Source organism: Pseudomonas sp. TWR1-1-3 (assembly GCF_049896805.1).
GTDB lineage: Bacteria > Pseudomonadota > Gammaproteobacteria > Pseudomonadales > Pseudomonadaceae > Aquipseudomonas > Aquipseudomonas bubulae.
In genome coordinates this window covers 1-452,055 of the sequence record NZ_JAFCUZ010000002.1, presented here as the reverse complement: position 1 = coordinate 452,055, position 452,055 = coordinate 1, and the positions used below count along the sequence as shown (strand labels likewise).

Annotated in this window: 411 protein-coding genes, 15 tRNA genes, 5 pseudogenes and 1 riboswitch (1 of these 432 only partly in view); of the genes and pseudogenes, 251 read left to right on the top strand and 180 right to left on the bottom strand. The window is 58.1% G+C overall.

Features of this window, described 5'->3' with window-relative positions; all coding sequences use genetic code 11:
- Positions 1-410, top strand: the 3' portion of a protein-coding gene (gene erdR / locus ACP7BE_RS09585) for a response regulator transcription factor ErdR (RefSeq protein ID WP_095003022.1). Its footprint begins 241 nt before the window's first position; the window shows 410 of its 651 coding nt (coding positions 242-651); its start codon lies off the left edge, out of view; its stop codon occupies positions 408-410.
- A 75-nt stretch (positions 411-485) separates the two neighbouring features.
- Positions 486-848: a diacylglycerol kinase gene (locus ACP7BE_RS09580; protein WP_016779774.1), complete on the top strand. Its 363-nt coding sequence runs from the start codon at positions 486-488 to the stop codon at positions 846-848.
- On the opposite strand, the gene ACP7BE_RS09575 is transcribed toward ACP7BE_RS09580, so the two are convergent.
- On the bottom strand, positions 845-1,771 hold the full coding sequence (locus tag ACP7BE_RS09575; RefSeq protein ID WP_095003023.1) for a LysR family transcriptional regulator: 927 nt from the start codon (positions 1,769-1,771) through the stop codon (positions 845-847). The two genes, ACP7BE_RS09580 and ACP7BE_RS09575, sit on opposite strands and share 4 nt — an antisense overlap.
- A gap of 117 nt (positions 1,772-1,888) precedes the next feature.
- On the opposite strand from ACP7BE_RS09575, the gene fpr reads away from it, so the two are divergent.
- Positions 1,889-2,668 carry a ferredoxin-NADP reductase gene (gene fpr, locus ACP7BE_RS09570; protein ID WP_019827846.1) on the top strand — a complete coding sequence of 260 codons (780 nt, stop codon included), beginning with the start codon at positions 1,889-1,891 and terminating at the stop codon, positions 2,666-2,668.
- Positions 2,669-2,789: 121 nt separating this feature from the next.
- On the opposite strand, the gene tsaA is transcribed toward fpr, so the two are convergent.
- The 5 genes from tsaA to rimO all read right to left on the bottom strand — a co-directional run bounded on the left by tsaA (position 2,790) and on the right by rimO (position 6,853).
- On the bottom strand, positions 2,790-3,485 hold the full coding sequence (gene tsaA / locus ACP7BE_RS09565; RefSeq protein ID WP_095019814.1) for a tRNA (N6-threonylcarbamoyladenosine(37)-N6)-methyltransferase TrmO: 696 nt from the start codon (positions 3,483-3,485) through the stop codon (positions 2,790-2,792).
- A gap of 134 nt (positions 3,486-3,619) precedes the next feature.
- Positions 3,620-4,081 (bottom strand): DUF1456 family protein, encoded by a 462-nt coding sequence (locus ACP7BE_RS09560; protein WP_095003025.1) that lies wholly within the window; start codon positions 4,079-4,081, stop codon positions 3,620-3,622.
- A gap of 80 nt (positions 4,082-4,161) precedes the next feature.
- Positions 4,162-4,872: an rRNA pseudouridine synthase gene (locus tag ACP7BE_RS09555; protein ID WP_426105652.1), complete on the bottom strand. Its 711-nt coding sequence runs from the start codon at positions 4,870-4,872 to the stop codon at positions 4,162-4,164.
- Between the two features lie 71 nt (positions 4,873-4,943).
- Positions 4,944-5,408: a GNAT family N-acetyltransferase gene (locus tag ACP7BE_RS09550; RefSeq protein WP_426105650.1), complete on the bottom strand. Its 465-nt coding sequence runs from the start codon at positions 5,406-5,408 to the stop codon at positions 4,944-4,946.
- Positions 5,409-5,512: 104 nt separating this feature from the next.
- The gene (gene rimO, locus ACP7BE_RS09545; RefSeq protein ID WP_086795996.1) at positions 5,513-6,853 is read right to left on the bottom strand and encodes a 30S ribosomal protein S12 methylthiotransferase RimO; all 1,341 of its coding nucleotides are present in this window, start codon (positions 6,851-6,853) and stop codon (positions 5,513-5,515) included.
- A gap of 304 nt (positions 6,854-7,157) precedes the next feature.
- Here rimO and ACP7BE_RS09540 point away from each other — a divergent pair, with 304 nt between their 5' ends.
- On the top strand, positions 7,158-9,059 hold the full coding sequence (locus ACP7BE_RS09540; RefSeq protein WP_095003028.1) for a potassium transporter Kup: 1,902 nt from the start codon (positions 7,158-7,160) through the stop codon (positions 9,057-9,059).
- A gap of 170 nt (positions 9,060-9,229) precedes the next feature.
- On the opposite strand, the gene ACP7BE_RS09535 is transcribed toward ACP7BE_RS09540, so the two are convergent.
- From ACP7BE_RS09535 to ACP7BE_RS09515, 5 genes are all read right to left on the bottom strand, one after another.
- The gene (locus ACP7BE_RS09535) at positions 9,230-10,510 is read right to left on the bottom strand and encodes a virulence factor family protein (RefSeq protein ID WP_095019817.1); all 1,281 of its coding nucleotides are present in this window, start codon (positions 10,508-10,510) and stop codon (positions 9,230-9,232) included.
- Positions 10,510-13,152 (bottom strand): bifunctional lysylphosphatidylglycerol flippase/synthetase MprF, encoded by a 2,643-nt coding sequence (gene mprF, locus ACP7BE_RS09530; RefSeq protein WP_095019818.1) that lies wholly within the window; start codon positions 13,150-13,152, stop codon positions 10,510-10,512. The genes ACP7BE_RS09535 and mprF overlap by 1 nt, the downstream gene beginning before the upstream one ends.
- Positions 13,153-13,411: 259 nt before the next feature.
- Positions 13,412-13,488 (bottom strand) — tRNA-Met (locus ACP7BE_RS09525).
- A gap of 161 nt (positions 13,489-13,649) precedes the next feature.
- Positions 13,650-13,726 (bottom strand) — tRNA-Met (locus ACP7BE_RS09520).
- 193 nt (positions 13,727-13,919) lie between these two features.
- A tRNA-Met gene (locus ACP7BE_RS09515) sits at positions 13,920-13,996 on the bottom strand.
- A gap of 289 nt (positions 13,997-14,285) precedes the next feature.
- Here ACP7BE_RS09515 and dinB point away from each other — a divergent pair.
- On the top strand, positions 14,286-15,347 hold the full coding sequence (dinB, locus tag ACP7BE_RS09510; RefSeq protein WP_337859293.1) for a DNA polymerase IV: 1,062 nt from the start codon (positions 14,286-14,288) through the stop codon (positions 15,345-15,347).
- A gap of 113 nt (positions 15,348-15,460) precedes the next feature.
- On the opposite strand, the gene ACP7BE_RS09505 is transcribed toward dinB, so the two are convergent.
- The 4 genes from ACP7BE_RS09505 to ACP7BE_RS09490 form a co-directional block, all read right to left on the bottom strand.
- The gene (locus ACP7BE_RS09505) at positions 15,461-16,414 is read right to left on the bottom strand and encodes a hypothetical protein (protein WP_095003346.1); all 954 of its coding nucleotides are present in this window, start codon (positions 16,412-16,414) and stop codon (positions 15,461-15,463) included.
- A gap of 17 nt (positions 16,415-16,431) precedes the next feature.
- On the bottom strand, positions 16,432-18,147 hold the full coding sequence (locus ACP7BE_RS09500; protein WP_095003347.1) for a proline--tRNA ligase: 1,716 nt from the start codon (positions 18,145-18,147) through the stop codon (positions 16,432-16,434).
- 103 nt (positions 18,148-18,250) lie between these two features.
- The gene (locus ACP7BE_RS09495; protein ID WP_095003348.1) at positions 18,251-19,795 is read right to left on the bottom strand and encodes an AmpG family muropeptide MFS transporter; all 1,545 of its coding nucleotides are present in this window, start codon (positions 19,793-19,795) and stop codon (positions 18,251-18,253) included.
- 42 nt (positions 19,796-19,837) lie between these two features.
- Positions 19,838-20,191 carry an MGMT family protein gene (locus ACP7BE_RS09490; protein ID WP_095003349.1) on the bottom strand — a complete coding sequence of 118 codons (354 nt, stop codon included), beginning with the start codon at positions 20,189-20,191 and terminating at the stop codon, positions 19,838-19,840.
- Between the two features lie 141 nt (positions 20,192-20,332).
- Here ACP7BE_RS09490 and ACP7BE_RS09485 point away from each other — a divergent pair, with 141 nt between their 5' ends.
- Positions 20,333-21,346, top strand: a complete 1,014-nt coding sequence (locus ACP7BE_RS09485) for a DUF481 domain-containing protein (RefSeq protein ID WP_095003350.1) — start codon at positions 20,333-20,335, stop codon at positions 21,344-21,346.
- 178 nt (positions 21,347-21,524) lie between these two features.
- Here ACP7BE_RS09485 and ACP7BE_RS09480 read toward each other — a convergent pair whose 3' ends face one another.
- The 5 genes from ACP7BE_RS09480 to ACP7BE_RS09460 all read right to left on the bottom strand — a co-directional run bounded on the left by ACP7BE_RS09480 (position 21,525) and on the right by ACP7BE_RS09460 (position 28,050).
- Entirely contained in the window at positions 21,525-22,514 is a 990-nt protein-coding gene (locus tag ACP7BE_RS09480) for a fimbrial protein (protein WP_150628639.1), read from the bottom strand.
- Between the two features lie 10 nt (positions 22,515-22,524).
- Entirely contained in the window at positions 22,525-25,116 is a 2,592-nt protein-coding gene (locus tag ACP7BE_RS09475; RefSeq protein ID WP_426105645.1) for a fimbria/pilus outer membrane usher protein, read from the bottom strand.
- 99 nt (positions 25,117-25,215) lie between these two features.
- The gene (locus ACP7BE_RS09470) at positions 25,216-25,893 is read right to left on the bottom strand and encodes a fimbrial biogenesis chaperone (protein WP_095003365.1); all 678 of its coding nucleotides are present in this window, start codon (positions 25,891-25,893) and stop codon (positions 25,216-25,218) included.
- A gap of 93 nt (positions 25,894-25,986) precedes the next feature.
- Entirely contained in the window at positions 25,987-26,508 is a 522-nt protein-coding gene (locus tag ACP7BE_RS09465; protein WP_426105642.1) for a fimbrial protein, read from the bottom strand.
- A 783-nt stretch (positions 26,509-27,291) separates the two neighbouring features.
- Positions 27,292-28,050 (bottom strand): SDR family oxidoreductase, encoded by a 759-nt coding sequence (locus ACP7BE_RS09460; RefSeq protein WP_095019396.1) that lies wholly within the window; start codon positions 28,048-28,050, stop codon positions 27,292-27,294.
- A 52-nt stretch (positions 28,051-28,102) separates the two neighbouring features.
- Here ACP7BE_RS09460 and ACP7BE_RS09455 point away from each other — a divergent pair, with 52 nt between their 5' ends.
- From ACP7BE_RS09455 to groL, 4 genes are all read left to right on the top strand, one after another.
- A complete protein-coding gene (locus ACP7BE_RS09455; protein ID WP_426105640.1) occupies positions 28,103-28,828 on the top strand; it encodes a HugZ family protein in 726 nt (241 codons plus the stop codon).
- Positions 28,829-28,899: 71 nt separating this feature from the next.
- Positions 28,900-29,370, top strand: coding sequence for an FxsA family protein (locus ACP7BE_RS09450; RefSeq protein ID WP_095003356.1), 471 nt, complete (start codon positions 28,900-28,902; stop codon positions 29,368-29,370).
- A gap of 241 nt (positions 29,371-29,611) precedes the next feature.
- A complete protein-coding gene (locus ACP7BE_RS09445) occupies positions 29,612-29,905 on the top strand; it encodes a co-chaperone GroES (RefSeq protein WP_016779794.1) in 294 nt (97 codons plus the stop codon).
- 49 nt (positions 29,906-29,954) lie between these two features.
- The gene (gene groL / locus ACP7BE_RS09440; protein ID WP_016779795.1) at positions 29,955-31,595 is read left to right on the top strand and encodes a chaperonin GroEL; all 1,641 of its coding nucleotides are present in this window, start codon (positions 29,955-29,957) and stop codon (positions 31,593-31,595) included.
- 226 nt (positions 31,596-31,821) lie between these two features.
- On the opposite strand, the gene ACP7BE_RS09435 is transcribed toward groL, so the two are convergent.
- Positions 31,822-33,771 (bottom strand): LTA synthase family protein, encoded by a 1,950-nt coding sequence (locus ACP7BE_RS09435; RefSeq protein ID WP_426105636.1) that lies wholly within the window; start codon positions 33,769-33,771, stop codon positions 31,822-31,824.
- A 203-nt stretch (positions 33,772-33,974) separates the two neighbouring features.
- Between ACP7BE_RS09435 and colR the strand changes: the two genes are divergently transcribed.
- From colR to ACP7BE_RS09410, 5 genes are all read left to right on the top strand, one after another.
- The gene (gene colR, locus ACP7BE_RS09430) at positions 33,975-34,658 is read left to right on the top strand and encodes a two-component system response regulator ColR (RefSeq protein WP_016779797.1); all 684 of its coding nucleotides are present in this window, start codon (positions 33,975-33,977) and stop codon (positions 34,656-34,658) included.
- Positions 34,648-35,928, top strand: a complete 1,281-nt coding sequence (locus ACP7BE_RS09425; RefSeq protein ID WP_095003358.1) for a sensor histidine kinase — start codon at positions 34,648-34,650, stop codon at positions 35,926-35,928. The genes colR and ACP7BE_RS09425 overlap by 11 nt, the downstream gene beginning before the upstream one ends.
- A 196-nt stretch (positions 35,929-36,124) precedes the next feature.
- On the top strand, positions 36,125-36,805 hold the full coding sequence (locus ACP7BE_RS09420; RefSeq protein ID WP_426105633.1) for a class I SAM-dependent methyltransferase: 681 nt from the start codon (positions 36,125-36,127) through the stop codon (positions 36,803-36,805).
- 3 nt (positions 36,806-36,808) lie between these two features.
- Positions 36,809-37,525 (top strand): lipopolysaccharide kinase InaA family protein, encoded by a 717-nt coding sequence (locus tag ACP7BE_RS09415; protein WP_095019398.1) that lies wholly within the window; start codon positions 36,809-36,811, stop codon positions 37,523-37,525.
- On the top strand, positions 37,525-37,746 hold the full coding sequence (locus tag ACP7BE_RS09410) for a hypothetical protein (protein WP_095003361.1): 222 nt from the start codon (positions 37,525-37,527) through the stop codon (positions 37,744-37,746). The genes ACP7BE_RS09415 and ACP7BE_RS09410 overlap by 1 nt, the downstream gene beginning before the upstream one ends.
- A 176-nt stretch (positions 37,747-37,922) precedes the next feature.
- Here the strand turns inward: ACP7BE_RS09410 and ACP7BE_RS09405 are convergent, their stop codons facing one another.
- The 7 genes from ACP7BE_RS09405 to ACP7BE_RS09375 form a co-directional block, all read right to left on the bottom strand.
- Positions 37,923-39,020 (bottom strand): DUF1513 domain-containing protein, encoded by a 1,098-nt coding sequence (locus ACP7BE_RS09405; RefSeq protein WP_095003362.1) that lies wholly within the window; start codon positions 39,018-39,020, stop codon positions 37,923-37,925.
- A gap of 14 nt (positions 39,021-39,034) precedes the next feature.
- Entirely contained in the window at positions 39,035-40,099 is a 1,065-nt protein-coding gene (locus tag ACP7BE_RS09400; protein ID WP_095003363.1) for an imelysin family protein, read from the bottom strand.
- 26 nt (positions 40,100-40,125) lie between these two features.
- Positions 40,126-41,541 (bottom strand): di-heme oxidoredictase family protein, encoded by a 1,416-nt coding sequence (locus ACP7BE_RS09395; protein WP_426105630.1) that lies wholly within the window; start codon positions 41,539-41,541, stop codon positions 40,126-40,128.
- Positions 41,542-42,496: 955 nt separating this feature from the next.
- Positions 42,497-43,843, bottom strand: coding sequence for an imelysin family protein (locus tag ACP7BE_RS09390; RefSeq protein WP_095003032.1), 1,347 nt, complete (start codon positions 43,841-43,843; stop codon positions 42,497-42,499).
- Between the two features lie 161 nt (positions 43,844-44,004).
- The gene (locus ACP7BE_RS09385) at positions 44,005-46,080 is read right to left on the bottom strand and encodes a putative bifunctional diguanylate cyclase/phosphodiesterase (RefSeq protein WP_370688618.1); all 2,076 of its coding nucleotides are present in this window, start codon (positions 46,078-46,080) and stop codon (positions 44,005-44,007) included.
- 219 nt (positions 46,081-46,299) lie between these two features.
- Positions 46,300-46,896: a superoxide dismutase gene (locus tag ACP7BE_RS09380; protein ID WP_095003034.1), complete on the bottom strand. Its 597-nt coding sequence runs from the start codon at positions 46,894-46,896 to the stop codon at positions 46,300-46,302.
- Between the two features lie 205 nt (positions 46,897-47,101).
- Positions 47,102-47,704, bottom strand: a complete 603-nt coding sequence (locus ACP7BE_RS09375; RefSeq protein WP_095003035.1) for a LysE/ArgO family amino acid transporter — start codon at positions 47,702-47,704, stop codon at positions 47,102-47,104.
- A gap of 103 nt (positions 47,705-47,807) precedes the next feature.
- On the opposite strand from ACP7BE_RS09375, the gene ACP7BE_RS09370 reads away from it, so the two are divergent.
- The 6 genes from ACP7BE_RS09370 (at position 47,808) to ACP7BE_RS09345 (ending at position 53,922) form a co-directional block, all read left to right on the top strand.
- The gene (locus tag ACP7BE_RS09370; protein ID WP_426105626.1) at positions 47,808-48,701 is read left to right on the top strand and encodes a LysR family transcriptional regulator ArgP; all 894 of its coding nucleotides are present in this window, start codon (positions 47,808-47,810) and stop codon (positions 48,699-48,701) included.
- A gap of 52 nt (positions 48,702-48,753) precedes the next feature.
- Positions 48,754-49,752: an NAD-dependent epimerase/dehydratase family protein gene (locus ACP7BE_RS09365; protein ID WP_095003037.1), complete on the top strand. Its 999-nt coding sequence runs from the start codon at positions 48,754-48,756 to the stop codon at positions 49,750-49,752.
- 29 nt (positions 49,753-49,781) lie between these two features.
- On the top strand, positions 49,782-50,603 hold the full coding sequence (locus tag ACP7BE_RS09360) for an ATPase (protein WP_095019405.1): 822 nt from the start codon (positions 49,782-49,784) through the stop codon (positions 50,601-50,603).
- A gap of 259 nt (positions 50,604-50,862) precedes the next feature.
- Positions 50,863-52,185, top strand: a complete 1,323-nt coding sequence (locus ACP7BE_RS09355) for an MFS transporter (protein ID WP_095019406.1) — start codon at positions 50,863-50,865, stop codon at positions 52,183-52,185.
- 631 nt (positions 52,186-52,816) lie between these two features.
- On the top strand, positions 52,817-53,113 hold the full coding sequence (locus ACP7BE_RS09350) for a hypothetical protein (protein WP_426105624.1): 297 nt from the start codon (positions 52,817-52,819) through the stop codon (positions 53,111-53,113).
- A gap of 188 nt (positions 53,114-53,301) precedes the next feature.
- Entirely contained in the window at positions 53,302-53,922 is a 621-nt protein-coding gene (locus ACP7BE_RS09345; RefSeq protein ID WP_095003041.1) for a flavin reductase family protein, read from the top strand.
- On the opposite strand, the gene ACP7BE_RS09340 is transcribed toward ACP7BE_RS09345, so the two are convergent.
- Together ACP7BE_RS09340 and ACP7BE_RS09335 are read right to left on the bottom strand one after the other, a co-directional pair.
- The gene (locus tag ACP7BE_RS09340) at positions 53,923-54,156 is read right to left on the bottom strand and encodes a hypothetical protein (protein WP_095003042.1); all 234 of its coding nucleotides are present in this window, start codon (positions 54,154-54,156) and stop codon (positions 53,923-53,925) included. It abuts the gene before it with no gap.
- A 34-nt stretch (positions 54,157-54,190) separates the two neighbouring features.
- A complete protein-coding gene (locus ACP7BE_RS09335) occupies positions 54,191-54,505 on the bottom strand; it encodes a putative quinol monooxygenase (RefSeq protein ID WP_095003043.1) in 315 nt (104 codons plus the stop codon).
- Between the two features lie 319 nt (positions 54,506-54,824).
- Here ACP7BE_RS09335 and ACP7BE_RS09330 point away from each other — a divergent pair, with 319 nt between their 5' ends.
- Complete coding sequence (locus ACP7BE_RS09330) at positions 54,825-55,754, top strand: AraC family transcriptional regulator (protein ID WP_095003044.1); 930 nt, start codon at positions 54,825-54,827, stop codon at positions 55,752-55,754.
- On the opposite strand, the gene ACP7BE_RS09325 is transcribed toward ACP7BE_RS09330, so the two are convergent.
- Positions 55,749-57,380: a 5-guanidino-2-oxopentanoate decarboxylase gene (locus tag ACP7BE_RS09325; protein WP_095003045.1), complete on the bottom strand. Its 1,632-nt coding sequence runs from the start codon at positions 57,378-57,380 to the stop codon at positions 55,749-55,751. The two genes, ACP7BE_RS09330 and ACP7BE_RS09325, sit on opposite strands and share 6 nt — an antisense overlap.
- A 111-nt stretch (positions 57,381-57,491) precedes the next feature.
- Here ACP7BE_RS09325 and ACP7BE_RS09320 point away from each other — a divergent pair, with 111 nt between their 5' ends.
- Positions 57,492-58,376, top strand: coding sequence for a LysR substrate-binding domain-containing protein (locus tag ACP7BE_RS09320; protein WP_095003046.1), 885 nt, complete (start codon positions 57,492-57,494; stop codon positions 58,374-58,376).
- 142 nt (positions 58,377-58,518) lie between these two features.
- A complete protein-coding gene (locus ACP7BE_RS09315; protein ID WP_095003047.1) occupies positions 58,519-59,571 on the top strand; it encodes a Fic family protein in 1,053 nt (350 codons plus the stop codon).
- Positions 59,572-59,574: 3 nt separating this feature from the next.
- On the opposite strand, the gene ACP7BE_RS09310 is transcribed toward ACP7BE_RS09315, so the two are convergent.
- Both ACP7BE_RS09310 and ACP7BE_RS09305 read right to left on the bottom strand, forming a co-directional pair.
- Complete coding sequence (locus ACP7BE_RS09310; protein ID WP_095032148.1) at positions 59,575-60,192, bottom strand: NAD(P)-dependent oxidoreductase; 618 nt, start codon at positions 60,190-60,192, stop codon at positions 59,575-59,577.
- A 29-nt stretch (positions 60,193-60,221) separates the two neighbouring features.
- Positions 60,222-61,106, bottom strand: coding sequence for an MBL fold metallo-hydrolase (locus tag ACP7BE_RS09305; protein ID WP_130871929.1), 885 nt, complete (start codon positions 61,104-61,106; stop codon positions 60,222-60,224).
- Between the two features lie 112 nt (positions 61,107-61,218).
- Between ACP7BE_RS09305 and ACP7BE_RS09300 the strand changes: the two genes are divergently transcribed.
- On the top strand, positions 61,219-62,124 hold the full coding sequence (locus ACP7BE_RS09300; RefSeq protein ID WP_095003050.1) for a LysR family transcriptional regulator: 906 nt from the start codon (positions 61,219-61,221) through the stop codon (positions 62,122-62,124).
- A 387-nt stretch (positions 62,125-62,511) separates the two neighbouring features.
- Here ACP7BE_RS09300 and ACP7BE_RS09295 read toward each other — a convergent pair whose 3' ends face one another.
- Positions 62,512-63,393, bottom strand: coding sequence for a helix-turn-helix domain-containing protein (locus ACP7BE_RS09295; protein ID WP_095019411.1), 882 nt, complete (start codon positions 63,391-63,393; stop codon positions 62,512-62,514).
- Positions 63,394-63,566: 173 nt separating this feature from the next.
- Here ACP7BE_RS09295 and pobA point away from each other — a divergent pair, with 173 nt between their 5' ends.
- Entirely contained in the window at positions 63,567-64,751 is a 1,185-nt protein-coding gene (gene pobA / locus ACP7BE_RS09290) for a 4-hydroxybenzoate 3-monooxygenase (protein ID WP_426105617.1), read from the top strand.
- Between the two features lie 57 nt (positions 64,752-64,808).
- Complete coding sequence (locus ACP7BE_RS09285) at positions 64,809-66,326, top strand: MDR family MFS transporter (protein ID WP_095003053.1); 1,518 nt, start codon at positions 64,809-64,811, stop codon at positions 66,324-66,326.
- A gap of 49 nt (positions 66,327-66,375) precedes the next feature.
- On the opposite strand, the gene ACP7BE_RS09280 is transcribed toward ACP7BE_RS09285, so the two are convergent.
- From ACP7BE_RS09280 to ACP7BE_RS09270, 3 genes are all read right to left on the bottom strand, one after another.
- A complete protein-coding gene (locus ACP7BE_RS09280; RefSeq protein ID WP_095019414.1) occupies positions 66,376-67,710 on the bottom strand; it encodes a sigma-54-dependent transcriptional regulator in 1,335 nt (444 codons plus the stop codon).
- Between the two features lie 3 nt (positions 67,711-67,713).
- A complete protein-coding gene (locus tag ACP7BE_RS09275; RefSeq protein WP_150628978.1) occupies positions 67,714-69,468 on the bottom strand; it encodes an ATP-binding protein in 1,755 nt (584 codons plus the stop codon).
- Positions 69,469-69,541: 73 nt separating this feature from the next.
- Positions 69,542-70,267, bottom strand: coding sequence for a 4'-phosphopantetheinyl transferase family protein (locus ACP7BE_RS09270; RefSeq protein ID WP_095003055.1), 726 nt, complete (start codon positions 70,265-70,267; stop codon positions 69,542-69,544).
- 132 nt (positions 70,268-70,399) lie between these two features.
- Between ACP7BE_RS09270 and ACP7BE_RS09265 the strand changes: the two genes are divergently transcribed.
- From ACP7BE_RS09265 to ACP7BE_RS09255, 3 genes are all read left to right on the top strand, one after another.
- Positions 70,400-71,077: a response regulator gene (locus ACP7BE_RS09265; protein WP_426105613.1), complete on the top strand. Its 678-nt coding sequence runs from the start codon at positions 70,400-70,402 to the stop codon at positions 71,075-71,077.
- Positions 71,074-72,420: an ATP-binding protein gene (locus ACP7BE_RS09260; protein ID WP_426105611.1), complete on the top strand. Its 1,347-nt coding sequence runs from the start codon at positions 71,074-71,076 to the stop codon at positions 72,418-72,420. The genes ACP7BE_RS09265 and ACP7BE_RS09260 overlap by 4 nt, the downstream gene beginning before the upstream one ends.
- A gap of 323 nt (positions 72,421-72,743) precedes the next feature.
- Complete coding sequence (locus tag ACP7BE_RS09255; protein ID WP_095003057.1) at positions 72,744-74,078, top strand: dicarboxylate/amino acid:cation symporter; 1,335 nt, start codon at positions 72,744-72,746, stop codon at positions 74,076-74,078.
- Between the two features lie 50 nt (positions 74,079-74,128).
- Here the strand turns inward: ACP7BE_RS09255 and ACP7BE_RS09250 are convergent, their stop codons facing one another.
- Positions 74,129-74,623 carry a SprT family zinc-dependent metalloprotease gene (locus tag ACP7BE_RS09250; protein WP_095019416.1) on the bottom strand — a complete coding sequence of 165 codons (495 nt, stop codon included), beginning with the start codon at positions 74,621-74,623 and terminating at the stop codon, positions 74,129-74,131.
- A 145-nt stretch (positions 74,624-74,768) separates the two neighbouring features.
- A complete protein-coding gene (locus ACP7BE_RS09245) occupies positions 74,769-75,371 on the bottom strand; it encodes a Yip1 family protein (RefSeq protein ID WP_095003059.1) in 603 nt (200 codons plus the stop codon).
- A 268-nt stretch (positions 75,372-75,639) separates the two neighbouring features.
- On the opposite strand from ACP7BE_RS09245, the gene ttcA reads away from it, so the two are divergent.
- The gene (gene ttcA / locus ACP7BE_RS09240; protein WP_095003060.1) at positions 75,640-76,464 is read left to right on the top strand and encodes a tRNA 2-thiocytidine(32) synthetase TtcA; all 825 of its coding nucleotides are present in this window, start codon (positions 75,640-75,642) and stop codon (positions 76,462-76,464) included.
- A 19-nt stretch (positions 76,465-76,483) separates the two neighbouring features.
- A complete protein-coding gene (locus tag ACP7BE_RS09235) occupies positions 76,484-77,155 on the top strand; it encodes a DNA-3-methyladenine glycosylase I (protein WP_095020929.1) in 672 nt (223 codons plus the stop codon).
- Positions 77,156-77,236: 81 nt separating this feature from the next.
- Here ACP7BE_RS09235 and ACP7BE_RS09230 read toward each other — a convergent pair whose 3' ends face one another.
- Genes ACP7BE_RS09230 through arsC form a run of 3 tightly spaced genes read right to left on the bottom strand, consistent with a single transcriptional unit; the run spans position 77,237 to position 78,592 of the window.
- Positions 77,237-77,644 (bottom strand): DUF2069 domain-containing protein, encoded by a 408-nt coding sequence (locus tag ACP7BE_RS09230; RefSeq protein ID WP_095003062.1) that lies wholly within the window; start codon positions 77,642-77,644, stop codon positions 77,237-77,239.
- Positions 77,637-78,242, bottom strand: coding sequence for an NAD(P)H:quinone oxidoreductase (gene wrbA / locus ACP7BE_RS09225; protein WP_426105607.1), 606 nt, complete (start codon positions 78,240-78,242; stop codon positions 77,637-77,639). The genes ACP7BE_RS09230 and wrbA overlap by 8 nt, the downstream gene beginning before the upstream one ends.
- Positions 78,239-78,592 (bottom strand): arsenate reductase (glutaredoxin), encoded by a 354-nt coding sequence (arsC, locus tag ACP7BE_RS09220; protein WP_095019417.1) that lies wholly within the window; start codon positions 78,590-78,592, stop codon positions 78,239-78,241. Before arsC ends, wrbA begins: the two co-directional genes overlap by 4 nt.
- Positions 78,593-78,718: 126 nt before the next feature.
- Between arsC and ACP7BE_RS09215 the strand changes: the two genes are divergently transcribed.
- Positions 78,719-79,183: a TlpA family protein disulfide reductase gene (locus tag ACP7BE_RS09215; protein ID WP_095003065.1), complete on the top strand. Its 465-nt coding sequence runs from the start codon at positions 78,719-78,721 to the stop codon at positions 79,181-79,183.
- Positions 79,184-79,269: 86 nt separating this feature from the next.
- Here ACP7BE_RS09215 and ACP7BE_RS09210 read toward each other — a convergent pair whose 3' ends face one another.
- From ACP7BE_RS09210 to ACP7BE_RS09195, 4 genes are all read right to left on the bottom strand, one after another.
- On the bottom strand, positions 79,270-79,674 hold the full coding sequence (locus tag ACP7BE_RS09210; RefSeq protein WP_095003066.1) for an META domain-containing protein: 405 nt from the start codon (positions 79,672-79,674) through the stop codon (positions 79,270-79,272).
- Positions 79,671-80,108 carry a hypothetical protein gene (locus tag ACP7BE_RS09205; protein WP_095003067.1) on the bottom strand — a complete coding sequence of 146 codons (438 nt, stop codon included), beginning with the start codon at positions 80,106-80,108 and terminating at the stop codon, positions 79,671-79,673. Before ACP7BE_RS09205 ends, ACP7BE_RS09210 begins: the two co-directional genes overlap by 4 nt.
- A gap of 51 nt (positions 80,109-80,159) precedes the next feature.
- Positions 80,160-81,149 carry a 2-hydroxyacid dehydrogenase gene (locus tag ACP7BE_RS09200; RefSeq protein ID WP_095003068.1) on the bottom strand — a complete coding sequence of 330 codons (990 nt, stop codon included), beginning with the start codon at positions 81,147-81,149 and terminating at the stop codon, positions 80,160-80,162.
- 134 nt (positions 81,150-81,283) lie between these two features.
- Positions 81,284-84,049: a response regulator gene (locus ACP7BE_RS09195; RefSeq protein ID WP_169916885.1), complete on the bottom strand. Its 2,766-nt coding sequence runs from the start codon at positions 84,047-84,049 to the stop codon at positions 81,284-81,286.
- Positions 84,050-84,251: 202 nt separating this feature from the next.
- Here ACP7BE_RS09195 and ACP7BE_RS09190 point away from each other — a divergent pair, with 202 nt between their 5' ends.
- The 7 genes from ACP7BE_RS09190 to ACP7BE_RS09160 all read left to right on the top strand — a co-directional run bounded on the left by ACP7BE_RS09190 (position 84,252) and on the right by ACP7BE_RS09160 (position 92,729).
- Positions 84,252-84,980, top strand: coding sequence for a response regulator transcription factor (locus ACP7BE_RS09190; RefSeq protein WP_095019419.1), 729 nt, complete (start codon positions 84,252-84,254; stop codon positions 84,978-84,980).
- Positions 84,970-86,331, top strand: a complete 1,362-nt coding sequence (locus tag ACP7BE_RS09185) for a sensor histidine kinase (RefSeq protein WP_095003071.1) — start codon at positions 84,970-84,972, stop codon at positions 86,329-86,331. Before ACP7BE_RS09190 ends, ACP7BE_RS09185 begins: the two co-directional genes overlap by 11 nt.
- Positions 86,332-86,575: 244 nt before the next feature.
- Positions 86,576-87,478 carry a cysteine synthase CysM gene (gene cysM, locus ACP7BE_RS09180; RefSeq protein WP_095003072.1) on the top strand — a complete coding sequence of 301 codons (903 nt, stop codon included), beginning with the start codon at positions 86,576-86,578 and terminating at the stop codon, positions 87,476-87,478.
- Complete coding sequence (gene rlmD / locus ACP7BE_RS09175; protein WP_426105601.1) at positions 87,478-88,830, top strand: 23S rRNA (uracil(1939)-C(5))-methyltransferase RlmD; 1,353 nt, start codon at positions 87,478-87,480, stop codon at positions 88,828-88,830. The genes cysM and rlmD overlap by 1 nt, the downstream gene beginning before the upstream one ends.
- A gap of 118 nt (positions 88,831-88,948) precedes the next feature.
- Positions 88,949-91,204 carry a GTP diphosphokinase gene (gene relA / locus ACP7BE_RS09170; RefSeq protein ID WP_095003074.1) on the top strand — a complete coding sequence of 752 codons (2,256 nt, stop codon included), beginning with the start codon at positions 88,949-88,951 and terminating at the stop codon, positions 91,202-91,204.
- 123 nt (positions 91,205-91,327) lie between these two features.
- On the top strand, positions 91,328-92,161 hold the full coding sequence (mazG, locus tag ACP7BE_RS09165) for a nucleoside triphosphate pyrophosphohydrolase (RefSeq protein WP_095003075.1): 834 nt from the start codon (positions 91,328-91,330) through the stop codon (positions 92,159-92,161).
- Between the two features lie 22 nt (positions 92,162-92,183).
- Positions 92,184-92,729 (top strand): DUF2058 domain-containing protein, encoded by a 546-nt coding sequence (locus ACP7BE_RS09160; RefSeq protein ID WP_019827734.1) that lies wholly within the window; start codon positions 92,184-92,186, stop codon positions 92,727-92,729.
- A 153-nt stretch (positions 92,730-92,882) separates the two neighbouring features.
- Here the strand turns inward: ACP7BE_RS09160 and ACP7BE_RS09155 are convergent, their stop codons facing one another.
- The 4 genes from ACP7BE_RS09155 to purM all read right to left on the bottom strand — a co-directional run bounded on the left by ACP7BE_RS09155 (position 92,883) and on the right by purM (position 95,762).
- A complete protein-coding gene (locus tag ACP7BE_RS09155) occupies positions 92,883-93,065 on the bottom strand; it encodes a hypothetical protein (RefSeq protein WP_016779856.1) in 183 nt (60 codons plus the stop codon).
- Positions 93,066-93,331: 266 nt separating this feature from the next.
- Entirely contained in the window at positions 93,332-94,045 is a 714-nt protein-coding gene (locus ACP7BE_RS09150) for a DUF3108 domain-containing protein (protein WP_095003076.1), read from the bottom strand.
- Positions 94,046-94,053: 8 nt separating this feature from the next.
- A complete protein-coding gene (purN, locus tag ACP7BE_RS09145; protein ID WP_095003077.1) occupies positions 94,054-94,704 on the bottom strand; it encodes a phosphoribosylglycinamide formyltransferase in 651 nt (216 codons plus the stop codon).
- Positions 94,704-95,762 carry a phosphoribosylformylglycinamidine cyclo-ligase gene (purM, locus tag ACP7BE_RS09140; protein ID WP_016779859.1) on the bottom strand — a complete coding sequence of 353 codons (1,059 nt, stop codon included), beginning with the start codon at positions 95,760-95,762 and terminating at the stop codon, positions 94,704-94,706. The genes purN and purM overlap by 1 nt, the downstream gene beginning before the upstream one ends.
- A 371-nt stretch (positions 95,763-96,133) precedes the next feature.
- Between purM and ACP7BE_RS09135 the strand changes: the two genes are divergently transcribed.
- From ACP7BE_RS09135 to ACP7BE_RS09115, 5 genes are all read left to right on the top strand, one after another.
- A complete protein-coding gene (locus ACP7BE_RS09135; RefSeq protein ID WP_095003078.1) occupies positions 96,134-97,168 on the top strand; it encodes a DUF2066 domain-containing protein in 1,035 nt (344 codons plus the stop codon).
- A 35-nt stretch (positions 97,169-97,203) separates the two neighbouring features.
- Positions 97,204-98,277: an AI-2E family transporter gene (locus ACP7BE_RS09130; protein WP_095003079.1), complete on the top strand. Its 1,074-nt coding sequence runs from the start codon at positions 97,204-97,206 to the stop codon at positions 98,275-98,277.
- Positions 98,278-98,501: 224 nt separating this feature from the next.
- Positions 98,502-99,206 carry a DnaA regulatory inactivator Hda gene (gene hda, locus ACP7BE_RS09125; RefSeq protein WP_016779862.1) on the top strand — a complete coding sequence of 235 codons (705 nt, stop codon included), beginning with the start codon at positions 98,502-98,504 and terminating at the stop codon, positions 99,204-99,206.
- 225 nt (positions 99,207-99,431) lie between these two features.
- Entirely contained in the window at positions 99,432-100,058 is a 627-nt protein-coding gene (locus ACP7BE_RS09120) for a C40 family peptidase (protein WP_095003080.1), read from the top strand.
- A gap of 145 nt (positions 100,059-100,203) precedes the next feature.
- A complete protein-coding gene (locus ACP7BE_RS09115) occupies positions 100,204-100,743 on the top strand; it encodes a C40 family peptidase (protein ID WP_095003081.1) in 540 nt (179 codons plus the stop codon).
- A 164-nt stretch (positions 100,744-100,907) separates the two neighbouring features.
- Here the strand turns inward: ACP7BE_RS09115 and ACP7BE_RS09110 are convergent, their stop codons facing one another.
- On the bottom strand, positions 100,908-102,215 hold the full coding sequence (locus ACP7BE_RS09110) for a PQQ-dependent sugar dehydrogenase (RefSeq protein ID WP_095003082.1): 1,308 nt from the start codon (positions 102,213-102,215) through the stop codon (positions 100,908-100,910).
- 122 nt (positions 102,216-102,337) lie between these two features.
- Positions 102,338-102,582: riboswitch (cobalamin riboswitch) on the top strand.
- 78 nt (positions 102,583-102,660) lie between these two features.
- Between ACP7BE_RS09110 and cobO the strand changes: the two genes are divergently transcribed.
- The 14 genes from cobO to ACP7BE_RS09040 all read left to right on the top strand — a co-directional run bounded on the left by cobO (position 102,661) and on the right by ACP7BE_RS09040 (position 114,043).
- Positions 102,661-103,272 carry a cob(I)yrinic acid a,c-diamide adenosyltransferase gene (gene cobO / locus ACP7BE_RS09105; protein WP_095003083.1) on the top strand — a complete coding sequence of 204 codons (612 nt, stop codon included), beginning with the start codon at positions 102,661-102,663 and terminating at the stop codon, positions 103,270-103,272.
- Between the two features lie 10 nt (positions 103,273-103,282).
- On the top strand, positions 103,283-104,596 hold the full coding sequence (locus tag ACP7BE_RS09100) for a cobyrinate a,c-diamide synthase (RefSeq protein WP_426105594.1): 1,314 nt from the start codon (positions 103,283-103,285) through the stop codon (positions 104,594-104,596).
- On the top strand, positions 104,593-105,243 hold the full coding sequence (bluB, locus tag ACP7BE_RS09095) for a 5,6-dimethylbenzimidazole synthase (RefSeq protein WP_095003085.1): 651 nt from the start codon (positions 104,593-104,595) through the stop codon (positions 105,241-105,243). The genes ACP7BE_RS09100 and bluB overlap by 4 nt, the downstream gene beginning before the upstream one ends.
- Positions 105,240-106,148, top strand: coding sequence for an adenosylcobinamide-phosphate synthase CbiB (cbiB, locus tag ACP7BE_RS09090; protein ID WP_095019427.1), 909 nt, complete (start codon positions 105,240-105,242; stop codon positions 106,146-106,148). Before bluB ends, cbiB begins: the two co-directional genes overlap by 4 nt.
- On the top strand, positions 106,141-107,133 hold the full coding sequence (cobD, locus tag ACP7BE_RS09085; RefSeq protein ID WP_095003087.1) for a threonine-phosphate decarboxylase CobD: 993 nt from the start codon (positions 106,141-106,143) through the stop codon (positions 107,131-107,133). The genes cbiB and cobD overlap by 8 nt, the downstream gene beginning before the upstream one ends.
- Entirely contained in the window at positions 107,130-108,581 is a 1,452-nt protein-coding gene (locus ACP7BE_RS09080; protein WP_315264560.1) for a cobyric acid synthase, read from the top strand. The genes cobD and ACP7BE_RS09080 overlap by 4 nt, the downstream gene beginning before the upstream one ends.
- Positions 108,582-108,675: 94 nt before the next feature.
- Complete coding sequence (gene cobU / locus ACP7BE_RS09075) at positions 108,676-109,197, top strand: bifunctional adenosylcobinamide kinase/adenosylcobinamide-phosphate guanylyltransferase (RefSeq protein WP_095003089.1); 522 nt, start codon at positions 108,676-108,678, stop codon at positions 109,195-109,197.
- Positions 109,194-110,249, top strand: coding sequence for a nicotinate-nucleotide--dimethylbenzimidazole phosphoribosyltransferase (cobT, locus tag ACP7BE_RS09070; protein ID WP_095003090.1), 1,056 nt, complete (start codon positions 109,194-109,196; stop codon positions 110,247-110,249). The genes cobU and cobT overlap by 4 nt, the downstream gene beginning before the upstream one ends.
- A complete protein-coding gene (cobC, locus tag ACP7BE_RS09065; RefSeq protein ID WP_426105590.1) occupies positions 110,246-110,824 on the top strand; it encodes an alpha-ribazole phosphatase family protein in 579 nt (192 codons plus the stop codon). Before cobT ends, cobC begins: the two co-directional genes overlap by 4 nt.
- A complete protein-coding gene (locus ACP7BE_RS09060) occupies positions 110,824-111,555 on the top strand; it encodes an adenosylcobinamide-GDP ribazoletransferase (RefSeq protein ID WP_095020937.1) in 732 nt (243 codons plus the stop codon). Before cobC ends, ACP7BE_RS09060 begins: the two co-directional genes overlap by 1 nt.
- Positions 111,556-111,643: 88 nt before the next feature.
- Positions 111,644-112,057: a MarR family winged helix-turn-helix transcriptional regulator gene (locus ACP7BE_RS09055; protein ID WP_095003093.1), complete on the top strand. Its 414-nt coding sequence runs from the start codon at positions 111,644-111,646 to the stop codon at positions 112,055-112,057.
- A gap of 52 nt (positions 112,058-112,109) precedes the next feature.
- Positions 112,110-113,318 (top strand): MFS transporter, encoded by a 1,209-nt coding sequence (locus ACP7BE_RS09050; RefSeq protein ID WP_095003094.1) that lies wholly within the window; start codon positions 112,110-112,112, stop codon positions 113,316-113,318.
- The gene (locus tag ACP7BE_RS09045) at positions 113,315-113,437 is read left to right on the top strand and encodes a hypothetical protein (RefSeq protein ID WP_254925250.1); all 123 of its coding nucleotides are present in this window, start codon (positions 113,315-113,317) and stop codon (positions 113,435-113,437) included. The genes ACP7BE_RS09050 and ACP7BE_RS09045 overlap by 4 nt, the downstream gene beginning before the upstream one ends.
- A gap of 54 nt (positions 113,438-113,491) precedes the next feature.
- Complete coding sequence (locus ACP7BE_RS09040) at positions 113,492-114,043, top strand: glutathione peroxidase (RefSeq protein ID WP_165446506.1); 552 nt, start codon at positions 113,492-113,494, stop codon at positions 114,041-114,043.
- Positions 114,044-114,129: 86 nt separating this feature from the next.
- On the opposite strand, the gene ACP7BE_RS09035 is transcribed toward ACP7BE_RS09040, so the two are convergent.
- The 3 genes from ACP7BE_RS09035 to ACP7BE_RS09025 form a co-directional block, all read right to left on the bottom strand.
- Entirely contained in the window at positions 114,130-115,431 is a 1,302-nt protein-coding gene (locus ACP7BE_RS09035) for an OmpP1/FadL family transporter (protein ID WP_095003096.1), read from the bottom strand.
- A gap of 146 nt (positions 115,432-115,577) precedes the next feature.
- On the bottom strand, positions 115,578-116,057 hold the full coding sequence (locus tag ACP7BE_RS09030) for a hypothetical protein (RefSeq protein WP_095003097.1): 480 nt from the start codon (positions 116,055-116,057) through the stop codon (positions 115,578-115,580).
- Between the two features lie 266 nt (positions 116,058-116,323).
- The gene (locus ACP7BE_RS09025; RefSeq protein ID WP_019407963.1) at positions 116,324-116,548 is read right to left on the bottom strand and encodes a hypothetical protein; all 225 of its coding nucleotides are present in this window, start codon (positions 116,546-116,548) and stop codon (positions 116,324-116,326) included.
- A 972-nt stretch (positions 116,549-117,520) separates the two neighbouring features.
- On the opposite strand from ACP7BE_RS09025, the gene ACP7BE_RS09020 reads away from it, so the two are divergent.
- Positions 117,521-117,844 carry a hypothetical protein gene (locus tag ACP7BE_RS09020; RefSeq protein ID WP_095003098.1) on the top strand — a complete coding sequence of 108 codons (324 nt, stop codon included), beginning with the start codon at positions 117,521-117,523 and terminating at the stop codon, positions 117,842-117,844.
- A gap of 172 nt (positions 117,845-118,016) precedes the next feature.
- Positions 118,017-119,381 (top strand): DNA recombination protein RmuC, encoded by a 1,365-nt coding sequence (gene rmuC / locus ACP7BE_RS09015; protein ID WP_165446514.1) that lies wholly within the window; start codon positions 118,017-118,019, stop codon positions 119,379-119,381.
- Between the two features lie 113 nt (positions 119,382-119,494).
- Here rmuC and ACP7BE_RS09010 read toward each other — a convergent pair whose 3' ends face one another.
- A complete protein-coding gene (locus ACP7BE_RS09010) occupies positions 119,495-122,965 on the bottom strand; it encodes a hybrid sensor histidine kinase/response regulator (protein ID WP_095003100.1) in 3,471 nt (1,156 codons plus the stop codon).
- A gap of 241 nt (positions 122,966-123,206) precedes the next feature.
- Here ACP7BE_RS09010 and ACP7BE_RS09005 point away from each other — a divergent pair, with 241 nt between their 5' ends.
- Together ACP7BE_RS09005 and ACP7BE_RS09000 are read left to right on the top strand one after the other, a co-directional pair.
- Positions 123,207-124,358 (top strand): TDT family transporter, encoded by a 1,152-nt coding sequence (locus tag ACP7BE_RS09005; RefSeq protein ID WP_169916890.1) that lies wholly within the window; start codon positions 123,207-123,209, stop codon positions 124,356-124,358.
- Between the two features lie 115 nt (positions 124,359-124,473).
- Entirely contained in the window at positions 124,474-126,348 is a 1,875-nt protein-coding gene (locus ACP7BE_RS09000; RefSeq protein WP_426106064.1) for an MFS transporter, read from the top strand.
- 96 nt (positions 126,349-126,444) lie between these two features.
- Here ACP7BE_RS09000 and sugE read toward each other — a convergent pair whose 3' ends face one another.
- From sugE to rdgC, 3 genes are all read right to left on the bottom strand, one after another.
- Positions 126,445-126,759, bottom strand: coding sequence for a quaternary ammonium compound efflux SMR transporter SugE (sugE, locus tag ACP7BE_RS08995; protein WP_095003103.1), 315 nt, complete (start codon positions 126,757-126,759; stop codon positions 126,445-126,447).
- A gap of 118 nt (positions 126,760-126,877) precedes the next feature.
- Positions 126,878-127,843, bottom strand: a complete 966-nt coding sequence (locus ACP7BE_RS08990) for a bile acid:sodium symporter family protein (protein WP_095003104.1) — start codon at positions 127,841-127,843, stop codon at positions 126,878-126,880.
- A gap of 132 nt (positions 127,844-127,975) precedes the next feature.
- Entirely contained in the window at positions 127,976-128,896 is a 921-nt protein-coding gene (rdgC, locus tag ACP7BE_RS08985; RefSeq protein ID WP_088379231.1) for a recombination-associated protein RdgC, read from the bottom strand.
- 160 nt (positions 128,897-129,056) lie between these two features.
- On the opposite strand from rdgC, the gene ACP7BE_RS08980 reads away from it, so the two are divergent.
- The 6 genes from ACP7BE_RS08980 (at position 129,057) to ACP7BE_RS08955 (ending at position 129,956) form a co-directional block, all read left to right on the top strand.
- Positions 129,057-129,132: transfer RNA gene (locus ACP7BE_RS08980), tRNA-Val, on the top strand.
- A gap of 19 nt (positions 129,133-129,151) precedes the next feature.
- Positions 129,152-129,228, top strand: a tRNA-Asp gene (locus ACP7BE_RS08975).
- Positions 129,229-129,446: 218 nt separating this feature from the next.
- Positions 129,447-129,522, top strand: a tRNA-Val gene (locus ACP7BE_RS08970).
- Positions 129,523-129,541: 19 nt separating this feature from the next.
- Positions 129,542-129,618 (top strand) — tRNA-Asp (locus tag ACP7BE_RS08965).
- A gap of 166 nt (positions 129,619-129,784) precedes the next feature.
- A tRNA-Val gene (locus ACP7BE_RS08960) sits at positions 129,785-129,860 on the top strand.
- A 19-nt stretch (positions 129,861-129,879) separates the two neighbouring features.
- Positions 129,880-129,956, top strand: a tRNA-Asp gene (locus ACP7BE_RS08955).
- Positions 129,957-130,052: 96 nt separating this feature from the next.
- On the opposite strand, the gene ACP7BE_RS08950 is transcribed toward ACP7BE_RS08955, so the two are convergent.
- The 8 genes from ACP7BE_RS08950 to ACP7BE_RS08915 all read right to left on the bottom strand — a co-directional run bounded on the left by ACP7BE_RS08950 (position 130,053) and on the right by ACP7BE_RS08915 (position 139,646).
- On the bottom strand, positions 130,053-132,458 hold the full coding sequence (locus ACP7BE_RS08950; protein WP_426105582.1) for a TonB-dependent siderophore receptor: 2,406 nt from the start codon (positions 132,456-132,458) through the stop codon (positions 130,053-130,055).
- A gap of 77 nt (positions 132,459-132,535) precedes the next feature.
- On the bottom strand, positions 132,536-133,522 hold the full coding sequence (locus tag ACP7BE_RS08945) for a FecR family protein (protein WP_095019620.1): 987 nt from the start codon (positions 133,520-133,522) through the stop codon (positions 132,536-132,538).
- Positions 133,523-133,528: 6 nt separating this feature from the next.
- Positions 133,529-134,047, bottom strand: coding sequence for a sigma-70 family RNA polymerase sigma factor (locus ACP7BE_RS08940; RefSeq protein ID WP_095003108.1), 519 nt, complete (start codon positions 134,045-134,047; stop codon positions 133,529-133,531).
- Positions 134,048-134,252: 205 nt separating this feature from the next.
- On the bottom strand, positions 134,253-134,987 hold the full coding sequence (locus tag ACP7BE_RS08935; protein ID WP_095003109.1) for a phosphoadenylyl-sulfate reductase: 735 nt from the start codon (positions 134,985-134,987) through the stop codon (positions 134,253-134,255).
- 68 nt (positions 134,988-135,055) lie between these two features.
- Complete coding sequence (gene pabB / locus ACP7BE_RS08930; RefSeq protein ID WP_426105579.1) at positions 135,056-136,399, bottom strand: aminodeoxychorismate synthase component I; 1,344 nt, start codon at positions 136,397-136,399, stop codon at positions 135,056-135,058.
- A gap of 189 nt (positions 136,400-136,588) precedes the next feature.
- Positions 136,589-137,572 (bottom strand): alpha-L-glutamate ligase-like protein, encoded by a 984-nt coding sequence (locus ACP7BE_RS08925; RefSeq protein ID WP_095003110.1) that lies wholly within the window; start codon positions 137,570-137,572, stop codon positions 136,589-136,591.
- On the bottom strand, positions 137,572-139,104 hold the full coding sequence (locus ACP7BE_RS08920; protein ID WP_095003111.1) for an inactive transglutaminase family protein: 1,533 nt from the start codon (positions 139,102-139,104) through the stop codon (positions 137,572-137,574). The genes ACP7BE_RS08925 and ACP7BE_RS08920 overlap by 1 nt, the downstream gene beginning before the upstream one ends.
- A gap of 5 nt (positions 139,105-139,109) precedes the next feature.
- Positions 139,110-139,646 (bottom strand): ATP-dependent zinc protease, encoded by a 537-nt coding sequence (locus tag ACP7BE_RS08915; RefSeq protein WP_426105577.1) that lies wholly within the window; start codon positions 139,644-139,646, stop codon positions 139,110-139,112.
- Positions 139,647-139,926: 280 nt separating this feature from the next.
- Here ACP7BE_RS08915 and ACP7BE_RS08910 point away from each other — a divergent pair, with 280 nt between their 5' ends.
- The 6 genes from ACP7BE_RS08910 to prpD all read left to right on the top strand — a co-directional run bounded on the left by ACP7BE_RS08910 (position 139,927) and on the right by prpD (position 148,376).
- Positions 139,927-140,649, top strand: a complete 723-nt coding sequence (locus ACP7BE_RS08910; RefSeq protein WP_095003169.1) for a GntR family transcriptional regulator — start codon at positions 139,927-139,929, stop codon at positions 140,647-140,649.
- Positions 140,646-141,533, top strand: a complete 888-nt coding sequence (gene prpB, locus ACP7BE_RS08905; protein WP_019827683.1) for a methylisocitrate lyase — start codon at positions 140,646-140,648, stop codon at positions 141,531-141,533. Before ACP7BE_RS08910 ends, prpB begins: the two co-directional genes overlap by 4 nt.
- Before the next feature lie 165 nt (positions 141,534-141,698).
- The gene (prpC, locus tag ACP7BE_RS08900; protein ID WP_095003113.1) at positions 141,699-142,826 is read left to right on the top strand and encodes a bifunctional 2-methylcitrate synthase/citrate synthase; all 1,128 of its coding nucleotides are present in this window, start codon (positions 141,699-141,701) and stop codon (positions 142,824-142,826) included.
- Between the two features lie 75 nt (positions 142,827-142,901).
- Entirely contained in the window at positions 142,902-145,493 is a 2,592-nt protein-coding gene (acnD, locus tag ACP7BE_RS08895; RefSeq protein WP_095003114.1) for a Fe/S-dependent 2-methylisocitrate dehydratase AcnD, read from the top strand.
- Positions 145,494-145,540: 47 nt separating this feature from the next.
- On the top strand, positions 145,541-146,731 hold the full coding sequence (gene prpF / locus ACP7BE_RS08890) for a 2-methylaconitate cis-trans isomerase PrpF (RefSeq protein WP_426105573.1): 1,191 nt from the start codon (positions 145,541-145,543) through the stop codon (positions 146,729-146,731).
- A gap of 160 nt (positions 146,732-146,891) precedes the next feature.
- Positions 146,892-148,376, top strand: a complete 1,485-nt coding sequence (gene prpD / locus ACP7BE_RS08885; protein ID WP_426105571.1) for a 2-methylcitrate dehydratase — start codon at positions 146,892-146,894, stop codon at positions 148,374-148,376.
- Between the two features lie 89 nt (positions 148,377-148,465).
- Here the strand turns inward: prpD and ppsR are convergent, their stop codons facing one another.
- Entirely contained in the window at positions 148,466-149,284 is an 819-nt protein-coding gene (gene ppsR / locus ACP7BE_RS08880; protein ID WP_016779906.1) for a posphoenolpyruvate synthetase regulatory kinase/phosphorylase PpsR, read from the bottom strand.
- A gap of 177 nt (positions 149,285-149,461) precedes the next feature.
- On the opposite strand from ppsR, the gene ppsA reads away from it, so the two are divergent.
- The 9 genes from ppsA to ACP7BE_RS08835 all read left to right on the top strand — a co-directional run bounded on the left by ppsA (position 149,462) and on the right by ACP7BE_RS08835 (position 158,753).
- Positions 149,462-151,837, top strand: coding sequence for a phosphoenolpyruvate synthase (gene ppsA, locus ACP7BE_RS08875; protein WP_095003117.1), 2,376 nt, complete (start codon positions 149,462-149,464; stop codon positions 151,835-151,837).
- Positions 151,838-151,941: 104 nt separating this feature from the next.
- On the top strand, positions 151,942-152,901 hold the full coding sequence (locus ACP7BE_RS08870) for an alpha/beta fold hydrolase (protein WP_095003118.1): 960 nt from the start codon (positions 151,942-151,944) through the stop codon (positions 152,899-152,901).
- A gap of 298 nt (positions 152,902-153,199) precedes the next feature.
- On the top strand, positions 153,200-153,691 hold the full coding sequence (gene rraA / locus ACP7BE_RS08865; RefSeq protein WP_095019625.1) for a ribonuclease E activity regulator RraA: 492 nt from the start codon (positions 153,200-153,202) through the stop codon (positions 153,689-153,691).
- A gap of 24 nt (positions 153,692-153,715) precedes the next feature.
- The gene (locus ACP7BE_RS08860) at positions 153,716-154,711 is read left to right on the top strand and encodes a CorA family divalent cation transporter (protein ID WP_095021009.1); all 996 of its coding nucleotides are present in this window, start codon (positions 153,716-153,718) and stop codon (positions 154,709-154,711) included.
- A 62-nt stretch (positions 154,712-154,773) separates the two neighbouring features.
- Positions 154,774-155,019, top strand: coding sequence for a CrfX protein (locus ACP7BE_RS08855; protein ID WP_095003121.1), 246 nt, complete (start codon positions 154,774-154,776; stop codon positions 155,017-155,019).
- Positions 155,020-155,021: 2 nt separating this feature from the next.
- Complete coding sequence (locus ACP7BE_RS08850; RefSeq protein WP_426105567.1) at positions 155,022-155,846, top strand: mechanosensitive ion channel family protein; 825 nt, start codon at positions 155,022-155,024, stop codon at positions 155,844-155,846.
- A 91-nt stretch (positions 155,847-155,937) separates the two neighbouring features.
- Positions 155,938-156,528: an RNA polymerase sigma factor SigX gene (gene sigX, locus ACP7BE_RS08845; protein ID WP_029611289.1), complete on the top strand. Its 591-nt coding sequence runs from the start codon at positions 155,938-155,940 to the stop codon at positions 156,526-156,528.
- A gap of 106 nt (positions 156,529-156,634) precedes the next feature.
- The gene (locus ACP7BE_RS08840) at positions 156,635-157,609 is read left to right on the top strand and encodes an OmpA family protein (RefSeq protein ID WP_095003123.1); all 975 of its coding nucleotides are present in this window, start codon (positions 156,635-156,637) and stop codon (positions 157,607-157,609) included.
- Positions 157,610-157,730: 121 nt separating this feature from the next.
- On the top strand, positions 157,731-158,753 hold the full coding sequence (locus ACP7BE_RS08835) for a quinone-dependent dihydroorotate dehydrogenase (RefSeq protein ID WP_095003124.1): 1,023 nt from the start codon (positions 157,731-157,733) through the stop codon (positions 158,751-158,753).
- 117 nt (positions 158,754-158,870) lie between these two features.
- Here ACP7BE_RS08835 and rmf read toward each other — a convergent pair whose 3' ends face one another.
- Entirely contained in the window at positions 158,871-159,086 is a 216-nt protein-coding gene (gene rmf / locus ACP7BE_RS08830; RefSeq protein ID WP_095003125.1) for a ribosome modulation factor, read from the bottom strand.
- A 540-nt stretch (positions 159,087-159,626) separates the two neighbouring features.
- Here rmf and rlmKL point away from each other — a divergent pair.
- Positions 159,627-161,897: a bifunctional 23S rRNA (guanine(2069)-N(7))-methyltransferase RlmK/23S rRNA (guanine(2445)-N(2))-methyltransferase RlmL gene (rlmKL, locus tag ACP7BE_RS08825; RefSeq protein WP_095019627.1), complete on the top strand. Its 2,271-nt coding sequence runs from the start codon at positions 159,627-159,629 to the stop codon at positions 161,895-161,897.
- 190 nt (positions 161,898-162,087) lie between these two features.
- On the opposite strand, the gene dacB is transcribed toward rlmKL, so the two are convergent.
- Entirely contained in the window at positions 162,088-163,554 is a 1,467-nt protein-coding gene (dacB, locus tag ACP7BE_RS08820; RefSeq protein WP_095003128.1) for a D-alanyl-D-alanine carboxypeptidase/D-alanyl-D-alanine endopeptidase, read from the bottom strand.
- Between the two features lie 233 nt (positions 163,555-163,787).
- On the opposite strand from dacB, the gene ACP7BE_RS08815 reads away from it, so the two are divergent.
- The gene (locus ACP7BE_RS08815) at positions 163,788-164,132 is read left to right on the top strand and encodes a YggL family protein (protein ID WP_095003129.1); all 345 of its coding nucleotides are present in this window, start codon (positions 163,788-163,790) and stop codon (positions 164,130-164,132) included.
- A gap of 119 nt (positions 164,133-164,251) precedes the next feature.
- Here the strand turns inward: ACP7BE_RS08815 and ACP7BE_RS08810 are convergent, their stop codons facing one another.
- On the bottom strand, positions 164,252-165,010 hold the full coding sequence (locus ACP7BE_RS08810) for a hypothetical protein (protein ID WP_095003130.1): 759 nt from the start codon (positions 165,008-165,010) through the stop codon (positions 164,252-164,254).
- Positions 165,011-165,341: 331 nt separating this feature from the next.
- Between ACP7BE_RS08810 and ACP7BE_RS08805 the strand changes: the two genes are divergently transcribed.
- The 11 genes from ACP7BE_RS08805 to ACP7BE_RS08755 all read left to right on the top strand — a co-directional run bounded on the left by ACP7BE_RS08805 (position 165,342) and on the right by ACP7BE_RS08755 (position 175,914).
- A tRNA-Glu gene (locus tag ACP7BE_RS08805) sits at positions 165,342-165,417 on the top strand.
- A gap of 2 nt (positions 165,418-165,419) precedes the next feature.
- Positions 165,420-165,495: transfer RNA gene (locus tag ACP7BE_RS08800), tRNA-Gly, on the top strand.
- Between the two features lie 101 nt (positions 165,496-165,596).
- Positions 165,597-165,672 (top strand) — tRNA-Glu (locus tag ACP7BE_RS08795).
- A gap of 5 nt (positions 165,673-165,677) precedes the next feature.
- Positions 165,678-165,753: transfer RNA gene (locus ACP7BE_RS08790), tRNA-Gly, on the top strand.
- A 185-nt stretch (positions 165,754-165,938) separates the two neighbouring features.
- A complete protein-coding gene (locus ACP7BE_RS08785; RefSeq protein ID WP_095021010.1) occupies positions 165,939-166,880 on the top strand; it encodes a fatty acid desaturase in 942 nt (313 codons plus the stop codon).
- Positions 166,881-166,898: 18 nt separating this feature from the next.
- Positions 166,899-167,690 (top strand): phosphate/phosphite/phosphonate ABC transporter substrate-binding protein, encoded by a 792-nt coding sequence (locus ACP7BE_RS08780; protein ID WP_095003132.1) that lies wholly within the window; start codon positions 166,899-166,901, stop codon positions 167,688-167,690.
- A 130-nt stretch (positions 167,691-167,820) separates the two neighbouring features.
- Positions 167,821-168,369, top strand: coding sequence for a sigma-70 family RNA polymerase sigma factor (locus ACP7BE_RS08775; protein WP_426105562.1), 549 nt, complete (start codon positions 167,821-167,823; stop codon positions 168,367-168,369).
- A complete protein-coding gene (locus ACP7BE_RS08770; protein WP_095003134.1) occupies positions 168,366-169,385 on the top strand; it encodes an ABC transporter substrate-binding protein in 1,020 nt (339 codons plus the stop codon). The genes ACP7BE_RS08775 and ACP7BE_RS08770 overlap by 4 nt, the downstream gene beginning before the upstream one ends.
- A 21-nt stretch (positions 169,386-169,406) precedes the next feature.
- Complete coding sequence (locus ACP7BE_RS08765) at positions 169,407-170,258, top strand: ABC transporter permease (protein WP_095003135.1); 852 nt, start codon at positions 169,407-169,409, stop codon at positions 170,256-170,258.
- Complete coding sequence (locus tag ACP7BE_RS08760; RefSeq protein WP_095003136.1) at positions 170,255-171,076, top strand: quaternary amine ABC transporter ATP-binding protein; 822 nt, start codon at positions 170,255-170,257, stop codon at positions 171,074-171,076. The genes ACP7BE_RS08765 and ACP7BE_RS08760 overlap by 4 nt, the downstream gene beginning before the upstream one ends.
- A gap of 113 nt (positions 171,077-171,189) precedes the next feature.
- A complete protein-coding gene (locus ACP7BE_RS08755; RefSeq protein WP_426105559.1) occupies positions 171,190-175,914 on the top strand; it encodes a dermonecrotic toxin domain-containing protein in 4,725 nt (1,574 codons plus the stop codon).
- A 5-nt stretch (positions 175,915-175,919) separates the two neighbouring features.
- Here the strand turns inward: ACP7BE_RS08755 and ACP7BE_RS08750 are convergent, their stop codons facing one another.
- Positions 175,920-176,546, bottom strand: a complete 627-nt coding sequence (locus tag ACP7BE_RS08750) for an alanyl-tRNA editing protein (protein WP_426105557.1) — start codon at positions 176,544-176,546, stop codon at positions 175,920-175,922.
- Between the two features lie 88 nt (positions 176,547-176,634).
- Here ACP7BE_RS08750 and ACP7BE_RS08745 point away from each other — a divergent pair, with 88 nt between their 5' ends.
- A complete protein-coding gene (locus tag ACP7BE_RS08745) occupies positions 176,635-177,576 on the top strand; it encodes a LysR family transcriptional regulator (protein WP_095019651.1) in 942 nt (313 codons plus the stop codon).
- A gap of 114 nt (positions 177,577-177,690) precedes the next feature.
- Here the strand turns inward: ACP7BE_RS08745 and ACP7BE_RS08740 are convergent, their stop codons facing one another.
- Positions 177,691-178,107: a PA2817 family protein gene (locus ACP7BE_RS08740; protein ID WP_083369822.1), complete on the bottom strand. Its 417-nt coding sequence runs from the start codon at positions 178,105-178,107 to the stop codon at positions 177,691-177,693.
- A gap of 63 nt (positions 178,108-178,170) precedes the next feature.
- Entirely contained in the window at positions 178,171-180,618 is a 2,448-nt protein-coding gene (locus ACP7BE_RS08735; protein WP_095021014.1) for an acyl-CoA dehydrogenase, read from the bottom strand.
- Between the two features lie 151 nt (positions 180,619-180,769).
- Between ACP7BE_RS08735 and ACP7BE_RS08730 the strand changes: the two genes are divergently transcribed.
- The 3 genes from ACP7BE_RS08730 to ACP7BE_RS08720 all read left to right on the top strand — a co-directional run bounded on the left by ACP7BE_RS08730 (position 180,770) and on the right by ACP7BE_RS08720 (position 183,238).
- On the top strand, positions 180,770-181,396 hold the full coding sequence (locus ACP7BE_RS08730) for a glutathione S-transferase (RefSeq protein ID WP_095003140.1): 627 nt from the start codon (positions 180,770-180,772) through the stop codon (positions 181,394-181,396).
- Positions 181,397-181,529: 133 nt separating this feature from the next.
- The gene (locus tag ACP7BE_RS08725) at positions 181,530-182,462 is read left to right on the top strand and encodes an ABC transporter ATP-binding protein (RefSeq protein ID WP_095003141.1); all 933 of its coding nucleotides are present in this window, start codon (positions 181,530-181,532) and stop codon (positions 182,460-182,462) included.
- Positions 182,459-183,238: an ABC transporter permease gene (locus ACP7BE_RS08720; RefSeq protein ID WP_095003142.1), complete on the top strand. Its 780-nt coding sequence runs from the start codon at positions 182,459-182,461 to the stop codon at positions 183,236-183,238. The genes ACP7BE_RS08725 and ACP7BE_RS08720 overlap by 4 nt, the downstream gene beginning before the upstream one ends.
- A gap of 45 nt (positions 183,239-183,283) precedes the next feature.
- Here the strand turns inward: ACP7BE_RS08720 and ACP7BE_RS08715 are convergent, their stop codons facing one another.
- Complete coding sequence (locus ACP7BE_RS08715) at positions 183,284-183,799, bottom strand: DUF2062 domain-containing protein (RefSeq protein WP_095003143.1); 516 nt, start codon at positions 183,797-183,799, stop codon at positions 183,284-183,286.
- 133 nt (positions 183,800-183,932) lie between these two features.
- Between ACP7BE_RS08715 and ACP7BE_RS08710 the strand changes: the two genes are divergently transcribed.
- From ACP7BE_RS08710 to ACP7BE_RS08675, 8 genes are read left to right on the top strand one after another with little or no spacing between them, the layout of a single operon-like run.
- Complete coding sequence (locus tag ACP7BE_RS08710; protein WP_426105553.1) at positions 183,933-186,149, top strand: DNA internalization-related competence protein ComEC/Rec2; 2,217 nt, start codon at positions 183,933-183,935, stop codon at positions 186,147-186,149.
- A 48-nt stretch (positions 186,150-186,197) separates the two neighbouring features.
- On the top strand, positions 186,198-186,833 hold the full coding sequence (locus ACP7BE_RS08705) for a MotA/TolQ/ExbB proton channel family protein (protein WP_095003171.1): 636 nt from the start codon (positions 186,198-186,200) through the stop codon (positions 186,831-186,833).
- Complete coding sequence (locus ACP7BE_RS08700) at positions 186,830-187,258, top strand: ExbD/TolR family protein (protein WP_095003145.1); 429 nt, start codon at positions 186,830-186,832, stop codon at positions 187,256-187,258. The genes ACP7BE_RS08705 and ACP7BE_RS08700 overlap by 4 nt, the downstream gene beginning before the upstream one ends.
- Entirely contained in the window at positions 187,258-188,268 is a 1,011-nt protein-coding gene (lpxK, locus tag ACP7BE_RS08695; protein ID WP_095003146.1) for a tetraacyldisaccharide 4'-kinase, read from the top strand. The genes ACP7BE_RS08700 and lpxK overlap by 1 nt, the downstream gene beginning before the upstream one ends.
- Positions 188,269-188,289: 21 nt before the next feature.
- Entirely contained in the window at positions 188,290-188,475 is a 186-nt protein-coding gene (locus ACP7BE_RS08690) for a Trm112 family protein (protein WP_426105550.1), read from the top strand.
- Positions 188,472-189,236 (top strand): 3-deoxy-manno-octulosonate cytidylyltransferase, encoded by a 765-nt coding sequence (gene kdsB / locus ACP7BE_RS08685; RefSeq protein WP_095019638.1) that lies wholly within the window; start codon positions 188,472-188,474, stop codon positions 189,234-189,236. Before ACP7BE_RS08690 ends, kdsB begins: the two co-directional genes overlap by 4 nt.
- Complete coding sequence (gene murB / locus ACP7BE_RS08680) at positions 189,233-190,252, top strand: UDP-N-acetylmuramate dehydrogenase (RefSeq protein ID WP_095003148.1); 1,020 nt, start codon at positions 189,233-189,235, stop codon at positions 190,250-190,252. Before kdsB ends, murB begins: the two co-directional genes overlap by 4 nt.
- Before the next feature lie 15 nt (positions 190,253-190,267).
- Positions 190,268-190,879, top strand: a complete 612-nt coding sequence (locus ACP7BE_RS08675; RefSeq protein ID WP_426105548.1) for a hypothetical protein — start codon at positions 190,268-190,270, stop codon at positions 190,877-190,879.
- 69 nt (positions 190,880-190,948) lie between these two features.
- Here the strand turns inward: ACP7BE_RS08675 and rne are convergent, their stop codons facing one another.
- Entirely contained in the window at positions 190,949-194,230 is a 3,282-nt protein-coding gene (gene rne / locus ACP7BE_RS08670) for a ribonuclease E (protein ID WP_426105546.1), read from the bottom strand.
- Positions 194,231-194,950: 720 nt separating this feature from the next.
- Here rne and rluC point away from each other — a divergent pair.
- From rluC to ACP7BE_RS08655, 3 genes are read left to right on the top strand one after another with little or no spacing between them, the layout of a single operon-like run.
- Positions 194,951-195,913: a 23S rRNA pseudouridine(955/2504/2580) synthase RluC gene (gene rluC / locus ACP7BE_RS08665; protein ID WP_095003150.1), complete on the top strand. Its 963-nt coding sequence runs from the start codon at positions 194,951-194,953 to the stop codon at positions 195,911-195,913.
- On the top strand, positions 195,900-196,565 hold the full coding sequence (locus ACP7BE_RS08660; protein ID WP_150629164.1) for an HAD-IA family hydrolase: 666 nt from the start codon (positions 195,900-195,902) through the stop codon (positions 196,563-196,565). The genes rluC and ACP7BE_RS08660 overlap by 14 nt, the downstream gene beginning before the upstream one ends.
- 20 nt (positions 196,566-196,585) lie before the next feature.
- Positions 196,586-197,575: a S49 family peptidase gene (locus ACP7BE_RS08655; RefSeq protein ID WP_095003152.1), complete on the top strand. Its 990-nt coding sequence runs from the start codon at positions 196,586-196,588 to the stop codon at positions 197,573-197,575.
- Between the two features lie 142 nt (positions 197,576-197,717).
- Here the strand turns inward: ACP7BE_RS08655 and ACP7BE_RS08650 are convergent, their stop codons facing one another.
- A complete protein-coding gene (locus ACP7BE_RS08650) occupies positions 197,718-198,296 on the bottom strand; it encodes a Maf family protein (protein ID WP_095003153.1) in 579 nt (192 codons plus the stop codon).
- 105 nt (positions 198,297-198,401) lie between these two features.
- Between ACP7BE_RS08650 and ACP7BE_RS08645 the strand changes: the two genes are divergently transcribed.
- The 16 genes from ACP7BE_RS08645 (at position 198,402) to ACP7BE_RS08570 (ending at position 211,644) form a co-directional block, all read left to right on the top strand.
- Complete coding sequence (locus ACP7BE_RS08645; protein ID WP_016779948.1) at positions 198,402-198,929, top strand: YceD family protein; 528 nt, start codon at positions 198,402-198,404, stop codon at positions 198,927-198,929.
- A 13-nt stretch (positions 198,930-198,942) separates the two neighbouring features.
- The gene (gene rpmF, locus ACP7BE_RS08640) at positions 198,943-199,125 is read left to right on the top strand and encodes a 50S ribosomal protein L32 (RefSeq protein ID WP_003442519.1); all 183 of its coding nucleotides are present in this window, start codon (positions 198,943-198,945) and stop codon (positions 199,123-199,125) included.
- 4 nt (positions 199,126-199,129) lie between these two features.
- Complete coding sequence (plsX, locus tag ACP7BE_RS08635; protein ID WP_095003155.1) at positions 199,130-200,140, top strand: phosphate acyltransferase PlsX; 1,011 nt, start codon at positions 199,130-199,132, stop codon at positions 200,138-200,140.
- A gap of 126 nt (positions 200,141-200,266) precedes the next feature.
- A complete protein-coding gene (gene fabD, locus ACP7BE_RS08630; RefSeq protein WP_095003156.1) occupies positions 200,267-201,205 on the top strand; it encodes an ACP S-malonyltransferase in 939 nt (312 codons plus the stop codon).
- Positions 201,206-201,221: 16 nt separating this feature from the next.
- On the top strand, positions 201,222-201,965 hold the full coding sequence (fabG, locus tag ACP7BE_RS08625; protein ID WP_016779951.1) for a 3-oxoacyl-ACP reductase FabG: 744 nt from the start codon (positions 201,222-201,224) through the stop codon (positions 201,963-201,965).
- A gap of 191 nt (positions 201,966-202,156) precedes the next feature.
- A complete protein-coding gene (gene acpP / locus ACP7BE_RS08620) occupies positions 202,157-202,393 on the top strand; it encodes an acyl carrier protein (protein ID WP_016779952.1) in 237 nt (78 codons plus the stop codon).
- Positions 202,394-202,504: 111 nt separating this feature from the next.
- Complete coding sequence (gene fabF / locus ACP7BE_RS08615) at positions 202,505-203,749, top strand: beta-ketoacyl-ACP synthase II (RefSeq protein ID WP_426105540.1); 1,245 nt, start codon at positions 202,505-202,507, stop codon at positions 203,747-203,749.
- Positions 203,749-204,567 (top strand): aminodeoxychorismate lyase, encoded by an 819-nt coding sequence (gene pabC / locus ACP7BE_RS08610; RefSeq protein WP_095024455.1) that lies wholly within the window; start codon positions 203,749-203,751, stop codon positions 204,565-204,567. The genes fabF and pabC overlap by 1 nt, the downstream gene beginning before the upstream one ends.
- Before the next feature lie 3 nt (positions 204,568-204,570).
- Entirely contained in the window at positions 204,571-205,665 is a 1,095-nt protein-coding gene (mltG, locus tag ACP7BE_RS08605; protein WP_095019643.1) for an endolytic transglycosylase MltG, read from the top strand.
- A 12-nt stretch (positions 205,666-205,677) separates the two neighbouring features.
- A complete protein-coding gene (gene tmk, locus ACP7BE_RS08600; RefSeq protein ID WP_095003159.1) occupies positions 205,678-206,310 on the top strand; it encodes a dTMP kinase in 633 nt (210 codons plus the stop codon).
- Positions 206,303-207,289, top strand: a complete 987-nt coding sequence (locus ACP7BE_RS08595; RefSeq protein WP_095027232.1) for a DNA polymerase III subunit delta' — start codon at positions 206,303-206,305, stop codon at positions 207,287-207,289. Before tmk ends, ACP7BE_RS08595 begins: the two co-directional genes overlap by 8 nt.
- A 33-nt stretch (positions 207,290-207,322) precedes the next feature.
- Positions 207,323-208,105 (top strand): TatD family hydrolase, encoded by a 783-nt coding sequence (locus ACP7BE_RS08590; RefSeq protein ID WP_095039428.1) that lies wholly within the window; start codon positions 207,323-207,325, stop codon positions 208,103-208,105.
- Between the two features lie 445 nt (positions 208,106-208,550).
- Positions 208,551-209,192 carry a TetR/AcrR family transcriptional regulator gene (locus tag ACP7BE_RS08585; RefSeq protein WP_019827947.1) on the top strand — a complete coding sequence of 214 codons (642 nt, stop codon included), beginning with the start codon at positions 208,551-208,553 and terminating at the stop codon, positions 209,190-209,192.
- A 125-nt stretch (positions 209,193-209,317) separates the two neighbouring features.
- Complete coding sequence (locus ACP7BE_RS08580; protein ID WP_426105536.1) at positions 209,318-210,286, top strand: GTP 3',8-cyclase MoaA; 969 nt, start codon at positions 209,318-209,320, stop codon at positions 210,284-210,286.
- Positions 210,287-210,459: 173 nt separating this feature from the next.
- Positions 210,460-211,065, top strand: coding sequence for a DUF4823 domain-containing protein (locus tag ACP7BE_RS08575; RefSeq protein WP_095003163.1), 606 nt, complete (start codon positions 210,460-210,462; stop codon positions 211,063-211,065).
- 15 nt (positions 211,066-211,080) lie between these two features.
- Positions 211,081-211,644, top strand: coding sequence for a DUF1285 domain-containing protein (locus ACP7BE_RS08570; protein ID WP_095019648.1), 564 nt, complete (start codon positions 211,081-211,083; stop codon positions 211,642-211,644).
- Positions 211,645-211,690: 46 nt separating this feature from the next.
- Here the strand turns inward: ACP7BE_RS08570 and ACP7BE_RS08565 are convergent, their stop codons facing one another.
- Positions 211,691-212,755 carry an NAD(P)-dependent alcohol dehydrogenase gene (locus ACP7BE_RS08565; RefSeq protein ID WP_095003165.1) on the bottom strand — a complete coding sequence of 355 codons (1,065 nt, stop codon included), beginning with the start codon at positions 212,753-212,755 and terminating at the stop codon, positions 211,691-211,693.
- A gap of 179 nt (positions 212,756-212,934) precedes the next feature.
- Between ACP7BE_RS08565 and ACP7BE_RS08560 the strand changes: the two genes are divergently transcribed.
- On the top strand, positions 212,935-213,828 hold the full coding sequence (locus ACP7BE_RS08560) for an AraC family transcriptional regulator (protein ID WP_426105533.1): 894 nt from the start codon (positions 212,935-212,937) through the stop codon (positions 213,826-213,828).
- 155 nt (positions 213,829-213,983) lie between these two features.
- On the opposite strand, the gene ACP7BE_RS08555 is transcribed toward ACP7BE_RS08560, so the two are convergent.
- Positions 213,984-215,648, bottom strand: a complete 1,665-nt coding sequence (locus ACP7BE_RS08555; protein WP_095019830.1) for an electron transfer flavoprotein-ubiquinone oxidoreductase — start codon at positions 215,646-215,648, stop codon at positions 213,984-213,986.
- A gap of 546 nt (positions 215,649-216,194) precedes the next feature.
- Here ACP7BE_RS08555 and ACP7BE_RS08550 point away from each other — a divergent pair.
- The 11 genes from ACP7BE_RS08550 to ACP7BE_RS08500 all read left to right on the top strand — a co-directional run bounded on the left by ACP7BE_RS08550 (position 216,195) and on the right by ACP7BE_RS08500 (position 225,279).
- Entirely contained in the window at positions 216,195-216,944 is a 750-nt protein-coding gene (locus ACP7BE_RS08550) for an electron transfer flavoprotein subunit beta/FixA family protein (RefSeq protein ID WP_153327758.1), read from the top strand.
- A 2-nt stretch (positions 216,945-216,946) separates the two neighbouring features.
- Positions 216,947-217,876, top strand: coding sequence for an electron transfer flavoprotein subunit alpha/FixB family protein (locus ACP7BE_RS08545; protein WP_016779965.1), 930 nt, complete (start codon positions 216,947-216,949; stop codon positions 217,874-217,876).
- A 136-nt stretch (positions 217,877-218,012) separates the two neighbouring features.
- Entirely contained in the window at positions 218,013-218,831 is an 819-nt protein-coding gene (locus ACP7BE_RS08540; protein WP_095002269.1) for a substrate-binding periplasmic protein, read from the top strand.
- Between the two features lie 9 nt (positions 218,832-218,840).
- Positions 218,841-219,197: a DUF4398 domain-containing protein gene (locus ACP7BE_RS08535; RefSeq protein ID WP_095002268.1), complete on the top strand. Its 357-nt coding sequence runs from the start codon at positions 218,841-218,843 to the stop codon at positions 219,195-219,197.
- Positions 219,194-220,000 carry an OmpA family protein gene (locus ACP7BE_RS08530; protein WP_095002267.1) on the top strand — a complete coding sequence of 269 codons (807 nt, stop codon included), beginning with the start codon at positions 219,194-219,196 and terminating at the stop codon, positions 219,998-220,000. Before ACP7BE_RS08535 ends, ACP7BE_RS08530 begins: the two co-directional genes overlap by 4 nt.
- A gap of 247 nt (positions 220,001-220,247) precedes the next feature.
- Positions 220,248-221,717 (top strand): PLP-dependent aminotransferase family protein, encoded by a 1,470-nt coding sequence (locus ACP7BE_RS08525; RefSeq protein WP_095002266.1) that lies wholly within the window; start codon positions 220,248-220,250, stop codon positions 221,715-221,717.
- Between the two features lie 71 nt (positions 221,718-221,788).
- Positions 221,789-222,262 (top strand): translation initiation factor 2, encoded by a 474-nt coding sequence (locus ACP7BE_RS08520; protein WP_169916725.1) that lies wholly within the window; start codon positions 221,789-221,791, stop codon positions 222,260-222,262.
- Positions 222,263-222,415: 153 nt separating this feature from the next.
- Complete coding sequence (locus ACP7BE_RS08515) at positions 222,416-222,670, top strand: YkgJ family cysteine cluster protein (RefSeq protein ID WP_016779971.1); 255 nt, start codon at positions 222,416-222,418, stop codon at positions 222,668-222,670.
- 47 nt (positions 222,671-222,717) lie between these two features.
- Entirely contained in the window at positions 222,718-223,326 is a 609-nt protein-coding gene (locus ACP7BE_RS08510; RefSeq protein WP_095020313.1) for an START domain-containing protein, read from the top strand.
- Positions 223,327-223,591: 265 nt separating this feature from the next.
- The gene (locus tag ACP7BE_RS08505) at positions 223,592-223,933 is read left to right on the top strand and encodes a ribonuclease E inhibitor RraB (protein ID WP_016779973.1); all 342 of its coding nucleotides are present in this window, start codon (positions 223,592-223,594) and stop codon (positions 223,931-223,933) included.
- A gap of 623 nt (positions 223,934-224,556) precedes the next feature.
- Positions 224,557-225,279 carry an amidotransferase gene (locus tag ACP7BE_RS08500; RefSeq protein ID WP_426105527.1) on the top strand — a complete coding sequence of 241 codons (723 nt, stop codon included), beginning with the start codon at positions 224,557-224,559 and terminating at the stop codon, positions 225,277-225,279.
- Positions 225,280-225,393: 114 nt separating this feature from the next.
- Here ACP7BE_RS08500 and ACP7BE_RS08495 read toward each other — a convergent pair whose 3' ends face one another.
- The 3 genes from ACP7BE_RS08495 to ACP7BE_RS08485 all read right to left on the bottom strand — a co-directional run bounded on the left by ACP7BE_RS08495 (position 225,394) and on the right by ACP7BE_RS08485 (position 228,143).
- Positions 225,394-226,365, bottom strand: coding sequence for a magnesium and cobalt transport protein CorA (locus ACP7BE_RS08495; protein WP_095002262.1), 972 nt, complete (start codon positions 226,363-226,365; stop codon positions 225,394-225,396).
- Positions 226,366-226,448: 83 nt separating this feature from the next.
- The gene (locus ACP7BE_RS08490) at positions 226,449-227,231 is read right to left on the bottom strand and encodes a 1-acylglycerol-3-phosphate O-acyltransferase (RefSeq protein WP_340068759.1); all 783 of its coding nucleotides are present in this window, start codon (positions 227,229-227,231) and stop codon (positions 226,449-226,451) included.
- A 222-nt stretch (positions 227,232-227,453) separates the two neighbouring features.
- Complete coding sequence (locus ACP7BE_RS08485; RefSeq protein WP_426105525.1) at positions 227,454-228,143, bottom strand: crotonase/enoyl-CoA hydratase family protein; 690 nt, start codon at positions 228,141-228,143, stop codon at positions 227,454-227,456.
- Positions 228,144-228,450: 307 nt separating this feature from the next.
- Here ACP7BE_RS08485 and ACP7BE_RS08480 point away from each other — a divergent pair.
- The 4 genes and pseudogenes from ACP7BE_RS08480 to ACP7BE_RS08465 all read left to right on the top strand — a co-directional run bounded on the left by ACP7BE_RS08480 (position 228,451) and on the right by ACP7BE_RS08465 (position 229,715).
- Positions 228,451-228,540 (top strand) — tRNA-Ser (locus ACP7BE_RS08480).
- A gap of 241 nt (positions 228,541-228,781) precedes the next feature.
- Positions 228,782-229,033, top strand: a pseudogene (locus tag ACP7BE_RS08475) (helix-turn-helix domain-containing protein); the annotation flags it as partial.
- 83 nt (positions 229,034-229,116) lie between these two features.
- On the top strand, positions 229,117-229,344 hold the full coding sequence (locus ACP7BE_RS08470) for a type II toxin-antitoxin system Phd/YefM family antitoxin (RefSeq protein WP_095002259.1): 228 nt from the start codon (positions 229,117-229,119) through the stop codon (positions 229,342-229,344).
- Positions 229,341-229,715 carry a type II toxin-antitoxin system VapC family toxin gene (locus ACP7BE_RS08465; RefSeq protein ID WP_426105522.1) on the top strand — a complete coding sequence of 125 codons (375 nt, stop codon included), beginning with the start codon at positions 229,341-229,343 and terminating at the stop codon, positions 229,713-229,715. The genes ACP7BE_RS08470 and ACP7BE_RS08465 overlap by 4 nt, the downstream gene beginning before the upstream one ends.
- Before the next feature lie 428 nt (positions 229,716-230,143).
- Here the strand turns inward: ACP7BE_RS08465 and ACP7BE_RS08460 are convergent, their stop codons facing one another.
- Positions 230,144-230,719: an HD domain-containing protein gene (locus tag ACP7BE_RS08460; RefSeq protein ID WP_095032183.1), complete on the bottom strand. Its 576-nt coding sequence runs from the start codon at positions 230,717-230,719 to the stop codon at positions 230,144-230,146.
- 105 nt (positions 230,720-230,824) lie between these two features.
- On the bottom strand, positions 230,825-231,382 hold the full coding sequence (locus tag ACP7BE_RS08455; RefSeq protein WP_095002257.1) for a helix-turn-helix domain-containing protein: 558 nt from the start codon (positions 231,380-231,382) through the stop codon (positions 230,825-230,827).
- 128 nt (positions 231,383-231,510) lie between these two features.
- On the opposite strand from ACP7BE_RS08455, the gene ACP7BE_RS08450 reads away from it, so the two are divergent.
- Positions 231,511-231,849, top strand: a complete 339-nt coding sequence (locus tag ACP7BE_RS08450) for a hypothetical protein (RefSeq protein WP_133144884.1) — start codon at positions 231,511-231,513, stop codon at positions 231,847-231,849.
- A gap of 354 nt (positions 231,850-232,203) precedes the next feature.
- Here ACP7BE_RS08450 and ACP7BE_RS08445 read toward each other — a convergent pair whose 3' ends face one another.
- Positions 232,204-233,259: a fatty acid desaturase gene (locus ACP7BE_RS08445; RefSeq protein WP_413052431.1), complete on the bottom strand. Its 1,056-nt coding sequence runs from the start codon at positions 233,257-233,259 to the stop codon at positions 232,204-232,206.
- 445 nt (positions 233,260-233,704) lie between these two features.
- Positions 233,705-234,040, bottom strand: a complete 336-nt coding sequence (locus ACP7BE_RS08440; protein ID WP_095002255.1) for a hypothetical protein — start codon at positions 234,038-234,040, stop codon at positions 233,705-233,707.
- Positions 234,041-234,209: 169 nt separating this feature from the next.
- On the opposite strand from ACP7BE_RS08440, the gene ACP7BE_RS08435 reads away from it, so the two are divergent.
- Positions 234,210-234,728 carry a DUF4142 domain-containing protein gene (locus tag ACP7BE_RS08435; protein WP_426105519.1) on the top strand — a complete coding sequence of 173 codons (519 nt, stop codon included), beginning with the start codon at positions 234,210-234,212 and terminating at the stop codon, positions 234,726-234,728.
- Between the two features lie 63 nt (positions 234,729-234,791).
- On the opposite strand, the gene ACP7BE_RS08430 is transcribed toward ACP7BE_RS08435, so the two are convergent.
- From ACP7BE_RS08430 to ACP7BE_RS08420, 3 genes are all read right to left on the bottom strand, one after another.
- A complete protein-coding gene (locus tag ACP7BE_RS08430; protein ID WP_016779995.1) occupies positions 234,792-235,088 on the bottom strand; it encodes a DUF6388 family protein in 297 nt (98 codons plus the stop codon).
- Positions 235,089-235,164: 76 nt separating this feature from the next.
- On the bottom strand, positions 235,165-236,367 hold the full coding sequence (locus ACP7BE_RS08425) for an MFS transporter (RefSeq protein WP_095002253.1): 1,203 nt from the start codon (positions 236,365-236,367) through the stop codon (positions 235,165-235,167).
- Between the two features lie 148 nt (positions 236,368-236,515).
- Positions 236,516-236,833 (bottom strand): DUF883 family protein, encoded by a 318-nt coding sequence (locus ACP7BE_RS08420; RefSeq protein WP_095002252.1) that lies wholly within the window; start codon positions 236,831-236,833, stop codon positions 236,516-236,518.
- 166 nt (positions 236,834-236,999) lie between these two features.
- Between ACP7BE_RS08420 and ACP7BE_RS08415 the strand changes: the two genes are divergently transcribed.
- Positions 237,000-237,254: a hypothetical protein gene (locus ACP7BE_RS08415; RefSeq protein WP_095002251.1), complete on the top strand. Its 255-nt coding sequence runs from the start codon at positions 237,000-237,002 to the stop codon at positions 237,252-237,254.
- A 109-nt stretch (positions 237,255-237,363) separates the two neighbouring features.
- Here the strand turns inward: ACP7BE_RS08415 and ACP7BE_RS08410 are convergent, their stop codons facing one another.
- Positions 237,364-237,846: a GreA/GreB family elongation factor gene (locus ACP7BE_RS08410; RefSeq protein WP_095002250.1), complete on the bottom strand. Its 483-nt coding sequence runs from the start codon at positions 237,844-237,846 to the stop codon at positions 237,364-237,366.
- A gap of 125 nt (positions 237,847-237,971) precedes the next feature.
- Between ACP7BE_RS08410 and earP the strand changes: the two genes are divergently transcribed.
- The 3 genes from earP to ACP7BE_RS08395 all read left to right on the top strand — a co-directional run bounded on the left by earP (position 237,972) and on the right by ACP7BE_RS08395 (position 240,616).
- Entirely contained in the window at positions 237,972-239,105 is a 1,134-nt protein-coding gene (gene earP, locus ACP7BE_RS08405; protein WP_095019386.1) for an elongation factor P maturation arginine rhamnosyltransferase EarP, read from the top strand.
- 49 nt (positions 239,106-239,154) lie between these two features.
- Entirely contained in the window at positions 239,155-239,727 is a 573-nt protein-coding gene (locus ACP7BE_RS08400; RefSeq protein ID WP_016780001.1) for an elongation factor P, read from the top strand.
- A gap of 139 nt (positions 239,728-239,866) precedes the next feature.
- Entirely contained in the window at positions 239,867-240,616 is a 750-nt protein-coding gene (locus ACP7BE_RS08395) for a sulfite exporter TauE/SafE family protein (protein WP_176465201.1), read from the top strand.
- On the opposite strand, the gene ACP7BE_RS08390 is transcribed toward ACP7BE_RS08395, so the two are convergent.
- Positions 240,606-241,463: a LysR substrate-binding domain-containing protein gene (locus tag ACP7BE_RS08390; protein WP_426105515.1), complete on the bottom strand. Its 858-nt coding sequence runs from the start codon at positions 241,461-241,463 to the stop codon at positions 240,606-240,608. The genes ACP7BE_RS08395 and ACP7BE_RS08390 overlap by 11 nt on opposite strands.
- 96 nt (positions 241,464-241,559) lie before the next feature.
- Here ACP7BE_RS08390 and ACP7BE_RS08385 point away from each other — a divergent pair, with 96 nt between their 5' ends.
- A complete protein-coding gene (locus ACP7BE_RS08385; protein WP_426105513.1) occupies positions 241,560-241,739 on the top strand; it encodes a DUF1127 domain-containing protein in 180 nt (59 codons plus the stop codon).
- Positions 241,740-241,863: 124 nt separating this feature from the next.
- Here ACP7BE_RS08385 and ACP7BE_RS08380 read toward each other — a convergent pair whose 3' ends face one another.
- Positions 241,864-243,210, bottom strand: a complete 1,347-nt coding sequence (locus tag ACP7BE_RS08380) for a class II 3-deoxy-7-phosphoheptulonate synthase (protein WP_095024006.1) — start codon at positions 243,208-243,210, stop codon at positions 241,864-241,866.
- A 157-nt stretch (positions 243,211-243,367) separates the two neighbouring features.
- Between ACP7BE_RS08380 and ACP7BE_RS08375 the strand changes: the two genes are divergently transcribed.
- Both ACP7BE_RS08375 and ACP7BE_RS08370 read left to right on the top strand, forming a co-directional pair.
- Positions 243,368-244,123 (top strand): spermidine synthase, encoded by a 756-nt coding sequence (locus ACP7BE_RS08375; RefSeq protein WP_095025154.1) that lies wholly within the window; start codon positions 243,368-243,370, stop codon positions 244,121-244,123.
- 372 nt (positions 244,124-244,495) lie between these two features.
- Entirely contained in the window at positions 244,496-246,166 is a 1,671-nt protein-coding gene (locus ACP7BE_RS08370; RefSeq protein ID WP_095002244.1) for a DEAD/DEAH box helicase, read from the top strand.
- Between the two features lie 99 nt (positions 246,167-246,265).
- On the opposite strand, the gene ACP7BE_RS08365 is transcribed toward ACP7BE_RS08370, so the two are convergent.
- The gene (locus tag ACP7BE_RS08365; RefSeq protein ID WP_095019382.1) at positions 246,266-247,033 is read right to left on the bottom strand and encodes a DODA-type extradiol aromatic ring-opening family dioxygenase; all 768 of its coding nucleotides are present in this window, start codon (positions 247,031-247,033) and stop codon (positions 246,266-246,268) included.
- Positions 247,034-247,134: 101 nt separating this feature from the next.
- On the opposite strand from ACP7BE_RS08365, the gene ACP7BE_RS08360 reads away from it, so the two are divergent.
- A complete protein-coding gene (locus ACP7BE_RS08360; protein WP_095002242.1) occupies positions 247,135-247,794 on the top strand; it encodes a thiopurine S-methyltransferase in 660 nt (219 codons plus the stop codon).
- 60 nt (positions 247,795-247,854) lie between these two features.
- Here the strand turns inward: ACP7BE_RS08360 and htpX are convergent, their stop codons facing one another.
- Positions 247,855-248,742, bottom strand: a complete 888-nt coding sequence (htpX, locus tag ACP7BE_RS08355; protein WP_088379295.1) for a protease HtpX — start codon at positions 248,740-248,742, stop codon at positions 247,855-247,857.
- 313 nt (positions 248,743-249,055) lie between these two features.
- Positions 249,056-250,267 (bottom strand): pyridoxal phosphate-dependent aminotransferase, encoded by a 1,212-nt coding sequence (locus tag ACP7BE_RS08350; RefSeq protein ID WP_095002241.1) that lies wholly within the window; start codon positions 250,265-250,267, stop codon positions 249,056-249,058.
- 222 nt (positions 250,268-250,489) lie between these two features.
- Here ACP7BE_RS08350 and msrB point away from each other — a divergent pair, with 222 nt between their 5' ends.
- Both msrB and ACP7BE_RS08340 read left to right on the top strand, forming a co-directional pair.
- On the top strand, positions 250,490-250,885 hold the full coding sequence (gene msrB / locus ACP7BE_RS08345) for a peptide-methionine (R)-S-oxide reductase MsrB (protein WP_095002240.1): 396 nt from the start codon (positions 250,490-250,492) through the stop codon (positions 250,883-250,885).
- Between the two features lie 17 nt (positions 250,886-250,902).
- A complete protein-coding gene (locus ACP7BE_RS08340) occupies positions 250,903-251,388 on the top strand; it encodes a glutathione peroxidase (RefSeq protein ID WP_426105508.1) in 486 nt (161 codons plus the stop codon).
- A gap of 157 nt (positions 251,389-251,545) precedes the next feature.
- On the opposite strand, the gene ACP7BE_RS08335 is transcribed toward ACP7BE_RS08340, so the two are convergent.
- Complete coding sequence (locus ACP7BE_RS08335; protein ID WP_095002238.1) at positions 251,546-253,894, bottom strand: hybrid sensor histidine kinase/response regulator; 2,349 nt, start codon at positions 253,892-253,894, stop codon at positions 251,546-251,548.
- Positions 253,895-254,071: 177 nt separating this feature from the next.
- Here ACP7BE_RS08335 and ACP7BE_RS08330 point away from each other — a divergent pair, with 177 nt between their 5' ends.
- Both ACP7BE_RS08330 and ACP7BE_RS08325 read left to right on the top strand, forming a co-directional pair.
- The gene (locus ACP7BE_RS08330; protein ID WP_095002237.1) at positions 254,072-254,965 is read left to right on the top strand and encodes an ATP-binding protein; all 894 of its coding nucleotides are present in this window, start codon (positions 254,072-254,074) and stop codon (positions 254,963-254,965) included.
- A complete protein-coding gene (locus ACP7BE_RS08325; protein ID WP_095002236.1) occupies positions 254,958-255,440 on the top strand; it encodes a GAF domain-containing protein in 483 nt (160 codons plus the stop codon). The genes ACP7BE_RS08330 and ACP7BE_RS08325 overlap by 8 nt, the downstream gene beginning before the upstream one ends.
- 6 nt (positions 255,441-255,446) lie before the next feature.
- On the opposite strand, the gene ACP7BE_RS08320 is transcribed toward ACP7BE_RS08325, so the two are convergent.
- The 4 genes and pseudogenes from ACP7BE_RS08320 to ACP7BE_RS08305 form a co-directional block, all read right to left on the bottom strand.
- Positions 255,447-258,401, bottom strand: a complete 2,955-nt coding sequence (locus tag ACP7BE_RS08320) for an HD domain-containing phosphohydrolase (protein ID WP_426105505.1) — start codon at positions 258,399-258,401, stop codon at positions 255,447-255,449.
- 79 nt (positions 258,402-258,480) lie between these two features.
- Positions 258,481-262,104 carry a transporter substrate-binding domain-containing protein gene (locus tag ACP7BE_RS08315; RefSeq protein ID WP_426105503.1) on the bottom strand — a complete coding sequence of 1,208 codons (3,624 nt, stop codon included), beginning with the start codon at positions 262,102-262,104 and terminating at the stop codon, positions 258,481-258,483.
- An 8-nt stretch (positions 262,105-262,112) separates the two neighbouring features.
- Complete coding sequence (locus tag ACP7BE_RS08310) at positions 262,113-262,739, bottom strand: response regulator transcription factor (protein WP_095002233.1); 627 nt, start codon at positions 262,737-262,739, stop codon at positions 262,113-262,115.
- A 266-nt stretch (positions 262,740-263,005) separates the two neighbouring features.
- Positions 263,006-263,588: pseudogene (locus ACP7BE_RS08305) on the bottom strand (deoxyguanosinetriphosphate triphosphohydrolase); the annotation flags it as partial.
- 550 nt (positions 263,589-264,138) lie between these two features.
- On the opposite strand from ACP7BE_RS08305, the gene ACP7BE_RS08300 reads away from it, so the two are divergent.
- Complete coding sequence (locus tag ACP7BE_RS08300) at positions 264,139-264,699, top strand: hypothetical protein (protein ID WP_141228169.1); 561 nt, start codon at positions 264,139-264,141, stop codon at positions 264,697-264,699.
- A gap of 177 nt (positions 264,700-264,876) precedes the next feature.
- A complete protein-coding gene (locus tag ACP7BE_RS08295; RefSeq protein WP_306108787.1) occupies positions 264,877-266,238 on the top strand; it encodes a deoxyguanosinetriphosphate triphosphohydrolase in 1,362 nt (453 codons plus the stop codon).
- Positions 266,239-266,325: 87 nt separating this feature from the next.
- Here the strand turns inward: ACP7BE_RS08295 and ACP7BE_RS08290 are convergent, their stop codons facing one another.
- The 6 genes and pseudogenes from ACP7BE_RS08290 to ACP7BE_RS08265 form a co-directional block, all read right to left on the bottom strand.
- On the bottom strand, positions 266,326-266,979 hold the full coding sequence (locus ACP7BE_RS08290; protein WP_095002231.1) for a hypothetical protein: 654 nt from the start codon (positions 266,977-266,979) through the stop codon (positions 266,326-266,328).
- A gap of 488 nt (positions 266,980-267,467) precedes the next feature.
- Positions 267,468-267,569 (bottom strand): annotated as a pseudogene (locus tag ACP7BE_RS08285) (hypothetical protein); the annotation flags it as partial.
- 166 nt (positions 267,570-267,735) lie between these two features.
- Positions 267,736-268,074, bottom strand: a complete 339-nt coding sequence (locus ACP7BE_RS08280; RefSeq protein WP_095002230.1) for a hypothetical protein — start codon at positions 268,072-268,074, stop codon at positions 267,736-267,738.
- Positions 268,071-268,445, bottom strand: a complete 375-nt coding sequence (locus ACP7BE_RS08275) for a phage holin family protein (protein ID WP_095002229.1) — start codon at positions 268,443-268,445, stop codon at positions 268,071-268,073. Before ACP7BE_RS08275 ends, ACP7BE_RS08280 begins: the two co-directional genes overlap by 4 nt.
- Position 268,446: 1 nt before the next feature.
- A complete protein-coding gene (locus ACP7BE_RS08270) occupies positions 268,447-268,761 on the bottom strand; it encodes a DUF883 family protein (protein WP_095026082.1) in 315 nt (104 codons plus the stop codon).
- A gap of 142 nt (positions 268,762-268,903) precedes the next feature.
- The gene (locus tag ACP7BE_RS08265; protein WP_095002227.1) at positions 268,904-270,637 is read right to left on the bottom strand and encodes a cation:proton antiporter; all 1,734 of its coding nucleotides are present in this window, start codon (positions 270,635-270,637) and stop codon (positions 268,904-268,906) included.
- Positions 270,638-270,846: 209 nt separating this feature from the next.
- On the opposite strand from ACP7BE_RS08265, the gene ACP7BE_RS08260 reads away from it, so the two are divergent.
- Both ACP7BE_RS08260 and ACP7BE_RS08255 read left to right on the top strand, forming a co-directional pair.
- Positions 270,847-271,083 carry a glutaredoxin family protein gene (locus ACP7BE_RS08260; protein WP_095002226.1) on the top strand — a complete coding sequence of 79 codons (237 nt, stop codon included), beginning with the start codon at positions 270,847-270,849 and terminating at the stop codon, positions 271,081-271,083.
- Between the two features lie 42 nt (positions 271,084-271,125).
- A complete protein-coding gene (locus tag ACP7BE_RS08255; RefSeq protein ID WP_426105497.1) occupies positions 271,126-272,016 on the top strand; it encodes a pseudouridine synthase in 891 nt (296 codons plus the stop codon).
- 48 nt (positions 272,017-272,064) lie between these two features.
- Here the strand turns inward: ACP7BE_RS08255 and ACP7BE_RS08250 are convergent, their stop codons facing one another.
- Together ACP7BE_RS08250 and mobA are read right to left on the bottom strand one after the other, a co-directional pair.
- The gene (locus tag ACP7BE_RS08250) at positions 272,065-272,286 is read right to left on the bottom strand and encodes a YgdI/YgdR family lipoprotein (RefSeq protein WP_095002224.1); all 222 of its coding nucleotides are present in this window, start codon (positions 272,284-272,286) and stop codon (positions 272,065-272,067) included.
- Between the two features lie 104 nt (positions 272,287-272,390).
- Positions 272,391-272,960 (bottom strand): molybdenum cofactor guanylyltransferase MobA, encoded by a 570-nt coding sequence (gene mobA, locus ACP7BE_RS08245; protein ID WP_095032171.1) that lies wholly within the window; start codon positions 272,958-272,960, stop codon positions 272,391-272,393.
- Between the two features lie 78 nt (positions 272,961-273,038).
- Between mobA and moaB the strand changes: the two genes are divergently transcribed.
- Positions 273,039-273,578 (top strand): molybdenum cofactor biosynthesis protein B, encoded by a 540-nt coding sequence (moaB, locus tag ACP7BE_RS08240; protein ID WP_095002222.1) that lies wholly within the window; start codon positions 273,039-273,041, stop codon positions 273,576-273,578.
- Positions 273,562-274,788, top strand: a complete 1,227-nt coding sequence (glp, locus tag ACP7BE_RS08235; protein ID WP_426105494.1) for a gephyrin-like molybdotransferase Glp — start codon at positions 273,562-273,564, stop codon at positions 274,786-274,788. Before moaB ends, glp begins: the two co-directional genes overlap by 17 nt.
- 83 nt (positions 274,789-274,871) lie before the next feature.
- On the opposite strand, the gene ACP7BE_RS08230 is transcribed toward glp, so the two are convergent.
- Entirely contained in the window at positions 274,872-276,314 is a 1,443-nt protein-coding gene (locus ACP7BE_RS08230) for a mannose-1-phosphate guanylyltransferase/mannose-6-phosphate isomerase (protein WP_426105492.1), read from the bottom strand.
- A 157-nt stretch (positions 276,315-276,471) separates the two neighbouring features.
- Here ACP7BE_RS08230 and yegS point away from each other — a divergent pair, with 157 nt between their 5' ends.
- The 3 genes from yegS (at position 276,472) to ACP7BE_RS08215 (ending at position 279,271) form a co-directional block, all read left to right on the top strand.
- Complete coding sequence (yegS, locus tag ACP7BE_RS08225) at positions 276,472-277,383, top strand: lipid kinase YegS (protein WP_095002219.1); 912 nt, start codon at positions 276,472-276,474, stop codon at positions 277,381-277,383.
- A 75-nt stretch (positions 277,384-277,458) separates the two neighbouring features.
- Positions 277,459-278,394, top strand: a complete 936-nt coding sequence (locus ACP7BE_RS08220; protein WP_095019373.1) for a chemotaxis protein CheV — start codon at positions 277,459-277,461, stop codon at positions 278,392-278,394.
- Positions 278,395-278,464: 70 nt separating this feature from the next.
- Positions 278,465-279,271 carry an MOSC domain-containing protein gene (locus tag ACP7BE_RS08215; protein WP_095020295.1) on the top strand — a complete coding sequence of 269 codons (807 nt, stop codon included), beginning with the start codon at positions 278,465-278,467 and terminating at the stop codon, positions 279,269-279,271.
- A gap of 53 nt (positions 279,272-279,324) precedes the next feature.
- On the opposite strand, the gene ACP7BE_RS08210 is transcribed toward ACP7BE_RS08215, so the two are convergent.
- Positions 279,325-281,253: a transglycosylase SLT domain-containing protein gene (locus ACP7BE_RS08210; protein ID WP_095019371.1), complete on the bottom strand. Its 1,929-nt coding sequence runs from the start codon at positions 281,251-281,253 to the stop codon at positions 279,325-279,327.
- A 215-nt stretch (positions 281,254-281,468) separates the two neighbouring features.
- Between ACP7BE_RS08210 and ACP7BE_RS08205 the strand changes: the two genes are divergently transcribed.
- Entirely contained in the window at positions 281,469-283,385 is a 1,917-nt protein-coding gene (locus ACP7BE_RS08205) for an ATP-binding cassette domain-containing protein (RefSeq protein WP_426105489.1), read from the top strand.
- 76 nt (positions 283,386-283,461) lie between these two features.
- On the opposite strand, the gene ACP7BE_RS08200 is transcribed toward ACP7BE_RS08205, so the two are convergent.
- On the bottom strand, positions 283,462-283,902 hold the full coding sequence (locus tag ACP7BE_RS08200; RefSeq protein WP_016780044.1) for a universal stress protein: 441 nt from the start codon (positions 283,900-283,902) through the stop codon (positions 283,462-283,464).
- 103 nt (positions 283,903-284,005) lie between these two features.
- Between ACP7BE_RS08200 and ACP7BE_RS08195 the strand changes: the two genes are divergently transcribed.
- The 7 genes from ACP7BE_RS08195 to ACP7BE_RS08165 all read left to right on the top strand — a co-directional run bounded on the left by ACP7BE_RS08195 (position 284,006) and on the right by ACP7BE_RS08165 (position 292,420).
- A complete protein-coding gene (locus ACP7BE_RS08195; protein WP_088379313.1) occupies positions 284,006-284,443 on the top strand; it encodes a hypothetical protein in 438 nt (145 codons plus the stop codon).
- A 406-nt stretch (positions 284,444-284,849) separates the two neighbouring features.
- Positions 284,850-286,997 carry a fatty acid oxidation complex subunit alpha FadB gene (gene fadB, locus ACP7BE_RS08190; RefSeq protein ID WP_426105486.1) on the top strand — a complete coding sequence of 716 codons (2,148 nt, stop codon included), beginning with the start codon at positions 284,850-284,852 and terminating at the stop codon, positions 286,995-286,997.
- A gap of 27 nt (positions 286,998-287,024) precedes the next feature.
- Positions 287,025-288,200: an acetyl-CoA C-acyltransferase FadA gene (fadA, locus tag ACP7BE_RS08185; RefSeq protein ID WP_095002214.1), complete on the top strand. Its 1,176-nt coding sequence runs from the start codon at positions 287,025-287,027 to the stop codon at positions 288,198-288,200.
- 87 nt (positions 288,201-288,287) lie between these two features.
- A complete protein-coding gene (locus ACP7BE_RS08180) occupies positions 288,288-288,524 on the top strand; it encodes a DUF1653 domain-containing protein (RefSeq protein ID WP_095002213.1) in 237 nt (78 codons plus the stop codon).
- Positions 288,525-288,638: 114 nt separating this feature from the next.
- Positions 288,639-291,266, top strand: coding sequence for a type I DNA topoisomerase (gene topA / locus ACP7BE_RS08175; protein WP_095019369.1), 2,628 nt, complete (start codon positions 288,639-288,641; stop codon positions 291,264-291,266).
- A 280-nt stretch (positions 291,267-291,546) separates the two neighbouring features.
- Positions 291,547-292,068, top strand: a complete 522-nt coding sequence (locus ACP7BE_RS08170) for a DUF6586 family protein (protein WP_095023994.1) — start codon at positions 291,547-291,549, stop codon at positions 292,066-292,068.
- Between the two features lie 118 nt (positions 292,069-292,186).
- Positions 292,187-292,420, top strand: a complete 234-nt coding sequence (locus tag ACP7BE_RS08165; RefSeq protein ID WP_003446620.1) for a hypothetical protein — start codon at positions 292,187-292,189, stop codon at positions 292,418-292,420.
- A 69-nt stretch (positions 292,421-292,489) separates the two neighbouring features.
- On the opposite strand, the gene sulA is transcribed toward ACP7BE_RS08165, so the two are convergent.
- Complete coding sequence (gene sulA, locus ACP7BE_RS08160; protein ID WP_426105483.1) at positions 292,490-292,963, bottom strand: SOS-induced cell division inhibitor SulA; 474 nt, start codon at positions 292,961-292,963, stop codon at positions 292,490-292,492.
- 11 nt (positions 292,964-292,974) lie between these two features.
- The gene (gene lexA, locus ACP7BE_RS08155) at positions 292,975-293,583 is read right to left on the bottom strand and encodes a transcriptional repressor LexA (RefSeq protein WP_029611310.1); all 609 of its coding nucleotides are present in this window, start codon (positions 293,581-293,583) and stop codon (positions 292,975-292,977) included.
- A 260-nt stretch (positions 293,584-293,843) separates the two neighbouring features.
- Between lexA and ACP7BE_RS08150 the strand changes: the two genes are divergently transcribed.
- The 3 genes from ACP7BE_RS08150 to ACP7BE_RS08140 all read left to right on the top strand — a co-directional run bounded on the left by ACP7BE_RS08150 (position 293,844) and on the right by ACP7BE_RS08140 (position 296,484).
- Positions 293,844-294,551: a TetR/AcrR family transcriptional regulator gene (locus ACP7BE_RS08150; protein WP_095002208.1), complete on the top strand. Its 708-nt coding sequence runs from the start codon at positions 293,844-293,846 to the stop codon at positions 294,549-294,551.
- 183 nt (positions 294,552-294,734) lie between these two features.
- The gene (gene nagZ, locus ACP7BE_RS08145; RefSeq protein WP_169916728.1) at positions 294,735-295,733 is read left to right on the top strand and encodes a beta-N-acetylhexosaminidase; all 999 of its coding nucleotides are present in this window, start codon (positions 294,735-294,737) and stop codon (positions 295,731-295,733) included.
- A gap of 13 nt (positions 295,734-295,746) precedes the next feature.
- Positions 295,747-296,484, top strand: a complete 738-nt coding sequence (locus ACP7BE_RS08140) for an S-methyl-5'-thioinosine phosphorylase (protein WP_095002206.1) — start codon at positions 295,747-295,749, stop codon at positions 296,482-296,484.
- 81 nt (positions 296,485-296,565) lie between these two features.
- On the opposite strand, the gene ACP7BE_RS08135 is transcribed toward ACP7BE_RS08140, so the two are convergent.
- Both ACP7BE_RS08135 and mfd read right to left on the bottom strand, forming a co-directional pair.
- Complete coding sequence (locus tag ACP7BE_RS08135; RefSeq protein ID WP_426105480.1) at positions 296,566-299,268, bottom strand: SNF2-related protein; 2,703 nt, start codon at positions 299,266-299,268, stop codon at positions 296,566-296,568.
- A gap of 11 nt (positions 299,269-299,279) precedes the next feature.
- Complete coding sequence (gene mfd / locus ACP7BE_RS08130) at positions 299,280-302,729, bottom strand: transcription-repair coupling factor (protein WP_426105478.1); 3,450 nt, start codon at positions 302,727-302,729, stop codon at positions 299,280-299,282.
- 285 nt (positions 302,730-303,014) lie between these two features.
- Here mfd and ACP7BE_RS08125 point away from each other — a divergent pair, with 285 nt between their 5' ends.
- Positions 303,015-304,478 (top strand): glyceraldehyde-3-phosphate dehydrogenase, encoded by a 1,464-nt coding sequence (locus tag ACP7BE_RS08125; protein ID WP_083369829.1) that lies wholly within the window; start codon positions 303,015-303,017, stop codon positions 304,476-304,478.
- A 152-nt stretch (positions 304,479-304,630) separates the two neighbouring features.
- On the opposite strand, the gene ACP7BE_RS08120 is transcribed toward ACP7BE_RS08125, so the two are convergent.
- Positions 304,631-305,929 carry an MFS transporter gene (locus ACP7BE_RS08120; protein ID WP_095002202.1) on the bottom strand — a complete coding sequence of 433 codons (1,299 nt, stop codon included), beginning with the start codon at positions 305,927-305,929 and terminating at the stop codon, positions 304,631-304,633.
- A gap of 155 nt (positions 305,930-306,084) precedes the next feature.
- Entirely contained in the window at positions 306,085-306,648 is a 564-nt protein-coding gene (locus tag ACP7BE_RS08115; RefSeq protein ID WP_426105475.1) for a chalcone isomerase family protein, read from the bottom strand.
- A gap of 258 nt (positions 306,649-306,906) precedes the next feature.
- Here ACP7BE_RS08115 and sthA point away from each other — a divergent pair, with 258 nt between their 5' ends.
- Complete coding sequence (gene sthA, locus ACP7BE_RS08110; RefSeq protein ID WP_095002200.1) at positions 306,907-308,301, top strand: Si-specific NAD(P)(+) transhydrogenase; 1,395 nt, start codon at positions 306,907-306,909, stop codon at positions 308,299-308,301.
- Positions 308,302-308,343: 42 nt separating this feature from the next.
- Here the strand turns inward: sthA and ACP7BE_RS08105 are convergent, their stop codons facing one another.
- Positions 308,344-309,066, bottom strand: a complete 723-nt coding sequence (locus tag ACP7BE_RS08105; protein ID WP_095002199.1) for a glycerophosphodiester phosphodiesterase — start codon at positions 309,064-309,066, stop codon at positions 308,344-308,346.
- A 36-nt stretch (positions 309,067-309,102) separates the two neighbouring features.
- Positions 309,103-309,687, bottom strand: coding sequence for a PilZ domain-containing protein (locus ACP7BE_RS08100; protein WP_153327216.1), 585 nt, complete (start codon positions 309,685-309,687; stop codon positions 309,103-309,105).
- Between the two features lie 94 nt (positions 309,688-309,781).
- Between ACP7BE_RS08100 and ACP7BE_RS08095 the strand changes: the two genes are divergently transcribed.
- The 3 genes from ACP7BE_RS08095 (at position 309,782) to ACP7BE_RS08085 (ending at position 313,031) form a co-directional block, all read left to right on the top strand.
- Complete coding sequence (locus ACP7BE_RS08095) at positions 309,782-311,032, top strand: lipoprotein-releasing ABC transporter permease subunit (protein ID WP_095002197.1); 1,251 nt, start codon at positions 309,782-309,784, stop codon at positions 311,030-311,032.
- Between the two features lie 7 nt (positions 311,033-311,039).
- Entirely contained in the window at positions 311,040-311,723 is a 684-nt protein-coding gene (lolD, locus tag ACP7BE_RS08090; protein WP_176464628.1) for a lipoprotein-releasing ABC transporter ATP-binding protein LolD, read from the top strand.
- A gap of 63 nt (positions 311,724-311,786) precedes the next feature.
- The gene (locus ACP7BE_RS08085; protein ID WP_426105471.1) at positions 311,787-313,031 is read left to right on the top strand and encodes a lipoprotein-releasing ABC transporter permease subunit; all 1,245 of its coding nucleotides are present in this window, start codon (positions 311,787-311,789) and stop codon (positions 313,029-313,031) included.
- 88 nt (positions 313,032-313,119) lie between these two features.
- Here the strand turns inward: ACP7BE_RS08085 and ACP7BE_RS08080 are convergent, their stop codons facing one another.
- Both ACP7BE_RS08080 and ACP7BE_RS08075 read right to left on the bottom strand, forming a co-directional pair.
- Positions 313,120-314,511, bottom strand: a complete 1,392-nt coding sequence (locus tag ACP7BE_RS08080) for a heavy metal sensor histidine kinase (protein WP_095038520.1) — start codon at positions 314,509-314,511, stop codon at positions 313,120-313,122.
- Entirely contained in the window at positions 314,511-315,191 is a 681-nt protein-coding gene (locus tag ACP7BE_RS08075; RefSeq protein ID WP_095002193.1) for a heavy metal response regulator transcription factor, read from the bottom strand. Before ACP7BE_RS08075 ends, ACP7BE_RS08080 begins: the two co-directional genes overlap by 1 nt.
- A 155-nt stretch (positions 315,192-315,346) precedes the next feature.
- On the opposite strand from ACP7BE_RS08075, the gene ACP7BE_RS08070 reads away from it, so the two are divergent.
- Both ACP7BE_RS08070 and queF read left to right on the top strand, forming a co-directional pair.
- Complete coding sequence (locus ACP7BE_RS08070) at positions 315,347-315,883, top strand: cupredoxin domain-containing protein (protein WP_095019362.1); 537 nt, start codon at positions 315,347-315,349, stop codon at positions 315,881-315,883.
- Positions 315,884-315,964: 81 nt separating this feature from the next.
- Positions 315,965-316,795, top strand: a complete 831-nt coding sequence (gene queF / locus ACP7BE_RS08065; RefSeq protein WP_095019361.1) for an NADPH-dependent 7-cyano-7-deazaguanine reductase QueF — start codon at positions 315,965-315,967, stop codon at positions 316,793-316,795.
- 109 nt (positions 316,796-316,904) lie between these two features.
- Here queF and ACP7BE_RS08060 read toward each other — a convergent pair whose 3' ends face one another.
- On the bottom strand, positions 316,905-317,378 hold the full coding sequence (locus tag ACP7BE_RS08060) for a peroxiredoxin (protein ID WP_095002190.1): 474 nt from the start codon (positions 317,376-317,378) through the stop codon (positions 316,905-316,907).
- Positions 317,379-317,391: 13 nt separating this feature from the next.
- Positions 317,392-317,952 (bottom strand): glycine cleavage system protein R, encoded by a 561-nt coding sequence (locus ACP7BE_RS08055; protein ID WP_016780071.1) that lies wholly within the window; start codon positions 317,950-317,952, stop codon positions 317,392-317,394.
- A 327-nt stretch (positions 317,953-318,279) separates the two neighbouring features.
- Here ACP7BE_RS08055 and dapA point away from each other — a divergent pair, with 327 nt between their 5' ends.
- The 5 genes from dapA (at position 318,280) to ACP7BE_RS08030 (ending at position 321,977) form a co-directional block, all read left to right on the top strand.
- Complete coding sequence (gene dapA / locus ACP7BE_RS08050) at positions 318,280-319,158, top strand: 4-hydroxy-tetrahydrodipicolinate synthase (protein WP_095002189.1); 879 nt, start codon at positions 318,280-318,282, stop codon at positions 319,156-319,158.
- 17 nt (positions 319,159-319,175) lie between these two features.
- The gene (bamC, locus tag ACP7BE_RS08045; protein WP_095020284.1) at positions 319,176-320,291 is read left to right on the top strand and encodes an outer membrane protein assembly factor BamC; all 1,116 of its coding nucleotides are present in this window, start codon (positions 319,176-319,178) and stop codon (positions 320,289-320,291) included.
- 4 nt (positions 320,292-320,295) lie between these two features.
- The gene (locus ACP7BE_RS08040; RefSeq protein ID WP_095002187.1) at positions 320,296-321,054 is read left to right on the top strand and encodes an MBL fold metallo-hydrolase; all 759 of its coding nucleotides are present in this window, start codon (positions 320,296-320,298) and stop codon (positions 321,052-321,054) included.
- Positions 321,055-321,082: 28 nt separating this feature from the next.
- Entirely contained in the window at positions 321,083-321,796 is a 714-nt protein-coding gene (gene purC / locus ACP7BE_RS08035; RefSeq protein WP_019410660.1) for a phosphoribosylaminoimidazolesuccinocarboxamide synthase, read from the top strand.
- A gap of 91 nt (positions 321,797-321,887) precedes the next feature.
- Positions 321,888-321,977, top strand: a tRNA-Ser gene (locus tag ACP7BE_RS08030).
- Positions 321,978-323,181: 1,204 nt separating this feature from the next.
- On the opposite strand, the pseudogene ACP7BE_RS08025 reads toward ACP7BE_RS08030, so the two are convergent.
- The 3 genes and pseudogenes from ACP7BE_RS08025 to ACP7BE_RS08015 all read right to left on the bottom strand — a co-directional run.
- Positions 323,182-323,472 (bottom strand): annotated as a pseudogene (locus tag ACP7BE_RS08025) (TonB family protein); the annotation flags it as partial.
- A gap of 591 nt (positions 323,473-324,063) precedes the next feature.
- Positions 324,064-324,357: a hypothetical protein gene (locus ACP7BE_RS08020; RefSeq protein ID WP_235571171.1), complete on the bottom strand. Its 294-nt coding sequence runs from the start codon at positions 324,355-324,357 to the stop codon at positions 324,064-324,066.
- A gap of 18 nt (positions 324,358-324,375) precedes the next feature.
- A complete protein-coding gene (locus tag ACP7BE_RS08015) occupies positions 324,376-324,600 on the bottom strand; it encodes a hypothetical protein (RefSeq protein WP_235571170.1) in 225 nt (74 codons plus the stop codon).
- Positions 324,601-324,717: 117 nt separating this feature from the next.
- Here ACP7BE_RS08015 and ACP7BE_RS08010 point away from each other — a divergent pair, with 117 nt between their 5' ends.
- Positions 324,718-324,972 carry a helix-turn-helix domain-containing protein gene (locus ACP7BE_RS08010; protein ID WP_426105464.1) on the top strand — a complete coding sequence of 85 codons (255 nt, stop codon included), beginning with the start codon at positions 324,718-324,720 and terminating at the stop codon, positions 324,970-324,972.
- A gap of 22 nt (positions 324,973-324,994) precedes the next feature.
- On the opposite strand, the gene ACP7BE_RS08005 is transcribed toward ACP7BE_RS08010, so the two are convergent.
- Entirely contained in the window at positions 324,995-326,557 is a 1,563-nt protein-coding gene (locus ACP7BE_RS08005; RefSeq protein ID WP_235571168.1) for a TIGR04141 family sporadically distributed protein, read from the bottom strand.
- Positions 326,558-326,809: 252 nt separating this feature from the next.
- Between ACP7BE_RS08005 and ACP7BE_RS08000 the strand changes: the two genes are divergently transcribed.
- A complete protein-coding gene (locus ACP7BE_RS08000; protein ID WP_235571167.1) occupies positions 326,810-327,397 on the top strand; it encodes a recombinase family protein in 588 nt (195 codons plus the stop codon).
- Positions 327,398-327,581: 184 nt separating this feature from the next.
- Positions 327,582-328,352, top strand: a complete 771-nt coding sequence (locus ACP7BE_RS07995) for a hypothetical protein (RefSeq protein ID WP_235571166.1) — start codon at positions 327,582-327,584, stop codon at positions 328,350-328,352.
- Between the two features lie 442 nt (positions 328,353-328,794).
- On the opposite strand, the gene kwaB is transcribed toward ACP7BE_RS07995, so the two are convergent.
- The 3 genes from kwaB to ACP7BE_RS07980 all read right to left on the bottom strand — a co-directional run bounded on the left by kwaB (position 328,795) and on the right by ACP7BE_RS07980 (position 332,001).
- Positions 328,795-329,742: an anti-phage protein KwaB gene (gene kwaB / locus ACP7BE_RS07990; RefSeq protein WP_235571165.1), complete on the bottom strand. Its 948-nt coding sequence runs from the start codon at positions 329,740-329,742 to the stop codon at positions 328,795-328,797.
- Positions 329,739-330,407, bottom strand: coding sequence for an anti-phage protein KwaA (gene kwaA, locus ACP7BE_RS07985; RefSeq protein WP_235571164.1), 669 nt, complete (start codon positions 330,405-330,407; stop codon positions 329,739-329,741). Before kwaA ends, kwaB begins: the two co-directional genes overlap by 4 nt.
- A gap of 112 nt (positions 330,408-330,519) precedes the next feature.
- Positions 330,520-332,001 (bottom strand): tyrosine-type recombinase/integrase, encoded by a 1,482-nt coding sequence (locus ACP7BE_RS07980; RefSeq protein WP_426105460.1) that lies wholly within the window; start codon positions 331,999-332,001, stop codon positions 330,520-330,522.
- A 613-nt stretch (positions 332,002-332,614) separates the two neighbouring features.
- Here ACP7BE_RS07980 and ACP7BE_RS07975 point away from each other — a divergent pair.
- A complete protein-coding gene (locus ACP7BE_RS07975) occupies positions 332,615-333,508 on the top strand; it encodes a lipid II-degrading bacteriocin (RefSeq protein ID WP_426105458.1) in 894 nt (297 codons plus the stop codon).
- A gap of 513 nt (positions 333,509-334,021) precedes the next feature.
- On the opposite strand, the gene ACP7BE_RS07970 is transcribed toward ACP7BE_RS07975, so the two are convergent.
- Positions 334,022-335,596 (bottom strand): sensor domain-containing diguanylate cyclase, encoded by a 1,575-nt coding sequence (locus ACP7BE_RS07970; RefSeq protein ID WP_095002184.1) that lies wholly within the window; start codon positions 335,594-335,596, stop codon positions 334,022-334,024.
- A gap of 329 nt (positions 335,597-335,925) precedes the next feature.
- On the opposite strand from ACP7BE_RS07970, the gene ACP7BE_RS07965 reads away from it, so the two are divergent.
- Positions 335,926-336,975, top strand: a complete 1,050-nt coding sequence (locus ACP7BE_RS07965) for an alpha/beta hydrolase (RefSeq protein ID WP_095002183.1) — start codon at positions 335,926-335,928, stop codon at positions 336,973-336,975.
- A gap of 15 nt (positions 336,976-336,990) precedes the next feature.
- A pseudogene (locus ACP7BE_RS07960) lies at positions 336,991-337,470 on the top strand ((R)-mandelonitrile lyase); the annotation flags it as partial.
- Positions 337,471-337,544: 74 nt separating this feature from the next.
- Here the strand turns inward: ACP7BE_RS07960 and ACP7BE_RS07955 are convergent.
- From ACP7BE_RS07955 to poxB, 4 genes are all read right to left on the bottom strand, one after another.
- Positions 337,545-338,438, bottom strand: coding sequence for a LysR family transcriptional regulator (locus ACP7BE_RS07955; protein ID WP_095020281.1), 894 nt, complete (start codon positions 338,436-338,438; stop codon positions 337,545-337,547).
- Positions 338,439-338,463: 25 nt separating this feature from the next.
- Positions 338,464-339,255, bottom strand: a complete 792-nt coding sequence (gene map, locus ACP7BE_RS07950; RefSeq protein WP_095002180.1) for a type I methionyl aminopeptidase — start codon at positions 339,253-339,255, stop codon at positions 338,464-338,466.
- Positions 339,252-339,494 (bottom strand): ParD-like family protein, encoded by a 243-nt coding sequence (locus ACP7BE_RS07945; protein WP_016780087.1) that lies wholly within the window; start codon positions 339,492-339,494, stop codon positions 339,252-339,254. Before ACP7BE_RS07945 ends, map begins: the two co-directional genes overlap by 4 nt.
- A 227-nt stretch (positions 339,495-339,721) precedes the next feature.
- Positions 339,722-341,443 (bottom strand): ubiquinone-dependent pyruvate dehydrogenase, encoded by a 1,722-nt coding sequence (poxB, locus tag ACP7BE_RS07940; RefSeq protein WP_150628745.1) that lies wholly within the window; start codon positions 341,441-341,443, stop codon positions 339,722-339,724.
- 348 nt (positions 341,444-341,791) lie between these two features.
- Here poxB and ACP7BE_RS07935 point away from each other — a divergent pair, with 348 nt between their 5' ends.
- Positions 341,792-343,171, top strand: a complete 1,380-nt coding sequence (locus ACP7BE_RS07935; protein ID WP_095002178.1) for a glutamine synthetase family protein — start codon at positions 341,792-341,794, stop codon at positions 343,169-343,171.
- Between the two features lie 93 nt (positions 343,172-343,264).
- Positions 343,265-343,915, top strand: coding sequence for a class I SAM-dependent methyltransferase (locus ACP7BE_RS07930; RefSeq protein ID WP_153328443.1), 651 nt, complete (start codon positions 343,265-343,267; stop codon positions 343,913-343,915).
- Here the strand turns inward: ACP7BE_RS07930 and ampC are convergent.
- Entirely contained in the window at positions 343,912-345,066 is a 1,155-nt protein-coding gene (gene ampC / locus ACP7BE_RS07925) for a class C beta-lactamase (RefSeq protein ID WP_426105453.1), read from the bottom strand. The two genes, ACP7BE_RS07930 and ampC, sit on opposite strands and share 4 nt — an antisense overlap.
- A gap of 251 nt (positions 345,067-345,317) precedes the next feature.
- On the opposite strand from ampC, the gene rnd reads away from it, so the two are divergent.
- The 3 genes from rnd to ACP7BE_RS07910 all read left to right on the top strand — a co-directional run bounded on the left by rnd (position 345,318) and on the right by ACP7BE_RS07910 (position 347,800).
- Positions 345,318-346,451: a ribonuclease D gene (gene rnd, locus ACP7BE_RS07920; protein ID WP_095002175.1), complete on the top strand. Its 1,134-nt coding sequence runs from the start codon at positions 345,318-345,320 to the stop codon at positions 346,449-346,451.
- Positions 346,448-346,741: a YcgL domain-containing protein gene (locus tag ACP7BE_RS07915; protein ID WP_095002174.1), complete on the top strand. Its 294-nt coding sequence runs from the start codon at positions 346,448-346,450 to the stop codon at positions 346,739-346,741. The genes rnd and ACP7BE_RS07915 overlap by 4 nt, the downstream gene beginning before the upstream one ends.
- 126 nt (positions 346,742-346,867) lie before the next feature.
- Positions 346,868-347,800, top strand: a complete 933-nt coding sequence (locus tag ACP7BE_RS07910) for a D-2-hydroxyacid dehydrogenase (protein WP_095002173.1) — start codon at positions 346,868-346,870, stop codon at positions 347,798-347,800.
- 111 nt (positions 347,801-347,911) lie between these two features.
- Here ACP7BE_RS07910 and ACP7BE_RS07905 read toward each other — a convergent pair whose 3' ends face one another.
- Entirely contained in the window at positions 347,912-348,505 is a 594-nt protein-coding gene (locus ACP7BE_RS07905) for a nitroreductase family protein (RefSeq protein WP_016780095.1), read from the bottom strand.
- A 155-nt stretch (positions 348,506-348,660) separates the two neighbouring features.
- Here ACP7BE_RS07905 and ACP7BE_RS07900 point away from each other — a divergent pair, with 155 nt between their 5' ends.
- From ACP7BE_RS07900 to ACP7BE_RS07865, 8 genes are all read left to right on the top strand, one after another.
- Positions 348,661-349,110 carry a YcgN family cysteine cluster protein gene (locus tag ACP7BE_RS07900; RefSeq protein WP_016780096.1) on the top strand — a complete coding sequence of 150 codons (450 nt, stop codon included), beginning with the start codon at positions 348,661-348,663 and terminating at the stop codon, positions 349,108-349,110.
- 28 nt (positions 349,111-349,138) lie between these two features.
- Positions 349,139-350,371 carry a hypothetical protein gene (locus tag ACP7BE_RS07895; protein WP_095026097.1) on the top strand — a complete coding sequence of 411 codons (1,233 nt, stop codon included), beginning with the start codon at positions 349,139-349,141 and terminating at the stop codon, positions 350,369-350,371.
- 282 nt (positions 350,372-350,653) lie between these two features.
- Positions 350,654-350,743 carry a K(+)-transporting ATPase subunit F gene (gene kdpF / locus ACP7BE_RS07890; protein ID WP_426105449.1) on the top strand — a complete coding sequence of 30 codons (90 nt, stop codon included), beginning with the start codon at positions 350,654-350,656 and terminating at the stop codon, positions 350,741-350,743.
- Between the two features lie 8 nt (positions 350,744-350,751).
- Positions 350,752-352,446 carry a potassium-transporting ATPase subunit KdpA gene (gene kdpA, locus ACP7BE_RS07885; RefSeq protein WP_095002171.1) on the top strand — a complete coding sequence of 565 codons (1,695 nt, stop codon included), beginning with the start codon at positions 350,752-350,754 and terminating at the stop codon, positions 352,444-352,446.
- 10 nt (positions 352,447-352,456) lie between these two features.
- Positions 352,457-354,529 carry a potassium-transporting ATPase subunit KdpB gene (gene kdpB / locus ACP7BE_RS07880; protein WP_426105446.1) on the top strand — a complete coding sequence of 691 codons (2,073 nt, stop codon included), beginning with the start codon at positions 352,457-352,459 and terminating at the stop codon, positions 354,527-354,529.
- A gap of 18 nt (positions 354,530-354,547) precedes the next feature.
- Positions 354,548-355,108, top strand: a complete 561-nt coding sequence (kdpC, locus tag ACP7BE_RS07875) for a potassium-transporting ATPase subunit KdpC (protein WP_426105444.1) — start codon at positions 354,548-354,550, stop codon at positions 355,106-355,108.
- A gap of 131 nt (positions 355,109-355,239) precedes the next feature.
- Positions 355,240-357,906 (top strand): DUF4118 domain-containing protein, encoded by a 2,667-nt coding sequence (locus ACP7BE_RS07870; protein WP_426105442.1) that lies wholly within the window; start codon positions 355,240-355,242, stop codon positions 357,904-357,906.
- A gap of 36 nt (positions 357,907-357,942) precedes the next feature.
- Positions 357,943-358,644: a response regulator gene (locus tag ACP7BE_RS07865; protein ID WP_426105440.1), complete on the top strand. Its 702-nt coding sequence runs from the start codon at positions 357,943-357,945 to the stop codon at positions 358,642-358,644.
- Here ACP7BE_RS07865 and ACP7BE_RS07860 read toward each other — a convergent pair.
- A complete protein-coding gene (locus ACP7BE_RS07860) occupies positions 358,611-359,660 on the bottom strand; it encodes a patatin-like phospholipase family protein (RefSeq protein WP_426105438.1) in 1,050 nt (349 codons plus the stop codon). The genes ACP7BE_RS07865 and ACP7BE_RS07860 overlap by 34 nt on opposite strands.
- Positions 359,661-359,871: 211 nt before the next feature.
- On the opposite strand from ACP7BE_RS07860, the gene ACP7BE_RS07855 reads away from it, so the two are divergent.
- From ACP7BE_RS07855 to ACP7BE_RS07845, 3 genes are all read left to right on the top strand, one after another.
- Entirely contained in the window at positions 359,872-360,150 is a 279-nt protein-coding gene (locus ACP7BE_RS07855) for a hypothetical protein (protein WP_095002165.1), read from the top strand.
- A gap of 28 nt (positions 360,151-360,178) precedes the next feature.
- Positions 360,179-360,946 (top strand): CHAD domain-containing protein, encoded by a 768-nt coding sequence (locus ACP7BE_RS07850; RefSeq protein WP_426105436.1) that lies wholly within the window; start codon positions 360,179-360,181, stop codon positions 360,944-360,946.
- 77 nt (positions 360,947-361,023) lie between these two features.
- The gene (locus ACP7BE_RS07845; protein WP_426105434.1) at positions 361,024-361,821 is read left to right on the top strand and encodes an acyl-CoA thioesterase; all 798 of its coding nucleotides are present in this window, start codon (positions 361,024-361,026) and stop codon (positions 361,819-361,821) included.
- On the opposite strand, the gene ACP7BE_RS07840 is transcribed toward ACP7BE_RS07845, so the two are convergent.
- From ACP7BE_RS07840 to ACP7BE_RS07830, 3 genes are all read right to left on the bottom strand, one after another.
- Positions 361,822-362,079: a terminase gene (locus ACP7BE_RS07840; RefSeq protein ID WP_095002162.1), complete on the bottom strand. Its 258-nt coding sequence runs from the start codon at positions 362,077-362,079 to the stop codon at positions 361,822-361,824.
- Between the two features lie 99 nt (positions 362,080-362,178).
- Positions 362,179-363,660, bottom strand: a complete 1,482-nt coding sequence (locus ACP7BE_RS07835; protein ID WP_095020270.1) for a methyl-accepting chemotaxis protein — start codon at positions 363,658-363,660, stop codon at positions 362,179-362,181.
- 115 nt (positions 363,661-363,775) lie between these two features.
- Positions 363,776-364,585 carry a TatD family hydrolase gene (locus ACP7BE_RS07830; RefSeq protein ID WP_016780110.1) on the bottom strand — a complete coding sequence of 270 codons (810 nt, stop codon included), beginning with the start codon at positions 364,583-364,585 and terminating at the stop codon, positions 363,776-363,778.
- A 236-nt stretch (positions 364,586-364,821) separates the two neighbouring features.
- Here ACP7BE_RS07830 and ACP7BE_RS07825 point away from each other — a divergent pair, with 236 nt between their 5' ends.
- The 3 genes from ACP7BE_RS07825 (at position 364,822) to ACP7BE_RS07815 (ending at position 367,330) form a co-directional block, all read left to right on the top strand.
- Complete coding sequence (locus ACP7BE_RS07825) at positions 364,822-366,240, top strand: transglycosylase SLT domain-containing protein (RefSeq protein WP_426105430.1); 1,419 nt, start codon at positions 364,822-364,824, stop codon at positions 366,238-366,240.
- A gap of 103 nt (positions 366,241-366,343) precedes the next feature.
- A complete protein-coding gene (locus ACP7BE_RS07820) occupies positions 366,344-366,778 on the top strand; it encodes a DoxX family protein (RefSeq protein ID WP_095002159.1) in 435 nt (144 codons plus the stop codon).
- Positions 366,779-367,021: 243 nt separating this feature from the next.
- Positions 367,022-367,330, top strand: a complete 309-nt coding sequence (locus ACP7BE_RS07815; RefSeq protein WP_426105428.1) for a class I SAM-dependent methyltransferase — start codon at positions 367,022-367,024, stop codon at positions 367,328-367,330.
- 51 nt (positions 367,331-367,381) lie between these two features.
- Here the strand turns inward: ACP7BE_RS07815 and ACP7BE_RS07810 are convergent, their stop codons facing one another.
- The 5 genes from ACP7BE_RS07810 to ACP7BE_RS07790 all read right to left on the bottom strand — a co-directional run bounded on the left by ACP7BE_RS07810 (position 367,382) and on the right by ACP7BE_RS07790 (position 373,940).
- The gene (locus tag ACP7BE_RS07810; protein WP_426105426.1) at positions 367,382-368,647 is read right to left on the bottom strand and encodes an NAD(P)/FAD-dependent oxidoreductase; all 1,266 of its coding nucleotides are present in this window, start codon (positions 368,645-368,647) and stop codon (positions 367,382-367,384) included.
- Positions 368,640-370,229 (bottom strand): aldehyde dehydrogenase (NADP(+)), encoded by a 1,590-nt coding sequence (locus ACP7BE_RS07805; protein ID WP_426105424.1) that lies wholly within the window; start codon positions 370,227-370,229, stop codon positions 368,640-368,642. Before ACP7BE_RS07805 ends, ACP7BE_RS07810 begins: the two co-directional genes overlap by 8 nt.
- 86 nt (positions 370,230-370,315) lie before the next feature.
- Positions 370,316-371,263: a dihydrodipicolinate synthase family protein gene (locus tag ACP7BE_RS07800; protein ID WP_322213262.1), complete on the bottom strand. Its 948-nt coding sequence runs from the start codon at positions 371,261-371,263 to the stop codon at positions 370,316-370,318.
- Between the two features lie 49 nt (positions 371,264-371,312).
- Positions 371,313-372,239, bottom strand: a complete 927-nt coding sequence (locus ACP7BE_RS07795; RefSeq protein ID WP_130871764.1) for a 4-hydroxyproline epimerase — start codon at positions 372,237-372,239, stop codon at positions 371,313-371,315.
- 57 nt (positions 372,240-372,296) lie between these two features.
- Positions 372,297-373,940, bottom strand: coding sequence for an APC family permease (locus ACP7BE_RS07790; RefSeq protein ID WP_095002153.1), 1,644 nt, complete (start codon positions 373,938-373,940; stop codon positions 372,297-372,299).
- Between the two features lie 202 nt (positions 373,941-374,142).
- Here ACP7BE_RS07790 and ACP7BE_RS07785 point away from each other — a divergent pair, with 202 nt between their 5' ends.
- Positions 374,143-374,916: an AraC family transcriptional regulator gene (locus ACP7BE_RS07785; protein ID WP_095002272.1), complete on the top strand. Its 774-nt coding sequence runs from the start codon at positions 374,143-374,145 to the stop codon at positions 374,914-374,916.
- 107 nt (positions 374,917-375,023) lie between these two features.
- Positions 375,024-375,500 carry a transcription elongation factor GreB gene (greB, locus tag ACP7BE_RS07780; protein ID WP_029611319.1) on the top strand — a complete coding sequence of 159 codons (477 nt, stop codon included), beginning with the start codon at positions 375,024-375,026 and terminating at the stop codon, positions 375,498-375,500.
- Positions 375,501-376,217: 717 nt separating this feature from the next.
- Here greB and ACP7BE_RS07775 read toward each other — a convergent pair.
- Positions 376,218-378,722 carry an ABC transporter permease gene (locus ACP7BE_RS07775; RefSeq protein WP_426105420.1) on the bottom strand — a complete coding sequence of 835 codons (2,505 nt, stop codon included), beginning with the start codon at positions 378,720-378,722 and terminating at the stop codon, positions 376,218-376,220.
- On the bottom strand, positions 378,722-379,405 hold the full coding sequence (locus ACP7BE_RS07770) for an ABC transporter ATP-binding protein (RefSeq protein WP_095002151.1): 684 nt from the start codon (positions 379,403-379,405) through the stop codon (positions 378,722-378,724). The genes ACP7BE_RS07775 and ACP7BE_RS07770 overlap by 1 nt, the downstream gene beginning before the upstream one ends.
- Positions 379,406-379,415: 10 nt before the next feature.
- Here ACP7BE_RS07770 and ACP7BE_RS07765 point away from each other — a divergent pair, with 10 nt between their 5' ends.
- The 3 genes from ACP7BE_RS07765 (at position 379,416) to ACP7BE_RS07755 (ending at position 381,500) form a co-directional block, all read left to right on the top strand.
- Positions 379,416-380,021, top strand: a complete 606-nt coding sequence (locus ACP7BE_RS07765) for an arylesterase (RefSeq protein ID WP_426105418.1) — start codon at positions 379,416-379,418, stop codon at positions 380,019-380,021.
- A 58-nt stretch (positions 380,022-380,079) separates the two neighbouring features.
- Entirely contained in the window at positions 380,080-380,373 is a 294-nt protein-coding gene (locus ACP7BE_RS07760; protein WP_003446817.1) for a hypothetical protein, read from the top strand.
- A 98-nt stretch (positions 380,374-380,471) separates the two neighbouring features.
- Entirely contained in the window at positions 380,472-381,500 is a 1,029-nt protein-coding gene (locus tag ACP7BE_RS07755; RefSeq protein ID WP_095002149.1) for a L,D-transpeptidase family protein, read from the top strand.
- 138 nt (positions 381,501-381,638) lie between these two features.
- Here ACP7BE_RS07755 and oprI read toward each other — a convergent pair whose 3' ends face one another.
- Positions 381,639-381,890: an outer membrane lipoprotei OprI gene (gene oprI / locus ACP7BE_RS07750; protein WP_003172710.1), complete on the bottom strand. Its 252-nt coding sequence runs from the start codon at positions 381,888-381,890 to the stop codon at positions 381,639-381,641.
- A gap of 496 nt (positions 381,891-382,386) precedes the next feature.
- On the opposite strand from oprI, the gene ACP7BE_RS07745 reads away from it, so the two are divergent.
- Entirely contained in the window at positions 382,387-382,668 is a 282-nt protein-coding gene (locus ACP7BE_RS07745; protein ID WP_019827604.1) for a GNAT family N-acetyltransferase, read from the top strand.
- A 115-nt stretch (positions 382,669-382,783) separates the two neighbouring features.
- Here the strand turns inward: ACP7BE_RS07745 and ACP7BE_RS07740 are convergent, their stop codons facing one another.
- Both ACP7BE_RS07740 and ACP7BE_RS07735 read right to left on the bottom strand, forming a co-directional pair.
- On the bottom strand, positions 382,784-383,860 hold the full coding sequence (locus tag ACP7BE_RS07740) for a 3-deoxy-7-phosphoheptulonate synthase (protein ID WP_095002271.1): 1,077 nt from the start codon (positions 383,858-383,860) through the stop codon (positions 382,784-382,786).
- Positions 383,861-383,991: 131 nt separating this feature from the next.
- A complete protein-coding gene (locus tag ACP7BE_RS07735) occupies positions 383,992-384,438 on the bottom strand; it encodes a PilZ domain-containing protein (protein ID WP_095002147.1) in 447 nt (148 codons plus the stop codon).
- A 57-nt stretch (positions 384,439-384,495) separates the two neighbouring features.
- Between ACP7BE_RS07735 and ACP7BE_RS07730 the strand changes: the two genes are divergently transcribed.
- The 4 genes from ACP7BE_RS07730 (at position 384,496) to cysB (ending at position 387,461) form a co-directional block, all read left to right on the top strand.
- Positions 384,496-384,822, top strand: a complete 327-nt coding sequence (locus ACP7BE_RS07730; RefSeq protein ID WP_095002146.1) for a thioredoxin — start codon at positions 384,496-384,498, stop codon at positions 384,820-384,822.
- A 38-nt stretch (positions 384,823-384,860) separates the two neighbouring features.
- A complete protein-coding gene (locus tag ACP7BE_RS07725; RefSeq protein ID WP_095002145.1) occupies positions 384,861-385,778 on the top strand; it encodes a 5'-nucleotidase in 918 nt (305 codons plus the stop codon).
- 94 nt (positions 385,779-385,872) lie between these two features.
- On the top strand, positions 385,873-386,373 hold the full coding sequence (locus ACP7BE_RS07720) for a universal stress protein (protein ID WP_095002144.1): 501 nt from the start codon (positions 385,873-385,875) through the stop codon (positions 386,371-386,373).
- Positions 386,374-386,486: 113 nt separating this feature from the next.
- Positions 386,487-387,461, top strand: a complete 975-nt coding sequence (gene cysB, locus ACP7BE_RS07715) for an HTH-type transcriptional regulator CysB (protein ID WP_016780131.1) — start codon at positions 386,487-386,489, stop codon at positions 387,459-387,461.
- Between the two features lie 140 nt (positions 387,462-387,601).
- Here cysB and ACP7BE_RS07710 read toward each other — a convergent pair whose 3' ends face one another.
- Complete coding sequence (locus tag ACP7BE_RS07710) at positions 387,602-388,741, bottom strand: catalase family protein (protein ID WP_095002143.1); 1,140 nt, start codon at positions 388,739-388,741, stop codon at positions 387,602-387,604.
- 43 nt (positions 388,742-388,784) lie between these two features.
- On the bottom strand, positions 388,785-390,599 hold the full coding sequence (locus tag ACP7BE_RS07705; protein WP_095002142.1) for a di-heme-cytochrome C peroxidase: 1,815 nt from the start codon (positions 390,597-390,599) through the stop codon (positions 388,785-388,787).
- A gap of 247 nt (positions 390,600-390,846) precedes the next feature.
- Between ACP7BE_RS07705 and ACP7BE_RS07700 the strand changes: the two genes are divergently transcribed.
- The 4 genes from ACP7BE_RS07700 (at position 390,847) to ACP7BE_RS07685 (ending at position 393,132) form a co-directional block, all read left to right on the top strand.
- Positions 390,847-391,566, top strand: a complete 720-nt coding sequence (locus tag ACP7BE_RS07700; RefSeq protein ID WP_095002141.1) for an FKBP-type peptidyl-prolyl cis-trans isomerase — start codon at positions 390,847-390,849, stop codon at positions 391,564-391,566.
- Between the two features lie 415 nt (positions 391,567-391,981).
- Positions 391,982-392,323 (top strand): helix-turn-helix domain-containing protein, encoded by a 342-nt coding sequence (locus tag ACP7BE_RS07695; RefSeq protein ID WP_095002140.1) that lies wholly within the window; start codon positions 391,982-391,984, stop codon positions 392,321-392,323.
- A complete protein-coding gene (locus ACP7BE_RS07690) occupies positions 392,320-392,688 on the top strand; it encodes a hypothetical protein (RefSeq protein ID WP_095002139.1) in 369 nt (122 codons plus the stop codon). The genes ACP7BE_RS07695 and ACP7BE_RS07690 overlap by 4 nt, the downstream gene beginning before the upstream one ends.
- Positions 392,689-393,132, top strand: a complete 444-nt coding sequence (locus tag ACP7BE_RS07685) for a tetratricopeptide repeat protein (protein WP_095019105.1) — start codon at positions 392,689-392,691, stop codon at positions 393,130-393,132. It begins immediately after the preceding gene.
- Between the two features lie 55 nt (positions 393,133-393,187).
- On the opposite strand, the gene ACP7BE_RS07680 is transcribed toward ACP7BE_RS07685, so the two are convergent.
- Positions 393,188-395,269: a carboxy terminal-processing peptidase gene (locus tag ACP7BE_RS07680; protein WP_169916690.1), complete on the bottom strand. Its 2,082-nt coding sequence runs from the start codon at positions 395,267-395,269 to the stop codon at positions 393,188-393,190.
- Between the two features lie 139 nt (positions 395,270-395,408).
- Here ACP7BE_RS07680 and ACP7BE_RS07675 point away from each other — a divergent pair, with 139 nt between their 5' ends.
- Positions 395,409-396,371 carry an NAD(P)H-quinone oxidoreductase gene (locus ACP7BE_RS07675; protein WP_095002136.1) on the top strand — a complete coding sequence of 321 codons (963 nt, stop codon included), beginning with the start codon at positions 395,409-395,411 and terminating at the stop codon, positions 396,369-396,371.
- Positions 396,372-397,064: 693 nt separating this feature from the next.
- On the opposite strand, the gene ACP7BE_RS07670 is transcribed toward ACP7BE_RS07675, so the two are convergent.
- The 6 genes from ACP7BE_RS07670 to ACP7BE_RS07645 all read right to left on the bottom strand — a co-directional run bounded on the left by ACP7BE_RS07670 (position 397,065) and on the right by ACP7BE_RS07645 (position 402,378).
- Complete coding sequence (locus tag ACP7BE_RS07670; RefSeq protein WP_095002135.1) at positions 397,065-397,718, bottom strand: HAD family hydrolase; 654 nt, start codon at positions 397,716-397,718, stop codon at positions 397,065-397,067.
- 34 nt (positions 397,719-397,752) lie between these two features.
- Positions 397,753-398,742, bottom strand: a complete 990-nt coding sequence (locus ACP7BE_RS07665; protein WP_095002134.1) for an ABC transporter ATP-binding protein — start codon at positions 398,740-398,742, stop codon at positions 397,753-397,755.
- The gene (locus ACP7BE_RS07660) at positions 398,739-399,539 is read right to left on the bottom strand and encodes an ABC transporter permease (protein ID WP_095002133.1); all 801 of its coding nucleotides are present in this window, start codon (positions 399,537-399,539) and stop codon (positions 398,739-398,741) included. The genes ACP7BE_RS07665 and ACP7BE_RS07660 overlap by 4 nt, the downstream gene beginning before the upstream one ends.
- Positions 399,526-400,362: an ABC transporter permease gene (locus ACP7BE_RS07655; protein WP_095019107.1), complete on the bottom strand. Its 837-nt coding sequence runs from the start codon at positions 400,360-400,362 to the stop codon at positions 399,526-399,528. The genes ACP7BE_RS07660 and ACP7BE_RS07655 overlap by 14 nt, the downstream gene beginning before the upstream one ends.
- Entirely contained in the window at positions 400,359-401,174 is an 816-nt protein-coding gene (locus tag ACP7BE_RS07650) for an alkaline phosphatase family protein (protein ID WP_426105406.1), read from the bottom strand. Before ACP7BE_RS07650 ends, ACP7BE_RS07655 begins: the two co-directional genes overlap by 4 nt.
- Before the next feature lie 136 nt (positions 401,175-401,310).
- A complete protein-coding gene (locus tag ACP7BE_RS07645) occupies positions 401,311-402,378 on the bottom strand; it encodes an ABC transporter substrate-binding protein (RefSeq protein WP_095002130.1) in 1,068 nt (355 codons plus the stop codon).
- A gap of 346 nt (positions 402,379-402,724) precedes the next feature.
- Here ACP7BE_RS07645 and ACP7BE_RS07640 point away from each other — a divergent pair, with 346 nt between their 5' ends.
- Complete coding sequence (locus ACP7BE_RS07640) at positions 402,725-403,444, top strand: UTRA domain-containing protein (protein ID WP_095002129.1); 720 nt, start codon at positions 402,725-402,727, stop codon at positions 403,442-403,444.
- Positions 403,445-403,554: 110 nt separating this feature from the next.
- Here the strand turns inward: ACP7BE_RS07640 and ACP7BE_RS07635 are convergent, their stop codons facing one another.
- The 7 genes from ACP7BE_RS07635 to minC all read right to left on the bottom strand — a co-directional run bounded on the left by ACP7BE_RS07635 (position 403,555) and on the right by minC (position 410,335).
- On the bottom strand, positions 403,555-405,714 hold the full coding sequence (locus tag ACP7BE_RS07635; RefSeq protein WP_095002270.1) for a mechanosensitive ion channel domain-containing protein: 2,160 nt from the start codon (positions 405,712-405,714) through the stop codon (positions 403,555-403,557).
- A 116-nt stretch (positions 405,715-405,830) separates the two neighbouring features.
- On the bottom strand, positions 405,831-406,013 hold the full coding sequence (locus ACP7BE_RS07630) for a hypothetical protein (RefSeq protein WP_095002128.1): 183 nt from the start codon (positions 406,011-406,013) through the stop codon (positions 405,831-405,833).
- A gap of 205 nt (positions 406,014-406,218) precedes the next feature.
- Complete coding sequence (locus ACP7BE_RS07625) at positions 406,219-407,508, bottom strand: M18 family aminopeptidase (protein WP_095002127.1); 1,290 nt, start codon at positions 407,506-407,508, stop codon at positions 406,219-406,221.
- A gap of 90 nt (positions 407,509-407,598) precedes the next feature.
- Positions 407,599-408,234 (bottom strand): RluA family pseudouridine synthase, encoded by a 636-nt coding sequence (locus ACP7BE_RS07620; protein ID WP_095002126.1) that lies wholly within the window; start codon positions 408,232-408,234, stop codon positions 407,599-407,601.
- Between the two features lie 90 nt (positions 408,235-408,324).
- On the bottom strand, positions 408,325-408,579 hold the full coding sequence (gene minE / locus ACP7BE_RS07615) for a cell division topological specificity factor MinE (RefSeq protein WP_016780154.1): 255 nt from the start codon (positions 408,577-408,579) through the stop codon (positions 408,325-408,327).
- Positions 408,580-408,582: 3 nt separating this feature from the next.
- Complete coding sequence (gene minD / locus ACP7BE_RS07610) at positions 408,583-409,395, bottom strand: septum site-determining protein MinD (protein WP_029611321.1); 813 nt, start codon at positions 409,393-409,395, stop codon at positions 408,583-408,585.
- A gap of 199 nt (positions 409,396-409,594) precedes the next feature.
- A complete protein-coding gene (gene minC, locus ACP7BE_RS07605) occupies positions 409,595-410,335 on the bottom strand; it encodes a septum site-determining protein MinC (RefSeq protein WP_095002125.1) in 741 nt (246 codons plus the stop codon).
- 119 nt (positions 410,336-410,454) lie between these two features.
- Between minC and ACP7BE_RS07600 the strand changes: the two genes are divergently transcribed.
- Both ACP7BE_RS07600 and ACP7BE_RS07595 read left to right on the top strand, forming a co-directional pair.
- Entirely contained in the window at positions 410,455-411,387 is a 933-nt protein-coding gene (locus ACP7BE_RS07600; protein ID WP_095002124.1) for a lipid A biosynthesis lauroyl acyltransferase, read from the top strand.
- A gap of 15 nt (positions 411,388-411,402) precedes the next feature.
- Positions 411,403-412,548, top strand: coding sequence for a patatin-like phospholipase family protein (locus ACP7BE_RS07595; RefSeq protein ID WP_095002123.1), 1,146 nt, complete (start codon positions 411,403-411,405; stop codon positions 412,546-412,548).
- A gap of 104 nt (positions 412,549-412,652) precedes the next feature.
- On the opposite strand, the gene ACP7BE_RS07590 is transcribed toward ACP7BE_RS07595, so the two are convergent.
- Together ACP7BE_RS07590 and ACP7BE_RS07585 are read right to left on the bottom strand one after the other, a co-directional pair.
- Positions 412,653-413,441, bottom strand: a complete 789-nt coding sequence (locus tag ACP7BE_RS07590) for an MlaA family lipoprotein (protein ID WP_095002122.1) — start codon at positions 413,439-413,441, stop codon at positions 412,653-412,655.
- Positions 413,434-414,732, bottom strand: coding sequence for a serine/threonine protein kinase (locus tag ACP7BE_RS07585; protein ID WP_426105398.1), 1,299 nt, complete (start codon positions 414,730-414,732; stop codon positions 413,434-413,436). The genes ACP7BE_RS07590 and ACP7BE_RS07585 overlap by 8 nt, the downstream gene beginning before the upstream one ends.
- 231 nt (positions 414,733-414,963) lie before the next feature.
- On the opposite strand from ACP7BE_RS07585, the gene ACP7BE_RS07580 reads away from it, so the two are divergent.
- Positions 414,964-415,326, top strand: a complete 363-nt coding sequence (locus ACP7BE_RS07580) for a hypothetical protein (RefSeq protein WP_095002120.1) — start codon at positions 414,964-414,966, stop codon at positions 415,324-415,326.
- Positions 415,327-415,424: 98 nt separating this feature from the next.
- Here the strand turns inward: ACP7BE_RS07580 and ACP7BE_RS07575 are convergent, their stop codons facing one another.
- Positions 415,425-416,975: a glycosyl hydrolase family 17 protein gene (locus ACP7BE_RS07575; RefSeq protein WP_095023964.1), complete on the bottom strand. Its 1,551-nt coding sequence runs from the start codon at positions 416,973-416,975 to the stop codon at positions 415,425-415,427.
- Between the two features lie 291 nt (positions 416,976-417,266).
- On the opposite strand from ACP7BE_RS07575, the gene ACP7BE_RS07570 reads away from it, so the two are divergent.
- The 3 genes from ACP7BE_RS07570 (at position 417,267) to ACP7BE_RS07560 (ending at position 420,313) form a co-directional block, all read left to right on the top strand.
- Positions 417,267-418,124, top strand: coding sequence for a glycine betaine ABC transporter substrate-binding protein (locus ACP7BE_RS07570; protein WP_095019110.1), 858 nt, complete (start codon positions 417,267-417,269; stop codon positions 418,122-418,124).
- A 222-nt stretch (positions 418,125-418,346) separates the two neighbouring features.
- Entirely contained in the window at positions 418,347-418,658 is a 312-nt protein-coding gene (locus tag ACP7BE_RS07565) for a DUF485 domain-containing protein (protein WP_095002117.1), read from the top strand.
- A complete protein-coding gene (locus ACP7BE_RS07560) occupies positions 418,655-420,313 on the top strand; it encodes a cation acetate symporter (protein ID WP_095002116.1) in 1,659 nt (552 codons plus the stop codon). Before ACP7BE_RS07565 ends, ACP7BE_RS07560 begins: the two co-directional genes overlap by 4 nt.
- Positions 420,314-420,500: 187 nt before the next feature.
- On the opposite strand, the gene gltA is transcribed toward ACP7BE_RS07560, so the two are convergent.
- Positions 420,501-421,790, bottom strand: coding sequence for a citrate synthase (gene gltA / locus ACP7BE_RS07555; RefSeq protein WP_095002115.1), 1,290 nt, complete (start codon positions 421,788-421,790; stop codon positions 420,501-420,503).
- Positions 421,791-422,141: 351 nt separating this feature from the next.
- On the opposite strand from gltA, the gene sdhC reads away from it, so the two are divergent.
- From sdhC to brnQ, 10 genes are all read left to right on the top strand, one after another.
- Positions 422,142-422,528 carry a succinate dehydrogenase, cytochrome b556 subunit gene (sdhC, locus tag ACP7BE_RS07550; protein WP_019828563.1) on the top strand — a complete coding sequence of 129 codons (387 nt, stop codon included), beginning with the start codon at positions 422,142-422,144 and terminating at the stop codon, positions 422,526-422,528.
- Positions 422,522-422,890, top strand: coding sequence for a succinate dehydrogenase, hydrophobic membrane anchor protein (gene sdhD, locus ACP7BE_RS07545; protein ID WP_003446906.1), 369 nt, complete (start codon positions 422,522-422,524; stop codon positions 422,888-422,890). The genes sdhC and sdhD overlap by 7 nt, the downstream gene beginning before the upstream one ends.
- Before the next feature lie 3 nt (positions 422,891-422,893).
- Positions 422,894-424,669 carry a succinate dehydrogenase flavoprotein subunit gene (gene sdhA, locus ACP7BE_RS07540; protein WP_016780168.1) on the top strand — a complete coding sequence of 592 codons (1,776 nt, stop codon included), beginning with the start codon at positions 422,894-422,896 and terminating at the stop codon, positions 424,667-424,669.
- An 11-nt stretch (positions 424,670-424,680) separates the two neighbouring features.
- Complete coding sequence (locus ACP7BE_RS07535) at positions 424,681-425,385, top strand: succinate dehydrogenase iron-sulfur subunit (protein ID WP_016780169.1); 705 nt, start codon at positions 424,681-424,683, stop codon at positions 425,383-425,385.
- A 260-nt stretch (positions 425,386-425,645) separates the two neighbouring features.
- Positions 425,646-428,477 (top strand): 2-oxoglutarate dehydrogenase E1 component, encoded by a 2,832-nt coding sequence (locus ACP7BE_RS07530; protein WP_020467780.1) that lies wholly within the window; start codon positions 425,646-425,648, stop codon positions 428,475-428,477.
- Between the two features lie 41 nt (positions 428,478-428,518).
- Positions 428,519-429,739, top strand: a complete 1,221-nt coding sequence (gene odhB, locus ACP7BE_RS07525; RefSeq protein WP_083369842.1) for a 2-oxoglutarate dehydrogenase complex dihydrolipoyllysine-residue succinyltransferase — start codon at positions 428,519-428,521, stop codon at positions 429,737-429,739.
- 105 nt (positions 429,740-429,844) lie between these two features.
- The gene (gene lpdA / locus ACP7BE_RS07520) at positions 429,845-431,281 is read left to right on the top strand and encodes a dihydrolipoyl dehydrogenase (RefSeq protein WP_016780172.1); all 1,437 of its coding nucleotides are present in this window, start codon (positions 429,845-429,847) and stop codon (positions 431,279-431,281) included.
- A gap of 226 nt (positions 431,282-431,507) precedes the next feature.
- Positions 431,508-432,674, top strand: a complete 1,167-nt coding sequence (gene sucC / locus ACP7BE_RS07515; RefSeq protein WP_016780173.1) for an ADP-forming succinate--CoA ligase subunit beta — start codon at positions 431,508-431,510, stop codon at positions 432,672-432,674.
- Positions 432,674-433,555, top strand: coding sequence for a succinate--CoA ligase subunit alpha (gene sucD / locus ACP7BE_RS07510; protein ID WP_095002114.1), 882 nt, complete (start codon positions 432,674-432,676; stop codon positions 433,553-433,555). Before sucC ends, sucD begins: the two co-directional genes overlap by 1 nt.
- 449 nt (positions 433,556-434,004) lie before the next feature.
- The gene (gene brnQ / locus ACP7BE_RS07505) at positions 434,005-435,318 is read left to right on the top strand and encodes a branched-chain amino acid transport system II carrier protein (protein ID WP_426105391.1); all 1,314 of its coding nucleotides are present in this window, start codon (positions 434,005-434,007) and stop codon (positions 435,316-435,318) included.
- A 171-nt stretch (positions 435,319-435,489) separates the two neighbouring features.
- Here brnQ and ACP7BE_RS07500 read toward each other — a convergent pair whose 3' ends face one another.
- Positions 435,490-435,759: a hypothetical protein gene (locus tag ACP7BE_RS07500; protein WP_016780176.1), complete on the bottom strand. Its 270-nt coding sequence runs from the start codon at positions 435,757-435,759 to the stop codon at positions 435,490-435,492.
- Between the two features lie 233 nt (positions 435,760-435,992).
- On the opposite strand from ACP7BE_RS07500, the gene htpG reads away from it, so the two are divergent.
- Complete coding sequence (htpG, locus tag ACP7BE_RS07495; RefSeq protein ID WP_016780177.1) at positions 435,993-437,897, top strand: molecular chaperone HtpG; 1,905 nt, start codon at positions 435,993-435,995, stop codon at positions 437,895-437,897.
- A gap of 58 nt (positions 437,898-437,955) precedes the next feature.
- Positions 437,956-438,684, top strand: a complete 729-nt coding sequence (locus ACP7BE_RS07490; protein ID WP_426105388.1) for a dienelactone hydrolase family protein — start codon at positions 437,956-437,958, stop codon at positions 438,682-438,684.
- Between the two features lie 108 nt (positions 438,685-438,792).
- Here the strand turns inward: ACP7BE_RS07490 and yegQ are convergent, their stop codons facing one another.
- From yegQ to ACP7BE_RS07450, 8 genes are all read right to left on the bottom strand, one after another.
- Positions 438,793-440,133 carry a tRNA 5-hydroxyuridine modification protein YegQ gene (gene yegQ / locus ACP7BE_RS07485; protein WP_133144927.1) on the bottom strand — a complete coding sequence of 447 codons (1,341 nt, stop codon included), beginning with the start codon at positions 440,131-440,133 and terminating at the stop codon, positions 438,793-438,795.
- Positions 440,134-440,199: 66 nt separating this feature from the next.
- A complete protein-coding gene (locus ACP7BE_RS07480) occupies positions 440,200-441,111 on the bottom strand; it encodes an EamA family transporter (RefSeq protein WP_095019115.1) in 912 nt (303 codons plus the stop codon).
- Between the two features lie 88 nt (positions 441,112-441,199).
- A complete protein-coding gene (locus ACP7BE_RS07475; RefSeq protein WP_095002109.1) occupies positions 441,200-442,480 on the bottom strand; it encodes a TRAP transporter large permease in 1,281 nt (426 codons plus the stop codon).
- Positions 442,481-443,008: a TRAP transporter small permease gene (locus tag ACP7BE_RS07470; protein WP_095002108.1), complete on the bottom strand. Its 528-nt coding sequence runs from the start codon at positions 443,006-443,008 to the stop codon at positions 442,481-442,483. It lies immediately after the preceding gene.
- A 61-nt stretch (positions 443,009-443,069) separates the two neighbouring features.
- Positions 443,070-444,053, bottom strand: a complete 984-nt coding sequence (locus ACP7BE_RS07465) for a TRAP transporter substrate-binding protein (RefSeq protein WP_095002107.1) — start codon at positions 444,051-444,053, stop codon at positions 443,070-443,072.
- Between the two features lie 49 nt (positions 444,054-444,102).
- The gene (locus tag ACP7BE_RS07460) at positions 444,103-444,990 is read right to left on the bottom strand and encodes a glucurono-1,5-lactonase (RefSeq protein WP_095023963.1); all 888 of its coding nucleotides are present in this window, start codon (positions 444,988-444,990) and stop codon (positions 444,103-444,105) included.
- Positions 444,991-445,034: 44 nt separating this feature from the next.
- Positions 445,035-445,862, bottom strand: coding sequence for an NAD-dependent epimerase/dehydratase family protein (locus ACP7BE_RS07455; RefSeq protein ID WP_095031728.1), 828 nt, complete (start codon positions 445,860-445,862; stop codon positions 445,035-445,037).
- 247 nt (positions 445,863-446,109) lie between these two features.
- Positions 446,110-447,405, bottom strand: coding sequence for an OprD family porin (locus ACP7BE_RS07450; RefSeq protein ID WP_426105383.1), 1,296 nt, complete (start codon positions 447,403-447,405; stop codon positions 446,110-446,112).
- 146 nt (positions 447,406-447,551) lie between these two features.
- On the opposite strand from ACP7BE_RS07450, the gene ACP7BE_RS07445 reads away from it, so the two are divergent.
- Positions 447,552-448,634, top strand: a complete 1,083-nt coding sequence (locus tag ACP7BE_RS07445; RefSeq protein WP_426105381.1) for an AI-2E family transporter — start codon at positions 447,552-447,554, stop codon at positions 448,632-448,634.
- On the opposite strand, the gene ACP7BE_RS07440 is transcribed toward ACP7BE_RS07445, so the two are convergent.
- Positions 448,631-450,748 carry a TonB-dependent receptor family protein gene (locus tag ACP7BE_RS07440; protein ID WP_426105379.1) on the bottom strand — a complete coding sequence of 706 codons (2,118 nt, stop codon included), beginning with the start codon at positions 450,746-450,748 and terminating at the stop codon, positions 448,631-448,633. The genes ACP7BE_RS07445 and ACP7BE_RS07440 overlap by 4 nt on opposite strands.
- A gap of 433 nt (positions 450,749-451,181) precedes the next feature.
- Between ACP7BE_RS07440 and ACP7BE_RS07435 the strand changes: the two genes are divergently transcribed.
- A complete protein-coding gene (locus ACP7BE_RS07435; protein WP_095020255.1) occupies positions 451,182-451,451 on the top strand; it encodes a short-chain dehydrogenase in 270 nt (89 codons plus the stop codon).
- Positions 451,452-452,055 lie beyond the last annotated feature (604 nt).

Sequence of the window (452,055 nt, the reverse complement as noted above, 5' to 3'; positions counted from 1 at the left end):
CGGTGGTGATGGTGTCGGCCCAGGAAGAAGCCTCGATCATGGTGCGTTCCCGCGAGTTCGGAGCCAGCGGATTTATTCCGAAATCCAGTTCGCTGGAAGACATCCAGAAGGCCGTACGTGCCGTACTGGATGGTGATGTGTCATGGCCGCCCCAGGCGTTTGAGGATGTTCAGGTCTCGGCCGAGGCCAAAGCGGCCAGCGAAGGGCTGGCCAGCCTGACGCCCCAGCAGTTCCGCGTGCTGACCATGGTCTGCGAAGGTTTGCTGAACAAGCAGATCGCTTATGAGCTAAGCGTTTCCGAGGCAACCATCAAGGCCCATGTTACGGCGATTTTCCGCAAGCTGGGGGTTCGCACTCGCACCCAGGCCGCGCTACTCTTGCAGCAACTTGAATCAATTTCGAGTCATTAATCTGCGAATCTTCACGCTTTTTTGACGAAGCGTGAACTAGCGTTCCCCTCTCATTTTTTGTGCAGTTGCCTATCTATGTCGCCTTTCAAGGGTAAAACCGGTTTTAAACGGATTTTGAATGCTGGCGGTTACTCGCTGGACGGTTTGCGCGCAGCCTTTACGGGCGAGGCGGCTTTTCGGCAGTTGGTGCTGCTCAACGTGATCCTGATCCCGCTGAGCTTCTTGCTAAATGTGAGCCGCGTAGAGCGCGCATTGCTGATCGCTGTGTGCCTGCTGGCATTGATTGTCGAGTTGTTGAACTCGGCCATTGAAGCGGTGGTTGACCGAATCTCCCTCGACCTGCACCCCTTGTCGAAAAACGCCAAGGACATGGGCAGCGCTGCCCAGTTTGTGGTGCTGACCATGATTGCCGTGGTGTGGGCAGTGATCCTGCTTTAAGCAATGGTTGGCAATACGATCTCGTCGCTGCGCTGAACCCCGGCGGTGAAGGCGCGGCACAGCTCCAGAAATTCGCGCATGGCGGATGTCTGATACTTCTTTTTGTGCCAGATAAAGAAGAACTGCCGGGCCAGATCCAGTTCAGGCGTTTCCACTGCCACCAGGCTGCCGCGCCTGAAAGCGTCACGCAACGCCAGGCGTGAAATGCAGCCAATGCCCAGTCCCGACTCAACGGCGCGCTTGATCGCTTCGGTGTGTTCCAGTTCCAGGCGAATATTGAGCGACGTTTGATGATGGCGCATGGCCTGGTCGAACGTCAGGCGAGTTCCCGAGCCTTGTTCGCGCAAAATCCAGGCTTCACGGGTCAGCTCGTCAAGTGTGGCGCGGCCACGAGCCGCCAGTGGATGCTGCGGGGCGCAAAACACCACCAGTTCATCCTCGACCCAGCTCTGCACTTCAATATCCGGGTGGGCGCAATCGCCTTCGATCAGACCCAGATCAATTTCGTAGTGGGCGACTTGTTGCACGATATGAGCCGTGTTCTGAACCACCAGCTTGACCTGACTTTCCGGGTGCGCCTGCATAAAGCTGCCGATCAGCAGGGTGGCCAGGTAGTTGCCGATGGTCAGTGTCGCGCCGACGGTCAATGAGCCAAAACCGGACTTGCCATTAAGCAGGTCTTCGATCTCCTTGGCCTGATCCAGTAATGCGACAGCCTGTGGCAGCAATTGCCGGCCCAGTGCGTTGAGACTCAAGCGCTTGCCGGCACGATCGAACAGCTGGCAGCTGGTCTGGCGCTCCAGTTCGGTGATCGAGGTACTGGCAGCAGATTGTGAAAGGGCCAACAAGCCGGCAGCGCGAGACACGCTCTCTTGTTGGGCGACGGCGACGAAAACCTGGAGTTGTCTGAGAGTAAATCGCATATCGATATAACCGATAACCCTTATCTTGATAATTCAGTTAACAGATATTGTCGCCGCCATTAGAATGCTGTGCAATCGCGCCCATAGTCAGCGCAGGCGAATTTAGGAGCCCCGTACATGAGCAACATGAACCACGAACGTGTCCTCAGTGTTCATCACTGGAACGACACCCTGTTCAGCTTCAAGTGTACCCGTGACCCGGGCTTGCGCTTCGAGAACGGTCAGTTCGTGATGATCGGCCTGCAACAGCCCAATGGCCGTCCGCTTATGCGTGCCTACTCGATTGCCAGCCCGAACTGGGAAGAGCATCTGGAGTTCTTCAGCATCAAGGTGCCTGATGGCCCGCTGACCTCCCAGTTGCAGCACTTGAAGGAAGGCGACGAGATCATCATCAGCAAAAAACCTACGGGTACGCTGGTGCTGGACGACTTGAAGCCGGGCAAGCATCTGTACCTGCTCAGCACCGGCACCGGTCTGGCGCCCTTTATGAGCGTTATCCAGGATCCGGAAACCTACGAGCGTTTCGAAAAAGTGATCCTGTGCCACGGTGTGCGTTACGTCAATGAAGTCGCTTACCGCGAATTCATTACCGAGCACCTGCCGCAGAACGAATTCTTCGGCGAAGCGCTGCGTGAAAAGCTGATCTACTACCCGACCGTGACCCGCGAGCCATTCGAGAATGAAGGCCGCCTGACCGACCTGATGCGCAGCGGCAAGCTGTTCAGCGATATCGGTCTGCCGCCGATCAACCCGCAGGACGACCGTGCCATGTTGTGCGGCAGCCCGAGCATGCTCGACGAGACCAGCGAAGTGCTTAACAGCTTCGGCCTGAAAGTTTCGCCGCGTATGCGAGAGCCGGGTGATTACCTGATCGAGCGTGCTTTCGTCGAGAAGTAACAAACGCAGATCGATACAAATGTGGGAGCGGGCTTGCCCGCGATTGTGGAGTGTCAGCCACCGCATGGGTGACTGACAGGCCGTAATCGCGAGCAAGCCCGCTCCCACATTGCGTTTCAGGTCACGGCTTGGGAATCACCTCAAGTACACGGATCAAACCAGGCTCGGGGTAATGCCAGCGTACATCCAGATCCCAGAACTGCGCGCCGTATTCTCGTTCGGCTGTGGGCGTCTGGTAAGCAGGGCGTGGATCTTGCGCCAGGCATTGCTCGATCAGCTCCACCAGCGGCTCCTGAAGGCGCAGGGCTTCCCTGTGGGCCTGTTGCAGGGCGCTGTCGGCCCATTGCACGGGGATCAATACCGGTGCGGCGCTGGCCATGCCATTGCTGGCATCGCTGATGATATCGGCGTAGGGCACATAGGGTTTGATATCCAGAATCGGCGTGCCGTCGAGCAGGTCGATGCCGGAAATCCACAGGCGATTGGCTTCTACCTTGTCCAGCTTGACCACTGACTGGCCGATGCCGTTCGGGCGATGGGTGGCGCGGGTGGCAAACACGCCCATCGACTTGTTGCCGCCCAGGCGTGGCGGGCGCACCTTGAGGCGAGGCTTGTCTTCAAGTGCCTGATGAAACACAAACAGCAACCAGACATGGCTGACCTGCTCCAGGCCCTGCACCGCATCGCCCTGGTCAAAGGGTGCGACCAGTTCCAGCACGCCACGGGCGGCCGGTGCCAGTTGTGGCTGGCGCGGGATGGCGAACTTCTCCTTGAAGCAGGAGCGCACAAAGCCGATGGGGGAGACGGTGTAGGGCATGGGAGATATCGGGCTGGTGGGTCAGAACAGGCTCTTGTGGGAGCGGGCTTGCTCGCGATTCAGACGGCTCGGTCGATCTGAATCACTGCGGTGCTGCTATCGCGAGCAAGCCCGCTCCCACAGGAGGTGTGTTTTCAGTCGCGAACGCGCAGGGTCAGGCCCTTGAGGAAGTTGCGCAGCAACTGGTCGCCACAGGTGCGGTAGTTGGTGTGGCCGAACTTGCGGAACAGGGCGCTCAGCTCGGGCTTGGACACCGGGAAGCCCGCAGCCTTGAGGATGGCGTGCATGTCGTCTTCCTTCAGTTCGAAGGCCACACGCAGTTTTTTCAGAATGATGTTGTTGGTCACCGGCAGCTCGACCGGCATTGGCGCACGGCTTTCGTCCTTGCCGCGCTTGAAGATCACCAGGCCATCCAGGAAGTGCGCCATCACGTCGTCAGGGCAACGTACAAAACCTTCTTCTTCGTCTTTTTTCAGGTAGGTCAGTACATCTTCCTTGGTAACTTCCAGGCCACCAAGCTTGATGATTTCGACAACCTTGTTGTCGCTGATGTCGAGCATGTAGCGCACGCTGCGCAGTACGTCGTTATGAATCATTTGGGTAATCCTGATATTCAGCAGTGAGCACCGCAGGCATTGCTGCGGTGTCGAAATGTTCGGGGTAGGGCTGTAAGTCGTTAGAACTTTTCTTTGGCGCTCATATAGCGCCATTGGCCTACGGGCAACTTGCCCATCGACACGCCGCCGATACGAATCCGGCGCATGGAAATCACGGTCAGGCCTACCGCCTGGCAGAACAGGGCAATCACACCTGGTTGCGGATTTTTCATCGCAAAACGCAGGCGGTTTTCACTCTGCCAGCTGGCCTTGACCGCAGGCAGCTCGCGACCCTTGTAGGTCATGCCGTGGTTGAGACGGTTCAGACCGTGGGGGGCCATTTCGCCAGAGACCTCGACCACGTATTCCTGCTCGATCTTGCTGGCATCGGCCGTCAGCTTGCGCACGATCTTCCAGTCCTGGGTAAACACCAGCAGGCCGCTGGCGTTGGCTTGCAGCTCATTGCCAACGCTCAGGCGCAGGAAGTGGCCCTTGAGCGGGCGCTTGCCGAAGCGGTGTTCTTCGCTCAGGGTGTTCGGGCCGATCAACGCCATGGCGCTGTCGGTATCCAGGCCCGCCGGGGCGTTGAGCAAAATGGTCACAGGCTCGGGCGCGGTGGCCTTGGCTTCAGGGTCCAGCTCGACTTTCTGGTTGTCGACCTTGAACTGTGGCTCGTCGATGACTTCGCCATCTACCGTGACCCAGCCACCTTCAATGAACAGTTCGGCCTCACGGCGGGAGCAGCCGACGAGTTCGATGAGGCGTTTGGAGAGACGTATCGGTTCAGACATGACAGGGGCCGTAAAGGAATTGGGCGGCTATTGTACCCGCCTGGCGCCGGTTAAGCCCGGCTACATTTGCCTTATGCACGTGCTGGGCGTTTATACCGCAGGTGCAGCAGGGGATAGGGCTGGCCCATGCCGTCTTTTTCGCAGCGGCCGATCACCTCAAACCCCTGTTTGAGGTAAAAGCCGATGGCTTGCGAGTTTTGCTCATTGACGTCGAGGCGTTCAGCATTCAGTTCATTGATGGCGAACATTAACAGGCATTTGCCGATGCCTTGCCCCCGGTAATCCGGGTGAACAAACAGCATTTCAACTTTGCCGGCCGCGACTCCGGCAAAGCCGGTAATGCGTTTGCTGACCGGGTCCTTGCAGCAGATCAGCATGACGGCGTCCAGATATTGGTCTTTGACCAGGCCGCGCAGAAGTTGAATATAGCTGTCAGGTAAAAAATCATGGGTGGCACGAACAGATGCTTCCCATACGTCGGTTAGTTCGGCGAAGTCCGTAAGACGTGGGGTATTAATGACCCATTGTTGTTGCATCGAGCGTGTCTCCTGACACAGGTGTGGAAGGCAATGGGTTTACGATAGCCGTAAAAAAAGCCCTGGCGCGAGAGCGGCAGGGCTTTTTGCGAGGCAGTCGCGAATTAGATCACTTCAGCCCACAGGTCATATTCGTCGGCGTCGGTGACGCGGCACATGATCTTGTCACCCGGCTTGATATCTTTTTCGGTCGCAATAAATACGTTGCCGTCGATTTCCGGGGCATCGAAGAAGCAGCGGCCTACAGCGCCTTGCTCGTCGACTTCATCGATCAGGACTTCGATTTCCTTGCCGATCTTCATCTGCAGGCGTGCTGCGCTGATGGCCTGTTGATGGGCCATAAAGCGATCCCAGCGATCCTGTTTGACGTCATCCGGCACGATGGCCGCGTCCAGCAGGTTGGCAGGTGCGCCTTCTACCGGCGAGTACTGGAAGCAACCCACGCGATCCAGTTGAGCTTCGGTCAGCCAGTCGAGCAGGTACTGGAAGTCTTCTTCGGTTTCACCCGGGAAGCCGACGATAAAGGTCGAACGGATGATCAGTTCCGGGCAGATTTCACGCCAGTTCTTGATCCGGGCCAGGGTTTTGTCTTCAAACGCCGGGCGTTTCATGGCCTTGAGCACTTTCGGGCTGGCGTGCTGGAACGGGATGTCCAGATACGGCAGGATTTTGCCGGCGGCCATCAGCGGGATCAGTTCGTCAACGTGCGGGTACGGGTAAACGTAGTGCAGACGCACCCATACGCCCAGCGAGCTCAAGGCTTCGCACAGCTCGGTCATGCGCGTCTTGACTGGAGCACCGTTCCAGAAGCCGGTGCGGTATTTGACGTCAACGCCGTAGGCGCTGGTGTCCTGGGAAATCACCAGCAGCTCTTTGACGCCGGCCTTGACCAGGCGCTGGGCTTCGTCGAGCACGTCACCCACCGGGCGGCTGACCAGCTTGCCGCGCATCGACGGGATGATGCAGAAGCTGCAGCTGTGGTTGCAGCCTTCGGAAATCTTCAGGTAGGCGTAGTGACGTGGCGTCAGCTTGATGCCCTGTGGCGGCACCAGGTCGATCAGCGGGTTGTGATCCTGGCGCGGCGGCACTACCTGGTGCACGGCGTTGACGACCTGCTCGTACTGCTGCGGGCCGGTCACGGCCAGTACGCTTGGGTGCACGTCGCGGATATTGCCTTCTTCGACACCCATGCAGCCGGTCACGATGACCTTGCCGTTTTCCTTGATGGCTTCGCCGATCACTTCCAGGGATTCGGCCTTGGCGCTGTCGATAAAGCCGCAGGTGTTGACCACCACGACGTCGGCGTCCTGATAGGTTGAGACGACGTCATAGCCTTCCATGCGCAGTTGCGTAAGGATGCGCTCGGAGTCGACCAGTGCTTTCGGGCAACCCAGGGAAACAAAGCCAACCTTTGGGTTGGCTGGCTTGGTGGTAACGGTGGACATGGCGAACCTCGGTATGTAGTGACGTTACATGCCCGTAAAGGCTGCACGACGAACGGGCGCTTATTGCGCCTCTGATCAAAAAAAGTGCGCAATTTTAGCTATGGTCAACGCACTTGACCAGCGTTATACGGGGATTTGCGACGAGTGCTGCGCTATGCTGCGCGCCGTTGCGAAAGCAGGGTTTTTAACTAACGTGATTTTGTAGGCAGGAGCCGTAGCTAACACTCGGGAAATCAGCGCATGCTGCTGATCAAATGTAGCGCAAGCCATTAAGAAACGCGGTCAATGGTCGTAGGAGTGGTTGATGGGGCAGGCAAGCAGTCAGGCGGCAGAAGACGGTCACTCGAAGGCCAAGCCTATCGGGATGCTGGTTGCAGCGGTCGGAGTGGTGTACGGCGATATCGGTACCAGCCCGTTGTACACCCTCAAAGAGGTGTTTTCCGGCGGCTATGGTGTGCAGGTCAACCATGACGGTGTCTTCGGTATTTTGGCGCTGATTCTTTGGTCGCTGATCTGGGTGGTCTCGATCAAGTACGTGCTGTTTATCCTGCGCGCCGACAACGAAGGGGAGGGTGGCATCATGGCCCTGACCGCACTGGCCAGGCGTGCGGCGTCGCCTTATCCGAAGTTGCGTTCGGTGCTGGTGATCCTGGGGTTGATCGGTGCGGCACTGTTTTACGGCGACAGCATGATTACCCCGGCGATCTCGGTGCTATCCGCCGTAGAAGGGCTTGAGCTGGCATTCGACGGCCTGGAGCATTGGGTCGTGCCGTTGGCCTTGATTGTGCTGGTGCTGCTGTTTTTGATTCAGCGCCATGGCACGGCCAGTATCGGCAAGCTGTTCGGGCCGGTCATGGTGGTGTGGTTTGTGGTGCTGGGCGGCCTGGGGATCCACGGTATCGTTCAGCACCCTGAAGTGCTCAATGCGCTGAACCCGCTATGGGGCGTGCGGTTCTTTGTTTCTCACCCGGGCATGGGCGTTGCCATTCTGGGTGCCGTGGTGCTGGCGCTGACCGGCGCCGAGGCACTGTATGCCGATATGGGCCACTTTGGTCGCAAGCCAATAGCCCGGGCCTGGTTCATCCTGGTGTTGCCCGCGCTGGTGCTCAACTACTTTGGCCAGGGCGCCTTGCTGCTGGAAAATCCTGAGGCAGCGCGCAACCCGTTCTATCTGCTGGCGCCGGCCTGGGCGTTGATTCCTTTGGTCGGGCTGGCCACGCTGGCGACGGTGATTGCCTCCCAGGCCGTGATTTCCGGAGCCTTCTCCCTGACCCATCAGGCAATTCAGCTGGGTTATATCCCGCGCATGCATATCCAGCACACCTCAAGCGCCGAACAGGGCCAGATCTACATTGGCGCGGTGAACTGGTCGCTGATGGTCGGGGTGATTTTGCTGGTGCTGGGCTTTGAGTCTTCGGGTGCCCTGGCTTCGGCTTATGGGGTGGCGGTCACAGGGACCATGCTGATTACCAGTATTCTGGTGTCGGCAGTGATGTTGCTGTTGTGGAAGTGGCCACCTGTTCTGGCCGTGCCCGTGTTGATCGGCTTTTTGCTGGTGGACGGTCTGTTCTTTATTGCCAACGTGCCGAAAATCTTCCAGGGCGGGGCGTTTCCGGTGCTGGCGGGCATAGTGCTGTTTGTCCTGATGACCACCTGGCGCCGCGGCAAGCAACTACTGGTGGATCGTCTTGACGAAAGCGCGCTGCCGCTGCCGCTGTTTATCAGTAGCATCCGGGTGCAGCCGCCGCATCGGGTGAAGGGTACGGCGGTGTTTCTGACCGCGCGCCCGGATGCCGTGCCTCATGCGCTGTTGCACAACTTGCTGCACAACCAGGTGCTGCACGAGCAGGTGGTATTACTGACGGTGGTCAACGAAGACTCGCCGCGAGTGCCCGCTTCGCGACGGTTCGAGGTGGACGCCTATGGTGACGGGTTCTTCCGGGTGATCCTGCACTTTGGCTTTATGGATGAACCGGATGTGCCTGAGGCGCTGAAGCTGTGCCATCTTGATGAGCTGGATTTCAGCCCGATGCGCACCACTTACTTCCTTAGCCGTGAGACAGTGATTACCTCCAAACTGGTGGGCATGGCGCGTTGGCGTGAAGCCTTGTTCGCCTTTATGCTCAAGAATGCCAATAGCAACCTGCGCTTCTTCAAGCTGCCGGTTAACCGGGTGATTGAGCTGGGGACGCAGGTCGAGATGTAAACCCGTCCAGGCGCAATAAAAAAGCCCCGGCTCGCGAGAGTCGGGGCTTTTTTGGTTAAGCCGGGGCCTGTAACTGTGGGAGCGGGCTTGCTCGCGATGCAGGCGGCTCGGTGTATCTGGCAGATCGAGTCGTTGCTATCGCGGGCAAGCCCGCTCCCACAAAGGCTGACTTATTGGGCCGTCGCCTGATGTTTCTTGATCAGGTCCACCAGGCGCTGGGCGAGGGCCGGGTAATTCTCGTCGAAGTGATGGCCGCCGGGCAGCTTGAGGCTTTCGCCGACCGCGGTCTTGGCAGTGCAGCCGCTTTCATCGACTTCTTCTGCGCCATAGATGCACACGACTTTACTGGCTGGCAGCTTGGACATTTCTTCGCCGGTATCCGCTTCTGCGCCAGCCTTGCCCAGCCAGCCATCGACATGGATCTCAAAACTGCCGCTGCGGGCAAAGGCCAGCAGCATGATCGAGTCGACACGCTTTTGCTCCGCTTCAGGCAGGCGGTTGTAGGTGGCCGGCAAAACATCTGCACCAAACGAATAGCCCACCAGTACAAAGCGCTGGGTGCCCCATTTTTGCCGGTAGTGCTGCATCAGCTCGGTGAGGTCGGTGGCGCTTTGCTCGGGGGTCTTGTGCTGCCAGTAGTAGCGCAGCATGTCGATGCCCACCACCGGGTAGCCAATCTTGGCCATCTCGCCCGCCACGTCACGGTCCAGATCCCGCCAGCCTCCATCACCGGAGAGGAACAGGGTCACGGTGCTGTTTTGCTGGCCGGCAGGTACTTCGACCACCGGCATGCTCAGCCCGCCGTTTTCATCGCCCACCAGGATTTTGCGCAGCTCGTTGCTCAGGACTTGTGGGTAGTGAATGTCGTAGTCGCTGATGCTGGTCTGCGCATTCGGTTGATCGCGTACAAAAGCCGCGCTCGGGTCATCAGGGTTGTCGTTCCAGGCCACCAGCCAGTTACCGTGGGTGGCAGTTTTCGGAACGGGCAGTGTGCAGCCGGGTTCTTCCAGCTTGAAACCCACCGATACGGCTTGCGCCTTGTCGTTGGTTTGCGCGGCCAGCCAGCGCCAGGCCAGAGTGGCCCCAGGGCCTATGCCGCTGACCAGGGTTGCAGGCCCCTTGAGCTGCTGTAGCGCGGTTTGCAGTGCTTGCTGTTGCAGGGTGCAGTCGTCCTTGGGCAGGATCACTTGCACCAGTTGCGCCTTGCCTGCGCGGCTCAGGGCCATGAGTTGCTTGTCGTTCAGGGCTTCTTCGGCCGGAGTGGCAATCACCACCCGGGCCTGGGCTCTCTGTCCGGGTGTGACCCTGGTCAAGGTCGAGCCATCGCTCTGGCCCAGGTGTTCAATCGTCGGTTCCGGAGCCGGGCGATTCCACCACCAATAGCCGCCTGCTGCCAGGGCGACCAGAACTATCAAGGCAAGCAACAAAAACCGCCAGGAACGATGTTTCATTAACGTTTCACCAATCCAGTCAAGCCGCCTGCAATCAGGGCGGCGGTATCAGCCAGTGCCACCAGCGGATCAAGTCCGGCGGGTACGGCCATATAACGAGGTTCCCAGTCGGGCTGGAATTTGTCTTTAAAGCGACGCAAACCCTGGAAGTTGTACAGGTGCTCGCCGCGCTGGAACAGCATCGAACCCAAACGTTGGGTCAAGGGTGCGCCGCGACGCGGTTGCAGGCCGGACAGAGGTACCATTCCCAGGCTGAAACGGGCGTATCCATGCTTTTTATAATGCTGAATCAGGCCGACCATCATGAATTCCATGGTCAGTTTTGGGGCGTCGGGGTGGGCACGCATCAGGTCGAGGCTCGACAGCTCATGGCTGTGGGTCTCAAGCAGGTTGGCAAAGGCCACCGGCTTGCCTTCAAAGCGAATGATCGCGATGCGAAAGTGCTTGATGTAGTCCTCGCTGAAGCGCCCGAGTGAGAAGCCTTTTTCCCGCACATTCTTGCCGGTGAGCCAGGCGTCGGAAATGACCTTGAGCTCATCCATTGGTGCCTCACCCGGTTCGTGGATTTCCAGTGACAGGCCGTCACGGGTGCCACGGTTCCAGGTGTAGCGCAGGTCCTTCATCTCTTTGCCCTTGGCTTCGAGATCAAAGCGGTGCAAGTCGACCCGGGCTTCTTCACCGAGCTTGATCGCGGTCAGGCCGATGTCCATATAGAACGGCAGGTTCTCGGCGCGTACCTGATAGAACACGGGGCGGGCATGGACGGTGTCGCACAGGTCGCGAAACTGCCAGATCAACTCGGCACGTTGCTGGGGCGGTCCGATCGGGTCGTACAGCGCCACCAGGCTGCGCCCGCGGCGAGCGTACATCAGGAAGGCGTTGTCGTCGGGGTGGAACAGCAAGGCCTTGTCGCCGGTCAGCGCGAGGCCGCCGTCGGGCTGGTCGGAGGCAAGGATGATCTTGCCGGCCTTTTCCAGTTCGGTGGCATCGGGCAGGTGGATCACCGGGCGGGCGGTGCGCAGCAACCAGGTCAGGGATACGACCACCAGCAGTACCGCGGCACCCAGCAGCGAGCGCAGGCCCCGTGGTGCGTCCGAGTCAAGGGTGAACTGCCACCACAGTTGATGGCTATAAGGAACGTCCTGATAGGCGAACAACAGCAACCAGATCGAGGCACCCAGTACGCAGACACTGGCCACCAGATATAGCGGTGAAAAGGGCAGTTCGGTCAGGCGGCTCGGGCGGTAGAAAGAGCGGCGGAACAGGCCCAGCAGGCTGGCGGTGAGAACCAGGATAGTGGCTTCCTCCCAGTCGAAGCCTTTCAGCAGGGACAGCACGGCGCCGACCAGCAACAGGATAGTGGTCAGCATCCAGGCGGCGGACAGGCGGCGGCGCAAGCCTTGGGCCAAAAGCAGGCAGAGCACGCCGATCAGGCTGGCGCCAAAGTGCGAAGCGTCGACCAGGCGATGGGGGATCAGAAAACCGATGTGTTCGAGGCGCGTGTCGATTTCCGGTGTGGCGCCGGAGAACAGCAAAACCACGCCGGACATGAATACCAGCACGGCCAGTACCGGAGCGGCCAGGCCTGACGCAACCCGCAGGCTTTGGCGGGTGTGAATCAGGCGCTGAGCTTCGGTCATCAGCAGCATCAGGCAGGCAATCAGCAGCGGCAGAATCACATAGATCATGCGATACAGCAGCAGGGCTGCCGCCAATGGTGCGGCGCCGAGCTTGTCGGCGAAGGCTGCCAGCAAGATTGCCTCAAACACCCCGACACCGCCGGGGACGTGGCTGAGCACGCCGGCCGCCAGGGCCAGCAGGTAAACCAGCATAAATGCGCCGAAGGGCGGTGCTTCAGGCAGCAGCAGATAGAGCACCGTGGCGGCGGCCGCGACGTCCAGAGCGGTAATGACCAGTTGCAGCAAGGTCAGGCGCGCACTTGGCAGGCGTAATGTGCGGCGCCCGGCCTTGACCAGCAGGTTGTCCGGGATCGGCTGCTCGGGCAGGCGTCGGCGGTAGATTCCTATTGCCAGCAAGGCAAACAGGGCCAGCACCGCAAAAGCGATAGCACCCAATATCCAGGCCGGGATATGCAGGGCGGCGGAGGCTGCGGGCAAATTGCTCAATGTGGCCAGTGCCGCCAGCGGTGGCAGGGCGCAGCCCAGCGACAGGCTGGCAAACAGAGTCATATGGGCGACTTCTGACGCCCCCGCGCCATACCGGGCATAAAGGCGATACCGCACAGAGCCGCCGGACAGCAGCGACAGGCCGATGGCATTGCCAATGGCAAAGGCGGTAAAGCCGCCCAGTGCCAGGGTTTTGGGTGGCAGTTTTACCCCCGCATAGCGGCTGGCTGACCACTCATAACCGAGCAGGATGATAAAGCCCGCGGCAGTCGCAGCCACGGCACCGAAGAGGGCGGGCTTGGGAACTTCGAGGATCGAGTCATGCAGGGCGTACAGGTCAAGTTCGCTTAACAGATGGCGACACGCAATCAGTGCTATTGCAAATAACAGCAGCGTGAGCGCGAGCCCAATGGGCTGGCGATACTTGCTCAGCAAATCCAGCCAGCGCAAACGGGTCGCGGCTATGGGGTGGGCTGCTGTAACGGCTTCTTTGGGTTCTGGCGAGTTATCGGGCATCAATCACCTCGTGGATCGTGCGCGATAGGATGGAGGCATAGGCTCAAGTTACCAATCCTTTTGGTCAAAATATTTCTAAATGTGTTCAGCCGTTTGCCTGAGGTTCAGGATTGGTCTGAGAAAAAAGGGTAATTGTTGGCGGGCAGCATAGATGAACGGACTTTCAGAAATATGACGTTTAATGTCAATAAACGCTTGCCCCTGACTTTTCGAGCGCGCACAAAAAAGGCCACTCTTTCGAGTAGCCTTTTTTGATGTTTGGTTGCGGGAGCCGGATTTGAACCGACGACCTTCGGGTTATGAGCCCGACGAGCTACCAGACTGCTCCATCCCGCGTCTGTGTGGTGGATTCTACAGCGAATCGTTAAGGTGTCAACCCTTAAATCACGTAACCGCTTGAAATACCCGGTTTTAATCCATTCTCTGCATTTGGCAGGAGGAGGGTAAAAACACCCGGGCACAAAAAAGGCCACTCTTTCGAGCAGCCTTTTAATGTTTGGTTGCGGGAGCCGGATTTGAACCGACGACCTTCGGGTTATGAGCCCGACGAGCTACCAGACTGCTCCATCCCGCGTCTGTGGGGCGCACTTTACAGTGATGGGCGGGGGAGTCAACCTTTAATGTATAAATGAGTTAAATAAGATCAAAGCTGGCATTGATTTTGGATATGGGCAGTTCGGTCCGTAGCAGCTGCTACGGGGTGGGTGGCAGCACAAAACACACGCGCACAAAAAAGGCCACTCTTTCGAGTAGCCTTTTTCGATGTTTGGTTGCGGGAGCCGGATTTGAACCGACGACCTTCGGGTTATGAGCCCGACGAGCTACCAGACTGCTCCATCCCGCGTCTGTGGGGTGGATTCTACAGCGATACGCTGGGCTGTCAAACGTTAATTTAGAAAAATTCGTTATGCGTCAATTGCTTAGCTAGAAAATACAGCTATAAAAAGACCTGCAGGCCCTGTTCCGTATGGGGTGTAGCTCTATTGAGGGTAGAGATTCGATTGAAAAAAACAATTCAGCTGCGATTTTTCCCGCGTCTGTCGGGGAGAATCAAGACTACTGGTGCTATATACAGTTCGCGGTGACATACTTGCGCCGAGTATTGCCTACCTCCTTGAAGAACACCGCCTTACATGACGCAGCGCAAAATCATCCACGTCGACTGTGACTGTTTCTATGCCGCTATTGAGATGCGTGATGACCCGAGCCTGGCAAACAAGCCGATGGCTGTCGGGGGCTCGGCTGATCGGCGCGGGGTCATCTCGACCTGTAATTATGAAGCTCGGGCTTATGGCGTGCGCTCGGCAATGGCGTCACGGCATGCGCTCAAGCTGTGCCCGGACCTGGTTATCGTCAATGGCAGGATGGATGCTTATAAAGAAGCGTCCAAAGAGATTCACGGCATCTTGCGCGACTACACCGAGCTGATTGAGCCGCTGTCTCTGGATGAAGCCTATCTGGATGTATCCGACAGCCCGCATTTTGCCGGCAGTGCCACGCGCATAGCTCAGGACATCCGCCGGCGCGTTTCCAATCAGTTGCATATCACGGTGTCGGCCGGGGTGGCCCCCAACAAGTTTCTGGCCAAAATTGCCAGTGACTGGCGCAAGCCCAACGGCTTGTTCGTGATCACCCCTGATCAGGTTGATGATTTCGTGTCTGCCTTGCCGGTCAATAAGCTGCATGGCGTGGGCAAAGTCACGGCGGACAAGCTTGGGCGCCTGGGTATCGAAACCTGCCTGCAACTGCGTGATTGGAACAAACTGGCTCTGGTGCGGGAATTCGGCAGTTTTGGTGAGAGGTTGTGGGGGTTGGCGCAGGGGATTGATGAGCGTCCGGTGCAAAGTGACAGTCGGCGTCAGTCAGTCAGCGTGGAAAACACTTACGATACTGACCTGCCAGATCTGGCCTCTTGCCTGGAGAAACTCCCGGAGTTGCTAGAGACCCTGAACCGGCGTATTGGCCGTATCGACAGCAGTTATCGCCCCGGCAAGCCGTTTGTCAAAGTGAAGTTCCATGACTTTACCCAGACCACGCTGGAGCAGTCCGGTGCCGGGCGCGACCTTGAGAGTTATCAGGGGTTGTTGAGCCAGGCGTTTGCGCGCGGTGCCAGGCCCGTGCGATTGCTCGGGCTGGGCGTGCGTTTGCATGATTTGAACAGTGGTTTTGAGCAGCTGGAGCTGTTCAAGGGGTAGGCTGGTTTGCTGGTTGGGGGAGCGGGCTTGCTCGCGATGCTGGCGTGCGGTCTGTCAAGAAAACCGCAGCCATATCATCGCGAGCAAGCCCGCTCCCACATGTCAGAGTTGCGTCAGCTGACGCCGGGATCCGCTACCAGTCTCCCGGCATTTTTGGTCAAGGATTGAAGGAATTCACGTTGCAACTCAGGATCGTTGCGCGTGAGTTCGATCAGGCTTTGTTCCAGTTCGCTGGCTTCTTCTTCCAGCCCAAGTTCCGACAGGCGTTTGACCCGATGTACCCATTGGTTGACGTCGTCACCCTCCAGGTCGTCGTAGATCAGGTTATGTGCTTCGAGCAGCTTGCCACGCAGGTGACTGCTGATCGACAGGGTCGAATCGGAATGGGTTTCGTCCTGGGCGTCTTCCACCATGATGGTCAGCTTGCCGACGTGATTGAGATCCTGTTCGGCAAAAGGGCTGTCCAGCAGGTTGAGGCGCAGCACGCCATTGCGGTCTGTGGTCAGCTCGTGGGTCTGTTTGCCAGCCTTGATCACCACCGGGCGTTCGGCCCAGGGCAGGCTTGAATATTCCAGGCGCTTGTCACGCTGAACATCATCAATCCCCGCCAGGTTCTGCTCGGCGCGGCCATGGGACTGCACGTTCATCGCCGGGTTTACCCCTGCAAAGCCGTAGTTGATCCAGTCTTTGGTTACGCTGTCAGGCAGTTGCCCGAACATGAACACATTAAGCACATTGGCACCTACCCCGGCGACAATAGCCACCGCGCCCAGCGGAATCTCGTAGACTTCGCGCCAGGGTTGGTATGGGGTGTAGCGGTCGTAATGACGTGTGACATCGAACTCGGTGACCTCGAAGGTCTTCTGTTCATTGATGCGCACACGACGTTGCGGCAGCTCAAGCACAGTTGGCGAGCCGACATCGATCTGCAGGCTGTGGGCGAGCAGTTTGCGCTCGATGCGTTCCTCGTGCTCGCTGCGTTGCGACATGTGATTGGCACAGCCGCTCAGCAGCAGGGCGCCGCACATGGCGGCGCCCCCGAGGGTCAAGGTGTTTCGAGTGAACATGGCGTCTCTATCTGGTTTCAGCGAGCGATACGGGCCTGAAGGAAGGCAAGCACATCAGCAACGGGCAGGGCTTGCGGCTCTGCTTCGGTGCGGCTCTTGTATTCCAGATTGCCTTCAGCCAGGCCACGGTCGCTGACCACGATCCGGTGCGGGATGCCGATCAGTTCCATGTCTGCGAACTTGATGCCGGGGCTGGTTTTCTTGTCGCGATCGTCCAGCAGCACTTCAAAGCCAGCTGCAGTCAGTTCGGCATAGAGCGTGTCGGTAGCTTCACGTACGGCTTCGGTTTCGTAGCGCAGCGGCACCAGGGCAACCTGGAACGGGGCCAGGGCATCGCTCCAGATAATGCCACGCTCGTCGTTGTTCTGCTCGATGGCTGCGGCAACCACGCGGGAAACACCAATGCCGTAGCAGCCCATGGCCAGGGTGACCGGCTTGCCGTTTTCGCCCAGTACCTGGCACTTCATGGCTTCGCTGTACTTGGTGCCCAGCTGGAAGATGTGACCCACTTCGATACCGCGCTTGATTTCCAGCGTGCCTTTGCCGTCCGGGCTAGGGTCGCCGGCCACCACGTTGCGCAGGTCGGCAACGGTCGGTACTGGCAGGTCGCGCTCCCAGTTCACGCCGAAGTAGTGTTTGTCGTCGATATTGGCACCCACACCGAAGTCGCTCATCAGCTCGACCGAGCGATCAATGATGCATGGCAGTGGCAGGTTCAGCGGGCCCAGGGAGCCAGCGCCGGCGCCGATGGCGTCACGCAGTTCGGCATCCGAGGCCATGACCAGCGGGCTGTGCACCAGCGGATGGTTGGCAGCCTTGATTTCGTTGAGTTCGTGATCGCCACGGATCACCAGAGCGATCAGTTTGCCAGCTTCGGCGGCGTGAACGATCAGGGTCTTGACGGTCTTTTCGATTGGCAGGTCATAGCCATCAACCAATTGCGCGATGGTCTTGGCGTCCGGCGTGTCTACCAGGCGCAGCTCCTGGGTGGCGGCAGGACGTGACGTTTCGGCGGGTACGGCTTCGGCTTTTTCGATGTTGGCCGCGTAGTCGGAACCATTGCTGAACACGATATCGTCTTCGCCGGATTCAGCCAGAACGTGGAACTCGTGGGAGCCGGCACCGCCGATGGAGCCGTTGTCGGCTTCAACCGGGCGGAAGTTCAGGCCCAGGCGGGTGAACACGTTGCAGTAGGCCTGGTGCATACGGTCATAGGTGACCTGCAGCGAAGCGGTGTCTGCGTGGAAGGAGTAGGCGTCCTTCATGATGAATTCGCGGCCGCGCATCAAGCCGAAGCGCGGGCGGATTTCGTCACGGAATTTGGTCTGGATCTGGTACAGGTTGATTGGCAGCTGTTTGTAGCTGTTCAACTCGTTGCGGCACAGGTCGGTGATCACTTCTTCGTGGGTCGGGCCCACGCAGAACTCGCGACCGTGGCGGTCTTTAAGGCGCAACAGTTCAGGGCCGTACTCTTCCCAACGGCCGGATTCCTGCCACAACTCAGCTGGCTGGATACTCGGCATCAGCACTTCCAGAGCGCCTGCAGCGTTCATTTCTTCGCGAACAATGGCTTCGGCCTTGCGCATGATCCGCAGGCCCATGGGCAGCCAGGTGTAGAGGCCCGAAGCAAGTTTGCGAATCATGCCTGCGCGCAGCATCAGCTGATGGCTGATAACGACCGCATCTGAAGGCGTTTCTTTCTGTGTGGCGAGCAAATATTGACTGGTGCGCATGGTTAGCCGGTGCCGTTGCTGATGACTAGAAATGACTCGGCATTGTACGGGCGAGATCTGCCTGCGTACAGGGCGGGTGGGGGAGGTGTGCTCCCCCTCGTGTTTATTGGGCCTTTTCCAGGTCGACAACGGGCTTTTGCCGGGCCCGGCGGCTCTCCTGATACCAGTGCAAGGCAATCAGCAGCAGCGTCGGGATGCCCATCACCGCGGTAATGATAAAGAAGTTGTGATACCCGAACTTCTCGACCATGACCCCCGAGTAACCGCCCATCAAGCGCGGTAGCAGCAGCATGATCGAGCTGAGCAGGGCGTACTGGGTGGCGGAGAATTTGAGGTTGGTCAGACTGGACAGGTAGGCTACGAATGCGGAGGTGGCGAGGCCAGAGCTGAAGTTGTCGAGGGAAATGGTGACAATCAGCATCTGCAGGTTCGGGCCCATATCGGCCAGCAACATGAACAGCAGGTTGGTGCCTGCCGATGCTGCACCACCGATCAACAGAATTGGCAAAATGCCGAAACGCACGATCAACAAGCCGCCCATGCCCGCACCGACAAGGGTCATGATCAGGCCGAAAATCTTGCTGACACCTGCAATCTGATCCTTGGTAAAACCCTGGTCGATATAGAACACGTTGGCCATTACGCCCATGACCGTGTCCGACATGCGGTAGGTGGCAATCAACCCCAGCAGTAGCAGGGCTTGCCAGCGATACCGAACGATAAAGTCATTAACCGGGGTCAGAACCGGAGCCAGGCCGCGTCGTCCGATGGATGAAAGGCACAACACGGTGAGCAGGGTGTACAGGATGGCGCGTAGAAACGCCCGGTCTTCCAGTATCAGGTTTAGCGGGCTGACCCCTTCAAACAACACGCCAGCAAAATCGGTGTTGTAGAGCTGGGTGAACATGGCCGGGACAGATACCAGCAGTACGATCAGTACAAAAACTGACGCCAGCTGATGGCCAAAGCTGTAGCGCCCGGCCGACAGCTGGGTGCGCAACGGTACCGGCGGTTCGCGCATAAACAGGGTGGTGAGCAGTGCGGGGACCATCAGCAGGCCGAACAGCACGTAGGTGCCGGTCCAGGCCGAATGTTTGTAGTTGAAGCCCGTCGAACCGAAGCCTTCGGCAAAGAACAGGGCGCCCGCCGTGGCCAGCAGGGCCGCTACGCGATAACCGGACATGTAACTGGCGGCGAGCGCGGCCTGCCGGTTGTCTTCGGCGATTTCCAGGCGATAGGCATCGACGGCAATGTCCTGGGTCGCCGAAGCGAAAGACACTACAACCGCAATGGCAATCAGCCAGGACAGATGTTTTTGCGGGTCACAAAAGCCCATGCCGATCAGGCCCAGGATAACCAGCGACTGTGACAGCACCAGCCATGAGCGACGCCGGCCAAGTTTGCCGAGTAATGGCAGGCGCCATTGGTCCAGCAGCGGCGACCACACCCATTTGAAGGCGTATGCCAGCCCGATCAGGCTGGCATAGCCAATGGTTTCGCGGGCCACACCGGCTTCGCGCAACCAGACGGAAAGGGTTGAAAACACCAGCATGTACGGCAAGCCGGCGGCAAAACCGAGCAGCAACAGCACTAGGGTCGAGGGGCTGGAATACGCAGCTAGCGCTTCGCGCCAGGTTTTACGGGGCATGGACTGGAGTCTGCCTCTGGTTGCGGAAACAAAGGGCGCACTCTAACCGCAGTGCTCTATCTGGCGCCAGCCATGGCGTCGCATATCCACGCGATTATTCATGATGCTCAAGCCTTCTGCCCGCAAACGCGCGCGCTGTTCATCACCAGACGGGCTACCTGCAGGCAGACTGATACGACCACCGGCGGCGAGCACCCGGTGCCACGGCAGGCGTGTATCGTCGGGGAGCTGGCTGAGCGTTCGCCCAACCCAGCGCGCTGCGCGACCCAGACCCGCCGCTTCGGCGAGTTGCCCGTAAGTAACCACATAACCTGCAGGCACCATCATCAAGGTTGAATACAGCGCCGTGCGCCGAATCTCGGCGGGAGTTTGAAGAATGTCTGGCAGTGTATTCAAGGGACACTTCTGGTCAAGATGGGGGTTGTTACAGAACTATAGAATGAACTCCGGCACAATGAGTCGGTCTTTCTTCCTCAAGGGCGTATCCATCCGGATAATGCCGGCATTCTTCCGTTTTTCTGAGTTTCGCATCCGCTTATGTTGTCCAGAACCCTGTTATGCCTTGTTGTCATGTGCCTTGCTGCGCCCGTGTTTGCCGATACGGTGTGGTTGAAAAACGGCGACCGCCTGAGCGGCAAGATCAAAGTCTTTGATGGCGGCAAATTACTGATTCAGACCGAGTATGCGGGGGCCGTGCCCATTGACTGGAAGCAGGTCAAGACCCTGGAAAGTGATCAGGAATTGCTGGTCAAGCAGGATGCCTGGACCGGTGAAAAGGCCAAGTCATTGCAGGCGGCCGAAGACGGCAGCGTAACCCTGGTCAACGGTGAAGCACCGAAAACCGTAGCTCTGGCCAGTATCCAGCAACTCATCAAGCCCAAACCGCTGGTCGAAGACATGGTCTGGAAAGGCAATGTTGATGTGGCGATGGACTACAAACGGGCGGACAAGGATACCGACGACTACGATCTCGATTTCAAGACCACTGCCCGCCACGGCGCCTGGCGTCATCACGCAGAGGGTGAGTACAACCGCGAGTTTCAGAACGATGTGGTAACCACGGATAACTGGACTGCCGAGTACGCGCTGGATTACTTCATCAGCGACAAGTGGTACTGGCAAGGTCGTTTGACCTATAACCGTGACCGGGTGGAAGACATTTCCCGTCAGCGAACAGTCGGTACCGGCCCCGGCTACCAGTTCTGGGATGACGAATTGGGCGCATTCTCGCTGGGCTCACTGCTCAATCGCACTGATTACGAATACTCTGACGGTAAGAAAGACAACTTCTACTCGCTGGCCATGAAGTGGGATTACAACCGTTACCTGATGGGCAAAACAGTCTCGTTTTTTACCAATGGTGAATTGGGCAAGTCGCTGGAAGGGGAGTCGGACTACAGTCTCGATTCCGAAATCGGCTTGCGTTACAAGGTCACGGAATGGGCATCGCTGAATCTAAAGGCCGAGAAAGACCTGATTGGCAGCTCGAGTGGCTCTGATAACGCCCTCAACAAGACCCGCTATACCGTAGGGTTTGGCGTGGTCTGGTAGTAAAACCGTACGGCATGACTTGAGAGGGCGGGCTTGGATTTTGTGGGGAATCAGAAAACACCCATTTGAATTCCAAGGATGTTGAAATTCACCAATGCCTGCCTCATTAGAGGCAGGGCTCTCCCTCAAAAACTAAGGTTCTGACCTGATATCTAGATGCAACCATCGACTTAAGGTATCAGTTGTAGGTCAGGGTAAATGTTGCCGTGCTGTTTGCCACGCCACCACTTACGCTTGCGCCGGTCTGATAATACCGGGCCGTCAGTGGGATCGAGTAGTTGCCTTCGTTCGTGACGGTCCCTACGGTAATATTAGTCGCCAGCTTTACAGGCGTACTGTTGTGAAGTAATTGTAAACCTATGCCCTTGGCCATGGTCCCGGAAGGTGTGGAGTTCAGCGCCAATACACCCTCAACGGCAGACGCATGGGGGCTGCCGTCCAGTTTGACCTGTACACGAGTGTTTGCATCGCAATTTAGCTCTATGGCGAATGGTATTTCGGCGGCGACGCTACCGGGCCCAGTAAAAGTGCTCATCGGTATTCCATCGCCCATCGGAACGTTGATGGAAGCACTGGTGACAGAGCAGGCAACGGGAACAATAGTATTAACGCCCACTAATGTGATGTTGGCGGTATAGAAGTTTCCAACAATGGAAGCTCTGGCAATTCTTCCGGTGGTAAGGTTTCCTGCTCCTACGGCACCCGCCTTTGTTTTGATAAGTCTTACGCGCATTCCGCGGGGGATGAAAACATAATTGTTGGCGCCTAGGGGTTCGTCATACGGTACGATGTAAGTGTTTGATTCATTATTTGTGCTTATCCCGATCCCGTCAATATTGGTGTTGTATATTCGGTTTGTCATGGGGCTCAAAACAGTAAATATTTCATTTGTCCAGCGGTATGTCCAACTCGTATTGCACCCGAAAAAGGGATAGGCGTTATGATATGGGCCGGTGCTTGTTGTCGCCAATACGGTGCCAACGGGACTGTCCCGCTGAACAATTACCGAACCAAAATTGATATCTTTTCTTACTTCTGAGGTGGCCCCGTTATAGAAAGAACAGCTGGCGATGGCGATGTTCGAAAAGGCAATAAAGAATAATCCGAAAATAGCCTGACCTCTATGCTTTACAATAAAGGCACTGATTTTATATTTGGAAAGAATCATGGTTTTCCGCCTATTGACAGATGCTTGAAAGGGAGCTGATGGCGGGGATGGCGTTTTGCTCTACAAGCAGTTCAGGCAAGGTGAAGTGTGACGTGCATTGCTGGCCAGATTTATCCCCCCATTTTACATGCAGTGCTCCAGACTGCGGCACACCGCTGAGGTATACCTCGCCCTCCAGGCCGACAACGCCCTCATTGTTTGTATGAATTGAGTTCTCCAGCAGTGTCGCGGTAGCGCCAAAAGGTACGGGCTTGCCGCCGTGACTCAAAGAAATCAATACACGCTTGCCAACACGAGTCTTAAAGTCTGCCAATACAAGCGCACCTTTGGTAGGAGTCACCGTTTTGGTATTGATCTCAATATCAACGTCGTCAGTGAATGTTGCTGTGTCAAGCGCTACCCGGTTTTTTCGGTATGTACTGAGATAGGGCACGACAGCATAACCACGCGAGTCGGTTTTTACACCGGTAGTATTTTTTACTTTGGCACCCGCTGCGTCAGGTGCCCGAACCAAGGCCATGGTTTCACCATGTTGTTGTGAAAACGTGACACCATAAGGGTGGGCTACAATACCGCCTTGCAAGTTGTAATTGACTTGCTGCGATTGGGTGTCGTAGTTATAACCAATCCTGGCTTCTCCATAGGTGCCTTTGTAGTTTGCGTTGGCATTACCGCTACTGCCGACACCTTGGTTTGCGTATCGCTGTTGAATACTGTAGCTCAGGTTGTTGTCTGCCAGTGTGGTGCCGCTCAGGCCTACATCATGAGCGCTGCTGCCTTGCTTGCTGGCGTTGAAGTTGTAACTGGCCCAACTGTTAGGGAGTGTCTTGCCCAAAGGGAACTGAACTTTGAAGGAAAGTTGCTGGTCTTTGTTGTTGCGTCCAGTATCAAGCGGTGTCTGGGTGAAAGTATACGCCAAGCCGTAGTTGATGCTGCGGTAACTGAGGTCATAACCTGCCGTCAGGCTGCGCTCATATTTGTTTTGACGCCAGAAGCTTTGCTGGTATCCATTAAGATAGAAGTTTCCTTTGTCTCCAAAAGATTGGTTGATGCTGAGCTGCGTCTTGCTGCGTTTAGTACTGGTTCCGCGCCAATTATTGAAGTTGTCGGGGTCAATTTCGTTGGCTTCCTGAAAGTCGTAGTAGCCGCTGGTGGAGTAGCGATATCCAGCCAACGTAAAGGTAGTGTCAGTGGTGTTAATGGTTTTTGAATAGAGGAAGCGGTAAGACTGCCCTTGATGGCTGGACCCGTTGCGTAGTTTGGCGTGTGCCTGTGTAGCATCCACAGATACCGCCCCCCAACCTTCCAGCGTATGGCCAATACCAACAGTCGTTGCATTATATTTTCCAGATGCCAGTAAGCCACCATAGAGGGTGTAGTCATAGGGCAGTCCGTAAATCAGCGTGCTTTGCATAAAACTTGGTTTGCTGGCTGCGCTGGCGTTGGAACGATATTGTCCTGCAGTCACTGAATACTTCAGGCGCCCTTCACGTAGCATTACAGGTACCGCAGAAAATGATTGAGTTGAAAGGCGTACGGTGCCATCACTTTCGGTGATTGCAATTTCCAAGTCACCACTGGAGGACGTGGGATACAAATCAGTGATTGTGAACGCACCCGCCGAGACATAGGTTTGATAAATAATGTAGCCATTTTGTCGCACGGTGACCTGGGCATTACTCTGGGCAATGCCTCGAACAACGGGTGCAAACCCTTTCAGACTGTCAGGGTACATGTTGTCGTCCGAATTTAATTGAATACCGCGGTATAGCACACTGTTGAAAACGTCACTGGGTGTTGAGCTGTCACCCAACGTCAGTTGCCCCTTTAGTGACTGAATATCCTTTTGCGCATAAGTGTCGAGGCTCTGCCAGTTGTTATTTCCGTTACGTGAATTATACGTAGAATAATTACGCAGCCTCCACGCGCCCAAGTTCAGGCCACTGCGTAAATTTAAATAATAGCTGTCGTTTGTCTTTGAGCGATTGTTGCTATTATTATTGAGCGTGTTGGAGCCGCTGAAACTATAGTTCAACAGTGCAGCTGAAAGGCCTTGATCCCATAGCTGAGGATCCACGTAGCCATGAGCCTGGCTTGTGAGTGCGGCTTGGGGGATGCTGATATCCAGCCGCTGCAGTTTGAAATCGAACCGGCTGCTGGCATAGGGGATGTAGTCTGACAATGTACTGATTGCGCTTGTTGAGGGCAGTTGCTGCAATGCCGGGAAAGCTTCCAGCTTGACTCCCATCTCCTGGAGTTGAGGTGAGGTCAGTTCGGGTTGAAGTGTTCCAGCGATACTCACAAAGTTTACGTCTCGATGGGCTACCCGATTATCATTTAGATATATATCGACACTGTATAGACCTGGTAGTTGCCCGCCCTGGTTGGCGAAGTACTCTAGGTCGATGGGCTTTTGTCCAGGATCACCCATTTCCAGAGCGTGGGGGTTGAAGTATTCCTGCGCAAATGCTGAAGAGGGCTGGAAGGCGAGTTCTAATGTTGCGGGTATGCTGATCAATAAAGTCAGGTGAGTGCAGTGCAAGAGTGGCGCACGCTGGCGCACCTGGAATTTAAGGGCCTGGTAGAAAGGGGCTTTTTGCATGCGAACGACCTCGATACGACTGCAGTGAAACTCAGTCGCTATCGCTTGGCTGTGTGAAGTTTAGGGTGGCCTGGACAATAAAGTATGCAAAGTACCTGGCTACTGCAGTGCGGCACTTGCGGTGGGGGAAACTCCGCCGTAATCGTTGATGGCTTGCCAGCTGACAGGTCCGGTCGCGTCGGGAGGGATCTCCCAGCTGAGCGTTTTTTGTGGGGCAACCATACCGGCATTTTGTATTTCTTTATCTCCCACGCGGACGTGAAAAAAAGAAACATGATACGGCGTTGGATTGTTAACTTTTAGCTGCCTGCCCTGGCGAGTAAAGGTCAATGCCTTGTAAGCTTCGGTCGCATCACCAGGGAGACCAGTAGGACGATAAAAAACCTTGATTCGACTTTTGACCGAAATTTGTAACTGGTTGGAATCGCTTTTCTCCGAGGCTGATATTGTTTTTACATTCACCCAGAATGCCGACTCTTTATCGGCGGGCAACTGCCCTCCCGTATGAATGATGCGCAGGGTGTTTTCCTGGTCTGCGTCAAGGCGAAAGAGGGGCGGCGTTATGATAAAGGGGGCTTTATTGCTGTCGTGCAGGTTTTCTACCCAGGACTGAATCAGATAAGGCTCTGATGTTCCAGTATTGCTTACCGAGAAGGAAGAGTCTTTTCTTGCGGTGTCATAAATAACTCGAGTGCCTCCTATTACCACTCCCGCCGAAGCAGTATGAGTCAGGCTGGCGAGAGTTAGAGTAATACAGATGGACGTGAGCCATTGCATTGTGTGGTTTTCCTCAGGGTGCCTACCCCTTGCAAGGGGTAGGCACAGGTTGTCAGTACGCATTGAAATTACTCAATGCACGATGAATGGGGGCTAGTTGTAGTTGATAGTGAAGTCTGTGCTGCCGTTAGCCGGACCTGAAGTGACCGCCTTGGTAGCCATGTACTTGGCATAAAAAGTAAAGGTAGTGTCACTGGTGGTGGACAGCGTGCTGCTGCTGGAGCTTGTGCCGATCGGAATTTGTGTTGAGGCATCTTTTTCATACAGTGCGATGCCTACACCGGTCGCGACACCTGGCTCAGTCGTAAGTTTCAGGATGCTTGAGTTGTCACTGTCTGTGGGGCCGTCGAACTTTACGGTGGCCGTGCTGACGGTAGAAGGGCAACTGGTCAATACGATATCGAATTTAGTGGGTGACGAAGTAACACCGGCGGTGCTCAAGCTGCTCGTGGTGACAGAATTAAGTGGGACTGTCTGAGTGCCAGTCGCTGGCGTCACTGTGCATGCCGCGCTGAGAATAGTACCCGTAAAGTTGATTGTTCCGTCCGCAGCATTAGCGATGCTTGCAATAGAGGAACCTGTCAGCAGTGTAAGAGCGATGATTTTAATTCGCATGCAGTTATTTCTCATGTCGTTTGGTTAAGTGTGTGGATAGTGCAATATATGAGGTGTTCCTGTTTTGCTGTTAAATTCTGTTTCTCTTGTTGGGTGGAGGTTATGTCGCCTTGAATTCCTGGTTGACATCACAGTTTCTCTTTTAAGAGATACTGTGCGGTAGCTGCTTGGGTGTGTATGTTCGTTGTTTGGCTTTTAAATGCTATATAGGTATTTGCTATTGTTCTTGTAAGAGTTTTCTGAGAGGTTGCTGTGGCTAGACTATATAGCCGCTCACAGCAAGTCCCCGGCATAAATGCCTGATATAACGGTCATGCCTGCGATGCCAGAGAAAAATAAGACCAATACCTGCATCCGCTACTGTATCAATCAGGTTTGCTCGAATATTCCCGGGATCAAGCCGCAGTAAAATTCCGCCTCAATCCAACAAGTGCGGGCTCGGGTATTGCGGGGCTATGAACTTCGCCTGGAGAGCGGTGGTGATAGGTGGGCAGCGCTAGTCACCCCCACCTTGAACATCGATTTAGCAAGCGTTGGGATTATCGGAGCAACGTTCAGGTCGAGCGAGAGCGTCGAGTGAAAGACCCGGTAGGCAAGGTGTTTGTTATCCGATTTTGATGTGTCGAAAGCCTGTGAATTGGCTTTCTTGGCGGTTTACCGCTTAGTCCGGCATCTGACAGCTTTGCGCTGACGCACTCCGAACGAGGAGAACGGTGAGGCCTGGATTGGGCGTCCAGGCCGTTTCATGATTGAACCCAAGCCTATCTTTGCGGGAGGTGATGCCTAGATCCGCAAGCCGCCATCCAGTTCCAGAATGCGCCCGGTGTAGTAGTCGTTTTCAAAAATGTACGCTGCCGAATGAGCGATTTCTTCAACCTTGCCCATACGCTTGAGCGGAATGCCCGAGGTCATTTTTTCGAGGGCTTCGGGTTTCATGCCCAGGGTCATTTCGGTTTCGATAAAGCCCGGTGCAATCCCGGCTACTCGAATGCCGTAACGCGACAGTTCCCTGGCCCAGGTCACGGTGGCAGCAGCAACCCCGGCCTTGGCCGCCGAGTAGTTGGTCTGGCCGACATTGCCGGCACGGGAGATCGACGAGATATTGATGATCGCGCCCTCGCTGTTGAGCTCGATCATTTTCGCCGCTACCTCACGGGTGCACAGGAAAACTCCGGTCAGGTTGACATCAATTACCGCTTGCCATTGCGCCAGGCTCATCTTGGTCATAACGCCATCCTTGACCTTGAGCAGCAGGCCGTCACGCAAAATGCCGGCGTTGTTGACCAGGCCGTTGATCGCACCAAAATCTTCTGCAATTTGACCAACGGTTTGCGTAACCTGTTCTTCGTCAGCGACGTTGCACAGGTAGGCTCGGGCCTCGACGCCGTGCGCCTGGCAGGCTGCCACCGCCAGTTCGAGTTTTTCCGGGTTGAGGTCGACCAGTGCCAGTTTGGCGCCCTTGGCTGCCAGGTACTCGGCCATGGCGCGACCCAGCCCCTGGCAGCCGCCAGTGATAATGATTACTTTGTCTTTAAGTTGCATGAGTGCCCTGATCTCGACCGTTATCTACGGATTTTTATTAAGGAGTCATAAGTTGAGCGTTGAAGCTGCCAAGCATGCCCGAGAATTACTGCTCAAGGAATACCGTGGCGCCCTGGCTACCCAGTCCAAGGCCATGCCGGGATTTCCCTTCGGCTCCGTGGTGCCTTATTGCCTGGATGAGCTGGGGAGGCCACTGATCCTGATCAGCCACATCGCCCAGCACACCCACAACCTGCGCAAGGATCCCAAGTGTTCCCTGATGGTGGGGGAGCGGGGCGCTGAAGAGGTGCAGGCTGTTGGCCGTCTTACCGTGCTGGCTGAGGCCGTGCAATTGAGCGATCCCGCAGCCATTGAAGCCGCAGCCGAGCGTTACTACCGCTACTTTCCCGAGGCGAAGGGCTATGACACTGCCCATGATTTCGATTTCTGGGTGCTCAACCCGGTTCGTCATCGCTACATAGGCGGTTTTGGTGCCATCCACTGGCTGGACCAGGTCACGCTGGCAAACCCTTTCGCCGGGCAGGTCGAGGTGCGGATGGTCGAGCATATGAACAGCGATCACGCCAATGCCATTGAACACTACGTCAAACTGACCGGCCTGCCGCAAACAGCGCCAGCTATGCTGGTGGGCATCGACAGCGAAGGCATGCACCTGCGCATCGGCGAAGGCGTGCACTGGTTGGCTTTTCCGGAGCCTTGCAACACTTCGACACAGGTGCGCGAAGCCTTGGTTTTGCTGGCCCGTGCCAGTGAGTGGCCGAAAAAACAGACGGTCTGACCTTGAATTTGCACAGGCGCGCCGTCATCTAGTCTTGGTTGGAAGATATTCTTCCGGAGAGGAATCATTTGATGCGCGCTTTTCTATTGCTCTTTCTGTTGTTTCCAGTGCTAGAGCTGTACGTCTTTTTCAAGGTCAGCACCGCCATAGGGTTTTTCCCCGCGTTGCTGCTGATCATTGCCGGCTCCATGCTGGGTGTTCTGGTCGTTCGCGTCGCAGGCTTGGCCACGGCGCTCAAAGCGCGCGAAAGCCTGAATCGCGGCGAGCTGCCTGCTCAGCAAATGCTTGAAGGCCTGATGCTGGCGCTGGGTGGTGGACTGTTGGTTCTGCCTGGTTTTATCAGCGATGCGGCCGGTCTGTTGTTGCTGTTCCCGCCAGTTCGCCGGTTTCTGGTCAACCGCCTGCGCAAGCGTGCTGAAGAACAGGCCATCCGCCAGCGTGCGTTTGCCGAAGACTTCGAAGCCGCACGACCACGTGCCCATCAGCCTTTGGGGCGTGAGCCCAATGTGATCGAAGGCGAGTTCGAGCATCGCGATAAATAAGGCTTTGGCGTTATCAACACGGCACCTTGGGTGCCGTGTCTGTTTCAAGTGGCACGCCAGGTTAAAAATTTCCTGGGCGTGCCCTTGTAATAAGTGGATGCGCCCTTATGTAACGGACACCGCAGGGTTTTACTGGCAACAGCAAAACCCCAACCGCGAATCGCACCCGGCATTTCCGGACTTGTAAACCCAGCCGGTATTGACACCGGCCGATGAACACCTCAATTAGGAGAGATCGACAATGAAGCTTCGTCCTCTGCATGACCGCGTCGTAATCCGTCGCAGCGAAGAAGAAAAGAAAACCGCTGGTGGTATCGTTCTGCCGGGTTCTGCTGCTGAAAAAGCTAACAGCGGTGAAGTGATCGCCGTTGGTACGGGTCGCGTTCTGGACAACGGTGAAGTGCGTGCACTGGCCGTTAAAGTGGGTGACAAGGTTGTGTTCGGCCCTTACTCCGGCAGCAACACTGTAAAAGTCGACGGCGAAGACCTGTTGGTTATGGCTGAGAACGAGATTCTCGCTGTAATTGAAGGCTGATTTCCCGCTCCTTTTCCCGTTACTACAAAGTATTTAAGGAAGAACGAACATGGCTGCTAAAGAAGTTAAATTCGGCGACTCCGCCCGCAAAAAAATGTTGGCTGGTGTAAACGTCCTGGCTGACGCAGTAAAAGCGACCCTGGGCCCTAAAGGCCGTAACGTGATCATCGAGAAGAGCTTCGGCGCTCCGACCATCACCAAGGACGGCGTGTCCGTTGCAAAAGAAATCGAGCTGAAAGACCGCTTCGAAAACATGGGCGCGCAGCTGGTTAAAGACGTTGCCTCCCGTGCCAACGATGACGCTGGTGACGGTACTACCACTGCAACCGTTCTGGCTCAGTCGATCGTCAACGAAGGCCTGAAAGCCGTCGCTGCCGGCATGAACCCGATGGACCTGAAGCGCGGTATCGACAAAGCGACCATCGCTATCGTCAAAGAACTGCGTCAACTGGCCAAGCCATGCGCTGACGGCAAGGCAATTGCCCAGGTTGGTACCATTTCTGCCAACTCCGACAGCTCCATCGGCGAAATCATTGCCGAAGCCATGGAAAAAGTCGGTAAAGAAGGCGTGATCACCGTTGAAGAAGGCTCGGGCCTGGAAAACGAACTGTCTGTTGTTGAAGGCATGCAGTTCGACCGTGGCTACCTGTCCCCTTACTTCGTGAACAAGCCAGACACCATGGTGGCTGAGCTGGACGGCCCGCTGATCCTGTTGGTTGACAAAAAGATCTCCAACATCCGCGAAATGCTGCCAGTTCTGGAAGCCGTTGCAAAAGCCGGCCGTCCACTGCTGATCGTGGCTGAAGACGTTGAAGGCGAAGCCCTGGCGACTCTGGTTGTGAACAACATGCGCGGTATCGTTAAAGTCGCTGCTGTCAAAGCACCAGGCTTCGGTGACCGTCGTAAAGCAATGCTGCAGGACATCGCTGTTCTGACTGGCGGTACCGTAATCTCCGAAGAGATCGGCCTGAGCCTGGAAAGCACTACTCTGGAGCACCTGGGTAACGCCAAGCGCGTGATCCTGTCCAAAGAAAACACCACCATCATCGATGGTGCTGGCAACGATGCGGACATCCAGGCACGTGTTACCCAGATCCGTGCTCAAGTGGCTGATACCACTTCGGACTACGACCGTGAAAAACTGCAAGAGCGTCTGGCCAAGCTGTCTGGCGGCGTTGCAGTGATCAAGGTTGGCGCTGGTTCCGAAGTAGAAATGAAAGAGAAGAAAGCCCGCGTTGAAGACGCCCTGCACGCTACCCGTGCAGCCGTTGAAGAAGGCGTGGTACCTGGCGGTGGCGTGGCACTGGTTCGCGCTCTGCAAGCCATCAGCGAACTGAAAGGCGACAACGCTGATCAGAACGTGGGTATTGCTCTGCTGCGTCGTGCTGTTGAAGCACCTCTGCGCCAGATCGTTGCAAACTCCGGTGATGAGCCAAGCGTAGTTGTCGACAAAGTGAAGCAGGGTTCGGGTAACTACGGTTACAACGCAGCCACTGGTGAATACGGCGACATGATCGAAATGGGTATCCTTGACCCGGCTAAAGTGACTCGTTCGGCTCTGCAGGCGGCTTCGTCGATTGCCAGCCTGATGATCACCACTGAGGCGATGATCGCTGAGATCCAGGAAGACAAACCAGCTGGCGGCATGCCAGACATGGGCGGCATGGGTGGTATGGGCGGCATGATGTAAGCCAGCCTTACCCCGCTACGCAAAAGCCCCGCCTGAGTAATCAGGCGGGGCTTTTTTGTAGGTCTGTTAAAAGCCCCTCACCCTAGCCCTCTCCCAGAGGGAGAGGGGCTTGACCGAGCCGATGCAGGATTCAACTCAATGCATTCAGGCTGTAGAGGGGCTGGGGTTTGCCCCAATCAGCCCCCTCTCCCTATGGGAGAGGGTTGGGGTGAGGGTCGTGGGTCAATTAGCGTTCTGAAACCTGCACATGTCCCTTTTGCGCCGGCTTCCAGCCCAGCAACTGCTGCTTGAAGCCATGACTGGCACCCTGGTAGTAGGCTATTGCCCGCTCAATCAGCGGATCAGTCGCCGCTACCCGCGATTCAATACTGGTGCTCAGCGCATCATCATGGCGGCGCAGCCCCTGACGCGGGCTGAGAATGGCCAGGTCTTTGCCGTCAAACAAACCCAGGTGCTGGTAATTGCCCACGACCACGCGCGGCGGCAGCGGGTTGTCCTGCAACAGGTTGCGGCCAAAGAAGGTCGACTGGTAATCCAGGTTCAGCAAGCCGAGCAAGGTGGGCGCCAGGTCGATCTGGCTGGCCAGTTGCGAGTTTTCACGGGCGTCGATCAACTTGGGCGCATAGATAAACAGCGGGATCTGATAGTTGGTGATCGGCAAGTCTTCCTTGCCGGCACTGCCCGCCGTGTGGTCGGCAACGAAGACGAAAATCGTATTGTCGAACCACGGCTTTTTACGCGCATCGTTGAGGAATTGGCCGATGGCGTAGTCGGTGTATTTCACTGCGCCGTCGCGGCCGTTACCCGATTTGATGTCGATCCGGCCCTCAGGGTAGGTGTAAGGACGGTGGTTGGAGGTGGTCATCAGTTGCAACAAAAACGGTTTTTGTTGCGCGTAATTGGCATCGGCCAGTTTCAGGGTTTCGCGGTACAAGTCTTCGTCAGCCATGCCCCAGGCATTTTTGAAATGGATATCGGCTTCATTCACGCTGCTTTGGTCGACAACGCGGTAACCGTTGCCGCTGAAGAAGGCGTTCATATTGTCGAAGTAACCGCGCCCGCCATAGACGAACACGCTGTCATAGCCCACGCCATTGAGCTGCTGGCCCAGGCTGGCAAAGCCGCTTTCACGGCCGATACGCTTGACGATTGAACGCCCGGGCGTCGGCGGAATGGCCAGGGTAATGGCTTCCAGGCCCCGGTCGGTACGCGTGCCGGTGGCATAAAAGTTGTTGAAGTACAGGCTCTCTTTACGCAGCTGATCCAGATTCGGCGTCAGGTTGCGGCCATCACCGTTGCTGCCCAGGTACTTGGCACTGAGGCTTTCGATGGTCACCAGTACGATATTGGGCTGGCGCACAGCACCCGGGTTATCGATGTTACGGCGGATATCCAGTGGGTCCTGGCCCACAAAGGTGGCGTTGGGCTCGGTCAGTTCGGCGCGCAACTGTTTGGCCACTACATCGGTGGGCAGGCTGGCGTAAAACTGCTGGTAATCCAGCTCGTTGTTACGGAACGCAGCGAAGAACTGGTACGGGCCATTGCTCGCCAGTTCATGCTGGTAGGCGTTGCCGCCCTGGCCGCGCGGGCTGTCCTGGTCGAGCAGTTGCAGGCACAGGCCCGCTACCAGCAGCAGGCCGGCAAAGGTGGCGATACGTCCACCCAGTGTCGGTAGCTCGGCATTCATGGCCGCATTGAACGGTTTACGCACTATCAGGCTCAATACAATGGCAGCCAGGGCGATGGCGCTGAGCAGGATGCCGATTGGATAGGATTCCAGTACGTTATTCAGCACTTCATCGGAGTAGACCAGGTAGTCCACGGCGATAAAGTTGAAGCGCACGCCGAACTCATCCCAGAACAGCCACTCGGCCACGCCAGTAAAAAGCATGGCAAACAAGCTGACCGTCAGCAGGCCCTGCAGGAACCACTGGTGGCCGCGGCGACGCCACAGGGCTGGTGGGCATAACAGCAGATAGACCCCCAGCGGCACGGCGGCATAGGCTAGAAAGCCAAGGTCGTAGAGCAAACCAATGCCAAACACGGGCAGCCAGTTGTTGCCGGCCTCTCCCAGGTGTGTAACTAGCAGAGCGCCTCGGGTGATTAGAAAGGTCGCCAGCCAACAGCCAGTCAACAGCAGGAGATAGCGCATAGGCGCGGTGTGCAGCAGACGCATTAGTTGTTTTTCCTTAAACGCGGGGGTGCGAAAGTGTGCCGGCGCCACTGTATTGAGTTTGTGAACCGACAGTAAAAAAAATGTCATTTATGTGAGAGTCGTAACTAAATTGTCTGAGCGCCCTGTGGTGCTGGCCCTGCGGGGTTCTTGGCCTTAAGCTGCGCGGGCCAAGACGGCCGTAACTGTGAACGGAGAGAGTGCCCATGCGAATTCTATTGGTTGAAGACAACCGCGATATCCTCGCCAACCTTGCCGACTACCTGGGTCTCAAGGGCTATACCGTTGACTGTGCGCAAGATGGTTTGTCGGGCCTGCACCTGGCGGCCACCGAGCATTACGACCTGATTGTGCTCGATATCATGTTGCCCGGCATCGACGGCTACACCCTGTGCAAGCGCCTGCGTGAAGATGCCCGTCGCGATACCCCGGTGATCATGCTGACCGCCCGCGACCAGTTGGATGACCGCCTGCAAGGCTTCAAGTCAGGTGCCGATGACTATTTGCTAAAACCCTTTGCCCTGTCCGAGCTGGCTGCCCGCATCGAGGCGGTTTTGCGTCGTGCCCAGGGCGGCGGGCGACGAGAGTTGCAGGTCGGCGAGTTGCGTTACGACCTCGATACCTTGGAAGTGACCCGTGAAGGCCGTCTGCTCAAGCTCAATCCGGTGGGCTTGAAATTGCTGGCGGTACTCATGCAGAAAAGCCCCCATGTATTGCGCCGCGAAGTGCTGGAAGAAGCCTTGTGGGGCGATGATTGCCCGGACAGCGACAGCCTGCGCAGCCACGTCCACCAATTGCGTCAGGTCATCGACAAGCCGTTCGACAAGCCTCTGTTGCACACCGTACATGGCGTGGGCTATCGCCTCGCCGAGGTTCGTGATGGAGTTTAGGCAAAGTCTTTCCCAGCGGATCATCATCGCTTTTGCATTGATGAGCGCGCTGGTGGCAGGGACATTCGCTGTGGGCATTATTGCCACCGTGCACCTGGTCGAAGAAAAACTCATATCGGCAGGGCTGGGCGGGGATTTGCAGCGCCTGTTGCTGATGGACAACGGCGCGGAGTGGAACCATCGCCCCAAGCCGAGCCAGCTGTTTTATTTCAGTGGCGGGCGTGGCGACTTTGCCCTGCCCAAGGACCTGCGTCATCTGGATCCGGGCTTTCATGAAGTGTTCCGTGACCAGTTGTCGTATCACGCGATGGTAGAAGTGGTCGATGGCCGGCGTTATGTCCTGCTGCAAGACCAGAGCGATTTTGAAGAGCGCGAGCGCGTGTTGTTTGCTGTGGTCGCCGTCGGTTTTGTCCTGGCGCTGGCGCTGGCGGTGTTCCTGGGTTGGACCCTGGCGCGGCGGGTGATGGCTCCGGTTATCCGTCTGGCACGCCAGGTCCGCCATCGCGATCAGTTACTGGGGCTGGCGCCGCCGTTGGCCCCGGATTATGCGGCCGATGAAGTGGGCGAGCTGGCAGTGGCGTTCGATGCCACGCTGGGTCGGTTGCGCGACACCCTGACCCGCGAGCGTTTGTTCACCAGTGATGTCAGTCACGAGCTGCGTACTCCGCTGATGGTGCTGGCCAGTTCCTGCGAGCTGTTGCTGGAAAGCCCGTCGCTGGATCAGCGCAGTCGTTCACAGGTCGAGCGTATTTCCCGTGCCTGTGAGGAAATGCGCGAACTGGTGCAAACCTTCCTCATGCTGGCCCGTGCCCAGCATGAGGATGCCAACATGTCGCCTACGGTGACCTTGACTACCGTGGCCGAAGGCCTGATCAGCCTGTGGCGCGAGCCGATTGAAGCTAAGGGTCTTGAGCTGATCTACGACCCCGGCAATCCGCTGGATACCCGTTATAACGCCACTTTCCTGCATGCAGTCATGGGCAACTTGTTGCGCAATGCCTTGCACTACACCGACAGCGGGTTTATCCGGCTGACCCTGGAACCCAGCGGTTTTGTGGTGGAAGACAGCGGCGTGGGCATCCCTGAAGAAAAGCGCCAGGCGATGTTTCAGCCCTTTGTGCGCGGCAGCGAAAAACGCGGTGAAGGCCTGGGGCTTGGCCTGTCACTGGTGCAGCGCATCTGCGATAGCCAGGGCTGGCGGGTCACACTGACCACCATGGAACCAAATGGCTGCCGTTTTCGTGTCGAGCTTGGTCCGGCCGAGGTTTGAAGTCTTTTCTGCGGCCTGCGTTCTGCAGGCCGCACCCCCCGAAAGTCTGGGCGTAAGTGGCCCTGCGCCAGTACTTTCAACCTGTAAAACCTTGAAATGTTTGTATGAATGGTCTGACAGAATTTTCACCTGTCCATGACCTGATGCACACGTCCCGCTGATTAAGGTAGTGCTCATTAGCTTCTGGAGCACTTGCATGAACTCGATCATCAAACTCAAATTTTCTGAAAAGTACGACCAGCATCACGCTACGCAATACCTGATCAAGCATCAGGACGGCCTGGCCCGACGTTTGTCGCACAAGCGCGATGAACAATTGGCGGGTCGCGCTTTGCAGCTGGCAGGCGAACCTCAGGTCGTTCTCGATTTGCCTTGTGGCGCGGGCCGTTTCTGGCCGTTGCTGGCACAAATGCCAAGCCGCGAGATCATCGGTGCCGATAACTCGGCGTCCATGCTGGAGGTGGCATCTTTGGCCCAACCAGCCGACGTAGTGAAACGGGTACGGCGCTTGCAGATGTCAGCTTTTGAAATAGATTTGCCTGACAACTCGGTTGACAGTGTTTTTTGCATGCGCTTGTTGCACCACATTGGCGATGCAAGCCACCGGATGGCTCTATTACGGGAGCTTCATCGCGTTAGCCGGGACAGTGTGATTATCTCGTTGTGGGTAGATGGCAATTTTAAGGCCTGGAAACGCAAGCGTCTCGAGCGTCAACGCGCTGCAGAGGCAGATCAATACGGTTACCAAAATCGTTTTGTGTTACCTGCTGCTACAGTGGAGGCGGAATTCAAAAAGGCAGGTTTCACCGTTCAGAACCATTTGGACTTTATTCCGCTCTATGCGATGTGGCGGGTTTACGTATTACGAAAGAGATAACTCATGACCGTTGATTTTGTACAGCAATCCCCCTCTGCGACTGAAGACCCATTCGAGTTTTACTGGAATCAGCAAGGCGAATGGGTTGAAGAGCCCAATCAGCGTCGTGGTGGCGAGAGTGGTGTACAACGGATTCATGATGGTGAAGGGCGCTTGCTCTACGCCAAACGACAGGTGGGGCATACCTACCGTAGCTGGCGTTACCCGCTGGGTCGCCCGACGGTGTTGCGTGAACAGGATGCGTTGCTGGCCTTGAGCGCTTTGTCGGTTGGTGTGCCGGAGCTGGTGTACTGCGGAGCGCAACAAGCAACAGACAAGCAATGGCGTGCATTGCTGGTGACCGTGGGCCTGGAAGGCTTTGTTGAAATCGATAACTGGTACGCCGCCGGTGAGCGCGAGCGCTGCGGTGAAGCGGTACATGACCGAGTGCTTGAAGCGATAGGCCATACCTTGGCTCGTATGCACCTGGGCCGTTGGCAGCACGGCTGCCTGTACGCCAAACATGTCTTTGTACGGGTGACGGGGCAGGGCGAGGGAGCCGAGGTTGACGTGGCTTTGCTGGACCTGGAAAAAAGTCGGCAACGCCTGACGGCCCAAAAAGCCGCTTCCCACGATCTTAAGCAATTGCGGCGCCATTCGTCGTGGAGTGCTACAGAGTGGGACAGACTGATCTACTTTTATAAAACAGTGTTTGGCAGCGCTATCAAAGGTTTACGGTGATGAAGCGAGAAATAGCACGAAGTTTGTTTCTGCTGGGTGCCCTGGTCATTGCTGGCGTGGCGTTTGCCGCATGGGAACAGCCTGTGACTCGAGTGTTGAGCGGGGCCCAAATAGGGGCTCATTGTCCGTTGCCGCGGGTGGTCAAAGCTGCGGTAGCAACCCGGCCCGACCACGACCTGTTGCTGTTTATGTTTGGAATGAGCCAGGGGCTGAAGAAGTAATAGCCAAGTCCCTGTAGCAGTTGACGAGCCGTGCGAGGCTACGTCCGGCTGCGCAGCAGTCGTAAAGCCATCCAGCGTTGGTGTATCTGATACACCGTGATCTTTGGGTTTACGACTGCTGCGCAGCCGGACGTAGCCTCTTTCCTTAGGCAGCGACTACAAGTGTTTCTGCAGCTCTACATGATATGCAAATGGTTGTCCCAAAGCCCCGAGGGTAAATCCAATGGCTTGGCTATCAGCTCGCTCTGACGGCAATCGTAGAAACGGCAACGGCCCTGGCCGGACGTAACCACAAAGCCATCCTCCACTGCACCCACCCCAGCACAATCCGGTAATGGCGCATCCAGGCGCAGCACGCCACTGTCCAGGTCCCAGATAAAGAACCGATTGCCCCGCGGAGCCGTCAGCGCAACCAGACGCAACTCGCTGTGAACCGCGACACTGGCCGTGTAATGGCCCATGGCGCGCAGTTGCTGCTCGGCCACCGGGAAGGGTTCAAATGGCTGGCCGGGACGCTTGATGGCCAACAGTTCCGACAACTCATGGGCATCCCCCATAAATTGCTGGCAAGCGACGATGGTGCCGTCACTGGCAATGCCCAAATGGCGCACACTGTTCATCTGCTGGCTCAGGGTTTCCTGGCTGATCAGGCTGCCATCACGGTGCATCAGCACCAGGCTGGGTTCCATCGCGTTCAGGTTCATTTCGACCCGGCTTTCGGCTTCGGTACGAATACCGCCGTTGGCCACCACCAGTGTTTCACCGTCAGGCATCCACGACACCTGATGCGGGCCGACGCCGTGGGTGGGAATTTCACCGCTGTGGATCAGGCGCTCGCCTTCAAAGCGATAAACCCCAAGCAAGCCACGGCCCGGATCAGTGGTGTCGTTTTCAGTGGTGTACAGCCACTCGCCGTCTTTATGGATGACCGCGTGCCCATAAAAATGCCTGTTGGGCCGGGACGTCAGGGTTTGCAGCAACTCCCCGTCTGTCAGGCTGATCAGGTAGCTTTCGGTACCGGGGCGCCGCGCCACGAACAGGGCAATGGGCAGTGTCGGATGGTTAATGATGTCATGGCAGCGCTGGCCGACCCGGGTGCTGAACACCTGAGTGCCATCCAGACGATAACCAACAGCCAGGTGATTGCCGTCTGCATCGTCGCGGGCACTCAGCAGCAACGGGCTTTGGCCTTTCTGTTTAAACAGTGACCAACCGCCCAGCGTGATTGCACTGAGCAATAAGCCACCAAGCTTGAGTGCTTGCCTGCGCATCATCGAACCTTCCTTTATCAATCGCCGTCGTTGGCGTTAAAGCCCAGCTGGATGCCCAGGGCCTTGGCCAGTTCGCCTTCGTGCAGGCGGTGAACCACGTTGAGGCTGTCGTAGATGGCGTTGAGCTGGGCGCGCCCGGCATCGTCAGCCAGCAACTCGTTGAGGGTGCGCTGGTTGTCATTGAACAGCTTGAGCGAGGTGGCGTAGGCCGCGTCGATCTTGTCAGCCAACGGCTTTTGTTCAGCGGGTAGCAGGCTGCGCAGGCCCTTGTTGTCGACACCGGCCCAAACGGTCTGGGCTGCGGCCAGGCTGGCGGCCAGGCTTTTGAGTGACGACTCGCTGCGCCATGCATCAGCCTGGAACGGTTGCGGGATGCCTTTGCTCTGGCGGCCCATTGGCGTGCCGAGTTTTTTCTTCAGGGTATCGAGTGCGGTGACCTGCACGCGCAGCACGTCAGCGATGGCTTCGTGGGAGTCGGCGTAGCGCTGGTTGGGGAACTTGCTCATTTGTGCGAGCATGCCGTCCGTGCTGTTCCAGCTGGCCAGAATCTCTTCGGCCAGTTGCTTCTGACGTTCGCCGATGGCAGTCAGCAGCGGGCAGTAACGGGCTTTTTGCGCATCGTCGGCCAGGTTGATATTGCTGTCGAACAGAATGTATTCGTAGGCAGACAGGCCTTGCACCACAACGCTGGACTTGGCCAGGGCCGCGGCATCGATCTGCGGCTGAGCGATCACCAATTGTTCGACCTGACGGCCGACCAGGTTCTTTTTGTCCGGCCAGAACTGTACCTGCCACGAACGATTACCCTCGGCCAGCGGCCCGATCAGCAAAGGTTGCAGCTCGGCCCAGGCTTTTTGCGCATGCAGGAAGTCGGCGCGGGCCGTTTCCAGGGTTTCCTTGCCCTGGCAGTAGGCCAGGGCGCTGACGGCCAACTGGCGGTCAGCTTCAACCCAGCGGCTGTAGGTAGGCAGGATCACTTGTTTGGCGATGGCTGCCGAGGTGACGGCCTGCGGGTCTTGTGGCGAGCAGGCCGCCAGGGCGATGGCGGCAAGGCTGGTGAACAACAGCTTGGGTCGAAACATGTCGGGGTCCCCGATCTTGTAAAGCGTTAAAGAGAGTTCAGGAACGCCAGCAACGCGGCGCGTTGCTCGGCATTAAAGCGTAACACCTGCTGCCTGGCCGGTTCGGCCTCGCCGCCATGCCAGAGCACGGCTTCCAGCAGGTTGCGGGCACGACCATCGTGCAAAAACTGGGTGTGGCCACTTACCGCCTGGGTCAAGCCGATTCCCCACAACGGCGGCGTACGCCAGTCCTGGCCGCTGGCGGCGAATTCGCTGCGGTTATCGGCAAGGCCCGGGCCCATGTCGTGCAGCAGCAAGTCGCTGTAGGGGTGGATGACCTGATTGGCCAGCTCGGGCTCGGCGGCGTTGGCCGATGTGGTGAACGTTGGCGTATGACATGAGTTGCAGCCGGCCTGGTAGAACAGGTTTTTCCCGGCCAGCACCTGGGGTGCGCCGACATCACGGCGGGCGGGTACGGCCAGGTTGCGAGTGTAGAACTCCACCAGGCGCAGAATGTTGTCGCTGACCTCGGGTTCGCCATCCGGGCCATTGCCGTTGGGCGCCTCGAGGCAGGCAGTTTGGGCCTTGGTGCAGTCATCGAAGGGCCTCAGGGAGGTCGTGAGCCCCATATCACCAGAAAAAGCGTGAACATTTTGTTGATTGAGGTTCGGTTGCCCGGCTTTCCAGCCAAAACGACCCAACACTGTCTTTTGTTGCGCGTCATCCCACACCCAGTTCGGGCGCCCGGCAATACCCTCACGTTTGTCGGCATTGGCCAGAATGGCTTCGTTGGGAATGGCCTCGAGCAGCCCCAGGCCGATCATCGGGGGTGCAATGCGGGCCGACATGCGGGTGTCGGGATGCATCGGGCCATAACCCAGCTGGGTAATCTGCAGGGTGGGCTTGCGCAGTTCGACTTCAGTGCCGTCCTTGAAACGCACGGTGACCGGCTCGTAATCGACCCGAACCTTGCCTTCGGGAGCTACACCGGGCACGGCCATATCCTGCAACTGGCCACCATAGACCGGCTCGGGCACGATGCCTGCCTGCTCGATCAGCGTGGAGTAAGCAGGGTCGTTGGGGATCGACAGGCGCACCAGCATCGACACCGAGTTCTTGGCGCCCGGAGCGGGAGGGTGGCCGCGACCATCCTTGATGTGGCAGTTCTGGCAGCCGTTGGTGTTGAACAACGGGCCCAGGCCATCACGGGCGGTTGTGGTGGACGGGGCTATGACCCAGGGGCTGCGAAAGAAGCTGTTGCCGACGCTGAAATCCAGGCGCCGGGTGGGTGACAAGTTGGCCGAGGGCATGGAAAACGAGTTCTGATCGGTTTTGCGCACCGTAGTAGCCCCGCCTGAGCGGGCTTCGCCGGGCTCGGGTTTGGTAAAGCGCGGGGCATTATCACAACCGCCAAGGCACAGGGCCATGAGCAGCAGAGACAGGCGAAGAGGCAACGAAGGCATCAAACGTCCAGATCAGCGAGCAAAATCGAGGGCGCAAAGTTTAGCAGGGAAGGGGAATTGAAATAAGAGGGATTAGCGTTTGCTGTGACTTGGGGCAGACAAATGACCCTGTAGAAACTCTGTTGCCGATCAAGCCCGCCTGTTGTTCGCAAATCCCTCATCCAAACCGGCCGCTCGACCGCCTCGACCGCCTCGGCAGCTTTTGATCTGGCTTTTGATTTTGATCTGCTGGCCCCATCGGCAGGCCGAGTGGAGGTTCTGCGCAGTGGGTCGACCGGCATGGATGCCGGGAGAGCCGCGATGGGCCATGGATGGCCCGTGGCGGCGTGCCCACGGAGCGGGACCGGAGTGAGGGAACCTGAGCGCAGCGAAGGCCGTACGCCAGGGGCAAGCCTTTTTGGTTACTTTTTCGGCGTCTGGAAAAAGTGACTCGCTGTAAGAGCGAAACCAATATCCCAGTTAGACATGAATGCCGGATATGTACTCAAAGTTCAAGTTAGAGCCACCAAGTACATATCCATTCGATGTGCCACGGCTCTCTACGGGTTCCGCCCTTACGGCGGCTCACTTTTGTCAAACAGCCACAAAAGTAAGCAAAAAGGCCTTGCCCTACCATACGGCCGCCTCGCCAAGGCTCGCCGGTGCCCTCACTCCGGCACTGTTATGGGGGCACGCCGCGACGGGCCATCCATGGCCCATCGCGGCTGGCGCGGCGTCCTGCCGCGCCACCCCCATAACAGCACCTGCGTTCGGCCTTCTGTGAGGGGCATTCACGTCGCTTGACTAATCGAGTGGCCACAGCAAAAGCAAAAGCAAAAGCAAAAGCAAAGGCAAAGGCAAAACCTTGTCGTAGCGAGCAGGCTCGATGTTGAAGTTCTCTTGCTCGCGCCGAAGCGGCCTACAAAAAAGGCGACCCGAAGGTCGCCTTATTGTTCATTCACTCAAACGTTGCAGATCAGAAATCGTGATCGGCGTTGTCCGGGTTCAGGTCGCTGATGCCCAGCTTGCCAGCGGCTTGCTCGATGGCACCGGTCTGCTTGACCAGGGCAGCGATGGCATCACGCACAACCTGGTTGCCCGCAGCGTTGTCAGCTGCGATCAACTGGTCGTAGTGCTCGCCCTTGTTGGCGCGGTCAACCATGACCTGGATCTTGGCTTCGGTGTCGGCCAGATCGGATTTGAGCGTGGCGTCGGTAGCCGGGTCAATGACCACCACCAGCGACGACAGGCTTGGGCCGGTCATTTTTGTGCCGTCAGCACGCACGTACTCACCCAGATACACGTTGCGAATGCCCTTGGCATCGTAGAAGTGCGAGTTGTGGGTGTTGTCGCTGAAGCAGTCCTGCTCGTCTTCAGGGGAGTTGGCTTCCAGGGACACTTTCATCCGCTCGCCGGCCAGTTCGCCCAGCGACAGGCTGCCCATGCCGAACAGCATTTTGCGCAGGCCGTTTTGTACCGGCTCGGCTTCCAGCGTGGCGCGGTAGTTGTCAGCCACGTTTGGTGCCCAGTTGCCGACCATTTCGTTGAGGTCGTTGACCAGCAGTTGGGTCACGGCTTTCAGATAGGCGCGACGACGATCGTTATGACCACCGGTGGCGCCTTCGCCTTCCAGGTAGTCCGAAGCAGGACGGTTGCCTGCACCCGGGCCCGTACCGTTGAGGTCCTGGCCCCACAGCAGGAATTCGATGGCGTGGTAGCCGGTGGCTACGTTGGCTTCGGAGCCGCCCAGCTCGTTGAGGCTGGCCAGGGTTTCCGGGGTGATTTCGGTTACGTCGACCTTGTCTTCACCAATCTGGATCTGGGGGTTGGCGATGATGTTGGCGTTGGCACCCGGGTTGCCCAGTGCGCCGGCGTAGTTGGCGTCAACGTAGTCGATCAGGCCTTCGTCCAGGGGCCAGGCGTTCACCTGGCCTTCCCAGTCATCGATGATGGTGTTGCCGAAGCGGAACACTTCGCTCTGCAGGTAAGGCACGCGAGCTTCAACCCAGGCGGCACGGGCAGCTTTGAGGGTCTCGTCGTTGGGCTTGGCCAGGAATGCATCGATGGCGGTTTGCAGTTTCTTGGCAGTGCTTTCGGCATCGCTGTACACGGCGTGAACCATGTCGGCGTAATGGGCAACGACGGCCTTGGCGGCAGCTTCGTCGACTTTTGCCGCCGTGATGTCAGTGGCAGGCGTCGCGGTACTGGTGGCGGCTGCTGGCGTAGGGGTTGCTGCGGTTTTTTCCTTGTCCTTGTCGCCACAGCCGGCGAGTGAGATAGCAATGGCCAGCAGACTGGCGGTAGCCAGAGGCATACGAATCATGGCGAAAATCCTGCTTCGAGAGGTGGGACAAGCGTGCGGCTGCACGCGAAACTGCCACATGATGCGAAAGATATGCATTTTCTGTAAAGGGCTACTGTTGGAAATATTTCTTATTTACTTCAGCTCTGCCCCGGGTCTTTCATGAATCTCGAAATAAGGACTTACATAATGACGGCCTTGTTACGTCGGGCCTGCTTGAGATAAGCCACCAGCTCCCGTGCCCCAAGGGGTTTGCTGTACAGGTAGCCCTGGCCTTCATGGCAGCCCTCGGCGATCACATAGGCTTCCTGTTCGACCGTTTCGACACCTTCGGCGATGACCTGCATGCCAAGGCTTTTACCGAGCTGGATGATGGCGCGCACGATGGTGGCATCGTCACCGTCATCGATGAGGTCCTGCACAAAGCTTTTATCAATCTTGATTTTGTCCAGCGGCAGGCTTTTGAGGTAACTCAGGGATGAATAACCGGTACCGAAATCATCAATCGCAATCAATGCACCGGAGCGTCGCAGGCTCAGCAGGTGCTGGGCGGCGGTGCTGATGTCTTTCATCAGGCTGGTTTCAGTCACTTCCAGCTCAAGGCTGCGCGGGGCCAGGCGGTGGCGTTGCAGCAGGTTGTTGACCACCCGGGGCAGGTCTATGTGGTGCAACTGCACGGTGGACAGGTTGACGGCCATGCGCAATTCACTGAAACCCAGGTCGTGCCATTCGCGCAGCTGGCCGCAGGCCTGGTCCAGCGCCCATTCGCCAATGGCAATGATGCTGCCGTTTTTCTCGGCCAGCGGGATGAACAGGTCGGGCGGCACCATGCCGTGCTCCGGATGCTGCCAGCGCAGCAGGGCTTCTACGCCGACCACGCGGTGATCGCTGTAGCGGATCTGCGGTTGATAGACCAGGTAAAGCTGGTTGCACAGCAGGGCTTCGCGCAGGTCTTTTTCCAGTTCGCGCATGCGTCGCATCTCGCGGTCGACGCTGGCGATATAAAACTGATAACGGCTGCGCGAATAGCTTTTGGCCAGGGTCATGGTCTGTTCGGCTTTTTGCAGCAACTGCTCAGTGGTATCGCCGTCTTCAGGGAACAGGGTGATGCCGATGGTGGCGCGCAGGCGGATATTTTGCTGGTCAAGGCTGAACGGCGATTCGAGGTCGTCGAGAATGCTCTGGGCCAGTTCGGCAGCCTCATAGGGCTGTTCGATATGGGCCTGCACCAGGGCAAACTGATCGCCGCCCAGACGGCCAAGCGCACCGAGGCTGCCGCTGTGGGCGCGCAAACGGTCGGCCAGGGCCTGGAGCAACTGGTCGCCGGTTTGATAACCAAACTGTTCGTTGATGCCCTTGAAGTCGTCCAGGCCCACGCACAGCACGGCGACACGGCGTTGCAGGCGGCCTGCATCGGTGAGGATCTTGCCCAGTTGCCCCTGCAATTGCTGGCGGTTGGGCAGGCCGGTCAAAAAGTCGTACTGGGCCATGCGCAGCAACGAGCTTTCGGCTTCGTGGCGCAAACGGTTGTTGCGCTCGATCGAGGCCAGCAACTGGTTGGAAGTATTGACCCACACCCCTAGCTCGTTGTGCTCGTGGCCCTTGAGCAGAGGGATCACATGTTCGCTGGGGCGATCGGGATTGATGCTGGTCAGGTGCCCGATGATTTTTGACAGCGGCTTGGTCAGCAGCCAGTGATAGACCAGATACAACACCAGCCCCATGAGCAGAGCGCGCAACAGGCCGGAAAACAGCATCACCGCCGAATCGGTCAACAGGCCCTGACCGTAAGTTGCGGTGTCGAGGGTGATGCTCAGGTCGCCGTAGTACTCGCTGTATGGGCCTTGGCCAACCAACGGAATGCGGAACCTGTGCTCCTGACCCAGTATCAGGTCGGTCACCCAGCGGCTCGATGAGCTTTGCAACTCGCGGTTTTTTTCGGCCAGCGGCGCTTCATTGGGATGGCCGATGGCAGCCTTGCGCACCGCCGGATCCTGGAACAGACCTTCGATAACCTGCATGGCCATATCGCGATCCAGGCTGTAAAGCGCCTGGGTTGAGGGGTCGCGAAACATGTCGAGGATTCGTTCGGCATCTGCCGTAACGGCTTGTCGGACTTTGTAGGCGTCGAACACGATCTGTGCGCAGCTCAGCACGCCTCCAACGACCACTGCTGAAAGCAGCACGATGCGGAGCAACTTGAGTGACAAGCTGTTTTTGAATTGCCGCTTCAAAGCGCTATTCCCTGTTCCTGCCATTAATGCCTGTGGCCTTGTATGTGAACGATTTTTTGCCAGAGTGCAAGTGACCAATGTGCAGCGCTTGTAACGGCTACTGTGTCGGTATCTTCACCTTGAACTTGAGGCGCAGCCTGAAAAATTCCCGCCGCTTTCATACTAGCTGGCCCGGATTGGATGGGCTTTTTAGCAAGCCAAAAAAAACCCGGCAATGCCGGGTTTTTTTATCTGGAGCGAGACTTAGGCAGTGAAGGGTTTGCCTTCGAACTGCTCAGCAACGAACTTCCAGTTAACGAGGTTCCAGAACGCTTCTACATACTTCGGACGCACGTTGCGGTAGTCGATGTAGTAGGCGTGTTCCCAAACGTCGCAGGTCAGCAGCGGGGTGTCGCCGCTGGTCAGCGGGTTGCCGGCGCCGATGGTGCTGGCCAGGGCCAGGGAACCGTCAGCTTTCTTCACCAGCCAGCCCCAGCCGGAGCCGAAGGTGCCGATGGAAGTCTTGCTGAATTCTTCTTTGAACTTGTCGAACGAACCGAAGGCAGCGTTGATGGCATCAGCCAGCGCGCCAGTCGGTTGGCCGCCGGCGTTTGGCGCCAGGCAGTTCCAGTAGAAGGTGTGGTTCCAGACCTGAGCGGCGTTGTTGAAGATACCGCCCGAAGAGGTTTTGACGATCTCTTCCAGGGTTTTGCCTTCGAACTCGGTGCCTGGCACCAGGTTGTTCAGGTTCACGACGTAGGTGTTGTGGTGCTTGTCGTGGTGAAACTCCAGGGTTTCTTTGGAGATGTGCGGCTGCAGGGCATCGTGTGCGTACGGCAGCGGCGGCAATTCGAAAGCCATGATGATTCTCCTAATCAGGTCAGTTGCGATGAGCGCAAGGCCGATCACGGGCGGCCAAACACGCGCCGATGAGTTTTTACTCTTTGCGGCGCAGGGTCAGGATCATAGCACCGGGGTGACGGCATAACCACGCGACAACTGTGTGGGATAGACGTTTCAGCACATGTGGGACTATTTTTTTTTGCCTGTGGGAACAGGGTTATGCTCAGCCCGAAACAATTAACTGCAGCGCCACTGCATACATCATCACCGCTACCAGCAAGTCCAGGATCCGCCAGGTGTTTGGCCGTGCCAGCCACGGTGCAAGCCAGGCCGCACCCAGCGCCAGGGTGAAAAACCACATCAGCGAAGCACTGGCCGCGCCCACCACATAAGCGCCGGGCACGCTTTGCTGGGCGCCAAGGGAACCGATCAGCAACACTGTATCAAGGTAAACGTGGGGGTTGAGCAGGGTGACGGCCAGTGCGCTGAGCATCACTGCCTTGAGCGAGCGGGCAGTCTGGCTGGCAGAATGCTCAAGGCTCGATGTGGAAAACGCCCGGCGCAGCGCCTGGGTGCCGTACCAGAGTAAGAACACCGCCCCGCCCCAGCGCGCAACACTGAGTAATAGCGGGTTTTGCGCCAGAAGGGTCGCCAGGCCAAACACCCCGGCCGCCACCAGCAGGGCATCGCACACGACGCAAAATGCCGCCACGGGCAGGTGGTGTTCACGGCGCAGGCTTTGCGCCAGCACAAAGGCATTCTGGGTGCCGATGGCCATAATCAGGCCGAACGCGACCAACAGGCCATTAAGGTAGCTTTGCCACATAAGGATTACTCGTTGTACTGCAGGCGGGGTTGCTGCTGGCTATTCTCCTGTCCTTGGATGTATAAGAAAAACCAATATTGCTGATCGCTCATTAGGAAAACTGATGTTCGACTATAAGTTGCTCTCGGCCCTGGCCGCCGTTGTGGAACAGGCCGGTTTTGAACGGGCGGCGCAGGTGCTTGGGCTGTCCCAATCGGCCATCTCCCAGCGCATCAAATTGCTTGAAGCCCGTATCGGCCAGCCGGTACTGGTACGCGCCACGCCGCCAAGCCCGACCGAAATCGGCCGGCGCCTGCTCAACCATGTACAGCAAGTGCGTTTGCTGGAGCGTGACTTGCAAAGTGCGGTGCCGGCGCTGGACAATGAAGGTTTTCCAGAGCGCCTGCGCATCGCCTTGAATGCCGACAGCCTGGCCACCTGGTGGGCGCCGGCCGTGGGGGATTTTTGCGCCGAGCAGCACCTGTTGCTGGACCTGGTGGTTGAGGATCAGACCGTTGGCCTCAAGCGCATGCGCGCCGGCGAAGTGGCTGCCTGCCTGTGTGCCAGTGAACGGCCGGTCGCCGGGGCCCGCAGTGTGCTGCTGGGCGCCATGCGTTACCGGGCGCTGGCCAGCCCGGCGTTTATCGCCCGGCATTTTCCGGATGGCGTCAGCGCTGCGCAGTTGCCCAAGACCCCTGCGCTGGTGTTCGGCCCGGATGATTTTCTGCAACATCGCTACCTGGCTTCGCTGGGTGTGGATGGCGGTTTTGAGCACCATTTATGCCCATCTTCCGAAGGCTTTATCCGTTTGGCCGAGGCCGGCCTGGGGTGGGGGCTGGTGCCTGAGCTGCAAGTGCGCGAACAACTGGAAAATGGCCGCCTGGTGGAGCTTTTGCCAGATAAACCCATCGACGTGCCATTGTACTGGCATCATTGGCGCAATGGCGGACAACTGCTGGGGCAACTGACCGAACATTTATCTCGTTCGGCAGCCCGTTGGTTAGTGCCTTTGGCCTGATAACCGGCGTTTAAAGAGCAAGCAGCACGAATTACAGCATTTGGAGTGATTGATGAAGATTCTGGTCACCGGCGCAAGCGGCTTCATTGGCGGACGCTTTGCGCGTTTTGCCCTGGAGCAGGGCTTTGACGTACGGGTCAGCGGGCGTCGGGCCGAAGGTGTCGAACATCTGGTGCGACGCGGCGCTGAATTTATCCCGGGTGATTTGACCGATGGCCTGCTGGTGCGCGACTTGTGCGTGGATGTCGATGCGGTGGTGCATTGTGCGGGGCACGTGGGTGCCTGGGGGCGCTATCAGGACTTCCACCGCGACAACGTGCTGGTGACTGAAAACGTAGTTGAAGCCTGTCTGAAACAGCGGGTGCGGCGCCTGGTGCATTTGTCATCGGCAGCGTTGTACTTCGATGGTCGCAACCACACCGACCTGACCGAAGAACAGTTGCCCAAGCGCTTCAGGCACCCTTTTGCCGCCACTAAAAACCTGGCGGAGCAGAAGGTGTTCGGTGCCCAGGAGTTTGGCCTTGAAGTGATTGCGCTGCGCCCGCGTTTTGTGACGGGGGCAGGGGACATGAGCCTCTTCCCGCGATTGATCAAACAGCAGCGCAAAGGTCGTCTGGCCATTGTTGGCAACGGTTTGAACAAGGTCGATTTCACCAGTATGCAAAACCTCAACGAAGCGCTGATGAGCAGCCTGTTGAGCAGTGCAGCGGCGTTGGGCAGGGCCTACAACATCAGTAATGGCACGCCGATACCGTATTGGGATGTGGTCAATTATGTGATGCGCCAGATGAACGTGCCCCAAGTGACCCGTTATCGTGGTTACGCCACGGCCTACAGTCGTGGCGCGCTTAACGAAGCTGCCTGCAAGTTATGGCCGGGGCAGCCCGAGCCGTCACTCTCGCGTTTGGGGGTGCAGATCATGGATAAAGACTTTACCCTCGACATCAGCCGCGCCCGGCACTACCTCGACTACGATCCCAAGGTGAGTCTGTGGTCCGCGCTTGATGAATTCTGTGGTTGGTGGAAAGCTCAGGAATCCCCTTACCGCTAACCGCTTGCCGCCATTTTTAAAGGTTTACGATGCGTAACGATGCCCGCGACGACTTTGACAATGTGCCGACCCTTCGCGCCGATACCGATGACCATGACGAACCGGCGTCCAGCTTTGGTGCCCGTGAGCGCACCACGGTGTATTCGCGCAATACCCCGGTGATCAAGGTCAAGGGTCCGAGTACCGGGCCTTTGTGGGCCATGATCTGCGCCTTGCTGGTGGCCGTTGGCGGGCTGGGCTGGTGGAGCTTCCAGCAGATTTCGCTGATGGAGCAGCAGTTGGTGGCCACCCAGGAGAGCTTTGCCCGTATCAGCGAAGAGGCAGCCGGGCGCCTGCAGGCCATATCCGGCAAGGTGGTTGCCAGTGAATCGACAATCAACAATGGCAGCGAAGCCTTGAAGTTGCAGATCAAGCAGCTAGAAGAACAGCTGCTTGAGCAGAGCAAGCGTCAGCAAGGCCTGGTGGCGGGGCAGCAGGGGGATCTGGATCAGCGCTTTGAGCAAATCAATGCCGCGATGTTGATGCAAGTGACTGCCCAGAAAGAAAGCCAGGCCAGGCTCGAAGCCGATATCAAGAGTCTGGGTACTGAACTGGCCACGCTCAAGGCAGGTGTCGCCCAACAGGCCACGGATGTGGCGGCCTTGAAGAAACAGGGCAACCCGGGCGCGGCGGTGGAGCGCCTGGAGCAGGATATGATCGTGCTCAAAAGCGAACTTGAGAACCGCCCCGCACCAGCTCAAGGTGCCAATGCTGCCGAGTTCGATGTGTTCCGTGCCCAGATGACGCGCAACATCAACACCCTGCAGAGCCAGATGCAGAACCTGCAGAAGCAGATCAGCGCTCGACCTTGAGCCTGTGCTGAGGGTTTGCCCCTCACCCCGGCCCTCTCCCGCAGGGAGAGGGGGCTGATGTGTGGCGTCAGTCATACCTGCATGTGCCTGTCGGCGGATTTCCGCTTATTGCAACGCTGAAAATCAGCGGATTCCCGCCTACCCATCTCCCGCAAGCCATGTAAACCGTGGTCTCAAGCGTTGGCACAAGTTCTGCTATAGCCCAGCAAGCTCGCGTTTTGACGCGCTATAAAAAAACAATGAAAGAAGGATCCATTCAATGGATAACTCCAGCACCCTGCCTGCCGGGGCCGTGTCTGCGGCGCCTAAAGAAAAGACCACCTCCAGCCGTATCAAATCGATTTTCAGCGGTTCCGTCGGCAATATGGTCGAGTGGTACGACTGGTACGTTTACGCCGCGTTTTCGCTGTACTTCGCCAAGGCCTTCTTCCCCAAGGGCGACACCACCGCACAACTGCTCAACACCGCCGCGATCTTCGCCGTGGGCTTTTTGATGCGCCCGATCGGCGGCTGGCTAATGGGCCTGTACGCGGATCGCAAAGGCCGCAAGGCCGCGCTGATGGCTTCGGTCCTGTTGATGTGCTTCGGTTCGCTGGTAATTGCCCTGTCGCCGGGTTACGAAACCATCGGCGTGTGGGCGCCTATCCTGCTGGTCTTCGCCCGCTTGCTGCAGGGCCTGTCGGTGGGTGGCGAATACGGTACCTCGGCCACTTACCTGAGTGAAATGGCGACCAAGGAACGTCGCGGTTTCTTCTCGAGCTTCCAGTATGTAACCCTGATCTCGGGGCAGCTTATCGCTTTGGGCGTGCTGATCGTGCTGCAACAGACCCTCACCGAAGAGCAACTGTACAGCTGGGGCTGGCGCGTACCGTTCGTGATCGGCGCCCTGTGTGCCGTGGTCGCGCTGTATCTGCGTCGAGGCATGGAAGAAACCGAGTCGTTCAAAAAAACCAGGGTCAAGCCTAAAGAAAGCGCCATGCGCACCCTGCTGCGCCACCCCAAAGAGCTGATGACCGTAGTTGGCCTGACCATGGGCGGCACGCTGGCGTTCTACACCTACACCACCTATATGCAGAAGTACCTGGTGAACACGGTGGGCATGAGCATCTCGGATTCCACCACCATCTCGGCCGCCACGCTGTTTCTGTTCATGTGCATTCAGCCGCTGGTGGGTGCGCTTTCCGACAAGATCGGCCGTCGTCCGATCCTGATCGCCTTCGGTGTACTGGGTACCCTGTTTACCGTACCGATCCTGACCACTCTGCACACCATTACCACCTGGTGGGGTGCGTTCTTCCTGATCATGGCCGCGCTGATTATTGTCAGTGGCTACACCTCGATCAACGCCGTCGTGAAAGCGGAACTGTTTCCCACGGAAATTCGCGCACTGGGTGTTGGTTTGCCTTACGCACTGACCGTGTCGATCTTCGGCGGTACAGCTGAATATATCGCTCTGTGGTTCAAGAGTGCAGGTATGGAAACCGGTTACTACTGGTACGTGACAGCTTGTATTGCCTGCTCGCTGGCGGTGTACGCCACCATGAAAGACACCCGCAAGCACTCGCGCATCGAGACTGACTGACGGCCCACCCGCTCCCACAGGGGGTAGCCGATACTGCTATTTGACAGGCTGGCCAATTGGCCGGCCTGTTTGCTTTTCAGATCCGCCTCCCGGCGATCATGGCCACCAATATCCCCGCCAGTACCCGCCAAGAGCCGATGGTGCCGAAATCCAGCTCCAAATCATCCGCCAGGTAGTCACCCAAGGCAGAGTTCCCAAGTCGTGGCGCAAACTTTTATCACCCAAAACGCCAAGGTGAACTGAGGAAGTTCGTTCATTCCAGGCTCCAGTTCTCGAGGCGTACAAAGCCGTTTGGGTATCGGCTTTTTTACCGGCGAAGACGGGTGCTCGCGCCGCAAAAAATGGGTAATGGACTGATGAAAGCCTGTCTGTGAGTGCGATTTATTTGAATTAATAGTCAGTTAATTCTGTTAGCCCACTATCAATCTCAGCAACACCTCTATGGCCGGCAGAACATCTGTGCCGCCCCACCGGGAGCTGGACGTCGTCAAGAGCCTGGTTCGGCGCGGACTTATATATCGAATTAATCGATTCTTTGGCGCTATTTTTTGCGCTTTTTAATCAAATTAATCGGCGTAGTCTTAAACCCATACCCACTGAACACCCCAAACACGAAACAAGGAGCTTTATCATGAAAACCAAACTTATCCTCGCTGCTGCTTTTTCTGCCCAGGCCTTCAACGCTTTTGCCGCCGATGGTTTCGATAAAACCCATTCGTCGAGCTTTGCTGAAGATGGCTACAGCCGTACAGGTTCTGCTGCAGTTGCTGCTGACGGTTATGACCGCACAGGTTCGGCTACGTTTGCAGAGGACGGCTACGACAAAACCGGCTCGGCCACCTTTGCAGAAGACGGTTTCAGCCGTACCAAATCGGACACCTTCGCTGCTGATGGCTACGATCGCACTCACGGCGCCCACTTCAGCTAACACCTGAATCAGGCACTCCAGCCCGGCCTTGGCCGGGCTTAGTCGTTTTTGGGGGTAAGACAGTGGAGATCCAATCCTTAGCAGCCTCGTTCCTACGGCAGCTGCTACAAAACCTCGCAAGCTTTTGTAATCCCGGCAAATGCCTTGCACTATAGGCCCTCTATCTCAGCCGTTTGCGGACACTTCCCATGCATGACGATATCCATTTCTATGAACCTTCCCAGGGCCACGGCCTGCCCCATGATCCGTTCAATGCCATCGTCGGCCCGCGACCTATCGGCTGGATTTCGTCACAGGATGCCCAGGGCCGTCTGAACCTTGCGCCTTACAGTTTTTTCAACGCGTTCAACTACATCCCGCCGATCATCGGGTTTTGCAGTGTGGGCCGCAAAGACAGTCTCAATAACATTGAACAAACCGGCGAGTTTGTCTGGAACCTCGCCACCCGGCCGCTGGCCGAAGCCATGAACCAGAGCTGTGCCATGGTTGGGCCCGAGGTCAATGAGTTCGAGCTGGCCGGGCTGAGCACCGTACCGTCACGGGTGATCAGCGTGCCACGGGTGGCCGAGACGCCGGTGTCGTTCGAATGCAAGGTCACCCAGATCATTCAGTTGCAACGGGCAGACAAGGAACTGGTGCCGAGCTGGCTGATTCTGGGGGAGGTGGTGGCGGTGCATATTGCCAGGCACCTGCTCAAGGACGGGATTTACGATACCGCGGCCGCCGAACCGATCCTGCGTGGTGGCGGCCCGGCGGACTACTTCCAGCTGGGCCCTGAAGCACTGTTCAAAATGCATCGCCCACGCTGATTACCAAACCAGTTCGGCGTCATCAGTGACGCCTTGCAGGGCTTCAAGTTGCTCGGCCGCGGCGGCATCGGCGGCGGTCGCAGTCTTGAAGGTGTGCTCGGTGAGAATTTTGTGAAAGCGCGGCGCTCCACCTTCGTACAAGGCTTTGACCGCAATCGCTGCGTGATAAACGCCGGGCTCAACCGGAACTACAGCTGATACCGCTTCAAACTGTGCAAATTCTTTACGCGCCATGCTTCAACTCCCGGCCTGTGGAAAAACCGGCATTCTACCTGTTCAGCCCGCCCACATCGCTGAAGGTCTGAAAATCGAGACTGTCCACCACTTGCTGGTGCACCAGCGCGCCGTATATTTCCATAAGCGATGAATTGAAATACGCGAGCATCGAGGGTTCATCCTGCCAATAGCCCGCCACCTGCCACAGCTGCGGGTCGTTATCACAATGCTGCAAGGCAAAGTGCAGGCAGCCGGGGGTCTGGAGCGTCGGTTCGATCAACTGGCTCAGGCAAGCCTCGACCCGGGCCGAACACCCTGCGCGGGCGCGAACCAGTGTCAAATGACTGACGGCATTAAGCTGGGGCATGCAGGCCTCCACAAAGCAAAGTGGTGTTGGGGGGAGGTTCAAAGCTTAGGGGCCGGCCCCTGTACGCCGTTAGTCGATTCCTGCCCCAGGCTTGCACGATTCTGCAAAAGCGCACCGAACCGCTGCCTCATGGCATCATCGGGCAAAGGGCCAGTTCATCAGGGTTTCGAGCAAGGTCAAGCGTCTGCAACGGCTTGGGCAGGCCTGTGCCTTCAGGCAATGACAGGATCAGGCAAGACAACGACAGAAATCAGCTACCCCTTGGCCTTGCACAAACTTAAGCTGTGCCTGCCCTGTTGCTTTGATGAGGATGCAACCCATGTCACTGCTGGAACCGCCGCGACCCGCGCTCGAGCCCGCGCTTGAAAAACAGCGCGTGGAACTGGCTGACCTGATTTTTCGCCATGCCCCGCAAGACGGTTCGTTCACCACCGGTGTCGACGCGCTGTTTGTGTCTCGCCACAGTCATCCCAGCGATTTCGCTCCCAGCCTGCCAAAACCCGCGCTGTGCATCATGGCCCAGGGGCGCAAGGAGGTGCGTCTGGCGGACGAGTACTTTGCCTACGACCCGCTCAATTATCTGGTGGTGTCCGTGTCGATGCCGATCAGTGGCCGGGTGCTGGAAATCTCCCCCGAACACCCGGTACTGGCCTTGCGCCTGGATATCGATCCGGTGGAAATCACCACGCTGATCAGCGATGCCGGCCCCCTGGGCGTGCCGTCGCGACCCACAGGGCGCGGGCTGTATGTTGAGCCTATAGACCAGCCAATGCTCGACGCAGTCTTGCGTCTGACACGTCTGCTCGACACACCCAAAGACATTGCCATGCTGGCGCCATTGATTCGCCGTGAGATTCTGTATCGGTTGTTGCGCAGCCCCCAGGGCTATCGCTTGTATGAAATCGCCAGCCAGAACAGCCAGAACCATCGCGTCAGCCGAGCTATTTCCTGGCTTAACGGCAACTTTGAGCAGCCGCTTCGTATCGACAGCCTGGCGCGCGAAGCCAATCTCAGCGTGTCGACCTTGCACCACAGGTTCAAGGCCATGACCGCCATGAGCCCGTTGCAGTACCAAAAGCAGCTGCGTCTCAACGAAGCCCGGCGACTGATGCTCAGCGAGGGGCTCGATGCCTCGGCGGCGGGTTACCGTGTGGGTTACGAAAGCCCGTCGCAGTTCAGCCGCGAGTACAGCCGCCAGTTTGGCGCGCCCCCGGTTCGAGACCTGGCGCGTCTGCGCATGAGCCTATAGCGCCAGCAATTCTTGCCAGCGCGCCTCGTCGATTTCAATCACGCTTGGCCCCTGGCGGTCGGCGGCACTGGCCAGGGCGGCGCGCAATTGCGCCTCGCCCTCGACCACCTGCGCGGCGCAGCCCAGCGCCTTGGCCACAGCGATAAAGTCCGGGGTGTAGATATCGACCCCCACGGGTTCGATGGCGCGATTGAGCATGTATTTTTTGATCTCACCATAGCCCTGGTTATTCCACAGCAGCACGATGATCGGGGTTTGCGCTTCCACTGCGCTGGCCAGTTCGGCGAGGGTAAATTGCAGTCCGCCATCACCTGTCAGGCACAGCACCGGGCCACCCGTTTTGCCATTGGCCCGCCGCCCCAACCAGGCCCCCACTGCCGCGGGCAGGGCGTAGCCGAGGGTGCCGTAGCCGGTCGATGAGTTAAACCAGCGCCGTGGCTGCTCGGGGTTAAACGTCAGGTTGCCGGTGTACACCGGCTGAGTCGAATCGCCGACGCACACGGCATCCGGTAGAACATCGAAAACCGCCTGCAAAAAACGCGTCTGGGCGCGGGTCGGGGCATCCCATTCGGTGGCCAACTGCGTCTGCAGACGGCTGACCCGCACAGCGCCCCACTGCGGATCCCGTGCTGGCAACTGCGCCAGACTTGCCACTAATGCCTCGCTCGCCAGGTTGGCATCGGCCACCAGCGCCAGGGTCGGCGGGTAATTGCGTACGGTCTGGTCCGGGTCGATATCAATACGCAGCAACGCGCCCGGGATCTCGAAGCCGCCAGCAAAAGTCACATCGTAATCGGTCTCGGCCAACTCGGTGCCGATCGCCAGCACCACATCCGCTTCGGCCACCAGCGCGCGGGTGGCGACCAGGGTTTGGGTCGAGCCGATCAACAGCGGGTGAGAGGAGGGCAGCATGCCCTTGGCGTTGATGGTCAGGGCCACCGGCGCGCCCAGTCGCTCGGCCAGTTGCAACAGGGCTGGCGCTGCATCGATGGCGCCGCCACCCGCCAGAATCAGCGGGTGTTTGGCCTGGGCCAGAAGCTGGCCCATCTGTTCAATGGCAGCAGGCGCGGCGCCGGGGCGGGCAATGCTCACCGGCAGGCTGGCGAGCAGGGCGTCGGCATTCTCCACCAGCACGTCCAGAGGTATTTCAATATGCACCGGCCGCGGTCGGCCGGCCTGAAACAGGGCAAAGGCCCGGGCCAGTACGCCTGGTAGTTCCGTCGCCGACATCAGCGTATGGGAAAACGCCGCCACCCCGGCCACCAGCGCGCTCTGGTTCGGTAGCTCGTGCAGCTTGCCGCGCCCGCCGCCCAGTTGGCTGCGCGACTGCACACTGGAAATCACCAGCATCGGGATCGAGTCGCCATAGGCCTGGCCCATTGCGGTGGTGATATTGGTCATTCCCGGCCCGGTGATGATAAAACACACCCCCGGTTTGCCGCTGGTGCGTGCATAGCCGTCGGCCATAAAGCCAGCACCCTGCTCATGACGCGGGGTGATGTGGTTGATCGTCGAACCGGCCAGCCCTCGATACAGCTCAACGGTATGCACTCCCGGAATGCCGAACACCTGTTCGACCCCGTACGCCTCCAGCAACTTGACCAATACTTCGCCGCACGTCGCCATGTGTCCTGTTCCTTTTTTGTTCTGGAAAAGACCATTGAAACGGCCGGCTGTGGTACGCACAACGCAAACGTGCTCATACTAGCCATGTCCTGGACTCATGGCTGACCATTGATGAAACGCCTTCCACCACTTCCTGCGCTGCATACGTTTTTGATCACGGCCCAGTGCTGCAACTTCACCCGTGCCGGCGAACAGTTGCATATCACCCAAGGGGCGGTGAGCCGACAAATTGCCGGGCTGGAAGAGCATCTGGGTTACCCGCTGTTCCACCGCCAGGCCCGTGGCCTGAGCCTGACCGAGCAGGGCCAGGCGCTGTACCCGCGTATCGAACAGGTATTCGACCTGATTGGCGAGGCCGTGGAGTACGCCAGCATTCGCCGTACCCCGCTGCAGATCAAGGCACCCACCTGCATGCTGCGCTGGTTGCTACCCAAATTGCTGCATTGGCAAACATTGCGCCCGGATGTGCCGGTGGAACTGACCAGTAGTGTGCAGCACGGGGTGGATTTTCGCCGTGAGGCGTTTGATGCGGCAGTGGTGTACAGCCCGCAGCCAGGGCCCAAGCGACAGGGCAGGCACCTGTTTGACGAACAACTGACCCCGGTGTGTGCCCCGCAGCTGCTGGAGGGTCGCGATGCCATCAACCAGCTGGGCGATCTGACGCAGCACACCCTGCTACATCCCAGCCGAGACCAGCAGGACTGGACCCAGTGGCTGAATGCGGCGGGGGGCGAGGTGTCGGCGATCCGCAAGAGCCAGTACTTCGACACCCTGGACCTGGCCATGACCGTTGCCGCCCAGGGCAACGGTGTTGCGATAGGCGACTGGTCATTGATTGGCGACGACCTCAAGGCAGGCCGACTGGCCATGCCTTTCGATTTCAAAGTGCGTACCGGCGCCGCCTACCTGCTGGTGTGCTCACCACGCCACGAGGCGTCGGCGCCGTTGCGCGAGTTGCTGGACTGGCTGGTGGAGCAGACGCGCTGCACGGATTAACCCTGTATCGATACAGCCCATTTCTCCTGGTGCGTAAAAAATCGCTGTAACAGTTTAAAGGGGGTATTTCTTGAGTAAATGGGGTAAAAACAGTCAATAAAGCCCCATTTAATCCTTTGGATTACCCTATTTGAGGACGTTTATGCACTCGCTCACCGTCGAACATCTAACCCAACTTCGCTTTGACGGCCTGCAGCTTTCAACCCTGAGGGCGCTGGGCGAGTACAGGGGCAAGCAAAAGCTGTTTGTCGCCCAATCGGCAGAAGCGCTCGCAGATCTCAAGCAGCAGGCAGTAATTGAGTCCGCAGAATCATCCAGCCGTCTGGAAGGCGTAATCGTTTCGCCCAGCCGCCTGAAATCCTTGATGATCAAAAATGCCCAGCCTAAAAGTCGCTCCGAGCAGGAAGTTGCCGGCTATCGGGATGCGCTGTCGCTGATACACGAAGCCTGCGATGCCATGCCTTTCTCGGAAGGCACGGTACGCCAGTTACATACGATTCTTTATCGATACTTGCCACAAGAGGGAGGCAGCTGGAAATCAACCAACAACGACATCATCGAGCGTCATCCTGATGGTAGTCTCAGGGTGAGATTCACACCCACTCCCGCTCATCTGACGCCGATGGCCATGAGTGATCTGCTAAGCCGCTATTACAGCGCAAATCAGCAAAAACTTGCCGATCCACTGGTTTTGGTTCCGTTGTGTGTTTTGGACTTTTTGTGTATCCACCCCTTTGCAGACGGCAACGGTCGCGTTGCACGCCTGCTGACTCTCTTGCTGCTCTATCAGTTTGATTACGTCGTAGGCCGTTTCATCAGCCTTGAGCGGATTTTTGAAGACAGCAAGGAGAGCTATTACGAAACCCTGGAGGCCAGCTCTGTTAATTGGCATTCAGGCACTCACGATGCAGGGCCTTGGCTCAATTACTTTTGGGGCGCGCTGATCAAAGCCTATAAAGAGTTTGAAGCGCGGGTTGGAACCATCGAGAAAAAGTACGGTAACAAGAGCAGCCGCGTTCGCATAGCCGTACTGAACCGTTCACTGCCCTTTTCAATCAGCGAGATTGAGCAGGCATGCCCCGGTACGAGCCGAGACACGGTGCGCCTGGTGTTACGCGCTTTGAAATCCGAAGGTTTGATTGAGTCCACCGGCAAGGGGCGAAGCGCGAAATGGCGCAATCGCCCCGTACCCTGAAACTTAATACCCCACCGTAAAGCGCTGGCGGGAATGCTTGGGCTGTTCGACCTCATCGAGCATGGCGATGGCAAAGTCGGCGAAGCTGATCCAGCTTTTGCCTTCGCTGTTGATCAGCAGGCGGTCGGTGCCCAGACGGAACTTGCCCGTGCGTTCGCCTTCGACAAATTCGGCCGAGGGTGACAGGAAGCTCCAGTCCAGGTCTTTTTCGCCGCGCAAGGTGTCGAGGTAGACGCCGCCCGCCGTGGCTTCAGGCCGGTATTCGTCGGGGAAGCCCGGGCTGTCGATGACTTTGGTGTCACCCGGCAGCATCAGTGAGCCTGCACCGCCCACAAACAGCAGGCGTTTGACCCCGGCTTTTTTTACCGGCTCGATAATGGCCGAGGCCGGCAGGGTCGAGAAATGCGCGGCGCTGAGCACCACATCATGGCCAGCAACGGCGTCCTGCAGGGCCTGGGCGTTGTTGACATCGACATCCTTGACCACCACCCCCGCACGCTCACCCAGTTTTTTCGAGGCATTGCGGGCAATGGCCGTGACGCTGTGACCACGACGCAGGGCTTCTTCCAGCAGTTGGCTGCCGGCACGACCGGTAGCCCCGATGATTGCGATTTTGCTCATGATATTCTCCAGTGAGTAGGTAGTAGCGTTCACCACTGCATTTCGCCTTTGGCCACCTTGGCACTCAGTTCCAGCGAAGATTCTTCGCCCAGGTCCGGGTAGCGTTTTTTCATGGCCGCTATCAATTCGCCCGAGTTGCGGGCCTTGAGCGCCTCTTCGTCAAACGCCTTGATGTAGTCGCGGGTGAAGTACACCGCTTTCAACGAGCGGTCGCTGTCACCCAGGTAATGGCCCGGTACCACGATTTTCGGTTGCAGGCTGTCGATACGTTTAAGGGTGGCCAGCCATTGCTTGTGCGATTGCGGTGTCTGGGTGTCGGCCATCCATACGTGCAGGTTGTCGGCCACTACCACTCCGCCCACCACCGCCTTGATGGAAGGGATCCATACAAAGGTGCGGTCCGGTTGACGTCCGCTCAGGCCGACGATATCCAGTTCACGCCCTTCAAGGTCCAGGGTGTTGCCCTTGAGCACCTGCGGCACGATCAACTGTTGCGGCATATCGGCCCCCATCTGCGGGCCCCAGAACGCCAGCTTGGCGTCTTTGGTCTGGTTGATATGCTCAACCACCGGCCCCGGGGCCACCACCTTGGCGTCCGGGAACGCCTGGGTCAGGGTCTCCAGGCCGAAGTAGTAGTCCGGGTCGCCGTGGCTGATATAGATGGTGGTCAGGTGTTTGCCGCTGGCGCGAATCTTGTCGACCACCTGGCGGGCCTGGGCCTTGCCAAACTGGGCATCGACCAGGATGGCGTCCTTGTCACCACTGATCAGCACCGAAGAAACCGGGAAAATCGCCGCTGCACCGGGGTTGTACACGTCAAGGGTCAAAGGCGCCGGGGCCGCCGCCGCATGGGCTGCAAAACCCAGCATTGCAGCGCTGAGGGCAAAACGGCGAAGGGTGGAAAATCCGCTCATGGGTGATTCCTGAATCAGTGGCCAGGGTTGGCGATGGACAGAGCTTAGTTGCCCGATCGCGAACTAAAAATGCGATGCTTGAACATAGTTTGTTTCAGATATCGGGCAGATCATGGATCGTCTTATTGCAATGCGGGTGTTTGTCACCGTCGTCGACCTCGGTAGCCAGTCTGCGGCAGCCGACCACCTGGATCTGTCGCGCCCCGTGGTGTCGCGTTACCTGGCCGAACTTGAAGAGTGGGTGGGCGCACGCCTGATGCACCGCACCACGCGCAAGCTGAGTCTGACGGCAGCGGGCAATGAAACCCTGCCGCGCTGCCGGCAGTTGCTGGAACTGGCCGACGACATGCAGGCCGCGGTGGATGTGCCCAGTGATGCGCCGCGGGGGCTGTTGCGGATCAGCGTCAGCACCTCGTTCGGCCAGGCGCAATTGGCGGCGGCAGTCACCGACTACGTACGGCTTTACCCCCAGGTCAGCATCGACCTGCAGATGCTCGATCGTACCGTGAACCTGGTGGATGAACGCATCGACCTGGCAATTCGTACCAGCAATGACCTGGATCCGAGCCTGATTGCCCGCAAGCTGACCGTTTGTCGCTCGGTGCTGTGCGCATCCCCGGCCTATTTACGCCAACACTCGGCGCCGCAGCAGGTCGATGACCTTAGTGGGCACAACTGCCTGACCCATTCCTACTACGGCAAGAGCATGTGGCATTTCACCTGCGAGGGTGAGGAGGTGTCGGTACCGGTGCAGGGCAATATCAGCGCCAATGAAGCCAGCACCCTGTTGAGTGCCACACTGGCTGGCGCGGGAATTTCGCTGCTGCCCAGCTATCAGGCCGGGGTGTTTGTACAGCGCGGTGAGCTGGTGCGCCTGTTGCCCGAAGCAGAACCGCGCCTGATGAACATCTACGCGGTGTACGCCTCACGTAAACATATGCCGGCCACGCTGCGCAGCATGCTCGACTTCCTCGCCGAGCGCTTTACCGACGAACCGGTGTGGGATAAATATCTATAGATACGCTGTTGCAGATCAAGCCCTATTGTGGGAACGAGCCTGCTCGCTCCCACAAGTGCAGTTTTCCCTCGCTGCAGCGGCTACAGGAATTACATGTCTAGTCCATTTGAAGGATGAAATCGGGCACGACCACTCGTACAACTGGCATGGCAAGAACCTGTGTCTGAACTAGCCTCAAAGCTGTGACGTCAAGGGAGCCAATGCCATGACTACCAAAACAAAAACAACATGTATGACTGTTTTTATCGTTTTCGCTGCCGCTGTCCTGTTTGCAAGCGCTTGCTACCGCGCCGAGCAAACCCGCCAGGCAGCCGGATTGATCGCCAGTTGCAATGGCGCGCACTGCAATGCCATGTTCAGCGCTCTGAGGTAGGATGCCCCGGAGTGTCAGGGCGGGCTGATTATGTCAGTCCGCCCGGTTCGAAAAGTACTGGGTGATGTCCCACTCAGGCGTCGGAAAAACCGCGCAAAGTACGCCGGATCTGCAAAACCCAGGCTATCAGCCACTTCGCTGATGGTCATCGGTGTATAAATCAAATGACGCTTGGCCTCCAATAACAACCGCTGGTGAATGATCTGCAACGCCGACTGTCCCGCCAGCTCGCGGCAGATGCTGTTCAAGTGCGCCACTGAAATGCCCACCTGATGTGCCAACTGCTCAACACTGGGCTGCTGGCGAAACTGCGCCTCGACCCGTTGATTGAACAGGCCCAGATACTCGTGCCCCCGTGGTAGCAACTGTCGCGCCTCACGCCGCTGGAGCACCTGGCGTGCCACCCACACCAACAGCACGCTGACCAGCGACTGCAGCAGCATTTCGCGGGCAGGGCGTACGCTGTCGTATTCGCTTTGCAGCTCACTGAACAGGTTGTTGAGGTAATCACTGTCTTTGCCTGCGGGGTAACTGGCGACCCGCTGCAACAGGCTGATGTTGTCGCCCAGCTGGGCTTGCAACTGCGCCACCAACGGCGCGGCCAGGGTCAGGACAAAGCCTTCTACGTTGGGCGAAAACTCAAACCCGTGCACGCACAAAGGCGGGATAACCTGAACCGCCGATTGCTCCAGGATATGGCGCTGCCCCTCGACCTCAACCTGCGCCCGACCCTGGTGGACATAGAGCAACTGGCACAGGTCGGCGTGCCTGTGCGGGCGGATCTCCCAATCGTGGACGCGGCTGCGCAGCGATATGGTTTCGCAGTGCAGCAGATCGGGGCCGAGCCGGTCTTGCTGCTCGCCATAAAGCTTGAACACCGGGACTGAAGGAATCATTGGCGTCGTACCTGTTGTCGTATCGTCGGCCGATAATCGCACTGATTGGCGAAAAGTACCGGTAATCCCAGGGTTATCACCTTCAATTGCTGCTCTCGCAAGCGAAAAATACAGGCACTAACCTATAAGAATCTACTCACCCCTTGGGGTCGGGTCTGCGAGAGACAACAATAATGAGAACTCAAGTCGCTATTATCGGTGCCGGTCCTTCAGGGCTGCTGCTTGGCCAACTGCTGCACAACGCCGGGATTGATAACGTCATCATCGAGCGCCAGACCGGCGAATATGTCCTCGGGCGGATTCGCGCCGGGGTGCTGGAGCAGGGCATGGTCGACCTGTTGCGCCAGGCCGGTGTCAGCCAGCGCATGGACGCCGAAGGGTTGGTGCATGCGGGCTTTGAGCTGGCGCTGGATGATCGCCAGGTGCATATCGACCTCAAGGGCCTGACCGGCGGCAAGACCGTGATGGTCTATGGCCAGACTGAAGTCACCCGCGACCTGATGGACGCTCGCGAGGCCGTCGGCGCACAAACCCTTTACAGCGCCAGCAACGTCCAGCCCCACGATATGAAAACCGATACGCCTTATGTCACCTTCGATAAAGAGGGCGAAAGCTGGCGCCTGGACTGCGATTACATTGCGGGCTGCGATGGTTTTCACGGGGTGGCGCGCCAGTCGATTCCGAGTGATGTACTGAAAATTTTCGAACGGGTGTATCCCTTCGGCTGGCTCGGTGTATTGGCCGACACTCCACCGGTCAATGACGAACTGGTGTATGCCCGCCACGAGCGCGGTTTTGCCCTGTGCAGTCAGCGCTCGGCCAGCCGTAGCCGTTATTACCTGCAGGTTCCTGCTGGGGAGAAGGTCGAGGACTGGTCCGACCAGCGCTTCTGGGACGAGCTGAAAACCCGCCTGCCCACGGCCCTGGCCGAACGCCTGGTGACCGGGCCTTCCCTCGAGAAAAGTATCGCGCCGCTACGCAGTTTTGTCGTTGAGCCGATGCAGTACGGGCGCCTGTTTCTGCTGGGGGATGCCGCTCATATCGTGCCGCCGACCGGGGCCAAGGGTTTGAACCTGGCAGCCAGCGATGTCAGCACCCTGTTCACTATGTTGTGCAAGGTCTACACCGAGGGCCGCACCGACTTGCTGGAGCGCTATTCCGAGGTGTGCCTGCGGCGCATCTGGAAGGCCGAGCGCTTCTCGTGGTGGATGACCTCGATGTTGCACCGTTTTCCGGACAGCGACGGCTTCAGCCAGCGCATTACCGACAGCGAGCTGGCGTATTTCGTCGACTCCGAGGCAGGCCGCACCAGCATTGCAGAAAATTACGTCGGGCTCCCTTACGAAGCTATCGAATAGGATCCTATCGAGTACACTGAGGGCCATCCGATACAAGCTTCGCCTACAGGTGTTCACGTGACCAGTCTGAACCAGCCTCCCCAGGCCAAACCGGCCATTCGCAGCATTTTGATTGCCCTGATGCTGGCGATTTTTCTGGGGGCGCTGGATCAGACCATCGTCGCCGTCTCCATGCCCGCCATTTCCGCCCAGTTCAAGGATGTCAGCCAGCTGGCGTGGGTGATTTCCGGCTATATGGTGGCCATGACCGTGGCGGTGCCGATCTACGGCAAGCTCGGTGACCTGTACGGGCGCCGCCGCCTGATGCTGTTCGGCATGGGCCTGTTTACCCTGGCTTCGCTGTTTTGCGGGCTTGCACAGAACATGGAGCAGTTGGTGCTGGCGCGGATCATTCAGGGCATTGGCGCTGGCGGGATGATTTCGGTCAGCCAGGCGATCATCGGCGATATCGTCCCGCCCCGTGAACGCGGCCGCTACCAGGGGTACTTCAGCAGCATGTATGCCCTGGCCAGCGTTGCCGGGCCGGTGCTGGGCGGTTATATGACCGAGTACCTGTCATGGCGCTGGGTATTCCTGATCAACCTGCCGCTGGGGCTGGCGGCCTGGTGGATCTCCCACCGTACCCTGGTCGGCCTGCCGGTGCCGCAGCGCAAACCAGTGATTGACTACCTGGGCACTATGTTGATGATCCTGGGTCTGACCTCACTGCTGCTGAGCATCACCTTTATCGGTCAGGGCCAAAGCTGGCGTGACCAGCAGGTGGCAGGCTTTCTGGGGGTGGCGCTGATCGCCCTGGCGCTGTTTGTCTGGCATGAACGGCGCACGCCAGAGCCGCTGCTGCCCATGCACCTGTTTGCCAACCGCAATGCAGTGCTGTGCTGGTGCACGGTATTTTTCACCAGTTTTCAGGCTATTTCGCTGATTGTGCTGATGCCGCTGCGCTATCAGAGCATCACTGGCGCCGGTGCCGACAGCGCGGCCCTGCACCTGTTGCCGCTGGCCATCGGGTTGCCGATGGGGGCTTATTTTGCCGGTCGCATGACTTCGGTAACCGGGCGCTACAAACCGATGATCTTGAGCGGGGCGGCGCTGATGCCCCTGTCCATTTTGGGCATGGCATTCAGCCCGCCAGGCGCCGAGTTGTTGAGCGGGGTGTTTATGCTGTTCAGCGGGATAGCTTCCGGCATGCAGTTCCCGACGTCACTGGTGGGCGCGCAGAACTCGGTGCAACAGCATGATATTGGCGTGGCGACCAGCACCACCAACCTGTTTCGTGCCCTGGGCGGGGCGATGGGGGTGGCCTTGATGTCGGCCCTGCTGCTGGCATTGCTGCATGACTCGTTACCGGTACCGGTCATGGGCCAGCCGCTGATTGGCGAAGGCAGCTCGGGCAATGTACTGCTCGACAGTCTGAGCGCGGTTCAGGGGCCGGCGCTGCAAAGCCTGAGAGCAGAGCTGCTGCTGACCTTCCGTCATCTGTTGAGCATCAGTGCGGCAGTGTCATTGCTGGGGCTGGCGGCGGCGCTGGCGATGCCCGACCAGGTACTGCGCGGGCGTGAGGACAAGGCGCGCTAGGGCTGAACAAAAGCCCCGCGGCCCTCTCCCGAAAGGCCAGGGGGGTGGTTTATTCGGCACTTAAAAATGCTTCACGCGCCAACCCGTGGCGTTGCATTTTCTCATTCAGGGTACGTCGCGGCAGCTGCAGCTCATTGAGCACTGCCTTGATATCACCTTTATGCCGGGTCAGCGCCGCGCGCAGGCACTGCGCCTCGAAGGCTTCCTGTTGCGCCACCAGTGATTGCCCCGCGTCGGTGTCGGGCAATTGCGGCTCGCCCAAACCCAGCACATCCCGCTCGGCTACGTTGGCCAGCTCGCGCACATTGCCTGGCCAGGCATGGCTGAGCAGACGCGACAGCTGCGGGCCGCTCAGCACTTGTGCGCTGCGCCCCAGGCGTTCAGCGGCATTGCGTGAAAAGGCGTCGTACAATAAGGGAATATCCTCGCGCCGCTCACGCAGCGGCGCCAGGCGTAATTCGGCCACGGTCAGGCGATAGGCCAGGTCTTCACGAAAGCGTCCGGCGCGGGCTTCGTCGAGCAGGTCGGGTTTGGTGGCGGCAACCACCCGCAAGTTCACGTTGATGCTCTGGTTGGAGCCCAGACGCTCGAGTTTTTGCTCCTGCAGCACTCGCAGCAGTTTGGCTTGCTGGGCCAGTGGCATGCTTTCGATTTCATCCAGAAACAAGGTGCCACCATCGGCGTACTCCAGCTTGCCGATACGCTTGCCCTGGGCGCCGGTAAAGGCGCCGCTTTCATGGCCGAACAATTCGGCTTCAAACAGTTGCTCGGGGATTGCCGAGCAGTTGAGGGCCACAAAGGGCTTGTCGGCACGTGGGCCAAAATCATGCAGGCAGCGGGCGACCAGCTCCTTGCCGCTGCCGGTCTCGCCGCGAATCAACACATTGACGGGCAGAGGCGCCAGTTCCAGGACCTGACGGCGCAAGGTCTGCAAGCTGCGCGATACCCCAAGCAGGCGCCCGTCGATCTGTTCACGCAGGTCTGCCTGCTCATGCAAGCGGCGGTTTTCCAGTACCAGTTGGCGCTTTTCCAGCGCGCGGCGCAGGCTGCTGAGCAGGGCTTCGGGGCTGAAGGGCTTTTCCAGAAAGTCGTAGGCACCATCACGCATGGCCTCCACGGCCATGGGTACATCGCCATGGCCGGTCAGCAAGATCACCGGCAAATCCGCGTCCAGTTGCTGCAACCGGGTCAGCAGGGCCAGGCCGCCCATGCCCGGCATGCGCACATCGCTGACAATCACTCCGGCAAAATGCGCAGGCAACCGGTGCAGACAGTCTTCGGCGTTGTTGAAAAGCTGCACGTCAAAGCCGCTCAAGCTCAGCCACTGTTCGACGGCATTGCGAATACTGGCCTCATCATCGACCACGATCACCGAGTTGAGCATGTCTCAAGATTCCTGTGCGATGGGCAGTGTCAGCGTGAATTGCGCGCCATCAAGGTGATTGCAAGCAGTCAGGCGACCACCGATTTCATGAACAATGGCGTATGACACCGCCAGGCCCAAGCCTAATCCATCGCCCACGGGTTTGGTGGTGAAGAACGGGTCGAAAATTTTACCCAAATATTCATCGGCAATTCCGCCGCCGCTGTCAGTGACGGTCAGGCGCCACAGTTGCTGGTCGGCTTCGATACGGATCTCAAGGTGTTTACGCGGTTTGTCGCCCATGGCGTCCAGGGCATTGCGCAGCAGGTTGATCAGTACCTGCTCCAGGCGAATTGCGTCGCCACGCACCCAGGCCGGACGCTGCAGATTGACGCGCAAGTCGATCTGTTCGTCCTTCAGGCGCGGCTCCAGCAGTTGCAGGGACTGATCCACCACATTAGCCAGATCCAGTTTTTCACGCAGGCCGCTGGGGCTTTGCCTGGCGTAGGTTTTCAGGTGGCCGGTGAGGGCGGCCATACGTGTGAGCATCTGCTCCAGGGGTTCCAGGGCTTTGTAGGCGTCATCGATACGACCGTGATCGAGCAACAGGCGCAAGGTCGCCAGCTGCATGCGCTGGGCGGTGAGGGGCTGGTTGATTTCATGGGCCAGCGCCGCTGACATTTGCCCCAGCGCCGCCAGTTTGGCGGATTGCACCAGGCCATCCTGGGCGGTGCGCAAATCCCGGGTACGGGCCTCGACCAGTTGTTCAAGTTCTGCCCGATTGCGCTGGCGCAAACGGGCGAGCCGCCAGCGCTGGAGTAAAAACAGCCCCAGAAATACTAGCGTCAGCCACAGGCCGATTGCCGCCAGGGCGGCATTGCGGCTGTCTTCGGCCGGTATTGCCGGGCGACGCAGCAAGTGCAGCGTCCAGCCCTCGATGTTCAGGGGTTGCGAGCCCCACAGGTAGTCAGCCTGGCCCTGCGGGCCATTGACGCGGCTCAGGTAGCTGTTTTCACCAAAACTGTGCAAGGTCTGCGAGGTCATCAGCGTTAGCGGCTGCTTGTCGTATTGTCGCGTCACGCTGATGGCGCTGCGGTCGCGGTCGTTCAGCTCGCGCAGGTGGCGATAGCGCCAGCCGGGCTGATTGGCAATAAATACAATGCCCCGGTTGTCACTGACCAGCAGCGTGTCGCTGCCGTGGCTCCACTCGCGCTCCAGTTCCGGAAACTCCAGTTTGACCACCATGGCGCCCAGAAACCGGCCGTCAGCACCCTGTACCGCGCTGGACATAAAGTAACCCGGTATGCCGCTGGTTACGCCCACGGCATAAAAGCTGCCGGTACCCTGGCTGCGTGTCTGGCTGAAATACGGGCGGAACGCGTAGTTGTGACCGACGTAACTATTGGACGTGTTCCAGTTGCTGGCGGCTACTGCCAGGCCGGTGCTGTCGAGCAACTCCAGTGTCGAAGATTGTGCTGCACCGTTGATACGTTCCAGCTTGCGGTTGAGCAGCGCCTGCACCTGCGGCGTCATGGGGTGCGCCAGTGCGTCCGACAACTCCGGGTCCAGTGCCAGTACGGCTGGCAGGGCGCGATAGCGTTCGATCACCGTGTACAGCGAATTGGCATACAGGCTCAATTGTTCAGGCCCGCGCCTGGCGCTCTCTTCCAGTGCGTGCTGTTTGGCCTGACGCATCGCCCAGCCGCCAGCCAGAATGGCTCCGGCCAGGATCAACAGGCAATACAGCGCCAGACGCAGGGCGCGAGACGTCACAGGCATGGTGGCAAACCGTTCGAACAGGGGCGCGCACGATAGCATGGCGGGCGTATCCCGCGGCCACAGGGCAACGGGGTCAGGCTTTTATCGCCACCACGCTGAGCAGTTGCCCGTCCAGCAGGCAAAACTGCGCATCCAGCTCACTGCCATGTTGCCACTCAGGTGACAAGTCGGTGAGCAGGCGCAGGCGTACATGCCCTTGGGGGGTCCAGTTCAACACTTCGGCGTGTTCAAAGTAGAAGCGTTTTTGCACCAGCGGGTATAGCGCCTTGAACAGGCTTTCCTTGACCGAAAACGTCAAGGTGACCAGCAGCGCAATCTGATCTGCAGGCCCGGCGGCCATACGCACAAGCTCATCGGGAGTAAGGATTTCCTTGGCCAGGCGCCTGGCGCGTTCGAGACTGAGCAGGGTTTCCAGGTCGATGCCCAGGGCCTGCCAGTCACGTTTAAAGGCTACCAGTGCCCCGGCGCGGCCGTTACTGTGGGTGATGGCGCCGCTGATATGGTCTGGCCACACGGGCGCGCGGTCTTCACCCAGGCCGGGAGCCACGCAAGTGCCATCCAGTTGCCGCAGCGCTGCGCGGGCGCACAGGCGCCCGGCCAGAAATTCGGCTTGGCGTTTGGCCACTGAGCGTTGAATACTCGCAGGCATATCGATTGCACTGCGGGCAAAGTCGTCGTCTTCAAGCTGTGCCGGGATAAAGTCTGTGCTCAGCCACACACTGGCGGGCAGGACCTCTGGCAAGGGCCAGTCGTCACGCAATGGCGTGCAGCAGGCAGGCAGGGCGGGGAGTCGGTTCATGCCGGGCATTGTGCCGGGGCTTGGCCCGGCTGTGCAATTGTTCAGAGTATGTTCAGGGCACACAACTTACTGTGTGGCTAGGCTGTATGGGACACACGTCCTTCGAGACGCGGATTGGCTTGGGAGAGCGCGATGAAATTGCTGGTGGTTGAAGATGAGGCGTTGCTGCGCCATCACTTGCAAACCCGTCTGACAGAAAGTGGCCATGTGGTCGAAGCGGTGGCTAATGCCGAAGAGGCGCTGTACCAGACCGAACAGTTCAATCATGACCTGGCGATGATTGACCTGGGTTTGCCGGGGCTCGGTGGCCTGGAACTGATTCGCCAGTTGCGTGCCCGGGGCAAGACGTTTCCGATCCTGATTCTCACCGCCCGTGGCAATTGGCAGGACAAGGTCGAAGGGCTGGCAACGGGCGCTGACGACTATGTGGTCAAGCCCTTTCAGTTCGAAGAGCTGGATGCGCGGCTCAATGCCTTGCTGCGCCGCTCCAGTGGCTTTACCCAGCCGACGATAGTGGCGGGGGCGCTGGTGCTGGACATCAACCGCAAGCAGGCGGTGCTCGACGGCGAGCCGCTGGCGCTGACCGCTTATGAATACCGGATTCTTGAATACCTGATGCGCCATCACCAGCAAGTGGTGGCCAAGGACCGACTGATGGAACAGCTGTACCCGGATGACGAGGAGCGTGATCCGAATGTGATCGAGGTGCTGGTCGGGCGCCTGCGACGCAAGCTGGAGGGGGCAAACGGCTTTAAGCCAATCGATACGGTGCGCGGCCTGGGGTACTTGTTTACTGAGCGCTGCCGATGATTCGTTCGCTTCGCGTTCGATTGATGCTGGCGGCAACCCTGTTGGCCGTGTTGTTTATGCTGGCGCTGTTGCCGGCGATGCAGGGAGCGTTCAGTCTGGCGCTCAAGGACGCCATAGAGCAGCGCCTGGCGTCAGATGTCACCACGCTGATTTCAGCGGCAAAGATGGAAAAGAACCGCCTCAAGATGCCGGCGTTGCTGCCCGATGAGCAGTTCGATCTGCCGGACAGCCGTGTGCTGGGTTATATCTATGACCGCGACGGGCACCTGGTGTGGCGCTCGCGGGCCACTCAGGAAGAAACCATCAATTACCGGCCGCGCTACGACGGGCGCGGCAACGAGTTTGCGAGCATTCGCGAAGACAACGGCGAAGAGTTTTTTGTCTATGACGTCGAGGTCAAACTGCTCGGTGGCAAAAGTGCGGCCTTCAGCTTTGTCGCCCTGCAGCCGATGCGCGAGTACAACCTGACGCTCGAAGGGTTGCGGGAAAATCTTTATCTGGGGTTCGGCGCAGCTTTGATTGTGCTGCTGGCATTGCTATGGATTGGTCTGACGTGGGGGTTACGTGCCTTGCGACGTTTGAGTCAGGAACTGGATGAAATCGAAACCGGCGAGCGCGACAGCCTCAGCGAGCAGCACCCGCGTGAGCTGCTGCGCCTGACCGGCTCGTTGAACCGCTTGCTGCAAAGCGAGCGCGAACAGCGCTCACGTTATCGCGATTCTCTTGATGACCTGGCCCACAGCCTGAAAACCCCGCTGGCGGTATTGCAGGGTGTGAGCGAAAGCATGGCCCAGCGCCCGGCTGACCGTGAACAGGCCTGGGTCCTGCAAAGCCAGATCGAGCGCATGAACCAGCAAATCGGCTATCAGTTGCAGCGTGCCAGCTTGCGCAAGAGTGGCCTGGTACGTCACCAGGTCGAACTGCTGCCGGTGGTACAGAGCTTGTGCAATACGCTGGACAAGGTCTATCGCGACAAGGGGGTCAAGGTCAGCTATGACATCCCTGAGCTGAGCCATGTGCCGATCGAGCAGAATGCCTTGTTGGAATTACTGGGCAACTTGCTGGAAAACGCCTACAGGCTGTGCTTGAGCCAGGTACGTATCAGCCTGCACCGTAACGTTCACGGCATTGAGGTCTGCGTCGAAGATGACGGTCCTGGAGTGCCGCCGGATCAGCGTGCGCGCATCCTGCAGCGCGGCGAACGGCTTGACCGCCAGCATCCGGGGCAGGGCATTGGCCTGGCAGTGGTCAAGGACATCATTGAAAGCTATGACGCCACCTTGACCCTGGAAGATTCATCGTTGGGCGGCGCGGCGTTCAGGATTTATTTCCCGGCGGGCTAATCGACGAACCCTGGTAGCTGCTACGGGAGTACGTGGGGTTCAGGCGGATATCCGCCACCTTCTGCGTTTCAACACGCCCAATGGGCGGAATCCCGCCAAACCCTGACCTGCAAAATATATAAGAATTTTCCTTCAAACTCAGGCGCCATGGGCTATTGCGCGGCATTTGCGCAATGTGGCCCACGGCTTGCAATAAGTGCGAGAGGGCTGCCGTAAGAGCAGCCCCAAAAACAAATCCCTCCAAGTACAGGAGGGTTCGCGCTTTAGGTGTCACCAGTCTCAGACGGAATGATGATTGAGTGATGCACTTGAGGAACTTTGCAATGACGACTCGTCAGCCACTGTACAAATCCCTGTATGTGCAAGTAATCGTAGCGATCGCTATCGGTATCTTGTTGGGCCATTACTACCCGGAAACCGGTGTTGCCCTCAAGCCGTTGGGTGATGGCTTTATCAAACTGATCAAGATGGTCATCGCGCCCATTATTTTCTGTACGGTGGTGAGCGGTATTGCCGGCATGCAGAGCATGAAATCGGTCGGCAAAACCGGCGGCTATGCCTTGCTCTACTTCGAAGTCGTGTCGACTATCGCGCTGTTGATCGGCCTGGTCGTGGTTAACGTGGTTCAGCCTGGCGCAGGCATGCATATTGACGTGTCGACCCTGGATGCCAGCAAAATTGCCGGTTACGTGTCGGCAGGTGCAGACCAGAGCATCGTAGGCTTTATCCTCAACGTGATCCCGTCGACCATTGTTGGCGCCTTCGCCAATGGCGATATCCTGCAAGTGCTGATGTTCTCGGTGATTTTCGGTTTCGCCCTGCATCGCCTGGGTGCCTACGGCAAGCCGGTACTGGACTTTATCGATCGCTTCGCTCACGTGATGTTCAATATCATCAACATGATCATGAAGCTGGCGCCCCTCGGTGCGCTGGGCGCAATGGCCTTCACCATCGGCGCTTACGGCGTAGGCTCGCTGGTTCAGCTGGGTCAGTTGATGATCTGCTTCTACATCACTTGCGTGCTGTTCGTGCTGATCGTGCTGGGCGGTATTGCCCGCGCTCACGGTTTCAGCGTTTTGAAGCTGATCCGCTACATCCGTGAAGAGCTGCTGATCGTACTGGGTACGTCCTCGTCGGAATCGGCCCTGCCACGCATGCTGGTGAAAATGGAGCGCCTGGGCGCGAAGAAATCGGTAGTGGGTCTGGTGATCCCGACCGGTTACTCATTCAACCTCGACGGTACTTCGATCTACCTGACCATGGCGGCCGTGTTTATCGCCCAGGCGACTGACACCCATATGGATATCACGCATCAGATCACTCTGTTGCTGGTGCTGTTGCTGTCGTCCAAAGGTGCTGCTGGCGTCACCGGTAGTGGTTTTATCGTACTGGCGGCAACCCTGTCGGCTGTAGGGCACTTGCCGGTAGCCGGTCTGGCGCTGATCCTGGGTATCGACCGCTTCATGTCCGAAGCCCGCGCCCTGACCAACCTGATCGGTAACGCGGTAGCAACCCTGGTGGTGGCCAAGTGGGTCAAGGAACTGGACACCGACACCCTGCAAACCGAGCTGAACTCTGGCGGCCGTCCGCTGGAGGATACCCGTCCGCAAGATGATCTGGGTGTGGCTGAAGGCCCGGCCCCGGTGTTGCTCAAGTAAGTTTGAGTGGATAAAAAAACCCGTCTTCGGACGGGTTTTTTTATGCCTGCTCATTCGACCCGGGTCAGGCCGCTGAACACCAGGGGGTTGCGGCAGCGTCGACACAGGTAGCCGCGGCCTTGTTTGACCAAAGCGTGACGCTGGGCCGAGAACGGGAAGTCGCTGTCAGGGCAGGGGCAACGGTAGATATAGCGGGTGGCGCTGCGACGCTTGATGGCGTAGGTATGACAGCGATTGGGCGGCAGTTCGTACACCCCGCGCATGATCAGTTGCCATTCTTCGCCGTGGGGCGAGATGCGCTCGCCAAACAGTTGATGGGCAACCAGGTGCGCCACTTCATGGGGGACGGTCTGCTTGAGGAAGTCTTCGCTGTTTTCACGGTACAGCTGCGGGTTGAAGCGCAGCAGGTTTTCATGCAAATGGGCGACCCCGGCTTTTTGCCCGCGCAGTTTGAAACTGACGACGGGGCGTTTGAAGGGGCGTTTGAAAAACACTTCGGCCTGTTGGAAACAGTCTTCGACGCGGGTATTGAGCAGCTCGGGCATGCGGTTCGGTTCTCCAGAGCCGGCGATTATGCCGCAAGCGCTGGGGTTGCGAACCTGTTGGCGCCCAATGGTCTTCATGAGCCCGTGGAAGCGAGCCTGATCGCGAACAGCAATCACGAGCAGGTTCGCTTCCACGGGTTGTGGCCTAGTTGGTGTAGATCGGCCCGACGCCCAGGCCCCAGACGATCACGGTGAAGGCCATGATCGCCACCAGCACCACCAGGCCCACCGCCAGCACCGAGCTGGAAAACAGGAAGCCTTCGTCCGGGTCGATGCTCATAAAGGTAGGCAGGCCCACGTACAGCAGGTACACCGTGTAGCAAATGGCAGCGGTGCCTACCATCATGCCCAGCCACATATGCGGATACAGCGCCGCCAGCCCGCCGATAAACAGCGGGGTGGCCGTGTAGGTGGCAAAGGCCACGCATCGCGGCAGGCTGGGTTGTGCATCGTAGGTACGGGCCATCCAGTGAATGAATGCGCCCATCACGGCCACGCCCACCAGCATGGCGGCGTAGGACAGCAGGGTCATCCACAGGGCGCTGTCCAGTGTCAGCATCACCGGCGCGCGGTTACCGATTACCCAGCCCACCTGGGTAGTGCCAATAAATGCAGAAATGGCCGGAATCGCTGCCAGAATTAACGTGTGCGTGAAATACATATGGCCGATGCTTTCTTCGGCATCACCACGGATTTCGCGCCACTCTTTATCGGGGTGGGTGAAAAGGCCCACAACGTGATGGATCATGGCTGTCGCTCCTGTATAAGACGCATCGCCCCCAGTGGGACGCGTGCCGGTCGCGCAGCCAGAACGTATTGAGAAGCAGACAGGCGTGCGGCCTTGATGACAAGTATAGGAAACCTGCCGCCCCATAACCTCGGCTCCTTAGAGCTTATTGTGCTGTCAGAGGCGGTCTTATCGCATTGGCGTCTTTAGGCAGGCAAGGGGTTCGTTGACCGGGTATTTTTCGGTAAAATCCCCGGCTTTTGGTCTTAACTCGCGGAATTGAAGCGCTATGGGCACTCACTCGGTCTCTCAAATCAAACTCCAGAAACGCCTGCGTCGATTGACCGGTGAGGCAATTGCCGATTTCAACATGATCGAGCATGGCGACAAGGTGATGGTCTGCCTGTCGGGCGGCAAGGACAGCTACACCCTGCTTGATGTGTTGCTGCACCTGCAGAAAGTCGCGCCGATCCAGTTCGAGATCGTGGCCGTGAACATGGACCAGAAGCAGCCGGGTTTCCCCGAGGACGTGCTGCCGGCTTATCTAAAGTCGCTGGGTGTGGAATACCACATCGTTGAAAAAGACACTTACTCGGTGGTCAAGGAGCTGATCCCCGAAGGCAAGACCACCTGCTCGCTGTGTTCGCGCCTGCGTCGCGGCACCCTGTACACCTTTGCCGATGAAATCGGTGCGACCAAGATGGCACTTGGGCATCATCGCGATGATATCGTCGAAACCTTCTTCCTCAACATGTTCTTCAATGGCAGCCTCAAGGCGATGCCGCCCAAGCTGCGCTCCGATGACGGGCGCAATGTGGTGATTCGTCCGCTGGCGTACTGCAACGAGAAGGATATCCAGGCCTATTCCGACTGGCAGCAGTTCCCGATCATCCCGTGCAACCTCTGTGGCTCCCAGGAGAACCTGCAGCGCCAGGTGGTCAAGGACATGCTCCAGGAGTGGGACCGCAAGACGCCGGGCCGCACCGAGAGTATCTTTCGCAGCCTGCAGAACGTGATCCCGTCTCAGTTGGCGGACCGTAACCTGTTTGATTTCGCGAGCCTGAAGATCGACGAAAGCGCAACGCCGCGTTTCGTCAACCTGCTCAATCTGTAAATTGCCGAGAGGAGAGGGCATGCGCGACTACAAATGGCTGCACGAATACTGTCTGAACCGCTTTGGTTCGTCAGCCGCACTTGAAGCCCAATTGCCTGTCCCGAGAACTGCGGAGCAGTTGCGCCATATCAGCGATGATCGCTACCTGTCGACCCTGGCCCTGCGGGTGTTCCGTGCCGGGCTCAAACACAGTGTGGTTGATGCCAAGTGGCCGGTATTTGAAGAGGTTTTTTTCGGTTTCGACCCGGAGAAAGTCGTGCTGATGGGCGCCGAGCATCTGGAGCGGTTGATGCAGGATGCGCGGATCATTCGCCATCTGGGCAAGCTTAAAAGCGTGCCACGCAATGCCCAGATGGTGCTCGACATTGCCCACGAGTACGGCAGTTTTGGCGCGTTTATCGCCCAGTGGCCAGTGACTGATATCGTCGGTTTGTGGAAGTACCTGGCCAAGCATGGGCATCAGTTGGGTGGTTTGTCGGCTCCACGCTTTTTACGCATGGTTGGCAAGGACACCTTTGTGCCAAGTTATGACGTGGTGGCCGCGCTGAACGCGCAGAAGCTGGTGGACAAGGCACCCACCAGCCTGCGTGACCTGGCGATTGTGCAGAACGCCTTCAACCAGTGGCACGCCGAAAGTGGCCGGCCGATGTGCCAGCTGTCACAGATGCTGGCGTTTACGGTGAATCACTAAGCCGCCGAGCAACTTCAATTGTGGGAGCGAGCCTGCTCGCGAAGGCCGTTCGCGAGCAAGCCCGCTCCCACAACAGCTGCATCACTCGCCGCTCAGGCGTCGATCCAGCTGGTAGCGCCAGCGCACAAACAGCAATGCACTGACAAATACCGCCACGCTGGCGGCGATCTCCAGCAGGCCGAACACCTGGCGGTTCGGGTCGAATGCCGCCAGCGCGCCCTTGATCAGGTACAGGTTGACCACATAGCAGGTGAACGAGTGCCCACGGGGGCTGCCCATCAGCATACCGGGTACCACAAACATCAAGGGCACCAGCTCGATCAGCAGGATCACCCACGGGCGCGCGCCGTGCAGGTTGGCAAACATCAGGTAATAAACACACAGCAGGGCGATCAGGCCAAAGAAGCACGCCAGGCTCACTACCCGCATCAGCCTTACCCGCGGCTGCAGCCACTCGATGGGCGGCAGCACTTTTGGCTTTTTAGCCACGGTTGCTCTCCAGTTTGCGGGCAATGGTGGCCAAACGCTGACCCAAGGCCCGGCACAGGGCGATTTCGTTCTCGTCCAGCCCGCGTTTGCCGTCGGCACCTGCGTGATGGCTCGGGCCATAGGGCGTTCCGCCTGCCGTGGTGTGCAGCAGGGCCGATTCGCTGTAGGGCAGGCCGGTGACCAGCATGCCGTGGTGCATCAGTGGCAGCAGCATCGACAGCAAGGTACTTTCCTGGCCGCCATGCAGGCTGGCAGTGGAGGTGAACACACCGGCCGGCTTGCCCACCAGCGCGCCGGTCAGCCACAGGTTGCTGGTGCCATCCAGGAAGTACTTGAGCGGTGCGGCCATGTTGCCGAAACGCGTCGGGCTGCCCAGGGCCAGCCCCGAGCAGTTTTTCAGGTCGTCGAGGCTGGCGTACATCGCGCCTTCGTCCGGAATGGCAGGGGCCACGGCTTCACATTCGGCAGAAATGGCCGGCACTGTGCGCAGGCGCGCCTCGAGGCCGCCCTGTTCGATGCCACGGGCAATTTGCCGGGCCATTTCGCTGGTCGAACCGTTGCGGCTGTAGAACAGAACCAGAATATAAGGCGCACTCACGACAGGATCTCCAGGACTTTTTCCGGTGGGCGACCAATCACGGCTTTGTCGCCTGCGACCAGGATCGGCCGCTCGATCAACTTGGGATGTGCAGCCATGGCGTCGATCAGTTGCGCGTCAGTGAGACCGCTGTCTGCCAGGTTGAGGGCCTTGTACTCGTCTTCGCCGCTGCGCAGCAATTGCCGTGCGCTGATGTTCAGCTTGGCCAGCAGGTCGCGCAGTTGGGCGGCGCTCAGCGGCGTTTCGAGGTAGCGCACCACGGTAGGGGTCAGGCCGCGGGCTTCGAGGAGTTCGAGCGCACCGCGGGATTTCGAGCAGCGCGGGTTGTGATAAAGCGTCAGATCGGTCATGTGCGGGTCGCATCTTGCGTAAGGTGGCGGCTATTCTACCTGCCTGACGGGCGCGCCTGAACCGTATGCGGTAAATGGCCGCTCGCTGATGTATTTTTGTATGTATTTACCGGGAAGGATCAACGCATGTTTAAGCGACTCATGGCAGCAGTTACCGTCTGCGCCACATTATTGCTGGCCGGCTGCGGAAATGATTATGGGGTCGATCAGCACGGACAGAAGATCGCCTCGGAGCGTCTGGACAAGCAATGGAAGGTCATCAACTACTGGGCCGAGTGGTGTGGCCCGTGTCGTATCGAGATTCCTGAACTCAACTCGCTGGAAAAACAGCTGCAGGGGCAGTCGGTGGGAGTGTTCGGGGTCAACTACGATGGTTTGCAGGGCAAGGAGCTGAGCGACGCGAGTACCGCGCTGGGCATCACCTTTACCGTGCTGGCGCAGGATCCGGCGGAGGTGTTCGATTTGCCACGCAGCGAAGCCTTGCCGGTGACTTATATCCTGGATGAGAAAGGCAAGGTGCGGGCAACGTTGATGGGCGAGCAGACCGCGGCCGGTGTGTTGGCGAAGATCAAGGAATTGAGAGGGGCCTGAGTCGAAGCCATCGCGAACAAACCCGCTCCCACAGGCTGGCACCAGTCTGTGGGAGCGGGCTTGCTCGTGATTCAAGCGCCGCGGTATCAGCCTTCTTCAGGCCAAAGCCGCAGCGGCTTGCCCTGTTCAGGCCAGAATCGCACCTGCTCGATCGGCGATATGTCCCAGCGCTGTACGGTCTGCAAGGCCTCGAAGAATCGCTGCTCCTGCTCCATCAACGCCGGCGCACAGGCCTTGCGGGTGCTGCCTACGCCACCAAAGGTCAGCTTGTCGCCGTCGAGGGTGTAAGGTGCGAACCAATGGTTGCAACCGCCACTGCCATAGGCCCGACCAGCATCGTCCAGGGTGACGGTCAGGTGGCTGTTGTCGATCAGCGGTCGTTCGCCGATCCACTCCAGCACGTAGGTGTGGTTTTGCTGCAACTTCACCGGATCACCCGCACACCCCGTCAGGCTTGCGCCCAGCACGGCCAGCAGGATCAAGCGTTTCATTGCGCGGCCTTTTGGCATTGCGGGCACAGGTGCTTGCTGCCTTCAGTGCTCCAGCCCAGCTCGGCAATCCGCGCCGTGGCTGCGGGCTTTTGCGCCTTGGTGCCGAGTTTGGCGTCGACTGCGAACTCGAACTTCAGCTCTTTGGCGCAAGCATCGCAGTTGACCTGCCATTCATGAATCGCCAATTCGCCGAACACCGGCCCTTTGGTGACGGCAACCCACTGGCCACGCGGGTTGATCAGGTGGCGCACCTTGTCGACGCTCAAACGCATGGACAAGGTCTTGCTGCCCTTGAGGGACACAATCAGCACATCACCGGCTTGAATCGAGCCGCCGTTGCCGGTGACTTGATACAGGCCCGGCGCCAGAGCGCGGCATTCAATCAGGGTGTGCTGCGGGTTAAGCAGGCTGTAGCGGAAATCGTGTTCGACCATGGGTCCTCCAAGTAAGTCGCTATGCTAGCACGCAGGCATCAAAGTCCAGACTCAACCTTCGATCAGGTTTTGCGCCGTACCGTTTCTCCAGGCTGCGATATTGCTCAAGGTCGTGCTGGCAATTGCATTCAGCGCCTCGCGGGTCAGAAACGCCTGATGGGCCGTGATGATCACATTGGGGAAGGTCAGCAGCCGGGCCAGCACGTCATCCTGCAAGGGCAGGTCGGAGCGGTCCTCGAAGAACAGTTGGGCCTCTTCTTCGTACACATCCAGCCCAAGATATCCCAATTGGCCACTTTTCAGCGCCTCAATCAGCGCCGGCGTGTCGACCAGCGCCCCCCGTCCGGTGTTGATCAGCATGGCACCGTGCATGAGGGTGGCCAGGCTGGTGGCGTTGATCAGGTGCTTGTTGTCTGCGGTCAACGGGCAGTGCAGGGAAATGATATGCGAACCGGCCAGCAGTTCGGGCAGGCTGACGTAGCGAGCGCCCAGCGCCAGCAGTTCGGCGTTTGGATAAGGGTCGAAGCACAGCAGCTTGCAGCCAAAACCGGCCATGATCTTGCCGAACGTGGCGCCGATCTGGCCGGTGCCCACCACGCCCACGGTCTTGCCCACCAGATCGAAACCGGTCAGCCCGTGCAGAGTGAAGTCGCCTTCGCGGGTGCGGTTGTAGGCGCGGTGCAAGCGGCGGTTGAGCGCCAGGATAAGGGCCACGGCATGTTCGGCGACGGCGTGGGGGGAGTACGCGGGTACGCGCACCACACTCAGGCCCAGGCGTTTGGCGGCGGGCAGATCCACATGGTTGTAGCCGGCCGAGCGCAGGGCGATCAGGCGGGTGCGGCCAGCAGCCAGTTGCTCCAGTACCGGGGCGCTGAGGTCGTCGTTGATAAACGGACAGATCACTTCGTAGTCATGAGCCAGTGCTACGGTGTCCAGGGTCAGGCGCGCGGGCTGGAAATGCAGCTCGTTACCGTCGTCTTGTGCGGCCGCGATGAAACTGTCGCGGTCGTAGGTCTGGCTGCTGAAAAGAATCGTGCGCATGGGGTCTTCCTTGGTCTGTAACTACAAATCGGCTTTTGTGGGAGCGGGCTTGCTCGCGATGGCATCACGGCGGTTTACCTGACATACCGCGCCGCCCGAATCGCGAGCAAGCCCGCTCCCACACCATGATTTTTCTATGCAGTACTGCGTGCTTCTTTGGCCAGGCGTGTGATGGCCTGATCTAGCTCGTCGAGGGCGGCGACGGCGTTGGGGCTTGCCTGCTTGAGCAGGGTCTCGCTGCGCTGGCAGGCCGCACGCAATTGCGGTACGCCGCAGTAACGGGTTGCGCCGTGCAAGCGGTGGACGCGCTCGATCAATGCGTTGTTGTCTCTGGCCTCACGGGCCTGGCGGATAGCGTCGCGGTCGGCTTCCAGCGAAGCCAGCAGCATGGCCAGCATGTCGATGGCCAGGTCCGCCTTGCCTGCCGCCAGTCGCAGCCCCTCATCGTGGTCGAGGACGAGCAGTTGCGTGGTGTGACGGGCCGGTTCGTGCGAGTTGTCGCTGGCCTGATTGCGCAAGGCCAAGCCCGTCCACTTCAACACCACTTGGGCCAACTGCCGTTCGCTGATCGGTTTGGTCAGGTAGTCGTCCATGCCGCTTTGCAGCAAGGCGCGTTTTTCGTTGGCCATGGCGTGGGCTGTGAGTGCAACGATCGGCAGCGGCGTACAGTGGCGCTCGCTTTCCCACTGGCGCAGGACTTCGGTGGTCTCGCGCCCGTCCATGCCGGGCATTTGCACATCCATCAGCACCAGATCGAAATCGTGTGCCTTGACCGCATCAATGGCGGCATAACCGCTGTCCGCTGCAGTCACCTTGGCGCCCATGCCTTCAAGCAGGGTTTGCACCAGCAGCAGATTGGCCGGGTTGTCATCCACACACAGAATGCGCGGCGCGCGGCTGGCCAGCGGTTCGCCGGGTTCGCTGCGGGTTTGTCGCGGGCTGACCAGATCGGCCAGGGCCCGACGCAGTTTGCGGGTGCAGGCGGGTTTGGCCTGGAGCTGGCTGTGGGGGTTGTCCACCACCGCGTTGAACAGGCCCTGCTCGGTGGTCGGGCACAGAACCAGTACCTTGCAACCCAGGTGCTCGAGATCCCAGATGTGCTGGTTGAGACGCTCTGGCGGGGTGTCATTGGCCGTTACGCCCAGAACTGCCAGATCAATAGCCTGGGCGGTCTGGTGAGCGCCGGTCACACAATTGGTGAGGTTTTCCAGAGTAGTGCAGGGCGTGACTTCCAGGCCGCAGTCTTCCAGTTGATGGTGCAGGGCCTGGCGGGCCAGGTCGTGTTTTTCCAGGATGGCTACGCGCCGGCCCAGCAGCGGCGCGCCGGGCAAGTCTTCGACATCATCGCGAGCCTTGGGCAGCCTGACGCTGATCCAGAATACCGAGCCTTCGCCAGGGGTGCTTTCAACGCCGATTTCGCCGCCCATCTGTTCGACCAGTCGCTTGGAAATCACCAGCCCCAACCCGGTGCCGCCGGGCTGGCGAGACAGTGAGTTGTCAGCCTGGCTGAAAGCCTGGAACAGGGCGCGGATATCCTGGGCGGTCAGGCCGATGCCGGTGTCCTGCACGCTGATGCGCAGTTGCACACTGCCGTCGGTTTCATTTTCGTCCTGGTCTTCAAGCATGGCCCGCACCGCGATGGTGCCCTCGCGGGTGAACTTGATGGCGTTGTTGATCAGGTTGGTGAGGATTTGCTTGAGCCGCAGCGGGTCGCCGATCAGCGACAGCGGGGTGTCGCGATACACCAGGCTGACCAGTTCCAGGCCCTTGTCGTGGGCCGAAGGGGCGAGGATGGTCAGGGTGTCCTGCAGCAGGTCGCGCAAATTGAACGGAATGCTGTCGAGCACCAGCTTGCCGGCTTCGATTTTCGAAAAATCGAGAATCTCGTTGATGATGCCCAGCAGGTTGTCGGCCGATTTTTCGATGGTGTTCAGGTAGTCGAACTGGCGCGGGGTCAACTCGCTTTTTTGCAGCAGGTGGGTAAAACCGAGGATACCGTTGAGCGGGGTGCGGATTTCGTGGCTCATGTTGGCCAGAAACTCGGACTTTATACGGCTGGCCTCCAGGGCTTCCTTGCGGGCCAGATCGAGTTCAAGGTTCTGGATTTCGATGGTTTCGAGATTCTGGCGCACGTCTTCGGTGGCCTGGTCGACGCTGTGCTGCAGTTCTTCCTGGGCATTGTGCAGGGTTTCGGCCATGCGGTTGATGCCCGAGGCCAGTTCGTCAAGTTCGTGGCTGCCCAGTGGCGGCAGGCGGGTTTCCAGATGCCCGTCCTTGAGCTGGGCCACGGCTTGTTTGATTTGCCCCAGCGGTGCGTTGATGGTGCGGCTCATGCGCAAGGCCAGCAGGGTGGTCAGCACCAGCCCGGTGACGATCAGCAACAGGCTGGCAAACAGGTTGCGATAGCTGCGCAGCAGCATGCCGTTATGGGACAGCTCCAATTCGACCCAGCCCAGCAGGCGATGGGCTTCGTTAGGGATCACATCCCCGGCCAGGTTGCGATGGCGGCCAAATACGGGCAATAAATAGCGCGTGGCATCGTTGTCGGTGCGCTGTTGCAGATGGGTACTGCTGCCCAGTGGAGCCTGATTGAGCATGATCGGCCCGGCATGGGCCAGCGGTTCGTGGTTGGCGTTGAGGAACGCCACGGCGCGCACATCCTGTTGTTCCAGAGATTCGGTGGCGATACGGGCCAGCAATGCGGTGTCGTGGCGCCCCATGGCGGGGGCGACCAGGGGGGCGAGTTGTTCGGCGATCATTTCCCCGCGCTGCAACAGTTGCGATTGCAGTTCGGACTGTTGCAGCCAGGTGAAATAGCCGCCGAGCACGCTTGCCATCAAACTGACGGGCAATAGCGTTAACAGCAATACGCGGCCTTTGATACCGAGGTTTTTAAGCACACAACTCTCCAGCCCTGCATTCTTTTAAGAGTGATCCGGGCTTCCCGCCCGGATCAGGTGGCAGTGTAGCCATATGGTGCCCGGCAAATCTTTGAAAATTTGCCATCAATTTCGGTTTATCAGACGGGGTAAAGCCCGTGCCGGTTGCCCGCAGGGGCTCAATCTTGAATAATCGCCGATTGAGAATTACTTGCAGACGCTAATGAATCCCGTAGCTGTTAGCCCCTCGCGCCTACTGACCATTGAAGACGACCCCGTTCTGGGCGCCTATCTGCACGAGCAGCTGGGGCGTTGCGGGTTTGACGTTATCTGGTGCCAGAATGGCCTGGAAGGTCTGGCCCGTGCCCGCCAGGAGCACTTTGACGTGGTGCTGATGGATATCCTGCTGCCCGGCATGAATGGCTTGCAGGTGCTGACGCAACTGCGTCAGACCCACGCCTTGCCGGTGATCCTGATGTCGGCGCTGGGTGCCGAGGCCGACCGTATCAGCGGTTTCCAGCTGGGCGCCGATGATTATTTGCCCAAGCCGTTCAGCATGGCCGAGCTGCGGGTGCGCATTCAGGCCATCCTGCGTCGAGTGGCCCTGGATCGCATGCCTGGCGCCCCAACGGTGCAGGAACTGCCACCGGCCGAGAGCGGTTTGCTGTTCGACGACGAGGCGTGCGATGTGCGCCGGGGCGAGCAATGGGCCGGGTTGACCCGCAGCGAGTTCCGTCTGCTCGATACCCTGCAGCGCAATGCCGACGAAGTGTTGAGCAAGGCCTTTCTCTATCAGCAGGTCTTGCAGCGCGGATATGCAGCCCATGACCGCAGCCTGGACATGCATATCAGCCAGATCCGGCGAAAGCTCAAAACTATCGGCTATTACCAGCATGAAGTACGCACGGTGTGGGGCAAGGGCTATGTCCTTAGTGCCAGCGATGCCCCGTAAGGTGCCCGGCAAGAATTCGGTGTTCTGGAAGCTGGCGTGTTTGCTGGTGGTTTTCTGCTTGCTGATGATCTGGCTCAGTTGGTCCTGGGGTCGCTATATGGACAAGCGCACCGGCTTTTTGTCCGAGCAGGCCCACGGCACCCTGGTGCGCTATGCCGGTGAGGCCGAGCGCGCCTGGGAGAGCGCTCAGCAAGCCGGCGTCGACCAGTGGTTGCAGGGTATGGGGCACAGGGAGCCGGGCTGGGTCGGGGTGATTGGTCAGGACCTGCAGTCGCTGAGCAGCTACCCGCTGAGTGATCGAGAAAGTGAGCGGCTGACCTTTTTGCGCGGCCTGGACTGGCCCATCAGCCATATCAAGACGGCGCGGCCATGGATAAAGGTGCCCTTTCCCCGCGACCCGTCGGCGGGCAGCCTGGTGATCGAGTTGCCGCAACGCTTTATGCCCGGGCGCTCCCAGGTGATCTGGCGGATTGTCACCAACGGCGTAATTCCTGGCTTGTTGACCCTGTTGCTGTGCGTGGGCCTGTACCGCGTGCTGATCGTGCCGCTTAACCATCTTCGCGAACAGGCCAATGCCTGGCGGGCTGATCAACTGGGGGCGCGGCTATCGAGCCAGATCACCAGCCGCCAGGACGAACTTGGTGAGCTGGCGCGGGCGTTCGATCAGATGTCCGAGCGCTTGCAGAGTACGGTCTCGCAACAGCAGCAATTGCTCCGCGACTTGTCCCATGAGCTGCGCACGCCCTTGAGCCGTTTGCGGGTAGCCTGTGACAGCGAGCAGGGGGGCGAGGCCTTGCGTGAGCGCCTGGGCCGTGAAGTCGACGGCATGCAACGGCTGGTCGAAGACACCTTGCAACTGGCCTGGCTGGATGCCGAGCGCGGGCCGCTGCCGGTGGAAGACATTCAGGTGCAGGCGCTGTGGGAGATGCTCACCGAAAACGCCCGCTTTGAAAGTGGCTGGCCGCAATCGCGACTGCCTTGTCTGGTGGATGAGCATTGCTGGGTGCGCGGGCATCTCAACAGCCTGGCTCAAGCCATGGAAAATATCCTGCGCAATGCCATTCGCCATTCACCACCCGAGGGTATCGTCAGCCTTGATGGCCGGCGCGAAGGCAATATGTGGCACCTGTGGCTCGATGACCAGGGCGCAGGTGTGGCACCTGAAGAACTGGAGCGGATCTTTGCGCCTTTTACCCGCCTTGATGGCTCGCGTCCCGGCGATGGCGGCTTTGGTCTGGGCCTGAGTATTGCGCGCAATGCCCTGCGGCTGCAGGGTGGCAGTTTGTGGGCAGAGAACCACGGCGGCGGGTTGCGGGTGCATGTTCGTTTGCTTGCCGGACATGCCGCTTAAACGCTCAGGCCGCGGCTGTATAGACATCCCTGTGGGAGCGGGCTTGCCCGCGATGGTATCAGTCCGTTTTACCTGACAGATCGCGGCGTCAGAATCGCGGGCAAGCCCGGCTCCCACAGGAATTATTGTGATGGGCTTGCGGCGCTTATAGCCTTTAACCATAAGCACCGTACTTTGCGTGATATGGGCTGTCGGCGTTTGTCGGTATGATGTGCGACCCCGCGGTCTGGATTGCGAATACGCCATGACATTGCAGTACCCAACTATCGCCGATTGCGTCGGCAACACTCCACTGGTGCGCTTGCAGCGCCTGGCTGGAAACACTACCAACACCTTGTTGCTCAAGCTCGAAGGGAACAACCCTGCAGGCTCGGTCAAGGACCGTCCGGCTCTGTCGATGATTGCCCGCGCCGAAGCGCGCGGCCAGATCCAGGCTGGCGATACCCTGATTGAAGCCACCTCGGGCAATACCGGGATTGCCCTGGCCATGGCCGCGGCGATCAAGGGCTACAAGATGATCCTGATCATGCCCGACAATTCCAGCGCCGAGCGCAAGGCTGCCATGACCGCCTACGGTGCCGAGCTGATCCTGGTCAGTCAGGAAGAGGGCATGGAAGGCGCCCGCGACCTGGCCGACAAGATGCAGGCCCAGGGCCTGGGCAAGGTGCTCGACCAGTTTGCCAACGGTGACAACCCCGAGGCTCACTACACCGGTACGGGCCCGGAAATCTGGCGTCAGACCAACGGTACCATCACCCACTTCATCAGTTCGATGGGTACTACCGGTACCATCATGGGCGTGTCGCGCTACCTCAAGGAGCAAAACCCGGGCGTGCAGATCGTCGGTTTGCAGCCGATGGAAGGCGCTGCCATTCCGGGCATCCGCCGCTGGCCGACCGAGTACTTGCCCAAGATCTACCAGGCCGACCGCGTAGACCGCATCGTCGACATGGCCCAGCGCGAAGCCGAAGACGTCACCCGCCGACTGGCCCGTGAAGAAGGCATTTTCTGTGGTGTGTCCTCGGGCGGGGCGGTGGCAGCGATGCTGCGCCTGAACCAGGAAGTCGAAAACGCGGTGATGGTCGCGATCATTTGTGACCGAGGCGACCGTTATCTGTCGACCGGCATTTACGATGCGCCCAACTGATGGCCAAGCAAGAGAGAGGCCTGCGCTTCCAGCCTGCTGGCGGCACCAAGGCTGCGCAAGTGCCTGCGGGCAAGAAACAGCGTTTGAATATCGAGCGCCTGGCCAACGACGGCCGCGGTATTGCCTTTATTGAAGGGCGTACCTGGTTTGTTTCGGGGGCTCTGGCCGGTGAAGAAGTCGAAGCCCGGGTGCTGGGTGCCCATGGCAAGATCGTTGAAGCCCGTACCGAGCGTGTTTTCAAGGCCAGCGAGATCCGTCGCCAGGCACCCTGTGCCCATGCGGGCAAGTGCGGCGGCTGCAGCGTGCAGCATTTGCCCCATGAAGAGCAGCTTGCACTGAAACAGCGCATGCTCGCCGAGCAACTGTCCCGCGTGGCCGGTGTCGAACCTCAAGAGTGGGCAGCGCCGCTGACCGGTCCCGAGTTTGGCTACCGCCGCCGGGCACGTATCGCCGTGCGCTGGGACGCGCGGGCCAAGCACCTGGACGTGGGTTTCCGTGCTGCTGGCAGCCAGGACATCGTCGCCATCGATCACTGTTTGGTTCTGGTACAGGCTTTGCAACCTATCATGACCGGGCTGCCCGCCATGTTGGGTCAACTGGGCAACCCCAAGGCACTGGGCCACGTGGAGTTGTTCAGTGGTTCGGCGATTGCGGTTTTGCTGCGCCATATGGCGCCGCTGAGTGCTGCCGACATGCAGGTTCTTGAGGCATTTTGCATTACCCATAACGCCCAATTGTGGCTGCATGGCGAAGGCGAGCCACAGCCGGTCGATTTGACCCGGGCCTTGGGCTATCGTCTGGAAACATGGGATTTGCAGCTGGCGTATCGCCCCGGGGATTTTGTCCAGGTCAATGCCGGCGTCAACGAAGCCATGGTGGCTCAAGCCATAAAGTGGCTTGCGCCACAAGCTGACGAACGGATTCTTGACTTGTTCTGTGGGCTGGGTAACTTCGCATTACCACTGGCACAAAAAGCGCGTGAAGTCGTGGCTGTTGAAGGTGTTGCGACCATGGTCGAACGCGCCGCGCAAAACGCGGTCAGTAACAGCCTGCATAATGCAGTGTTTTTTCAGGCCGACCTGTCACAGCCGCTGGTGGATGCAACCTGGGCCAAAGCCGGCTTCAGTGCCGTACTGCTTGATCCGCCTCGCGACGGCGCTTATGAAGTGGTACGAAAGTTGTCTGGCCTGGGTGCCAAACGTTTGGTGTATGTGTCGTGCAACCCGGCAACTCTGGCGCGCGACACGGTTGAACTGATTAAACAGGGTTACCGGTTAAAACGTGCCGCAATCCTCGACATGTTCCCGCAAACAGCGCATGTCGAGGCGATGGCGTTATTTGAAGCAGACTAGGATGTCTGTCTATTTCAACGGGCCCGCAACCCGCGACGCTATGCCCTGTAGCGCGCGGTTGGGATCAGGGCCTGTGATTTCGGCGCATTGAACCTGCGCTGTAGGGAAGGTAAGCAAGATGGTACAGGTCAGAGCACACCAGCCGATCAACACCGACGGCAGTCTCAACCTCGAGGCATGGCTGGATCATGCGGTGAGTGTCGATGTGGCGCTGGACCGTGAAGCCTTGAAAGAAGCGTGTGAGTTTGCACGCGAGGCCGAGCAGCAAGCCAATGCGGCGAAAAACCTGTGGGCCGAGGGCACCTCAAGCTTTCGTACCGGGTTGGAAATCGCCGAGATATTGGCCGATCTGAAACTGGATCAGGATTCCCTGGTTGCCGCGATTCTCTATCGTTGCGTGCGCGAAGGGCAGGTGCTGTTGCCTGCCGTCAGCCAGCGCTTCGGTCCGGTGGTGGCCAAACTGATTGATGGTGTACTGCGCATGGCGGCCATCAGTGCCAGCCTCAGCCCCCGTCAATCGATGGTGCTGGGCACCCAGGGCCAGGTCGAAAACCTGCGCAAGATGCTGGTTGCCATGGTTGATGACGTGCGCGTGGCACTGATCAAGCTGGCTGAACGTACCTGCGCGATTCGCGCAGTCAAAAACGCCCCGGACGAGAAGCGCAACCGCGTCGCTCGCGAGGTGTTCGATATTTATGCGCCATTGGCGCACCGCCTGGGCATCGGCCACATCAAGTGGGAGCTGGAGGACCTGTCCTTCCGCTATCTGGAGCCCGAGCAGTACAAACAGATCGCCACCTTGCTGCATGAGCGTCGCCTCGACCGTGAGCGTTTTATCAGCGATGTGATGAACCAGCTGCGTACCGAGCTGGAAGCCACCGGGGTGACTGATGCCGACATCAGCGGCCGGGCCAAGCATATCTACTCGATCTGGCGCAAAATGCAGCGCAAGGGCCTGGCCTTCAGCCAGATCTATGACGTGCGTGCCGTACGGGTACTGGTGCCGGAAATGCGCGACTGCTACACCGCGCTGGGCATCGTCCATACCCTGTGGCGGCATATCCCGAAGGAATTCGACGACTATATCGCCAACCCCAAGGAGAACGGCTACCGCTCGCTGCACACCGCCGTGATCGGGCCTGAAGGCAAGGTCCTGGAAGTGCAGATTCGCACCCATGCCATGCACGAAGAGGCCGAGCTGGGGGTTTGCGCGCACTGGCGCTACAAGGGCACTGACGTCAAGGCCGGGTCCAACCAGTACGAAGAGAAAATCTCGTGGCTGCGCCAGGTGCTGGAGTGGCACGAAGAACTGGGCGATATCGGTGGCCTGGCCGATCAGCTGCGCGTCGATATCGAGCCAGACCGGGTGTATATCTTCACCCCCGACGGTCACGCCATCGATCTGCCCAAAGGCGCGACGCCGCTGGACTTTGCCTACCGGGTTCACACCGAGATCGGCCACAACTGCCGTGGTGCCAAGATCAACGGGCGCATCGTGCCGCTCAACTACAGCCTGCAGACCGGTGAGCAGGTCGAGATCATCACCAGCAAGCATGGCACACCGAGCCGCGACTGGCTGAACCCGAACCTGGGCTATGTCACCACCTCGCGGGCGCGGGCGAAAATCGTCCACTGGTTCAAGTTGCAGGCGCGTGATCAGAACGTCGCTGCCGGCAAAACCATGCTCGAGCGCGAACTCGGCCGTTTGGGCCTGCCTGCGGTGGATTACGAGAAGCTCGCCGACAAGGCCAACATGCGAACCGCCGAGGACATGTACGCGGCGCTCGGGGCTGGCGACTTGCGCCTGGCGCAGTTGATCAACCTGGCCCAGCAACAGGTCGAGCCTGAGCGCGGCAGCGAGCAGATGGAGCTGATCCCGCGCAAGGCCACGGGCTACAAGCCGGGCAAGCGTGGAGACATCCAGATCGAAGGCGTCGGCAACCTGCTGACCCAGATGGCCGGGTGCTGTCAGCCGCTGCCGGGGGATGCGATTGTCGGTTACATCACCCAGGGCCGTGGCGTCAGCATTCACCGCCAGGACTGCGCCTCGGTGCTGCAACTGGGCAGTCGTGAGCCGGAGCGGATGATTCAGGTCAACTGGGGGCCGATCCCGGTCTCGACCTATCCGGTGGATATCGAAATCCGCGCCTACGATCGTTCGGGCTTGTTGCGTGATGTGTCGCAGGTGTTGCTCAACGAACGGATCAACGTGCTAGCGGTCAACACCCGCTCGAACAAGGAAAACAACACCGCGTTGATGACCTTGACCATCGAGATCCCGGGGCTGGATGCGCTGGGGCGTTTACTGGGGCGGATCTCGCAACTGCCGAACATCATCGAAACCCGCCGGATCGGGCGTAGTGAGCCGCGCTGATCCTTTGTGGTAGCGGGCTTGCTTGCGATTGCATCACCTCGGTGAGTCAGCTGTACCGGGGTGTTCATATCGCGAGCAAGCCGCTCCCACAGGGTGTGGTTAGCGTGTGCCAAAGGATTACAGATGTACAACCTCGACGACCTGCTGCACCTCATGGCCCGCCTGCGTGACCCGCAGTACGGCTGCCCGTGGGATATCAAGCAAACGTACGCCACTATCGTGCCTTATACCCTCGAAGAGGCCTACGAGGTCGCTGACGCCATTGAGCAGGGTGACTTCGAGCACCTGCAGGGCGAACTCGGCGATTTGCTGTTTCAAGTGGTGTATTACAGCCAGCTGGCTCGGGAAGAAGGCCGTTTCGAGTTTGCCGGGGTGATCGACAGCATTACCCGCAAGCTGATCCGCCGTCACCCCCATGTCTTTCCCACCGGTGACCTGTATGCGCCGCTGGATGTGCCGCGCTTGAGCGAAGAACAGGTCAAGGTACGCTGGGATGAGATCAAGGCCGAGGAGCGCGCAGAAAAGTCTACCGCCCCCGAGCAGTTGTCCTTGCTTGACGATGTGCCCGTCGCCTTGCCTGCCCTGTCCCGCGCCGCCAAGCTGCAAAAGCGCGCCGCCCAGGTCGGTTTTGACTGGCCAGCGGCATTGCCGGTGCTGGACAAGGTGCGTGAAGAGCTGGATGAAGTGCTGGAGGCCATGGCCGACAACGATTCGGCGGCCATTCATGACGAAATCGGCGACCTGCTGTTTTCCGTGGTCAACCTGGCCCGTCATCTTAAAGTGGACCCGGAAACCGCCTTGCGTGGTGCCAATGCAAAATTTGATCGACGTTTCCGGTTTATCGAGCAGGCATTGCGCGATACCCTGCGTCCCATTGAAAGTTGCACCCTTGAAGACCTGGACGCCCTGTGGGGTGAAGCCAAGCGCCAGGAAAAGAATTTGCCCAGCTGCGGCTGAGTTTGCCTAAGTGAGTAAGTAGATGAGCATTTCCCTACGCGACCAGTTGCTCAAAGCCGGACTGGTCAACGAGAAGCAGGCCAAGCAGGCCGGCAAAGAAAAACAGAAACAACAGCGTCTGGCCCACAAAGGCCAGATCGAACTGGACGACACCCAGCAGCGTCTGGCTGCCGAAGCCAAGGCCGAGAAGGTCAAGCGCGACCAGGAACTGAACCGCCAGCAGCAGGAGAAGGTCGAGCAAAAAGCCCGTGCTGCGCAGATCAAGCAATTGATCGAAGTATCACGTCTGCCCAAGCTGACCACTGAGGACTACTACAACTTCGTTGATGACAAAAAGGTCAAGCGCCTGTCGGTCAACACCCTGATGCGCAACAAGCTGGCCAATGGCTCGCTGGCGATCGTGCAGCACCAGGGCGGCTACGAAGTCATCCCCCGTGAAGCTGCACTGAAGATCCAGGAGCGCGATCCGCGCCGGATCGTGCAGCTGAATATCCTGGTTGAGCCGAAAACCCCGGAAGAAGACGATCCGTACGCGGCCTATCAGATCCCTGATGACCTGATGTGGTAGTGCTGGCATAACCTGTGGGAGCGAGCCTGCTCGCGAAAGCGTTCGCTGCTCTTCGCGAGCAGGCTCGCTCCCACAGAGTGTTGCGTTGGCGCATAACAAAACAAACCCCGCTTCGGCGGGGTTTGTGTTTTTCAAGACAGTAGTTTCTTCTGCTCAGGCCTGGCGTTTCTGCGCTTCCAGCTTTTCCAGCTCAGCCTTGTAGCTGTGAGCGTCGCTTTCGCGGTGGAACATGCCTACCAGTATGTCTTCTTGATGCACATCCCATAGGTGTACACCGTGGGCTACCAGTTGGTGGAACATACGTGAATCGTCGCGCTCAGTTACTTTGATAGTCATCTGCTTGCTCCAAATTCTGATGAGGGCCTGCGGCAAGGCGTCGCAGGACTTCTTTATAGAATCTGTTAGCTTCCTAAGTAAATAGCTGATTGTCGCGCTGTCATCTTGCAGAAAATCCTTAAACCCTGCAGCCCTTTAAGCACGGGGTGTTTACGGATTTGTTTAATAGTTTTATGAAAAATGTTTCATGTTTTTGGTGTGTTACAGATCAAAAAAACCTCGCCGAAGCGAGGTTTTTTTGAGGCTTGCAGCTAAAGGCTTGTCGCTTAGTTGCCCTTGACCGTTTTGCCATCCACCGTGCCGTCCAGCAGCATGATGTTGTATTCCTTGCCGTCTTTTTCGACCTGGCGCAGTTTGACCAGCAGCGAACCCCAGTTCTTGGCGAACCACATTTCAGTGATGCGCTTGTTCTGTGTCGGGTCGCGTACGCGCTCAACCTTGATTGCGTCGACCTTGCCAGCCTTGGTTTCAACCACTTCAGGGCCGATCACGCGAAAGTCATAGGTGTCGACGTCATTGCCATCTACCACCTGGTAGCTCATGGACTTTTTGCCGGCTTCTACGTCACGCTGCAGTGCCAGCTGGTAGGTGGACTTGTCGAGCATGCCGCTGAGCAAGGGTACTTTGACAGCGTCGCCCTGATCGGTGCCGGTGACCATCTTGGCCGCCCAGTCGAAATCCAGATCGATCTTCTTGGCTTTTCCCAGGCCGCCACGTTCAAAGTGGTAGGTCAGCGGAATCAGCGTGCTTTTCTCGATTTTGAGGGTGCTTTCTTCGTTCAGGCTGGCTACCAGCATTGAAGCCTTGAAGTTCAAGGTCCAGATACCGTTGTCACCCTTGGTCAGGCTGCGCTCGGCAGAACCGCTCATGGGCAGCTGTTTCCAGTCTGCGGTGTAGCTGGCCTTGAAAGGCTGAAGATCGGCCGCTTGGACTGCTGGAATAGCCAGCAGGCTAAGGGCGAGAAGCAGGGCACGACGCATAAGTTCTCCTAGGTTCGTATCAAGTGGCCGCTGGCCGCAAGTAATTGACCGTCCAATAATGCGCCTCGCTCGTCAAGTGACAAGCGACCTTCGGCAAACCAGCGCACTGCAAGCGGATAAATCCGGTGTTCCTGGGCGTGAACCCGTTGCGCCAGGCTATGTGGCGAGTCATCGGACTCTACCGGTATCACTGCCTGTACGACCAGAGGTCCGCCGTCGAGTTCCTCGGTCACAAAGTGCACGCTGCAGCCGTGCTCACCGTCTCCTGCTTCCAGCGCCCGCTGGTGCGTGTGCAAACCCTTGTATTTGGGCAGCAGGGAAGGGTGGATATTCAGCAGGCGACCCTGATAGTGACGCACGAATTCTGCGCTGAGAATGCGCATGAACCCGGCCAGAACCACCAGTTTCGGTTTGAATTCGTCGATGACTTTGATCAATGCAGCATCGAAGGCCTCGCGGCCCTCGAATGCCTTGTGATCCAGTACGCGGGTATCGATACCCGCGTCTTTGGCGCGTTGCAGGCCGTAGGCATCTGCGCGGTTGGAGATCACCGCGCGGATTGTTGCCGGGCTGGCCTTGACGTCATCGCTGTCGATCAAGGCCTGCAAGTTGCTGCCGGTGCCGGAAAGCAGCACCACTACATCACAGGTATCAGGCATTAGTGCGCCTTGATGTTTTGCAGCTCAACTTGCGCAGCGCCTTCAGCGGCGGTTGCGATCTGACCGATGACCCAAGGCTGCTCGCCCGCTTCACGCAGTACGTTCAGCGCAGTTTCAACGTCAGCCTGAGCTACGCAGATGACCATGCCAACGCCGCAGTTCAGCACGCGGTGCATTTCGTGCTCGTCCACGTTGCCTTTTTCCTGCAGCCAGTCGAAGACGGCAGGGCGCTGCCAGCTGGCAACGTCAACCACCGCTTGTGCACCTTTTGGCAGTACGCGCGGGATGTTGTCGAGCAGGCCGCCACCGGTGATGTGGGCCATGGCCTTGACCACGCCGGTTTCCTTGATCAGTTTGAGCAGCGGCTTGACGTAGATGCGGGTCGGCGCCATCAGCAGGTCGGTCAGTGGCTTGCCGTCGAGCTGGATGTTTTCGATGTCGGCACCCGACACTTCGATGATCTTGCGGATCAGCGAGTAGCCGTTGGAGTGCGGGCCCGAGGACGGCAAGGCGAGCAGGGCGTCGCCGGCAGCAACCTTGGAACCGTCGATGATCTCGGATTTTTCTACAACGCCAACGCAGAAGCCGGCCAGGTCGTAGTCTTCGCCTTCGTACATGCCTGGCATTTCAGCGGTTTCGCCGCCAACCAGCGAGCAACCGGACAGTTCGCAGCCAGCGCCGATACCGGTCACCACCTGGGTCGCGGTTTCAACGTTGAGCTTGCCGGTGGCGTAGTAGTCAAGGAAGAACAGAGGCTCGGCGCCGCATACGATCAGGTCGTTGACGCACATGGCAACCAGGTCGATACCGATGCTGTCGTGCTTGTTCAGGTTCAGGGCCAGGCGCAGCTTGGTGCCGACGCCGTCAGTGCCGGAAACCAGAACAGGCTGCTTGTAGCCAGCCGGAATTTCGCAGAGGGCGCCAAAACCGCCGAGGCCGCCCATCACTTCCGGGCGTGCAGTGCGCTTGGCCACGCTCTTGATGCGTTCGACCAATGCTTCACCGGCGTCGATGTCTACACCGGCGTCTTTGTAGCTCAGGGATGGTTGCTTGCTCATAATCCAGGCCTTTAGGGGGGATTCGGGGGTATCGACCGAGTTCAGGGGGCAGGCTTGCAAGTGCTCAAGGATTGCACCAGAGCATTTGCAGGGTGCCCGGCTGTTGGCGGTCTGCGAAGGCGCGCGATTTTATCAGGCTTGAAGGGCAGCGGCCATCCTCGGGCCGACAGGCAGGGTTATATCTGGCGAAAAAAACCTTTTTTAGTCGTACTTGGGTCTGCGCACAGGCCTGTATAAGGTATAGAGAGGTTGTGTGACCGCGTGAAAACGCGAAACGGGCGTGAATGATTTGGCCGTGGCCGTGTCAGAAGTCTGTTCGAGTGTTTTTATGGCGTCCTTAATAGGCTGCTTTTTGTCATCGGGAATCTTTCATGCGTTTTAGCCAATTTTTAGCCGTGGGCTGTCTGTCTTTTTTCAGCCTGGCCAGTCATGCCGAAATCCTCACCGGTCTTTATCAGGTGCTCGAGCCAGTCACCACCCAGTCACCTGATGAGCGCACCCAGGCTACGCAAAAGGCCCTGGAAACCCTGGTGTTGCGTCTGACCGGAGATGCCGCGGCGATTAAGAGTCCGGCGCTGGAGGCGATTCGCAAAGATCCGCAGCAAATCATCAGTCGCTACGGCTATGACGCCGGCCCGCCGCAAAGCCTGCAAGTGGACTTCGATCCGGTGAGTACCGATCGTGCGTTGCATCAGGCCGGGCTGTCGCTGTGGGGCAGTAATCGCCCTGCGCTGCTGGGCTGGTGGCTGAATGACTCGGTCGAAGGTTCGAGCCTGGTGGGGGACGGTCAGTCAGTGGCCGAGCCGTTGCGTCGTGCCGCGCAGCATCGGGGTTTGCCATTGCGCTTGCCGTTGGCGGATTTGAGTGAACAGCTTGTGGGTACGGCTGAAAATCTTGAGGGCAGCAATCCTGCGCCTTTAAAAGACGCTTCCGAGCGTTATGGTGCGGACGCATTGCTGGCGGTGCATGCTCGTGAAGATGACGGGCAGTGGAGCGCCAAATGGCGTTTGTGGGTAGGTGATCAGCAGGAGCAGGGCAGCGCTCAGGCTCCTGATCAGGCAGCGCTGGCCGATGCCGTGATGCTTGCGGTCAGCCAGCGTCTGGCGCCGCGCTATGCGGTCAAGCCCGGGGTTTCTTCCGAGCAGTTGCTCGAAGTGCAGGGCATGACGTTGCAGCGTTATGCGCAGCTGGGGCATTTGCTTGAGCCTTTTGGTGCGCAACTCAAGAGCGTTGACGGTGATCGTGTTGTGTACCTGGTAAACGGCAGCGCCGAGCAGTTGCGTTCGCAATTGGGGCTGGCGCAGTTGCAGGAAGTACCGGCGGGGCAAGTGCCTGTTGCGGCTGATGGGGGGCAGGCGTCAAGTGTTGCCTCAGGCCCTGCGGCGCAGTTGCGGTTTCGCTGGTAGGTTGATGTCTTCTTTATATAAGGATGGGGTGGCTCATGGCTGATTCGCGACGGTGGGTGTGGTGGGGCGTGGCGTTGGGATTCGCCCTGTTCGTGTATTTCCTGCATCCGATACTCACGCCTTTTCTGGTCGCCATCGTCCTGGCCTATATGTTCGACCCTGTGGTCGATCGACTGGAAAGGTTCGGGCTTTCAAGAACCTGGGGTGTGGTTGCGGTCTTTACCGTGTTCACTGTCATTTTGATGACATTGCTGCTGGTACTGGTGCCGCTGCTGGCCAAGCAACTGTTGAAGCTCTATCAGTTGGCACCGCAGATCCTCGACTGGCTGCAGCACACGGCAATGCCGTGGGTGCAAGCCAAGTTCGGCTTGAGTGACAGTTTCTGGAAGTTCGACAAGATCAAGGCGGCGATCACCGAGCATATGGGGCAGGCGACTGACATTGTCGGAATCGTCCTGTCCAAGGCCACGGCTTCCAGTCTGGCGCTGATCGGCTTTTTGGCCAATCTGGTGTTGATTCCGGTGGTGGCGTTCTACCTGTTGCGTGATTGGAACATCATGATGGCCAAGATTCGCGGTCTGTTGCCGCGGGCTCGGGCAGATCAGATCGTGTCACTGGCCAAAGAGTGCCACGACGTGCTCGGCGCGTTTGTGCGCGGTCAGTTGCTGGTGATGCTGGCGCTGGGGGTGATCTACTCGGCGGGCCTGATGCTGGTCGGCCTCGAGCTGGGGTTGTTGATCGGCTTGATGGCGGGTATAGCGGCCATCGTGCCGTATATGGGCTTTATTGTCGGCATCGGTGCGGCGTTGGTTGCCGGGTTATTCCAGTTTGGCGGGGATCTGTACCCGATGCTCGGCATCGTGGCGGTGTTTATGATCGGCCAAGCCCTGGAGGGCACCGTGCTTACCCCGCTGCTGGTGGGTGACAAAATCGGTATGCACCCGGTGGCGGTGATCTTTGCGATTCTGGCTGGCGGTGAGCTGTTCGGTTTTACCGGTGTATTGCTGGCCTTGCCGGTAGCGGCCGTGATCATGGTGCTGGTGCGCCATGTGCAGGATTTGTATAAGGATTCCCAGGTCTATAAAGGCAGTGAGGATCCGCAGTTGTAGAGGGTGGGTTGTGAAGCGGCGGGGTTGTCGCGAGGCGGCCCGGCCTTCTTTGTGCGTTCGAGGCGGCTCGCAGGCGCCAGAAAAAGCCCAATCAATCCAAGACCTTAACGCAAACCTTTGATTTTGCTCGTGGTCTGTTACATTGTGTGCCCGGCGACACGGGTATAAACTTTTCAAACCTTACACAGAGGCCACTAACGGTTCGCTTGAACTGTTCAGTCAGCATGAAACCGATTCAGCTGCCCCTAGGTGTGCGTCTGCGTGATGACGCTACCTTCATAAACTACTATCCAGGCGCCAATGCCGCTGCACTCGGCTATGTCGAACGTCTGTGCGAAGCCGACGCCGGCTGGACAGAAAGCCTGATTTACCTGTGGGGCAAACATGGCGTAGGGCGTACGCACCTGCTGCAGGCCGCTTGCCTGCGCTTTGAGCAGATGGGCGAACCGGCGGTTTACCTGCCGCTGGCCGAGTTGCTGGATCGCGGCATAGAAATCCTCGATAACCTTGAGCAGTACGAGCTGGTTTGTCTGGATGACCTGCAGGCGGTGGCCGGGCGTGCTGATTGGGAAGAGGCGCTGTTCCATCTGTTCAACCGGCTGCGTGACAGCGGCCGGCGCCTGTTGATTGCAGCCTCAACCTCGCCTCGAGAATTGCCGATCAAACTGGCAGACCTCAAGTCCCGCCTGACCATGGCGCTGGTTTTCCAGATGCGCCCCCTGTCCGATGAGGACAAGCTGCGGGCTTTGCAGTTGCGTGCTTCACGCCGTGGCCTGCACCTGACTGACGAAGTCGGGCATTTCATTCTCACGCGCGGTACCCGCAGCATGAGTGCCTTGTTTGATTTGCTCGAGCGGCTCGATCAAGCGTCCTTGCAGGCGCAGCGCAAGCTGACCATTCCCTTCCTGAAAGAAACCCTTGGCTGGTAGCTCAGCCCTTCAAAAATAAGGGTTGTAGCCGGTTTTGACAGTTTCCAGGCGCCAAAAATCCTGCGCGGCCAAAGGGCTGTGGGCGCAAAATCTGTCGTCAGGGGTGTAAAGCCTTAGATGTCACGACAAAACCATCAAGTCACATTTAGATCGATTGAATTTGCAAATGAGGATCATAGAAGGCATAGTCGCGGCTACTTTTTCTAATAAGCCACGGTCGTGCCCATGCTAAAGCGCTTCGCACCCCTCGTGCCCCTCGCACTCGTTACCCTGTTGTTTGGTTGTGCTGCTCACACGCCAGTGTCGCAGCAAGTCGTCCAGGCTCAGGTTCAAAAGTCATCTTCGGTCTCGCAAACTTCCGCTCTTTATCAGGAAGAACTGGCAACCGAAAAAGAACTGGCTGAGTTTTCTGCCAACAGCAAGCCTTATGAATTGCCAGCTCTGGCTGACAGCATTCTAGAGCGCGGCATGTCCTTGATCGGTACCCGTTACCGTTTTGGTGGCACCTCCGAGGCAGGCTTCGATTGCAGCGGCTTTATCGGTTATCTGTTCAAGGAAGAGGCGGGCATGCAATTGCCGCGCTCAACCCGCGAAATGATCAACGTAAAAGCACCGCTGGTCGCACGGAATAATTTGAAACCGGGTGATTTGCTGTTCTTCAGCACCAATGGTCGTGGCCGTGTGAGCCATGCCGGGATTTACCTGGGTGATGACCAGTTTATTCACTCCAGCAGCCGCCGCAGCGGTGGTGTACGGATTGATAACCTGGGTGACAGCTACTGGAGCAAGACCTTTATTGAGGCCAAGCGCGCCCTGGCGATGGCCCCTGCGAGCGTCGTAGCCCGCAAGTAAAGTTAATGTGTTACTTGAAGTTCTGCAGCTAAGAGCTAGAATTAAGTCGCAATGTTAAATTTCTGAAGCCGCGAAGGTGCCCCCTCTCGCGGCTTTGGGGTTCGCGGCCTGAGTTGCCGTATCCAGAATCAGGAACATTCTGTTTATGTCGATCATGGCCCGCGTTGCTCTCCTCACTTTAGCAGCACTGCTCAGTGCCTGCGCCAGCCGCACCCCGCCAGCCCCCGTGGCACAAAAGCCGGTTGTGTTTATCACTCACCCCGAAGAAACCTCGCCGGTTGCCGCAGACGTGCTTTTTCGCGCCCTTGGCCTGGTAGGCACGCCTTATCGCTGGGGCGGCAATACCCCGGATTCGGGGTTTGATTGCAGTGGCCTGATCAAGTACGTATACAACGACGCCGCGGGTATTTCGTTGCCGCGCACCACGCGCGAGATGATCGTGATGCGTGCGCAGAGCATCGGCCAGGACAAGCTGCAAACCGGTGACCTGCTGTTCTTTGCAACCAATGGTGGCTCCCAGGTCAGTCACGCCGGGATCTACGTAGGCGAAGGGCGCTTTGTCCATGCGCCGGCCACGGGCGGTACGGTCAAGCTGGACAGCCTGAACAAGGCCTACTGGCAGAAGGCTTATCTGAATGCCAAGCGCGTGTTGCCGACCGAGCAGCATTTGGCACGTTTGCCCTAAAGCCCCTCACCCCAACCCTCTCCCGAAGGGAGAGGGAGCTTGACCGAGTTGAATCTGGATTCAGCGCAAGGTTTCCAGGCTGCCAAATATCTGAAGCAAACCCCATTCAGTCCCCTCTCCCTCCGGGGGAGGGCTAGGGTGAGGGCGGCTCTTGATTAGAAAGCCTATTTTCCCGACACCCGCCAAACCTTGTTGCCTACATCATCGGCCACCAACAAGTCACCTTGCTTGTCGATCACCACGCCCACTGGCCGGCCCATGGCTTTTTCGTCGGCGTTAAGAAAGCCGGTCAGCACATCGATCGGCATGCCCTCCGGTTTGCCGCCGGCAAAAGGCACGAAAATCACTTTGTAACCACTGTGGGGTTTGCGGTTCCAGGAGCCGTGCTGGCCGATAAAGGCACCTTGGGTAAAGCCGGGTAAATGGCTGCCTTCGGCAAACGTCAGCCCCAAAGACGCCGTGTGTGGCCCAACGGCGTAATCCGGGGCAATGGCCTTGGCCACCAGTTCAGGGTTTTGCGGGTTGACCCGCACATCCACATGCTGGCCGTAGTAGCTGTAGGGCCAGCCATAGAAGCCGCCATCCTGGACTGATGTGATGTAGTCAGGCACCAGGTCACTGCCGATTTCGTCACGCTCATTAACTGCTGTCCAGAGCTTGCCGGAGGTGGGTTCCCAGTCCATGCCATTAGGGTTGCGCAGGCCCGACGCAAAAATGCGGTGGCTGCCGGTGGCCGGGTCGACTTCCCAGATCGCGGCGCGACCTTGCTCCTTGTCCATGCCATTTTCGCCCACATTGCTGTTGGATCCGACGGTCACATATAACTTGGTGCCGTCCTTGCTGGCGATCACGTTTTTGGTCCAATGGTGGTTCAGAGGCCCGCCGGGTAAGTCCACCACCTTGACCGGTTTGGCGCTGATGCTGTTTTCACCGGCTTGATAGGGGAAGCGCAACAGCTTGTCGGCATCTGCCACATACAGATCGTTACCCACCAGCGTCATGCCAAAGGGAGAGTTCAGGTTCTCGATAAACACGGTGCGGGTTTCGGCGACGCCATCGTGGTCCGCGTCGCGCAACAGGGTAATCCGGTTTGCACTTGGCACTCCGGCCCCGGCGCGGGACATGACCTTGTCTGCGATCCAGCCCTTGATGCCCTTGCTGTCATCCGGCTTGGGCGGCGAATTGGATTCGGCCACCAGCACGTCGCCGTTGGGCAGTACATAGAGCCAGCGCGGGTGGTCGAGGTTCTGGGCGAAAGCGGCGACGTGCAAGCCGTGGGCAGCCACTGGGGTGGCATTATCGGGCCAGCCGATGGCGGGGGCGATATTGACCGTTGGAATCAGGGTTTTATTGGGTTCGGGAAGCTTGGGTGATGGGCCGGTACCCTCACTGACTTGCAGGGTCGAGCTTTCGCCGCAAGCGACCAATCCTGCGGCAAGAACAATAACAACGGCGTGCTGGCGCTTGAGCATGTGGTTCTCCATAAGATCTTGTCTGGTAGTAGAGAAGCGTAGCTGTTTAAAGGTTCAGCCCGGGCGCCGGATAAAGCCTTTAGGCGCCGGCTTTAATTGACGCTCCACCCCCAACCCTCTAACCTTCGCGGCTTGTTTCAGGTGCTCTGTGGCCATGGGTCGACAGAGTGAAACAGGGAAGCCGGTGAGGGCGTGTTGGACCTACACAACCGCCACGATCCCGGCGCTGCCCCCGCAACGGTAAACGAGTCAAAGCCACGCTCAGTGCCACTGTGTTTTTTGCACGGGAAGGCGCGTGGACAAGGGTGCACCCTACAGGTGCCGCCCGCTTGTGAGCCCGGAGACCGGCCTGATCCATCCACCACTCTCGCGGCGGGCGATGCAGTGTGTTTTTTTAATTTCCCCCGCCTCCCGTTTGCATCATCGAACCCAACGGAGAGTTGCCATGAATGAATCCCCCGAACGCGACGAACGCCATCAGGCGCGCATGCTGCGCAAAAAAGCGGTTATGGACGAGCGCATTGCCAGCTCGCCCAATGAATGCGGACTGCTGCTGGTATTGACCGGCAATGGCAAAGGCAAGAGCAGTTCTGCGTTTGGCATGCTGGCCCGGGCCATGGGCCACGGCATGCAGTGCGGCGTGGTGCAGTTCATCAAGGGTCGCAACAGCACCGGTGAGGAGATTTTCTTCCGCCGTTTTCCCGAGCAGGTGCGCTACCACGTGATGGGTGAAGGCTTTACCTGGGAAACTCAGGACCGCCAGCGCGATATCGCCGCCGCCGAAGCCGCGTGGGAAGTGTCCCGCGAGATGCTGCGCGATCCGTCCATTGGACTGGTGGTGCTCGATGAGCTGAATATCGCGCTCAAGCACGGCTACCTCGATCTGGAACAGGTGCTCGCCGACCTGCAAGCCCGTCCGCCCATGCAGCATGTGCTGGTCACCGGCCGTGGCGCCAAACCTGAATTGATTGATCTGGCTGATACCGTGACTGAGATGGCGGTGGTCAAACACGCTTTCCAGGCCGGGATCAAAGCCCAGAAAGGCATCGAATTGTGAGTGTTGAAGTATGAGAGCGTCACGTCATTGCCCGGCGGTGCTGATCGCCGCGCCGGCTTCCGGTCAGGGCAAGACCACGGTTACAGCGGCTTTGGCCCGGTTGCATCGCAATCAGGGGCGCAAGGTGCGGGTGTTCAAGTGTGGCCCGGACTTTCTCGACCCCATGATCCTGGAGCGCGCCAGCGGTGCGCCGGTGTATCAGGTGGATTTGTGGATGGTGGGCGCCGAGGAAAGCCGTCGCCTGCTGTGGGACGCCGCCGGTGAGGCGGACCTGATTTTGATTGAAGGTGTGATGGGGCTGTTTGACGGCACGCCTTCCAGCGCCGATCTGGCACGACATTTTGGCGTGCCGGTGTTGGGGGTGATTGATGGCACTGCCATGGCCCAAACCTTTGGTGCGCTGGCCCTTGGTTTGGCGCGCTATCAACCGGATCTGCCGTTTGCCGGGGTGCTGGCCAATCGAGTTGGCACTGTACGCCATGCACAGTTGCTCGAAGGCAGCCTGACCGAAGGCTTGCGCTGGTACGGCGCGCTGTCCCGCGAAACCGGCATCGAACTGCCAAGCCGTCATCTGGGACTGGTGCAGGCCAGCGAGCTGAATGATCTGGATGCGCGCCTGGATGCGGCGGCCAATGCCCTGGCCAGCACCTGTGAGGTAGCGCTGCCACCGCCGGTTGAATTCGCTGCGCCTGAGCCGGTGGCCGTCGAGCCGCTGCTGGCAGGTGTGCGAATTGCCGTGGCTCGCGACGAAGCTTTTGCCTTCACTTATGGCGCCAGCCTCGCGTTATTACGTGATATGGGCGCCGAGCTGGTGTTTTTCTCACCGATCCGTGACAGTCAGCTGCCTGAAGCAGACAGCCTGTATTTGCCCGGTGGTTACCCTGAACTGCATCACCTTGAGCTGTCGCGCAACGTGCCGATGCTCACGGCGATTCGCGCACACCACAGGGCCGGTAAACCGCTGCTGGCCGAGTGCGGTGGCATGCTTTACCTGCTCGATGCCCTGACCGATGTCGAGGGCCAGCGCGCCGAACTGGTTGGCTTGCTGGCAGGGGAGGCGACGATGCAAAAGCGCCTGGCTGCCCTGGCGCTGCAAGCTGTGGACATGCCTGAAGGGCTGTTGCGCGGCCACACCTACCACCACTCGCTGACCAGTACCGAACTTGAGCCTGTTGCTCGCGGCCTGAGCCCCAATGGCGGGCGCGGCGCCGAAGCGGTGTATCGCGAAGGGCGAATGACCGCTTCTTATGTACACTTTTACTTCCCGTCCAATCCTCAGGCCATTGCCGCGTTGTTTGCGCCATGTGCCGTGAAGGTGCCATGAGCGATAACGCATTCAGCCCGCAAGAACGCGCCGCCGTGTACCGCGCCATCGCCGAGCGTCGTGATATGCGCCACTTCAGTGGTGGCACTGTGGCACCCGAGTTGTTGTCGCGTTTGCTGGAAGCGGCGCATCAAGCCCCGAGCGTGGGCTTGATGCAGCCGTGGCGGTTTATCCGCATCACTGACCGCGAGCTGCGCGGCAAGATCCAGGGTCTGGTGGAAGAAGAGCGGGTACGCACCGCGGATGCCCTGGGCCAGCGCTCCGATGAATTCATGACGCTCAAGGTCGAAGGTATCAACGATTGCGCTGAGGTGCTGGTGGCTGCGTTGATGGATGACCGCGAAAAGCACATTTTTGGTCGACGTACGCTGCCGGAAATGGACATGGCGTCCTTGTCCTGTGCCATTCAAAACCTGTGGCTGGCGGCCCGGGTCGAAGGGCTGGGCATGGGCTGGGTGTCATTGTTCGAACCGCAGGCACTGGCTGATCTGCTGGGGTTGCCTGCCGGGGCCAAGCCGCTCGCTGTACTGTGCCTGGGCCCGGTCGAGGCGTTTTATCCGGCGCCGATGCTGGTCCTGGAAGGGTGGGCGCAAGCGCGTCCGCTCAGTGAACTGGTGTACGAGAATTATTGGGGAGTGAGTCCATGAGTGTGGCGTTGCTGTGCGTTGCCGGGGTGGCGCTGGATGCGTTGCTCGGCGAGCCCAAACGCTGGCATCCGCTGGTTGCCTTTGGCCGTATGGCCGAGCGTATTGAGCAGCGTTTCAATTCCGGCGGCCGTGGCTGGCGCAGTCATGGTGTCACGGCCTGGGTACTGGCAGTGCTGCCGCTGACAATCCTGGCCACGGCCCTGTCCTGGCTGCCTTATATTGGCTGGCTGGTGGACATTGCGGCGCTGTATTGCGCACTGGGCATGCGCAGCCTCGGTGAGCACGTACAACCAGTAGCCGAGGCATTGCGCGCCAATAACCTGGATGAGGCGCGCACGCGGGTGGGTTATCTGGTCAGCCGTCAGACCAGTGAGCTGGATTCTACCGAAGTGGCCCGCGCCGCCACCGAGTCGGTGCTGGAAAACGGCAGCGATGCGGTATTTGCCGCGATTTTCTGGTTTGTGGTCGCGGGTGCGCCAGGGGTGGTGCTCTATCGTTTGAGTAATACCCTGGATGCCATGTGGGGCTATCGCAACGAACGCTTTGAGCGTTTTGGCTGGGCTGCGGCGCGGATCGACGATGTTCTTAACTATATTCCTGCAAGGTTGGTTGCGTTGACCTATGCCGCTTTGGGTAAAACCCGACTGGCCCTGAAGAGCTGGCGCAAGCAGGCACCGCTGTGGGACAGCCCCAATGCCGGCCCGGTCATGGCTGCTGGTGCCGGAGCGCTGGGTGTTGAGTTGGGTGGCCCGGCGATTTATCACGGCGAACTGCATGAGCGCCCGCAATTGGGCGAAGGTGCACCGGCGGACGCCGAGTCGATCGGCCGTGGCTGGCAACTGGTGCAGCGTGGCGTATGGCTGTGGCTGCTGATCCTGTGTGTCTGGAGTGAATTCTATGCTTGAGCACGGTGGGCGTTTGCGCAAGGCGGCGTTGCACTACGGCATTGCCGAAGCGGACTGGCTGGACCTGTCCACCGGCCTGGCGCCCTGGCCCTTTGCTATCCCCCAGGTGCCCGAACGTGCCTGGGCGCGCTTGCCTGAGGCCGATGACGGCCTTGAGCAAGCGGCCTGCGCCTATTACGGCGCGCCGCATGTGCTGGCGGTACCGGGTTCACAGTGTGCCATTCAGTTGCTGCCGCGTTTGCGCCGTAGCGGCAAGGTTGGCGTGCTGTCGCCGTGTTACGCCGAGCATGCCCATGCGTGGCGGCGCAGCGGGCATATCGTGCGGGAAATCATGGAGCAGGAAATCGACTTCTACATCGACACACTGGATGTGCTGGTGGTGGTCAACCCCAACAATCCCACGGGCTTGAGTCTGACCCCGGAACGCCTGCTGGAGTGGCATGCGCGGCTGATGCAGCGCGGCGGCTGGCTGGTGGTGGACGAAGCCTTTATGGACAACACGCCGCAACTGAGCCTGGCCGCGCATACCCAGCGTACCGGGTTGATCGTATTGCGCTCTTTCGGCAAGTTTTTTGGCCTGGCGGGCGTTCGGCTGGGTTTTGTGCTGGCTGAACTCAAGTTACTCAAGTTGCTGGCCGAGCAAGTCGGTCCCTGGGCGGTCAGCGGCCCGACGCGGATTGTCGGCCAGGCCTGTCTGCTCGACTCCGAGGCCCAAGCTCGTCAGCGCGAACGCAGCGAACTGGCCAGCGGGCGTCTGGAACGTCTGTTGGGCTTGCATGATCTGCCGCCGCAAGGGGGCTGTGCGCTGTTCCAGTGGTTGATCACCTCCCATGCCGATAGCCTTTACGAGTTTATGGCGCACCGCGGCATTTTGCTGCGCCTGTTTACCCACAACAGCAGCGTGCGTTTTGGCCTGCCAGCCGAAGAAGCTGACTGGCTGCGCCTGGAGCAGGCTCTGGCGGCGTACACCAAGGAATCCTTATGAGCACGTTGATGGTGCAGGGCACCACGTCCGATGCCGGTAAAAGCACCCTGGTGACGGCGCTGTGCCGCTGGCTGACCCGTCAGGGCGTGGCGGTGGTACCGTTCAAACCACAAAATATGGCGCTCAACAGTGCTGTGACGGCCGAAGGCGGTGAAATCGGTCGCGCCCAGGCAGTACAGGCACAGGCAGCCGGGCTGGCACCGCACACGGACATGAATCCGGTGCTGCTCAAGCCCAATAGCGACACAGGAGCCCAGGTAATCATTCATGGTCGTGCTGTCACCAGCATGAATGCCGTGGCGTATCACGATTACAAGGCCATCGCCATGCAGGCCGTTCTGGCCTCGCACCAGCGTTTGAGTGCGGCGTACCCGGTGGTGATGGTAGAAGGCGCCGGTTCGCCGGCCGAGATCAATCTGCGAGCCGGTGATATCGCCAACATGGGCTTTGCCGAAGCGGTGGACTGCCCGGTGGTGCTGATCGCCGATATCAATCGTGGTGGCGTGTTTGCTCATCTGGTCGGTACTCTGGAATTGCTCTCGGACACCGAGCAGGCGCGGGTCAAGGGCTTTATCATCAACCGCTTTCGCGGCGATATTGCGCTGCTCCAGCCCGGCCTCGACTGGCTGGAACAGCGCACCGGCAAACCGGTGATCGGTGTGCTGCCCTATGTGATGGACTTGCACCTTGAGGCCGAGGACGGCATCGACCAGCGCCAGACCGACAAGGCCGACCAGGTGCTCAAGGTGGTGGTGCCGGTGCTGCCGCGCATCAGCAACCACACCGACTTCGACCCGCTGCGCCTGCACCCGCAAGTGGACTTGCAGTTTGTCGGGCCGGGGCAGCCCATCCCGCCTGCCGACCTGATCATCCTGCCCGGTTCCAAAAGCGTGCGCAGTGATCTGGCCTATTTACGCGCCAATGGCTGGGACACGGTCATCAGCCGTCACTTGCGCTATGGCGGCAAGCTGCTGGGCATTTGCGGCGGTTTGCAGATGCTTGGTGAGCAGGTGCACGACCCGCTGGGCCTTGAAGGCACTGCGGGCAGCAGTGCCGGGCTGGGCTTGCTGGCATTCAGTACCGAACTGGCTGCCGAAAAACAGTTACGCAATGTGCGCGGGCACCTGGCCCTGGAAAACGCCGAGGTCATGGGTTACGAAATTCACGCGGGCGTGACGACGGGGGCTGCTCTGGAGCAGGCAGCAGTGCATCTGGATGACGGACGCCGTGAGGGTGCACAAAGCGCGGACGGGCAGATTCTCGGTACTTACCTGCATGGCCTGTTCGAATCCCCTGCCGCTTGCAGCGCGTTGCTGCGCTGGGCCGGTTTGCAGGATGTGCAGGCCGTGGACTACCACGCCCTGCGCGAGCGGGATATCGAGCGGCTGGCGGATCTGGTGGAAAACCACCTGGATACGGCGTACTTGCGCGAACTGTGCGGAATTTGAATCGTGTGGGAGCGAGCCTGCTCACGAACAATGCCACTTCGCGAGCAGGCTCTCTGCCACAGTGGACTTGCCGCATTTCCAGAGGTTAATTGACATGCTGCAACTGATTTTGGGTGGCGCCCGTTCGGGCAAGAGCCGTCTGGCTGAAAAGCTCGCGGCCGAGTCTGGATGTGCTGTTACCTATATCGCCACCAGCCAGCCGCTGGACGGCGAGATGAATGAGCGCGTGCGCCATCATCGCGAACGCCGCCCTGAACATTGGGCGCTGATTGAAGAACCGGTCGAATTGGCCCGCGTACTGCGCGACAACGCGCGCGCCGATGCTTGCCTGCTGGTTGATTGCCTGACGCTATGGCTGACCAATCTGCTGATGCTTGAAGACCTTCAGCGCCTGAACGCCGAGCGTGATGCGCTGCTGGAATGCCTGGCTGAGCTGCCGGGCGAAATCCTGTTTGTCAGCAACGAAACCGGAATGGGTGTCGTACCGCTGGGCGAATTGACTCGCCGCTATGTCGATGAAGCCGGTTGGTTGCATCAAGCCCTGGCCGAGCGCTGTCAGCGAGTCGTGTTGACAGTGGCTGGCCTGCCCCTGACGTTGAAAGGAACTGCACTATGAGCACCCCCTGGTGGCTGAAGCCCTGCAAACCCGTTGATCGTGACATGCAAGCTGCTGCGGGCGAGCATCAGCAACAACTGACCAAACCCGCGGGCTCGCTAGGTCAACTTGAGGCGCTGGCAGTGCAACTGGCCGGGTTGCAAGGGCGGCTCAAGCCCCGTGTCGATCAACTTTGGATCGGCATTTTCGCCGGCGATCACGGCGTGGTTGCCGAGGGTGTCTCGGCTTATCCGCAGGCGGTGACCGGGCAAATGCTGCATAACTTTGTCAGCGGCGGCGCGGCGATCAGCGTGTTGGCCCGTCAGTTGGGTGCGCAACTGGATGTCGTGGACCTGGGTACGGTCACGCCGATGCTGGAGCTGGCCGGGGTGCGGCACCTGCAGTTGGGTGCGGGTACGGCCAATTTCGTCCAGGCCCCGGCGATGTCTGACAGCCAGGGTTTGAGAGCCCTGCAGGCCGGGCGCGACAGCGTGCTGCGGGCGCAGGCGGCAGGCAGTGAAGTGTTTATTGGCGGTGAAATGGGCATCGGCAACACGGCGTCCGCGAGTGCGGTGGCCAGTGCGTTGCTCGCTTGTCCGGCTTCGCTGTTGACCGGGCCGGGCACTGGCCTGGATGCGGCGGGAGTGAGCCACAAGGCACGGGTGATTGAGCGGGCGCTGGCGTTTCACGAGGGGCATCTCGATGATCCGCTGCAGACCCTGTTTCGTCTGGGTGGCTTTGAAATTGCAGCCCTGGTCGGTGCTTATGTGGCCTGCGCTCAGGAGGGGATTGTAGCGGTGGTCGATGGCTTTATCTGCACCGTTGCGGCCATGGTCGCCGTGCGCCTGAATCCACAGTGTCGTGAGTGGCTGGTGTTCAGCCATCGCGGGGCAGAGCAGGGCCATCGTCATGTGCTCGAGAGCCTGCAGGCCGAGCCACTGCTTGATCTGGGATTGCGCCTGGGCGAGGGCAGCGGTGCTGCGCTGGCGGTGCCGTTGATGCGCCTGGCCTGCGACCTGCACGGGCAGATGGCGACGTTTGCCCAAGCCGCAGTGGCAGATCGCCCGGCATGACCGTACAGCTGGATTTGCTGCGTCATGGCGAAACCGAGCTGGGAGGCGGTTTGCGCGGCAGCCTGGACGACGCCTTGACGGCTCTGGGCTGGACGCAAATGCGTGATGCGGTCCAGGGCAAAGGGCCGTGGGATCGTATCGTCAGCTCGCCGTTGCAGCGTTGTGCATTGTTTGCCCGGGAGTTGAGCGTGCAGCTCGATATTCCCGTGTCTTTCGACAAAGATCTGCAAGAGCTGCATTTTGGTGCGTGGGAAGGGCGCAGTGCAGCGGCGCTGATGGAAACCGACGAGCAGGCCCTGGGCTTGTTCTGGGCTGACCCCTATGCTTTTACTCCGCCCGAGGGTGAGCCAGTGCTGGCGTTTTCGGCGCGGGTGTTGGCTGCCGTCAGCCGTTTGCAGCAACAGTTCGCCGGTGAGCGTTTGCTGGTGGTTTGCCATGGTGGGGTAATGAAACTGTTGCTGGCCCGGGCTCGTGGCTTGCCCCGTGAGCATCTGTTGCAAGTGTCTGTGGGCCACGGCGCGCTCATTGGTTTGCGGGTCGGTGCGGATGATCAGTTGCTCGAGGTTGGCGAGTGATGTTGCCGTTCTGGATTGCCCTGCAGTTTTTAAGCAGCTTGCCGATTCGCTTGCCCGGGATGCCCCAGCCTCAAGAACTGGGGCGCTCTTTGTTGTTTTACCCGCTGGTGGGATTGTTGTTCGGCCTGCTGCTGTACGGCGTTAGCGGGCTGTTGTCCGATGCGCCGTTGATGTTGCACGCCGCCTTGTTGCTGACCCTTTGGGTGTTGCTCAGTGGCGGTTTGCATCTGGACGGCCTGGCTGATAGTGCAGATGCCTGGTTAGGCGGTTTTGGTGATCGTGAGCGTACGCTGACCATCATGAAAGATCCGCGCAGCGGGCCGATTGCGGTGGTTGTGTTGATTCTGGTGCTGTTGCTCAAGTTTTGCGCGCTGCTGGCGTTGCTTGAGCAGGGCAACGGTACTGCCTTGCTGATTGTCCCTTTGATCGGGCGCAGTGCTTTGCTGGCAGTATTCCTGACTACGCCCTATGTGCGCGCGGGTGGCTTGGGGCAGGCGCTGGCTGATCATCTGCCACGCAAGGCAGGCTGGTGGGTGCTGGGGCTTAGTGCCCTGGTTTGTGTACTGTTGGTCGGTTATTCGGGGTGGTGGGCGCTTGGCCTGGCAGCGCTGGGGTTCGTTTGGTTGCGCAGGGTGATGATCCGTCGTTTGGGCGGCACTACCGGTGATACCGCCGGGGCGCTGCTGGAACTGCTCGAAGTGCTGGTGCTGGTAGGATTGGCGCTGATCTGACGGTGCACGTGCCCGCTCCCACAAAAAACCGGGCGGGTGGCGTTACATAAATCTTGATTGTCTTTTATTGCGGGTATATACATACAAAATGTTACCAACCCAGTGTTTATGTACCAATCTGCGACGTGCTGCACGTGGCGTGAGCAGGCACTACGACGGCGCTCTCGATGGCTTCGGGATCAACGTCGCCCAGTATTCCTTGCTGTGCAATCTCAAGCGGCTCGATCAACCGAGCATTTCCACCCTGGCAGAAGCCATGGGGCTGGATCGCAGTACCTTGGGGCGTAATGTGCGGGTGCTTGAGGGCGCCGGGTTGCTGAAGATGACTGAGGGCGCAGACCAGCGTAACCGGCTGGTGTGCCTGACTCGGGCAGGTGAGGACTGCCTTGCGGCTGCCTTGCCGGCCTGGGAGGCCGCCCAGCAGCGCTTGATGGACCGTTTGGGCGAAACCAGGCGTGCGCAGCTGTTGCAACTGTTGGATGAGCTGGCGGGTAAAGACTGAAACTCAGTCGTTTGACTTTAAATGGGTATATACCCGCTTCCGGAGAATAATAATGACAACGGTGTGGCGCAACAGCGCTTGGGTTCTTCTTGGCAGTGCGCTCATTCTGGCATTGTCGTTGGGTGTCAGGCATGGCTTCGGGTTGTTTCTGCCGCCCATGAGCGCGCAGTTTGGCTGGGGGCGCGAGGTGTTTGCATTTGCCATCGCCCTGCAAAATCTGATCTGGGGCTTGGCACAGCCCTTTACCGGGGCGTTGGCTGATCGCTTTGGCGCGGCGAAAGTGGTGATCGTTGGCGGCGTGCTGTATGCCGTAGGGCTGTTGCTGATGGGGTTGGCAGACTCACCGCTGTCGCTGTCGTTGAGTGCGGGGTTGCTGATTGGTATCGGCCTGTCGGGCACATCGTTCTCGGTAATTCTGGGGGTGGTTGGCCGTGCCCTGCCTGCAGAAAAACGCAGCATGGGCATGGGCATCGCCAGTGCCGCAGGGTCTTTCGGTCAATTTGCCATGTTGCCCGGCACCCTGGGCCTTATTGGCTGGCTCGGCTGGTCGACGGCGCTTTTGGTGTTGGGCGTGCTGGTGGCGATGATTGTGCCATTAGTGGGCATGCTCAAGGATCGTCCGCTGCCAAGCCTGGGCGGTGAGCAAACCCTCAGGGAGGCCCTGCGTGAGGCCTGCTCGCATTCGGGCTTCTGGCTGCTGGCGTTGGGTTTTTTTGTTTGCGGCTTTCAGGTGGTGTTTATCGGTGTCCACCTGCCAGCCTATCTGGTGGATCAGCATTTGCCGGCGACAGTTGGCACCACGGTGCTGGCGCTGATCGGTCTGTTTAATATCTTCGGTACTTACACGGCTGGCTGGCTCGGCGGGCGCATGTCCAAGCCGCGCTTGCTGACGGCCTTGTACCTGGCGCGGGCGGTGGTGATCGTATTGTTTTTGTGGGCGCCGATCACACAACTCAGCGCTTACCTGTTTGGCATGGCCATGGGCTTTTTGTGGTTGTCGACGGTACCGCTGACCAATGGCACGGTGGCGACCCTGTTTGGCGTGCGTAACCTGTCGATGCTGGGCGGGATCGTGTTTCTCTTTCATCAGCTGGGGGCTTTTCTGGGCGGCTGGCTGGGTGGCGTGGTCTATGATCAGACCGGAAGCTATGATCTGATCTGGCAAGTCTCGATTTTGTTGAGCCTGTTGGCGGCTGCCTTGAACTGGCCCGTGCGCGAGCGCCCGGTGGCCCGTTTGCAGGCGCAAGGGAGTTTAGGATGAGTGCAAGCTGGATCTGGTTGGGTGCAGTCAGTGCCGGTGCCTTGTTGCTGGCTCTTGTCTGGTGGGGCTGGCATCAGGGTGGGCTGGCCTTGATGCAGTTGGGTATGGGTGCTTGCTAGTGTAGCGGCGGATGAGTAAGTTCTGAGCTTGCCTCTTTCTCAAGGACACCGATGATGCTTAAGCGCTGGATTGCGATGCCTGTATTGCTGTTGGCCTGCGCCGGTTCGGTCTGGGCGGCGGATTGCCCGCCTTTACTGGAGGGCTCGTTGCCCAAGTTGCGGGCCAAGGAATCGATTGATCTGTGCCAGCGCTTTGCCGGTAAACCGCTGTTGATCGTCAATACCGCGAGTTTTTGCGGATTTGCTCCGCAGTTCAAGGGGCTTGAGGCGTTGAACCAGCGCTACAAGGGCCAGGGGCTGGAGCTGATCGGCGTGCCTTCAGACGACTTCAAGCAAGAGGCCAAGGATGGTGAGGAGACGGCCAAGGTCTGCTACGTCAATTACGGCGTGACCTTTACCATGATCGATCCTCAGCATGTGCGCGGGCCTGATGCCGCGCACCTGTTCAAGGTACTGGCCGAGCAGAGTAACGCGCCGAAGTGGAACTTCTACAAGTATGTGGTGGATCGCCAGGGCAATGTGATTGCCAGCTTCTCCAGTTTAACCAAGCCCGACAGTCCTGAATTGATCGAGGCCATCGACAAGGCCATTGCTTCAAGGCCTTGAATCGAAGCCATTAAAAATCCCCGCCTCGGTAACGAGAGCGGGGATTTTTTTGATTCAGCTGGCGAGGGGATTAGCCTCGCGGAGAATCAGAACTTGTAGGTTGCACCTACAGCAAAACCGTTAGCACTGTTTTCATATTTGGAGCTGTAGTAACTACCGATCTGAGGTTTGGCGTCATCAACCTTGACGGACTCTTCCTTGAGGTAGGAATAAGCCACGTCAATGTTCAGGTTGTCATTGACGGCATAACCGGCACCCAAGCTGAAAATTGTACGGTCGCCGGTAGGGATACGTGGCGAGCGATTTTCATTGTTGGTAGGCGACTGGTCCCAGGTCAGACCGGTACGCAGTACCCACTGCTTGTTCAACTGGTACGAAGTACCGATGGCGTATGCCCAGGTATCGTGCCAGTTCTGCTCTTCCTTGATGGTGCTGAACAGTGCGGGCGATGCGGCGCCGCCGGCAGCGGCAGTTACGCCTTCGTTCTCTACGGTGATGTCTTTCAGGCGGCTCCAGCGAGTCCAGGTAGTACCTGCATAAACCTTCCACGCGTCATTGATTTCTTGTGTAACCGACAGGTCCCAGGATTCAGGGGTGTCGATTTTCAGCGAGGCGTCATAACGGTTGCTTTTCAGGCGGGCAGCCGTGAACGGGTCGCTGCTGGCCGTGACGTTAGTGTGGCCTTCGAGCTTGTATTTAACCTTGGAGTGGTAAGTCAAACCAACGCGAGTGGTATCGGTAGCCTGTACCAATACACCAACGTTAAAGCCCAGAGCGGTATCGTCGCCCTTGATTTTTACATTGCTGTCGCCTGCCCCGGCCAGTGGGTTCGGGGTCAGTCTGACTTCGGACTCGAGTGTACCGGCGATGCGGTTAATGGTCGGGCCAAAGCCGATCGATACCTTGTCGTTGAATGCATAGCTGACGGTAGGTTGCAGGGTTACAACTTTTACTTCGCTTTTGCTGCCGAAGCCGCGGCCCTGGAAGCTGCTTTCGTAGTCGGTCACAAGGCCGAACGGAGCATAAACACCGAAGCCTACGGCCCACTCGTCATTGAGCTTGTTGGTGTAAAAGCCCATAGGGACGGCAGTAAATGGAACCATGTCGCCTTTATTGGTACCCGAGATGCTGCCACGGGCATCCTTGATATCGGTCGAAGCATCAATAACAGCGATACCGCCTGTTACTTGCTGGCCGCTGAGGCGGGACATACCGGCAGGGTTACCGAAAACGGTACTTGCATCGTCGGCAGAAGATGAACGACCTGCGAAGCCGGTCCCCATACCGCTGACGCTTTGTTCGTTGAGTGCGAAGCCGCTAGCGAAAATCTGGCTGGAAGCCAAAGTGACGGCGAGGCCAAGTGTGGTCTTGAGCATTACTTTTTTCATTATTAGAACTCCTTATGATCACCGGACGAAAACTACCAACATTTTTGTGGTTGCGCTATAGGCTAAATCGAAGAAGATAGCGATGTTTTGTAGGACAATCCGACCGGTTTTAAATCATTTACACGTTGTTATAGTAGGTGGGAATCTCAAGCAATCTGGTTGAGAGGTGAGACGCAGCTGTGCCAGGCGTGGGCAAAATCGCGCAAACGTCCATGTGGTTCAAAGGCTTGGCGCCAGATCCTTGCCATGCCCAATAAATCGTCAGCCGCGGGGACAACGACTTTGTGTTGCTCTATCAACAGCCAGGCAATGGCGGTGGCGTAGCGCAAATTAACCGTGAGCTCGATATGAGGGCTGCACAAAAACGCATGCTGACTGGCCAGCCCGCGAACCAGGCTCGCCAGATCCGGGTCGTGGGCCAGGTATTGGTCCCACAGATCCGCATGGCGTATCTCACGTATGCAATAAAGGCCGTGACCGTGGCGATCGTGCAGGGCCGAGCCCAGGTGCGACTGGCTGGCCGCAATACCTAGCAACAAAGCTTCTGCATCCGGGTTGTCTTGCCCCAGATACAGAAGCGTTGGCCGGATCACGTAATGGCTCAACTCTCTGGCAGCGATACCCATAAAGTCCTCGAGGCCTGAAAATGACCAGCGAGGCCCATGCGCTTGGCAGCAGTGGATCGGAAGGGGTCGCTGGAAGCGGATCATGCCGCTTGAGTTGAAGTGTAGTGTCAGATTCTCGCTGTAAAGTTATGTTTTTAAAACATTTAAAGCTTCGGTCAGCGGGCTATATATCCGCAAGTAATTAAACAATGCCGGATATTTCTTAAAGTGCAGGCAATAAAAAGCCCTGCTAATCAGGCAGGGCTTGATGTGTAGCGCTCAAGCTGTCAGGCAATCAGGGCCTGACGGGTACGCTCGATCACAGCTTGCAGAGGTTCTGCGCTGGAATACTGGTCGGGGTACAGGCGTTCGCTGTGACGGGCAATACCGTGTTCGTTGACCAGGGTGAAACTGAAGCATCCTTTGCGAGCGGCCATAATCAGGCAGTTCATTGGGGCAAAGGCGTTGGTTAGGGTGCGAATGGCATCCTGAGTATGGATTTGAGTAGACATAGTTATTAGGTGTTCCTACAAATGACACGGAATCTGATCCGTGCTGCGTTAAAACGTTCCAGTGACGTCGAGCCATTCTTTGGCTGGACGAAGAACCTGACTGGAACAAAGCCGCCAGTTGGAGCGCATTAAGTATGTGGCGCTTGGGCTGGCAGGTAGGTACTTAGGAGGGCAGGCAGTCACAACAGGAGCTAAGGTTCCGTGCTCCGGGTGAAGATCCTGATCAATTTGCAGGTTGGTTCGGTCAGAGTAAAAGAACTTCGCGATACCCTGTGCGTTTGTGCAGAGGCCGTATCGTCGCAAGATTTACCTGGAAACCATCGAGGGGGTCGATCCCGTTTGTTCAGCTTACGTTCGCTTTTTGCGAGGTGCTGGAGGGATTTGTTCGGCCCGAATTGACTTTCAGCTTGGTACTAACGCTGCGGATACTAACGGGTTGAATTTTTAAACGCAAGTATGCTAGCAAAAATACTTTATGTGGCCATGCCGCAACCTCAGGTTGGCGTGTGGCGCTGACTAGTACATTTCAGCGGTTTCGCCAGTAGCGCCGTGTGTGTGTTCTGTCGGCAACAAGCCCCTTGAATGAAGCGCCGCAGCGGTGCGTCAGCGTGCAAGCCGTGCCCGGTAAAGGCCCGGTTTTTTGCTCTGAATGTGAGCTTGTGCACATTAACAGTGCTGGTGGCAAAATCAGCGCAGATACCCGTGTTTTGCTCTTGCTAGCCTGCCTTGTAAATTTAAGTCAATGAAAAACATCGTTTTTTTTAATTGGTGAAAAAATCGACAGTTTGACCTGAGGCCGCGCGGGGTGGGCGTTTGCGGGGGTTAAAGCAAGGTTGTCCACTGACTTATCCACAGGATCTGTGGATTGTCCAAAGCGCTTGCTCTAGATCAAGGGTATCGACTTTTTTGGGCTTTACCCGGACGAAAAAAGGAGTAGAGTGGCGCGCCTTCTGTTCTGCCCTACAGTGTCGTATGAAGTTCCGCACCGCTACTTCCTCTGTTGCTCGTCCCAATACATCCACTGAAGCACCCAAACGCTTTTCTTTGCGGGTCGCGATCTGGCTGCTGGATAACCCGCGCCTGAGCGCCAGCCCCAGCGTCAAACACGTGGCCGGTCATTTGCTCAAGCAACCTGCCCGCCAGGGTGTGGTGCTGGCGCAAAGCCGTTTGGGCCAGTTGATGTGCCGTGAATGCGGCAGCGCCCGCGATCAGCGCATTGGCCACGAACTGTTGCGTCAGGCCGCTCGCGCCGGTGATCGTCTGGCCCAGCAGGAATTGAACAAGACCCAAGACTGAGCTGTCTTCGGCGCGGCCTGTTGGTTAACCTTGTTCTTTTACCTCGTGCGGAGGGTTTATGGCCCTGGATCTAAGCAGCCTGTTGCTTGGCCTGGCAGTAGCGGGCGTGCCGTTGCTGGCGTTAATCTGGCAGTTGCAACGCAAACTCGGCAGCCATCCCGCTGAGCTGGCGTTGCTCAACGAGCGTTTGAATACGGCGCAGTTGGCCCAGGAAGGTCTGGGCGCCCAGCTGGATGCCTGTCGCGACGAGGTCAGTGACCTGGGTCAGGCCAATGCCGCCAAGCAGGCCGAGCTGGCAGCATTGAGCCGCGAAGTAGAGCTCTTGCAGGTGGAGCGCGACAATGGGCGCGACGCCGCCCATGCCTGGAACCTGGAGCGCAACCAGAAAGAAGTCGAACTGCGGCGCCTGGATGCCCATGCGTCTGGGCTGGCTGCAGAGTTGCGTGAACAGCAAGACAGCCATCAGCAACGACTGAACGACCTGCAGGGTTCCCGGGACGAGCTGCGGGCCCAGTTTGCCGAGCTGGCGGGCAAGATCTTTGATGAGCGCGAGCAGCGTTTCGCCGAAACCAGCAATGAGCGCCTCGGGCAGTTGCTCGATCCGCTTAAAGAACGCATTCAGTCGTTTGAAAAACGCGTCGAAGAAAGCTATCAGCAGGAATCGCGGGAGCGCTTTTCCCTCGGCAAAGAACTGGAGCGCCTGCAGCAGTTGAATTTGCGCCTGAGCGATGAGGCGACCAACCTGACTCGCGCCCTCAAAGGCCAGAAGACCCAGGGTAACTGGGGTGAGTTGATTCTGGAGCGGGTGCTGGAGCACGCGGGGCTTGAGAAGGGCCGTGAGTACCAGACTCAGGTCAGCCTCAAGGGGCCGGACGGAGAGCGTTTCCAGCCAGACGTATTGATAATGTTGCCCGGTGACAAGCAGGTGGTGGTCGACTCCAAGGTCAGCCTGACGGCTTATCAGCAATATGTGGGGGCTGACGACGACGTGATCGGGCAGGCGGCGCTAAAGCAGCATGTGCTATCGCTGCGCAATCATGTGAAAGGGTTGGCCAGCAAGGACTACAAGCGTCTGGAGGGGTTGCACAGCCTGGATTTCGTGTTGTTGTTCGTGCCCATCGAAGCGGCTTTTTCGGCGGCGTTGCAGGCCGAGCCCAACTTGTTTCAGGAAGCATTTGATCGTCATATCGTGATCGTCAGCCCAACCACGCTGCTGGCCACCTTGCGGGTAATCGACAGCCTCTGGAAACAGGAGCGCCAAGGCCAGAACGCCCGCGAAATTGCCGAGCGTGCCGGTTGGCTGTACGACAAGTTTGTTTTGTTTATTCAGGATCTGGATGAAGTGGGCAATCGCCTGCAGCAGCTGGACAAGGCCTACAGCTCAGCTCGTAATAAGCTGACGGAAGGCCGCGGCAATCTGGTCAGCCGCAGCGAACAGCTCAAGCTGCTGGGAGCCCGGGCCAGCAAGAGCCTGCCAGCCGACCTGCTGGAGCGGGCCATGACCGACGAAGAGGGTGTGGCCCACCCGGCGGAATAAGCGGTGTGCAAGGCTTTGTGGGGGCGGGCTTGCTGCGATGGCATCAACCAGGCTCTGCAAGTAAACCGAGTTGGCACTATCGCGAGCAAGCCCGCTCCCACAAGGGCGCTCAGCTAGAGCGGCACATGCCTGCTCAGCAGCGCCCGCAGCACGGCGGGCTTGACCGGCTTGGGCAGATACTCAAGACCGGCCGCATGCACCTCGGCGATCATCTCGGGGCGGCCATCGGCGCTGATGACCACGCCCGGTACAGGCTCGCCCAACTGGGCTCTTAGCCAGCGCATCAGCTCTGTCCCGACCTCGCCATCATCCAGATGGTAATCAACCAGTACCAACTGCGGCCGCACGCCTTCATTGAGCAACGCCGCGCATTCTTCGCGGTTGCGCGCTGTCCAGACCTGGCAGCCCCAGCGTGTCAGCAGGCTTTGCATGCCGATCAGGATGCTGTCTTCATTGTCGATACACAGCACTCGGGCGCCTGTTAGCGGTTGGCCATTCTGCTCGGCGACCACCGGCTGCGGTGCGGCCTGGCTCTTTGCCATCGGCACGCGCACGCTGAATACGCTGCCAAAGCCGGGCCATGAGCGCACTTGCAGGCTGTGCCCAAGTACGTGGCACAAGCCGTCGGCGATGGCCAGGCCCAGGCCCAGGCCTTTTTCGGCGCGGGTCTGGTGGCTGTCGAGGCGTTTGAATTCTTCAAAAATGACCTGCAGTTTGTCTTCCGGGATGCCCGGGCCACGGTCCCACACCTCAAGGCATAGCTCACTGCCGCGTCGGCGTACGCCCAGCAATACCGGGCCCTTGGCGTAGCGGAAGGCATTGGTGAGGAAATTTTGCAGGATCCGGCGCAGCAGTTTGATATCACTGTTGACCCGCACGCGGCTACCGTGAACCCGGAAGCTCAGGCCCTGTTCCTGGGCCTGTGCAGTGAACTCATTGCCCAGGGTTTCGAACAGGTCATTTATGGCAAAAGGCTTGATGTCGGGCGTGATCTTGCCGTTTTCCAGGCGGGAAATATCCAGCAGGTCGCTGATCAGGTCTTCAGCCGAACGCAGTGAGCTGTCCAGATGCTGCACCAGCTTGCGGGCTTCGGCGCTCAAGCCTTCCTCTTGATGAGAAAGAGCAGACGAGAACAGGCGTGCCGCGTTCATGGGCTGCATCAGGTCATGGCTGACTGCTGCCAGAAAACGGGTTTTCGACTGGCTGGCTGTTTCAGCCACGCCTTTGGCTTCGGTTAACGCCTGATTCAACTGCGACAGTTCAAAGGTGCGCTCGGCAACACGTTGCTCCAGGCCTTCATTGGCTTCGGTCAGGGCCTGTTCAGCTTCGCGGAACGCGGTGATGTCGGTGAAGCTCATGACGAAACCGCCGCCGGGCATCGGATTGCCGATCAGCTCGATGACGCGGCCATTGGGGAACAGGCGCTCGGAGGTATGCGCCCGACCCTGGCGCATCCAGTGCAGGCGCCGGGCCACATGCACTTCGGCTTCGCCGGGGCCGCACAGGCCGCGTTCAGCGTTGTGGCGGATAATGTCAGCAATCGGGCGCCCCACGCTGATCAACCCCTCCGGGTAGTCGAACAATTCCAGATAACGTCGGTTCCAGGCCACCAGCTTAAGTGACTGGTCGACCACGCTGATGCCCTGGGTGATGTTTTCAATGGCGCCCTGGAGCAAGGCGCGGTTGAACTGCAGTACTTCGGACGCTTCGTCGGCAATCCGCACCACGTCTTCCAGCTGCATTTCCCGGCCTTCAATCGCCGCTTTTACTACCGCACGGGTAGAGGACGCGCCGAGCACACCGGCCAGTAGCCGTTCGGTGTGGGCGATCCATTCGCCATTGGCGTTCTGGTTAGGGTTAAAGCCCTTGCCCTGACGGTAGGCGAAGCGAATAAAGCTCTGGTGCGCGCGTTCTTCGCCGACAAAGCGTGCGGCGAGGGCCAGCAGGTCATTGATCTGTACCGACAGCATCGAACGACCGCTGGGGTGGCTGCTCAGCTCCTGGCCGATAAAACGTCCGGCCTGCCAGTGTTCTGACACGCGGGTTCGCGACAGCACCGAAACCCAGGCAAACAGGGTGAAGTTGCCTGCCAGTGACAGCACTACACCCTGTGTCAGCGGGGTGATCGAAAGGCCCAGCGGGTTACTGTGCAGCCACGCCAGCCCAGGGAAGTGGCTCAGGTGCCAGCCAAAGCTGTGGGCGATGATCGGCAGTACCAGGGTGTAAAACCAGATAAAGGTGCCTGTCGCCAGTCCGGCGAAAACCCCCCGGCGGTTGGCCTGCTTCCAGTACAGGGCGCCGAGCATGGCCGGCGCCAGTTGGGTGACGGCAGCGAAGGCAATCTGGCCAATGGTGGCCAGGCTGGCGGTCGAGCCCAGCAGGCGGTAGCTGACATAGGCCAGCAGCAGAATCACCACAATCGACACGCGCCGCACCGAAAGCATCCAGTGGCGGAACACCTCGAACGGGCGCTCGGCGTTTTTGTGGCGCAACAGCCATGGCAGCAGCATGTCGTTGGAAACCATGGTCGACAGCGCCACGCTGGCCACGATGACCATGCCGGTGGCCGCCGATGCACCGCCGATAAAAGCCAGCAAGGCCAGCGCCGGGTGGGCCTGGGCCAGGGGCAGGCTGATCACGAATGAATCCGGTAATACCGAGCTTGGCAGCAACATTTGCCCGGCCAGGGCGATAGGCACTACAAACAGCCCGGCCAGAATCAGATAGGCCGGGAACACCCATTTGGCCAGTTGCAAGTCCTGGGGTTCGATGTTTTCCACCACGGTAACGTGGAACTGACGGGGCAGGCAGATAATCGCCATCATGGCCACGCCAGTCTGGACGATCATCGAGGGCCAATTGACGGTTTCTTTCCAGTACTCCTCAAGCCGCGGTGCGAGCATGGCTTGATTGAACAGATCGTCGAAGCCGTCATACAGCCCATAGGTTACGAAAGCGCCGACGGCGAGAAAGGCGAACAGCTTGACCAGCGACTCAAAGGCAATCGCCAGCACCATGCCGCGGTGGTGCTCGGTGGCATCGAGGTTGCGGGTGCCGAAGAGGATGGTGAACAGCGCCAGCACCAGGGTCACGATCAGCGCCGTGTCCTCGACCCTCGAGCCGGTTGCATCGGCGCCGGCGCCGATCAGCAGGTTGACCCCCAGCACAATGCCTTTGAGCTGCAGGGCGATATAGGGCAGTACGCCCACCAAGCAGATCAATGCCACCACAATGGCCAATGACTGGGACTTGCCGTAGCGGGCGGCAATAAAGTCGGCAATCGAGGTGATGTTCTCCTGTTTGCTGATCATCACCATCTTTTGCAGCACCCAGGGCGCGCATACCAGCAGCAGTACCGGCCCCAGGTAAATCGGCAGGAATGCCCAGAGTTGTTCGGCGGCCTGACCAACGGCGCCGAAGAACGTCCAACTGGTGCAGTACACCGCCAGCGACAGGCTATACACCCACGCGCGAACCCGCGGCGGCAGTGGTTTGCTGCGCCGGTCACCATAAAAGGCAATGGCAAACATAATGGCCATATAGGCCAGGGCAACGGCGGCAATCAGCCCGCTGGACAACGACATGGACGCTCCTGAAGGTATAAGGCCGCAAGCAATCCCGCTTGAGACAGCTAGTCTCGCATGATGTTCGGAGCGCGTCAGTGTCGACCATGGTCTGAGCGCGGCCTGGTGTCGCAGGGTTTGAAGTTGGTCGATATGATCTTATATAGGTGTAGTAGATAACAGTTAGAGAAATTACCCGTTATATAGATATTCGATTTGGTTCTACTCTAATTGCACCTCAAACGAGGCTCAGGAGGAACCCATGACTTGCCCAAACAAAGCCAAAGCCGCTTTTCGGCCATTTAGCCACTTGCAGCACCCCCGCGAAGTGATCCGCCAGTTCACCCCGAACTGGTTTGCCGCGACCATGGGTACGGGGGTTTTGGCCTTGGCACTGGCTCAATTACCGGTGCATATTCCCGGTGTACATGCCTTTGCCGAAGGGTTGTGGTTGTTCAATATCGGTCTGTTTATTCTATTCAGCGTGCTTTATGGCGCGCGCTGGATGTTGTATTTCGACGAGGCGCAGCGCATTTTCGGGCACTCCACGGTGTCGATGTTTTTTGGCACCATTCCCATGGGCCTGGCGACCATCATCAACGGCTTTCTGGTGTTCGGCGTGCCGCGCTGGGGCGAAGGCATGGTGCAGGTGGCCGAAGTGCTGTGGTGGATCGATGTGGCCATGGCGCTGGGCTGTGGCGTGCTGATCCCCTACCTGATGTTTACCCGTCAGGATCACAGCATCGACCAAATGACTGCTGTCTGGCTGCTGCCGGTGGTGGCCGCTGAGGTTGCGGCAGCCAGTGGCGGTCTCTTGGCACCGTATCTGAGCGATACCGTCACGCAGTTTCATGTGCTGATTACCAGCTATGTACTGTGGGCGTTTTCGGTGCCTGTGGCATTCAGCATCCTGACCATTTTGATCCTGCGCATGGCGCTGCATAAACTGCCCCACGAGAGCATGGCTGCATCCAGCTGGCTGGCGTTAGGCCCTATCGGTACGGGTGCACTGGGCCTGCTGTTGCTGGGTGCCGATGCCCCGGAAATTTTTGCGGCCAATGGTCTGGCACGAATCGGTGAGATTGTCGAAGGCCTGGGCCTGATCAGCGGGGTGATTCTGTGGGGTGTGGGCTTGTGGTGGATTGTGATGGCGGCATTGATCACTATTCGCTACTTCCGCTCGGGCATCCCGTTCAACCTGGGCTGGTGGGGCTTCACCTTCCCGCTGGGGGTGTACTCGCTGGCCACCCTGCGCCTGGGCAGCATGCTGCACCTGAGCTTCTTTGATGTAGCCGGTTGCATCCTGGTGCTGGCACTGGCGCTGATGTGGCTGTTGGTCGGCAAGCGCACCGTGCAAGGGGCATATCGCGGCGAGTTGTTTGTCTCGCCCTGCATTGCCGGGTTGAAGAAGTAAAACGTACCCTCGGGTTCTGTGCGCCTTTGCACAGAACCCGAGCAAGGTTGTGCCCTGAGTGTTACAACGGCCCTCCAAAGAGAAAGCCCTTCAGCGCAACGTGAGTACATGGATGATGAGTCACCCCTCGCAATTCAGCTTGCTAGGCAAGCGCCGCTTCCTGCCTTTTTTCGTGACCCAGGCCCTGGGCGCGCTCAATGACAACCTGTTCAAGCAATCGCTGATTCTGGCCATCCTTTATAAGCTCAATATCGAAGGTGACCGGGGTATCTGGGTCAATCTGTGCGCGTTGCTGTTTATCGTGCCTTTTTTCCTGTTCTCGGCCCTGGCCGGTCAGTTTGGTGAAAAGTACGCCAAGGACCGTCTGATTCGTCTGATTAAGCTGGGCGAAATCGCCATCATGGTGGTTGCAGCCATTGGCTTTGCATTCGACCACCTGGCATTGATGCTGGTCGCATTGTTCGCGATGGGCACCCATTCGGCGCTGTTCGGCCCGGTCAAGTACTCGATACTGCCGCAGACCCTGCGACCTGAAGAGCTGGTGGGGGGTAATGGCCTGGTGGAAATGGGCACTTTTCTGGCGATTCTGGCGGGCACCATTGGCGCCGGGATCATGCTGTCCTCCGGCAATTATACGGTTATCGTTTCGCTGGTGATTATCGCGGGCGCAGTGCTGGGGTACCTGGCCAGTCGCGCCATTCCGTCTGCGCCGGCAGATACGCCGCAGTTGCGGCTGAACTGGAATATTTTCAGCGAATCCTGGGCCACTCTGCGCCTGGGTCTGAATCAGACGCCTGCGGTATCCCGTTCCGTGGTGGGCAATTCGTGGTTCTGGTTTGTTGGTGCGATCTACCTGACGCAAATCCCGGCCTACGCCAAGGACTGGCTGTCTGGCGACGAGACCGTTGTGACGTTGATCCTTACAGTGTTCTCAGTGGGTATCGCACTGGGGTCGTTGTTGTGCGAGAAACTGTCGGGGCGCAAGGTCGAAATTGGGCTGGTGCCCTTTGGTTCGTTTGGCCTGACCGTATTTGGCCTGTTGCTGTGGTGGCATTCGGGGCAGATGCCGCAAAACATCCAGGCCAACGACTGGCTGGGCGTGCTGGGTTTCAGCCAGGCCTGGTGGGTGCTGCTGGATATTCTTGGGCTCGGCGTGTTTGGCGGCTTCTATATAGTGCCGTTGTATGCGCTCATCCAGTCGCGCACCTCGGAGAGCGAGCGGGCGCGGGTGATCGCGGCCAACAATATCCTAAATGCGCTGTTTATGGTGGTGTCGGCACTGGTCACCATCCTGTTGCTCAGCGTGGCCGGGCTGACGATCCCCGAGTTGTTTCTGGTGGTGTCGTTGATGAATATTGCGGTCAACGCCTACATCTTCAAAATCGTGCCTGAATTCAGCATGCGCTTCTTGATCTGGCTGCTTGGCCATTCCATGTACCGCGTGCAGCACAAGCACCTGGAGCTGATCCCGGATGAGGGTGCGGCGTTGCTGGTGTGTAACCATGTGTCGTATGTCGATGCGCTGTTGATAGGCGGAGCAGTGCGTCGTCCGATTCGCTTTGTCATGTATTACAAAATTTACAATTTGCCGGTTCTGAACTTTATCTTTCGTACTGCGGGGACTATTCCCATTGCCGGTCGCGGGGAAGATGAAGCAATCCATGATCAGGCATTCGACAGGATTGCCCGCTATCTGGCTGACGGCGAACTGGTGTGCATCTTCCCTGAGGGCAAGCTCACCACGGACGGACAGATCGACGAGTTCAAGGCGGGGGTGATGCGGATTCTGGAGCGCACGCCGGTGCCGGTGATTCCGATGGCGTTGCAGGGGCTGTGGGGCAGTTTTTTCAGTCGCGATCCGCACAAGGGCTTTTTCCATCGCCTATGGTCGCGGGTGACGCTGGTTGCCGGTGCGCCGATAGCGGCCGGGGAGGCCACGCAAAAGCTGTTGCGTGAGCGGGTGATGGCGTTGCGCGGGGCTGTGCAGTAAATCAAAAACACTGTGGGAGCGAGCCTGCTCGCGAAGGGGGACTTGAATACCAGGTCGGCCCAATCGCGAGCAAGCCCGCTCCCACAGTTTTTCGTGCTATGTGCTGACTTTAAGGCCCACCAGGCCGGCAATGATCAGTGCAACACTGGCCAGCCGGAACAACGCCATGGATTCACCAAACAGGATGATCCCGGCAATCACAGTGCCCACCGCGCCAACGCCCGTCCAGATTGCGTAGGCAGTGCCCAGCGGCAGTTCTTTCATGGCCAGGCCCAGCAAGCCAAGGCTGATGATCATGGCGCCTACAGTCAGGGCCGTCGGCAACGGGCGGCTGAAACCGTCGGTGTACTTAAGGCCTACAGCCCAGCCAACTTCAAACAGGCCGGCGAAAAACAGAATGATCCAGGACATGGTCTTCTCCATCAACTGATGGGGTCGTCCCCGGAATAATCACTCGATGAGTCGCGAGGTCGTCCTCGCAGTGCGCAGTATATTGCACATGATTATTCCCACAGGCAACCCCGATTTTTCACTCAATAGCAGCCTTGGCTGCTGCCAGGCGATCTTCTTTTTCGCTCATGCGCCGGAAATAGGTCGACAGCAGCGCCCCCGAAATATTGTGCCAAACGCTGAACAGCGCACTGGGCACGGCCGCCAACGGCGAGAAGTGGGCGCTGGCCAGAGCCGCGCCCAGCCCCGAGTTCTGCATGCCGACTTCCAGGGCCAGGGATTTACGCTGGGCCAGGGGCAATTTGAACAGACGGCCGGTAAAGTAGCCGAGCAAATAGCCGAAACTATTGTGCAGTATCACCACGGCCATAATCAGCAAGCCGGACTTGGCGATTTGCGCCTGACTGGCCGCCACCACGGCGGCGACGATAATCACGATGCTGACCACTGACACCAGCGGCAGCACATCGACGGCAAAGCGCACCCGTGCGCCAAGCAGGCGCTGGGCCAGTACGCCGAGCACAATCGGTAGCAGCACAACCTGCAGGATCGACCAGAACAGCTCCATAAACGAAACCGGCAGCCAGGCCGACGCCAGCAGCCAGATCAGGGCCGGGGTCAACAAGGGGGCGAGGAGGGTGGTCACGGCGGCAATCGCCACCGACAGCGCCAGATCGCCCCGGGCCAGCCAGGTCATGACATTGGACGAGGTGCCGCTTGGGCAGCAACCGACCAGGATCACCCCAACGGCGATTTCCGGTGGCAGGTGGAACACCTGGCAAAGCAACCACGCCACGCCGGGCATGATCACGAAATGTGCAACCACACCCAGCGCCACACGCCAGGGGTGACGGGCGACTTCGGCGAAGTCATCGAGTTTGAGGGTCAGGCCCATGCCGAACATCACCACGCCAAGCAGCGGCACGATGTAGCCTTTAAGGCCAACAAACCAGGCTGGCTCAAGAAACGCCAGCACGGCAAAAATCAGAACCCAGTAAGCAAAGGTATTACCGACAAAGCGGCTTAAGGCAGCAAGTGCGCGCATGGTGGTCCTTATTGTGGTTGTTCTGGTGGATATGATTGTGGGAGCGAGCCTGCTCGCGAAGATCTCGTGAGCGCCGTGGCGCTACTTTCGCGAGCAGGCTCGCTCCCACAAAAAAACGATTGCAGCGGGTGTTTAAATGCCCTGTGGGATCTCTTCGCCGCCCAGTGCTTCAAACAGCTGTGGCAAGAACTCGCCGAAGGTCAGCATCATCAGGGTGAAGCTGGCGTCCTGCTGGCCCAGATCGTCATCACCGCCGTCCTGTTCGGCCTGGTCTTGCAGCAGGTCTTCGAATTTCAGGCGTTTGACCACCAGTTTGTCGTCCAGTACGAACGACAGTTTGTCCTGCCAGGCCAGCGACAGCTGGGTTACGACTTTGCCAGTGCTCAAGTGCAGCTGGATTTCGTCGCTGGTCAGGTCCTGGCGCTTGCAGCGGATGATGCCGCCATCTTCATGGGTGTCGCGCAGCTCGCATTCGTCGAGGACAAAGAAGTTGTCGGCGGCTTTCTGGGTCTTGACCCATTCCGTCATCACCGCGCTTGGTGCAACCTTGACTGCCAGTGGGCGAACCGGCAGCGAGCCGATCACTTCACGCAGGGTGGACAGTAAATCCTCGGCGCGTTTCGGGCTGGAGGCGTTGACCAGGATCAGGCCCTGTTTTGGCGCGATGGCGGCAAAGGTGGCGGAGCGGCGGATAAAGGCGCGGGGCAGGAAGGCCTGGATGATTTCATCCTTGAGCTGATCGCGTTCCTTTTTGTAGACCTTGCGCATTTGCTCGGCCTCGATCTCTTCGACCTTCTCCTTTAATGCATCACGCACCACGCTGCTCGGCAGGATGCGCTCTTCTTTGCGGGCGGCAATCAGCAGGAAGTCCTGGCTGACGTGAACCAGCGGGGCGTCTTCGCCTTTGCCGAACGGGGCAACGAAACCGTAGGTGGCTACTTCCTGGCTTGAACACGGGCGGGCCAGTTTGGTGGCCAGTGCAGTTTCCAGCACCTGTGCATCAAATGGCAGATCTTGGGTCAGGCGATAGATAAGCAGGTTTTTGAACCACATGGGGTGAATCACTCCTATATACAAAGACGCATTATTCGCTTGATAACCTTAATAGGCCAACCCTGCGCTAAGCCTTTGTAGTGCTTGGGAAAATTATTTTAAAAAGTACTTGCCAGACTATAAGTCGCTCCGTAGAATGCGCGCCACACCGAGAGTGAAAGGGTGATTAGCTCAGCTGGGAGAGCATCTGCCTTACAAGCAGAGGGTCGGCGGTTCGATCCCGTCATCACCCACCATTCGCTCACAGTGTTACGCGCAGCGGTAGTTCAGTCGGTTAGAATACCGGCCTGTCACGCCGGGGGTCGCGGGTTCGAGTCCCGTCCGCTGCGCCATTTTTGTTGCCATAAGCCCCTTGAACGCTTGTGGTTGGGATAAGCCTGATAAATGCAGGTTTGCCCGAAAGGCTTCGGTTTGGCAGTTCGCTGCGAAATCAAAGATGCAGGGCGATGGAAACGGATGTTTTTACAAGGTTTTGAAAAAAGCCAAATAAAAACAACCACTTACACAAATAGTGTGAGAGAATGCGCCCCGCAACGAAAGCGAAGTACAAGGGTGATTAGCTCAGCTGGGAGAGCATCTGCCTTACAAGCAGAGGGTCGGCGGTTCGATCCCGTCATCACCCACCACTTGCTTTCAATGTTACGCGCAGCGGTAGTTCAGTCGGTTAGAATACCGGCCTGTCACGCCGGGGGTCGCGGGTTCGAGTCCCGTCCGCTGCGCCATATTCTGAACACAAGCCCCTTGAACGCTTGTGATCAACAAAAAGCCTGCCTTGTGCAGGCTTTTTTGTGTATGCATGTTTTCTTTGATTGATAAAAAATTCAAATAAAACAACCACTTACACAAATAGTGTGAGAGAATGCGCCCCGCAACGAAAGTGAAGTACAAGGGTGATTAGCTCAGCTGGGAGAGCATCTGCCTTACAAGCAGAGGGTCGGCGGTTCGATCCCGTCATCACCCACCACTTGCTTTCAATGTTACGCGCAGCGGTAGTTCAGTCGGTTAGAATACCGGCCTGTCACGCCGGGGGTCGCGGGTTCGAGTCCCGTCCGCTGCGCCATATTCCGAACACAGGCCCCTTGAACGCTTGTGATCAACAAAAAAGCCTGCTTAGTGCAGGCTTTTTTGTGCGCGGGTGTTTTGTGGTGTGTGGGGTTTAGAAATCCCAGCGCGTGGTCACCATCACATTGCGAGGGTCACCGTAGTACGACGAGTTATAAAAACCGATATTGGTGTAATACGACTTGTCGAATGCGTTGTTCAGATTGACCGTGGCCGACAGGTTTTTCGAAATCTGATAGCGCGCCATCAGATCAACCAGCCAGTATGGATCCTGGGAGAATTTTTCCACGGTGCCGCCCTTGTTCCAGTTGGTCAGCATCTGCCAGCCGGTGCTCTGCCAGCGAACGCCGCCGCCCAGGGTCAGTTTGTCCAGATCGCCGGTCAGCTTGTAGCTGGTGTACAGGTTGATCTGGTCTTCCGGTTCCCAGGTCGAGACCTTTGTGCCGCCCTGGTCACGGCTGACCTTGTGGGTGTACCCCGCCTGCAATTGCCAGCCTGGCATCAGTTCACCGGAGATCTCTGCTTCGTAACCCTTGGTCGTGGCCTTGATACCCTTGTAGGCGTAGTCGATGTCCGGGTTGGTCGGATTGCCGTTGTAGGCCATGTCTGCTTCAGGACGGTTGTCCTGATGCACTTCAAAGTAGGCCAGGCTTGAATTCAGGCGGCCATCAAAGAACTCGCCTTTCAGCCCCAGCTCGTAGTTGGTGCCTTCATCCGGCTCAAGCATCTTGTTGTCGCGATCGCGGTAATACGACTGCGGCAGGAAAATCTCCGTGTAGCTGGTATAGGCCGAAATATTGTCATTGATGTCGTAGATCAGGGCTGCGTAGGGCAGCACTTTGCCCGTGTCCTTGGCCTGGCTGGTGCCGGTCAGGGTGTAATTGGCCACCCGGGTGCCCAGCATCAGTTTGAGGTCGTCGGTCAGGCTGAAGCGGCCGGTCACGTAGGTACCGGTCTGGCGTGTTGTTTCATCGTTGTATGAAGTGACATTGCCCCAGTCCGGCTCAAGGCTGTTGCCTTTCCAGTTGTAGTAGTCGTAGGCGTTGTTGACCATATTGGCATTGGTATAGTCCTTGCCAGTCCAGTGCGATTTGGACACCGAACCACCGACGACCAGTTCATGTTCGCGCCCCAGCAGGCTGAACGGACCGGTGGCAAACAGGTCACCGCTGTCGCTGACGTATTCGCCGGTGTATTTGCGGGCGAGCATTTTTGCCAGCCCGGTAGTGGCGTCCGGGTCAAGCAGGGCGCCCAGCGGGGCGTTATAGCCGTTGATCTGGTGGTTGTACTGGCCTTTGACTACCCAGCCGTTGGCAAAGTTGTGTTCCAGGGTTGAGAACACCGTGCGGGTGTATTGCTCCCAACTGCTCCATTTGGCGCCATTGTTGAATGAGCGCGGGGTGCTGATCCGGTCACCTTTGGAATTGAACAGTGATGCGCTGCCTGACCAGCTGGAACCCTTGGGGTTGTTGTCCTGATAATCGGCACCCAGGGTCAGCAGGGTGTCGGGGGTCAGATCCACTTCAAGAATGCCGTAGTAAACCTCGCTGTCACGCTTGTAGTGATCCATGAATGAGTGCTTGTCCTGGTAAGCCGCCACGGCCCGGCCACGCACATTGCCGCTCTCGGTTAATGGCCCGCTGACATCGATTTCGGAGCGGTAGTTTTCCCAGGAGCCTGCGCCCACATCGATATGGGCCTTGAATTCGCGGGTCGGTTTTTTGCGCACCATATTGATGGTACCGCCCGGTCCGCCAGCGCCGGTGAGCAGGCCGGTTGCGCCTTTCAGGATTTCGACCCGGTCATAGATGGCGGTGTCAGTCAGGGTGTGCCCGGCCGAGTACTGCGGGTCTTGCAAGATGGGGATGCCGTCGTACTGGAAGTTCTTGATCGCAAAACCACGGGAGTAATAGCTGGTGCGATCGCTGTCATAGGTGGCCACGGTGATGCCGGGGGTGTGGCGCATCACGTCATCGATGGAGTTCATGCCGAAATCGTCCATGGCCTGGCGGGTCACCACGGAAATGGACTGGGGGGTTTCCCTTGGCGTCAGTACCATGCGTGTTGCTGTCGCGATGGAGCCGGGGGTGTAGGAACCGGTGCCTTCGGTGATAGTCCCGAGCTGGTTGGCGCTGACCTGGGTGGCGCCCAACTCCAGTGCGCCGCCTGCCGCGGGCAGGGCGTCGAGCCTGTAGCCGTTGGCGCCTTTGACCATGGTATAGCCGCTGCCCCGCAACAAGGCTTCGAATCCGTCATGTTCGTTGTAGGCACCCTGCAGGCCCGGAGTCGACAGGCCTTCCAGGTTGCTCGACTGAAAAATGATCGCCACGCCGGCTTGTTGCGCGAAGCGGTTCAGTGCGTTGCTCAGCGGGCCTGCGGGTATGTCGTAGCTCTGTACGGCTGCAGTTTGTGCCTGGGCAGTGGCGGCGTATGCCACGCCAGCCGCCGACGCAACGATCAAGTGAATCGCCAGCGCAAGGGGTTTGTAGGTGGTCAGCATGGAAGACGTAGTCCTTTATGAGTCGTTGTTACCTACCTTGACGGCTGACTCGACAAAAGCGGAACGAATGGGAATTATTATTTTTCAGGGGTGTGCAACTGGCTGATCACAACCAGCCAGGGTGTGTAGGTTTTGATCTGCAGGGGCAAGGTGTCGGCGATCAGTTGCAACGCCCGGTCGGTATCGTCCAGAGGCAGTACAGCCGAGACGCGCAGGCCGGCCAGGGTGTTGCGATCAAACTGCAGGTGCCCGCGTCGATGGCGGGAAATTTCATCAAGCACCTGTGGCAGCGGCTGATCTTCAACCACCAGTTGATGGCGCTCCCAAGCCTGATCGATGCTGGCCGGGGAGATGCTGCCAGCCAGTTCGACCGAGCCCTGGCGAATCAGCGCCCGGGAGCCTGCACTCACCTCCAGGGTTTGCTGCTCGTTCGCGCTTTGCGCGGCGACGCGAGACTGCAACATGCTCAATACGGTGGTGTCACCCTGGCGCTTGACTACAAAGCGGGTGCCCAGGGCGCGCATGCTGCCTTGGGCTGTTTCCACGAAAAATGGCCGGGCGCTGTCATGGGCGACGTCGACCAGTACTTCACCTTGCAGTAGTTCAATGCGCCGCGCCTGGCCGTCAAAATGTACATTGAGCGCGCTGGTGCCGCTGAGGGTAATGCTCGAGTTGTCGGCCAGGCGCTGTGTTTTCCAGTCATTGGGGCCGGTGCTGATATCGGCCAGCCATTGCTCGGGATAATGGCTTTGCACCAGCAGGGTGGCCGGCAGGGCCAGGCAGCCGGCAATCAGCAGGGCGCGCAAGGCATGTTTGCGTCGGGTGACTGCCTTGCGCCCGGCAAATGCGGCATTGAGCGCTGCCTTGGCTGGCGTCGACTGCTGGCGCAACGCCTGTAGGCGGTTGATGACATCTTGCATGCGCCGGGCTGCGGCGGCGTGTTGCGGGCTTTGCTGTTTCCAGCGCTCGAATTCCAGGCGCAAGCCCTCGCTGAAGCCTTCCTCGTGCAGGCGAAGGATCCATTCGGCGGCTTGTTCGTCTATTGAATCGGGCTGTTCGGGCATGCGGGCTCAGGTGTTCAGGCTGTGGCTGCAATGCAGCAGGGCCTGGATAAGGTACTTGCGCACGGTGCGGTCAGACAGGCCCAGTTGCCGGGCGATTTGGCACTGGGTCAGGCCGTCCAGGTAATACAGCACAAAGGCCTGGCGGGCTTTGTCCTGCATGCCTTCGAGAATAAAGGCGATCTGCTCCAGGGCTTCCAGGGTGGTAAGAATTTGCTCGGGTGATTGATAGCCTTCGAGTGCCTCGGCGGTCAGCGCAAGTTCTTGCAAGTAGGCGTTTTCTATCTGTTTGCGGCGCACCTGATCGATGATCAGGCGGCGTGCCGTGGTGCTCAAAAAGGCCCGGGGCTCGCGCAGGGTGGCTACCGACTCGCGGGCATTGAGAATTCGGGCGAAGGTGTCCTGGGCCAGATCGGCGGCATTTTGCGCGCAACCGAGCTTTCTGCGTAGCCAGCCAAACAGCCAGCCGTGATGCTCGCAGTACAGTTCGGTAATAGCGCTCTGGTAGGACGGTTCACCCGAAGACATAGGACGCTGCCTAAATGTTATTGAGAATAATTACCAATTCTCAACGAAAGTCCGGGGTAAACGCAAGGCGGGCGATGAAATGTAACGGTCACTTGCAACTGTGGGAGCGGGCTTGCTCGCGATGGGATCGCCTCGGTGTGGCAGGTACACCGCGTTGTATCCATCGCGAGCAAGCCCGCTCCCACAGAGTGTGGAGGCGGGTGTTTTAGTTCTTCGCGATCAAATTGCCGGCATGCAGCCCGCATTCTTTTTGCGTGGCTTCTTCCCACCACCAGCGGCCTTCGCGCTCGTGCTGGTTGGGCAGTACCGGACGGGTGCAGGGCTCGCAGCCGATGCTGATAAAGCCGCGTTCATGCAGGCTGTTGTAAGGCAGCTCCAGCATGCGGATATAGCCCCAGACTTCCTCGCTGGTCATTTGTGCCAGCGGGTTGAACTTGTACAGTGTGCGCTCGGGTGTGGAGAACGCGCCGTCAATTTCCAGGGCGGCAACCTGGCTGCGGGTGCCGGGGCTCTGGTCGCGGCGCTGGCCGGTGGCCCAGGCCTTGACTGTCGACAGCTTGCGTCGCAGCGGCTCGATCTTGCGTATGCCGCAGCATTCGCCATGGCCGTCTTTATAGAAGCTGAACAGGCCTTTCTCTTTGACGAAGGGTTCGAGCTTGCTTTGATCCGGCGAGATCAGCTCGATCTGGATCTTGTAATGTTCACGTACCTGTTCGATAAACCGGTAGGTCTCGGGGTGCAGGCGGCCGGTGTCGAGGCTGAACACCTTGACGTTCTTGTTGAGCTTCCAGGCCATGTCCACCAGCACCACGTCTTCGGCGCCGCTGAAGGAGATCCAGAGTTCGTCGCCAAAATGTTCAAAGGCGAGTTTGAGAATATCTTGCGGGGACTTGCTGGCGTATGTCGCGGCGAGTTCGGCGACGTCAAACGGATGGCTCATCAGGCGGCTTCCTGCAGTGAATGGCGCTGGGCGCTCTCTAGTCTCGTGATCTTATCAAAAAGCGCGGGCTACAGGGTTTGCAGCGTATCGAGCAGTACCTTCACTTTGGTGATGGATTCCTGGTATTCATCCTGCCAGTCGGAGTCGGCCACAATGCCGCCGCCGCCCCAGCAACTGATGCGCCCGTCCTTGACCAGCAGGCTGCGGATGGCGATGGAGCTGTCCATTTCGCCACGCACGTCGAGGTACAGCAGAGAGCCGCAGTAAATGCTGCGTCGGGTGGGTTCCAGCTCGTCGATGATCTGCATGGCGCGGATTTTCGGGGCGCCGGTAATCGAGCCGCCCGGGAAGCTGTCGCCAATCAGGTCCAGGGCGTCTTTGCCATCGGCCAGTTCGCCGATCACGCTGCTCACCAGATGATGGACGTTGGGATAGCTTTCGAGTGTAAACAACTGCGGCACGCTCACCGAACCGGTGCGGCAGGTGCGCCCCAGGTCGTTGCGCAGCAAATCGACGATCATCAGGTTTTCTGCGCGATCCTTGGGGCTGGCCAGCAGTTCGGCGGCGTTGGCTGCATCTTCGCGGCTGTCTTTGCCCCTTGGGCGGGTGCCTTTGATCGGTCGGGTTTCCACTTGATTCTGACTTATCCGTACAAAGCGTTCAGGAGAGAGGCTCAGGATCGCGTTGTCGCCCGCCAGGCTCATAAAGCCGGAAAAAGGTGTGGGGCAGGCCGCGCGCAATGCGCCATAGGCACTCCAGGCATCGCCCTCGCACTGGCCGCTGAAGCGCTGGGTGTAATTGACCTGATAGCAGTCGCCCGCCTGGATATACCGATGGATCTGTTCCAGAGCCTGCTGGTACTGGCTGGCGCTGATATCCGGTTGCATCGGTTGCTTGAGATTGAATGGCTTGTTGTGCGACGGGGCAGGCTGGCTGAACAACTGGATCAGGCGCTGGCGCTCTGCTGTTTCGAGGCTTGGGTGAAATACAAGCTGGCTGGTGGCTGCATAATGGTCACTGATCAGCGCCCAGGCATACAGGCCCAATTGCGCTTCGGGCAGGTGCAGGTCATCCCGGGCGTTGGCGGGCAGCTGTTCGAGTTGTCGGCCAAAGTCGTAACTCAGGTAACCGATCAGACCGCCAGCAAACGGCAGCTCGTATTCGTCCGGGAGGCTGGCAGCGCCCAGTTGCTTGAGGCCTTCACGCAGGCGTTGCAGAAAGTCGCGCCCCGACTCGTGTGGCTGCAGGGTCAGTTCTGCCTCAGGCCATGCGCTCATCAGGTCAAAGCGACCACGGTCTGCAGTGGGGCGGCCACTGTCGAGCAGCACGGCGCCGGGTGCATTGCGAATGGCCGAAAAATAGTCGGCAGGGTTGGCGAGGTAAGGCAGCGGGTGTACGGAGCAGGTCAACATGCGCAGCAAATCAGCCATCGGAGCGGGGGGGCTGATTGTAGTCCTGTGCAGGGTTGCAAATCTATGCGGCTTGTGGGAACTGCGAGAACTGTGGGAGCGGGCTTGCTCGCGATAGAAGCGACGCGGTTTAGCAGGTAAAACGCGTTGATAGCATCGCGAGCAAGCCCGCTCCCACAGGTGTGAAAACGCTTATTCGGGCGGGTGAATATGGCCGAACAGTTCCTGGGCAAAGCGCACGCGCTCTTCCGGTGTTTCCTTGATGCCTTTGGCGGCCAGTTCTTCGAGGTGGGCCTCGACTGCGTGGGTGCGCAGGGTCAGGCCGCAATCGTTAGCAATCTGGATATTCAGGCCCGGACGGGCGTTGAGTTCCAGAATCAGCGGGCCTTTATCCTGATCGAGAACCATGTCCACGCCGATGTAGCCCAGGCCGCACAGCTCGTAGCAACCGGCTGCCAGCTTCATGAAACCGTCCCAGTTGGGCAGTTGCACGCCGTCCACCGCGTTGGTGGTGTCGGGGTGCTTGCTGATGATGTTGTTCAGCCAGGTGCCGCGCAAGGTCAGGCCGGTGGCCAGGTCGACGCCAACACCGATGGCGCCCTGGTGCAGGTTGGCCTTGCCGCCCGATTGCCGGGTAGGCAGGCGCAGCATGGCCATTACCGGGTAACCCATCAGCACGATGATGCGGATATCCGGCACGCCTTCGTAGCTGATGCTTTTGAAGATCTGGTCCGGGGTTACCCGGTATTCGATCAATGCCCGGTCCCGGTGACCACCCAGGGAGTACAGGCCGGTGAGGATGCTGGAAATCTGATGTTCGATCTCTTCATGGCTGATGATCTTGCCCGAGACGGTACGGAAGCGATCTTCGAAGCGGTCCGCGATCACCAGAATGCCGTCACCGCCCGCGCCTTGTGCGGGCTTGATCACGAAGTCGTTGCGGTCACCGATGATGTCATCCAGCTTTTCGATTTCTTTCTCGGTGGAAATCACGCCGTACATCTCAGGTACGTGAATGCCCGCTTTGATTGCACGTTCCTTGGTGATGATCTTGTCATCCACAATCGGATACAGGCTGCGTTTGTTGTACTTGAGTACGTAGTCCGCATTGCGCCGATTAATGCCCATGATGCCCCGGGCTTCCAGGGCCTTCCAGGTCTTCCAGAAGCCGAACATCAGGAGTCAGCCTTCAAGAATGCTTTGAAACGCACCAGTTCGGTCAGGCGGTAGCCACGATAGCGACCCATTGCCAGCATGAAGCCCACCATGATCAGCAGGATCGCCGGGAAGGTGAACACGAAGTACACCAGTTCCGGCACGCTCATGACCAGATACGCCAGGGTGGCTGCGAACAGGGTGCCGATCGCGACCTTCATGGCATGCCCGCCACCGCGCTCTTCCCAGGTGATCGACAGGCGCTCGATGGTCATCGTCAGAATCACCATCGGGAACAAGGCGACTGAAAGCCCGCGCTCCAGACCCAGCTTGTGGCTGAACAGGCTGATGGCCGCGATCAGGATAACGACAAAGGTCAGTACTACAGACAGGCGTGGCAACATCTGCAGCTTCAAGTGTTCAAGGTAGGAACGTAGCGTCAGCCCAAGTGCGGTGATCACCGTAAAGAGGATGATGCCGAAGCCCAGTTGGGTCTCACGGAAGGCCAGGGCAATCAGTACCGGGGTGAATGTGCCCAGGGTTTGCAGGCCGATCAGGTTGCGCAGAATCAGGATCACCAGTACCCCGATCGGGATCATGACCATGATCATGAAGGTTTGCTGGGTCTGCAGCGGCAAGCCGTACAGTGAGTATTCGAGGAAGTTGGCGTCGGTGTTTTCGTCGGTCAGCTTGGCCAGGCGAATGGCGTTCATTTCGCTGTTGTTCAGGCTGAAAGTAACGTTGGCTTTTTTGCCGCCATCGACGGTTACCATCGGTTCGTCGCCGATCCACCACAGCAGGCGGTCGGATGGCAGGCCCTGTTCGCCGGTTTCCGGGTTGAAGTACAGCCAGTCGTTGCCGTTAAAGCTGCGCAGCCACAGTTCCGGAGTTTGCGGCTGGTCGGCCACCAGGCGGATGGTGTGGACTTTTTCCATTGGAACGTGGGCAATCGACAGCAGCAGCTCGATGATTTGTGCCTTGTGCGCAGTCGAAGGATCACCCGCCAGCAGCAGTTTCACGTTGTCATCATTGGCATTGCTGACGCGCTTGATAGTTTCGCTGATAAAGGTTTCGACATCGGCCGAGTGCTGGCGGATAGGTGCAAGCAAGGCTTCGGCGGCGATTTTTTCCGGGCCTTCCACGGCGATGCTGTCGCGGAACACCGGGCCTTTGACCTTGGTCTTGTCGCCCGAGTAGCGCTTGGTCAACACCAGGCGGTAGTACAGGGTTTGCTTGCCACTGACCCGGCGTGCCGACCAGGTGACCTTGCGGTTGCCGTCAACCCGGTTGACGCTCACCCCGTAGTTGTTGGAGATAAAGCTCTCGTTGAGGCTGACGTAGTCGCGGTTAAGCGGCGGCACGAACATCTGGATCTTGACCGGGTCTTTGGAGCTGGCGACGAACTCGACCTTGGCGTCGATATTCCACAAGTCGTCCGTGGCGTCTTCGGTCACAGGAATGCCGAGGACGAAAATCTGATAGGCCGTAATCGAAATGCCCAGCACCACAAGGATGGTGATCAAGATTTTCAGGTGAAGGGTAAGAGCGCGCATTTCAATTACTCTGCGGTTTGAGCGTTGGCGACGCAGGCAGGTTTGCCAGCAGCGTATTTAAGGCTTGGGTCGACCAGCGCATCAAAGCGTTTGAGCGCTTCGGAGCCAATCAACAGCGGGTATTGGAACGCACTTCTATCGGTCAAGTTCACTTCGATGGTGCGTAAAGCCTTGCCCATGCAGATTTCCAGGGAAATAACCGGGCGCGAGGTGTAGTTCTTGTCGGACTCAGGATCGTAATCACCCGAGCGTCGCTTGATCTTGCTGACACGGGCCAGCGGACGTTCGATGGGGTGCGAGTGGGCATCATCGATGGCCAGGTAAAAGCGTACCCAGCTCTCGCCATCACGCTTGAAGCGCTTGATATCTCGGGCGCTGAGCGAGGCGGTCTTGGCGCCGGTGTCGAGTTTGGCCGCCACCTGCAGGTCGATACCTGCCAGTTCAGCGTATTCGTTGAGGCCGTACACGGTTTTTTCGCCAGCCAGGCTCAGGCCGGGTATGCACATCAGGAAGGCGAGGATATAGAGGGGAAGCAATTTCATAAATCGAAGCACGTCTCTTGCAATCTTCAGTTCAAGGCGACTGGCAGGAGCGCAAGTTTCCTCGTGCGGCTGCCCTATGGATGAGGGCAGGGCGGATGCGGTCGGCATTCTAACATGATGGTTTTATGGCGCCAGCGCCGAGGCGCTTGCAAGCGGCGATCAACCCTGTCGATACAACCAAGGTCGTATTCTTGGATTGTCGACAATGTCGATTTATTCTTTGACTATCAGGGCTGAAATAGCTAATTTCAGCACTATTGATTTTCAAGGTGTCGACAATATGCTGCAAGCACTGGAACCTGCCACGATCGCCCAGGACGACTCGGAAACCCTTTCCGAGAACGTTTTTCGGCGCATTCAGGCGGCTATTGTCAAAGGCGAAATCGCCCCGGGAAGCAAGATCTCCGAGCCCGAACTGGCGCGCACCTACGGCATCAGCCGCGGGCCATTGCGCGAAGCCATCCATCGCCTTGAAGGCCAGCGTTTGTTGGTGCGCGTCCCCCATGTCGGGGCGCGGGTCGTGTCGCTGAGCCATGCCGAGCTGATCGAACTCTACGAAATTCGCGAGTCCCTTGAAGGCATGGCCTGCCGCCTGGCCGCCGAACGCATGAGTGACGAAGACATCGCCGAGCTACGCCAGGTGCTCGAAACCCATGAGCGCGATGAGGCGTTTCAGGCGGGCGTCGGTTACTACCAGCAAGAAGGCGACTTCGATTTTCATTACAAAATTATTCAGGGCAGTGGCAATCGCACCCTGACGCAAATGCTCTGTGGCGAGTTGTACCAGTTGGTGCGCATGTACCGCATCCAGTTTTCCGCCACGCCCAACCGTCCACATCAGGCGTTTGCCGAGCATCACCGGATTCTCGATGCCATTGCCGATCGCGACGGCGAACTGGCCGAATTGTTGATGCGCCGACATATCGGCGCATCGAAACGCAATATTGCCCGTCATTACCAAGACGGTGCCCAGCAGACAGCCACTCCACGAGGTGAGTCATGAGCAATAAGAACAGTCCAGGCCAGCGTTTCCGTGATGCAGTTGCAAGCGAACATCCTTTGCAAGTGGTGGGTGCGATCAACGCCAATCATGCGCTGCTGGCCAAGCGTGCGGGTTTCAAGGCCATCTATCTATCGGGTGGAGGCGTCGCAGCCGGGTCGCTGGGCGTACCTGATCTGGGTATTACGGGTCTGGACGATGTACTGACTGATGTACGACGCATTACCGATGTATGTGATCTGCCATTGCTGGTGGACGTGGATACCGGCTTCGGCTCTTCGTTTTTCAACGTGTCCCGCACGGTCAAGTCGATGATCAAGTTCGGCGCTGCGGCGATTCACATTGAAGACCAGGTAGGCGCCAAGCGTTGCGGTCATCGCCCGAACAAGGAAATCGTTTCGCTGCAGGAAATGGTCGACCGTATCAAGGCCGCCGTCGATGCGCGTACCGATGACAGCTTCGTGATCATGGCGCGAACCGATGCGCTGGCGGTGGAAGGGCTTGAGTCAGCCCTGGAACGTGCCGCGGCCTGTGTTGAAGCGGGGGCTGACATGGTGTTCCCGGAAGCCATTACCGAGCTTGAGATGTACAAACTGTTTGCCAACCGGGTCAAAGCCCCGATCCTGGCCAATATCACCGAATTCGGTGCCACGCCGCTGTACACCACCGAGCAACTGGCCGGTGCTGACGTATCGCTGGTGCTGTATCCGCTGTCGGCATTCCGGGCCATGAACAAGGCGGCCGAAAACGTCTACACCGCGATCCGCCGCGACGGCACCCAGCAAAACGTGATCGACACCATGCAAACCCGCATGGAACTTTACGATGCCATCAACTACCACGAGTTCGAGCAGAAACTCGATGCGTTGTTTGCCGCGAAGAAGTAACAGAACACTGTGACTCTGTGGGCGCGGGCTTGCTCGCGATAGGGTCACCGCAGTGATTCAGGCAAACCGTGTTGCCTGAATCGCGAGCAGGCTCGCTCCCACACAGGTATGTATTGAACCCAGTAGTTGCCGAATCCCTAACAAATTCAAGATTGGAGAAGCGCAATGGCCGAAGCAAAAGTATTGAGTGGTGCCGGACTACGCGGCCAGGTGGCCGGGCAAACGGCCCTGTCCACCGTAGGCCAGGAAGGCGCAGGCCTCACTTATCGTGGTTATGACGTACGTGAACTGGCGGCCGAAGCACGCTTTGAAGAAGTGGCTTACCTGCTGTTATATGGCGAACTGCCGACCAAGACCCAACTGGCTGCCTACACGGCCAAGCTGCAAAAGCTGCGCGATCTGCCCCAGGCATTGAAAGAAGTGCTGGAGCGCATTCCCGCCGACGCCCACCCGATGGACGTGATGCGCACCGGTTGCTCGTTCCTGGGCAATATCGAGCCGGAGAAAGACTTCGCCGAGCAACAGGACAAGACCGACCGCCTGCTGGCCGCCTTCCCGGCGATCATGTGCTACTGGTATCGCTTCAGCCATGACGGCAAGCGCATTCACTGCGTAACCGACGAAGAGTCGATCGGCGGCCACTTCCTGCACTTGCTGCACGACAAAAAACCGAGCGAGTTGCACGTCAAGGTGATGAACGTGTCACTGATCCTTTACGCCGAGCACGAGTTCAACGCTTCGACCTTTACTGCCCGTGTTTGTGCCTCGACCTTGTCCGACCTGTATTCATGCATCACTGCAGCGATCGGCTCGCTGCGCGGCCCGCTGCACGGCGGCGCCAACGAGGCGGCGATGGAAATGATCGAACGTTTCGGTTCAGCAGAAGAGGCGGTGCAGGGCACCCTCGGCATGCTGGCGCGCAAGGACAAGATCATGGGCTTCGGCCATGCGATCTATAAAGACAGCGACCCGCGTAACGAAGTGATCAAGGGCTGGTCGAAAAAACTTGCCGACGAAGTGGGCGACACCGTGTTGTTCCCGGTCTCCGAAGCGATCGACAAAACCATGTGGGAACAAAAGAAGCTGTTCCCCAACGCCGATTTCTACCATGCCTCGGCGTATCACTTCATGGGTATCCCGACCAAGCTGTTTACCCCGATCTTTGTCTGCTCACGCCTGACCGGCTGGGCGGCGCATGTGTTCGAACAGCGTGCCAACAACCGCATTATCCGTCCGAGCGCCGAATACATCGGCGTAGAACAGCGCAAGTTCGTGCCAATCGAACGTCGCTGAGTGAGGCCACTGGCTCCCGCTGAAGGTGGGAGCCGGTTCCCTCTTTTGTAACTACCGTGATCGAGTCCTGCGCCAATGAATACTGAATTTCGCAAAACATTACCGGGCACCCGGCTGGATTATTTCGACACCCGTGCGGCCGTCGATGCGATCAAGCCCGGTGCGTACGACACATTGCCTTACACCTCCCGCGTACTGGCCGAAAACCTGGTACGTCGCTGTGATCCTGCCACCCTGAATGCATCGCTGAGCCAGTTGATCGATCGCAAGCGCGATCTCGACTTTCCGTGGTTCCCGGCGCGTGTGGTGTGCCACGACATTCTCGGTCAGACCGCGCTGGTCGACCTCGCCGGCCTGCGTGACGCCATCGCCCAGCAGGGTGGGGACCCGGCCCAGGTCAATCCGGTAGTGCCGACCCAGCTGATCGTCGACCACTCGCTGGCGGTGGAATGCGGCGGCTACGACCCCGAGGCGTTCGAAAAGAACCGCGCCATCGAGGACCGTCGCAACGAAGACCGCTTCCACTTTATCGAGTGGACCAAAAAAGCCTTTAAAAACGTTGATGTGATCCCGCCGGGCAACGGCATCATGCACCAGATCAACCTGGAGAAAATGTCTCCGGTGATCCAGGTGCGCGACGGTGTGGCCTTCCCGGATACCTGCGTAGGCACTGACAGCCACACCCCTCACGTGGATTCGCTGGGCGTGATCGCTATTGGTGTCGGTGGCCTTGAGGCCGAAAGCGTGATGCTTGGCCGTGCCTCGTGGATGCGCCTGCCGGAAATCGTCGGCGTCGAACTGACCGGCAAGCTGCAACCGGGCATTACTGCCACCGATATGGTGCTGGCGCTCACCGAGTTCCTGCGCAAGCAGAAAGTGGTCGGTGCCTGGTTGGAGTTCTTCGGTGAAGGTGCCGCAGCGCTGACCCTGGGCGACCGTGCCACCATTTCCAACATGGCTCCGGAATACGGCGCCACGGCTGCGATGTTCTACATCGACCAGCAAACCATCGACTACCTCAAGCTGACCGGTCGTGAAGACCAGCAAGTGCAACTGGTGGAGAACTACGCCAGGGTCAGCGGCCTGTGGGCCGACAGCCTGAAGGGTGCGCAGTACGAGCGCAGCCTGAGCTTTGACCTGTCGTCGGTAGTGCGCAACATGGCCGGACCGAGCAACCCGCACGCCCGTGTGGCCACCACTGACCTGGCGGCCAAAGGCATCGCCGGTCAATGGGACGAAGTGCCGGGGCAAATGCCCGACGGCGCGGTCATCATCGCGGCGATCACCAGCTGCACCAATACCAGCAACCCGCGCAACGTGATCGCTGCGGGCTTGATGGCGCGCAATGCCAACCAGCTTGGCCTGAGCCGCAAACCGTGGGTCAAAACCTCGCTGGCGCCGGGCTCCAAAACCGTGGCCCTGTATCTGGACGAAGCCGGTTTGACCCATGAACTGGAAAAACTGGGGTTTGGCGTGGTGGCATTTGCCTGCACCACCTGCAACGGTATGTCCGGTGCCCTGGACCCGGCCATCCAGCAGGAAATCATCGACCGCGACCTGTACGCCACGGCTGTACTGTCGGGCAACCGCAACTTTGACGGGCGTATTCACCCTTACGCCAAACAGGCGTTTCTCGCCTCGCCGCCGCTGGTGGTGGCCTACGCGATTGCCGGCACTATCCGCTTCGATATCGAGAAAGATGTATTGGGCCTGGACGCCAATGGCAAGGAAATCCGCCTGAAAGACATCTGGCCGAGCGATGAAGAAATCGACGCCGTGGTCAAGGCCGCCGTGAAGCCGGAGCAGTTCCGCCAGGTGTATATCCCGATGTTCGCCATTCATGAAGATACCGGCCCGAAAGTCGAGCCGCTGTATGACTGGCGCCCGCAGAGCACGTACATCCGCCGTCCGCCGTACTGGGAAGGTGCGTTGGCCGGGGCTCGTCCGCTCAAGGGTATGCGCCCGCTGGCGGTACTGCCGGACAACATCACCACAGACCACTTGTCGCCCTCCAACGCCATCATGCTCGACAGCGCCGCAGGCGAATATCTGGCGAAAATGGGCTTGCCGGAAGTCGACTTCAACTCATACGCAACGCACCGCGGCGACCACCTGACGGCCCAGCGCGCGACCTTCGCCAATCCGAAACTATTCAACGAAATGGTGATCGAGGACGGCAAGGTCAAACAGGGCTCCCTGACTCGCCTTGAGCCCGAAGGGCAGGTGATGCGCATGTGGGAAGCCATCGAAACCTACATGGAACGCAAGCAGCCGTTGATCATTATCGCGGGTGCCGATTACGGTCAGGGTTCGTCCCGTGACTGGGCGGCCAAAGGGGTGCGCCTGGCAGGGGTCGAGGCCATTGCAGCCGAGGGCTTTGAGCGTATTCACCGTACCAACCTGGTGGGCATGGGCGTGTTGCCACTGGAATTTTTGCCGGGCACCAACCGCAAAACCCTGCAAATCGACGGCAGTGAAACCTACGACGTGATCGGCGAACGCACCCCGCGTGCCACGCTGACCCTGGTGATCACCCGCAAAAATGGTGAGCGCCTGGAAGTGCCGGTGACCTGCCGCCTGGATACTGCGGAAGAAGTCTCGATCTACGAAGCAGGCGGCGTGTTGCAGCGTTTTGCCCAGGACTTCCTGGAATCGGCGACAGCCTAACCCCAGCGCCGGGGCCACGAGCCCCGGCTACTACAGGACTCAGTGATATGGCCTACGCAGCGCAAATCAGAATTCCCGCGACCTATATGCGTGGCGGCACCAGTAAAGGCGTGTTCTTCAGTCTGCTGGACCTTCCCGCCGTGGCTCAGGTACCGGGTGCCGCCCGTGATGCCTTGTTGTTGCGCGTGATCGGTAGCCCAGACCCTTACGAAAAACAGATCGACGGCATGGGCGCGGCCACTTCCAGCACCAGCAAAACCGTGATCGTCAGCAAAAGCCTGCGTGCGGATCATGATGTCGATTACCTGTTCGGTCAGGTCGCGATCGACAAGCCCTTTTTGGACTGGAGCGGCAACTGCGGCAACCTGTCTGCGGCGGTCGGGTCGTTCGCGGTCAGCAGCGGCCTGGTGGATACCGCTCGTATCCCCCGCAATGGTACGGCGGTGATACGTATCTGGCAGGCCAATATTGGCAAGACCATCATTGCCCATGTGCCGATCACCGACGGTGCGGTACAGGAAACCGGCGATTTTGAACTCGACGGCGTGACCTTCCCGGCCGCAGAGGTGCAGTTGGAATTTATCAGCCCGGCAGCGGATGAAGAGGGGGCAGGCGGTTCGATGTTTCCAACTGGTAACCTGGTGGACGACCTTGAAGTACCGGGTGTCGGCACCTTGAATGTGACCATGATCAATGCCGGGATTCCGACGATTTTCGTCAATGCGCGGGATATCGGTTACAGCGGTGCAGAGCTGCAGAACGACATCAACAGCGACCCGAAAGCCCTGGCCATGTTCGAAACTATCCGTGCTCACGGTGCGTTGCGCATGGGCCTGATAGACAAGCTTGAAGACGCGGCCAAGCGTCAGCACACGCCCAAGGTCGCCTTTGTTGCCGGGCCTGCGGACTACGTGTCATCCAGCGGCAAGCCGGTCAGTGCCCAGAGTGTGGATTTGCTGGTGCGGGCCTTGTCGATGGGCAAGTTGCACCACGCCATGATGGGCACCGCTGCGGTGGCCATCGGTACGGCTGCGGCGATCCCGGGCACGCTGGTCAACCTGGCGGCCGGTGGTGAACAGCGCGATGCCGTGCGCTTTGGCCATCCCTCGGGCACCTTGCGCGTGGGTGCCGAAGCCCGGCAGGTTGACGGCGAATGGACCGTGACCAAAGCCATCATGAGCCGCAGTGCGCGGGTACTGATGGAAGGCTGGGTGCGGGTGCCGGGTGATTCTTTTTGATCGGGTGAACCCTTTGCCCTCACCCCAACCCTCTCCCTCGGGGAGAGGGTTGGGGTGAGGGGCTTTTGATTCTGATACATCAAACGGGCATTTAGACCCGCAAAATCACGATGAACCTGAGGATGGACACGACCCTTACCCACTCTTTGGAGACTGCCCCATGAGCGCCAACGTCGACCTCAACAACCGCCCCGATTACGACAAGGTTTTGCAGGACATTGCCGATTATGTCCTGTCCTACACCATCACCTCCCCCGAAGCCCTCGATACTGCCCGCAACTGCCTGATGGATACCTTGGGCTGCGGCCTGCTGGCGCTGCGTTTTCCGGAGTGCACCAAGCACCTGGGGCCTTTCGTCGAGGGCACGGTTGTGCCTTTTGGCGCGAGGGTCCCAGGTACTTCGTTTCGCCTGGACCCGGTCAAGGCGGCATGGGACATCGGCTGTATCGTGCGCTGGCTGGACTACAACGACACCTGGCTGGCGGCGGAGTGGGGCCATCCTTCGGATAATCTGGGCGGTATTCTGGCGGTAGCCGACCACCTCTCGCAAAAACGTGTAGCCAATGGCGAAGCGCCGATGACGATGCGGGCGGTGCTCGAAGCAATGATCATGGCCCATGAAATTCAGGGCGTGATTGCCCTGGAAAACTCTTTCAATCGTGTTGGCCTGGACCATGTTCTGCTGGTCAAGGTCGCCTCGACGGCGGTGTGCGCCAAACTGATGGGCGCCACTCGCGAGCAGTTGCTGTCGGCGCTGTCCCATGCTTTTGTGGATGGGCAGGCGTTGCGCACCTATCGTCATGCGCCGAACGCCGGATCGCGTAAATCCTGGGCCGCCGGGGATGCGTCGAGTCGCGGGGTGCGTCTGGCTGACATTGCGTTACGCGGTGAAATGGGCATCCCCGGGGTGCTGACGGCGCCGCAATGGGGCTTCTACGATGTGCTGTTCAGCCATACCAACAAGGATCTGGCGCTCAAGCCCGAGGATCAGCGCCAGTTCAGCCTGAGCCAGCCCTATGGCACCTATGTAATGGAAAACGTGCTGTTCAAGATCAGCTTCCCGGCCGAATTCCATGCGCAGACTGCGTGCGAAGCAGCGGTGACCTTGCATCCCCAGGTCAAGGACCGCTTGCACGATATCGAGAAAATCGTGATTACAACCCACGAATCGGCGATTCGGATCATTTCCAAGCAAGGCAAATTGGCCAACGCGGCGGACCGTGATCACTGTATTCAATACATGACCGCGGTACCGCTGGCGTTTGGCAATCTGATAGCAGAACACTACGAAGATGATTTTCACGCGGCCCACCCGATCATCGACCAATTGCGGGAAAAAATGGTAGTGGTCGAAAATCCGCGCTACACACGCGAGTACCTGGAGGCAGACAAACGCTCAATTGCCAATGCCATCGAGGTTTTTTTCAGCGATGGCACCAGCACCGGGCAGGTGGAAGTGGAATACCCCATTGGCCATCGTCGGCGTCGTGATGCGGGGATTCCATTGCTGGAGGACAAGTTCAGGGCCAACCTGGCCACCCGTTTTGTGAGCCAGCGGTGTGCGCAGATTTTTACCCTGTGCAAGGATCAGCAGGCGCTGGAGGCCACGGCGGTTAACCGGTTTGTGGACCTGTTGGTGATTTGAGCCAGAAGTGGGAGCGAGCCTGCTCGCGAAAGGGCTTTACCGGCTTCGCGAGCAGGCTCGCTCCCACAGGTTTCATGTGTTCAGGGCTGTTATTTGAACCGCCGCTCCACGCCTTTTTCGACCAGGATCTTGGCCGATATTTCTTCCACCGAGAAATGCGTGGAGTTGATATGCGGAATGTTTTCGCGCTGAAACAGGCGTTCAACTTCGCGCACTTCAAATTCGCACTGGGCAAAGCTTGAGTAGCGGCTGTTGGGCTTGCGTTCGTTGCGGATGGCCGTCAGGCGGTCCGGGTCGATGGTCAGGCCGAAGAGCTTGTGTTTGTGTTCACGCAGGGCAGCCGGCAGCTTGAGGCTTTCCATGTCGTCATCGGTCAGCGGGTAGTTGGCAGCGCGGATGCCGAATTGCATCGCCATATAAAGGCAGGTCGGGGTTTTGCCGCAACGGGACACGCCAACCAGGATCAGGTCGGCCTTGTCGTACTTGTGTGTGCGGGCGCCGTCATCATTGTCGAGGGCAAAGTTCACCGCCTCGATGCGCTCCATATAGTTGGAGTTGTGGCCAATGGAGTGGGACTTGCCAACCGAATACGAGGAATGTTCACCCAGCGCCTGCTCCAGTGGAGCAAGGAAACTGGAGAAGATGTCGATCATGAAACCATTGGACGTGGCGAGGATTTCGCGAATGTCCTGATTGACGATAGTGTCGAAAATTATCGGGCTGAATCCGTCTTTTTCGGCGGCGTTATCGATTTGTTGTACCATTGCCCGCGCTTTTTCCACGCTGTCTATGTAGGGGCGCGTGAACTTGCTGAAGGTCACATTTTCGAATTGTGCCAGCAAACTCTGGCCCAGGGTTTCGGCAGTAATACCGGTGCCATCGGATATAAAGAAAGCAGATCGTTTCATTTGCGCCTTGGGCCTTAAGCTGGTGACGATTCTTGGATATGATAGGCGCGCTTTTGTCGCGCTACATGACAGGCAGTGTCACTTATTTTCCAGGTCCAGGCCACAATCGCTGTGATGCCTCATGATGAGGGTCCAGCGCCCTGAGCTTTTCCCAACACCGTTAGTGGAGAGATCACCTTGGTAGAGTACGTAGTTTCCCTCGATAAGCTCGGCGCCCATGACGTGGAGCATGTGGGGGGCAAGAACGCATCCCTCGGCGAGATGATCAGTAATCTTGCAGGCGCTGGTGTTTCAGTTCCCGGTGGCTTCGCCACGACTTCTCAGGCATATCGTGATTTTCTCGAACTGAGTGGTTTGAACGACCAGATCCACGCTGCGCTGGATGCGCTCGATGTAGATGACGTCAATGCCCTGGCCAAAACCGGTGCCCAGATCCGTCAATGGATCATGGAAGCCGAGTTTCCGGAGAAGCTTAACGCCGAAATTCGTACCGCCTTTGCCGCTTTGTCCCAGGGCAACCCGGACATGGCCGTTGCCGTGCGCTCCTCGGCCACCGCCGAAGACTTGCCGGACGCCTCCTTTGCCGGTCAGCAGGAAACCTTCCTGAATATCCGTGGCGTTGAAAACGTCATTCGTGCGGCCAAGGAGGTATTTGCCTCCCTGTTCAACGACCGTGCGATTTCTTACCGCGTGCACCAGGGCTTTGACCACAAACTGGTCGCCCTGTCCGCAGGCGTACAGCGCATGGTGCGCTCAGAAACGGGCACTGCGGGTGTGATGTTTACCCTGGACACTGAGTCGGGTTTCCGTGATGTAGTGTTTATCACCGGCGCCTACGGCCTGGGTGAGACCGTCGTGCAAGGTGCGGTAAACCCGGACGAATTCTACGTTCACAAACAAACCCTGGAAGCGGGTCGCCCTGCGATTCTGCGTCGCAACCTGGGCAGCAAAGCCATCAAGATGATCTACGGCGACGAAGCCAAGGCCGGCAAGTCGGTCAAGGTGATCGACGTTGAAAAAGCCGACCGTGCACGCTTCTGCCTGACCGATGCTGAAGTCAGCGAGCTGGCCAAGCAGGCGATGATCATCGAAAAGCACTACAAGTGCCCGATGGACATCGAGTGGGCCAAAGACGGTGATGACGGCAAGCTGTACATCGTTCAGGCGCGCCCTGAAACCGTGAAAAGCCGCAGCGCCGGCAATGTCATGGAACGCTACCTGCTCAAGGAAACCGGTACGGTACTGGCTGAAGGCCGTGCCATTGGCCAGCGCATCGGCGCAGGCAAGGTACGCATCATCAAGGACGTGTCGGAAATGGACAAAGTCCAGCCAGGCGACGTTCTGGTCTCGGACATGACCGACCCCGACTGGGAGCCGGTGATGAAGCGCGCCAGCGCCATCGTCACCAACCGCGGCGGTCGTACCTGTCATGCGGCGATCATCGCTCGCGAGCTGGGTATCCCGGCCGTGGTGGGTTGTGGCAACGCCACCCAGCTGTTGAAAGACGGCCAGGGCGTTACCGTTTCGTGCGCTGAAGGCGATACCGGGTTTATCTTTGAAGGCGAACTGGGCTTCGATATCAAGAAGAACTCCGTGGACGCCATGCCGGACCTGCCGTTCAAGATCATGATGAACGTCGGCAACCCGGACCGTGCCTTTGACTTCGCGCAATTGCCGAACGCCGGTGTGGGCCTGGCCCGTCTGGAGTTCATTATCAACCGCATGATCGGTGTACACCCCAAAGCCCTGCTGAACTACGATGGCCTGCCACAGGAAATCAAGGACAGCGTCGACAAACGCATCGCCGGCTACAACGATCCGGTGGGCTTCTACGTCGAAAAACTGGTTGAAGGCATCAGCACCCTGGCCGCCGCTTTTGCACCGAAAAAAGTCATCGTGCGCCTGTCGGACTTCAAGTCCAACGAATACGCCAACCTGATCGGCGGCAAGCTGTACGAGCCTGAAGAAGAGAACCCGATGCTGGGCTTCCGCGGTGCTTCGCGTTACATCAGTGAAAACTTTCGCGACTGCTTCGAGCTTGAATGCCGTGCGCTCAAGCGTGTGCGTAACGAAATGGGCTTTACCAACGTTGAAATCATGGTGCCGTTCGTCCGTACCCTGGGTGAAGCGAGCCAGGTGATAGATCTGCTGGCGGAAAACGGCCTCAAGCGTGGTGAAAACGGTCTGCGCGTGATCATGATGTGCGAACTGCCTTCCAACGCGATCCTGGCTGAAGAGTTCCTGGAGTTCTTCGACGGGTTCTCCATCGGCTCCAACGACCTGACTCAGCTGACCCTGGGTCTGGACCGCGACTCCGGTGTCATTGCGCACCTGTTTGATGAGCGCAACCCGGCGGTTAAAAAGCTGCTGTCCAACGCCATTCAGGCGTGCAACAAGGCTGGCAAGTACATCGGTATTTGCGGCCAGGGCCCGTCCGATCACCCGGATCTGGCGCTATGGCTGATGGAGCAGGGCATCGAAAGTGTTTCCCTGAACCCGGACACCGTTCTGGAAACCTGGTTCTTCCTTGCAGAGGGTCAGGCGCAGGCTTGAGTCGTTGAGCGTGGAGCAGGGCAGCCAAAGGGCTGCCCTGCTCTTTATAGGCAATGGTAGGGCGAGTTCCTGTGTGAAATCGCCCTTTTTTGTGCAAGAGCATTATGCAAAGCAGCAGTCTCCTTTTTCCCGTTGCCCTGATCAGCGCTGAGCGTCGGGGCGATCTGAGCGAAGACGTTTATCGCTTGAAACCGGCCAACAGCCCGGATATTTCCGTTGAGCTGGTGGTGACCCGCCTGGGGATGGCCGACGACAGCCAGGTACGCGGCGTGCCGGTCATCCTGTTGCATGGCAGTTTTTCCAATCGGCGCTTTTGGTACTCGCCCAAGGGGGCAGGGCTAGGGGCGTTTTTGGCGCGTGCCGGGTTTGATGTGTGGCTGCCCGAAATGCGTGGCCATGGTCTTTCGTCACGAAATATTAGCTGGGCTAAAAATCGCGTGGCGGACTATGCCCGCTACGACTTGCCAGCCATAGCGGCATTTGTTCGCGAGCAAAGCGGGCAAGTTCCGCACTGGCTCGGCCATTCTCAGGGTGCCATCAGTTTGGCCGCGGCCTTGGGGGGCAAGTATCTGAGTGAACCGGATGTGGCGTCGGCGGCGTTTTTTGGCTGCCAGATCAATCGCCGTTACTGGTCACTGAAAATTCCTCCGATTGAGTGGGGTGCCTATCTGTTGTTGAAGCGCTTCAAGCAACTGTCGGGGACGCGACTCAAGCGTGGCCCGGAAGACGAGCCGGTCAGCATCGCCCTGGAAACCCTGCGCTGGAATGGTTTTATGGGGCGTTTCAAGGACGCCGAGCGCGACTGGTGGGCCGGTTTGGCCGAGGTTCAGGCCCCGGCACTGGTGGTGGCAGCGGTGGGTGATCGGCAAACGCCGGAGTGGGCGTGTCGCAAGCTGTTCGACCAGTTGGGCTCAGAACAGCGCAAGTTCGTGTCCCTTGGCCGTGAGCATGGCTTCAGCTCTGATTACAGTCACGTTGAAATGCTGGTCAGCCAGGCTGCGCAGCAGGAAGTGTGGCCATTGGTGCGTGATTGGCTGCTAAAAGGCACGACGAAATCGTTGTAGATACTCTGTTGCAGGTCAAGCCCTCTATTGTGGGAGCGAGCCTGCTCGCGAACGATCTTCGCGAGCAGGCTCGCTCCCACAGTTGCAGTGTTTCTGCAGCTGCCTCGTTCATACGGCAGCTGCTGCGGATGGCGTGTGACCCGATACCGCAAGGTGGTCATAACGTGTTCTTTTATGTGATATTGGTTGCCGCTCGAGGCTTGGACGACTTTTAAAGCCGGGCTTGTCCAAAGCGTCTATAACCCATAGTGCTATCGTTGTTTTCACTGTTGTGCCCACCCTGAACAGGAGCTTTCCCGTGAATCACTACATCACCCCCGATCTGTGCGATGCCTACCCTGAGCTGGTGCAGGTACTTGAGCCCATGTTCAGCAATTTCGGCGGGCGCGACTCCTTTGGCGGCGAGATCGTGACCATCAAGTGCTTCGAGGACAACTCCCGGGTCAAGGAACAGGCTGAACTTAGCGGTGAAGGCAAAGTGCTGGTGGTCGATGGGGGCGGTTCCCTGCGTCATGCCTTGCTGGGCGACATGATTGCAGACAGGGCGGCAAAAAATGGCTGGGAAGGTATTGTTATTTACGGCTGCATTCGCGACGTCGATGTGCTCGCGCAAACCGATCTCGGCGTGCAGGCTTTGGCCAGTCATCCGCTCAAGAGCAACCGTCGCGGTGTGGGCGATGTCAACGTGCCCGTGACGTTTGCGGGTGTCACGTTCCGCCCCGGTGAATTCATTTATGCCGACAATAATGGCGTTATCATTTCGCCAACCGCTCTGAAAATGCCGGGCTAAACGCATTACCACTAAGGATCACGGATGTTCGAGGAAGAAAACGCTCAATGGGGGCTGGTGCATGCGCTGGTGCTGGATGGTGAAGGCGGCGCACGTTCGATTGCGCGCACCGAGCTGAACGACCTTCAGTTGCAGGCCCACGAAAGCCTCTGGCTGCATTGGGATCGCAGTCATCCGCAAACCCAGAGCTGGCTGCGTGATTCCAGTGGCTTGAGTGATTTCAACTGTGATCTGCTGCTTGAAGAAAATACCCGTCCGCGCCTGGTGCCTGCCCCCAACAATGAGCTGCTGCTGTTTATGCGCGGGGTCAACCTGAACCCCGGCGCAGAGCCTGAAGACATGGTTTCACTGCGTATTTTCGGCAGTGCGCAGCGCTTGATCTCATTGCGCATGCGACCATTGCGGGCCACCGATGAGTTGCTCAGTGAGTTTTCCCAGGGTGAAGGCCCGAAAAATCCCTCTGAATTGATCCTGTACCTGGCCCAGCACCTGACATTGAAGGTGCAGGACTTGATCGGCGAACTGTCAGAAATCGTCGATGACGAAGAAGATAAAATAGATGCCGACGAACGGTATACACCTGATCACAACAGCCTCTTGCAGGTTCGTCGAAGGGCAGCCGCCTTGCGTCGATTCCTGGCACCTCAGCGGGATATTTTCGGTCAGCTTACGCGTATCAAATTACCCTGGTTCAGTGCCGATGATGCCGACTACTGGAACGAACTGAACAACAGCCTGACCCGCTATCTGGAGGAGCTCGAACTGACCCGCGAGCGCGTGGGGCTGGTGCTCGAGTCTGAAGACCGGCGTTTGAACGTGCGTATGAGCCGCATCATGTATCGCTTTGGCGTGCTGACGGGGATCTTTCTGCCGATCACCTTTATTACCGGTTTGCTGGGCATCAATGTGGGGGGCGTACCGTTCTCCGATGACTCTTATGGCTTTGCCATAACCTGCGGCGTGATGCTGGTTATCGGGGCGGGGCAATGGTGGTTTTACCGTCGTTTGCAGTGGCTGTGACCGGGTGAATGTGACCCCGGCAAATGTCCCTTCGTCATTTACTGACTTACCGAGAGGTGCTTATGCACGATCCGTTTGAACAGTCCTTACGTGAAATGCTCAAGGCCGAGCCGTCCAACCGGGATGACGATGCGTGCCTGGGTCGCGTGCTGAAAACCGCCAACCGACAGGTCGGTGCGGGAGACCTTTTCAGCCTGCTGGGCCGCTGGATGCAAGCACTGATGATTGCTTTGAATAGCGGTTCGGCTCATATTGCGCCCGTTTCGCGACGCAAATCTGCTGCTCGCCCTGTTGATAAGGCTGATTGAACATGGAATTGAATGTCTGGACCCAAAGCCTGGTCGCGGCAATGACTGCCTTGTGGACCAAGATTGCCAACTTTATTCCCAACCTCTTCGGCGCGTTGGTGGTAGTACTGCTCGGCTTCGTGGTTGCCAAACTGCTCGACGCCTTGCTGTCCAAACTGCTTGCCAAGTTGGGCCTTGATCGCCTGATGGGCGGTACGGGCTTGACCAAGATTCTGGCCCGGGTCGGAATTCAGGTGCCCATTTCGACGCTGATTGGCAAAATCGTCTACTGGTTTGTGCTGCTGGTATTCCTGGTTTCTGCGGCGCAGTCTCTGGGCCTGGATCGTGTGTCATCCGCGCTGGATCTGTTGACGGTGTATCTGCCCAAGGTCTTTGGTGCGCTGCTGGTTCTGCTGGCAGGCGTGTTGCTGGCCCAGGTGCTCAACGGCCTGGTGCGTGGCGCTGCCGAGAGCGTGGGCTTCGATTATGCCGGCGGGCTGGGCAGGGTGACCCAGGGGCTGGTCATCATCATCAGCATCTCCGTGGCTATCAGCCAGCTGGAGGTCAAGACCGACCTGCTAAACCATGTGATTGTTATTGTGTTGATTACCGTTGGTCTGGCTATTGCACTGGCAATGGGGCTGGGCAGCCGGGATATCGCCGGGCAAATACTGGCCGGGATCTATGTGCGTGAGCTGTATCAGGTTGGTCAGGAAGTGCGGATTGGCGAGGTTGAAGGGCAGATCGAAGAAATTGGCACGGTTAAAACCACGTTGCTGACCGATGAGGGTGAGCTAGTCTCCATCTCGAACCGGATCTTGCTGGAGCAGCACGTAACCAGCCGCTAACACGGCAAACCCTGCTAATGTACGCCGCCGCAAAAAAGCCAAGATTGACTGGTTGCGGCGGACATTGACCTGACTGTTGGCACAACTCGTTTTGAATAAAGCACAATCGCTATCCATGCGCTATGACCCCCGCGAGCTCTCTGATGAGGAGCTGGTGGCGCGCTCGCATGATGAGTTGTTTCACGTGACACGTGCCTATGAAGAGCTGATGCGGCGCTATCAGCGTACTTTGTTCAACGTTTGTTCAAGGTATTTAGGGAACGATAGGGACGCTGATGATGTCTGTCAGGAAGTCATGCTGAAAGTGCTGTACGGTTTGAAAAATTTTGAAGGCAAGTCGAAATTCAAGACATGGCTGTATAGCATCACCTACAACGAGTGCATTACACAGTATCGAAAGGAACGGCGAAAGCGTCGCTTGATGGACGCATTAAGTATTGACCCCCTCGAGGAAGCGTCCGAAGAAAAGGCGCCGAAACCTGAGGAAAAGGGCGGACTTGATCGCTGGCTGGTGCATGTAAATCCGATTGATCGTGAGATTCTTGTGCTGCGTTTTGTCGCAGAACTGGAATTTCAGGAAATCGCGGACATAATGCATATGGGTTTGAGTGCGACAAAGATGCGTTACAAGCGTGCTCTAGATAAATTGCGTGAGAAATTTGCAGGCATTGCTGAAACTTAGTTCAGCGCAAATGGCTCTACGTGTAGGCAAGGTCTGATAGACTTGCTGCCGAGTTGTCCCCCGGTATGAGGGACTGCTTTACAATCACCAGATGGGGATTTAACGGATGAAACTGAAAAACACCTTGGGCATTGCCATTGGTTCCTTTGTAGCCGCAACTTCGTTCGGTGCCCTGGCACAAGGCCAAGGCGCGGTCGAGGGTGAACTGTTCTACAAAAAACAGTACAACGACAGCGTCAAGCACGTAGAAGACGGTTACAACCCAGGCGCATCGATCGGTTACTTCCTGACCGACGACGTTTCGTTGAACCTGACCTACGACAAAACCAACCACACCCGTTCGAATGACGGCACTGGCCACCAGAAAATCAAAGGCGACAACTTTGGTCTGAACGCTCAGTACCACTTCGGCACCGTAGGCGACGCTCTGCGTCCATACGTTTCCGGCGGTGTTGCTCACAAGAGCATGACCAACGTTGAGGCTGACGGCCACAGCGGTCGCGACAAGTCGACTTTCCTGACTGCAGGCGCTGGTGTTAAGTGGTACATCACTGACAACCTGTTCGCCCGTGCTGGCGTTGAAGCTGACTACAAACTGGACAACGGCAAGTGGGACTACGCTCCTACCGTTGGTCTGGGTGTGAACTTCGGCGGTAACGGCGGTAAAGTCGCTCCTGCTCCAGTTCCAGCTCCAGCACCAGTTGAGCCAGAGCCAGAAGCTCCGATCGCTGAAGTTGTTCGCGTTGAACTTGACGTGAAATTCGACTTCGACAAGTCGGTTGTTAAATCGCAGTACATGCCTGACATCAACAACGTTGCTGATTTCATGAAGCAGTACCCTGCGACCACCACTACTGTTGCTGGTTACACTGACAGCATCGGTCCAGACGCCTACAACCAGAAACTGTCGCAGCGTCGTGCTGACGCTGTTCGTGCAGCCCTGGTTAACCAAGGTGTTGCAGCCAACCGCGTAGACGCAGTTGGCCACGGCGAAGCCAACCCAGTTGCAAGCAACGCAACTGAAGAAGGCCGTGCCCTGAACCGTCGCGTAGAAGCTACCGTTCAAGCAGAAGCTAAGTAATTTTTAGCTAGGCTGTTCAGAAAAACCCGGCTCAGGCCGGGTTTTTCTTTGCCTGTGATTTAGTGAAGCGCGCAGCTATAATCGCGCTCTCTTCAAGCAACCCTTTGAGTCCTATCAGCCCATGTATAACCTGGCCCGCCAGTTGCTCTTCAAACTCTCCCCTGAAACCTCCCACGACCTGTCCTTGGACTTGATCGGTGCAGGTGGCCGTCTAGGGCTTAATGGTTTGTTGTGCAAGGCGCCGGCAAGGCTGCCAGTGACGGTGATGGGGCTGGACTTCCCTAACCCGGTCGGCCTGGCCGCAGGTCTGGACAAAAATGGTGCGGCCATTGATGGCTTTGCACAACTGGGTTTTGGCTTCGTTGAGATCGGCACCGTGACGCCGCGACCTCAGCCGGGCAATCCCAAACCCCGTATTTTCCGACTGCCTGAAGCGCAAGCGATCATCAATCGCATGGGGTTCAACAACCTTGGCGTCGATCACCTGCTTGCACGGGTTCAGGCAGCCAGGTACAGCGGTATCCTGGGTATCAACATTGGCAAGAACTTCGACACGCCGGTTGAGCGAGCGGTCGATGATTACCTGATTTGCCTGGACAAGGTGTATGAGCACGCCAGCTACGTGACTGTAAACGTCAGCTCGCCTAACACGCCGGGTTTACGCAGCCTGCAATTCGGTGATTCGCTCAAGCAATTGCTCGAGGCCCTGCAGCTGCGTCAGAACGAGCTGACTCAGCGCCACGGCAAGCGCGTACCGCTGGCGATCAAGATCGCCCCTGACATGACAGACGAAGAAACCGTGCTTGTGGCTCAGGCGCTGCTTGAGACAGGTATGGACGCAGTGATTGCCACCAACACCACGCTGAGTCGTACAGGTGTTGAAGGTATGGAGCATGGCGACGAGGCGGGTGGCCTGTCTGGAGCGCCGGTTCGTGAGAAAAGTACTCACACGGTGTCAGTACTGGCCGGTGAGCTGGCAGGTCGTATGCCGATCATCGCTGCGGGCGGGATTACCGAGGGCAAACACGCAGCTGAAAAAATCACTGCGGGTGCGAGCCTGGTGCAGATTTATTCGGGCTTTATCTACAAGGGTCCGGCCTTGATTCGCGAGTCGGTTGACGCCATATCGGCCTTGGCGCGCTGATTGGCAGGCAATAAAAAGGGCTCCCCTAAGGAGCCCTTGGGCCGTAGCCCGCCGCCTGGAAAGGGCGGCAAGGTTGAGTCAGTACAGCTTCGAGGTGATGTCGGATTTTGCCCGGAGTTAGCCGACGGCGTGAAGTTCGTTGAGTCTGTGGATGCCCGCAGTGCCTGTCATACCGTCCCAGTTGTCGCCGCGTCCTTCACGCCAGCCGTTAATCCAGGCTTGGCGTACCGACGGTAGAGTAAAAGGGCAAAGCTCGCGGGATTTTCCGTTAACACCGTATTGATATCCGCGAAGGAACGCTTTTTCCAACGGATCACGCTTAAGTCTTCTCATAGGGTATTGCCCTCACTTGTTGACTGTTTATTTAGCGTCGGCCTTCCAGAGGCCGGGGCAGAGTGTTCTGCCGTTGGTGTGCTCGCTGCCGGCGTGGCGAGCATTTTGTCAGGGCCTGTGCGGCCGTAACCTGAGTTGAGTTCTAACCAATGCGCCAAGGCGTGTGAATGATCGTTTTGTCATAAGGACGTAACGATAATGGTGTTAAGGCCATAAGTAAGGTCGCTTTTTGACCACTGAATACGACCAAAGCCTGATAGGCCGAGTGTTTGCAAAGAGGATGCGTTTCATTCCCCGTCGCGAATACCCGCCTCTTTTGCTGGGGGACTATTCGACGAAGGGTCTGTATATGACCTGTTGTTTCCAGATGAATGACCTGCCTCGGCGTCTAAACTGTTCATGCCTGCGGGCATGAGTGATCGCCTCGGTGGAACGGCACAGTTTCGTGCCACGCGAGCGCTCTTCAAGAAAAGCGCTTGATTGAAAACGGAGCGGGCGATGCGTCGCCTTCTCGCTGATAGCTAATAGCCCAGGAATCCCATGTCGGATCGTTACGAACTCTTCCTTACCTGTCCCAAAGGCCTTGAAGGCCTGCTTCTCGAAGAGGCCACCGGCCTTGGTCTTGAGGAAGCCCGCGAGCACACCTCGGCCATTCGAGGCATGGCTACCATGGAGACGGCCTACCGCCTGTGCCTGTGGTCGCGCCTTGCCAACCGTGTGTTGCTGGTACTCAAGCGCTTCCCGATGAAGGACGCCGAAGACCTGTACCACGGTGTGCTGGACGTTGACTGGCAAGACCATATGGTGCCGGATGGCACCCTGGCCGTTGAGTTCAGCGGTCACGGCTCGGGTATCGACAACACCCACTTTGGTGCGTTGAAGGTAAAAGACGCCATCGTCGACAAGCTGCGCACGCCAAGCGGTGAGCGTCCTTCCATCGACAAGATCAGCCCCGACATGCGCATTCACCTGCGCCTGGACCGTGGCGAAGCCATTCTGTCGCTGGATCTGTCAGGCAGCAGCCTGCACCAGCGCGGCTACCGCCTGCAGCAGGGTGCTGCTCCGCTGAAGGAAAACCTCGCGGCGGCCATCCTGATCCGTGCGGGCTGGCCACGTATGGCCGCCGAAGGTGCTGCTCTGGCTGACCCGATGTGTGGTGTAGGTACGTTCCTTGTCGAAGGCGCGATGATCGCCGCCGATATGGCGCCAAACCTCAATCGTATTCACTGGGGTTTCGATGCCTGGCTGGGTCATATACCGGCCATCTGGAAAAAACTTCACGACGAAGCCACCGAGCGTGCCGAAATCGGCATGGCCAAGCCACCGCTGTGGATTCGTGGCTATGAAGCCGATCCGCGCCTGATCCAGCCAGCGCGCAATAACATCGAGCGCGCGGGCCTGAGCCACTGGATCAAGATCTACCAGGGCGAAGTGGCGACCTTCGAGCCGCGCCCGGACCAGAACCAGAAAGGCCTGGTAATCTGCAACCCGCCGTACGGCGAGCGTCTGGGTGATGAGGCGAGCTTGCTTTATCTCTACCAGAACCTCGGCGAGCGTCTGCGCCAGGCCTGCTTGAACTGGGAGGCCGCGGTGTTTACCGGTGCTCCGGATCTGGGCAAGCGTATGGGCATCCGTAGCCACAAGCAGTATTCGTTCTGGAACGGCGCCTTGCCGTGCAAGCTGTTGTTGATCAAGGTGGTGCCGGATCAGTTCGTTACCGGCGAGCGCCGTACCCCCGAGCAGCGTCAGGCTGAGCGCGAACAGGCTGAGTCCGATCTGCCTTCCAACATCGAAGCGCCAACCAAGTACGAGAAGTTCAACAAGAACGGTAACCCGATCAAACCGGCTCCGGTGGTGATCGAGCAGCCACGCTTGAGCGAAGGCGGGCAGATGTTTGCCAACCGACTGCAAAAGAACCTCAAGGCGCTGGGCAAGTGGGTCAAGCGCGAAGGTATCGACTGCTACCGTGTCTACGACGCCGACATGCCGGAATATGCGATGGCGATCGATCTGTACCACGACTGGGTTCACGTCCAGGAATACGTGGCACCGAAATCCATTGATCCGGTAAAAGCCTCGGAACGCATGTTCGATGCATTGGCGGCCATCCCGCAGGCGTTGAACATCGACAAGAGCCGGGTAATCGTCAAGCGTCGCGAGCGCCAGAGCGGTACCAAGCAGTACGAGCGTCAAAGTGCCCAGGGCAAGTTCACCGAGGTCAGCGAAGGCGGTGTGAAGCTGCTGGTCAACCTTACGGACTACCTGGATACCGGTCTGTTCCTGGACCATCGCCCGATGCGCATGCGTATCCAGAAAGAGGCTGCCGGCAAACGTTTCCTCAATCTGTACTGCTACACCGCAACTGCCAGCGTACACGCAGCCAAGGGCGGCGCGCGCAGCACCACCAGCGTTGATCTGTCGAAAACCTATCTGGACTGGGCGCGTCGCAACCTGTCCCTGAACGGTTTTTCGGACAAGAACCGTCTGGAGCAGAGCGATGTGATGGTGTGGCTGGATGCCTGTCGTGAAGAGTACGACCTGATCTTTATCGATCCGCCGACCTTCTCCAACTCCAAGCGCATGGAAGGCATCTTCGATGTGCAGCGCGACCACGTGCAATTGCTGGATCTGGCCATGGCCCGTCTGGCGCCGGGTGGCGTGCTGTATTTCTCCAACAACTTCCGCAAATTCATCCTCGATGAAAATCTGGAAGCGCGTTACGCGGTCGAAGAAATCACTGCCAGCACCATCGATCCGGACTTTGCCCGCAACAGCAAAATCCACCGTGCCTGGAAAATCATGGCCCGGTAATAGCGGCTGAGTACTGGCCTGCCTGCTTCTTGCAGGGGTGGGCCTGTAGTGGGAGCGAGCCTGCTCGCGATGGCATCACCGCAGTTTTGCGCCTGAGCGGGTCGCCTGCTTCGCGAGCAGGCTCGCTCCCACAATGAAAAACGCCCCTGATCGCACGATCAGGGGCGTTTTTTATTGCCCGGGCAACGCCTTACTGCGCGATGGATACCGCGCTATTCGGGATTTGCGGCTGGCGATACAGGTCGAGCAGAACCTGATCCAGAATCGCCGAAGCGCCCCACGGACGAGGGTCGTTAAGAATGGCCACCACTGCCCAGGTATTGCCGTTGCTGTCGCGACTAAAGCCGGAAATGGCCCGCACGGTGTTCAGGGTGCCGGTCTTGATATGGGCCTGGCCGTTCATGGCCGTGGTTTTCAGGCGCTTGCGCATGGTGCCGTCTTTGCCGGCAATGGGCATGGAACTGATGAACTCGGCAGCGTAGGGGCTTTTCCAGGCAGCCTGTAGCATTTGCGCCATTTCCCGCGCGCTGACGCGCTCTGCACGGGACAGGCCGGAACCGTTCTCCATGATCAAATGGGGTGCGGTAATGCCTTTTTTCGCCAGCCATTGGCGTACTACGCGCTGTGCGGCCTTGGCGTCGTCACCGTCAGCATCGTTGCGGAACTGCGCGCCCAGGCTCAGGAACAGTTGCTGGGCCATGGTGTTGTTGCTGTATTTGTTGATGTCACGAATGATTTCGGCCAGGTCGGGCGAGAACGCGCGTGCCAGCAGCTTGGCATTTTTGGGTACGCTGGCCTGGCGGTCCTGGCCTTGAATGCTGCCACCCAGCTCTTTCCAGATAGCGCGTACGGCGCCAGCAGTGTAGGTCGCGTGGTCCAGCAGGGACAGATAGGTCTGCGAGTTGCAGCCATCGGCCAGTTGCCCGCTGACGGTGACCAGTACCGAGCCGTCGGCTTGCGGTACCGGGTTGTAGCGCACGTCGCCGGTGCATTGTTTGGTGTTGACGGCCTTGACCTGGTTGTCGATCTTGATGCTGGCAATTGGTGGTTCGACCGAAATCAGAACCTTGCCCCCATCATTGCGCGCCACGAAACGCAGGGCCTTGAGGTTGACCATCAGCGAGTCGGGCTTGACCAGGAACGGTTTGTTCTTGTCATTGCCGTCGTCGTTGAATACCGGCAGTTGCGGCTGATTGAAGAAGTTGCGATCGAGTACCAGGTCGCCGGTGATCTGTTGCACACCATTGGCGCGCAGATCGCGCATCAACAGCCAGAGTTTTTCCATGTTGAGCTTGGGGTCGCCGCCGCCCTTGAGGTACAGGTTGCCTTGCAAAATGCCATTGTTCAGCGTGCCATCAGTGTAGAACTCGGTTTTCCATTGATGGGTCGGGCCAAGCATTTCCAGGGCGGCGTAGGTGGTCACCAGTTTCATGGTGGAGGCCGGGTTCATGGATACATCGGCGTTGTAGACAGTGGGAATGCCAGGGCCGCTAAGCGGCAGCAGAACCAGGGACAGGGCGTCGTCGCCCAGTTTGTTGGTCTTGAGCGCTTGCTGAACTTTTGGTGTGAGGGTGGTATTGACAGGGGCGGCGTTGGCGCCGAAGGCCAGTGGCAGAAAAAAGCTGGCGAGAAACAGTGGCCGTAAAGATTTGATCATATTAAGTAAAACCCTGCAGGCGAGGGGGGGAAATACGAGGGCATGATGAAAAGTTCCCTCAATGGTCATAAAAGTATTGGCATTATGCCCCAAGGTTGTCGGGGTTGTGCATCCACCTGTTACAGGGTTTCACGGATAAAGTATAGAAAACGATGAACCGTTCACACGGAACCGGGCGCCGGGCGGCCGAAGCTGCTAAAGTGCCGCCCGTTATTACTTAAGAGGATTGTTCAATGGCTACTAATCGTTCCCAGCGTCTGCGCAAAAAACTGTGCGTTGATGAATTTCAGGAGTTGGGTTTTGAGCTGAACCTGGATTTCAAAGAAGACCTGTCGGAAGAGGCTATCGATGCATTCCTGGCAGCTTTCCTGGCAGAAGCCATGGAAGCTAACGGCTTGGGTTATGTTGGCGGCGACGACTACGGTCTGGTTTGCCTGCAGAAGCGCGGTTCGGTCAGCGAAGAGCAGCGTGCTGCTGTTGAAGCCTGGCTCAAAGCGCGTCCAGAGCTGACCACCGTTGAAGTTAGCCCGCTGTTGGACGTGTGGTACCCGGAAAAGCCAATCAATCCGGTAGCCTGACGTCAAATATAAAGGCAGCCCAAGGGCTGCCTTTATATGTTTTACCCCCTCTGGCCCGTCCTGGGCTTTACATCGCATTCCCTGGTTTCTCCGACAGCTGCACAGGTGGCATGTGTCTGTCAGTCGTAAATCGACTTCTTCTTCCAGTCGGCATCGGCCTCGTCTGTCTTCAAACCTTCAGTCAGCTCGTTGACTTCACCCGTGGTCGGCTCAAGTGCGCTCTGCACTTGTGCGTTGGCGCGTGCCAGTTGTGCTTCGAAATCCTTGATCTGGGCGTTGTACATGGCGGGTACCGGCTGTTTGCGCAAGTACTGCACGGCACGTTCGAAAGCCAGGCGCGCCTGTGCGGGCTGATTTTTCTGCAGGGCCAGCTTGCCCAGATTGTTGAAGAACTCGATATGCAACACCACCAGCAAGTGGCGAATTTCCGTGAGCCACTGCTTGGCTTCGTTGGTCGGCAAAAAACCGTCCTTGGCCGCACGGGTGATTTGCCCGTGGAGTGTTTCAAGCAAAAAACGTACGTCCTTGGCTTTGGCTTCGGTCAGCACCGGGTTGGGCGGGTTGTTGACAGGAATTGACTCGCCCTTGGCAATCAGGCCGCCGAGCTCGGTCACTTGTGCCTTTAATGCCGCGCTGGATTTATCCAGGAGCAATAGGCGCTGTGTCGCATTGAGCTCAAGGCGGGTAAGCAGCAGTTTGAGGGCGGGAGACATCAACTGGCCGGGGAAGGTCTCGTTGACCTCGCTGCAACGACGGATGCGGTCGTTAAGCTCGACCTTGAGGCGTGCTTTCTCCAGTTTGTTGTTTTCCACTATATGGTTGATGTAGACGATGGCAATCAACAGTGCGATCCCGACGACGACAAGCAGGGCGATCATGGTGGGCGTCAACGTTAAAACCTCTTGTGGGTGTAGATGCGCTGTCTCGGTGAAGTCGCAGTGCCTGGCTAGGACGGGGGTGAGGATCGACTGGGCAGCAAACTGCCATCACTGAGGTCCGGCAATCATAACTCCTTGTAGGGTGCCGGAATATAGGCGCCAAGAGCTTGCCTCGAGACTCTGTAGGAAAACGCCTTAATAGGGGGGAAGTCATTGATTTCAATATATTTTCATATTGGGGTTGACGACCTTCCAATCCATCCCTAGAATGCGCGCCAATTGCAGCGTAAAGCGAACAGCCAAACGCATGTAACCAGTGAAGTTGTAGTGTGTCCCCTTCGTCTAGTGGCCTAGGACACCGCCCTTTCACGGCGGTAACAGGGGTTCGAGTCCCCTAGGGGACGCCATTGCGGGAATAGCTCAGTTGGTAGAGCACGACCTTGCCAAGGTCGGGGTCGCGAGTTCGAGTCTCGTTTCCCGCTCCATTTTTAAGCAACTTTGCTTTCGGGCGAAGTTGAGTGAAAGCCAAGAGACTAACGTTTGTTAGTGATCTGGCACTGAAATGTACGTGTACATTTCGGGCAACGTCCCCTTCGTCTAGTGGCCTAGGACACCGCCCTTTCACGGCGGTAACAGGGGTTCGAGTCCCCTAGGGGACGCCATTATTGCGGGAATAGCTCAGTTGGTAGAGCACGACCTTGCCAAGGTCGGGGTCGCGAGTTCGAGTCTCGTTTCCCGCTCCAAATTTTGTTTTTTGGAGCAACGCAGTTTCAAAAAACACACAGAAAGCAGCCTTCGGGCTGCTTTTTGCGTTTCCGGGGTTTGCTTTTCGACCCGTACGCAAACACCTCTAAGCTCATAACCAATCGATCTGCAAGAAAACTGCGACTGGCGCAACAAGGATTCAAACCTGTTTTGAGTTCATCAGATGTCGCATTATTTCGATAGCGCCCAACAACGGGACATCCAGGCCTTGTCCCGTACCTTCACCGGTCGAACCCAGTGGCCTACCTGGTTATTGCTGCTTGCCGTTCCCACCGCCTGGTTTGCGTTGCTGCTGGGCAGCCCGGTGCTTGGCGCTGGCTGGACGATTGTGCTGCTGATCCCGGTGGTGGTGCTGTGGATGTCGGTGCAGCACGAACTGCTGCACGGCCACCCCACAGGTTCCAGCAACCTTAACAAGGTGCTGGGCTACGCACCTTTTGCGCTGTGGTACCCCTATACCCTCTATCGCGACAGCCATTTGCAGCATCACCGCGATCATGACCTGACCTTGCCCGGCATTGACCCCGAAAGCCGCTATTTAAGCCAGGCTCACTGGCAGGGCAGTTCCAGTCTGCTGCGTGGTTTGCTCTGGCTGAACAAAACGGTGCCCGGACGCCTGCTGCTGGGCCCGCCCCTGGCATTGTTCGGCATGGCCAGGGAGGAGTTGCATCGCCTGCGCAGCGGCGAGCGGAAAGCCTGGTGCATGTGGCTGACCCACGGTTTTTTCACGATGCTGATGTTTGCCTTTATCGCGTACTGCAGCGAACTGGCTGTTTGGCAGTATGTATTTCTGGTTACCGTGCCGGTTTTGTCAGTGGGCATGGTTCGTTCCTTTTATGAGCACCGTCCCGCAGCCCGGCCGGAACAGCGAACGGTACTCAATGAAGCCGGTTGGCCCTGGACCTGGCTGTTCCTGAACCTCAACTTGCATCTGGTGCACCATGATTTACCGGGTTTGCCGTGGTTTTACATGCCCAGGGTCTACCGTGCGCGACGAGAGCAGTGGCAGCAGCGCAGCGGCGGTTTTCTGGTGCAAGGCTACGGTGAACTGATTCGCCGTCACGCGGTGCAGGCGATTGATAGCCCGCAGCATCCGTTCAGTTAATTTCACAAGGTGCCTTCCATGTCTGGCCGTTATGCCGAATTGGCAATGTATGTAGCCCCCCAGCAGGTCAGCGAAGCCAATGAACGCTGGTTGACCCGTGTTCTCGAGCTTTTGCAGCATACCCGTGGCGATGCCCGGGGCCTTGGCCTGCTGGAGTTGTTCAGGGCCCCCGAGTTGTTGCTGAGCCAGACCTGCGGTTATCCGCTGTTGACCCAGTTGCGCGGTCAGGTGCAATTGGTCGGTCGCCCGCATTACGAATGGCCCGACAGCCATGGGGGGGAGCATTGCAGTGTGATTGTCAGCCGTGATGCAGATCCGCGCCGCGATCTGGGCGCTTTCGCGGGCAGCCGCGGGGTGATCAATGATCAGCACTCCAACAGCGGCATGAATCTATTGCGCCATCGCCTTGCGCCCCTGCAGCGCGGTGGGCGCTTTTTTGCCTCCGTGGCCGTCAGCGGCGCGCACCGGCAAAGCCTGCGCTGGGTGCGCGAAGGTTGGGCCGACCTTGCCGCCATCGACAGCGTGACCTATGCCTACCTGGCCCGCTATGCGCCGGCAGAAGTTGCCGGGCTGCGGATTGTGGCGCGTACGGCCTCCAGCCCGACCTTGCCTTACATCACTGCGCTCAGTGCCGGACGTGACGGCGCAGGGCAGATTCGCCAGGCAATGAATACGGCCTTGGAGCAATTACCCGAAGTAGCTCTAACCTTGGGGCTGCGGGAAGTTTTACCAGCCAGTGAAGCGGATTATCAGATGGTTCTCGATTATCGGCAGGAAGCGGCTGAGTTCGGGTATGACGTGTTGCAGTAGTGGAGCCATACTTAATAGCTGAAACGAATAAACAAATGTTTTTTTAGTATTTAAATTGCATAAAACCATTTGCTAGGATCGCCGCACCGGATCACCGGACATACCGTTCTGTTTAATTCCTGGAGCCCCTATGTCCGGCGCCGACATCGCTCACCGCGACCATGTGAGCCAGCTTTATCGCACCCACTATTTGTGGCTGCATGCACGTTTGTGCCGTTACCTCGATTCCAGCAGCTACGCTGAAGACATCGCGGCCGATACGTTTGCCCAGCTTTTAAGCGCACCGCAGGGGCAGGTCATCCGCGAGCCGCGTGCGTTGTTGACGACTATCGCCCGGCGTCTGATCTTTCAACTGTGGCGTCGCCGGGATGTGGAACGGGCCTATCTGATGAGCGTGCAACAGCAAGAACCCCTTCATTTCCCCTCGCCAGAGACCCTGGCCCAGGCAATTCAAGCCTTGCAGATGATTGATGCCCGGCTCGATGGTTTGCCCGACAAGGTAAGGGAAACCTTCGTTCTATCACGGGTCAATGGCCTGACGTATCCCGAAATCGCACAACAGCTGGGCATATCCCGGCGCAGCGTGAGTGACTACATGGTTCGCGCCCTCAAGCGTTGCGCCGTGCACGCCACCGCGCAACCCACCTACCGCCCCTCCATAACAAGAGAATCCGCATGAATAACTTGAAAAAATGGCTCGGTGGTCCGCTGCTGGCCTGTGCATTGATCACCCAACCGGTGCTGGCCGAGCAGAAGGCACCGGTTCACTTTGGTGATATCACCTGGGAAAGCGGCAGCCTGATTACCGAAGTGCTGCGCCTGATTACAGAGAAAGGCTACGACGTGGCGACGGACACATTGCCCGGCAGCACAGTCAGTCTGGAAGCAGCACTGGCCAAAAACGATATTCAAGTGATTGGTGAAGAGTGGGCAGGGCGCAGCCCGGTGTGGATCAAGGCCGAAGCCGAGGGCAAGGTGCTGGGGCTGGGCGATATCGTCAAGAACGCCAGCGAGGGCTGGTGGGTGCCGGAGTATGTGATCAAGGGCGACCCTGAAAAAGGCATCAAGGCACTGGCCCCGGACTTGAAATCGGTCAACGATCTGGCACGCTACAAAGATGTTTTCCGCGATCAGGAAGACCCTTCTCGCGGTCGCTTTCTAAATAGCCCTACCGGCTGGACCTCTGAAATCGTTAACAGCCAAAAGCTCAAGGCCTACGGGCTGGACAAGGACTTCGTGAACTTTCGGACAGGCTCCGGCGCGGCGCTGGATGCCGAGGTCAGCTCATCGATCAAGCGTGGCAAACCGGTGTTGTTTTACTACTGGTCTCCAACCCCGCTGATTGGCCGCTACAAACTGATAAAACTCGAAGAGCCTGCCTTCGATGCCGAAGCCTGGAAAACCCTGGCCGACGCCAACAATCCCAACCCCAAGGGCACCCGCTCCTTGCCGGCGAAACTGGCGATCGGCGTGTCGACCCCGTTCAGCAAGCAATACCCGCAACTGGTCGAGTTCTACCAGAAGGTCGATTTCCCGATCGATCTGCTGAACACAACCCTGGCGCAAATGAGCGAAAAACGCACCGAACCGCGTAAGGCGGCGCAGGCCTTTTTGCGCGAGCAACCGCAGATCTGGCATGCCTGGGTTACTCCTGAAGCGGCGGCCAAGGTCGATGCGGCGCTTAAAGCGAATTAATTCCTTGAACAAGAGCACCGCATGTTTCCTGAAAATCTGACGTTTTCCATCGCAGGATGGGTCAATGATGGCGTTGATGCGCTGGTGAGCAACTACGGCGATGTGTTTCGGCACATCTCCGACACGCTGCTGTGGGCCATCATCCACCTCGAAAACCTGCTGCGCCTGACCCCGTGGTGGCTGATGCTGATCATCGTCGGCGCCATTGCCTGGCATGCCACGCGCAAAATTTTCAGCACCTTGCTGATTGTCGGCCTGTTGTTCCTGGTAGGTGCTGTTGGCCTGTGGGACAAGCTGATGCAGACCCTGGCGCTGATGCTGGTGGCCACGGTGATTGCTGTGCTGCTGGGCATCCCGCTGGGGATTCTGGCCGCCCGCAGCAACCGTCTGCGTTCGGTGCTGATGCCGCTGCTGGATATCATGCAAACCATGCCCAGCTTCGTGTACCTGATCCCGGTGCTGATGCTGTTTGGCCTGGGCAAGGTGCCAGCGATTTTTGCCACTGTGATTTATGCCGTACCACCGCTGATCCGTCTGACCGATCTGGGCCTGCGCCAGGTCGACCGCGAGGTGATGGAGGCGATCAATGCCTTTGGTGCCACGCCGATGCAGCAGTTGTTCGGTGTGCAATTGCCGCTGGCCATGCCCAGCATCATGGCCGGTATCAACCAGACCACCATGATGGCCCTGTCGATGGTGGTGATTGCCTCGATGATCGGTGCACGCGGTCTTGGCGAAGACGTGCTGGTAGGCATTCAGACCCTCAACGTCGGTAAAGGGCTGGAAGCCGGGCTGGCTATCGTGATTCTGGCGGTGGTCATCGACCGCATTACCCAGGCCTATGGCCGACCTCGGCATGGGGATCAGAAATGACCGTCAACAAAATTGAAGTACGCAACGTTTACAAGGTGTTCGGCAATCGGGAAAAGGCCGTGCTGGCGATGATCCGCGCTGGCAAGAGTAAAGACCAAGTGCTGGCCGAAACAGGCTGCGTGGTGGGCATCAATGACATTTCGCTATCGATCAGGGCGGGAGAGGTTTTCGTCATCATGGGCTTGTCCGGGTCAGGCAAGTCCACGCTGGTGCGTCATCTCAATCGGCTGATCGACCCCAGCAGTGGTCAGATCCTGGTCGACGGAGAAGACATTCTGGATTACGACATGCCTGCCTTGCGCCATTTTCGTCGGCACAAGATCAGCATGGTGTTTCAGAATTTTGGCCTGCTGCCTCACCGCAACGTACTGGATAACGTCGCCTATGGCCTGAAAGTGCGGGGCGAGAGCGTCGCGCAATGCCAGCAGCGGGCCCTCCACTGGATTTCCGTGGTCGGCCTGCAAGGTTACGAACAGGTGTTCATTCATCAGCTTTCGGGCGGCATGCGTCAGCGCGTCGGCCTGGCACGGGCATTGGCCACCGACACCGACATCATCCTGATGGACGAAGCTTTCAGTGCCCTGGATCCTTTGATCCGTGCAGAGATGCAAGATCAGTTGCTGGAATTGCAGCGCACTTTGCAAAAAACCATCGTGTTTATCACCCATGACCTGGACGAAGCGTTGCGCATTGGCAATCGTATTGCCGTACTCAAGGACGGGCAGTTGATCCAGGTCGGCAGCCCGCAAGAGATTCTGCAGGCTCCGGCAGATGACTACGTCGGTCGTTTCGTCCAGCGCCGGCGCACCAGTGCCTGATCCTGTACATATCCAGATACCGCCTGTAATGCGGATTCATTGCGTTTAATCAGCCGATCCGGTTCTGCCTCTCGCGGGCGTAACCCTCGTCTAATTCAACGCGATGAACTGTCATGAAAACACTTTCGACCACCCCTGATGCCATGATCCGCTACTCGGCCCTGAGTAGCTTTGCGGGTCACAGTTTTGCCCTGCGCCCGACGTTTCAAGGTGTCGTTGCCAGCTGGTTCAAGCAAGCGCTACAGGATAAATACCCGGCGCTGAACGTGGATTTTACGCAGCTCGCTATCGCTGAGCCATTGAGCCATGAGAACTCACCGGGCATGCCCAGGCGTTATCGTTTCATGGCCGTTGCGGATGTGATGATTCAGTGCTTTATCGACTCAACGCCGGTGGTGCTTATCCAGGGGTTTCACCGCCTGAGCGTCGATAATAACGAACTGTCTGCGCATCCATTGGCGGTAAACATGGCGGAGCTGCAAAGCATCATCAACGATCATTCGGGGTTATTGATTGCGGCCTATCAACAGGCGCTGGCCGAATTCTGGAGTGACAGGCAAAACGGCTCATTGGCCCCGCTTCAATGGTTGAGCGAAGTGTTACGGATGGCCCTGGGGGGTGCCGCCCTGATGCCAAACCGCGTGCCTGCCTTGCCTGCCGATCAGGCAGTCGTGCTGGCGGTGGTTGCATCCTTCCCTGACAGGGACAATCGGGCCAGAGGAACCCTCGAAACCCCGGTGCACGCCTATCTGGTCAATATCGACGGTACAGAGAACAACGTTCGGCGGCGCTTTCAACTGCCGGGTGTGGTGCTGATCACCCGGCAAATGCCCGATCACCTGATTGTGCTCGGTTATTCACTGGAGCACGGGGTTGAGTCCTTCAGCTCGGTACAGGCGTTCGCTACCTGCATGCTGACTCGTGTGTTGCAGGTTGCCCCCGTTCGGTTGTTGAGCTGGAGTCTGCATGAGCCCGAGGGGGACTTTATCACCGGCCTGGCCCGCACCTTGCTCGACCAGCAGTTGCGCAACATGGTGCGTGTGGGGCAAGCCGCTCAGGCTGGCAAGTGGAGCGTCGGGCGACTGGAGCAGGTGCTGGACGAAGCGGCTGCGATGTTCCCGTTTTTCAGCGAACAGGAACGCCCGCACCTGGAGAATGTGATCTGCGTATTGCCCGAGTGGCTCAAGCAGGCCAGCTCCGTGGATCAATTGGACTACAGCAGGTTGATGAGCGCAGAAGTGATCTGGCAGCGCCAGACCCGGGGCCGCACCTTTCTGGACGGTATTGATGCATTGCCGGTGTACGCCGAGAAAATGATCAGGCAACGCATCGAGCGCGATCATCCGCGGTCAGGCCTCGATATCTCGCACATTGAGATACATGACGTGGGGGTCGAAAACTTGCAGCTGCCTGTTTTCAGCGACGATGTGCTGTCTTTTGTCGAGTTTGTCCTTGGCTACAGAGGCGGCTGGCCAGTCGGCCTGATCGCGGTCAAGGATCGCACAGGCGCCCCAGTACCTGACTGGTTGACCAGTGGCTACGTGAAAAGCCTTGTGGATGAGCTGGATGTGGGAGTGGGCTATATCGCGCTACTCAAGGGTTACCTGGTGGACGACGACAAGCAAGTCATGCAGCGCGAGGCGTTATATGCGGCCCAACTGAGAATTCAATTGCCGCTGTTGGCCCTGGAGAAAAAAATCAGGGGGCAAGCCGGTTTTACCCCGCAGGGCTTGCATGTGGTCACCCAGGTCATGCGCCACGACGCGCAACGGTCGGTCAGCCATGACTATGTGTGCGTGCGGCCCCTGGGCTTTTACGCCTATGAGGGGGCCAGAGTTGATACGGCGGCGAACATGTTTGTCTTCGGCTCGCTGAATATCCAGACAGGGCCCTTTATCCTGTACCGGCCTTTTGCCCCTGAACCCTTGTTGGAGTATGCCAGCTGGCCCGCATTGTTTGACGCCATCAAGCATCCGGGTGAGCTGCAAGAAAGCATATTGACCTGGCTGGACGATGACGCCCGTGGTTATTACGCCGACGGCGGTTTTGCGCGACCGCATCTGGAGAATGTACTGCTGGAGGGTTTTTTGGCCCTGTTGCCACGTCGCCCGGCGACCTTGAGTACGCGTAGCCTGGTGGGCAACTACTACGGGGCGATGTTTGACGCCAACGTCAGTGCGTTGATGAGCATGGCGGACAACCAGACGGTGTCGACCTCTGAGCGTCGCTGGATGCTGCTCAAGCACTATGGCTGGAGCCTGTTTAACGGGTTGACGTTTTTACTCAGTGGGCCCTTGCAGAAAGCCGCCTGGCTTTTTCAGACCCTGTTGAGCCTTGATAGCGGTTTGCAGGCGCGAATTGATGGCGATAAAGAGGCGGGGCAACAAACGGTTATCGATCTTTTATTCAATATCAGCCTGGCACTTCTGCACGAAGGTCTGAGATTCAAGGCAAAAGCCAATGCCCGGTTACGCTTGAGTGCCCCTGTCGATGAACCGTTGTTTACGATCTACAAACCTGAGGCCCTCCCGGCGGTTGAGCCAGTCTCCGCTAGCGTTATCGCGCAAAAGAAACAGCCCGATATTGAACCCCGTGCTGCCAGCCAATATTCGTCCCTGGACTTCTCATGGTTCAGTGCTCAGCCCCGTTTGACAGAGCTGCAGCAGGCAAGCCTGGACACTTTTGTGCTGGATCTGGACTTGAGCCAGGGCACGCGCATCGAAGTAGGCCCCTTAAAAGGTGTTATCAACCATGAGGGCAAGTCATATGTGCAGATCGGTGCCAAAACCTATCGCGTTGGCCGTGACGCGGATGGGCTGGTGATCCAGGACGACAGGCAGCCTGAAAGATTTGGCCCGCGCCTGAGAAGGGATGAGGCCGGGCAGTGGCAACTCGATCTGCGTTTGGGATTGCGCGGCGGCGGTCCCAAAAAAACCATTCAGGCATTGCGCGAGAAAAAGACCCAGAAAGTGGCTGCGTTGCAGCAAGAGGCCGAACGCCTGGACGAAGAGCTTCTGAGGCGCGACCGAGTGCTGAAACTGACTGAAGAGTTGCTGACTAAATTTCCCGATCGGCGAGCGACGTTTGTTGATCGCTACGAAGCTGAGCTGGAAGCGTGGCGCGCGGGTGTGCTGGACATGATCAACGTCAAAACCAGGTCGAACCAAATTATCCCCCTTGAGGGCTTTGAGGCCAGAACACAGGAGACTTGGGTACAGCTGACCTTGAGGCTGTTCAAATTACAGAACTACCTGGAAGAAGCGCTGCGTGAACTGCCGGTATCCAACTCCGGGGTCTCTTATACCGCTTCGCTGCTGGAGGTTCTGGCAGAGATAAACAATGGCTCGAGTGCTCCCTATGAGCGCTGGATTACCAACTTGAAACAGGCCGAACGGCTAGAGGCGCGGTTATATAAAAACTCGCTGCGCGAGTGCGATGCCCTTGATGAGGTAAGAACCAGGCCGTTGCCCAGATACAGCGCACTGGAAGAGATAATCAATCAACCCAATCGGGATTATTTCGACCGCCACTGGTCCGCCGCCTACCTGGAAACCCTGTGCGAACTGGTGATCCGCCGTGATGCGGTCAACCTCATACCTGAAGAGCAATATGCATTTGATCTGTTCGGGCAAGGAACATTGATTGATACCGCCTGGTCGCAATTAAGCTTGCGCCGTGAAGAGACGAAGTATCCCGGAGAACATCTCGACTTCTTCGATAAGACCATCGAAAAATACGACGCAGCGGAAGGCGTTTGCCAGAACCTTGTCAGTCTTGGCTCCGAGCATTTCCGTAATGAATATCTGCCCGACATTATTGAGGTTCTAAGCAGCCTGAGAACGTTTGCAGAAGCCCAGATGCAGAATGTTATCCGTGAGTCCGAAAGCTCCTCTTCTGAAGCAGAAGAGCCCCGGCCAGGCCCCAGTCGCCTGATCAATGAGCCAGGAGCCGGGGCAGGATCGTCCCGCGGGACTCAGCAAGTAATCAAGACCACAAAAAATCTGACGCTGGTAGGGCAGCGTCGTCCTCCGTCCTCGGGGTCTGAAGATGAAATCGTCGATGTGACTGAGGGCATCGATCAAATGAATATCCGCTCCTATCGCAAAACAGAGGCGGGAGAATGGGAAGAAATCGGTAGCAGCAGACCACCCACTCTTCAGGCTTCACAAGCCAAGTCGTTATCCCGACTCCAGGCTGACGCCCGCACGTTGCTGGAGCGGATTTCGGGAGTCATTGCACAGAACAGGGCAAGCGCTGCAACATCCAGAATACCGATCGAAATAGAAGAAATTCTGAGCTTCAAAGCCAGCTCACTCGACGAGGTGGCGCAGAAGATGGAGCGGATTGTGCTCACATCCAGCCCTGAGGTTGAGCCCCTGACTCAAGAGCGCAGAGCTGGCGCTTTGGCATTAATTACCGACCTGAAGGCGGCGGCCGGCAGGTTGCGCGCCGAGGGCCGAAGCCTGCGCATCAGCATTATCAAGCGGCTGCCGCCAACGGGTGCCAACGTCGAGTATTTAAAGGCCCAGGGCGAGGTAAGCATTGCCCGCGTGGGGAGGCGGCGGTTTTTGTCCAAAGGCCAGCGCAAGGATTATCTTGAGGAATACGCCATTAGCACTTTGGAGGGTAATGAGTTGTGGTTTGCACATTTTCATTACAAGGCAATGGACACACTCGCCGCCGACTTTGACGTGGCCCACTTGAAAACGGCCCAACAGCGCACCCTGAGTGAACAGGCGTTGTACGCCCGGGCACAGAGTTCCCATGACTATATCGCGGTGTATCGCGCCAAACTGGATCGGGCCATGGCGCAGCGGCTATTTTTATCCCTTCCTTGATTGCGTCAGTCCAGAGCGTAGCGTACTGAGAGCACGCCCTTTTTCTGACTTACGGACAACACGTTGACGGTGCCCAGTTCAGCCAGGGATTGCACATGGGTGCCGCCACATGGATAGCCCGGCAGCTCGCCAAAACGGATGACGCGCTGCTCCGAGTCCAGGCAGGTATGCCTTTGCAGGTCGGCAGCGATCCATTGTGCCAGGGTGTGCTGTACGGCCTCGGCCTCAAGGGGTTGCGGATTGTCGCCGGCTACAAAGCTTACCCGGCATTCGCCTGGCCAGTGATGGGCTTTGGTGGGTACCCAGCCCAGTTGCTCGCCGCAAACACCAATCAAATGCCCGGCCGAATGCAGGCGGGCATGCAACCGACGGCGGGTTTCGTCGACCTGAGCCCGTGCCCGGCCTGTCGGTACGGGCACGCTGACGTGGTGCACGATAGCATCCTGTCCCTGCACAACCTTGATGACCTGGCTGTCGCCGATCCAGCCCGTGTCGCTGGGTTGCCCGCCGCCCTGGGGATGAAAGGGGGTGGCGCAGAGGATGACGGCAAACCCGTCTTCTTGGGGCGCGCAGTGGATGACTTCGACCTCGCAGCTCACGGCGTCGTCATTGAAAAACAGGCGTTGGGTCATGGAGGTGTTCCTGAGCGGGTTTCGTTTTTAGTATAGGGGGGAGCCAGGAGTGTGATAATCCATCAAATTTTCAATGGACCTGTGCGCTGTGAGCATAAATCTCCCGTTGTCATTACTGGCTGAAATGGTCGTGTTTGTGAAAGTGGTCGAGGCAGGCAGCTTCTCTGAAGCCGCTCGTCAGCTTGGCACATCGCCTTCGGCGGTCAGTCGCAGTGTTGCCCGACTGGAAAAAGCCCTGGCCATTCGCTTGCTGCAACGCACAACCCGCAAGCTCGGCCTGACCGATGCAGGTGAAGAGGTTTTCAAACGTTGCGATGAAATGGCCTGTTCGGCTCAGGCGGTGATGGACCTGAGCGGGCGTTTTACCCGGGAGGCCGAGGGGCTCATTCGCCTGAGCGTGCCCAAGGCCGTGGGGCGGTACGTGATACATCCCCATATGCCCGAGTTTCTGCGCCGTTACCCCAAGGTTGATGTGCAATTGATCCTCGAGGATCGTTATGTCGATTTGATCGATGACAACATTGACTTGAGCATTCGCATTACCGACCAGCCGCCACCGGGGCTGGTGGGGCGCCAACTGTTTCCGATCGAGCATTTACTCTGTGCCACGCCGCAGTATCTGGCCGGGCACGGGGTACCGCAGCAGCCTGAGGACTTGCGTGACCATAGTTGCATTTACCTGGGGGAAACCCCGGCTGATGCGCGCTGGAAATTCAGGCAGGGTGGCAGGTCGGTAACGGTGGGGGTGCGCGGACGTTATGCGGCCAATCATACGGGCGTGCGCCTGGATGCGGTGTTGCAGCATATCGGGATCGGCAGCTTGCCGTACTTTACGGCACGCCAGGCGCTGGAGGAGGGGGTGGTGGTGCAGGTGCTGCCCGAGTGGAATTTTATTGCTTCCTACCACGGCGGCGTGTGGTTGCTACAAACGCCCACCCGGTATTTGCCGCCCAAGCTGCGAGTGTTTATCGACTTTCTGGTGGAGCGGATGGCGCAGGAACCGACGCTGGAGATGTGGCGTAATCCGTAGCAGCTGCCGAGGGCTGCGCCGCCGAACGCAGCTGTTGGAACGGCTACAGAGCTTTTGCTTCTTCAAAAAAAGCCCGCCAGGCAAAACCGGGCGGGCTTTTGGGTCGGACTGCGATCAGTGCTGCGGGCTGTCTTGTGTCGTGGGCAGCGCCATCAGTTGTTTTTCCTGATTCCAGTCAAACGGCTCATCGTTCAGTTCGGCTTCGTGGCGGCGCTCTTCCAGGGCCTGATACATGTCCAGCTCTTCATCCGACAGGAAGTTGAAGCAGGCGCCGCCGAAGTACCACAGCAGGTCGCGCGGGACCAGGTGGGCGATCTGCGGATAGCGCTCGATTACCTGGCACATGATGTCCTGGCCCAGGTACTGGCTGTTGATCGGGTCAACCGGCAACGAGCTGCGCATGTCGTCAAAACGCTCCAGGAACAGCGCGTGGCTTTCCTCGGGGATCTGCTCAGCGTCACCGACAGCAACCAGGATGCTGCGCAGAATGTCGAGCAGGACAAGGTTGTGGTTCAGATCGTTGGTGGCCATTGCGGGTGTCCTCTAGGGTAAAACGGGCGCGAGAGTATAAAGCTCATCGCGCTCGCTGTCCTGTTATCGAATCTTTCCTTCTGTGTGGCTGAGTTCTTCCTTGCTGAAGTCATCCACGTCGATGACCTTGCGTCGTGCGGCTTCGGCGGTGCGCAAGGTTTCAGCTTCGGCCGGTTGCAGTACCCCGGCTTGCAGCGCGGCATCGATGGACGGTTCTCCAGCTGCGGGTTTTACCTGACCACTTTTCAGCGCTTCGTGGAGTTTTTTGTGCAGGGGGCGCGCTTCGCTCAGCAGGTTGCTGGCATGTTGCAGGGCGCCCACAGCGTCATCCGGCGATTGCGGGCGGTAGCAGCCAGCGAGCACGGCTTCAAGTGCCGGATCCCCTTTGGCGCGGCCCAATACTGCAGCGACCTCGGCATCCAGTGCGTCCGACGGACCGGTATGCCGGCGCCCAAACGGAAATACCACGCCGCGCAACAAAAAGCCCAGCGTTCGGCTCGGGAAGTTTTTCAACAGTTCATCCAGTGCGCGCTCGGCGTGGCCCAGGCTTTCTTCCATAGCCCATTTGAACAGCGGATCAAGGTATTGCGGCGAGTCGAGGTCGTGATAACGCTTGAGGGCGGCCGACGCCAGATACAAATGGCTCAGCACATCGCCCAGGCGCGCAGACAAGCGCTCGCGGCGTTTGAGCTCACCGCCCAGCAGCATCATGCTCAGGTCCGCGAGCAGGGCAAACGCCGCCGCCTGACGGTTGAGCGCGCGGAAGTAACCCTGGCTCAACGGGTTGCCGGGCGCAGCTTCGAAACGGCCAATGCCCAGGTTCAACACCAGCGTGCTGGAAGCGTTGCTGATGGCAAAACCAATGTGTTTGAGCAGCAGGGCGTCAAACTCCAGCATGGCTTGATCTTTATCTTCCCGCCCGGCCAAGGCCATTTCCTTCAGCACAAAGGGATGGCAACGGATGGCGCCCTGACCAAAGATCATCAGGTTGCGCGAGAGGATATTGGCGCCCTCTACAGTGATGAAGATCGGAGCCCCTTGCCAGTTACGCCCCAGGTAGTTGTTGGGGCCCATGATGATGCCTTTGCCACCGTGCACGTCCATCGCATGGCTGATGCACTCGCGGCCGCGTTCGGTAAGGTGGTACTTGAGAATGGCCGAAAGAACCGAGGGTTTTTCCCCCAGATCCACCGCGTTGGCGGTCAGCATGCGGGCGCTGTCCATCAGCCAGGCATTGCCGCCGATACGCGCCAGCGCCTCCTGAATGCCCTCGAAGGCGGCCAGTGGCACATTGAACTGTTCGCGTACCTGAGCATATTGGCCGGTCACCAGGCTGGTGAACTTGGCCGCGCCGGTGCCCACTGCCGGCAACGAAATCGACCGTCCCACCGACAGGCAATTCATCAGCATCATCCAGCCTTTGCCGAGCATTTCCTGGCCGCCGATCAGGTAGTCGAGCGGGATAAACACATCTTTGCCCGAGTTCGGGCCGTTCATAAAGGCTGCGCCCAGGGGGAGATGGCGACGGCCGATCTCGACGCCGGGGGTGTCGGTAGGGATCAATGCCAGGCTGATGCCCAGGTCCTCTTTGTCGCCCAACAGATGGTCCGGGTCATGGGCCTTGAACGCCAGGCCCAGCAGTGTGGCGACGGGGCCGAGAGTGATATAGCGTTTTTCCCAGTTCAGGCGCAGGCCGATAACTTCCTCACCTTGCCATTGGCCTTTGCAAATGATCCCGGTGTCGGGCATTGCCCCGGCATCTGAGCCTGCCAGTGGCCCGGTCAGGGCAAAGCAGGGGATGTCATCACCACGGGCCAGGCGTGGCAGATAGTGGTCGCGTTGTTCATCGGTACCGTAATGCAGCAGCAGTTCAGCGGGGCCCAGGGAATTGGGCACCATTACGGTGGAAGCCAGATCGCCACTGCGGGTGGCCAGTTTCATGGCGACCTGGGAATGGGCGTAGGCCGAGAACCCTTTACCGCCGTAGGCTTTGGGGATGATCAGGGCGAAGAAGCCATGCTCCTTGATGTGCGCCCAGGCCTGGGGTGGCAAGTCCATGGCCTGGCCGATTTCCCAGTCGCTGACCATTGCGCACAACTCTTCGGTGGGGCCGTCAATAAATGCCTGTTCTTCTTCCGTCAGCCGGGCCTTGGGGTAGGCCAGCAGCTGGTTCCAGTCGGGGCGGCCGCTAAACAACTGGCCGTCCCACCACACGGTGCCGGCATCGATGGCATCGCGTTCGGTTTGCGACATCGGCGGCAGGGTCTTCTGGAACCAGTTGAACAGGGGGGCGGTAAAGATTTTGCGACGAAGTTCGGGCAATAGCAGCAGGGCCGTGGGCGCGGCCAGCAGCAGCCAGAGGATTGCCAGCAACCCGCCAGGTACATGGCCGATAACCCCCATGGCCAGTAAATATACCGCGACCACGGCAATGATCGTCAGGGGGGCGATGCGGCGATGGGCCATATAGGCGATGCCAACAATCAGAACCAGTATCCACAACAACAGCATATTCAATCCTCCATGAAATCAGGGGCGTGCACCCTTGTGAGCTTAGTCGCAACTTTCGATCAGGGTTGTAGGGATAGTGACCTCGCGCTGGAGACGGAGTTCGTCATCCCGGCGTAGACTCCTTCGGCGTCTATCAATCAGGAGCCAGATCATGCTGAAAGTGTGGGGTCGCAAGAATTCGTCAAACGTGCGCAAGGCGTTGTGGTGTGTTGAAGAGCTGGCGTTGCCGTATAGCCGGGTAGAGGCGGGCGGCGCCTTTGGGGTGGTCAACAGCCCTGAGTACCGGGCGTTGAACCCTAATGGCCAGGTGCCTGTGATTGAAGAGGACGACGGCTTCGTGCTGTGGGAGTCAAACACCATCGTGCGTTACCTCTCTGCCAGATATGGCTCGGATACGTCATGGTACCCAACCGATGCACGTGTGCGGGCGCAGGCGGACAAGTGGATGGACTGGACCAGCACTTCCTTTGCCGGGGTGTTTCGCACGGTGTTCTGGGGTGTCTTGCGTACGCCTGCCGAGCAGCAGGACTGGGTGGCAATCAACGCCGCAATCAAGGCCAGCGGCGAATTGCTTGCCGTGGCCGATCGGGCCCTGGCTGAAAAACCCTACTTGTCCGGTGATGAAATCGGCATGGGTGATATCCCGCTGGGTAGCTTCATTTACGCCTGGTTTGAAATGCCCATCGAACGCCCGCCCCTACCGCACCTGAGTGCCTGGTATGAGCGCTTGAAGCAGCGTCCGGCCTATCGAAATGCCGTCATGACCGCGTTGACTTAATAGCCACTATTAATACGGGCGACTGTACTTGTGCGGCGAGGCCAAGCACCATAGGGTCTTGTCGGACTTGTCCTACAGGCTGTTCGCCCTTATTTACAATTCCCCTTTCCCCCATCTTGGTGCGTAATCCGATATGAGTTCCGCTCTGTCCATACGGCAGCTAACCAAAACCTACGGCAACGGTTTCCAGGCCCTGAGTGGTATCGATCTGGATGTCGCCGAAGGTGACTTTTTTGCCTTGCTGGGCCCTAACGGTGCCGGCAAATCCACCACCATCGGCATTCTCTCGACCCTGGTCAACAAGACCGGCGGCACGGTGAATATCTTTGGCCATGATCTTGATCGCAATCCCGCAGCCCTCAAGCGTTCGATTGGTGTGGTTCCGCAGGAATTCAACTTCAACCAGTTTGAAAAGACCTTCGATATCGTCGTGACCCAGGCGGGGTACTACGGTATTCCGGCGAAAATCGCCAAGGAACGAGCCGAAAAATACCTGACGCAGTTAGGGCTCTGGGACAAGCGCGACACGCCATCGCGTTCGTTGTCCGGTGGCATGAAGCGCCGCCTGATGATTGCCCGGGCTTTGGTGCATGAGCCGCGTCTGTTGATCCTCGATGAGCCTACAGCCGGTGTCGACATTGAACTGCGCCGCTCGATGTGGTCCTTCCTCACCGGGCTGAACGAGCAGGGCACCACCATCATCCTCACCACCCACTATCTGGAAGAGGCTGAGCAGCTGTGCCGCAATATCGGGATCATCGATCACGGCACCATTGTCGAAAACACCAGCATGCGCCAACTGCTTGGGCAGTTGCATGTCGAGACCTTTTTGCTCGACTTGAAGCAACCGCTGCAGGCTGCCCCTCAGTTGATCGGCTACCCGAGCCAGTTGCTCGATGCCGCGACCCTGGAGGTCCAGGTCGACAAGGTTGTGGGCATTACCGGTCTGTTCACTCAATTGGCCGCGCAAAATATTGAAGTGGTGAGCTTGCGCAACAAAACCAATCGCCTTGAGGAGTTGTTTGTGTCGTTGGTCGAGAAAAACCTGGCAAAGGTGGCGGTATGAGCTCGGAGCTGCGTCCCAACCTGATTGCGTTGAACACCATTATTTACCGTGAGGTCCGCCGCTTTATGCGGATCTGGCCGCAAACCCTGCTGCCACCTGCGATCACGATGGTTTTGTACTTTGTGATCTTCGGTAACCTGATTGGTCGGCAAATCGGCGATATGGGTGGCTTCACCTATATGGAGTACATTGTGCCGGGTCTGATCATGATGTCGGTGATCACCAACTCCTACGGTAACGTGGTGTCGAGCTTCTTTGGCGCCAAGTTCCAGCGGTCGATTGAAGAGCTGATGGTCTCGCCGGTGTCGCCCCACACGATCCTGATCGGTTTTACCGTGGGCGGGATCTTGCGTGGCCTGATCGTGGGCCTGATCGTGACCCTGCTGTCGCTGTTCTTTACCCATCTGCAGGTGCATCACCTGGGCCTGACCATTGTGGTGGTGGTGCTGACCGCTACGATTTTCTCGTTGCTGGGGTTTATCAACGCCGTTTTTGCACGCAATTTCGACGATATTTCGATTATTCCGACCTTCGTACTGACGCCGCTGACGTATCTGGGCGGGGTTTTCTACTCCATCACCCTGCTGCCGCCGTTCTGGCAGAGCGTGTCGCTGGCCAACCCGGTGCTGCATATGGTCAACGCCTTTCGCTACGGCATCCTGGGCGTTTCGGACATCAAGATCAGTGTCGCGCTGACCTTTATGGTGGTGGCGACCATCGTGCTCTACTTCGGCTGCGCCAGGCTGCTGGTCAGCGGGCGCGGGATGCGTCAGTAGTTGTTGTGACATGCGGATAAAAAAGGCCCCTGTTCGGGGCCTTTTTTATGGGTGCCTGTTTTTGCGGGCTTTCCATTTATGGCTGACCCACCAGCGCCAATAGAGCATGGTCAGACAATAGGCCAATGCGCCGAGCACCACGCCGCAGACCACCGAGCCCAGCAAGAATGGCTGCCACACAGTAGAGAGCTGGCCGCTGATCCATTCCCAGGTCAGTTCGTCGGGCAGGGTGCGCGCCGGCACGTTCATCAGCCAGGCGCCCAGCTGGTAGGTGCAATAAAACACCGGGGGCATGGTGATGGGGTTGGTCAGCCATACCAGGCCCACGGAGATCGGCATATTGCTGCGAACCCTTATTGCCAGAAAGGCCGCCAGAAGCATCTGGAACGGCATGGGTATAAAGGCCGCGAAAATGCCCACCGCCATTGCCCGGGCCACGGAGTGACGGTTGAGGTGCCAGAGGTTGGGATCATGGAGCAAGGTGCCCAAAAATCGTAAGGACTTGTGTTCCCTGATCAGGGCCGGATCTGGCATGAAACGTTTGATCAAACGCCGTGGCATGGGCCTCTCCCTAGGTCAAGGGGGCAGTATGCCCAAATTCGACAGGATGCCTATTTAGACTTTGTGACAATTTCTTAAGCGCGGCCCCGGGATTCCAGCTAATCCGAGTCAAAGGGATAAGTTGAGTATAGGCATGTACACAGGGATGTTTGCGCTGGCAGCGGGCCTGATCACGCTGCGGTTTTTACCTGGTTTACCGTCTGCCGGGTGGTTGCTGCTGATGGTGACGGCGGGGGTGTTGCTCTTGGCCTGCAGGGGCTGGCCGGTGGGGCTTTATGTGCTTGGGCTGTGCTGGGCCTGCTTTCAGGGGCAAAGGGCACTGGATAACCGTCTGGCTGACTCATTCGACGGGCGTACGCTCTGGGTCGAAGGGCGTGTGATCGGCTTGCCGCAGCAGTCTGGAACATCCGTCCGCTTTGAATTGCAGGGGGCAAAGTCGCGCCACGGTGCTTTGCCCGCGACTATCAGGCTGAGCTGGTATGGCGGCCCTGCGGTGAACAGCGGCGAGCGCTGGCGGCTGGCGGTCAAACTCAAGAAACCCAAAGGCTTGCTCAATCCTCAGGGGTTTGATTTTGAGGCCTGGTTACTGGCGCAGCGCATCGGTGCGACCGGTACGGTCAAGCAGGGGCATTTACAGGAGGCTGCCAGTCACGCCTGGCGTGACGGCTTGCGTCAGCGTCTGCTGCGCATTGATGCCCAGGGCCGGGCTTCGTGGTTGGCGGCGCTGGTACTGGGTGATGGATCGGGTCTGAGTCGCGATGACTGGACGTTGTTGCAAGCGACCGGCACGGTGCATCTGCTGGTGATCTCGGGCCAGCATATTGGCCTGTTTGCCGGCTTGATCTATGGATTTATCGCCTTGCTGGCGCGTTATGGACTGTGGCCACGTCGTTTGCCGTGGTTACCCTGGGCTTGTGCCCTGGCGTTTATTGGCGCCACAGGTTACGGCGTGCTGGCGGGCTTTGAAGTGCCGGTGCAGCGCGCGTGCATGATGCTCGGACTGGTGCTGGCATGGCGTTTGTGGTTTCGGCAACTGGGCGTGTGGCTGCCTTTTTTGCTGGCGCTCAATGCCGTGCTGATCGTCGAGCCGCTGGCGAGTTTGCGGGCGGGGTTCTGGTTGTCATTCAGCGCCGTGGCGGTGCTTCTCTTTACCTTCAGTGGCCGCTTGGGGGCATGGGGGTGGCGGGCCATGTGGTTGCGCCCTCACGGCCTGATCGCCCTGGGCTTGTTCCCGATGCTGTGGATACTCGATCTGCCCATCAGCCTGACCGGGCCGCTGGCCAATCTGATAGCCGTCCCCTGGATCAGCCTGGCAGTGCTGCCAACAGCTTTGCTGGGGACCTTGCTGTTGCCTGTGCCCTGGCTGGGGGAAAACCTGCTGTGGCTGTCAGGTGGCCTGATCGATGGGTTGGTCCAGGGCTTGAGCCTGCTGGCCGATGTGTTTACGCCGTGGTTGCCCGTATCCGTGCCGATTTACATTTGGCTGTTGAGTGCGGCCGGAGTGCTGATCCTGTTGTTGCCTGCGGGGATGGTCTTGCGGCCGCTGGGTTGGCCGCTGGTGCTGCTGGCGCTGTTTGCGCCCCGTGAACAGATCCCCCGCGGTCAGGTCGAGGTGCTGCAGCTGGATGTCGGTCAGGGTCTGGCGATTGCCTTGCGTACCCGCAATCACACTCTGTTGTACGACGCAGGCCCCAAGTCAGGGAATCTGGATCAGGGCGAGCGGGTGGTGGTGCCGGTTTTGCGTTCATTGGGGGTGGCCGAGCTGGATTTGATGCTGCTCAGTCACGCCGGTTCGGATCATGCCGGTGGGGCGCTGGCGGTGCAGCGGGGCGTCAGCGTGAAACGGGTGATTGGCGGCGATGTGCCGGGGCTGGCGGAGCCGTTGCGGGCGCAACCCTGTGTCAGTGGGGAAACTTGGGAATGGGATGGTGTGAGTTTTTCACTCTGGCAGTGGGCGGGGGCCAGCGACAGTAATCAAAAGTCCTGCGTGTTGCAGGTGCAGGCCGGTGATGAGCGGTTGCTGCTGACCGGGGATATCGATGCCAGGGCCGAGCGTGCCTTGCTGCAAAGCCCGCTGGGCGTGCCTACCCGCTGGTTGCAGGCTCCTCATCACGGCAGCAAGACCTCGTCGTCGATGGTGTTTCTCAAGGCCCTGGCGCCTGAAATCGTGCTGATCTCCCGGGGGCATGGCAACAGCTTCGGTCATCCCCATCCACAGGTGATGGCCCGGTATCAGGCGCTGGGGGTGCAGGTACTGGACAGCGCCGAGCAGGGTGCGGTGAAGTTTCGCCTGGGGGCGTCGGGCAAGGCTGAAAGCATGCGCGACCAACGCCGGTTCTGGCGCGATTGACGCTGCCCCTGTGGTAGAGTGGCACACTTTTTCGAGGGGATTGTCACTGTGTGGGAACTGGTCAAATCCGGCGGCTGGATGATGTTGCCGATCATTCTGAGCTCTGTTGCCGCGCTGGGCATTATTGTCGAGCGTCTGTGGACCCTGCGTGCCAGTCGCGTGACCCCGGAGCATCTGCTCGGTCAGGTCTGGGTCTGGATCAAAGACAAGCAAATGGACAAGGAAAAACTCAAGCAATTGCGTGCCGACTCGCCTCTGGGTGAGATTCTTGCCGCGGGCCTGGCCAACTCCCGTCATGGTCGCGAAATCATGAAAGAGTGCATTGAAGAGGCCGCCGCGCGCGTCATTCATGAGCTTGAGCGCTACCTCAATACCCTGGGCACCATTGCCGCAATGGCGCCCTTGCTGGGGCTGCTGGGTACGGTGCTGGGCATGATCGATATTTTCAGCTCGTTCATGGGCTCGGGAATGACCTCCAATGCTGCGGTGCTGGCGGGTGGTATTTCCAAGGCGCTGATCACCACGGCCGCAGGCCTGATGGTGGGTATCCCGGCCGTATTCTTCCATCGTTTCCTGCAGCGTCGTGTTGACGACCTGGTGGTTGGCATGGAGCAGGAGGCAATCAAGCTGGTTGAAGTGGTTCAGGGCGACCGTGAAGTCGATATGGTCGGGAGCAAAGCGTGAAATTTCGCCGCAAGCCACGGGAAACAGTTGATATCAACCTCGCGTCATTGATTGACGTGGTGTTTATCCTGTTGCTGTTTTTTGTCGTGACCACCACCTTCACCCGCGAAACCCAGTTGCGCGTCGATCTGCCGGAGGCTGTCAGCGGTTCACCCAGCGATGAGCAGAATGGCAAGCAACTGGATATCGCCATCAGCGCAGACGGGGTTTTCTCGGTGAATAACCAGTTGTTGCCCAAGAATGATCTGGCCAGCCTGATGGAGGCCCTGCAGAAAGAGTCCGGTGGCGATACCCGTTTGCCGCTGTCGATCAGCGCCGATGGCAAAACGCAACATCAGGCGGTCATCACCGCGATGGACGCGGCCGGCAAGCTCGGCTTTAGCCATTTGCGCATGACCACGGTTGAGGCGCAGACGACTCCCTGATGGCCATGTCCGATCGTTTACTGCGTGCCTGGTATGCCGGGCATCCGCTGCTGACCCTGTTGCGACCACTCGAATGCCTCTACCGACGGGTGGTTGAGCGCAAGCGGGCACGTTTTGTCGCCGGTGAGGGCGAGATCTATCGCCCGCCGGTGCCGTTGATCGTGGTGGGGAACATCACGGTCGGCGGCACCGGCAAAACGCCATTAATCCTGTGGCTGATAGAGCACTGTCAGCGCCAGGGGCTGCGCGTTGGCGTGGTCAGTCGCGGCTATGGCGCGACCCCGCCACAATTGCCGTGGCGTGTACGCGCCGAGCAAAGTGCCGTGCAGGCGGGGGATGAACCTTTGCTGATCGTGCAGCGCACCGGTGTGCCCCTGATGATCGATCCCGACCGCAGTCGGGCGATCAAGGCGCTACTGGCCAGCGAGCCGCTGGACCTGATCCTGTCGGATGACGGGTTGCAGCACTACCGTATGGCGCGGGATCTGGAGCTGGTGTTGATCGACAATGCCAGAGGCCTGGGTAATGGCCGTTGCCTGCCTGCCGGGCCGCTGCGCGAACCGATCGAGCGCCTGCAGAGCGTTGACGCGGTGCTCTATAACGGCGCTGCCAGCGACCCGCAGGGCGGTTTTGCCTTTGCGTTGCAACCCACCGCACTGGTGAATCTGGTGAGTGGGGAGCGCAAGGCGCTGGACTTTTTTCCTGCGCAGCAGGCTCTGCATGCGGTCGCCGGTATCGGCAACCCGCAGCGTTTCTTCACCACCCTTGAAACGCTACACTGGCGGCCAATTGCTCATGCGTTTGCTGATCACGCGCCTTATAGCGCCGAAATATTGAATTTCTCGCCATCATTACCCGTGGTCATGACCGAAAAGGACGCGGTGAAGTGCCGTGACTTCGCGTCATCCGACTGGTGGTATCTGGCTGTTGACGCAGTGCCTTCCGAGGCCTTTGTGTTGTGGTTTGACCAACAATTGCTGCGTCTTTTACCTGATCGTCTTTTACCCTAACTCATCTCAAGGGGAACATTTATGGACACCAAGCTGCTCGATATCCTCGCCTGCCCTGTTTGCAAAGGCCCGCTCAAGCTCGGCGCCGACAAGACCGAGCTGATCAGCAAGGGCGCAGGCCTGGCTTACCCGATCCGTGATGGCATTCCGGTAATGCTCGAAACCGAAGCCCGCACCCTCACTGCCGAAGAGCGTCTGGATAAATGATCCCGGTTTTTACCGTCGTTATCCCGTCGCGCTATGCCTCGACCCGTTTACCGGGCAAGCCGCTGCAAATGATCGCCGGCAAGCCGATGGTCCAGCATGTCTGGGAGCAGGCCTGTAAAAGCAGCGCGCAACGTGTGGTCGTTGCCACTGACGATATGCGTATTGTCGAGGCCTGCAAGGCGTTCGGCGCCGAGGTGCTGCTGACCCGTGCCGACCATGAATCCGGCACTGATCGCCTGGCCGAAGTGGCTACGCAACTGGGTCTGGCCAGCGATGCCATCGTGGTTAACGTGCAGGGCGATGAGCCGATGATCCCGCCACAGGTGATCGATCAGGTTGCGCTCAACCTGGCGGCCCATGGCGAGGCGAGCATGGCGACCCTGGCCGAGCCTATCGATGATGTCGAGACGCTGTTCAATCCCAATGTGGTCAAGGTGGTCAGTGATATCAACGGGCTGGCGCTGACCTTCAGCCGGGCCACGTTGCCCTGGGCGCGGGATGACTTTGCTCTGCACCCGGACGCACTGCCAGCAGGCGTGCCTTACCGTCGACATATCGGCATCTACGCCTATCGAGCGGGCTTCCTGCATGACTTCGTCAGCTGGGGGCCTTGCTGGCTCGAAAACACCGAGCGCCTCGAGCAACTGCGGGCGCTGTGGCATGGTGTGCGTATTCACGTGGCCGATGTGCTTGAAGCTCCGCCTGCCGGGGTAGATACCGTGGAAGATCTTGAGCGCGTTCGGCGTTTGCTGGAGTCATGAGTTTGGACATGCAGGTCAATGCGTCGCTCAAGCCCTTCAATAGCTTTGGTGTTGATGTGAAGGCCAGCCTGTTTGCCCAGGCGCACAACGATGATGATGTGCGCCAGGCCTTGCTGTGTGCGGCTGAGCACAAGTTGCCGTTGCTGGTGATTGGCGGCGGCAGCAACCTGCTGTTGACCGGCGATGTGCCAGCGCTGGTTTTGCGCATGGCCAGTCGCGGTATCCGCTTGCTGGAAGATGATGGCGAGCGGGTAGTGGTGGAGGCTGAAGCGGGGGAGGTCTGGCATGCCTTCGTGCTGTGGACCCTTGAGCAGGGCTTGTCGGGCCTGGAAAACCTCAGCCTGATCCCTGGCACCGTGGGTGCCGCGCCGATGCAGAATATCGGCGCCTATGGGGTCGAGATCAAGGATGTATTCGCAGGCCTTACAGCGCTCGACCGACAAACCGGCGAGTTGCGTGAGTTCAGTCTGGCCGAATGCAACTTTGCCTATCGTGACAGTCTGTTCAAGCAGCAGGCCGGGCGCTGGTTGATTTTGCGTGTGCGCTTTGCCCTGAGCAGGGCCATGCATCTGCATCTGGAGTACGGCCCTGTGCGTCAGCGCCTGGCCGAGCAGGGCATTGAGCAGCCGACGGCCTGTGATGTAAGTCGGGCTATCTGCAGTATCCGCAGCGAAAAACTGCCTGACCCTGCGGTGTTGGGCAATGCCGGCAGCTTCTTCAAGAATCCGCTGGTATCGGCAAGCCTGGCGGCGGAATTGAAATTGGCCCACCCCGGCCTGATTGGTTACCCACAAGCCGATGGCCAGGTAAAGCTGGCGGCGGGCTGGCTGATCGAAACTGCAGGCTGGAAGGGCTTTCGTGAGGCGGATGCCGGAGTGCATCGCCTGCAGTCGTTGGTGCTGGTCAACTATGGGTCGGCTACCGGTTTGCAGTTGCTGGCCCTTGCGCAGCGTATTCAGGCAGATATCGAGCAGCGCTTTGCGGTGCAGCTGGAGATGGAGCCCAACCTGTATTAACGGTCTGGACTATCAATGAAGCACATACCGGCAGGGGTGCTGGCGTTGGCACTGGTGACGTTGACCGGTTGTGTCACTGCTCCGCCCAAAGATCAAAACAACCTGTGCAGTATCTATAGGCAGTATCCGGCCTGGTACAAAGACTCGGTAGCGATGCAGGAGCGCTGGGGCACGCCTGTGCATGTTGCGATGGCAATCATGAAGCAGGAAAGCAGCTTCGTTGCCGATGCGCTTCCGCCTCGTGCTTACCTTTTGTGGGTCATCCCGTGGGGCCGGGTCAGCCCGTCCTACGGCTATGCACAGGCTCAGCCTCCGGCATGGCGTGACTTTGAAAACAGCATGGGCAGTTCCGGGTCGCGCGACAATTTCGCTGACGCCATCATGTTTATCGGTTGGTACACCGCGGGTACCCAGCGGCAATTGGGGATCTCCAAGTGGGATACCTGTAACCAGTACCTGGCGTATCACGAGGGCAGGGGGGGTTACAGTCGCAATACCTATCGCGCCAAACCCTGGTTGATGCAGGTGGCGCGTAAAGTCGAGCAGCAGTCCAAAACCTATGGTGCACAGCTTGGCCAATGTCGCGGTGAGCTGGAGAAAGGTCGTCGCTCGTTCTGGCCTTTTTGATTTAATTCGAAGGCATAAAAAAAGCCCCGCCAGTTCAGAACTGGCGGGGCTTTTTAATGGCCTTTGGAATTAGGCGAGGGGTTTATCCTCGTGTGCCTTTTCCTGGGCTACGCCTTCATGCGCAGTTGCCTGAGCGGCCGCTGCAGCAGCTGCCTCTTCACGCTTGCGGCGACGTACTTCACGCGGGTCGTTAGGTGCGCGACCGTTGCTTGGGGCGCTGACAACCGGAGTTGCTGCAACCACTACCTCAACCACTTCAGTTGTCACAACAGTCTCAACGGGGGCCGGCTCTACGGCTACTATCGTTTCGACCGCGGCTTCAACGGTTACCACTTCAGGTGCGGCAACAGGCTCTGCTACGGCTTCAGTAACGGCAGGCTCTGCTACTGGCGCGCGCACAACGCGGGCTTCGCGGGCATGCGGTGCTTTTTCGATAACCGGAGTTTCGACCGCTGGTGCTTCCACCACGGCTTCAACCACTGGCTCTGGAGTCGCTGCAACCGGCTGGGCAACGGCCTGGACTTCAGGCTGTGCTTCTTGAGCTGGTGCAACTTCAACTTCAGGCGCCTTGACGGCTTCGATCGGCGTCACTGCTTCTACTGTTGGCGCTTCTACTACCGGTGCTTCTACTACTGGAGTTTCAACAACAGGCGTTTCAGTGGTCGGTGCCTGGGCAGCGACTGCTTCTACTTTGGTTGCTGCTTCGCCAGCGGTTTCAACAGCTGGGGCCTGGGCCGCAGGTGTTTCGACAGCCACAATTTCCTTGTCAGCTTCAACGACGGCCACGGTTTCAACCGGGGCCGATTCCTGGGCCACTTCTGTTGCGCGTTCTGCCTGCTGGTGCGCCTGGGCTTCAGCAGGAGCGCTGACGACCTGGCTGGCAACGGTTTCAGTCACGGCCACGACGGCTGCTTCAGAGGTGGTTGCAGGAGCATTCTGGCTGTTGCCTTCTTCGCTGTTCTCTTCCGAGCCTTCAATCACGTTGCCGTTGGCGTCACGCTGACGCTCGCGGCGGTTGCTGCGACGACGCTGGCCACGGGAGCGACGACGTGGACGATCGCCTTCGGCGTTGTCCTGGGTCTCGTCCTGGGACTGCTCTTCACCGTTCAGCACTTCTTCGTCTTCAGCGGCAGCTACAACCTGCTCTTCGCGTGGCGCACGTTCTTCGCGAGGTGCGCGCGGCTGGCGCTCTTCACGCGGCTGACGGGCTGGGCGCTCTTCAGCTACAGCAGTGGTAGCGGCCACAGCGGCTACGGCTGGTGCTGCATCCAGAGGCTCGCGCAGTTCACGTACGCGCTCTTCGCGTTCGCCACGCGGCTTGCGGTCTTCACGTGGTGCACGCGGCGCACGTTCTTCGCGCGGTGGACGCGGTGCGCGCTCTTCGCGAGGGGCTTGAGCCACAACCGGAGTTTCTTCGCGAGGGCTGCGCTCTTCGCGAGGGCTGCGCTCTTCGCGTGGTTCGCGAGCGGCACGCTCTTCACGTGGAGCACGCTCTTCGCGCGGTTTACGTTCTTCGTCACGACGACCGTTGCGGTTACGGCTCTGCTGGCGACCGTTGCGACGTTCTTCGTTGCGTGCAGGGCGCTCAGGGGTTGCCGGCTTCTCGACTACGGTCGGTGCTGCAGGCTCTTCCTTGGAGGCAAACAGGCTTACCAGCGACTTGACCAGGCCCTTGAACAGGCTTGGCTCGGCGATGGTGGCCGCCGGTGCAGGAGCAGGTGCGGCAGCAGCAGCGGCTTCGGTCGGAACCGGTGCCGAGGTGCGTGGCGGTGCTGTTTTAACGGCGGCTTCCTGGCGAACCAGGGTGCGGGTGGCGGCAGCCGGTTGAACTTCTTCCACTTCAGCGGCAGCGGCAGCGATTTCATAGCTGGACTGGTTGGTGTGGGCTTCCGGGCTGTCATCACGCAGGCGCTGAACTTCGAAGTGCGGCGTTTCGAGGTGGTCGTTCGGCAGAATGACGATGCGGGCACGGGTACGCAGTTCGATCTTGGTGATCGAGTTGCGTTTTTCGTTGAGCAGGAACGCTGCAACCGGGATTGGCACCTGGGCGCGGACTTCGGCAGTGCGGTCCTTCAGGGCTTCTTCTTCGATCAGGCGCAGGATCGCCAGCGACAGCGATTCAACATCACGGATGATGCCGGTGCCGTTGCAGCGCGGGCAAACGATGCCGCTGCTTTCACCCAGGGATGGGCGCAGACGCTGACGGGACATTTCCAGCAGGCCGAAGCGCGAGATACGACCCACTTGTACGCGGGCGCGGTCGGCTTCCAGGCATTCGCGGACTTTTTCTTCCACTGCGCGCTGGTTTTTGGCCGGGGTCATGTCGATGAAGTCGATGACGATCAGGCCGCCGATGTCGCGCAGGCGCAACTGACGGGCGATTTCTTCCGCCGCTTCAAGGTTGGTTTGCAGTGCGGTTTCTTCGATATCGCTGCCTTTGGTGGCGCGGGCCGAGTTGATGTCGATGGACACCAGGGCTTCGGTCGGGTCGATAACGATGGAGCCGCCGGAAGGCAGTTCAACGACGCGCTGGAAAGCGGTCTCGATCTGGCTTTCGATCTGGAAACGGTTGAACAGCGGAACGCTGTCTTCGTAGAGTTTGATTTTGCTGGCGTACTGCGGCATCACCTGGCGGATAAAGGTCAGGGCTTCGTCCTGGGCTTCAACGCTGTCGATCAGGACTTCGCCGATGTCCTGGCGCAGGTAGTCGCGGATGGCGCGGATGATCACGTTGCTTTCCTGGTAGATCAGGAAGGGTGCGGCGCGATCCAGCGAGGCTTCTTTGATGGCGGTCCACAGTTGCAGCAGGTAATCGAGGTCCCACTGCATTTCTTCACTGCTGCGGCCAAGGCCGGCAGTGCGAACGATCAGGCCCATGTCGGCAGGAGCGATCAGGCCGTTCAGCGCTTCACGCAGTTCGTTGCGCTCTTCACCTTCGATGCGGCGGGAGATACCGCCTGCACGCGGGTTGTTTGGCATCAGGACCAGGTAGCGGCCGGCGAGGCTGATAAACGTGGTCAGGGCTGCGCCCTTGTTGCCGCGCTCTTCTTTTTCGACCTGCACGATGACTTCCTGGCCTTCGCTCAGGACGTCCTTGATGTTGACGCGGCCTTCAGGGGCTTTCTTGAAGTACTCGCGGGAGATTTCTTTGAGGGGCAGGAAGCCGTGGCGCTCGGAGCCGAAATCGACAAAGGCAGCCTCAAGGCTTGGTTCGATGCGAGTAATACGGCCTTTATAGATGTTGGCTTTCTTCTGCTCGCGAGCACCCGACTCGATGTCCAGGTCGTAGAGGCGTTGGCCATCTACCAGTGCAACGCGCAACTCTTCAGGTTGAGTTGCGTTAATCAGCATTCTTTTCATGTTGTACCGTCGGTTTCCGGGCTACCGGAAACGGCGTTCGGCACACACGACTTCTCATGGTCGGTGTCAGGTGCGTCAGGAGTTGTTGGCCACTCCTGTGTACAGCGAGGTTCGACCCTTGGGGGCGAAGTCGCGACTTACGCTTCCTGCTTGCTGTGGTGCTAATGCACCTCTTAAGCAAAAGTCTGGTCAGGAGGAGGAATCAACCGGCGGCTGTGGACGAGATGAAGCGTCTTGATAAAGCCTATTGCTACACAGTCCGGCGGTTGTGCATCTCCACCCTACACGTATCCCTGATAATTCGGGTGCTGCCGCGCGCAGAATCCGCAGCGGGTTGGCATTTACCGTGTTCTCCAAAGGGGAGTTCACGCATCATGGCTAATAAAGGCGTTGTTTCCGAAGCATTCGCTCGAAATTCCCGAGGCTGACTGCACTTTGTGAACTGGCCGTGAATATCGGCGTAAAAGGCGAGTTTGCACTCTGCTTTCCAGGCTCGCTTCAGGCCTCATGTCACCTGCGCTTGTTACAACTCCAGGTCTTGCGTATCCAGCAAAAGCCCCGTAGGACGGCCTCGCGTCCTGATCAAGAGCGTTGGTCAGGGCCGGTTGTTCACCGTTAATCCTCTGTCCAGGCCGCTTTTGGCGGCGTTCGCGACTATAGCAGCAATGATTAAGTGCTTCAATTCCATAAAAAATTGTTATCATTCACGGCATGACGACGACTACCCCCCCGACCCCCAGCGTCCAGCTGCTTGAGGTCTCGCCGGAATATGCCGGCCAACGCATCGACAACTTCCTTCTTGCTCGGCTCAAGGGTGTTCCCAAGACCTTGATTTACCGCATTTTGCGTAAAGGCGAAGTGCGTGTGAACAAGGGCCGGATCAAGCCCGAGTACAAGCTGCAGGCCGGCGATATCGTGCGCGTGCCGCCGGTTCGCGTGCCTGAGCGCGACGAGCCGGTGCCTGTGGCCCAGGGTTTGTTGCTGCGCCTTGAGGCGGCCATTGTCTATGAAGACAAGGCCCTGATTATATTGAACAAGCCAGCAGGCATCGCCGTGCACGGCGGCAGCGGCCTGACCTTTGGCGTGATTGAAGCCTTTCGTCAGATGCGCCCGGACGTCAAGGAGCTGGAGCTGGTGCATCGCCTGGACCGTGACACGTCCGGCCTGCTGATGATTGCCAAAAAACGCAGCATGCTGCGTCACCTGCACGAAGCCCTGCGCGGCGATGGTATCGACAAGCGTTATATGGCTCTGGTGCGTGGCAACTGGGCGGCGTCCATCAAGCAGGTGCGTGCGCCGCTGATGAAGAGCAACTTGCGTTCGGGTGAGCGCATGGTTGAAGTCAACGAAGACGAAGGCAAAGAGTCGGTCACTGTGTTCAAGGTGCTGCGCCGCTTTGGTGATTTTGCAACCATGGTCGAAGCGCGACCGATTACCGGGCGTACTCACCAGATCCGTGTGCATACCCTGCATGCCGGGCATTGCATTGCCGGCGACAGCAAGTACGGTGATGAGGGGTTCTCCAAGGAAATCCGCGACCTGGGCGGCAAGCGCCTGTTTCTGCATGCCTACATGCTGACCGTGCCGATGCCCGATGGGACTGAAATGAAATTCCAGGCCCCGGTCGATGAAATGTGGGCCAAAACCGTGGAGCGTCTGAGTGCCCCTTACTGAGTACAAGCTGCTCATTTTTGACTGGGATGGCACGCTGGCTGATTCCATTGGTCGGATTGTCACGGCGATGCAGGGTGCGGCGCAACGTGCGGGGCTTCCGGTGCGTGATGCGCAGGCGGTCAAGGGGATTATCGGCCTGGGGTTGCCTGAGGCGATCCTGACCCTTTACCCCGACATGCCCCCGGAGCAGGTGATTGCCTTCCGCCAGCACTATGCCGATATTTATATCGCCATGGATGCCGAGCCTTCGCCGTTGTTTGCGGGAGTCCGGGAATCGCTGGAAGCATTCCGTGCTCAGGGCTATCGTCTGGCGGTGGCCACGGGCAAGGCTCGTCGTGGTCTTGATCGCGTGCTCAAGGCTCACGGCTGGGAGGATTTCTTCGATATCACACGTGCTGCAGACGAGACCGCCAGCAAGCCTGATCCGTTGATGCTCAATCAGATCCTGGCTCATTGCGATGTGTGTCCGCAGCAGGCGTTGATGGTGGGTGATGCGTCCTTTGATTTGCTGATGGCGCGCAATGCGGGTATCGACTCGGTTGCGGTAGGCTATGGTGCTCAATCGATGGAGCGCTTGCTGACGTTCGAGCCCCGGTTGGCAATTGACAGTTTTCCCGAGTTGCGTGCCTGGCTTGATCGCCAGGCTAATTAAGATCTTTGCTGGGGTAGTGCATGGTCGATCAATGGAAGGCGCCCTCTGCGGCTGAAAACACTGTCGGTGGTGACAAAAGCTGGCAGTTGCTGGAAAAAACCCTGTTGGCGGGCATTCAGGAGCAGCGCCGCTCGCGGCGCTGGGGCATTTTCTTCAAGGTGTTGATGTTCTGCTACCTGATTGCGGTGTTGTTGCTGTTTACCCCGTTGGTGAGTATGGAGCGCAGCGCTGTCGGCGGTTCCAGCTACACCGCGCTGATCGATGTGCGTGGTCCGATTGCCGATAAGGAGCCGGCCAGTGCCGACAATCTGGTCACCAGCCTGCAGGCTGCGTTTGACGATCCGCGGGTCAAGGGGGTGGTGCTGCGCATCAACAGCCCGGGCGGCAGTCCTGTGCAGTCGGGTTATGTCTACGATGAAATCCGTCGCCTGCGTGGGCTGCATCCCGATACCAAGGTGTATGCGGTGATTTCCGATCTGGGGGCATCCGGGGCTTATTACATTGCCAGTGCTGCTGATGAGATCTACGCCGACAAGGCCAGTCTCGTCGGGTCGATTGGCGTGACGGCGGCAGGCTTCGGTTTCGTCGGTGCGATGGACAAGCTGGGTATTCAGCGTCGTGCTTACACGTCGGGCGACCACAAGGCGTTCCTGGATCCGTTTGAGCCGGAAAAGCCGGACGAGACCAAGTTCTGGCAGGGTGTGTTGAATGTGACGCACCAGCAGTTCATTGACAGCGTCAAGCAGGGGCGTGGCGATCGCCTGAAAGACAAGGAGCACCCGGAGCTGTTCTCGGGCCTGGTCTGGACGGGGCAGCAGGCGCTGCCGCTGGGGTTGATTGACGGGCTGGGCAATACCAGTTCGGTTGCCCGTGACGTGATCGGCGCCAAGGAGCTGGTGGACTTCACGGTGCAGGAATCGGCTTTCGACCGCTTCTCGAAAAAGCTCGGTGCCAGCGTGGCTGAGCAATTGGCCATGTGGATGGGCTTTCAGGGGCCGACGCTGCGCTGATTGTTGAGTGTTTCAAACAAGCCGGCCTGAAAGAGGGCCGGTTTTTTTATGGCTGGCAAAAAGTTTAGAGGCTCTATGTCGCGTAGCAGCTGCCGAACGCAGCCTTCGTTCCTCGGCAGCTGCTACAGATTGCCAGGCTTATTCATGGCAGGTGTACGCCCTCGGCAAGCAGCATGTCCACCAGTCGGATCAGTGGCAGGCCGACCAGGCTGGTGGCGTCATCGCCTTCGGTGCGCTGAAACAGGCTCACGCCAAGCCCTTCGGCTTTAAAGCTGCCTGCGCAGTCGTAGGGCTGCTCGGCGCGCAGATAGCGTTCGATCTGCTCTGCGCTCAGGCTGCGCATATGTACGGTAAACGGCACGCAATCGGTCTGATAATGGCCGGTCTGGCTGTTGAGCAGAGTCAGGCCGGTCAGGAAGCTGACGCTGGCACCGCTTGCCGTGGTCAATTGCTGGTGCGCTTTTTCGTAAGTGTGGGGTTTGCCGATGATCCGTCCGTCGAGTACGGCAACCTGGTCCGAGCCGATAATCAGATGATTCGGATGGCTGGCAGCCAGCGCGCGGGCTTTTTCCAGCGACAGGCGCTTGACCAGTTCGATGGCGGTCTCGCCTTGATGATGGCCTTCGTCGATATCCGGCGAGCTGCACGTGAAGGGCAGACGCAGGCGAGACAATAAATCGCGGCGATAAACCGAGCTTGAAGCGAGTAATAAAGGTAGCATGCGCGACTCCTGTAGGCAGTTGACGATTCTAATGCTCGTACGCAATGTCGCACAGACACAATTTCCTTTGACACGTGAAGGGGTCCTCCCTAGAATGCTGCGCCTATGTTGAATGACCCGATTCCACCTCACGTTGACCCGCGCAAATTGGCTGATCGTGGCACTACCCTTCAAGGTGAAGTGTTGCTGGCTGATTTGGAGAGACTCTGCGATCCGCTTTCCGACGATGTCGGTACGGTCCAGGCTAAATTTGTTTTTGAGCGCGACGAACGTAGATCTGTGGTAATACACAGCTCCATCGACGTCGAGGTCAAGATGGTTTGCCAGCGTTGTCTTGAGCTGGTCACCCTGCCGATCCACAGCGAATGCAGTTACGCCGTGGTGAAAGAGGGTGCGAATACCCAGTCGTTACCGAAAGGTTATGACGTGCTGGAACTGGGCGAAGATCCATTGGATCTGCATGCACTGATCGAGGAGGAGCTTTTGCTCGCCTTGCCCATTGTGCCTGCTCATCATCCGGAAGAATGCCAGCAGCCGGCGGGTCTCGATGAGCCCGAACCAGGCGAGGACGAGGTAACGCGGTCCAACCCGTTCAGTGTATTGGCGCAGTTAAAGCGTGACCCAAACGTTTAGGAGTTAATCAATTATGGCTGTTCAGCAGAACAAAAAATCCCGCTCTGCCCGTGACATGCGTCGTTCGCACGATGCTCTTTCGGCTAGCACTCTGTCTGTAGAAAAAACCACCGGTGAAATTCACCTGCGTCACCACGTATCGCCAGAAGGCGTATACCGTGGTCGTAAAGTGATCGACAAGGGCGCTGACGAGTAATCACTTGTCCGCTCAGGTCATCGCGATCGACGCAATGGGCGGGGACTTCGGTCCCCGCAGCATTGTTCAGGCCTGTATTGCCTGCCTGTCTGCTACTCCCTCGCTGCATCTGACCCTCGTTGGTCAACCTTCCCTACTTGAATCCCTGATCGCTGGCCATTCGGCTGTGGATCGCTCGCGCCTGTCGATTGTCCCGGCTTCAGAAGTCATTGCCATGAATGAGCGGCCTTCCCATGCCCTGCGCAGCAAGCCGGACTCGTCCATGCGCGTTGCTCTGGAGTTGCTCCGTGATGGCAAGGTGCAAGCTTGTGTCAGTTCCGGTAACACGGGGGCGCTGATGGCCTTGTCCCGGCATGTGCTCAAGACCTTGCCGGGCATCGACCGTCCAGCGATGGTGGCGGCAGTTCCGACCCAGACCGGCTACTGTCAGTTGCTGGATCTGGGGGCGAATGTCGATTGCACGGCCAGTCAGTTGTTCCAGTTTGCGGTGATGGGCTCGGTGGCGGCGCAGGCGCTTGGTGTGCCTCGTCCGCGGGTCGCCTTGCTCAATATCGGTACCGAGGACGTCAAGGGCAATCAGCAGGTCAAGGAGGCGGCGGCATTGTTGCAGGCGGCGCCGGGGTTGCATTACATCGGTTTTGTCGAAGGCGACGGGGTGTATCGGGGCGAAGCTGATGTGGTGGTGTGTGACGGGTTTGTCGGCAACATCATGCTCAAGTCCAGCGAAGGCCTGGCAACGATGATTTCGAGCCGGCTTGAGGCGGTGTTCAGGCGCAACCTGTTCAGTCGCTTCGTGGGCGTGCTGGCATTGCCGTTGATGCGGCGCTTGCAGGCGGATCTGGCGCCGGCGCGGCATAATGGTGCGAGCTTTCTCGGCTTGCAGGGCATTGTGGTCAAGAGTCACGGTTCGGCAGGTGCTCAGGGCTTTCAAAGTGCAATTGAACGTGCGCTGATTGAAATCCATGAAGACCTGCCAAAGCGTTTGTATGGGCGCCTTGAAGGGTTGTTGCCGTAGGCGTTTTAGCGGTCGGGCGCTTAAATGTGACCGCCCGGTCCAATCAGCCATCCAACTGTCAGTTTCTTGCGTCCGCCACGGCAGGACGTCAATTCTCCGACGACAAGATCATTAGGGGCTTGTTACATGTCTACATCCCTCGCATTCGTCTTTCCAGGGCAGGGTTCGCAGTCCCTCGGCATGTTGGCCGAGCTGGGCGCGGCACATCCGCTGGTCCTGGAAACATTTAAAGAAGCGTCTGACGCCCTGGGTTACGACCTGTGGGCGCTGACCCAGGAAGGTCCTGCCGAGAAGCTGAACCAGACTGATATCACCCAGCCTGCCATCCTTGCGGCCTCGATTGCCCTTTGGCGTCTGTGGCTGGCTGAAGGCGGCAAGCGTCCTGACTTCGTTGCCGGCCACAGCCTGGGCGAGTACAGCGCGCTGGTGGCCGCCGAATGCCTGACCCTGGCCGAGGCGGTCAAGCTGGTCGAGCGTCGTGGTCAGTTGATGCAAGAGGCCGTACCGGCCGGGCAGGGCGCCATGGCGGCGATCCTGGGTCTGGAAGATGCCGATGTACTGGCTGCCTGTGCTGAAGCTGCGCAAGGCGAAGTGGTCAGCGCGGTCAACTTCAACTCGCCGGGTCAGGTCGTGATTGCCGGGGCCAAGGCCGCTGTCGAGCGCGCCATGGAACTGTGCAAGGCCAAGGGCGCCAAGCGTGCCTTGCCGTTGCCGGTAAGCGTACCGTCGCACTGCGAACTGATGCGTCCAGCTGCCGAGCGTTTTGCCGAGTCCATTGAAGCGATCGACTGGAAAATGCCGGCCATTGCCCTGGTGCAGAATGTCAGCGCCGCGGTGGCAGCCGATTTGCCAACCCTCAAGCGCGATTTGCTTGAGCAGCTGTACAAGCCTGTGCGCTGGGTTGAATCGGTTCAGGCCCTGGCGGCCAATGGTCCGGTTGACCTGGTCGAGTGCGGTCCGGGCAAGGTCCTGGTGGGCATCAGCAAGCGCTGTGCCGAAGGCGTTACCACTCACAATTTGAATACCCCGGATGCCTTCGCCGCTGCGCGCTTGGCTCTGGTCTGAATCAGGAGAAGCCTGCATGAGCTTGCAAGGTAAAGTTGCACTGGTAACAGGCGCAAGCCGTGGCATTGGCCAGGCTATCGCGTTGGAGTTGGGTCGTCAGGGCGCCATTGTCATTGGTACGGCGACTTCCGCTTCCGGTGCCGAGCGCATCGCTGCCACCCTGAAAGAAAACGGTGTTCAGGGCACTGGCATGGAACTCAACGTGACCAGCAATGAATCGGTTGCTGCGGTACTGGCGAGCATTCAGGAGCAGTTCGGCGCGCCGGCGATCCTGGTCAATAATGCCGGTATCACCCGTGATAACCTGATGATGCGCATGAAAGATGACGAATGGCATGATGTCATCGACACCAACCTGAACAGTCTGTATCGCCTGTCCAAAGGTGTTTTGCGCGGCATGACCAAGGCCCGTTGGGGACGAATTATCAATATTGGCTCTGTTGTGGGTGCCATGGGCAACGCTGGCCAAGTAAACTACGCCGCCGCCAAGGCAGGCCTTGAAGGTTTCGGTCGTGCTCTGGCACGTGAAGTGGGCTCTCGCTCGATCACTGTCAACTCGGTCGCTCCAGGTTTTATCGACACCGATATGACCCGTGAGCTGCCAGAAGCACAGCGCGAAGCCTTGCAGACGCAGATTCCGCTGGGCCGTCTGGGCCAGGCTCAAGAGATCGCAAACGTGGTCGCTTTCCTGGCATCCGACGGTGCAGCCTACGTGACCGGGGCTACAATTCCGGTCAACGGCGGGATGTACATGAGTTAAATGTGACGGATTGCTTCAAAAAAATGTCATACGAGCTGTCTAAAATCCGTTATAAAGCTGCAATCTTTTTATAGGTGGCCGGTTGTTGCGGGGTGAGTGCAAAGCTTTCAGTTGAAAAACCGAAAAGGCTTTCGATACACTTGCCCACTGGCCAGCTGCCTGAATTTGTCCATTAGGAGTGAAAACAAGGTATGAGCACCATCGAAGAGCGCGTCAAGAAAATCGTTGCCGAGCAACTGGGCGTTAAAGAAGAAGAAGTGACCAATGCCGCTTCCTTCGTTGAAGACCTGGGTGCCGACTCCCTTGACACCGTTGAGCTTGTGATGGCTCTGGAAGAGGAATTCGAGACTGAGATTCCTGACGAAGAAGCTGAAAAGATCACTACTGTACAAGCAGCAATCGACTACGTTACTAGCCACCAGGCGTAATAGTTTGTAATCGTTGCTCGCTGTCATGGAAAAACCGCACTGCCGCTCTGGCGTGCGGTTTTTTCTTTAGGTGTGATGCAAAGTGTCGTCAATAGAATAAAGGAGAGTGCTGTGTCGCGTAGACGCGTCGTAGTCACCGGTATGGGGATGTTGTCGCCACTGGGTGCGGATGTTCCGAGCACCTGGCAAGGCATTCTGGCAGGCCGTAGTGGCATTGGTCTGATCGAACACACGGATCTTTCTGCCTATTCCACCCGTTTTGGCGGCTCGGTACAGGGCTTTAACGTTGAGGACTACCTCTCCGTCAAAGAAGCCCGAAAACTTGACCTGTTTATTCAATACGGTCTGGCAGCCGGGTTTCAGGCTGTGCGCAATTCCGGCCTGGAAGTTACCGACGCCAATCGTGAGCGCATCGGTGTGGCAATGGGGTCGGGTATTGGCGGTCTGACCAATATCGAAGAAACCAGCCGTACCCTGCACGAGCAAGGCCCGCGACGGATTTCTCCGTTTTTTGTGCCGGGCTCGATCATCAACATGATTTCCGGCTTTCTGTCTATCCACCTGGGTACACAGGGGCCTAACTACGCCATCGCCACAGCCTGTACCACCGGTACGCACTGTATTGGCATGGCGGCGCGCAACATTGCCTACGGCGAAGCCGATGTGATGATTGCAGGTGGCGCAGAAATGGCTGCTTGCGGTCTGGGCATGGGCGGCTTTGGTGCTTCCCGTGCGCTGTCGACCCGCAACGACGACCCGACCCGGGCCAGCCGTCCGTGGGACAAGGGCCGTGACGGTTTTGTGCTGTCCGACGGTGCCGGCGCGCTGGTGCTCGAAGAGCTCGAGCATGCCAAGGCGCGTGGCGCGACCATCTACGCCGAGCTGATCGGTTTTGGTATGAGCGGTGACGCTTTCCACATGACCTCGCCTCCGGCTGACGGTGCGGGTGCGGCACGCTGCATCACCAATGCCTTGCGTGATGCCCGGGTCAACCCTGATCAGGTGCAGTACATCAACGCCCACGGCACCTCGACGCCTGCCGGTGACCTGGCAGAAGTTTCGGCGATCAAGTCGGTGTTCGGCGATCACGCCTACAACCTGGCCGTGAGTTCGACCAAGTCCATGACCGGTCACCTGTTGGGTGCCGCCGGTGCAGTCGAGGCAATCTTCAGCGTACTGGCCATCAACAGCCAGATTGCGCCGCCGACCATCAACCTCGATGAGCCTGATGAGGGCTGCGACCTGGATTTCGTGGCGCACACGCCGCGCGAAATGCCGATCGATGTGGTGCTGTCCAACTCGTTCGGTTTTGGTGGCACCAACGGCTCGCTGGTGTTTCGCCGGTACGCCGAGTAATGCAAAGCTGGGTCGACGGTCAACCGGCGAGCGCCCTGGCGTCGCTTAAAGACCGTGGGCTGGCCTATGGCGATGGACTGTTCGAGACCATCGCCGTCAAGGCAGGCACGCCGTTGCTGCTGGAGCTGCACCTGCAGCGCCTGGCGCAAGGGTGTTCCCGGCTGGCGATTGTTGCGGATCAAGCACTGATCCGCAGCGAATTGCTGGCTTACGCCCACGCGATGGGCGAGGGCGTCCTCAAGCTCATCCTGACCCGCGGCGACAGCCAGCGCGGTTATGGTATATCCCCCGGGGCCATGCCTCGAAGAATTCTGCAAGCCAGCCCGGCGGCTGCCTGGCCTGAAGCCAATGCGCTGCACGGTATCACCCTGTTCGACTGTGCCACCCGTCTGGCCGAGCAACCGCTATTGGCCGGGCTCAAACACCTCAATCGACTTGAACAGGTCATTGCGCGCTCCGAATGGCAAGACCCGGCCTGTGCCGAGGGCTTGATGCGCGATACCTCGGGGCGGGTGATTGAAGGTGTGTTCAGCAATCTGTTTATTGTGCGTGACGGCGTTTTGCTGACTGCCGACCTGCGCCGCTGCGGTGTGGCTGGCGTGATGCGGGCTGCACTGCTGGCCGAGGCCGGGCGCCTGGGCATCCCTTGCCATGTTACCGATATCAGCCTTGCGCAGTTGCAACAGGCCGATGAACTCTTTCTCTGCAACAGCGTATATGGCATTTGGCCGGTGCGCGCTTTTGCAGACCTTAGCTGGCCGGTGGGGCCGCTGACCCGTAAACTGCAAGGTATTGCTCGCACCTTACTGGATGTCTGATTCGTGAAACGTAAAATCTTGGTGCTGCTGGAGACAGGTCTGGTGCTGGCGGGCTTGCTGCTGGGCGTCAGTGCCTGGAAGCTCAACTCGGCGCTCGACCAGCCGCTGAACCTGACGCAAGAGCAATTGCTCGATGTCCCGGCCGGCGCCACGCCGACTGGCACGTTCAATCGACTGGAAGCTGACGGTACCCTGCAAGACGCATTCTGGCTGCGTCTTTACTGGCGCTTTAACCTTGAAGGCCAGCCTTTGCACAGCGGCGAATATCGCATGACTCCGGGCATGACCGCCCAGGAGTTGATCGGTGTGTGGCAGCGTGGTGAGGTGGTGCAATACAGCCTGACTCTGGTTGAAGGCTGGAACTTTCGCCAGGTGCGTAGCGCCCTGGCCAAACACGAAAAAATCGAACAGACCCTCGACGGCCTGAGCGACAGCGAAGTCATGGCCAAACTCGGGCACGAAGGGGTATTCCCGGAAGGGCGGTTTTTCCCTGATACCTACCGTTTTGTGCGTGGGATGACCGATGCCCAGTTGCTGGAAAAGGCCTACGATCGTCTGGATAAAGTGCTGGCCCAGGAATGGGAGCAGCGTGACCCGGGCGTACCCTATACAACGCCATACCAGGCGCTGATCATGGCTTCCCTGGTGGAAAAAGAAACCGGCGTGCCACAAGAGCGTGGGCAAATTGCCGGAGTATTTGTGCGTCGGATGAAAATCGGCATGCCACTGCAAACCGATCCTACGGTGATCTACGGTCTGGGTGAGCGATACAACGGCAAACTGACCCGCGCCCATTTGCGCGAGCCTACGCCGTACAACACCTACACCATTCCCGGTCTGCCGCCGACACCGATTGCCATGGTCGGGCGTGAGGCCATTTATGCCGCACTGCACCCGGCGGATGGCACCAGCCTGTACTTTGTGGCCAAGGGCGATGGCAGCCACACGTTTTCCGATGACCTGGATGCGCACAACTCTGCTGTGCGTGAATTCCAGATCAAACGTCGGGCCGATTATCGTTCGAGCCCTGCGCCGACCCCCGCTGCTGAACCGGCAAGCGCCCCGGTCGAGCCGCAAAGTCCGAAAGACACTGATTAAGGATTGCCGCTTGTGACTGGCTTGTTTATTACCTTGGAAGGCCCCGAAGGCGCGGGCAAAAGTACCAATCGCGAGTACCTGGCAGAGCGTTTGCGCGCCGCAGGCATCGACGTGGTGCTGACCCGCGAACCTGGCGGCACGCCGCTGGCCGAGCGCATCCGCGAGCTGCTGCTCACGCCCAGCGACGACGCTATGTGTGCCGATACCGAGCTGTTACTGGTGTTCGCTGCCCGCGCCCAGCATCTGGCCGAAGTCATTCGCCCGGCGCTGGCCCGTGGTGCAGTAGTGCTGTGTGATCGCTTTACCGACGCCACCTATGCCTATCAGGGCGGTGGCCGGGGCTTGCCCCGTGAGCGCATCGCCACCCTGGAGACCTTTGTTCAGGGAGCTCTGCGCCCGGATCTGACCCTGGTGTTCGATCTGCCAATCGAAGTCGGCATGGCCCGTGCCAGTGCCCGCGGTCGCCTCGACCGCTTTGAGCAGGAAGGCCGCACCTTCTTTGACGCCGTGCGCAGTACCTACCTTGAACGTGCCAGGCTTGAGCCCGGGCGCTACCGCCTGATCGATGCCGCACAAACCCTGGAGCAGGTGCAGGGCCAGCTCGACGCCCTGTTACCGCAATTGCTGGGCATGCACCGTGGCTGAGGCTTATCCGTGGCAAGACGGCCTGTGGCAGCAGATGGCCGGGCGCGCGCAGCACGCTCATGCCTACCTGCTGCACGGCCCGGCGGGCATCGGCAAGCGGGCGCTGGCCGAGCGGCTGATGGCCAGCCTGCTGTGCAAGCAGCCGGTCGGGCTTGAGGCTTGCGGTACGTGCAAGTCCTGTTCGTTGCTGGCGGCGGGCAGTCACCCCGACAACTACATTCTTGAGCCTGAAGAGGCTGACAAGGCGATCAAGGTTGACCAGGTGCGTGATCTGGTCAGTTTTGTGGTGCAGACCGCCCAGTTGGGCGGGCGCAAGGTGGTGCTGGTCGAGCCGGTGGAGGCGATGAACATCAACGCCGCCAACGCCTTGCTCAAAAGCCTTGAAGAACCCTCGGGCAACACTGTCTTGCTGTTGGTCAGTCATCAGTCCAGCCGGTTGCTGCCGACCATTCGCAGCCGCTGTGTGCAGCAGGCCTGCCCGTTGCCAAGTGAAGCGCTGAGCCTTGAATGGCTGGCCCATGCGCTGCCCGATACCCCTGAGGCCGAGCGGGTCGAATTACTGACTCTGGCAGCCGGTTCCCCCCTGGTGGCCGTCAAGCTGCAGGCTCAGGGTGTGCGCGAGCAGCGTGCGGCGGTGGTTGAGGGGGTTAAAAAACTGCTCAAGCGCGAGTTGTCGGCCAGTCAGTTGGCTGAAAGCTGGAAAGCCATCCCGCTGCTGTTGCTGTTTGACTGGTTTTGCGACTGGTCGAACCTGATCCTGCGCTATCAACTGACTCAGGACGAAGCCGGTCTCGGGCTGGAGGACATGCGCAAAGTGCTGCAGTACCTGGCGCAGAAGACTGCGCAGGACAAAGTCCTGACTATTCAGGACTGGATTCTTGCCCAGCGCCAGAAGGTCTTGAGCAAGGCCAACCTCAACCGTGATCTGTTGCTTGAAGCGTTGCTGGTGCAGTGGGCAGGCCTGCCCGGCCAGCGCTGATCTGACTGAATTGATAAACAGGTAATTTTTTGTATGCTGGTTGACTCCCATTGCCATCTCGATCGTCTTGATCTGAGCGCCCATGACGGCTCGCTGGATGCCGCCCTTGAGGCTGCGCGCCAACGTGGTGTCGGGCATTTTCTATGCATTGGCGTAAGCGCCGACAACGCGGCCGATGTCAAAGCCCTGACTGAGCGCTATGCCGATGTGGACTGCTCGGTGGGCGTCCACCCGCTGGACGTACAACCCGGTGCCGCACCGGCGCTTGACTGGCTGTTGGGCGAGTTGAATCACCCACGGGTGGTGGCCATTGGTGAAACTGGCCTGGACTACCACTACGAGCCTGAAGCAGCCGATTTGCAGCAACTGTCGTTCAGGGTTCACCTGGAGGCGGCACAACAGACCGGCAAGCCGGTGGTGATCCACACCCGCGGTGCCCGCGCCGATACCCTGGACATGTTGCGTGAGGCAGCGTTGCCGCAGGCCGGTGTGCTGCATTGCTTTACCGAAGACTGGGACATGGCCAGGGCGGCGCTGGACATGGGTTACTACATCTCGTTGTCGGGGATTGTGACCTTTCGCAATGCTGATGCCCTGCGCGATGTGGCCCGTCAGGTGCCTGCCGACCGGCTGCTGGTGGAGACCGACTCGCCTTACCTCGCCCCGATCCCCCATCGTGGCAAGCCAAACCTGCCGCAATACGTGCGTGAAGTGGCTGAGTTTTTGGCGATGTTGCGCGGTGAGTCCTACGAACGCTTTGCAGAGCAAACCACCGAAAACTTCAAGCGCCTGTTCCCGCTGGCACGGGTCAGATGATTGCGTGGCTTTGAGGGGGCGGGCTTGCTCGCGATGGGATCGCTGCGGTGTGTCTGCTAAACCGAGTGCCTGTATCGCGAGCAAGCCGGTTCCTACAGGTTTGGCGTTTAACTGAACAGCAGGCAAAAAAAACCCGGGCTCTGGGGAATCCGGGTTAAGACCATTAGGAGTAAAACAAAGGCACACATTCCATTGCGGCCAATATCGGCGCAGCACTTTGGGGGGGATGTCACGCCGACATGATAAGTATTGGTCAGCTTTGTCGAACGTCCAGCCGCAGCTGATCGTTTTTTAAACAGATTTGGAATACCCCAGCTTCGCTTGAGTGCTCATCTAATCGTGGGTAAATCGTTTGAACCCATCGATATGCAGGATGATCCGTGCAATTTAGCGTGACTAATGCATAATACTCCGCTTCGATTTTGACCCGAACAGACCTTTTCTTATGCACAAAGAACCCCGTAAGGTCCGTGAGTTTCGTCGCCGTGAGCAAGAAATTCTCGATACCGCGCTCAAGCTGTTCCTCGACCTGGGTGAAGACAGTGTCACCGTCGAGATGATCGCTGATGCCGTGGGTATCGGCAAAGGCACGATCTACAAGCACTTCAAGTCCAAGGCCGAAATCTACCTGCGCCTGATGCTCGATTACGAGCGCGATTTGAACGAGCTGCTGCATTCCGCCGATGTGGATAAAGACAAGGAGGCGCTGTCCCGTGCCTACTTTGAGTTCCGCATGCGCGACCCGCAGCGCTACCGATTGTTTGATCGCCTTGAAGAGAAGGTGGTCAAGGGCAATCAGGTGCCTGAACTGGTCGAAGAGCTGCACAAGATCCGCGCTTCCAACTTTGAGCGCCTGACCCTGCTGATCAAGGGCCGCATCAGCGAAGGCAAGCTCGAAGACGTGCCGCCTTACTTCCATTATTGCGCGGCCTGGGCCCTGGTGCATGGTGCGGTGGCGCTGTATCACTCGCCGTTCTGGAGCAATGTGCTGGAAGATCAGGAGGGCTTTTTCCAGTTCCTGATGGACATCGGCGTGCGCATGGGCAACAAGCGCAAGCGTGACACCGACACCCCGGCAGTCGAGTAACCACAGCCTGTATTTGCCTTCATGGCTTATGGCCTTGAGGCTTATACTCAGGCTTGGGTCTTGCCAAAACCTGATTTATGAGTCAGGTTTTGCAGCGACCCATTTCCCCCGCGCCGGAGTCATTCATGATCGTTGATCGCCAGGGCAGACGTTTTCGCAATTTGCGGATCAGCCTGACTTCAGCCTGCAACTACGCCTGCACTTACTGCGTACCCAACGGTAAACGGCTGGTGGCGGCACAGGATGAGCTGTCGGCCGAAGCCATGGTGCGCGGCGTGGCCTATCTGATCGAAGCTGCAGGCATCGAGCGCTTGCGCATCACCGGCGGTGAGCCGCTGATCAGCCCCAAGCTCGACACCTTTATGCGTGATGTCGGCCGGCTCGGTCTGGGTGATATCAGCCTGACTACAAATGGCCAATTGCTTGCGCGCAAACTGCCGTTGCTGCTGGACGCGGGCATCGCTCGCATCAACGTCTCCCTCGATACCCTTGACCCAGAAGCATTCCGCCGCATTGCCCGGGGCGGAGACCTGGCAACGGTGCTCGATGGCATGCAACAGGCGCGTGCGGCCGGGATCAAAATCAAGGTCAATATGGTGCCGCTGCGCGGGCAGAACCTGGATCAGGTCATGCCGCTGCTGGAGTACTGCCTTGAGCGTGGTTACGAGCTGCGTTTTATCGAGCTTATGCGCATGGGGCACCTGGCCAGTGATGGCAATGCTTTCCTGCAGCAGTTCGTCAGCCTGCAGCAGTTGTTGGCGCTGATTGGCGAGCATCATGAATACCTGCAGGCTGATGCGCCCATCGACGCCACAGCGGTGCGTTACCAGATTCCCGGGCACGGGTATTTCGGCGTGATTGCCAACGAAAGCGTGCCGTTTTGCCGGACCTGCTCGCGGTTGCGGTTGTCGTCCACGGGGTGGCTGCATGGTTGCCTGTCATCGAGCAATCGCCACTATGTGGGTGATCTGCTGAACAAGCCGCGCCACGAGGCATTGCCAGCGCTGCAAGGTTTATTGATGAAAGCCCTGGGCGACAAACAGGACGTGGCTTTCTCGGGCGGCGCTACGGTGATGAAAATCATCGGCGGCTAACAATCTGTGTGGGAGCGGGCTTGCCTGCGGTGCTGGCAACCCGGTCTTGCTGATCCACCGAGTTGATGCCATCGCGGGCAAACCCGCTCCCACAGGGGAGGAGGGTGTTGGCGCGTAATCTGCATCTCGGGGCTATTCGCCGGTTTTTTGTCATCGGCTTTCGGGAGAGCGGGATGCGTGGTCTGATTGTGTTGCTGGCTTTTTTGGCGCTGGGCGGCTGCATGAGCGTCAGTGATCTGGGCGAGGGCGCGCGCTATCAAATGAGCGACGCCGGTTTGCTCGATCACAGCAATACACGTCGCAGCAATTCGCTGCGCATTCAGCCTGATTCCTTTATTTATATCGCCCAGGGGCCTTTTGCACCGATCGGCGATCCGTATGTGCGGCCCAATATCGTTGCCGAAGAAGCTTTCAACGGTTTTGTCGAATACTTCCCCATGGTGCGCCGGGCCAAGGAGCCGGTGGGGCTCGATCAGGCGATGACCGAAGCGCGTAATTTTGGCGCCCACTACCTGTTGTACACCCGCTTTGCCCGGGCCGATGACCGCATCGGCAACAGCGACGAATGGCTCGATCAGGAGGAAATCAGCCGCCTGGGCATCGACAGTGGGGTGATCCAGCTGATGTTGATCGAAACCAGCACTCAGTACCTGATCGACACCGCCACCATTCGCAGCCGTGGCGGTTTGCTGACGTTCCATGACAACAAGCCCGCCGACCTGATCGGCCCGCCGCTCGCCAAGTACGCCCGCAGCTTGATAGGCTTGAGCGATCAATAAGTCGAGGAGAGCACCATGAGCGAGCCGGTAGACGTCAGCAATTTGCTGGCGCAAATCCCCAGGGCCGACAAGGGGCTGCCGCCCGTTCATTTGTGGGATACCGCCTTTTGCGGGGACATCGATATGCGTATCGCCCGTGATGGCACCTGGTATTACATGGGTACGCCGATCGGTCGCAAGCCAATGGTCAAATTGTTCTCGACCATCATTCGTCGCGATGGTGATGAATATTTTCTGATCACACCGGTCGAAAAGGTCGGCATCAAAGTGGATGACGCGCCTTTTGTAGCGGTCGCTCTGGACGTGGAAGGGGTGGGGGAGCAGCAAGTGCTGCGCTTTACCACCAATGTCGATGAGTCGGTCAGCGCTGGCAGCGAGCACCCGCTGCGCTTCGTCATTAACCCCGAGACCCAGGAGCCTGCGCCTTACCTGCATGTACGGCGTAACCTTGAAGCGCTGATCCACCGCAATGTGTTTTATCAGTTGATAGAACTGGCGGTGGTTGCTGAAATCGATGGGCAAAACTGGCTGGGCGTGTGGAGCGCTGGCGAGTTTTTCCCGATAGGGCTTGAGCCCTAGGCCCAGTGATTGTGGGAGCGGGAAACCCGCTCCCACAAAGACGCATTTAGGCCTTCAGCGTTTTCATATCGATCACAAAGCGGTATTTCACATCGCCTTTCACCACGCGCTCAAAGGCTTCGTTGATGTTTTTGATGTCGAGCATTTCGATATCGCAGGTAATACCGTGTTCGGCGCTGAAATCGAGCATTTCCTGGGTTTCGGCAATGCCGCCGATCAGCGAGCCGGCCAGTACGCGACGCTTGAACACCAGGTTGAAGGCGTTCAGTGCCGGCTCGACCGGCTCGATCAGGCCCACCAGAATGTGTACGCCGTCAAAGGTCAGGGTTTCGAGGTACGGGTTCAGGTCGTGCGGCACCGGAATGGTGTCCAGCAGGAAGTCGAAGTGCCCGGCAGCGGCTTTCATCTGCTCGGCATCGGTGGACACGATCACATGGTCGGCGCCCTGGCGACGCGCTTCTTCAGCCTTGGCTTCGGAGCGGGTGAACAGGGTCACTTCAGCGCCCAGAGCCTTGGCGAACTTGATGCCCATGTGGCCCAGGCCGCCCATACCCAGAATACCGACCTTGTCGCCCGCTTCCACGCCGTAGTGAACCAGAGGCGAGTAGGTGGTGATGCCGGCGCACAGCAGGGGTGCGGCGCTGGCCGGGTCGAGATTTTTCGGAATGCTCAGTACGAAGTGTTCGCTGACAACCATCTTGTCCGAGTAACCGCCCATGGTCAGGGTGCCGTCGATGCGGTCCGGGCTGGCGTAGGTTTGGGTCATGCCTTCCAGGCAGTATTGCTCCAGGTCTTCCTGGCAGGCCGAGCAGGTGCGGCACGAATCAACCATGCAGCCCACGCCGACCAGATCGCCGACCTTGTGTTTGGTAACTTTGTCGCCAACGGCGGTGACCTTGCCGATGATTTCATGGCCCGGCATCAGCGGGTAAGTCGCGAAGCCCCAGTCATTGCGCGCCTGGTGGATGTCGGAGTGACAGACACCGCAATACAGCACTTCGATCGAGACGTCGTCCGGTCGCGGTGCGCGACGGTTGAACGGCATGGGCGCCAGTGGGGCCTTGGCATTCTGGGCGGCATAACCGATAGCGTTATAAGTAACAGTGGACATGAGAACCTCGCGAAACGTTGACTGTGAACAGGGCGCAATTTTGCGCTTACATGTCTTTCAGGACTATGACGATTCCTCCGTCTGTCATGCCTAATACTCCGGATTGACGGGGTGGCTGCCATTTTATTGACCAATTCTGCGAAGATGCGGCTGTCTATTCCTCCTGCGAACCTTTCTCCATGCTTTTGACCCGTCACCGTGACGAGAACGCCACTCTGGTGTCTCTGATCGAACCTCTGGCGACACAAACCGGTTTTGTGTCGACCTTGTTGCCCGAAGTCCGGGTGGTTTCTGCCTGTCGGGTAGTAGCCCGAATGCCGCAGATTTATGAGCCTAGCCTAATGGTGATTGCTCAAGGCAGTAAGTTGGCCTATCTGGGCCAGCGCACCCTGGAATACGGTGCCGGACATTATCTGGTGCAGGCGCTGGCGGTGCCTTTTGAGTGTGAAACCTTCGCTTCGGAAGAAATGCCATTGCTGGGTGTTGCTATCAGCATCGACCGAGCGGTACTGGGCGAGTTGGTACTGGCCATGGGCCTGGCCCCTGACCGCAGTGCAGTTGCACAAACTCCGGAGTCGATGACCTCGGCGGTGCTGGATGACGATATGCGCCAGGCGGTCGAGCGCCTGTTGCGTTGCCTGCACGACCCTCTGGAGTGCCGGATCATGGGGCAGGCGAGGTTGCGCGAGGTGCTGTTCGCGGCCTTGCGGGGGCCGCAGGCGGGTGTGTTGCGGGCTTTGGTTGAGCAGCAAGGGCAGTTTGCCCGGGTGGCGGCGTCATTGAGCTACTTGCATGAACACTTCGCACAGCCGCTGAATGTCGAGATATTGGCCCGTTGCGCGAATATGAGCGCGTCGACCTTTCATGAGCATTTCAAGCGCAGCACCTTGTTGTCGCCGGTGCAGTATCTCAAGCGGTTGCGGCTGTTGCGGGCGCAGCAGTTGCTATTGAGTGAGGGGCTGGGGGTGGCGCAGGTGGCGGAGCGGGTGGGCTATCAGAGTACGTCGCAGTTCAGTCGCGAGTACAAGCGCTACTTCGAACGCAGTCCCGGTCATGAAGGGGTGGGGTGCTAGCCAGCCGGTGTGACGGGCGTGGTGTGGGAGCGGGCTTGCTCGCGATGCGCACAGCGCAGTCTGTCAGGCAAACCTGGGCGATCCCATCGCGAGCAAGCCCGCTCCCACAAATCCGGGGGCAATAAAAAAGGCCCCCGAAGGAGCCTTTTTTAGACTTACATGTTCGGGTAAGTCGGCCCGCCGCCACCTTCCGGGGTTACCCAGGTGATGTTCTGTGACGGGTCCTTGATGTCACAGGTTTTGCAGTGCACGCAGTTTTGCGAGTTGATCTGGAAGCGCTTCTCGCCGCTTTCCTGGGTGATCACTTCGTACACACCCGCCGGGCAATAACGCTGAGCAGGCTCGTCGTAGAGCGGCAGGTTGACGCTGATCGGGATGCTCGCGTCGCGCAGCTTGAGGTGGCAAGGCTGCTCTTCTTCGTGGTTGGTGCTGGAGATGAATACCGAGCTGAGCTTGTCGAAGCTGAGTTTGCCGTCCGGCTTCGGGTAGTCGATCTTTTTGCAGTCCTTGGCCTGTTTGAGGCAGGCGTAGTCAGGCTTGGTGTCGTGCAGGGTGAACGGCAGTTTGCCGCCGAAGATGTTCTGATCAAGCCAGTTGAAACCACCGCCCACGATAGGGCCGAACTTGTGCAGTGCCGGACCGAAGTTGCGGCTGGCGAACAGTTCGTCGAACAGCCAGCTGGCCTTGAAGGCCTCAACGTAGGTGTTCAGTGCATCACCGCCTTCGGAGTCGGCGAGCAACGAGTCAGCCACGGCCTCAGCTGCGAGCATGCCGGACTTCATCGCGGTGTGGCTGCCTTTGATCTTGGAGAAGTTCAGGGTGCCCAGATCGCAACCGATCAATGCGCCGCCGTTGAAGATCATTTTCGGCAGCGAGTTCAGGCCGCCTTTGCAGATGGCGCGAGCGCCATAGCTGATACGTTTGCCGCCTTCCAGGTACTGCTTGAGCACCGGGTGATGCTTGAGGCGCTGGAATTCGTCGAATGGCGACAGGAAGGTGTTGCTGTAGGACAGATCAACGATCAGGCCGACAACTACCTGGTTGTTCTCCAGGTGATACAGGAAAGAACCGCCGGTGTTTTCGCTGCTGATAATGTCCAGCGGCCAGCCGGCAGTGTGCACCACCAGGCCTGGCTGGTGTTTGGCCGGGTCGATTTCCCAGATTTCTTTCAGGCCGATACCGTAGTGTTGGGCATCTGCGTCGCTGTCGAGCTTGAAGCGCTCGATCAGTTGCTTGCCCAGGTGACCGCGGCAGCCTTCGGCGAACAGGGTGTACTTGCCACGCAGTTCCATGCCCGGGGTGTACAGGCCTTCCTTGGGGTTGCCTTCGCGGTCAACGCCCAGGTCGCCGGTGATGATCCCGCGAACCACATTGTTTTCGTCGAATAGCACTTCTTGAGCAGCGAAGCCCGGGTAGATTTCTACACCCAGGTTTTCGGCCTGCTGTGCCAGCCAGCGGCACAGGTTGCCCAGGGAGATGATGTAGTTGCCTTCGTTGTGCATGGTTTTCGGCACAAACAGGTCTGGCACCTTGGTCGCGGTGCTGTCGCTGCGCAGTACATAAATATCGTCGCGGGTAACGGGAGTGTTGAGCGGAGCGCCGAGCTCTTTCCAGTCCGGGAACAACTCGTTCAGGGCGCGAGGTTCAAAGACCGCACCGGACAGGATATGAGCACCGACTTCGGAGCCTTTTTCAACCACGCAGACGCTGATTTCTTTACCGGCTTCGGCGGCCTTCTGCTTCAGGCGGCAGGCGGCGGACAAACCGGCAGGGCCGGCGCCGACGATGACCACGTCGAATTCCATGTATTCGCGTTCCACAGGTTCTCTCCTACTCAAGGCTCAACGGTATTTTTCTAATTGGAGGTTTGGCGTTTCATCCATTATTCCCTCGACGCAGGCCAAGGACGCAATGGATGAGGCGCCGCTCTCTCTATGAGGTCGGGCATTATATCTACACCACTGGCAGGGTCCAATACAAACGTTTGTTTGAATTCACTGCAACCCAGACAAATCAAAGACGCGCGGCTTAAAACTGGCCCATTTGCTGTATTGACCGCAAATGGTGTTCCGGTCAAGATACGGTCGGTTTTGCGCTCGCCGTAGGCTGATTGTCGGTTTCAAGAGCACCTCTAAAGACAGGGCACAGGCATGAGCCAGTGGGAGCCTGCCATTTTTGCAGCGGAGTTTACACGTCCTTTTGGTGGATGACTTGTTAGTCACATCGGACAGACGGTCGCAGGGGCAGTCGCTGGTACCCGTCTATTAATAAGGCAACGATCTTTGGAGGTGCCCTTGTGCTGACGAGCATCAACCGCCAGGTTCGCCTAGGCGACTTTCTTTTCACCGGAGAGTAACGAGGAATCCATGAAGGTTCTTGTAGCTGTCAAACGAGTGGTCGATTACAACGTTAAAGTGCGCGTCAAAGCGGACAACTCCGGCGTTGACCTCGCCAACGTCAAGATGTCGATGAACCCCTTCTGCGAAATCGCCGTGGAAGAAGCCGTACGCCTGAAAGAGAAAGGCGTTGCGACTGAAATCGTCGTCGTCTCCATCGGCCCGACCACCGCTCAGGAACAGCTGCGTACCGCGCTGGCGCTGGGTGCTGATCGCGCCATTCTGGTCGAGTCCGCCGAAGACCTGACCTCGCTGGCCGTGGCCAAGCTGCTCAAGGCCGTTGTCGACAAGGAACAGCCACAGCTGGTGATCCTGGGCAAACAGGCCATCGACAGCGACAACAACCAGACTGGCCAGATGCTGGCTGCGTTGACCGGTTTCGGTCAGGGCACGTTCGCGTCCAAGGTTGAAGTGGCAGGTGACAAGGTTGCCGTGACCCGTGAAGTAGACGGCGGCGCGCAAACTGTTTCGCTGAAATTGCCGGCGATCATCACCACCGACCTGCGTTTGAACGAGCCGCGTTATGCGTCCCTGCCAAACATCATGAAAGCCAAGAAAAAGCCGCTTGAAGTACTGACGCCAGACGCGTTGGGTGTTTCGACTGCTTCGACCAACAAGACCCTGAAAGTGGAAGCCCCGGCTGCACGCAGCGCGGGTATCAAGGTCAAGTCGGTGGCTGAACTGGTCGAGAAACTGAAAAACGAAGCGAAGGTAATCTAATCATGACTATCTTGGTAATCGCAGAACACGACGGCAAGGCACTGGCTCCGGCCACGCTGAACACCGTAGCCGCTGCCGCCAAAATCGGTGGCGACATCCACGTTCTGGTTGCAGGCCAGGGCATTGGCGCTGTAGCCGAAGCAGCTGCGCAGATCGCTGGTGTGGCCAAAGTTCTGGTTGCTGATAACGCGGCCTACGCCCATCAGTTGCCTGAAAACGTTGCGCCATTGGTTGCAGAGCTGGGCGCTGGCTACAGCCATATCCTGGCTGCAGCTACTTCCAACGGCAAAAACATCCTGCCGCGCGTTGCTGCGCAACTGGACGTTGATCAGATCTCCGAGATCATTTCGGTGGTTAGCGCCGACACCTTCACTCGTCCGATTTACGCCGGTAACGCCATTGCCACCGTACAGTCCACTGCGCCGGTCAAAGTGATCACCGTACGCGCCACCGGTTTCGACCCGGTTGCTGCGCAAGGTGGTTCGGCAGCGGTTGAAGCGGTTGCAGCGGTTCACGATGCAGGCACTTCGTCGTTTGTTGGCGAAGAGCTGGCCAAGTCGGACCGTCCTGAGCTGACCGCAGCCAAGGTTGTGGTTTCTGGCGGCCGTGGCATGCAGAACGGTGACAACTTCAAGCTGCTGTACACCCTGGCTGACAAGTTGGGCGCTGCTGTTGGCGCATCCCGCGCCGCTGTGGACGCAGGCTTTGTACCCAACGACATGCAGGTTGGCCAGACCGGCAAAATCGTTGCGCCACAGCTGTACATTGCGGTCGGTATTTCCGGCGCGATCCAGCATCTGGCCGGGATGAAAGATTCCAAGGTGATCGTTGCGATCAACAAGGACGAAGAAGCACCGATCTTCCAGGTGGCCGATTACGGCCTGGTAGCGGACTTGTTCGAAGCTGTGCCTGAGCTGGAGAAACTGGTTTAATCCAGTTGCTTCACTTATAAAGGGCCCGGTTACCGGGGCGTGGGGAAGGGTAGGGCACTCAGTGTCCTGCCTGTTTTCACAGCCCGGGTAGCCGGGCTTTTTAATGCCTGTCAATTGTGTGGAGGGAGTGTAGGGTATGGATATGCGTCAGATCAGCAGGCTGCTGGCAGGGTTGGTATTTTTGCCATTGCTGTCCGAGGCGGCGGGCAAATGCGAACGCCTGATCGTCACCGGCAGCCCCGATGCCCCGCCTTACCTGTGGCGTGATCCGGCCGACCCTGCCCATTTGATCGGCGCCAGTGCCGACCTGATCCAGCAGGCTGGCCACGAGCTGGGGATCAAGGTTGAAGTGCTCTATGGCGGCAAGCGTGCCCAGGCCCATGACGAGGTTCGTACCGGGCGCATGGACTTGCTGCTCGATGCTCCGCTGACCGTGGCCGGGCTTTCTTCCTTCGATTACATCCACCCGCCGCTGGTGCGCAACGATTATCTGGTGTGGACGCGCAAAGATTCTCCCCTGATCTACGAAACGCCCGCAGACTTGCATGGGCACAAGGGCGCGGTCTCGGAAAAGGCCCGTTTAAGCGAAACCTTCAATGAGTTTGCCCGTCATCAACTGACCCTGGAGCCCCAGCCCGGGTTGACCCAGGCTTTTCAGAAGCTGCTGCTGGGGCAGGCCGAGTATGTACTGGCCGGTCGTTATGCCGGTATGGTCACTGCGCAAACCCTGGGCATCGCCGATGATTTGCTGGCACATCCGCAACCTGTCGATCAGCCAGGGCTGTTTTTGGCTGTTTCCCATGACTCAGCCTGTAATGAGCCGTGGTTGCGCGGACAGCTCGCCAAAAAGATGACAGAATTGCCCGCCTCCGGCCTGACCGAGGCGGTAGTGCAACGCAATCTGGAGCGGTGGAAAACCCAGCTGCAACAACCGCTCAGCGCCCCAAAACAGTAGGAATCCCTAGTGACAATTCGACCTCTTTTCGCTGCCCTGGCCGTTGTGGCTCTGGCGGGGTGTGCAGCCGATCCTGCGCCGAATGAACAATTGCGTTTGACCGAGCAGGCCCTGGAGCAAGCCAAGGCGGTGGGTGCAAAAGCCGATGACCTGGCCGAGCTTAAACAAGCCGAAGACAAGTTGGCCCAAGCGCTGGCCGATATGGCAGATGAATCTTACAAGGACGCGCGCATGCAGGCCGAACAGGCGGAGCTTGACGCCCGCTTGGCTGAAGCTCGTGTGCTGACGCAAAAAAGCCAGGAACAATTGAACGTGCTCAATACCCGTATCGCGCGCTTGCGCAAACAACTGGCGGAGGCGCAATGAGCCTCAAGTCCGCAGCTTACATGGGGGCGCTGGCTATCGGCCTGAGCGGTTGCACCGGCCATCACAACAGCCAGCAGGCCTTGCAGCAGGCCGGTACGGACTTCCAGGCCGTCAAGGAAGATACCAATGTATTGCGCATCGCTCCCAAGGACGTGATCCGCTCCGGTGAGTCCCTGGCGCGTGCTGACCGGTTGTCCAGCTATTGGGGCAGCGGTGATGACGTTGCGCATTACGCCTACTTGAGCCAGCGTTACAGCGAAATCGCCCGTGAGCACACCCAGCAGGTGCTGAATGAAGAGCGCGCGGCCAAGCTCGAGCTGGAGCGTCAGCGACTGCAACTGGCCTTGCGGGAGGCCAAGCTGTTAAGCGTTCAGCAGCAGGGCCAATGGCTGGAAGAGCAAATCGTCAGCCTGGCCACGACCCAGACCGATCGTGGCCTGGTCATGACCCTGGGTGACGTGTTGTTTGATACAGGCGAAGCCGATTTGAAAAATTCGGCCAACCGCACGGTGCTCAAACTGGTGCAGTTTCTGCAACTCAACCCCAAGCGCATTGTGCGGATTGAGGGTTACACCGACAGCACGGGCGGCACGGAGGATAACCTCAAGTTGTCCATGGCCCGTGCCCAGGCAGTGGCGGATGTGCTGATCGACCTGGGTATCGACGAGAAACGCATCCAGGTGGAAGGTTATGGCGACCAGTACCCGGTGGATGTGAACGCCAGTGAGCGCGGCCGGGCCCAGAACCGTCGTGTTGAAATCGTCTTCTCGGACGAAAAAGGCCAGTTGGGCGCCGCTCGCTAAAACCGGGATTTGCCTGGACTGTGGGAGCGGGCTTGCTCGCGATTGGAGCGGCTCGGTGTGCCAGGCGTACCGCGGTGCTGCCATCGCGGGCAAATCTCGCTCCCACAGCTGCATTGTCCGCACCCATACAGTTACCCCCGCACTCGCGCTGTACGGCTTAGATAAGTGACAACTGTGCCCGTACACTTCTAAACTGTTCCGGTATTGTTCCCCATAAAAACAAAGCCTGAACATCGAGTGCAGCGCCATGACCAACCTTTTGCTTTACCAACGTATCGCTCAGCAGCTGGCTGAAGATATCCGGCGTGGCGTTTATCAGCCGGGCGAGCGTGTGCCTTCGGTGCGCAAGATGAGCTCGCAGCTCAACGTCAGTCATGCCACGGTGTTGCAGGCCTACGCCAATCTTGAAGACCAGGGGTTGATCCGGGCACGGCCGCAGTCCGGATATTATGTGCACCAGACCCCGGCACTTACCGCACCCACTCCGGACATCGCCCGTGTCGAGCGTCCGGGGCTGGTCACCCGCAGCAGCATTATCCAGCAAGTCCTGGTCGAGTCTCGCCGCGAAGGTGTGTTCCCGCTGGGAGCGGCGGTGCCCAGTGTCGATTACCTGCCTGTACGCGCTTTGCACCAGCAACTGGCCAAGGTCACCCGCTTTCACAGCCCGCGGGCGTTCAGCTATATGTTCAGCCCCGGCTTCGAACCCCTGCGCCGCCAGGTGGCAATACGCATGCGCGATGCTGGCGTGGTGGTCGATCCGTCTGAAGTGATCATCACCCACGGCTGTGTCGATGCCCTGCAAATGTCATTACGGGTGCTGACCCGCCCCGGAGACCTGATCGCGGCGGAGTCGCCAACGTACTACGGCTTGTTGCAACTGGCTGACCTGCTGGGTTTGAAAGTCATTGAAATCCCCAGTGACCCGGCCACCGGCATGAGCCTTGAAGCCCTGCAACTGGCCGCCAACCAATGGTCGATCAAGGCATTGGTGCTGACCACGCGCCTGAGCAACCCCCTGGGTGGGACCATGCCTGAAGAGCGGCAAAAGCAGCTGCTACGCCTGGCCTCGGACTTTGATATCCAGATTGTGGAAGATGATATCTATGGCGAACTGATGTTCGAGGTCGGGCGCACCAAGGCCTTGAAGGCCTTTGATCGCCTGGATCGGGTGATCTACTGTTCGAGCTTTTCCAAAACCCTGTCACCCGGTGTGCGAATCGGCTGGATGATTGCGGGCAAGTTTCAGCAGGAAATCCAGCGCCTGCAAACCTTTACCACCCATTCGGCCTGCAGCGTGACCCAAATGGGGGTGGCGGCTTACCTTGAAAATGGCGGTTACGATCGCCATTTACGCTATATCCGCCAGGAATACAGAAAAAACCTCAGTGCTTTTCAGCTGGCGGTGCAACAGCATTTCCCGGAAGGGACGCAGATGTCCCGCCCAAGCGGTGGTTTTATCCTGTGGGTCAGTTTGCCGGGCCGGGTCAATACCCAGGAGCTCCATGTGCGGGCGCTGCAACAAGGCATCAGTATTGCGCCGGGGCTGATTTTCAGTAACACCGAGCAGTTCAATCATTGCATCCGGTTAAACTGCGGCACGCCCTGGAATCGGGAAGCCGAGCGGGCCCTGATGACGCTTGGCATGCTTGCCAACCAGCTCTGCCAGGAAACTGCAGGTCTATATGGTGGCTCGGCAATAGCCGGTATGGCATTTTGACTATAATTACCTTGTTCCCCTGTGCGTAAAGCGCGAGCATACGCACCTGAACCGTTAAAGCTGTGGGAGTTATGAAAGCGACATATTGTGCGAGTCTTGTGTTGATGGGTGTTTTGAGTGCGCTCAATGCAGTCGTTGCAACAGCAGATCCGGTGCTCCCCGCATCCACTTCTGCGCAGACGCAATCTGTCCATTCATCGGCAAAACCTGCCGCCAGCGAGAAAAAAGCGCCGGTCAAAAAGCGTAAGCCAATCGCCACAAAATCCCGGTCGGCCCATGAAATCGCCAAAAAGCCCTTGCCTGCTGCCAAGCTCGACCTGCGCCTGCCGCCCGAGATGGTCAAGCAACTGCGGCCCTTGGGCACGGTAGCCATGCCTGCGCACAAACCGTTACTGCCCAATATGTTTGGCGAAAAGTCTGTCGAAGAAAGTCCTTTTCAGCTCAATGGGCGTTTGCTCAGTAATGAAATGGACCTGCAATTGCGCAATGAATATCGACACAATGAAATCGAAGGTGCGGCACTGGATTTCGAGTTCAAACAATAAGTGTCGAGCGCTGTAAAACAGCCTTCTAAACTGACTGATCAGTCACCGTCATTTATCGGCACATTCTGCTGAACGGTCAATTTCAAACACCTGTTCCAGCGAGTACTATCCCTTGTCATCAACACACTTTGCCCCGAACGAGGAGCTGACGTCATGAATTGCCGTGAAGGCTGTGGCGCATGCTGCATAGCCCCTTCCATCAGTACACCGCTACCCGGTATGCCCAATGGCAAGCCTGCCGGGGAACGCTGCCTGCATCTTTCTGTCGACTACTTGTGCGGTTTGTTCGGCCAGCCGCAACGCCCTGCGGTGTGTGGTGATTTCAAGGCAGATATCGAGGTGTGCGGCAGCAATCGGGAAGAAGCCATCAACCTGATTGGCTGGTGGGAGCAGGTGACCGCTGCATAGTGTGTTCGTGTCCAGTGAACAAACCTTCAACAATAAGGAACAAGACAATGGGTTCGTTGCATAAAGTGGCATTGATCTGTGGTTTGAGCGCTCTGCTGGCGGGTGTGGCTCAGGCTGAAGACTGGAAGGTTGCCAAGGATCAGGACGGCATCAAGGTGTCGCTGAGTGAGGTGGCCGGCTCCCAGTACAAGGCGTACCAGGGCGTGACGACCATCAAGGCGCCTCTGGCCAAAATCAGCAAGTTGCAGGAAGACGTGGCCAGCGCTTGTGCCTGGATCCATGAGTGCCAGTCGCAAAAGCTGCTCAAGCATGAGGGCGACCAGAGCTGGACTTACACCCAGTTCAAAACACCGTGGCCGGTTACCCCGAGAGATTCGGTGCTGCTGGTAACGTCTACCCAAGGCGCAGATGGCAGCCTGACCCGCACGCTCAAAGGCCTGCCGACCTATATCCCGGAAGAAAAGGGCTTTGTACGGGTTGCCCAGGTCAACGGCTTCTGGAAGCTGGTGCCCAAAGGTGACAACCTGACCGAAGTGACCTATCAGGTACACACCGAGCCGGGCGGCAGCGTGCCTTCCTGGTTGGCCAACAAGTTTGTGGTCGATGCGCCTTTCAATACCCTCAAAGGGCTGAAAGAGCGCGCTGAAAAGCCGTAACTCACAGCAGCGCAAGCCGGGTCCTGGACAGCGCATCTGTCCGGGTACCGGGCGCGGTTTTTTCCGACAAACGAAAAAACCTGTTGAAATTCATGGCTTGCCCCCTTGGCAGATCCCGCACCCTGGAGCTACTCTGCAACCAGACCAGCGAAGTAATCGACTGGCTCTGATCTTGTTTGCTACATGCTTATTTCTTCCCTTGTCACGGCCCGACTGTTGCCGAAGGGGAGCGCTGAATGTCTATCCATTGCGAGGAGGACGTTTCATGAGCACAGCCCATCAAGAAGACCTCAGCAGCTATGTGCTGCGCCGCATGAAAGAAGGCGGTTTTGATTTTTCACGTATCCATCCCATCGAGTTTTACGCGATCTTCCCGGACGAGGAGCGGGCGCGCAGAGCTGCACAAAAATTTTGTGGTGAGTCCCTGAATGCGCAGATCAATGTGCGAGATGACGGTGCATGGCATCTGGAGTTGAGTAAGGTGATGTATGCCACCTATGGGGGCATCGGCGATTTCGAGCAGGACTTTGAAGCAGTAGTCGTGCCGCTGGGAGGAATTATCGAAGGTTGGGGCGTGAAGCAGGAGGTGCGTGGCCTGCTCAATTGAAAGGTGTTTGATCGTTTCTCGGCTGGCCTCAGGGCCGGCCGTTCTGTTTTATAGCCAGCAACTTTAGCCCGCGAAGACGCGCAGGGGCGCACGTCTTCGGCATATTGGCATGTCTAACCGATAACCTTTGTCAGGTTCGGCAAGATCAGCAGCAAGGTGGTAGCAAAGAGGATAAGACCGGCTTGACGTACTTTCGTATGTTTGAACATGGCTATCTGCCTTTTTTTGTTTTTCCTGAACGACAATGCCTGCGCCAAGAGATTAATGCCTCGAAAAGAAAGCGGCCCTGGCAACAGGGTTAACCTTAGAGCCCCCATAAGACATGGCTTAGAACCCTTTAACATCATCCAAGTGCAGTAAGTTTCTAAAACGCTATTAAGTCTTTTACCCCTGACCTGCCGACCCGTATCTAGACGCAACGGGCCCGTTTGGTGTCCATATTCTTAGCCCCCTACCGTTCGTCAGGGAGTGCAGTGCAGCCCTGTTTTGTCCTACAAAAGGCCCCCGTTTTCAGGGGTTGCAGGGCGATTACTACGTTCAGTACTTGCCATCAAATACCCTTTCAGGGCAGGCTCGGATCTGTTGTCATCATTACTTTCGCCTTTATCGTGCCAGGTACTTTTATGTCGCTACGCATCTGCATTCTGGAAACCGACATTCTGCGTCCAGAGTTTGTTGACCAATATCAGGGCTACGGGCAAATGTTTGTGCGCCTGTTCTCCACGCAGCCAATCGCGGCACAGTTCACTGTTTTCAATGTCATGCATGGCGAATATCCGTCTGATGACCAGACGTTCGATGCTTACCTGGTTACCGGCAGCAAGGCGGACTCATTTGGCACCGATCCGTGGATTCAAACCCTCAAAACCTACTTGTTGACACGCTACGAGCGCGGTGACAAGTTGCTGGGCGTTTGCTTTGGCCATCAATTACTGGCGCTGCTGCTGGGTGGCAAGAGCGAGCGCGCCACTCAAGGCTGGGGCGTGGGCACCCACCAGTACAAACTGGCTGCCAAGGCACCGTGGATGAACCCGGTGGTCGAGGACTTGACGCTGTTGATCAGCCATCAGGACCAGGTTACGGCCTTGCCGGAGAACGCCACGGTCATTGCTTCCAGTGATTTCTGCCCGTTTGCCGCCTACCACATCAATGATCAGGTGCTGTGCTTCCAGGGCCACCCCGAGTTTATCCACGACTATTCGCGGGCCTTGCTTGACCTGCGCCAGGAACATCTGGGCGAGCAGGTCTACAGCAGCGGTATCGCCAGCCTGGGCCAGGAACATCATGGCCGCACCGTTGCCGAGTGGATGATGCGTTTTGTGTCGCACAAGCCGCAGATCGCCTGATATCCGGCTCGATATAGGTGGGAGCGGGCTTGCTCGCGATTGGAGCGATGCGGTTTGGCTGAACAATCGCGCTGTCTGAATCGCGAGCAAGCCCGCTCCCACAGGGTGAGAGGGTTAGAGCCAGCCAGACCGTTTGAAGCTGGTCCACAGGCCGGTGACGCCCACCGCAATAAACCCCAGCACACCGAAATAGCCGTAGTGCCAGGTCAATTCCGGCATGTTCTGGAAGTTCATCCCGTAAATCCCCGCCACGGCAGTGGGGAACGCCAGGATGGCCGCCCAGGCGGCGAACTTGCGCTGTACATTGCTCTGGCGTGAAGACTCCAGTAGCACAACGATCTCAATGGTCTGGGTAGCGGCATCGCGCAGGTTGGTGAGGTCTTCCATCTGCCGCGTGACGTGAATCTGCACATCACGAAAATACGGACGCATGTTCTTGTCGATAAAGGGGAAGGTCAGGCGCTGCAGTTCTTCGCTGATCTCCACCATGGGCGCCACATAGCGGCGCAGACGCAGTACATCGCGGCGCAGGCCATGCAGGTGGACGATGTCGGCCTCATTCAGGGCATTGCCCATGATGCTTTGTTCGAGCTGCTCGATTTCGGCATGGATGGCTTCGCTGACAGGCTGATAACTCTCGGTAACGAAGTCGAGCAGGGCATACAGCACAAAGTCTTCACCATGCTCCAGCAGCAGCGGCCGTGCTTCGCAACGCTGGCGCACGGATTTGTAAGAGGCTGAATGGCCATTGCGGCTGGTGATGATATAGCCGTTGCCGGCAAAGATATGGGTTTCGACAAACTCCAGTTTGCCTTCATGGCGAACCGGCGAATAGATCACGATAAACAGCGCATCGCCAAAGGTCTCGAGCTTGGGACGGCTGTGTTGCTCAAGGGCGTCTTCGATGGCCAGTTCATGCAGGTTGAACTGGCGTTGCAAGTTGGCCAGCTCTTGCGCGTCGGGTTGCTCCAGACCAATCCAGACGAAGTGACCAGGCTTTTTCGCCCACTCAATGCCTTCGTCCAGCGTGATATTGGTGACTTTCTTGCCTGCGTTATAAACCGCAGCAGCAACAACTCTCCCCATAGTTCTAATCGCTTCTTCTTCAAAGGGTTATGGCACGAAGATGCAGCTTAGCGTGCTATTGGCCACTTTGAGACGACAAAGGTTCAGTGGTTCGGGTTGGATACTGTCGAGTTGCCCTTGGGCAGGGGTGGCAAGTGAATGTTTTTCTGGCTCAGCAGTTCCCGGTCCATGGCTTCAATGCATTCACGCATCTGCTCGTGGCACTGTTCCATCAACTGCGGGATGTCATTCAGGGTCAGGCCGGCGGTCGGGATGGCAGGCAGTGAACGGATCTGGATATCGGCACTGTGCCAGCGGTTGAGCTGCAGGTGCTGGCTATAAGTGCTAACGCACACCGGTACGATCGGCACCCCGGCAGTGATTGCCATCTGGAATGCGCCCTTCTTGAAAGGCAGCAGGGTTTTGCCGAAATTGCGCGTGCCTTCCGGGAATACCCAGATGGACGTGTCTTTCTCTTGCAGGGTGCGGGTAGTCGTCAGCATCGACTTGCGGGCTTTCTGGGCATTGCCCCGATCGATCAGCACGTTGCCCGCCAACCAGAACAGCTGGCCGAACAGAGGCACCCACTTAAGGCTTTTTTTGCCGATGCACACAGTGCGGCGCGGTACCACGTTGCCGAATATAAACAGGTCGTAGTTGGACTGATGATTGGCAATCACCACACAGCTTTGCGGCTTGTCCATCAGCGGTCCGACCTCGGCCTTGAGTCTGTAGCCCAGGATCCAGCGGGACGGCCAGGCATACAGGCGCGCGCACAGGCGGCTGTTGTCCGGATTGAAGGGACGGCACATGCCCAGTATTACACCCAGTACGCCTGCAAGCATAAAATGCAGACACATCAACAACATACGCATCGAAAGTAGCATTTACAGGCTCGCCAAAACAAAAGTCGGCGCAGTGTACGGATGTGCACTGTCTTCAGCAATTACCCCGATACAAGTAGGAGATAGCTGAAGTTTTAGCATTTGTTTCAACGAGCTTTGTAAGAGGCGGGCCAGAGCAGTTTGAGAATGATTGCAGGGGGACGTCAGGCAGGCACAATCCCGACCGCAGGTTGCGGTCGGGACCGGTATTTCAGGGGGGGAGGGTCAGAGCGGGGGGTGTTGGTCTTCTTCAATTGCCTTGTCCAGCGTTTCCAGCAGCTCCTTGCGCACCTTGAGCTTGGTGTTCCTGTGGGCCCTCATATTGATCTTCTTCAACTGGCGGGCGGCTTCCAGGGCTGCGGCTTGCAGCTCATCAGGCTTGACCACCTTGTCGAGGAAGCCTGCGTCAACTGCGGTGAGCGGGGTGAACATCTCACCGTTGATAACCGAGCGGTGGAATGCCGATTTGCGCAGCCGGTCGCGGGCTAGCTCAATACCGGCATGGTGCATGGTCATGCCTATCTGCACTTCGTTCAGGCCGATGCTGAACGGGCCTTCCACGCCGATACGGTAATCCACCGACAACAGCAGAAATGCGCCCTTGGCCACCGCGTGGCCGGAACAGGCAATCACCACCGGGAACGGATGCGCCAACAGGCGACGAGCGAGGGTCGAGCCCTGCCTGACCAGCTCAATGGCTTGCTCGGGGCTGGCGGTCATCACCTTCAAGTCATAGCCGCCAGAGAGAATGCCTGGTTGCCCGGTAATGATGACTACAGCGCGATCCTGCTCGGCCTGGTCCAGGGCGGCATTAAACGCGGTGATCACATCCGGGGAGATGGCATTGACCTTGCCATTGCTCAAGGTCAGCGTGGCGATACCGTCTTCCAGGTGATAGGCAATCAAGTCACTCATGGCGCAAATCCTTGTTATGAAGTGGGGCAGACGTTACCCAGCCCCGTGGCCCAGGTAAAGGGCCATGACTGACCGGTGAGTCATGCAATTGGCCTGCACCTTCTATATAGAGGGCAGCGGAGCAGGGTTTTTGCCTGAACGGGCAAAGCTGCGGTGCCGGAATTTGGCAGAAACGCCCCCCCGTGGCATACCGCCAAAAGGACTATTTTCGTAAGCACATGAAAATTCTGAAAAAAACATTTGTCATATCGAAAGCTTTCGACTACATTAGCGCGCCTCGACAGACAGAACTTGTTTGAAGAGATACGGTGAAGTGTCCGAGTGGCTTAAGGAGCACGCCTGGAAAGTGTGTATACAAGAAATTGTATCGAGAGTTCGAATCTCTCCTTCACCGCCACATTAAGTAAACACAAACCCCTGATTTTCCTAGAGAAAGTCGGGGGTTTGTGGTTTCTGGCGTCTGGAAAATGGTGGTATTGGAATAATATGAGAATACGTAGGGCTTTTTCTGGCTGGGCCCCCCCGTCCTTTGGGGTAGCTCCCTTCATCCCCGTGTGTACGGATCGGACATAAGGTTGACGGGTGTGCGGGGACATGGTGGACACTTTTCGGGGAGCCAACTTCGCCGGAAAACCATCATGCCCTGGGACACGAGAGATGCCATGAGCCTGAAAGAAGAGTTCGTTGCCTTAGCACGGCAACCCGGTAGCAATAAACGAGAACTGTGTCGACGGTTTGGCATCAGCCCGCAAACGGCCTGCAAGTGGCTTAACCGTTACGAGGCGCACGGTCAGTCGGGACTGCAAGAGAAGTCCCACAAACCGGCTTCCAGCCCCAAGTTGACCTCTGCTGTTTTGGAGGCGCAAGTCTTAGCCCTCAGGTGTAAACATGGACGGTAGCATTCAGCATACTTTACTTAGTCCATTGGCTGGACTAGGCTAACCTCATCAACCAACCCTTGGGAGGTAGCCATATGCAGATCCACAACATCCATGCAGCGAAAACACACTTCTCGCAGCTTGTTGATGCGGCAGCGGGCGGGGAGACCATCATCATCGCCAAGGCAGGCGTGCCAGTGGCCAAGCTGGTTCCTATTACACCCCCCAAGCGCCGCGGGATGCTCGCGGGTGTGACATTCAACGCCGATGCTTCGGACGCTCTGGATGCTGAAATAGCAGATCTGTTTGAGGGAAAGGCATGAGGTTATTGCTCGACACGCATATCCTGATCTGGGCAGCTATTGGCGACGACAAACTGCCCAAGGCTGCCGCCCAGCTTATCGACGATGAGGCCAACACCCTTTATTTCAGCGCAGCCAGCATCTGGGAGCTGACCATCAAAGGCGCCGAGCGCACCGGCGTTATTCCTGCTGTACTACGCAAAGTGCTGATAGATGCAGGCTACCTCGAATTGCCGATCACTTCTGATCACGGGCTGACTGTAGGCAATCTGCCGAACCATCACCGCGATCCATTTGACCGCATCATGGTTGCCCAAGCGCTTGTAGAAGGTATCAGCCTGGTGACTCACGATAGTGCCATGCACGGATACCCTCACACGATCATCGTTTGACCTGTGCGTTATCGTATGACCAAGCCGCCCATCGAGGCGGTTTTTTACGGCTCGTAACAAATAGAACTGTAAACACACCTTGTGAGGCTGCCAGTGAGAGCGCACAGCGCTTCTCGTCAAAGTGTTGATAGAAGGTGGTCAAGCTTTGGCGCCACTCATAAAGGCAACAGGGCTCTCAGGTGAAGGCCATCGGATAGCAATTTTGACGGGCAGGGTAGTGGCATGCTTCATACCCTGGCGCGCGCTGTCGTCCCCCCACCTCGCCTGCGGGCTAAGCAGGTCTTTTTTTCCGCAGTTCTGCGCCTGGTTGACAGCGGACAGGGCCGCGGGCTGGGCGGAGAGTTTTGGAAGACGAGAGCCCTGCGGATTCCTGCAAAGGTAGGACTTTTTGATGCAAAGGAGTGAATTCACATCAACGTGGCACTTGTTCATTTCGGATTCAAAAGCATATTAGCTTTGGTTTCTTCGTCGATGATATTGCGAAGCGCCTCGAATAGAGGGGCGGCATCTGTGTATTTTTTGCCATAGGCAAGATTGAATTCGTAATCGAAGTCCGGTGGGTTCTTGCCCTGGTTGTGCTGAAGCATTGTTTCCAACTTATCTAGCGCCTTGACGGCTACCGCCTCTGGTGACAAAGCATTTTCGTAGTCGTCCCAAAGTGCCAATATCTCGGCTTTTAATGATTCATCCAGAGTATTGGTCAAGAGAATGAGGTCGCTCCTCTCTTGCTCGCTCTTGTTGGGAAACGAATCTTTATTGACGGCGGGAATGTCACCGCTGATGGCCTCTCCCAAGTCGTGAATGACACACATCTTGAGCATTTTTAACCTGTCGAGACCGGTCAGATAATCTCCAAAGACGACGGCCATCAGGCATAAGCGCCAGCTGTGCTCTGCCGTGCTTTCGGTTCGCCCGGAAGAGGTGTGCGCGCTTCTAAGTACATCCTTGAGCTTTTCCGCCTCACGTAGAAATTCGAGGCGCCCTTTGATTTTTTCGATGTCCATGAACACCTCTGACTCTGTGGGCCGGACAGAATGTCCGCTCACCTGGTTCAGCCAGACTAGATCTCAAGATCATTAGCGTCTACGCATAAAATATGCAGGGTGCAGTCAGAGCGACTCAACCAGGCGTGTTGTTGCTCCGTCCGAAAGGGGGATTCGTGTCCAGCGACATAAGCTTTGGCTGATCGGAACAATGGACGAATGATTGTCGCCCGTTAGAAATTCCAGCGCTGGTGGTGCGAAGGCTTCCCGCCAACCCAGTCTATCCAGGTCAGCCTCCATGCTAATAATAGTTGGCGTAGCGAAGCGCCATAAAGAACTACCCAGCAGCTCGCTGACAGGAGTCGCGAATTGGGCTGCTCGCGAAGATGAACAAGCAAGCAAACGGTGCGTCAAATCACAAATGAGATGAACGGGGCGCGAGCTTTCACGAACCATTCGGCCCAGCGCTTGATCAGCGGCTGTAGTGAGGCGAGCAGCCAGCAACTTCTCAAGCTTTTCGTGTGCGAGGGAATCCAAATCCAGTACGCCACTTTCCCAGCGAGAGATAGTCGATTGGGTAACGCTAAACAACTCTGCGGCATGGGATTGTTTGACTTGGTGCAAGAGACGCCATCGCCGGAGCATGACTCCAGGTAACGAAGGTTTTAGCAACATATCAGGCATATTGAGTTACAGAAAAAGTGGGAGTCTTGGCGAGTTTGATCTGTGCGAGCCCTGCATGCAAATTGCCTGGATAGTTGGACGCTGGATCGACGTGCCAGCAGACAATGTCTTTTGCGGAGCTGCTCTAAATGACGGCCATATCATCTGCCATTTCCTATGTGATTCCGGGGCATAACAACAGTTCATGGATAGGCATAGCCTCATTAGCTACAGAGGTAAATAGCCGCAAGAAAGGATATGGCCTAAGCTGCCTGTCAATGCTGCTAGAAGGCTATGAGAAACAACAAGCAACTACAGGTTTTATGCTTTTTCAAGACGTACAAACCAACATCTACAGATCAGCTGGTTTTGTTGCAGCAGAATCAATAGGCTATACAGGAGCTCACCCGAGCTTGCTGCTCAGAATAAATGAACGGAATAATCAGGAAGCTGAGTATTTTTTAAAAAAACCGCCGAGCTATTTTTAATTGTTCATGAGCAAGGTGCTTACTGTTCTTGCCTTTTTTCGAGGGCTAAACGCAAAGAATACACATGCCCTATCAGGCAGCAGATCCACAAGTTGACACACAACCCCATGGGGCTGCCATGGGGCCGCTTGTTAGTCAGCAGATCCTCTGCAGTCGTTATAAGCCGGGGGCCGTGATTTGAAAAAAACGGGTATGGACGGTTTCGAACCCCTCCTTAACCGCCACATTAAGTAAACACAGCCCCCTGATTTCCTACAGGATGTGCGGTTGATAAAGGCTTAGCCAGTTCTGAAGGTCACTGGCCAGGGTGATATTTATAGGGCGAGATCAAACAAATAGAAGCGGGTTGATAGCTTAAGCTTCCGGTTGCGTAAAGCTGTAACGGTTTGAGCGCTTATAGGTGCCGAAGTCATTAAACCTGACACCGGCGTCCGCTAAAACTTTATGGGCGAAGGGCGCGGTCATTTGGCGCAGGTAGAACGGGTCCTTGACCACAAAGTGATGAATGCAATGGGTGCTCCCGAAGTTGAAGCAAAACAACTGGAATGGCCACAGCCACCACCGGTTCATGACCTGGGTTTGCTGCAAGGGATTGCGTGGCATGACGTCGCCGAAATAGTGAATGTTGGAGCTGATAAAAAACAGGCAGAACTGACGGATGATATTGGGCGCGACGATAATCACCACTGCAGCATTGACCACCTGTATCAGCAGTGATGCGGCAGCAGAGAGCTCAACGGTGTGGCCCATCAGCGAGTTCACCCATGTGTAGAGGTGGTAACCCAGGAATATATACCAGCAGCCCCAGTACAGAAGCCCCATGGGCGCATTCAACCGAAGCACCTTGACGGTCAACCTGATTTTTTCTTGCCAGGTCGGTGCGAACAGGGCATTGACAATGCCAAAGACAAAACCGTCGATGAGTTTTAAAAAGCGCTTGGCCCCCCACTTGCTGCCGCTGGTGGTAATCCAGGCTTCAACATCGGTGTGGGTGCCGGATTCTTTATGATGATGAAAGTGCAGTTCACGCCGTAACCAGGGGCTGGGCATGCCGGGGCGGGCTATCCAGCACAGCAGCATCATCAGGTTGTGCGCCACGGGGTGTTTTCTGAAATACAGGCGATGAATCAAGTCGTGTTCAAGTTCATGAATAAATGACGTCAACAACGCATTGATTACAATACAAAGCCAGCCGGGAATAAGCCCTTTTATATACAGTGTGCCCGTTATTATCATGCCAGTTACAGAAACAGCCATCACGCTGGCGCCTATGGCATTCTGGAAACCCAGTACGCGATAGCGTTTACGTAGCTCATTACTGTGCTGTGTGATTTTTTGAGTAACGTCGTTAATTAAATCCTGCTCGGTTTTTGGCAAAGTCGTACTGGGTGCTCGAGAGTCAGTGTTCATCACTTCATCCTTTGAAGACGATGGGTTGGGATCGCTTCACTAGAAAAGCACATTTATTTTATTGGGCAAGTTTTAATGTTTTTATGGCGGTTTGGTCGGACGAGCGGATATATATCGTTATATTGTCGGACAATAACTTTGTGGCGCGGGGTTAACTTTTGCGTCGGGTTAAATATCGGCCTGAAAACTAACGGTTGATATTATGTAACTGGCCTGAACCGAATTGTTGCGAATGCTCGGTCGTGTGGCGCCGGGATTGAAGGATTACTACCCGGTAGTGCCATTGAGCGCTCCCATTCGAGCTCAAATGGATTTAGACGATGATAAGGCTGCTCCCCCTTTGGCGTGCTGTTGCTGAATGCGGGCTGCGCGCAGGCCCGGCAGTACACGCCACCTGCCGGTGCCCCCGGGCGCAGCGCTACCCGGTCACGGCCCAAGACTTGATTCAGGAAGGCGGACTGTTCAGGTCCAGTTCTCTGGAAATTGCTTGTTCCGCTTTCACGAATGCTGGGGTTTTGCCGGCATCGGCATAAATCTCTTCACCTTCTTCAATCCTGATGACCTCAGAGCCCTTCACATAGGGCATGGCCTGCTCTGCTTGCTCAAGCGCGCAATGAATCAGGCTTTGGGTAATGGTGGCTTCATCCAGGCCGTAGGCTTGGGCGAAAGCCTTGATTTTGACCAAATCACGCTTGTGCAGTGAAAGGCTGTATTCAACCCGCTCACTGGACTCCTGAGATCTGGACTCCCAGTTGTCGAGCATGGCCCTGAAGGCGTCCATATGGCTTCTCCTGTTTGACGGAAAGTGCTGCTGGACAGTATGGCTCAGGGTTCGCTGAAGTGCCTTCAGTTGCCATCCGTCAGAAAAAACAGCTTTGATTTAAACCTTTGCCATCACGTGCCTTCAGATTCTGTGCAGGGAATAAACCTGCCTTTTTCTGGAGGACGTTATGAAACACCTGATTGGCCCCAAACGCTTTGTGGCAGGTTGTGCCCTGGTCTGCTCCCTGATCGTGGCGGCCACAGCAGTCGCAGCCAGTCCGGCAGACTTTGTTGATGAGGCTCATGCAGCAGGGATTGCGGAGATCGAGACCAGCCGTATGGCGATCAGTAAAACCTCTTCGACGGACATAGAAAGCTATGCCGTGGAAGCCATCAAGGACCATACCAATGCCAATCGGGATTTGAAGGATCTTGCCAGCCGACTGGGCCTGCAGGTGTCCAGCGACGAGCAGATACTCGACAAGGCGAAAAAGCTGATGCTGCAAGTGCAGGAGGGCGATTCGTTCGACGCGGCCTATGCGGCCAATCAGGTCAAGGCCCATGAACTGGCCATCGAGTTGTACAAGGAGCAGGCGCAAAACCCCGAGTCACCGGAGTTGCAGGCGTTTGCCGAAAAGTACCTGCCCAAGCTGGAAATGCATCTGCTGATGGCGCAAAAACTGGTGGATGCCCACCACAAGTCCTGACCCTTTAAGTGCAAAAACGCCCGGTGAGTGATCGACCGGGCGTTTTATGCAACGTGGCGTGGCTCAGACCGCGATTTCGTTGAACCCGCAGTACTCTTCCCAGCTCATGTCCAGGGCTTCGGCGACTTCCTGATGCACTTCAAGGCGCATGCTCTTGAGTTCTTCGGGGGAGCGGGCGATCAGTTCCAGGGCCAATTCCCAGGCTTCCAGGCCGCGGCTTTCGGCTTCGTCCTCAAAGGCCCACAAAATCTGTTGCTGGCGGTCCTCGGCGCTCAGCTCTTTCATTTCTTCGATCAGTTCAGGGTGCGCCTTGATAAAAGTATCCAGGGCCAGTTCGTTACGGGATTCTTTAGGGATCATATGGCGTCTCGGATGGTCAGGGCATTTTTCGCATGCTAGCGAGTTCGCATTACGATGAAAAGTGCCATATAGCTGCTTAGCCCACCGGTTGCAGCTTGCTTTCGCGCTGCAGGCTGTAGCCCCATACCGCCAATGCCAGTGTCGCGACCACGGCGCCGACCACGACAATACCGTCCCAGCCATAGGCCGGGTAGGTCTGCGCACCTACCAGTGAACCCAGTGCGCCGCCAATGAAATAACAGGTGATGTAGCCAGCATTCAGGCGGTTGCGGGCTGCCGGGCGGACTTTGAACACCGCGTTCTGGTTGCTCACATGGACCAGTTGCACGGCAAAATCCAGGGCCAGCACACCGATCAGCAAAGCCACCAATGAATGCCCGGCAAATGCCATGGGCAGCCAGCAGGCCAGTAGCACCAGCAGGCCAGCGGTGGTGGCCTGTTGCCCCTTGCCGCGATCAGCCATGCGTCCGGCCCAGTTGGCCGCTACCGCACCGACGGCGCCGGCCAGGCCGAACAGACCGATCACCGCGTCCGAGTAGCTGTAGGGCGGTACCGCCAGCAAAAAGGCCAGGGGGGTCCAGAACAGGGCGAACAGCGAGAAGGTCAGCAGGCCCAGCAGGGCGCGCAGGCGCAGTACGGGTTCTTCGATAAACAGAGTGAACACCGACTTCAGCAGTTTTGGGTAGCTCAGCCCGGCGCTTTGATGGTGGTTGGGCAGGGCGCAATACAGCGAGATGGCACTGATCAGCATCAAGGCGGCAGCCACCAGGTAAATGGTGCGCCAGTCACCTGCCGATGACAGCGCGCCCGCTACGGTGCGGGCCAGCAAAATGCCCAGCAACAGGCCACTCATCAGTGTCCCAACGACCCGACCACGGCTTTGCGGGTCGGTCAGGCTGGCCGCCATGGGCACCAGCACCTGGGCCGATACCGAAAACAGTCCGGTCAGTGCCGTGCCGATCAACAGCCACGTCAACGAAGGGGCAAATGCGCTTAGCAGAAGGCCCAGGGCGCTGAGCACGGTCATGGTGACGATCAGTCGGCGTTGTTCGAACAGATCACCCAGCGGCACCAGCAGTAACAGGCCAGCGCCATAGCTGAGCTGGGCAGTGATAACCACGGTACCGGCGCTGCCCATGCTCAAGCCCAGTTGCTGGGCGATGGTGTGCAGCAGGGGTTGGGCGTAATAGTTGCTGGCAACAGCCAGGCCGGTGGCGGTGGCCATAAGCAGAATCAGGGCGGTGCTAAGAGGTTTTGTTGCAGCAGTAGACGTGGACATTGACTGTCTCGTTGGCATGGGGAATGCGACGAAGTATCAGAATGTCAGCGGAGAATGTCACTGAATATGTCGGCGGTTTTAAATTTTAAACCGCACAGCCCCAGGCAATAAACACCAGGGGCTGTGCAGGCAACAGTGGCAGCCGATGCTAGTTGCGACGCCCCAGCAGCAGGCCAACGACCAGACCGAAACCGGCCGAGATGGCCACGGTCTGCCATGGATGGCCACCGATATAGCTTTCCGTGGCGTCGACCACAGGCTTGGTGCGCTCGCGCACGTTGGTCACTGAATCCAGTGCCTGCTTGAGCTTGAGGCTCACCTGGGCACGCAGGGTTTCGCCTTCTTCACCGACCAGGGACACGCTGTCCTTGAGCAGCTTTTCAGATTCGGCAATCAGGTCTTGCAGTTCGCTGAACGCTTGATCCTTGATTTGATCTTCAGCTTGTACGGCATTTTTTCGAGCCATTGCGGTACTCCTTGCAGGTTAAAGGGGTGATATGTAATGGAGTCAACCCAATGCTAAAAAGTTGCATCTGATTTGCGCCTGAGCTGACAGCGTAGTCAAAAACCAGACTGAGACACTTCTTTGTAGGGTGTAAGATGTCACCTAATTAACACCGCAGGAAATTCACATGAGCTTCAACCTCGCCAACAAGCCTCTCGCAGAGCGTGCAGCGCTTGAAGATGAAAAATCCCGTTTGTACGACCTTTGGCAGAGCAACCTGGGCAAGGCCAAAGGGGATGCGGCGCGTTTGTTTGGTGAACGTGCCAAGCGCAAGGGCAAGTGGGCTGAATGGGTGCGCTCGGAACTGGACGCCATGTCACCGCCGGAATACGCCAACATGGTGCGCAGTGAGTTGAACCGCATGGTGGCTGCTGCCAAGTAAGGCATGCGTCAAACTTTGGTAGGAGCGGGCTTGCTCGCGATTCAGGTGCCGCGGTTTATCTGCGTGACCGGGGCGATACTATCGCGAGCAAGCCCGCTCCCACAGTTGTCTAGAGCGTTTCGCAAACGCTAAACACCTGTACCGCACCGCCTACATTGATCTGCACTTCATCATCAAGCTGTTTGCCCTGCAAGGCGGCCCCCAGGGGTGAGCGCGGGGTGATGACGGTGACCGTCTGCCCGCTGTGGTCGAGCTTGAGCCCGGCGGCATCGGGGGCGAGGAACAGCCACTGTTCGCTGCCATTTTCGGCTTCCAGCCTGACCAGAGCTCCGATCTGAATGCCCTGCGCCGGGTTGTACGGCGCAAGGGTCATGGCCCGGCAGTTTTTCAACGCCTGGCGAATTTCCTCAACCCGGCGTGCCTGTCCTGTGGCCAGATATGACGCTTCCAGGCCGAGGGTGTCGTATTTGTTCTCGGCGATGTTTTCCGCATGGGTGGCCGCTTCATAGGCGGTTTGCGCCGCGCGCTGGAGGACATCGAGGTCGATTTCGAGTTTCTCCAGCATCAGCAGGTGCACAGCAGTCTTGTTCATGGTCGCAGCTTGATAGTGACGAACGTCGATTGTCGCACGAGTGCCGCGCAGATTAATCCGCCTCAAGACTTCTGTACGCAGCCAATTATGCGGACAATCCCCCCTTTTGAATGTTGGAGCCCGGTATGAAAGCCTCCTGGGATATTTTTTGCAGCGTGGTCGATAATTACGGCGACATCGGGGTGACCTGGCGTCTGGCCCGGCAGTTGGTGGCCGAGCATCAGCAGGGCGTGCGGTTGTGGGTCGATGACTTGCGTGCGTTTGTGCCGTTGTGCCCCGAGGCGGATGTCGGCGCTGCGCAGCAATGGCAGCAGGGGGTTGAGGTTTGCCAGTGGCCGGCGCAGTGGCCGGCGACGGAGGTTGCCGACGTGGTGGTCGAGGCCTTTGCCTGCAAACTGCCTGAAGGCTATCTGCAGGCGATGAAGGCTCGCGAAAAACCGGCGTTGTGGATCAATCTCGAGTACTTGAGTGCCGAAGACTGGGTCAGCGGCTGCCACGGCCTGCCATCGATGCGGCCTGACGGTTTGAAACGGATGTTTTTCTTTCCGGGGTTTGATGCCGGTACTGGCGGGCTGTTGCGTGAGGCAGACTTGTTGCAGCGCCGCCACGCCTTTGAGCAGGACCCGCAGGCCAAGCAGGTATTTTTGCAGGGGCTGGGGGTTTGCCCGGCGCACAATGCGCGGCTGATTTCATTATTTGCCTATGAAAACACCGGGCTGGCCAGCTGGCTGGATGCAATGGCGGCGGGGGCCGGGCCGACCCACCTGCTGGTGCCACAAGGACGGATCATGGGTGATCTGCTGCAGTGGCTGGGTATTGAGCAGTTACCCCTGGGTGCGGTCGAACAGCGCGGGGCGTTGACCGTTCAGGCGTTGCCGTTCGTCAGGCAAGAGGATTACGACCACCTGTTATGGAGCTGTGATTTCAACGCAGTGCGCGGTGAAGACTCGTTTGTGCGGGCGCAATGGGCGGGGCGCCCGCTGCTGTGGCATATCTATGAGCAGGAAGAAGACGCGCACTGGGTCAAGCTCAACGCATTCCTCGACCTCTACGTCAAAGGCCTTTCACCACAGGCAGCCCGGGCGGTTACCGGGCTTTGGCATGCCTGGAATGCTGGCGCCGAGATGGGCGAAAGCTGGAATGGGGTGCTCCAATGCTGGCCTGAAATCGCTGCACACGCTGAACAGTGGTGTCTGGAACAGTCATTACAGGCTGATCTTGCGCAAGCGCTAGTACTGTTTTATAGAAATTGGATATGATACGCGACCTAGATTTTTGTAAATCTCAATCCAAATTCGGATATTCGTAATGAAAACTGGTAAAGAGCTTAAACCCGGTACAGTCATCAAGCTCGAAAACGACCCTTGGTTGGTTCAGAAAGCTGAATTCACCAAGTCCGGTCGTAACAGCGCGATCATGAAGACCAAGCTGAAAAACCTGCTGACTGGCTACAAGACCGAAATCGTATACAGCGCTGACGACAAGCTGGAAGACGTGATCCTGGATCGCAAAGAAGCGACCCTGTCCTTCATCAGCGGCGACACCTACACGTTCATGGACACCACTGACTACACCATGTACGAGCTGAACGCTGAAGACATCGAAGCCGTTCTGCCATTCGTTGAAGAAGGCATGACCGACGTTTGCGAAGCGATCTTCTTCGAAGACCGTCTGGTATCCGTAGAGCTGCCGACCACTATCGTGCGTCAGGTTGACTACACCGAAGGTTCCGCTCGCGGCGACACTTCGGGCAAGGTGATGAAGCCTGCCAAACTGAAAAACGGTACCGAGCTGAGCGTTGCTGATTTCGTTGAAATCGGTGACTGGATCGAAATCGATACCCGTGACGGTGGTTCCTACAAGGGCCGCGCCAAGGTTTAAACCTTGCGTTAACCGCACGATGAAAAAGCCCGGCCTTGATGCCGGGCTTTTTTTTGCTCGATGAAAAAGCCCCGGTTCTGCGCTTTGCCCGGCGCCGGGGACTGGTTAGCATGGGTGCTCACAACGAGGGGTGGTAATGCTGATCGATTTTGTAATGTATGCAGCCTTGGGTATCGCCATGGGGGCGCTGGGCGGGTTGTTCGGAATTGGAGGCGGTCTGATCGCGATCCCGGTATTGGGGTTGTGGTTCGGTCTGGACCAGCAATTGGCGCAAGGCACGGCCCTGGCCATGTCGGTGCCCAATGTGTTCTTGGCGTTGTACCGCTATCAGCAACGCAACAGGATCAATTTGCGTCAGGCATTGCCGCTGGTGCTGATGAGTTTTTGCTTCGCCTGGTTGGGCGCGATGCTCGCCGTTGGCGTGGATGCGCGGATCATTCGCTGGGGCTTTATCGTCTTTTTGCTGGCGATCACCCTCTATAACCTGATCAAAATGTACACCTCGCCAGCCCCGCCTGTGGCCGGTTCACGCTATGGCTGGCCGTGGTTCGGGGTGCTGGGTGCCGTGGCAGGCACGACCGGAGGGCTGTTTGGTGTCGGTGGCGCCGTGGTGGCGGCGCCCGTGCTGACCAGTGTGTTCGGCACCACTCAAGTTGTGGCCCAGGGCCTGTCACTGGCCCTGGCTGCGCCAAGTACGGCGGTGACTTTGCTGACGTATGCAGTGCATGACGAGGTCAACTGGGCCATGGGCGTACCGATGGCCATTGGTGGGCTGTTAAGCATCAGTTGGGGTGTCAGGCTGGCTCACGCTTTGCCGGAGCGCCTGTTGCGCGGCCTGTATTGTGCTTTCTTGCTGCTGTGCGCGGGGTTGCTGGCGCTCAAAGCTTGAAGCCTTCGACGATGTATTCGGCAAAGCACTCAATGATCGGTGACGACGCGCTGTTGGCTTTGCGTAACAGCACAATACTGGCTGAGGGAAGCTCCGGCAGGTTCTCGGCCGCGCCGATGATGCGCAGGTCGGGCGTCAGCAGGCTTTGTAGCTGAGCGGTGACGGCGAGCCCGGTGCTGACCACGGCGTTGATCGCCGCGAGGCTGGCACTGGTGTAGGCAACCCGGTATTCACGTTGTTGAATATCCAGGGCATTACAGGCCCAGGTCCGGCAAAAACAGTCGGTATTGAACATTGCCAGGGGCAGGGGTGTTTGTTCATGGGGCGAAAAGCCTTGGGCCACCATCCAGACAAAGCGTTCCTGGCGCAGGATCTGGCCCATTTCGGTACCGGGTTTGCGGGTCACGATCGTCAGGTCCAGATCATTACGCTGCAACAGCTGGGATGACGGCTCGCAATGTACCTCGACGTTGATCAGCGGGTAGTCCTGGGCAAAGCGCGACAATACGCCGGGCAAAAAACGCATCACGTAATCATCCGGCGAACCTATCTTCACCGTGCCCACCATCTGTGGTTGGCGCAGGGTGTTGAACACTTCGCTGTGCAGCTTGAGGATGCGCCGGGCATAGCCGAGCAGCACCACGCCTTCCTGGGTCAGGCTGACAGTGCGCCCTTCGCGCTGGAACAGCGCGCATTGCAGCACGTCTTCTTCCAGGCGCTTCATCTGCATGCTGACCGCCGACTGGGTGCGATTGATCGCTTCGGCGGCGCGGGTGAAGCCGCCGTGATCGGCGATGGCGGCAAAGGTGCGCAGCAGGTCGGTGTCGATGCTGGGAAATTCAGCCATTGATCAATCTCGCAGATGTATCGCATAAGAAACATTCGTTGGATTGATCTTATGCCCACGCAGACACTTGAGCCATACCACAGGAGGGCTCAAGTGATGAAAGGTCAAATAGGCGTGGCGTGGATTGCCCGGATTTCGCGCTGGTATCAACTGTCGCGGGAGCGGGCGTGCTTGCGGCAGATCAGTGATGCGGCGCTCAAGGACCTTGGGTTGAGCAGGGCGGATATCGAGGCCGAAAGCCATCGGGTTTTTTGGGATGATCCGTTTAACAGGTGAGGGCGGGGTGTTTGCTGCCCCTCACCCCAGCCCTATCCCTGAGGGAGAGGGAGCTGATTGTCGGTGTTCTTGAAACCGCGTGCGGTCAGTCCCCTCTCCCTCCGGGAGAGGGTTAGGGTGCTCTTCAGCGTTTGACCTGCTTCAGCGTCTCGGCAATCAAAAACGCCAGTTCCAGTGACTGATCGGCATTCATCCGCGGGTCGCAGTGGGTGTGGTAGCGATCCGACAGGCTGTCTTCGGTAATCGGATTGGCACCGCCGATGCATTCGGTCACGTTCTGGCCGGTCATTTCGATATGAATGCCACCTGCGTAACTGCCTTCGGCATCGTGAACCTGGAAGAACTGTTTCACTTCACCCAGTATTTGCGCGAAATCACGGGTCTTGTAGCCGCTGCTGGCCTTGATGGTGTTGGCGTGCATCGGGTCGCAACTCCACAGCACCTGCTTGCCTTCGCCTTCTACCGCGCGGATCAGCTGCGGCAGGTGATCGCCCACTTTGTCGGCACCCATGCGCACGATCAGGTTGAGGCGGCCCGGATCGTTATCCGGGTTGAGGATATCGATCAGGCGGATCAGGTCTTCGTTGTTCATGCTCGGGCCGACCTTGACCCCGATCGGGTTGTTGACCCCGCGCAGGAACTCGACATGGGCGCCGTCCAGCTGGCGTGTGCGGTCGCCGATCCAGAGCATGTGTGCCGAGCAATCGTAGTAATCGTTGGTCAGGCTGTCGCGGCGTACGAAGGCTTCTTCGTAATTCAGCAGCAACGCTTCGTGGGCAGTAAAGAAGCTGGTTTCGCGCAGTTGCGGCGAGCTGTCCATGCCGCAGGCACGCATAAAGGCGAGGGTTTCATCGATACGGTCGGCCAGCTGGCTGTATTTCTCTGCCAGGGCCGAGTTGGCGATGAAGTCCAGGTTCCACTTGTGCACCTGGTGCAGGTCGGCAAAGCCGCCCTGGGCAAAGGCGCGCAGCAGGTTCAGGGTGGCGGTGGACTGGTGATAGGACTGCAGCAGGCGTTCAGGGTCTGGCACGCGGCTTTTTTCATCAAAGCCGATGCCGTTGACGATATCGCCTCGATAGGCAGGCAAGGTCACGCCGTTGATGGTTTCGTCATTGGCCGAGCGCGGCTTGGCGAATTGCCCGGCCATGCGCCCGACCTTGACCACCGGGCACCCTGCCGCGAAGGTCATGACAATGGCCATTTGCAGCAGGACCTTGAACGTGTCACGAATCTTGGCTGCCGAAAACTCCGCAAAACTCTCGGCACAATCACCGCCCTGAAGCAGAAACGCCCTGCCTTGAGTGACCTCGGCAAACTGTCGGCGCAGTTCCCGGGCTTCGCCGGCAAATACCAGTGGCGGGTAACTGGCCAGGCTTTGCTCGACGCGCAGCAGGTGCGCCGCGTCAGGGTAGTGGGGTTGTTGCTGGATCGGCAGGGCGCGCCAGCTGTCAGGGGTCCAGATTGGGCTCATCGCAGACTCTAGTATTTGTTGGAGATGGCCCATGTTAGCAGCAATTAGTGCGTGACCTGTTGCGCCGCAATGGCCGACAATCGCGCCTTTGCGCTCGATATCGAGTGGCTGTTTTTTCAGCGCCGCGGGTAGTACCGGGGCGCGGCAAGGAGAGGAAATGTCTGAGGAGCGCGTAGAGCGTCTGCTCGCCGAAGTTCATGATGACTTCGGCATGATTCGAGTGCTGGAAGTGGCTGACTACCGTTTCCTCGAATTCGGCGATGCGATCGAGCAAAGCTGCGTGTTCACTGCTGACCCCAGCTGGCTGGAATACGACTACACCCGCGCCATGCTGATTGGTGCGTTGTGCCATGACGCTCCGGAAAGCGCACTGTTTCTGGGGTTGGGTGCCGGAACCCTGACCCAGGCCTGTCTCAAGTTTTTGCCCCTGGAAGATGTCGAAGCCATCGAGCTGCGCCCGGATGTGCCGCGTCTGGCCATCGAATACCTAGGCCTGGATGATGATCCGCGTTTGTATATTCGTATCGGTGATGCCCTGGAGCTGCTGGACAGCGCCGAGCCCGCGGACCTGATTTTTGTCGATCTGTACAACGATCTTGGACCGGCAGCGGGTCACCTGGCCTGGACATTCCTTGAAAACTGCCAAAAGAAGCTGGCCCCCAATGGCTGGCTGATCATCAACCAGTGGGCCACCGACGATGGCAAGCCGCTGGGGGCTGCGTTGCTGCGCGGCCTGTATCACCGCCATTATTGGGAGCTGCCGGTCAAGGAGGGTAATGTCATCCTGATGGTGCCTGCTGATCTGGAACAGGCACTCGATATCGACGCGCTGACAGTCCGGGCACAAGGCCTGGCTCCGCGTCTGGGTTATTCGCTGGAGTCCCTGATCAAGGCAATTCGCCCGGCGACTTGATGCCAAGCGGTGAAACGTTTTAGCGTTTCACCCAGAGTGGCCCGGCACGAAAAGCTTTTTCAAGGACGAAAAAAAACGTTAAAGCCCGGTCCACAGAGGGATACAGACGATTTTGTGGCAAAAAACCCCTTCTTTTTTTTGATAAATCCGGTATAGTGCGCGCCGGCCTTTAGCCGGGCCACGTTTAGGTGTCGCATTTCCCGAAGCACGCTTCGGCTGCTCGTCCGTTTCGCGGACAACCCTGAACGCTCCATTCATTTAAACGTTTTCGCAAATCCCCGCCGACAAAGCAGCCAGGGCGACTCTTGAGTCTTACACGGCATGCGCAGCTTTGGAGCATGGGTCTTTGCGGATGCACTTAGAGGCAGACCCATGACCCAGGAAACCGGCGGCTTCGCCGCTTTTAATCTTAATCCGAACATTCTTTCTGCTGTCATCGCGACTGGCTACGAAGAACCTTCGGCTATTCAGCAGCAATCGATCCCGATCATCATGGCCGGTCACGACATGATTGGTCAGGCGCAAACCGGTACGGGTAAAACCGCCGCGTTCGCCCTGCCGATCCTGCACCGCATCGATCCTGCTAAGCGCGAGCCGCAAGCCCTGATCCTGGCGCCAACCCGTGAGTTGGCGCTGCAAGTAGCAACCGCTTTCGAAACCTACGCCAAGCAAATGCCGGGCGTTACCGTTGTGGCCGTTTACGGCGGCGCCCCTATGGGTCCACAACTGAAAGCAATCCGTAATGGCGCACAGATCGTTGTCGCCACTCCGGGCCGTCTGTGCGACCACCTGCGTCGTGACGAAAAAGTGCTGTCGACCGTGAACCACCTGGTTCTGGACGAAGCTGACGAAATGTTGAAACTGGGTTTCATGGACGATCTTGAAGTTATCTTCAAGGCACTTCCGCCAACCCGTCAGACCGTATTGTTCTCGGCAACCTTGCCGCAGTCGATCCGTGCCATTGCCGAACGCCATCTGCGCGATCCGCAACACGTGAAGATCCAGACCAAGACTCAGACCGTTACCGCGATCGAACAGGCTCACCTGTTGGTTCACGCTGACCAGAAGACCTCGGCTGTATTGAGCCTGCTGGAAGTTGAAGATTTCGACGCCCTGATCATGTTCGTTCGCACCAAGCAAGCGACCCTGGATCTGGCCAGCGCCCTTGAAGCCAAAGGCTACAAAGCTGCTGCGCTGAACGGTGACATTGCCCAGAACCAGCGTGAGCGCGTTATCGACTCGCTCAAGGATGGCCGTCTGGACATCGTTGTGGCAACCGACGTAGCGGCACGTGGTCTTGATGTTCCACGTATCACTCACGTGTTCAACGTTGACATGCCTTACGATCCAGAGTCCTACGTTCACCGTATCGGCCGTACTGGCCGTGCCGGTCGCGAAGGTCGCGCACTGCTGCTGGTGACTCCTCGTGAGCGCCGCATGCTGCAAGTGATCGAGCGTGTAACCGGTCAGAAAGTTGCGGAAGTCCGTCTGCCGGATGCCCAGGCTGTTCTTGATGCCCGCATCAAGAAGTTGACCAACAGCCTGACGCCGCTGGTCGCTGACGCTGAATCGACTCACGGTGATCTGCTGGATCGCCTGATTGCCGATATCGGTTGCAGCCCGCGTGCCCTGGCCGCTGCTCTGCTGCGCAAGGCAACCAACGGTCAGGCCCTGACCCTGGCAGCCATCGAGCGTGAACGTCCACTGGTGCCTAACAGTGCACCGCGTGAGCGTTCCGAGCGTTCGGGTGACCGTCCTGATCGTGGTGATCGCGAGCGTCGTGCTCCGGTTCCATTGGCTGAAGGCCGTGCACGTTGCCGTACCGCGCTGGGTGCGCGTGACGGTATCGCTGCCAAGAACCTGCTGGGCGCTATCCTCAACGAGGGTGGCCTGGCTCGTGAAGCTATCGGTCGCATCCAGGTGCGTGACAGCTTCAGCCTGGTAGAACTGCCGGAAGCCGGTCTGGAAGGTTTGCTGGCCAAACTGAAAGACACCCGCGTTGCTGGCAAGCAGTTGAAACTGCGTCGCTACCGCGAAGATTAATCACTCTTGCAGTGATTGATCGCTAAAAAAATCCCCGCCTGGTGCGGGGATTTTTTTTGTCCGGGATTTGTATTTGCTGGCCTTTGTGGGAGCGGGGCGCTAGCCAAACCGGTAGATATCCATCCCCAACGCACCCAGTGTCCAGCCCTGGTGGGCAATGCTGAACTGGCCGCCCGCGGCACGGGCAAAATACAACGGCAGCAGGTGCTCGTCGCTGGGGTGGTTTTTAGCGGCGAAAGGCGCCTGTGTGCGGTAGGCATGCAGCGCCGTTTCGTCATCAGCCGCCAGTTTGTCGATCATCCAGTCACGAAACGCCTTGGCCCAGGGTTCAATGCTCTCAGGGCCTGCGTGCCAGTCCAGTTCGCGCAGGTTGTGGGTGATGCTGCCCGAGCCGATGACCAGAATCCCCTCGCTGCGCAAGACCGCCAGTGCATGGCCTACCCTGGTCTGGCCCGCCGGGCCCAACTGGCTGGGCAACGAGACCTGCACCACCGGGATATCCGCATCCGGGTACATCAAGGACAGTGGCACCCAGGCGCCATGGTCAAAAGGGCGCCTGGCGTCCAGTCGCGCCGGCAAGCCGTTGTCTGCCAGCAATTCCACAATGTTCGCGGCCAACTTCGGGTCGCCGGGCGCAGGGTATTGCACGGCAAACAGTGCGGGCGGGAAGCCGCCAAAGTCATGCCAGGTTTCCGGTGACGGGTGGCTGGCGACCCGCAGGTCGGGGCTTTCCCAGTGCGCAGACACCAGCACTATGGCCTTGGGGCGCGGCAGTTCGGCCGCCAGGCGTTTGAGCGCCGGGCCACTGGCGCCCGGTTCCAGTGCTAGCATGGGGGAGCCGTGGGAGATAAACAGGCTGGGGAGCATGACAGAGGTCCTCGAAGTTGAGATGCGTCATCTTCATCCTGATCATTGATCTAAATCCAATATAAGTTTTAGTGCTTATCTATCGAATTTAAAGGTGAATCATGCAGCCCGAATTTTGGCACGACCGCTGGGATCGCAATCAGATTGGCTTTCACCTGTCGCAGGTCAACCCTTACCTTCAGCGCCTTTGGCCGGCACTGGGGGTGGAGGAGGGCGGTCGTGTGCTGGTGCCGCTATGCGGCAAAAGCCTGGATATGAGTTGGCTGGCGGCCAACGGTCATGAAGTGCTGGGCGTGGAGCTGACGCAGACGGCCGTGGAGCAGTTTTTCAGTGAACAACAGGTCGAGCCACAGGTTCGTCAGCAGGGCGCCTTCAAGGTGTACGAGGCGGGTCCTGTGAAGATCCTCTGCGGTGATGTGTTTGCCCTGACTGAAGCTGACGTGGCCTCCTGTGTGGGGTTGTATGACCGCGCTGCAACCATCGCATTCCCTCCCGAGATGCGTGCGGCCTATGCTCGGCACCTGAGCCGGATTCTGCCGCCAGGCTGTCGGGGGCTGTTGATTACCCTGGATTACGATCAGTCGCAAATGAACGGCCCGCCGTTCTCGGTGCCGGACGCCGAGGTACAAAGCCTGCTGTCGCCTGCCTGGGCGCTGGAAGTACTCGAGCAGCCGGATGTACTCGATCAGGAGTGGAAGTTCCTCAAGGGCGGCGTGACGCGACTGGTGGAGCGGGTGTATCGCCTGAGCAAAATCGCCTGAAGCAAAACCCGGGCACAAAAAAGGGCGACCTGGGTCGCCCTTTTTATGTTTGCCGTGGGATTAGCCGCGGCGACGCAGTGCGTCGATACGTTCTTCCAGTGGCGGGTGGCTCATGAACATCCGCGCCAGGCCTTGTTTGAGGCCGCCGTTGATGCCGAAAGCCGCCATGGTGTCCGGCATGTGAACCGGCAGACCCTGCTCGGAGCGCAAGCGCTGCAGGGCGCTGATCATTGCCGAGGTGCCGGCGAGCTGTGCACCGGCTTCGTCAGCCCGGAATTCACGTTTACGCGAGAACCACATCACAATGGCGCTGGCGAGGAAACCCAGGACCAGTTCGGCGAAGATGGTCGCAACGTAGTAGGCAATGCCGCGGCCCTCGTCGTTCTTGAACACCACCTTGTCGACAAAGTTGCCGATGATCCGGGCAAAGAACATGACAAAGGTGTTCACCACGCCCTGCACCAGCGCCAGGGTGACCATGTCGCCGTTGGCAACGTGGCCGATTTCGTGGGCCAGTACCGCTTTTACTTCGTCGGGCGAAAAACGCTCCAGCAAGCCCTGGCTGACTGCGACCAGTGCATCGTTTTTATTCCAGCCCGTGGCAAAGGCGTTAGCCTCGTATGCCGGGAAAATCCCCACTTCAGGCATCTTGATCCCGGCTTCGCGGGACAGTTGTTCAACGGTTTGCATCAACCATTGTTCATGACGAGTACGAGGTTGTGTAATCACCTGGGTGCTGGTGCTCATCTTCGCCATCCATTTGGATATGAATAGCGAGAACAGAGACCCTGCAAAACCAAAGACCGCACAGAACACCAACAGCTGACTGAGGTTCAGATCAACCCCGTTGGCCGCCATGAACCCGTCAAAGCCGAACAGGCTCAGGGTGATGCTGGCAATCAGCACGACCGCCAGGTTAGTGGCCAAAAACAGCAGAATGCGCATCATGGTTGTATGAATCTCCTCGTCTTAAGGGTGTTGCCGTATGCGGGGTATATAAGGTGCTGCCACAGGCTATTCAACCAGGTGACTATTTCAAACTGTGTCCTGCAGCCTGATTTTAGTAGTTTGCTGGGAATTTCCTAATATGAAGGAGCGTTTTTTTTGGCCAGAAGTTCCACTGAGCGCCAGTAAATAAAGGGCTTTATGGTTTTCATGAGGCTATTGAAGGCGGGGGAGGTCCGTAAAGACGCAGAATGAAGAATGTTTCATCAGACACATGTTGTGCGACTTTTGATTGGTCGCACAACATGTTCAGAAACTACTGACGATAAGTCTTCAGAAAGTTACCGATCCGGCCAATGGCCATGTCCAGCTCGTCGACACGAGGCAGGGTCACGACGCGGAAGTGATCCGGCCACGGCCAGTTGAAGGCGGTGCCTTGTACCACCAGCAGTTTTTCCGAGAGCAGGAGGTCCAGCACGAATTTCTCGTCGTTGAGGATCGGGCACACTTTCGGGTCGATACGCGGGAACGCATACAACGCCCCCATCGGTTTCACGCAACTGACACCGGGGATCGCGTTGAGCAGTTCCCAGGTGCGGTTCCGTTGCTCAAGGAGGCGTCCGTTGGGCAGTACCAGATCATTGATGCTCTGGTAGCCGCCCAATGCGGTTTGAATGGCGTGCTGGCTGGGCACGTTGGCGCACAGGCGCATGTTGGCCAGCATGTCGATGCCTTCGATATAGCCCTGAGCGTTTTGCTTGGGCCCGGAGATGGCAATCCAGCCCGAGCGGAAACCCGCAACCCGGTACGACTTGGACAGGCCGTTGAAGGTCAGGCACAACACGTCAGGGGCCAGTGAAGCGGTGCAGATATGCACCGCGTCGTCGTAGAGGATCTTGTCGTAGATCTCGTCCGAGAACACCACCAGATTGTGCTGGCGGGCAATCTCGAGCATGCCCAGCAGGACTTCCTTGGAGTACACCGCACCCGTCGGGTTGTTCGGGTTGATGATGACCATGGCTTTGGTGTTTGGAGTGATCCTGGCTTTTATGTCCTCAAGATCAGGCCACCAGTTGGCTTGCTCGTCGCACAGGTAGTGCACCGGATGGCCGCCAGCCAGCGTCACGGCAGCGGTCCACAGCGGGTAGTCCGGTGCTGGTACGAGAACTTCGTCGCCATTGTTGAGCAGCGCCTGCAGCGACATCACGATCAGCTCGGACACGCCGTTGCCCAGGTAGATGTCTTCGATGCCGACACCTTCCACCTGCTTTTGCTGGTAGTACTGCATGACTGCCTTGCGGGCGCTGAACAGGCCTTTGGAGTCGCTGTAGCCCTGGGCTGTCGGCAGGTTGCGGATCACGTCCTGGAGGATTTCGTCCGGCGCTTCAAAACCAAAAGGTGCCGGGTTGCCGATGTTCAGCTTGAGGATGCGATGGCCTTCCTCCTCCAGTCGTTTGGCGTGCTTGAGCACCGGGCCGCGAATGTCATAACAGACGTTGGCGAGCTTGTTTGATTTGCTGACCTGCATGGCGATGTGATCCCGAAAATGAACGATCCAGGCGATGTGATGACCACTGCTCTGGGAAATTCTGTGTTTGCACACAGTGGCTAACACCGCTTTGCTTCAAGAATCCGTTTGAATGCAGCTAGGGCGGGTGCCAGACTGGTGATTAACGAGGCGCAATCATACGTGCCACCCGATCCCTGGAAAAGCCACCGGTCGGGGTTTTTCAGTGACAGAGGCAGAACCATGGAAAAGTTGAACAAAACCCTGGACGAATGGAAGGCCATGCTCGACCCGGAGCAATACAACGTGTGCCGCCTCAAAGGCACCGAACGGCCGTTTTCGGGGAAATACAACGCCACCAAAACTGACGGTGTCTATCACTGTATCTGCTGCAACGCGCCGCTGTTTGACTCCAGCGCCAAGTTTGACTCTGGCTGCGGCTGGCCGAGCTTTTCCCGGCCCATTGGCGACAGTGCGATGGTCGAGATCCGTGACGTCAGCCACGGCATGGTGCGTACCGAAGTGGTCTGCGCCAAATGTGATGCGCATCTGGGCCATGTGTTCCCTGACGGTCCGCCCCCGACCGGGCTGCGCTACTGTATCAACTCGGTGTGCCTGGACCTGGTCCCTCGCGTCTGACTTCTTGAGGTGTTGCCATGAACGATAACCTGCTCGATATTGCCTGTACCACGCTGGTCGGTGAGCAAAAGGCCCTTGGCGATTTCGGCGGCAAGGCGCTGCTGGTGGTCAATACGGCCAGCAAGTGCGGCTTTACCCCGCAGTACAAAGGGCTGGAGGCGTTGTGGCAGCAGTACAGGGATCAGGGGCTGGTGATTCTGGGCTTCCCCTGTAACCAGTTTGGCAAGCAGGAGCCGGGCGACGAAGCGGCCATTTCCGGGTTTTGCGAGCTGAATTTTGGTGTGAGCTTCCCGCTGTTCAAGAAGGTCGAGGTCAATGGCCCCCAGGCTCATCCGTTGTTTGTCCAGCTCAAGAGGCGTGCGCCGGGGCTGTTGGGCTCGCAGGCAATCAAATGGAACTTCACCAAATTCCTGGTCAGTGGCGATGGCAAAAGCGTAAAGCGCTATGCCCCGACCACCAAGCCTGAGGCGCTCAAGGCCGATATCGAAGCGTTACTGGGTTAAAATCGCTCTATCTGTAGCCGCTGACGAGTGGAACGAGGCTGCGATCGGCGGCGCAGCCGTCGCAAATCCTGCAAACCGTGCCTGTCTGGTGCACCCTGGTGCATGATTTTGCGACCGCTTCGTCGCAGTGGCGCACCATCTCGATCGCGGCCTCGTTCTACTCGTCGGCGGCAACACGGTTAGTGTCTCTGTCTCGCCTTTGCGGCACCCATACCTCAATCAACGCCGCCAGCTCTTCGCGCCGAAACGGTTTGGCCAGATAATCGTTCATCCCCGCCGAACGGCAGCGCTCACGCTCTTCGGGCATGGCATTGGCGGTCAGGGCGACGATGGGCAACTTGGGCCAGCGCCCGCGATGGCGGATTTGCCGTGTGGCTTCGTAGCCATCCATGACTGGCATGTTGCAGTCCATCAACACCAGGTCAAAGGTCTTCTGCTCCAGCCGACTCAGCGCCTCGCCGCCGTGGCTCGCAACCACCACTTCACAGCCCAGCTTGCTCAACATGCCCTTGGCCACCAGCTGGTTGACCGGATTGTCTTCGACCAGCAGGATTCGCGCGCGGTGGACCGCAGGAGTATTCACGGTTTGAGTGCCCTGTACCTCGCCGTCGTCCTTGAGCAGCAAATGTTGCAAGGTCTTGTACAGTGCCTGACGCGAGAGGGGCCGGGCTTTTTGTTGCAGGGGTGCCAGCGCATTGACCTGGTCACCGGGCATAAAGTTGCCATACGCGGTCACCAGCAGGATCGGCGCACTGATGGCCGGGCGCAGGCCAAACAGGCACTCGGCACAGTCGGTAATCAGTAACTGTGGATGGGTGTCGGTCAGTGAGTCGTCCTGGGAGTAGCGTGTGTAGTCCAGCCCCCACAGGGGCAAAAAACTGCCAAGCATTTCGCTCAGCCCGCTGCTCGCTGCACTCACCACAATAACCCGGCCGGACAACGGCTTTGGCTGGATGGCGGGGGTATGGCAGGGCAGGGGGAGTTCGGCGCAGAACTGGCTGCCAAAACCGACTTCCGAGCTGATGGTCAGGCGTCCGTGCATGACTGCGCACAGACTGTTGGTCAGGGTCAGACCAAGCCCGGTGCCACCATACTGGCGGGTGATGCCGGCCTCTGCCTGAGTGAAGGGGCTGAAAATTCTGGCCTGGGCCTCCTGGGCGATGCCGATGCCGGTGTCGCAAACCTCGATACGTACCTGATCGCCTTGCGCGCTGAGCCGTACATCCACCCGCCCGAATCGGGTGAATTTCAGCGCGTTGGACAACAAATTGCTGACGATCTGTCGGACCCGGGTCGGGTCCCCCATGACCAGTGCCGGAAACTGCGGATCGATCAGGCAGGTCAGTTCCACGCTGGGTGCGGCGTTCTGTGACAGCAGGTTGGCGGTATCTTCGATCAGCGTGCCCAGGTCGAAGGCAATATGTTCAAGCTCCAGTTGGCCCGCGTCGAATTTCGACAGGTCGAGAATGTCATTGAGCAGCTCGACCAGAACCTTGCCGGAGTCATGGGCAATCGACAATTGCTGGTGTTGCTCGGCATTCAGCGGGCTGTCCAGGCACAGCGCCAGCATCCCGAGCAACCCATTGAGCGGGGTGCGTATTTCATGGCTCATATTGGCCAGAAACGCTGAGCGTGCCTGGGCCATTTCCAGGGCAGTAGTGCGCGCAGCCTCAAGCTCTTCATTGGAGTGGCGCAGTTGTTCGTTGCTGGCCTCCAGTTCCTGGGTGCGCACAGAAACAATGGTTTCCAGCTGTGCCAGGTACTCGGTCAGGGTGTTTTCGGCGCGGCGCCGGTATTCCATTTCACGGGCCATGGCCTCGAACTGCTGATTGGCAGCGTTCACCAGTACGCCAATTTCATCGTTTTCGTGACCGCTGGGGCAGTGCACTTTCGACTGCCCCGGATCTGCGGGCTTGCCATCGCTGATCTCACGAATCACTCGCACCAGCGGCTTGGTCAGCATGACGTAAAACAGGCCCAGAAGAATAAAGGTGAGCACGATGCTGCGAATAAAACCGCTGAGCAGTGTGACTTCCGCCCGCTGCAAAAACCGCTTGCCGAAGGGGTAGGTATCCACCTCAAGGTGCAAGACCCCCATGCTTTGTTCGGGGAGGTGATTGAAGTACAGTCGCTGGTCAAATGAGCGGTTGGCACCGAACAGAGAGTCGCTCAGCGCCCGATAACGGCCGGTTTCAGGCAGATCCTGCACCGCCGAGAGCACCAGATAGTCGTTGTCGAGCAGTTGTGCGGCGGTGATCGCCGGTGAGCGCACCAGCCCTTGCAAAAGCTCTTGGGCAAGCTCCGAATCAAGGTTGTAGGCAATGCGTGATGCCGGGTTGTGACTGATCTCCAGCAGCGACTGGATTTCGCGATCGATGGCGGCGTTTTCACTGGCATAATCGATGCCGATTTGCAGCAGGCTAAGCAGGGTCCCCAATATCAGACCGACCAGCACAGTCAGTTTGGCTTGCTTGAAAGACAGGCGGTGGGTGAGTTTTATGTCCATTGGGGGTGTTGCACCTGTTTCCATTTCCTTGCGGCGTGCAAGAGTAGTCGATTCGTGGGTCAACCGGCAGGCATTACTGCGGTATTTGCGACCTGGCGATGTGAGTCGTAGTGTGGTTTGAGCTGAATGTAGGTCATATCAATATGCCATCATTGTGTATCAGTCTGAGGAAATGTTGTGAATTCTAATCTGGATGCCTTTCTGCAACGGGCCGAAGCGGTCCTCGCACGTCTTGAACCCTTGCTGCCTGCTCAGCGTGAGCCGATCGAATGGCATCAATGCCTGGCGGCCCGTTGGCAGCGGGAGGGGCGTTCGGGTTACCTGATGCCATTGCAAGTCAGCCTTGATATGCGCCTTTCGGACCTGATCGGCGTCGATAACCAGCGGGATCAGCTGGGTCGCAATACCAAACAGTTCCTTGATGGTTTGCCGGCCAACCACGCTCTGCTTTGGGGTTCGCGCGGTACTGGCAAGTCTTCGATCATCCGCGCACTGCTTGCCGAGTATGGCAATGCGGGCCTGCGCCTGATCGAGATCGAGCGTGACCATCTGGCCGACCTGCCGCGGGTGGTCGAGCAATTGCAAGGTTTGCCCCAGCGCTTTGTGCTGTTTTGCGATGACTTGTCATTTGAGGCGGGTGAAAGCGATTACCGGGTGCTCAAAAGCGTGCTCGATGGTTCCCTTGAGCAAGCGCCGGATAACGTCCTGCTTTACGCCACGTCGAACCGCCGTCATCTGGTGCCCGAAAAGGAAAGCGATAACGAGAACTGGAAGAATGTCGACGGTGAGTTGCATCCCAATGAAGCTGTGGAAGACAAGATCGCCTTGTCTGATCGCTTCGGCCTGTGGCTGTCGTTTTATCCGTTCACCCAGGACCATTTCCTGAGCGTGGTTGAGCACTGGATCGATGTATTGGCCACCAAAGCCGGTTTGCAGTGGCAGCGCGACGAGGCACTGGATATTCTGGCGGTGCGCTGGGCAACCGGGCGTGGCAACCGCAACGGCCGTTGTGCCTATCAGTTCGCGCGTTATTGGGTGGGTTTGAAATTGTTGGAGCAAGTGAATGATTGATTTGAACGCCACAGGTGCAGGCCTGAACGGCTATGGCCTGTTGCAGGCTCAGTTGGAGTCGTTGTTGGCAGATGAGCGTGACTTTATTGCCAACGCTGCACAGTTCTCGGCGTTTTTGTATCACCAGCTCGATGATCTGAACTGGGCCGGGTTTTACCTCAATCGTAATGAGGAGCTGGTACTGGGCCCGTTTCAGGGGCAAATTGCCTGTGTTCGTATCCCGTTTGGGCGTGGCGTCTGCGGGGCTGCAGCGGCGAGCCGGCAAACGCAGCGAGTTGAAGACGTGCATGCATTTGCCGGGCACATCGCTTGCGACAGCGCCTCTAACAGTGAGTTGGTCGTGCCGTTGATCAAGGATGGTCGCCTGATCGGCGTGCTGGATCTGGACAGCCCGAGCATCGGGCGCTTCAGCGAGCAGGATCAGTTGGGCATTGAAGCGCTGGCCGCCATCTTTTTGCGCTTGAGCGAGTGCTGATCCGCATCAGTTTTTCAGCCCGGCCTTGAGCATCAGCGCATCGATATCGACCGTATCGATTTGTTGAGGGTCAAGAAACTGCCGGGCGTATTGCAGGTAAATCTGTTCGTGCATGAACAGCGCGAACAGTTGCGGATCAATATGGGCGTCATGGCACATGGCGGCCATGATGTTCAGCGCCTCACTCAAGGTTTTGCTGCGTTTATAGGGGCGATCCGACGCGGTCAATGCCTCGAAAATATCGGCAATTGCCATCATCCGTGCCTCCAGGCTCATTTCCTCGCGTTTCAGGCGTTTTGGATAACCGCTGCCATCCATTTTTTCGTGATGCCCCCCGGCAATTTCGGCAATGTTGCTCAGGTAGGCAGGTAGCGGCAGGCTGCTGAGCATCAGGATGGTTTGCACGATGTGGTTATTGATGATGTAGCGCTCTTCGCGGGTCAAGGTGCCGCGCCGGGTACTGAGGTTGTACAGCTCGCCACGGTTGAATTTGTAGGGTGGTACTTCGAGTTTAAAGCCCCAGGGGTTTTCGGGGTCAATCAGGTCGGCCTCGGGGCGAGTGAACAGGTGCTCGGGCTTGTCGGCCAGCAGCGACTCGGTCACCGGCAAGGCTTGCTCCTGGCGGGTGGACTGGCGTTTGTTTTCTTCCCAGGAAACGCCCAGGCGATCATCCAGCGTGCGGGTCCAGGTGCGGCGCGCAATGGCGTTCAAACGCTGCAGGTCTGCCTCCATCATGGCTTCCCCGCCCAGATTGCACTGGGCGACAAAAGCGAAGTCATCATCCAGCTCAAGCAGGCAGGCATCTCGCAGGTGCGCCAGCTGTTGATCGTCGCCACCCAGGGCCCGTGCCTGCCAGTAATTGACCCAGGCATCGCGCTTGAGCACTTCAAAGCGGGTGCGGATTTCGTGAATGCGGTCGTACAGGGTTTCAAGCTTGGTGGCCTTGTCGACCACATATTCCGGTGTTGTGACTTTGCCGCAGTCGTGCAGCCAGGCGGCGATACGCAGCGCCTCCCATTGCTCATCCGTGGGAGCGTACTGCTCAAAGGGTGGCTGCCGGCTCGCAGCTGCCGCCTGTGCCAGCATCAATGTCAGGATTGGAACCCGTTGGCAATGGCTGGCGGTGTACGGGCTTTTGGCGTCGATAGCCCCCGCCAGCAATTGGATCAATGCATCCAGCAATTGTTTCTGCCGAGCCTGCAGGCGCTGGCTTTCAATAGCAACGGCAGCCGTACCGGACACCGCCTGGATAAAGGCAATCCGGTCGGCCCGCAAGTGATCCTGATCGTCAGTCGAACCACTGTCGTTCAATACCAGCACAAGAATACCCACCGTTTCGCCCTGGCGGTTGTGCAGACGAATGCCGATCAGGTGGACACTCTGGCTGCCCAGTTCATCCATCACAGACTGCAAGTCACCCGCCTGTTCAAGGGTGAGTGAGCGGGCGACACTGTCATGACCTTCGAAAAGCGCCCGCAACCACTCGGGGCTCTGGCTGTCGTCAGGGTTCAGCACGGGCGCGGGCTGGGTTGCCAGATCCTGGGGCTGGCCGTTGATGATCAGGCCTTTTAACTCCAGTTGAGTACTGTCGTTCTTTGCAAGGTAGATCAGCCCGGCCTCTGCCTGAGCAATCTTGAGAGTCTCGAACAGTACGGACTGCAGCAAGGGTTCAAATCGGGTATGGGCCGAGAGGCTGGAGGTGATTTCAAAAAAGCTGGCGAGGGTTTCTTTCATGCGGCCCATGGATGCCTGCATCTGATCGATTTCGAGCACGGGCGATTGTCGTGTGAATGGATAGTTGAAATCGAACCGTCGAACCGCATCGGCTTCACGCACCAATTCGCGCAAGGGCCTCACCAGCAACCTGGAGGTCACCCACCCCATGGGCAGGCACAGCACCAGGGCGCCCAATGTCACCAGGGCCCCTTGCCAGCGCAACTGATAGGCATCGGCCAACAGCTCGTCTTGCGGGACCATCATTGCCAATTGCAAGCCATTGGCACTGCCATCGTCCACCTTGAACCGCGAAACGATCCATTGGCGCTGGCCGTCGTCCAGGCGCTGCTGAGCATCTGCCCCTTGATTGATCAGCAGTCCAAGGGCCGGATTCAGCTCCGAGACTTTGGGCAGTTTGGTGGGGTCCATGGCGTTCAATAATTTGTTGAAGTCCGGGTAAGCGATGGCCCGGCCATCATCGCCGAACAGAACAATCTGTGTACCAGGCGTTGTTTGATGGTCGGCCAGGGTGGCGGACAGTTGAGACAGCGTTACATCGGCACCCATCACCGTATTGGCAGTACTGCGTTTGGCGAGTGTAGTACCAACTTCGTGGGTGGTAAAAAACAGGTAGGGGCTGGTGGTGGTCTGATTTTTGTCGGCATCCTGCGCAATAAACCAGCTGCGCAGCCGGGGGTCATAGAGCTCATTGGGGATGTTGCGCTGTTCGAGCTGTTTCAGATTTGCATCCAGATACAGTTTTTTTGAATCAACCGTGCCTTGCCGGGCTGCACGTGTTATCGACCATACTTCGAAGCTAGCTTGGGGTGGGGCTTTTAACTGGCGCCGGATCTCTTGATTGCGTAAAGGCCGGACCAGGAAAAAGTTGCCGTTGTCATCGCCCAGGTATAGAGCTGACAGTGTGTGGTTGTCTTCGAGTGCTTGTACAAAGGGCTGCAGCAGGCCTGTTCGAAGCTCGACCTGGTCGGTTGTGGCCGCAGAATCAAGAATTAGCAGGTTGAGCGCATGCCGTATGGGTTGATAGGCATCCAGCAGGTCATCCTGAACATCCTGTTCTATGTAGCTGAACAACTTTTGGCTGCTGTCGAGAATGATGCGGGTGGTTTGCTGGTAATTGAATACGCCCAGTACAACGCCCAGCAATAGCAACAAAAATGTAAACATCGCACTTATGTGAGCATGCAGCGGGTACTGGCGCCGATGGGAGAGCGCACTGTTGCGCATGGGCTGATTCTCCGCTGATGTAGGCGTGCTGGTATCTATCAGCATAGTAAAACCGCGCCAACCTGCCTTTGATTGGCGCTCAGGTGTGCTTCGTCAACGATTCAAGTTGCAGGGCCAGCGCCTGTCCCAGTGCACGCATGGAGACCTGCACTTGCTCGCGGGCCTGCACGAGGTTAGCGGGCGTGGCTTGCTCCAGTGCCTCGCAGTTGTTGATCAGGCTTTGGGCGCCCACGATGCGGGCAGCGCCTTTTATCCTGTGGGCAATTTCGACAAACGCCTGCAATTCGCCGTTGTCAGGTAACTCAAGCAGCGTCTTGAGATCCTGGCAGTTGCTGCGGAGCAGTTCTTCCAGCAAGAGTCTTGTTCGTTGCTTGTCGCCTCCTGTAAGCGGGCTGAGAGCGTCGGCGTTGAAGACTTCCGGGCAGTGGAATAGCGGCTCAAGCATGGCCAGTCGTTGACTCAACAGGGTCAGGCTGATGGGTTTGAACAGGCAGTCGTCCATTCCTGCCTGCTTGCAGCGTTGCCGCTCTTCCGGTTGGGCATTTGCAGTAAACCCCAGCACGGTACATGGCCGTTGGCTGGAGGCCAGCTCATGCTTGCGTATGGCTCGAGTCAGCTCATAGCCATTCAGGACAGGCATGTTGCAGTCTGCAATGACCAGGTCGAATTTTCCTGTCTTCCAGGTTTTCAAACCTGCGGCGCCGTCGTGCTCGGTGGTAAACCTGTGCCCTAAAAATCCAAGTTGCTGGCACATCAGCAAGCGGTTGGCCGGGTGATCATCCACCACCAGTACGTTAAGCGGATGAGCGGCAGGGTTGATTGAGGGTTCTTGTGCGGGGGGGCACTGGGACGGCGTCAGGGTTGGCACTTCAAGTTTTATCTGAACCTGGGTACCTGCACTTTCCTGGCTGCTCAGTACCAGGGTGCCGCCCATCATTTCGCACAGGCTACGGCAGATGACAAGGCCAAGACCGGCACCATTGAGCGCCAGTTGCCCGCTGTTCTGTGCCTGGGCGAAGGGCTCAAACAGGCGTGCCTGATCACGCTCGCTGATGCCGATGCCAGTGTCTTTGACGCTCAAGTGCAGTTCAGTCCGCTCAGGGGTGCCGGCTGGCAGCAAGTTGATTTCAAGCGTCACCCGGCCTTGTTGGGTGAACTTGATCGCATTGCTGATCAGGTTGGTCAGGATTTGCTTGAGACGAAGCGGATCGATCAGTACGTCGGGTAGATCGTCTGTTGCATCGAAACGCAGGTCGAGCGTGAGGTTTTTTTGCCGCGCCAGGCCATCAAAAATCCGCATCACGGAGTGTGCCAGTTGGTGCAGATTGACGCGTTCCGGGGACAGGTTCAGGCGGCCGGACTCTATACGGGCAATATCAAGAATATCGCCTATCAGCTCCAGCAGGTCTTTGGCCGAGTTATAAGCAACTTCAATGGACGGGCGGTCGAGATGCCCATGGTCGGCGCGCTTGAGCGTCAGTTCAAGCAAACCGATCACTGCGTTCATCGGTGTACGGATTTCATGGCTCATGGTTGCCAGGAAGGTGCTTTTGGCCCGGTTGGCATCATCTGCCAGCTCCTTGGCCGTACGCAGCTCATCCAGTAGCTGATGACGTTCACTGATATCAATCCAGCCACCGATGATGCCCTGTACTTCGCCCAGGGAGTCCCGATAGGGAAGAATCCAGTGATAGATAGTGAGCGTTTTTTCGCCGATTCTCAGCGGGCGATCAGTCACCAGCGGAGTACCTTCACGCATGACACGCAGGTAGTCGGCCTGATAGTCACGGGCTTCACATTCGTTGCTCAGGAGGTCGCAGGTTTGCATCACGGTCTTGCCGATGACTTCTTCGCGCCTGGCTGAAAAGGCATTCAAGTAGCTGTCATTGCAGGTTTTCAGAACACCTTCGCGATCACGCACATAAATAGGATGAGGCGTACCGTTGACGAGCGCACGCATGAACTCGAACTGATCGCTGAGTGCACGTTCGGCCGATTTTCGTTGCCGGATCTGGCGCCGCATATAGGCATTCCAGATCAGGGACAGCAACAGTAAAAGGCTGGTGCCAATGATGAACTGGTAGAACAGGCGATGGTAATTGTGCCAGTAACTGTCAGATGCCGGCACATAGCCCCGCCAGCGGCTGTTGATAATGCCCAGCTCATCAGGCGCGATACTCAACAACGCCTTGTTGAAGATTGAGGACAACTCGCTGGCATCCCGGGCAGTGGCGAGGGAAAACATGGCGGGTTGGGTGCCGATGGTGGCACTGATTTGTAACCGGTCCTGAAACAACCCCGAGGCCAGCAGGTAGTTGGCGATGACCAGCGTACTGACTGCACCTTGCACTTTCTCTTCGGCCAGCAGTTCTGTGGCGCGATAGATATCCCCGGTTTCTACCAGTGTTATCTGCGGGTATTGACTGCGCAGGTAATCGGTCAGGGGATTGCCTCGGGTCAAGGCCAGTTTTTTACCCGCAAGTTGTTCAAGGCTCGCAGGTTGCCCATCACCTTTTGCCGTAAGCAGGACAAAGGAGTTCACCAGATAGGGACGGGTGAAACTGAGGGCGCTTTCTCGTGAGGCTGAAGGATTGATGGCCGAGATAATGTCGGTTTCGTGCCGACTGATCATTCGGGTCATGGTGTCGAGGCTGTTCGCGCGTTGTATTTCGAAGCGCAGCCCCGTGCGCAGACGGATCATCTCCAGCAGGTCGGCAGTAATGCCTCGGAAATCCCCGCTGGCATCAAAAAATGTCAGGGGTGCCATGGTTTCGTTGACCACTACGTTGACCACAGGATGCTTGAGCAGCCAACGGGCTTCTCGCTGAGTAAGCTGCAGCTTCTGATCGGACAGTAGAATGTCACTGCCAGCGCTCCAGCGTTTGGCAATGCTTTCTTGTTCACTGTTGGGTACGGCCTTGAGTGTGGCGTTGATGATGCCTAGCAGGGGCGAGTTGTCCCGACGCACTGCAAAGCTGAATCCATGGGCTTCGTGTTTGCCAAAATTGGCCATCTTGATGTTTTTCAGGTACCCCTTGTTGATCATGTAATGGGTCGACACAGTGTCCCCCAGAAAAATATCCGCCTGATCGAAAGCCACGGCATTAATGGCATTTTGATAGGACGGATAAGACTGGATGATTGCCTGGGGATAAAGCGCCTTTACTTCCTCCTGGGGCAGATAGTGGTACACCATACTCAAGCGCAAACCGGCGAGGCCTTGGGAGAGTGAGCGTGTTTCTCCCTCTCGGGTCACCAGTACGGGTTGGTCGATGGCATAGGGAATGGAAAGTACAACGTGCTGGTTCGCGGCCTCAAAGCCGTTGGAAGTACCCAGCAGGTCAATCTGGCCGTCCTCGAGTGCCTTGATGGCTGCTTCTCTGGAGGCAAAGCGCTGGATCCTGATCGACAGCTTGAGGGCTTTGCGCAGAAGGCCGGCGTAATCTGCGGTGAGGCCTTCGTAGTCCCGACCGCTATCGGTCATGTCGAACGGTGGATAGTCGGCAGCAGAGGTGCCGATCACGAGTTCGCGCTTATTTTGCAGCCAGTATCGTTGAGTGTTGTCCAGGGGGACTTCAATGTGGCCGGAACTCGAGCGGCTGAGCAACGTAAGGGTTTCACTGCGGACCGGGGCGGCCAGCACGGGCACGCACAGAACTAACCCCGCAAAAAGTGACAGGTACTTGATTAATCGTGCGGGCATCCTGTTTTTCATACAAGACCATTACGTTTTGCCAGCTCGATAAGTTCCACCAGCGAATGGGCTTTCAGTTTTTGCATGAGGCGCTTTTTGTAAGTGCTCACGGTTTTGTTGCTTAAAAACATGCCGGCTGCAATGTCCTTGTTTGTTTTGCCTTGTGCGAACAGCTTCAGAACCATAAGTTCCCTGTCGTTGACAAGTTTGAATAACTCGATTTCAGATGAGTTGTTGTGATCGTTTGTTTCAGAAGTCAATGCCTGGCTTGGAAAATAGTTGTAGCCAGAAAATACCGCTTTTATTGCACTGGTAAGCTCACTCAGCTCTTCTTGTTTGCACACATACCCGGCTGCACCGGATTGCATGCAGCGCATGGCGAAAAGTGTCGGTGACTGCGATGTGAGAACCAGCGTCTTGAGGGCTGGGCTTATTGAGCTGAAGCGTGACAGCACTTCCAGGCCATCGAGTTTGGGGATGCTGATATCAAGAATTACCAGATCAGGAGTGCACTCGCGGATCATCTGCATGGCGTCTACTCCATTGTCGGTTTCTCCGACTATTTCATAACCTTCATGTTCTAACAACATGCGAATTGCGAGCCGGATTACAGGATGGTCGTCGACAATAAATACGGTGTTCATATTGATTCCCCATAAGGTGCTGAATAGAAAGCGCGACCTTAGCTCAGATGTAAGAGCTGGGGCAGGAACCGGGGAGCCTACAAACGTAGTATGGGAATTATCCTACGCAAAATAAGGCGATGGCTCACTAATTACACAAGGGGAGAGGCGTATTTAAATGTGCGTTTAAAGATTTTTTGAGTTTAAAGCTGGGCGCGCGAGTATATTTCTTTCTTGTATATGGAAAAGTCTTACTTGCTACTTCATGTGGTAAACATAGTGTTTGATCAAGTGGAGCTGCGTGCCCTCCCTGTTTGGCAGGGGAGGGCAGCGGTTGTCAGGCGGGGGGTGGAGTGACCTGTCATTGCTCTGGCCATTTCAGTGGCATAACTGTCGGTCATGCCGGCAATAAAGTCGTTGATGCGCATAAACGATCGATGTAATGGCCACTGTGGGTCGGGAGCATTGTTGCCCAGCAAATCGAGGATTCGACGGTTTTTGAACGATGGGGTACGACCGCAATGCTGCGAAAGCGCGGCGCCACAGAATGCATTGAGGAGGATTTCCAGGGACGTATAGGCATCCATTTCATGCAAGGTTTTGCATTTGTCCTGGAAGATTTTTTTGCGTGCCATGTCTTTGTTGTCCAGCACGCAACGTGGCCGTGCCGTGCATATGCTCGACCAGATCCCCTGGTGCCAGCAGTGCTTGCTGTTGTTCGACAAAAGCCCGGGCAGCGGCGTTGGTCAGATGTTCGATGGCCTTGCCGCGCAGTATTGCCCGTTTTCGCCGTCGTGAGTCGTTGGGGCCAAGCAGGCGAAAAGTTTCAGGCAAATCATCGCCCACCAGGTTCAGCAGCAGGGACTCGACACATGGAGAAGCTGCGTTTGCGTTTGGGAACCTCTCTTGGTGATAAATGGACAAGGCTAGTTACATCATTGCAGTTTTGGATATTTTGAAGAGGCCATGATCTGCCGTTGAGGGTCTTCAGGTTTAGAGTATATATGTGTTTGGTGGGTTGGTTTATGTAAGGTTTTCCTTAAGTAATAAGTGTTTTTTATGTGCGGTGAACTCTATTTACTTCCTGTTGACTGGCTATAGGCGGCAAAATACCCAGTTCCTTTTGTTTAGTCAGGTTGGGCTGTTAGGGGGGTGTTTATAAGTCGTGATTTTTCTCTACCTATTGTAGCTTGTCGAGTGAGTTGGGGTGTTTGTAATCTGCACTTTTACTCAGGGTTGATGCTAACAGTAAGGGGTTGTTAAATTTTCTGTTGCTGGTTGTCTGTCAGGTATAGCAGTAGATAAGTTATTAACAGGTTGTGATTTTATCTATGTGCAGGGGGTAGTGGCATTTTACAATCAATCATTTTGTGATAGGATTTGTCCGTTCTAGCGTTGATTGGTTTATGCAATCTATTAAATGGAAAAGGAAAAAATGGATAAAATTATAAGTGTTGTATTTGCGTCGTTGATTGCGGTTTCGTCGTTTGCAGCATCAGCAGAAACCTTTGAGCGAGTAGAACTTGATAAAGATAGAACCAGTGTTCAGTACGCTGGCCCTATTAAGTCAGTCACTAAATCGCTTGAAGGTTATAAGTGGCTTGGTCAATCAGATGACATGAATGGTGGCGTGGTTTTTGAGCCGTATGCAAACCCTGATTTCGGTAAAAATGACACTGAAACGGGGGGTGCAATCATGGTGACCGCTACATTCTATCTTTATGATAAGCCAGTTAAAGAGGCTCTGATGATTGCTCGTCAAAGCGAGATTCCGGGTTTTGTTGAGTTTTACGGGTACGAATCAAGAGAGCTACAGTTGCACGTGAGGATGGCTGATGATAATGCATTCCAAGCTTTTTCAAGTGCAGACGAATATCGTAGGCCGGAAAAGTTGATGGCATATAAAAAGGTTGAACAATTTAATAAGAGTAACTATGAGAGCACGTTGAAGTCTGCACTTGATGATGGAACTTTTTTTTAGTAACGGCGTCTAGAGAAAAGGCTGCCTTGGTGGTCTTTTTTATTTTTATGGTTTGGGGTTTTTTGAAGTAGGGGGCTTGATCCAGGTTGGGGGATTGAATTGATCAGTTTAAAGTGTGTTTTGAACCGTGGTATAAATCAACTGTCTTAGGTGTTTATCAATTACTGGGGAGCACGCATGGAAAGCATGAGTTGGGACAAGTTGCTGAATAATACCCGTCTTGGCGGTCGTCCTCCTAAATCTGAGCTAGGCCGTTCACCTTTCCACTCAGACCACGACAAGGTTATTTTCTCCGGAGCTTTCAGACGCCTTGCCAGAAAGACTCAGGTTCATCCTCTTGCCACTAATGACCACGTTCATAACCGTCTCACACATAGCTTGGAAGTGGCTTGTGTAGGCCGTACCCTGGGGGTGAGAGTAGGCCAAGAACTTCTGAATGAAAGACTTATTCCTGAGCAACATTCAGCTTCTGATATTGGTGATATTGTCCAGACTGCTTGTCTCGCTCATGACATTGGCAACCCTCCCTTTGGGCATACAGGTGAAGAAGCTATTCGTCACTGGTTCACCAATGATGTTGGGGCGAAGATAATAGAACAATTGCCTTTTAATGAAGCTACTGATTTACGTAGATTTGAAGGCAATGCACAAGGGTTTAGGGTTTTAACGACCTCGGAATATCATCCCTATGAAGGGGGGATGCGTCTTACTTATGCGTCGCTTGGCGCTTTCATTAAGTATCCTTGGCTTGCTGGTGATGCTGTCAATGGGCAAAGACCTATTCAGAACAAATATGGTATTTACTGTTCTGAATTGGGTTTGTTCAATGAAGTGGCGGACGCTACTGGCTTGTTAAAGCTGGGTGATGGTTGGCGGTGTCGCCATCCACTGGCTAACTTGATGGAAGTGTCTGATGATTTTTGCTACGCCATTCTTGATTTAGAGGATGGTGTAGAGATGGGTATCCTTGAGTGGGATAAGGTCTTTGAAATACTGTGCCTTGTCCTTGATGATCACCAGAAGAATCAGTTAGTCAAAGAAATTCAAGGCATGAAGGTTGGCCGTAGGCTCTCTATGATTCGTGGGAAAGTTATTTCAGCTTTTGTAGATGCTGGAGCGACTGCTTTCATGAATAACCATAATGAAATCATGACTGGCAAGGTTCTAGGTATTTTAGAACTTTGTGATAAGAATGTCCGTGAGTGTGTAGCCGCCGCCAAAGGTCTTGCTCGTGATGAAATCTTCCAGCATCCCAGGAAGGTTGAGTTAGAAATAGGGGCTTATAGCACTATATCTACGCTGCTAAACGTTAGCTGCTCTGCTGCTTTGGAATATGTCAGAAAGGGCGGTGTAGCTGATTCGAAGACGAGAAGGGTGGTAGAGCTTCTTGGGCTGGACTTGAATAATTTAGACGCCAGTGGGGGTGTTTCCAAGGAGTACGGTGCAATGATGCAGGTTCTGGATTACGTGAGTGGCATGACCGATAACTATGCCATGCACTTGGCTCGACAGTTTAATGGTATGGGCGGGGAGCGTTGAGCCTGCGTGTACATAATAGCCAGCTGTTTTATTATGTGATTGCAAATGTGCTTCTCATTGAAAAGGCCACCTAAGTGGCCTTTTGTATCACAATTCAGCTTTTAATTTGTCGAATTCATTTTTTATTTCACGAAGCATTAACTTGCGTCCCTCATTTGCTTTGGAGTTTCCAATAATGGCAGAGATGGAAAATCCAACGGCAGTAAGGGCTGTTCCTACTACATAGCCAAACCATCCTTTGGCAATGTATACGCTAAGGGCAGTCACTGCGAGTCCGGCGGCGACAACAATTTTGTTGCCGTTATAGGTTTTGAATTCCCCGTGCTCGTAATACGTTTGCGTAACTGCAAGTGAGGCCAGGCTAAAAAAGGTGCCTACGCCCGGCAATGCAAACATTATAAAGTCTTGAAAAGTAAAAGTTTCTCTTTCGCTAATATACCCGAGTGTGTAAATCTCTCCATTCGGGGTCACTTGATAGGCGACTGGTTCACCACTTTTAAAAGCCATTAGAATTTTTTTGCCAACAGGAGCATGTAAACTCTCGTCAATGAGGATCGCTGGCAGCAAGTCACCGTTCTGAAACTCAAGCAATGCCTCAAGCTTGACATGAGTTCCTATATTGTTACTGACTGAAACGTTGTTGCCTTGCTTAGTGGTTGTAACTGAGCCGCTTGTGTGGGAGGTGACTGTTTTGTCCCTTAAAATGACTGCTGCACAATCGAACGCGGGCCTTCTACTCATGGCTATTCCTTAGCTTGCTAACAATAAAAAACGACTAACTCAAAAAATTAAGCGGGAGGCTGGCATAATGCCATTATTTGATGAGGGCCAGGAACTTATCAAATTTCCAAAGCCTGATCAAGCGGCTGTAGAGGCTTCATTCTTTTATGCGTTCGTTAGAGGCTAACAGGATAGGGTTTCGCTGCTGCGCCAGAGGCGTAGAGCAGGTGACTTATAGGCAGGCGATGGCTAGTGTCTTTGTTTTGCTGGTGATGCAAACAACCGTAAATCCCTAGTCAGTTCGAACGGGCTGTTCGAAGAGTGGTGTATTGGCTCTATAATTGTCCTGACAAAAACTGAGGTTATTCCTAAGTGGTACAATTTCGTCTTCTTGTTCTTATATATTCTTATTTGTAACTAGTTGGCTGTTGACACTGTAATAAGGTCGTTTTTGGCTGCGGAGCCTAAATACAGTTCGCTCGGTAGCAGCCGAACCGGTGCTTCTTGTCACCCAGGGAGCGGCCGACGCAACTGACTTCGAGGGAGTGGGTGAGGCGGGTGTGGATATGGTCGTTGCTGTTGACTGGATGGACCTGTGTTTTGCGCCCCAGCAGCTTCTCGTTTCAGAACGGATGACGCAAGTGGAGGCATGATCAGGAGCGCCATCTGTGGTAGCAGGCTTGCTCACGATGCAGGCAGCGCGGTGTTTCAGTCAAACCGCGTAGATGCCATCGCGAGCAAGCCCGCTCCCACAGAAGGAGGGGGGAGGCTTTCTGTTCAGGGCTTGCGCGAGGCCTGGATCACCATCTTGATCAGTGGTATCAAGCCAGTGGTCAAGCTGATCCAGCGTGACGTGCCCCCGGTGTTTTTGCTTTTGGCGCCTCTGCCGGTCAGGAACCCGAGCAGGGTGACAATCCCCACACCCCACAAGGGTGCATGCTTGATCCCCAGGGTTTCCTGCCAGTTGCTGGTCATCCCGCGCATTTTTTGCAGGGGTTGCAGCAGTTGTTGCGACTCATGACGAATCTCCTGCCGGTGCATTTCCATGCGCAGGCGGATCAAGGTTTTGCGCAACTCCTGGCGTGAAGCATTTTTCGGCAATTCAGGCAGGCTCATGGCAACAAACGCTCGCGGTCTTTGGCCAGCTCTTCAAGCGTGGCATTGAAAGGAGAGGATTCATCGAATATCGCGGCGTTGAGGCGCAGCCCGCAGAACACCGCGGCCAGCGTATAAAACACACAAAGCCCGATAATGCCGGGGATGCGGTAGCTGTCCCAGAGCAGGATCATCACCAGCGCCGACAGTCCGATCAGCAGCAACAGCGCGAACACCAGTGCCAGCCCGGCAAACAACAACAGGCTGACGGTGCGTGCCTTCTGCTCTTGCAGTTCGATGCCCAGCAATTCGACATGGCTGTGCAACAGACCCAGGAATGCGGCACCCAAGCGCCGCGGTGAGGAACGGGGGGAACCGGATTCGTCTGTCATATCAGCGCCGGGTTGCCAGCAGGCCCAGAACAAAGCCGATACCGGCCGCGATGCCCACAGACTGCCAAGGGTTAGCCTGCACATAATCTTCGGTGGCCACCACAGCCGCCTGACTGCGGTCTTTCAACGATTCCTTGGTTTCTTCCAGGGTTGCGCGGGCCTTCAACAGGCTGTCTTTTATCTGGGCGCGCAGTTCTTCAGCCTGGTCACCGGCCAGGGACGCGGTGTGTTCCAGCAGCTTTTCGGCATCGAGTACCAGCGTCTGGAAATCGGCCATCAGGATTTCTTGAGCATTCTTTGCTGTTTTACGGGCCATGATTCACTCCATTAGTGGCTTGATAATCGTTCGAGTGTAGGCCTTCGGTGAAGGTTCACTCGTTTCCTTGGCATTGCTTACGCGGTTGGATGGGCAATGCCAGAGATGTCTTTTGTGTACAGAGGCAAAACCTTACCTTAAATCAGTCGTTTTCGCGGGGGATTGCAGCTTCCCGCGCGTCTTCGCTTTCAAAACAGCCTTCGAGCAGGTGATAGCGGTCATGGCGTACCTGGTCGACCCGGCGTTGCACGATTTTTTCTGACAGGCCCAGCAAAATCAAGGCATGGGAGGCGAGCATCAGGCTCGATTCGAGCAATTCCGGTACCACTTCAGTTGCCCCGGCGGCCTTCAGCTCGGTGAGCTGGCTGTCATCGCGGGTCCTGACCAGGATAGGCACTTCGAGGGTAATCAGCCGGGCTTCCTTGAGTACGCTCATGGCCACCTCGGTGTTGTCCACGGCAATCACCAGCAGTCGCGCACGATCCAGGCCTACAGCGCGCAGCAGATCACCCCGGCGGGCGTCACCGTAGTGCACGCAGCTGTCCGCTTTAGCTGCTTCCTCAATGCGATCGGGGTCGTAGTCCAGCGCGACAAAGTCCTTGTGTTCGCTGCGCAGGAAACGGCCAATGGACTGGCCCACGCGGCCATAGCCGCACATCACCACGTGCCCGTGCAGTTCGGCGTTTTGGCTGGCGATTTCTTCCAGCTCCGCCTCTTCATAGGATTGCCGGTGCAGGCTGGCTGCGATAAGTGGCGCGGCGCGCAGCAGCAGGGGTGTCAGCAGCATCGAGCAGAACGTGGCGGCCAGCAGATAGGCAGCCATATCCGCCGGGATCAGCGAGTTGCTCTGCATCTGCGCCATCAGGGCAAAGCAGAACTCACCGCCCTGGGCCAGGGCCAGGCCACTGCGCCAGGCGGTTTCTCCGTCGCTGCCACGCAACTTGACCAGAATCGCGACCACGGCACCCTTGATCAGCATCAGGACCAGGGTCAGGCCTAAAATCAGGAAACCGTGGTGAATGAAAAGCTGCAGGTCGATCAGCATGCCGATGCTGACGAAAAACAGACCCAGCAGAATGTCCCGGAAAGGTCGGATATCGGCTTCAATCTGATGTCGATAGTGGCTTTCACCCAGTAGCATGCCGGCCAGGAAGGCGCCGAGCGCAGGGGACAGGCCCAGCAGGTGGGTGAGCCAGGCGGTGAGCAGCACGATCACCAGCGCCAGCAACACAAACAGCTCTGCCGAGCGCGACGCGGCCACCTCGTGGAACAGGCGCGGCAGCAGGAAGCGACTGGCAAACAGCAGCCCCAGAAACAGGATCACAGTCTTGCCCAAGGTAACCGGCAAGGCCCAATACCAGGCCTGGTCGCTGCTGCCGGCGAACACCGGCACCAGGGTCAGCAACAGTACCGCAACCACGTCCTGAAACAGCAGTACGCCAATGGCATTCTGCCCGTGACGGCTGAAGATTTCCCCCAGGCTAGTCAGCTCTTTACTTACGATCGCCGTGGATGACAGGGCGAGTCCGGCACCGAGCAGGAACGCGCCGTTAAGGCTCATGCCAAAGGCATACAGCAGGCCGCCCAGCGCCACTGCCGAACACAGCACTTGCAGGCTGCCCAGGCCAAATACCACCCGACGCAGCTTGAGCATCTTGGGCAGCGAGAACTCCAGCCCCAGGGAAAACAGCAAAAACACCACTCCAAGCTCTGCCAGGTCAGGCAGGTCGGGGCTGTCATTGATCCAGTCGAGGGCGGTGGGACCTACAAACAGGCCGACACACAGGTAACCCAGCACCGGCGGCAGCTTCAGGCGCCGGAACAGGGCAATGACCACCAGTGACGAGGCAAGGATGATTAACAGATTGGCAAACACGAAAGGCTTCCTTGGCAGGTCGGGAAAAAGGTCGCGAGCATCCGGCAAATACGAAGGTCTGTCGCTGATGTGGGTCAAGCGTAGTCGCAAGCAGGGGAATAGAGCGATTGTATTGGCAAATCAGGCATACGGCTGCGGGTATCTGCTACGGGTCGACGTCACCGGGCCAGGCTCTTAAGATAAACACTTTATTTCTAAGGTCGTTATTTATGCCTCCCGAATGCCAATTGTTCGGCACCCTGGGTTGTCACCTGTGTGAACTGGCCGAAGCGGTTTTAATGCCCTTGGTCGAGCATGGGTTGATGGTCGAGCTGGTCGATATTGCTGACAGCGACTCGTTGTTTGAAAGCTACGGCTTGCGTATTCCGGTATTGCGCCGGGTCGATACGGGCCAGGAGTTGGGCTGGCCGTTTGATACTGCGCAGGTGGTCAATTTTCTTGGATAAACCTGCATAATCACCGGCTGCATTTTCCGCTCGAGACCCTTTATGTCGTCCCAGCCTTTCATCGCCGCCGAGCATCAAGCCAGTACCTTGCACCTGCCGCCAGGCAGATGGTTGACGGTGCTCGACTGCCTGAGTGAACACTTCAGTGCCATCAGCCGCGAACAGTGGCTTGACCGTATCGCCCGTGGCCGGGTGCTGGATGCCGACGGTGCGCCTATCAGCCCGCAGCTGGCGTACCGGGAAGGCCTGCGCATTCATTACTTTCGCGAAGTGCCCAACGAAACGCCCATTCCGGTGCAGGAAACCATCCTGTATGCCGATGAGCATCTGGTGGTGGCGGACAAGCCGCACTTCCTGCCGGTGACCCCGGGCGGTGAGTATGTCGAGCAAACACTGCTGCGGCGCTTGATCCGCACCCTGGGCAACCCCCATCTGGTGCCCCTGCACCGTATCGACCGGCACACGGCGGGCCTCGTGCTGTTTTCTGCCAATCCGGACACTCGTTCGGCGTATCAGTCGTTGTTTCCCACGCGCAAGATCGACAAACGCTATGAGGCCATTGCTCGCGCATTGCCTGAACTTGAGCTGCCGCTGGTGCATAAAAGCCGCCTGGTGGAGGGAGAGCCTTTTTTCCGCATGAAAGAAGGGCCGGGCGTCAGCAATACCGAGACCCTGGTCGACGTTTGTGAGAAAAACGGTGAGTTGTGGCGTTATGCGTTGTACCCCGTCACCGGGAAAAAGCATCAGTTGCGGGTGCATATGGCGGCGCTGGGGGCAGGGATATGCAATGACCCGTTCTACCCGGAAGTGATCAGGGACGCTGTCGATGACTACGCCGAGCCGCTGAAACTGCTGGCCCAGAGTTTGCGCTTTGTTGATCCGCTCACGGGAGAAGCACGCTTTTTCGAGAGCAGGATTCATCTGGACTGGTAAAACAAAACCCGCACAAGGCGGGTTTTGTTTTAAGACCAGAGAGCGGTATTACAGCTCTTTAACGGTACGAATCTGGTCTTTGTTGATGCGGGTTTCTTTACCGTCCAGTTGCTTGAACTGGTAGAAGCCTGAGTCGTCATCGTATTTTGGCGCGTCGACAGTCTGGATTTCGCGACCGTCGTTCAGGGTGATCACCGAAGGCGAGGAGCAGCCGGCAAGGGCGGCCATGCCAGCAGCGAGCATCAGGGCGGCGAGAGTCCGGTGAGTCATTGTGTATCTCCAACAAGTGAATGTGCTGTTAATGATTACTGTCCTTGAGACGTATACATCGTCTGCAAGTTCCATTGCTAGCCCCAGGCAGACACTGGCGCGGATTATTTCAGCCAGTCCGGGGTATTGAAATTGGCCAGCCGCGGGTCATTTTCGGCGCATTGCCAGGCCCGTGCATTGAGCTGGAGCATGATTTTGCGCGGGCTGCGTTCACCTGCCTGCCAGGCTGCCTCGAATGCATCTTTCAGGGCTGTGGGGATCACGCACAACAGCGGTTCCCAGTGCTCCCCGTGGCGCACCATCAGCGGCTGATCGGGATGTTGAGCGGCTGCGTCCAGCAGGGCATCGAGCAACCCGCGGTCGATTTTCGGTACATCGCAGGGCAACACCAGCAAGTGTGAGTGGCGGGCCACGGCCAGCCCGGCGCGGATCCCCGCCAACGGCCCGGCAAAGTCATCATTGCCATCACTGACCAGTTGATCGGCCAGGCGGGTGTACTGTTCGTGGTTGCGATTGCACGAAATGATCAGGTCATCGGTCAGCGGGCGGGTGACGCGCTGGGCATACGCGATCAGCGGCTGACCCTGCCATCTCACCAGCCCCTTGTCCTGACCGCCCATGCGCTGGCCACGGCCACCTGCCAGCAGCAAGATGGAGCATTGAAACCGGTTCATATGGAACTCCGCGCAACCAGGCAAAAGAAGCGCTGTGATATAACACCGGGCTGTTTCTCCTACAACTGGACCTCGTCTATGAAAGCCAAGGTTGATGCACCTTTCGTACCTTTGAATATCGCCGTTCTTACCGTCAGTGACACTCGAACCCTGGAAACGGACACTTCGGGTCAGGTTTTTGTCGATCGCCTGCGTGATGCCGGGCACAACCTGGCGGCACGGGTGTTGCTCAAGGATGACCTGTATAAAATCCGCGCCCAGGTCGCCACCTGGATCGCCGACGATGGGGTGCAGGTGGTGCTGATTACCGGCGGCACAGGTTTTACTGCACGCGACAGCACGCCAGAAGCCGTCAGTTGTCTGCTGGACAAGCAAGTAGATGGCTTTGGTGAACTGTTCCGCCAGATCTCCGTGGCCGATATCGGCACTTCGACCGTGCAGTCCCGTGCTCTTGCCGGCTTGGCCAACGGTACGCTGGTGTGCTGCCTGCCGGGTTCGACCAACGCTGTACGCACCGGTTGGGACGGGATATTGGCCGAGCAACTGGATTCCCGTCATCGCCCCTGCAACTTCGTCGCCCACTTGAAGCAGGCGCCGGCCTGTGAAACCCGTGGATAAGCCGGGTCGAACCGGCGCGCTGATGCCCGTCGAGGTGGCACTTGAGCGTTTGCTGGCACTGGCTGAGTCGGCGCCGATCCTTGACACCGAATCGGTTCCGGTGGGCGCAGGTGATGGCCGCGTACTGGCCCACGACTTGATTGCAAGCCTTGATCTTCCACCTTGGCCCAACAGTGCAATGGACGGTTATGCGTTGAACCTGGGCGACTGGTCCGGGGAACCGCTAACCGTTAGCCAGCGAATTTTTGCCGGTACTGCCCCGGAGCCACTGGCGCCAGGCACCTGTGCAAGAATTTTTACTGGTGCCCCGGTACCTGCGGGCGCGGACTGCGTCGAAATGCAGGAAAATACTGTGGTGCAGGCCGACGGACGAGTGGTATTTACTCATGCCTTGCGTGCAGGTCAGAACATTCGTCCTAAAGGGCAGGAAACCACCATTGGTGAGGTAGTCCTTACTGCGGGGACGCGCTTGGGGCCGATCGAGCAGGGGCTGGCAGCATCCCTGGGCTGCGCCGAGCTGCGAGTCATGCGACGGGTCAAGGTGGCGGTGTTATCCACTGGCGATGAACTGATCGAGCCCGGGCAGCCGTTGGGCCCGGGGCAAATCTACAACAGCAACCGCATAGTGCTGTGCAGCTGGTTAGCGCGCATGGGCTGTGAAGTGGTCGATGGGGGGATTCTGCCTGATGACTTGCCCGCCACCCGCCAGCGGTTGGGTGAGTTGGGAACGGTTGACCTGATTTTATCCACCGGCGGAGTGTCGGTCGGTGAGGCAGACTTTTTGGGCATTGCGTTGCGCGAAGAGGGCGAGCTGGCGCTGTGGAAGTTGGCAATCAAGCCGGGCAAACCCCTGACCTGCGGGCATTTTCGCGGTGTGCCGGTGATCGGCCTGCCAGGTAACCCTGCCTCGACTCTGGTGACGTTCGCGTTGCTGGCACGGCCTTATCTGCTGCGCCTGCAAGGCGTGCAGGCTGTCGAACCGCTGAAGTTCCAGGTGCCTGCAGGATTTGTCTGGCCCAAGCCGGGCAATCGTCGCGAGTACCTGCGCGGGCGTTTGGAGCAAGGGCGTGCGGTGATTTACAAAAACCAGAGTTCAGGCGTGTTGCGCAGCGCGGCATGGGCTGAAGGGCTGGTGGAAGTCCTTGAGGATTGCACCCTGGCCGAAGGCGACCGGGTGGGGTTTATCCCGTTGAGTGAAGTGCTGGGCTAGCACTGTTGCGTCACCCGTGGGAGCGGGCTTGCTCGCGATTGCGGGTGATCGCCATCGCGAGCAAGCCCGCTCCCACAATGATCTCAGACAGGCGCGCGCCCATAGATATCAGTCAGGCGCACGATGTCGTCTTCGCCCACATACTCGCCGCTTTGCACTTCGATCATGACCAGTTCAGCCTCCCCGGTGTTGCCCAGCCGGTGTGGGCTGCCGGGTTTGATAAAGGTGGACTCGTTGGTTTCGAGGGTGAAGTCCAGGCCATCATTGTTCACATCGGCCCTGCCACTGACCACAATCCAGTGTTCGCTGCGCCGTTGGTGCACCTGCAGGGACAGCGCGGCTCCGGGCTTGACCACGATGCGTTTGATCTTGAACCCCGGACCTTCCTCCAGCACGGTGTAGGTGCCCCACGGGCGGGTGACAGTGCGGTGCAGGCGATAGGCGTCGTGGCCCTGGAGTCTGAGTGTTCGGGCGATGTGCCTGACGTCCTGGCTGCGTCGGGCGTCGGCCACGAGCAGAGCATCCGGCGTATCGATAATGATCAGGTCGTTTAGTCCGACCCCGCCCACCATCCGTTTCGGCGAGTCGATGTAGCAGTTGTGTACATCGTGCAGTACGTTTTCGCCAGTACACTGGTTGCCATTGGCGTCGGCCGGGGTCAGCTCGCGCACCGCCTGCCATGAGCCTATGTCACTCCAGCCCAGCTGGCAGGGCACCACGGCAACTTTTTGCGAGCGCTCCATCACGGCGTAGTCTATGGAGATATCGGGCACCAGGGCGAAACTCGGGCTGTCCAGTTCGAGGTGGCGTTGTTGTTTGCCCTCAAACATCTGGCTGTGATCGAGGCAGTGGGTCACGGCATCCAGTACCAGAGGCGCATGGGCCCTGAATTCTTGCAGTACGCTGTCGGCGCGCATGCAGAACATGCCGCTGTTCCACAGATGCAGGCCGCCGTCGAGGTAGCCCTGGGCCGTTTTGGTGTCCGGTTTTTCAACAAACTGCGCCACTTCAAAGCCATCCTGGTTCAGCTTCTGGCCTTTTTCTATATAACCAAAGCCGATTTCGGCCCGGGTTGGCAGTATGCCAAAGGTCACCAGCCAGCCCTCGTCGGCCAGTTTGCGGGCGTTGTCGACGGCCCGGCCGAAGGCGGCAATATCGGTGATCAGATGGTCGGCGGGGAGCACCAGCAACTGCGTATCACCGCCGTAGCGCTGCGCAATCTGCAAGGCGGCTGCGGCAATCGCCGGGGCAGTATTGCGGCCAAATGGCTCGAGGATAAAGTCCAGCTCGATGTCGTCCATGTTCTGTGCGCGGTAATCATCAAGGGTGCGAAAAAACACCTCCCTGTTGGTTACGGTCAGCAACGGGCCAACGTCACGCAGGCCGGATGCGCGGGCAAAGGTCTTTTGCAGCAGGCTCTGACCATCGGGCAGGCACATAAAGGGCTTGGGCATGGCCTCGCGCGACACTGGCCATAGCCGGGTGCCAGCGCCACCGGCGATGATGCAGGGAACCAGTGTGCTCATACAGAACGCCTCTAGAATCATTGGACAACTTACAGGGGTTGAAGTCTGACCGGTTCTGCGCTTTTGATCGAGCCGTGAAGGTTAAATCACGGGTGCATGGGCCTTTTCGGTCTGGCTGTTGTCCAAGCAATCAGACCGTTATGTCGAGGGATGGAATATGAGTGCAGGTAAGGCTTTTTTGATTTTGCACGGCAAGCAGGCGCTCAACGAAGACGTGCGCGCTGCCGTTGAGCAGCAGCGGGCGGCGGGGTGGGAACTGGCGGTGCGGCTGACCTGGGAGGCCGGGGATGCGCAGCGTCTGGTACGCGAGGCGCTGGAGGGCGGCTACACCCGGCTGATTGCCGGTGGCGGCGATGGCACTTTGCGTGATATTTGCGAGGCGATGGCACTGGCCGATACCGAGGCCAGTCTGGTGCTGTTGCCGTTGGGCACCGCCAATGACTTTGCCCGGGCGGCCGGTGTGTCCCTGGAGCCCGCTCAAGCCCTGGCCTTGCTCGATGTGCCAGCCTGTCCCATCGATCTGGGTGAAGTCGACGGCCAGTTGTTTTTGAACATGGCCACCGGTGGCTTTGGTAGCCAGGTCACGGCCAATACCTCCGAAGACCTGAAAAAGGTACTGGGCGGCGCGGCCTATCTGTTTACCGGGCTGTCGCGCTTTACTGAGCTGCACGCGGCCTATGCCGAGCTACAGGGGCCGGACTTTCACTGGCAAGGCGAGTTGCTGGCGCTGGGCATCGGCAACGGTCGTCAGGCCGGGGGCGGGCAAGTCCTGTGCCCTGAGGCGCTGGTCGATGATGGCTTGCTGGATATCAGCATTTTGCCAGCACCCACGGAAATCGTCGGTACGCTCAAGAGCCTGATGACCGAAGGCTGGGGGCTGGATAACCTGTTTGTCCGCGCGCGTTTGCCCTGGGTCGAGATCAAGGCCGCCGAAGGGCTGGCGATCAACCTCGATGGTGAGCCGCTTGCGGGCGATGCGATGCGCTTTGCCGTGCGCAAGGGTGCTTTGAAGGTCCACTTGCCCCAGGGGTCGCCTTTGCTGGGCCAGTCAGAACTGCGGGTTAGTTGATAGCTAAACGATATCAAGGTCCTGGGAATCCGGCCGATAAGGTCAGGCATCAAGTACCTACCCCAGGAGTTACTCATGGCCGGCATTCTCGACACGGTAGACCAGCGCACTCAACTGGTCGGTGAAAACCGACTGGAACTTCTCATGTTTCGTCTGGCCGGCAGGCAGTTGTTCGCGATCAACGTGTTCAAGGTGCAAGAAGTCCTGCAATTGCCAAAACTGACCTTGATGCCGCACCGCCATCCCCATGTGTGCGGCGTGGTCAACCTGCGCGGTAAAACCCTGCCGGTGATCGACCTGTCCCAGGCCATCGGCATGCGTGCGCTGGTGCCGGGCCCGGACAGCACCATTATCGTCACCGAGTACAACCGCTCGGTGCAGGCCTTCCTGGTGGGCGGGGTTGACCGTATCGTCAATATGAACTGGGAGGCCATCCTGCCTCCGCCCGCCAGTGCCGGGCGCAGTCATTACCTGACGGCCATCAGTAAGGTCGAGGAGCAATTGGTCGAGATCATCGACGTGGAAAAAGTTCTTGCCGAAATCGTGCCGTACAACGCCAAAGTCTCGCGCGAGAAGCTTGCCGATCCGATCTTCGAGCAAGTGCGCGGGCGTGAAGTGCTGCTGGTCGACGATTCCAGTGTTGCGCTGGCGCAACTGCGTGAAACGCTTTCGCAACTGGGGGTCAAGATGCATATTGCCAGCGATGGTTTGAAGGCGCTGAACATGCTCAAGGGCTGGGCCGATACCGGGCAGGTAATGACCGACAAGTTGCTGATGATCTTCACCGATGCCGAAATGCCGGAAATGGACGGTTACCGGTTGACCACTGAAATCCGTAATGACCCGCGTTTGCGCGCGCTGTATGTGGTGTTACATACCTCGTTGTCCGGCAGCTTTAACGAGTCGATGGTGAAAAAGGTCGGGTGCGACAATTTTCTGTCCAAATTCCAGCCGGACAAGCTGGTGGATGTCGTACGCCAGCGCCTGATACTGGACCAACAACCTGCTTGAAGTCCCGCACCTTTGCATCAGTGATCGGCTCGTATACTGTGGCTTTTTTAACCCCGCAGGGAGCTGAGTCATGCTGCGTCTAAGCGCGCTTTATCGTTTTCCACTTAAATCCGGCAAAGGTGAAAGCTTGCCTCTGGCCACGCTGGACAAGCTGGGGCTGGTGGGCGATCGACGCTGGATGTTGGTGGATGAAGCCAGCGGGCGGTTTCTGACCCAGCGTGCCGACCCCAAAATGAGTCAGCTGTCTGCGCTGTGGAATGTCGCCGGTGGCTTGACCTTGAATGCCGAAGGGTTCGAGGCACTGGAGGTCACAGTGCCGGATGCCGACACCGACCTGCGTGGCGTGACCATATGGCGCGACACCTTGCGTGTACCGGATGCAGGGGATGCTGCTGCTGACTGGCTAAGCCGCTTTGTAGAAAAGCCGGTGCGGCTGGTGCATGTGCCACTGCAAAGGGCGCGCACCACGGAGTCGGGCTACGGCCGGGATGATGACCAGGTTGCGTTCGCCGATGGTTATCCGCTTTTGCTGATTGGCCAGGCATCGTTGGATGATATTTCGCACAAGATCGGCCGGCCGATGGACATGCTGCGTTTTCGCCCCAACCTGGTGATCGAAGGCAGCGAAGCCTTTGCCGAAGACGGCTGGAAGCGTATCCGCATCGGCGATGTCGAGTTCCGCGTGGTCAAGTCCTGCTCGCGCTGCATCCTCACTACTGTTGATCCGCATACAGGGGTGCGTGATGAACAGCGCGAACCGCTGGCGACCCTGATGACCTACCGCAAGCAGGAAAACGGCACCATGTTCGGTCAGAACCTGGTTAACGAGGGTAATGGCGTTCTGGAAGTCGGCATGCCGGTAACAATCCTGGAGTAGCCAAGCCCTGTAGCAGCTGCCTCGTTCCTTCGGCAGCTGCTACAGGCTACCTGTCACTGATCATCAAAATAGCGCTCATGCCAGTCCACTACAGGCTGTGGCGCATTGAGCTTTTGCCCGTAGATCACCGAATAAGACAACACGTTCTGCACGTACTGGCGGGTTTCGTCGAACGGGATGCTCTCGATCCACACGTCGAAGCCCAGGTGGTTGGCACCCTTGAGCCACTGGCGCACACGTCCCGGCCCGGCGTTGTAAGCCGCTGAAGCCAGCACCCGGTTGCCGTTGAACTGGCCATGCACCTGGCTCAGGTAAGCAGCACCCAGCTGGATGTTCTTGTCGGGGTTAAGCACTTGCTGCGGCGAGGCCAGCGGGATGCTGAATTTTCGTGCGGTCTCTTTGGCGGTGGCGGGCATCAACTGCATCAGGCCGCTGGCGCCAACGCCGGAGCGGGCGTCATCCATAAAGGCACTTTCCTGACGGGTGATGGCGAATACCCAGCTGGAGTGCAAGCCGCGGAGTTTGGCTTCGCGCACCAGAGTATCGCGGTGGGCCATCGGGAAGCGAATGTCCAGGTCATCCCAGTACTGGGCCTGGCTGATGGTGCGGATAGCCGGGAAATACCACTTGAGGTCGTAAGCCAGCTTGGCCTGGGCGACCATTTCGTCACGGCTGAACAGGCGACTGACGTAATACCACTCACGACGACCATCGACCACCTGGCCGCGGTCATGGAATTCAAGTGCGCGCTGCACGCCTGGCGTATTGCGCACTTTTTTGATCAGTTGCGGGCTGAGCACCAGCGGCCGGTTGTTGAGTTGATAAGGGGTTTGCGCCCGGTCAGCGGCCAGGAACCCGTAGAAATCACGTTCGTTGGCGACTTTTTTGAACAGGACCTGAGCTTGCGGGTTTTTGGGTTCGGCCAGTTCAAGGCTGCGGGCCTGCCAGTAGCGCCAGCGGCTGGTGGTTGCCAAGTCTTGTGGGAGTTTGCGGGTGAGCTGGTAGGCATCTTCCCAGCGGCCCAGACGCAGCAGCAGACGCAGGCGCCACTCGGTGACGGTATTGTCCCGCAGTTCGGGGTCGTACTGGGTCATGATGTCCAGGCCGCGGCTGTCGTAGCGGCGGGCGAACGTCAGGCCGATTTCCCGGGCGATGGCGACTTTTTCATCGCGGGAAAAATGCATGTTGGTGGCGTAGGTGTCGAGCAGGGACGCCGCTTTTTCCGGGTCCTGACGTGCCAGGCGGCGCAGGCCCAGGCCTACGGCGTCAGACATGGCCTCGCTGGCCGGGGCAAAACGTGACGGCTGGCTGAGCATGTCGGGTTTTTGCGCCACGTCAATCATCAGCCGGGCTTGTGGGCCAAGCGTATTGAGGCCGTTGGCGAGTTGCGTGGCCAGGGCGTAATTACGTGCTTCAGCGGCCAGTTTGACCCGCTGCCAGCGTTTTTGCTCGGTCAGCTGGCCTGCCGCGGCCCATTGGCTGAACAGGGCATCGCAGGCGGCCGGTTGCGCCTTGCCGACCATCCAGAGTTTTTCTGCGCTGGCATAACCCTCGGCCTTGCGGTTGTGTTGCAACTCATATTGGCCGTTGAGGCAGTCCAGCTCGGTGAAGTTGAGCTTGGGGTCGTAGTACTTTGCGAAAGTGGCCCAGTCGCCACGGTCTGCCAGCCAGCGCAGCCAGCGCAGTTTCATCCAGTTGGCTTGCGGCAGGTCGCCATGTGCGGCGAGAAACTGTTCGATTTCTGTGTTGCTTGCGGACTTCAGGCGTGCGGTCAACTCGTCATAGGCCAGATACGGCGTAAGCGGGTAGCTGCGCAAGGCTGCGGAATTTTGAAAGTAAGGGCCGGAATCGCCTTTGGCCAAGGCGCGCTTGGCCTGGTCGTAGAGCTGGCGTTGTTGGGTCAGGTCTGCGCCATGGGCGGCTTGCACGGCGCAGCTGGTGAGAAGCAGGCAGGATAAAAAGTTGAAGAGACGACTGCGCATGAGGCTTCCGTACTGATAAAAAACGTGACGAGCGCAGGCCGAACCTGCACTGATTATTTCGTAGCTTAGCCTTTTGCCAGCGACGCGTGAACGTCTTGGCGGCCAACCATAGCAACTTGGCACTAAATGAAGGCAAGACGGCACCGTACAAGAAATACCCGGCCGCCCGGGGGTTCAAATCAGGTAGAATGCGCGCCCAGTTTTTGGAGAAGCTCATGACCCTGCTCAAATTCAGCGATGTGTCCCTTGCTTTCGGCTCTATGCCGTTGTTGGACAAGGTGTCCTGGCAGATCGCCCGTGGAGAGCGGGTGTGCATCATCGGCCGCAACGGTACCGGCAAGTCCAGCATGATGAAGCTGGTTATAGGTGATCAAAAACCCGATGACGGCTCTGTTTGGCGCGCGCCCGGCCTCAAGATTGGCGAATTGCCGCAAGAGTTGCCGGTTGCCGACGAGCGGACTGTATTCGACGTTGTGGCCGAAGGCCTGGACGGTGTTGGCGAGTTACTGGCCCAGTACCATCACTTGAGCCAGAACATCGTCACCGATGCTGACCTGGACAAGCTGATGCACGTCCAGCAAGACCTCGAAGCCCGTGATGGCTGGCGCTTGCAGCAATTGGTGGACAGCACCCTGAGCCGCCTGCAATTGCCTGCCGACAAAACCCTGGCCGAATTGTCCGGCGGCTGGCGTCGTCGCGTCCTGCTTGCACAGGCTCTGGTTTCCGAACCGGATCTGCTGCTGCTCGACGAACCGACCAACCACCTGGATATCGGCGCAATCGCGTGGCTGGAAGAGGCCCTCAAGGACTTCCAGGGCGCGGTTCTGTTTATTACTCATGACCGTTCATTCCTGCAGAACCTGGCCACCCGGATTCTGGAGCTGGACCGTGGCGGCCTGATCGACTGGAATGGCGACTACGCCAGTTTCCTGGTGCACAAGGAAGCCACCCTGGCCGCGGAAGAAACCGCCAATGCGCTGTTCGACAAGCGTCTGGCTCAGGAAGAAGTCTGGATCCGCCAGGGCATCAAGGCCCGCCGCACCCGTAACGAAGGCCGCGTGCGCGCCCTGAAAGAACTGCGCGTAGAGCGCAGCGAACGTCGCGAGCGTACCGGCAAGGCGAATATCCAGCTGGACACGGCAGACAAGTCCGGCAAGCAAGTGATGGTGCTGGAAAACGTCAGCTTTGCTCACCCGGGTGGTCCGTTCCTGCTCAAGGACTTCTCGATGGTGCTGCAGCGCGGCGACCGTATCGGTCTGCTGGGTGCCAACGGTACCGGTAAAACCACGCTGCTCAAGCTGATGCTGGGCGGCCTGGTGCCAACTGAAGGTACGGTTGAAGAGGGCACGCGTATCGACGTGGCTTACTTCGATCAGCTGCGCCATCAGCTGGATCTGGAAAAAACCGTGATCGACAACGTGGCCGAAGGCCGCGACTTTATCGATATCGACGGCCAGAGCCGTCACGTGCTCAGCTACCTGGGTGACTTCTTGTTCAGCCCTCAGCGTGCCCGCACGCCGGTCAAGGCGCTGTCGGGTGGTGAGCGTGCGCGTCTGTTGCTGGCCAAGCTGTTCAGCAAGCCGGCCAACCTGCTGGTGCTCGATGAGCCGACCAACGACCTCGACGTTGAAACCCTGGAGCTGCTTGAGGAGGTGCTGCTGACCTTCAAGGGCACTGTGCTGATGGTCAGTCACGACCGGGCATTCCTCGATAACGTGGTGACCAGTACCCTGGTTTTCCAGGGCGAAGGCAAGGTTCGCGAGTACGTGGGCGGTTATCAGGACTGGCTGCGTCAGGGCGGTTCACCGCGCCTGCTGGGCGTGACCGAGAGCAAGTCGGGCAAAGCCGACCTCAACTCGGCCGTGGTCGAGGCTGCACCGGCACCTGTGGCTGCTCAGCCTGCTCCTGCGGCGAAAAAGAAACTCAGCTACAAGCTGCAGCGTGAGCTGGAAGCCCTGCCGGCCGATATCGACGCCAAGGAACAGGCCATTGCTGCGGTTGAAGCAGAAATGGCTGACGCTGGTTTCTATCAACTGCCTGCGGCCAAAACCGCGGAAGTGATTGCCAAGCTTGAAACATTGCAAGCCGAGCTTGAGCAGCTGGTTGAGCGCTGGGCCGAGCTGGATGCCTGATTGACCCCGTGCTGAACTGAAAAAGCCCGGCCCTTTTATAAGGGGCCGGGCTTTTTTGTGGTTGCTGCAGATAAACTCAGTCAGGTTTTTTCAGGCTGACCGCCAGCACGTCGCACGGTGCACCATGCAGTACGTCGTTGGCGGTCGAGCCCAGCAGCAGGGCGAGGCCGTGGCGGCCGTGGCTGCCAACCACGATCAGGTCGCAGTTTTGCGCTTTGGCCAGGGCATGGATTTCCTGGCGCGGCTGGCCGTAGTTCAGGTGGCAGTAGTCCTTGTGCAGCTGCGGGTATTTGGCGATCAGGCGTTCAAGGCGTTCCTTGGCCTGGTCGAATTGTTGCTGCTGCAGTTGCGAGAGATCCATTGGCACATCGCCGCCGAACGCCATCGCCATCGGTTCGACGATATGGATCAGTGACAATTTGGCGCCGTTGGCCTTGGCGCTTTCACTGGCGCGGTTGATCACGGGGTCACATTCGTCGGTCAGGTCGACGGCGACCAGGATATGTTCGTAGGGCATGTGGGGTGCTCCTGTAGATGGCGATTAATTATGAGTATGGCCCTTTTCCAGAGCCTTGGTTCAAGTCTGGGTCATGCGTTTATCAAGCAGTGAGAGTACAGATATGACGGTATGGATAGTGGTGTCAATCCTGGCACTGGTTCTGAGTCCCCTGGCGTGGTTGCGCCCGTCCCGGGGGCAAAGTGGTCGGATGGACCTGCGCATGGAGGCGCGGCGCATGGGGTTGTCCATGCAGCTGGCGCCTCAGGAGTGGCCGCACTGGCTTGAGCCGCAACCGCCCGGTTCCTGCGCGCAGTACCACCGTCCGCGCCGCAGTACTAAACCTGATGTTTGGTGCTATTGGCAATCGGCACCGGGAAAATGGCTCAATCGCTGGCAGGAAGAATGCGAGGACGAGCGCCTGCTGGCGCAGTTTCGCAAGCTGCCAGCCAATGTCTACAAGGTTGAGGCCGATAAACAAATGATTGTGCTGGTCTGGGGCGAGAAGGGCGAGGCCCAGGTGCTCAAGGCCATTGACGAGGTGCTCAAGGCGCTGGCATGACCCTTGTGGGGGCGGGCTTGCCCGCGATGGAGTCGGCGGGGTGTGGCAGACAAACCGCGGCGTCTGAATCCCGAGCAAGCCCGCTCCCACGCTTTTCACCTGCAAGGCGCCTTAATGGTTTCGGGCGCTCATAGCGCAGGTGTCTAAACTGACTGCCGGGTCGTTTTGTCATCATTGTTTTGGACAATTGACAATCGATCGCTTTTCCGTGAAGGTGTCGACACCCAAATCAAACGGGCGTATGAATTGAGTGTTTGTCGTGTCGGACGATGCTTGTTCAATCCCGATTATCGCGTTGGCGGGTGTGCCTGGCGGATTGGCAACAGCATTGACGCAAAGGTCAGTGACAGCCAGACGCTAGCTTCTGACGTGTACTGTTCAGCTTCCATATCCTGGAGATCAGTTGATGATTTACGAAGGTAAAGCCATCACGGTTACGGCTCTTGAAAGTGGCATCGTCGAACTCAAGTTCGACCTCAAGGGTGAGTCCGTCAACAAGTTCAACCGTCTAACCCTGAACGAATTGCGTCAGGCAGTAGATGCGATCAAGGCAGATGCTTCGGTCAAGGGTGTCATCGTTTCCAGCGGTAAAGACGTGTTTATCGTCGGCGCCGACATCACCGAATTCGTTGAAAACTTCAAATTGCCGGATGCCGAGCTGATTGCCGGCAACCTGGAAGCCAACAGAATCTTCAGCGATTTTGAAGACCTCAACGTACCGACCGTCGCTGCCATCAATGGCATCGCGTTGGGCGGCGGTCTGGAAATGTGCCTGGCAGCCGACTTCCGGGTCATGGCTGACAGCGCCAAGATCGGCCTGCCGGAAGTCAAGCTGGGTATCTATCCGGGCTTTGGCGGCACCGTGCGTCTGCCACGCCTGATCGGCGTTGATAACGCGGTTGAATGGATTGCCTCCGGCAAGGAAAACCGCGCAGAAGACGCTCTGAAAGTAGGTGCCGTTGATGCTGTGGTCACCGCTGACAAGCTGGGCGCAGCTGCCCTGGACCTGATCAAGCGCGCCATCAGTGGTGAGCTGGACTACAAGGCCAAGCGTCAGCCGAAGCTGGAAAAGCTCAAGCTCAACGCAATCGAACAAATGATGGCGTTCGAAACCGCCAAAGGTTTCGTGGCTGGCCAGGCCGGCCCGAACTACCCGGCCCCGGTTGAAGCGATCAAGACCATCCAGAAAGCCGCGAACTTCGGTCGTGACAAGGCGCTGGAAGTGGAAGCTGCAGGTTTTGCCAAACTGGCCAAGACCTCCGCTTCAAACTGTCTGATCGGCCTGTTCCTGAACGATCAGGAACTGAAGAAAAAAGCCAAGATCTACGACAAAATCGCCAAAGACGTGAAGCAGGCCGCCGTTCTGGGTGCAGGCATCATGGGTGGCGGTATTGCCTATCAGTCGGCCTCCAAAGGCACGCCGATCCTGATGAAGGACATCAACGAACACGGCATCGAGCAAGGGCTGGCTGAAGCCGCCAAGTTGCTGGTGGGTCGCGTTGATAAAGGTCGCATGACTCCGGCGAAAATGGCCGAAGTACTGAACGGTATTCGTCCTACTCTGTCCTACGGCGATTTCGGCAACGTCGACCTGGTGGTCGAAGCGGTAGTCGAGAACCCGAAGGTCAAGCAAGCGGTACTGGCGGAAGTGGAAAACCATGTTCGCGAAGACGCCATCCTGGCTTCCAACACTTCGACCATTTCCATCAGCCTGCTGGCCAAGGCCCTCAAGCGTCCGGAAAATTTCGTCGGCATGCACTTCTTCAACCCGGTGCACATGATGCCGCTGGTTGAAGTGATTCGTGGCGAGAAGTCCAGCGACCTGGCTGTTGCCACCACCGTTGCCTACGCCAAGAAAATGGGCAAGAACCCGATCGTGGTCAACGACTGCCCGGGCTTTTTGGTCAACCGCGTATTATTCCCGTACTTCGGCGGTTTTGCCCGTCTGGTCAGTGCCGGTGTCGACTTTGTGCGCATCGACAAAGCAATGGAAAAATTCGGCTGGCCAATGGGCCCGGCGTACCTGATGGACGTGGTCGGCATCGACACCGGCCACCACGGTCGCGACGTGATGGCTGAAGGCTTCCCGGATCGCATGAAAGACGACCGCCGCTCGGCGATCGACGCTCTGTACGAGGCCAAGCGCCTGGGTCAGAAAAACGGCAAAGGCTTCTATGCCTACGAGGCTGACAAAAAGGGCAAGCAGAAGAAAGTCGTTGATTCCAGCGTACTTGAAGTGCTCAAGCCAATTGTTTACGAGCAGCGCGACGTGACCGACGAGGACATCATCAACTGGATGATGATTCCGTTGTGTCTGGAAACCGTACGCTGCCTGGAAGACGGCATCGTTGAAACCGCAGCCGAGGCCGATATGGGTCTGGTCTACGGTATTGGCTTCCCGCTGTTCCGTGGCGGCGCACTGCGCTACATCGATTCGATCGGTGTTGCAGAGTTCGTGGCCCTGGCCGATCAGTACGCTGAACTGGGCGCGCTGTACCACCCGACTGCGAAGCTGCGTGAGATGGCCAAGAACGGCCAGAGCTTCTTCGGTTAAGCGCCCCATTAGAGTGAGAGTGAAATTATGAGCTTGAATCCTAGAGACGTGGTGATTGTAGACTTCGGTCGCACCCCGATGGGCCGCTCCAAGGGTGGCATGCACCGCAACACCCGTGCTGAAGACATGTCTGCGCACCTGATCAGCAAAGTGCTGGAGCGCAACAACAAGGTTGACCCGAGCGAAGTGGAAGACGTGATCTGGGGCTGTGTGAACCAGACCCTGGAGCAGGGCTGGAACATCGCGCGCATGGCGTCGCTGATGACCCAGATCCCGCACACCAGCGCTGCACAGACCGTAAGCCGCCTGTGCGGCTCGTCCATGAGTGCCCTGCACACGGCTGCGCAAGCGATCATGACCGGCAACGGTGACGTTTTCGTGGTTGGCGGCGTCGAGCATATGGGCCACGTGAGCATGATGCACGGCGTTGACCCTAACCCGCACATGTCGCTGTACGCGGCGAAAGCCTCGGGCATGATGGGTTTGACCGCTGAAATGCTGGGCAAGATGCACGGCATCACCCGCGAACAGCAGGACGCATTTGCAGTGCGCTCGCACCAGTTGGCGCACAAGGCGACGATTGAAGGCAAGTTCAAAGACGAAATCATCCCGATGCAGGGATATGACGAAAACGGCTTCCTGAAGATTTTCGACTACGATGAAACTATTCGTCCAGATACCACCCTGGAAAGCCTGGCGGCGTTGAAACCTGCTTTCAACCCTAAAGGCGGTACAGTGACTGCGGGCACGTCGTCGCAGATCACCGATGGTGCTTCGTGCATGATCGTGATGTCGGCTCAGCGTGCAAAAGACCTGGGCCTGGAGCCTTTGGCCGTTATCCGCTCCATGGCCGTTGCCGGTGTGGATCCTGCGATCATGGGCTATGGTCCAGTACCGGCTACGCAAAAAGCGTTGAAGCGTGCGGGCTTGAATATGGCTGATATCGACTTCATCGAGCTTAACGAAGCTTTCGCTGCACAGGCCCTGCCAGTGCTGAAAGATTTGAAAGTGCTCGACAAGATGAATGAGAAGGTTAACCTGCACGGCGGTGCCATCGCTCTGGGTCACCCGTTTGGATGTTCGGGCGCTCGTATCTCTGGCACTTTGCTCAATGTAATGAAGCAAAATGGCGGCACCTTCGGGTTGTCCACCATGTGCATTGGTCTTGGCCAGGGCATTTCCACCGTCTTCGAACGCGTCTAAGCGTTGCGATGATGGAAGCCGGGGCCTTGTGCCCCGGTTTTTGTTTTTAAGCGTTTTTATTTTTTTATTTTGCAGAGGGGCCGCAACATGCCGCTACAACCCGGGCTCTATCAACATTACAAAGGCCCTCAATATCGGGTATTCAGTGTGGCTCGCCACTCCGAAACCGAAGAGGATGTAGTGTTCTACCAAGCCCTGTATGGCGATTACGGCTTTTGGGTGCGCCCGCTGAGCATGTTCCTGGAGTCAGTCATTGTCGAGGGCGAACAGGTCCCGCGCTTTGCCCTGATTCAGGCCGAACCCAGCGTTTTTTCCCGGCCATAAGGCATGGTCGCGCAGAACCCTGTGCTTGACCTCACCTTGTAGCCACTATATATAGCGGTGCCGCGTCAGGCGCGAACCGCCTTTCACTTCTAGAATTCAGGAATTTTCTGATCCATGGGCAAATCGCTGGTCATTGTGGAATCCCCGGCTAAGGCCAAGACCATCAACAAGTACTTGGGTAACGAGTACGTGGTGAAGTCGAGTATCGGCCATATCCGAGACCTGCCCACCAGCGGTTCGGCTAGCGCCAGCAAAGAACCTGCTGCCAAGCGTGGTAAGGCTGCGGCCGGCGAGGCGCCGGCCCTGTCGCCAAAAGAGAAAGCTCAAAAGCAGCTGATCTCGCGCATGGGCGTCGATCCGGAACATGGCTGGAAAGCCAAGTACGAGATCCTCCCGGGCAAGGAAAAGGTCATCGAAGAGCTGCGCCGGCTCGCCAAGGATGCTGACACCATCTATCTCGCAACCGACTTGGATCGCGAGGGGGAAGCCATTGCCTGGCACCTGCGCGAAGCCATCGGGGGTGATGACAGCCGCTACAAGCGCGTGGTGTTCAACGAAATCACCAAAAAGGCGATTCAGGAAGCTTTTTCCAAGCCGGGTGAACTGGATATCAACCGGGTCAACGCTCAGCAGGCACGCCGTTTTCTCGACCGTGTAGTGGGTTACATGGTTTCGCCGCTGCTGTGGGCCAAGGTTGCCCGTGGCCTGTCGGCAGGCCGTGTGCAATCGGTGGCGGTGAAGCTGGTGGTGGAGCGTGAGCGCGAAATTCGTGCGTTCAACCCCGAAGAATACTGGGAAATTCACGCCGACCTTGGCACCGCCAAGGGTGCCAAGGTGCGCTTCGACGTTGCCCGCGAAAAAGGCGAGGCGTTCAAGCCGCTGAACGAAACCCAGGCCATGGCTGCCCTGGAGAAGCTCAAGGCTTCCAGCTACAGCATCGTCAAGCGTGAAGACAAACCGACCAGCAGCAAGCCGTCGGCGCCGTTTATCACGTCCACCCTGCAGCAGGCAGCGAGCAATCGCCTGGGCTACGGGGTGAAGAAAACCATGATGATGGCCCAGCGCTTGTATGAAGCGGGCTACATCACGTACATGCGTACCGACTCCACCAACCTGTCGGCCGATGCGGTCGAAATGGCACGCACCTACATTGAAGGCGAGTTCGGCGCGGACTACCTGCCGCCGGCAGCCAACGTGTACAGCAGCAAGGAAGGCGCACAGGAGGCTCACGAAGCGATCCGTCCTTCCGACGTCAACATGCACCCGAGCAAGCTGACGGGCATGGAGCGCGACGCTGAGCGCCTTTACGAGCTGATCTGGCGCCAATTCGTGGCATGCCAGATGCTGCCGGCCAAATACCTGTCGACCACCGTCACTGTGGCGGCCGGTGATTTTGAGCTGCGTGCTAAAGGTCGCATCCTCAAATTCGACGGTTACACCCGTGTGATGCCGCAAATTGCCAAGCCGGGCGACGACGATGTGCTGCCGGACATGGCCCAGGGCGATAAGCTCAAGTTGATCGAGCTTGATCCGAGCCAGCACTTCACCAAGCCACCTGCGCGTTACTCCGAGGCCAGCCTGGTAAAAGAGATGGAAAAGCGTGGCATCGGTCGTCCTTCGACCTATGCAGCGATCATCTCGACCATTCAGGATCGGGGGTACGTGGCGTTGCACAACCGCCGTTTCTACTCCGAAAAAATGGGCGATATCGTTACCGAGCGCCTGTCTGAAAGCTTCTCCGACCTGATGGACTACGGTTTTACCGCCGGCATGGAAGAGAACCTCGATGACGTTGCGCAAGGTGAGCGCGACTGGAAAAACGTGCTGGACGAGTTCTACGGCGACTTCAAGAAGAAGCTTGAAGTTGCTGCTGCGCCGGAAGGTGGCATGCGCGCCAACCAGCCAGTCATGACAGATATTCCGTGCAAGGAATGTGGTCGTCCGATGCAGATTCGTACGGCATCGACCGGCGTATTCCTGGGTTGCTCGGGCTACAGTCTGCCGCCGAAAGAACGCTGCAAGGCCACGGTCAACCTGGTGCCGGGCGATGAAATTGCCGCCGACGACGAAGGTGAATCCGAGTCGCTGGTACTGCTGGGCAAGCACCGTTGCCCGATTTGCAGCACGGCCATGGACGCTTACCTGCTGGACGAGAAGCACAAACTGCATATCTGCGGTAACAACCCGGATTGCGTTGGCTACGAGATCGAGGAAGGCAACTACCGGATCAAGGGCTACGAAGGGCCGAGCCTTGAATGCGACAAGTGCGGCAGCGAGATGCAGCTCAAAACCGGTCGTTTCGGCAAGTTCTTCGGCTGTACCAATGCCGAATGCAAAAACACCCGCAAACTGCTGAAAAGCGGTGAAGCGGCGCCGCCGAAAATGGATCCGGTGAAGATGCCGGAGCTCAAGTGCGAGAAGGTCAACGACACGTATATCCTGCGTGACGGCGCTTCGGGGTTGTTCCTGGCGGCCAGCCAGTTCCCCAAGAACCGCGAGACCCGAGCGCCGCTGGTGATTGAAATCATTCCGCACAAGGACGAGATCGATCCCAAGTACCATTTCCTGTGTGAAGCACCGAAGAAAGACCCGGATGGTCGCCCGGCGGTGATTCGCTACAGTCGCAAAACCAAAGAGCAGTACGTACAGACCGAAGTGGATGGCAAGCCGACTGGCTGGCGTGCGTTCTACGATGGCAAGAGCTGGAAGGTTGAAGACAAGCGTAAAGACAAAGACGCCTGATCCGAGCTGATAGCTGAATAAAAAACCGCGCAAGGGCTGCATGCCTTGCGCGGTTTTTTTTTGCCGGTTCCGGGCGTGGTTGTCGCCGCTGGAGCACTTTTTGTGGGAGCGGGCTTGCTCGCGATGGCATCGACACGGTATGACTGGAACACCTCAGCGCCTGCATCGCGAGCAAGCCCGCTCCCACACGTGACGTTAGGGAGCGTGGGCCTTGCGCCAGCACGCCCTGATCCCTGAGACTGCACGACCTGCCTTTACCCATCCGCTGTGGAGCGCCCGCATGGCTCACGAACTCTATACCCGCACCAATCAGAAGATCTATTTCGCCGGTCTGGCCCTGGAGGCCATGAACAAGGCGAGCGAAGGTCGGGCCATGAATGCCCAGGCGCTGGTTCAGGCCGAGCGCGAGGCGGCGGTATTCCATTTATATGGTGCCTTGCTAGGCCTGTGTCATGAAATTGCAGGCTTTTATCGCCTGTCACAAGCCAGCGCACCACGGGTTGAGTTGTTGCTCACCCGGCAGGTGCTGGACGAGAAAGCCATCCCTGAACTGGCAGAGCTGGTCGAGCTGGCTTGCGCGCCGCAAACCTGGCTGGCGCAGCTGATGGCCACCCATGCAGCGCTGTATCAGCCGCTGCAGGCGCCGAAAAAGGTCAAGGCAGATGTATTCCAGCCTTTGATCGATACGGTCAGCCTGGAGGACGAGGCGCCACATGAGCTAAGCCGCGAAACCATGGAAGAGTGGCGCCAGAATCTCAAGGCGCTGGCCATTCGGTTCCGTGATGGACTCAATGAGTGCTGAGGGTCATAAGCGAAACGGTACAGTCATTCATCAGTCTGTAGTACAAAGCGCACAGATCCTGGGAATTTCCCATAGGATGGCTGATATACTCCCACGCTTTCGTGGAGAACAAATTTATATGCCAACGTCCTTTCTAGAAATTGTCGAGTTGCCAGACGGCCGCATCGAGTTGCGCCGTGCTGAGGACGAAGGGTCTTTGGTCACGCTGAATTTTTCTGAAGATGCCAAGGCTTTTCTTCAGGGTCAGCACGTAGAGGTGGCCAAGGCCATGCTCAGCGTCGGAGTGCAAATGGCGGGTCGGCTGGCAGAAGGCGAGCTGGAAAAAGACGACGGGCCGCGCATTCTTCATTAATCGCCCCGCAACCCTGTGCCGCAGCCAGGCAAGTGCATTCTGCACTGGCCCTGTGGCAGCGTTGGTTGTTTAGCCCAGGCGAATATTCAGGCTTTGCCCGTGACCGGTGCGGGCTGCGCTGATCAACTGTTGGCGTGCAGCGCTGTTCAGCGGGTTGATCCAGCTGACAACGGTGTGGCTGCGGCCCAGGCGTAGCGCTTCGCAGGTGAGCTGCAAGGCGCTTTTATTGCCGTTGGGCTGTAGCAGCAAAATACGCTCGCGGTTCAAGCCTGCATCGCGCAGCCAGCTTTGGGTCAGGCTGGCCGGTGGAGCGATCAGGGTCAGCCAGCGGGCGTTTTGTTGCTCGCTCAGCTCGCGCAGCATGGGGGCAAGCAGGTTCAGGCAGTTTCCGGCAGCACCGCGTAGCGACAGCTCACTGAAGACTTCAGGTTCGGCGCTCCAGGGTGAATCGAGCACGTCCTTGATCGCAGGGGTCATGGGTTGTGCCATGAACGCCTCGAACAGGGTCAGTTGTGCGGGCAGCGGTGTGTGGGGGAACTGCATGACGCCTCCTATTAGCGGCGAATAACGCCGACGCTCAGGCCTTCAATAACCAGTTCCTGCTCCTTGAGATTGACTTCAATAGGGGCAAAATCCGGATTTTCAGCGATAAGCCAGACTTTGCTGCCTTCACGCTTGAAGCGTTTTACGGTCACTTCGTCGTCGATGCGGGCTACCACGATCTGGCCGTTACGCGCTTCGCGGCAGGTATGCACAGCCAGCAGGTCGCCATCGAAGATGCCGACGTCCTTCATGCTCATGCCCTGTACGCGCAGCAAGTAATCAGCTCGCGGATGGAAGAAGGTCGGGTTGATGTTGCAGGACTCTTCAACGTGTTCCTGCGCCAGGATCGGCGCACCGGCAGCAACCCGGCCAATGATGGGCAGGGTGGATTCGTCAGCCTTGGCTTCGAAGCCGGGAATGCGAATGCCTCGTGAAGCGCCAGGGGTCATCTCGATGGCACCCTTGCGGGCCAGGGCCTTGAGGTGCTCTTCGGCAGCGTTGGGTGACTTGAAGCCCAGTTCCTGTGCGATCTCGGCACGGGTGGGCGGGTATCCGTTGTCATCCAGGCATCGCTTGATGAAAGCCAGGATCTCAGCTTGGCGTGGCGTCAGTTTTAACATGATGATCGCTCTGTCTTTTTATACAGTGACTGGGATTATATACAGTGAAGGCGTATTGGCAATCATCCATTTCCGGCAGTCCGCTGGACGGTCGTCGATAAGCGTTGTGGCCCGTACCTTATCAGTTGGGGCCGGGCTGGCCGAGGCTGTGGTTAAATGCGAAACCGACCGGTCGCAAAACGAATAGGTCATCTTGACTTTTGACTGGCTGAAACGTATGTTTCAAACAAGTGTTTAAATGTTTGTCAGGCGGAGTAGTCATGGCCCAGTCGGAAACCGTTGAACGTATCCTTGATGCTGCCGAGCAGCTGTTCGCGGAAAAAGGGTTTGCTGAAACTTCATTGCGGCTGATTACCAGCAAGGCCGGGGTCAATCTGGCGGCGGTCAATTACCATTTTGGTTCAAAGAAAGCGCTGATCCAGGCGGTGTTCTCACGCTTCCTGGGGCCTTTCTGCGCCAACCTGGACCGTGAGCTGGAGCGCCGTCAGGGCAAGCCGGAGAATCGCCCGACTCTTGAGGAGTTGCTGGAGATGCTGGTCGAGCAGGCGCTGGTGATTCAGCCACGCAGTGGCAACGACCTGTCGATCTTCATGCGTTTGCTGGGTCTGGCCTTCAGCCAGAGCCAGGGCCACTTGCGCCGCTATCTTGAAGACATGTACGGCAAGGTGTTCCGCCGCTATATGCTGCTGGTCAATGAAGCGGCTCCGCAGATCCCGCCCATCGAGCTGTTCTGGCGCGTGCATTTCATGCTCGGCGCGGCGGCCTTCAGCATGTCGGGGATCAAGGCGCTGCGTGCCATTGCCGAGACCGATTTTGGCGTTAACACCTCGATCGAGCAGGTGATGCGCCTGATGGTGCCGTTTCTCGCCGCCGGCATGCGTGCCCAGAGCGGCGTCAGCGATCCGGCCATGGCCAGTGCGCAGATGCGTCCTCGCAGTAAAACTGCACCGGTCAGCGTCAAGGTTTGACCCGCTGCGGGTGGGCGCGGCAGCTTTGATCCGCTAAGCTAGCTGTCATGCCCAGCCCTGTCTTGTTCCCGTCTGCCAATTCGCCGCCGCCTCTCTGGAGTGCGGTGCGCAGGCCCGTGCCTGCGTATCCGGACCGGTTAACAAGCGCTCTCTCTTTCTAAAGGATTTCCCATGAGTTCTGCCTTGCAAGGCTCCTTGATGGTGGACGTCGCCGGTACCTGGCTGACGGCTGAAGACCGGCAATTGCTGCGCCAGCCTGAAGTGGGCGGATTGATCATATTTGCACGCAATATCGAGCACCCGCGCCAGGTGCGTGAGTTGAGTGCTTCTATTCGGGCCATACGACCGGACCTGCTGCTGGCGGTCGATCAGGAAGGCGGCCGCGTGCAGCGCCTGCGTCAGGGCTTTGTGCGCCTGCCTGCCATGCGCGCCATTGCCGACAACCCCAATGCCGAGTACCTGGCCGAGCAATGTGGCTGGATCATGGCCACTGAAGTGCTGGCGGTGGGGCTGGACTTGAGCTTTGCCCCGGTTCTGGACCTGGACTATCAGCGCAGTGCTGTGGTCGGCAGCCGCTCGTTCGAGGGTGACCCCGAGCGCGCCGCTGTATTGGCCGGGGCATTCATTCGCGGGATGAACGACGCGGGCATGGCTGCCACCGGTAAGCACTTTCCGGGGCACGGGTGGGCTGAAGCTGACTCTCATGTAGCCATCCCTACGGATGAGCGCAGCCTGGAGCAGATCCGTGCCCATGACCTGGTGCCGTTTGCCCGTTTGAGCAAGCAACTGGCGGCGGTCATGCCGGCCCATGTGATCTATCCGCAAGTCGACAGCCAACCCGCAGGTTTTTCCCGGCGCTGGCTGCAGGACATCCTGCGCGGTGAACTGCAATTTGATGGTGTTATTTTCAGTGACGACCTGTCGATGGCTGGTGCTCATGTGGTGGGTGATGCCGCCAGTCGTATCGAGGCCGCCTTGTCGGCCGGTTGCGACATGGGCCTGGTATGCAACGACCGCGCCGCGGCAGAGCTGGCACTCAGTGCTGCGCAGCGCTTGAAAGTTACGCCATCGCCACGGATTGCGCGCATGCGTGGCCAGGCCTGGGCCAGTACCGATTATCGCCAGAGCCCGCGCTGGCTGGTGGCGATGGGCGCACTCAAAGATGCTCAATTAATTGATTAAGGGATCTGCCTCAATGACGGTTTACGCAATTATCGGCGGTACGGGCCTTACCCAGCTGGAAGGGCTGACCATCAGCCGCGCGCTGGCGCTGGACACGCCCTACGGGCCGACCTCGGCAGATATCCAGATCGGTGAGTTTGGCGGCCGCGAAGTGTTGTTCCTGGCCCGTCACGGCCATCCGCACCGGGTGCCTCCGCATCAGGTCAACTACCGCGCCAACCTGTGGGCGCTGAAGCAGGCCGGGGCCGAAGCGATTCTCGCGGTAAATGCCGTGGGCGGGATTCATATGGCGATGGGCACCGGGCATTTTTGTGTGCCTCATCAGTTGATCGACTACACCAGTGGCCGCGAGCATACTTTTTTTGCCGGTGATCTGGAGCAGGTGACCCATATCGACTTCAGCTATCCCTACACCGAATCGTTGCGCGAGCAATTGATTGGCGCATTGGCGGCCGAGGGCTGCTCCTACAGCAGTCATGGTGTTTATGCCGCTACTCAGGGCCCGCGTCTTGAGACAGTGGCAGAAATCGCCCGTCTTGAACGTGACGGTTGCGACATCGTGGGCATGACCGGCATGCCGGAAGCGGCACTGGCCCGCGAGCTGGAACTGGATTACGCGTGCCTGGCGCTGGTGGTCAACCCGGCAGCGGGCAAGTCGACAGCGATTATCACCATGGCCGAAATCGAGCAGGCGCTGCATGAGGGTATGGGCAAGGTAAAAGCGACGTTGGCGCGGGTGCTGGCGGGCTAATCAAGTCCGTAGCAGCCGCCGAACGCAGCCTCGCGGAGCTCGGCAGCTGCTACAGAATCAAGCCGCAAGTTGCGTCAATTTTCAGCGCTTTTCAGTTTTAGGCGGCAACGGCGCAAACAATGCGTCGATGTCGTCATCCTGCAGTTTCCAGTCCCCTGCGACGCGTCCGTCCAGTACGCCTGCCGCCAAATCTGACTTTTCCTGCTGCAAATGCTGGATTTTTTCTTCCACAGTGCCGCGGGCAATCATTTTGTACACAAACACCGGTTTTTCCTGGCCTATACGATAGGCGCGGTCAGTGGCCTGGTTTTCTGCCGCCGGGTTCCACCAAGGGTCGTAGTGAATCACCGTGTCGGCCTCGGTAAGGTTCAGGCCTACACCACCCGCCTTGAGGCTAATCAGAAAAATCTGCAGCTTGCCGCTCTGGAAGTCCTTGACCGGTGTACGTCGGTCCCGGGTTTGCCCGGTGAGGATGGCGTAGGGCACCTTGCGCTTTTTCAGCTCGGCCTCGATCAGCCCCAGCATCGAAGTGAACTGCGAAAACAGCAGGATGCGTCGGCCTTCGGCAAACAGCTCTTCGAGCATCAGCATCAGGCTGTCGAGCTTGCCCGAGGTGCTGCCTTTTTTCGGCGGGGTGTCGCTGACCAAGCGCAGGTCGCAACATACCTGGCGCAGTTTGAGCAGCGCTTCGAGGATAATTATCTGGCTGCGTCCCACGCCCTTGCGGGTGATTTCGTCGCGGACTTTTTTGTCCATCGCCAGGCGCATGGTTTCGTACACGTCGCGCTGGGCTTCGTTGAGGTCCACCCAGTGGATGATTTCGGTCTTGGGCGGCAGTTCGGTAGCGACCTGCTCCTTGGTGCGGCGCAGCAGAAACGGTTTGATTCGCGCATTGAGATGCTGCAGGCGCTCGTTGCTGCCCTGGCGTTCAATGGGCACCCGGTAGTCGCGATTGAAAGTCTTGACGTCGCCCAGCCAGCCGGGCAGCAGGAAGTGGAACAGTGACCACAGCTCACCCAGGTGGTTCTCCAGCGGGGTACCACTCAGGCACAGCCGCTGGCGGGCAACCAGCTCGCAGGCGGCCTGGGTGGCCTTGCTGCCGGGGTTCTTGATGTACTGTGCTTCGTCCAGCACCAGCAGGTGCAGCGGCAGTTTTGCCAGATGCTCGATGTCCTTGGGCAGCAAGGCGTAGGTGGTCAGGATCACGTCGTAGTCGTTGAGGTGCGCGAAATATTTCTTGCGCGTGGCACCATACAGCGCCAGCACCTTGAGCTGCGGCGTAAAGTGCGCCGCTTCGTCGAGCCAGTTGGGGATCAGGCTGGTGGGCATCACAATCATGGCTGGGCGATCAAGGCGGCCGGCATTTTTTTCGCACAAGATATGCGCCAGGGTCTGCAGGGTTTTGCCCAGGCCCATGTCATCGGCCAGCACGCCGCCCACTTCCAGCTGACGCAATGACTGCATCCAGCTCAGGCCTTCGAGCTGATAGGGGCGCAGGTTGGCATTGAGCCCTTCGGGGGCTTCGACGCTGAAGTTCTTGATATCTCGCAGGCGCTGGGCGAAGCCGCGAATCTGCTCGCCACCTTCCCAGCGCAGGGGGAGTGCATCCAAGGCGTTGAGCCGCGGCGCGTCAGCACTTTTGATCCGCAGAGAAGTGGCGTCCGGCTCGCCCAGATAAAACTCGTCCAGAGTGGCCAGTACCGGTTTCAGCCGCCCGTACGGCAGCGCAACCTGCAGCGGACCATGGCCGCTGGCAGGGTTGGCCGGAATATTCACCAGGATCAGTTCGTCGTCCCTGCGCCGGGCGAGTTTTTCCGGGTTGAGGATGTCGCTGTGGGAGCGCATCAGGTTGAGCAGTATCGGCAGCAGGCTCAGGTGCTGGCCGTTGACGATAATCCCCAGCTCCAGGTCAAACCAGTCGCGCTCCGGGGCTTCGTCGACAGTGGCATACCAGTCTTCTACCGGGGTCAGGTCAAAGCCGAAACCTTCATCGATCTGCAACTCCCAGCCCTTTTCGGCCAGGCCTTGCAACTGGTTGAGGGTGAAATTCAGCCAGGCACTGTCATTGACCAGCTCAAACAGCTCGCCGGCGCTTTCCGGTAGTGCCTTGCTCTGGCGCGTGGCAATTTTAAAGCCCAGGCTGCGCAGTTGCTCGCGGTAAAGGTTTTCGACCTCGGGCTTGCGCTTGATGCGCAGGGTTTGCTGTTCCTGGCGCAGCAGGATGTCAGCGTTTTTTTGCCCGCTCACGTACTGGTCCAGGTAGTTGAACGACAGGGCGGCGCGGTGCTGGATATAGCGTTGCATTTTGCCGTTGCGCGGCTCGAAAGCGCTGAATTCGGCACTGGCCAGCCACAGTCGCGGTACTGGCTGGACGTCCTCGACCAGCTGTTCTGGCAGATTGTTGGGGCGACGTGAGTCGAGTACGGCCTGGAGTTTTTCCAGAAGCTCGGCATCCTGAGCAGCGGCGGGGTAGTTCAAGGTTTCTTCAATCTTCAGTAAGACGGCTGCGGTGTGCTTGCAATTAACCCGCACCGGGCAGGTACAGTGGGCGCTGACCAGCAGCAAGGTGCTTTTGGCCGAGTCGCGCAACTGAATGGTCTGTCGGTAGATGTTTTCGCCAGAGCCCTGACAGCTGGCAGTTATCAGCTTGTCGCCGATCTGGGCGATCCTGACCCGATTTTCCTTGGCGTAGCGGCGGCCACGCTCAAGGCTTTGTTCCTTGAAGCGACTGACCCAGCTTGGTGCCAGCGGCTGGGTCAGTCGGTCGGTGGGGTTCAGGGGCATGGGTTTTTCATTCAGGAAGACTTCGGCGTCAGGCGCTCGAACAGCGCTTCAATGGTATTGAAGCGTTCTTCCGGGCGCTCCATGGGTACCATGAATTTGAACAGGGTCGCGCCTTCGAATTTGTAGCGGTTGGGTTGGCCCTGGATCAATTTGATCAGCGCCATCGGGTCAACCGGGGTGTCGGCGGCAAACTCGATGCGCCCGCCCTGCGGGCCGGCGTCGACTTTTTTGATGCCTAGTTGCTCGGCCTGCAATTTGAGCAGGGTGATGCGTACCAGGTTCTTGGTCGGCTCGGGGAGCAGGCCGAAGCGGTCGATCATCTCGACCTGCAAGTCCTTGAGGCCCTCTTCATCGGTTGCCGAGGCAATACGTTTGTAGAGGATCAGTCGCGCATGCACATCCGGCAGATACGACTCGGGAATCAGCGCAGGTACCCGCAGGTTGATTTCCGGGCCGCCACCCAGCGGCTGGTCGAGGTTGGGTTGCTCGCCCTTGCGGATCGACTTGACCGCACGTTCGAGCATTTCCATGTACAGGGTAAAACCAACCGCCTGAATCTGGCCGCTTTGACCATCCCCCAGTAACTCGCCCGCGCCACGGATTTCAAGGTCGTTGGTGGCCAGGACAAAGCCGGCACCCAGGTCCTGGGTGTTGGCGATGGCTTCCAGGCGTTTTTGCGCGTCCCCGGTAATCTGCTGGCGCGGTGGCGTCAGCAGATAGGCATAGGCCTGGTGATGGCTGCGTCCGACGCGGCCGCGCAACTGGTGCAACTGTGCCAGGCCGAACTTGTCGGCGCGCTCGATGATGATGGTGTTGGCGCTCGGCACGTCGATCCCGGTCTCGATGATGGTCGAGGCGATCAGCACGTTGAAGCGCTTGTGATAGAAGTCACTCATCACCTGTTCGAGTTCGCGTTCGCGCATTTGCCCGTGGCCGATACCGATCCGTGCTTCAGGCACCAGCTCGGCCAGTTCGGCCGCACATTTCTCGATGGTTTTAACGTCGTTGTGCAGGTAGTAGACCTGCCCGCCGCGCAGCAACTCACGCAGCAACGCCTCTTTGACGGTGCTTTTGTTCTGTTCCATGACGAAGGTGCGCACCGACAGCCGGCGCGCCGGCGGCGTGGCGATGATCGACAGGTCGCGCATGCCTGACACGGCCATGTTCAGCGTACGCGGGATCGGCGTGGCGGTGAGGGTCAGGATGTCGACTTCACTGCGCAAGGCCTTGAGCTGTTCTTTCTGGCGCACGCCGAAGCGGTGTTCTTCATCGATGATCACCAGGCCCAGGTTTTTGATTTTGACATCGTCCTGCAGCAGCTTGTGGGTGCCGATGACAATATCGATCTTGCCTTCGGCCAGGTCGGCGACTGCCTGGTTGATCTCTTTGGCCGACTTGAAGCGGCTCATCACCTCGACCGTTACCGGCCAGTCGGCAAAACGGTCGCGGAAGCTGTTGTAGTGCTGCTGGGCGAGCAGGGTGGTGGGTACCAAAATGGCCACCTGACGGCCGCCATGCACCGCAATAAAGGCCGCGCGCATGGCCACTTCGGTCTTGCCGAAGCCCACGTCGCCACACACCAGACGATCCATGGGCTTGGGCGACAGCATGTCGGCGCGTACGGCTTCGATGGTGGTTTGCTGGTCCGGGGTTTCTTCAAACGGGAAGCCGGCACTGAAGGTTGCGTAATCCGCTTTCGGATCGGCAAATGCATAGCCTTCGCGGGCTGCTCGGCGGGCGTAGATGTCGAGCAGCTCGGCAGCCACGTCACGCACTTGTTCGGCGGCCTTGCGCTTGGCCTTTTGCCAGGTTTCCGAGCCCAGGCGGTGCAGCGGCGCCAGTTCATCATCGCTGCCGGTATAGCGGGCGATCAGGTGCAGGTTGGCCACCGGCACATAGAGCTTGGCGCCTTCGGCGTATTCCAGGGTCAGGAACTCGGCCACCTGATTATCGACTTCAAGTGTGGCCAGGCCCTGATAGCGACCTACGCCGTGGTCGATATGCACAACGGGTGCGCCTTCGCGCAACTCGGTGAGGTTCTTGATCACCGCATCGTTGTTGGCATCGGCGCGTTTTTCCCGGCGCCGGCGCTGCATCACGCGCTGGCCGAACAACGGGCTTTCGGCGATCAGCGCCAGCGCCGGATCCTCCAGCAGCAGGCCTTCATCCAGCGGGGCGATAGTAATCGCCAGGCGGTGCTTGCTGGCGACGAAGTCCGGCCAGCTGTCGACTGTTTTGGGTCGCAGCTTCAAGCGTTCCAGCAGTTCGAGCAGCACTTCGCGGCGCCCGGCCGATTCGGCGGTAAACAGCACGCGGCCATCAAACTGCTCAAGGAAACCGGACAAAGCCGCCAATGGCTGGTTGGCCTTGGCTTCGATGGCCAGGTTGGGCAGCGGTTGCGCCGGGAAGCGCTCACGGCTGCTGCCGGTGTCGATGTCATCCTGGCTGGCGACCACCCGCGGCCAGTTTTTCAGGCGGGCGAAGCAGTCTTCAACCGGCAGGAACAGCTCGGCAGGCGGTAACAGTGGTCGCGACGGATCGATACGGCGCTCTTCGTAGCGGTTGCGTACGTCAGACCAGAAATTCTCGGCGGCCTGCTCGATGCCTGGCAGCGAGAACACTTGCGTGTCAGCCGGCAAATAGTCGAACAGGGTCGAGGTTTCATCGAAAAACAGCGGCAGGTAGTACTCGATACCCGCAGGGGTGATGCCGCTGCTCAAGTCCTGAAAGATCGGGCAGCGACGGAAGTCGACATCAAAACGCTCGCGAAAGCGCGCCTTGAACCGGGTCACCGCGTCTTTTTGCAGCGGGAACTCACGTGCCGGCAGCAGGCGCACCGATTCAACCTTGTCGATCGAGCGCTGGGTCTCGGGGTCGAAGGTGCGCAGGGTCTCGATTTCGTCGTCGAACAGGTCGATCCGGTAAGGCAGTTTGCTGCCCATCGGGAACAGGTCGATCAACGCGCCGCGCACGGCGAACTCGCCATGCTCATACACCGTATCGACGCAGCGATAGCCACTGGCCTCAAGCCGGGTACGCATTTGCTCCACATCCAGCTTCTGGCCGATGTCCAGCACCAGGCTGCTGCCGAGCAGGAACTTGGTCGGGGCCAGGCGATGTAGGGCGGTGGTCACCGGCACTACCAAAACACCATGACTCAGTTCCGGCAGCCGGTACAGGCTGGCGATACGCTGGGAGATGATGTCCTGGTGCGGCGAGAACAGATCGTAAGGCAGGGTTTCCCAGTCGGGAAAATGCAGCACCGGCAAGTCGGGGGCAAAGAATCTCAGTTCCTGCTCAAGACGCTCGGCGCTTTGGCTGTCAGCGGTCAGGAGCAGGGTGAAGCGCCTGGCGGCGCTGGCAGCCTCGGCAATCGCGAGGCTCAGGGCGGCACCGGGCAGATTGCTCCAGTGCTGTTTACCTGCCGTGGCAGGGAGTTTCGGTAGACGCAGGACGGGCACGGAAGGTTGAGCTCCAAGCGTTGCGACAAAGTTGGCGATTGTAACGGGCCAAGGGGCTGGCTGTCAGTTGCAGCCTTTAACAGCGGCGCAAATCAGCGCATAACACTGACATGGGGGTGCCAAAGGGGCTGTGCAAGGGCAGCAGACTGATGAAATGGCAGTTGTTATAAAATTTTTCGCCTATATTTGTTGATGCTTAATCGTTTCAGTAACGGCGTATGACAGGCGTGCATTGCCCCTGCATGGGCGCAGCGGCATAATGTAGCCCCTTTTTTCAGCCCCTACATGTGGAAGGTTCCCGTGACTCAGAAGCCCGACCAGTGTCTTGGTGAATGGATCGACCGTGAAGCACTCGCAGAAGCGATGATTCCGCTTATCGGTCAGCTTTACCGCAATAACAATGTGGTTAGCTCGATCTATGGCCGCAGCCTGATCAACCGTTCAGTCATTGCGATTCTCAAGGCTCACCGCTTTGCTCGCCATCGTCAGTCCGATGACATCGAATTGTCCGTGCACGAAACTTTCCCGTTGCTCAAGGCAATGAGCGAGCTCAAGCTCGGCGCTGCTTCGGTAGACCTGGGCAAGCTGGCCGTGAAGTTCAAGGCCGAAGGCAATGGCCGCACGGCTGAGCAGTTTGTGCGCGAAGAACTGGCCGATGTTGTGGGTCAGCAAAACGCTTCTGCACGTAAAGGTACTGACGTTGTGCTGTACGGCTTCGGTCGTATCGGCCGTCTGCTGGCGCGCATCCTGATTGAAAAAACCGGTGGTGGCGACGGTCTGCGTCTGCGTGCCATCGTTGTGCGCAAAGGCGCCGACAACGATCTGGTCAAGCGTGCCAGCCTGCTGCGTCGTGACTCGGTGCATGGCCCGTTCGATGGCACCATCGTGGTCGATGAAGCCAACAACACCATCACCGCCAACGGCAACCTGATTCAGGTTATCTACGCGAAAAACCCTACCGAAGTGGACTACACCCAGTACGGTATCCAGAACGCCCTGCTGGTGGACAACACCGGTGTATGGCGTGATGCCGATGGCCTGGGCCAGCACTTGCAGTGCCCTGGTATCGATCGCGTGGTCCTGACCGCTCCGGGCAAGGGCAAGCTGAAGAACATCGTTCACGGCATCAACCACGGCGAAATCACCGCAGACGACAAGATCGTTTCGGCGGCATCCTGCACCACCAACGCCATCGTGCCGGTGCTCAAGGCTGTCAACGACAAGTTCGGCATCGTCAATGGTCACGTTGAAACGGTTCACTCGTACACCAACGACCAGAACCTGATCGACAACTTCCACAAGGGCGACCGCCGTGGTCGTAGCGCCGCGCTGAACATGGTTATCACCGAGACCGGTGCTGCTACCGCTGCTGCCAAGGCATTGCCTGAGCTGGCCGGCAAGCTGACCGGTAACGCGATCCGTGTGCCGACGCCGAACGTGTCGATGGCCATCCTCAACCTGAACCTTGAGAAGCCGGCTACCCGTGAAGAAATGAACGAGTACCTGCGTCACATGGCGCTGCACTCCGATCTGCACAAGCAAATCGACTTCGTCAGCTCCCAGGAAGTGGTGTCCACTGACTTCGTGGGTTCGCGTCACGCCGGTGTGGTGGATGCTGAAGCGACGATCTGCAATGACAACCGCGTTGTGCTGTACGTGTGGTACGACAACGAATTCGGTTACAGCTGCCAGGTAGTACGCGTGATGGAAGACATGGCCGGGGTCAACCCGCCAGCGTTCCCGCGCTAAGCAACCGCCGCAACTGAAAACGCCCCGACTTGTCGGGGCGTTTTTGTTTGTGCGGGAAACCTGTGGGAGCGGGCTTGCTCGCGATGGGATCAGCGCGGCTGTTCAGTCAGACCGCGTTGCTGGCATCGCGGGCAAGCCCGCTCCCACAGGGGTCAGGCATTACCCGCCACCGCCGATTGTGCCGTACGCAATTGATGCTGATTGCCACGGAACAACACCACGGTCGCAATCAGGCCCAGTATCGCCGCCCCGGTCAGCCACAGACCGGGGGCGGCCTTGTTGTCCAGGGCATGAATCAGGTAAGTGCAAGCCGCCGGAGTAAAGCCACCGAAAGTGGCGGTCGCCAGGCTGTAGGCCAGGGAAAAACCGGTGGTGCGCACTTCAACTGGCATGATTTCGGTCAGGGCAACCACCATCGCGCCGTTGTACGAGCCATACAGGAACGACAGCCACAGTTCGACAATCAGCAGATGACTGAAGCTCGGGTTGGCCACCAGCCAGGACAACGCCGGGTAGGCGGTCAGGATCGCCAGGATGGTCGCACCCAGCAGCAGCGGTTTACGCCCGATCTTGTCCGACAGCGAGCCCATGACCGGCAGCCAGAAAAAGTTCGACAGGCCAATGCACACTGTGACCAGCAAGGCATCGAAGTCCGACAGATGTAGCTCGGCCTTGCCGAAGGTCGGGGTATAGGCAGTGATCAGATAGAACGACACGGTAGTCATCACCACCAGGGCCATGCCACCCAGCACCAAGCCAAAGTTCTGACCGACTGAGCGAAGGATTTCACGCAGGGTAGGGTGATGTTTGCGGGCTTCGAACTCAGGAGTTTCTTCCATCGAGCGGCGGATCACAAAGATCACCGGCACAATCATGCAACCCAGCAGAAACGGAATCCGCCAGCCCCATTCACCCATTTCTTCAGGGCTTAGCCAATGGTTGAGACCAACCCCCAGCAAGCCTGCGAACACCACGGCAGCCTGCTGGCTAGCCGACTGCCAGCTGACGAAGAAACCCTTGCGGCCCGGTGTGGCGATTTCTGCCAGGTACACCGACACCCCGCCCAGTTCCACGCCAGCCGAAAAACCTTGCAGCAAGCGCCCGAGCAACACCAGCAGGGGTGCGGCAACACCCAGGGTGGCGTAGCCCGGCACGCAGGCGATGAGTACGGTACCCATGGCCATCAGGGCCAGGGTAATGATCAGGCCCTTGCGACGGCCGTGGCGGTCAATATAGGCACCGAGAAAAATCGCACCCAGCGGGCGCGCGAGAAAACCGGCACCGAAGGTGGCCAGGGCGAGCATCAGTGAGGCAAAAGCGCTATCGGTTGGGAAGAAGGTTTTGGCAATGGCCGTGGCGTAAAAGCCAAAGACCATAAAGTCGAACATCTCTAGGAAGTTACCGCTGACAACGCGAAAAATCGCCTTGCCTTTGCCCGTACTGGAGGCCATCAGAAATCACCCGCTCTTATCTGTTTTTATGCGTTATCCGTGTTTTTACTCGTCCACACTGCCAGGCAATGACCTGCGCCATTGCGCAAAACAGTTTTGTAACCATATGTGTAACAAAGTGTGTAGGCAACATTTGTTGGCGCTACACGGCCGGGCTAGGGCCTTTGCGCAAGCAGGCTCAGGCGCAGAGGGTCGGGCAGACCTTCGGGTGCGAGCCAGATGCCCAGGTAGATTTTGGCCAGTTGATGATTCTGGCTGGTGAAAATGACCTGACCATTGCGCTCCAGCTTCAGCCCGCGTTGCGGGTTGTAGTCCAGGGCGTAGCGATCGCCGCGTTTGATATCGCCAAAACTGGCCTGAAGTTGTTTTAGCGGGGCGTCGAGGCGAGCCAGGGTGGCTGCCGGTTGCTGGCGCTTGAGGATGGTGGCCGAGGCCCGGGTGATATCGCTGTGCTCCAGATCGCGCAGATAGAACAGCTCAAGGCGCAGCTCGCGCTGTTCGTCAAAGGCCTGTTGCGGTTGGATGCCTGGCTGGGTGAAAAGGGCTGCGGCATAGATATCGGCCCAGAGGTAGGTCAGCACGATCTGGCCTTTGCGTTCCATGAGTTGCGTGCCATCGCGCCATTGGGCGGGAAAGTTGGCTTCTTTTAGCCGAGCTGACTCATCGGCCAGGCTGGTGGTGGAGTAAAGCAGCAACAATACGATCAACAACTGGCGCATGGTGGATGGCTCTGATCGATGGGTTGTTAGAGGTTATGCCAGTTTTGCTAAGTGTGCGGCAGCTGCTAGGCAGGCTCGCGCGCGCGATGGGATGTAGTGAACACAAAAATAGCCAACGACCAGACCAAGGGTTAATGTTCGCGGCGTTCAGGCTTCTATAGACTGTGCCCCACGTTTTGATCCTTCATGGCGCTGGCCGCGACATGATTTAGCCGTAGGTGCCCAAAGCGGTGCCACGGCCTGTTCTGAGGAGTACGCATGGCTGTCTACAACTACGACGTAGTGGTACTGGGTTCCGGCCCGGCAGGAGAAGGTGCGGCAATGAACGCCGCAAAAGCAGGGCGCAAGGTGGCAATGGTGGATAGCCGGCGTCAGGTTGGCGGCAACTGCACGCACTTGGGCACGATCCCGTCCAAAGCCTTGCGTCACTCGGTTCGCCAGATCATGCAGTTCAACACCAATCCGATGTTTCGGGCCATTGGTGAGCCGCGCTGGTTCTCGTTCCCGGACGTACTGAAAAGTGCCGAGAAGGTTATTTCCAAGCAAGTGGCTTCGCGCACCGGTTACTACGCACGTAATCGCGTCGACCTGTTCTTCGGCACCGGCAGCTTCACCGACGAGCAAACCATCGAAGTGGTGTGCACCAACGGCGTTGTCGAAACCCTGATGGCCAAGCAAATCATTATCGCCACCGGCTCGCGCCCGTATCGCCCGGCTGATATCGATTTCACTCACTCGCGTATCTACGATAGCGACACCATCCTCAGTCTGGGCCACACCCCGCGTAAGCTGATTGTTTACGGGGCAGGCGTGATCGGCTGCGAATACGCGTCGATCTTCAGTGGTCTGGGGGTGTTGATTGAGCTGGTGGATAACCGCGAGCAACTGTTGAGCTTCCTCGATTCCGAGATCTCGCAAGCGCTGAGCTACCACTTCAGCAACAACAACATCACCGTACGCCACAACGAAGAGTACGAGCGGGTAGAAGGCGTCGAAAACGGCGTGATCCTGCATCTCAAGTCCGGCAAGAAGATCAAGGCCGACGCCTTGCTCTGGTGCAATGGCCGTACCGGCAACACCGATCTGCTGGGTCTGGAAAACATCGGCATCAAGGCCAATGGCCGTGGCCAGATCACGGTTGATGAAAACTACCGCACCACCGTGCCGAACATTTTTGCCGCAGGTGATGTAATCGGCTGGCCAAGCCTGGCCAGTGCCGCCCACGACCAGGGGCGTTCGGCAGCGGGCAGCATCGTTGATAACGGCAGCTGGCGCTTCGTCAATGACGTGCCGACCGGCATCTACACCATTCCGGAGATCAGCTCGATCGGCAAGAACGAGCAGGAGTTGACCCAGGCCAAGGTGCCGTACGAAGTGGGCAAGGCGTTTTTCAAGAGCATGGCGCGTGCACAGATTGCCGGCGAGCCGCAGGGCATGCTGAAAATCCTGTTCCACCGTGAAACCCTTGAAGTGCTGGGCGTTCACTGCTTCGGTTATCAGGCATCAGAGATCGTGCACATCGGCCAGGCGATCATGAACCAGCCGGGCGAGCTCAATACCCTGAAGTACTTCGTGAACACGACGTTCAACTACCCGACCATGGCCGAAGCCTATCGGGTAGCCGCCTACGATGGCCTCAACCGGCTTTTTTGAGCGGCTCCGGCCGGTGGCCTGAGCCGGCCGGGGAGACCGATTTCAGCTATTCCCGAGGGTGGCAGTGGCCAAACCGGGAAAGTCTGTAATCAGGCTATCTACGCCGAAGTCGGCGAGCCTGCGCATCAGCGCAGGTTCGTTGACTGTCCATACCGACACATGCAAACCCTGACGCTGGGCCTTCTCCAGGCGTTCAGGCGTGCACAGTGTCCAGTTCAATGCCAGCATCTCGCAGCCATAACTCTGGGCGACCTTGATCGGGTCGAGCCAGGCGTATTCGGCCACCAGGCCGCGGGACAGGTCTGGCGTCAACTCCAGCGCAGCCTTGAGCACCTCACGCGAGCTTGACGTGACCGTGACCTTGTCCATCAGCCCGTGACGTACCGCCATTTCGCGGATTGCCAGCACGGTGGTTGCTGCGCGGGTGCGCGAGGCGCTCTTGACCTCCAGTTGCCAGTGCTCGAAGTCGCACTTTTCAAACAGCTCCTCAAGGCGCGGGATCGGGCACGGCTGCATCCAGCCCGGGCCACCCTTGCGCGCGTCATAGGTCACCAGGTCGGCAGCCGTGTGCTCGATAACCTTGCCGCGCCGGTCCGTGGTGCGCTTGAGGGTCGGGTCGTGGATGACCATCAGCTCACCGTCCTTCGACAGGTGCAGGTCGAGCTCACAGCGCCGTACGCCATGCTTGAGGCATTGCTCAAAGCTGGCAAGGGTGTTTTCCGGTGCTTCGCCTTTGGCGCCGCGATGGCCATAAATCAGGGTCACATTTGCTCCTTGTACAGAGTGATCACGGCCCGGTGCTTACTCGGGCGCGGATGTTTGTTGTTCGCGGGCCAGGCGGCGCGCCTGTGCCTGTTTTTGCAAAATGTAGCGCGCCAGCAACTGGCGCTGCGTATCGGTGAGGGATTCAAATTCGGTATTGACGCGGTAACCGGCATCCTGTGCCTGGCAATCGATGACGCGGGCGCGTAACAACAAGCCCAGGGCCTGGGGCATCAATACCAGCTTGACTGAAAGGTGGCTGCCCGCCGGGCAGGGGTGCGGGTGATGGAACTCGATACCGCCTTCGGACAGCATGACCGGCTGCAGTTCACCGATCTGGCCCAGCACCGTTTGCGCAACGATCTGGCTCAGCAGTTCGACACGTTTGTTCAGGGTTTTAAGGTAGCTGGAAAGGGTGCGGTCGCGTTCGCTGATCTGGCGCAGCAAATGCTGGGACTCGAATTCGCTCAGGTGCAATTCGCTGAGCAAATTGAACAGCGGTGACTCATCCTGCAACACTTCACTGCTCGCGGCTTCGAGGGCCGACAGCGGGGTTATTTCCAGTGCGATCATATCCTCGATACGGTAGTATTCGCGGCGATCTGCTTCATCTAATGTCGACATGGCGAACCCATGATGGCGGCTGTGGTCTGAGTGTAAAGCTGCTTATCAGGCCCCGCCACAAGGACGTCTTCTTTTCCCTCGAACAAGCCCCGACATGTTCAGACCTCTCTCTTTATTTATCGGCACGCGTTATACCCGTGCAAAGCGTCGCAATCATTTTGTGTCGTTTATTTCCCTGACCTCGATGATCGGGCTCGCCCTTGGCGTGGTCGTGATGATTGTCGTGTTATCGGTGATGAACGGCTTCGATCATGAGATGCGCACCCGCGTGCTGGGCATGGTGCCCCACGCGACCATCGTCGGCGACCAGCCGATCAGTGACTGGCAAAGCCTGGCGGCCAAGGTCAAGCAGAACCCGAAGGTGGAGGCGGTTGCGCCGTTTACCCAGATGCAGGGCTTGCTGACCAATGATGGCAACGTGCAGAAAGTCCTGCTCAATGCCATTGACCCGGCGCAGGAACGCAATGTCTCGATCATTGACCGGTTTATGCAGCAGGGCCAGCTCGACTCGCTGACCCCGGGCAGCTTCGGCATCATCATTGGCGACAAGGCCGCGAAAAAGCTGGGTGTGAGCGTCGGCGACAAGCTGACCTTCGTTGCGCCGGAAGTCACGGTGACACCGGCCGGCATGTTCCCGCGCATGAAGCGTTTTACCGTGCAGGGCATTTTTCATGTCGGTGCCGGTGAGATCGACGGCTACCTGGGCATCACCAACCTGCAGGACCTGGCGCGTTTGCAGCGCTGGAAACCTGACCAGGTACAGGGCCTGCGGCTGAAGTTCGATGACCTGTTCGAGGCGCCGCGCACTGCTTGGGAAATCGCCCAGCAGCTGGGCGAGAGCCAGTATTACGCCCGTGACTGGACCCGTACCCACGGCAACCTGTACCAGGCCATCCGCATGGAAAAAGCCATGATTGGCCTGCTGTTGCTGCTGATTGTGGCCGTGGCCGCGTTCAACATCATTTCCACGCTGGTGATGGTGGTCAATGACAAGAAAGGCGACATCGCCATCCTGCGTACTCTGGGGGCGACGCCGGGCACCATCATGGCCACCTTTATGGTTCAGGGCACCGTTATCGGTGTGGTGGGTACTGCCATCGGCGCGGTGGTCGGGATGCTTGCTGCGCTCAATGTCAGCGCTGCGATCTCAGCCCTGGAAGGCCTGATCGGGCACAAGTTTCTCAATGCCGATGTGTATTTCATCGACTACCTGCCGTCGCAATTGCAGGCGCAGGATGTGTTGATGGTATGCGGTGCGGCATTGGTTCTGAGTTTCCTCGCGACCTTGTACCCGGCCTGGCGTGCTGCGCGCACCCAGCCTGCGCAGGCGCTTCGTTATGAGTGAGTTGGGCATGAAAGAACAAGCAGTGTTGAGTTGCCGCGACCTGGGCAAGTCCTACGAGGAAGGCCCGGAATCCGTGGTGGTGCTGTCGGGACTGCAGCTTGAGCTGCACCCCGGTGAGCGGGTGGCGATCGTCGGGACTTCGGGTTCGGGCAAAAGTACCTTGCTCAATATGCTCGGCGGCCTCGATACCCCGACCACCGGCAGTGTCTGGCTGGCCGGTGAAGAACTGTCTGCGCTGGGTGAAAAGGCCCGCGGCCTATTGCGCAACCGCTCATTGGGTTTCGTCTACCAGTTTCACCATCTGTTGCCCGAGTTCACCGCCCTGGAGAACGTCTGCATGCCGCTGTTGATCGGCAAGACGGCGATTCCCGAGGCGCGTGAGCGGGCCACGGCGCTGCTGACGCGGGTGGGTCTGGGCCATCGCCTGGAGCATAAGCCGGCCGAACTGTCGGGCGGCGAGCGCCAGCGTGTGGCGATTGCCCGGGCGCTGGTCAACAAGCCGGGGCTGGTGATGCTCGATGAGCCAACCGGCAACCTCGACTCGCACACGGCCCAGGGCATTCAGGACCTGATGCTGGAACTCAGCACGTCAATGCGCACTGCGTTCCTGGTGGTAACCCACGACATGAACCTGGCCCGCCAGATGGATCGCGTGTTGCACCTTCAGGAAGGTCGCCTGACCACGATCTGACTGGCCAGCATCTGACGCCTGCAAGCGGGCGTCAGGTCTTCAATTTTTATACGGTGCCCGCGAATGTTCAGACCGTTATCGATTTTTATCGGCACGCGCTATACCCGCGCCAAGCGCCGCAATCGTTTTGTTTCGTTTATTTCCATGACCTCGATGATCGGCCTCGCCCTCGGCGTGCTGGCGATGATCGTGGTGTTGTCGGTGATGAACGGCTTCCAGCGTGAAATGAGTAACCGCATCCTCGGCATGGTGCCCCACGCGACCATCGTGGGCGTCAAGCCCATCGATGACTGGCGCCCGGTGGCCGAGGCCGCGATGAAAAACCCTGAGGTGACGGCAGCCGTGCCGTTTACCGAGCTGGACGGCATGCTGTCCTATAAAGGCTCGATGCAGCCGATCCAGATCAGCGGCATCGATCCGGAGCAGGAAGGCAAGGTCTCGATCGTGACCCAGCACATCATGCAGGGCAGCCTCCAGGACTTGAAACCCGACGAATACGGTGTGGTGCTGGGCGATATTGTTGCGCGGCGCTTCCGTTTGGGCGTGGGTGACAAGATCACCCTGATCGTCCCCGAGGCCAGCACCGCGCCTGGTGGCATTACTCCGCGCCTGCAGCGGTTGAATGTGGTGGGTATCTTCAAGGTCGGCGCTGAACTGGATGGCACCATGGGCCTGATCCATATGGCCGATGCTGCAGCCATTCAACACTGGGAGCCGAATCAGGTGCAAAGCGTGCGCCTGGCGGTCAAGGATCTGTACGCGGCACCGCAGGTTTCACAGCAAGTGGCGGCCGGCCTGGGGGATGGTTACAAGGCTGACGACTGGACTCACACCCAGGGCAGCCTGTTCAGCGCCATGAAAATGGAAAAAACCATGATCGGTCTGTTGTTGCTGATGATCGTGGCCGTGGCGGCGTTCAACATCATCGCCACGCTGATCATGGTGGTGAACGACAAGGGCGCCGACATCGCGATCTTGCGCACCATTGGTGCCACGCCGCGGCAGATCATGGCCATCTTTATGGTGCAGGGCACGGTGATCGGTATTGTCGGCACCTTGATCGGTGGCGTGCTGGGGGTGATTGCGGCGTTGAATGTCAGTGAGCTGGTGGGCTGGATGGAGCGGGTGACCGGGCAGCATATCTTCAGTTCCGACGTGTATTTTGTCAGCAACCTGCCATCCGAGCTGCAGGGCGGCGATGTGGCGCTGATCTGCGGTGCGGGCTTTGTACTGAGCTTTCTGGCTACGCTGTATCCGGCGTATCGGGCAGCGAAGATTCAACCGGCCCATGCGTTGCGGTATTCCTGATAGTTGAAGAGCAAAAGCCCCTCACCCTAACCCTCTCCCGGAGGGAGAGGGGACTAAAGGCAAAAGCAGTTCTGCGCAGCGCCACAAATCAGCTCCCTCTCCCTCCGGGAGAGGGCTGGGGTGAGGGCAGCTTTGCTGGCAGCTCCACGACAAACCGCGTTACCCCCTCTTTCGACTCACAGCAGATCTGCCCGCCATGGGCACGAATGATCGACTGGGTGATCGCCAGCCCCAGCCCCGCATGCTCACTGCTGCCTTCACGGCGTGCCGGATCTGCCCGGTAAAACCGGTCAAACAGGCGTGGCAGCAGTTCTGCAGGGATTCCCGTGCCCGTGTTCTCGATGCTGATGCGCGCAGTGCCCGGCAAAGCCTCAATCAGCACTTTGATCGCGCCACCCGCCGGCGTATAGCGCAAGGCGTTATCCAGCAGGTTGGAAAGGGCGCGGCGCAGCATGCTGCGGTCGCCTGCAAGAAGTGCATTGCCTTCGCGGGTCAGTTCAATGTGCGAGTCTTCGGCCAGCAGCGCATAAAACTCCAGTAATGCCTCCACTTCCTGACCCAGATCCAGGGCTTCGCGCCGAGGCGTAAGCAAGCCGTGATCGGCCTTGGCCAAATAGAGCATGTCGTTGACCAGTTGCGCCATCCATTGCAGCTCTTCAAGGTTGCTATGCAGTGCCTCGCGGTATTCTTCAATGCCCCGGGGGCGGGTCAGGGTGACCTGGGTGTGGGTCAGCAGGTTGGACAATGGCGTACGCAGTTCATGTGCGATGTCGGCGGAGAATGCCGACAATCGCTGGAATGAATCGTCCAGTCGCGCAAGCATGGCGTTAAAAGCCGTGGCCAGCTCTGCCAGTTCAGCGGGCATTTGTTCCTGGGGCAGGCGGGCGTTAAGCGAGTCGGCCGAAACGCTGGCTGCGATCGCGCTCATGCGGCGCAGAGGGCGCAAGCCGCTGCGGGCTGCCCACGCACCAAGAATCGCCGTGGCCAGTGCCGACAGGCCTACAGTCATCCAGATCAACCTCTGCATGCGCTGCAGGAAGTGCTGGTGGTGAGTGATATCCAGCAACAGGGTCAGATGCGGCGCATCGGGGCTGTCGGTCTGCGGGACCAGAACACGGTAATCGGTGCCGTTTATTTGCAGGCTGCCCAAGCCCGGGCGGGTCTCAAGCGCCAGTGGCAGGCGCGGTGAGCTGTCAAACCATAGATGCCCGTCCGGGCCGCGCACCCGTATCGCCAGGTCCGGCTGGTGGGCCAGATCCTGCATCAGGGCGGGCAGGCGCAGGGTGAAGCGTTCAAGGGTGTCAGCCCCTTGCAGCGTACTGCGTAGTACGGCGAGGCGACTTTCCATCAGTTGCTGGTCGAGCTCGACAAAATGCACCTCGCTGGCGCGTCCGAACAGCACCCCGGCAAACAGCGATACCACGGCGGTACAACCGGCAAACAGCAGCGCCAGGCGGCTGCTCAACGACAGGCGGCGCATCAACTGCTGCGCTCTTCAAGCACATAACCCATGCCGCGCACGGTGTGGATCAGCTTCTGCTCATGGTTGTCGTCGATTTTCAGGCGCAGGCGGCGAATCGCCACTTCGATGACGTTGGTGTCGCTGTCAAAGTTCATGTCCCATACCTGTGAAGCAATCAAGGACTTGGGCAGCACTTCTCCCTGACGGCGTAGCAGCAGCTCCAGCAGGGCGAATTCCTTGGCGGTAAGGTCGATGCGCTGGCCGTTGCGCTCAACACGGCGGCGGATCAGATCCAGGCGCAGGTCGGCCAGTTGCAGGCTGGTCTCCTGGGGAGTGTTGCTACCGCGGCGCAACAGGCTGCGAACCCGTGCCAGCAGCTCGGAAAAGGCGAACGGCTTGACCAGATAATCATCGGCCCCCAGCTCCAGGCCGTGGACGCGGTCAGCGACCGCATCCCGTGCGGTCAAAAACAGCACCGGCATGCTCAGTCCGGCACTACGCACCGCTTGCAGGATTTGCCAGCCATCACGGCCAGGCAGCATGACGTCGAGAATCAGCAGCGAGTAATCCCCGGTCAGGGCCAGGTGTTGCCCGGTAATACCGTCGGCCGCCAGTTCGGTGGTGAACCCGGCCTCGCTCAGGCCCTGGCGCAAGTACTGTCCGGTTTTGACCTGGTCTTCGACTATCAGCAGTTTCATGGTCGACTCATCATAAAAATTATCCTCAGCCTTATACCTTGGTGCAGGTTATGCAGGGTCAAGCTGACAAAGTTGTAATCTTGCAGTCAGTTGAATGCCAGTGCTGAGACTTTAAAGTAGCGCCAAGCCTGACATTTTTGTTTCTGGGAGTAAGTATGACCGCACGTATCCGTTTGTCGCTTGCTGGCTGTTTTTTGGCCTTGAGCCTGCCGGTAATGGCATCGCCTGCCGGGCATTTTGATTTTGGTCAGCCCGCACCTGCCGCCAGCGCCACGCGCACGGTTGAAATCGACATGACTGATATTGCCTTCACCCCAAAGTCGCTGGATGTGAAAGCCGGTGAAACGGTGCGTTTTGTCCTGGTCAACAAAGGGCAGTTATTGCACGAGTTCAACCTGGGCAATGCCGCGATGCACGCGGCACATCAGAAAGAAATGCTCGAAATGCAGCAAAGCGGCATGCTTACCCCGACCGGTATGGGGCATGACGGCATGGATCACTCGGCAATGGGCCACGGCGCCATGAATATGCCGGGCATGAAGCACGATGACCCCAACAGCGTGCTGGTCGAGCCGGGTAAAACCGCGGAGTTGACCTGGACCTTCACCCGCGCCGACAACCTGGAATTTGCCTGTAATGTGCCGGGTCACTATCAGGCTGGCATGGTCGGCAAGGTGAAAGTTGCGCCTTAAAACGTCCTGATTGTCGGTGAACGCTGAAAGCCTGGCTTAAACCCGATAGAATTACCGGGTTTTTCTAGCCAGGTTTTTGTCATGCATCCCGCCGCCGAACATTCCCCGCTGGGCAAGTCCAGTGAATACATCAGCACTTATACCCCGTCCTTGCTGTTCCCGATCCCGCGCGCGGCGAAATGGGCCGAGCTGGGGCTGAGCGCCGAAACGCTGCCTTATGTCGGCGTGGATTTCTGGACCTGCTTCGAGCTGTCCTGGTTGTTGCCATCGGGCAAGCCGGTGGTGGCCATTGGCGAGTTTTGCTTTGCCGCCGATTCGCCGAATATCGTCGAGTCCAAGTCGTTCAAGCTGTATCTCAACTCGCTGAACCAGACGGTATTTGCTGATACCCCGAGCCTTGAGGCTACATTGCGTGCAGATTTGTCGGCTGCATCCGGCAAGCCTGTCAGCGTGCGCGTACGCAGTCTGGATGAAGTTCAGGCTGATGGCGTAGCCGTATTGCCGGGTGTGTGCATTGATGACCTGGATATCACGGTCAGTGATTACGCGCAGCCGCGTCCTGAATTGCTCAAGTGCGACGATTCCCAGGTGGTTGAAGAAAGCGTCTACAGCCATTTGCTCAAATCCAACTGCCCGGTCACCAGTCAGCCGGACTGGGGCACGGTGGTGGTCGAGTACCGTGGGGCGGCGCTGGATCACGCCAGTTTGCTGGCGTACCTGGTGAGCTTTCGCCAGCATTCGGACTTTCATGAGCAGTGTGTGGAGCGGATCTTTCTCGACCTGCAGCGTTTGCTCAAGCCCGAGAAGTTGACCGTGTATGCGCGCTATGTGCGCCGTGGCGGGCTGGATATCAACCCGTACCGCAGCACCGAAGCGGTCGAGTTCCAGAATGTGCGGTTGGTGCGTCAGTAATACGCTGTGACTCATGTGGGAGCGGGCTTGCTCGCGATAGGTCTATGCGGTTTGCCTGACAAACCGCGTCGCCTGAATCGCGAGCAAGCCCGCTCCCACAGAGTTTTGCTTAGCCGTTATTCAACGCCTTGGCCTGCTCCAGCACTGCCTCGACATGCCCTGGCACTTTCACGCCGCGCCATTGGTGACGCAACACGCCGTCCTTGTCGATCAGGAAGGTGCTGCGATCCACGCCGAGGTACTCCTTGCCGTACAGCTTTTTCAGCTTGATCACGTCAAACAGCTGGCACAGGGCTTCGTCCTTGTCGCTCAGCAACTCAAACGGAAAACCCTGCTTGGCCTTGAAGTTCTCATGGGACTTGAGGCTGTCGCGGGACACACCAAACACTTCGGTATTGGCCGCCTGGAACTCGGCGTAATGGTCGCGAAAACCCTGGCCCTCAGTGGTGCAGCCCGGCGTGCTGTCCTTGGGATAGAAGTAGATCACTACCTGCTTGCCCTTGAGCTGCGACAGGCTGACGGTTTTTTCACTCGTCGCCGGGATCTGGAAATCGTCTACGGGTTGGTCAATTGCAACAGCCATTGAATCGGTTTCCTTACATCGGGTTCTGTGGGCGCCAAGGTTCGATCAGTGCGTCCAGGTTCAGCGCGTCGGCGAAGTCGAGGAACTGATCACGCAGCCAGCTGATTTGCACGCCGGCCGGCAAGGTCACAGTGAAGGTGGCGTTGAGCATGGTGCCGCCGGTTTGTGGCGCCTGATAGGTATCGCACGTCAGGTTTTCCAGCTCGACGTTATGGTCCATGAAGAACTGGCACAGCTCGTTGATGATGTCCGAGCGGTAGGCCGAGCTGACATAGGCCACGTACGGCAGCGCCTGCGGGCGGGTTTCAAGGGCCGCACTGCGTACTACATTGACGCTGAACGCGTGCTTTTTGGCCAGCGCAGGCAAGCCAGCTTCAAGGCGTGCCAGGGCGTCCCAGCTACCGGTAACTTCCAGGACCAGGGCACTGCATTCGCCGTGGCGAGTCAGGCGCGAGGTCACGACAGCGCAGCGATTTTCATGGCTGGCGCGGCACAGCACGTTAGTCAGCTCCATTGGGTTGGCGCCAAGGGCACTGATGACAAGGAATTGTTCGCGAACTGTGGGGGTGGACATTCAACCTTCCTAAAACGATGAGCGGTCAGTACGGTCGATGGCAGGCAAGTTGAGTATCAGGTAACACTTGAGCGTCAGAAGCCCGTCAATACTGCGTTCCAGGCGGTTTGCAGGCTCTGCAAAACGTGCTCGGTGGCGTTTGGGCGGGGCTTTTGGCGCTTGCTGAGGGCCTGTGAAACAGACTTGCGCACACATCAGTACCAATCAAAGGCTGAAGGGTAGCGAAAAGCAACGCGAAGGGGAATGCTCATCGGGCGCGCTGTTGCTTGTGCAAGGGTCATGGCGCCAGTACCATTACGGCTCTCTTTTTCCGGCAGGAGCGGTTGCATGATTGCGGGCAGTATGGTGGCACTGGTCACACCTATGGATGCACAAGGTCGTCTTGATTGGGACGCTCTGAGCAAACTGGTGGACTTTCACCTGCAAGAGGGCACCAACGCCATTGTTGCCGTTGGCACTACAGGTGAATCGGCAACTCTGGATGTGAACGAACACATTGAAGTGATTCGTCATGTCGTCAAGCAGGTTGCAGGGCGCATTCCGGTGATTGCCGGCACGGGCGCCAACTCGACGCGTGAAGCGATCGAACTCACCACCAATGCAAAGGCCGCTGGCGCCGATGCATGTCTGCTGGTGACACCGTATTACAACAAGCCGACCCAGGAAGGCCTGTACCAGCACTTCAAGGCGATCGCCGAAGCGGTCGATATCCCGCAGATCCTGTACAACGTTCCGGGCCGTACCGCCTGCGACATGCTGCCGGCTACCGTCATTCGTCTTTCCACCGTGCCGAACATCATCGGCATCAAGGAAGCCACCGGCGACCTGACGCGCGTACCGGCCATTCTGGCAGGGGTGAGCAGCGACTTCCTGGTGTACTCCGGCGACGACGCCACCGCAGTCGAGCTGATCCTGCTCGGCGGCAAGGGCAATATCTCGGTAACCGCCAACGTTGCTCCGCGTGACATGAGCGACCTGTGCGCTGCTGCGATGCGTGGCGATGCCGACACTGCCCGTGCACTGCACGAAAAGCTGATGCCGCTCAATAAAACCCTGTTTATCGAATCCAACCCTATCCCCGTGAAATGGGCGCTGCATGAGATGGGCATGATGTCGGACGGTATCCGTCTGCCACTCACCTGGCTCAGCGAGCCTTGCCACGAACCACTGCGTCAGGCAATGCGCCAGTCCGGTGTCTTGGTTTAATTGAGGAAGCACTACGCATGAAGCGATTGGCCGGACTTTCCGCACTAGCCGTGATTATTTCCAGCACCAGCGGCTGCGGTTGGCTGTGGGGTCAAGAGGGTTACTTCCGCGACCGTGGCAGCGACTACCTGGAGGCGCGTCAAACCGCTCCAATGCAGTTGCCGCCAGGTGTCCAGACTGACAAGCGCCTTGTGCCGCTGTTGCCGATCCCCAGCAATGTGCCCGACGACAACGTCAAGGGCGAGTTTGAAGTACCGCGTCCACAGCCGTTGGCTGTAGCCGCCAGTGCCAGCGATTTCAGCCTGCAGAAAAGTGGCGACAGCCGCTGGGTCATGGCGCAGCGTTCGCCGTCAGAAGTCTGGCCGGTAGCGATGCAGTTCTTCCAGGACAATGGCTTCCGCATCGACGAACAGCGCCCGCAAACCGGCGAGTTCACCACGAGCTGGCAGCGTGCTGACGAGCTTTCCGCTCCGATCGCCCGCCATGTGGGCAGCAGCGGCCTGGCCTCCGACAGCGAAACCCGCCTGCGGGTACGCATCGAGCCGGGTGTGCAGCGCAATACCAGCGAAATCTACGTGGTCAGTGCCAACCGCCCGGCCGGTAGCAGTGCCAACGTCGACTTTGGCAACCGCTCGGTCAACACCGGTCTGGATGCAGCCCTGGTTGATGAAATGCTGATCAGCATGAGCCGCAACGCCGAGAAGGGCGGTTCGGTTTCGCTGCTGGCTGCCCGTGATTTCGACACCCCTGCACGTGTGAGCCTGAACGAAGACGGCAGCGGCAACCCGGTGCTGACCCTGACCGAAGACCTCGACCGTGCCTGGTCCAGCGTAGGTCGTGCACTTGAACAGGGCGAATGGCGCGTTGAAGACATCAACCGCACGTTGGGCCTGTACTACATCAACCTCGCCGAAAAAGCCGAGAAGAAGGACGAGAAACCTGGTTTCTTCTCCGGTCTCTTTGGCAGCAAGCCGGACAAGGAAGAAGTTGAAGCCCGTGCCCAGCGCTATCAGGTTCGCCTGAGCAAGGTGGGTGAAAACGTGCAAGTGACCGTCGAAGAAAACATCAACACCGTTGCCTCGCCAGAAGTGGCGCGCAAGGTGCTGGGCGTTATCCAAGACAACCTGGGCTGATTGTATGCGTTTTGCCGTTCTCGGCAGTGGTAGCCAAGGGAATGGCACGCTGATAGCCAGCGACAGCACCTATGTACTGGTCGATTGCGGTTTCTCGTTGCGAGAAACCGAGCGTCGTCTCGCCAGGCTCGGTATCAGCGCTCACCAGCTGAGCGCGATTCTGGTCACCCACGAACATGCCGACCATGTGCATGGCGTGGGTTTGCTGTCGCGTCGCTACAATTTGCCGGTGTACATGAGTCGTGGTACCCAGCGCGGGATGCGCAAACCTCTGGAGGCCGCCGGTTACGTGGCGGGTGGTCAGACGCTGCAAATCGGAGCCTTGAATATCAGTGTGACCCTGGTCGCCCATGATGCCCAGGAGCCCACCCAGTATGTATTCAGTGACGGCAAGCGGCGGTTCGGCTTGCTGACTGACCTGGGTTCGTATTGTGCTGGCGTGCTGGACAGCTATCGCGACTTGGATGCGCTGATGATTGAAGCCAACCACTGTCGGGACCTGCTTGCCCGTGGTCACTACCCTGCGTTTCTCAAGCGCCGGGTAGGGGGCCAGGAAGGACATTTGAACAACCACCAGGCCGCAAGCCTGGTGGCCGAGTTGGGCTGGCAAGACCTGCAACACCTGGTACTGGCCCACCTCAGCAGCAAGAACAACCTGCCGCAGCTGGCCCGGCAATGTTTTGTCGACACCCTTGGGTGCGACCCGGACTGGCTGCAACTGGCCGATCAAGATTCAGGGCTCGACTGGCGCACAATCGCCTAGCCCACCTACTTAGCATGCGGAGCCCATCATGGAAAAACGTGAAGAACTCTATCGCGGTAAAGCGAAATCGGTTTACAAGACCGACGACGAAAACCGCTTGATCCTGCTGTTTCGCAACGACACTTCGGCGTTCGACGGCAAGCGTATCGAACAACTTGATCGCAAGGGCATGGTGAACAACAAGTTCAACGCCTTCATCATGCAGAAACTCGAAGAAGCCGGCGTGCCGACCCAATTCGACAAACTGCTGGGTGACAACGAGTGCCTGGTGAAGAAACTCGACATGATCCCGGTCGAGTGCGTTGTGCGTAACTACGCAGCGGGCAGCCTGGTCAAGCGTCTGGGTGTGGAAGAGGGCATGAAGCTCAACCCGTACACCTTCGAACTGTTCCTCAAGGACGACGCCAAGGGCGACCCGTTCATCAACGAATCTCACGTCGTGGCTTTCGGTTGGGGCACGGCCGAGCAACTGGTTCGCATGAAAGAACTGTCGCTCAAGGTCAACGACGTACTGAACAAGCTGTTCGATGACGCTGGCTTGCTGCTGGTCGACTTCAAACTTGAGTTCGGCGTATTCCACGACGGCTCCATCGTCCTGGGTGACGAATTCAGCCCGGACGGCTGCCGTCTGTGGGACAAGGCTACCGGCAAGAAAATGGACAAGGACCGCTTCCGTCAGGGTCTGGGCGACGTAATCGAAGCCTACGAAGAAGTTGCAAACCGCCTCGGCGTCCCGCTTTAAGCAGTAAAGGCGCGCAAGCACCTGATACAGCGCGGTTTTTTTGAAAAAAGGCTTTGCCATAATCAAAAACCGCGCTATTATTCGCGCCGTTGGAGAGATGCCAGAGTGGCCGAATGGGACGGATTCGAAATCCGTTGTACTGGCGACAGTACCTAGGGTTCGAATCCCTATCTCTCCGCCATTATTACGAAAGCCCCGCAGATCAAGGTCTGCGGGGCTTTTTCGTTTTCCGATTGTACGTAGTCTTTGTACGTAATTTTTTGTGTTTTCCCCTTCCCATAGTCCTTAAATCCGATAGCTATCAATGTCCCCGGCAAGATGGGCTATGCAGGATCTGCACCCGTGCAGTGTGTCGAACGATGATCGACGGCATGGTGGTGAGATTTTCAAGGGCGTTATTTATTTTTTACATATCGTTTATTTTTATGATCGCCCCATAAGAGCTTTGTATTTCGGGGCGGTCCCTCTCATTTACTACGATGAGCACGGTCGACTATTAAGCGTGAATATAATCTGTGTGAATGTCCGTCCTGATCTGTTGCTTACAAGCTCTCCTGTGGAGCTCTGTTGGCTTTACTGCTTAATCTTTGGGGGTGGTAGGGGTTGGTGGGAATGATGGCTTGTGCAGGGCCTCAGGTGCTTTCTGCGTGAAAGAGTTAAATGAAGAAAAAGTTGAAATTATTTTAAGTTTTTGAATCCGACCGGCATAAATACATATATGTCCATGAACATATAGATCGATATTTTCAAGCAATGTTTAGTTTGGTATCGCTCCAGCTTTATAATGGACGCAAAGGTCGAAACCATAATCGACCAAAAATTCGAACGGCTTCAATTTCTAAAAGACGTCAAGAACGTTGGGTGTAGATGGCCGTGCGATAATGTTGCGCAAAATAGGTTTTTCCGGGAAGTCATAATCGGGGAAGTCTGCAACCGCTGTCGCCAAACTAGAACAAAGAATTATGGACCATGACAGGATGATGGCTCTGCAGAAAAAGATGCAACCATTGGTTCGACTGAATTTCGCCATACTGGACTCAGTCGGATACCGTAGCTGCTGCGAAGCGAAAACAGACATTAATCGTGCATCGGGTTACCCGCGCGAGCTAAATTTCAAGTGAAAACTTGTTGTATGCAAGTCTAGTATGGGCCGTGCCGGGGACGTTCTTCAGACTCCTTTGGGTGGATTTTTCCTGGATAGGGAAAATCCGTCCGGAACTTTCTTCAGTACGGGTATATGAAACTAAAATAAAATATACTAGATCGCCGTAGGCGATGCCCGTAGGGCTAATCTAGAGCATTAGATTTGTATTCTTTGTTAATGGATGATTGATTTGATGCTTTGTTGGGGTGTAATTTATTTGATTGTTGTTAATTGATACGCTTTATAGTGTTAAATCTTCTGGTGTAAGTTTCATCTTGAATGACCGGTATCGGTCAATATCCAATGGTTTCATTTCCTGCATTTCAGTCAGTCTACCAATGTTTTTGACTGCTGCAACTACTGATGTGTCAAATGGCTCATCACCACTGGTCTTGGTTACGCTGACTGATTTAACTGTGCCGTCTGGTGTCATGCTAATTTCCAGTTCAACTACCATTTCCTTCCTTGCTGATGGTGGTCTTGCCCAGCCTTCAGCGGATCGGACCTTGATCAGTTCATCAATTGTTCCAGCTAAATTATATTCCGACTTGGTCGGGCTAGGAACTGGCAGTTTAACTAGCTGCTTTACAGTTTTTTTGTGGGTAGATAATCTTTCAAGAACCATGGTTCCATACATGTCCGTGCCAATAATTCGGACAAGCTGTCCTTGAAGTTTTCTACCGTTGAAATCACTTTTCTCCTGCTCCATCGCGAGCATCAATGATCCGGTATTTTCCCGAATGTAACAAAGTCCGTCGCCGCACATCCTGATTGTAAAATCGTTATCCAGCTCAAATGCTTTATTTTTGAACCAATTCAACCCTTGGTCGTGATCGTTTGAAAATGCACTCGAAAGTCCACCTGAAAACTTCACGCTGTAAGCGTCTTCCAGATCTTTCAGGCTGGACTCACTAAAGTTATGACCAAATGTGATTGAAGGCAAAAAGGCCAAAGCTAAAATAGTGTTTCGCATAATATTTCCATCGATCAAATACTTGACGGATTAGATTGACCATCAACAGGGGATGACCTCAAACATGTCGACCCTGCTGACAACCACATCTAAAGGTACGTGCTGCAGAATGGACGTTGGGGTTGGATTGTTAAATACACATTAGATATATCATTTCTGATGCATTAGCCATGCAAGCCCCATCACGATTGCTACCCATACAACGGCTATCAATGACCATTTCAAAGCTGATAGAAAATCCGAACCGCTTGCAGCACCGAACCTGAAACCTATCCCCCAACGCCACCACTTATTACCGGCATAAGCTGCTGGTGGGGCCGCTAGAAGGAATGCCCATAGCATCTGATCAGATGAGCCGCTACCCGTTTGTGCGGCTGATACGGCGTTTGAAGCGGTTGCACTGGTCGTCAGCGCCAGCCAACGCAGCTGTCTAAACATGTTCATGTAGCTCATCCTTGAAAATCAGTTGCTGGCGCTGGTCTGGACCCGTAGACGCTGCAAGGTTGATGGTATGCCACATAAAAACAGGGTCAACGCCAACAAAAGTAACACCAAGCTCACGACGACGCCGACTCCGATGGCTTGCCGTATATTCCAGACATAGCCTAGCTCCATGGCAAAGATGCCCGCCAGACTGGCTAGGGGCATGCTTAAAACGGCCAAAAAAATCCCAAAGTACAATTTCATACAGGTTTCCTTGTCGTCTTTGAATTAGTGATTGCAGTGACGGGCGTAAAATATCTGAAAATCAGATATCTGGAAAGCGGATATAGCTTGTGGGGCTGTCATTTGTGGATAGCTACCATGCCCAAAGCAATATATCGGCCCGAACACGACATATTTTTAGCCATTTTGAAGGCTCGCAGAATTGATTCAGGGATGACTCAAGCTGACTGTTCTCATGCGTTGGGTCGCCCCCAATCGTTCATGAGTGATGTCGAGAGGGGTGTAAGGCGGTTGGATATAATTCAGATTCGTGACTTGTGTGAAGTCTTGGGTTGTGCGCTTATTGATTTAATTCAAGAGTTTGAAAGTAGCCTGAATAAAGCAGGCTATTGACCTTGTCAAAATTTTGATAAAATCAAATGTGGATCTTTGCTAGTTCCACATGATACCCCATCGCCACTAATCGCTGCGAATATTGCCGAAAGTTAACCTTTGAGAAAAATGGCATGTGCAAGGCTCCTTGACTACCCTGCATAATGGCAAATATTATGTGGTTATGTCTGGGTAAGATACTTGGATTGAATTCAAATATATGTGCGCCTTGCAAGGCAAGATAAGCATTAACTTGTTCGATTATTTCCGGGGCGTGTATAAGCGACTCTGCTGAAACATAAGCCTGGGAAAAAAGGTGGCTCAACACACTAGATGAGGAGTATTTTTTGACGTGTACAATATGGTTGTTCGATGTAAGCAGGTCACAAAATTCGATGACACTAGAAGCTCCATTGACGCGTACATTGTGTTGATCTAGTAGGTGAAATGCTATGCCATCTGCAATCCTACGCAGATAATCTCCTTCGTGTGCGCCATTGTATCCTGGAAAAATAATATTTGATCGTGGAAAAACTTCAAAATAATGATTAACTTGGTTTGCGTAATCAGTATCAATGCAGTACCAGTCCCCTTCACTTAATAGATAGTTTTCACCGCCTAGTTCTACTTCTCCACTAAGGCATTCGTATAGAGTCCAAGTGTCAATTTTGTTATAGTCGGAACCATATAGGTGGATTTTTGTAGATTTTGCAGCTTCCACGGAAAGATTTCCAACTAGTCCTTTTTCGATTAGGCAGCGTTGCAAGTCTAACTCGAATCCCAAGACTGGCCCGTTTCCGTTTCGCCCGCGTTGTGATGTGTATGAAAACCCTGAAAATCCCTCATACTCTATAACCCTTGGTGCTGCTATCCATATTTCGTCATAACAACCTTGGTTCACTGCGCTTATTAATAAATCATCCAGCTCTGACGAAACCGTGCTATCCCGTACTGGTACGATGTGGTCCATCCAAGGGTATTTTTCTTTACCTCTCTCATCTTCGTATGCTGTTATCAAACGCTCTGCAATTGCCGGAAGTTGTGAAAGTTTTACGTCTGTGTGTAAGGAGAGCGAGTCCGATCCGCTTACAACTTCGTGCTCATCACTTTCAATTGATTCAACAATACCAGTAAGAGATTTAAGTATTTCCGAATCAAATTTGAACTCAAACTCTGAAATTGAAAGGTTTTTTGAAGACTGCGAGCGAGAACGCAGCGGAACCTTATCGATATTTGATTTATCGATTGACTTAATAAGCTGCGGATCGGTCATGCTCAAAGCCGTTCTTAACCCAAAATATCTTTCAATTGAAGATTTTTCGAGTAAGTGTCGAGCGTGACCAAACGTAAAGCAGAAGACACGGTCGTTCACGGCAAAAACCAGCACACCCTGTAATGATCTTCCTCGCATTTGGGCTGTATTTATTTGTTCAATACCGCTGAATAAGTCAACCCACTTTGGTTTTGAAGGGTTGGTTTGGTAGTAAAACAAGCAGCTTGTATTTTCAATTTGAAACTGCTGTGGTTGAATTTCGTGCTCATCAGATAACGCATCATAGATAGTCCGACCGGACTTCAAAAGAAATACATTAATCGTAAGCTTCATTGATCAGTCCCTGATTAAATGCAGGCCAACAGAAGGTGTGGTGGAGTGTAGCTATTTTTGTACGTATGGTTGGATTTGGCGATTTGACCCCCAATCAAGAAACTCCAACCGCTGATGCGTAACGGGATCATCAAACGACCATTTTATGATGCCTAGATTATCGGCTTCAGAAAGCATCAAAAATATAGCCTTCTCTAATTTTTGATACCCTGCTACAGTGATACCACGTTTAACGATACGTGAGTGCTTACCATGTCCCGCACATTTCTTTATTGCCGCGTTTCCACATCTAGCCAGTTCACAGCAAACCAGGTGCAGGAAGTGAAAGCCGCAGGTTTCGACGTACAAATGGGGCGGGTAATCGAAGAGGTCATATCTGGGAGCATCGCCGCTAGTGAACGTGCGGGGTTTCAAAAATTGTTAGATCGCATGGAAGCAGGTGATGTGCTGATCGTGACCAAGTTGGACCGTTTGGGCCGAAATGCAATGGACGTACGACAGACTGTCGAACACCTTGCTGGAATTGGTATTCGCGTACATTGTCTTGCATTAGGCGGGGTAGACCTGACGAGTCCCGCAGGTAAGATGACAATGCAGGTTTTGAGTGCTGTCGCCGAGTTTGAACGTGATCTGCTTATAGAGCGTACCCAGCAAGGATTAATGCGTGCAAAGGCAGAAGGAAAGAAGCTTGGTCGTCCTATCGCAGTCAAGACTACGATCAACGTACAGAGACTAAAAAACCAAGGACTGATCCAAACTGAAGTTGCAAGCGAACTGGGTATTGGAATCGCCACCGTGAAACGTCATTGGAGCACCCCTGCCACCCTGGTGGGGGGGTAGAAAACTTACCACCCTACTTCAAGGGTAAAGGGTGTATGGGGCCCGTGCCGGGCCTAGAGATGGCGTAGTCATTCCCAGATTGAATAGGAATAACTGGCGTTAAGTTGATTTGGCATAGTGTTCAGTTGACGACAAAAATAGCCATTGTAAAGCATGGTAAATCTTAATTAATAGGACCTTGGACATGGATGCGTTCTTCAGTTGGAATGGCTGGCCGCTAGCAAGTGACTTTCTAAAGCTAGTGCCGGGGCTTGTGTTGTTCCCGCTCACTTTGATGCTGGCGTGGAAGAAAATCGGAAGCAAAGCACTGATCACCTATTCGATGTCATACGGCCGTTATACTGCGTCTAGTCTAAGCGACATCGTATTAACCAACTGCAAAGACAAGCCGCTGATCGTTCATGCAATCTACACCGTTGTAGACCGGCACATATTGGTGCCACTCAAGGAGTTCAGCCCGCCGCTGGTAGTAAAAGGACTAGAAAGTGCTTCTATCGCCTGCGATCCGGCAAGCTCTTATCGTGTAGGTGATGATCCTTTTGAATTTGACTTTAATTCTACCGCTGAAATTTATATCACCACCACAGGCGGACGCTTAAAGTGCAAGTTTGACCAAACGCCTTCGGTACTTTCGATAATGCAAAGTGAGCGATACGAGTTAGCCGTAAGGTCCACCCAGCGCTTCAATGGACATGTGTACGATCATCGTGTGTGCTACGCATTGGTGTTCTCTTATCAAGGAAAGCAGCACACTGCGTTTGTAGACGTCGGAGGAATAATCGGATTGGAATGGCCTTTCAGGGTTAACTGCCTTCGTCCGGAGCACATAGCCAATGCGACTTCAGTCAAGGTTGTTCTTGAGGAACTATACGGTCAATACATCGATGATACGTTGCTTGTGGAGGTTCTCAACCCTCTAGTACCGGAACCGGCAAGTTCTCAACATCCTGTATGATTTCGGTAAGTTTTGCCAAATGCATTCAGCATAACTTTATGAAATATAGTGCCTTGCACGTTCGCCCTGACATACGGGTCGACCCAAATCCTTTGGCGATCTTCACCTGCCAAATGCCTTCACTATAGTGTTGGATCGGATGTCACACCTAATTGGCATACGCCTAGGAAGATACCGGCCTACTTCACAGGTAAAGGGTCTGTGGGCCCCATGAAACGTTTACAGAGCGGTTATGTCGCACGTTAAAGTTCAAATAATAGGGGCGCTGATTGGGTTGTAGCGATCAAACTATTAAGCATGGAAATACCTGTTAAGGCCTGACTCTTGTAGAAGCTTGGAAAATCCTAAAGCAAATGTTATCAACTAACCCTACTATTTTGTAGGGTCGGTGTCGGTAGGCTGCATCGCTATCGATGATAGTTTTTGTCGTGACTGCTTAAGCTTAAATAGCGTCTTTTGCCAAACTATCATAATATCGTTTGGTGAGTTCGGACTGAAGAAAGTCATCATTCAACAATTTTAAAAATAACGCCTGTGATTTTTTCGTTTTCAAGCTGAATTTTTCACCGTCGTCTGTGAACTTGAATCGGCCTTGTAGTGCGGGATGAGTGCTTGCGAAATTAATAACTTCCGCATTAGGTATCAGATTCAGGACTGGCGAAGAGCTCGCCGCCCTTACCAGCTTTCTAGAAAAAGAAATATCATCTAGCCGATCAGAAAATACTTGTACGTTTTCAACCAAGTTAGCTTGTCTGATGTTTTCAATGCCTTGGGTGGCAATATTCTTGATGGCATCATGAAATCCAAAGAACCGCTCCAAAGCTTTCAAGTCAAGAATGTAGTACTGGCCATTAATTTTAAAGAATTCAAATTTTGCATTAATTTTCAATACGTCTTCATCAAGCTTTTTGAATCTATTTGTGCCGCGCGAACGCATTAAATTAAATCCCGTATCCTTACGTAACAAGGAAATTGGGTATTGGTATTTGTACAGAGCTATCTGATGCTCTGCATTGCCTAGAAGAATTAATATGCCTTCTAGATTGTTTAGGTTGTCATTTTTAAATGAAAATTCTTCAAAGTCTTCTGATGTAATGATGCTTCGTAAGTGTTGTAGTTCAGCTGGGATATCTGGCAAGTCATAATGGTATATGGTTTCCCGGCGATCATCGGCACTAGATAGTTCGATTAGGGAAAGCTCATCATTAAGTAGTATTTTTTTAGTTATGCTCTCCACAAATGCTCGGGTTAATTCATTTTGTGGTGCTTCATCGATATCAGCCTTTTTTATTTGCATCCCGTTATCGGAATCTAAAAGAAAAAATATTTCAGACCCGCAACCATCCGCAACAGCAGCAGATATTTTTGCCTTTAACTCATCAATTGTCACGATGCTTTCCTTACGAAGTACACCTTATCGTCCAGGCCTAGTCGATTTATTTGGTCGCCTTCAGCCAATCTTTCTTTCGAGATAACTACCAATCCTTCTTTTAATCCAGTTCGAGTTTGCAGGTTCACTTTGTAAACTCTAAATCCTAGTACGGCTAATGTTGGGTTGGCATAAAACTTATCGGTCTTTACGTATATAACACCAATTATGAATAGCAGTAATCCAAGTGCAAGTAGATATCTGGCGCTTGTCAAATTAAAACAGATCAGAGGGATGATGTAGGTTGTAAGAAATGTTAGATGTTCATAGTTGACATCTTCAATTTTTACCACCTTTGCAGCAATGCTCCTGCTTCCAGCTATACGGTAATTAAAGCGAAAATAAAATACAGTGCCGAAAATTAGAAAAATAAATGCAATGATAGAAACAATGTTTTTCTGGGCTAGTGGTAGAAAACCAATGAATTCGCAGTTGTCGCCATAACAGAATGGTATGTCGATTGTTACAACTATAATCAACAAGAAAAGGAACCAAAGTGAGAGTATGTATAACTCGAATTTCTCACTGTTTTCGTTTGTTCGCATTGATTCACGATTCCTTTCGTTTTCCGTGGCCACTATAAAGCCATCTATCTTACCGTATTCCATTCCTTGATAGATGTCCATAGGGCTCTGAAACACAACCAGTCATAGATCACCACTGGCTGTGCGTAGGTTTAGCGGGGTAGCCAAAATCCCACCTAAACCCTGCAGAGTCCTAATATGGGTTTATCAGCGCTTATGCACCCTCAACCGCTCGTTTGGCTTGTTTCAAGTCAGGTAGTTTTGCAACAGCTTCAAATTTTTGCAGGGCCGTAGCCCCTTGGCTGTACACATCAAAGGTAACCAATCCAGTTTCATGACCTACAAGCTCGGCAATCAAAGGACCTTGTACGTTTGCCCGAACAAGTTGGGTGATTACCGTTTTTCGGATGGAGTGAAATACGCGATCAGGTCCGAATCCGAGTGAGGTCTTGAGTCTGCCAAAGGCCTTCACCATCGGGTCAGAGCGAATGCCATATTTGCTACGACTGTTGGTAGGAATGAGATGTTCATCCATCGATTCGTCCATCAGTCGCTTCACAATGCCGATAATAGCCGGATGGATGGGGACGACCCGGATTCCAGCTTTGGTCTTGCTGTCGGTGATATCGAAGCTAGGGATGTCATCCACCACAATGACGTTGTTTTTTTTCAATTGGCACAGTTCCTCTATGCGGGCTCCTGTGTACGTCCCAAGTAGGATTAAGTCAGCGAGTGCGTATAGTCCTGTCGACGCTGCTGCTGAGTGAAGCTTTGAAAGTTCGTCCAGGGTGAAGTCTTTGCGTTGTGCGTCTACTCTGTCCCTGCCTCTTACTTTTGGTAGGTCGTGTTCTTCAAATGGGTTGGCTTTGTCTTTGTAGTCGACCCGCCACCGACTGTCGTGCTTCATTGCCCATTTCCAAAAAACATTCCCAGCCAGTAAATATTGCGTCAGGGTTTTGCTCGCCAAATTGATTGAGTCAAGCCAGGATGAAATCGCATCAAAGTCCAAGGCTTTACCTGTTTTGGTAAGGTACGCCGACAGTTTTTCCAGCTTGGACTGCTGCTGATCAATCGTTTTTGTTGCGATATTTCTGTTCTCTCGGAACGTTCGAAACTCTGCCAGCCTTGCTTTGGTAATGGGGGACTTAGGCGCGTATGACTTCGGGTTTTTGATCAGTTCTTCCAGCTCTTTGTGTTCGTCCAAGGACAGTCGATGCATCGAGGAAAACCCCCTTTGAATCGTCTTTTTGAAGGCTTGATGCAACGCTTCTTGGATGCGTAAATCGCCTTCAATACCGTTATCCCATTCTTGGTCGACAATCCATTCGAGTAGGGCAACAACCTCTGGATGATCTGTCTTGAACGCTTCGACTTCCGATTCACTGACGGGTAGGGGGGGGGTAGGTTCACCGATGATATTGAGTTTGCGATTTCGCTTCAGGGACTCCAACTCATGCAACCCTGATAGCAGGTTGTCCTGCCAGTCTTCAGGCAAAGGTTTACCTTCGCGTGCAATTTTGATTTGTGCTTTCCAGGTCGCGAGAATGGGAAGCCTGCGATCCAGTGCTTCTTGGTGTACACCTGTCATGAGTGTTTGAGAAAGCACACGGCGTCCGCCGAATGTTTGTTGTACGTCTGCTGGGATGGCTAGCCTTACGTGATAGGTGCCCCCTTGAAGCTCTAAGTTGTTTGCCATTTGGTATGCCTTTGATCGATTGTACGTATTTATTGTACGTAAAATCGCCTGTAAGGCCTTGTTATTCAATGGTTGCTGGTTTTTTTGCCATTGTATGGAGGGTCCCTATCTCTCCGCCATTATTACGAAAGCCCCGCAGATCAAGGTCTGCGGGGCTTTTTCGTATCTGGCATTTGACGACTCTAACCATCCCGAATTTTTTCCAGTTGGCTCTTTCCAATCAACTTGGGAATCAGGTGGCGGAGAATCCGTGTGATAAAAGACTTTTCGAACCACTACGTCATATTGAGCTGACTCTCCCTTCTCGAAATCGCCGAATCCAGCACCATCACTCAATGGCATCAACAAGGCGGATCAATACCCGCCGTTCCCTCTGCTGTGACCCTGAATGACTTGGGATAAGAACTTCGTTGGCGCATTTAAGGACAGTCGCGTCCGCGTAAAAAAAGCCGGGCAACATCGCCCTTAAATGTGGAGTTCGTAAGGTGTGTTGGCCGTTCCATTAGGGTCGGTTGCATAAAGTTGCAGTATTTAATTGCGGCTATGTGGCGAAGTGTATAGTGTCTCCTGCGTGAACTCTAATCAGAATCATTATCGTTTGCAGGGAGTGAGAATGTCGGAAGTACTTCAGCTTGGTGCAACCTTTGTTGGTGCTCAACCAACCAGCACAGGGTATTCCACCTCGGTTAATTTCTCCCCGAGGCCTCCTTTAAAACCAAATGAACAATTTATTTCAGGCGGTTTTATCCAAAAGCTGATTGCTAACGGGGTGAATGTTTTCACTGCTGCTAATGTCTTAGATATTGAAGGGGCCATGAATGCATCATTAATTGGTTTGAATGGGTTGGACAGTAAGCAGCTGAAAGCACAGCTGACGATGCAAGCTGCAATTCAGAAAAACTTACTCAACGATCGTGCGAGTCGGGGGGCACAAGAATCAGTAGCTATTACAGCGCAGGAGCGTACTGAGATAGTTTACGCGGGCGCAACTTGGGCCCACAACACGGCTACGGTAGACCACCGTTCGCATCCTGACTTCTTCGGTACACCTCTTATGTTTATGGCTGGACTTTACTATTGGCTGTATGGGAAGGGCAAAACTCGTTATGTGAATATTGGCTCTCTTAATTTGCAGATGGTGACGCGTGATATCCCACCAGTCAGGGACGCGGTAGCTGCCAATGGTCCTGGCACCTACCCAATTAACTCTCCGTTCACTTATAATACATTTGGACCGGGCTACTTGACCTCGTTTGCAGGTTTGCTTTTAGGCAGGGTCAGCGGGAATGTATCGGGAGTACTAACTATTGCTGCAAATGGAACCTATGTATTCACCGGTTCTTACACCCTCAATCCAGATGTATTCGATGCAGATCCTAGCCATCGCCCCCCAGTTCAAGAAGCGCTCACCACAATCCTCCGCTCTATCGGCGATCAGATTGGGCACGTCGATTTCACAACCGTGGTTTTGGGTTCGCAACCTCTCATATTGAAAGGGAGCAAATAAAATGGCTAGATCAGGGGTTAGCGCAATGGTAGGCGCTGCAGTTGCGATGATGGGGTTAGTTCTGCAAGGGTGTAATGGAGACTCTGACGTTTCCTGTTCCAAAGCAGATCGTGTTTTTTTTGAACATTCTATTCGAAGCCATTTACAGCGTAATCCAGGGGCAAATGGAGTTGTGGACTATTCTGCGGACGGTAGTGCGACATATGACAGCCATAATAATTGGTGGGCAGTACCTTTTGTCTCTAACGGAAAAAAAATGCTTGCTATCTTAAGTTGCGATGGGCGTGTTGAACTTTCAGAGCGTCTCTGATTTTTGCTCTCGTATTTGTATATGTTCACTCGGTATAAAGATAAAAAACTAAACGGGCAGCCGGCACTGGTGTGTTGCTGGATTTCAGAGAAGGGCAGGTGTGCCGCAGGTGAGTGCGGCACGGATGGTTAATTAACTAGCTGAAATTATTTAATATTTGAGGGGTTTTCGTGGGCGTCGATAAATGCGGTGCCAATTTCCCCTCAGGCAGACACCACCCGGTTGCGCCCGCTTTCCTTGGCGCGGTAAAGGCGTTCGTCGGCCAGTTTTAGTACTTGCTGCGGTGTCATTGGCGCGCCTGCCTTGCTGGCAACACCTATGGAGATTGTCAGGTTGCCGACTTGCGGTATGCGAGCGTCTGCGATGCTTTGGCGTATGCGTTCGGCGATGGCTCTGGCCGTTTCTTGCGTGGTATCCGGTAGCAGCAGCGAAAATTCCTCCCCACCGCTGCGACATGCCAGGTCGTTTGCCCGAGAGTTTTGCTTGAGGATTTCGGCAACCTGCTTGAGTGCAACGTCGCCAGCGTCATGCCCGAATGTGTCATTGACCCGCTTGAAATGATCAATATCCAGCGCCAGTACCGTGTAGGGCTGCTGGGTCTGCTCCAGCACGCTCAGTAGTTCTTCCATGGCCCGGCGATTGGCCAGGCCGGTGAGAGGGTCACTTTGCGCCTCGTGGCTGAGGCGGCCAAGCTTTTGCTGCAGCAGTTGCACGCCCGCCAGCATGGCCTGGCGGATGGCCGAAGCATCGTGGTACCAGGCGTTGATACGTTGCAGCAACTCCGTAGTCTGCGGCGCGGACAACTGTTGCGCCGCGGCAGACAGCAGGCGCAGGGGCCGGGCGATCAGCGTTGTGCCGACGAATACCAGTACCATCCCCAGAAGCCCGGCCGGAATCATGCCCATGATCATGTCGTGCATAAGCCGGCGCAAGGTCGCCTGACTATGCTCCCTGGGTTGTTGCACCACTACCGCCCAATTTGAGTCCGGGACCTGGCTGTAACCTGCCAGCATTTCGACGCCTTCGGAATTCCTTATTTCCATCGAACCGCGTTCGCCGCCCAGGGCCGCATCAACCGCAAGGTTTTCACCAAGCACTTCAGAGATACGCGCAGGATTGGGGTGGTAGAGCAGTCGACGATTGCTGTCGGCCACAAACGCAAAAGTGCCTTCGTGATGAAAGTGGCTGCTGATGACGGTGTGCAAGGCACTTTGATCAAGCAGGTAAATAGACCCGACCACGGCGCCGAGAAACACACCGGCCTTGCTGAAAACAGGTTCTGATACGAATACGATCAAGTTGCCCTGGCGGGATACATAGGTCGAGCTGACCAGTGCCCGGCGCTCTTGGAGTGCTTGCCTGATACCGCTGGCCGGGACGTTGGAACCGACAATCTGCGCCTGTGGCGGATTCGAGGCCAGGACTTTGCCGTTGGCATCGAGGATTTCGACGGAGTTGAAATACTGATCCTGTGCCTCCAGCCTCAAGGCTTCTTCATGCAGCACCTGGGGATCGTCCCAGTGCTTGCCGAGGATTTTGGCGCTGTAGTTCAGGTTGTTGTGGGCTGCGCGCAAGAACTCACCAATGCTGGAGGCAACTTTTGCCGCATAGGCAGCATTGGACTCCAGGGTCGAATGGATCAGGGCGTCGCGTTGTACGCGATAGGCCACCACAAGGCTGTTGCACAGGGTCGCCAGGACTGACGCCAGAACAATGCAGAGGATCAGGCCGCGCAGGTTTACGGGCAATGGGCGTGATGGTTTAAAGCTGTCGGTCATGGGCATGTTCGATAAGCGCAAAAAAACTTGAATAGAGGTTTGGACTCCAGAACCTGGCGGTGCGCAGGTCACTAGCAGAGTAGGTAGGGGTGAGCGCTCTGTCACACCCGTAAACAAGAATAATTGCTGAGCTGCGGCTATCGCCCACTTGCGGCCGACGGCGGGTGCCAATCACCAGTCGGTGGATTTATGCGTAATTGGTATAAGTGCTATCAATAAAGCCGCGTTTATCAATGAATTCCTACGCGCTAAGTTACTTCTGTATTGAATACGCGCACACCTCTGGTGGCCGTTTCCTACAGAAGTTTTAACTTGAAAGGGAGATTCCTGTGACGTTTACGGTGCTTAAAGCCACGTTTATGGCCGCAATGGTCGGCATGTCCGCCGCGGAGGCGGGGGACTACAAGACCAACCCGTTCACCCTGACCTACGCGGGTGCGATCACTCGCAACGAGCCAGGCAAAGTCAATATCCACCCGGTCACCTACAAGCTCAATGGCCTGGACATCGCCGCCAATGTGTACACCCCCGCCAATTACGATGCGGGCAAGAAATACCCCGCCATTGTCGTCGCGCACCCCAACGGCGGGGTCAAGGAACAGGTGGCGGGCCTGTATGCCCAGCGCCTGGCGGACAGGGGCTATATCACCATCACCGCCGACGCCGCCTACCAGGGCGCCAGCGGCGGTCAGCCGCGCAACGTGGACAAGCCTGCCAACCGTGTTGAAGACATCCACGGCATGGCCGATTTTATTGCCAGTTACCCCGGTGTTGACCCCCAACGTCTGGGCTTGCTGGGTATCTGCGGCGGCGGTGGCTATGCCTTGAAAGCCGGGCAGAGCGACAAGCGCTTCCAGTCGATTGCCACTGTGAGCATGTTCAATTCAGGGCTGGTACGCCGTAATGGCTTTATGGATTCGCAACTGGACACCCTCCAGGAGCGTCTGCAGCAGGCCTCCGCTGCCCGTGCCCAGGAAGCGGCAGGTGGCGAAGTAATCTACACCGGCGATGTCAAACTCATCGACGAGCAGATCGCCAAGCTGCCCTTTGATCTGTATCGCGAAGGTTTCGAGTATTACGGCAAAACCCACTCCCACCCCAACTCGACCTTCAAATACACCCTCAGCAGCCTGATGGACCTGATGAGTTTCGACGCCACCAACCAGCTCGAATTGCTCAACAAACCGTTGCTGATGATTGCCGGCAGCAAGGCCGACACCCTGTATATGACCGAGCAGGCGTTCGCCAGGGCCACGGGCACCCAGGACAAGACACTGTTCAAGATCGATGGTGCGACCCATATCCAGACCTACTGGGTGCCTGAATATGTGGACACTGCCATTAACCAGCTGGCTGATTTCTATGCCAGAACACTCTGATTCCGGGAGGTTTGCATGAAGCGGACACTGTGGACACTTGCCATGTGTGTTGCGGCCCCCCTGGCGGGTGCCGCCGGATCGTCAGCCGTTGACGACAAGGCCCGGGCGCAGCAGATCACCCGCAGCGCCGACCAGGCCTCGACAGCGGGTCCCGAGGACTACTTTACCGGGCAGGTACGGGTCGATCCGTTGTTTGCCGCCAGCGAGGAAATCAACGCTTCGGGCGCCTACGTCACCTTTGCGCCGGGCTCCCGCTCCGCCTGGCACACTCACCCGGCCGGGCAGCGGCTGGTGGTGGTGTCCGGCGTGGGACTGACCCAGGAGTGGGGCAAGCCGGTGCAGGAGATTCACCCCGGCGATGTGGTGGTTTGCCCACCGGGCGTCAAACACTGGCACGGCGCCGCAGCGGACGGTGCCATGACTCATCTGGCCGTCACCGGCAGCGTGGACGGTAAAAGCGTGACCTGGATGGAGAAAGTGACGGATGAGCAATACCAGGACCGTTAAGTTTCAGAGCCCCGCCATGCTGGCTGCGGGGTGGACGGGCAAAGCCGTGAGCTGGCACCTCCTCAGCCTGGGTAGCGCAAGGCTTCACGCAGCAGGGTGAAGGCCGGGGAGGACTGGCGTCGGCTCGGGTAGTAGAGGTGGTAGCCGGAGTAGGGTTCGCACCAGTCCTCCAGCACACGGATCAGGCGGCCCTGCTCGATATAGGGCCGTACCACGTCTTCCGGCATATAGGCCAGGCCCAGCCCCTGCAGGACTGACTCCAGGCGCATGGCAATGTTGTTGAACACCAGTTGGCCTTCGATCCGCACGTTGAGTGCCTGGCCGTTTTTTTCGAATTCCCACATAAACAGGCCGCCGTGGGTAGGCATGCGCAGGGTGATGCAGTTGTGCGCCATCAGATCGGCCGGGATCACCGGCTTGGGGTAGTGGCTGAAGTAAGCGGGGGAGCCGACCACCGCCATGCGCATATCGGGCCCGATGCGCATGGCAATCATGTCCTTGGCCACCTGTTCGCCCAGGCGCACGCCAGCATCGAAGCCCTCGGCGACGATATCGGTCAGGCCGTAGTCGACGATAATCTCGATGCTCAAGTCCGGGTGGTCGGGCAGCAGCCGCGCCAGCACCGGTTGCAGCACCGCAATTGCCGCATGCTCCCCTGCGGTGATGCGCAATTTGCCCGCTGGCCGGTCACGGAACTTGCTGAGCAGCGCCAGCTCGCTGTTGATCTCGTCGAAGCGTGGGGCGATCACCTGCAGCAGGTGCTCGCCCGCCTGGGTCGGGGCAACGCTGCGGGTAGTGCGCGCCAGCAGGCGCACCCCCAGGCGTTCCTCGAGCTGGCGCATGGCCCGGCTCAGGGCCGGTTGCGACATGCCCAGGCGGGCGGCGGCGCGGGTAAAGCTGCGCTCCTGGGCAACCACCGCGAAGATCGCCAGTTGGTCGTAGCTTTCAACAGTCATGGCGCCGTCCCTGTGCAGTGGCCCGTCAAACGATGGCGGGGTACTCGGCCAGGGTGTCCGGCCACGGGCTCAGCACCTCAAAGCCGTCGTCAGTCACGGCCACCATATGCTCCCACTGGGCCGACAGCGAGCCATCCCTGGTCACGACAGTCCAGTGGTCAGGCAGCGTCTTCACATGGCGCTTGCCAGCGTTAAGCATCGGTTCGATGGTGAAAATCATGCCGGTCTTGAGCTTCATGCCCTGGCCTGGATAACCGTAGTGCAGCACCTGCGGTTCGTCGTGATAGACCTTGCCGATGCCGTGGCCGCAATACTCGCGTACCACACTGAAGCCTTCTTTCTCGGCCAGGGTCTGGATGGCGTGGCCGATATCGCCCAGGGTTGCGCCCGGGCGGACCATGCGGATCCCGGCACACATGGCGTCGTAGGTGGTTTTCACCAGATGCCGGGCTGCGGGGCTTGGCTCGCCGACAAAGTACATGCGGCTGGTATCGCCGAACCAGCCATCCTTGACCACGGCGATATCGATATTGACGATATCGCCGTCGCGCAGCACGCGGTTGGACGGGATGCCGTGACATACCACTTCATTGACCGAAGCACATACGGTTTTGGGGAAACCGTGATAGCCCACGTTGCCGGGGATGGCCTTTTGCACGTTGACGATGTAATCGTGGCAGATCCGGTCGAGCTGGTCGGTGGTGACCCCGGCCTTGACGTGCTCGGCGATCATGGCCAGCACTTCGGCGGCCAGCTTGCCCGCGACCTTGGACTGGGCGATTTGCGCCGGGGTGTTGATAACGACGCTGGCCTTCATGAATGTGCTCCGGTTGCGAGGGGGGTGTCTTGCAGTGCCACATTCAAGTCCAGGCCGCCAGCCTGCTCGGCCCGCACCAGCAGGCGGCAGATCTGGTTGTGATCAAGGTTGGGGTGCAGTTCGGACAGCATGCCAATGCGCATCCAGTGCTCGGCTTGTGCATTGATCGAGCGGCTCAGCGCGTTGCTGGCGACCCGCAGGTTTTCGTGCATCTGCTCGGATATCTTGACGATGCCCATCAGCGTTCCAATATGAAATGTATATGGAACGTATATTAGGCGAGAGCTGCTCGTGATCGCAAGCTGTAGCGGTTTTCAATCGTGTAGAAACTCTGTTTCCGGTCAAGGTCTCCCTGTGGGAGCGGGCTTGCTCGCGATGCATGCGGCGCGGTCTGTCAGGTAAACCGCGTCAATTTCATCGCGAGCAAGCCCGCTCCCACAAAGTACTGTGGTTATTGGAGAGTTAATCAGCGCCACAAATTGACTTTGGCCAGGTCGATCAGCTCCCGGGCGCGGCCGTCCATCACGGTCTTGAGCATAAACAGGCTGAAGCCCTTGGCCTGTTCGAAGGTCTTGGTCGGCGGCATGACCAGCTCCTGACGGGCGCTGACCACATCCACCAGCACCGGGCCGTCATGGGCGAAGGCTTCGCGCAGCGCCGCTTCCAGTTCGGATGGATGCTCCACGCGAATCCCTTTAACCCCCATGGCCTGGGCCATTGCCGCAAAGTTCGGGTTTTTCAGGTCGCAGCCCACATCCGGGAAGCCCGCTGCCTTCATTTCCATTTCGACAAAACCCAGGGTGCCGTTGTTGAGCACGATGACCTTGACCGGCAAGCCCACCTGGCTGAGGGTGAGGAAGTCACCCATCATCATGGTGAAACCACCGTCGCCGGACATCGAGATAACCTGGCGATCCGGGTATGTTGCCTGTGCGCCGATGGCCTGCAGCATGGCATTGGCCATCGAGCCGTGGTTGAACGAGCCGATCAGGCGCCGTTTGCCGTTCATCTTCAAATAGCGGGCTGCCCACGCAGTGGGGGTGCCAACGTCGCAGGTGAAAATCGCATCCTCTGCCGCCAGCTCACTGACCAGCCGGTTGAGGTACTGGGGGTGGATGATAGAGCTGCCAGGGCCACTTTCCGCCAGGGCGTCGAGGTCTTCCCGGGCTTTTTTGTAATCGTCCAGCGCCTGGTCGAGGTGGTCGCGGTCGGGGTTTTGCATCACCTTGGGCAATACGGCCTCAAGCGTCAGCTTCACATCACCGAGCAGCCCCAGTTGCAGCGGGCAGCGATTGCCCAGGGCTTCGGGGCGCAGGTCGATTTGTGCGATATAACTGTGCTCGGGATAGAACTGGCGGTAAGGAAAGTTGGTGCCCAGCATCAGCAGGGTGTCGCAGTTCATCATCGCCTTGTAACCCGAGGCGAAGCCGATCAGGCCGGTCATGCCGACGTCATAGGGGTTGTCGTATTCGACATGTTCCTTGCCGCGCAGGGCATGCACGATGGGCGCGTTCAACCGCTCGGCCAGGGCCAGGATTTCGCTATGGGCACCAGCGCAGCCTGCGCCGCACAGCAGTGTGACTTTCTTGCCGTCATTGAGAAACGACGCCAGCCGGTCGATATCGGGCGGGGCGGGACAGACCAGCGGCTGGGCAGGCTTGAGCCATTGCGCCACCTTGGCCTCGGTCGCTTGCAGCGCCACATCCCCCGGAATCACTACCACCGCCACTCCGCGTTTGGCGATGGCTGTGCGCATGGCCCGATGCAAAATCTGCGGCAGCTGCTCAGGGCGGGACACCAGTTCAACGTAGTGGCTGCATTCCTTGAACAGGCTTTCGGGGTGGGTGGCCTGAAAATAGTCGATACCGATTTCGCTGCCGGGAATGTGAGCGGCCAGTGCCAGCACCGGTACTCCGCTGCGATGGGCGTCGAACAGGCCATTGATCAAGTGCAGGTTGCCGGGGCCACAGCTGCCGGCGCATACCGCCAGCTCGCCGGTCAAATGGGCTTCGGCCCCGGCGGCGAATGCGGCGGACTCCTCGTTGCGCATATGGATCCACTCAATCTGCTCCTGGCGACGCAAGGCGTCGGTAAAGCCATTGAGGGAATCACCCACCACGCCAAATACACGCTTTACGCCGGCTTGCTGCAGGGTTTCGGTGATGAAATCGGCAACCGTTCTGGTCATGGTGCGGGCTCCTCGAAGCAGTAGGGTGGATCAAGCAGGATAGACACTGCATGCGACCTTGCCGGGGATTGAAACGTTCACAGAGCCCGCTCCCACAGAGACTTGATTGTTTAGCGCCGATGTAACCAAAGGTATAAATCCCTGCATTTAAACAACCCACCCGGGCGTGTGAGGCTGGGTTCCCTTTTTGGCAACGGTTGCAGGTATGAGCAGCATTCAGTGCCCCTGGCAGGCCTTCTGGGCCCTGTTTCACTGCCGTCATGCCCGCCCGCCGGATCTTCATCGTGCCGTCAAATCCTGAATATGTGCGCCCCGGCGCCTGTCTGATACGAACCGATGAGTATTGCCATGAGTGCTGCAACCGCGTTTGCCCCGCTGCAACAAGCCCTGGATTTTCTGGAATTACATCCCCACATCGAGATGTTCGAACTGTTCATCATCGACAATAACGGCGTGCCTCGCGGCAAGTTGCTGCACCGCGACGAGTTGCTGGCGGTCTACGAGAGCGGTCGGCCGCTGCCGAGCACGATTCTGGGCTTGAGCATTAACGGCGATGATGTGGAAAACACCGGCCTGGTGTGGGATGTGGGCGATATCGACTGCCGTGCCTATCCCGTCAGCGGCAGTTTGCAGCCCATGCCGTGGCGCCTGATTCCCACGGCGGCAGTACAGGTCAGCATGCATCCCCAACAGGGCATGCCCGCCACAGTGGCCGACCCCCGGCACTTGCTGGCCAAGGTTATCGACGGCCTCAAGGCCGATGGCTATTACCCGGTGATGGCGGCGGAGCTGGAGTTTTATCTGCTCGATCAGCAGCGCGACAGCAACGGTCGCCCGCAACCGGCCCGTGATGCTGATGGCCAGCGCCCGCGGGCGACCCAGGTTTACGGCTTGCGCGAGCTGGAACAGATCGAGCCGTTTCTGGCCGACTTGTACAGCGCTTGCAAGCTCCAGGGGATACCTGCACGCACGGCGATTTCCGAATATGCGCCGGGGCAGGTGGAAATTACCCTGGAACATCGCAGTGACGCGCTGCAGGCAATGGACGAAGCGGTGCGCTACAAGCGCCTGGTCAAAGGCGTGGCGCACAAGCACGGGATGGTTGCCTGCTTTATGGCCAAGCCTTTCGATGATCTGGCCGGTACCGGCATGCACATGCATGTGAGCCTGGCCGACAAGGACGGCAACAACCTGTTTGCCAGCGAGGCTGCGGACGGTACGCCGTTGCTCAGGCAGGCGGTGGGCGGAATGCTCAGCACTTTGCTCGATTCACTGTTGATGTTTTGCCCCAATGCCAACTCCTACCGCCGATTCCAGAGCAACAGTTATGCGCCGCTGGCCGCTACCTGGGGCGTGGACAACCGTACGGTGAGCCTGCGGGTGCCCGGTGGTCCGGCGTTTTCACGGCATATCGAACACCGCATATGTGGTGCCGATGCCAATCCGTACCTGGCCGCGGCAGCTATTCTGGCAGGAATCCATCGTGGCATTCGCGAGCAACTCGACCCGGGTGCGCCGGTCGAAGGCAATGGCTATGCCCAGGCCAGCGAGCGGTTGCCGACCGACTGGCTGACCACCTTGCGGGCGTTGCAGGCTTCGGAGTGGGCAAAAGAAGCCTTCGGTCCGGAGTTTCTCAAGGTCTACCTGGCCGTGAAAAACGCGGAATACCGTCAATTCATGGGCGAAGTGGGCGAGCAGGACTGGCGCTGGTATTTGCAGCAGGCGTGACCCGCCTGTTTTCATGGTTTTGTGACAATTTTTTCACTGGTGCCCCGATAATCTCTGCGTTGATCATCATCAAACACAAGAGTTCGCGGGCCCATGTCATCGCAGCCACCTTCCACCCCTATAGAGCATGAGCTCGCCGAGCAGTTTGACCGCGAGCATGCGAAGGTTTGCCTGCAAGTACAGCCCCAAGGGCTTGCCCGCAGGTTCGTGTTGTGGCGCGAGCGGCGCTTGGTGCGCCGGGCGCTCAAGGTTGCGGGCGAGCCTGGACTGATCCTGGATCTGGCTTGCGGAGCCGGGCGTTTCTGGCCGATTTTGGCCGAGCATGGCAATCGGGTGATCCTGGCCTGCGACTCGTCGCAGGCCATGCTCGATCACGCACAAACCCACCATCCCGCCGGCCTGCTGGCGCGCATCAAGCTGTTTCAAAGCTCGGTGTTTTCCATCGATATTTCGGAAAACGCCGTGGACTGCATTTTTTGCATGCAGTTGTTCCACCATGTGCGCGACAGCGATCATCGCCAGGCCATTTTGCGCGAGCTGCACAGGGTCAGTCGTGACGGCCTGATCCTTTCTGTGCCCCTTGGTCGTACGGCGGAGCAGGGCTGTGACCCGCTCCGTATCGTGGTGAACAAGGACGAAATTGAAGGTCAATTTGAGCGGGCAGGCTTCAGTATCCTCAAACAGTACGAAGTGCTGCCCGGTTGTGGCATGGGCAGCATCTACATCTTGCGCAAGGACATTTAGTCCAGGGCCTTGAGCACCTCGTATGCCAACTTGACCCGTGCGTCGTTGGGGTAGTTCTTGTTGGCCAGAATGACGATCGATTTTTGCTCGGCAGGCACAAACACCGCGTAGGCACCAAAGCCGCCGGTTGAGCCGGTCTTGTTGACCCATACCGCCTGTTGTGGGGCCAGAGGCGGATTCAGGGCGATGGCGCCATTGTTTTCATAAGCCATCTTGTTTGAGTTGCCCGCCAGCAGCGACTTGAGCTCGACAGGGTAAGGGTACTGCTCCCAGATCAGATCCTGCGTCATGGGACCCACGCGGAAATAACCGGTGTGCGTGTCAGCCAGAGCCTTGCGAATCTGCGGGCTGGTTTCGCCCTGGCCCAGGTTGAGCTCGGTAAAGTGGATCAGGTCGCGGGCGCTGGTTTTCACGCCATAGGCTTCATTGCCGAGCACGCCGGAGTTAAGCCTGACCGGTGCATCCTGCTTGTCGTAGCCCTGGGCATACAACGTCATTTTGCTGGCGGGCACGGTGTAGTAGGTGTTGTGCAGCCCCAGTGCCGGGAACAGTTGTTGCTCCATTGCCTGGGTGAACGGCAGGTTCAGGCTTTTGGCGGCAATCACGCCGAGCATGCCGATGCTTGGATTGGCGTAGCTGCGCTGGGTGCCCATCGGGTAGGCGGGTTTCCAGCGTTTGAGGTAATCCATCAACTGGCGCTCGTCCTGCACGCTGTCCGGCAGCTGCAAAGGGAAGCCGCCTGCAGTATGGGTGGCCAGATGGGCCAGGGTTACCTTGCCAAAGGGTGTGCCTTCAAGTTCCGGCTCGTATTTGCCGACGGTATCGGACAGCGAAAGCTTGCCCTGGGCCTGAGCATAAGTGGCCAGGGTGGCGGTAAACAGTTTGCTGACCGAGCCAACCTCGAACAGTGTGTCGGGGGTCACTGGCTCTTTACTGGCCTTGGACGCGACACCGAAGCTGTAAAAGTGTTGCTTGCCGTTAGCGCTCACGGCGATGACCAGGCCGGGCACGGCGTATTCTTGCATTACGTGCCTGGCGCCGTTTTGCACCACTGCATCCAGGTCAGAACCCTTTGCCAGTGCACTACTGGCAAAAGAGCAAAGGCCTATCAGCGAAAGTGCCAGTGCTGACAGTTTGCAGGTCATTTTCATGGGGTATCCTCGGTTTTTAGTGCGCAAATCTACTCGTGCCCGCTCACAGTGGCCCGACTGGCTTGTCACATAATGTGTTGTAACAAATCTTCAATGGCGTTGAGCCAGGCAATTTATAGAGGAAATCACTCTATGGATGCGGGTTTTATATGGAAGTTTCGTAGGTTTTTTCGCGCACAACATGACGAGGCAATGTCCGGTAATCCCTGGCGGCGATATATACTGCGCGCCATTCTTCAAGGGAGAGCCGTGTGGCCATCGATATTCACTGGATTCGCGACAACGATAGCCTCGGCCAGCATTGCGCCGAATGGCAACAATTGCCGTTCGTAGCCCTCGACACCGAATTTATGCGGGTCGACACCTTTTACCCGATTGCCGGCCTGATCCAGATTGGCGACGGCACGCGGGCGTACCTGATCGACCCGTTGACCATCGACAACTGGCAGCCCCTGGCCGACCTGCTGGAAAACCAGGCGGTGGTCAAAGTGCTGCATGCCTGCAGTGAAGACCTTGAGGTTTTACTGCGCCTGACCGGCAGCCTGCCGGTGCCACTGTTCGACACCCAACTGGCAGCCGCCTATCTGAACCTGGGCTTCTCCATGGGCTATTCGCGCCTGGTCAAGGAAGTCCTGGATATCGATCTGCCCAAGGGCGAGACCCGCTCCGACTGGTTGCAGCGTCCGTTGTCGGAAACCCAGATCAGCTACGCCGCCGAAGATGCCGTGCACCTGGCTGAAGTCTACAAGTTGCTGCATCCGCGCCTGTCGGCGGAAAAGTACCGCTGGGTGCTGGAAGATGGCGCCGAACTGGTCGCCAACCTGCGCCGCGAAACAGATCCTTACGAGGTGTACCGCGAAGCCAAGCTGGCGTGGAAGCTGTCACGGGCCCAACTGGCGGTATTGCGTGAAATCTGCGCCTGGCGCGAGCACGAAGCCCGTGCCCGGGACCTGCCGCGCAACCGCGTGATACGCGAGCATGCATTGTGGCCTCTGGCCAAAACCCAGCCTGATAACCTGGTGGCACTGGCGCGCATTGAAGACATGCACCCGCGCACCGTGCGTCAGGACGGTGAGTTTTTGCTTGATCTGATCAAGCGTGCTGGCAGTCTGCCGCCGGAACAATGGCCGCCCGCCGTGCCCGAGCCGTTGCCGGTTGAAGCCGCGTTGCTGATCAAGCGTCTGCGTGCCATCGGCCAGGCTGAAGCTGAGCGCCTGAACATTGCGCCGGAACTGATGCTGCGTAAGAAAACCCTGGAAGCCCTGCTTAAAAGCGGCTTCCCCAATGGCCCTTATCAATTGCCGGAATCACTGCGCGGCTGGCGCCGTGAGTTGATGGGCCAGGCCTTGCTCGATTGCCTGGCCACCGCTGGAGAACTGTCTTGAAACGTATTTGCTCGATCTACCGCAGCACCAAACGCAACGAAATGTACCTGTATGTACTCAAGGCCGATGCCCTGGAGCGCGTGCCGGAACCGCTGATGCTGGCTTTTGGCAAGCCGATCCACGCCTTTGATCTGGTGCTGACGCCCGAGCGCAAGCTGTCGCGCGAAGACATCACCAAGGTTCTGGAAAACCTCGAGAGCCAGGGCTATCACCTGCAAATGCCGCCGGCCGAAGACGAATACATCGAGCACTTGCCTGAAGAGCTGTTGCGTCGCAACGACCCGATGTAAGTGCGGCGCCAGGTGCCCGGTTCCGGGCGCCTGTCTGAAACGGACTCATTTTGATTGGCGCTGGCCGAACGCGACGGGGCAAACCTCGGCGACGGGCGCTGGCAGTGTTTTGGAAAGGTTAGAAACATGCGCGTCCTGATTGCCGAGCACGATTACCCGCTGTACACCCAACTGCTGCAGCGCCTCGCCCCGGATCTGCAACTGCAGTCCAGCGGCGATTCCGAGGAACTGTCGCGCATGGCCGGTGAATGCCCGGTGTGGCTGGGCCAGCCGGACCTGCTGGCGACCCTGCTGCGCCAGGGCCACAAGCCTGCGTGGTTGCAGTCGACCTGGGCGGGCATCACGCCGTTGTTGGCCGAAGGCCTCAAGCGTGACTATCGACTGACCCGCGCCGTGGGTATTTTTGGTCAGGTGATGGCTGAATACGTTCTGACCTACATGCTCGGCCACGAGCGTGAAGTCATGGCCCGGCTGGTCAGCCAGGTCGAGCGCAAGTGGGATAACCGCATGGGCCAGAGCCTGGTCGGGCGTAAGGTGCTGATCGTCGGGGCCGGGGATATTGGCCAGACCGTGGCGCAGTTTCTGCTGCCTTTTGGCGTTGAGTTGCATGCCATCGCCACAACCGCCCGCGAGCTGGCACCGTTCAAGGAAGTGGGTGTGCTGAGCGACTTGCCGCGCCTGGTGGGGCAGGTGGATTACGTGATCAACCTGTTGCCCAACACCCCGGACACCCATGATGTGTACGATGCCGAGCTGTTTGCGCAGTTCAATCCCAATGCCGTATTCATCAATGCCGGGCGCGGTGTGTCCGTGGTTGATGCCGATCTGGTCGAGGCTTTGCGCGTGGGGCATCTGGCGGGCGCGGTGATTGACGTCTGTCGTCAGGAGCCGCTGCCGGCCAAGCATCCGTTCTGGACGGCCTGGGGCTTGCTGTTGACCGGGCACAGCTCGGCGCCGACCTCGCCACCGATGATGGCCCAGCTGTTTGTCGACAATTTGCGTGCGTATCAGGCGGGTGAGGCATTGCGTGGCGAAGTGGATTTCGACCGCGGTTACTGACCCTGTAGATACTCTGTTGCCGGTCAAACCACTCCTGTGGGAGCGAGCCTGCTCGCGAAGGCCATTCGCGAGCAGGCTCGCTCCCAAAGATGAAGTATTTCTGTAGCCGGGTTACAGGCTGAAATCGCCTTCAGCCACCAGCTTGCTCAGCGGTTCGCGCTGGCTTGGCACTTCCTTGGCTTGCAGGTAATCCACCAGGCTCGACTTGTCACCGATCTTGCCGATCGCAACCATTGCCTGGACCTGGTAGCCCTCAGGGATTTTCAGCTCCTGGCGCGCCCGTTCAAAATCCAGACCGCTCATGCCGTGGGTGTGCCAGCCGCTCAGGTGAGCCTGCAGGGCCAGGTGGCCCCAGGCGGCGCCAGTGTCGAAGGCGTGGGTCGGTGCGGGTTTTTCTTCGGTGGTGCCCGGTGCCGCGAAGGTGGTCTTGGACACAATCACCACCAGCGCGGCAGCATGCTTGGCCCAACCCTGGTTGAACTCCACCAGCAGGCTCAGGTAACGGTCGAACTCCGGGGTGCCGCGCAGGGCGAACAGAAAGCGCCAGGGTTGTGCGTTGTAGGCCGACGGTGCCCAGCGTGCCGCCTCAAAAAAGCTCAGCAGGGTGGCTTTGTCGATGGTCGCATCGGTAAAGGCGCGGGGCGACCAGCGCTGGGTAAATTGCTCGTGAATGCTGTGATCGGCTTTACGGCTGCTAGCAGGCATGGCGGTTTCCTGAGGTAAATGTAACGGCTCAATTCAGGGGCTAAAACTACTGGGATGCCGTCAAGCTGACAAGTCTGACGACAAGCCCTTGGCCCGCGGGGTCTTGGGCACTAGACTGGCGGCCTTTTCCACTCCCTGATGTTGATGTTTGAACCATGGCCGCAATCGTTGAACCGTTCTGGATCCGCAAAACCCTCGATCAACTTGATCAGGAGGAATGGGAGTCGCTGTGCGACGGCTGCGGATTGTGCTGCTTGCAAAAGCTCGAAGATGAAGACGACAACAGCGTCTACTACACGCGCATCGCCTGCAAACTGCTCGATCTGAAAACCTGCCAGTGCACCGACTACCCTAATCGTCGTGATTCAGTCCCTGACTGCATTCAGCTGTCGCCGGGCAAGGCCGAAGAGTTCAAGTGGCTGCCGCCGACTTGCGGCTACCGGCTGGTGAGCGAGCGCAAGGACTTGCCGCTGTGGCATCACCTGGTGTGTGGCGACCCGGACGCTGTCCACCATGAGCGCATTTCACAGTCCGGGCGCATGCTGGCCGAAGGCAGCGTGCCTGAAGATGACTGGGAAGATCATTTGATTTTCCGCGCCGGTTAAGTACCGGAGCGGTTTGCAAGGAGTGTGTATGCCGCTGCGTTATCGATTGCCTCTGGGTTTGCTGCTGTTGCTGGCGGCGGGCCCGCTGTGGGCTGGGCAAAAAGTGGCGCTCGATTACCACGTACAGTTGTTGCCCAAAAGCGATCAGGCCGAGGTGCGGATCACCCTGGCCGAGGGTTCTGCCGTGCGCAGCCTGGATTTCGACCTGGGCGCGCCGGGCAGTTACAGCGACTTCAAGGCCGACGGGCAATGGCAACTGAGCCCCGACCCGGTCCATAGCCGGGGCCTGTGGCATCCGCCAGCGGGCAGTGCCAGCCTGAGTTACCGCGTCCGCCTGAGCCAGCCGCGCAAGAACGGCACGTACGACACCCGGATCACGCCTGACTGGGCGTTGTTTCGCGGTGAACAACTGATCCCGCCTGCCAGCCTCGATCAGCAGGATGGGGTCGAGCTGGTGTCGCGGCTTGAATTCGAACTGCCCAAAGGCTGGAAAAGCGTTGAAACCGCCTGGCCGCGTATCGGTAAAAACCGCTTTCGTATCGATGATGTGTCGCGTCTGTTTGATCGCCCCACCGGCTGGATGCTCGCGGGTAACCTGGGCAGCCGCCGCACCACCCTGGGCGAAACCGAGGTCACGGTGAGCGCACCCAAGGGGCAGGGCATGCACCGCATGGATGTGCTGACCCTGTTGACCTTTGTGTGGCCGCAGGTGCAGGCGGTGTTCCCGCGCAACCCGCCCAAGCTGCTGATCGTCGGCGCGGGCAGCCCGATGTGGAAAGGCAGTGCAGCGGGGCGCAACTCGATCTACCTTTATAGCGGTTTGCCGCTGGTCAGCGAGAGCGGTTCCAGCCCGTTATTGCGAGAGGTGGTGCAGTTGTTCAGCGGCATCAACGATGAGCCGGGGCATGACTGGATCGGCGAGGGCCTTGGCGAGTACTACGCCATCGAACTGCTGCGCCGCGCCGGCGGCATGAGTGATGAGCGTTACCAAACCCTGCAGCACAAGCTCAACGCTGCCGGTAAAAACGTGACCCGCCTGCGCGGTGAACAGGCAAACGCGGCCATGGTTGCGCGGGCAGTCACGCTGTTGCAGGCACTGGACCGTGAAATCCGTTTGCAGACCCACAGCAAGCGTTCGCTGGATGATGTCAGCCAGGCGCTGATGCGCATGGACAAGGTCAACACCGCGAGCTTTATCCAGCTGAGCGAAAGCGTGCTGGGCGGCGCCTCCGAGGTACTGGACAGCCCGCTGTTGCGCTGATCCTAACCCACGTGTAGCAGCTGCCGAGGGACGAAGGCTGCGTCCGGCGGCGTAGCCGTCGTCAATTTGGCCAATGCGGTTTGTCAGTTACACCGCATCCAGATGATTTACGACCACTTCGCGCTCGAACGCAGCCGCGTTCCTTCGCCAGCTGCTACGGCAGGCATCCCTGCTTTTTTACACCTTCTTTACGCCCGCGCATCCCTCTCGATCTCGATCCTTTACGCCCTGATTCCCCACACTCTCTTCCTACGCGGCAGGTGCCGCCTGGGGAGAATTGTCATGGGCATTCTGGATGGGGGGTCGCTGCTGCTGGCAGTGGCGCTGTTCGTTTATCTGCTGGTTGCGCTGTTGCGCGCAGACCGGAACTAGGAGCGGGTATGCACAGTTATGACTATGGGCTGATGCTTGCCTTTTTTGCCCTGGTGCTGTTGCCCGCACCCTGGCTGGGGCGTTTTTACTACAAGGTGATGGAGGGCCGGCGCACCTGGCTGAGCCCGGTATTGGGGCCCGTCGAAAAGGTCTGCTACCGCATCGCCGGGGTTGACCCGGGCAGTGAGCAAAGCTGGCAGAAGTACACCCTGGCCCTGCTGGTTTTCAACCTGACAGGCTTTGTGTTGTTGTTCGCCATTTTGCTGTTTCAGTCGTACTTGCCACTCAACCCCCAGCAGTTGCCGGGGCAGGAGTGGACGCAAGCGTTCAATACTGCGGTGAGTTTTGTCACCAACACCAACTGGCAGAGCTACAGCGGTGAAGCCAGCCTGAGCTACTTCAGCCAGATGGCCGGGCTGACCGTGCAGAATTTTGTCAGCGCCGCCACCGGCCTGGCCGTGCTGGTCGCCTTGTGCCGTGGTATCAGCCGCCGCTCGGCGCACACGCTGGGCAACTTCTGGGTCGACATGACCCGCGCCACGCTCTATGGCCTGCTGCCGTTGTGCCTGGTGCTGGCGTTGCTGCTGGTGTGGCAGGGCGTGCCGCAAACCTTTGCCCATTACGTCAATGCCGTAACCCTGCAAGGTGCCGATCAAGTAATCCCGCTGGGTCCGGCTGCCAGCCAGATTGCGATCAAGCAACTGGGCACCAACGGCGGCGGCTTTTTCGGCGTGAACTCGGCGCACCCGTTCGAAAACCCGAGCGCCTGGAGCAACTTGTTCGAAATGGCCTCGATTATTCTGATCCCGGTGGCGTTGGTGTTCACCTTCGGCCATTACGTCAAGGACCTGCGTCAGAGCCGCGCAATCATCGCCTGCATGCTGGCCTTGTTCCTGATCGGCGGCGGCACCGCGCTGTATGCCGAGTACCAGCCGAACCCGGCGCTCAACAGCCCGCTGGTCGAGCAGAGCGCACCGCTGGAAGGCAAGGAAGTCCGCTTCGGCACCACCGGCAGTGTGCTGTGGACCGAAACCACGACCTCGGCCTCCAACGGCTCGGTCAACGCCATGCACGACAGCCTCAACCCGCTGACCGGGATGGTGGCGCTGCTCAACATGATGGTCGGCGAAGTGATCTTCGGTGGCGTCGGTGCCGGGCTCTACGGGATGTTGCTCAACGTGTTGATCGCGGTGTTCCTCGCCGGCCTGATGATCGGTCGCACCCCTGAATACCTCGGTAAAAAACTCCAGGCCAGGGAAGTCCAGCTGCTGGTGGTGACCTTGCTGGTGATGCCGGTGGGGGTGCTGGTGCTGGGCGCGATTGCCGCCGTACTGCCCAGTGCTGTGGCCTCGGTCAGCAACCCCGGGCCCCATGGTTTCAGCCAGATCCTGTATGCCTTCACCTCGGCCAGTGCCAACAACGGCTCAGCCTTTGCCGGGCTTAACGCCAACACGCCGTTCTACAACCTGATGCTGGGCCTGGGCATGTTGATCGGACGCTTCGGTTACATCCTGCCGGTGCTGGCATTGGCCGGCAGCCTCGCGATCAAGAAAAGCGCGCCGATTGGCCAGGACAGTTTTCCGACCCACGGTCCGCTGTTTGTCGCGCTGCTGACCGTGACCATCTTGCTGGTGGGCGGCCTGACCTTCCTGCCGACCTTGGCCCTTGGCCCCATCGCTGAACAACTGACCCAGGGCTTCTGAGGAGACGAAGATGACTATGCCTGCTCCTGTTTCAAAGTTGACGCCAACGCCTGAAGCCAGGGCCCCCGAGTCGCCGAAGACTTCGTTCGCCGATATCTGGCGTCCGGCGCTGTTGCAAGCATTCGTCAAACTCGACCCGCGCCAGCTGAAACGCTCGCCGGTGATGCTGGTGGTCGAGCTGACCGCGATTTTTACCACGGTGCTGTGTGTTATCCCCGAGCCTGCAGTGCCTACCGGGGTGGCGGTGCAAATCGCTCTGTGGCTGTGGTTTACCGTGCTGTTCGCCAACTTTGCCGAAGCCCTGGCCGAGGGGCGCGGCAAGGCTCGGGCCGATAGCCTCAAAGCTGGCAGTGTGGGCTTGAGTGCGCGTCGGCGCACTGCCACGGGCGGCTTTGAAATCGTCCCGGCCACCCGCCTGCGCAAAGGGGATGTGGTGCGCGTCGAAGCGGGGGAGATGATTCCCGGCGACGGCGAGGTGATTGAAGGGATTGCCGCGGTCAACGAAGCGGCGATTACTGGCGAATCGGCGCCGGTGATCCGTGAATCGGGCGGTGATCGCTCGGCGGTGACCGGCAATACGCGGCTGGTCAGTGACTGGTTGCTGGTGCAAATCAGCGCCAACCCCGGCGAGTCCACTCTGGACCGTATGATCGCACTGGTCGAAGGGGCAAAGCGGCAGAAAACCCCTAACGAGATTGCCCTGGATATTCTGCTGATCGGCCTGACCCTGATCTTTCTGATCGTGGTCGTGACCTTGCAGCCGTTCGCTTACTTTGCCGGTGGCAGCTTGCCCCTGGTGTTTCTGGTGGCCCTGCTGGTGACGCTGATTCCGACCACCATCGGCGGCTTGTTGTCGGCCATCGGTATTGCCGGCATGGACCGTCTGGTGCGCCTCAACGTGATTGCCAAGTCGGGGCGGGCGGTTGAAGCCGCGGGCGATGTGCATGTGCTGATGCTCGACAAAACCGGCACCATCACCTTCGGCAACCGCCGCTGCACGGCGCTGTATGCCTGCCCCGGCGTGACCGCCAAAGAGCTGGCAGAGGGCGCGTTGCGCGCTTCGCTGGCGGACGAGACGGCGGAGGGCAAGTCCATCGTCGAGTTTGTTCGGGGCCAGCACAGCCTGCCCGAGTTACCCGTGTCGGACTTCACGGCCGTACCCTTTACCGCTGAAACCCGCCTGTCGGGTATCGACCACAACGGTCGGGTGTACCGCAAAGGGGCCGTGGATTCAGTGCTGGCGTTTGTCGGCCTCAAACGCGGCGAGCTGTTGCCGGCCCTGTCCCGGGAAATCGACAAGATCGCCCAGAGCGGCGGTACCCCTTTGCTGGTCTGTGCCCAGGGCAAGCTGCTGGGCGCCATCCACCTCAAGGACGTGGTCAAGCCGGGTATTCGCGAGCGTTTTGCCGAGTTGCGCAAGTTGGGCATCCGCACCGTGATGGTGACGGGCGACAACCCGCTGACCGCCGCGGCCATTGCCGCTGAAGCCGGGGTGGATGACGTGCTGGCCGAGGCCACGCCGGAGAAAAAACTGGCGCGCATTCGTCATGAGCAAAATGACGGCCGCCTTGTGGCGATGTGCGGTGATGGTGCCAACGACGCCCCGGCCCTGGCCCAGGCCGATGTGGGCATGGCGATGAACGACGGCACCCAGGCGGCCCGCGAAGCCGCCAACATGGTCGATCTGGACAGCGATCCGACCAAGCTGCTGGATGTGGTGCAGATCGGCAAGGAGTTACTGGTGACCCGTGGCGCGCTGACCACGTTCTCGATCGCCAACGACGTGGCCAAGTACTTCGCGATCCTGCCGGCGCTGTTTGCTTCGATCTACCCGCAGTTGGGCGTGCTCAACGTGATGGGCCTGCAGAGCCCGCAAAGCGCGATTTTGTCAGCCATCGTATTCAACGCGCTGATCATCGTGGTGCTGATCCCGTTGGCATTGCGCGGTGTGCGGGTGCAGGCGGCCAGTGCGGCGCACCTGTTACGCCGCAACCTGCTGATCTATGGCGTGGGCGGGCTGGTGGTGCCGTTTGTGGGCATCAAGCTGATCGACATGCTGCTCACCGCGTTGCATCTGGTTTAAGCATTGGAGGGTTACACCATGAGCACTTGTTTACGTCCGGCCCTGAGCCTGATGCTGTTGATGACCGCCATTACCGGCGTGATCTACCCGCTGACCGTCACCGGCATTGCCCAGCTGGCGTTCCCCGAACAGGCCAATGGCAGCCTGGTCCGTGACAGTGCCGGCAAGGTGCTGGGGTCGGCATTGATTGCGCAGGATTTCAGCGGTGACAGCTGGTTTCACCCACGGCCATCGGCGGGAGCGTTTGCCACCGTGGCCAGTTCGGCCAGCAACCTGGCACCGAGCAATCCGGCGCTGGCGACACGGGTCAAGGACAGTGCCGCCCAGCTTGCCGTGCCGGGCCAGGGGCCGGTGCCCCTGGCGCTGCTGACCACCTCGGGCAGCGGGCTGGACCCGCACTTGCCACCAGAGGCAATACGCTATCAACTAGCCCGTGTCGCTGCTGCTCGCAGCTTGCCGGTACAGGCTGTTGAACAGCTGGTGGCGGAGCATATCGAGCGGCCGCTGGTGGGGCCGCCGGTGGTTAACGTGCTGCTGTTGAACAGCGCATTGGCGCAGTTGAAGAGCCCCTCACCCTGACCCTCTCCCGGAGGGAGAGGGGACTGACCGCACGCGGCTTCAAGAAAACCACATATCAGCTCCCTCTCCCTCCGGGAGAGGGCTGGGGTGAGGGTAAAGCTTTCAGTCACACAATTTATCAGGAACCCCCCATGACTCATTCCGCCCGCGCCGATGCGTTGCTAGCCGATCTACCGCGCGCAGGCCGTGGCCGGCTTAAAGTGTTTCTCGGCGCGGCACCGGGCGTGGGCAAAACCTACGCCATGCTGCAAGCGGCTCACACGCAACTGCGCCAGGGTGTCGAAGTACTGGCCGGGGTGGTCGAAACCCATGGCCGCGCCGAGACTGAGGCCTTGCTCAATGGCTTGCCCCAGCAGCCCATGCTGCGCTCGGATTATCGCGGCGTGCAGCTTGAGGAAATGGACCTCGACGGCCTGCTTGCCGCCAGACCCAAGCTGGTACTGGTCGATGAGCTGGCCCACAGCAATGCCCCCGGCAGCCGTCACACCAAGCGCTGGCAGGATGTGCAGGAATTGCTCGCGGCCGGGATCGATGTGTACACCACGGTCAACGTCCAGCATCTGGAAAGTCTCAACGATCAGGTGCGCGGCATCACCGGGGTCCAGGTGCGTGAGACCCTGCCGGACTGGGTTGTGCAGGAAGCCTACGAACTGCTGCTGATCGACCTGCCGCCCCGGGAACTGCTGGAGCGGCTGCGCGAGGGCAAGGTGTATGTACCTGAGCAGGCACGGGCAGCGATTGATGCGTTTTTCAGCCAGACCAATCTCAATGCTTTGCGCGAACTGGCAATGCAGACCGCTGCGGTGTATGTCGACGATGAACTGGACAAGGGCTATCGCCAACAGGGGCAATCGGCCCCGGCGCTGCGCGGGCGTTTGCTGGTGGGGATCGACGGCGATACCCATGCCGAGCGCCTGGTGCGGCATGCCAGCCGGGTCGCGGAGCGTCGGCATCTGCCCTGGAGCCTGGTGCATGTGGACAACGGCCGGGCAGGCGACGAGCATTCACGCCTGCGCCTGCAAAGCGCCCAGCAACTGGCTGAGCGCCTGGGTGGCGAGGTGGTGTTGCTGCGTGCCGGTGAAGTGGCCAAAACCCTGATCCAGCATGCCGGCGAACGCCGTGCCAGCTTGCTCCTGGTGGGCCAGTCGCGGTTGACCTGGCGCCGTCGCCTGTTTGGCGGCGGACTGGCGGCGCGCTTGTTGCGTGACGCCCATGGCCTGGAAATCAACGTGCTCGACAACGAGCAGTCCCCTGTACCTGTCACCAACCGCCCGGAACACTCACTGGTGTGGTTCGACTACGGCCTGGCGCTGATTGCCACGCTACTGGCCAGTGCCCTGGCCTGGGGAGTATCCAGCGTACTGGCGCTGCCCAATATCTCCCTGGTGTTTCTGGCTGCCGTGCTGCTGGTGGCCGTGCGCAGCAGCCTGGGGCCAGCATTGGCCTGTGCGGCGCTGTCATTTCTGGCCTATGACTTCCTCTTTATTCCGCCCAATTTCTCGTTCAGCATCCAGCGCGAAGAAGATGTGCTGACGTTGTTGTTCTTTCTGTTGATGGCGGCGCTCACTGGCAAACTGGCGGCTCGCCAGCGCCGGCAGTTGCAGGCCTTGCGCGACACTCAGCACGAAACCACCGAGCTTCTCGACCTGTCACGCAAGCTTACCGCCGCGACCGACCGCAAGGCTGTGGTCAATGCTGCCGGGCAGCATTTGAGCGGCTGGAAAGAGCTGGACATATGCCTGCTCAATCGCAATGGCAATGGCGGCTGGGACGTTGAAAGCGGCGGGCCGTTACAGTTCTGCGAAGCGGAGCGCGCCGCTGCTGACTGGGCCTGGGCCCACGACCAGCCTGCAGGCAAGGGTACGGGCACTTTGCCGATGGGCCGTTGGTGGTGGTGGCCGATCAGCGCCGAGGAGGGGCCATTGGCCTTGCTCGGCGTGTGCACCAGGCAGGACCATTCACTAACTGGCCAGCGTCGTCGGCTACTGATGGCTTTGAGCCAACCCCTGGCCCAGGCACTGGCGCGCGCGCGCTTGGCCCAGGACCTGGAAGCGGCCCGCCTGCACGGCGAAACCGAGCAGTTGCGCAGCGCACTGCTGGCATCGGTGTCCCATGATCTGCGCACACCGCTGACCAGCATGCGCGGCAGTATCGACACCTTGCTGGCCCTGGGCGAGGCGATCCCGTTGAGCGATCGCCGCGAGTTGCTCGAAGGCACCCGCGATGAGGCCGAGCGTCTGGACCGCTACATCCAGAACCTGCTGGACATGACCCGCCTGGGCCACGGTGCGCTCAAGCTGGCGCGCGACTGGGTGTCGCCTGCCGACATTGCCGGCAGCGCCTTGAACCGCTTGCGTGCGGTGCTGGCGCCCTTGCAGGTGCAGGTGGATGTTGCAGCGCAATTGCCGCTGTTGCACGTGCATGGCGCCCTGATCGAGCAGGCGCTGGTCAATGTGCTGGAAAACGCTGCGCGCTTTTCACCCCCCCATGGCCAGTTGCAATTAACGGCGGGAGCCGATGAAAGCGAATTGTGGTTTGCCGTCAGTGATCAGGGACCGGGGATCCCCGAGGAGGACAGGGTGAAGATTTTCGATATGTTTTATACCGCCGCACGGGGCGATCGCGGCGGGCAAGGCACGGGCCTGGGGCTCGCCATCTGCCAGGGCATGGTGGGGGCCCACGGCGGGCGGGTCAGCGTCGGCGAAGGCATCGGCGGGCAGGGTACGTGCATTACCCTGTATTTGCCGTTAAGCCTTCAACCGTGCGCCGAGAATGAAGGGCTGGAAAGTGAAGACTGATATTCTTTGGCTATCCCTCTATTGCGGTAACAAGTCATGAGCCAGAGCGCGACCATTTTGGTCATCGACGATGAACCGCAGATTCGCAAATTCCTGCGTATCAGCCTGGTGTCCCAGGGATACACCGTGCTGGAGGCCGCGACCGGGGCCGATGGCTTGAGCCAGGCAGCGCTCGGACGGCCCGATGTGCTGGTGCTCGACCTGGGCTTGCCGGACATGGATGGCCAACAGGTGCTGCGCGAGTTTCGCGAGTGGTCAAATGCGCCGGTACTGGTGCTCTCGGTGCGCGCCAGCGAAGCGCAAAAAGTCCAGGCACTGGACGGCGGGGCCAACGATTACGTGACCAAACCCTTCGGCATCCAGGAGTTTCTGGCGCGAATCAGGGCCTTGTTGCGCCAGGCACCTGCGGGCGAAACCCGGGAGTCGGCGCTTGAACTCGGCCCCTTGACCGTCGACCTGGCGTTCCGCCGTGTGCTGCTCGATGGCGTCGAAGTGGCGCTGACCCGCAAGGAATACGCGGTGCTGGCGCTCTTGGCACGTCATCCGGGGCGGGTCATTACCCAGCAGCAATTGCTCAAGGATATCTGGGGCCCGAGCCATGTCGAAAACAGCCATTACCTGAGAATTGTCGTTGGCCATTTGCGCCAGAAACTGGCGGATGATCCGACCCGGCCACGGTATATCGTGACCGAAGCCGGGGTCGGCTACCGGTTGTTGGACGCCTCGTCCTTTTCGTAACGGTCCAGGGTGTCTTTTGCAATCAGGCGACCCAGGGCGATCAGCTCCTGGGCTTTGTAGAACTCGAAAAACCGGCACACCCGCTTGGGCACGTTGATCAGGATATCGGGCGGGTAACCGGCGATCTTGTATTGCGCCAGTGAAGTCTGCATGACCTCGAAGCTCTGGTTGATCAAATCCAGCAGCGAGGCCGGGCCGACGTTGTCGATGATCACCGAGCCGGTGGCTGACTTGGGCGAGCCCTCTTCAGCGGCAGGGGGGGCGGTTTGCGGTGTGTCGAGCCAGGGATTGGGCTTTGCCTGGGCCAGCGGCTCGGCCTGGGGGTTGAGCAGTTCCTGTTCGAGGTTGAGCAAGTGCTCGGCCTGTTTGTTGCGAAACGGCATGCGCGAGCCCAGCGAACTCATCAGGTTGTCAAAACGCCCCTTGAAAGCCGCCGGGCGCTGGATCACCGGCAACTGGTAGTGGCTCTGGTGGGTGGAGTTGAGGTTGACGGCGACGATCAGGTCGCAGTGGCTGGACACCACCGGCACGATGGGCAGCGGGTTGAGCAGGCTGCCGTCCACCAGCATGCGGTTGCCCTGCATCACCGGGGTAAACAGGCTGGGGATCGCTGCCGAGGCGCGCATGGCCTGGTGCAGGCAGCCCTCCTGAAACCAGATTTCCTGCTGGTGGGTGAGGTCGGTGGCGACGGCGGTGTAGGGGATGCGCAGGTCCTCGATATTGATTTCACCGACCATATTGCGGATCTGGCCGAAGACCTTTTCACCGCGAATCGCTCCAAGCCGGAAGCTGACATCCACCAGGCGCAGCACATCGAGGTAGTCCAGGCTTTGAATCCAGTCCCGGTACATGTCCAGTTTGCCGGCGGCGTAAATCCCGCCCACCACCGCGCCCATCGAGCAACCGGCGATACAGGCGATTTCATAGCCGCGGCTTTCCAGCTCTTCAATCACGCCGATATGGGCATAGCCCCGGGCGCCCCCGGAGCCCAATACCAATGCAATACGTTTTTTCATGAACCCCACCTTCGCCTGACAGTCCCTCACAATGCCTTTTTGTGACCCTGAGTGACAGCTTTTGGCATGAACGCGTATCTACCAGCTAGGCTAGTGCCTTGTAGCAATGACGGGTAGGTGTTGCCGGTTTTTTTGATTTTTACGTTGTGGCACTTTTATGCAGGTTGTTCGTCTGAGATTGCACTGAACTTTAATTTCTGAGGAAAACAACATGAAAGCATGGATTTGTGTACCGCTGATCGCGCTGGCGTTGGCAGGTTGTGCGGGGACCAAGGCGTATCGCGACAGTTGTGCGACGAACCTGGATTCGGCCTGGCATGAACTGGACCTGGCCAAGGCGGAAGGCTTCGCCGGGACTGTCAGCTACTCCAAGGCCTTGTCCTTGTTGACGGCGGCCAAGACCCAGCAGCAATTTGAAGCCTTTGAGGGTTGCACCAAAAAAGCCGAGAAGGCGCGTTTCTATATTCGTGAATCCCGCGCCGGGCGTTGAAGCGCAGCGGTAAAGGGGGAGGGTGAGGATGTCTGAGCTGGTTGACCGGATAGTGGCAAACATCGTGCGTCTGGAGGTCAGGTTACTGGCCTGTCAGGCGCGTCTGGAAGCCGATACGGACCCGGAGGCCCTGCACGACCTGCGCACCACTGTGCGCCGCTTGCGCAGCCTGTTGCGGCCTTTGCGCGGGTTGCCGGGGGTTGTGCAACTTGAAATGTCTGCATCCCAGGTTGGCGTGTTGACCACCCCCCTGCGCGATCTTGAAGTGCTGGCGGCACATTTGCAGGCGCACGGCTACACGGCGCAGGCGCAACGCCGCACGCAACAGTTGGCCGGCAGTTATTCCAGGGTGGCCGACAGTGAGCAGTTGGCTCAACTGTTGATGATCCTCGAGGTGTTTCCGCGCTTTTTGCGTGCTGCCGAGCGAGAAGGCCTGCTGCGTGGTTTGCGCCAGCGGATCGCAAAGGTCCTGGAAAAACAGTGGCAAACCCTGGAAAACGCTCTCAATGACCCTGGCCATGACCGCCATCGCGTACGGTTGCTGATCAAGCGCGTACGCTATGCCGCTGAAGCCTACCCGGAGTTGAACCAGCTGCCGCCCTTGGTGCTGGCGCGCCTCAAGGGGGCACAGCAGGCGCTGGGCGAGTGGCACGATGCCTGGCAATGGTTGCTGCAGGCCGGGCAACACGCCGACTTGCAACCCTGTGTGGCGCAATGGCAGGCCACCCTTGAGCACGGCGAAAAACGCGCTGACAAGGCGTTGGTCAAATTGAGTGCGGCTTGCTTTCACTCCTGATCTTTGGCCGATACAGCACTGTGCAGAGTCAGATGGATGGGTAGTATCTCGTCATATTTATCTGTTTCGAGGTGCTTATGCAGTTTTGCGAATTGGTTGCGGCGGTGCGCAACACGCCTTTGGACGTGACCATTCCGGCCGATTGGGGCCAGGGCCGCGCCAGCTTTGGCGGCCTGTTGGTGGCTTTGCAGTACGAAGCCATGCGCGCCCATGTGCCTGTCGAGCGGGCGTTGCGCTCATTGGCAGTGAGTTTTGTCGGGCCGGTGGCCGCCGATGTACCGGTGCGTTTCGAGGTTGAGGTGCTGCGCGAAGGCAAGGCGGTCAGCCAGGTGCTGGGGCGGGTGGTGCAGGACGGTCAGGTCATGACCCTGGTACAAGGCAGCTTTGGCGCTGCGCGGGAGTCAGTGGCGAGCGTGGACGGCCTGCCTGCGCCTGAGATGAAGGCGCCCGAAGATTGCCCGCTGTTGCCCTATATCAAAGGCGTTACCCCGGAGTTTATGCGTCATTTGTCCATGGCCTGGGCCGTGGGCGCACTGCCGTTCACCGGTCGTGGAACGCGGGAAATGGGCGGCTGGGTACGTTTTGATGGCGGTGTTGAGGACGAACCTCTGACAGAAACCCATTTGCTGGCGCTGGTCGATACCTGGCCGCCTGCACTGCTGCCGTTGCTGAACAAGCCGACAGCAGGCAGCACGCTGACCTGGACCATCGAGTTCGTGCAGCCACTGCCTAAGGTCAGCACGTTGCAGTGGTGCAAGTACCTGGCCGTCATCGAACATGCGCGGGATGGCTACGGCCATGTAGCGGCCAACCTGTGGGGCCCAGGCGGCGAGCTGATTGCGCTCAGCCGCCAGACCGTAGCCGTGTTCGGTTGATCAGAAGGTCTGGCTGTTATCCGTTGCGCTGGTGGCCTTGTGGCCCTGGCGTTGCAGGATCAGGGCCGCAAACAGGGCAACCAGACCGATCACCGCGCTGGTGGCGTTTTCACTGAAGACGCCCGACACCAGCAACAGAAAAGCCACCACCATCATCGGCACTGCGATCAGGTTGATTGCCTGATACGCGGTGTTTTGCTGGCCGTGCGGGTTGGAGCGCCATTGCCAGGCCGGTAGATTTGGATGACGTTTGCCCATGATTGCTCTCCTTGTTCGAGGGTTCAGCCTGGGCTGAACCGGATAAACAAATCATAGATTTATGATCACCCTGCGGCGAATCAACAATGGCTATTGGCCTTATAGCTTTAGTTGACCAATCGCCCGATTCAACTCGCCTGCCAGGGTTGCCAGTTCATTGCTGGTAGTGGCCGAGTCGACGGTCTGTTGCACGGTGTTTTCGGTGACATCGCGGATGCTCACCACTGCCCGGTTCATCTCTTCCGCGACCTGGCTTTGCTGCTCGGCGGCCACGGCAATCTGGGTGTTGCTTTCGCGCATTTGCGCCACGGCGTGAGTGATCTCGGCCAATGCCGCGCCCGCTTCCTGGGCCTGCTGCACGCAGTCGTCGGCCTTGAACGAGCTTTCCTGCATAAAATCCACGGCGTCGCGGGTGCCCGCCTGCAAGGCCGAAACCATGGCGGTGATTTCGTCCGTGGATGTCTGCACGCGTTTGGCCAGGTGCCTCACTTCATCGGCGACCACGGCAAAGCCACGACCCATTTCACCTGCGCGAGCCGCTTCGATGGCCGCGTTCAACGCCAGCAGGTTGGTCTGTTCGGCGATGCTGTGAATCACACTGACCACGCCGTTGATCTTCTGGCTGTCCTGGGCCAGTTGCTGGATCATTTCTGCAGTGGTTTGCACCCCGGTGGACAGGCTGGCGATTGACTGTTGCACGCGGCTGACCACCTGCTGGCCACTCCCCGCCAGGTTGTCTGCGGTTTGCGACAGGTCGCGGGTAGCCCCAGCGTGTTGCGCAATATGGTAGACCGTGGCCGACATTTCATTGATTGCGGTGGCGGCCTGGTCGGTCTCGCTTTGCTGGCCGAGCATGCCGTGGCGCACCTCGTCCATGCTGCTGGCCAGGCGCGCGGCTCCGGCATCCAGTTGCGCGGCGGTTTGGGCCACGGTGTTCACCACCCGCTGGTAACCGGCCTGCATGGCATTGAAGGCGCTGGCCATCTGCCCGACCTCATCGGTACACGCCAGGGGCACCCGGGCGGACAGGTCACCGGTTTTCTCCACATGCAGCATCACGTCCTTGAGGGTGTTGAGCTGGCTCAGCAGGAAGCGGATCAGCAACTGCGAAGCGCAGAGCATGGCCAGCATCAGGATCAGCACGGCGGCAGCATAGTTGGGCAGCCGCTCGACAAACACCTGGGCCAGGCTAGGTGTATGGGCCAGCACGGCGATTTTTTGTCCGTCGTCGCGGGTCAGTACCTCGGCGCCCAGCAGCAGATTGTGGCCGAACAACGGCATGGGATTGATTGAGACCCAGCCGTTGGCGTTGCCCAGTTGCGGCAGGGCTTGATCGTTGACGCTGGCGATCTGGTCGGGCACCAGGGGCAGCAATTGGCTGGCCTCGGGCAAGGGCTGCCCGGCAGGCCAGGCACTGAGCAATTGCGCCTGGGCCCGGGCGTTGGCCTGGGCGGCGTTGCTGCGCGATTGCTGTTCCAGCTGCACGGCGTAGAGCACCAGCAGCAGTGTGGTGACAAAAGCCACCGCGTTGACAGCCCAGAATTTGTATTTGAGCGAGATGTTGCTAAGCCAGGTGCCCATGGGAGGTCTTCTCTGAATTGGCGCAAACAATATTGGCAAGGTGCCATCATTGTGCCGCTATTCAGTGACAATCTTGTTGATGTGGGTCAAAAGAGGCACTGCGTGGGAGCGGGCGTCAGTCTGTCAGTACCGGCAACCCGTAAAACGCCCGTGCACACGCGGTGGTGTGTTCGGCCAGGTCCTGCTCGCTTTCGCCACGGTGCACGGCCACTTCACGCAATACGTCGGTCAGGTAGGCCGGTTCGTTGCGACCATTTTTCGGTTTGGGCCGCAGGGTGCGGGGCAACAGGTACGGCGCATCACTTTCGAGCATCAGGCGACCGCGCGGGATATCACGTACCAGCGGGTGCAGGTGGGTACCGCGGCGCTCGTCGCAGATCCAGCCGGTAATGCCGATATGCAGGTCAAGGTCGAGGTAGCTGAACAGCGCCTTTTTCTCCCCGGTAAAGCAATGCACCACAGCAGCCGGCAAGCGGTCGCGAAAGTCGCGCAGGATTTCCAGCAAACGCTGGTTGGCATCACGCTCATGCAGAAAAACCGGCAGTTGCAGGTCAACAGCCAGCGCCAGATGTTCTTCCAGGACTTTCTCCTGCTGGGCGCGGGGCGAAAAGTCGCGGTTGAAGTCCAGCCCGCATTCACCCACCGCACACACGCCCGGTTCCTTGAGCAGGGCAAGCAACTGGCGGGCGCTGTCGCCGTTCCAGTCACTGGCCGAGTGCGGGTGAATGCCGGCCGTAGAGAACAGCCGCTGGCCGCTTTCGTCCAGCTCGCGGCACAGTTGCAAGGCCTGTTCGCTGCCTTCGACGCTGGTGCCGGTCAACACCAATTGGCACACCCCGGCCGCGTAGGCACGGTCCAGCACGGCCTGGTGTTTGCCGTCAAAGCTTGGGTTGGTCAGGTTGACGCCGATATCAATGAGTTGCATGGTTTTACCTCAGGCCACAGGCCTCGCAGCATATCAGAGCTGTAGATTTACAAGAAAAACCAAGAACTACAGACAGTTATGGTTGTCTTTGAATGCCGCAACAACGCAATGCCCGGTTGTTTAAAGGACGCATTGACTGTTTTGCGCGCTGATTCCAGCGCTTGAAAGCCTCACTTGAGGCAACCGGTTGTCGGGAAACCGACCGGGTGCTGGGCTGTATTCTTTCCGGAGAACGGATGACAAGACCGACGCTATTGATTGCGCTGTGCCTGCTGCTGTTGCCGCTACCGGCACTGGCGCGCCTGACCGGACCTTTACAGGTCGGGCAGCCAAGTCAGGTCCGCGATCTGGCGCAAATCCGCAGCAGTCAGGTGTTGCGGGTGCTGGTCAATCAAAGCCGCAACAGCTCGGGCGAGGTGCAGGGGCAGGCGATTGGCGTTGAATACCATCGTCTGCGTGCGTTTGAACGCTACCTCAACAGCCATGCCCGCGATGGCCAGGAAATAACCCTCAAGATCATCCCTAAAGCCAAGGATCAACTGCTGGGCGCATTGTCCCGGGGTGAAGGCGATGTAGTTGCCCCGGGTGAGTTGATCGATTTCAAGCCCAGCCGCGCCATCAGCGCCAGTGATCCGATCGTCGACGATGTGCCCTTGCTATTGGTGGGGGTCAAGGGCGAGCGGTGCTTTACCCGCCTTGAGCAACTGTCGGGCCGCACCGTGGCGTTGACCACCGGCAGTGCGGCGGGAGCCTCGGTCAATTTGATCAATCAAAAACTGGCCCTGCGCAAACTGCCCCCGGTGAAGATTGAGTGGGTAGATCCGACCCTGGCGGTGGAGGATGTGCTGGAGATGGTGCAGGCCGGGATTTTTCATTTGACCATCGTGGAGCGCCCGATTGCCGAGCGCTGGGCCACGCTGATGCCCAAGCTGCGTTTTGACCGCAAGGTGCTGGTCAGCGAGCCCGAGGCCATGCACTGGTATGTACGCCGTGATGCGTCGATGTTGCGGGCCAGCATCGACCGGTTTCTCGATGGCTACAAGGCCCCGGCCGATCAGAATGTGGCCTTTGAGCGGGTATACCGACGTTTGTACCGGGTGCATTACCCGTTGGCCCGGGCCGATCGCCAGCAGCTTGAAAAACTGCGCCCGGTGTTGCAAAAACATGCCCGGCAACAGGGCATGGACTGGTTGAACCTGGCAGCGCTGGCATTCAAGGAGTCAACCCTCAACCCTGAAGCCAAAGGCAGCGGCGGGGCGACAGGGCTACTCCAGATTACCCCCTCGGCCGCCCGGCGGGTGGGGGTCAACAATATTCAAAATGTCGATAGCAATGTGCAGGCCGGTGCCCGGTATCTGTCGCTGATCCGCCGCAAGTTCTTTGCCAGCCCCAAGCTCAACGAGCGTGAGCGCATGGCGTTTGTGCTGGCGGCTTACAACATGGGGCCGGAGCGGGTGCAGGGCATGCGGGCTGAAGCCAGGCGACGCGGCCTGAACCCCAATCAATGGTTCTTTCAGGTGGAACGTATTGCCATGGAGCAGGTGGGAATGGGGGCTGTCAGCTATGTTAATAGCGTGAATAAATACTATTTGGCCTTTGACCGGGAGCGGGATTCCCTGGAACCGGCAAAAGCTGAACTGGTCACACGCAAATAATCGAATAATTTGATTGTTTTGTCAGGTTTATTCGACTTTTAACATTATAAAAACTGATTAGTATGGCGAGCATTCCCCAACTGATGACCTAAAGGATTCCATCATGAGCAAATTGATCCATACCGTACTGGGCAGCCGCGCAGGTTATGGTTTGACGGTCTTGCGTATTTTCGTCGGTATTATCTTTGCCGCCCACGGTTCGCAAAAACTGTTCGGCTGGTTTGGCGGCGGGGGCCTGGCGGGCACGGCGCAATGGATGGAGAGCATTGGCCTGGCGCCGGGTATGTTGATGGCAGTGCTGGCGGGCGGTACCGAGTTTCTGGGCGGTCTGGCGCTGATTATCGGCTTGCTGGCGCGCCCTGCAGCCCTGGGCCTGTCGTTTACGTTGCTGGTGGCGATCTTCTCGGTGCATATCAGCAATGGCCTGTTTATGGCCAACAACGGCTATGAATTCGCCCTGGCCTTGCTGGGTGGTACCGTGGCAGTGCTGATCGAAGGTGCAGGCAAGTTGTCGATCGATCGTGCACTAGCTGACTGAAAACCCGATGCCAGTGAAAAGGCCCGCCCAGAGCGGGCCTTTTTCGTTCCAGATGATTGTTGACAGTAGTAAGCAGGTTTATCTAGGATGTTTTCTTGCGCCGATTTAAACAGCTACTTGCGGGGCGCCAGAGGGTCACAGACCGTCTAAGAGGCTTGAAACAGGCCTTGAAATACCGCTAAAGCGCTGGTTCGGTGTTGCCTCTCACCTGCCACGCAGAATCTTGAGGCGGAGAACCGATACATGAGTCAGCCACGTCCCCTTGTACGTCTTGCGCCGATCTCGGCCAGCCCAACCTTGCGCAACCCAAAAATCCTCCTGGGCGGTAAGCATCAGCCTACGTTGCTGCGCTATCTCGATGGCTGGCCACGCCGCAAAGGGCGGCCTACGGCGTTTCTGATCCAGTTTGTGGAAGAGGGCGATCAACTGGCGCGATTTGCCGCTGACAGTTTTGACCTGGCGGTGATCCAGTCCCCCGATGCTGAAAATGCCGAGCGGGTGATTCACAACCTCACCCGTGTCAGCCGGCAGGGGTTGATAACCCTGCGCTGAGGCTCCAACCCCGTAGCAGCCTCGTTCCTTCGGCAGCTGCTACGGATGGGATCAGAAACGCTCCAGCCGGTAAGGGTGCAACTCAGGCAGCGCGTGGGCACTGGTTGCCCCCGCCAACTGCGCGATCAGTTCAGCCGTTACCGCTGCCTGGGTCAGGCCCAAATGCTGATGGCCGAAGGCAAGCAGTACCTTACCGTCGCACACCCGGTCGATGATCGGCAGTGAGTCCGGCAACGACGGGCGAAAGCCCATCCATGGCGTCGCGTCTTCAGCGCTAAGGTCATGGCGCAACAACCCTTTGCTCAGGCGATGCAGCTGCCAGGCGCGCTCCATGCTCGGCGGCGCATCCAGGCCGGCAAATTCAACTGTACCCGCCAGCCTCAAGCCATCGCTCATCGGGGTCATGATGAATTTGCGTTCCAGTGAGGTGACGGCAAACGGCAGCCGGTCATGCTCGTGGGGCAGCATCAGGTGGTAACCGCGTTCGGTATCCAGCGGAACGTGCTTGCCGGTCAGGGTTGCGGTGAGTTTGGCCGAGTGGGCGCCGCAGGCGATCACGACCCGGCGGGCGGACACCTGGCCCTGGGCTGTCATCAGAGAAACTCCGGCCTCACTCAGTTGCCCGCCTGTGACCTGTTGCTTGAGAAACTGCACACCGCACTTTCTGGCAGCCTCTACCAGTTCGCAAACCACGCGATAGGGGTCGATAAAGTGCCCCGTGGCCGGAAAAAACAACCCGCCCTGAATCTGCTCGCTCAGTTGCGGCGCTGCCTTGTGTATGGCCCCGGCCTCCCAGAACTCGACCGGTACCTGCTGCTGGCGCATGCGTGCCTGCAGTGCCAGAAGTGGCTGTCGGGACTCGGAACGTTCGTACACCAGCAACGAACCGTCTTCGCGCATCAGGCCCGGGCAGTCAATGCCCTCCAGCAGCCTGTGCCAGGCACCCAGGCTGCTTTCGTTAAGGGCCCGAATACCGGCTACAGTGCGCTGAAAGGGTGCCTTGCGCAGGTTCAGCAGCAGACGCGTGAACCACGGCAGGGCCCGGGGCATATATTTCCAGTCCAGGCGCAGGGGGCCCATCGGGTCCATCAGCATGGCCGGCAAGCGCTTGAGAATCGACAGGTCGGCAATCGGGAACACCTGTTCGGTGGCCAGGTGCCCGGCATTGCCGAATGAGGCGCCATGGCCCGGCTCCTGCGGGTCGATGACCACCACCCGCTGGCCCTGGCGCGCCAGTTGCAGGGCACAGGCGACGCCGATGATTCCGGCGCCGACCACGGCAATGTCAGCTGTGTTTCCAGCGAAGTGATCAGGCATTTTCCAGTACTTCTCTGTGGCCATCGAGCAGGCGGCGCAAATGCAGCGGGTTGGCGTGCTTGAGTGCCGTCGGCAACAGGCTGTCAGGGAAGTCCTGATAGCAGACAGGACGCAGGAAGCGCTGGATGGCCGCAGTGCCAACCGAGGTGGTGCGGGTGTCCGAAGTCGCCGGGAAAGGACCGCCGTGGACCATCGCGTCGCACACCTCAACCCCCGTTGGCCAGCCATTGACCAGCAAGCGACCAGCCTTGCGTTCCAGGGTCGCAAGCATGGCCCTGGCACTATCGAGGTCGGCTTCATCCAGTTGCAGGGTGATGGTCAATTGGCCTTCAAGGTGCTCGAGCACCTGGCGGATCTCCTCGTCATCAGCGCATTGCACCACCAGCGCCGCAGCACCAAAGACTTCGGCCTGCAATGCAGGTTCGGCGAGGAAGTCCCCGGCCCGGGTCACAAACAGATGGGCCTGGCACTGGTTGGGTGTCTCCCCCCTCAAGCCGGCAGCGGCCTCTTGAGCACTGTTCAGTTCCTGCAAAGAGCCAATACCGGCTTCATAGGCCTGAAAAATCCCGGGAGTGAGCATCGTCTGGGCCGGGCTTTGCTGGACCAGCCGGGCAGCTGTGCTGATAAACCTATCCAGTGCCGGCCCTTGATGGCCGATAACCATACCCGGGTTGGTGCAAAACTGGCCTGCACCCTGGGTCAAAGATGCAACAAAGCCCTGCGCCAGTGATTCGCCGCGAGCCTGCAGCGCAGCGGGGAACAGCAGTACCGGGTTGATCGAGCTCATCTCCGCATACACCGGGATGGGTTCGGGGCGTGCTGCTGCCACTTTGCACAAAGCCATGCCGCCACTGCGCGAGCCGGTAAAGCCGACTGCCTTGATGCGTGGATCGCTGACCAGGGCAACACCGACTTCACGGCCGGAACCGAACAACAGGGAAAAGACCCCTTCAGGCAGGTCCGATTCTTTCACCGCACGGGCAATCGCATGGCCAACCAGTTCGCTGGTGCCAGGGTGGGCGCTGTGGGCCTTGACTACCACCGGACAGCCGGCCGCCAGTGCCGAGGCAGTGTCGCCACCGGCCACGGAGAAAGCCAGCGGGAAGTTGCTGGCACCGAATACCGCCACCGGCCCCAGTGGCACCTGGCGTTGGCGCAAATCTGCACGGGGCAGTGGTTGGCGCTCGGGCAGCGCGTTGTCGACCCGCACATCCAGCCATTCTCCAGCGCGTACGGTACGGGCAAAGGTACGCAGTTGCTGGCAGGTACGTGCGCGTTCACCGACGATGCGCGGGCGTGGCAGGCCTGATTCGCTGACGGCGCGGTCAATCAATTCATCGCCAAGGGCTTCGATTTCAGCGGCGATGGTTTCCAGAAAAGTGGCGCGAGTTTCCAGTGAGGTCTCGCGAAAGCTGTCAAATGCCTCCTGGGCCAGGGTGCACGCCTGCTCGACATGTTCGCTGCCGCCGCCAAGGTAGGCCGGTTCGAGCACAGTGCCGGTGGCGGGATTGATCGCCCGGATCGCTTCGCGGTTACCGGTGATGGCTTGCTGACCGATCAGCATGTTGCCTGTCAGAGTCATGGCGTGTTCCTAAAAATGGGTTGGCTGGAACAAGGCGGCGCACATGATGTGCGCCGCTGTTCAGGGATGCAGGGCTGCGCTGCGGGTCAGGCGACGTTCTGTTCGGCGGACCAGGTTTTGTACCACTGGCGGAACAGGCTGTACTGGTTCTCGGCGTAGTGGCGTTGGGCATCGCTCAGCGCATCGGTGTCGTTGAAGTGCAGGCTGTATTCTCTGTCGCCATTGAGCACCATCAGGTGCTTGTAGTAGAGCACCAGGTCAGTGCCTTCATCGAACGACGAGAGCACCGCCAGGGCGGCTTCCAGCTCGCGGGCCAGGCGACGGGCTTTAGGGTCGCCCTTGGCCGCTTGCTTGCTCAGGGCCACCAGGTGCAGCACTTCGCGAGGCAGGGCGTTGCCGATGCCGGTAATGGCGCCGGTGGCGTTGCAGTTGACGAAGCCATGCACAACCTGGGTGTCGACGCCGACCATCAGGGTCACATCATCGTCTTTGGAAGTGATGTGTTCGGCGGCGTAACGCATGTCGGCAGCACCGCCGAACTCTTTGAAGCCGATCAGGTTCGGGTATTGGCTACGCAGTTCGAAGAACAGGTCGGCGCGGGTGGCGAAGCCGTAGTACGGGCTGTTGTAGATAACCGCCGGTAGCTGTGGAGCGGCTTGCAGGATGGCGGCGAAGTGAGCTTTTTGCGCAGCAGGCGAGGCTGCACGGGACAGCAGGCGTGGAATCACCATCAGGCCCTGGGCGCCAACTTTGGCAGCGTGTGCCGCATGGGACACCGCTTCGCGGCTGTTTACGGCGCCGGTGCCGACGATGGTTGGGATGCCCGCAGCTACCAGGCGTGCCACACCTTCCTGGCGCTCGGCTTCGGTCAGCAAAGGCCAGTCACCCATGGAGCCGCAGTACACCACGGCACTCATGCCGATATCGATCAGTTCGCGGCCCTTGGCCACCAGCGCGTCGAAGTCCGGCTTGCGCTCGGCGGTGCAAGGGGTCATCAGGGCAGGCATGCAACCGGTGAAAATGTTATCGCTCATTGTTCTAACTCCTCGAGTCGTTTATTCGGATGTGTTTACGGCGAAGGGCTTAAATGCCCCACGCGAAAGGATCTCTTTCGTCGATCAGCAGCATGCTGTCGGCGGTCATATAGGCCTGGCCGGTAATGAACGGGCGAATGCGCTCGCCGTCCCATTGATAACTGCCGACAAACTGGCTGGCGGTGATGCTGGCCTGCACCCAGGGCTGGCCTGGAGCCAGCTTGCCGTCGGCGGCCAGGCACGCCAGCTTGGCGCTGGTGCCGGTGCCACAGGGCGAGCGGTCATAGGCCTTGCCCGGGCACATGACAAAGTTGCGGCTGTCGGCCTTGTCGTCGTCGGCAAACAGTTCGATATGGTCGATCAGGGCACCGTCTTCGCCGTGGATACCCTGTGCCTCAAGGGCCTTGAGCATGGTCCAGGTGTACTCGGTCAGGGCTTCGACATTGTCCAGTTGCAGTGTCTTGCCGTGATCGGAGACCAGGAAGAACCAGTTGCCGCCCCAGGCAATATCGCCCTGCACACGGCCATGCCCCGGCACCTCAACGGCGACCTGCTGGCGATAGCGGTAGGAGGGCACATTGCCTACGGTGACCTTGCCATCTGGATGCAGGGTGGCGGTGACCGGGCCGACCGGGGTGTCGATCTTGTGCTCGCCGATCTCGATCTGGCCCAGGTGATGCAGGGAGGCGATCAGGCCGATGGTGCCGTGGCCGCACATGCCCAGATAACCGGCATTGTTGAAGAAGATCACCCCGCACGTGGCATCCGCCGACACGGGCTCGCAGTACAGTGCACCGACCAGTACATCGTTGCCTCGGGGCTCCAGCAGGCAGGCCCGGCGCCATTGGTCATGCTGGTCGCGCAGGGTGTCGCGCTGCTCGGCAATGCTGCGCCCGGCCAGTTGCGGGAAGCCTTTGATCACCACGCGGGTGGGTTCGCCGCCGGTATGTGAATCAATGATATGGACTTGCTTCATGAACGTATCCCTTGGAAGAGAACAACGGCTCGGAGGACTACTGTGGTTAACGGTGTCTCAGGATGAAGTCTGGATAAACGCCCCCGTGGCGTGGCTGGCCGGGGTGTTACTGGCAAGTTCCGGGGCTTCTTCGCTGTCCTCGTCGTCTTCCAGCCGGACCAGATGAGCCGGCACGCCGGTGGCCGCGCCCCAGTAATAGATGCCTGTCGCGCAAGCTGCGACGACCAGGGTGTCAAACGGGTGGGCAAGTACGCCCAGGCCGCCGAAAGTGCCGAGTTTGGACAGCACCATGGTTACGGCGTAGAAGCCGATCAGCCACAAAGATGAGCGTACTTGCTGGCCCAGGCTCAGGTGGTTGGTCGGTACGAATCGCGAACACAGCAGGTACACCACGAACATCACGATTTGCAGGCCGAGCAGCCAGGACACGGTGTTCCAGCCTGACCAGTAAACAATCAGCGCAGCGACGATAAATGACAGCGGCCCCATCACCCCCATCCACTTGACCCGGAACGGGCGTGGCATGTCTGGGGCATTGCGGCGCAATGCGGCCACGGACACCGGTGCTACTGCGTAGCTCAGTACCAGGGCGGCAGATACCACGCTGATCAGGGCTTCCCAGGACGGGAAAGGCAGGGTCCAGAACACCGACAGGCCAAAGGTCAGCCACAGCGCCGGGCGCGGGATGCCGGACTTTTCATCGATGCGGGTGAAAATCTTGAAAAACGTGCCGGTTTGCGCCCAGCCATAAATCACCCGCGGTGTGGCATTCATGTAAATGTTGCCGCAGCCGCTTGGCGAGATCACCGCATCAGCTACCACCAGATAAGCCAGCCAGCCCACACCCAGAGCCAGGGCGATGTCGCGATAGGGCAATGCCAGTTCCTTGGTCACGCCGGCCCAGCCGTTGGCCAGCATTTCAGTGGGTACGCCGCCGAGGAAGGCCACTTGCAGCAGCACATAAATCACGGTCGACAACAGGACCGACAGGATCAGGGCAATCGGGATGGTGCGTTGCGGGTTCTTCACTTCACTGGCCACCGAAATGATCGGTGTCAGGCCCAGATAGGCGAAGATAATGCCGCCTGCAGAAACGGCCATCTGCACGCCCGACAGGCCGAACGGGGCGAAGCCCTGGGCGTAAAGATTTTCCGGTTTGAAGAAGGTGAACAGCACGCCGATGACCAGCAGCGGCACGATAAATTTGAATACGCTGACCAGGTTATTGGCCATGGCGAAGGTCTTCACGCTTCGGTAGTTGAGCATGAAAAACAGGCACAGCAGGCCGAACTGCAGGAGCCAGCCCAGGATCGAAGGGTCACTGGAGCCGGCCTTGGTCAGCTCGGGGAACCATGCCGCAGCGTATTGGCGGGCGGCGACCACTTCAATTGCCACCAGGCTGGAGAAGGCGATCAGGGTGATAAAGCCCATCAAGTAACCGAGCAACGGGCCATGGGAGTAAACCGGGTAACGAATGACGCCACCGGCGCGCGGCAGGGCAGCGCCCAGCTCGCAGTAAACGATGCCTAGCAACAGCACGGAAAAACCGCCCAGCAGCCAGGAAAAAATCCCAGCCGGGCCAGCGATCGCCGACACATGACTGGCTGCAAACAACCAGCCGGAACCGAAGATGGCACCCAGACCGATAAAGGTCAGGTCCATCAGTGAGAGCTGTTTCTTGAATTTGCCTTTACCTGACATAGCGTCGCCTTTTTGTGAGTTATTGGTTAGGCAGGTGTGATGTCATTTGCCATTGCGCCAATACGGTTGGCGGGTGTGCAATGGCGCTAGATTGAACGTCGGGGAAAGTTTGCGATTGATCTTTTCCATTGAAGCCGATGACGAAATCAGCACAATGCACCCAGGCGGCCGATACCTGGCCAGTGGTGGGAGAGTGAGTTTGATGACGCAGAATGCTTTTGCAATCCTGAGCCAGGGCAGCGAGTTGAGCCGCCCCGAGAGTCTTGAGCAGTTGCTCTCGGGGGTAGCCCTGTTGCTACCGATGCTCGATGCCATCCCCAATGCCGCGATCTTCATCAAGGACAATGCCGCGCGCTATGTACTGGCCAACCGCACCCTGGTCCAGCGCTGCGGCCTCAAGCAGTTGCAACCCCTGCTCGGCAAAACCAGCGCCGAGGTATTCCCCGCGCAGTTGGGGCCGGGCTATACCGAGCAGGATCGCCAGGTGCTGGAGCAGGGGCTGGTGCTTGAGGACCAGCTGGAACTGCATCTGTACGGGACCCGGGAGCCTGGCTGGTGCCTGACCCACAAGCGCCCGCTGTACAATCTCCAGGGCGAGATCATCGGCCTGGCCGGGATCTCCGTGGACTTGCAATCAGCCAGCGATACCCACCCGGCGTACCAGCGGCTGGCGGCAGTGGATGAGCACATTCGCACGCATTTCAACCGCCGCGTTACCCTGGGTGAGTTGACCCGTATTGCCGGAATCTCCGTGGCGCAACTGGAGCGCTACTGCAAGCGTGTGTTTCACCTGACGCCACGGCAGATGATCCAGAAGGTGCGTCTGGAACACGCCCATCGGCTGTTGCTGACCGATATTCCGATTACCCAGGTGGCCCTGCAGTGCGGATACACCGACCACAGCGCATTCACCCGCCAATTCAAGGCATTGACCGGCTTTACCCCGCGCCAGTATCGCCAGGCCACGGCACAGTGAGAGTGTCGCCGCGCTTGTGATTTTTATCAGCGCCTCTATGTATTTCGTCGCGCCGGGGTGCTAAGAGTCTGCCCTGGCCAATGCAACCTGCTGGAGAACGACCGCGAGTGAGTACCAACATCATCACCAGGCAAGGCCATGAAGCCCTGAAGCAGGAGCTTGACTACCTGTGGCGGGAAAAGCGCCCGGATACCACACGCAAGGTGACCTGGGCAGCATCACTGGGTGATCGCAGCGAAAACGCTGACTACCAGTACAACAAGAAGTTGCTGCGCGAGATTGACCGACGGGTGCGCTACCTGCGCAAGCGCCTCGAGGATGTACGGGTGGTTGATTACTCGCCGGAGCAGGAAGGCCGGGTGTTTTTTGGTGCCTGGGTCGAAATTGAAAACGAGGCCGGGGACGTCAAGAAATTCCGCATTGTGGGTTACGACGAAATCTACGGACGCAACGACTACATCTCCATCGACTCACCGATGGCCCGTGCGCTGTTGAAGAAAGAGGTGGGCGACGAGGCAGTGGTGCAGACACCGAGCGGGGAAGTGCTGTGGTGGATCAACGAGATTTATTACGAGAAAAGCTAGGGTAAAACCTGGGCGGATATTTAGCCGCTGCAGGGTTTAACTGGTGTACCGCGTACATATCCGGCATCTGCGTTTAACTGGAATATTGGTTTCGCCCTTACGGCGAGTCACTTTTTCCAGACGCCGAAAAAGTAACCAAAAAGGCTTGCCCCTGGCGTACGGCCTTCGCTGCGCTCAGGTTCCCTCGTTCCGGTCCCGCTCCGTGGGCCCGCCGCCACGGGCCATCCATGGCCCATCGCGGCTCTCCCGGCATCCATGCCGGTCGACCCACTGCGCAGAACCTCCTCTCGGCCTCCCGATGGGGCGGGTAGATCAAGATCAAAAGCCGTCGAGGCGGCCGACCGGCCGGCCTGTTTGAATGCAGGATTTTCGACCGACATATCTCCCTGTGGGAGCCGGGCTTGCCCGCGATGCAGGCACCTCGTTCTATCTGGAGGAACAAAGTGCTGCCATCGCGGGCAAGCCCGCTCCCATAACAGAGCCGGAGGGAGGGAGCCGGCGAACCTTGGCGAATCGGCCGAGTGGTAGGGCGAGGACCTTTTGGTTCCTTTTGGGTCCTTTTGGGTCCTTTCAAAATGGACTCGCCGTAAGGGCGAAACCAATATTTCAGTTAAACGCGAATGCCGGATATGTACGCGGCGTAACAGTTGAATCCCAAAACGACGATCGCAGCCTCGCTGCGCTCCTCAGCGCCAGGATTTATAGTGTCTGGCCATATCAACCCTCGCGCAACACTGTCAACGGGCTGGCATTCAGCGCCCTGCGGGTGCCGAACACCCCCGCACCGCCCACCATCACCGCGCCCAGCACCGGCAACAGCAACAACCACGGATGTGGGTGCCACGGCAGGTCAAAGGCAAAGCGGTACAGCACCAGGCTGACCAGTTCGGCCCCCAGCGCCGCCAGCAGGCCGCTGGTGGCGCCCAGCAGGCCGAACTCGATGCGCCGGGCCTTCACCAGCAGTTGCCGCTCGGCCCCCAGCGCGCGCAGCAGGGCGCCCTGGCGAATGCGTTCATCCAGGGTGGATTGCAAGCCGGAAAACAGCACCGCCATGCCCGCCGCCAACACAAACAGCAGCACGTATTCCACAGCAATGGTCACTTGCGCCAGGATGCTGCGCAGTTGCTCCAGCAATGCATCGATAGGCAAGATGGTCACAGCCGGGAAGGTGCGCGACAGTTCGATGATTTCCTTGTCGTGTCCCGGTGCCAGGTAAAAGCTGGTGAGGTAGGTGGCCGGCAAGTCCTGCAAGGTGCCAGGCTGGAAAATCATGAAAAAGTTGGGCTGGAAGTTGTCCCAGTTGATGCTGCGCAAACTGGTGACCCGTGCTTCGCGATTGACACCGGCAATGGTGAAGGTCATCAGGTCGCCCAGCTTCAGCTTGAGGCTTTCGGCGACTTTGGCTTCCACTGAAACGCCCGGCACATCGCCTTCGGGCTTCGGGCCCCACCAGCTACCTGCCGTCAGCTGGTTTTCGGCAGGCAGGTCAGCGGCCCAGGTCAGGCTCAGGTCGCGCTGGATGGCCTTGTCGCCACTGGAGTCCTTGCTGACGATGTCCTGCACCGGTTCGCCATTGATGCTGATCAGACGCCCCGGAATGACCGGGTACAGCGGCGCAGCGCGGGCCTGAAGGGTCATCAGGTGGGCGCCGAAAGCCTCCTTGTCGGCCGGCAGGATATTCAGCGCAAAGTAGTTGGGTGCATCTTTGGGCAACTGGTTTTGCCATGTGTCGAGCAATTCGCCGCGCAGCAGGGCGATCAGGGCCATCGACAGCAGGATCAGGCCAAAGGCCAGGGCCTGGCCCGCCGCGGCCAGCGGATGGCGCAGCAACTGACCCAGCCCCAGGCGCCAGGGCAGTGAGGCACGGGCCAGCAGGCGGCGCAGACTTTGCAGGCCCAGCAGCAGGATTCCGCCAAGCACCACGGCGGCAATCACGCCACCCCCGAGCAGGGCGAAGGTCAGCACCAGGTCCAGGCTCATGCGCCACATGATCAGCCCCAGTGCCAGCAGCGCCGCGCCGTAGACGGTCCAGGTGCTGGCCGGAATCGGCAGCAAATCGCGGCGCAACACCCGCAGTGGAGGCACGCGGCCCAGTGCCGCGAGCGGCGGCAAGGCGAAACCAGCCAGCGCCACCAGCCCGGTACCCATCCCGGCAATCGCCGGCATCAGGCCGCCGGGCGGTACGTTAGCCGGCAGCAGGTCATGCAACAGGGCGAACAGTCCAAGTTGCGCGAGCCAGCCGAGAAAGGCGCCGGCGAGGCTGGCCAGCAGCCCGAGCACACTCAGTTGCAGGGTAAACAACCAGAGTGTTTCGCGCCGTGACAGGCCGAGGCAACGCAGCAGGGCGCTGGCATCGAAACGCCGATTGGCAAAGCGGGTGGCAGACAACGCTACGGCCACGCCCGCCAGCAACACTGCCACCAGGCTGGCCATGTTCAGGTAGCGTTCGGCCTTGCCCAGCGCACCGCCGATCTGCTGGTTGCCGTCACGGCCGTCCAGGAGGCGCTGGTTGGCGTCCAGGCCAGGCTTGATCACCTGGCGATACGATTCCAGCGCCGGTGCTTCACCGCGCCACAGTTCGCGGTAGGTGACACGGCTGCCCGGTTGTACGATGCCGGTGGCGGCAAGGTCGTCCAGATTGATCAGTACTCGTGGGGTCAGGCTGTAAAGGTTGCCGGCCCGGTCGGGTTCGTAAGTCAGCACGCGGGTGATAGGCACGGTTTTTGAACCGACATCGATTTCATCGCCGACCTTCAGGTCCAGCGCGGTCAGCAGTCGGGCTTCGGCCCAGGCCTCACCGGATTTGGGACCGCCCCCAGGCTGTTCTTCGGCATAGGGCTGCGGGGCGCTTTTCAGTTCGCCGCGCAACGGGTAGGCATCGTCTGCCGCCTTGATGCTGGAGAGCTGAATGCCATTGTCGGTGGCAATCACGCTGGCGAATTCGACCACCCGGGCGTGTTCGAGGCCCAGGTCGTTGCCGACCTTGATTTGTTCTTCACGGGCCGGGGCCGTGCCATCAAGCACCAGGTCGGCGCCGAGGAACTCAGTGGCACGCAACAACATCGCGCCATTAAGACGGGCACCGAAGTAGCCGATGGCCGTGCTGGCCGCCACGGCGACCAGCAGGGCGAAGAACAGCACCCGCAGCTCGCCGGCGCGGGCATCGCGCAGTAATTGGCGTACGGCCAGACTCAGCATGCGCAACAGCGGCAGACGTGCCATCAGGGCTCCAGAGGGCCGACCAGATGGCCAGCTTCAAGACGGATCAGGCGCCGGCAACGATGGGCCAGGCGTTCGTCATGGGTCACCAGCACCAGGGTGGTGCCGTTTTCCTTGTTCAGTTCAAAGAGCAGGTCGGTGATGCGCTCGCCAGTGTGGCTGTCCAGGTTGCCGGTGGGTTCATCGGCAAACAGCACGTCGGGATTGGCGGCAAATGCCCGGGCAATGGCGACCCGTTGCTGCTCGCCGCCGGACAGCTGGCGTGGCGAGTGACTCAGGCGCTGGCCCAGGCCGACGCGTTCCAGCAGGTGGCGGGCATGCTCGCGGGCATCCTTGCGACCCTCCAGTTCCAGCGGCAGCATGACGTTTTCCAGGGCATTGAGGCTGTCGAGCAGCTGGAATGACTGGAACACAAAGCCCACGTGTTCGGCCCGCACCCGGGCGCGCTGGTCTTCGTCCAGGGTGCTCAGGGCCCGCCCGGCCAGGATTACTTCGCCCTGGCTGGGCAGGTCGAGGCCGGCGAGCAGGCCCAGCAGCGTCGATTTGCCTGAACCTGAGGCGCCGACAATCGCCAGGCTGTCGCCCTTGCTCAGTTCGAGGCTCAAGGAGTGCAGGATGGTTAACTCGCCTTCCGCGCTGGGAACCACTTTGCTAAGGTTCTGCGCGGTGAGAATACTTTCGCCCATGGAGAATCCAATGCGTGTGTGGTTTTTAAGTGTTGCTCTGGCCCTGATGTGCGTGGCACAGACGGCAACGGCGGGAACTATCTTGATCGTCGGCGATAGTATCAGCGCGGCTTTCGGCCTGGATACCCGTCAGGGATGGGTGTCTTTGCTCGAACAGCGGCTCAGGGAGCAAGGCTACGACGACAAGGTGGTCAATGCTTCGATCAGTGGCGACACCAGCGCCGGAGGGCTGGCGCGGCTTCCTGCGCTGCTTGCAGAGCATAAACCGGATGTAGTGATTGTCGAGCTGGGTGGCAACGATGGCCTGCGCGGGCAGCTCCCTGCGCAATTGAAACAAAATCTTGCAGGAATGATCGATGCCTCGCAGCAGGCGGGTGCCAAGGTGTTGCTGTTGGGGATGCAATTGCCGCCCAATTATGGCACGCGTTACACCCGGGCTTTTGCTGCGGTGTACAGCGAGCTGGGCAAGGAAAAAAACGTTGCCCTGGTGCCGTTTTTGCTTGAGGGCGTGGGCGGCAAGCCCGAACTGATGCAGGCCGATCGCATCCACCCGGCAGTCGGTGCGCAGGGGCTTTTGCTGGATAATGTGTGGCCGGCGTTAAAACCCCTGCTTTGATGCTTTTCTAGTGGCAGTGTTTCGGCTAAGGTGGCGCCCCCCCGATTTGGAGCCCTCGATGTCGCGTCCTGCCTGGTCTTTATATGCCTATCAACTGATCGAGCCCGATGAGCAGCTCGATCTGTTCGCCTGCCAGGAGGTACGGGTGCATCTGGTGACACGTCAACTGGAGCTGGGAGGCACCATTGACCGCACCTTGTGTGGCTCATTGCTGCCGGCGCAACCGCGTTGGTCGGATGTCACCCGCAAGGTGTTTCAGGACCACCGGTTATGCCCGCTGTGCCGGGCAATCATCGAGTCGCAGCGCCGGGGCACGGAGCCCATCTGGCCAGAGTTGCGCTTTGAACTATGATCTTACCTGTTTGATGCCCTGACCGGCTCACGCTCCCCGTGGGCGCGGTGTACACTCCCTTTTTTTGTCCCCCGTTGATTATGCGAAGGATGTTCCGGATGTTGTCGCGCCTACCTGCAGTTACCCGCTACCTGTCCGTTGCCGCACTTTGTGTTGCGGGTCCCGCGGTCGCGCTTGAATTCCCGCTGCCACCGCCTGGCGAAGATGTCGTTGGCGAAGTGCAGGTGATCAAAGGCAAGTACGAAGACTCCTTTGCCGACCTGGGTAACCAGTACGAGCTGGGCTATTCGGAAATGATCGCTGCCAACCCCGGGGTAGACGCCTGGCTGCCGGTCAAAAAGAACCCGGACGGCACCCTCGTCGATACCGATATCGTGTTGCCGACCCAGTTCATCCTGCCGCCGGGCAAGCGTGAGGGGATCGTGATCAACCTCGCCGAATACCGCCTGTATTATTATCCCAAGGACCAGAACAAGGTTTACACCTTCCCGCTGGGGATTGGCCGCGAAGGTTGGGGATCGCCCCTGGGGCAAACCAAAATCACCGCCAAGACGCCCAATCCGACCTGGACACCGCCGGCTTCGATCAAGGCCGAGCACGCCAAAAATGGTGACCCGCTGCCTAACGTGGTGCCCGCAGGCCCCGATAACCCGCTGGGTCCGTTCAAGTTCACCCTCGGCATGCCGGGCTACCTGATCCACGGCTCCAACGCCAAGTTCGGCATTGGCACGGGCACCAGCCACGGCTGCTTCCGCATGCTTAACCAGAACGTGCTGCAAATGGCGCAGATGGTGCCGGTGGGTACGCCGGTGCGGATCATCAACGAGCCGTACAAAATTGGCGTCAGTGGCGGCAAGGTGTTCCTTGAAGTTCACGAGCCGTTGAACGTGAAGGATGGTTCGTTGCTGGCCGTGAGCGACAAGTCGCACTTGACCCCTGAAGACTTGCAGAACAAGTACGCAGGCTTCATGAACTTCCTGCTCAAGCATCAGGACCTTGAAAACAGCATCCAGATAGACAAGGATCTGGCATTCCCGGTAGTGGGAGCAGAAACCGGCATACCTGCAGTAATCGGCACAACCAATACCGGTATGGCTACTGGCCAGTCGCTGGATTATGTGCAGTAAGCCGTACTGAACAAGCGCAATAAAAAGCCGCCCTGGTTAATACCCCTGGCGGCTTTTTTATTGCCTGTTTAGTGACCGGCAGGCAATAAAAAAGCCGACCTATAAATAGGTCGGCTTGATAACAGTCCCGAAGGACTATTACTTGCGGCTTGCTTTTTCAAGCATGCGCAGAGCGCGCTCGTTAGCTTCGTCAGCAGTCTGTTGTGCTTTTTGAGCAGCAGCCAGAGCTTCATCAGCTTTACGGTAGGCTTCGTCAGCACGAGCCTGGGAGCGAGCTGCTGCATCTTCAGTTGCAGTCAGACGGGCTTCAGTTTCTTTAGATACGCTGCTGCAACCGGTAGCCAGAACTGCGGCCAATGCCAGAGCAGAGAATTTCAGAACGTTGTTCATCGTGTTCCCCTTCAAGGACTTTCTAATTGAAGCTGTTCCTTCAAAGTGAGGAAACAGCCGGCGTACATAGTACCCATTACTTGTAGTAAGTAAAATGACCTAGCGCAAGAACCAAAAAAAATAATTGGCTGGCAATCTCGGTAGGCTAGCTTTAACAGATTGTGTTTGTAAAACAGTCAGTTTGGAGTGCACGAAGTGGCATCAGAGTGATGGCGCAGCGTGACTTTAAGTGCGGTTGTACGTCATAGCCTCAACCTTCCGGAAAATGTTCAGGGCCGGGTCAAGGATGTCGGGCCGGCGAAACGTTGGGGCGGGCCTGATCTGCTGACAACTGGCTGCCCCGGGAAGTGAACATTTGCACTAGAGTGGCTACTCTCTAATCAGGCCTGCCGGCACATCCCGGGCTGGCAGCGCGTGCGTGATGGCGTAGTAGTTCCCTCGGCGGAAAAACATCAGTAAGGTAGGGGTCACACTACAAGACCCGCGAGGAGCAATGATGAGCGAGGCGTTGTCTATCCACCATGACCAGGCAGGTCACCAGTTTGAGACCACTGTCGACGGTCATCGTGCTTACCTGACCTACATGGATCTGGGCAAGCAGACTCTGGATATCTATCGCACGTTTGTGCCTAACGCCCTGCGTGGTCGGGGTATTGCGGCAGCCTTGACGGAGCAGGCGCTCGATTACGCAGACAAGATGGGCTATGAGGTGATTCCCTCGTGTTCATACGTTGAGCGCTATATGGAACGCCACAAGCGCCCTCAGGCCAATACCTGAAGAACACGCACACAAAAACGCCGGGCATGCCCGGCGTTTTTGTGTGCGTCTGCAACCGTGCGGAACTGACGCCAAACTATTGTGGGAGCGAGCAAGCCCGCTCCCACATGGGCTGTTAGCCGCGGGTGCGCTTTGGCAACACATCCTTGAGCTTGGCATGCATGCTGCGCAAGGTGGTCTCGGTAGCCGACCAGTCGATGCAGGCATCAGTGATCGACACGCCGTACTGCAAGTCTTCAAGGTTTTTAGGAATTGCCTGGCAGCCCCAGTTCAAGTGACTCTCAACCATCAGGCCGATAATCGACTGGTTGCCCTCGACGATCTGGTTGGCCACGTTTTCCATGACCAGCGGCTGCAGGGCCGGGTCTTTGTTGGAATTGGCGTGGCTGCAATCGACCATGATGTTCGGGGTGATCCTGGCCTTGGTCAGTGCCTGCTCGCAGAGCGCAACGCTGACGGAGTCATAGTTCGGTTTGCCGTTGCCGCCGCGCAATACCACATGACCGTAGGCATTGCCCTTGGTGGTGACGATCGACACGCCGCCTTCCTGGTTGATACCCAGGAAACGATGCGGGCTTGAAACCGACTGCAAGGCATTGATCGCAACCGTCAGGCCGCCATCGGTACCGTTCTTGAAGCCTACGGCCGAAGACAGGCCGGACGCCATTTCACGGTGAGTCTGGGACTCAGTGGTGCGTGCGCCGATGGCCGACCAGCTGATGAGGTCCTGCAAGTACTGCGGGGAAATCGGGTCGAGGGCTTCAGTTGCGGTTGGCAGGCCCATTTCGGCCAGGTCCAGCAGCAGCTTGCGACCAATATGCAGACCGTCCTGGATCTTGAACGAGTCGTCCAGATACGGGTCGTTGATAAGGCCTTTCCAGCCCACGGTGGTACGGGGCTTTTCGAAATAAACCCGCATGACCAGATACAGCGTGTCGCTGACTTCAGCCGCAAGCACCTTCAGGCGCTCGGCGTATTCATGGGCAGCCTTGAGATCGTGAATCGAGCAAGGCCCGATGACAACGAACAGTCGATGGTCAGTGCCATCCAGGATGTTGCGAATCACCTCGCGCCCTTTGGTCACGGTCCGCAGCGCTGTTTCGCTGAGAGGAATCTCGCGTTTGAGCTGTTCAGGGGTGATCAGGGTTTCGTTGGAGGCAACGTTTAGGTCGTCGATCGGTAAATCAGCCATCGTGTTACTCGTCAGGTCACGGGTGCCGGCCGCCAGCGATCCCCGTGCGGCGGAGCACAGCTTGATTGAGCGCATCGGGGAGCCGAACCTTAACGCGTTATCCGGTAGGTCGACAATGGGCAGGTACAGCTTTAATCCAGCACGGCCTGCGCCATTGCGTGGTCCATGGTGGCTTGCGAGAACTCCACGGCGTGATGAGTGACCCATTCCAGAGCCAGGGCTTGCAGGTCCTGGGGGCAGGGGCTTTGTTGCTGCTGCAGGCGTGAGAAGTGTTCTATCTGACAGACCTGTTCGCCCATTCGCGCGCCAAACAGGGTTTGTTCATCAATCAAGGCAACGCCGATGCGGTAACCCTCCTTGCGCTTTTCGCACCAGGCTATATAGCCCGGATAACGTGCGTTTTCCCCCAGGGTAGGCATGGACATATCAACGGCGGTGCCGCATCGCCAGCTTCTGTCGCTGTTGCATGCCACGCCGCCGAGGCTGATAGAGTGCAGCTTCTGGCGCGGCAGTGAAGGTTGGTTGCGTAGCGTTATCTCAACGGGAATATCATCTGGGTGAGGTAAAAAACGACCCATGAATTCGGACTCCAGGTGCCATTAAATTAGTATTGTCTTATGAGTATAGTGACTGCGATGGAACTGACTGACTTTGATGCCGACCAGCTACTGCTGGCACTTCCCGGCACCTCGCTGGTCATCTTTACCGGTGCGGGCTGTTCGGCGTGCCGGGTGGCCCGGCGCATGCTGCCCGGCATGCAATTGCCCGTTGAACGGTTGTGCTGGATTGATGCCGGCAACAACGGCGGGTTGGTCGAGCGCTACGAAATTTTCCATCTGCCTAGCCTGTTTGTGGTGCACAACGGGGCCTTTTACGGTGAGTTGAAATCGCGCCTGAGCGAAGGTGAGCTGGCACATCATGTTCGGCTGGCCTTGATGCTTGAACCTGACGAGCTACCGTGAAGCAACGTTTGAACCCGCTTTAGTGCTGTGGAGGCGATATGAGCAAAGGCTTAAAGGGCAAGCTGGTGCTGGCCATTTCTTCTCGGGCCCTGTTCGACTTGAGCGATAGCCATCAGGTGTACCTGGCCCAGGGGATCGAGGCGTACCGGCAATACCAGATCGAACATGAAGATGAAGTACTGGCCCCGGGGGATGCCTTTGCGCTGGTCAAGAAGCTCCTGAGCTTTAATGCCAGCCTTGGCCGGGAGCGGGTCGAGGTGGTGCTGGTCTCGCGTAACAGCGCCGATACCGGGCTGCGGGTGTTCAATTCGATCCAGCATTACGGCCTGAATATTTCCCGGGCTGCGTTCTCGGGCGGGCGCAACCCCCATCCCTATCTCAATGCTTTTGGTTGTGATCTGTTTTTGTCGACCCATGCCGAGGATGTGCGCAGTGCCCTGGATGCGGGTTTTGCAGCCGCAACCATTCTCTCGGGTGGCTCACTGCGTGCCGAAAGCAATGAACTGCGGATTGCCTTTGACGGTGATGCGGTGCTGTTTTCCGACGAGTCGGAGCGGGTTTTCCAGTCTGGAGGTCTGGAGGCATTTCAGTCCCTTGAGCGCGAATCTGCGCGCAATCCGCTGCGGGGCGGGCCCTTCAAGGGCTTTCTGGAGGCTTTAAACCTGTTGCAACGTGAGTTCCCCGATGACAACTGCCCGATTCGCACTGCGCTGGTCACTGCCCGTTCGGCGCCTGCCCATGAACGGGTGATCCGCACGTTGCGTGACTGGGACATTCGTCTGGATGAATCGCTTTTTCTGGGCGGGCTGGATAAATCGGCCTTTCTCGAAGCCTTTGCTGCGGATGTATTTTTTGATGACCAGGCCGGTCATTGCGAGAGGGCGCGCCAGGTGGTGGCGACCGGCCATGTGCCTCACGGCATCAGCAATGAATCCAGGGATTTTGCCCCCGAATAAGCATTGCCGGCGAGTTGCCGAGCGGAGCATCGCACTTGTCCCGACGCTGCTAAGCTCAACTTACTTCGTATATTGACGCTGTCGGGAAGGTCGCATGATTCGCTCAATCCTGTACGCCACTGACCTCGGCATTTACGCGCCCGTTGTGATGCAGCATGCGCTTGGAATGGCCCGCAGTTTCAGCGCCGATCTGTTTGTGTTGCATGTGGTCGAGCCCATGGGCCTGTTTGCCGAGTCGGTACTGCAGAGCTATCTCGATGAGCAGGCGTTGAGCGAGCTGCACCAGCAGGGCATGAGCACAATGCTTTCCAATATCGAGTTGCGGGTATTGGAGAGTCTTCGCGAAGAGTTGGCGGGATGGGAACAGGAACTGGCCTTGATTCGATCGGTCAAGGTTATTCAAGGGGAGCCTTCACACGTCATTCTGGAGCAGTCGCAAAAGCTTTCAGTAGACCTGCTCATACTGGGCAGTCATGCCCAGCCCTCGGGGGGCGAATCGCATTTGGGGCGTACGGCCGCCCGAGTTATCGAGCTGGCCAAGATACCGGTGTATCTGGTGCCCCTGATGCAGCGCCGGCGCAGTGCTGATGTGTAAGGCTGATGAATCAATAAAAATGATAAAAAAGTTCTAGATTTCTTATTCCAACCTTCCATATAGTTATATATCGCCGCCGATGCCTTGGCGCCTATCAGCTTTGAGGGATGCATATGAAGCTTCAACAATTGCGCTACATCTGGGAAGTGGCGCACCACGACCTCAACGTTTCGGCCACCGCGCAGAGTCTTTACACCTCACAGCCGGGTATCAGCAAACAGATCCGCCTGCTTGAAGACGAACTGGGCGTCGAGGTGTTTGCCCGCAGCGGCAAACATCTGACTCGCGTCACTCCGGCTGGCGAGCGCATCATCACGACCGCTGGCGAGATCCTGCGCAAGGTCGAAAGCATCAAGCAGATCGCCCAGGAATTCTCCAACGAGAAAAAGGGTACGCTGTCGATTGCCACCACCCACACCCAGGCGCGTTATGCATTGCCGCCGGTGATCAGCAACTTTATCAAGCAGTATCCGGACGTAGCCCTGCATATGCACCAGGGTTCGCCCATGCAGATCGCCGAGATGGCCGCCGATGGCACTGTCGATTTTGCCATTGCCACTGAAGCCCTTGAGCTGTTCGGCGACCTGGTGATGATGCCGTGCTACCGCTGGAATCGCTGCGTCGTGGTGCCTCAGGGTCACCCGCTGACCAAACTGCCAAAGCTGACCCTCGAAGCGCTGGCCGAATACCCGATCGTGACCTATGTGTTCGGCTTTACCGGTCGCTCCAAGCTCGACGAGGCGTTCAGCCATCGTGGCCTGACCCCTAAAGTGGTATTTACCGCTGCCGACGCCGACGTGATCAAAACCTATGTGCGTTTGGGCCTGGGTGTTGGCATCGTGGCCAAAATGGCCGTCGACACCAATCTGGATAAAGATCTGGTGGTCCTTGATGCCAGCGAGCTGTTCGAGTCCAGCATCACCAAAATCGGTTTCCGTCGTGGCACTTTCCTGCGCGGATTCATGTGCGACTTTATCGAAAAATTTGCCCCGCACCTCACCCGTGAAGTGATGGCCAAAGCGATTGCCTGCCACAACAAGCAAGAGCTGGAAGAGCTGTTTGAAGGCGTGGAATTGCCGGTTCACTGATTCGCCGGCCCTGAACTACCCCTGTGGGAGCGGGCTTGCCCGCGATGGCATCGACGCGATCTGATTCAAGGATCGCGCCGTCTGCATCGCGAGCAAGCCCGCTCCCACATTTGGTTCGCACCCGTTGTCGAATGAGCGGGTTATTGCTGCTCGGCGTTGCGTGCGTGGCGGTAGTCGCTGACCGCGTCATACACCGCCTTGCGCAGGCGGTTGATCCCGCCAATCGGCCGGTGTTCCTCAATGCCATGCCATGGGCTGAACGACAGGTTGTCACAAGCCAGATTCTGGCCTGGCGTGTCAAAGTCCTGAGCTGGCACCTTGACCCGTGCGACGGTTTCAAAGGGCGCGTCCGATTCTTTCCACTCGATGCTGGTGTCTTCGATCGGCATAAAACGATTGGCGTCCTGACGCTGGATCTGCAGCACGAAGCAGGCGGGCACCCGATCCGTTGACAGTTGCTGGTTCAAGGCGTTACGCAAAAAATTGGGCAGCGCCTCATTCTGCTTGGGCAGGCTGTAAGCCGGGCAACTGTCGGGGTCAGGGGCTACGCGGTACTTGGCATTGGCTGTGCCGAACTTGTAGGGCGACACAGAAAAATATGTCGTTTGTGTTGGGCTGGCAGGGGCGGGTGCCAGGGTAGCCAGGGCGATAAACAGATGACGGACTTGCCAGCTGCGCGGGTCCCAGGACGGGAAAAACGCCAGGACCTTTTTGCCATCAGCCTGCGCGCCGATGTTCTGGCGGTATTCAGCGACATCGCTGACAAAGAAATTGGGATGGTTGAACATCACAAAGTCCTGCTCGGTGCGCCCTTGCTGGCCTGGCATCAGTTGAGTGCCGGGCACGTCCTGCAACTTGATGGCCATGCCGCGGGCATCGCGAATGCTGTCGAACTGTGGGTAGGCGTTGCCATTGGACAGGCGCATCACCGCTTGCCAGGTTTTGCCCGGCGTGGCAAACACACCCTGGCGCAGCGCCGGGTCGAGGTCGGCTAGTACCTCGACTTCGGCCTTGACGCAGCCGTGGGCCTTGGCATGGGCATCGCGCAAGTAGCGGGTGTTTTCGCGGTGCTGGTCTACGATGCGGATTGCGGTCTGGATGGTGTCCCGGGTCATGGCGGCTTCACCGTCCGGGATCTGCTCGCGCGCCGAAACCGGCCCGCGATGTTGCCAGGCGTACCAGCCGGAGGCCAGCGCCCAACCGAGTAAGCCCAGGGCAACGAGCAGTAAAAGCAGCTTGCCCAGCCATTTGCCGAGTCGAAGCCAGAAAGTGGTCAGCATGCAAACATCCTTTTAGCGATTTTTTTCAGATGACGGAGATCTTTCATGGCTGTGGCAATTCCTGCTCGAGAGGGCCGCCGAGCACTTTCAGGTACTCCAGCAATGCCCAGCGTTCTTCGGGTTGCAGCAGGCGCCCGATGACCCCGTTGCCGCGAGGGCCGGCGCGGAACTCGTGACCGCTGTTGTGGTTGCCGCTGATGCGGGTGTCGAGTACAAAACCGCCGTCAAAGGCCTCGGTGCGATAGCCCAGGTGGCGCGGGTCATATTCAAAACTGCCGCGATAAAAGGTCTGATCACGCTCGGCCTGAGGCGAGAGCAATTGGTACACCGTAGGCACCGAACCATTGTGCAGGAAGGGTGCTGTGGCCCAGATCCCGTCCAGCGGCCGCGCCTTGTAGGCACGCACCTCCAATACGCCGATCGGCAAGCCAAAGCCGTTGAGGCGATCCTGTTCTTCGGGGCCGATATTGGCATCGTGATAGGCACGCTTTTCAACAAAGGCGGTGACATAGGCCAGGCCCTTGGCTACAGACAGCTTGCTCATGTCCAGAGGTGCGTCGGTCCTGGGGTACAGGTCGACGTTCATCCTGGCCAGCTCCTCTGCGTCCCATTGCAGCGCACTGAGGTCGTAGCGGTTGTCGGCGATATTATTGGCGGTATTGGGGTCGGTACCGATCACTTCCACAGGCAGCAACTTGAGTTGCTTGACCATCCGCCCGTTTTCTTCGACTTCAGGCGGTACATGGCAACCGGCGCAGTTTTCGCTGAACAGGGTTCGACCCTTGGCCGCCAGTGGGCGGTCAATTTTACCGAACAGCGCTTCAGGCCAGACCGGTGGTTTGAGCTTTTGCAGGGTTTCTTCGATCAGGTGCAGATCGTTGACGCGAACACTGGACGGATAACGGGCATCGCCCTGCAGGGGTTGGCCATGTTTGTCGAAAAAGTTCAGGGTCGCGCCCACGCCAAGCGCCTCACCGATGTTGCGTGCCATCGGCTGCTTGGCTGACCCGTTCCACTGCACCCAGTCGAAGGTCCACATGTCCCACAGATGCGGATAGTCTACCGGGGCATTGGCCACGCGATAGTTGTCGGGGGAAATCGCGTCGCCGAAACTGGCGTTGGCGATCCGGCCGAAGGCATCGGTACGGCCCGGGCCTTCGAGTGTCGGATAAAGGCCGCGATGGGTATCGTTCCAGGCCACGCCAAGGAAGGTGTCCAGGGATGCCTTGAAGTCCTTGCGCAGTTGCTGGTGCTGCGCATCATATTGATCGCCCAGTACGGTGCGGGCGAATCGTTCGAATTTCCACGGGTTGTAGTAGGTCGCTGCGAGGCTGGCGACCAGCGCCTGGCCGAAGCTGCCGCCGCGCAGGGTTGGCACGCTCGATGGCAGCACATGCTGTGCCGGAGCCCCGTCAATGCGCACCGCCTGGCCTTTGAAACGCAATTCGCCGGTGTGGCAGGCCGCGCAGGTGATATCCAGATACTCCACGTTGCTGCCGGGGTTCTGGTGGCGGGTAAAGCCTACTGGCAGGTTACCCGGGTTGGCAGCACTGGCCTGCTGCTTGGGGTCCACCAGAAAGCCGAAGCGCGCCAGGTACTCGGGGGCCGCGAAGGGTTGTTTGGAAAACGGCAGCTCCAGGGCGCTGAACCAGTCGTAATGCAGGCCTTTAACCTGAGTGCCCTGGGGGGTGTAGTAGTAGGTCTGGCGCTCAGCAGGACTCCACTGATCCAGGTAGTGCAGTTGCTGCACAGGCTGGTAGGCCGGCAGTTTTGGATTGGCAACAAAATAGATCACCAGGCCAAGGCCCATGGCTACAGCCACCAGCAGCCCCAGCAGAACACGGTAAAACAGACGCACAGTAACGCTCCTTGTAAAAATAATTACAGCCTTATGCCTCAGCTGCGGTCAGGCATCAAGAGAGCAGGGGGGGGCATTGCCGGGTTTACCGATGTGTTAACAAAAGTTGCGGCTAAAATGAATTGTTATTAATGCATGAACTTATCCACCAATTGCCTCTCTTATGCCGGTAGCCATTGGTCGCGGCCGCCTGATAAGCTCGCGGCTTTATTCGATTGCCCATTTGGCGCATGAACAAGGAAATAGCATGAAACAGCATCGGTTGGCGGCAGCTGTGGCCCTGGTAAGCCTGGTACTGGCGGGTTGTGATTCGCAGACCAGCGTAGAGCTGAAAACTCCGGCGCAAAAAGCCTCGTACGGCATTGGCCTGAACATGGGCAAGAGCCTGGCTCAAGAAGGCATGGATGATCTGGATTCCAAGGCCGTAGCCCAGGGCATCGAAGATGCCGTCGGCAAAAAAGAGCAAAAGCTCAAGGATGACGAACTGATCGAAGCGTTCGCAGCCCTGCAAAAACGTGCCGAAGAACGTCTGACCAAAATGAGTGAAGAAGCCTCTGCGGCAGGCAAAAAATTCCTCGAAGAAAATGGCAAGAAGGCCGGTGTTGTCACTACCGCTTCCGGCTTGCAGTACGAAGTTATCAAGAAAGCCGATGGCCCTCAGCCAAAAGCTACCGACGTAGTCACTGTTCACTACGAAGGCAAACTGATCGACGGCAAGGTGTTCGACAGCTCGGTTGAGCGCGGCAGCCCGATTGATCTGCCGGTTAGCGGCGTGATCCCGGGTTGGGTTGAAGGCCTGCAACTGATGCACGTTGGCGAGAAGTACAAGCTGTATATCCCTAGCGAACTGGCTTACGGCGCGCAAAGCCCGAGCCCGGCTATCCCGGCCAATTCGGTGCTGGTATTCGACCTGGAGCTGCTGGGCATCAAAGACCCTGCAAAACCGGCACAAGACGCTGCCCAGTAAGCAGCTTCTGGTACAGGCAACGCCCCGTCTCGACGGGGCGTTGTCGTTTATGTAGTCCACCTTTTGTTTCTGTAGGCTTTGTCCTGCAGTATTTTCAATACCCATAAGTTCTCTTGGCTAGTAGTTGCTGACTGCCAAGTCAATGAATTTATGGGTTTTTTTATGTGTGTAAAAAATGCCCGATCTGAGTACAGCCCTTATGGGACGGGCCTTTCAGGGTTGAAAAACAGCTCTGTTCACAAGGTTATCCACAATTTGTGTGGATAACATTTTCAGCAAATGACGGCTTTTTCGGTTGTTTTCACAAATTATTCACTTTTGAGTGAAAACCCCAGAGACCTTCGCGGCTGATAGGATTAAGCTCAAAGGGAAAGTTCTGACTCGATTTACGAAAAAAGTCTGACGGGGTTTAGTAATGGATCTTCAAATCATCAAGCGTAATGGTGAGCCTGAATACGCCGTTCTTTCATGGGAGAGTTATCAGGCACTGCTCAAGGCTGCTGGAGTCCAGGAGCCAGCTGCCGAGCCTGACAAGGATCTGCAGCCACCGGCACCCGAGCAGGTGCACCCCGGACTCGATCAGTTGCGTCACTTGCGCGAGAACAAGGGCCTGGCCCTTGAGGTGCTGGCACGCACGGTAGGCATTAGTCCGTCATATCTGGGAATGATCGAAACCGGCGAGCGTCTGCCAGACCTCGCTATCCGTCGCAGCTTGGCCTGGGAGCTTGGTATCGCAGGCTGGAGGGAAGCATCATGAACGTGCGCATCAGTCGTCAACACTGGGATGGGTTGTTGGCTGAACTCGATCAGGCGCGTCGACAGCGCCACTTGCTGACTTACCGTGCATTACTGGAACGGTTGCAATTGCCGAGCCCCGCCATGTTGACCCTCACCGCCGCACTTGAACATCTGGCGGCGATGGATGCCAAGGCCGATCAGCCATTGCGCAGTTCGCTGGTGATCAGCCAGGGTGCAAGCCGTCTGCCACGTACCGGTTTTTTCGAATGCGTGGAGCGCCTCGGGCGTTTCCCCGGCCCGCCGGACGGGATTGCCGCTGCGTCCTGGCATGCCTCTGAGGTGGTGCGGGTGTTCGAGTATGTTTACGAGCACGAGGAGGCTTGAGTGCTCTGGCGGCTCAAGGCGCGCCTGAGTTACTGGCTGGCGCGCAAGTTGTTTCACTGGCCATGGTGTGTCCGTCAGCCGCGTATCTGGCGCTGGATGGAGGGCCAGTTCGCACGCATGGCCAACCTCGGCAGCACCAGTGCCCAAAGTTTCTACGGCCATATCCTGGCCTTTCGCGGTCAAGGGATGGGCGCCAGGGAGGAGGGGGTGCGTTTGTTGCGTCTGGCGGCACTCAGTGGTGACGCCAAGGCAGCCTACCAGGTAGGCGTTTTCAGCCTGGCAGGGACGCTGAGCAAGACGCCTGACGCTGCCGAGGCTGCACGCTGGTGGACGATGGCGGCAAAAGCCGGGCACCCGCTGGCAGGGCACAAGCTGGCGGTGCTGTATCAACAGGGTGGCCCGGGGTTGATGGCTGACCCGCAGATGGCCAGGCTTTACCGTTAGCCAATAAAAAGGGCGGCCCGCATCATGCGGGCCGCCCTTTTTTTACCTGCCTGACTTACTTCTTGGCCACCTGTGAGGTGAGCTTGAGGTAGTCCAGCAGAATCCGCCCGGTTTCACTCAGATAGGCGTCATCTTCCGGCTTGGTCTTTTCAGGCTCGACCGGCAGTGCATCTTCGTCTTCTTTCTTCATTTCCTTGAGCGGCGCTTCGCCCTTGGCCTGGCGGCGGGCGTTTTCCATCACCAACTGCTTGGCATCGATATCGGCGTGCTGGGCGCGACGCTCGGCTTCGTTGAGGCTGACGGTCTTTTCGGCCATCAGCTTCTCGGCCAGGGCCAGTTTGTCACGGATAAAGATGAACTCGGCATCCTTGGCCACCCGGGCTTCGTGCTCGGCCTTGAGCTTGTCGATATAAGGCTTGAACGGGTCGACGGCTGGCTTGATCGCAGGACGGATGGTGTCCCACGGCATGGCTTCGGGCAGTGCGCTTTCGCCGATTTCCTTGGTGTCGATAATCGACGGGAAGGCGACGTCAGGCAGAACGCCCTGATGCTGGGTGCTCTGGCCGGAAACCCGGTAGAACTTGGCCAGGGTCAGTTTCAGCTCACCGTGATTCAGCGGCTGGATGGTTTGCACCGTGCCCTTGCCGAACGTCTGGCCGCCGATAATCAGCGCGCGGTGGTAGTCCTGCATGGCACCGGCGAAGATCTCCGAAGCCGAAGCCGACAGGCGGTTGACCAGCAATGCCATAGGGCCTTTGTAGAACGCCCCCGGGTTTTCGTCTTCAAGCACGTCGACCTTGCCGTCTGCATTACGCACCAGCACGGTCGGGCCCTTGTCGATAAACAGGCTGGTCAGTTCGGTGGCTTCCTGCAACGAGCCGCCACCGTTGTTGCGCAGGTCGATAATCACGCCATCGACTTTTTCTTTCTGCAACTCGGTCAGCAGTTTTTTAACGTCACGTGTGGTGCTCTTGTAGTTCGGGTCGCCAGCACGGAACGCCTTGAAGTCCAGGTAGAACGCCGGAATTTCAATCACGCCCAGCTTGTAGTTCTTGCCATCCTGCTTGAGGTTGAGGATCGACTTTTTCGCCGCCTGCTCTTCAAGCTTCACCGCTTCACGGGTGATGGACACGATCTTGCTGGTCTGGTCATTGGGTGCGTTGCTCGCCGGAATCACTTCCAGGCGCACCACGGAGCCTTTAGGGCCACGAATCAGCTTGACCACTTCATCCAGACGCCAGCCGATCACGTCGACCATCTCTTTGTCGCCCTGGGCAACGCCGATGATCTTGTCGGCCGGTGCGACCTGCTTGGTTTTATCGGCCGGGCCTGCCGGCACCAGACGGACAATTTTTACCTGGTCGTTATCGCTCTGCAACACGGCGCCTATGCCTTCCAGCGACAGGCTCATATTGATATCGAAGTTTTCCGCGTTATCTGGCGACAGATAGTTGGTGTGCGGATCGTAAGACATGGCGAAGGTGTTGATATACGCCTGGAAGATGTCTTCGCTGCGGGTCTGGTCAAGGCGCGACAATTGATTCTTGTAGCGCTTGGTCAACAGTTCCTGGATTTTCGCAGGCTCTTTGCCGGCGATTTTCAGACGCAGGACTTCATCCTTGATGCGTTTGCGCCACAGGTTGTTGAGTTCGGCTTCGGTCTTGAGCCATGGAGCGTCCTTGCGGTCGATCTCCAGGGTTTCCTTGGCATTGAAGTCCAGCGAATCAACGCCCTTGTTCAACTCGGCAAGCGCAAAGTCCAGGCGCGATTTGACGCGATCCAGATAGCGTTTGTAGATAATGAAACCGGGGTTCAGATCGCCGCTTTTGAGGAAGTCGTCAAACTGGAATTTCCATTTGTCGAATTCGGCAATATCGCTGGCCAGAAAGTAACTGCGCGAAGGGTCGAGCAGCTTCAGATAGCTGTCATAGATGATTGCCGAGCGGGCATCATCCAGTGGCGGCTTGCTGTAATGATGGCGCTTGAGCAGCTCAACAACGTTAAGACTGGCAATTACCTCATCACGATCGGGCTGAAGGTTATCCCAACTGTTAGCGGCGAACGTATTGGCCGAAAACGGCAAAACGCCTAGGCCAATGAATAGGGCAAGTGCGGTGCTAGGGAATAAATGCTTCATGCTGATTCGACGCGGGGGCAATTGATAACGCATATTAGGCCGTCTTTGAAGTCGCCGGTTCCATCAAGGACCGGTCGCATAATGCAAAAAGCCCGGTGCAACAGCTCCGGGCTCAGTCCAGACTCACTATGGAGGCACTGTGAAAGCATTGCAAGGCGTTGAAGGTCAAGTGAAGTGGGTTGAAGAGCCAAGCCCCACCTGTGATGTAGGGCAAATCCGTATTCGTGTGGCCGCCGCCGGGCTCAATCGGGCAGACCTGTTGCAAAGCGCCGGCTTGTATCCGCCGCCGCCGGGGGCCAGTGAGGTATTGGGCCTGGAGTGTTCAGGTGTGGTCAGCGAAGTAGGGCCAGGGTCGTCCTGGCAAGTGGGTGATCGCGTCTGTGCCTTGCTGGCCGGGGGTGGCATGGCCGAGGAAGTGGTGGTTGATGCCCGTCATGCACTGCCGGTGCCTGAAGGTTTGTCGCTGCTGGAGGCTGCGGCATTGCCCGAGGTGTACAGCACGGCATGGCTGAACCTGTTTCAACTGGCCGCGCTCAAGCCGGGCGAAAAAGTATTGCTGCACGCGGGGGCAAGTGGTGTTGGTTCAGCGGCCATTCAGCTGTGCAAAGCCTTTGGTAGCCCGTGCTGGGTGAGCGTGGGCTCGGCCGAGCGCCTGGCTTACTGCCAGGCGCTGGGTGCCCAGGGTGGCGTGGTGCGTACCGAGGGGCTGGACAGTCTCAAGGCGCTGGGGCCTTTCGACGTGGTGCTGGACCCTGTGGGGGCCAACTATGCCGAATCCAACCTCAAACTGCTGGCCCAGGACGGGCGCTGGGTGTTGATTGGCCTGATGGGCGGGCGCAAGGCCGAGCTGGATCTGGCGCTGGTCCTGGGCAAGCGTATTCAGTTGCTGGGCTCGACCCTGCGCAGCCGCAGCGATCAGTTCAAGGCGGATTTGCTCAGTGATCTGGGGCAGCAGGTATGGCCATTGTTTACCGAAGGTCGCCTGAGTCCGCAACTGGCCAAGACCTTCCCGATTGAGGACGCGCAGGCAGCGTTTGCCGAACTGGCCAGCAACCAGGTGTCGGGCAAGCTGGTGCTGGTGATCGACAGCAGCTTAACCTGATCCTCTGTGGGAGCTGGCTTGCCTGCGATACAGGCGATAGGGTCTGGCAGGTCAATCGCGGTGATGCCATCGCGAGCAAGCCCGCTCCCACAGTTTCAGGGCAGCGTTTGCCGAGAGCTGGCCAGCATCAGGCCTTGAGGGCGCCACAAAACCTGTGGGAGCTGGCTTGCCTGCGATGCAGGCGATAGGGTCTGGCAGGTCAATCGCGGTGATACCATCGCGAGCAAGCCCGCTCCCACAGTTTCAGGGCAGCGTTTGCCGAGAGCTGGCCAGCATCAGGCCTTGAGGGCGCCACAAAACCTGTGGGAGCTGGCTTGCCAGCGATGCAGGCGATAGGGTCTGGCAGGTCAATCGCGGTGATACCATCGCGAGCAAGCCCGCTCCCACAGTTTCAGGGCGGCGTTTGCCGAGAGCTGGCCAGCATCAGGCCTTGAGGGCGCCACAAAACCTGTGGGAGCTGGCTTGCCTGCGATACAGGCGATAGGGTCTGGCAGGCAAATCGCGGTGATGCCATCGCAAGCAAGCCCGCACCCACAGTTTCAGGGCGGCGTTTGCCGAGCTGGCCGGCATCAGGTCTTTAGAGCGCCACAAAACCTGTGGGAGCTGGCTTGCCTGCGATACAGGCGATAGGGTCTGGCAGGCAAATCGCGGTGATGCCATCGCGAGCAAGCCCGCTCCCACAGTTTCAGGGGGTCATTTCCAGTGATGAATCGGCCACCCGGCCTTTTCAGCCTGTTCGCGCAGCACCGGGTCCGGGTTTACCACATGGGGGTGATCGACCTTGAGCAGCAGCGGCAAGTCGTTGCGCGAATCGGAGTAAAAGCTCGCGCCTTCCAGGTTTTCTTCCTGCTCATCCAGCCACTCCAGCAGGCGCGTAATCTTGCCTTCGCGGTAAGTCAAAGTGCCCACCGTGTGCCCGGTATAAAAGCCGTGAGCCACTTCCAGCTCGATGCCCAGCACTTCATCGATACCCAGGCGCTCGGCAATGGGTTTGACCAGATGGGTGCCCGAGGCCGAAATGACCAGGATCCGGTCGCCCGCCTTGCGGTGCGCGGCAATGGTTCTGGTTGCGTCACTGAAGATGATCGGTTCGATATAGTCCTCAACCCAGGGCTCGACCAGGTGCGCGACTTCTTCGGGGCTGCGGCCGATCAGCGGCTCCAGGCTGAAAGCCATATAGTCTTCCATGGCCAGCTCGCCCCGGCTGTAGGCGGCCATCAGTTCGTTGTTGCGCTGCATGAACGACACCGGGTCGACCCAGCCCAGGCGGCCCATCTGCTCGCTCCAGAGGGTGGCGCAGTCGCCATGAATCAGGGTTTCGTCCAGATCAAAAATTGCCAGGGCCATCAGCGCAACTCTCTCTTCAGTGAATTCAGGAACATCAGGCTACCTCACAAAGGGTGCTCGAATCGATGGATAGCGCAACGGCTTGGCCGTCCGGGTACAAATCGCCGGGCGCACGATTGAGTACGTCGACGATCAATTGCACGCCACGCACCTCGACGCGATAGCGGATCACGTTACCCAACAAGCTGTGGCTGAGAATCACCCCGTCCGGCTCACCCTGCACACTCAACCCCAGGGTTTCCGGGCGAATGGCGATGCGGCTGCTGACCGGGCGCTGCAACAGGCGGCTGGCAGTTTGCGCGTCCAGCAGGTTGTAGTTGCCGATAAAACCTGCGGCGAAGGCATCTGCCGGGGCTGCATAGAGGGTCTGAGCATTGCCGCTCTGCACGATATGACCTTTGTTCATCAGAAAAATGCGGTCGCTCATCACCAGTGCTTCTTCCTGATCGTGGGTCACGAAGATAGTGGTCAGGCCCAGCTCGCGCTGGATGGTGCGGATCTGCTCGCGCAAGTGCTTGCGAATTCGCGCATCCAGCGCCGACAGCGGCTCATCCAGCAGCAGCAGGCGCGGACGCGTCACCAGTGAGCGGGCCAGGGCCACACGCTGGCACTGACCACCTGACAACTGGTGCGGATAGCGCTTGGCGAAGTCATTCAGCTCCACCAGTTGCAAGGCTTCGGCCACGCGTTTGTGGCTGTCATCGGCCTTGACCTTCTGCATGCGCAGGCCGAAGGCCACGTTTTGTTCGACAGTCATGTTGGGGAACAGCGCATAACTCTGAAACACCATACCGATGCCACGCTTTTGCGGGCTCACTGGCACGATGTCCTGGCCATCGAGCAGGATCTTGCCGCCATCTACCGGCGTCAACCCGGCGATACAGCGCAGCAGCGTGGACTTGCCGCAACCGGACGGGCCGAGCAGGGTGACGAATTCGCCCTTGGCGATGCTGCAGTTGATATCACTGAATACCGGGGTGCCGGAATAGGATTTTTGCAGGTGTTCAACGCTGACGAAGCTCATTGGCTTTTGTCCTTGTTCAGGAAGGTGGCAACCCAGGTCAGCACCAGTACAAAGAGGAAATAGGATATGACCAGCGCGCTGGTGAAGTGGCCGCTGCTGTTGCGCATATTGTTCAGGAATACCTGCAAGGTCTCGTAGCGGGTGCCGACCAGGATATTGGCGAACACAAACTCGCCAAACAGGAACGAGAACGACAGCAGCAGGGCTACCATCAGGCCTTTACGCAAATTGGGCAGCACCACCAAAAATGCCGCCTGCCAGGTGCTGGCGCCCAGCAGTTGGGCCGCATCCATCAAGTCGCGCAGGTTGATCGCCTGCAAGTTGTTGGTGATCGCGCGGTACATGAACGGCAGTGCGACGGTGAAATAACAGCCGATCAGGATCCACGGCGTACCGACCATTTGCAGCGGGCCGGAACCATAAAGTTGCAGCAAGCCTACCGATGACACCACCGGCGGCACGGCGAAGGGCAGCAGGATCAGGATGTTCATCAGCGCATCCAGCTTGGGGAAGTGGTAATGCACCACAAACAGCAGCGGCAGGATCAGCACTACGGACAGCACCAGCGCCGCGACGCAGACCAGCAGCGACTGGCCGAAGGCCTTGAGGAAGCGCGGGTCGCTCCACAGCTGGTCATACCACTTGAAGGTAAAACCGCTGGGTAACACCGTGGCTGACCAACTGCTGGCGATGGAGTAGATAAACGTGCCCAGCAGCGGTAGCAACAAAATCAGAAACAGCAGCCAGACCACACTGCGGTGGTACAGGCTGGCGGAAGTGGTTTCAGCGCGCGACATGGTAGCTCCTCTTTAACAGCCACTGATGCACCAGGGTTACCAGGGTCATCAGCCCCACCAGGATCACCGCCAGGGCGCTGGCCATGTTCGGGTCCAGGCTGATATCTCCTGAAACCATCGCGGCAATGCGGATGGGCAGCACGTTGAAGTTGCCGGTGGTCAAGGCATACACCGTTGCATAGGCGCCCAGGGCGTTGGCCAGCAGGATAACGAAGGTGCCGAGCAGTGCCGGGGTCAGTACCGGCAGGCCGATAAACCGCCAGAACTGCCAGCTGTTGGCGCCCAGCAGGGAGGCTGATTCGCGCCAGTCCTCGCGCAGGGCATCGAAGGCAGGGTAAAGCAGCAGCACGCCGAGGGGGATCTGGAAGTAGGTGTACAGGATGATCAGGCCGGTTTTCGAGTAGAGGTTGAAATCCTCGATGATCCCTGCCTGTTTGAGCATGATCGTGATACTGCCGTTAAAGCCCAGCAAAATGATGAATGCAAAGGCCAGCGGTACGCCGGAGAAGTTGCTGGTCATGTTGGCGAATGCGTTGACGAAATTGCGCAGCCGCGAATCCACCTTGCGCAGCGAATAGCTGCCCAGTATGGCAATGATGATGCCGAACAGGCTGGACCAGAAACTGATCTCCAGGCTGTGTTGGATGGCCTGCAGATAGAATTTGGAGTTGAAGATCTTGATGAAGTTGGCCAGGCCCCAGCCACTTTCTTCCGATTGCACACTGTGGATCAGCACCCACACCAGCGGGGCGATCTGAAATACGATAAAAAATACCGCGAAGGGCACCAGGCACAGGACTGCAAGCCATTTGCCCCGGGTCATGGCGCGGGCCTCAGCAGCTCGCGGCACAGCGGTTTGTCGTGAGCTACGCCAAGCAACTCGCAGATCGTGCCGCACAACTCGAGCTGTTTTGGCATGACATCCGGGTTCAGGCTGAACGCATCGCCCAGCACAAACAGGGGCACTTCACGCTCTTCGGGCAGCAAGCCGTTGTGGGAGCGATCGTTGTTCATGCCGTGGTCAGCAGTGACCAGCACTTGGTAGCCGGCCTGCAGCCAGCCTTGCAGATAGTCGGCCAGGATAATGTCGGCCGAACGCGCACTGTTGCGGTATTGCGCGGTATCGAGGCCGTGTTTGTGTCCGGCATCGTCGATATTCATGGGGTGGACCAGTAAAAAATTCGGCTTGTGTGCCACCCGCAGGCTTTCTGCGTCGGCGAACAGGTGGGAGTCAGGGTAATGATCACTCCAGTAGAAATGCCCGTATTGGATTGGTAAGTCCCCAGCCAGGGTATGGCGATCCCGGGCAATCACGAATGGCGAGCGGTTATAGAGCTCACTGACCCAGTGATAGGCCGCTGCCGCTGTGATCAATCCGGCATCGCGAGCGTAATTGAACACGCTGCGCTGGTTGGACAGGCGCGAGACATTATTGTGGACAATGCCGCTTTCAATCGGCGGCACGCCGGTGAGGATGCACTCGTAGAGCGGGCGCGACAGGGCTGGCAACTCGCAGGTGAGCTTGTACAGTGCGGCCCGTTCTGCACTGACATAGGCCTGCAGATGGCCCATGGCAAGGCGGGCGACCTCAAAGTTCAAGCCGTCGAGCACTACCAGAATGACGTTGTGTTTCATGTAAGACTCCGCTGGCGCAGCGCAAAAGCTGTTGTTGGAGCGGGCTTGCTCGCGATGGGTACAACCCGGCACATCAGATGGATCGAGTCGATGGCATCGCGAGCAAGCCCGCTCCCACGCAGATCAAGGCGCAGGGTTACTGCATATTGATGATGACTTCTTCCTGCCACAGCTGCGGCAAGGCCTTGGAGGTCTTTTCCCAGGCGTCGGCGTCTTTGATCGGGGTGACATTTTTGTACTGGTCGTTGGACAGCAGCTTGGCCTGCACGTCAGCCGGCAGCTTCAGGTGCTCGGCACGAATCGGCCGTGCATTGCCCCGCGCCAGGTTGGTTTGCCCGGCATCGCTGAAGATGAATTCACGGGTCAGCTTGGCGGCGTTCGGGTGTTTGGCGTATTTGTTGATGATGGTGGTGTAGCCCGAGATCACCGAACCGTCGGACGGGATCAGCACCACATAGTCATCCGGGTTGGCCATTTTGGCTTTGTAGCTCAAGCCGTTGAAATCCCAGACCACGCCGACTTCCACTTCACCTTTCTCCATCGTGGCGATGGTCGGGTTGGCCAGTGACAGGCGACCTTGCTTGGCGATGTCGGCAAACATCAACAGGGCCGGTTGCACGTTCTTTTCATCGCCGCCATTGGCAATGGCTGCAGCCAGCACGCCATTGGTGGCCTGGGCCGCGGTGCTGACATCACCGATCGAGACCTTGTATTTACCCGACTTCAGGTCAGCCCATTTGGTCGGCACTTCAGAGCCGTGCAGCAGCTTCTTGTTGACGATAAACGCAATGGTGCCGGTGTAGGCCAGAGCCCAGTTGCCGTCTTTATCCTTGGCCCAGTCCGGGATCTGTTCCCAGGTGGTTGGCTTGTACGGCTGGGTTACGCCTTTGGCCACGGCAATCGGGCCAAAGGCGGCGCCCACGTCACCGATGTCGGCACTGGCGTTGTCTTTTTCCGCGGCAAACTTGGCCACTTCCTGGGCCGAACTCATATCAGTGTCGATGTGCTTGAGGCCGTAGAGCTTGTTCAGATCGGCCCAAGTGCCTTTCCAGTTGGCCCAGTCATCGGGCATGCCGACGCTGTTGACCGTGCCTTCAGCCTTTGCTGCGGCTTCCAGGGCTTTTAAATCGACATCGGCGGCCATGGCCGATGTGCACAGGGCAATGCTTGAACCTAACAGTGATGCGAGGAAAAACTGTTTCATCCGAAGCTCCTTGGGCGTTTTCAACGCTGGGTTTTATTGCTCTTTTGCGGTGGGTTGGTCTAGGTCAGCAATACCTGAGCCAATTTAAGCCCGGCAGATGACACTTTAATGTCGGCATTGGTTGTGCAAGGCATATCGCCAGCCAGCGTGTGTGTTCCGGCTAAGCGTAGACCATCGGGAAGGCCCCGGCTGGCAAGGGGTTTGGCGCATTTTGACGGGTATATGAGCGCCCTCTTGTCATCGAACAGTCATATGTTCTGCCTAGGCTGACAGGTTCAGGGAGTGACCGTTTGACGGCCATGTTTGCCCACTTTTGGTGCTGGACTAGTCCAGCCAGGTAACGTTGATGCGAGAAGGTGCACCCAAGGCGGTAACAGCGATAAGTCGCACGCTGCAAGAGCAGATTGAGCACGGTCTACTGGCGGGAGGCAGTCAGCTGCCGGCCGAGCGCAAACTCAGCGAGTTATTCGCCACCACCCGCGTCACCGTGCGCGAAGCGTTGTTACAGCTTGAATCCCTGGGGCTGGTGTATCGGGAGGAGCGGCGCGGCTGGTTTATTTCGCCGCCGCGTCTGGCGTACAACCTGATGCAGCGCAGCCACTTTCATGCCATGGTCACGGCTCAGGGGCGAGTGCCAACCACCGAGGTGATCTCGGCGCGCCTGCTGCCGGCCACGGCTGCGGTGTGTGAGCGCTTGCAGTTACCAGCGTTATCCAGCGTGATCCAGATCTGCCGGGGCCGGCGGATTGACGGGCGGCTGGTGCTGTATGTGGAGCACTACCTGAATCCGCAGTACTTCCCGCAGATCCTTGACCTTGATCTGACGCAGTCGATTACCGAACTGTATGCCCGGCATTACGATTTGCACTACGGGCGGGTACGTTTCGAGATTGTGCCTACAGCGCTGCCGGTAGAGGCTGCAGCGACGCTCAAGGTATCAACCGGCAGCCCGGGTTTGCGCATTGCGCGGGTCAATTACGACCAGCACGAACGGCTGATCGACTGTGATCTGGAGTATTGGCGACATGATGCGATTCATGTCGGGGTGGATGTGCAGGAGCGTTGAACAAACCTGCTTTTGTGGGGGCGAGCCTGCTCGCGATGCATACTGCGCGGTCTGTCACGAGAGCCGGGCCGATATCATCGCGAGCAGGCTCGCTCCCACAAGTTTTTGGCTCAATCCTTTTGCAGGATACCGCTGCCCGCTGTTACCACTTGCACGCTCAAGCGCGGAGTGGCCAGGTCCAGCCCGGCCTCATCAAGGTGACGTTTGAGCGACAGGTTGAACGCCCGCGACACTTCCCATTGCTTGATCGGTGCCGTCTTGAAGCGGGCACGCAAAATGGCGCTGCCGGACTCGAAGCTCTCGACCCCCTGAATCTCCAGAGGCGACCAGATATTGCGCCGCTGCAGCGGGTCGGTACGCATCTTTTGCCCGACTTCGCGCATCAGCTTGATGGCGTCGTCGATTTCCATGTTGTAGGGGATGGCGACGCGGAAGATGGCGTAGCCAAATTCCCGGGAGTAGTTCTTGATGCTTTTGATTTCACTGAACGGGATGGTATGCACGATGCCGTCGATATCGCGCAGGCGCACGGTACGAATGGTCAGCCCTTCAACCGTGCCCAGATGCCCGCCGACATCGACGTAGTCGTCGATGGCCAGGGAATCTTCGATGATGATAAACAGGCCCGTGATCAGGTCGGCAACCAGTGACTGAGCACCAAAACCGATGGCCAGACCGATTACGCCGGCACCCGCAAGCAGGGGGGTGACGTTCATGCCCATATTGGCCAGGGCGACGATCAGCGCAATGATGAAGATCGCGGCAAACAGGATGTTGCGAATCAGCGGCATCATGGTTTGCGCGCGGGCATTGGCCAGCCCCTTGCGCGAGCGGGTCAGGGCATGGTGGATGGCGGTGTCGGCGAGAATCCAGATCAGCCAGGCAAACAGCAGCGTACCGCCAAGGCCGAACAGCTTGACGCTGATCTCGTGACCCTCACCCTCGGTAAAGCCGATCAGCGACATACCCCACACCCGCAGCCCCAGCTCGATAAACACCAGCCACACAATCAGGTGGGCCAGGGTGTAGACGAAACTTTTCAGGCGCTCGGAATACAGCGCATGGCGCTTGTGGCCACGTTGCGGCTTTTGCGCATGACGGCGCACCAGCCCGTTGATCACCATGCACAACACCACCAGCACGGTACAGATCAGCGACTGGCGCAGCGCGGTGCTGGTGTCGCCTGCCGAGATAAACGTGGCCGCCAGCGAGATGCCCACCAGAATCAGCGCCGCGACATACCAGTAAGTGCCGAGGATCTCGATGCTGTCGCTCAGGGCGCGACGGGTCAGGCGGCGCGACAGGGGTTGATTGCGGATCAAGTGGGCGATAGGGCGGCGGAAACGGATGATAAACAGGCCGGTGGACAGCGCCGCCATCACATTGGCAAAGGTCGCCGCGGTATGCGCCAGGTGAACCCCGAGGGTGGCCACCAGTCGCGGATCGCTCAGGGCTTCGCCAAAGGCTGCGAAGCTGCCGATCCACCACAGCGGGCGAAATGCCTGGTGTCGCAGGATATGCAAGGCGCGGTGCCGGTGGGGGCCATCGAGGAGCGAGAAAAGGATCACGCAGATGGCAGAGAAACAGGTGCCGATAACCAGCGCGTACGCCAGCACCATTGCCAGGTCCTTGCCCAGCGAAGACGGCAGGGAGTAACTCATGTACACCGTGATCATCAGCGCGACCATCCACGGCCCCAGCTTGCGCAAGGCAAAGCGCAGCATGTCGACGGCCTTGGGGTGTTGCGGCAATTCCTCGCTCAGGCCAAATCGCAATCGCACCCGGTGGCTGACCCAGATCAGCAGGGCGGCCAGCAGGCTCCAGATCATGATGACCAGGGCAAAGCCAAAAATGATCGGCAGCCATTCATTGGCTGGCAGCATCAATGCAGAAAGTTCTTCCTTGGCCTGGGAGATTTCCTTGGTCCAGCGATAGGTTGGACTGTCATCGCCGGAAAACTGCTTTTCGAGATCGGCCAGGGTGCTGCCGATCAGCCCCAGAACGCCTATCTCGGCTTCGGGCTGGGCTTTTTTGGTGGCATCGCGAAGTTTTTTCAGGTCGGCCAACAGCTTGCTGCGCTGCTGATCGTTTTCGAGGTTCTTGATCACCTCGTCCAGCGATTGGCCCAGTGGCTCGGTAGGTTGTGCCTGGGTTTTGTCCGAACTGCCCAGCATGCCCGGCAAACCGACGGCCTGCGCAGAGGTCATGGGCAAGAGCGTCAGCAGGCAAACCAGCAGGAAACAGGGCAGGGCGACAAGACGGGAAAACACTGGGCGATCAACCTCGAGGGGGAGCGAATTGGCCGAGTGTACGCTAGGCCCCGTGATCATTCATTTCTTGTCACATAAATAAATGATCGCGGGCCCGGGGCGGGAAAATGTCGGGGCTATTCATTCAGTTTGGCGAGGATTTTGAAGATGATGGTGCCGAATATCAGCAGCATGCCAGCCCAGATCATCAGCACGCCGATGCCACTACTGCGTTCGCGGAAGTTGAAGCCAATGGTCAGCAGCAGCATGCCGCAGATAATTGGAATCATCATGGAGTGGAAGGCAGTGGTTTCAAACATGGTGAGAGGGACCTGTGCAAGTGAGTGCCCCAAGTCTAGGTCGGTTTGCGCAGATGTGTGGTGATGTGTATCAAAAATGAATCAGCCAGACGCAGAACCTTGAAGCCGCTGCCGCAGTCTGCGACGGGTTGCGCAGCGACCCTGCTTTATCGAAGGTCCTGCGGCCCTTATCGCAGCCTGCGGCAGCGGCTTCAAGGAATATGCCTTACGGCAACTGGTTGCTGGCGTAGAACGCGCTCAGCACTTTGACCAGGTGAGCCAGGTCATGGCTGCCGGCCAGTTCGCGGATCGAGTGCATGGCGAAGGTCGGCAGGCCGATATCCACGGTGCGCACGCCCAGGTGGCTGGCAGTGATCGGGCCAATGGTCGAACCGCAACCCATGTCGCTGCGCACCACAAAACTTTGCACCGGGACTTCCACGGCCATGCACAGGTGGCGGAAGAATCCGGCGGTTTCGCTGTTGGTGGCGTAGCGCTGGTTGCTGTTGACCTTGATCACCGGCCCGGCATTGAGCTTGGGCCCGTGATTGGCATCGTGCTTGTCAGCATAGTTGGGGTGAACGCCGTGGGCGTTGTCTGCCGAGACCAGCAGAGATTTCTGGATCGTGCGTACGTACTCGTCGCCCTCAGGCAACAGGCGTTGCAGGATTTGCTCCAGCATCGGGCCATCGGCGCCGCAGGCCGAGCACGAGCCGACTTCTTCGTGGTCGTTGGCCACGAACAGACAGGTTTCTTCGGTCTCGGTGGTGAGCAGGGCTTGCAGGCCTGCGTAGCAGGACAGCAGGTTATCCAGGCGCGCACCGGCGATAAAGTCGCCGTTGAGGCCGATCACCGCAGCGCTTTGGGTGTCGTAGAAACTCAGCTCGTAGTCCAGCACCACGTCGGCATTGAGGCCGTGCTCGCGGGCCAACTGGTCGGTGAGCAGCGCGCGGAAGTCAACGCGCTCATCACCGGCCACCTGGGCCAGGATCGGCGGCAGTTCGGTCTGCGGGTTGATCGCCCAACCTTCGTTGGCAGTGCGGTTGAGGTGGATCGCCAGGTTGGGGATAGTCGCAATCGGCGCCTTGAAATCGATCAGCTGGCTTTCGACCTGGCCATCGCGGCGGAAAGTGACGCGCCCGGCCAGGGACAGGTCACGGTCGAACCAGGGCGCGAGCAATGCACCGCCGTAGACCTCGACGCCCAATTGCCAGAAGCCCTGGCGTTGCAGTTCGGGTTGTGGCTTGACCCGCAGGCAGGGGCTGTCTGTGTGGGCGCCAACCATGCGGATACCGCCGTGCAGGGGCGAATGGCGACCCAGCTTGAAGGCGACGATGGAAGAGTCATTACGGGTGACGTAATAGCGGCCATTGGCTTCGGTGAACCAGGTTTCGCGCTCGTCGAGGCGCTGGTAGCCGGCGGCCTCAAGGCGCTGAACAAGACTGGCAGTGGCATGAAAGGGGGTAGGGGAGGCCTTGAGGAAGTCGATCAGGCCTTGGTTCAACTCTTCGCGCATAAGTTACTCCAGACAGCAAGGCCGCGAGTTTAGCGCATTGATCGCAAGATTTGGCTCTCTAATGCAGCTCCCACAAGGGGTGGTAGGTATTTAGAACGGTGCCGGGCACTCAAAGCGCAGGCGTTCACCGGTTTGCGGGTGGGTGAAGCTCAGCATGCTCGCGTGCAGGCACAAACGCGGCCATGCGGCCAGGGCTTGCGGATGCGCATACAGGCCATCACCGAGCAGCGGGTGGCCGATTGACAGCATGTGCACGCGCAACTGGTGCGAACGGCCGGTAATCGGTGTCAGCTCAACGCGGCAGTAATCGCCACACCGCTCCAGGATCTTCCAGAAGGTCAGTGCGTTTTTACCAAATTCATGGTCAACCACGTGCCGGGGTTTGGTCGGCGGGTCGTAGCGCAGGGGCAGATCGATGCTGCCGCTGTCCAGCTCGGGCTGGCCCCAGGCTAGTGCGGTGTAGGCCTTTTCGGTTTCGCGGTCGTGAAACTGGCGGGAAAGCTCACGGTGAGTGTCAGCATCCCGCGCCAGCAAAATAATCCCGGACGTTTCCCAATCCAGACGGTGGACAATGCGCGCCTCGGGGTAGCCGTTTTCTTGCAGGCGGGTAATCAAACAGTCCTTGTTGTCATCGGCCCGGCCCGGCACCGAAAGCAGCAAGGTCGGCTTGTTGACCACCAGAACGCCAGCGTCCTCATGGATAATGTGAATATTGGACAACGGCATTAAAACAGCCTCTTGAAAAACGCCAACGGCGACAAAGGAGCCTCCCCTGCAGGGAAGGCACCGAGGTCGCCGTGGTGCCCGCCGGATCGATTAACGATCTGGCAGTGTGATGTTGAGTTCCAGAATCGAGCAGCTACCTTCGTTTTCAAGGGCGATCTGTACCGAATCGTCGCCGATGTTGACGTATTTGCGGATCACCTCGACCAGCTCTTTTTGCAGGGCAGGCAGGTAGTCCGGGGTGCTGCGTTGGCCACGCTCGTGCGCCACGATGATCTGTAGACGCTCTTTCGCCACCGACGCGGTTGTTGGCGTTTTGCGGGTACGAAAGAAGTCAAAAATGTTCATTGTTTAGTTGCCTCCAAACAGGCGCTCGAAGAATCCCTTCTTCTGTACATCAAGGAACCGGTGCTCCACGGTTTTGCCCAGCAGGCGATCAACGGCATCGCTGTAGGCCTGACCGGCGTCGCTTTGATCGTCAAGGATCACTGGCACGCCCTGGTTGGATGCCTTGAGAACAGCCTGGGACTCCGGGATCACACCCAGCAGGGCCACGGCCAGAATCTCTTTGACGTCTTCAACGCCGAGCATTTCGCCTTTGGAAACGCGATCAGGGTTGTAGCGGGTCAGCAGCAGGTGCTCCTTGATCGGATCCTGGCCCAGTTCGGCGCGGCGCGACTTGCTGGCCAGCAGGCCCAGCATGCGGTCCGAGTCACGTACCGAGGACACTTCCGGGTTGGTCACGACTACCGCTTCGTCAGCGAAGTACATGGCCAGGTGGGCACCGGTTTCGATACCGGCCGGGGAGTCGCAGACCACGTATTCGAAGGTTTCCTTAAGCTCCATAAGAACTTTTTCGACGCCTTCCTTGGTCAGCGCGTCCTTGTCACGGGTCTGGCTGGCGGCCAGCACGTAGAGGTTTTCCAGGCGCTTGTCTTTGATCAGCGCCTGCTGCAGGTTGGCTTCACCGTTGACCACGTTGACGAAGTCATACACCACGCGGCGCTCGCAACCCATGATCAGGTCGAGGTTACGCAAGCCGACGTCAAAGTCGACGATCACTGTTTTGTGGCCGCGCAGAGCGAGGCCGGTACCGATAGCGGCGCTGGTGGTGGTCTTACCCACACCACCCTTGCCGGATGTAACCACTAGAATCTTGGCCAAGGTGTTTCACCCCTAAGGAAAAAGGACTTTTTAGCCCCTGAATAACATCTCTATGAACGACTGCAGGTGAACAGCCTTGGCGGGTCATTGTTCAAGTCGCGTTTACGCTGTGTAAACGCTGCCTGATTGCTTGTCCCTACAAGGAAAAGTCTGTTTTCACTACGATTTTGAGATGCTTGGAAAATGGCGAGAGTATCCGTTAAAGCCGGGTGATGTTCAACATGTCACTTGACAGACTGATCTGAACACCTGTTCCCCACAGAGGATCCCGACGCAGGTCTTCGGATACCTTGTACTTGCCCGCAATTGACACTAGCTCGGCGCTCAGCTGCTGGCAAAAAATCCGTGCCTTGGTGTTGCCCTTGTGCCCGGCCAGTGCGCGGCCCCGCATAGGCCCGTACACATGGATGTTGCCATCGGCCATAAGTTCCGCACCGGGGCTGACTGAAGCGATCACCACCAGATCACAGCCTTCGGCATACACCGTCTGGCCGCCGCGTACCGGGCTGGTGATGATCCTGGTCGGCTTGATCGCCGGCTCTGGCGGTTTTTCCGGTTTTTTTGCCTCGACCACCACTTCAACCGGATCAATCGGCCGCTCACGGGCGCCGGAGGGTGGCAGTACAGGCAGGTCGATGGCAATGGCGGCAGCGATGTCCTCGATGCGGTTGGCGCGAATGGCCAGGGTGCGCAGGCCATGTTGGCGGCAGACGCGCATCAGCCCCGGCAAATCGATGGCGCCTTCACTGGCGGGCAGCTTGTCCAGCGCCAGTACCAGCGGGGTATTGCTGAAAAAATTCGGGGCCTGGGCCACTTTGGCGGCCAGTTGGCGGTCCAGGGCTTCAAGGTTGTTGTGCGCAAGTTCCAGCACCGTGATGGCGAGCATACTGCCCTTAAGCTGGAACACGGGGGCTTGGTCTAGCGATTCGGTTTGGCTCATGGTTGCTTAACGCGACTTGTCACTTAAAGTGCTGAGACTTATAACGAGAACGCCGGCAGGCCGCAAGCCGGGTCTAACGATGTAGAATGGCCGACCCTTGTGTCTGTCCGGAATCATTAATGGATCGCCCGCGTTTTCGTGCCGCTTTTTTTCATCCGCGTTTCTGGCTGCTATGGCTGGGTCTCGGCGTGCTGTGGCTGGTCGTGCAACTGCCTTATAAAGTACAACTGTGTATCGGCCGTGGTCTCGGCGCCCTGATGTATCGGGTGGCCGGTGATCGCCGACGTATTGCCACGCGCAACCTTGAATTGTGTTTCCCTGAAAAGACCCGCGCCGAGCGCAAGCAGTTGCTCAAGGACAACTTCGCCTCGACCGGTATCGCCTTCTTTGAAATGGCCATGAGCTGGTGGTGGTCAAAACCGCGTCTGGCCAAGCTGGCCCATGTCGAGGGGCTGGAGCACCTGAAGCAGGCTCAGCTTGAAGGCAAGGGGGTAATCCTGATGGCATTTCACTTTACCACCCTGGAAATCGGCGCTGCCTTGCTGGGTCAGCAACACACCATCGACGGCATGTACCGCGAACATAAAAACCCGCTGTTCGACTTTATCCAGCGTCGTGGCCGTGAGCGGCACAATGTAGATTCGCTGGCTGTCGAACGTGATGACGTGCGCGGAATGCTCAAGCTGCTGCGCTCAGGGCGGGCGATCTGGTATGCGCCCGACCAGGACTACGGCGCCAAGCAGAGCATCTTTGTGCCTTTGTTCGGTATCCAGGCGGCCACTGTTACCGCCACCAGCAAGTTCGCCAAACTGGGCAAAGCGCAGGTTGTGCCCTTTACTCAACAAAGACTGGCCGACGGCAGTGGTTACAAGCTGGTCATTCATCCGCCACTGAGGGATTTCCCCGGAGAAAGCGATGAGGCTGATTGCCTGCGAATCAATCAATGGGTTGAGCGGGCGGTGCGTGAATGCCCCGAGCAGTATCTGTGGGCCCATCGCCGCTTCAAGACCCGCCCGCCCGGCGAGCCGAAACTGTACGACAAACGCGGCTGAGGCGGCCGCACTGGCGTGACTGCGGTTGCGCCGGTGACGGGCCTGATACTGTCTGGTGGTGGTGCGCGGGCGGCCTATCAGGTCGGCGTGCTGGCGGCGATTGCCGAGTTGCTGCCTGCCGGTGCCATCAACCCGTTCCCGGTGATTGTCGGGACGTCAGCGGGCGCGATCAATGCGGTCAGCCTGGCTAGCGGGGCGATGGATTTCACCCGCGCGGTCGAGCACCTGACCCTGTTCTGGCAGGGCTTTGAAAGCAGGCGCGTGCTACGCAGCGACTGGTCGGGGGTTTTGCACCAGGCCACGCGTTTTTTTGCTCACAGTCTGCTCGGGCTAGGCTCGCATGTGCCGGTGGCGCTGCTCGACAGTTCGCCCTTGCGCGATCTGCTCCAGGACCGGATCAACTTTCCCGGTGTTGAACAGGCGATTGCCGGGCATCACCTACGGGCTGTCGCGGTTACTGCATTTGGCTATTCTTCCAGTCAGGCGGTGACCTTTTATCAAGGCAAGGGCACCATCAATGGCTGGTTGCGCCATCGGCGCATCGGCATGCCCACCGCTTTGACGGTTGAACATCTGCTGGCCAGTTCGGCCATCCCTCTTCTGTTTGCTCCGGTCAAAATCGGCGAAGAGTATTTTGGCGATGGCGCAGTGCGGCAGTCGGCGCCAATCAGTCCTGCGCTGCATCTGGGAGCCAACCGGGTGCTGGTGGTGGGGGTGAGCGGCAACCCGCGCGGGCCGGACCTTCAGGCCGGCCAGTCGCACTACTACAACGCTCAACAACCGACGCTGGCGCAAATTGGCGGGCATATGCTCAACAGTACGTTTATCGACAGCCTGGAAAGCGATATCGAGCTGCTTGAGCGGCTCAATCACTTCAGTCGCCTGCTGCCCAGGCAATCCGACAACCTCGGTTTGTCCCCCGTGGAGGTGCTGGTGATTGCGCCGAGCCAGCCTATAGACGAAATCGCGGCCCGCCATCGGCATGAGCTGCCGGCCGCGCTGCGCATGTTCCTGCGTGGCCCCGGTGCGACCAAAACCAGTGGTGCAGGGGTGCTCAGCTACCTGCTGTTCGAGGCGGGTTATTGTCGGGAGTTGATCGAGTTGGGGCGACGCGATGCGATGGCCAAGCGCGATGCGCTGTGCCAGTTTTTGCGGGTTTGAACTACTCGCTTTTGTAGCCGCTGCCGCAGGCTGCGATAAGGGCCGCCGGCCCTTCCTCGGGGTCGCTGCGCAACCCATCGCAATCTGTTGCAACGGCTACAGGTTTACTCGGCAATCTGCAATTTGCGCGCTTCGGTGTAGATGTAACGCAGCTTGTCGTATTCGAATGGCGAGTCGAACTGACCATAACGGAAGCTGGTGGTATAGCGTTTGTCGACAGCGCCCAGCACCCAGATCTCGGGATGGCGAGTGCTCTCGTGCGGCACGTTCAGGAAGTTGATCTCCTGGTTGACGCCATAGTCGACCACCAGGCCCGTGGTGTCGCGCAGGTTCGACGGGCCAAGGATCGGCAGCATCAGGTATGCACCGCCGGGTACGCCATAAAAGCCCAGGGTCTGGCCGAAGTCTTCACTTTGACGGGGCAGGCCCATGGCTGTGGCCGGATCCCACAGCCCGCCGATGCCGATGGTCGTATTCAGCAACAAGCGCCCTGTGGTTTCCATCGAGCGATGGCCCTTGAGCTGCAGCAGGCTGTTGAACAGGTTGGGGACATCCCCCAGGTTGTTGAAGAAGTTGCTCACACCCGTGCGCAAAAAACTGGGCGTGACATAGCGATAGCCATTGACCACCGGGAGGAACACCCACTGGTCGAAGCGGTAGTTGAAATGGTAAATCCTGCGGTTGATCGGCTCCAGCGGGTCATAGATGCTCAGAGCGTTCATGGTGGCGCGCTCGAACTCACGCTGATCCAGGCCCGGATTGAACTTCAACAGTTTCAACGGCTGGGTAAACCCGTCGACATCGGGGGTCAGTTCCGTGTGAGCTTTGCTGTTGTCGGCTTGGGCGAAGCCGGCGCCGAGCAGGGCGGCGAGAAGCAATAATTGTTTAGCCACGGAAGAACTCCAGCATATCGTCAGCGTTGACTCGGTAATTGATGTTGCCGCAATGGCCGCCATAGGGGTAAACCGTCAGGCGATTACCGAAGGTTTTACGCAGGAATCCGAGGTCGCCAGGGCCCAGGATGATGTCGTCGGCGTTATGCATGACGGCAATCTTCGGGCTATTTTTCAGGTAATCCTGCAGGGCGTACAGGCTGACCTGATCGATCAACTGCAGCAGGCTGCCGCCATCGGTCTTGGCGCGCCACATGGGGATCACCTGCTCGGTCAGGTAGCGGTCAAAGTCACACTGCAGCGAACGCTTGAGGAAAGGTGTCAGGCTGGTGCCCTCGGTGATCGGGTAGTTCGGCGGGGTGATCAGGCCACGGCGGTTGATCAGGTCCGAGGTGAACACGATATCGGCTGACGAGAAACGAAACACCGTGCCGATCAGCATGGCCATTTGCTCGTTGGTCAGGCGCTCCTTGGAGTTTTGCAGGTCATACACCAGTGCCGCATTGAGGTCGACCCGGCCTTTATCCTGGAAGTAGCGGGTCAGCTTGCCCAGCACCAGTTCGTAGAACGTGGTGGAGTTGTTGATGCCTTTGACCTCGGTCTGCACCAGCTTGTCGAGGTTGCTGATGGAGGTAAAGAGATTGACCGGCGGGTTGAGCATCAACACTTTTTTGAAGTTGAAGCTTTTGCGTGTTTCATCCAGGTGGCTGACAAAGGCAGCATCCAGCGCACCCAGGCTATAACCCGCGAGGTAGTAATCGGTAACGGGCAATTTGGCCTGTTGGGCGCGTACAGCCTGCATCACATGATACAAATCCTCGGCGTCGTACTGGCTGATGCCGGGTGTGGCCAGGCGCGAGGCCGAACTCATGAAGTCATAGCTGGTGGGCGATGACAGCTGAACGACGTGATAGCCTTCCTGATAGAAGAGCTTTTTAAGGTATTCGTTGAGGCTGCTGTCGTAGGCAGCACCGGTGCCGGCAATCAGGAACATCAATGGCGCCGGGTGATCCTGTTTGGCCATGCGGTAAGTGAGCTTTTTCACCGCCCAGAAATTGGCCGGCAGTATGTGCTCACGTTCAGGGCGCAGGTTGAGGGTGTAGTCCGACTGGTTGATATCATCTTCGTCGGGCAGCAGCGGGCGCATTTGCGGCGGAGTGGTGGCAATCGTAGCTTCAAACGGATTGGTTATCGGGTAGCCATACGTTGCGGGGTCGACATCGACCGCCTGCGCGGACGCACTCAAGATAAGGCCGCCCAGTAAGGCAGCGAAGGGCAGAGAACGGAGCATGGAGGCTATCCCTAAATAAGATGCGCAAAAGTTTCGCAGGCTATGACCACAGGGCTCGTACTGAAGTGCCATTCAATGGCACTAAATAATTCCCCAAACAGTCCCGAACAGGCAAAAAGTCACTCAAGATACACGCTGAATGACTTTAGTTAACAGATATCTGATTGCAAGGCTTGTATAGCTGTAGATGGGGATTAAGCTGGGCGCCGTTTTTGCCTATCGGAGTTTGTTATGCGACCTCGTTTGCCGTGGATCTTGCTGCTTATCGCTCTGCCTGTATGGTTGCTCGCCAGTTATGGGCTGCGATACGGCTTGATGGAGGACTCGCAGTGGGTGGGGACCTGTGTGGCAGAGGCTGCGCGCTGGGAATGCCAGTTGCGGGCAAACCTGGGCTTGTTGATTCATTTCCGGGTATTGGGCTGGGTCGCGCTGGTGCTGTCGATTATTGCTTTTTGCGTGCGTGGTCGTGTCGGCTGCGCACTGGCGGTGCTGGCCCTGCTGTTCGGCCTGCCCGCACTGGCGTTGTATAACGCCAGCCTCGCAGTGTTTGCCGTGGTGATCGCCGGGTTGCGCCTGGTGCGGGCCGCGAAGTAAGAGTTTGAAACATTTGTGGGAGCGAGCCTGCTCGCGAAAGGTCTTTGAGGCCTTCGCGAGCAGGCTCGCTCCCACAGGGGGATTGCACTAGAAAGGTGTCATGCGCGCTTGCGCACACTGCGCCACAGCGCCATCACCATCAGTACGCTGACCAATGCCCACATCCAGGCCTGTTCATTGTGCAGGCCTTCGCGGTACAGCTGCACCGGTATGCCTGCCCCGATGATCAAGGCCAGCAGGCCGAACTCACGGCGCGGGCCGCCCACCGGGCGTAGCAGATAAACCAGTGCAGGCAGGAGCAGGGCGGCACTCGGGAAACTTCGATAGCGCGGTTCAAACACCAGCCCAAGCATCATCACCGCTGCGGCAAACCCGGCGGCTGCCAGCCACCAGCCCGCACGGCGCTCCAGTGCGTTGAACAGGCGTTCTCGCCAGCCGTCTTTCTGGCCCAGGGCCAATGCACCATGGGTCAGTACGATCAGGTTCAGGCCAACCAGCAAGCCAGCCCATAGCCACTCGCCAGCAAAGCGGCTGGTGACTGACGCCAGCTCGGCCCATGCCACGATGCTGCATCCCGCCACCGCACCCAGTGCTGGCAGTGTCAGAGCGGCGCGTTTTGTACGGACCCGGCCGCCAATCAGCAGTGTGCCCACAAACAGGACGGCGCCAAAGCCCAGCCAGACCGGCCAGTGCGGCAGGTTGGATACCGGGCCGGCGAGGATACCCTTGTCCTGGCGATCGGCATCAAACAAACCCCAGTAGCCGCCTACCGCACCCTCGCTGCCACGCTTCCAGGGTTGGTCGAAGGCTTCGATCAGGTTGTACTTCCAGCCGTTTTGTTCGGCCATAGTGACAAATCCACGAATGAATTTTGCTTCGTTTACCCGGCTTGGCTGGGCAGTTTCCCGCTGGCGACCTTCGCTGGGCCAGCCGGTCTCGCCGATCAGGATATCTTTGGGGGCGAACTTGTTGCCGAATACCTGGCGAACCTGCGCTACATGTTGTACCGCCTGGTCAATGCCGGCAGGGTCATCTTCCCAGTAAGGCAGCAGGTGGATGGTCAGAAAGTCCACGGCCGGGGCAATTTCCGGGTGTTGCAGCCAGAACTCCCAAACGTCTGCATACGTCACCGGTTGCTTGACCTGGCTTTTCACCTTGTCGATCAGCCGGACCAGCTGCGGGGCAGTGACCTCCTTGCGCAGCAAGGCTTCGTTACCGACTATCACTGCGCTGACCACATCCGGGTTGGCATTGGCTGAAGCGATCAGGGCTTGCACTTCCTGCTCCGTGGCCACGGGGTCGCGGCTGACCCAGGCGCCTGCCATCAGCTTGAGCCCGTGTTTGCGTGCCAGCTCGGGCAGAGTTTCAAGGCCCGCCTGGGAATAGGTGCGGATGCATTGAAAGCGCGTGGCCAGCAACGCCAGATCGGCATCCAGACGCTCTGCCCGTGGCACAAAAGGCTGGTCGAACGGCGACTGGTCCTTATCGAACGGCGTATAGGATGCACATTGCAGTTTATGGGTCGGTGTTGCTGCATCGGGCAATATCACCGGTTGGCCCAGGCCGTACCAGAAGCCGGCAATGGCAAATGCGCCCAGCAGGCAGGCAAGGAGATAAGGCAGCACGGGGAAGCGGACAGTCGCAGACATGGTCGGGCCGTATGGGAGCAAAGCCGCGCATCTTACCTGCAATTGAGCAGGCGCAGCGCCTGTGTATGATTTTGACATCTAATGTTTGTCAGTCAGGCCGTCCAGCGTCCGCACGCATCAATTTGGCTGTGATCGCCATGTCGCTGCTGGTTGTATGGGGGTCGTCGTCAGAGCAGGACGCTAAACAGGCGCGGTTGATTATCCGGAGCAAGTGATACGAGGCTGTAAAGCCTTGCAGGAATCTTGAAGTGGCCCGGCACTCGTCGGGCCCGGCACTGTGGGGAATCAAAGATGAAGATGCGACGAATTTTGAGCGCAGGAGCAGTCTTGGTGCTGGCGATGAGTGCGGGTCTGGCGAGCGCGCAGAACAAACCGACCCTGAATATAGGTTATGTGGATGGCTGGTCCGACAGCGTGGCCACCACCCATGTCGCGGCAGAGGTGATTAAACAGAAGCTGGGTTATGACGTGAAATTGATGCCGGTAGCCACCGGCATCATGTGGCAGGGGGTGGCCACGGGCAAACTCGATGCCATGTTGTCCGCCTGGTTGCCGGTGACCCACGGCGAATATTGGACCAAGAACAAGGACAAGGTGGTCGATTACGGGCCCAACTTCAAAGATGCAAAAATTGGCCTGATCGTGCCTGAATATGTAAAGGCACAGTCGATTGCTGACTTGAAGGGCAGCGATGAGTTTAAAAACAAAATTGTCGGTATCGATGCCGGGTCGGGTGTGATGCTTAAAACCGATGAGGCCATCAAGGATTACGACCTCAAGGGTTACAAGTTGCAGGCAAGTTCCGGGGCGGCCATGACCTCGGAGCTTGGGCGTGCCTATGCCAAGAACGAACCGATTGCCGTCACCGGCTGGGTGCCGCACTGGATGTTTGCCAAGTGGAAATTGCGTTTTCTTGAAGATCCCAAAGGCGTTTATGGTGCCGCAGAAACCGTTAACAGCATCGGCAGCAAGGAGCTGAATAAAAAAGCGCCGGAAGTTGCGGCATTTCTGGAGAAGTTTTCCTGGAATTCAAAAGACGAAATTGGTGAGGTGATGCTGGCCATTCAAGAAGGTGCCAAGCCTGAAGTGGCGGCCAAAGAGTGGGTTGCCAAACACCCGGAGCGTGTTGCCCAGTGGACCGATAAATAATCGCGAAGCGTCTAGCTCGCAGTACACAAGACCGCCTGGTGTTTTCGCCAGGCGGTTTTTGCATTTTCGGGCGGGGCAATGGTTGTCATCGTCCTTGCAGACTAGGTAAACCGGGGGCTGCAGCAAATCAGAGGCTCTACTACTAAAGTCGTCTGGAATAGAATTTGCGCCGCCCTAATAGTGAAAACGTTCCATCTCATCTGTGCTGCGAGGACAAAAATAATGAACGACAGCATTTATATCTCGATTCAAAACAGCCCGCGCTTCAAGGAGCTGGTAAAAAAGAGAGAGCGTTTTGCCTGGCTTCTTTCGGCAATCATGCTCGGGTTATATGCCGCTTTTATCCTGTTAATTGCTTATGGGTCACACATCATGGGGACCAAGCTGAGTCCCGATTCGTCCATTACCTGGGGTATTCCGATTGGTGTGGGGCTGATTGTTTCGGCCTTTATCCTGACCGGTATCTATGTACGCAGGGCCAATGGCGAGTTTGATGAGCTGAACAATGCAATTCTCAAGGAGGCTGGGCAATGATCGGGCGCTTATTGGCAACGCTGGGCGCTACAGCCCTTGCACCGGCAGTTTGGGCGGGGGAGGCCCTGACTGGAGAAGTGCAAAAACAACCGCTCAATATTTCGGCGATCATCATGTTCGTCGTCTTTGTGGGTGCGACCCTGTGCATTACTTACTGGGCATCGAAACGCAACAAGTCGGCAGCCGACTACTATGCAGCTGGCGGCAAGATTACCGGTTTCCAGAACGGTCTGGCGATTGCGGGCGACTATATGTCGGCAGCCTCCTTTCTGGGTATTTCCGCGCTGGTGTACACGTCCGGCTATGACGGCCTGATCTATTCGATCGGCTTTCTGGTGGGCTGGCCCATCATTCTGTTCCTGATTGCAGAGCGTCTGCGCAACCTGGGCAAATACACCTTTGCCGACGTGGCCTCGTACCGTTTGGGGCAAACCCAGATTCGCTCGTTGTCAGCCTGTGGTTCGCTGGTGGTGGTAGCGTTCTACCTGATTGCGCAAATGGTCGGTGCCGGCAAGCTGATCCAGTTGTTGTTTGGTCTGGATTACCACGTTGCGGTGATCCTGGTAGGTATCCTGATGTGCATGTATGTGTTGTTCGGCGGCATGCTGGCAACTACCTGGGTGCAGATCATCAAGGCGGTCATGTTGCTGTCGGGTGCCACGTTCATGGCCGTGATGGTCATGAAGCATGTGAACTTTGACTTCAACGCACTGTTCGCCGAAGCAGTGAAGATTCACCCTAAAGGTGAAGCAATCATGAGCCCGGGCGGGTTGGTCAAAGATCCTATCTCTGCATTCTCCCTCGGTTTGGCCCTGATGTTCGGTACTGCTGGCCTGCCACATATCCTGATGCGCTTCTTTACCGTGAGCGATGCCAAGGAAGCGCGCAAGAGCGTGTTCTACGCAACGGGCTTTATTGGCTACTTCTATATCCTGACCTTTATCATCGGTTTTGGCGCAATCATTCTGGTCAGTACCAACCCGGACTTCAAGGACGCGGCTGGCGCCTTGCTGGGTGGTAACAACATGGCGGCTGTGCACCTTGCGGACGCGGTTGGCGGCAGCATGTTCCTGGGCTTTATTTCGGCAGTGGCTTTCGCCACCATTCTGGCGGTTGTTGCGGGGCTGACCCTGGCGGGCGCTTCTGCGGTGTCCCATGACCTGTATGCCAGCGTGATCAAAAAGGGCAAGGCCAACGACAAGGAAGAGATTCGGGTCTCGAAGATCACCACTATTGCATTGGCGGTACTGGCAATTGGCTTGGGTATCTTGTTTGAAAGCCAGAACATCGCGTTTATGGTGGGCCTGGCGTTCTCCATTGCTGCGAGCTGCAACTTCCCGGTCTTGCTGCTATCCATGTACTGGAAAAACCTGACCACCCGTGGCGCCATGATAGGCGGCTGGATGGGGCTGGTAAGCGCGGTTGGCCTGATGATCCTGGGCCCGACCATCTGGGTGCAGATCCTGCATCATGAAAAGGCCATCTTCCCTTACGAGTACCCGGCGCTGTTCTCCATGATCATCGCGTTTGCGGGTATCTGGTTCTTCTCCATTACGGACAAGTCCAAATCGGCAGAGAAGGAGCGTGCGTTGTTCTTCCCGCAGTTTGTGCGTTCGCAGACGGGGTTGGGGGCGAGCGGTGCGGTGGATCATTAATCCCTAATAGACAGTATGTTTAATCGAATCCCCCTGTCGCAAGGCAGGGGGATTTTTTTGTGCCTATTCTCGCTGTGCAAGTGCGAAGTTCCGTAGCAGCTGCTACAAGACGCACACACAAAAAAATACGGCCTCTATAAATAGAGGCCGTATTGTCTGCAATCAGGGCACTATCGTGGGATATGCCTTACTTGCGGTCTTCCAGCTTGGTGATGTCACGCTGCTCGTAGCCGGTGTACAGCTGGCGCGGACGGCCAATCTTGTACGGGCTGGAGAGCATTTCTTTCCAGTGCGAGATCCAGCCCACTGTACGGGACAGGGCGAAGATCACGGTGAACATGCTGGTCGGAATGCCGATCGCCTTGAGGATGATCCCCGAGTAGAAGTCGACGTTCGGGTACAGCGAACGTTCGATGAAGTACGGGTCGGTCAGGGCGATCTCTTCCAGGCGCATGGCCAGTTCGAGTTGCGGATCGTTGGTGATGCCCAGTTCCTTGAGAACTTCGTCGCAGGTCTTTTTCATGACAGTGGCGCGTGGGTCACGGTTTTTGTAAACCCGGTGACCGAAGCCCATCAGCTTGAACGGATCGTTTTTGTCCTTGGCCTTGGCGATGAACTTGTCGATGTTGGACACATCGCCAATTTCGTCGAGCATGGTCAGCACGGCTTCGTTGGCGCCGCCGTGGGCAGGGCCCCACAGTGCAGCGATACCGGCAGCAATACAGGCGAACGGGTTGGCACCCGAAGAACCCGCCAGGCGCACGGTAGAGGTCGACGCATTCTGTTCGTGGTCGGCATGCAGGATAAAGATCTTGTCCATTGCCTTGGCCAGTACCGGGCTGATCGGTTTGATCTCGCACGGCGTGTTGAACATCATGTGCAGGAAGTTTTCGGCGTAGGTCAGGTCGTTACGCGGGTACATCATGGGTTGACCCATGGAGTACTTGTAAACCATCGCTGCAAGCGTCGGCATCTTGGCAACCAGGCGGATCGCGGAAATTTCGCGATGCTGCGGGTTATTGATGTCCAGGGAGTCGTGGTAGAAGGCCGAGAGGGCGCCGACTACACCGCACATGACCGCCATCGGGTGGGCGTCACGACGGAAGCCGTTGAAGAAAGTCTTCAACTGCTCGTGAACCATGGTGTGGTTCTTCACGGTGCTGACAAATTGAGCCTTCTGCTCTGCGGTCGGCAGTTCGCCGTTCAGCAGCAGGTAAGCGGTCTCAAGGTAGTCAGAGTGTTCAGCCAGCTGTTCGATCGGGTAGCCGCGGTGCAGCAGGATACCGTTGTCACCATCAATATAGGTGATCTTCGACTCGCAAGATGCGGTCGACATGAAGCCAGGGTCAAATGTGAATCGGCCCGTGGCCGTCAGGCCTCGCACATCGATTACATCGGGACCCACGGTGCCAGTTAAAATGGGCAGCTCGACGGGGGCTGCGCCCTCGATGATCAACTGCGCTTTTTTGTCAGCCATGTGGCCTCCTATTTATGCTTGAAATCATCAGACAGACCCCCCACGCAGGGCCCGCACCACTATAGTGAGATAAATTCGAATGTCAATTTGCCTAAAGTCTTGCTGTACAAGGCTTTGAGAAGCGTTTTTTCGCGAATATCCCAGCCGTTTACGCCTTTTATGCCAAGAGCGCAATGCGCTATTAGGGGGTGGGTGTTTGCGTTGTCATTAGTAACCTAACTGTCTATACTCGGCAGCCGACCGCCAGAGGCTTTTGGGCCTGTTTAGATGGGGGTCGTCACTCCCGGGTGGTGGGTACCTGACCAGTGCGCATCCCAACAAACTTGCCCTGATTGTTAGGGGCTCTTCAGTGTGAAAAAAGCCGTGAATAGCCAACGACCTGTAAACCTAGACCTAAGGACCATCAAACTCCCCATCACCGGCGTTACGTCATTTCTGCACCGTGTATCGGGCATCATTCTTTTTCTCGGCCTGGGCATCATGCTTTATGCATTGAGCAAATCCCTGGGTTCCGAAGAAGGTTATGCCGAGGTGAAGGCATGCTTGACCAGTCCGCTGGCCAAATTCGTTGCGTGGGGCCTGCTCTCTGCCTTGCTGTATCACCTGGTTGCCGGTGTGCGCCACTTGATCATGGACATGGGCATCGGTGAGACGCTTGAAGGCGGCCGACTGGGCTCGAAAATCGTAATCGTCATTTCCGTGGTGATGATTGTTCTGGCGGGAGTTTGGATATGGTAACCAGCGTTACGAACCTGTCGCGTTCGGGCCTCTATGACTGGATGGCACAACGTGTGTCTGCGGTTGTTCTAGCGGCTTATTTCATCTTCCTGATCGGGTACCTCGTTGCGAACCCTGGCATTGGCTACGCCCAATGGCATGAGCTGTTCGCAAGCAACTGGATGCGTATTTTCAGCCTGCTGGCCCTTGTTGCTCTGGGCGCACACGCCTGGGTCGGCATGTGGACCATCGCGACCGACTACCTGACGCCAATGGCGCTGGGCAAGTCCGCAACAGCAGTACGTTTCCTCTTCCAGGCAGTCTGCGGCGTTGCAATGTTCGCTTACTTCGTCTGGGGTGTGCAGATTCTTTGGGGTATCTGATTCATGGCTAACACAGTTAATACACTTTCGTTCGACGCCATCATCATTGGCGGCGGCGGTGCCGGCATGCGCGCTGCTCTGCAGCTGGCTCAAGGCGGTCACAAGACTGCTGTAATCACCAAGGTTTTCCCGACTCGTTCGCACACCGTATCGGCCCAGGGTGGCATCACCTGCGCGATCGCGTCTGCAGATCCAAACGATGACTGGCGCTGGCACATGTACGATACCGTCAAGGGTTCCGACTATATCGGTGACCAGGACGCTATCGAATACATGTGTTCCGTAGGTCCGGAAGCCGTGTTCGAGCTCGAGCACATGGGTCTGCCGTTCTCCCGTACCGAACAGGGTCGTATCTACCAGCGTCCTTTCGGCGGTCAGTCCAAGGACTTCGGCAAAGGCGGCCAGGCTGCCCGTACTTGCGCTGCAGCCGACCGTACCGGTCACGCGCTGTTGCACACCCTGTACCAGGCCAACCTCAAGGCCGGCACTGTATTCCTGAACGAATACTACGGTGTCGATCTGGTTAAGAACGAGGCTGGCGATTTCGTCGGCATGATCGTTATCTGCATCGAAACCGGTGAAACCTCTTACGTTCGCGCTAACGCGACCGTACTGGCGACTGGCGGTGCAGGCCGTATCTACTCGTCCACCACCAACGCCCTGATCAACACCGGTGACGGTATTGGCATGGCGCTGCGTGCTGGCGTGCCGGTACAGGACATCGAAATGTGGCAGTTCCACCCGACCGGTATTGCCGGCGCCGGTGTACTGGTTACCGAAGGTTGCCGTGGTGAAGGTGGCTACCTGATCAACAAGCATGGCGAGCGTTTCATGGAGCGTTATGCTCCGAACGCCAAAGACCTTGCTGGTCGTGACGTTGTTGCTCGCTCGATGGTTAAGGAAATCATCGCGGGCAATGGTTGCGGTCCTGATGGCGACCACGTAATGCTGAAGCTCGATCACCTCGGTGAAGAAGTGCTGCATAGCCGTCTGCCAGGTATCTGCGAACTGTCGAAAACGTTCGCACACGTTGACCCGGTATTGGCTCCGGTTCCAGTGGTTCCGACTTGCCACTATATGATGGGCGGCGTTGCCACCAACATTCATGGTCAGGCGATCACTCAGGACGCCGACGGCAACGACCAGATCATCCCTGGCCTGTTTGCAGTAGGTGAAGTGGCTTGCGTATCCGTACACGGTGCCAACCGTCTGGGCGGCAACTCGCTGCTCGACCTGGTGGTATTCGGTCGTGCTGCCGGCCTGTTCCTTGAGCAGACCCTTAAAGAAGGCGTTGATTACGCTCGTCCACGCCAGTCCGACATCGACGCTGCCCTGGCACGTCTGGACGGCCTGAACTCGCGTACCGACGGCGAAGACGTGGCAACCCTGCGTAAAGAGCTGCAAAGCTGCATGCAGAACTACTTCGGTGTATTCCGTACCGGCGAATACATGCAGAAGGGTATTGCCCAGCTGGCTGATCTGCGCAAGCGCATCGCCAACGTGAAAATCAACGATAAGAGCCAGGCGTTCAACACGGCCCGTATCGAAGCCCTTGAGCTGCAAAACCTGCTCGAAGTGGCTGAAGCGACTGCAATCGCTGCTGAAGTTCGTAAGGAATCGCGCGGTGCTCACGCCCGTGAAGACTTCGAAGATCGTGACGACGTTAACTGGCTGTGCCACACCCTGTACTTCCCGGGTGACAAGCGCGTAGCCAAGCGTGCGGTGAACTTCTCGCCGAAAACCGTTCCGACCTTCGAGCCAATGGTTCGTACTTACTAAGGGTGGCCGATATGTTGAAAGTCAGTGTTTATCGTTACAACCCTGATCAGGACGCCGCTCCGTTCATGCAGGAATTCGAGGTCAATACCAACGGTAAAGACCTGATGGTGCTGGACGTGCTGGCCCTGATCAAAGAGCAGGACGAGGGTTTCTCCTATCGTCGCTCTTGCCGTGAGGGCGTTTGCGGCTCCGACGGCATGAACATCAACGGCAAGAACGGCCTGGCGTGTGTAACGCCGCTGTCCGCTGTCGTTAAAGGCAACAAGCTGATCGTTCGCCCACTGCCAGGTTTGCCGGTTATCCGTGACCTGGTCGTCGATATGAGCATCTTCTACAAGCAATACGAGAAAGTTAAGCCGTTCCTGCAGAACGACACGCCGGCTCCGGCCATCGAACGTCTGCAATCACCAGAAGAGCGTGAAAAGCTCGACGGTCTGTACGAGTGCATCCTGTGCGCTTGCTGCTCGACCTCGTGCCCGTCCTTCTGGTGGAACCCGGACAAGTTCCTGGGCCCTGCTGCATTGCTGCAAGCCTATCGTTTCCTGGCTGACAGCCGTGACACCAAGACCAGTGAGCGCCTGGCTTCGCTGGATGACCCGTTCAGCGTATTCCGCTGCCGCGGGATCATGAACTGCGTAAACGTGTGTCCGAAGGGCCTGAACCCGACTAAGGCCATCGGTCACGTGCGTAGCATGCTGCTGCAAAGCGGCGTGTGATCCAAAGCAGTACCGCAGCACCGCTGTAACCGTAGATGCTACGGCGCAGGCTTCAACCGGCGCCGTAGTTTTAACCTGAGCAACAGCTCATAAAGCTGCGGCTCTTATTTTGAAGAAATGAGACCAGCAGGGGCATCCGGGCTGGTACCCGGACTATCAGCGTGATCCTAAGTGGCTTGTTTTAGTCGCTGTATTCGGACTTTCTCAAGCATGCTCTGGTGTTCTCGTCGATGGTGTCCCCTAACCGAGGGTGACCAAGCATGCAAGAAAGCGTGATGCAGCGCATGTGGAACAGCGGCTATCTTTCAGGTGGTAACGCTGCCTATGTGGAAGAGCTCTATGAGCTCTACCTGCACGACCCTAACGCTGTGCCAGAAGAATGGCGCACCAAATTTCAGACGTTGCCTGTTGAAGGCAACTCTGCCAACGATGTTTCGCACTCCACAATCCGCGACCATTTCGTGCTGCTGGCAAAGAACCAGCGCCGCGCTCAACCGGTTTCTGCCGGGAGCGTGAGCAGTGAGCACGAGAAGAAGCAGGTTGAAGTGCTGCGATTGATCCAGGCCTATCGGATGCGCGGCCACCAGGCAGCCCAGCTTGATCCGCTGGGGCTGTGGCAGCGTCCTGCACCTGCAGACCTGTCGATCAATCATTACGGCTTGACCAATGCCGATCTTGATACGACCTTCCGTGCCGGCGACCTGTATATCGGCAAAGAGGAAGCGAGCCTACGCGAAATTCTCGAAGCGTTGCAGCAGACATATTGCCGCACCATTGGCGCAGAGTTCACGCACATCGTCGATTCCGAGCAGCGCCACTGGTTTGAACAGCGCCTCGAAAGCGTACGCGGCCGCCCGACTTACTCGGCTGAAGTCAAAAGCCATCTGCTTGAGCGCGTGACTGCTGCTGAAGGTCTGGAAAAGTACCTGGGGACCAAATACCCGGGCACCAAGCGTTTCGGCCTGGAAGGCGGCGAAAGCCTGATTCCTTTGCTGGACGAGCTGATCCAGCGTTCGGGCAACTACGGCACCAAGGAAATCGTTATCGGCATGGCCCACCGTGGTCGCCTGAACGTATTGGTGAACACCTTCGGCAAGAACCCGCGCGAGCTGTTCGACGAGTTCGAAGGCAAGAAAAAGATCGAGTTGGGTTCCGGTGACGTTAAATACCACCAGGGCTTCTCCTCCAACGTCATGACTGCCGGTGGTGAAGTTCACCTGGCAATGGCGTTTAACCCCTCCCACCTGGAAATCGTTTCTCCAGTGGTTGAAGGGTCTGTACGCGCTCGCCAGGACCGTCGTAACGACAGCACCGGCGAAAAGGTACTGCCAATTTCCATCCACGGTGATGCTGCCTTCGCAGGTCAGGGCGTGGTCATGGAAACCTTCCAGATGTCGCAGACTCGCGGCTTCAAGACTGGCGGTACGGTTCACTTGGTGATCAACAACCAGGTCGGCTTCACCATCAGCAATCCGGAAGACTCCCGTTCTACCGAGTACTGCACTGACGTCGCGAAAATGATTCAGGCGCCGATCCTCCATGTCAATGGTGATGATCCGGAAGCCGTATTGTTCGTGACTCAGCTGGCTATCGACTACCGCATGCAGTTCAAGCGTGACGTCGTGATCGACCTGTTCTGCTACCGCCGTCGCGGTCACAACGAGGCCGATGAACCAAACGGTACCCAGCCGCTGATGTATCAGCAGATCGCCAAGCAGCGCACCACCCGTGAGCTGTATGCCGAGCGCCTGACACAAGAGAAAGTGGTGGACGCAGAACGCGTTCAGGCCAAGATCGACGAATACCGCAACGCGCTGGACAACGGCCTGCATGTTGTGAAAAGTCTGGTCAAGGAACCGAACAAAGAGCTGTTCGTGGACTGGCGTCCGTATCTGGGCCACGCCTGGACTGCGCGTCACGACACCCGTTTCGATCTGAAAACCCTGCAAGAACTGTCTGCCAAGCTGCTGGAAATTCCAGAAGGCTTTGTGGTTCAGCGCCAGGTTGCGAAGATCTACGAAGATCGTCAAAAAATGCAAGCCGGCGGCCTGCCGATCAACTGGGGTTATGCCGAAACCATGGCATATGCAACCCTGCAGTTCGAAGGTCACCCGATTCGCATGACCGGTCAGGACATTGGTCGCGGTACGTTCTCGCACCGTCACGCCGTGTTGCACAACCAGAAAGATGCTGGCACCTATATTCCCCTGAAGCACCTGTTCGAAGGTCAGCCTCGCTTTGACCTGTACGACTCGCTGCTGTCCGAGGAAGCGGTCCTGGCGTTCGAATACGGCTATTCCACCACCACGCCTAACGCGCTGGTGATCTGGGAAGCCCAGTTCGGCGACTTCGCCAACGGCGCCCAGGTTGTAATCGACCAGTTCATCACCAGCGGTGAGCACAAGTGGGGCCGTCTGTGCGGTCTGACCATGCTGCTGCCACACGGTTATGAAGGTCAGGGCCCGGAGCACTCCTCTGCACGTCTTGAGCGTTACCTGCAATTGTGTGCCGAGCACAACATTCAGGTGTGCGTACCGACCACTCCGGCACAGATCTACCATCTGTTGCGCCGTCAGGTTATCCGTCCGCTGCGCAAGCCGCTGATCGTCCTGACACCGAAGTCGTTGCTGCGTCACAAACTGGCAATCTCGACCCTGGAAGATCTGGCCGAAGGTTCGTTCCAGACCGTTATTCCGGAAATCGATGCGCAGGATCCGGCGAACGTCGGTCGCATCGTGCTGTGTAGCGGCAAGGTCTACTACGACCTGTTGGAAAAACGCCGTGCCGAAGGTCGTGATGACATCGCTATCGTGCGTCTTGAGCAGCTGTACCCGTTCCCTGAGGACGACTTGATTGAAGTCCTGGCTCCGTACAAAAACGCCAAGCATATTGTCTGGTGTCAGGAAGAGCCGATGAACCAGGGTGCCTGGTACTGCAGCCAGCATCACATGCGCCGCATCATCAGCGGTCACGACAAGTCGCTCGTACTCGAGTACGCGGGCCGTGACGCTTCTGCTGCACCTGCTTGTGGTTACGCATCGATGCACGCTGAGCAACAGGCAAAACTGTTGCAAGACGCGTTCACTGTTTAACGCCTTCGCGCACTGAAACCGAATTTAAGGAACCAAAGAACATGGCTATCGAGATCAAAGCCCCAACATTTCCGGAATCGGTTGCCGATGGCACCGTTGCCACCTGGCACAAGCAACCGGGCGACGCTGTAAAGCGCGACGACCTGATTGTCGACATCGAAACCGACAAGGTAGTGCTGGAAGTATTGGCCACTGCTGACGGCGTGCTGGGCGCTATCGTCAAGAACGAAGGCGACACCGTTCTGTCCGACGAAGTGCTGGGCTCCATCGTTGAAGGCGGCGCTGCTGCTGCCGCTCCTGCTGCTGCCGCTGCACCGGCCGCCCAGGCTGCTGCTCCGGCTGCCGATGGCGAAGACGATCCTGTTGCTGCTCCGGCTGCACGCAAGATCGCTGAAGAAAACGGTATCAACATCGCTTCCGTTGCCGGTACTGGCAAAGGCGGTCGTGTGACCAAGGAAGACGTAGTTGCTGCGGTAGCTGCCAAAAAAGCCGCTCCTGCTGCTGCGCCGGCCAAGGCCGCTGCACCTGCCGCTGCCGCTCCGGTATTCGCTGCTGGCGACCGCGTAGAAAAACGCGTTCCGATGACCCGCGTTCGTGCCACCGTGGCCAAGCGTCTGGTTGAAGCTCAGTCGAACATGGCGATGCTGACCACTTTCAACGAAGTGGACATGACTGAAATCATGGCACTGCGTTCGAAGTACAAGGATCTGTTCGAGAAGTCCCACAACGGCGTACGCCTGGGCTTCATGTCGTTCTTCGTGAAAGCAGCTACCGAAGCACTGAAACGCTTCCCGGCCGTTAACGCCTCGATCGACGGTTCCGACATCGTTTACCACGGCTTCGCCGACATCGGTGTAGCTGTTTCCAGCGACCGTGGTCTGGTGGTTCCGGTTCTGCGTAACGCCGAACTGATGAGCCTGGCTGAAATCGAAGGCGGCATCGCTGCCTACGGTAAAAAAGCCCGTGACGGCAAACTGTCGATCGACGAAATGACCGGTGGTACTTTCACTATCACCAACGGTGGTACTTTCGGTTCGATGATGTCGACCCCGATCGTTAACCCGCCGCAAGCCGCGATCCTGGGCATGCACAACATCCTTCAGCGTCCAATGGCAGTCAACGGTCAGGTAGTTATCCGTCCGATGATGTATTTGGCTCTGTCTTACGATCACCGCTTGATCGATGGCAAAGAAGCTGTAAGTTTCCTGGTAGCAATCAAAAACCTGCTGGAAGACCCGGCTCGTCTGCTGCTGGATATCTAATAGAAGCTGCTGCAAGTTTCAGGTGCCAGGCTGCGGGAAAAAGCAGTCTGGCTTTGGCTTGCAGCTTGCTGCTGACAGCTTGTAGCTAATAGAGGATCTATTTTCATGTCTCAGAAATTTGACGTTGTAGTGATTGGTGCGGGCCCTGGCGGCTATGTTGCAGCCATCAAGGCCGCGCAACTGGGCCTTTCGACTGCTTGCATCGAAAAATACACCGACAAGGAAGGCAAACTGGCGCTGGGCGGTACTTGCCTGAACGTTGGCTGCATTCCATCCAAGGCGCTGCTGGACAGCTCCTGGAAGTACCACGAAGCCAAGGATGCATTCGCCATCCACGGCATCACCACCGGTGAAGTGAAGATGGACGTTGCTGCGATGGTTGGCCGTAAAGCCAACATCGTTAAAGGTCTGACTTCCGGCGTTGCGACCCTGTTCAAGGCCAACGGCGTTACTTCCCTGCAAGGCCACGGCAAACTGCTGGCCGGCAAGCGTGTTGAGCTGACCAAGCCAGACGGCAGCGTTGAAATCATCGAAGCCGAGAACGTGATTCTGGCTTCGGGCTCGCGTCCGATCGACATTCCACCTGCTCCAGTCGACAACAACGTGATCGTTGATTCGACCGGCGCCCTGGAATTCCAGTCCGTGCCAAAACGTCTGGGCGTTATCGGCGCTGGCGTGATCGGTCTGGAACTGGGTTCGGTATGGTCCCGTCTGGGCGCTGAAGTGACTGTTCTGGAAGCCCTGGACACCTTCTTGATGGCTGCTGACGCTGCCGTTTCGAAAGAAGCCTACAAAACCCTGACCAAACAAGGTCTGGACATCAAGCTGGGTGCTCGCGTCACCGGTTCCAAGGTCAACGGCGAAGAAGTCGTTGTGACCTACACCGACGCCAACGGCGAACAGACCATCACCTTCGACAAGCTGATCGTAGCCGTGGGTCGCCGTCCGGTGACTACCGAGTTGCTGGCAGCTGACAGCGGCGTGACCATCGACGAGCGCGGTTTCGTGTTTGTTGACGATCATTGCGCAACCAGCGTACCGGGCGTATTCGCCATTGGTGACGTGGTTCGCGGCATGATGCTGGCACACAAGGCTTCCGAAGAAGGCATCATGGTTGTCGAGCGCATCAAAGGTCACAAGACCGAGATGAACTACGACCTGATTCCATCGGTTATTTACACTCACCCGGAGATCGCGTGGGTTGGTAAAACCGAGCAGGCCTTGAAAGCTGAAGGCGTTGAGGTTAACGTCGGCACCTTCCCGTTCGCCGCCAGTGGCCGTGCCATGGCAGCAAACGACACCGGTGGCTTTGTCAAAGTCATTGCTGATGCCAAAACTGACCGCGTACTGGGCGTCCACGTGATTGGCCCGAGCGCTGCAGAGCTGGTACAGCAGGGCGCGATCGGTATGGAATTCGGCACCAGCGCTGAAGATCTGGGCATGATGGTTTTCTCCCATCCGACCCTGTCCGAAGCCTTGCACGAAGCAGCACTGGCTGTGAATGGCGGCGCCATCCACATTGCCAACCGTAAGAAACGTTAAGACCAGACAATAAGAAACCACGGCGGTTTGCCCGTCGTGAGCCTTGCTAGCAAGCCTCACCGCGGAACTTCCGCCGGACGCAGTCTTGTCTTGTTTTAACCGGGCCCGGCTCCGCTCAAGCGGATGTCGGGTTTGTTGAAACAGCACAAGCAGCAGTCACAGGTGGTGCGGCACTAATAGTAGTGCAGCGCCGAATGCGCAGTACCTAACGAAGACGGTAAAAAGCATGAATCTTCACGAGTATCAGGGTAAGCAGCTGTTCGCTGAATACGGCCTGCCAGTATCCAAGGGTTATGCAGTAGACACCCCGGAAGCAGCCGCAGAAGCTTGCGACAAAATCGGTGGGACCGAATGGGTTGTAAAAGCCCAGGTTCACGCAGGTGGTCGCGGTAAAGCGGGCGGCGTTAAGCTGGTTCGCAGCAAAGAAGACGCTAAAGCATTCGCACAACAGTGGTTGGGCAAGCGTCTGGTGACTTACCAGACTGACGCCAATGGTCAGCCGGTCACCAAGATCCTGGTTGAGTCGTGCACTGATATCGCTAAAGAGCTGTACCTGGGCGCTGTCGTTGACCGTTCGAGCCGTCGTATCGTGTTCATGGCTTCCACCGAAGGTGGCGTGGACATCGAGAAAATCGCTCACGACACTCCAGAAAAAATTCTGAAAGCAACGATCGATCCACTGGTTGGCGCACAGCCATTCCAGGGTCGCGAGTTGGCTTTCCAGCTGGGTCTGGAAGGCAAGCAAGTTGCTCAGTTCGCCAAGATCTTCGTAGGTCTGGCCAAACTGTTCAAGGATCACGATCTGGCCCTGCTGGAAGTGAACCCGCTGGTTATCAAGACTGACGGCGATCTGCACTGCCTCGATGCCAAAATCAACATCGACGCAAACGCCATGTACCGTCAGCCTAAGCTGAAAACTTTCCACGATCCGTCGCAAGACGATCCGCGCGAAGCGCACGCTGCCAAGTTCGAACTGAACTACGTAGCGCTGGAAGGCAACATCGGCTGCATGGTTAACGGCGCTGGTCTGGCCATGGGCACCATGGACATCGTTAACCTGCATGGCGGCAAGCCAGCCAACTTCCTCGACGTTGGCGGTGGTGCTACCAAAGAACGCGTTACCGAAGCGTTCAAAATCATCCTGTCCGACAGCAATGTCGCAGCAGTGCTGGTTAACATCTTCGGCGGCATCGTTCGTTGCGACATGATTGCCGAAGGCATCATCGGTGCAGTGAAAGAAGTCGGCGTGAAAATCCCGGTAGTTGTGCGCCTTGAAGGCAACAACGCTGATCTGGGCGCTAAAGTACTGGCAGAAAGCGGTTTGAACATCATCGCTGCTACCAGCTTGACCGACGCTGCTCAACAAGTTGTTAAAGCTGCGGAGGGCAAGTAATGAGCGTCCTGATCAATAAAGACACCAAAGTTATCTGCCAGGGCATCACCGGTTCGCAGGGCAGCTTCCACACCCAGCAAGCCATCGAATACGGCACCAAGATGGTTGGTGGCGTTACTCCGGGCAAAGGCGGCACCACTCACCTGGACCTGCCTGTTTTCAACACCGTGAAAGAAGCCGTAGAAGCAACTGGCGCAACCGCCAGCGTTATCTACGTACCGGCTCCTTTCTGCAAGGACTCGATCCTTGAAGCAGCGTTCGGTGGCATCAAGCTGATCGTGTGCATCACTGAAGGCATTCCTACCCTGGACATGCTGGACTGCAAAGTTAAGTGCGACGAACTGGGTGTTACCCTGATCGGCCCTAACTGCCCGGGCGTTATCACGCCAGGCGAATGCAAGATCGGCATCATGCCAGGTCACATTCACTTGCCAGGCAAAGTAGGCATCGTGTCGCGTTCCGGCACCCTGACTTACGAAGCTGTAAAGCAAACCACTGACGCCGGTTTCGGCCAGTCGACTTGCGTAGGCATCGGTGGTGACCCGATCCCTGGTTCCAACTTCATCGACATCCTGAAGCTGTTCCAGGAAGACCCGAAGACCGAAGCGATCGTCATGATCGGTGAGATCGGCGGTTCGGCTGAAGAAGAAGCGGCTGCCTACATCAAGGCAAACGTGACCAAGCCGGTTGTTTCCTACATCGCTGGTGTGACTGCCCCTCCAGGCAAGCGCATGGGCCACGCAGGCGCAATCATCTCTGGCGGCAAGGGTACTGCAGACGAGAAGTTTGCTGCCCTGGAAGACGCAGGCGTAAAAACCGTGCGTTCGCTGGCAGACATCGGCAAGGCTCTGTCCGAGCTGACTGGCTGGGCAATGAAGTAAGCCTCGCGCTTAACTGACTGCTCTACCAGGCAAAGGCCACCTTCGGGTGGCCTTTGTGCGTTTGGGGTCAAGCAAAACCCTTGTGGGAGCGGGCTTGCTCGCGATGCAGGCGCCGCGGTCATTCAGATAAATCGCGTCGTTACCATCGCGGGCAAGCCCGCTCCCACAACGAGCGGTTTTGAGCTATCCAGGGCAGGCAAAACCACACCAAAGCATTTTTCGATGTCGTCCAGGCGACAACTGCGTTCGTTCATCGGACAGTCCGCCCTCTAACAGTGCGCTGTATGAAAAAACTCGGTAATCTTGCCAGCATTCCGCAGTTCTGCGTGTGCATCCCAAAAGGAAGCCACGCGCTAGAAGGGTTGGTCTTATACGGATCGACAGCATTTCCCACATCCGCACGGGAAATTCCCCTCTAAATCCCGATTCAGTAGTGTGGTATTTCCGTAATGAAAGTATTGAAAGGCCAGGACATCCTGGCACTTGGGTTTATGACTTTTGCCCTGTTCGTTGGGGCAGGCAACATCATTTTCCCGCCAATCGTTGGCCTGCAGGCCGGACCTAACGTCTGGATGGCTGCATTGGGCTTCCTGATCACCGCAGTCGGTCTGCCGGTAGTCACCGTTATTGCCCTGGCCAAGGTCGGTGGCGGCATGGACGCACTGAGCAGCCCGATCGGCAAGATCGCCGGGGGCTTGTTGGCAGCCGTGGCCTATCTGGCTGTTGGCCCGTTGTTCGCGACCCCGCGTACCGCCACCGTATCCTTTGAAGTCGGCCTGGCACCTTTGACCGGTGAAAGCCCACTGGCGCTGTTTCTGTACAGCTCGGTGTACTTCCTGATCGTGTTTTTTGTGTCGTTGTACCCGGGTCGCCTGCTGGACACGGTAGGGCGCTTCCTTGCTCCGTTGAAGATCATCGCCCTGGCCATTCTCGGCATTGCTGCCGTTGCCTTGCCTGCAGGTGATGTTGGCGTCGCGACCCCCGAGTACGTGGCCGCACCGTTCTCCCAGGGTTTTATCAATGGCTACTTGACCATGGATACCCTGGGTGCGCTGGTGTTCGGTATCGTGATCGTGAATGCCATCCGTTCCCGTGGTGTTGAATCACCCAAGCTGATTACCCGCTACGCCATCATTGCCGGCCTGATCGCCGGTGTCGGCCTGGCGCTGGTCTACATCAGCCTGTTCCGCCTGGGTGCGGGCAGCCATGAAGTGGCGGCGGGTGCAACCAATGGTGCGGCGGTACTGCACGCCTATGTACAACACACCTTCGGTTCGCTGGGCAGCGGTTTCCTTGCCGTACTGATTGCACTGGCTTGCCTGGTAACGGCCGTTGGCCTGACCTGTGCCTGCGCTGAATACTTCAGTACTGTGCTGCCACTGTCTTACAAGACGCTGGTGATCATCCTTGCGCTGTTTTCGCTGGCCGTGTCGAACCTTGGCTTGACCCAGTTGATTGCGTTTTCCATCCCGTTGCTGACGGCGATCTACCCGCCTTGCATCGTGTTGGTGGCGCTGAGTTTCTGCAAAGGCCTGTGGAATGCCCAGAGCCGGATCGTTGGTCCGGTCATGCTGGTGTCATTCTTCTTTGGCTCGATCGACGCGCTTAAAGGTGCTGGCCTGGGAGAGTGGATTCCGACCCAATTGGCCAATATGCCATTTAGCGAGCAGGGCCTGGCGTGGCTGGTGCCTAGTCTTGTGACCCTGCTGGGCGCAGTAATCTGCGACCGTCTGCTGGGCAAACGAGTTGAAGCAATGGCGTAATTACCCGGTTCGCCAAAAGCGTTGCCGAGTCAATAAAAAAGCCCTGCATCTTAATGGATGCAGGGCTTTTTTAATGGGCGTGTGTTCAAGCATGCAAACACTAACCCTTAACGTTCAGATACAACAAAGCCCGCACTTGGCGGGCTTGGTTTTATATCGCAGAAAGTCGTGTTACTTGCTTTCTGGAGTTGCCGCAGGTGCAACCGGAGCAGTCTGGCCGGCTTCTTCAGCAGCGGCTTTATTGGACTCGGCTTGTGCTTTTGCAGCTTCGGCGTTTTCTTTGGCCGCGTCGTTTACTTTGTCTTGTGCTTCAGACATTTTTTCTTGCGCTTGCTCAGAGTGCTGGGCAGCGTCCTGGGCTTTGTCTTCGGATTTTTTGTCGCAGGCAGCCAGGCCAAGCGAAGCAGCCAGCATCAAGGCAACAGCAAAAGTATTACGCATGGGGTGTTTCTCCTTATGAGTAGATCTACGGGGCGTTTGAGCATGGGCTGATGGCTTAAGTTCCATGCTCGAACACATATATAAGTAAAGCAGCGCGGGCGGAAACTATTGGTAAAAAACTTGAGCCACTGGTTCGACCCTTGAAATTTGCATCATTGGCCCCAACTTTCATCACATCCCGCCGCTAACCCTTACGGGCGTGGCCACTGCCATCCAATCGGAGTTTGATAACAATGAGCGTGGAAACTCAAAAAGAAACCCTGGGCTTCCAGACCGAGGTCAAGCAACTGCTGCACCTCATGATCCATTCGCTGTACTCCAACAAGGAAATCTTCCTTCGCGAACTGATCTCGAACGCCTCTGATGCTGTCGACAAATTACGTTTTGAAGCACTGTCCAAGCCAGATCTGCTGGAGGGCGGTGCCGAGCTTAAAATCCGTGTGAGTTTCGACAAAGACGCCAACACCGTCACCCTCGAAGACAACGGTATCGGCATGAACCGCGATGACGTGATCACCCACCTGGGTACGATCGCCAAGTCCGGCACTGCCGACTTCATGAAAAACCTCACCGGCGACCAGAAAAAAGATTCGCATCTGATCGGTCAGTTCGGCGTGGGTTTCTACTCGGCCTTTATCGTTGCCGACAAGGTTGACGTGTACAGCCGCCGTGCCGGTACCCCGGCAAGCGAGGGCGTGCACTGGTCTTCGAAGGGCGAGGGCGAGTTTGAAGTGGCCACCGTCGAGAAGGCCGACCGCGGCACCAAAATCGTGCTGCACCTCAAACCTGGCGAATCCGAATTCGCTGACGGCTGGCGCCTGCGCAATATCATCAAGAAGTACTCCGACCATATCGCCCTGCCTATCGAACTGCCTAAAGAGCAGACCGTTGCCGAAGGCGAAGAGGCGCCTGCACTGGAATGGGAAACCGTCAACCGTGCCAGTGCCCTGTGGACCCGTCCTCGTACTGAAGTAAAGGATGAGGAATACCAGGAGTTCTACAAGCACATTGCTCATGACTACGAGAACCCGCTGGCCTGGAGCCACAACAAGGTTGAGGGCAAGCTCGAATACAGTTCATTGCTCTACGTTCCGGCCCGGGCTCCTTTTGATCTGTACCAGCGTGAAGCGCCTAAAGGCCTGAAGCTGTATGTGCAGCGTGTCTTCGTGATGGATCAGGCCGAGTCGTTCCTGCCGCTGTACCTGCGCTTTATCAAGGGCGTGATCGACTCCAACGACCTGTCGCTGAACGTGTCGCGGGAAATCCTGCAAAAAGACCCGATCATCGACTCGATGAAGACGGCGCTGACCAAGCGTGTACTCGACATGCTGGAAAAACTGGCGAAGAACGAGCCTGAGAAATATCAGGGTTTCTGGAAAAACTTCGGCCAGGTGATGAAAGAAGGTCCGGCCGAAGATTTCGCCAACAAGGAAAAAATCGCCGGTCTGCTGCGTTTTGCTTCGACCCACGGCGACGACGGCGAACAGAATGTTTCCTTGACCGACTACCTGGCCCGCGCCAAGGAAGGTCAGGACAAGATTTACTACCTGACCGGCGAAACCTACGCGCAGGTTAAAAACAGCCCGCACCTCGAAGTCTTCCGCAAAAAAGGCATCGAAGTCCTGCTGCTGACCGACCGCATCGACGAGTGGCTGATGAGCTACCTCAGCGACTTCGACGGCAAGAGCTTTGTCGACGTGGCCCGTGGTGACCTCGACCTGGGCAATCTGGACTCGGAAGAGGACAAGAAAGCGGCAGAAGAAGTGGCCAAGGCCAAAGAAGGTCTGGTTGAGCGCATCAAGGCTGCCTTGGGCGAGAGCGTCAGCGAAGTGCGCGTGTCGCATCGTCTGACTGATTCCCCGGCGATTCTTGCCATTGGTGAGCAGGATCTGGGCATGCAAATGCGTCAGATCCTCGAAGCCAGCGGTCAAAAAGTGCCTGAGTCCAAGCCTATCTTCGAGTTCAACCCGGCTCACCCGCTGATCGAGAAACTCGATGCAGAGCAGAGTGAAGAGCGTTTTGGCGACCTGTCGCACATCCTCTTCGATCAGGCAGCCCTGGCAGCCGGTGACAGTTTGAAAGACCCTGCGGCCTATGTCCGTCGGCTAAACAAATTGTTAGTAGAGTTGTCGGTCTAACCGCGCTATAAAAACCCGCTTCGGCGGGTTTTTTTTGTTTCAAATTCAGGAGTTTTTGATGAAATCCATTTCGGTCAGCTCTGTGGCTTATCAAATCGACGGCCAACCTTACGAAGGCCGTTTGGCCTTTGATCCGAGCCGTGAAGACCCGTTGCCGGGTTTGCTGATGGCGCCCAACTGGATGGGCATCAGCGCAGGCGCCGAAGAGATTGCCAAGTCGGTGGCAGAACAGGGTTATGTGGTACTGATCGCCGATTTGTATGGCCAGGGCACCCGGCCCGGCAACGCCGACGAGGCCGGTGCGGCGATGATGCCGCTCAAGAATGACCGTGCCTTGCTGCGCAAGCGTATGTGGGCAGCGTATGACATGCTGAAAAATCAGGGCCTGGCCCAGGTCGACAGCAACAAGCTGGCAACCTTTGGTTTCTGTTTTGGCGGGTGCTGTTCACTGGAACTGGCACGCAGTGGTGCACCGTTGCAAGCTGCGGTGTCATTCCACGGCACGCTGGACACACCTAACCCTATCGATGCCCAGAGCATCAAGGGCTCGGTGCTGGTGTTCCACGGCGCGCTGGACCCATTGGTGCCAAGCGAGCAGCTACCAGCGTTTGAGGCGGAGATGAACGCGGCGGGTGTGGACTGGCAACTGACCAGCTATGGCGGCGCAGTGCATTCGTTCACTGACCCCCACGCCAATGTGCCGGGCAAGATGATGTACGACGCCAAAACTGCGGGTCGGGCGTTCACCGCCATGCATAACTTGCTGGATGAAGTGTTTCGCGATTAATCGCACTCACGACAGTCTGTGGGAGCGGGCTTGCTCGCGATGCTGACGGCTCGGTCTGTCAGACAACACCGGGCGATGCTATCGCGAGCAAGCCCGCCCCCACAGTGGTCACGCCGAACGTTCCATCACCTCGCTCACCGTCAAATCACGCATCAACAACCCGTAGTTCAAGTCCACCTGTTCGGGGATCGGCAGGTACACCGTGTGGCCATCACCCGGCGCCACTTGGGTCGGCAAGCCTGCACTGTTAAGCAAACGTTCCAGATCAAAGTGATAGTTGCCGTGGGGTGTCATCAGCTCCAGATGATCGCCCAAAGCAAATCGGTTTTTCACTTTGACTTCGGCCAGGCCATTGCGTCGTTCGCCGGTCAATTCCCCGACAAACTGCTGGCGATGGGACAATGAACTGCCATGCAGGTAGTTCTGGTATTCATCGTGGACATGGCGGCGCAAGAACCCTTCGGTATAGCCGCGCTGGGCCAGGGACTCCAGATCGGTCATCAGGCTGCGGTCAAACTCACGACCCGCCACCGCATCATCGATGGCCTTGCGATACACCTGGGTGGCGCGCGCGCAGTAAAAGTGCGACTTGGTGCGGCCCTCGATCTTCAGCGAATGCACGCCCATTTCCGCCAGCCGCGCCACATGCTGTACAGCACGCAGATCCTTGGAGTTCATGATGTAAGTACCGTGTTCGTCCTCGAACGCGGTCATCGGTTCATCCGGGCGCTGGGATTCGTGCATCACGAATACTTCGTCAGTGGGTGCACCTACGCCCAGGGTAGGCTCAACCACATTGACGATATTGCCCAGCTCGTTTTCTGTACCCGGTCTGGCCTCGTACTTCCAGCGGCAGGCATTGGTGCAGCTGCCCTGGTTGGCATCACGCTTGTTCATGTAGCCAGATAACAGGCAGCGCCCGGAGTAGGCCATGCATAGCGCGCCATGTACGAAAATCTCCAGCTCCATATCGGGTACTTGCTGACGGATTTCTTCGATCTCTTCCAGCGACAACTCCCGGGACAGGATGATGCGGCTCAGGCCTTGCTGGCGCCAGAATTCAACACTGGCCCAGTTCACGGTATTGGCCTGAACCGACAAGTGAATCGGCACATGGGGGAAGTTTTTGCGCACCAGCATGATCAGGCCCGGGTCGGACATGATCAGCGCATCCGGTGCCATGGCAATCACCGGCTCCAGATCCTTGAGAAAGGTACGCAGCTTGGCGTTGTGCGGGGCGATATTGACCACAACGTAAAAACGTTTGCCCTGGGCCTGGGCTTCGGCGATACCAATGGCCAGGTTGGTGTGGTCGAATTCGTTGTTGCGCACGCGCAAGCTGTAGCGTGGTTGGCCCGCATACACCGCGTCGGCGCCATACGCGAAGGCATAGCGCATATTTTTCAGGGTGCCGGCAGGGGCGAGGAGTTCGGGCGGAGCAAGGCGCATAGTCAGTTCGTTCGCAAAAAAGGCGCGATGGTAGTCGAGCCCTTGCTCCCGGCTATTGATCTGGATCTATGCTTTGCGCGGCCAGGTCAGCATCACAATGCCCGCGACCACAATCAGGCCGCCGATGATCTGGCCGCTGCTGAGCAACTGGTCAAGAATCAGCCAGCCAAACAGCAGGCTCGCCACCGGTTCGACGTTCATTACCGGTGCGTTGCGGGCCATGTTCAGCCGCGTCATGCAGATAAACAACAGGCAGAAGCCCAGCCCGTAAAGCGCAACCAGAAAGGCCAGGGCTGTCCAGCCGGTAGACGAGGAGGGTAGCGAAACCCCGCCCGGCAGCACCCCGCTGACCCCGGCCAGGGCTGCCGCACAAAATACGATAAGCATGGTCAGCATGCTACGCACCGTACCGCGCAGGCTCGAGAGTTTGTGATCGGTGATCCATAGCGCACAGGCAAACACGCAAGCGGCAGCAAAGCCGAAGAGGATGCCTTCGAGCCACTGTGCCTCGGTACTGTGCTGGCTGGACAAACGTTCGGGCACGTCGAGGGCAAACACCAGGCCGCACATGATCAGCCCCATCAGCAGTGCCGCCCGCAGGGTGGGTGCCGCACCGCCCAGGGCCCAGGTCAGCAGTACCAGCAGGATCGGCGCCATATTGCCGATCAACAATGCCAGGGCCACGGGGATACGGGCCACGGCTGAATAAATGCAGAAGCTTTGTGCTGCGATCAGCAATCCCAACAGCAATTGCCAGCGCCAGTTGGCGGGCGTTAGCCGAGGGCGCTCGCGTTGCCATAGCACCAGGCCGGTCAATACCAGCAAGGTCACGCCAGCACGACATAGAATCGCCAGCAGCAAACCGGTGTCGTGGTCGAAGGCAATCCGGGCGGCGATATGATTGCCCGCAAAAGCGCAGGCCAGCAGTACCAGAATCAATACTGCGATATGGCGGGGGAACAACGCAGGAGCAGACATAAGCAACCAGCCTCCTTGGCTGGAAATAGAGCCGCTTTAATATCCCTGTGGGAGCGGGCTTGCTCGCTCCCACAGGGGTAAGGCGGGGTTACAGCACCAGGTTTGGCAACCACAGCGAGATGGCCGGAACGTAGGTCACCAGCATCAGCACCATAAACAGTGCCAGGTAGAATGGCAGCAGCGCTTTAACGGTGTTTTCGATGGTGACCTTGCCCACGGCTGCACCCACGAACAGCACCGCGCCCACCGGCGGTGTGATCAGGCCGATGCCCAGGTTGACCAGCATGATCATGCCAAAATGTACCGGGTCGACACCGATACCGATAATCACCGGCAGCAGGATCGGGGTGAGGATCAGGATCAGCGGCGCCATGTCCATCACCGTGCCCAGCAACAACAACATGACGTTGATGCACATCAGGATCACGTAGCGGTTATCCGACAGGGTCAGGAACGCGGTGGTGATCTTCATCGGGATTTCCATCAGCGTCAGGATGTAACCGAAGCTGGCAGCAAAGCCGATCAGGATCATCACGATGGAAATGGTACGCACCGCCCGATGCATCAGCTTGGGCAAATCACGCCACTTGTAGTCGCGGTAAATGAACATGGTGACGAAGAACGACCACACCACCGCGACCGCCGCCGATTCGGTGGCAGTGAAGACGCCAGTGAGGATGCCGCCAAGGATGATGACCATGGCCATCAGGCCCCACATCGCTTCACCGGCGATTTTCAGCGCGGTGCGCAGCGGGATCACTTCACCCTTGGGGTAGTTGCGTCTGCGCGCAAAGATCATGCACAGGCCCATCATCACTGCGCTGAGCAACAACCCCGGCATGATCCCGGCCATAAACAGCGAAGCGATCGATACCGTGCCGCCCGCTGCCAGCGAGTACAGCACCGAGTTGTGGCTGGGCGGGGTGAGCAAAGCCTGTACCGAGCCGCTGACCGTTACCGCCGTGGAGAACTCACGGGGGTAACCGGCGCGCTCCATTTCCGGAATCAGTACCGAGCCCACGGAAGCGGTGTCGGCGACGGAAGAGCCGGAAATTGCGCCAAAGAAGGTCGAGGCGACGATATTGACCAGCGACAGGCCGCCGCGCACAAACCCTACCAGTACCCCGGCAAAGGCCACCAGCCGACGTGACATGCCGCCTTCGGCCATGATGGCACCGGCCAGGACAAAAAACGGGATGGCCAGCAGCGAGAACTTGTTAACCCCACCTGCCACTTGAATCATCAGGGCATCGAACGGGATATCGATCCACCAGGCGCCGACGAGTGCCGACAGGCCCAGCGCGTAGGCGACCGGCATGCCGATAAGGATCAGGGCGATAAAACTGCCCAACAATACGAAAGCGTCCATTTATACGGCCTCTTCGCTGGCTTCTACGATGTCGAACCGCACGGCACGGCGGTGGCTTTGGTCACCCAGGAAGAGTTTTTCCAGGACGAAGATCAGGGTCACGATGCCGCCCAGCGGGATAGGCAAATAGGAGATGCCTACGCGCAAACCCGGCATTTCGCCAAGAAACTGGTTCCAGGTGGTCGCGCACAGTTTGAAGCCCTTGACCGTCATAAACAGGCAGACGATGACCATCAGGATTTGCACCAGCACCGCGGCCAGTTTGCGGACATGGGCCGGCATGCGCTCGACCGCCATCGCCACTGCCATATGGGCACCGGCACGGTAGCTGGCGGCAGCGCCAAAGAAGGTAAACACCACCATCAGCAGAATGGCGGTGGGCTCGGGCCAGCTGGAGCCGCTGCCCAGCACGTAGCGGGCAAAAATGCCCCAGGGGATGATCAAGGTCATGGTCAGCACCGACAAACCGGCGATCCCGATGCAGGCCCTGTACAGCAAGTCATTAAAGCGCAGTACGGTATTTTTCATGGGGCTCACCACTACGCGGCAAACGGGCTTGCGCCCGTTGCGGCGGCGTTATCGGACTGGCTTATTGGACGGCTTCGATGCGCGAGATCAGATCTTTGTAGTTGGCACCGTACTTGTCGCGAACCGGCTGGGTGGCGTCGTAGAAGGCTTTTTTCTGCTCCGGGGTGAGGGTGATGAATTCCACGCCTGCGGTCTTGAGCTTGGTTTCGCTCTCTGCGGATTTTTTGTCCCAGATCACTCGCTCTTCCATTTGCGCTTCACGGGCCAGTTTTTGCACCAGGGCTTGTTGCTCGGGGCTGAGTTTGGCCCAGGTGGTCTTGGCGATCACGATCGGCTCGGGGAGGATCAGGTGGTCGGTCCAGGTGAAGTACTTGGCGTTCTGGTAGTGGTTGTGCTCAAGGAAGGTCGGCGGGTTGTTCTCTGCGCCATCGATCACGCCGGTCTGCAGGGCGCTGAAAATCTCGCCGGTGGCCATGGCGATGCCATTACCGCCCATGTCGTTGATGGTGTCGATAAACACCGGGTTGCCTTGTACGCGGATTTTCATGCCTTTGAGGTCGGCAATCTCACGTACCGGTTTTTTTGTGTACAGGTTGCGTGTGCCGCCATCCATCCAGGCCAGCGCGACCATATTGAAGTCGGAGTTGGTGATTTTATCCAGCATCTCCTGGCCGATTTCGCCGTCGATGATCTTGCGCATATGGGCCTGGTCGCGGAACACGAACGGCAGGTTGAAGGCATTGGTTTCCGGTACTACCGGACCAAGGATGCCGAGGCTGACCCGGGTCATCTGCACCGCGCCGGACTGCAATTGTTCGACCACTTCTTTCTCTGAACCCAGTACGCCACCAGCAAACATCTTGAAAGAAATATCGCCGTTGCTCTGTTCCTGAAGCTTTTTGCCCATTTCCTGTTCGGCCAGCACCGGCGGATAGCCAGTGGGATGAACCTCGGCGAACTTGATCTTGATTTCGGCCTGGGCCACGCCTGAGAGGCAGAAGGCCAGGGGGAGAGCAGCAATCAGCAGGGTGCGTTTGAAATCCATGGGTCACTCCAAATATTGTTTTTGTTATTTCAAGGTGTTGGATCGGTTGTCAGTTATTCAGTAGTGGCTCCGGCAAGCCCTTGACCCCGGGGCGGAGGGCAAACACGCCTCCTGCCAACGGCTGGTCGGCGAGATCGCCTGCAGGGCGGATCGAGGTCACAAACAGGGTGTCCAGATCAGCGCCGCCAAAAGCGCACATCGCCGGTTTTTTCACGGGTACGGTCAGGGAGCGGTCGAGCTTGCCTTGCGGGGTAAAGCGATGGATCAGCCCGGCATCGTTGCCGCAAATCCAGTAGCAGCCCTCGGCATCCACGGCGGCGCCATCGGGGCGACCCGGGTGCTCGCTCATGTCCACAAACAGGCGACGGTTGTGAGGGGTACCCGTGTCGGTGTCGTAGTCAAAAGCCCAGATTTTTTGCACGTCCGGGTGTGAGTCCGACAGGTACAGGGTTTTGCCATCGGGGCTGAACGCCAGGCCGTTGGGCACGATCAAGCCCTGCAGTTGCGCCGTGAGCGGCTCGGTCTGGCCTGCGTTGTAGCGGTACATGGCGCCCACCGGGGCGCCGGCGGCCATGTCCATCACCATGGTGCCCGCCCAGAAGCGGCCCTGGCGGTCGCAGCGGCCATCATTGAAGCGCATGCCTGGCAGGGCATGGGTCACGCTGGCCAGCAAACGACTGTCGAGGCTGCCATCGGCGTGAGGGGTGATAGCGAACAGACCGTTTTCCATCGCGGCGATCCAACTGCCATGACCTGTCTGAGCAATGCAGGCGAGCATTTGCGAGGCTTGCCAACTGTGCTCTTTACCATCGGCGGGGCTCCAGCGATGCAAGCGTTTTGCCGGGATATCCACCCAGTAAAGTGCCTGCTCCGCGATGCTCCAGACCGGGCTTTCGCCGGTGGCATTACGTGCATCGAGAATCAGTTCAGCTGTCATGATGCCTCGACCTCTGTGATCTTGTTTTGGTTGCAGGGACGTATTTATTCGTCGCCAAACGGGCCGGCAGCCACGAAGGCACCGCCCTGGTAAACCATGCTAGGGTCATTGGCCGCAGGCATCGGCTGAGCTTCGATCTTGTCGCGAAACACTTCAGAGGTGTCTCTGGGCTCAAAACCCAGGTGGGCGGCATAGCGGTTGTCCCACCACACATTGAGGTTGTTGGAGGCGCCATAGACCACGGTGTGGCCGACATCCGGCGTGTACAGCGAGCGCTCGAGCAGCTGTGTAAGGTCAGCAAAGCTCAGCCAGGTGCTCATCATCCGGCGGTTTTGCGGCTCGGGGAACGAGGAACCGATGCGGATGCTGACGGTTTCGATGCCATAGCGATCGAAGTAGAAGGTGGCCATGTCTTCGCCATAAGACTTGGACAGCCCGTAGTAACTGTCAGGCCGGCGCGGGGAGTGGGCATCCAGGGTCTGGTCCTGTTTGTAGAACCCGATGACATGGTTGGAACTGGCGAAAATCACCCGTTTGACGCCATGCCGGCGTGCCGCTTCGTAGATATGGAAAATGCCGCTGATATTGGGGCCGAGGATCTCTTCGAACGGGCGCTCCACCGAGACACCGCCAAAGTGCAGGATGGCGTCTACCCCTTCAACCAGCTGGTGGACGGCCTGTTTGTCGGCAAGGTCGCACATGAGCACTTCCTCGCGGCTGTCGGCAGCGGGAGCCATTGCGGCGATATCTGAAAGTCGCAGCACCCTGGCGTAGGGCTTGAGGGTTTCGCGTAGCACCTTCCCCAGACCGCCAGCAGCACCGGTGAGGAGAAGGCGATTGAAGGGGGTTTGGACAGTGTGTGTGGTTGTCATCAAAGGGCCCTGTCGTACTTGTTATTGTCAGTTGTCGTATGACTTGGGTTGGATTATTCACAGCCATTGCGGTGGTTGTCAATGCACAAGTTTGTGAAGCCAAAGCCCCTCACCCTAGCCCTCTCCCGGAGGGAGAGGGGACTGAAGGCAAAAGCAGTTCTGCGTAACACCACACATCGGCCCCCTCTCCCTTTGGGAGAGGGCAGGGGTGAGGGTCGCAAGCGCCCCCCGATGGCACAGACATGACTTACAGCAACGACAACGGATAGCTGATAAAGATGCGGTTTTCGTCGAATTCGTGGGTGCTGTAGTCGCGTCGGATACTCGCATTGCGCCAGCGCAGGTTGAGGTCCTTGAACGTACCGGCCTGTACGGTGTAAGCCAGTTCCGATTCGCGGCCCCATTCCTTGCCATCGGTGATGCTGCCGGTGTGGATGTTATCGCCACTGATATAGCGGTTCATCATGGTCAGACCGGGGACGCCGAGCACCGCGAAATCCAGGTCATGACGCACTTGCCAGGAGCGCTCCTTGGCCAGGTCATAGCTGGAGTTGTAGCTGTCGTTGGCCAGGGTTCCGCCGCTGGTGCCATTGACCCTGAACCAGCCATCGTCGCCACTGATTTTCTGCAGGCCCACATACAGAGTGTTGCCCTTGTATTTGGCCGACAGCAGGGCGTAGGCGGTTCTATTGTCCAGGTCCCCCGCCAGTTTGTTACCGTCTTCCTTGCCCCAGAAATAACCGAGGTTTGCGCCCAGCGTCACATCGCCAACAGGTTGGCTGTGCAACAGGTTTAAAAATTGCTGCTGGTAGATGTCTTCCAGCTGGGCATACCACAGGCCGACCTGGGTACGCTTTTCATTGAAGCTGTAATCACCGCCGGCAAAGTTGAAGCGATCGGAGGTAAAGGCACCTTTGCCGTTGAGCGACATGTCTTCCATGCTTGCGTCGTTACGCGGGCTGTTGGCGCGGAACTGGCCACCGTAGAGGTTCAGCCCGGCGATTTCTTTTGAAGTGATCTGGCCGCCACGGAAGGTTTGCGGCAAGGAGCGGCCATCGTCCGAGCGCAGGATCGGCAGCACCGGCATCCACTCGCCGATTTTCAGTTCCGTATTGGAGATTTTGGCCTTGGCCGCAATACCCAAACGACCAAAGTTATCGGCGGGCTCACCATCGCTGTGGGTCGGTAACAGTTGAGTACCGACCGTGCCCTTGCCGCCGTCGAGTTTTTGCGAGTAAAGCCCCAGTACATCCACTCCGAAACCGACAGTGCCCTGGGTAAAGCCAGACTTGACGTCGAGAATGAAGTTTTGCGTCCACTCTTCGGCCTTGCTTTGCGGGTAGTCAGGGTTGGTATAGTTGCGGTTGATGTAGGCGTTGCGCAGGTTCAATGTAGCCTTGGTGTCATCGATAAAGCCTTCGGCCATACCGCTGACGGGCAGCGCCAGACCCATGCTGCCAAGGCCCAGCAACACCAGCGAGCGGGTACCACGGGAGGTTCTTGAGCAAGTGAACAGGGAGGGGGCACAGGTAGGTGTGATCATCCGTAGAGCTCCTGAGTATTATTATTTTTGTTATCTGTCGTCGTACAACCAGGCAGATTATTTACAGAGTGTCTAGGGAGTTGTCAATGTCAGCGGCTACACTGCGTGCACCAGATTCCTACTCGCATCACTGACATGGATGGCTCATGAACGAAACAAGTCTGCAACGTAAAACCCTGCTCCTGTTGCTGGCCTTGGTCACAATTGCATTCATCTGGATTTTATTGCCGTTTTATGGCGCGATTTTTTGGGCTGTTGCCCTGGGGATTCTGTTTGCACCCCTGCAACGCAAGCTGCTGCTCAAGCTAAAAGGACGACGCAACCTGGCAACTTTTGCCACGCTGGGGGCCTGTACGGTGATCGCGATCATTCCGGTCATCATCACCACGACCTTGCTGGTGCAGGAAGTGGCAACGCTCTACAAGGATGTTGAAAGCGGCAGAATCAACGTCGCCAGCTATGTCATGCAGTTCAAGGATATCCTGCCGGCCACCGCCCAGGACTGGCTTGACCGTTTCGGCATGGGCAATATCGACGGGCTGAGCGAGAAAGTATCCAAGGGTGCACTCGAAGGCAGCCAGTTTTTTGCCACCCAGGTGTTCAGCTTTGGTCAGAGCACCTTTGATCTGGTGGTGAGCTTTTTCATCATGCTGTACCTGCTGTACTTCTTTATTCGTGATGGCCAGCAAATGGTGCGCACCATCCGCAACGCGGTACCGCTTGCAGAACAGCAAAAACGCCTGTTGCAGCTCAAATTGCGCCGTGTGGTCCGGGCCTCGGTCAAGGGCAACCTGGCGGTGGCCATTACCCAGGGGGCATTGGGCGGGGTGATTTTCTGGGTGTTGGGCATCCACAGCGCGCTGTTCTGGGCGGTGCTGATGATGTTCCTGTCGCTGTTGCCCGCCGTGGGTGCCGGCATCGTCTGGGCTCCGGTCGCGGTTTACTTCGTGGTGACCGGCTCGGTCTGGCAGGGTGTGGTGCTGGCGCTGTATGGGGTTTTTGTGATCGGCATGGTGGACAACGTGCTGCGCCCCATCCTGGTGGGCAAGGACACGAAAATGCCGGACTTCCTGATTTTGATCTCGACCCTGGGCGGCATGGCGATATTCGGCCTCAATGGCTTTGTGATCGGGCCATTGATTGCCGCCCTGTTCCTGTCCAGCTGGGGCCTGTTCAGTGGCACCCGGCGCAAGGTGCGGTTGCCAGCCGATATCCCGTCCGGCGATTAACGGAAGCTGTAGGAAACCCCCACGTAGGCGCCCCTGCCTTCACCGGGGGTGGAGCGCGCGGCGTCCAGTCCCTTGTCGTCATACCCTGGCGTAACCGTAGCGGCATAGCGCTCGCCACTCAGGTTGCGCAGGTCGAGCCAGGCTTGCCAGTCCTGCTTGGGGGCGTTGTAGCCCAGGGTTGCGCCCCAAAGCATATAGGACGAGGTGTAATACGAGTTGGCGTAATCCACCGCCATGCGTGAGGCAACCTGGGTGTTCACCCCGGCATAGAAGCCCTGCGGATGGTCATAGCGTACTTCGGCCTGGTAGTAGTGTTGCGGGATCCCCGGCAACTTGTTGTCGCCAAAGCGCTCGTCGTCACGGTAATGGAAGTCGCTGAAGGTGTAGGCCTGGCGCAGGGATACCTTGCCCACTGCTTGTCTTTCCCACAGCAGGCTGTTGAGTCCTGCTTCGATGCCTTGGTGCACGGTGGGGCTGGCGTTGGACTCGCCGACAATCGGGCTTTGGGTGAGAGTGGCGGCCTGGGTTTCGACGCTCAGCAGTTCATGGCGCACGGCCGAGTAATACCAGGCCAGATCCCACTGCCCGAGCCACGAATCGCCACGGGTGCCCAGTTCCAGAGTAGTAGCAGTTTGATTGTCCAGCGACACGGGGGTGCTCTGGCGACCGGTAGCCGGGCCACTGTTGACCGGGAAGGTAAACGGCGAGCCCCAGATCATCGACCACGGGTGCGGCGGCTCAACCGAACGGCTCAGGTTGCCGTATACCTGCAAGTGCGGATTGAACTCGTAACGCAGGCCAACACGGGGCGCGTAGTCCCAGTCATGCTGGCTGACCTTGCCACCGCTGTCGGGGTAGCTCACGTCGCTCTCGCGGCGGGTGTAGATCAGCGCCATGCCGGTGGTCAGCCACAGGTCGGGGATCAGTTCCAGATCATTGCTGGCGTGCAGCACGGTGTCGGAACCCTGGTAACTGAAGTCGCGAATCTTGGTGCCCGGGGCATAGCCTGCAGTGTTGCCCACAGGGATACGCACATATTCCGATGCACCGCTGTTAGGCAAATGCTTGGTGTTTCGCAGGCCCACGGTGGTGTTGCTTTCAAGGCCGAACAGAGTGTCGCGGCGCTTGTAGTTGAGCGTGCCGCTGACATCGGTGTAGGCAACTTTCAAACGGTTAGGGCCTTCTCGCAGATCCATCGGGTAGTCGTGATAGACCAGGCCCACTTCCAGCTGCGAATCGTCATCCAGGTACATCGTGGTCTTGTTGCCCAGCCAGGTACTGCCGGGTTGCGGGCGGCTGTAGTCCCCTGCCACATAGGCCGGGTTGGCTGCGCGGGGGTGATGCTTGATATTGTCTTTGGTCACGCGCCCGGCCAGTTCGTTATCGGTTTCGCGATAGCGCAGGTAGAAGCGGGTTTCCAGTTGTGGACTGAAGCGATAACCGACATTGGCTGCGATGCCTTTGCTGCTGCCAGCGGTATGGTGTTGATAGCCGTCGGTGTCTGAGTCGGTCAGGGCGACATAGTAGTCCAGATCTCCCAGCACCTGCCCGGAGCTGATCTGACGTTTCTGATAGCCATAGCTGCCCGTTTCGTAACGCACCTGCAATGGCGCGGCGTCGTAGCCGGTGTGGGTGACGTAGTTGATCGAGCCGCCCAGGGCCAGCGAGCCGGTGTCGAAGCCATTGGCGCCGCGCAGCACTTCGGCGCGGCTCAACCATAGCGGCTCGAACAGTTCGTAGGGCGTACCGCCGGGGCCGGTCAGGGGCAGGCCGTCGAACATGACATACAGCCCCGAGCCGTGGGCGCTGGGGGCGCGGTTGATGCCCGAGCCGCGCACCGAGACCTTGGCCCCGTCATTGCCCGCCGATTGCGCGTAGACCCCCGGCTGGTAGGCCAGTACATCGGCATTGCTGGCGGTGCGACCGTTTTCGACGCGGGCCATATCGATCAGGTTGCTGGCGCCGGGCACTTCATTGAGTGCGTTCTGGGCGGCTTCCAGTTCGCTGCTTTCTTCGCTGCGTACCTGCACCTCACCCAGTTCCAGGGCACTGCCGTAGGTGGGGGTGGCACTGAGGAGTGCCAAAGGTAAAAGCGAGGAGAACACGGATCGCATTAATGGAGCTTCCAGATCGATGGGCGGGCGGCGCGCCAGCCTATACAAGCCCGGAATCACTCGCAACTGTCACGGCTGCAATCCAGTTGTGGGAGCGAGCCTGCTCGCGAAGCTGCAAGCTCACGCTTTTTCGGGATTTATCGCACAGGTTTGGCAATTGCTGGAGGTCTGATGCGGGGCCTATAGTGGGTGCTCGCCGATAAGGCGACCGGGTTTGGCGATCCGGGAACTGCCTGGAAAAATACGTAATTGCTATAAATGCCGGAGCGTGTATTTTGCTCGCTGTGCTTTATGGCAGCTGTACGTGGGAGATCTTCGGATCTGCCGGGTTTTTCTGGGCTTTAACCGGTTCGCCAACCTGCGTACAGCGGCCACCTTTTTTGTTTGGCGACGAAAACAGGTGGTTAACTCCTAGAGCACCAGAGGTTTACCTATGACTGATTCAACGCTTATCCCACTTACCGCCATCGACTGCACCATCCCCGCGTTATTGATCGATCGTAGCGCTCCCCTCGATGTGCTCCATGCCAACGCAGTCGCCCGCGTTCTGGCTGTAACTCAACTGATGGAATCGTTCTCCAGCCGCGAAGTGCAGCAGGCCGATTCGGTTGATCTCAAACATCTGGCTACGGTTTCAGCGCAATTGCTGCGCGATGGTTGTGACCTGCTCGATGTGCTGGGCTGGCGCTTGCGGCCCGCTTGATCGTGTTTGTTTAACTGATACGTTGAGTACATATCCGGCATTTGTGTCTAACTTAAATAGTGGTTTCGCCCTTACGGCGAGTCCCTTTTTGAAGGACCAAAAAGGAACCAAAAAGTCCTCGCCCCATCGTACGGCCTTCGCTTCGCTCAGGTTCCCTCGCTCCGGCTCTGCTCCGTGGGCACGCCGCCACGGGCCATCCATGGCCCATCGCGGCTCTCCCGGCATCGATGCCGGGAGACCCACTCCACAGAACCTCCTCTCGGCCTCCCGGGAGGGCTGGCAGATCAAAAGCACTGCACCGCGAGGCGGCCGACCGGCCGGCCTGTTTGGCGGCGAGGTCTGCGAGCCCCGCACATCCCCTCTGTGGGAGCGGGCTTGCTCGCGATGGCATCGGCGCGCTTAGCCTGCCAGACCATGCCGTCTGCATCGCAGGTAAGCCAGCGTCCACAAGGGCTTGGTGCAGTTTCAAGCCTTAACCTTTGCTGTTGCTGTTGCTGTTGCTGTTGCTGTTGCTGTTGCTGTTGCTGTTGCTGTTGCTGTTGCTGTTGCTGTTGCTGTTGCTGTTGCTGTTGCTGTTGCTGTTGCTGTTGCTGTTGCTGTTGCT

What these genes read in the sequence shown, in the direction of transcription:
- ACP7BE_RS09580 (WP_016779774.1), top strand. Translation starts at nt 486, where the DNA reads ATGTCGCCTTTCAAGGGTAAAACCGGTTTTAAACGGATTTTGAATGCT.
- ACP7BE_RS09575 (WP_095003023.1), bottom strand. Translation starts at nt 1,771, where the DNA reads ATGCGATTTACTCTCAGACAACTCCAGGTTTTCGTCGCCGTCGCCCAA.
- fpr (WP_019827846.1), top strand. Translation starts at nt 1,889, where the DNA reads ATGAGCAACATGAACCACGAACGTGTCCTCAGTGTTCATCACTGGAAC.
- tsaA (WP_095019814.1), bottom strand. Translation starts at nt 3,485, where the DNA reads ATGCCCTACACCGTCTCCCCCATCGGCTTTGTGCGCTCCTGCTTCAAG.
- ACP7BE_RS09560 (WP_095003025.1), bottom strand. Translation starts at nt 4,081, where the DNA reads ATGATTCATAACGACGTACTGCGCAGCGTGCGCTACATGCTCGACATC.
- ACP7BE_RS09555 (WP_426105652.1), bottom strand. Translation starts at nt 4,872, where the DNA reads ATGTCTGAACCGATACGTCTCTCCAAACGCCTCATCGAACTCGTCGGC.
- ACP7BE_RS09550 (WP_426105650.1), bottom strand. Translation starts at nt 5,408, where the DNA reads ATGCAACAACAATGGGTCATTAATACCCCACGTCTTACGGACTTCGCC.
- rimO (WP_086795996.1), bottom strand. Translation starts at nt 6,853, where the DNA reads ATGTCCACCGTTACCACCAAGCCAGCCAACCCAAAGGTTGGCTTTGTT.
- ACP7BE_RS09540 (WP_095003028.1), top strand. Translation starts at nt 7,158, where the DNA reads ATGGGGCAGGCAAGCAGTCAGGCGGCAGAAGACGGTCACTCGAAGGCC.
- ACP7BE_RS09535 (WP_095019817.1), bottom strand. Translation starts at nt 10,510, where the DNA reads ATGAAACATCGTTCCTGGCGGTTTTTGTTGCTTGCCTTGATAGTTCTG.
- mprF (WP_095019818.1), bottom strand. Translation starts at nt 13,152, where the DNA reads ATGCCCGATAACTCGCCAGAACCCAAAGAAGCCGTTACAGCAGCCCAC.
- dinB (WP_337859293.1), top strand. Translation starts at nt 14,286, where the DNA reads ATGACGCAGCGCAAAATCATCCACGTCGACTGTGACTGTTTCTATGCC.
- ACP7BE_RS09505 (WP_095003346.1), bottom strand. Translation starts at nt 16,414, where the DNA reads ATGTTCACTCGAAACACCTTGACCCTCGGGGGCGCCGCCATGTGCGGC.
- ACP7BE_RS09500 (WP_095003347.1), bottom strand. Translation starts at nt 18,147, where the DNA reads ATGCGCACCAGTCAATATTTGCTCGCCACACAGAAAGAAACGCCTTCA.
- ACP7BE_RS09495 (WP_095003348.1), bottom strand. Translation starts at nt 19,795, where the DNA reads ATGCCCCGTAAAACCTGGCGCGAAGCGCTAGCTGCGTATTCCAGCCCC.
- ACP7BE_RS09485 (WP_095003350.1), top strand. Translation starts at nt 20,333, where the DNA reads ATGTTGTCCAGAACCCTGTTATGCCTTGTTGTCATGTGCCTTGCTGCG.
- ACP7BE_RS09480 (WP_150628639.1), bottom strand. Translation starts at nt 22,514, where the DNA reads ATGATTCTTTCCAAATATAAAATCAGTGCCTTTATTGTAAAGCATAGA.
- ACP7BE_RS09475 (WP_426105645.1), bottom strand. Translation starts at nt 25,116, where the DNA reads ATGCAAAAAGCCCCTTTCTACCAGGCCCTTAAATTCCAGGTGCGCCAG.
- ACP7BE_RS09470 (WP_095003365.1), bottom strand. Translation starts at nt 25,893, where the DNA reads ATGCAATGGCTCACGTCCATCTGTATTACTCTAACTCTCGCCAGCCTG.
- ACP7BE_RS09465 (WP_426105642.1), bottom strand. Translation starts at nt 26,508, where the DNA reads ATGCGAATTAAAATCATCGCTCTTACACTGCTGACAGGTTCCTCTATT.
- ACP7BE_RS09460 (WP_095019396.1), bottom strand. Translation starts at nt 28,050, where the DNA reads ATGCAACTTAAAGACAAAGTAATCATTATCACTGGCGGCTGCCAGGGG.
- ACP7BE_RS09450 (WP_095003356.1), top strand. Translation starts at nt 28,900, where the DNA reads ATGCGCGCTTTTCTATTGCTCTTTCTGTTGTTTCCAGTGCTAGAGCTG.
- ACP7BE_RS09445 (WP_016779794.1), top strand. Translation starts at nt 29,612, where the DNA reads ATGAAGCTTCGTCCTCTGCATGACCGCGTCGTAATCCGTCGCAGCGAA.
- groL (WP_016779795.1), top strand. Translation starts at nt 29,955, where the DNA reads ATGGCTGCTAAAGAAGTTAAATTCGGCGACTCCGCCCGCAAAAAAATG.
- ACP7BE_RS09435 (WP_426105636.1), bottom strand. Translation starts at nt 33,771, where the DNA reads ATGCGTCTGCTGCACACCGCGCCTATGCGCTATCTCCTGCTGTTGACT.
- colR (WP_016779797.1), top strand. Translation starts at nt 33,975, where the DNA reads ATGCGAATTCTATTGGTTGAAGACAACCGCGATATCCTCGCCAACCTT.
- ACP7BE_RS09425 (WP_095003358.1), top strand. Translation starts at nt 34,648, where the DNA reads ATGGAGTTTAGGCAAAGTCTTTCCCAGCGGATCATCATCGCTTTTGCA.
- ACP7BE_RS09420 (WP_426105633.1), top strand. Translation starts at nt 36,125, where the DNA reads ATGAACTCGATCATCAAACTCAAATTTTCTGAAAAGTACGACCAGCAT.
- ACP7BE_RS09415 (WP_095019398.1), top strand. Translation starts at nt 36,809, where the DNA reads ATGACCGTTGATTTTGTACAGCAATCCCCCTCTGCGACTGAAGACCCA.
- ACP7BE_RS09410 (WP_095003361.1), top strand. Translation starts at nt 37,525, where the DNA reads ATGAAGCGAGAAATAGCACGAAGTTTGTTTCTGCTGGGTGCCCTGGTC.
- ACP7BE_RS09405 (WP_095003362.1), bottom strand. Translation starts at nt 39,020, where the DNA reads ATGATGCGCAGGCAAGCACTCAAGCTTGGTGGCTTATTGCTCAGTGCA.
- ACP7BE_RS09400 (WP_095003363.1), bottom strand. Translation starts at nt 40,099, where the DNA reads ATGTTTCGACCCAAGCTGTTGTTCACCAGCCTTGCCGCCATCGCCCTG.
- ACP7BE_RS09395 (WP_426105630.1), bottom strand. Translation starts at nt 41,541, where the DNA reads ATGCCTTCGTTGCCTCTTCGCCTGTCTCTGCTGCTCATGGCCCTGTGC.
- ACP7BE_RS09390 (WP_095003032.1), bottom strand. Translation starts at nt 43,843, where the DNA reads ATGATTCGTATGCCTCTGGCTACCGCCAGTCTGCTGGCCATTGCTATC.
- ACP7BE_RS09385 (WP_370688618.1), bottom strand. Translation starts at nt 46,080, where the DNA reads ATGGCAGGAACAGGGAATAGCGCTTTGAAGCGGCAATTCAAAAACAGC.
- ACP7BE_RS09380 (WP_095003034.1), bottom strand. Translation starts at nt 46,896, where the DNA reads ATGGCTTTCGAATTGCCGCCGCTGCCGTACGCACACGATGCCCTGCAG.
- ACP7BE_RS09375 (WP_095003035.1), bottom strand. Translation starts at nt 47,704, where the DNA reads ATGTGGCAAAGCTACCTTAATGGCCTGTTGGTCGCGTTCGGCCTGATT.
- ACP7BE_RS09370 (WP_426105626.1), top strand. Translation starts at nt 47,808, where the DNA reads ATGTTCGACTATAAGTTGCTCTCGGCCCTGGCCGCCGTTGTGGAACAG.
- ACP7BE_RS09365 (WP_095003037.1), top strand. Translation starts at nt 48,754, where the DNA reads ATGAAGATTCTGGTCACCGGCGCAAGCGGCTTCATTGGCGGACGCTTT.
- ACP7BE_RS09360 (WP_095019405.1), top strand. Translation starts at nt 49,782, where the DNA reads ATGCGTAACGATGCCCGCGACGACTTTGACAATGTGCCGACCCTTCGC.
- ACP7BE_RS09355 (WP_095019406.1), top strand. Translation starts at nt 50,863, where the DNA reads ATGGATAACTCCAGCACCCTGCCTGCCGGGGCCGTGTCTGCGGCGCCT.
- ACP7BE_RS09350 (WP_426105624.1), top strand. Translation starts at nt 52,817, where the DNA reads ATGAAAACCAAACTTATCCTCGCTGCTGCTTTTTCTGCCCAGGCCTTC.
- ACP7BE_RS09345 (WP_095003041.1), top strand. Translation starts at nt 53,302, where the DNA reads ATGCATGACGATATCCATTTCTATGAACCTTCCCAGGGCCACGGCCTG.
- ACP7BE_RS09340 (WP_095003042.1), bottom strand. Translation starts at nt 54,156, where the DNA reads ATGGCGCGTAAAGAATTTGCACAGTTTGAAGCGGTATCAGCTGTAGTT.
- ACP7BE_RS09335 (WP_095003043.1), bottom strand. Translation starts at nt 54,505, where the DNA reads ATGCCCCAGCTTAATGCCGTCAGTCATTTGACACTGGTTCGCGCCCGC.
- ACP7BE_RS09330 (WP_095003044.1), top strand. Translation starts at nt 54,825, where the DNA reads ATGTCACTGCTGGAACCGCCGCGACCCGCGCTCGAGCCCGCGCTTGAA.
- ACP7BE_RS09325 (WP_095003045.1), bottom strand. Translation starts at nt 57,380, where the DNA reads ATGGCGACGTGCGGCGAAGTATTGGTCAAGTTGCTGGAGGCGTACGGG.
- ACP7BE_RS09320 (WP_095003046.1), top strand. Translation starts at nt 57,492, where the DNA reads ATGAAACGCCTTCCACCACTTCCTGCGCTGCATACGTTTTTGATCACG.
- ACP7BE_RS09315 (WP_095003047.1), top strand. Translation starts at nt 58,519, where the DNA reads ATGCACTCGCTCACCGTCGAACATCTAACCCAACTTCGCTTTGACGGC.
- ACP7BE_RS09310 (WP_095032148.1), bottom strand. Translation starts at nt 60,192, where the DNA reads ATGAGCAAAATCGCAATCATCGGGGCTACCGGTCGTGCCGGCAGCCAA.
- ACP7BE_RS09305 (WP_130871929.1), bottom strand. Translation starts at nt 61,106, where the DNA reads ATGAGCGGATTTTCCACCCTTCGCCGTTTTGCCCTCAGCGCTGCAATG.
- ACP7BE_RS09300 (WP_095003050.1), top strand. Translation starts at nt 61,219, where the DNA reads ATGGATCGTCTTATTGCAATGCGGGTGTTTGTCACCGTCGTCGACCTC.
- ACP7BE_RS09295 (WP_095019411.1), bottom strand. Translation starts at nt 63,393, where the DNA reads ATGATTCCTTCAGTCCCGGTGTTCAAGCTTTATGGCGAGCAGCAAGAC.
- pobA (WP_426105617.1), top strand. Translation starts at nt 63,567, where the DNA reads ATGAGAACTCAAGTCGCTATTATCGGTGCCGGTCCTTCAGGGCTGCTG.
- ACP7BE_RS09280 (WP_095019414.1), bottom strand. Translation starts at nt 67,710, where the DNA reads ATGCTCAACTCGGTGATCGTGGTCGATGATGAGGCCAGTATTCGCAAT.
- ACP7BE_RS09275 (WP_150628978.1), bottom strand. Translation starts at nt 69,468, where the DNA reads ATGCCTGTGACGTCTCGCGCCCTGCGTCTGGCGCTGTATTGCCTGTTG.
- ACP7BE_RS09270 (WP_095003055.1), bottom strand. Translation starts at nt 70,267, where the DNA reads ATGAACCGACTCCCCGCCCTGCCTGCCTGCTGCACGCCATTGCGTGAC.
- ACP7BE_RS09265 (WP_426105613.1), top strand. Translation starts at nt 70,400, where the DNA reads ATGAAATTGCTGGTGGTTGAAGATGAGGCGTTGCTGCGCCATCACTTG.
- ACP7BE_RS09260 (WP_426105611.1), top strand. Translation starts at nt 71,074, where the DNA reads ATGATTCGTTCGCTTCGCGTTCGATTGATGCTGGCGGCAACCCTGTTG.
- ACP7BE_RS09255 (WP_095003057.1), top strand. Translation starts at nt 72,744, where the DNA reads ATGACGACTCGTCAGCCACTGTACAAATCCCTGTATGTGCAAGTAATC.
- ACP7BE_RS09250 (WP_095019416.1), bottom strand. Translation starts at nt 74,623, where the DNA reads ATGCCCGAGCTGCTCAATACCCGCGTCGAAGACTGTTTCCAACAGGCC.
- ACP7BE_RS09245 (WP_095003059.1), bottom strand. Translation starts at nt 75,371, where the DNA reads ATGATCCATCACGTTGTGGGCCTTTTCACCCACCCCGATAAAGAGTGG.
- ttcA (WP_095003060.1), top strand. Translation starts at nt 75,640, where the DNA reads ATGGGCACTCACTCGGTCTCTCAAATCAAACTCCAGAAACGCCTGCGT.
- ACP7BE_RS09235 (WP_095020929.1), top strand. Translation starts at nt 76,484, where the DNA reads ATGCGCGACTACAAATGGCTGCACGAATACTGTCTGAACCGCTTTGGT.
- arsC (WP_095019417.1), bottom strand. Translation starts at nt 78,592, where the DNA reads ATGACCGATCTGACGCTTTATCACAACCCGCGCTGCTCGAAATCCCGC.
- ACP7BE_RS09215 (WP_095003065.1), top strand. Translation starts at nt 78,719, where the DNA reads ATGTTTAAGCGACTCATGGCAGCAGTTACCGTCTGCGCCACATTATTG.
- ACP7BE_RS09210 (WP_095003066.1), bottom strand. Translation starts at nt 79,674, where the DNA reads ATGAAACGCTTGATCCTGCTGGCCGTGCTGGGCGCAAGCCTGACGGGG.
- ACP7BE_RS09205 (WP_095003067.1), bottom strand. Translation starts at nt 80,108, where the DNA reads ATGGTCGAACACGATTTCCGCTACAGCCTGCTTAACCCGCAGCACACC.
- ACP7BE_RS09200 (WP_095003068.1), bottom strand. Translation starts at nt 81,149, where the DNA reads ATGCGCACGATTCTTTTCAGCAGCCAGACCTACGACCGCGACAGTTTC.
- ACP7BE_RS09190 (WP_095019419.1), top strand. Translation starts at nt 84,252, where the DNA reads ATGAATCCCGTAGCTGTTAGCCCCTCGCGCCTACTGACCATTGAAGAC.
- ACP7BE_RS09185 (WP_095003071.1), top strand. Translation starts at nt 84,970, where the DNA reads ATGCCCCGTAAGGTGCCCGGCAAGAATTCGGTGTTCTGGAAGCTGGCG.
- cysM (WP_095003072.1), top strand. Translation starts at nt 86,576, where the DNA reads ATGACATTGCAGTACCCAACTATCGCCGATTGCGTCGGCAACACTCCA.
- rlmD (WP_426105601.1), top strand. Translation starts at nt 87,478, where the DNA reads ATGGCCAAGCAAGAGAGAGGCCTGCGCTTCCAGCCTGCTGGCGGCACC.
- relA (WP_095003074.1), top strand. Translation starts at nt 88,949, where the DNA reads ATGGTACAGGTCAGAGCACACCAGCCGATCAACACCGACGGCAGTCTC.
- mazG (WP_095003075.1), top strand. Translation starts at nt 91,328, where the DNA reads ATGTACAACCTCGACGACCTGCTGCACCTCATGGCCCGCCTGCGTGAC.
- ACP7BE_RS09160 (WP_019827734.1), top strand. Translation starts at nt 92,184, where the DNA reads ATGAGCATTTCCCTACGCGACCAGTTGCTCAAAGCCGGACTGGTCAAC.
- ACP7BE_RS09155 (WP_016779856.1), bottom strand. Translation starts at nt 93,065, where the DNA reads ATGACTATCAAAGTAACTGAGCGCGACGATTCACGTATGTTCCACCAA.
- ACP7BE_RS09150 (WP_095003076.1), bottom strand. Translation starts at nt 94,045, where the DNA reads ATGCGTCGTGCCCTGCTTCTCGCCCTTAGCCTGCTGGCTATTCCAGCA.
- purN (WP_095003077.1), bottom strand. Translation starts at nt 94,704, where the DNA reads ATGCCTGATACCTGTGATGTAGTGGTGCTGCTTTCCGGCACCGGCAGC.
- purM (WP_016779859.1), bottom strand. Translation starts at nt 95,762, where the DNA reads ATGAGCAAGCAACCATCCCTGAGCTACAAAGACGCCGGTGTAGACATC.
- ACP7BE_RS09135 (WP_095003078.1), top strand. Translation starts at nt 96,134, where the DNA reads ATGCGTTTTAGCCAATTTTTAGCCGTGGGCTGTCTGTCTTTTTTCAGC.
- ACP7BE_RS09130 (WP_095003079.1), top strand. Translation starts at nt 97,204, where the DNA reads ATGGCTGATTCGCGACGGTGGGTGTGGTGGGGCGTGGCGTTGGGATTC.
- hda (WP_016779862.1), top strand. Translation starts at nt 98,502, where the DNA reads ATGAAACCGATTCAGCTGCCCCTAGGTGTGCGTCTGCGTGATGACGCT.
- ACP7BE_RS09120 (WP_095003080.1), top strand. Translation starts at nt 99,432, where the DNA reads ATGCTAAAGCGCTTCGCACCCCTCGTGCCCCTCGCACTCGTTACCCTG.
- ACP7BE_RS09115 (WP_095003081.1), top strand. Translation starts at nt 100,204, where the DNA reads ATGTCGATCATGGCCCGCGTTGCTCTCCTCACTTTAGCAGCACTGCTC.
- ACP7BE_RS09110 (WP_095003082.1), bottom strand. Translation starts at nt 102,215, where the DNA reads ATGCTCAAGCGCCAGCACGCCGTTGTTATTGTTCTTGCCGCAGGATTG.
- cobO (WP_095003083.1), top strand. Translation starts at nt 102,661, where the DNA reads ATGAATGAATCCCCCGAACGCGACGAACGCCATCAGGCGCGCATGCTG.
- ACP7BE_RS09100 (WP_426105594.1), top strand. Translation starts at nt 103,283, where the DNA reads ATGAGAGCGTCACGTCATTGCCCGGCGGTGCTGATCGCCGCGCCGGCT.
- bluB (WP_095003085.1), top strand. Translation starts at nt 104,593, where the DNA reads ATGAGCGATAACGCATTCAGCCCGCAAGAACGCGCCGCCGTGTACCGC.
- cbiB (WP_095019427.1), top strand. Translation starts at nt 105,240, where the DNA reads ATGAGTGTGGCGTTGCTGTGCGTTGCCGGGGTGGCGCTGGATGCGTTG.
- cobD (WP_095003087.1), top strand. Translation starts at nt 106,141, where the DNA reads ATGCTTGAGCACGGTGGGCGTTTGCGCAAGGCGGCGTTGCACTACGGC.
- ACP7BE_RS09080 (WP_315264560.1), top strand. Translation starts at nt 107,130, where the DNA reads ATGAGCACGTTGATGGTGCAGGGCACCACGTCCGATGCCGGTAAAAGC.
- cobU (WP_095003089.1), top strand. Translation starts at nt 108,676, where the DNA reads ATGCTGCAACTGATTTTGGGTGGCGCCCGTTCGGGCAAGAGCCGTCTG.
- cobT (WP_095003090.1), top strand. Translation starts at nt 109,194, where the DNA reads ATGAGCACCCCCTGGTGGCTGAAGCCCTGCAAACCCGTTGATCGTGAC.
- cobC (WP_426105590.1), top strand. Translation starts at nt 110,246, where the DNA reads ATGACCGTACAGCTGGATTTGCTGCGTCATGGCGAAACCGAGCTGGGA.
- ACP7BE_RS09060 (WP_095020937.1), top strand. Translation starts at nt 110,824, where the DNA reads ATGTTGCCGTTCTGGATTGCCCTGCAGTTTTTAAGCAGCTTGCCGATT.
- ACP7BE_RS09055 (WP_095003093.1), top strand. Translation starts at nt 111,644, where the DNA reads ATGTTACCAACCCAGTGTTTATGTACCAATCTGCGACGTGCTGCACGT.
- ACP7BE_RS09050 (WP_095003094.1), top strand. Translation starts at nt 112,110, where the DNA reads ATGACAACGGTGTGGCGCAACAGCGCTTGGGTTCTTCTTGGCAGTGCG.
- ACP7BE_RS09045 (WP_254925250.1), top strand. Translation starts at nt 113,315, where the DNA reads ATGAGTGCAAGCTGGATCTGGTTGGGTGCAGTCAGTGCCGGTGCCTTG.
- ACP7BE_RS09040 (WP_165446506.1), top strand. Translation starts at nt 113,492, where the DNA reads ATGCTTAAGCGCTGGATTGCGATGCCTGTATTGCTGTTGGCCTGCGCC.
- ACP7BE_RS09035 (WP_095003096.1), bottom strand. Translation starts at nt 115,431, where the DNA reads ATGAAAAAAGTAATGCTCAAGACCACACTTGGCCTCGCCGTCACTTTG.
- ACP7BE_RS09030 (WP_095003097.1), bottom strand. Translation starts at nt 116,057, where the DNA reads ATGGGTATCGCTGCCAGAGAGTTGAGCCATTACGTGATCCGGCCAACG.
- ACP7BE_RS09025 (WP_019407963.1), bottom strand. Translation starts at nt 116,548, where the DNA reads ATGTCTACTCAAATCCATACTCAGGATGCCATTCGCACCCTAACCAAC.
- ACP7BE_RS09020 (WP_095003098.1), top strand. Translation starts at nt 117,521, where the DNA reads ATGAAGTTCCGCACCGCTACTTCCTCTGTTGCTCGTCCCAATACATCC.
- ACP7BE_RS09010 (WP_095003100.1), bottom strand. Translation starts at nt 122,965, where the DNA reads ATGTCGTTGTCCAGCGGGCTGATTGCCGCCGTTGCCCTGGCCTATATG.
- ACP7BE_RS09005 (WP_169916890.1), top strand. Translation starts at nt 123,207, where the DNA reads ATGACTTGCCCAAACAAAGCCAAAGCCGCTTTTCGGCCATTTAGCCAC.
- ACP7BE_RS09000 (WP_426106064.1), top strand. Translation starts at nt 124,474, where the DNA reads ATGAGTCACCCCTCGCAATTCAGCTTGCTAGGCAAGCGCCGCTTCCTG.
- sugE (WP_095003103.1), bottom strand. Translation starts at nt 126,759, where the DNA reads ATGTCCTGGATCATTCTGTTTTTCGCCGGCCTGTTTGAAGTTGGCTGG.
- ACP7BE_RS08990 (WP_095003104.1), bottom strand. Translation starts at nt 127,843, where the DNA reads ATGCGCGCACTTGCTGCCTTAAGCCGCTTTGTCGGTAATACCTTTGCT.
- rdgC (WP_088379231.1), bottom strand. Translation starts at nt 128,896, where the DNA reads ATGTGGTTCAAAAACCTGCTTATCTATCGCCTGACCCAAGATCTGCCA.
- ACP7BE_RS08950 (WP_426105582.1), bottom strand. Translation starts at nt 132,458, where the DNA reads ATGCTGACCACCTACAAACCCCTTGCGCTGGCGATTCACTTGATCGTT.
- ACP7BE_RS08945 (WP_095019620.1), bottom strand. Translation starts at nt 133,522, where the DNA reads ATGCCCGAACAGCCCGATTCAATAGACGAACAAGCCGCCGAATGGATC.
- ACP7BE_RS08940 (WP_095003108.1), bottom strand. Translation starts at nt 134,047, where the DNA reads ATGTCTTCGGGTGAACCGTCCTACCAGAGCGCTATTACCGAACTGTAC.
- ACP7BE_RS08935 (WP_095003109.1), bottom strand. Translation starts at nt 134,987, where the DNA reads ATGAGCCATCCGTTTGACGTCGCCGAACTCGCCGCGACATACGCCAGC.
- pabB (WP_426105579.1), bottom strand. Translation starts at nt 136,399, where the DNA reads ATGTTGACCTGCTCCGTACACCCGCTGCCTTACCTCGCCAACCCTGCC.
- ACP7BE_RS08925 (WP_095003110.1), bottom strand. Translation starts at nt 137,572, where the DNA reads ATGTTCGGCTTCTGGAAGACCTGGAAGGCCCTGGAAGCCCGGGGCATC.
- ACP7BE_RS08920 (WP_095003111.1), bottom strand. Translation starts at nt 139,104, where the DNA reads ATGCGCGCTCTTACCCTTCACCTGAAAATCTTGATCACCATCCTTGTG.
- ACP7BE_RS08915 (WP_426105577.1), bottom strand. Translation starts at nt 139,646, where the DNA reads ATGAAATTGCTTCCCCTCTATATCCTCGCCTTCCTGATGTGCATACCC.
- ACP7BE_RS08910 (WP_095003169.1), top strand. Translation starts at nt 139,927, where the DNA reads ATGCTGCAAGCACTGGAACCTGCCACGATCGCCCAGGACGACTCGGAA.
- prpB (WP_019827683.1), top strand. Translation starts at nt 140,646, where the DNA reads ATGAGCAATAAGAACAGTCCAGGCCAGCGTTTCCGTGATGCAGTTGCA.
- prpC (WP_095003113.1), top strand. Translation starts at nt 141,699, where the DNA reads ATGGCCGAAGCAAAAGTATTGAGTGGTGCCGGACTACGCGGCCAGGTG.
- acnD (WP_095003114.1), top strand. Translation starts at nt 142,902, where the DNA reads ATGAATACTGAATTTCGCAAAACATTACCGGGCACCCGGCTGGATTAT.
- prpF (WP_426105573.1), top strand. Translation starts at nt 145,541, where the DNA reads ATGGCCTACGCAGCGCAAATCAGAATTCCCGCGACCTATATGCGTGGC.
- prpD (WP_426105571.1), top strand. Translation starts at nt 146,892, where the DNA reads ATGAGCGCCAACGTCGACCTCAACAACCGCCCCGATTACGACAAGGTT.
- ppsR (WP_016779906.1), bottom strand. Translation starts at nt 149,284, where the DNA reads ATGAAACGATCTGCTTTCTTTATATCCGATGGCACCGGTATTACTGCC.
- ACP7BE_RS08870 (WP_095003118.1), top strand. Translation starts at nt 151,942, where the DNA reads ATGCAAAGCAGCAGTCTCCTTTTTCCCGTTGCCCTGATCAGCGCTGAG.
- ACP7BE_RS08860 (WP_095021009.1), top strand. Translation starts at nt 153,716, where the DNA reads ATGTTCGAGGAAGAAAACGCTCAATGGGGGCTGGTGCATGCGCTGGTG.
- ACP7BE_RS08855 (WP_095003121.1), top strand. Translation starts at nt 154,774, where the DNA reads ATGCACGATCCGTTTGAACAGTCCTTACGTGAAATGCTCAAGGCCGAG.
- ACP7BE_RS08850 (WP_426105567.1), top strand. Translation starts at nt 155,022, where the DNA reads ATGGAATTGAATGTCTGGACCCAAAGCCTGGTCGCGGCAATGACTGCC.
- ACP7BE_RS08840 (WP_095003123.1), top strand. Translation starts at nt 156,635, where the DNA reads ATGAAACTGAAAAACACCTTGGGCATTGCCATTGGTTCCTTTGTAGCC.
- ACP7BE_RS08835 (WP_095003124.1), top strand. Translation starts at nt 157,731, where the DNA reads ATGTATAACCTGGCCCGCCAGTTGCTCTTCAAACTCTCCCCTGAAACC.
- rmf (WP_095003125.1), bottom strand. Translation starts at nt 159,086, where the DNA reads ATGAGAAGACTTAAGCGTGATCCGTTGGAAAAAGCGTTCCTTCGCGGA.
- rlmKL (WP_095019627.1), top strand. Translation starts at nt 159,627, where the DNA reads ATGTCGGATCGTTACGAACTCTTCCTTACCTGTCCCAAAGGCCTTGAA.
- dacB (WP_095003128.1), bottom strand. Translation starts at nt 163,554, where the DNA reads ATGATCAAATCTTTACGGCCACTGTTTCTCGCCAGCTTTTTTCTGCCA.
- ACP7BE_RS08815 (WP_095003129.1), top strand. Translation starts at nt 163,788, where the DNA reads ATGGCTACTAATCGTTCCCAGCGTCTGCGCAAAAAACTGTGCGTTGAT.
- ACP7BE_RS08810 (WP_095003130.1), bottom strand. Translation starts at nt 165,010, where the DNA reads ATGATCGCCCTGCTTGTCGTCGTCGGGATCGCACTGTTGATTGCCATC.
- ACP7BE_RS08785 (WP_095021010.1), top strand. Translation starts at nt 165,939, where the DNA reads ATGTCGCATTATTTCGATAGCGCCCAACAACGGGACATCCAGGCCTTG.
- ACP7BE_RS08780 (WP_095003132.1), top strand. Translation starts at nt 166,899, where the DNA reads ATGTCTGGCCGTTATGCCGAATTGGCAATGTATGTAGCCCCCCAGCAG.
- ACP7BE_RS08775 (WP_426105562.1), top strand. Translation starts at nt 167,821, where the DNA reads ATGTCCGGCGCCGACATCGCTCACCGCGACCATGTGAGCCAGCTTTAT.
- ACP7BE_RS08770 (WP_095003134.1), top strand. Translation starts at nt 168,366, where the DNA reads ATGAATAACTTGAAAAAATGGCTCGGTGGTCCGCTGCTGGCCTGTGCA.
- ACP7BE_RS08765 (WP_095003135.1), top strand. Translation starts at nt 169,407, where the DNA reads ATGTTTCCTGAAAATCTGACGTTTTCCATCGCAGGATGGGTCAATGAT.
- ACP7BE_RS08760 (WP_095003136.1), top strand. Translation starts at nt 170,255, where the DNA reads ATGACCGTCAACAAAATTGAAGTACGCAACGTTTACAAGGTGTTCGGC.
- ACP7BE_RS08755 (WP_426105559.1), top strand. Translation starts at nt 171,190, where the DNA reads ATGAAAACACTTTCGACCACCCCTGATGCCATGATCCGCTACTCGGCC.
- ACP7BE_RS08750 (WP_426105557.1), bottom strand. Translation starts at nt 176,546, where the DNA reads ATGACCCAACGCCTGTTTTTCAATGACGACGCCGTGAGCTGCGAGGTC.
- ACP7BE_RS08740 (WP_083369822.1), bottom strand. Translation starts at nt 178,107, where the DNA reads ATGGCCACCAACGATCTGAACCACAACCTTGTCCTGCTCGACATTCTG.
- ACP7BE_RS08735 (WP_095021014.1), bottom strand. Translation starts at nt 180,618, where the DNA reads ATGCTGTTGTTGTGGATACTGGTTCTGATTGTTGGCATCGCCTATATG.
- ACP7BE_RS08730 (WP_095003140.1), top strand. Translation starts at nt 180,770, where the DNA reads ATGCTGAAAGTGTGGGGTCGCAAGAATTCGTCAAACGTGCGCAAGGCG.
- ACP7BE_RS08725 (WP_095003141.1), top strand. Translation starts at nt 181,530, where the DNA reads ATGAGTTCCGCTCTGTCCATACGGCAGCTAACCAAAACCTACGGCAAC.
- ACP7BE_RS08720 (WP_095003142.1), top strand. Translation starts at nt 182,459, where the DNA reads ATGAGCTCGGAGCTGCGTCCCAACCTGATTGCGTTGAACACCATTATT.
- ACP7BE_RS08715 (WP_095003143.1), bottom strand. Translation starts at nt 183,799, where the DNA reads ATGCCACGGCGTTTGATCAAACGTTTCATGCCAGATCCGGCCCTGATC.
- ACP7BE_RS08710 (WP_426105553.1), top strand. Translation starts at nt 183,933, where the DNA reads ATGTACACAGGGATGTTTGCGCTGGCAGCGGGCCTGATCACGCTGCGG.
- lpxK (WP_095003146.1), top strand. Translation starts at nt 187,258, where the DNA reads ATGGCCATGTCCGATCGTTTACTGCGTGCCTGGTATGCCGGGCATCCG.
- ACP7BE_RS08690 (WP_426105550.1), top strand. Translation starts at nt 188,290, where the DNA reads ATGGACACCAAGCTGCTCGATATCCTCGCCTGCCCTGTTTGCAAAGGC.
- kdsB (WP_095019638.1), top strand. Translation starts at nt 188,472, where the DNA reads ATGATCCCGGTTTTTACCGTCGTTATCCCGTCGCGCTATGCCTCGACC.
- murB (WP_095003148.1), top strand. Translation starts at nt 189,233, where the DNA reads ATGAGTTTGGACATGCAGGTCAATGCGTCGCTCAAGCCCTTCAATAGC.
- ACP7BE_RS08675 (WP_426105548.1), top strand. Translation starts at nt 190,268, where the DNA reads ATGAAGCACATACCGGCAGGGGTGCTGGCGTTGGCACTGGTGACGTTG.
- rne (WP_426105546.1), bottom strand. Translation starts at nt 194,230, where the DNA reads ATGCTGATTAACGCAACTCAACCTGAAGAGTTGCGCGTTGCACTGGTA.
- rluC (WP_095003150.1), top strand. Translation starts at nt 194,951, where the DNA reads ATGACGACGACTACCCCCCCGACCCCCAGCGTCCAGCTGCTTGAGGTC.
- ACP7BE_RS08655 (WP_095003152.1), top strand. Translation starts at nt 196,586, where the DNA reads ATGGTCGATCAATGGAAGGCGCCCTCTGCGGCTGAAAACACTGTCGGT.
- ACP7BE_RS08650 (WP_095003153.1), bottom strand. Translation starts at nt 198,296, where the DNA reads ATGCTACCTTTATTACTCGCTTCAAGCTCGGTTTATCGCCGCGATTTA.
- ACP7BE_RS08645 (WP_016779948.1), top strand. Translation starts at nt 198,402, where the DNA reads ATGTTGAATGACCCGATTCCACCTCACGTTGACCCGCGCAAATTGGCT.
- rpmF (WP_003442519.1), top strand. Translation starts at nt 198,943, where the DNA reads ATGGCTGTTCAGCAGAACAAAAAATCCCGCTCTGCCCGTGACATGCGT.
- fabD (WP_095003156.1), top strand. Translation starts at nt 200,267, where the DNA reads ATGTCTACATCCCTCGCATTCGTCTTTCCAGGGCAGGGTTCGCAGTCC.
- fabG (WP_016779951.1), top strand. Translation starts at nt 201,222, where the DNA reads ATGAGCTTGCAAGGTAAAGTTGCACTGGTAACAGGCGCAAGCCGTGGC.
- acpP (WP_016779952.1), top strand. Translation starts at nt 202,157, where the DNA reads ATGAGCACCATCGAAGAGCGCGTCAAGAAAATCGTTGCCGAGCAACTG.
- pabC (WP_095024455.1), top strand. Translation starts at nt 203,749, where the DNA reads ATGCAAAGCTGGGTCGACGGTCAACCGGCGAGCGCCCTGGCGTCGCTT.
- ACP7BE_RS08590 (WP_095039428.1), top strand. Translation starts at nt 207,323, where the DNA reads ATGCTGGTTGACTCCCATTGCCATCTCGATCGTCTTGATCTGAGCGCC.
- ACP7BE_RS08585 (WP_019827947.1), top strand. Translation starts at nt 208,551, where the DNA reads ATGCACAAAGAACCCCGTAAGGTCCGTGAGTTTCGTCGCCGTGAGCAA.
- ACP7BE_RS08580 (WP_426105536.1), top strand. Translation starts at nt 209,318, where the DNA reads ATGATCGTTGATCGCCAGGGCAGACGTTTTCGCAATTTGCGGATCAGC.
- ACP7BE_RS08575 (WP_095003163.1), top strand. Translation starts at nt 210,460, where the DNA reads ATGCGTGGTCTGATTGTGTTGCTGGCTTTTTTGGCGCTGGGCGGCTGC.
- ACP7BE_RS08570 (WP_095019648.1), top strand. Translation starts at nt 211,081, where the DNA reads ATGAGCGAGCCGGTAGACGTCAGCAATTTGCTGGCGCAAATCCCCAGG.
- ACP7BE_RS08565 (WP_095003165.1), bottom strand. Translation starts at nt 212,755, where the DNA reads ATGTCCACTGTTACTTATAACGCTATCGGTTATGCCGCCCAGAATGCC.
- ACP7BE_RS08560 (WP_426105533.1), top strand. Translation starts at nt 212,935, where the DNA reads ATGCTTTTGACCCGTCACCGTGACGAGAACGCCACTCTGGTGTCTCTG.
- ACP7BE_RS08550 (WP_153327758.1), top strand. Translation starts at nt 216,195, where the DNA reads ATGAAGGTTCTTGTAGCTGTCAAACGAGTGGTCGATTACAACGTTAAA.
- ACP7BE_RS08545 (WP_016779965.1), top strand. Translation starts at nt 216,947, where the DNA reads ATGACTATCTTGGTAATCGCAGAACACGACGGCAAGGCACTGGCTCCG.
- ACP7BE_RS08540 (WP_095002269.1), top strand. Translation starts at nt 218,013, where the DNA reads ATGGATATGCGTCAGATCAGCAGGCTGCTGGCAGGGTTGGTATTTTTG.
- ACP7BE_RS08530 (WP_095002267.1), top strand. Translation starts at nt 219,194, where the DNA reads ATGAGCCTCAAGTCCGCAGCTTACATGGGGGCGCTGGCTATCGGCCTG.
- ACP7BE_RS08525 (WP_095002266.1), top strand. Translation starts at nt 220,248, where the DNA reads ATGACCAACCTTTTGCTTTACCAACGTATCGCTCAGCAGCTGGCTGAA.
- ACP7BE_RS08520 (WP_169916725.1), top strand. Translation starts at nt 221,789, where the DNA reads ATGAAAGCGACATATTGTGCGAGTCTTGTGTTGATGGGTGTTTTGAGT.
- ACP7BE_RS08515 (WP_016779971.1), top strand. Translation starts at nt 222,416, where the DNA reads ATGAATTGCCGTGAAGGCTGTGGCGCATGCTGCATAGCCCCTTCCATC.
- ACP7BE_RS08510 (WP_095020313.1), top strand. Translation starts at nt 222,718, where the DNA reads ATGGGTTCGTTGCATAAAGTGGCATTGATCTGTGGTTTGAGCGCTCTG.
- ACP7BE_RS08505 (WP_016779973.1), top strand. Translation starts at nt 223,592, where the DNA reads ATGAGCACAGCCCATCAAGAAGACCTCAGCAGCTATGTGCTGCGCCGC.
- ACP7BE_RS08500 (WP_426105527.1), top strand. Translation starts at nt 224,557, where the DNA reads ATGTCGCTACGCATCTGCATTCTGGAAACCGACATTCTGCGTCCAGAG.
- ACP7BE_RS08495 (WP_095002262.1), bottom strand. Translation starts at nt 226,365, where the DNA reads ATGGGGAGAGTTGTTGCTGCTGCGGTTTATAACGCAGGCAAGAAAGTC.
- ACP7BE_RS08490 (WP_340068759.1), bottom strand. Translation starts at nt 227,231, where the DNA reads ATGCTACTTTCGATGCGTATGTTGTTGATGTGTCTGCATTTTATGCTT.
- ACP7BE_RS08485 (WP_426105525.1), bottom strand. Translation starts at nt 228,143, where the DNA reads ATGAGTGACTTGATTGCCTATCACCTGGAAGACGGTATCGCCACGCTG.
- ACP7BE_RS08470 (WP_095002259.1), top strand. Translation starts at nt 229,117, where the DNA reads ATGCAGATCCACAACATCCATGCAGCGAAAACACACTTCTCGCAGCTT.
- ACP7BE_RS08465 (WP_426105522.1), top strand. Translation starts at nt 229,341, where the DNA reads ATGAGGTTATTGCTCGACACGCATATCCTGATCTGGGCAGCTATTGGC.
- ACP7BE_RS08460 (WP_095032183.1), bottom strand. Translation starts at nt 230,719, where the DNA reads ATGGACATCGAAAAAATCAAAGGGCGCCTCGAATTTCTACGTGAGGCG.
- ACP7BE_RS08455 (WP_095002257.1), bottom strand. Translation starts at nt 231,382, where the DNA reads ATGCCTGATATGTTGCTAAAACCTTCGTTACCTGGAGTCATGCTCCGG.
- ACP7BE_RS08450 (WP_133144884.1), top strand. Translation starts at nt 231,511, where the DNA reads ATGACGGCCATATCATCTGCCATTTCCTATGTGATTCCGGGGCATAAC.
- ACP7BE_RS08445 (WP_413052431.1), bottom strand. Translation starts at nt 233,259, where the DNA reads ATGAACACTGACTCTCGAGCACCCAGTACGACTTTGCCAAAAACCGAG.
- ACP7BE_RS08440 (WP_095002255.1), bottom strand. Translation starts at nt 234,040, where the DNA reads ATGGACGCCTTCAGGGCCATGCTCGACAACTGGGAGTCCAGATCTCAG.
- ACP7BE_RS08435 (WP_426105519.1), top strand. Translation starts at nt 234,210, where the DNA reads ATGAAACACCTGATTGGCCCCAAACGCTTTGTGGCAGGTTGTGCCCTG.
- ACP7BE_RS08430 (WP_016779995.1), bottom strand. Translation starts at nt 235,088, where the DNA reads ATGATCCCTAAAGAATCCCGTAACGAACTGGCCCTGGATACTTTTATC.
- ACP7BE_RS08425 (WP_095002253.1), bottom strand. Translation starts at nt 236,367, where the DNA reads ATGTCCACGTCTACTGCTGCAACAAAACCTCTTAGCACCGCCCTGATT.
- ACP7BE_RS08420 (WP_095002252.1), bottom strand. Translation starts at nt 236,833, where the DNA reads ATGGCTCGAAAAAATGCCGTACAAGCTGAAGATCAAATCAAGGATCAA.
- ACP7BE_RS08415 (WP_095002251.1), top strand. Translation starts at nt 237,000, where the DNA reads ATGAGCTTCAACCTCGCCAACAAGCCTCTCGCAGAGCGTGCAGCGCTT.
- ACP7BE_RS08410 (WP_095002250.1), bottom strand. Translation starts at nt 237,846, where the DNA reads ATGAACAAGACTGCTGTGCACCTGCTGATGCTGGAGAAACTCGAAATC.
- earP (WP_095019386.1), top strand. Translation starts at nt 237,972, where the DNA reads ATGAAAGCCTCCTGGGATATTTTTTGCAGCGTGGTCGATAATTACGGC.
- ACP7BE_RS08400 (WP_016780001.1), top strand. Translation starts at nt 239,155, where the DNA reads ATGAAAACTGGTAAAGAGCTTAAACCCGGTACAGTCATCAAGCTCGAA.
- ACP7BE_RS08390 (WP_426105515.1), bottom strand. Translation starts at nt 241,463, where the DNA reads ATGGCTGAATTTCCCAGCATCGACACCGACCTGCTGCGCACCTTTGCC.
- ACP7BE_RS08385 (WP_426105513.1), top strand. Translation starts at nt 241,560, where the DNA reads ATGAAAGGTCAAATAGGCGTGGCGTGGATTGCCCGGATTTCGCGCTGG.
- ACP7BE_RS08380 (WP_095024006.1), bottom strand. Translation starts at nt 243,210, where the DNA reads ATGAGCCCAATCTGGACCCCTGACAGCTGGCGCGCCCTGCCGATCCAG.
- ACP7BE_RS08375 (WP_095025154.1), top strand. Translation starts at nt 243,368, where the DNA reads ATGTCTGAGGAGCGCGTAGAGCGTCTGCTCGCCGAAGTTCATGATGAC.
- ACP7BE_RS08370 (WP_095002244.1), top strand. Translation starts at nt 244,496, where the DNA reads ATGACCCAGGAAACCGGCGGCTTCGCCGCTTTTAATCTTAATCCGAAC.
- ACP7BE_RS08365 (WP_095019382.1), bottom strand. Translation starts at nt 247,033, where the DNA reads ATGCTCCCCAGCCTGTTTATCTCCCACGGCTCCCCCATGCTAGCACTG.
- ACP7BE_RS08360 (WP_095002242.1), top strand. Translation starts at nt 247,135, where the DNA reads ATGCAGCCCGAATTTTGGCACGACCGCTGGGATCGCAATCAGATTGGC.
- htpX (WP_088379295.1), bottom strand. Translation starts at nt 248,742, where the DNA reads ATGATGCGCATTCTGCTGTTTTTGGCCACTAACCTGGCGGTCGTGCTG.
- ACP7BE_RS08350 (WP_095002241.1), bottom strand. Translation starts at nt 250,267, where the DNA reads ATGCAGGTCAGCAAATCAAACAAGCTCGCCAACGTCTGTTATGACATT.
- msrB (WP_095002240.1), top strand. Translation starts at nt 250,490, where the DNA reads ATGGAAAAGTTGAACAAAACCCTGGACGAATGGAAGGCCATGCTCGAC.
- ACP7BE_RS08340 (WP_426105508.1), top strand. Translation starts at nt 250,903, where the DNA reads ATGAACGATAACCTGCTCGATATTGCCTGTACCACGCTGGTCGGTGAG.
- ACP7BE_RS08335 (WP_095002238.1), bottom strand. Translation starts at nt 253,894, where the DNA reads ATGGACATAAAACTCACCCACCGCCTGTCTTTCAAGCAAGCCAAACTG.
- ACP7BE_RS08325 (WP_095002236.1), top strand. Translation starts at nt 254,958, where the DNA reads ATGATTGATTTGAACGCCACAGGTGCAGGCCTGAACGGCTATGGCCTG.
- ACP7BE_RS08320 (WP_426105505.1), bottom strand. Translation starts at nt 258,401, where the DNA reads ATGCGCAACAGTGCGCTCTCCCATCGGCGCCAGTACCCGCTGCATGCT.
- ACP7BE_RS08315 (WP_426105503.1), bottom strand. Translation starts at nt 262,104, where the DNA reads ATGCCCGCACGATTAATCAAGTACCTGTCACTTTTTGCGGGGTTAGTT.
- ACP7BE_RS08310 (WP_095002233.1), bottom strand. Translation starts at nt 262,739, where the DNA reads ATGAACACCGTATTTATTGTCGACGACCATCCTGTAATCCGGCTCGCA.
- ACP7BE_RS08300 (WP_141228169.1), top strand. Translation starts at nt 264,139, where the DNA reads ATGGAAAAGGAAAAAATGGATAAAATTATAAGTGTTGTATTTGCGTCG.
- ACP7BE_RS08295 (WP_306108787.1), top strand. Translation starts at nt 264,877, where the DNA reads ATGGAAAGCATGAGTTGGGACAAGTTGCTGAATAATACCCGTCTTGGC.
- ACP7BE_RS08290 (WP_095002231.1), bottom strand. Translation starts at nt 266,979, where the DNA reads ATGAGTAGAAGGCCCGCGTTCGATTGTGCAGCAGTCATTTTAAGGGAC.
- ACP7BE_RS08280 (WP_095002230.1), bottom strand. Translation starts at nt 268,074, where the DNA reads ATGAGCCTGCCTGAATTGCCGAAAAATGCTTCACGCCAGGAGTTGCGC.
- ACP7BE_RS08275 (WP_095002229.1), bottom strand. Translation starts at nt 268,445, where the DNA reads ATGACAGACGAATCCGGTTCCCCCCGTTCCTCACCGCGGCGCTTGGGT.
- ACP7BE_RS08270 (WP_095026082.1), bottom strand. Translation starts at nt 268,761, where the DNA reads ATGGCCCGTAAAACAGCAAAGAATGCTCAAGAAATCCTGATGGCCGAT.
- ACP7BE_RS08260 (WP_095002226.1), top strand. Translation starts at nt 270,847, where the DNA reads ATGCCTCCCGAATGCCAATTGTTCGGCACCCTGGGTTGTCACCTGTGT.
- ACP7BE_RS08255 (WP_426105497.1), top strand. Translation starts at nt 271,126, where the DNA reads ATGTCGTCCCAGCCTTTCATCGCCGCCGAGCATCAAGCCAGTACCTTG.
- ACP7BE_RS08250 (WP_095002224.1), bottom strand. Translation starts at nt 272,286, where the DNA reads ATGACTCACCGGACTCTCGCCGCCCTGATGCTCGCTGCTGGCATGGCC.
- mobA (WP_095032171.1), bottom strand. Translation starts at nt 272,960, where the DNA reads ATGAACCGGTTTCAATGCTCCATCTTGCTGCTGGCAGGTGGCCGTGGC.
- moaB (WP_095002222.1), top strand. Translation starts at nt 273,039, where the DNA reads ATGAAAGCCAAGGTTGATGCACCTTTCGTACCTTTGAATATCGCCGTT.
- ACP7BE_RS08230 (WP_426105492.1), bottom strand. Translation starts at nt 276,314, where the DNA reads ATGAGCACACTGGTTCCCTGCATCATCGCCGGTGGCGCTGGCACCCGG.
- yegS (WP_095002219.1), top strand. Translation starts at nt 276,472, where the DNA reads ATGAGTGCAGGTAAGGCTTTTTTGATTTTGCACGGCAAGCAGGCGCTC.
- ACP7BE_RS08220 (WP_095019373.1), top strand. Translation starts at nt 277,459, where the DNA reads ATGGCCGGCATTCTCGACACGGTAGACCAGCGCACTCAACTGGTCGGT.
- ACP7BE_RS08215 (WP_095020295.1), top strand. Translation starts at nt 278,465, where the DNA reads ATGCTGCGTCTAAGCGCGCTTTATCGTTTTCCACTTAAATCCGGCAAA.
- ACP7BE_RS08210 (WP_095019371.1), bottom strand. Translation starts at nt 281,253, where the DNA reads ATGCGCAGTCGTCTCTTCAACTTTTTATCCTGCCTGCTTCTCACCAGC.
- ACP7BE_RS08205 (WP_426105489.1), top strand. Translation starts at nt 281,469, where the DNA reads ATGACCCTGCTCAAATTCAGCGATGTGTCCCTTGCTTTCGGCTCTATG.
- ACP7BE_RS08200 (WP_016780044.1), bottom strand. Translation starts at nt 283,902, where the DNA reads ATGCCCTACGAACATATCCTGGTCGCCGTCGACCTGACCGACGAATGT.
- ACP7BE_RS08195 (WP_088379313.1), top strand. Translation starts at nt 284,006, where the DNA reads ATGACGGTATGGATAGTGGTGTCAATCCTGGCACTGGTTCTGAGTCCC.
- fadB (WP_426105486.1), top strand. Translation starts at nt 284,850, where the DNA reads ATGATTTACGAAGGTAAAGCCATCACGGTTACGGCTCTTGAAAGTGGC.
- fadA (WP_095002214.1), top strand. Translation starts at nt 287,025, where the DNA reads ATGAGCTTGAATCCTAGAGACGTGGTGATTGTAGACTTCGGTCGCACC.
- ACP7BE_RS08180 (WP_095002213.1), top strand. Translation starts at nt 288,288, where the DNA reads ATGCCGCTACAACCCGGGCTCTATCAACATTACAAAGGCCCTCAATAT.
- topA (WP_095019369.1), top strand. Translation starts at nt 288,639, where the DNA reads ATGGGCAAATCGCTGGTCATTGTGGAATCCCCGGCTAAGGCCAAGACC.
- ACP7BE_RS08170 (WP_095023994.1), top strand. Translation starts at nt 291,547, where the DNA reads ATGGCTCACGAACTCTATACCCGCACCAATCAGAAGATCTATTTCGCC.
- ACP7BE_RS08165 (WP_003446620.1), top strand. Translation starts at nt 292,187, where the DNA reads ATGCCAACGTCCTTTCTAGAAATTGTCGAGTTGCCAGACGGCCGCATC.
- sulA (WP_426105483.1), bottom strand. Translation starts at nt 292,963, where the DNA reads ATGCAGTTCCCCCACACACCGCTGCCCGCACAACTGACCCTGTTCGAG.
- lexA (WP_029611310.1), bottom strand. Translation starts at nt 293,583, where the DNA reads ATGTTAAAACTGACGCCACGCCAAGCTGAGATCCTGGCTTTCATCAAG.
- ACP7BE_RS08150 (WP_095002208.1), top strand. Translation starts at nt 293,844, where the DNA reads ATGGCCCAGTCGGAAACCGTTGAACGTATCCTTGATGCTGCCGAGCAG.
- ACP7BE_RS08140 (WP_095002206.1), top strand. Translation starts at nt 295,747, where the DNA reads ATGACGGTTTACGCAATTATCGGCGGTACGGGCCTTACCCAGCTGGAA.
- ACP7BE_RS08135 (WP_426105480.1), bottom strand. Translation starts at nt 299,268, where the DNA reads ATGCCCCTGAACCCCACCGACCGACTGACCCAGCCGCTGGCACCAAGC.
- ACP7BE_RS08125 (WP_083369829.1), top strand. Translation starts at nt 303,015, where the DNA reads ATGTGGAAGGTTCCCGTGACTCAGAAGCCCGACCAGTGTCTTGGTGAA.
- ACP7BE_RS08120 (WP_095002202.1), bottom strand. Translation starts at nt 305,929, where the DNA reads ATGGCCTCCAGTACGGGCAAAGGCAAGGCGATTTTTCGCGTTGTCAGC.
- ACP7BE_RS08115 (WP_426105475.1), bottom strand. Translation starts at nt 306,648, where the DNA reads ATGCGCCAGTTGTTGATCGTATTGTTGCTGCTTTACTCCACCACCAGC.
- sthA (WP_095002200.1), top strand. Translation starts at nt 306,907, where the DNA reads ATGGCTGTCTACAACTACGACGTAGTGGTACTGGGTTCCGGCCCGGCA.
- ACP7BE_RS08100 (WP_153327216.1), bottom strand. Translation starts at nt 309,687, where the DNA reads ATGTCGACATTAGATGAAGCAGATCGCCGCGAATACTACCGTATCGAG.
- ACP7BE_RS08095 (WP_095002197.1), top strand. Translation starts at nt 309,782, where the DNA reads ATGTTCAGACCTCTCTCTTTATTTATCGGCACGCGTTATACCCGTGCA.
- lolD (WP_176464628.1), top strand. Translation starts at nt 311,040, where the DNA reads ATGAAAGAACAAGCAGTGTTGAGTTGCCGCGACCTGGGCAAGTCCTAC.
- ACP7BE_RS08085 (WP_426105471.1), top strand. Translation starts at nt 311,787, where the DNA reads ATGTTCAGACCGTTATCGATTTTTATCGGCACGCGCTATACCCGCGCC.
- ACP7BE_RS08080 (WP_095038520.1), bottom strand. Translation starts at nt 314,511, where the DNA reads ATGCGCCGCCTGTCGTTGAGCAGCCGCCTGGCGCTGCTGTTTGCCGGT.
- ACP7BE_RS08075 (WP_095002193.1), bottom strand. Translation starts at nt 315,191, where the DNA reads ATGAAACTGCTGATAGTCGAAGACCAGGTCAAAACCGGACAGTACTTG.
- ACP7BE_RS08070 (WP_095019362.1), top strand. Translation starts at nt 315,347, where the DNA reads ATGACCGCACGTATCCGTTTGTCGCTTGCTGGCTGTTTTTTGGCCTTG.
- queF (WP_095019361.1), top strand. Translation starts at nt 315,965, where the DNA reads ATGCATCCCGCCGCCGAACATTCCCCGCTGGGCAAGTCCAGTGAATAC.
- ACP7BE_RS08060 (WP_095002190.1), bottom strand. Translation starts at nt 317,378, where the DNA reads ATGGCTGTTGCAATTGACCAACCCGTAGACGATTTCCAGATCCCGGCG.
- ACP7BE_RS08055 (WP_016780071.1), bottom strand. Translation starts at nt 317,952, where the DNA reads ATGTCCACCCCCACAGTTCGCGAACAATTCCTTGTCATCAGTGCCCTT.
- dapA (WP_095002189.1), top strand. Translation starts at nt 318,280, where the DNA reads ATGATTGCGGGCAGTATGGTGGCACTGGTCACACCTATGGATGCACAA.
- bamC (WP_095020284.1), top strand. Translation starts at nt 319,176, where the DNA reads ATGAAGCGATTGGCCGGACTTTCCGCACTAGCCGTGATTATTTCCAGC.
- ACP7BE_RS08040 (WP_095002187.1), top strand. Translation starts at nt 320,296, where the DNA reads ATGCGTTTTGCCGTTCTCGGCAGTGGTAGCCAAGGGAATGGCACGCTG.
- purC (WP_019410660.1), top strand. Translation starts at nt 321,083, where the DNA reads ATGGAAAAACGTGAAGAACTCTATCGCGGTAAAGCGAAATCGGTTTAC.
- ACP7BE_RS08020 (WP_235571171.1), bottom strand. Translation starts at nt 324,357, where the DNA reads ATGAACATGTTTAGACAGCTGCGTTGGCTGGCGCTGACGACCAGTGCA.
- ACP7BE_RS08015 (WP_235571170.1), bottom strand. Translation starts at nt 324,600, where the DNA reads ATGAAATTGTACTTTGGGATTTTTTTGGCCGTTTTAAGCATGCCCCTA.
- ACP7BE_RS08010 (WP_426105464.1), top strand. Translation starts at nt 324,718, where the DNA reads ATGCCCAAAGCAATATATCGGCCCGAACACGACATATTTTTAGCCATT.
- ACP7BE_RS08005 (WP_235571168.1), bottom strand. Translation starts at nt 326,557, where the DNA reads ATGAAGCTTACGATTAATGTATTTCTTTTGAAGTCCGGTCGGACTATC.
- ACP7BE_RS08000 (WP_235571167.1), top strand. Translation starts at nt 326,810, where the DNA reads ATGTCCCGCACATTTCTTTATTGCCGCGTTTCCACATCTAGCCAGTTC.
- ACP7BE_RS07995 (WP_235571166.1), top strand. Translation starts at nt 327,582, where the DNA reads ATGGATGCGTTCTTCAGTTGGAATGGCTGGCCGCTAGCAAGTGACTTT.
- kwaA (WP_235571164.1), bottom strand. Translation starts at nt 330,407, where the DNA reads ATGGACATCTATCAAGGAATGGAATACGGTAAGATAGATGGCTTTATA.
- ACP7BE_RS07980 (WP_426105460.1), bottom strand. Translation starts at nt 332,001, where the DNA reads ATGGCAAACAACTTAGAGCTTCAAGGGGGCACCTATCACGTAAGGCTA.
- ACP7BE_RS07975 (WP_426105458.1), top strand. Translation starts at nt 332,615, where the DNA reads ATGTCGGAAGTACTTCAGCTTGGTGCAACCTTTGTTGGTGCTCAACCA.
- ACP7BE_RS07970 (WP_095002184.1), bottom strand. Translation starts at nt 335,596, where the DNA reads ATGACCGACAGCTTTAAACCATCACGCCCATTGCCCGTAAACCTGCGC.
- ACP7BE_RS07955 (WP_095020281.1), bottom strand. Translation starts at nt 338,438, where the DNA reads ATGACTGTTGAAAGCTACGACCAACTGGCGATCTTCGCGGTGGTTGCC.
- map (WP_095002180.1), bottom strand. Translation starts at nt 339,255, where the DNA reads ATGAAGGCCAGCGTCGTTATCAACACCCCGGCGCAAATCGCCCAGTCC.
- ACP7BE_RS07945 (WP_016780087.1), bottom strand. Translation starts at nt 339,494, where the DNA reads ATGGGCATCGTCAAGATATCCGAGCAGATGCACGAAAACCTGCGGGTC.
- poxB (WP_150628745.1), bottom strand. Translation starts at nt 341,443, where the DNA reads ATGACCAGAACGGTTGCCGATTTCATCACCGAAACCCTGCAGCAAGCC.
- ACP7BE_RS07935 (WP_095002178.1), top strand. Translation starts at nt 341,792, where the DNA reads ATGAGTGCTGCAACCGCGTTTGCCCCGCTGCAACAAGCCCTGGATTTT.
- ACP7BE_RS07930 (WP_153328443.1), top strand. Translation starts at nt 343,265, where the DNA reads ATGTCATCGCAGCCACCTTCCACCCCTATAGAGCATGAGCTCGCCGAG.
- ampC (WP_426105453.1), bottom strand. Translation starts at nt 345,066, where the DNA reads ATGAAAATGACCTGCAAACTGTCAGCACTGGCACTTTCGCTGATAGGC.
- ACP7BE_RS07910 (WP_095002173.1), top strand. Translation starts at nt 346,868, where the DNA reads ATGCGCGTCCTGATTGCCGAGCACGATTACCCGCTGTACACCCAACTG.
- ACP7BE_RS07905 (WP_016780095.1), bottom strand. Translation starts at nt 348,505, where the DNA reads ATGCCTGCTAGCAGCCGTAAAGCCGATCACAGCATTCACGAGCAATTT.
- ACP7BE_RS07900 (WP_016780096.1), top strand. Translation starts at nt 348,661, where the DNA reads ATGGCCGCAATCGTTGAACCGTTCTGGATCCGCAAAACCCTCGATCAA.
- ACP7BE_RS07895 (WP_095026097.1), top strand. Translation starts at nt 349,139, where the DNA reads ATGCCGCTGCGTTATCGATTGCCTCTGGGTTTGCTGCTGTTGCTGGCG.
- kdpF (WP_426105449.1), top strand. Translation starts at nt 350,654, where the DNA reads ATGGGCATTCTGGATGGGGGGTCGCTGCTGCTGGCAGTGGCGCTGTTC.
- kdpA (WP_095002171.1), top strand. Translation starts at nt 350,752, where the DNA reads ATGCACAGTTATGACTATGGGCTGATGCTTGCCTTTTTTGCCCTGGTG.
- kdpB (WP_426105446.1), top strand. Translation starts at nt 352,457, where the DNA reads ATGACTATGCCTGCTCCTGTTTCAAAGTTGACGCCAACGCCTGAAGCC.
- kdpC (WP_426105444.1), top strand. Translation starts at nt 354,548, where the DNA reads ATGAGCACTTGTTTACGTCCGGCCCTGAGCCTGATGCTGTTGATGACC.
- ACP7BE_RS07870 (WP_426105442.1), top strand. Translation starts at nt 355,240, where the DNA reads ATGACTCATTCCGCCCGCGCCGATGCGTTGCTAGCCGATCTACCGCGC.
- ACP7BE_RS07865 (WP_426105440.1), top strand. Translation starts at nt 357,943, where the DNA reads ATGAGCCAGAGCGCGACCATTTTGGTCATCGACGATGAACCGCAGATT.
- ACP7BE_RS07860 (WP_426105438.1), bottom strand. Translation starts at nt 359,660, where the DNA reads ATGAAAAAACGTATTGCATTGGTATTGGGCTCCGGGGGCGCCCGGGGC.
- ACP7BE_RS07855 (WP_095002165.1), top strand. Translation starts at nt 359,872, where the DNA reads ATGAAAGCATGGATTTGTGTACCGCTGATCGCGCTGGCGTTGGCAGGT.
- ACP7BE_RS07850 (WP_426105436.1), top strand. Translation starts at nt 360,179, where the DNA reads ATGTCTGAGCTGGTTGACCGGATAGTGGCAAACATCGTGCGTCTGGAG.
- ACP7BE_RS07845 (WP_426105434.1), top strand. Translation starts at nt 361,024, where the DNA reads ATGCAGTTTTGCGAATTGGTTGCGGCGGTGCGCAACACGCCTTTGGAC.
- ACP7BE_RS07840 (WP_095002162.1), bottom strand. Translation starts at nt 362,079, where the DNA reads ATGGGCAAACGTCATCCAAATCTACCGGCCTGGCAATGGCGCTCCAAC.
- ACP7BE_RS07835 (WP_095020270.1), bottom strand. Translation starts at nt 363,660, where the DNA reads ATGGGCACCTGGCTTAGCAACATCTCGCTCAAATACAAATTCTGGGCT.
- ACP7BE_RS07830 (WP_016780110.1), bottom strand. Translation starts at nt 364,585, where the DNA reads ATGCAACTCATTGATATCGGCGTCAACCTGACCAACCCAAGCTTTGAC.
- ACP7BE_RS07825 (WP_426105430.1), top strand. Translation starts at nt 364,822, where the DNA reads ATGACAAGACCGACGCTATTGATTGCGCTGTGCCTGCTGCTGTTGCCG.
- ACP7BE_RS07820 (WP_095002159.1), top strand. Translation starts at nt 366,344, where the DNA reads ATGAGCAAATTGATCCATACCGTACTGGGCAGCCGCGCAGGTTATGGT.
- ACP7BE_RS07815 (WP_426105428.1), top strand. Translation starts at nt 367,022, where the DNA reads ATGAGTCAGCCACGTCCCCTTGTACGTCTTGCGCCGATCTCGGCCAGC.
- ACP7BE_RS07810 (WP_426105426.1), bottom strand. Translation starts at nt 368,647, where the DNA reads ATGCCTGATCACTTCGCTGGAAACACAGCTGACATTGCCGTGGTCGGC.
- ACP7BE_RS07805 (WP_426105424.1), bottom strand. Translation starts at nt 370,229, where the DNA reads ATGACTCTGACAGGCAACATGCTGATCGGTCAGCAAGCCATCACCGGT.
- ACP7BE_RS07800 (WP_322213262.1), bottom strand. Translation starts at nt 371,263, where the DNA reads ATGAGCGATAACATTTTCACCGGTTGCATGCCTGCCCTGATGACCCCT.
- ACP7BE_RS07795 (WP_130871764.1), bottom strand. Translation starts at nt 372,239, where the DNA reads ATGAAGCAAGTCCATATCATTGATTCACATACCGGCGGCGAACCCACC.
- ACP7BE_RS07790 (WP_095002153.1), bottom strand. Translation starts at nt 373,940, where the DNA reads ATGTCAGGTAAAGGCAAATTCAAGAAACAGCTCTCACTGATGGACCTG.
- ACP7BE_RS07785 (WP_095002272.1), top strand. Translation starts at nt 374,143, where the DNA reads ATGACGCAGAATGCTTTTGCAATCCTGAGCCAGGGCAGCGAGTTGAGC.
- ACP7BE_RS07775 (WP_426105420.1), bottom strand. Translation starts at nt 378,722, where the DNA reads ATGGCACGTCTGCCGCTGTTGCGCATGCTGAGTCTGGCCGTACGCCAA.
- ACP7BE_RS07770 (WP_095002151.1), bottom strand. Translation starts at nt 379,405, where the DNA reads ATGGGCGAAAGTATTCTCACCGCGCAGAACCTTAGCAAAGTGGTTCCC.
- ACP7BE_RS07765 (WP_426105418.1), top strand. Translation starts at nt 379,416, where the DNA reads ATGCGTGTGTGGTTTTTAAGTGTTGCTCTGGCCCTGATGTGCGTGGCA.
- ACP7BE_RS07760 (WP_003446817.1), top strand. Translation starts at nt 380,080, where the DNA reads ATGTCGCGTCCTGCCTGGTCTTTATATGCCTATCAACTGATCGAGCCC.
- ACP7BE_RS07755 (WP_095002149.1), top strand. Translation starts at nt 380,472, where the DNA reads ATGTTGTCGCGCCTACCTGCAGTTACCCGCTACCTGTCCGTTGCCGCA.
- oprI (WP_003172710.1), bottom strand. Translation starts at nt 381,890, where the DNA reads ATGAACAACGTTCTGAAATTCTCTGCTCTGGCATTGGCCGCAGTTCTG.
- ACP7BE_RS07745 (WP_019827604.1), top strand. Translation starts at nt 382,387, where the DNA reads ATGAGCGAGGCGTTGTCTATCCACCATGACCAGGCAGGTCACCAGTTT.
- ACP7BE_RS07740 (WP_095002271.1), bottom strand. Translation starts at nt 383,860, where the DNA reads ATGGCTGATTTACCGATCGACGACCTAAACGTTGCCTCCAACGAAACC.
- ACP7BE_RS07735 (WP_095002147.1), bottom strand. Translation starts at nt 384,438, where the DNA reads ATGGGTCGTTTTTTACCTCACCCAGATGATATTCCCGTTGAGATAACG.
- ACP7BE_RS07730 (WP_095002146.1), top strand. Translation starts at nt 384,496, where the DNA reads ATGGAACTGACTGACTTTGATGCCGACCAGCTACTGCTGGCACTTCCC.
- ACP7BE_RS07725 (WP_095002145.1), top strand. Translation starts at nt 384,861, where the DNA reads ATGAGCAAAGGCTTAAAGGGCAAGCTGGTGCTGGCCATTTCTTCTCGG.
- ACP7BE_RS07720 (WP_095002144.1), top strand. Translation starts at nt 385,873, where the DNA reads ATGATTCGCTCAATCCTGTACGCCACTGACCTCGGCATTTACGCGCCC.
- cysB (WP_016780131.1), top strand. Translation starts at nt 386,487, where the DNA reads ATGAAGCTTCAACAATTGCGCTACATCTGGGAAGTGGCGCACCACGAC.
- ACP7BE_RS07710 (WP_095002143.1), bottom strand. Translation starts at nt 388,741, where the DNA reads ATGCTGACCACTTTCTGGCTTCGACTCGGCAAATGGCTGGGCAAGCTG.
- ACP7BE_RS07700 (WP_095002141.1), top strand. Translation starts at nt 390,847, where the DNA reads ATGAAACAGCATCGGTTGGCGGCAGCTGTGGCCCTGGTAAGCCTGGTA.
- ACP7BE_RS07695 (WP_095002140.1), top strand. Translation starts at nt 391,982, where the DNA reads ATGGATCTTCAAATCATCAAGCGTAATGGTGAGCCTGAATACGCCGTT.
- ACP7BE_RS07690 (WP_095002139.1), top strand. Translation starts at nt 392,320, where the DNA reads ATGAACGTGCGCATCAGTCGTCAACACTGGGATGGGTTGTTGGCTGAA.
- ACP7BE_RS07680 (WP_169916690.1), bottom strand. Translation starts at nt 395,269, where the DNA reads ATGAAGCATTTATTCCCTAGCACCGCACTTGCCCTATTCATTGGCCTA.
- ACP7BE_RS07670 (WP_095002135.1), bottom strand. Translation starts at nt 397,718, where the DNA reads ATGGCCCTGGCAATTTTTGATCTGGACGAAACCCTGATTCATGGCGAC.
- ACP7BE_RS07665 (WP_095002134.1), bottom strand. Translation starts at nt 398,742, where the DNA reads ATGAGCTTCGTCAGCGTTGAACACCTGCAAAAATCCTATTCCGGCACC.
- ACP7BE_RS07660 (WP_095002133.1), bottom strand. Translation starts at nt 399,539, where the DNA reads ATGTCGCGCGCTGAAACCACTTCCGCCAGCCTGTACCACCGCAGTGTG.
- ACP7BE_RS07655 (WP_095019107.1), bottom strand. Translation starts at nt 400,362, where the DNA reads ATGACCCGGGGCAAATGGCTTGCAGTCCTGTGCCTGGTGCCCTTCGCG.
- ACP7BE_RS07650 (WP_426105406.1), bottom strand. Translation starts at nt 401,174, where the DNA reads ATGAAACACAACGTCATTCTGGTAGTGCTCGACGGCTTGAACTTTGAG.
- ACP7BE_RS07645 (WP_095002130.1), bottom strand. Translation starts at nt 402,378, where the DNA reads ATGAAACAGTTTTTCCTCGCATCACTGTTAGGTTCAAGCATTGCCCTG.
- ACP7BE_RS07640 (WP_095002129.1), top strand. Translation starts at nt 402,725, where the DNA reads ATGCGAGAAGGTGCACCCAAGGCGGTAACAGCGATAAGTCGCACGCTG.
- ACP7BE_RS07630 (WP_095002128.1), bottom strand. Translation starts at nt 406,013, where the DNA reads ATGTTTGAAACCACTGCCTTCCACTCCATGATGATTCCAATTATCTGC.
- ACP7BE_RS07625 (WP_095002127.1), bottom strand. Translation starts at nt 407,508, where the DNA reads ATGCGCGAAGAGTTGAACCAAGGCCTGATCGACTTCCTCAAGGCCTCC.
- ACP7BE_RS07620 (WP_095002126.1), bottom strand. Translation starts at nt 408,234, where the DNA reads ATGCCGTTGTCCAATATTCACATTATCCATGAGGACGCTGGCGTTCTG.
- minE (WP_016780154.1), bottom strand. Translation starts at nt 408,579, where the DNA reads ATGAACATTTTTGACTTCTTTCGTACCCGCAAAACGCCAACAACCGCG.
- minC (WP_095002125.1), bottom strand. Translation starts at nt 410,335, where the DNA reads ATGAGCCAAACCGAATCGCTAGACCAAGCCCCCGTGTTCCAGCTTAAG.
- ACP7BE_RS07600 (WP_095002124.1), top strand. Translation starts at nt 410,455, where the DNA reads ATGGATCGCCCGCGTTTTCGTGCCGCTTTTTTTCATCCGCGTTTCTGG.
- ACP7BE_RS07585 (WP_426105398.1), bottom strand. Translation starts at nt 414,732, where the DNA reads ATGCTCCGTTCTCTGCCCTTCGCTGCCTTACTGGGCGGCCTTATCTTG.
- ACP7BE_RS07580 (WP_095002120.1), top strand. Translation starts at nt 414,964, where the DNA reads ATGCGACCTCGTTTGCCGTGGATCTTGCTGCTTATCGCTCTGCCTGTA.
- ACP7BE_RS07575 (WP_095023964.1), bottom strand. Translation starts at nt 416,975, where the DNA reads ATGTCTGCGACTGTCCGCTTCCCCGTGCTGCCTTATCTCCTTGCCTGC.
- ACP7BE_RS07570 (WP_095019110.1), top strand. Translation starts at nt 417,267, where the DNA reads ATGAAGATGCGACGAATTTTGAGCGCAGGAGCAGTCTTGGTGCTGGCG.
- ACP7BE_RS07565 (WP_095002117.1), top strand. Translation starts at nt 418,347, where the DNA reads ATGAACGACAGCATTTATATCTCGATTCAAAACAGCCCGCGCTTCAAG.
- ACP7BE_RS07560 (WP_095002116.1), top strand. Translation starts at nt 418,655, where the DNA reads ATGATCGGGCGCTTATTGGCAACGCTGGGCGCTACAGCCCTTGCACCG.
- gltA (WP_095002115.1), bottom strand. Translation starts at nt 421,790, where the DNA reads ATGGCTGACAAAAAAGCGCAGTTGATCATCGAGGGCGCAGCCCCCGTC.
- sdhD (WP_003446906.1), top strand. Translation starts at nt 422,522, where the DNA reads ATGGTAACCAGCGTTACGAACCTGTCGCGTTCGGGCCTCTATGACTGG.
- sdhA (WP_016780168.1), top strand. Translation starts at nt 422,894, where the DNA reads ATGGCTAACACAGTTAATACACTTTCGTTCGACGCCATCATCATTGGC.
- ACP7BE_RS07535 (WP_016780169.1), top strand. Translation starts at nt 424,681, where the DNA reads ATGTTGAAAGTCAGTGTTTATCGTTACAACCCTGATCAGGACGCCGCT.
- ACP7BE_RS07530 (WP_020467780.1), top strand. Translation starts at nt 425,646, where the DNA reads ATGCAAGAAAGCGTGATGCAGCGCATGTGGAACAGCGGCTATCTTTCA.
- odhB (WP_083369842.1), top strand. Translation starts at nt 428,519, where the DNA reads ATGGCTATCGAGATCAAAGCCCCAACATTTCCGGAATCGGTTGCCGAT.
- lpdA (WP_016780172.1), top strand. Translation starts at nt 429,845, where the DNA reads ATGTCTCAGAAATTTGACGTTGTAGTGATTGGTGCGGGCCCTGGCGGC.
- sucC (WP_016780173.1), top strand. Translation starts at nt 431,508, where the DNA reads ATGAATCTTCACGAGTATCAGGGTAAGCAGCTGTTCGCTGAATACGGC.
- sucD (WP_095002114.1), top strand. Translation starts at nt 432,674, where the DNA reads ATGAGCGTCCTGATCAATAAAGACACCAAAGTTATCTGCCAGGGCATC.
- brnQ (WP_426105391.1), top strand. Translation starts at nt 434,005, where the DNA reads ATGAAAGTATTGAAAGGCCAGGACATCCTGGCACTTGGGTTTATGACT.
- ACP7BE_RS07500 (WP_016780176.1), bottom strand. Translation starts at nt 435,759, where the DNA reads ATGCGTAATACTTTTGCTGTTGCCTTGATGCTGGCTGCTTCGCTTGGC.
- htpG (WP_016780177.1), top strand. Translation starts at nt 435,993, where the DNA reads ATGAGCGTGGAAACTCAAAAAGAAACCCTGGGCTTCCAGACCGAGGTC.
- ACP7BE_RS07490 (WP_426105388.1), top strand. Translation starts at nt 437,956, where the DNA reads ATGAAATCCATTTCGGTCAGCTCTGTGGCTTATCAAATCGACGGCCAA.
- yegQ (WP_133144927.1), bottom strand. Translation starts at nt 440,133, where the DNA reads ATGCGCCTTGCTCCGCCCGAACTCCTCGCCCCTGCCGGCACCCTGAAA.
- ACP7BE_RS07480 (WP_095019115.1), bottom strand. Translation starts at nt 441,111, where the DNA reads ATGTCTGCTCCTGCGTTGTTCCCCCGCCATATCGCAGTATTGATTCTG.
- ACP7BE_RS07475 (WP_095002109.1), bottom strand. Translation starts at nt 442,480, where the DNA reads ATGGACGCTTTCGTATTGTTGGGCAGTTTTATCGCCCTGATCCTTATC.
- ACP7BE_RS07470 (WP_095002108.1), bottom strand. Translation starts at nt 443,008, where the DNA reads ATGAAAAATACCGTACTGCGCTTTAATGACTTGCTGTACAGGGCCTGC.
- ACP7BE_RS07465 (WP_095002107.1), bottom strand. Translation starts at nt 444,053, where the DNA reads ATGGATTTCAAACGCACCCTGCTGATTGCTGCTCTCCCCCTGGCCTTC.
- ACP7BE_RS07460 (WP_095023963.1), bottom strand. Translation starts at nt 444,990, where the DNA reads ATGACAGCTGAACTGATTCTCGATGCACGTAATGCCACCGGCGAAAGC.
- ACP7BE_RS07455 (WP_095031728.1), bottom strand. Translation starts at nt 445,862, where the DNA reads ATGACAACCACACACACTGTCCAAACCCCCTTCAATCGCCTTCTCCTC.
- ACP7BE_RS07450 (WP_426105383.1), bottom strand. Translation starts at nt 447,405, where the DNA reads ATGATCACACCTACCTGTGCCCCCTCCCTGTTCACTTGCTCAAGAACC.
- ACP7BE_RS07445 (WP_426105381.1), top strand. Translation starts at nt 447,552, where the DNA reads ATGAACGAAACAAGTCTGCAACGTAAAACCCTGCTCCTGTTGCTGGCC.
- ACP7BE_RS07440 (WP_426105379.1), bottom strand. Translation starts at nt 450,748, where the DNA reads ATGCGATCCGTGTTCTCCTCGCTTTTACCTTTGGCACTCCTCAGTGCC.
- ACP7BE_RS07435 (WP_095020255.1), top strand. Translation starts at nt 451,182, where the DNA reads ATGACTGATTCAACGCTTATCCCACTTACCGCCATCGACTGCACCATC.